The following is a 390,517-nucleotide window of genomic DNA, read 5'->3' as shown; positions in this document are numbered from 1 at the left end:
AGCGGCCCGATCACTTCCCATTCTTCGTCTGTAACGCCAATCCGCTCGCCCAAGGCAGCCTCCAAAAGCCAGCCTTGAATCAAGGTCCGAGTCCACAGTCAAGCTTTGTCCACGAAGCCTAATTTGGCTGGAATTGTCTCTGATAAATATGCGGAACTATTTGAAGTTCGCGGCGACGAGGCTTGGAAACTCGACCGAAATGCGTTGATGTCATTTTTCCGAACAACAGACAAAACTAGCGAGATTGTAGGTAAGCGGCAGGCCATCGCCTTCACCACGCTGGCTGCAATCGCCGGCAAGCGGGATGAGGAGGTGCAAACTCGTAAGACTCGCCCGCGGAAATCAAACGACGGCCCGAACCCAAAACAGGCAAAAAAGACCACTTCTCCCTCATCTCCATCTGTAACGAGTCCGTCCGTTGCGAAGTTGGAACAGCAAGTGTCGGAGCCCAATGAAGTTGGGTTAACAGTCCGTATCGAAATTAACCTGCCGGCAAACGGCTCTCAGGCGACGTATGATAATATTTTCCAAAGCATAAAGAAGAACCTGTTTCCGTGAGCTTGTCATACTTTGAACGGGTAGTCCGCAGGGCTTCCCAAGTAACACAAGAGAGCGACGTTGGTGGCGAATCTGAAGGGCACCCGTTCTTCGCTAGATCGATTTATGACGGATTCCCAAAAAAAGTTCTCAAACTGTTCGACGATGCTCACTATGCGGAGGCTACATTTGAAGCGTTCAAGTACCTAGACAAGTCTGTCGCCAAACTGGCAGGGTCAAAGGATTCTGGTCAAAAATTGATGATGCAGGCTTTGTCTGAAACAGGTTCAATTAAATTAAATACGCTTGAGACAGAGTCCGAACGGGACGAGCAAAACGGATATAAGTTTCTATTTTCCGGTGCGATGAGTGCCGTACGGAATCCTCGAGGGCATGAATACGACTTCTATGACACGCCCGAGTCTTGCCTTGATCATTTGAGTTTGGCGTCGCTTCTCATTAGGCGGCTGGAAAAAGCCGGATATTCCTTGAGCTAATTCCTAATATCCGAGCGCGCGAATCGGATTGACCGCTGGCTCAACCCCAAACCTCACGCCGCCCTCGCCGCTGGCGCACCCCGCAGCAGCCCTTCCGTGCTCAAATCCTCGTCCACGTCGGGCCAGTGGATGCCGAAACCGCCGCCGCATTTTTCCCAATGCTGGCGCTGTTCGGGGGTGGCGCCTGCTAGGCGGGGATACCAAGCGAGGGGAACGGAGATGGTGCGGCCGTCCATCAGGTCGACGATCAGGCTGTGATCGTCGAAGCGGACGTCGAGGACGCGCTCGTCTGTCACCTTAGCCGAAATATTCATGCCACTTCTCCACGAACATCGCGCGATGCTCGGCCGTTATCGCAATGATGCCAGAAATCTCGTGCGCGCGAAAGCCCCGGCTCTTGGCAACCTCAAGGCTGCCCAGCCAGATTTTGATCGTCGCTTCACCCCGGTCGATGTGGACGTGCGGCGGCTCATTCGGTTCATGGCTGTAGAAGTAAAAGCGAAAGCCGTTGAGGCGCAATATGGTTGGCATCAGAGATAGTCTCCTATGTGACGCCAAACCATATATAAGCAAACCACGGCGGCGTTAGGCGGTAAAATTTGTTACTTTACCGCCTACCTGAACCTCAATCATGCTCCCGGCCACCAGCGCCCATATACAGCTCGCGCCCCGTATCCTCATAGACCTGGCTCATTTCGGCCATGCCCTTCTCGGCCTCTTCCGCCGCGATGAACCCTGCACTGTCCTGATTTTGCAGCTTCGCGAACTCCCGCACCTCCTGGCTGATCTTCATCGAGCAGAATTTGGGGCCGCACATGCTGCAGAAATGCGCCGACTTGGCGCCCTCGGCGGGGAGCGTCTGGTCGTGGTATTGCTCGGCCGTGTCGGGGTCGAGGGACAGGTTGAACTGGTCGCGCCAGCGGAATTCGAAGCGCGCTTTCGATAGCGCGTCGTCGCGGACCTTGGCGGCGGGGTGGCCCTTGGCGAGGTCGGCGGCGTGGGCGGCGAGCTTGTAGGTGACGACGCCGACCTTCACATCGTCGCGGTCGGGGAGGCCGAGATGCTCCTTGGGCGTGACGTAACAGAGCATCGCGGTGCCGTACCAGCCGATCATCGCGGCGCCGATGCCGCTGGTGATATGGTCGTAACCCGGCGCGATGTCGGTGGTGAGCGGCCCGAGCGTGTAGAAGGGCGCCTCGCCGCAGGCTTCGAGCTGCTTGTCCATATTCTCCTTGATCTTGTGCATGGGCACGTGCCCCGGCCCCTCGATCATCACCTGTACGTCCTGTGCCCAGGCGCGCTTGGTGAGCTCGCCCAGCGTGTAGAGCTCGGCGAACTGCGCCTCGTCATTCGCGTCGGCGATGCTGCCGGGGCGGAGGCCGTCGCCCAAGGAATAGGCGATGTCATAGGCCTTCATGATCTCGGTAATCTCGTCGAAGCGTTCGTAGAGGAAGCTTTCCCTGTGATGCGCGAGGCACCATTTCGCCATGATGCTGCCGCCGCGGCTGACGATGCCGGTGACGCGCTTGGCGGCGAGGGGGACGTAAGGCAGGCGGACGCCGGCGTGGATGGTGAAATAGTCGACGCCCTGCTCGGCTTGCTCGATCAGCGTGTCGCGGAAGATTTCCCACGTCAGCTCCTCGGCGATGCCGCCGACTTTCTCGAGCGCCTGATAGATGGGGACGGTGCCGATCGGGACGGGCGAGTTGCGGATGATCCATTCGCGCGTGTCGTGGATGTTGCGGCCCGTCGACAGGTCCATGACGGTGTCGGCGCCCCAGCGGATCGACCAGACCATCTTGTCGACTTCGCTCGCGACGTCGGATGCGACCGCGCTGTTGCCGATATTGGCGTTGATCTTGACCAGGAAATTGCGGCCGATCGCCATCGGCTCGCTTTCGGGGTGGTTGATGTTGTTGGGGATGATCGCGCGGCCGCGCGCCACCTCGTCGCGGACGAATTCGGGGGTGACATAATCGGGGATGCTGGCGCCCCAGTCCTGCCCGTCCCTCACATATTCGGCGAGGCGCTCGCGGCCGAGATTCTCGCGGGTCGCGACATATTCCATCTCGGGCGTGATGATCCCCTTGCGGGCATAGTGCATCTGGCTGACGTTCTGCCCCGGCTTCGCGCGCAGCACGGTCTTGCGGACGTTCGGGAAGGGCGGGACGCCGCCCGAGCGGTCGGGGCCGAGCTGGCCGTTATCCTCTGGCCGCACCTCGCGCTGCGCGACCTCCTCGACGTCGCCGCGGGCGCGGATCCAGCTGGCGCGCAGTTCGGGGAGGCCGGCGTGGATGTCGATGGCGGCGTTCGGATCGGTATAGGGGCCGCTGGTGTCATAGACGCGCACGCCGGGCTCGCCCGACGACGGGTCGAGGTCGATCTCGCGCATGGCGACGCGGATGCCGCTGCCGGTGGGCGAGGCGACGTGGATCTTGCGGCTGCCGCGGATCGGCCCGGTGGTGACGCCGATCGGGCGGGCTTGGGTCGTGTCGAGGCGGCTGTCGATATCGGCCATGGGTTTGTCTTTCCTTGGGGGTGAATCAGGCGAGGCGGAGGAGCGCGGCGGCGATGAAGCCGACGCCGATGAGCAATGCGAGTCCGGCGATAGCGCGGGTGTTGGTGCCGAACTTGCGCGCCCAGAAGCGGACGTAAAGGTCGGAGAAAGCGGTGACGGCGAGCGCCTCGATCACCGCGAGGCCGCCGAGCAGGGTGAGCAGCGCGGCGAGCCAGTCGGCAGGCCAGCCGGTCGGGCCGCGGCTGCCGAGATAGAGCAAGGTTCCGAAGATCAGCTCGAACAGCCCGGTGAGGAGCTGGAGCGCGGACGATCCCTCCACCTCCTCGATCATCCGGTGCCACTGGCCGGGTCGGCGCAATTCATCGATCGCCGCGGCGAACAGGAAGAGGCCGAGGATCAGGGCCGACCATTCGGGGACGTTCGGCATCACGCGCGCTCCTTCCTTGCGGGCGGGGGAGCGGGTCTGCGGTCCGGTGGTGCCATCGCGCTCCCTCCCTCCGCCCGTATTACCGGGATCAGGTTCGACGGGTCGCGGGCTGTTCCGCTCTCAACCTGTTTCTGCACACAGGCTCCCCGGGGATGCGAAGGAGCATAGGCGATGTGCGCGGCGAATTAAAGGGGCCGGTGCGAGCGGATGGCGATCGGGCTTCACTTTCCAATGTGGAAAATTATCACTTGCCGAATCGGAAAGACAGGCATATCGCTTTCCACATTGGAAAATGAAGGAGCCCGCCGATGAACCCGATCGAAGCCCGCGCCGCGCTGGACGGCATCGACGATGCGCAGCGCGCGCTCGCGCTGAAGGCGACCTATTGCCCGCCGTGGCGCCACGCCGCGTTCGGGGCGATCATGGGGGCGCTCGTGCTGGGGCCCGGGCTCGGTTCGCTGTGGCAGGGTCTTTTGCTTGTCACCGCGATGCTCGGCGTCGTGCTGCTCGTCGCCGACGACCGGCGCCGCTATGGGCTGTTCGTCAACGGCTATCGCAAGGGGCGGACGCTGCCGTTGACGCTGGCGCTGCTCGGCACGATGCTGGCGACGATGTTCGGCGAAATCCATGCGCGCGAGGCGGGGCTGTCGCTCGCCACCAAATTCGGCATCGCGGGGATCGCCTTTGCCGTCGCGGTCGCGGCGAGCGTCGTGTGGAGCCGCGTCTATCGCCGCGAGCTGATGAACGGCGGCGCGTGACGATGGACGGGCTCGACCCGCTGTTCAACGCGCCGGCGCGGCTGCAGATCGCGGCGCTGCTCGCCAAGGTGACCGACATGGAATTCGCGAAGCTGCGCGAGCTGGTCGGGGTCAGCGATTCGGTGCTGTCGAAGCATCTTGCCGCGCTAGCCGACGCACAGCATGTGCGGCTGCGCAAGGCGGCGATGGGCGGGCGCCAGCGCACCTGGGCGTCGCTGACCCGCGACGGACACCGCGCCCTCGACGCGCATGTCGCCGCGCTGCGCGCGATCGTCGCGCACCTGCCGGCGGCAGCGGAATAGGCGCCGCCGCCGCTGGCGACGCTCGAGTCGTGTGGCGGGGTGGACTCGGATCGCCTCGAAACTATGCTGCGACGGCGAAACCATGCTCCGACGGAGGCCGAGATGACAGAGGACGAACGGGCGATCCGGGGGGTCGTCGCGACGTGGATGGAGGCGACCAGCGCCGGCGACGCCGGCACGGTGCTGTCGCTGATGACCGAGGATGCCATATTCATGGTCCCGGGCCAGGAGCCCTTCGGCCGCAGCGCCTTCGAGGCTGCCGGCAGCCAGCCGGCAACGGACCAGCCGCGGATCGAGGGCACGAACGAGATCGTCGAGATTCAAATTCTGGGCGATTGGGCCTTCACGCGCAATCGTATCGACCTGACCGTCACGCCGCCGGCCGGAGCGCCGGTGCGGCGCTCCGGCCATACGCTGACTCTGTTCCGCAAGGACGCCGACGGGCGTTGGCGGCTTGCGCGCGATGCCAATCTTTTGACGGCGCAAGGCTGAGGCGGATCAGGCCGAGGCAGCGACGCGTTCGCCTGCACTCGCACCGGCGCGCCAGCGCTGCGCCGCCACGGCGACGCGCCGGCCCAGCGAGCGGGCCGTGGCGCGATCGCCGGACTTCGGGGTCACTTCGGCACGGTCGTTCGCCGCCTGCGCCATCGCGCCGATGAAGCTGCCGAGGCGGTTTTCGGCATCAGTCGCGGCGCTGGTGTCGTCGTTGTTGCCCGGCGCCTGGCCGGTCCCGATCCACAGCATCCCGTGCTGCGCCGCGAAGATCGCGAGGCTGGTCAGCGTGTTCAGCTTGTCGCCCGAGGGCGAGCCCGAGACGGTGAAGGCGGCGGCGAGCTTGTCCTTCCACGCCTTGACGAAATAGGGCGCCGCGCTGGCATCCATGAACGCCTTCATCGGCGCCGAGACGGTGCCCATATAGGTCGGCGTGCCGAACACCAGCGCGTCGGCCGCGGCGGCGACGGCGAAGATGTCCTCGAAATCGCGCTGTCCCGCCTCGATCGCGAGCAGCGCCGCTTCGGCGCCCGCGGCCTCGACGCCGCGCGCAACCTCCTCCGCCAGCACCGCGGTGTGGCCGAAGCCCGAATGATAGAGGATCGCTACCTTGGTCATGTCCGTTTCCTTTCGTGGGAGAGAGCCCGTTCGGCTTGCTGAGGCAGACATGATGGGATAGGCACTGAAAGTTAAGTACGCACTTTGAGGTAACTATGAAAGAACCAGCCCTGCCGTGGATAGACGCGGTCGATCCGTGCGAGGCGAATTGCCCGTCGCGCGACATCCTGGACCTGATCGGCGACCGCTGGAGCCTGCTCATCCTGCTGGTGATCGCCCAGGGCTATCACCGCAACGGCGCATTGAAACGGCGCGTCGAGGGGATCAGCCAGAAGATGCTGACGCAGACGCTGCGCGCGCTCGAGGCGAACGGGCTGGTCGAACGCCGCGATTTCCAGACCGTGCCGCCGCATGTCGAATATCATCTGACCGCGCTTGGCGTGTCGCTCGCCGCTGCGCTGAAGCCGCTGTTCGACTGGATCGAGGGCCATTTCGCCGCGGTCGTCGCGGCGCGCGAAGCCTTTGCGCTGCGCGGAGACGCGGCATGAGCCGCCCCGACCTGTCCGACCCGGCGGTCCGCGCCGCCTATCGCACCGAGCTGCGGACCGTCGCGCGCTGGTCGCGGCTGGCCGGCTATGTGCTGATCTTTGCCGCACTCGGCCTGTTCGTCTGGCCGAACAGCGGCGGGCCGCTGCGGATCGGGCCGTTCGCGACCGAGACCTGGGGCTGGATCAGCCTTGCTCTGGGCTGGGCGGTGTGGATCGGCGCGATCGTCCAGCGCACCCGCCATCACCGGCAGCGGATGGACGAAGGCACATAGCCCTCAGACTTCCCGCAGCATCGGCCAACGCGCCTATTCGGCGGCGACGCTTTCGGCGGCGCGCGCCGCGGCGGGCTTGCCGTCGTAGACGAAGGCGGCGTCCATCAGGTCGATTTCGGGGAAGGCGTCCTTTTCGGCCCAATAATCCTGATTATGGCGCCATTCGGGCTTGTCGCCGCGGCGCGGCATCGCGTCGAGGCCGCGCATCAGATAACCCGGGTTGAAATTGTCCGATTCGATCCACGGCAGGATCGCCATTCCTTCGTCCTCGGGGCGCAGCGCGACCTCGACCTTCCGGGCGCCGATATCGTCCATATGGTTCAGCAGGTTGCAGACGAAGTCGCCCATCATGTCGACCCGCAGCGTCCAGCTTGCACGAAAATAGCCCATCACCCACGCCATGTTGGGCACCCCGGTCATCATCATGCCGCGGTAGGTGACTGTCCCGGGCCAGTCGACCGGCACGCCGTCCACTTCGAACGGGATGCCGCCCATCACCGACAGGTTGAACCCCGTCGCGGCGACGATCAGGTCGGCCTCGATCTCCTCTCCTCCGGAGGTGCGGACGCCCGTTCCGGTGAAGCGGTCGATCGTGTCGGTGACGACGGTCAGCTTGCCGGCGGTCGCCGCCCTGAAGATGTCGCCTTCGGGGCAGAAGGCGAGCCGTTGCTGCCATGGACGGTATTTCGGGGTGAAATGCGGCTCGAACTCGAAATCGGGATCGCCGGAAAAGGCGCGGATCAGCTCTTTCAGTTCCTCGAACACCGCATCGGGTTCGGTCTGGCAGCGGCGGGTGAGCTGGTCCTGGTCGTGCATGATCTGCGCGCGCACGACGCGGTGGATCGTCGGTTCGTCGATACCGACCTCGCGCAGGCGGTCGGCGAGTTCGTTCTTGTTTTCCGAACAGAAGAAATAGGTCGGCGAGCGCTGGAGCATCGTCACATGCGCGGCCTTTTCGGCAAAGGCGGGGACCACGGTCGCGGCGGTCGCGCCCGACCCGATCACCAGGATCCGCTTGCCGGCATAATCGGTTTCGGGGTCCCAGAGCTGGGCGTGGACGAACTGCCCCTTATAGTCGGACAGGCCCGGCCAGTCCGGGATATAGGGCGTTTCATGGTCGTAATAGCCCTGGCACATCCACAGGAAATTGGCGGTGAAGCGAACGGGCTCGCCGCGGACCTCGGCGTCGACCGTCCAGAGATTGTCGGCGCTCGACCAGCGGCATGCGGTGATGCGATGACCGTAGCGGATATGGTCGCCGATCCCGTTTTCCTCGATCACCTCGCCCATATATTTCAGGATTTCCCCGGCGCTCGCGATCGGTGCGCCGACCCAGGGCTTGAAGCGATAGCCGAAGGTGTAAAGGTCCGAATCGGACCGGACGCCGGGATATTTGTGCGTGTCCCAGGTTCCGCCGAACGTCTCCTTCATCTCGAGGATCGCATAGCTCTTGCCGGGGCATTGCTGTTGCAGGTGCCACGCCGATCCGATTCCCGAAATGCCCGCGCCGACGATCAACACGTCAACATGGGTGGTGTCCTGCGCCGTCGCCGGCGCCAGCGTGGTGGCCGTCATCCTGTCCGCTCCCGTCCTGCTTTTCGTGCAATGCTGGCATAAAGCACGAGTCGCGCCAAGCGGACATTGACCGCGATCAACAAGCCGGTCAGCCGGTGCGGCGCGCGAGCCAGACGCCGGCGACCATCAACGCGATCCCCGCGACGCGCCGGGCATCGATCGGGAAGCGGGCGGCGCCGAACAGACCGTAATGGTCGATCACCGCCGCGCTCGCGAGCTGGCCGGCGAGGACGAAGAAGATCGCGTTGCCGACCCCGAAACGCGGCGCGATGAAGGTCACCGCGATGACGTAGAAGGCCACGAACAGGCCGCCAAAATAGAAGTGCGCGGGAATGGCGCCCGACAGGCGGATATCGCCGAGCGACCCGGTCATCGCCGCCCCGGCAAGCGCGATGAGCATGGCAAGGCCGAAGAGGATCACCGATGCCGCCATCGGACTGCCGAGCCGCGCGCCGAGCCCGCCGTTCAACGCGGCGAGGATCGGGATACCAACCCCGGTCAGGAACATGATGGCGGCAAAGGTCGTCGCGTTGCTGGTCGTCATGGGGCGGATCTCCTGCGGATTGGGCCCGCCTTGTCGCGGTTCGGCTTTGCAGGGGGAAGCGAGAATTGCTTGGGCGGGGGATCGATTTGCCTCCCCTTCCCCCTAAGACAAAGGGCCGCCCTTGCGGACGGCCCTTCCATTGTCTTGCCTGACGCGGGAAGACTCAGCCGAGTGCGGCCCCCGCGACGGAGGCCATGCTCAGTGATTCTGCCGCGTGCGGCACGGGACAATGAGACATTCGACCACCTCCTTTCGCTTGTTGACGATGACCCGAATATGGGCCGCTTCGCCTGCGCGATCAAGGGGGCGTGCGCGCAATCAGAACTGATAGGCGACGCCGCCGCCCGCGATCCACTGATCCTTCGCGCCCGCGATGTCGACGATGGGCGAGGCGGCGAAGCGGCTGGTCATTCGTCCGTACTGAACCCCGCCGACGAGGACGAAGCCCTTGCGCAGGTCGCCCGACAGCGCATAGGCGCCCGCAACGCCGATCTGATATTTACCCATTGTCGCCTTGCGCCCCGCGCCGGAATAGACGGGCAGACCGCTCGCGGCGCTGCCCGCCGCGTCGATATCGTAATAATAATGGCCGAAGCCCTTGCCATAAATGTTCACAGACGCCGACACGCCGACATAGGCGCGTTTCGAGATCGGGGTGCCATATTCCAGCGTCGGGGAGGCGACCCAGCTGCCGTGGCGGCCCGAAATATCCCTGAGCGCGACGAGGCGCAGGCCGAGCTGGTCATATTTGCTGGTCAGCACCCCCGAAAAGGTGACGCCGGTCGTGATGCCGGCCTCGACCGCGAGCTTCTTTTCGCCGAGTGCTTCGACCTGCGCGTCCTTGATGCTGCCCGTGCGGTCGCCGCGCAAGTTGATCAGCGGGCCGAATTTCCAGTCGACGCGCTGGCCGCGGCGCTGGCGGATCAGGTCGACCTGCAAATTGGTGCCGCGGGTCGAGAAGGAAAAGCCCGACACGCGCCCGCGAAGATAGAAACCGGGAAGGACGACGCGCTCGTCCGAGCCATTGTAGCTTGGTGCGGTGATGACGCCGCCGGCAACTGCGAAATAATCGCGCGCCCATTTGCGGTCGGGATCGTCGTCCTGCGGCCGCGCGGGCGGAAGCAGGATATCCTGGTCGACCTCGCTGTCCTGCAGATAGGCGGCGGCGACCGGCAGCGGCGGCGCCGCACTGGCGGCGCGGTCGAGGGCGGCGAGATCGTAGCCGAGCGCGCCGTCCTCGGCGTGCGCGGGCGCCGCGCAAAGGGCGAGACCGGCCGCGATCGTCAGCGACAGGGCGGGCAGGCGGCGGGCGAAGCGGGAGAGCAGGCGGTCCATAGGCGAAGTGGTTTCCCCAAAGATACCCCTCTCTTCGGGGGTGTAGGTGCTTGCGCCCACGATGCAACGAGTGTCACTTGCCGGCCAGCGCTTTTCCGGCCATCGTGACTTTCATGCATCAGATCAGACGCTTCCCGTCTCTATGCCGCGGCGCGGCATATGGTTCCCCGAAAGGCATGAAATGACGCGCGCACCGCGCTTTGCCGGCTATGCGCTGATCGTCGCGGCGGCCGGCCTCGCGGTCGCGATGCGGCGCGGCGGGATCGAGGCCGTCGGGCCGTTCCCCGCGATCGCGGTCGCGCTGTTGCTCGGCATGCTGGGGGTGATGCTGGTGTTCACCGACCTGATGGTGAGGGGCCTCTATGCCCAGCTCGACGCCGCCAAGACGCGCGAGGAGGAGGATAGGGGCTAGGGCCTGTGGCGGCGGCGCCTCCTCTCGTCACCCCGGCCACGCCCGGCCGGCACATAAGAAAAGGGCGCCCCGCGAGGGACGCCCTTTCCTGTCGTTGTTTCGATTCGGTCAGTCGCTCGACGGTTCGAGGTTCACCGCGGCGAACTTGCCGCGGTCGTCGACCTCGATGTCGAATGCGACGCGGTCGCCCTCTTCGAGGCCCGCCATGCCGGCGCGCTGCACCGCGCTGATGTGGACGAAGGCATCGGCCTGTCCGTCATCGCGGGCAATGAAACCGAAGCCCTTGGTCGTATTGAAGAATTTGACCGTACCCGACGTGCGCTCGCCGGTCAGCTGGCGCCGGCCGCGCGCGCCGCCGGGGCGTTCTTCGCGCTGACGCGGGGCGAATTCCTCGACCGGCATCGGTTCGCCTTCGATCTTGAGATCGATCGCCGACACCTTGCCGTTGCGTTCGACGAGCGTGAAGCCGAGCGGCTGGCCCGAGGCCAGACCCTGAAGCCCCGCCTGCTCGACCGCGCTGATGTGGACGAACACATCCTCGCCGCCGTCGTCGCGGGCGATGAAGCCGAAACCCTTTGACGGGTTGAAGAATTTGACCTGGCCCTGGCCCTCGCCGACGACCTGCGCCGGCATGCCGCCGCCGCGTCCGCCGCCGAAGCCGCCGCGCGGGCCGCCGCCGAAGCCGCCGCCACGATCATTGCCGCCAAAACCGCCGCCGCGATCCTGGAATCCGCCGCGATCGCCGAAACCGCCGCCGCGGTTGCCGCCGCCGAAGCTGTCGCCGCCGTAGGGCGCGGGTTCGAAGCTGTCGAAATTGCCGAAATCATCGCGCTTGCCGCGTCCGCGATGGCCACGGCGATCCTTGTTGAAACTCATTGCTTAGTAATCGCTTTCGGTTCGTCCATACCCGTTCTTACGGCTCCTTGCGCCGGACGGAGGACGCAGTTCGCCATGAGCACAGACTCGCCCCGTGCCGCTATCGGCGCAATATATAACCTATATGCGACGGTTCTGCGAACGGAAAATTCACGACGGCTGTGGCGTGTACGCCACGCCTTGCCGCACCGCGACCCCCGGACAAACCAGTCATTGAGCGCCGCGAATTTCCGGCCTAAGGCGAACGCATGACAGTCTATTTCCACGAAGAGGACCTGCCCGAAGGCGCACTGGGGCCCGGAGCGGTCGCGGTCGATACCGAAACGATGGGCCTGAACCCGCTGCGCGACCGGCTGTGCCTCGTCCAGATCAGCGACGGGTCGGGCGACGAGCATCTCGTCCGGTTCACGCCCGGCAGCGCCTATGACGCGCCGGTGCTGAAGGCGGTCCTGACCGACCCCGCACGGCTGAAGCTGTTTCACTTCGCGCGCTTCGATATCGCGGCGCTGCAACAGGCGCTCGGCGTCGTGACCGCGCCGGTCTATTGCACCAAGATCGCGTCGAAACTGGTGCGGACCTATACCGATCGCCACGGGCTGAAAGAGCTGGTGCGCGAATTGCTGGGTCAGGATATTTCCAAGCAGCAGCAGTCGAGCGACTGGGGCGCCGCCGAACTGAGCGATGCGCAGCGCGACTATGCCGCGAGCGACGTCCGCTTCCTGCACGCGATGAAGGAAGTGCTCGACGCCCGGCTGGCGCGCGAAGGGCGCACGGCGCTGGCGCAGGCCTGTTTCGACTTCCTGCCGACGCGCGCCGCGCTCGACCTTGCGGGCTGGCCCGAGGTCGACATCTTCGCGCATAGCTGAGCGGCGGAATGTCCGAGCGCGCCGACCTTGAACGCACGATGCGCCGCCTGTGGGCGACGAGCGGGTCGAGCCATGACCGCGTCATCCGTATCCTGCGCGTCGGCCTGCCGCTGGTGATCGGCGTCGTCGCCGCGGTGCTGGTCTTTTCCCCCTTTACCCAGCGGTCCGAGGTCAGCTTCCTGCTCGCCAAGGACAAGGTCGAGGTCGCGAAGGAGCGGATGAAGGTGACGCGCGCCGAATATCGCGGCCAGGACACGAAGGGACGTCCCTTTGCGCTGATCGCGGGAAGCGCGGTGCAGAAATCGAGCGCCGAACCGATCGTCCAGATGACCGACCTGTCGGGCGCGATCCGGCTCGACGACGGCCCCGCGACGATCGCGGCGCAGCACGCGCAATACGACATGGACGACGAAAAGCTCGCGGTGCCCGGCACGGTGCTGGTCAAGAGCGCCGACGGCTATCGCATCGATGCCGACAATGTCGCCATCGATTTGAAGACGCGCAGCCTGACCGGCGAGGACGGGGTGCAGGGAACATTGAACATCGGCCGCTTTTCGGCCAACCAGCTTTACGCCGACCTCGACGAGCGGATCGTACGCCTGTCGGGCGATGCGCGGCTCAGGATCAACCAGGGAGTGATCAAATGACGAGCGAGCCCCAGCGCCTTTTCGGCTGGAAGAGCCTCGCGCTCGGCGGCGCGAGTTTTGCGCTGACCAGCCTCGCGATCCTCGCAACGGGTGGCGGCGCGCCCGCGCAGGCACAGGCGCTCGCCAACCATGATAGCAGCGCGCCGGTCGATTTCGCCGCAAACGTCATCGAGGTGCAGGATCGCGCCGACCGCGTCGTCATTTCGGGCAACGTCCGCGTGACGCAAGCCGGAATGACGCTGACCGCGCAGCGCATGACTGTCGCCTATACCCGCGCCGGCAGCACCGACGTCAACCGGCTCGACGCATCGGGCGGGGTCACGGTGACCAAGGGCGACGAGGTGGCGAAGGGCAATGTCGCGATCTATGACCTCAATCGGCGGCTGATCACGATGGTCGGCAATGTCGAGTTGCGCCAGGGCGGCAACCGCCTGTCGGGCGGCCGCATGCTGATCGACCTCAATTCGGGTCGCGCAACAGTCGACGGCCGCGGCGCCGCGCGGGGCCCCGACGGCAATCCGGTGCAGGGCGAAAGCGGCGGCCGCGTCACTGGCACCTTCACCGTGCCGCAGCGAACGCAGCAGTAACCCTGTTTCTTTACCCGCCGGCAGCGATCGGCGGTCAGGATCGGCGCGGGGACCAGTCATCCGCGGCAAAGAGGGGGCGTGCCGCGCGAGAAGGGTGCGTTCGATGCGCTTTTCGTCCCTCGTCCCGCCGCGCCGCCCAAGCTTCGGCCGGCGCCAGGACCATCCCCCCGCCGACCCCGCGCTGCCCCGCCCCGACCCCGAGGACCGGCGGCTGATCGAACGGCTGATCGGCTTTGCCGAGAAGCGGAAGCGGCCCTAGAGCATTGAGCGAATGGGTTCAGCGATACGAGCGCGTTGGCGACCGGCGCTGCGCGGGGACGGCCGGCATCGCCCTTCGAAGGTGCAGCCGGAGCAGGACTGGCTACCTAATCGAAGACCGCTCTAATCCTCGACCTTCCCCGCCACCGGGGTTTCGATCGGCGGATCACCGGCGTGCGCCTTCGCATAGGCCTCGACCGCCTTCAGTACGCGCAGCATGTTGCCGCTCGCGATCTTCTCGAGATCGGCCTGGCTGTAACCGCGCCGCGCCAGTTCGGCGAACAGTGCGGGATAGCCGGTGACGTCTTCCATGCCGACCGGAGTCGCGTCCATCCCGTCATAGTCGCCGCCGATACCGATATGATCGATGCCGATTGCGTCCCGGATATGGTCGATATGGTCGGCGGCGCGCGCGATCGGCACCTGCGGCGCCGGATGCGCGTCGTCCCACGCCTTGAGAGCCGCCGCGCCGCCCGCGGGGTCGCCGAGATATTGCGCATCGAGCCGCGCCTTCTCGGCCGTCCGGTCGAGCCCGTGCCTGCGCAGATCGGGGTCGAGGAAGGCGGCATAGAGCACCACCATGACCACGCCGCCGTTCGCCTTGACGAGCGGCAGCACGTCGTCGGGAACGTTACGCGGATGGTCGGCCACCCCGCGCGCACCCGAATGGCTGAACATCACCGGCGCCCTCGACACGGCAAGCGCGTCCTTCATCGTTGCCGGGCTGACATGGCTCAGGTCGACGATCATGCCGATGCGGTTCATCTCGCGCACCACCTGTTCGCCGAAGGGGGTCAGGCCGTCGTGCGCGGGCGCGTCGGTCGCGCTGTCGGCCCACGGCGTGTTGCGACCGTGGGTCAGCGTCATGTAGCGCGCGCCGAGTGCATACATCTGGCGCAGCACCGCGAGCGAAGATCCGATCGAATGGCCGCCCTCCATGCCCAGCATCCCGGCGACCTTCCCGGCCTTCATCGCCCGCTCGAGCTCGGCCGCGGTCGAGGCGAGCGTCATGTCGTTCGGATAGCGCGCGATCAGCCGCTTCGCGACGTCGATCTGTGCGATCGTCTGTTGCACCGCTTCGGCCTCGTCGTCGTTCGACGGGACATAGACCGACCAGAACTGCGCCCCGACATGCCCCTTGCGCAGCCGCTGGAGGTCGGTGTGCATCGCCGCGCGCGGCGGGTCGCTATCGGGGGTCGCGGTGTCGGTCGTGTCCACGAAATCGAAATCGTTGATGACGTTGTGGACCCGCCCGCGCAGCGCCCACGGCACGTCGTTGTGCCCGTCGAACACCGGCGCGGCCTTCAGCGCCGCCTCGGCGACCGCTTCGGGCGATTGCTGCGCGGCGGCGGGGCTGGCGACGAGGGCGAGAGCGGCAAAGCCGGCGAGCAGGTGCGATCTTTTCATGGCATGCAACCCTACCCGCTCGATCGCGGCGCGCAAGCCCAACTTGACGTTAACGTCAATCGCGCGCAGCATCGCGGCCATGACCGCATTCGACGACTGGCGCACCCGCTCGCCCTATTATGACGAAACCCACGACGCGCTCGCGCAGAGCGTCCGCCGCTTCGTCGCGCGCGAAATCGCGCCGCACATCGACCGGTGGGAGGCCGAGGGCGAGCTGCCGCGCGAACTCCACAAAAAGGCGGCCGAGGCCGGCATCCTCGGCCTTCGCTATCCCGAACGATATGGCGGGCACAGCGAGGGCTTCGACAATTTCCACAGTCTCGTCCTGACCGAGGAACTGGCCGCGGTTGGTGCGGGCGGGCTCGGCGCGAGCCTGATGACCCACGGCATCGGCCTGCCTCCGGTCCTCGCGCTCGGCTCGGACGCGCTCAAACAACGCATCGCGCCCCCGGTCCTCGCGGGCGAGAAGATCATTGCGCTCGGCATCACCGAGGCAGGCGGCGGCAGCGACGTCGCGAACCTGAAGACCACCGCCGCCAGAGAGGGCGACCATTATATCGTCAACGGCGGCAAGATGTTCATCACATCGGGCATGCGCGCCGACTGGCTGACCTGCGCGGTGCGAACCGGCGGCCCGGGCGCCGCCGGCATCTCGCTGCTGCTCATCGACATGGATGCGCCCGGCGTCGAGCGCAGCCGACTCGACAAGATGGGCTGGCGGTGCAGCGATACCGCGACGATCCACTTCAGCGACGTGCGCGTTCCGGCCGAAAACCTGATCGGGCCGGAGAATGGCGGTTTCATCGGCATCATGCGCAATTTCAATTCCGAGCGGCTCGGCATGGCGATGGGCTGCTGCGCCTACGCCCGCGTCGCGCTTGCCGAAGCCGCGGAATGGGCGCAGCAGCGCGAAACCTTTGGCAAACCGCTCGTCGGTCACCAGTCGATCCGCATCAAGCTCGCCGACATGGAACGCCAGATCGAGGCGACGCAGGCATGGGTCGATCTGTGCGCGTGGCAGGTCAAGACCGGCAAGGACCGACCCGCCGACTTCGCGATGCTGAAGGTGCAGGCGACACGGATGCTGGAGGCGGTCGCGCGCGAAGCGGCGCAGATATTGGGCGGCGCGAGCTATATCACCGGCAGCAAGGTCGAACGCATCTACCGCGAGGTCCGCGTCAACGCGATCGGCGGCGGCAGCGAGGAAATCATGCTCGACCTGGCGGGCCGGCAGCTGTTCGGAGGCAAAGCCTAGACCTCGCCCTTCTGTCCATCGGCGATCACGCGCGATTCGGCCTTGAGCGGGCGTGACACGGGGCACACTTCCTGCACATAGCCGTTAAGCACGTTGGTGAGCGTATCAGGGACAAGCCGGTAAAAGACGAACTGGCCGCGTTTATCGCTGATGATCAAACCTGCATTTTCGAGCACCGAGAGATGCTGCGACACAGCGGGCTTGCTCATTGCAAATCGCGCGGAGATATCGCCCGCGCTCAGTTCAGCATGCGCAAGATAGGCAAGAATCTTGCGCCGCGGCGTTGACGCCAAAGCCTGAAAAACCCGTTCCATAAGCTTCATAAATGGGCATCGACTCCCTTCTTGACAAGCATTTCGTAATTTAAGTAATTTCTTACTAATTTGAAGGAGCCGGAGGTGCGTGGCGAAAAGGACCCCCATGCCGTCAATTTCCTGGTCGATGAAACAGGCCCCGATCCGGTCGCCGGGCGGGTTCGCCTCGATATTCCGAGCGTCCTGTGGAACGGCGGCATGGCCGTAACCGCGCTGGCCGCCGGCCCATTCTTCTTCACAACGGAAGCGGTCGCGTTGTTTCTCGTTACCACCGGCGCAGCACTGCTGCTTGGCCATTCGGTCGGCTATCACCGTATGATGATCCACGGCAGTTTTGCCGCGCCGCGCTGGCTCGCGCGAACGCTCGTCTGGTTTGGCGCCTTCGTCGGTATGGCCGGCCCCTACGGCATCATCCGTGCGCACGACACCCGCGACTGGGCGCAGCGACAAGCGAAGTGCCACCCCTTTCTGCGCCACGGCACGGGAATGATCCGCGACGCGTGGTGGCAAATCTATTGCCGGCTCGACCTGGACCGACCGCCGCGCTTCGACTTTTCCGCGCTCGATAAAGACCCATTCTACCGCCGGCTCGAGGCAACGTGGCGATGGCAGCAATTGCCCGTCGCCTTGCTCTTCTTCGCGATCGGCGGCTGGGGCTGGATCATATGGGGCGTCGCGGCGCGGGTCGCGATCGCAAACCACGGCCACTGGCTCGTCGGACATCTTGCGCATAATCGCGGGCCACAGCATTGGACCGTCGCCGCGCACGGCGTGCAAGCCTTCAACGTCCCATGGGCGGCGATCCCGACAATGGGAGAAGCGTGGCATAATAATCATCACGCCTATCCCGGTTCGGCGCAGATAGGTCTTCTCCCCGGCCAAAGCGACTGGGGCTACACCTTCATTCGCTTATGCGAACGATTTGGATTGATGTGGGATGTGCGTACACCGAAGACGATGGGGCGACGCCCGGGGCTTTCGGAGGTGCCTCGACACGGCGAAGAGTTCGCGGCACACTCCTCCCATGACCGAAATGACGCACAGCTGGCCCACCGAGGCCGAAACCCTTCTTGGCGACCTCGTCGACCTGCGCCGCGCGATCCATCGCGAACCCGAACTCGGGCTCCAGAATCCCAGGACGCTGGCGAAGATCAAGGCGGCGCTTGACGGGCTGCCGCTCGAGTTTCGCGAGGGGCCATCGACCACCGGGCTGATCGCGATCCTGCGTGGGCCCGCGAACGGGCGAACGGTGCTGCTGCGCGGCGACATGGACGCGCTGCCGCTCGTCGAGGAGACGGGACTCGACTTTTCCTCCGAAACCGTGGGCGCGATGCACGCGTGCGGGCATGACACCCATGTCGCGATGCTGGTCGGCGCCGCAAAGCTGCTCTGTGCGGCCCGCGACCGCCTGCCCGGCACCGTGATGTTCATGTTTCAGCCGGGCGAGGAGGGGCATCATGGTGCGCGCTTCATGCTCGACGACGGGCTGATCGACCCGCTGCCCGACGCCGCCTTCGCGCTCCACATCATGCCCAACGCGCCGCACGGCATTTTTGCCGGGCGCGCTGGCCCGCTGCTGGCGTCGTCGGACGTGCTGACCATTTCGGTGAAGGGTGCGGGCGGCCACGCCTCGATGCCGCAGGACGCGATCGACCCGATCCCCGTCGCATGCGAGATCGTCTCGGCGATCCAGACGATGGTGACGCGCAAGATATCGGTCTTCGACCCCGCCGTGGTTACGATCGCGAAGATCGCGGCGGGCACGACGAACAACATCATCCCCGAAACCGCCGAGATGACGGGCACGATCCGCACGCTTTCGCCCGAGCGCCGGGCGCATGTCGCGCGCGAGCTGAAGCGCCTCGCCCCGGCGATCGCCGAAGCGCACGGCTGCACCGCCGAAGTGGCGATCGAAGAAGGATTCCCCGTCACCGTCTGCGATTCGCGCGCGGTCGCCTTTGGTCGCGGCGTCGTCGAAGATATCTTTGGCGAAGCGGCCTGGCTGACGATGGACAATCCGGTGATGGGTGCGGAGGATTTCGCCTATGTGCTCGAAAAGATACCGGGGGCGATGTTCTGGCTAGGCGCGAGCGAGGCCGGCAGCGACTGGCGCCAGTGCTGCGGCCTGCATTCGAATCACATGGTTCTCGACGAAACGGTCATGGCGCGCGGCGCGGCCTTGCATGCAGCGCTTGCCGAGCGCTTTCTCGTCGATGGCTTCGGCGGCTGATTTCTTCTTTTTTGACTTCGATCAAAGCATTGCGGTGCCAAGGCGCCCAAAGGGAATGCGTTGCCGCGCATCCCATCGGGTGGGGCCGGTCGCCGCTCGCCATCCAGACGGCGATCACGGGACGCGGCACGATGAGCCGGCGCGTCGCGGGAACACCTCCGCGGCGCGCCGCATCGCCCGAAGCCATTTTCCGCTGCTCCCGCCTGTTGTTTCGCGCGAAATTTATGCCGCCATGATCTCACACGAAGTCACGAAGAGGGCAGCGCTATCGTGCAAGGTCTCCATTTGCGATGCGGCGGACACCTGCCTTGAAAGTGGCGCCGCCGAAATTGATCAGCAGGCCGAGCGGCAGGTCGAGCAAGCGTAAGTAGGTAAGGACCTGCTTGCTGTGGAGCGGCGACAGTCGCTCCACCGATTTCAATTCGACCAGGAGCTTGCCGTCGAGCATCAGATCGGCCCGAAAGCCTTCGGCGAGTTCGAGCCCATCGTATCGAATGGGAATCGGCTTCTGCCGCTCGACAGACAGGCCGCGCCGCACGAGTTGGTCTGACAGGATTGCTTCATAGGCCGATTCCAGCAGCCCGGGTCCCAAATTTCGATGCAGGCGATATCCGCAATCGACCACAATACGGGCAATTTCCTCGACGTCCGATCGCATAGACTGCCCTCTTTGTGTCTTTGTGTGAGATCGTTACGGCACCAGCACCGTATCGACCGCGTCGGGCAGCGCGTCGGGATAGTCGAGCGTATAATGCAGCCCGCGGCTTTCCTTGCGGTGAAGCGCGCTGCGAACGATCAGGTCGGCGCATTGGAGCAGGTTGCGCAGTTCGATCAGGTCGGTGGTCACGCGGAAATGACCGTAATAATCCTCGACCTCGTGGCTCATCATGTTGATGCGGTGCTGCGCGCGCTCGAGCCGCTTCGTCGTGCGGACGATGCCGACATAGTTCCACATGAAGCGGCGGATCTCGGTCCAGTTCTGCTTGATGACGACTTCCTCGTCCGAATCGGTGACGCGGCTTTCGTCCCACGCGCGGATCGCGGGCGGCGGTTCGAGCCGGTCCCAGCGCGCGACGATATCCTTGGCTGCCGCCTCCCCGAAAACGAAGCATTCGAGCAGGCTGTTGGACGCGAGGCGGTTCGCGCCGTGAAGTCCGCTTTCGGTCACTTCGCCCGCGGCATAGAGGCCCGGCAGGTCGGTGCGTCCGTCAAGGTCGATCAGCACCCCGCCGCAGGTGTAATGCTGTGCGGGCACCACCGGGATCGGCTGTTTCGTCATGTCGATGCCGAGACCGAGCAGCTTGTCATAGATGTTCGGGAAATGCCCGGCGACGAAATCGGGGTCCTTGTGGCTGATGTCGAGGTGGACATAGTCGAGGCCGTAACGCTTGATCTGGTCGTCGTTCGCGCGCGCGACGATGTCGCGCGGCGCAAGCTCGGCGCGCGCGTCGTAATCGGGCATATAGCGATACCCCGTCACCGGATGCTTCAGCAGGCCGCCCTCCCCGCGCACCGCCTCGGTGATCAGGAAATTCTTGACCTCCAGATTATAGAGGCAGGTCGGGTGGAACTGCATCATTTCCATGTTGCTGACCCGCGCGCCGGCACGCCACGCCATCGCGATTCCGTCGCCCGTCGCACCGCGCGGCGCGGTCGAGAATTGATAGACGCGCCCCGCGCCGCCGCTGGCGAGGATCGTCGCGCGGCCGATGTGCGCGTGCACCTCGCCGCTCGCCTCGTCGAGCGCATAGACGCCCCATACCCGCCCGGATCCCGAATAGCGTGCCTCGTGCCGCCCGGTAATCAGGTCGATGCACGCCTGCCCCGGCAGCAGGGTGATGTTCGGATGCGCTTCGGCGGTCTTGAGCAGCGCCGCCTGCACCGCCCAGCCGGTCGCGTCGTCGACATGGACGATGCGGCGGTGCGAATGGCCGCCCTCGCGCGTCAGGTGCAGCGCGCCTTCTTCCATGTTGAAGGGCACCCCCATCTCGACGAGCCGCTGGATCGCGTGCGGCGCATTCTCGATCACGAACTCGACCGTCTCGCGCCGGTTCAGTCCCGCACCCGCGACCATCGTGTCGTCAATGTGATTCTCGAACGTGTCGCCCGCATCCAGCACCGCGGCGATGCCGCCCTGCGCCCACGCGGTCGACCCGCCGGTCAAGTCGCCCTTGGCGAGCACGAGGACGCGGCAATGGTCGGCCAGGCTGATCGCGGCGGTCAGTCCGGCGGCGCCGGAGCCGATGACGATGACGTCGTGCGGGGGAGTCGGGGTAGGCAAGGCAGCTTCCTCTCGGCCTTCGATGCGCGCACCTATACGCGAAAGCGGCGGCGGTTCAATTCGATGCGCCCTTGCCGCGGAGGCATTCTCTCGCCTATGCCAAAGCCGTCTTGAGAGCCCATGCTGTGTGCACACGCGAAGGCGGGCGCCCATCTCCCATCGGCAACATGTTGAACGATCGGTGATGGGTCCCCGCCTTCGCGGGGACACACCGTCAAGAAAAATCCGCGCATTTGCGCTGTCTTCCGGGAGGTTCAATGCTCCTTTCACACTTGCTCGCCCGCCTGACCCTGCTGACCATGCTCGCGGCCCTCGGCTTTGGCGCGCCCGCGATGGCCGCGCCGCGATGCGATCTTGGCGCGCCGGGCACCACGCAGCGTATCGCGGTCGGCGATACCGGGCGGTCGATGCTGATCCACATTCCCGCCGGGGTCGAAACGATCCGCGAGTTGCCGCTCGTCTTCCTGCTCCACGGCAGCACCAGCAACGGGCAGGCGATGCTCGATCATTCGGGGCTGGCCGCGACATCCGACCATCACGGCTTCCTCCTCGCGGCGCCCGATGCGGGCATCCCGGCCGGCAAGGGCTTCGTGTGGAACATCCCCGGTGTGCCGACGGTGACCGGCGCGGTGCCGACCGCCGCCGACCCCGACGACGTCGCCTATCTGACTGCCGCGATCGACTGGCTCGCGGCGCAGCGTTGCATCGATGCGAAGCGCGTCTATGCCACCGGCCTGTCGGGCGGCGGGCGCATGACGTCGTGGCTCGGCTGCGTCGCGTCTGACCGCTTTGCCGCGATCGCGCCCGTCGTCGGGCTGCGCGCCGGAAATCCGTCGGCGGGCGATCCGCAGCGCCCCGACCCCGCGACCTGCCGGCCGGCGAAATCGATGCCGGTCTATGCCTTTGCCGGCAGTGCCGACACGACCAACCCGGTCGCGGGCGGCGGGGCGGGCTATTGGCAATATTCGATGGCGGCCGCGCTCGCGCGGTGGGCCGAACTCGACGGCTGCCGCGCCGGGCCGCAGACCTTTACCGCGTCGGATGTCACCAGGGAGCAGATATATTCCGGCTGCCGCGGCGACGCGCGGGTCGCGGGCCGCATCGTCGCCGGACGCGGCCACGAATGGGTCGCCGACAACGACGCCATGTGGAACTTCTTCGCGCGCTACCGGCGATAGCCGGGCGCGGTCAGGCCGTGCTGCGCGTCAGGTTCAGGAACACGTCCTCAAGATCCGCCTCGCGTGTCGAAACGTCGACGATGCCGTGTCCCATCGCGTTGACCGCGGCGAGCACGTCGCCCGCATTCGCCCGATCCTTGTTATAGCTGATCGCAAGGCCGCGCTCGCCCTCGCGCTCGACCTTGTCGAAGGCGGGGTGCGTCGGCAGCACGGTAACGTCGGCGTCGAGCGTCACGACGACGATCTTCTCGCGCGCCATGTCGACGAGTTCGCGCGTCGGCTTGTTCGCGATCAGCTTGCCGTGGTTGATGATCGCGATACGATCGCACAATTCCTCGGCCTCTTCGAGGTAATGGGTGGTCAGCACCACCGTGACCCCCCGGTCGTTGAGGCCCTGGACATATTCCCAAAGCTGCTGGCGCAATTCGATGTCGACGCCCGCGGTCGGCTCGTCGAGCACGATGATCGGCGGCGAATGCACCATCGCCTTGGCGACGAGCAGGCGGCGCTTCATGCCGCCCGACAGCGTCCGCGCATAGGCGTCGCGCTTGTCGGACAGATGCACCGCGGCCAACAGCTCGTCGGAGATGCGCCTGTCCCCGGGCACGCCATAGAGTCCCGCCTGGTTCTCGAGCGTCTCGAACGGCGTGAAAAAGGGATCGAAAACGATTTCCTGCGGCACGATGCCGATCGAATATTTGGCGTTGCGCGGATCGGCGTCGATGTCGAAGCCCCAGATGCTCGCCTGCCCCCCGGTCTTGTTGACCAGCCCGGCCAGGATATTGATCAGCGTCGACTTGCCCGCACCATTGGGCCCGAGCAGCCCGAAAATCTGCCCGCGCGGCACGTCGAAACTGACGCTGTCGAGTGCTTGCTTGCCGCCCGCATAGATTTTGGAGACGGCGTCGATACGGATGGCGGCTTCGGTCATGGCGGTCCTCATAGCCGCGGCGGCAAGGGTGCGAAAGGGGCTCGCGCGCTTTACGGTTGTGCCGGCGTTAAACATATATTTGCGTGTCGTGGCTAGCAGGGCGGGTGTGAGGACCAGACACACCCTATACCCGCAGCCCTTGCTGCGCGGCATCGCCGCCTGTGCGCTGTTCGCGGCCCCCGCCGCCATCGCGCCAGCCCATGCCCAGGCCTCGTCGGAAAGCGAGGCCGAGGCGATCGTCTTGCGACCGCTATCCTTCTTCAAGGTGAACGACCTCGACTTCGGGGACATCATCGCGTCGAACAGCGCCGGCACGGTGCGGATCGCGCCCGACGGATCGCGCAGCGCGACCGGCGGCGCGACCCTGGCCGGCGGCGGCGGCGAGCCTGCGCGCTTCGCCGGGCTCGGCAGCTACAACCGCCAGGTGCTGATTTCGCTGTCGGCGAACAGCATATGGATCACCGGGCCGGGGCAGCGGATGCGGGTACGCGATTTCGAGATCGGCAGTACCCCGACCGCGCCCCTGTCGACGACCCCGACGCGTTTTCGCATCGTGACCCCGCTCGGCAATTATAATTTCCCGGTCGGCGCGACGCTCTATGTCAACGCCGACCAGGCGCCTGGCGACTATAGCGGGACGTTCAGCATCACGCTCAACTATCTCTGACGCTTTACCGTGGGGGGGGTGACGGCACCGGATGACCACTTGCGCTTTCGGGGGGGAGCGCTTGCCGGTGCCGTCGGACCCGCCCGCAATCGCCTGTTCGGAGCCGATTGCCGAGCGCCGAGCCGCTTGCTATGGGCGCTGTCGATGACCCACGCTGCTCCCGCCCCTGCGCCCGAAACGCTCCGCGTCTCGAAGACCCGTATCGCCTGCGACGGCACCGGCGACGGCCTTGCCAACGCCGCGCTCGGCCATCCGCGCGTGTGGCTCGAAATCGACCCGGAGGACGGCTTCGTCGATTGCGGCTATTGCGACCGGCGCTTCATCCTGATCGGCGGAGTCGCCGACAAGGACTAGGGCGGATCGCCCCCGGGCCGTCCAAAGGTAAAGCCGCGCTTTACCATAGCTGTGCATCATCGGCTCACCCGCATCTGGCATAGCCTGTGCCAGACAGGAGCAGAATCGTGGGGATTCGAGGGACCAGCAGCCGCGGCGCAGCCATGCGCCGCCTTATCGTCATCGCAGCCGTCGCCGGCGGCGCGCTCGCCGCACCGGCGCAGGCGGCCGACTATCCGGGCACCGCGACCGCCGCGGTCGTACGGCCGAACACGCTTATCAAAACGAACGACCTGGACTTCGGCACGCTGGTCAGCGGACCGGCCGGCGGCACCGCGACGATCGACCCGGTGACCGGCGCCCGCTCGACGAGCGGCGGGGTGATTCCCGTCGGCGCCGGCCAGCAGCGCGCGGTATTCCAGGGCACCGGCGGCTTCCTGTTGCTGTTCGTCAGCGGCAGCAATGCGGTGACGCTGACGCGCGCCGGCGGCGGATCGATGTCCGCGACGCTGTCGCGCGCGGTCTCGACGAGCGGCGGCGGCATAACCCTGCTCGGCCCCAGCGCGACTTTGTTCCCCAGCGGGGTGCAAACCTATTATGTCGGCGGCACGCTGACCGTTCCCGCGAACCAGACACCCGGCGACTACAGCGGGACCTTCACGCTGACGGTCAATTATCTTTAGGTCTGGGGACGGGCGAAGTCGGACATCGAAATCCTCCCCGCTTGCGGGGAGGGGGACCGCCGCCGAAGGCGGTGGTGGAGGGGGCTGCCGGCCTGAAGCGCCGCGGAAGGACGCTACCCCCCCTCCGTCAGCGCTCCGCGCTGCCACCTCCCCACAAGTGGGGAGGACTTTGACCGCCCGCTCCTCACCCCGATGCCGCCGTTCGATTGCCCGCCGGCAATCGCGCCCTGCATGATGAAGGCCGTTTGCGCACGCCACTGCGCGCGCCTATATCAACCCGATGAACAGTCCCACCGATCCCCGCAGCTTCCTCTACCGCGCCGATGCGCTCGACCCCGACCTCGCGCAGCGCCTGGCCAGAGAGGCGCTCGCCAAGGCCGACGACGGCGAACTCTATCTGCAATATCGCGCGACCGAGAGCTTCGGCTTCGACGACGGGCGGCTCAAGACGGCCGATTATTCGACCGACGCGGGCTTCGGGCTGCGCGCCGTGACCGGCGAGATGACGGGCTTTGCCCATGCAAGCGACATCAGCGCCCCGGCGATCCGCCGCGCCGCCGAGACGCTTGCGTTGCTCGACCCGGCGAAGGCGCCGCCCGCCGCCGCCCCCGCCCGCACCAACCGCCACCTTTATGACGAGGCGAACCCGCTCGACCTCGTGCCCTTCGCGAAGAAGGTCGATCTCTGTCAAAAGATCGATGCCGCCGCGCGCGCGCGCGATCCCCGCGTCGCGCAGGTATCGGTGGCACTCGCGGGAAGCTGGTCGGTGGTCGAGATCGTCCGTGCCGACGGCTTCCTCGCGACCGACATCCGTCCGCTTGTCCGCCTGAACGTCTCGATCGTGGTCGAGGAGAACGGGCGCCGCGAATCGGGCTATTTCGGCCTCGGCGGCCGCTATATGTACGATCATCTCTTCGAAGAGGACCAGTGGAACCGCGCGATCGACGAGGCGCTGGCACAGGCCCTCGTCAATCTGCGGGCGGTCGATGCGCCGGCGGGCGAGATGACCGTGCTGCTCGGCCCCGGCTGGCCCGGCGTGCTGCTACACGAGGCGGTCGGCCACGGGCTGGAGGGCGATTTCAACCGCAAGGGTACGAGCGCCTTTTCGGGCCGCATCGGCGAGCGCGTCGCCGCGCCCGGCGTCACCGTGATCGACGATGGCAGCATCGAACAGCGCCGCGGCTCGCTCAGCATCGACGATGAAGGCACCCCGACGCAGGAAAATATCCTGATCGAGGACGGCATATTGAAGGCCTATATGCAGGATCGCCTCAACGCGCGGCTGATGGGGGTCGAGCCGACCGGCAACGGGCGGCGCGAAAGCTTTGCCCACGCCCCGATGCCGCGGATGACCAACACCTTCATGCGCGGCGGCAACGACGATCCCGCCGAACTGCTCGGTCGCGTGAAGACCGGCATCTTCGCCAAAAGCTTCGGCGGCGGACAGGTCGACATCGTGTCGGGCAAGTTCGTCTTTTCCTGCACCGAGGCCTACCGGATCGAGAATGGCAAGCTGGGCGACCCCATCAAGGGCGCGACGCTCATCGGCGACGGGCCGAGCGTGCTCACCAAGGTCATGGGCATCGGCAACGACATGGCGCTCGACGAAGGCATCGGCGTATGCGGCAAGGGCGGCCAGAGCGTCCCTGCCGGCGTCGGTCAGCCGACGTTGCTGGTCAGCGGGCTGACGGTGGGCGGGACGGCGTAACCCGGCTCGAAGCGCGGCACGGCCCCCGCCGGGCCTGCGATTGCTGTGACCGCCGTCACTGGCTTGGCGCCTCGTTCGCGCCATCGTATAAACGCGTAACGACAAGAACAGACTCGGGCCGCACATCCGCCGGGCCATTCCGGCAACAGGGAGGATTGCATGCGTTCGACTCTGCGTTTGATATCCCTCGCCGCCCTTGCCGCCACGCTCGCCGCCGTTCCCGGTTCGGCGCAGAAGACGACGGGCCCGAAGGAGCGTTACGAAATGGATGCCGCGACCGCCTCGGGCTTTGCGGCGATGACCGCGGGCGGCGGCAAGCCCGGACTCGGCAGCGCGATGGGCATGATGTTCGGCGGCGGTAACAAGACCGTCCACACGCTCGATCTGCGCCTCGGGTCCAACCAGGGGCCATCGAGCCCGCCGGTGCGCGGCGACCATTGGTTCGAACCGCAGGCCCGGCTCGGCAAGTCGGTGCCGCTGCTCGGCCCGGAGCCCGGCAAATATGAACCGCGCGACGAGAGCGACCAGATGCCGCAGAATTTCGAGCGGCCGAAGGGGCGGATGCTCCTCTTCTGGGGCTGCGGCGCCAAGGCGGGGCCGGGCCAGCCGGTCGTCATCGACTTTTCGAAACTCGCGGCCGGACAGATGCCGCCGAACCTCTTCACCACGACGATCCCGCGCGTGCGCGAGGTCATGGCGTCGAACAGCAAGAGCTATGCGGCGTGGCCGAACGGCAAGTCGGCCAAGACACCGCCCGCCGACGCCTCGCTGCTCGGCGCGCACCGCATCACCAGCAATGTCGGATCCGACATCGGCTTCACCCTCACCCAGGATTATATGCCCGCTCTCGACGCGTCGACGACGATGCAGGGCGACGGGTCGGTGCTGCTGCGCTGGAACCAGCTCGCCCCCGCGACCGGCTATGTCGCCTGGGCGTTTGGCGGCATGGACCGCGGCAGCGCGGGCGGCGACATCGTCTGGTGGACGAGCAGCAATGCACGCGAATTCGGCGGCGGCCTGTGGGACTGGCTCCCCCCCGCGACGGTCGCGAAGCTGGTCGGCCAGAAGATCGTGATGCCGCCGACGCAGACAAGCTGCCAGATTCCCGCCGAGGTCAAGGCGGCCTCGGGCGAGATGATGTTCGGCAACCTCAACGCCTTTGGCCCGGAAGCCAATTTCGCCTATCCGCCCAAGCCCGCGGGCAACGCCACCTGGGATATCGACTGGACCGCAAAGATACGCTTCCGGTCGCACACCGCGCTGATGATCGGCGCCGATTTCGGCGGCATGGGCGCGATGGGCGGCAACGGCGACGCGCCGACCGAAAAGCCCAGGAAAAAGAAGTGCAAGGGCCCGCTCGGCATTCCCCTGCCGCCCGAAGCCTGCTGAACCGGCAGGCGCGCGCCCGATTTCGGTCAGCGACCATTCACCCCGATGCTGCTAGGGTCGGCATCGGGGTGAGACCTATAGTGACAGGAGTCGAACCATGCGCCCGTTGATGGCAATTCTAGTTTCCGCCGCGATGACCGCCACCGTCCCCGCTGCAGCATCGGCCAAGGACCGGCCGACCGGCGAAGCAAAGCTCGCGAAACTGCTCGAAGGTCGCGTCGCGGGTGAACCGCAGAGCTGCATCACCCTGTCTTCGGCGACGAGTTCGCAGACGATCGACAAGACCGCGATCGTCTATCGCATCGGCAGCACCTTGTGGGTCAACCGGCCAAAGAGTGGCGCCGACGCGCTCGACGACGACGATGTGCTCGTCACCAAGCTCAGTGGCAACCGCCTATGTTCGATCGACACGATCGAGCTGCACGACCGTAACACTCACATGTATTCGGGCTTCGTCGCGCTCGGCGATTTCACGCCCTATCGCGTCAAAAAAAAATAGGCGCGCTGGATGGGCGGCACCGGGCGGGCTAGGCTCTTCGTAAAGGAGCCCCCGCCCGATGTCCGACCATTTCGATTCGAGACCCGAACAGTCCATCGCACCGCCGCCCGCCGACTGGGCGCAGCAACTGCTCGCCTTCTGGTTCGATCGCCACGGCATGGACGATTGGTACGGCGGCGGCGCCGAATTCGACGCGGCGGTCCGGGATCTTGCCGGCGACTGGCACGAGGCGCTGCGCGACCGGCCGCCCGAAACCTTCCTGTCCGATCCCGACACGGCGCTTGCCGCGACGATCCTGTTCGATCAGGTGCCGCGCAACATCCATCGCGGCCACGCCGACGCCTTCGCCACCGATCCGCTCGCGCGCGCGATCGCGCGCGGTATCGTCGAACGCGAATGGGACACGGCCTGGCCCGACGAACGCCGCCAGTTCGCCTATCTGCCGTTCCAGCACAGCGAAGCGATGGACGACCAGCGCGAATCGCTGCGCCTGTTCGGACAGCTCGCCGATCCGATCTTCCAAGATTATGCGCGCAAGCATTTCGACATCGTCGCCCGCTTCGGCCGCTTCCCGCATCGCAACGCGGCGCTCGGACGTGCGTCGCGAGCCGACGAAGCCGATGCGATAGAAGAGGGCAGCAATTGGTGATAGGGCGCGATCGGAACCCCCGCGTTCCCGTCCTGCCGGAGCATCGACCATGGCCGAATTTTTCGACACACTGACCGACAAGCATATCGCCTTCATCGAAAAGCAGCCGGTCTTCTTCACCGCCACCGCAGCGGCGGACGGACGCATCAACCTGTCGCCAAAGGGCTATGCGGACAGCTTTCGCGTGCTGTCCGGGACCCAGGTCGCCTATCTCGACCTCGGCGGGTCGGGCAACGAAACCCACGCGCATCTCGCGGCGGACGGGCGGATCACGATCATGTTCTGCGCTTTCGACCGCAGCGCGCTGATCCTGCGCCTCTATGGCCGCGGGCGCGCGGTCCTGCCTCGGGATGCGGAGTGGGAAACGCTCGCGGCGCATTTCACCCTTCTTCCCGGCACCCGCCAGATCTTCGCGATCACGGTCGACAGCGTCCAGACGAGTTGCGGCTGGGGCGTCCCGCGCATGGACCTGGCGGGCGAACGCGACACGCTGCAGAAATATCATCGCCAGGCCGACCCCGCCGAATGGACCGCGAAATTCAAGGGACGCGATCGCAGCATCGACGGCCTGCCGACGCGTCCCACCGACCGCTATATCGCGGGCGACGCCTGATGCCGCTCGTCGAGCTGGTGCGGCTGCCCAACGGGGTCGAGGCCGAACTGCTGCGCGGCCGCCTCGAAAGCGCCGGCGTCCATGCGGTGTGCTTCGACGCGGGGATGAATATCGCCGAAAGCGTCGGGCTGATGATTCCGGTGCGTGTGATGGTCCTCGACGAGGACCTGGCCGAAGCGCGCGCCCTTATGGAAGAATTTGACGCGCCCTGACTGCAACCCCATCTGGGTCTGGTTCGTCCTGAATGCGGGACAAGACAGAAAGCCGTTCGCCGCCGATGATCAAGGTTGCCAGTTACAATATGCGCAAGGGCGTCGGGCTCGACCGGCGCCGCGATCCGGGGCGCGTGCTGTCGGTGCTCGGCGAACTCGATGCCGACATCGTCGCGCTGCAGGAGGCCGACCGGCGCTTCGGGACGCGCGCGAGCGCGATTCCGCCGCATATGCTGGAGGAGCACAGCGACTATGTCCCGGTCGCGCTCGACGGCCGGCCGCTCAGCCTCGGCTGGCACGGCAATGCGCTGCTCGTGCGCCGCGGGACCGAGATCGAGGAAAGCCATTCGCTGCACCTGCCGACGCTCGAACCGCGGGGGGCCGTCGCCGCGACCGTGCGCGTCGGCGACACGCGATTGCGCGTTGTCGGCATGCACCTCGATATTTCGGGGCTGCGTCGCCGGCAGCAGGCCCGGGCGATCCTGACTCATCTCGACGAGGGAGAGGATCTGCCGACGATCCTGATGGGCGATTGCAACGAATGGCGCAGCCGCGGCGGCTGCCTGACCGATTTCGGCGCCAGGCACCGGCTGGTCGACACCGGCCACAGCTTCCACAGCCGTCGCCCGGTGGCGCGGCTCGACCGCATCTTCGCCTCGCACCATTTCGAACCGCTCGAAGCCGGGGTGCACCAAAGCCCGCTCGCCGCCCGCGCCTCCGACCATCTGCCGATCTGGGCGCGCTTCGCCAAGGTCGATCTGCCTAACAAATAGGCATTTGATGCCGCGCCCTGCCCACTAAGCGAACTATTCTTCGCTTACAGACTCGTTCTGCGTCACAAAATATTAATAATCACAGGCGGCTGTCGCATTTGGCACGGCTGTTGCAGCGCAGCATGGTGCCATTAGCAAAAGGGGGCATCATGAAGCTGATCCTGGCTATCATCAAACCGTTCAAGCTCGACGAGGTGCGCGAAGCACTGACCGGGCTGGGCATCGCCGGCATGACCGTGACCGAAGTCAAGGGGTTCGGCCGGCAAAAGGGGCAGACCGAAATCTACCGCGGCGCCGAATATGCGACCAACATGGTGCCGAAGGTGAAGATCGAACTCGTCTGCGACGACGCGCTCGCACCGCGAGTGGTCGAAACGCTGCAGCAAAGCGCCGGAACCGGGTCGATTGGCGACGGCAAGATTTTCGTCCTCGACGTCGGTCAGGCGGTGCGCATCCGCACCGGCGAGACCGGCGAAGCGGCTCTCTGACATGACGAAGGGGGAAAATATGACGTTCGCAAGGAAATTTGCGGCGAGTGCCGGGGCCGCCGGCCTCGCACTGTTCGCCACGATGCCCGCCTGGGCACAAGACGCCGCCGCGGCGGCGGCCGAGCCCGTGGTCGACAAGGGCGACACCGCCTGGATGATGACCGCGACCATCCTCGTCCTGATGATGATCCTGCCAGGTCTCGCGCTCTTCTATGGCGGTCTCACCCGCACCAAGAACATGCTCTCGACGATGACCCAGATCGGCGCGGCCGCCTGCCTCGCTATGCTCGTCTGGGTGATGTGGGGCTACGGGCTTGCTTTCGGACCCGAAGGCAACAGCTTCATCAGCTGGGGCAAGTTCTTTCTTGCCGGCGTCAATGCCGACAGCCTGGCCGACACGTTCAGCGACGGCTTCAAGCTGCCCGAATATGTGTTCATCTCGTTCCAGATGACCTTCGCAGCCATCACGCTCGCCCTCGTTCTCGGTTCGGTCGTCGAGCGCATCAAATTCTCGGCCGTGATGGTGTTCGGGATCATCTGGCTGACGATCGTCTATTTCCCGATCGCGCACATGGTGTGGGCTGTCGGCGGCCTCTTCTTTGAAATGGGCGCGCTCGACTTCGCGGGCGGCACCGTCGTGCATATCAATGCCGGTGTCTCGGCGCTCGTCGCCTGCCTGATCCTCGGCAAGCGCATCGGCTACCAAAAGGAAATCATGGCGCCGCACTCGTTGACCATGACGGGCATCGGCACCGGCCTGCTGTGGGTGGGCTGGTTCGGTTTCAACGCCGGCTCGGCGCTCGAAGCCAATGGCTCGGCGGCGCTTGCGATGATCAACACCTTCGTCGCCACCGCGTCGGCAGGCCTGTTCTGGATGCTCGCCGAGCGGCTCAACGGCCACAAGGGCTCGGCTCTCGGCTTCTGCTCGGGCATCATCGCCGGCCTCGTCGCCGTCACGCCTGCGGCAGGCAATGCCGGTCCGTTCGGTGCGATCCTGCTCGGCGCGGTCGCCTCGATCATCTGCTTCTATGCGGTAACGGTGCTCAAGACCAAGCTCGGCTATGACGACTCGCTCGATGCCTTTGGCATCCACGGGATCGGCGGCATGGTTGGCGCCATCGGGACGGCCTTTACGATGCTTCCGGGCATCGGCGGACCGGGTGCCGAAGATTATGCGCTGGGCCCGCAGCTCGTGACGCAGATTACCGCGGTCGCCGCGACGATCGTCTGGGCAGCCGTCGGCACCGCGATCGCCATCTACGTCGCCAAGGCGGTCACCGGACTGCGCGTCAGCGAAGAGGTCGAGCGCGAGGGCCTCGACCTCGGCGAGCATGGCGAACGCGCCTACAACTATTGACGAGACAGGATACCCGCCGCCGCACTCTCTCCTCTTTCAAACGGGCGGCGGGGTCCTACCCAGGTTCCTCCTGCGAACCACTCAAAGGCCGGGACGGCATGTCCCGGCCTCTTTTTTTGTGCGGAATGCTGCATGAAACCGCTTGCACAAATTTTGAGCAGCGCTGCCGCCAATTTAGGCCTTTTCATCATGACATTAATGTGGCATTCATTGCGTCAACAGTTTCAGGAGGGGAGAGCCTGAAAGGCTGGGCCGGGACGCAAGTCCCGGCCCTCTTTTTTTGCCTGCCTGACCTGGCTCCGCGTGAATCCGCGGAAAATCATGGCGTTGCCGCCAAGGGGGGCATCTGAGCCGTCCCGCCGCGCCGAATCGCGAATCGCTATTTCAGGGGGCCTCGCGCGGCACCCGAACCGCGAGCCAGGTCCTGACCCTAAGCGAATGCCGTCTTGACGAAATCGGCGGCGCGTTCGCCGATCATGATACTCGGCGCATTGGTGTTTCCGCTGACGAGTCGCGGCATGATGCTCGCGTCGGCGACCCACAGGCCGTCGATTCCCTTGAGCTTCAGCGTCGGATCGACCACCGCGTCGGCGTCGCTGCCCATGCGGCAGCTGCCCACGGGGTGGTAAACCGTATCGGCGCGGCTGCGGATCAGCGCGTCGAGCGCGGCGTCGTCGTCGAGGTCGACCGGGTGGCGATCGGTTCCGCCATAGTCCGACAGCGGCGGTGCCGCGACGATCCGGTGCATCATCCGCACGCCGGCGCGCAAGGTCGCCATGTCGCGGTCGTCGGTCAGGAAGCCGGGGTCGATCAGCGGCGCCGCGGCGGCATCGGCGGAGGCAAGCGTCACGCTGCCGCGGCTTTCGGGACGCAGGACGCAGGCGTGGCACGAAAATCCGTGCCCCTTCACCTTGGTGCGCCCATGATCCTCGAGCATCGCGGGGACGAAATGATACTGGATGTCGGGCGCGGGCAGGTCGGGCCGCGATTTCCAGAAGCCCCCCGCCTCGGCGAAGCAGGTCGTCATGATCCCGGTGCGTTTCGTGCGATGTTCGAAAATCGCCTTCACCATCCGCCAGGTACCACCCAGACTGTCGCCGAAGGGCTCGGTCGAGCGGGTTTCCCGGCTCGAAACATAGTCGATATGGTCCTGAAGGTTCGCGCCGACGCCCTCGCGGTCGAGTGCGACCTCGATTCCCTTGTCGCGAAGGTGCGCCGCGGGGCCGATCCCCGACAGCATCAGCAGCTGCGGGCTGCCGAACGCGCCCGCCGACAGGATCACGCCCCCCACAGCGCGCAGCGTCTCGCGCTTGCCGCCGCGGCGGATCGCGACCCCGACCGCGCGCCCGTTTTCGACGACGATCTTCTCGACCAGCGCGCCGGTGCGAATATCGAAATTGGCGCGTCCGCGCAGCGGCTCGACATAGGCGCGCGCCGCCGACCAGCGCTCGCCGGCCTTTTGCGTCACCTGATAGAGGCCGAAGCCCTCGTTGCTCGGGCCATTGAAATCGGGGGTGCGCGGCAGTTGCAGCGCCGCCGCGCTTTCAAGGAAGCGCCGGCTCGTCGCATTGGGCCATCGCTGGTCCATCACATTCAGCGGCCCGTCGGCGCCGTGCCACTCGTCGGCACCGCGCTCATTGCCCTCGCTGCGCTTGAACCAGGGCAGCACGTCGGCGTAGCTCCATCCCGTCGCGCCGAGCGCGGCCCACTGGTCGTAATCGAACTGGTGGCCGCGGATATAGACCATCGCGTTGATCGCGCTCGATCCGCCGAGCCCGCGACCGCGCGGCTGGTATCCGGCGCGACCGTTCAGCCCCTTTTGCGGGACCGTGTCATATTGCCAGTTCGACGCCTTGGGGATGAAGGGCATCAATCCCGGAGTTTTCACGCGGACGATGTCGTTCGTCCCGCCCGCCTCGATCAGGCAGACGCGCCGCCGGCCGTCCTCGGCGAGCCGCCCCGCCGCCGCGCTTCCCGCGCTGCCGCCGCCGATGACGATGATGTCGAACTGATCCATGATGCGCTTCCCTTTCGAGACTTACATGAATGTCATTAGGGAGGGAGGCAAGGAAAACACATCGCCCCCTGAAGGCGGGGTGATGAGAAGGGGTTCACGCGGAGACGCAGAGGCGCGGAGAAAAGAAGAAACCGTTCGCCCTGAGCTTGTCGAAGGGCCGTTCTTTTCTTCAAGGGGGAAGAAAGAACGGTGCTTCGACAAGCTCAGCACAAACGGGGCTGTGATATTTCTCCGCGCCTCCGCGTCTCCGCGTGAACAAAAATTTCTGCCTTCTCTGCGCAGATCGTTTCCACCCCAGCGGAAAGGCTATTCTACCGGCTCCTCGATCGCCCGTCCCGCTGCCCAGCGTTCCTTGATCATCGCGCTCGTCAGCCGGCTACCGTCGTGGCTCCAGCCGGGCTCGCGCCACAAATAGGACAGCTTGTGTCGCCACGGCGCGGCCCACACATCCTTTGCGATCCCGACCCATTCGTGGACCGCGGCCCACAATATGTTGAAGCTGCCGAGCTGCTTGACGATGCCGTAGCGGACCGGATCGTCGTCGCGCTCGGCGACGAAGCTGCCGAACATGCGGTCCCAGATAATGAACGCCCCGGCATAGTTGGCGTCGAGGTAGCGCGGGTTGACACCGTGATGGACACGGTGGTGCGACGGCGTGTTCATCACCGCCTCGAACCATTTCGGCATCCGCCGAATCGCCTCGGTATGGATCCAGAACTGGTAGATCAGGTTGATCCCGGCGCAGAAGAATACCATCGCGGGCGGAAAACCGATCAGGAACAGCGGCAGGCGAAAAAGAAAGCCGAGGCTGAAGAAGCCGGTCCATGTCTGCCGCAGCGCGGTCGAGAGATTATAATGCTGCGAGCTGTGGTGGATGACGTGGCTCGCCCAGAACCAGCGCACGCGGTGGGCGCTGCGATGAAAGACATAATAGGCCAGATCGTCGAGCAGGAAGCAGAGGATCCACGCCCACCACCATTGGCGAAACGCGATCCCGATGTCGAAGAGGCGGAACTGATAGACCCAGACCGCCATGCCGACGACCGCCGCGCCGACGAGCGCGCCCGCGACCTGGCTGCCCGTCCCGAGCATCAGCGACGTCAGCGTATCGCGCGCTTCATAGCGGCTCTTGTCGGCGCGCAGCGAAACCAGCATCTCGACGATGAGCAACAGGATGAAGGCCGGTACGGCATAGACGACNCGCCGACGAGCGCGCCCGCGACCTGGCTGCCCGTCCCGAGCATCAGCGACGTCAGCGTATCGCGCGCTTCATAGCGGCTCTTGTCGGCGCGCAGCGAAACCAGCATCTCGACGATGAGCAACAGGATGAAGGCCGGTACGGCATAGACGACCGGATCGGGCAGTTTATCCATGCGTCCTGCCCCCTTCCGACGAAGGCACCGCGGCACCGGCCCGCTCCCCCACCCGGCCTCCCACAGAGTATCCTGAAACGGGAGGCCGGGTGGCGGAGCGGGCCGGTACCGCCTCGTTCGGTCTCGCCGAACGACCGGAAATCGCCCGCATCCGCGAGGCCCATACGCCCGCGTCTTTCCCGAGATGCAGCGTGACCGCGCCGAAGGTCCGCTCGGGCATGGTGAGCGTCAGGAAATCCTTGTCGAGCCGGCCCTCGACGCCCGCATCGACCGGCCGCGCCGCGAAGTGATTGCCGTGCGCTCGGATCAGCAGCATCCGGCCTTCGCCGTTGCGCACGATCGCGGCGAAGCCCGCCCGGTCGCGCGCGACCTCGACCCCGCCGAATCCCGTCTCGGCCTCGTCGGCAAGGCGGATCGCATGTGCGTCGTCGGCGATGCGCGGATCGGCGCCGAGACCCATGCGCCTGACCAGCCAAGCAATGACCAGCACCGCGACGAGCGATGCGCCAAGCTGGATCAGGACGGCCTCGGTCACCGCGTTCCGGCCAAGGCGTCCATCATCGGGCGCAGCGCCGACAGGTCGTAGCCGCGCGCAGAGGCGGCATTGCAGATCGCGTCGAGATCGTCGCCCGCGCGCGCCCTGGCCAGCGCCCACAGATGCGTCGACCGCGTCCCCGACCGGCAATAGGCCAGCACCGGGCCCGTCGCGTCACCGAGCAGCGTATCGAGCGCGTCGATCTGCGCGTGGCTGAAGCCCGCATGGCCGACGGGGATCGCGGCATAGGCGAGCCCCTCGGCGGCGCAGGCGTGCGCGATGTCGGCGCCCTGCGGCGCGGCGGGATCCTCGCCGTCGGGGCGGTTGTTGACGACGAGCGCAAAGCCCGCCGCCTTCGCGGACGCGACATCCTCGAGGCTGATCTGGGGCGAGACGCTGTAGTCGGCGGTCAGGGGACGAAAATCGCTCATGGCTGCGATGTATAGAACCGCCGGCTTTGCTGACAAGCGTGAAAGCCGCCAGGGCAAAGGCGAGAGGAAGAAGTCTCACACAAAGACACAAAGAGGGCGTGTGGCCTTTGGACGTTGTGGATGAATCTGCGCGAAGCACCTTTCCATGCGATCGCCTGCGGCGAAAAACCTCCGCCATGTGGTTCGCGCGGCCTCTTTGTGTCTTTGTGTGAGTCTCTTTTTCCTTTCCGCTTTGCGTCTCGTCATTGCTTCGCTCCGCTCGCAATGACGATTCAGGCCAAGGGCATTCCGCGCTAGAACCGCCGGATCACCGCCAGGAACGCATCGCCCCACGCCTCCAGCTTCTTCGTGCCAACCCCGGGAATCGTCGCCAGCTCGGCCCGCGAGGCCGGGCGGTCCGCCGCCATCGCGCGCAGCACCGCGTCGTGAAACACGACATAGGGCGGCACCCCCGCCTCGGCCGCAAGGTCGCGCCGCACACCGCGTAGCGCCTCGAACAGCGGATCGCCGACCGGGTTCGCCACCGCACCCTCGCCGCGTCCGCCGCGCCGCGTCCGCCGCGCTGGCGGTTCGGGCATCAGCACCGGCACTTCGCCCTTCATCACCTCGCGCCCGGCCGGACCGAACATCAGTCCGCCATGCTCGGTCGGGGCGAGCGCCTCGCGCGCCATCAGGCTGCGCACCAGCGGCTTGATCAGCCGCGCGTCGTCGCCCTCGACGATCCCGAAGACCGACAGCTTGTCGTGGCCGCGCTGTGCAATCCGCTCGTCGCTCCGCCCGGTGAGCACCGCCTCGACATGCCCGGCGCCATAGGTCTGCCCGGTACGATAGACCGCGCTCAGGACCTTTTGCGCCAGCACGGTCGCATCGACCTGTTTCGGAGGGTCGAGGCAATTGTCGCAATTGCCACAACGCGATGGCGGGTCTTCGCCGAAATGGCGGAGCAGCAGGGCGCGGCGGCATTCGACCGTTTCCACGAGCGCCGCCAGCGCGTTGAGGCGCGCGCGTTCGCCCGCTATTCGCGCCTCGGGCAGCTCGCCGAGCCGCATTCGCGCGCGCGCAAAATCCTCTGCGCCCCACAGCATCAGAACCTCGGCGGGATCGCCGTCGCGCCCCGCGCGCCCGGTTTCCTGATAATAGCTTTCGATCGACTTCGGCAGTCCGGCGTGCGCGACGAAGCGCACGTCGGGCTTGTCGATCCCCATGCCAAAGGCGACCGTCGCGGTGACGATCCCGTCCTCCGACGCGACGAAATCATGCTGCACCCGCGCGCGCCGTTCGGGGTCGAGCCCGGCGTGATAGGCGGCAACGCTGCGCCCCGTCGCTGCGGCAAGCCGCGCGGCCATGCGCTCGGTGCCGTCGCGCGTCGGGCAATAGACGATCCCCGGTCCCGGATTGGCCGCGATGAAGTCGGCGAGCTGCTTCGCCGCGCCGATGCGCGGGGTGACGCGATAGCGGATGTTGGGGCGGTCGAACCCCGCGAGCACCAGCCCCTCGGCGGGGATGCCAAGCTGGACGAGGATATCCTCGCGCGTATGCCTGTCGGCGGTCGCGGTCAGCGCGAGGCGCGGGACGTGCGGAAAGGCGTCGAGCAGCGGGCGCAGCAGGCGATAGTCGGGGCGGAAATCATGACCCCATTCCGAAACGCAATGCGCCTCGTCGATCGCGAACAGCGCGGGGCTGCGCGCTTCCATCAGCGCGCGAAACCCCTCGCCCGTCGCGCGCTCGGGCGCGATATAGAGAAGGTCGAGTTGGCCGTCGCGATACGCCTGCCGTGTGTCGGCGAAATCGGCGTCGACGCTCGTCAGGCTCGCGGCGCGAATCCCCGCCGCACGCGCACCGCGTAGCTGATCGTGCATCAGCGCGATCAACGGCGACACGACGACGACGCACCCATCGAGCGCGACGGCGGGAAGCTGGTAGGTCAGCGACTTGCCGGCGCCGGTGGGCATGACCGCGAGCGTGCGCTCGCCCGCCATCACCCGCGCGACGACATCGGCTTGCCGGCCCCGAAAGGCGTCGAAACCAAAGGTCGATTTGAGCAGGGGGAGGAGGGCGTCGGCACTGGACATCGTGCGGCCGCCTTAGCGGCGCAGACGCCGACGATGCAACCGCGTCGCCGACCTATTCGCAGCGCGGGGGTGCATCGCGCGGCCAGTCTTCCAGACGAAGTTCGCCAAGCGTGATGCGGTCGATCGCGAAGGGCCAATGTTCGAAAGCATGCATGCCTGGCAACACGGTGCAGACGTCGGTGAAGGCGGTCCGCCCATCGCGGCGAATCTGCGCGCGATAGACGAGCGCGCGGTCGTACCCGTTGGCGATGACAAGCAGGCGTTGGTCGCTGTCGCCGATCGCCCGGAACGCGATGTGAATCTCCCCCGATGGAACCGGGTCTTCCTCGACGCCGACCGCGCCCTTTTCGAACAGCGCGGCCTTGTCGCCGACGGCCCAGTCATACTGGCCGCCGGTCAGATGCCGGGCCACTGTCCGCACCCAGAGAGTCGGAGGATCCAGCTTCACGCCGCGCAAACCGGCAACGCTGGTGCCATCGTCGCCGATTTCGACGACCGCGCCCGAATTGACGTCGAGGGCGATCGCGACGGCGCGCCCTTCGCGCGCCGCGGCCGGAAGCGCAAGGCAGAGCATGGCAGCGAAGAAACCGATGAGCCGTCGCATTCCTTCGGCCTATGCCGGGCGGCCTCTGTTCGCAACGCTAAACCGTACCCTCTTCCTTCTCGGCCTGCTGCCGCGCCCACATATCGGCGTACAGGCCGCGCATCGCGAGCAGCTGGTCGTGCGTTCCGGTCTCTGCAACGCGCCCTTTTTCCAATACGATGATGCGGTCGGCATTGACCACGGTCGACAGGCGGTGCGCGATGACCAGCGTCGTGCGGCGCTCGGCGATGCGGTCGAGCGTCGCCTGGATCGCGGCTTCGGTACGGCTGTCGAGCGCGCTCGTCGCCTCGTCGAGGATCAGCAGCGGCGGGTTCTTGAGCAGGGTGCGGGCGATCGCGACGCGCTGCTTCTCGCCGCCCGACAGCTTGAGCCCGCGCTCGCCGACCTCGGTCTCATAGCCCTGCGGCAGCATCGCGACGAAGCCGTCGATCGCCGCGCCCTTCGCCGCCGCCGCAATCTCGTCGGCGCTCGCGTCGGCGCGGCCATAGGCGATGTTGTAGCCGATCGTGTCGTTGAACAGCACCGTGTCCTGCGGGACGATGCCGATTTCGGCGCGCAGGCTCTTTTGCGTCACCGCGCTTATGTCCTGTCCGTCGATGGTGATCCGACCGCCCTGCGGGTCGTAAAAGCGGAAGAGCAGCCGGGCGATCGTCGACTTGCCCGCGCCCGACGGGCCGACGATCGCCAGCGTCTCGCCCGCGCCGACCGCGAAGCTCACCCCGTTCAATATCGTGCGGTCGGGCTCATAGCCGAAGACGACATTCTCGAACGCCACCGCCGCGCCGTTCACGACGAGCGGCCAGGCATCCGGCGCGTTGCTAATCTCTGGCGGGGTATCGATCAGGCGGAACATCGCCTCCATGTCGATCAGCCCCTGGCGGATCACGCGATAGACCATGCCCAGCATGTCGAGCGGGCGAAAGAGCTGCGCGAGCAGCGTGTTGACCAGCACCACGTCGCCGACCGCGTAAATGCCGCGCGACCAGCCCCACACCGTATAGGCCATGGCGCCGCCCAGCGTCGCATTGGTGACCAGGCTCTGCCCGACGTTGAGCCACGCGAGGCTGTTCTCGCTCTTTACCGCGGCGCGCGCATATTGGTCGGCGACGTCGCGATAGCGGGCCGTCTCGCGCTCTTCGGCGCCGAAATATTTGACCGTTTCATAGTTGAGCAGGCTGTCGACGCTGCGCCCGACGGTCAGCGTGTCGAGATCGTTCATCCGCGTGCGCAGCGCGTTGCGCCAGTCGGTGACCCGCCTCGTGAAGCCGATATAGACGACGACCATCGCCGCGGTCGCGCCGGCAAGTCCCAGGCTGAACCTGGTCCAGAAAATGACGAGCACCGCCGTCAGCTCGATCACCGTCGGCGCGATGTTGAACAGCAGGAAATAGAGCATCGTGTCGATGCTCTTGGTCCCGCGCTCGATCACCTTGGTCACCTCGCCCGTCCGCCGCGCGAGGTGAAAGCGCAGCGACAGCGCGTGGAGATGCGTGAAGGTCGCGATCGCCAGCTCGCGCGTCGCATCCTGCCCGACGCGCTCGAACACGACGTTGCGCAGATTGTCGAACAGCACCCCGGCGAAGCGCGCGCCGGCATAGGCGAGGACGAGCCCGATCGCCAGCGCCACCCCGGCCTGCATCCCCGGCGCCATGCGGTCGATCGCGGCACCATAGAGGAAGCCCATCGACAGCTGCACGCCCTTCGACGCGAGCACGATCAGCGCGGCGAGGACGATGCGGACCTTGTGGCCGCGATGGCCCGCGGGCCACAAATAGGGCAGGAAGCGCTTCAGCGTCGCAAGGACGGGCGGTTCGCGCGCCGCGTCGGCGGAAGTGGTCGTATCGGGCGGCATGCGGGCGACATGTAGGGACGCGGCGACAAAAGGCCAAGGCGCGAAGGCAAGAGCGGCGCAAGGCTATCCTGACGCCGCTCGATACGGTATGAAGAATTTCATGATCCGTTTCGCCGTCCCTGCCATCGTCGCGCTCTCGCTTTCCGCCTGCGCCTCGGCGCCGCCGGCCGGGCAGGCGATCGCCGTCACCGGCAACATCGCCTATCGCGAACGGATCGCGCTGCCGAGCGATGCGAAGATCGAAGTGCGGCTCGACGATGTCAGCCTGGCCGATGCGCCGGCCCGCACACTCGCACGGCAGGATTTTTCGGCCGGAGGCGGCCAGGTGCCGTTTCGCTTTTCGCTCGGCGTCGATCGCGCCGATATCGATCCGCGGCACCGCTATGCCGTCGCAGCCAGGATCAGCGATGCGTCGGGCAAGCTGATGTTCATCACCGATACGCGTAACAGCGTTGCGTTCGATGCGCGGTCGACGATCGATCTGGGCACGTTGATGCTGGTTCGGACGCCCTGAATCTTGCGCAGGCGCATAGCTATGCGCGCACCCGGCCCTTGACCTTGCGCCTTCGCAAGTGCAGCAAACGCCGCCATGGGCCCACCGATCCAAATTTCGCAAAACCCCGACATCCGCTATCTCGGGCGTATCCTTGGCGACGTCATTCGCGCTTATGGCGGCGAAAAGCTGTTCCGCCAGACCGAATATATCCGTTCGTCGAGCGTCGACCGCCACCGCGGCATCGCCGGTGCCGAAGCGATCGATCCGGGCCTGGAGGCGCTCAGCCTCGACGACACGATCGCATTTGTCCGCGGTTTCATGCTGTTTTCGATGCTCGCCAACCTCGCCGAGGATCGGCAGGGCGTGGCCGCCGAGCCCGAAGCGACGGTTGCCGCCGCGCTCGAAAAGCTCGATGCCGACGGCATCGACCATGACGCGGTGGCCAAGCTGCTCGGCGCCGCGCTGATCGCGCCGGTGCTGACCGCACACCCGACCGAGGTCCGGCGCAAATCGATGCTCGACCACAAGAACCGCATCGCCGAGCTGATGCAGATGCGCGACGCCGGGATCGAGGAAACCGCGCAGGGCGATATCGTCGAGGAAGCGATCCGGCGGCAGATCGTGCTGTTGTGGCAGACGCGCCCGCTGCGCACCGAAAAACTGTTCGTCGCCGACGAAATCGACAATGCGCTGACCTATTTGCGCGACGTCTTCCTGCCGGTCGTCCCCAAGCTCTATGCCCGCTGGGAAAAGGAACTCGGGCAGCGGCCCGCGAGCTTCCTGCGCGTCGGGAGCTGGATCGGCGGCGACCGCGACGGCAACCCCTTCGTCACCGCCGAAACGATGCGCCTCGCGACCAGCCGCAACGCCGCCGCGGTGCTCGGTCATTATATCGACGCGGTGCACGCGCTCGGCGCGGAGCTTTCGGTATCGTCGGGACTCGCGACCGTGACCGAGGCGGTCGAGGCGCTCGCCGAGGCCAGCGGCGACGAAGCGCCAAGCCGCAGCGACGAACCCTATCGCCGCGCGTTGTCGGGCCTGTATGCGCGGCTCTGCGCCACCTATGCCGGCATCGTCGGCAAGCCGCCGCCGCGCCCCTCCTCGCTCGCGGGCGAACCCTATGCAACGCCCGCCGACTTCCGCCGCGACCTGGTGGTCATCGCCAACGGCCTGTCGGCAAGCGGCGAAGGCCAGCTTGGCAGCATCGGCGCGCTGGGGCGACTGATCCGCGCGGTCGAAGTTTTCGGCTTTCACCTCGCAACGCTCGACATGCGGCAGAACAGCGCGGTGCACGAGCGCGTTCTCGCCGAACTGCTCAGCGTTTCGGGCGTGTGCGCCGACTATACGGCGCTGCCCGAGAACGAGCGCGTGGCATTGCTCACCGCCGAACTGCGAAGCGATCGGCCGCTCGCCGCGGCGTGGCACGAGTGGAGCGAAGAGACCGCGGGCGAACTCGCGATCATCCACGCCGCCGCCGATGTGCGGCAACGGCTGGGGCGCGAGACGATCTGCCAGTGGATCATCTCGATGGCGCAGGACCTCTCCGACCTGCTCGAAGTTCATGTCCTGGCACGCGAGGCGGGACTGTGGCGGGGCGGCGCCGAGGCGGGGGCGACCAATCTGATGGTCGTGCCGCTGTTCGAGACGATCGACGATCTGAGCCACGCGCCCGACATCATGGCGCGCTATTTCGCGATGCCCGAGGTCGGCCCGCAGGTCGCGGCGCGCGGGCATCAGGAAGTGATGATCGGCTATTCCGATTCGAACAAGGATGGCGGCTATCTGACCTCGACCTGGGGGCTTTATCAGGCGTCGCAGGCGCTCACCCCGGTGTTCGAGGCGGCGGGCAATGCGATGCAGTTGTTTCACGGCCGCGGCGGCGCGGTCGGGCGCGGCGGCGGCAGCGCCTTTGCCGCGATCCGGGCCCAGCCCGCGGGCACGGTCCAGGGGCGCATCCGCATCACCGAACAGGGCGAAGTGATCGCCGCCAAGTTCGGGACCGTCGAAAGCGCCGCGACGAACCTGGAGGCGATGGTGTCGGCCAGCCTGCTCGCCAGCCTCGAGCCCGAGCCGATGAGCGAAAAGGACGCGGGCCGTTTCACCGCCGCGATGGACGCCTTGTCGGGCGATGCGCTGGCGGCCTATCGCGGTCTCGTCTACGACACGCCGACCTTCAAGGATTTCTTCCGCGCGATGACGCCGATCGCGGAGATTGCGACGCTGAAGATCGGGTCGCGCCCGTCGAGCCGCAAGAAGAGTGGAGCGATCGAGGATCTGCGCGCGATTCCCTGGGTATTCAGCTGGGCGCAGGCGCGCACGATGCTGCCCGGCTGGTACGGCACGGGCGAGGCGTTCGCGGCGTTCGAGGACCAGGCGATGCTCGCCGACATGGCCGAAAGCTGGCCCTTCTTCGCGGCGCTGCTCGGCAATATGGAGATGGTACTCGCCAAGTCGGACATGGGAATCGCCGCTCGCTACGCGGTGCTCGCGAACGAGGTCGAGGGCCACGATGCGATCTTCACGCGTATCCGCGACGGCTGGAACCGCGCGCACGACGGGCTGCTGCGGATCACCGGCCAGTCGCGCCTGCTCGAAAAGAGCCCGGCGCTCGAAGCGTCGATCCGGTTGCGCCTGCCCTATATCGAGCCGCTGAACCTGCTTCAGATCGAATTGATGAAGCGCCACCGCGCCGGCGAAACCGATCCGCGCATCGCAGAGGGAATCCAGCTGACGATCAACGCGATCGCGACCGCGCTCAGGAACAGCGGGTAACGCCTTCCTTCGTCATTGCGAGGAGCAAAAGGCGACGCGGCAATCCAGGACGATTTACGCCGCTCTGGATTGCTTCGCTCCACTCGCAATGACGAAGTTTATCGGCGCACCGCCTATTTAGAAACGATCTTCACCGTGCCTTTGCTGGTCGTCCCGTCGGGGGCGAAGGCGATCGTGAAATCGTCGCCGTCCTTGTCCCTGCCCGCCAGCGTGTCGCCGTTGCGCGTGACCTTGACGCCCTTTTTCGCGAACTCGCCGGCCATCCAGTCGGCGACCTTGGCGGGCGCGGCGGGCGAGGTGAAGCCGAGGTTGACCGTCGCCTTGTCGCTGCCGTTCGTGTCGCTGGCATCGACGTCGACCTTGGTCACCTTGCTGCCCGGATAGAGCTTGACCCCGTCGATGTCGAAATCGCCCTCGATGTCGAGGTCGACGAAATCGGGGATGTTGATGTTGATCGCCGCGCCGTCCTTGCCGCCGATGGTCAGCTTGCCGCCATCCTGCCCGGTCTTGATCTTCACCCCGCCATCGTCGCCCTGGGCGTTGATCGATATTTCGGTCGCGTCCTTCTTGTCGTCGCCCTGCCCGCACGCGGCGAGGAGGAGCATCGGGGGGATCAGATAGGCGAGGCGCATGGGATGTCTCCTTGGTGAGTTATGTAAATAATACACCAAGGCACGGTTGAGTCAAACATTCCTCCCCTCGTCTCCCCGGACTTGATCCGGGGTCCATAAAGCACCGGCAGAATGGATGCCGGATCAAGTCCGGCATGACGAAGACATGGAACTATGCGTCGATGCTGGTCTTCAGATCGCCGTGGACCAGCCCGCCGTCGACCGCGATCGTATCGCCGACGACATAGTCGCCCGCCTTCGACGCCAGGAAAATCGCGGTGCCGGCCATGTCCTCGGGCACGCCGATGCGTTTGGTCGGGATGCTCTTGGCGACCGCGTCGCCATGGTCGCGCGCGGCCTTGTTCATGTCCGACTGGAAGGCGCCGGGGGCGATCGCGGTGACGATGATATGATCCTGAACGAGCCGCGCCGCGAGGCGCTTCGTCAGATAGAGAATCGCCGCCTTCGATGCGTGGTAGCTATAGGTTTCCCACGGATTGAGCCGCAGGCCGTCGATCGAGCCGATGTTGATGACCTTCGCCGGCCGGTCGGCGCTCGCCGCGGCCTTGAGCAGACCGTGGAGCGCCTGCGTCAGGAAAAAGGGCGATTTGACATTGATGTCCATCACCTTGTCCCAGCCTGCCTCGGGGAAGCCCTCGAACGGCTCGCCCCACGCCGCGCCGGCATTGTTGACGAGGATGTCGAGCCTGTCTTCGCGCCCCGCAATCTCGGCAGCGAGCGCGCGGCAACCCTCGACGGTCGAGAGGTCGATCGGCAGCCCGATAACCTGTCCCGGATAGCGCGTGTCGAAGTCGGCGACCGCGGCCTCGATCTGCTCGGCCTTGCGCGCCGAGATATAGACCCGCGCGCAACCCGCGGCGAGGAAGCCCTCGACGATCATCTTGCCGATCCCGCGCGACCCGCCGGTGACGAGCGCGACCCGGCCGTCGAGGCCGAACATGTCAGTGAGGTTCATAACGCTGTCCTTTTTAAAGCCTCTCCCTTTCAGGGGAGGGGTTGGGGTGGGGGTCGCAGGCTAGCGCAGGCGTCGATGCCCACCCCGCTGCGACTAGGGACAAAGTCCCAAGTCTCGCTGCCCCTCCCCTGAAGGGGAGGGGTTTGGGTCGCTCAATATCCGTTCATCCGCGCGACCTGGTCGATATGGTAGTGCACGTCGCCCATGAACTCGGCGAGCGCGCGGTCGCGCTTCATATAGAGGCCGATGTCATATTCGTCGGTCATGCCGATGCCGCCGTGCATCTGGACGCCCTCGCGCACCGCGAGGTTCGCGGCGCGGCCGGCCTTCGCCTTGGCAACCGAGACCATCAGCTTCGCGCCCGCACTGCCCTCGTCGAGCAGTTGCTGCGCCTTCATCACCGTCGCGCGCGCGACCTCCATCTCGCCATAGAGATGCGCGGCCCGGTGCTGGAGCGCCTGGAATTCGCCGATCAGCTTTCCGAACTGTTTGCGTTCCTTGAGGTAATTGACGGTCATGTCCATCGCGCCCTGCCCGACGCCGACCATTTCGGCCGCGGCGCCGGTGCGCGTCGCGGCGAGCAGCGCGTTCAGCACCTCTTCGCCCGCGTCGACCTCACCGATCACGGCGTCGGCGTCGAGTTCGACCCCGTCGAAGCGGACGTGGCTCGCAAGGCTCGCGTCGACCAGACGGCGCGGGTCGGCGGTCACGCCCCTGGCGTCCTTCGGCACCGCGAACAGCGTGAGGCCGCCGTCGGTTTTCGCCGAAACGATGCTCATGTCGGCGACATGGCCGTGGAGGACGAAGTCCTTCTTGCCGTCGAGGCGGAAGCCGTTGCCGCTGCGCGTCGCCGTCGTCGCGACGCGGTCGGGGCGGTGTTTTGCGCCCTCGTCGATCGCCAGCGCGACGATCGCTTCGCCGCCCGCGATCGCGGGAAGCCAGCGCCCCGCCTGCGTGCCGCCGGCCTGCGCCAGCGCCGCGACTGCGCCGACGCTGGTCGCGAGGAAGGGCGAGGGGGTCAGGTTGCGGCCGATCTCCTCGAGCACGATGCCCGCTTCGGTGTGCCCCATGCCGAGCCCGCCATGCTCCTCCGGAACGAGCATCCCGGGCAGGCCCATCTCCACGAAATGGTGCCACAGCTCGCGCGAAAAGCCGGTTTCGTCGGCCTGGTCGCGCAGCTTGCGCATGTGCGACACGGGCGCCTGTTCGGCCACGAAGGGGGCGACGCTGTCCTTGAGCATCGCCTGGTCATCATTGTGATAGAGCGGCATAATCTCTCTCCAAAGCCTCTCCCCTTCAGGGGAGGGGTTGGGGTGGGGCCATCGTCCTTGCACCGGCTTGGGGGCCCACCCCGCTGCGACTAGCGGACAAGTCCGCAAGTCTCACTGCCCCTCCCCTGAAGGGGAGGGGTTTGTTTTTCTCACGCCCCCGGCAAATCGAGAATGCGCTTGGCGATGACGTTGAGCATGACCTCGCTCGTTCCGCCTTCGATCGAATTGGCCTTGGTGCGAAGCCAGCTGCGCGCCCGCGCGCCGCCCTTCGTTTCCTCGCTGTCCCATTCGAGCGCTTCGCTGCCGCCGCCCGACATGACGAGCTCGTAGCGGCGCTTGTTGAGTTCGGTGCCGACATATTTCATCATGTTCGAGCTCGCGGGATGCGCGCGGCCGGTCTTCCACATGTCCATGAAGCGCTCGCCCATCGCGCGATAGGCGAAAACCTCGGTGTCGAACGCCGCCATTTCGGCGCGCAGGATCGGATCGTCGAGTTCGCCCGCTTCATTCTTGCCGAGCGATTTCGCGAACAGCGCGCCGATGCTCAGCATGTCGCCGCCGGCACCGCCGCCCGAGATCATCTCGCGTTCGTGGCCGAGCAGATATTTGGCGACGTCCCAGCCGCGATTGACCTCGCCGACGAACTGGTCCTTCGGCACCTTCACATCGTCGAAGAAGGTTTCGCAAAAGGGGCTGTTGCCGCTGATCAGCAGGATCGGCTTGGTCGAAACCCCGGGGCTCTCCATGTCGAACAGCATGAAGGTGATGCCCTGGTACTTGTTCGTCTTGTCGGTGCGGACAAGGCAGAAGATCCAGTCGGCCTTGTCGGCGTAGCTCGTCCAGATCTTCGAGCCGTTGACGACCCAGTGGTCACCCTGATCGTCGCCATAGGTTTGCAGGGACACGAGGTCGCTGCCCGATCCGGGTTCCGAATAGCCCTGGCACCAGCGAATCTCGCCGCGCGCGATCTGGTTCAGATAATGGACCTTCTGTTCCTCGGTGCCGAATTTGAGCAGCGCGGGGCCGAGCATCCAGATGCCGAAGCTCTGGAGCGGCGGGCGGGCATTGATCCGCGCCATTTCCTGCTTGAGCACCTTGGTCTCTTCGGGGCTGAGCCCGGCGCCGCCATAGGGTTTGGGCCAGTCGGGAACGGTATAGCCCTTTTCGACGCAGCGCTCGAGCCACTGCTTCTGGGCTTCGTTCTTGAATGTGAACTTGCGTCCGCCCCAGCAGACATCGTCCTCGTCGCGGACGGGTTCGCGCATTTCGGGGGGACAATTGGTTTCCAGCCAGCTGCGCACTTCGGCGCGGAAAGCATCCAGATCGCTCATCGCAAGGGCTCCTCTTCCGGCGCGCAAATTAAGGGGAGTCGGCAAGTTTACGCAAGCGTCAACTTGGGCGGCCCGACCTGCCGTTACGGCGCCGTAGCGTCGGATTGCCGGGCGTTGACGCGCCCCGCAGCGCGCCTAAGCTGAGTGGCAAAAGAAAACGGGAGCAAGGAAGATGCGATTCGCAGGCAAGGTCGCCGTGGTCACCGGCGCGGCATCGGGTATCGGCAAGGCGGCGGTGCTCAAACTCGCGGGCGAGGGCGCGCATGTCTTCGCCGCCGACATCGACGAGGCGGGCGGCAAGGCGCTCGCCGAGGCGTCGAACGGCCGCATCGAGTTCCTGCGCTGCGACGTCACCGTCGCATCGGATATCGAGGCGCTGATGAACGAGGCCGCGAAGCGCGGCGGCGGAATCGATATCGTCTTCAACAACGCCGCCGCGGGCGGCGACCGCGCCCCGATCGACGAGATCACGCCCGAAGGCTGGGATCGGACGATGAACCTGATCCTGAAGTCGGTCGCGATGGGCATCCGCTATGCAAGCCCGCACATGAAGGGACGGAAAGGCTCGAGCATCGTCAACACCGCGAGTGTCGCCGCGCTCGGCGCCGGCTATTCACCGACAGCCTATGCGGTGGCGAAGGCGGGGGTGCTCCACCTGACAAAGGTCGCGGCGACCGACCTCGCTCAATATGGGATCCGCGTGAATGCGATCTGCCCCGGCTTCATCAACACCAACATCTTCACCTCGTCGCTCGACGTTCCCGACGACAGCAAGGACGCGGCAAAGGCGATCATCGCCGACATGAGCACGCAGGCACAGCCGGTCGCGCGCGGCGGCCAGCCGGAGGATATTGCGAACGCCGTCGCCTATCTCGCGAGCGAGGAGGCGAGCTTCATGACCGGCACGCACATGCTGGTCGACGGCGGGCTGACGATCGGCCAGCGCCATGCGTGGGACCCCGAAGCGCCCGGGCTGTTCGACGCGCTGGTAGCCATGGAGGACGCCGCCAAGGCCGGGGCACCCGCGTGACCGCTGCCGCGGCGGCGTTGCCGCCGGCCGAACGGTTGCCGCTTCGCATTAAGCTGGGGAATGGCTTCGGATCGGTCGCCTATGGCGTGAAAGACAATGGGTTCGCCACGCTTTTGCTGCTGCTGTACAATCAGGTATTGGGCCTCGATGCGCGCATCGTCGGCCTGATCCTGCTGATTGCGCTGTTTCTCGATGCGATCATCGATCCGATGGTCGGTTATTGGAGCGACAAGACCCACAGCCGCTGGGGCAAGCGACACCCGTGGATGTATGCGTCGATCCTGCCGATGGCCTTTGCGTGGATGATGCTGTGGCATCCGCCGCAGTTCCATTCCGGCTGGCTCTACGGCTATCTTCTGCTCTTCGCCTTCCTGATGCGCGCCTCGGTCTCCTGCTATGAAATTCCGGCGCTTTCGGTGGTGCCGGGGCTGACGAGCGACTATGACGAGCGGACATCGCTGACCCGCTGGCGCTTCGTGTTCGGATGGGCGGGGGGCCTGCTGATGCTGACGCTGGCTTTTGGTGTGTTCCTCGTTCCCACCGAACGCTATCCGGTCGGTCAGCTCAACGTCGAAGGCTATCAACTCTATGGCTGGACCGGGGCGGCGCTGATGATCATCGCGACCAGCGTTTCGGCCTGGACGACGCATCGCCGGATCGCACGGCTCGATGCCACGCCGCCGGTGCATTTGCCGCTCGGTCAGACGCTCCGGAAGATCGGAGCGATCCTGTCGAACAAGGCCTTTCTGATCCTGCTTGGCAGTTCGCTCTTCGCGTTCGTGAATCAGGGGCTGACCTTTTCGGCCACCACCTATCTGCTCAGCTATTATTGGGAAATGCCGCAGGCGGGGTTCATCGCCTATTCGGCGACCTTGTTCGTCGGCGTGCTCGGCGCCTTTCTGATCGTCGGCCTGCTGCAAAAGCATATCGAAAAGCGCACCGGTGCGGTTGCGGCGGGTATATTGGCGCTGGGCTTTGCCGTACTTCCCTATCTGCTGCGCTTCGGCGGTTTGTTTCCGGCCAACGGCGATGCCGGGCTGATCCCCGCGCTTTTCACGCTGGTCACCATTTCGAACGCCTTCGCCGTCGCCTCGATGATTCTCGGGCAATCGATGGCGGCCGATATCGTCGAGGCATCGCAGGAGCAGACGGGCGAGCGGTCGGAGGGCATTTTCTTTTCGGCCTATTTCTTCGTCCAGAAGTGCGCGACCGGGGTCGGCCTGTTCCTGACGGGACAAGTCATCGGCGCCGCCAATTTTCCCGCCCAGGCCCGGCCCGGCCATGTCGACCAGACGGTGCTCGATAATATGGCGACCTATTTCCTCGTGATATTGGTGATCTTCGCGATCACCAGTATCGCGTTCATCGCGCGCTTTCCCATTTCGCGATCGGACCATGAAGCGCGCGTGGCAGCGCTTGCCGCCAAGTCCGGCGCCGGTCCGCGATGACGGCCCCCGGCCCTCTCCCCGGCAAGCTGCCAACGCGGATCAAGGCCGCGCATGGGCTGGGCGCCGTTACGCTGGGGATCAAGGAGTCGGGGCTCACCACCTTCTTCATGATCTATTACAACCAGGTGCTGGGGTTCGACCCGCGCGTGGTGTCGCTGGTGCTGATCGGGGCGATGGTCGTCGACGCGATGGTCGACCCGCTGATCGGCCGGCTGTCCGATGCGACGCGCACCCGGCTTGGCCGGCGGCTGCCGTGGCTCTATGGCGCGGCGGTGCCGATGGCGATCGCCTGGTCACTGCTTTGGATCTCCCCCGATATTGCGGCGCATTCGACGCTCGGGCTGTTCCTCAACGTCGTCGCGGTCCGCGTCCTGGTATCGGCGTGCGAGATTCCATCGATCTCGCTCGTCGCCGAATTGACGCGCGACTATGACGAGCGCACCGCCCTGATGCGCTTCCGCTTCCTGTTCGGCTGGCTCGGCGGCCTGCTCGCCGTCGCGTTGGCCTATAATGTGTTCCTAAAATCGGACGATCCCGCGCAAAGCGGGCTGCTCGATGCGTCGGGCTATACCGCCTACGGCCTGTTCGGCGCCGCGATGATCCTGGTGACGACGCTGGCATCCGCCTTCGGGCAGCAGCGGCGAATCCTGTCGTTGCCGCCGCCGCCGGTGTCGCCGCACGGGCACTCGATGCTCGCCGATATCCTGCTCGCGTTTCGCAATCCGGCATTCCTCGCACTGGCATCGGGCGCGCTGTTCGTCACCGGCGCCTATGCGACGACGATCGCGTCGAACAATTACATGATGCTGTATGTCTGGCGGTTGAGCGACGCCCAGCTTGCCTGGTATCCCGCCGGGCTCGCGGTCGCGGTATTCGGGGCCTTTGCCGCGGTCGGCGCGGCGCATCGCCGCTTCGGAAAGCGCGACACGGCGATCGGCGCGGCGCTTGCGAGCGGCGCGATCGCATTCCTCCCCTATGCCGCGCGCAACCTCGGCTGGTGGCCCGATCTCGGCAGCTGGACATCGATGGGACTGCTGCTGTCGGTGCAGACCGTGTCGCTGTTCGGGCTGGTGATCGCGACCATCTCGACTTCATCGATGGTCGCCGAGATCGTCGAGGCGCACGAGGTCGATCATGGCACGCGCATCGAAGGCGTCTTCTTTGCCGGCTATCTGACGGTCCAGAAATTCGGGCAGGCGCTCGGCATCTTCCTTGTCGGCCAGCTCGTCGCCTTCGTCGGGCTCGGCGACAAGGTCCAGCCGGAGGACTGGCCCGCGAGCACGGCGGCGACGATGGCGTGGATTTTCGCGGGGCTGATGATTTTGATTTCGGTCATGGCGGCGGTCGGGCTGCGCCGATACGCGATCGACCGGGCGAGCCACGAGGCACGACTCGCCGCCCTTGCCTCGACCCTGCAACAGCGGGTCGATAGCGAAGGGCCGCCGCCGTAGCGAAAGAGGACGCGGATCGGCCGGGTCGCGCAATTTTCTGCATGCCGGGACTTGGCAAGGCGCCCGAATCGGTTCTAGAGTTTACGTGAACGTAAAGGGAAAGGATGCAGCGATGGACTTCGATATCACCGACCGGCAGGCCCATTGGCGCGACCGGGTGCGCGACTTCATCGAGCGCAAGGTGCGCCCCGCGGTCCCCACCTACAAGGAACAGGATCGGGCCGGCGATCGCTGGAAAGTGATCCAGGTCGTCGAGGATCTGAAGGCCGAGGCAAAGGCCGCCGGCATCTGGAACCTGTTCATGCCGCCGCGCAGCGCCGCGCACCACCATGTCGACGAGACGTTCGAGTTCGAAGGGCCGGGGCTCACCAACCTCGAATATGCCCTGTGTGCCGAAGAGATGGGCCGCATCGGGTTCGCGAGCGAGGTCTTCAACTGCTCGGCGCCCGACACCGGCAACATGGAAGTCTTCCATCGCTACGGCACCGCCGCGCAGAAGGAAAAATGGCTGAAGCCGATCATGAACGGCGAGATTCGCTCGGCCTTCCTGATGACCGAGCCGGCGGTCGCTTCGTCCGACGCGACGAACATCGAGACCCGGATCGAGCGCGACGGCGACGATTATGTGATCAACGGCCGCAAATGGTGGTCGTCGGGGGTCGGCGATCCGCGCTGCAAGGTCGCCATCGTGATGGGCAAGACCGACTTCGGCGCCAAACGCCACCAGCAGCAGTCGATGCTGGCGGTGCCGATGGACGCGCCGGGGATCAAGATACTCCGCCACCTGCCCGTCTTCGGCTATGACGACGCGCCGCACGGCCATATGGAAGTCGAACTGAAGGACGTGCGCGTGAGTGCCGAGGATGCGATGCTGCTCGGCGAGGGCCGCGGGTTCGAAATCGCGCAAGGGCGCCTTGGGCCGGGCCGCATCCACCATTGCATGCGAACCATCGGCGTTGCCGAAGAGGCGCTGGAAAAAATGTGCAGGCGGCTCCAGTCGCGCGTCGCCTTTGGCAAGACGATCGCCGAACACAGCATCTGGGAACAGCGGATCGCGCGCGCGCGTATCGATATCGAAATGACGCGCCTTCTGTGTCTGAAGGCCGCCGACATGATGGACAAGGTCGGCAACAAGGCCGCCGCGGCCGAGATCGCGGCGATCAAGGTGCAGGCGCCGAACATGGCGCTCAAGATCATCGACGATGCGATCCAGGCGCACGGCGGCGGCGGCGTCAGCGACGATTTCGGGCTCGCCAACGCCTATGCCCACCAGCGGACCCTGCGACTCGCCGATGGTCCCGACGAGGTCCATGCCCGTGCAATCGCGCGCATCGAGCTGGCGAAACATTCACCGGCGGCGAGCGATCCCGGTTTCTCGTCGGGCGACGTCGGGGTTTCTCGCTGAGTTTTGCCCCGTTCGTGCCGAGCCTGTCGAAGCACCGTTCTTTCTTTCGGGAAGACAAGGGGAAGAACGGCCCTTCGAGAAGCTCAGGGCGAACGGTATTGAAGGAAATGTCATGACCAAAGCCGCGATCCTGATCGAACCCGGCAAGCCGCTCGTCGTTGAAGAGGTCGTCGTCGACAAGCCCGGCCCGCACGAGGTCCGCATTCGCACCGCCGCATGCGGGCTCTGCCATTCGGACCTGCATTTCATCGACGGCGCCTATCCGCATCCGCTGCCCGCGATCCCCGGCCACGAAGCCGCGGGCATCGTCGAGGCGGTGGGCAGCGAGGTGCGGACGGTGAAGCCGGGCGACGCGGTGGTCACCTGTCTTTCGGCCTTTTGCGGCCATTGCGAATATTGCGTCACCGGGCGCATGTCGCTGTGCATGGGTGGCGACACGCGTCGGCCCGCGGGCGCCGCGCCGCGCATCACGCGCCCCGACGGCAGCATCGTCAACCAGATGCTGAACCTCAGCGCCTTTTCGGAAGTGATGCTGGTCCACGAACATGCGTGCGTCGCGATAAATCCCGACATGCCGCTCGACCGCGCCGCGGTGATCGGCTGCGCGGTGACGACGGGCGCCGGGACCATCTTCAACGCGTGCAAGCTGACCCCGGGCGAAACCGTCGCGGTCGTCGGCTGCGGCGGCGTCGGGCTCGCGACGATCAATGCCGCGAAGATCGCCGGCGCGGGGCGCATCATCGCCGCCGACCCGGTGCCCGAAAAGCGCGCGCTGGCGGAAAAGCTCGGCGCGACCGACACCGTCGACGCGCTCGCCGACGATGCCGCAAAGCAGATCGTCGAGATGACCAAGGGCGGCGTCGATCATGCGATCGAGGCGGTCGGACGCCCGGCCTCGGCCAGCCTTGCGGTCGCATCGCTGCGCCGCGGCGGCACCGCGACGATCCTCGGCATGATGCCGCTCGCCGAAAAGGTCGGGCTCGGCGCGATGGACCTGCTTTCGGGCAAGAAGCTGCAGGGCGCGATCATGGGCGGCAACCGCTTCCCGGTCGACATCCCGCGGCTCGTCGATTTCTATCTGCGCGGGCTGCTCGATCTCGACTCGATCGTCGCCGAAACGATCCCGCTCGAACGGATCAACGAAGGCTTCGACAAGATGAAGAAGGGCGATTCCGCGCGGTCGGTGATCGTATTCAACCAATGAGCATGGACGCACAAAAGCTGTTTTCGGGCACCGTCGCGCCCGAAGGCGCCGACATCCTCGACGAGGCAAGGCTGGCCGCATGGATGGAGGCGAATGTCGAGGGCTTCAGGGGGCCGCTGACGCAGAGCAAGTTCGCCGGCGGCCAGTCGAACCCGACCTACAAGATTTCGTCGCCGTCCGGAAACTATGTCCTGCGCCGCAAACCCTTCGGCAAGCTCCTACCCTCGGCGCACGCGGTCGACCGCGAGTATAAGGTGCAGGCGGGGCTGCATAGGATGGGTTTTCCGGTCGCGCGCCAATATGGGCTGTGTACCGACGAGGATGTCGTCGGCAGCTGGTTCTATGTGATGGACATGGTCGACGGGCACACGATCTGGGACGGATCGATGCCGGGATCGACCCCCGCCAACCGCCGCGCGACCTATGACGCGATGATCGACACGCTCGCGGCGCTGCACGCCGTCGACGTCGAGGCGGCGGGGCTGGCCGACTATGGCAAGCCGGGCAATTATTTCGGGCGCCAGGTCGATCGCTGGACCAGACAGTACAGGCTTTCCGAGACCGAGACGATGGACGAGATGGAGCAGCTGATCGCGTTCCTTCCCGCCACCCTGCCCGACCAGACACGCACCAGCGTCGTCCACGGCGATTACCGGATCGACAACATGATCTGGGCGAAGGATCGGCCCGAAGTGCGCGCGGTGCTCGACTGGGAGCTGTCGACGCTCGGCGATCCGCTCGCCGACTTCACCTATGTCGCGATGGCGTGGGTGACCGAAAATGGCGGACGCTCGGGGGTGATGGACCTCGACCGCGCGAGCCTCGGCATTCCCGAGCTCGAAGAGGTGGTCGAACGCTATTGCGCCGCGACGGGGCGGGACAGCGTGCCCGACATGAACTGGTATTTCGCCTATAATTTCTTTCGCCTCGCAGGCATCATGCAGGGCATCAAGAAGCGCGTCATCGACGGCACCGCCTCGTCGGCGCATGCGAAGGAAATGTCCGAGCGCGTGCGGCCGCTCGCGCAGCGCGCGTGGGATTTTGCACGAAAGGCAGGCGCATGAGTCTCTTCGACATGACGGGCGAGGTCGCGCTGATCACCGGGTCGTCGCGCGGCATCGGGAAAGCGATTGCGGAAGCGATGGCCGAGCAGGGCGCGAAGGTCGTGATATCGAGCCGCAAGCAGGATGCGTGCGACGCCACCGCCGCCGCGATCAACGCGAAACATGGCGAGGGCACCGCGATCGCGGTCGCCGCGAACATTTCGTCGAAGGACGATCTGGACCATCTGGTCGCCGAAACGCGGCGCGCCTTCGGCAGGATCACGACGCTCGTCTGCAACGCGGCGTCGAACCCCTATTATGGCCCGGGCCTCGATATCGCCGACGAACAGTTCCGCAAGATCATGGACAATAATATCCTGTCGAACCACTGGCTGATTTCGATGGTCGCGCCCGAGATGATCGAACGCGGCGGCGGCGCGATCACGATCATCAGCTCGATCGGCGGGCTGAAGGGGTCGCCGATCATCGGCGCCTATTGCATCTCGAAGGCCGCCGACATGCAGATGGCGCGCAACTATGCGGTCGAGTTCGGGACGAGCGGCGTGCGAGTCAACTGCGTCGCCCCGGGCCTGATCCGCACCGACATGGCGCGGGCGCTGTGGGAAAATCCGGAGACGCTCGAACGCTCGACCGCCGCCGCATGCCTCAAGCGCATCGGCGAACCGCACGAGATCGCGGGCGCCGCGGTCTTCCTCGCGTCGAAGGCGGGCGCATTCACAACCGGCCAGACCATCGTCTGCGATGGCGGCGCCACGATTTCGGGAGGCGCATGATGGGTGCATTGGACGGCAAGATCGCGATTATCACGGGTGCGGGTTCGGGTATCGGCCGCGCGAGCGCGCTGCGCTTCGCTGCCGAGGGCGCGCGGCTCGTTATCGGCGACAAGACGGCGGCGGTCCACGATACCGCGGCGGCGGTGAAGGATGCCGGCGGCGAGGTCGTCGCGCTCGAGATCGACGCCGGGGTCGAAGCCGACGTCGCCAAGCTCGTCGCGGCCGCGCAGGGCACCTACGGCGGGCTCGACATCGCCTTCGCCAACGCCGGGATCATCGGCGATATGGGGGGGATCTTCGACATCACGCCCGAAGGCTGGGCCGAAACGCTGCGCGTCAATCTGATCGGCCCGGCGCTGATGGTGAAACATGCCGGCAAGGCGATGGTCGACCAAGGCCGCGGCGGCGCGATCGTCCTCACCGCGAGCGTCGCGGGCCTCAATTCGGGCGCTGGCCCGGCGGCCTATTCGGCGTCGAAGGCAGGGGTCATCAACCTCGCCCGGACCGCGGCGCAGCAGATGACGAGTGCCAACGTCCGCGTCAACGCGATCTGCCCCGGCCTCACCGAAACCGGCATGACGCGCCCGACCTTCGACTATGCGAAGGAAAAGGGCGTGACGCACAAGATCGGTCAGCTCAACCCGCTGAAGCGCGCGGGCCAGCCCGAGGAGCTTGCCAATGTCGCGCTGTTCCTCGCGAGCGACCAGGCAAGCTATGTCAACGGACAGGCGATCGCGGTCGACGGCGGCCTCACCAGCTCGCACCCGGTAACGCGCCAGCTTCTCGGCCAGACGTCGCATTAATGTGGGGATGGCTTTGAAAGGACAGGATCCGATAATGGCCGTGTCCACGGCTTTTCAATCGGAAATGACGCGCTTTAAGGCAGGACACTGAATGACCCACGGATTCGACACCGCGCGGCTCGACCGCATTCCCGCCTTCCTCGGCGCCAAATATGTCGATAGCGGCCGCTTGCCGCATGCGGCGACGCTGGTGTCGCGGCGCGGCGAGATCGCGCATCTGTCGTGCATCGGCGACGCCCGGCCGGGCGAAGCGCTGAGGGATGACGCGATCTTCCGCATCGCCAGCATGACCAAGCCGATCACCAGCATCGCCTTCATGATGCTGCTCGAAGAGGGCAAGGTCGCGCTCTCCGATCCGCTGGTGAAATATTGCCCCGAGTTTCGGGAAACCGGCGTCTTCGTCGCCGGCGGCGGCAACGTTCCCTTCCTCACCCGCCCGCCCGCGCGGCCGATCCTGATGGTCGACCTGCTCCGCCATACCTCGGGGCTGACGTACAGCTTTCAGGAGCGCACCCCGGTCGACGCCGCCTATCGCAAGACGAAGATCGACGATTTCGACGCCGACTATACGATGAACAGCGTCATCGCGGGCCTGGCAAAGATCCCGCTGCAGTTCGATCCGGGCGCGCACTGGAATTATTCGATGGCGACCGACGTGCTCGGCGCGGTGATCGAGCGGATCGAGGGCAAGCCCTTTGCGCAGGTCCTGCAGGACCGCATCTTCGCCCCCCTCGGCATGATCGACACCGGCTTCAAGGTGCCCGCCGAGGCGCAGCATCGCCTGACCGACTGCTATGCTTTCGACCCCAGGGAGAAGATGAAGCAATTCGATGCCGGCGACCGCAGCCGCTGGGCAAAGGATCGCAGCTTCCATTCGGGCGGCGGCGGGCTCGTCTCGACCCTCGCCGACTATCATCGTTTCTGCCTGATGCTGCTTGGCGGCGGCAAGCTTGACGGGACGCGGATCATCAGTCGCAAGACGCTCGACCTGATGACGTCGAACCACCTTGTCGGTGGCGGCGATCTGACCGAACATAGCGTCGGCATCTTCAGCGAGGACGAAAATGCCGGGGTCGGCTTCGGCCTCGGCTTTGCTGTAACGCTCGATCCCGCGCGCGCGGGCATCCCGGGATCGGCGGGCGATTTCTATTGGGGCGGCATGTTCTCGACCGGCTTCTTCGTCGATCCGGTCGAGGAGATCTGCATGGTGTTTATGACCCAGCTCATGCCCTCGTCCACCTATCCCGTGCGGCGCGAGGTCAAGACGCTCGTCCACGCCGCGATCGACGATTGAAAAATGAAATCCTCTCTTCCCGTTCGTGTCGAGCGAAGTCGAGACACCCGGAAGGCGCGCACCGCCGATGGGCCTCTCGACTTCGCTCGATGCGAACGGGGTTTTGATCAAGGAGACCGAAATGTCCGATGAAACCCCCAACTCCGTCACGATGCACAAGGACGGCGAGATCGCCGTCGTCATCGTCAACAACCCTCCGGTCAATGCGCTCTCGTGGCACGTCCGCGAGGGGCTGAAGACCCATTTCGAGGCCGCGCTTGCCGATGATAGCGTCCAAGCGATCGTGCTGCGCTGCGACGGCGGCACCTTTATCGCCGGCGCCGATATCAGCGAATTCGGCAAGCCGCCGCGCGGCCCCGATTTCAACGCGGTGCTCAACATGATCGAGGCGGCGGCGAAGCCCGTCGTCGCGGCGATCCACGGCACGGCGCTCGGCGGCGGGCTCGAAACCGCGCTCGTCTGTCACTATCGCGTCGCGGTGCCGTCGGCGAAGCTCGGCGTGCCCGAGGTAAAACTCGGCCTGCTCCCCGGCGCGGGCGGCACACAGCGTCTGCCGCGCGTCGTCGGGGTCGAGGCTGCGGCGACGATGACCTCGCTCGGCAACCCCGTCCCCGCGCCCAAGGCGAAGGACATGGGGCTCGTCGACGAACTCGCGGGCGAGGACAGCCTGGCCGCCGACGCGATCGCCTTTGCGCGCGCGAAGATCGCCGACGGCCCGCGCCCGACGCGCGAGCGCAAGGTGTTCGGCGACGTCGCCGCGATCGAGCAGCTCAAGACCGCGAACGCCAAGCGCTGGCGCGGGTTCGAGGCGCCTTACGCCAACCTGGCCTGCGTCGAGGCGGCGACGCGCCTGCCCTTCGAGGAAGGGCTCGCCTTCGAGCGGCAGGAATTCATGAAGCTGATGATGGGCAGCCAGTCGGCGGCGCAGCGCCACATCTTTTTCGCCGAACGCCAGGCCGCGAAGATCGATGGCCTGCCCAAGGACATCAAGCTGCGCGACGTGAAAAAGGTCGGCATCATCGGCGCCGGCACGATGGGCGGCGGCATCATGATGAACTTTCTGCAAAAGGGCTTCGCCTGCACGATCGTCGAGATGCAGCAGGAGGCACTCGACCGCGGGCTCGGCGTCGTGCGCAAGAATTACGACGCCAGCGCGGCGAAAGGCCGCTTCAAGCCCGAGCAGGTCGACCAGATGATGGGCCTGATCACCCCGACGCTGAAAATGGAGGATCTGGCCGACTGCGACCTGATCATCGAGGCGGTCTATGAGAATATGGACGTCAAGAAAGAGATTTTCGGCAAGCTCGACAAAATAGCGAAGCCCGGCGCCATCCTGGCGTCGAACACGAGTTATCTCGACGTCAACGAAATCGCGGCGTCGACCGGCCGCCCCGGCGACGTGCTCGGCATGCACTTCTTCTCTCCCGCCAATGTGATGAAGCTGCTGGAGGTCGTGCGCGGCGACAAGACCGCCGACGACGTCCTCGCGACCGCGATGGCGATCGGTAAGAAGATCGGCAAGGTCGCGGTGGTCGCCGGCGTGTGCCACGGCTTCATCGGCAACCGCATGCTCGCGCCGCGCCAGATCGAGGCGCAGAAGCTGCTCCTCGAAGGCGCGACCCCGGCGCAGGTCGACAAGGTGCATGTCGATTTCGGCATGCCGATGGGGCCGTTCCAGATGAGCGACCTAGCGGGTGTCGACATCGGCTGGCACCGCGATCCGAACCGGATCGAAAGCATCCGCGACGCGCTGTGCGCCGAGGGCCGCTGGGGCCAGAAGAAACAGGCCGGTTTTTACGATTACGACGACAAGCGCAATCCGTCAGAAAGCCCGCGCGTTGCCGAGATCATCGAGGAATTCCGGCAAAAGGCCGGGGTCGAGAAGCGCGAGATCAGCGAATCGGAGATCGTCGAGCGCACCCTCTATCCGATGGTCAACGAAGGCGCCCTGATCCTCGAGGAAGGCAAGGCGCAGCGCGCGAGCGACATCGATGTCGTGTGGATCTATGGCTATGGCTGGCCGGTCTACCGCGGCGGCCCGATGTTCTGGGCCGGGCTCGAAGGCACCGACAAGATCGCTGCGGCGCTGGAAAAGCATGGTTTCGCCGTGGCGCCGCTGCTCAAGGAGAAGGCTGCGGCAAAAGCGGGCTTCTGACCGCGATATCCCCTCCCCTTCGGGGGAGGGGTCAGGGCCCTGCCCCAACCCCTCCCCCTGCACGGGCAGGGTTTGGTTTCGTCCCGATGCGGGCCAGATGGTCCCTGAGAGGTGAAAACGCCCGCCGGGCGTGTGCGAAAAGTTGCGATAGTGGGTTAAAGCGCTGGCAGGACCTGCCGTTAGGGCAGAGCATGCACGCCATGCCCTTTGTCGCCGCCCTGATGCTGCTTATCGCCGCGACGCCCGCCGTCGCGCCCGCGCCGACGCCGCAGGCGAGCGCGGTCGGGATCGCCCGCGCGCGGATTCTCGCACCAGCCGAAATACGCCGGGTCGACGGCCGACTGGAGATACGCAGCGGCAACGCGAAATCCCCGAAGCAGGTCCATCGCACCCTGCGTCGCGACGGTGGCGAGACCGCGGACTTCTATTGAGCCGCCACGGGGCGCCGACCGCGCCCGTTCCGCTTCGCCGCATTGTCCCGGCGGCGCGGCATCCTCAATCGTTCCCTAAATGTTCTAGACATGGCGGGGCGGCGTAACCATAATCGCCTCGACAGCGAAACCGAATCGCCGCCAGGGGATTGTTCCAGCATGGCCAGCCGAACCGAGATGCCACCGACAGATGCCGCTTCCGATCCGGTCTCCGGCCTGGCCCGGCGCTTTGCGGCGCTGCGCCGCCTGTCGGCCGATCTCGCGGCACCGCTGTCCGACGCCGACGCCAGCGCGCAGTCGATGGAGGATGCCTCGCCCGCCAAATGGCACCTCGCGCACACCACCTGGTTTTTCGAAACCTTCGTCCTGCGCGATCATGTCGCGCGATACCGGCTGTACGACGACCGTTTCCCTTATTTGTTCAACAGCTATTACGAGGCCGAGGGACCACGCCACGCGCGGCCGCGCCGCGGGCTCCTGACGCGTCCGTCGCTCGCCGAGGTGCTGCGCTGGCGCGAGCATGTCGACGCTGCGGTGCTGGATGCGCTGCCTCGCCTGTCGCCCGCGGCGCTCGGCCTCGTCGAACTCGGCATCCATCACGAGCAACAGCATCAGGAACTGCTGCTCACCGACATCAAGCATCTCTTCGCGCAGAACCCGCTGGGTCCGGCGATGTGGGACGGCGAAGAGGCAATCGCGAGTGAAGTTGCCCGGATTTCCGCGGATGAAATCCGATGGATCGGTGGACCGGAAGGCGTGGTTTCGGTCGGCCATGCCGCCGATGGCTTCGGCTTCGACTGCGAAGGGCCGCGTCACCCGGTGTTGCTGACCCCGCATGCGCTCGCGCATCGCCCGGTGACCAACGGCGAGTGGCGGGAATTCATCGCCGATGGCGGCTATCGGACTCCGTCGCTCTGGCTCAGCGACGGCTGGGCCTGGGTCCAGGCGAACGCCGTCGAAGCTCCGGCCTATTGGCGGGACGACCGATATTTCACCCTGTCAGGCTGGCGCGATATCGACCCCGCCGCCCCGGTCGCCCACATCGGCTTCTACGAAGCCGACGCCTTCGCCAGCTGGGCCGGCGCGCGCCTCCCCACCGAGTTCGAATGGGAAGCCGCCGCAGCGCCGCTCGATCCCGCGAGCGGCGACCAGCTCGACGTCGCCGGCCCCGTCCAGCCCGCGGCGGCGGCCGCGGCGGGCGACGCCGCGCTGCACAATATGTTCGGCAGCGTATGGGAATGGACGGGCAGCGCCTATCGACCCTATCCGGGCTTTCGCGCCGCGCCGGGGGCGGTCGGCGAATATAACGGCAAGTTCATGAGCGGTCAGTCGGTGCTGCGCGGCGGTAGCGTGGCGACCCCACGCGGCCACATGCGCGCGTCCTACCGCAATTTCTTCTACCCCCACCAGCGCTGGCAATTCACCGGCCTGCGCCTCGCGAAGGATCTGTGATATGGGCGTTGTCAGGCAACTTAAACAGGTCGACGCCGACGATGCGGGCATCGACATCGCCTTCCGCGCCGACGTCCACGCCGGCCTGTCGCAAACCCAGAAGGCGATCCCGGCACGCTGGTTCTATGACGCAACGGGGTCGGCGTTGTTCGAAGACATTACCGCGTTGCCCGAATATTATCCGACGCGCAGCGAAACCGACCTGCTCAAACGCCATGCCGCCGATCTGGCGCAGGCGATCGGGCCCGGCCGCGCGGTGGTGGAACTCGGGTCGGGCAGCTCGACCAAGACCCCGCTTCTGCTCGACGCAATTGGACCTGCCGCCTATGTCCCCGTCGACATTTCCGGCGACTTCCTGCGCGACAGCGCCGAACAGCTTGCCGGTCGTTTCGCCGGGCTGCCGATCTATCCCGTCGAGGCCGATTTCACCCAGCCGGTGCAATTGCCACGCGAGATCGGCCCGTTGCCCAAGCTCGGCTTTTTCCCGGGGTCGACCATCGGCAACATGGTCGCGCGCACCGCGATCGACCTGTTGCGCAACTGGCGAAAGGCGCTCGGCGAGGGTGCGCTGCTGCTGATCGGTATCGACCGGATCAAGGATCGCGAGACGCTGATCGCCGCCTATGATGATCCCGCCGGTGTCACCGCTGCGTTCAATCTCAACCTGCTCGACCGCATAAACCGCGAACTTGGCGGCAACATTCCGGTGGACAATTTCACCCATCGCGCGGCGTGGAACGACGTCCATGCGCGGATCGAAATGCACCTGGTCGCGGCTTGCGACATGGATTTCACGATCGACAGCCGTCCCTATCGGATGACGAAGGGTGAGACGATACACAGCGAAAACAGCCACAAATATGGTCCGCGTGACGCCAGCCTGCTGCTGCGTGCCGGTGGCTGGACCCCGGTCGCGAGCTGGGACGATGCCGATCCGGCCTTTGCGCTGATCCTCGCCGAAGCGACCGAATTCCGCTCCGCCCCTTGACGGATAGCCGACTTTTTCCGACTGGCGTCGGAAACCGAAAGGAGCAGCTATGATTGTCGGCGTTATCGGAGCAGGGCAAATGGGTGCGGGGATCGCGCAGGTCTCCGCGGGCGCGGGGCACGACGTTCTTCTTGCCGACATCGATCTTGCGCGCGCCGAAGCCGGCAAGGCGGGCATTGCCAAGGCGCTCGGGCGCCTCGTGGCCAAGGAAAAGATGGATCAGGGCGCCGCCGACGCGCTGCTCGGCCGAATTGCTCCGGTCGCCGATCATGCCGACTTCGCCTCCGCCGATCTGGTGGTCGAGGCCGCGACCGAGCGTGAAGAGATCAAGCGCGCCATCTTCGAAAGCGTCGGCAAGCATCTTTCCGATACCGCGATCCTTGCGAGCAACACCAGTTCGATCCCCATCACCCGGCTGGCCCAGGCGGCGCCCGATCCGGCCCGTTTCATCGGCGTCCATTTCTTCAATCCCGTCCCGGTGATGGGGCTGATCGAACTGATTCGCGGGCTTGCGACGAGCGACGAAACGCTGTCGGCGGTCGAGGCCTATGGACGCGGGCTCGGCAAGCAGATCGTCCACGCCAACGACGCACCGGGCTTCATCGTCAACCGCGTACTGATGCCGCTGATCAACGAAGCGATCTTCGCGCTCGGCGAAGGCGTGGCAACAATGCAGGATATCGACGCCGGCTGCCGGCTCGGCCTCAATCACCCGATGGGGCCGATCACGCTCGCCGATTTCATCGGGCTCGACACGTGCCTCGAAATCATCCGCGTGCTGCAAAGCGGCACCGGCGATCCCAAATTCCGTCCGGCGCCGCTGCTCGTCCAATATGTCGAGGCCGGCTGGGTCGGCAAGAAGGCCGGACGCGGCTTTTATGACTGGACGGGACCGGAGCCTGTGCCGACGCGGTGAACCGTTGGGGAGCTGGATCGGAAGTTGCGCGTTGACCCTCCAGGGTCAGGACCCGAAGGCAGCAACGGAGGACGTGGCGATATGCGGAACATCATGGTGGGGAGCATGGCCGCCCTCGCGCTTGGCATGGTCGCGCCGGCCGCGGCACAGCAAGGTGCGCCAGAGGATTCGACCCTGAAAAAGACTGGCGATTCGGTGACCGAGCCGTTCGATGGCAAGGAAGTCCCGGAGAAGCTTTTGGCGATCCAAGACGCGCCCTATTCGCTCGCGGGCCTGCGCAAATGCGCTGCGATCATTCGAGAGATCGAAGAACTGAACGCCGTCCTCGGTCCCGACGTCAACGAACAGGTGGACAAGAGTCTGGCGAAAAAGCGCGAGGAAACCGCAGGCCGCGTCGCGGGGACCGTGGCCGGATCGGTCATCCCCTTTGGCGGGCTGATCGGCGAACTGACCGGTGCCAATGCCGAGCGACGGCGCTATGCCGCCGCGGTCTATGCGGGTACCGTGCGACGCGGGTTTCTGAAAGGCGTCGGGCTGGAACGCGGATGCAAGGCGCCGGCACGGCCCTGACGCGGCGCAGAGGGAGGGGTGATGGAGGTCGAAAACATCCGTCCGTTCGAGGTGGCGGTTCCACAGGCCGACCTCGACGACTTGAAGCAACGGATCGCATCCGTCCGCTGGCCCGAAAAGGAAACGGTGGACGATTGGGACCAGGGGGTCCCGCTTGCCTATGCGCAGGAGCTCGCCGCGTGGTGGCGCGATCATTATGACTGGCGCCGCATCGAAGCACGGCTGAACGGATTTCCCAATTTACTGGCGACGATCGACGGGCTCGACATTCACTTTCTGCACGTCCGGTCGCCCAATCCCGACGCGCGGCCGCTGATCCTCACCCACGGCTGGCCGGGCTCGGTATTCGAATTCCTCGACGTGATCGAACCGCTGTCGGCCGACTTCCACCTCGTGATCCCCTCGCTCCCCGGTTACGGCTTCTCGGGCAAGCCGGCGCAAGCCAAATGGAGCGTCGAACATATCGCCGATGCCTGGAACGCACTGATGCTGGCACTCGGCTACGATCGCTATTTTGCGCAAGGGGGCGACTGGGGCAGCGCCGTCACCTGCGCCATCGGTGTCGCGCACGGCGATCATTGCGCGGGCATCCACGTCAACATGGTCGTCGGCGCGCCGCCGCCGGAAATGCTTGCCGATCTCAGCGATATCGAACAGGCCTATCTCGCGCGGTTCGGCTGGTATCAGTCGAAAGACAGCGGCTATTCGACGCAGCAGGCGACGCGACCGCAGACGATCGGCTATGCGCTGACCGACTCGCCGGTCGGCCAAATGGCCTGGATCGTCGAGAAATTTCACGGCTGGACCGATTGCGGACATGAACCCGGCGGCCAGTCGGTCGGTGGACACCCGGAAAAGGCCCTGTCGCGCGAAGCGATGCTCGACGCGGTCACCCTGTATTGGCTGACCGCGAGCGCCGCCTCGTCGGCCCGCCTCTATTGGCACAGCTTCCGCAGCTTCGTCGCCGGCGAGATCGACGTACCCACTGCATGCAGTCTGTTCCCGAACGAAATCATGCGCCTGTCGCGCCGCTGGGCCGACAAACGCTATCGCAATATCGTCCATTGGAACGAGGCGGACCGCGGCGGCCATTTCGCCGCATGGGAAGTGCCCGAACTGTTCGTCGCCGAACTGCGCGCCGGGTTCGCATCCATGGCGCTCTGACGTCGCGGCTTCAGGGCGCGGCGATCGTCAACGGCGTGGTGAATGACAGCATCAACCCGGCGAGCGCCGCCGACATCAGGTTGGACAGGCTGCCGGCGAGCAAGGCCTTGAGGCCGAGCCGCGCGATCATCGGACGCTGGTTCGGGGCAAGCCCCCCGGTGACCGCCATCTGGATTGCGATCGAGCTGAAATTGGCGAAGCCGCACAAGGCAAAGGTCGCAATCGCGACGGAAATCTCCGAAAAGCCGGCCTGTTCCTTGCCGAGGTCGATGAACGCCACGAATTCGTTGAGCACAATCTTGGTCCCGAACAGCCCGCCGACATCGGCGCTCTCGTTCCACGGCACGCCCATCAGCCACATGACGGGGCGAAAGATCGTGCCGATGATCGCCTGAAACGACAGATCGGGATAGCCGAACCAGCCGCCAATCCCCGAGAGCAGGCCGTTGGCGAGCGCGACCAGCGCGACGAAGGCGAGCACCATCGCGCCGACCGCGACCGCCAGCTTGACGCCGGTCTGGGCCCCCTGCGCCGCCGCCATGATGATATTCGCGGGCTTTTCTTCGTCATGCGTCGCCTCTGGCATGATCACGGGTTCGATCCCCAGCTCCTTGGGATCGTCGGGCATGATGATCTTTGCCATCAGGATGCCGCCGGGCGCCGACATGAAGCTCGCCGCGAGCAGATAAGGAAGGAGCTGCGACCCGATCATGCTCGCATAGGCGCCGAGGATCGTCCCGGCGACCCCCGCCATGCCGACGGTCATCACGGTAAAGAGCTGCGAGGGGGTAAGGCTGGCAAGATAGGGCCGGATGACGAGCGGGCTTTCGCTCTGCCCGACGAAAATATTCGCCGCCGCGCCAAGGCTTTCGACCTTGGTGATGCCGGTGACCTTCTGGATCGCGCCGCCGACCCATTTGATCACCAGCTGCATAATGCCGAGATAATAGAGGATCGAGATCAGCGAAGCGAAAAAGATGATCACGGGCAGCGCCGCGATCGCAAAGCTGTTCGCCCCCATTTCGGGCGAAGCGAGCGGGCCAAAGATGAAATCGGTGCCCGCCTTGGCATAGCCGAGCAGGTTGGTGACGCCGTTCGACATCGCCTGGATGATCGCGCGGCCCCACGGCGTCCCGATCACGAGCAGCGCGAATCCCGCCTGAAGCAGGAAAGCGGCGATGACAACGCGCGGGCGAATCCAGCGACGGTTCGAAGAAAAAAGAAGGGCGATCGCCAGCAATGCGGCGATCCCCAGCAAACCGATCAGGCGTTCCATAAAATCCGTGCGTCCCCCGCAAATCCGATAGGCCTGTCTAACGGCCTTTGACGCCGGGGCAAGGGCGCGGGTGGCACGTGATCGACCCGGTGGCTTGGCGGAACGCTTTTTCTCTGCAATTATCGTTCTCTAAAGGGGGAGAGGGGTATGGCGCGCTGGATATTGCTAATCCTGTTTTCGGCATTGGCGCCGGTCGGCGCCGCGGCCGCCGACGATATGGCGACCCCACCCGTTACGCGCGACTTTGAACCGCTCGCGACCGAAGTTTTCGCAAGGCTTCCCTTCATCGAAGATGCCGAGCTGTCGCCCGACGGAGACCGCATCGCCGGCCTGATCGCCGCCGAAGGGGCGCAACAGATCCGCATGATGGACCTGAAGGGAAAGCGCGAAGACGACGTCGCGGTTGCCATCCCGGACCAGACCGAGGTCGCCTGGATACGCTGGGTGGGCAACGACAATATCGTCGTCGGCCTGCATGCGCTGCTTCCGGTCGAAACCGACAATTGGTACATCTCGCGGCTCATCGCGATCAATCGCACCAGCCGCAAGATCACGAAGCTGCTATGGGAGCTGAATGGTCAGAATACGGCCGACGTGCTGTGGATACCGAGCGACGGGAGCACCCAGATCCTGGTCGCGGGACAGAACAGTATCTATAATTCGGACGACTTCTGGCCCGCCGTCTATCGCGTCGATGTGACCACCGGTCGCAAGCGGATTGCCGAACGCGGACGCAATTCGGTTCTCGATTGGGGCGCCGACAACCGCGGCGAGGTTCGCTATGCGGTTGGCTATCGCGATTATTCTACCAAGTCGACCCTGCTCTATCGCCCCGAACACGATCACGGATTCAAGTCGGTCGACACCGCGCGACTGCGCGACGAGGAAGAGCTCGACCTGCCGTTCCATTTTCTGCCGGGCACCGATCACGGCTATATGATCCGCATGGCACCCGACGGGCGCATGGTGGTCGCCGAGGTCGACTTGCTGACCGGGGAGGATGTGCGGACAGTGCATGCCGAGCCCGATGCCGATGTCGAAGGCGTCCTGATGTCACCCGATGGCGCGAGGCTGCTCGGCGTCTACGCTTCCGACCGCGAACGTCCGATCCGCTGGATCGATCCGACCATGATCGCACACCAGAAGGCGCTCGATGCGATGTCGCCCAATGCGACGGCGCGGATCGTGAGTTACAGTACCGACTTGCAGAAGCTGCTCGTGCGGTTCAGCACCCCCGACAATCCGGGCCTGCTCTTCCACTATGACGCCGGCACCGGAACCGCCACCCGGCTGGCGGCCTATAACGACGAACTGGGCGCCAAGCGCCTGTCGCGCGCCAAATTCGTGACGTATCGCGCGCGCGACGGGCTGGAAATCGAGGGGGTGCTGACGATGCCGCGCGGGCGCGGCAAGGCGAATCTGCCGTTCATCGTCCTGCCGCACGGCGGGCCGTGGGGACACGACGAACTGGTCTATGATTATTGGGCGCAATTCCTCGCCGAGCGCGGTTATGCCGTACTCCAGCCCAATTTTCGCGGTTCGACCGGCTATGGCGACGCGTTCCTGAAGGCGGGCCAGGGGCAACTGGGCTATGCGATGCAGGACGATATCTCCGACGGCGTACGCTGGGCCGTGGGGGAAGGCATCGCCGATCCGAAGCGCGTGTGCATCGTCGGCGCCTCCTATGGCGGCTATGCCGCGATGTGGGGCATCGCCAAGGACCCCGACCAGTATCGCTGCGCGATCTCTATCGCCGGCGTCTCGAATTTACGGCGCGAGGTCAACGATTTCGGCGGCAACGTCCGCGAACGCCTCTATCGCGGCCAGTGGGAAAAGATGACGCCCGATTTTGCCGCCGTTTCGCCGATCAACGCGATCGACCGGATCAAGGCCCCGTTGCTGCTGATCCACGGCAAGAAGGACGTGACGGTCGACGCGGTCCAGTCGGCGAAAATGTATTCGGCGATGACGAAGGCCGGCAAGGACGTCGAATATGTTCCGGTCCCGCTCGCCGACCATTATTTCACCCGCGAGGCCGACCGGCTGACCCTGCTGAAAACGATCGAGGCCTTTCTGCGAAAACATAATCCGCCCGATTGACCGCCATCTTCCCCCGCGCGGCAAAAGCGACTATCGCGCGCCGATGGAAAGCTCGACCCCGCGCGCCGTGGCGCCCTCGCTTTTGCTTTTTGCAATCCTCTATGGCGGCATGGTGCCGCTCGGCGGCTTTTTGGGCGCCAAGCAGGTCGCGCTTGGCCCGCTCGCGGTCGAGGCGGGGATCTTTCCCTTTCTGACGCTGATCGCGATTTCGAGCGGCATCGCCGAACTGCACGGGCGCACCGTCGCCGACCGGCTCGTCCGGCTGGGCTTCATCCCGCTGGTCCTGGCGATCCTGCTTGCGCTGTTCGTGCTGCAATTGCCGACCGACGCGGGGATGTACGAGCCCGCGAAAGAGGCCTTCCCGATCATCGTCGGACAGAGCTGGCGGATGATGGCCGCAGGGATCGTGGCCTATGGCGTTTCGGTCAGCCTCAACGTCTGGATCTTTGCGCGGATGACCGCGAACAACGGACGGCTGCTGCCGCTGCGCGGCTTCATAGCGGCGGCGCTCAGCCAGATCGTGGACACGCTGATCTTCATCACCATCAGCTTCTATGGCGTGCGCCCGATCGCCGACCTGATGCTGGGCCAGATGATCGCCAAGGTGGTGCTGTCGGCGGTGATGGTGCCGCTGCTCGTGATGGCTGTCGTCGCGATCGGACGCCGCCTCGACGGCACCGCGCCCCAAGGAGCTGCCGCATGACCCAGGCCCCCGATCCTTCGAAGATGCCCGACCTGCTGGCCAAGGCCGAAACGCTCGTCGAGGCGCTGCCCTATCTGCAGCGGTATGCGGGCGAAACCTTCGTCATCAAATATGGCGGCCACGCGATGGGCGACCCGGAGGCGCAGCGCGACTTCGCCGAGGATGTCGTGCTGCTCAAAGCCGTCGGCATCAACCCCGTCGTGGTCCACGGCGGCGGACCGCAGATCGGATCGATGCTGAAACAGCTCGGGATCGAATCGACCTTCGTCGGCGGGCTGCGCGTCACCGATGCCGCGACCGCGGAGGTCGCCGAAATGGTGCTCGCGGGCAAGATCAACAAGGAAATCGTCGCGTGGATCGCGGGGCTCGGCGGGCGCGCGGTCGGCATTTCGGGCAAGGATGCGAATCTCGTCCTTGCCGAAAAGGTGCACCGCAGCGAGCCCGATCCCAATTCGGGGATCGAGCGCCACGTCGACCTGGGCTTCGTCGGCGAACCGGTCGCGGTCGACCCGACGATCCTGACCAACCTGACCCACGACAATTTCATTCCGGTGGTGGCGCCGGTCGCACTCGGCGCCGACGGTGCGACCTATAATATCAACGCCGACACGATGGCGGGCGCGATCGCGGGCGCGCTCGGCGCGAAACGCTTCTTCCTGCTCACCGACGTCGCGGGGGTGCTCGACAAGTCGGGCACGCTGCTCACCGACCTCGACCGCGCGGGAATCGACGCGCTGAAGGGCGACGGCACGATTACCGGCGGCATGATCCCGAAGGTCGACACCTGCCTTGCCGCGGTCGACGCCGGGGTCGAGGCGGCGGTCATCCTCGACGGACGAATCCCGCACGCGATGCTCCTCGAAATTTTCACCGCGAGGGGTGCAGGTACGCTCATTCACCGCTAAAGCATCAGCGACCCGACGAATGCTGGCCGGAGATTATTGTGTATCTGATGTTTCTTCAAATCCTGTCGATCATCCTCAACGTGCTGTGGTGGATCATCATCGTTCAGGCGGTGATGTCGTGGCTGATCGCGTTCAACGTCATCAACACCCACAATGATTTCGTCGGCCAGCTGTGGTATGTGCTGGAGCGAATCACCGAGCCGCTCTATCGGCCTTTCCGGCGCATCATGCCCGATTTCGGCGGCATCGATCTGACGCCGATGATCGTGCTGATCCTGATCATCATCATCCAGGGGCCGGTTCTGTCCTATCTCTATCGGCTCGGCATGAACGCCGGGGCGCTCTGACCATGACGGCGGGGGCGCATGTCATCGATGGCAAGGCGTTCGCCGCCGGCCTGCGGGCGCGCATCGCCGATGCGGTGCCCGCGTTCGAAACCGCGACCGGGCGCGTGCCGGGGCTCGCGGTCGTCCTCGTCGGCGACGATCCCGCGAGCGCAGTCTATGTCGGATCGAAGGGCAAGGCGACGATCGCCGCCGGCATGGCGAGTTTCGAGCACCGACTGCCCGCCGACGCGGCGCAAGCCGAGGTCGAGGCGCTGCTCGCGCGCCTCAACGCCGACGACCGGGTCGACGGCATCCTGCTCCAACTCCCCCTGCCCGCGCATCTCGACGAACAGGCGGCGGTCGCGACGATCGACCCCGACAAGGATGTCGATGGGCTGACGCCGGTCAGCGCAGGACGCCTGGCGCTCGGCATCCCCGGCCTGGTCCCCTGCACCCCGTTCGGCTGCCTGATGTTGCTGGAAGACCGGCTCGGCGACCTGTCGGGCAAGGATGCGATTGTCGTCGGGCGGTCGATCCTTGTCGGGAAGCCGATGGCACAGCTGTTGCTCGGCGCCAATTGCACGGTGACGATGGCGCACAGCCGCACCAGGGATCTGCCGGATCTGGTGCGACGCGCCGATATCGTGGTCGCCGCGGTCGGGCGCGCCGAAATGGTCAAGGGCGACTGGATCAAGCCGGGCGCGATCGTGATCGACGTCGGCATCAACCGCCTCGCGCCCGCCGGAGGAGAAGCGAAGGGTCGGCTCGTCGGCGACGTCGCCTATGCCGAAGCGGCGGCGGTGGCGGAGGCGATTACTCCCGTCCCCGGCGGCGTCGGTCCGATGACGATCGCCTGCCTGCTTCGCAATACGCTGGTCGCGGCGCATCGCCGCGCGGGCCTGGCCGATCCGGAGGGTTTCTGATGCGCCGCCTTCTGCTTGCCGCCGCTGTCACGACGCTGATCGCCGGCTGTTCGGGGTCATCGCCCCGCGGCGACCTCTACAATCGTCCGCTGGCCGCGAACCCGAGCGCCTATGTCGCCGCCGAGATCGCCTTCGCGCGGCTCGCGCAGGACAAGGGCCAATGGACCGCCTTTCGGGAAACCGCAGCGGATGACGCCGTGATGTTCGTGCCGCAGCGTGTGCTGGCGCAGACCTGGCTGAAGGGCAAACCCGATCCCGCGCAGGCTGTGGCCTGGCAGCCGCACGCGGTCTATATCAGCTGCGACGGCAACAGCGGGGCCACCACCGGTGCGTGGCAGAAAGGGCCGGCGACCGGCTATTTCACGACCGTCTGGCGTCGCGACCCGCGCAAGGGCGACATGCGCTGGGTGCTCGATCATGGCGCCGACCTGACCACGCCCCGGGACGCGCCCGATTTCATCTCGACGAAGCAGGCGTCGTGCGGCACGCGCCCCGCCGCCGCAGTGACCGCCGCGGGCGAGGGTGAGGATATGCAGGTCGGCCTGTCGAGCGACCAGACGCTCAGCTGGACCTCCATCGTCCGGTCCGACGGCTCGCGCCGCGTCACGGTGCGAATGTGGGACGGCAGCGCGATGGTGCCCGTCATCGACGATCAGGTGGCGGCGCCGGGGCAATGATCGACCTTTTCATCTCGGCCTTCGTCACGCTGTTCGTCGTGATCGATCCGCCCGGATGCGCCCCGATCTATGCCAGCCTGACCGCCGACGCGAGCGCGGCGCAGCGCCGTTCGATGGCGGTGCGCGCGATCGTCATCGCGGGTGCGATCCTGATCTTTTTCGCGATGTTCGGCGAAGCGCTGCTGAGCTTTCTCCACATCGACCTCGACAGCTTTCGCGTCGCGGGCGGGATCATGCTGTTCATCATCGCGATCGACATGGTGTTCGAAAAGCGCACCGAGCGCCGCGAACAACGCGCCGAAAAGGTGATCGCGACGCCCGAGATCGAGGATGTCTCGGTATTCCCCATGGCGATGCCGATGCTCGCGGGGCCGGGTTCGATCGCTTCGGTGATGCTGCTCGTGGCGCAGAACAACGGTATCGAGCGCGCCCTGGTGATCTTTGCCGCGCTGCTGCTCGTGCTCATCCTGACGCTGGCCGCCCTGCTCGCCGCCGGGCCGACGATGCGGCTGATCGGCACAAAGGGCGAGGCGGTGATCACGCGGCTTCTGGGCGTCCTGCTCGCCGCGCTCGCCGCGCAATTCGTGATCGACGGGCTCAAGGCGAGCTTTCCGACGCTGGGATAAGCCCGCGGGTCCCGTCGGCGGCGGGCTATCCCGCCGCGCGCAGCTACAATCGGGTGGGCCCCTTACCCCTTTCGCCTCCCTATGCGTCGTTGCAAGCGGAACGAAGCAATCTCCAGTCACCAGTCGGTCCGGACGACAGCTGGAGATGGCTTCGTCGCTGCGCTCCGCGCAATGACGGATCAGAGGTTGCGGATGCTGCGGTCCGGCGCCGCCTGAGGGTCCTGACGCCAGAGCGCAAAAGAAAGGGGGCCAGAAGCCCCCTTTCCCTTGACCGCTGCCCTGATCGATCACTCGATCGGCGGAACCGGTTGCGGCGGCGCATCGCTGTCCTCTTCGTGCACCTCTACGAGGCCGCGTCCGACATGGCTCTTACGATATCCGTAGAGGAAATAGACGACGAGCCCGACGCCACCCCAGGCTGGGAGAACCATCTTCGATACGAACGGCAGGTTCGCATAGAGCCCGACGGTGCCGACGATCGCGAGCGGCGCGACGACCCACACGAGCGGGGTGCGGAAAGGCCGATGGCGATTCGGCTGGGTCCGGCGCAGGATCAGCACCGCGATTGCGACCATGAAGAAGGCGAAGAGCGTCCCCGAATTCGAAATGTCCGCGAGCTGGCCCACGGGCAGGAAAGCCGCAAAGAAGGCGACCGCCACGCCGGTGATCATCGTCACGACGTGCGGCGTTTTCCACTTCGGGTGGATCGTCGCCAGCTTTTCGGGCAGCAGGCCGTCGCGCGCCATCACGAAGAAGATGCGCGTCTGACCGAACAGCATGATCAGGATGACCGACGGCAGCGCAAGGAAAGCGGCGACGCCGATCAGGTCGCCGACGCGTTCCCAGCCGATGACGCGCAACACATGAGCAAGAGCTTCACGCGAACAGACGAGCGGTTCGCGGCCGGCATCGATCAGCGCCTGACATTGCGCAGCCAGCGCCGGCGTGCCGGGCTGGAGCACTTCGCCGGCGGGGCCGGCAACCGGCTGGGCACCGACGGTGCCGATCGCCCCGGCGGCGACGAGCAGGTAGAAGACGGTGCAGATCGCGAGGCTGCCGATCAGTCCGATCGGCACATTGCGCTGGGGATTCTTGGTTTCCTCCGCGGCGGTCGAAACCGCATCGAAGCCGACATAGGCGAAAAAGATCGACGCCGCGGCGCCGATCACGCCCAGCCCCGAACCATTGCCGTTACCGGTCCAGCCGTTGGGCATGAAGGGTTCGAACTCGGCACCCTTGATCACCGGCAGCGTCAGCGCGATGAACACCGTGAGCGCGGTGACCTTGATCGCCACCAGCACGGCGTTGACGCGCGCGCTTTCGGTCGTGCCGATCATCAGCAGGCCGGTAATCAGCAGCGCAATGACGAGCGCCGGCAGGTTGACGATGCCGCCGGCATAGGGGCCGACGATCAGCGCATGGGGCAATTCGATCCCCCAACTTTGCAACAGGCCGACGAAATATCCCGACCAGCCGACCGACACGGCGCTGGCCGCGACGGCATATTCGAGGATCAGCGCCCAGCCGACCATCCAGGCGAGCAATTCGCCCATCACCGCATAGGTATAGGTATAGGCGGAGCCCGACACCGGGACCATCGACGCGATTTCGGAATAGCAGAGCGCCGCGACGGCACAGACGAGCCCGGCGACCACGAAGCTCCACATCATGCCGGGGCCGGCCTTTTGCGCGGCTTCGGCAGTCAGGACGAAAATGCCCGTCCCGATGATGGCGCCGACCCCGAGCAGGGTGAGCTGGATCGGCCCGAGCGTGCGGGCGAGCGATTTCTTCTGGGCCGTGGCCAAGATGGCGTCGAGTGGTTTGACGCGACCAAATATCATGCGAATGTCCCCTTGTCGGGACGCCGGGAGGGCGCCCGTCTCCTGGCGGGACAGACTAGCCGCTCCTTCGGTCAGCGCAACTTAATTTCAGCCGTGTGACACGCGGCCTATCGCACGGTGAAACGGATGCGGTCGATCGTCCGCCCGCCGGGGTCGACGAGCGCGAGGATATGACTGCCCGGGCGCGGCACGATCTGAAGGCCCGCGCCGGCATCGCCGAGCGGCCGTTTGTCGAGGAGCAGGCGATGCCCGGCGACCGCGCCGCTGACCGCGACGCCGAGCCGTTGGCGATCGGCCGGAATGTCGGGATCGATCGCATAGACGCTGCCGCTGACCGGGCTGGTGATGCGCGGACGGCGCGCGGCTTCGGGCGCCGCGGCCATTTCGGCCTGCGCAGTTCCGGAGAGGAAATATTCGCGCCGCGGCGGTTCGCGCGTGCCCGGCAGCGCGATCCGCCGCGCCTCTATTCCGGCGGGGATCGCCGGCGGCTTGCCCGGATGCCCTTCGTGCAGCGCCATCATCACATCGCGCCAAACCGGCGCCGCGCCCGAGGTGCCCGAGACCGCGTGCATCGAATCGCCCTCGAGATTGCCGACCCACACCGCGACGGTGTAGCGGTCGGAAAAGCCGATGCACCAATTGTCGCGCATCCCCTTTGACGTGCCGGTCTTTGCCGCCGCCCAGAACGGCAGGCGCAGCGCGCTGTCGGCGCCGAAGGCGTCGGTGCGCGCGGTGGCGTCGGAGAGGATGTCGTCGACGATGAAGGCGGCGCCGGGGCTGACGACCTGGCGCGGTTGTTGCCGAAGGTGCCGCGTAGCGACAAAGCTCACAGGGGACCATTTCCCTAGGTTCGCCAATGTTCTGAATGCGTTAGCTTGTTCGACGAGCGAAACTTCGGCCGAGCCGAGCGCGAGGCTGAAGCCGTAATAGTCGCCGTCCTCGACGAGCCCGTGGTAGCCGAGCGCCCAGAGGCGGTCGCGGAATTGCTGGACATCGTCGAGAACAAGGGTGCGCACCGCGGGGACGTTGAGCGAGCTGGCGAGCGCCTTGCGCACCGTCACCGGCCCCTTGAAGCTGTGGTCGTAATTCTTGGGCACATAGAGGCCCGAGGCGGTGTCGAGTTGCACCGGGCTGTCGTCGAGGATCGAGGCGGCGGTCAGCCAGCGCTTTTCGATCACCTGCGCATAGAGATGCGGCTTGAGCGTCGAGCCCGCCTGTCGCCGCGCGCTCGCGCCGTCGACCGCGGCGGCCGTCGAGCCGAGCCCGACCCCGCCGACATAGGCGAGCACGTCGCCGGTCCGGTTGTCGAGAACGACGACTGCGCCGTCGCGTACGCGCTCCGCGCCGAGCCCCTTGAGCTGACGCCGCATCGCCGCAATCGCGATGCGCTGTGCGCGCCGGTCGATCGTCGTCGTGACGCGCTTGCCCGGCTTGTCGAGCAGGCGGATCGCGAGATGCGGGGCGAGCGCGGGGTCGAGCCGTGCCGCGCGCGCGCCCGAGACGAGGGTCGCGGCGGCGGCGTCGATCGCGCTGCAATCGGCCGTCCCGGCAATGCGGCAGGCGCGCGCGCCGAGCGCCTTTGCGCCCGCCGACGGATCGGGCAGCAGCCCGGCGAAAAGCGCGGCGTCGGTGCGGGTCAAGTCGGCAGGGCGCTTGCCGAACAGGCTGTTCGCCCCGGCGCCGATCCCCTGCGCCTCGCCGCGCAACGGCACGAGGTTCAGATAGGCCTCGAGGATCTGGGCGCGGCTCCAGCGCGACGCGAGCGCCTGGCCGGCGCGAATCTGGCGAATCTTGGCAAGCCAGTCGCGCCGCCCCGGCTGCGCGATGTCGGGCGACAGGAATCCCGCGAGCTGCATCGCGAGCGTCGAGGCGCCGCGCGAGGGGCCGCCGGTCCAGCGCGCGCGCAACGCGGCGGCGATCGCGAGCCAGTCGACCCCGCCGTGCGACCAGAAGCGCCGGTCCTCGGATCGGACGACGGCCGCGCGCACCGCGGGGCTGACATCTTTCAGCGGCACCCATGCGAGGCGACGCCGCTGGAAATCGACGCGCTCGGTATCGAGCAGCCGCCCGTCGCGATCATAGAGCCACGCCTCGCTGGGCTGCCACGCGGCGCGCGCGTCGGCATAGGCAGGCATCGCGGGCGGACGCGTGACGAGGTGCGCCGCGGTGACGAGGATCAGCGCCGCGAGTGCCGCCCAGGCGAAGGCGTCGAAGAGGCGGCGTTCGGGGGGGTGCGTTCCCACCGTTCAATCCGTGGTGTGCTCCCGCGAAGGCGGGAGTCCATCTCCTGCCGGTGCGAGATGGCACAGGCAGGAGATGGGTCCCCGCCTTCGCGGGGACACACAGAAGGAGCGCGGCGGCACACAGCAAGAATAGCCGCCCCTCACTCCGCCGATCCCGCGACGGTCATCGACCCATTCGGCCACTGACCGCGGATCGCGGGCGAGTACATGGCCTCGACGCGCGTCGGCGGCAGGGTGAAGCGGCCCGAGCCGTTCAGCCGCACGACATATTCGACCGCGTGGGTGCCCGCGGGCATCCAGCCGAAATAGCCGCGCCAGCTGTCCTTGCGGCGCTCGACATAGCTGGGCTGCCAGCCCTCGCCCCCCGCCTGGTCGGCGAGCATTTGCGACTGGCCGCCGAAGTTGCCGACGATCGTCGCGCCGGGCGGGATCGGGTCGTTGACGACGACCCAGGTGCGGCCCGCGCTCGCGGTGACCTCTATCCGCACCTTGACCACGTCGCCGCGCACCAGCCGCCCGGGATTGGCCGCCTTGACGATGCTCATCGTCCGCTTGATCCGGTAGCCGGCGTTCAGCGGTTCTTTCAGCGGCACCGCGGCCTTGACGCTGACCGTCGCCCACGGCGACCCGCCGCCGTCGTGGCGCAGGCTCAGCGGTCCCGCGACCAGCGGCACGCGCAGCGGCTGTGCGTCGGCGCGCAGGGGCCAGGATTGTGCCGCGCTGCCGCCGGCGAGCGACACGCGGGTCGTGCCGGTGATCGCGCTCGCCGGATAGAGATCGGCGAAGCGGCGCACCACCGTTGCCCCCCAGGCATTCGCCGGGGTGGTGTCCCAGTGGCCGCGGCGCTGGCGCTGCGCGACGCCGGTCATCAGCCGTCCGGCGTCATCCTGCCAGCCGTCCCGGCCGAGCAGCGCGTCGAGCGTCTTGATCGCCATCTCGTCGCCGCTCGCCATCATCCACCAGGGCGCGTGCGCTTCGTCGACGAGGTCGAGCCGTGTGCCTTCGTAGACGAGCCGCTTGCGAAGCTCCGCCTCGGCCGCGGCGCGCAGGCGCGGCGCATTCCGGACCCCCGGGGTCGCGTCGATCGCGACGAGCCAGTCGGCGAGCGTGCCCGTCGTCATGTCCTGGGGCGCCATGTCGACCGCCGCCATCAGTTGCGCGCTCGACGCCTTGTTGCGCGCGAGCGCGGCGAGTGCGGCGATGCGGACCGGGCGGATGTCGTAAGGGCCATAGCCCTTGCGGGTCAGCCGTCCCTCGACGAGCGCCTGGAGCGCGGCGATCATCTTTGCCCTGGACGCCTCGGGGATCGCAAAGCCGTTCGCCGCGGTGATCGCGAGGACATAGGCGGTGAGTTCGGGCGAGCCCTGCAAGCGCTCGCTCGGCCAGTAGCGGAGCAGCCCGTCGTCATCGAGATAGGTCGGCATCGCGCCGGCGAGCGCCTGCCACTTGCCGAGATCGCCGAGTGCGATCGCGCGCGAGGTCGCCTGCTCGAAACAATCGTAGGGATAGGCCGTCATATAGGCGCGCACCCCCGCGAGCGGCGGCGCGAGCGTGTCCGACAATGCGATATCGACATATCCGCCGGGAAGCGCGCCGGCGGGCGGCGCGATCGGCAGGCCGGTGGCGGCACCGGCGCCGGTGCCGACATGGAGCAGGCTGGCGGCCCAGGTTTCGACCGGTACCGCGGGCTCGACCGTCTGGTCGAACACGAGCCGGTCGCGCTGCTTGCCGTCCTTCGACGCGGCTTCGATCGTCCATTTGAGCGCACCGGCGGTATCGGGCGCGGTCATCGACCAGCTGATCGGCACCGCGCCGCCAGCGGGAATGGTAACGGTGAGCGGATTTCCGGTGGCGATCGCGGGGCTGAGCGACGGGGTCGCGGTGACCGTCATCGGCTTGTCGGTGCCGTTGCGGAGCGTGAACCGCGCGTCATAGCTGTCGCCGGTGCGGACGATGTCGGGGAGTCCCGCGAAGAGGGCAAGATCCTGCACGGTGCGCACGCTCGCCTCGCCGGTGCCGAAATATTGCGACCCGTCGGTCGCGATCGCGACCAGACGGAAAGCGGAAAGATTGTCGGAGAGCGGGACATCGACCGTGGCACGGCCGCGGCTGTCGAGCGCGACATGGCCTTTCCAGAGCAGGACCGGACGGAAATCCTCGCGCGTCAGACCCGAAAGGTCGCCGCCGCCACCCCCGCCGGGCTCGAGCGCCTTGCGTCCGTAATGGCGCTTGCCGACGACCTGCATCTGCGCGGTCGAGGTGAGGACGTCGAGCGTGCGGTCGCCCATCATCGCATCGAGCAGTTTCCAGCTTTCATTGGGTGCAAGCTGGAGCAGCGCCTCGTCGACCGCGACGAAGGCGACGTCGGCGCCGGCCGCGGGCTTGCCGCCCGGCGTCCTGACCTCGATGCTGGCCTTTGCGGTATCGCGCACCGCATAGCTTTCCTTGTCGGTTCCGACCTTGACCGCGAGCTGGTGCCCTTCCCATCCGACCTTGATCCGCGCGATGCCGAGCCGGTAGCTGGGCTTGGCCAGGTCGACGAGCGCGGTCGGCGGCGCCGCCTCGCTCTTTTCGATCTCGAAACCGACCGCGCGCTTCATCTTGCGGAACCAGCTTTCCTGGCCGGTCACGCGCCCGCGCACCGCCATCACCGACACATAGACGTCGGGGGCATAGGTGGCGGGCAGCTTGACCTTGACCACCGGATCGGTGCCCGAAAGCGGGGTGACGAAGCTGGAGAGCACGCCTTCGCGCTCGACGGTGACGAGCGCGGTCGCCTCGCGGAAGGGCATGCGGACCTGGAAGCGCGCGGTTTCGCCCGCGGCGTAGCGCGGCTGTTCGGGGATCACGTCCATGCGGTCGCCATTGTCGCCGCCGAACCACCAGTCGTCGTCGCCCGCGAGCCAGACCGAGCGCACCGCGCGCGCTTCGTTGCCGCCCTCGTCGGTCGTGGTCGCGACGACGGTGACTTCCCCCGAAACGCCCGGTGCCATCGCGCAGCTCGCGCGGCCGAGCTTGTCGGTCGAGGTGCTGCAATGCGTCGCGAGCCTGGTCGTGCGCATCTGGTTGTCATAGGCATAGAAGCCGCCGATCAAGCGCCGCCGCGCGGTGATGATCTCGCGATTGTAGAGCGCGACCTGGATGCGCTGGCCGCGGATCGGTTTTCCATCTAGGTCGAGCGCGACGAACTTGAGCCGCAGATCGTCGTCGCGCATCAGCCAGCCGTCGGTCTTGAGCCCGAGGCGCACCGCCGAGGGGTAGAGGGTGATCCGGCGGCTGGAGGTCAGCGTTTCGCCATTGGCATCGGCATAGTCCATCTCGACCGTCATCGCCGTCGGCTCGCCGATCGGTTCGTCGACGACGACATCGGTCTTTGCCGTCCCGTCGGCTCCCAATGTCAGCGGCACCGAACGCGCGAGCGGCATGTCGGCGCGCGGCACGTCGCCGTCGTCGTCGAGGCGCACGATGCCTTCCTTGACCGGCTGGCCGTCGAAATCCCAGTCGCCAAAATCCTGCGGCGCGGTCCAGCTCGGGCGGAAATTGGTGCGAAGCTCGACCGGCAGGCCGGGCGCCGGGCCGCCCGACAGATAGCCGACGAACAGCGACAGGGGCACGCTGGCCGGACGGACCGGCGGCGCTTTCGGTCCCGTGACCTCGGCCTTCATCGTGGGCAGGCGATATTCGTCGACGCGAATCGACTGGTCGGTCCAGCGCGTCTGTTCCTCGCCCTTCTTGTCCTTGGTGACGAAGACGAGGTCGTAATCGCCCATCGGCGCCGATTTGGGGACGTCCCAGCTCGTTTCGCCGCTGCCGCTCGCGGCAATCGAGAAGGGCATTTCAAACTCGGTGTCCGAGCCGCGATGGCGCAGGCGCAGCGTTCCCGACATCGCTTCGGGAATCCTGAATCCCGTGCCGACCGGACGACGCAGGATATGCTTCATGTGGACGGTCTCGCCCGCCTTGACGAGCGCGCGGTCGAAGACGGTGTGGATCATGTCCTCGCGCGCCGACCAGCCATAGGGCAGGTCGAAGTCATAGGGCCGGATGCCCTTGCCCCAGTCGGTGAGCGTGAAGCTGAAATCATCGCCCGCGCGCGCGGTGACCATCAGCGCATGATCCTCGCTGTCCATCGGGTCGGGATCGTCCTCGCAGCTTGACCAGGTCGAGGGCTCTGGCAATCCCTTGGGGAAGGCGAGACGGCCGGCCTTGTCGGCGGTGCCGCTGGCGAGCAGGCGCCCCGTGCAGCCGTCGGTGACGCGAATCTGTGCGCCCGCGACGGGCTTCCCGCTCGACAGCGAAGTGACCCAAGCGAGCGAATTTTCGCGGCCCCATTTGAAATGCACCGCCATGTCGGTGACGAGCGCGGCGGTGGCGACATAGCGCGTCGCCTTGCGCCCGAGCAGCGCGGCGCCGAGTTCGGGGCTCGCGATCTCGACGACGTGGAAGCCCTTTTGCTTGAGCGGGATCCCGACGACCTCGAACGCCTTGCCGCCGCCCGGCGGGGTCAGGGCGAGGTCGCGGCGGGTGCCACCCGCGGGCGCGCCCTCGCCGAACACCGATTCGGTGCCGGTATAGTTGACCGTGACTTCGGTGCCGTCGGGGCCCGGTTCGCGGCGGTAATCGCTGTCTCCGGCATCGTCGACGCGCTTCAGCCAGCGCGCGATCGCGGCGGCGTCGTCGCCGACGCGCAGCGTGCGTGCGGGCATCTGAAGGTTTTTTTGCACCAGCGAGGCTTCGACCCCGCGCACGGTGACGGGCAGCACGCCGCCCTCGCTCGCCTCCAATATACCGAAGGGCGCGGCGAACTTGACCAGCGGCGGGGCGCGGTCGATGCCGAAGGTCAGCGGGAAATTGCCGGCGTTGGCGAGCGAGCGGCCGCTCTGGTCGCGAACGCCCTCGGGCAGGGTCAGCGTCGCCTCGACATTCTGGGGCAGCGGGCCGGCGAAGCGGACTTCGGTGAGCCAGGGGTCGTTCTTGTCATCGTCGTTCGCCCGGGGGATCAGGCGCTGGCCGTCGGCGGTGGCGAGCACCGCGGCGAGCGCGGTGTCGCGCGCGACGGGCGAGGCGAAGGTCAGCCGGATGTCCTCGATCGGATTGCATCCCGCCTGTGGATTGACGCGGCTGCACGCCATCTTCGCGGTGAAGGCGGGGCGCACGTCATAGTCGAAGCGCTGGTCGCGGCCCGCGGTGCGGCCGGTCGCCCCCGCCTGCGCGATGCGCGCGTCCCAGACGAGCGCCATCTCGCGTCCCGGGGGCAGCGGGCGGCGGCATTTCAGCGGGACGATGCGGTCGAGCGCCGCGTCGCGGTCGGCGCCCGCGGCGGGTAGCGGGTCGGGGAGGCCCGCGTCATAGGCAAAGGACTGACGCTTCCAGTCGCTCTTGCCCAGGCCGGCCAGGATTTTCTCCGCGGTCTCGCGCGGGAGGACGTCGACGGGGATTTTCTCGCCGATGCCGTCGACCGCGCAATAGGCGTAGCGGCCGACCGAGGCGCGGTCGGGCGCAACATTGGCCGCGACGAGGAAGATCTGGTCCTCCTCGATCCCCTCATAGGTGCCGCCCGCGAGCACCGCGCGCGCCGACGGGCCGCCGGTGTCGATCGCGAACCGGTCGTTGCCGACCACCGACACGCCGCGCGCGGTCGTCAGATCGGGGCGCAGCTCGACATGGCAGCGCTTGCCGCCCGGAAGCGGCTTGTCGAATTCGAGAACCCAGGTCCGCGTGTCGACCCAGCGCCCGGTCGCGGGCAGCTTGCAGTCGTTCGTCGCCGGCGCCTTCGCGCGCGGGTCGCCGAGCGGGACCATGTCTTCGGAAAAGCGCAGGGTGAAGCGCGTGATCGTGCCGTCGCCGCTGCCAGCACTGCCGGGGGTCGCAAGGGTGACCTGCGGGACGCTGTCGCTGCCCGCCGCGGCGACCGCGACCATCAGGGGCAGCAGAAGCGCGAAGCGCAGCTTGCCCGCCAGCCCGCGCACCAGCGCCCGTCCATCGACTTTCATCCCTCGCGTCTCCCTGGCTTCGCGCGACCCGTGGAGCCCTATCTTGCGGTATCGTCGTGACCGTGTCCAGTTTTCATCGCTGTTTTTGCACGCTTCGTCGCTGACCGGCTAGCGAGCGAGCATCGGCCCGAGCGGTTTGCCGGCGAAAATATGGACATGAAGGTGTCCGATTTCCTGATGGCTGTCGAGCCCGACGTTGGCGAGCAGGCGGTAGCCGGGGGCGACGAGGCCCTGGTCGCGCGCGATCCGGCCCGCCGCGCGGACGAAGGCCGCGATTTCGGCCTCGCTCGCGCGCTCCGAAAAATCGTCCCAGCTGACATAGGCGCCCTTGGGGATAACCAGGATGTGCAGCGGCGCCTGGGGGTTGATGTCGTGGAAGGCGAGGACATGCTCGTCCTCGAACACCGTGTTGCACGGCAGCTCGCCCCGCAGGATGCGCGCGAAGATATTGCTGTCGTCATAGGCCTGGGTCGCGTCGATCGCCATAGATCCTCCTATTGCTGGCGGGCGGCCTTTTCGGCGTGGCCCGAGATGCCGTGACGGCGCGCGAGTTCGGCGGCGACATCGTCCCAGCCGAGACCGCGCTCGCCGAGCAGGACGGTCAGGTGGAACACGAGGTCGGCAGCCTCGCCGGTGAGTGCGGCGTCATCCTGGGTCAGCGCCGCAATCACGGTTTCGACCGCTTCCTCGCCCAGCTTCTGCGCGATCTTGCCGCGCCCCTTGGCGGCGAGGCTTGCGACGTAGGAGGCACCCGCATCCGCGGCGGCGAGGCGGTCCTTCACCACCGCCTCGAGCCCTTCGAGTGTTTCGCCGATCCCGTCTGCCATGCCGCATCCCTTCGCGCCCGTGCCTAGCGGCGGACAAGCCACTGGACAAGGCCGCGCGGCTCTGGTCGAAGGCCGCATGGCCGAGGTCAAGCTCCATCCCGACTGGCTCGCCGCGATCGGCGGCGAGTTCGAACAGCCCTATATGGCCGATCTGAAGGCGTTTCTTGCCGCCGAACGCGCGAAGGGCAAGCGCATCTATCCGCGCCCTTCGCACTGGTTCGCGGCGCTCGACGCGACCCCGCCGCAGGACGTTCGCGTCGTGATCCTGGGGCAGGACCCCTATCATGGTCCCGGCCAGGCGCACGGCCTGTGCTTTTCGGTCCAGCCCGGCGTGCGCACCCCACCGAGCCTGGTCAACATCTACAAGGAAATGCAGAGCGATCTCGGCATCCCGCCGGCGCGCCACGGCTATTTGAAGAGCTGGGCCGACCAGGGCGTGCTGCTGCTCAACAACTGCCTGACGGTCGAGGCCGGGCAGGCGGCTTCGCACCAGAAAAAGGGGTGGGAGCGTTTCACCGACGCCGCGGTCGCGGCGGTCGCCGCCGACCCCGCGCCCAAGGTCTTCATCCTGTGGGGCAGCCATGCGCAGCGCAAGGCGGCGAATGTGCCCGCGCTGGCACCCGGAAGCCCGCATCTGATCCTGCGCGCGCCGCACCCCTCGCCGCTGTCGGCGCATAACGGCTTTTTCGGGTCGCGCCCGTTCAGCCAGGCGAACGCGTTTCTGGAAGCGCATGGGCGCGGCGCGATCGACTGGCAACTGCCCGCCGACCCGCCGCCGCTCACCGCCGAATGAGCCTGCTCGCCGATCCGCTGACCCTCGGCGTGCTGGTCGTCGCGGTGATCCTGCTCGGCATGGCGAAGGGCGGGCTTGCGGGCGTGGGCGCACTCGCGACCCCTCTCGCCGCGCTGGTGTTGCCGCCCGCGACCGCGGCGGCGCTGCTGCTGCCGATCCTGATCGTGCAGGACGTGATCAGCGTCTGGGCCTTTCGCAAGACATGGGACGGCTGGATCGTCGGCTGGATGCTGCCCGGCGCCGCGGTCGGCGTCGCGGCAGGCTGGTTCTATGCCGAGCGGGTGAACGAGGCGCAGCTGATGGCGGCGCTCGGCGCGATCACGCTCGCCTTCGGCCTCTATCGCCTGTGGGTCGAGCGCGGCGCCCGGATCGTCGCGGCGTCGCGCTCGCCGGGGTGGGTCGGCACGATCTTTGGCGCGGTCATGGGGCTGACGAGCCAGATCGCGCATGCCGGCGGGCCGCCGTTCCAGATGTGGGTGACGCCGCGCAAGCTGCCGCACCTGACCTTCATCGGGACGAGCGCGATCCTCTTCGCGATCGTCAACTGGATGAAGGTGCCCGCCTATCTGGCGCTCGGCGCTTTCCCGCACGAGGTCGTGGTCGCGGCGCTGCTGCTGATGCCGCTCGCGATCGGTTCGACCTTGCTGACGGTGCGCTGGATGAAGCGCATGAACCCGGAACGCTTCTATGTCCTGATCTATGCGTTGATGGTGCTGCTCGGCGCGAAGCTGCTCTGGGACGGGCTTGGCGGATGACGACGCCGACGATCCTGGTCGATGCCGACGCCTGTCCGGTGAAGGATGAAATCTACCGCGTCGCGTGGCGTCACGAGGTGCCCGTGAAGATCGTCAGCAACAGCCGGATGCGCGTCCCCGACCATCCGCTCGTCGAACGCGTCGTCGTGTCCGACGGATTCGACGCCGCCGACGACTGGATCGCCGACGCCGCGACGCCGCACAGCATCGTCGTTACCGCCGACATATTGCTGGCCGACCGGGCGCTCAAGGCAGGGGCGATGGTGCTCGCCCCGACGGGCAAGCCGTTCACCGCGGCCTCGATCGGCCCCGCGATCGCGACGCGCGCGATCATGGCCGACCTGCGCGCGGGGATGAGCGACGCCATGGGCGGCCCGCCCTCCTTTTCGAAGGCCGACCGCTCGCGCTTCCTGCAGGAACTCGACGCCACGCTGGTACGATTGAAGCGTCAGCGTTAGCGTCCGGATCCTAGGCGCCGTGGACAAATTCCAGCCCGGGTCATTTGACTGCGTTCCAGAGTTTCACACAGGAAGCTGCCGTTCAGGACACGACCGGAGGTGGACCTTTACCTCATCGTCATCCCGGCGAAGGCCGGGATCTCGCCGGTGCCGAAATCCGCTAGCTTGAGATCCCGGCCTGCGCCGGGATGACGGATAGGGGACAGTCCGCGTCCCACCCCTTTCCGGCCGTTGAAGCCGCGTCTTGAGCGTCCCGATAGGGGGCACTCGTTCGACTGGGAATTTGTCCACGCCTCCCAGGGTCCTGACCCCAGCGCCTTTCGGGGGGCTTGCCGAATTTTTTGCGCGCCAGTGATCGCGATCACCGCGGCGTGCCGCGCCGTCCGGCAAAAGCAGGGCATCGGGGCAAACCCCGATCCGGTTTTTGACGACAGGAAAGGACGGCATGATGACCCGGAAGACGATCCTCGCCCCCGCAATCGCCCTGACGATCGCGCTGACGGCGACCCCTGCAATGGCCCAGTCGGCAGCCCAGGCGCAGCAGGGCCCGACATCGATCGCGACCAACCCGATCGCGATCCTGATCGGCATGCTGCTGCCCGCGGTCCAGAAGGTTCGCGAAGCCGCCTGATCGCAGGCGTCCGACATCCGGGCCGGTTCCCGCAGCCCGGTCGACCCTCCCGCCACTTGCGACCCTTGGCGGGAGGGTCTTTGCGCGGGCGGGATCCCGGCGTTCGCCGGGATGACGAACATGGTTGATTCATCCGGCCGAGTGATTAGGTAGCAATCCGAGACGTAAATTCACGCCGATGGGAGACGGGACATGAGCACCGAACAGCATTTCAAACAGAATTTCATCGGCGGCCAATGGGTCGACAGCAAGGGCGGCAAACCGCACGACGTCATCAACCCCGCGACCGAAGAACCCGCCTCGACGATCATCCTCGGCACCGCCGCCGATGTCGACGACGCCGTCGCCGCGGCGAAAGAGGCCTATAAGAGCTGGTCGCGGACGAGCCGCGAGGAACGGCTCGAAATCATGGGCCGCATCGTCGAGGAATATAAGAAGCGCGCCGGCGACCTGGCCAAGACGATGGCGGCCGAAATGGGCGCGCCGGTCAGCTTTGCCGCCACCGCACAGGTCGGCGCGGGCATCGGCGGCTTCCTGGGCACGATCGAGGCGCTCAAGAATTTCCAGTTCAGCGAACAGATGGGCGCGAACAAGGTCGTTTACGAACCGATCGGCGTCGTCGGCATGATCACGCCGTGGAACTGGCCGCTCAACCAGATCGCGCTGAAGGTCGCGCCCTCGCTCGCCGCGGGCAACACGATGATCCTCAAGCCCTCCGAAGAATGCCCCGGCAATGCGACGATCTTTGCCGAGATCCTCGACGCCGCGGGCGTGCCGGCGGGCGTGTTCAACCTGGTCCAGGGCGACGGTCCGACGGTCGGCAACGCGATCGCCGCGCATCCCGGCATCGACATGGTGAGCTTCACCGGCTCGACCCGCGCCGGTATCCTCGTCGCAAAGGCCGCTGCCGATACGGTCAAGCGCGTGCACCAGGAGCTCGGTGGCAAGTCGCCGAACCTTGTCCTGCCCGACGCCGATTTCGAAAAGGTGCTGCCGCCGACGGTTCAGGGTGTCATCGTCAACACCGGCCAGAGCTGCATCGCGCCGACGCGCATCCTGGTCCAGAAGGACCGCAAGGACGAAGCCGTCTCGTTCATCAGGACGATGTTCGACCAGGTGCAGGTTGGCGACCCGATGGCCGAAGGCGCACACATCGGTCCGGTCGTCAACAAGGCGCAGTTCGAAAAGATCCAGGGCCTGATCCAGTCGGCCATCGACGAAGGCGCGACGCTGGAGACGGGCGGCACCGGCCTGCCCGCGAACGTCAATCGCGGCTATTTCATCAAGCCGACCGTGTTCTCGGGCGTCACCCCCGACATGCGAATCGCCAAGGAAGAGGTGTTCGGTCCCGTCGCGACGATCATGGAATATGCCGATCTCGACGAGGCGGTCGCGATCGCCAACGACACCGAATATGGCCTGTCCGCGGTCGTTTCGGGCGACCCTGCCAAGGCCGCCAACGTCGCGCCGAAGCTGCGCGCCGGCATGGTCGCGGTCAACAATTGGGGCCCGGCGCCGGGTGCGCCCTTCGGCGGCTACAAGGCATCGGGCAATGGCCGCGAAGGCGGGCTGTTCGGCCTGAAGGACTTCATGGAAGTCAAGGCGATCAGCGGCGTTCCGGCGTAGTATCTCCCCTCCCGCTTGCGGGAGGGGTTGGGGGTGGGCCAGCGACATGGCATTGCCCACCCCGCTGCGACTAGCGAGTAAGCTCGCAAGTCTCGCTGCCCCTCCCGTAAACGGGAGGGGTTTTGCTTTTCGGCCCGAAAAGCTAGACGCGCTCCACCATGACCAGCCGCTCGCCGCTCGCGCCCGCCGCCTTCCCCGCCCTTCCCGACATCGCCGGGGTGACGCGCCGCATCGCGCGCGCGCACTACAAGGAATGGGACCGCTGCGATTTGACCTATGTCGAGCTGGCGCCGGGCACCACGGTCGCCGGCGTCTTCACGCGCAACATCTGCTGTTCGTCCGAAGTCGAGCTGGGCCGCGAGCAGATCGCGGGCGGGACGGGCCGCGCATTGATCGTCAATGCGGGCAACAGCAATGCCTTCACCGGCTATCGCGGCCGCGAGGCGGTCGAGGCGATCCGGACGCAGGTTGCGGACCATCTCGTCTGTGAGCCGCGCGAAGTGTTCGTCAGCTCGACCGGCGTGATCGGCGTCCCGCTCCCCAAGGACAAGGCGCGCGCGGGCGTCGCCGCGGCGCTGGCCGCCGAGCCCTGCTCGTGGGAAGCCGCCGCCGAGACGATCGGCACGACCGACACTTTTGCCAAGGGCGCCGCCGCCAGTGCGATCGTAGGCGACCGGATGGTGCAGGTCGCGGGGATCGTCAAGGGGTCGGGGATGATCGCCCCCGACATGGCGACGATGCTGGGCTATATCTTCACCGACGCCGCGGTCGCGCCGGCGCTGCTTCAGGACATGCTCGCGAAGGCGACGGGCGGCAGCTTCAACGCGATCACCGTCGACAGCGACACTTCGACGAGCGACACGGTACTGCTTTTCGCGACCGGTCGGGCGGGCAATCCGCCGCTCGCGTCCTGGGACGATGCCGGTGCCGATGCGCTCTATGCCGCGATCGAACGGGTCGCGCTCGAGCTTGCGCACCTTGTCGTGCGCGATGGCGAGGGCGCGTCGAAGTTCATCGAAGTTCAGGTATCGGGCGCCGCCAGCGACGACAGCGCCAGGCGGGTCGCGCTCTCCATCGCCAATTCGCCGCTGGTCAAGACCGCGATCGCGGGCGAGGATGCGAACTGGGGCCGCGTCGTGATGGCGGTGGGCAAGGCGGGCGAGCCCGCCGACCGCGACCGCCTCGCGATCCGCTTCGGCGATCATTGGGTCGCGAAGGACGGTCTGCCCGTCGACGGCTATGACGAAGCACCGGTCGCGGCGCACCTGAAGGGGCAGGATATCCGTATCGGCGCCGACCTTGGCCTGGGCGACGGTCGCGCGACCGTGTGGACGTGCGACCTGACGCACGGATATATCAGCATCAACGCCGATTACCGGAGCTGAGCTGCCTCAAAGCCGTCGCCCCCGCCTTCGCAGGGACGAAGGCGGGTATCAGAGCGCGCCTTCGAGCCAGCCCTTGAGCGCGCTCTTGGGCGCCGCGCCGACCTTGGTCTCGGCTATTTCGCCATTTTTGAACAGGATCATTGTCGGGATGCCGCGCACGCCATATTTCGCCGGCGCGTCGGGGTGGTCGTCGATATTGAGCTTTGCGATGACGACCTTGCCGTCCAGTTCGTCGGAAATCTCTTCGAGCGCGGGGCCGATCATCTTGCACGGCCCGCACCATTCGGCCCAGAAATCGACGAGGACGGGGGTGTCGCTGTCGAGAACATCGGCCTGGAAGCTGGCGTCGCTGATCGCTTTGGTACCCATAATCTGACTCCTGAAATCCCTCTTGGGTTCAAGCTAGGCAGTCGGCGCCCCCGGCTCAAGAGGCTCGCGCGGCAAATTCGCCTTCGCGGCCGTCAAGGCGGGCTTGTGCGCGTCGAGAATCGCATCGTCGAGCCATAGCAGCTTCGGCGCCGCGGTATAGAGAAGCGCCGATGCGATGTGCCGCCCCGGGAAGATCACGCCAAGCGCCCCCGTGTAGGCCGCCATCTGGCGCAGATAGGCGGGCGCGACGTCGGCAAAGGTTTCCGGAATATGGCGACCGGTCTTGTAGTCGATCACCGTCACGACATCTTCGGTGACCAACAATCGATCGACGATACCGGCGACGACCATGCCGTCGACGACCGCCGACAGCGGCACTTCGGCCAGGCTGCCGGGACCGAACAGCGTCGCGTGCGCGGGATCGCCCAGAACCGCCAGGACTTCATCCGCCATCGCGTCGCGCGCGCGCGCATCCAGCGCCGGCGCCTGCACCGCCAGCCAGCGCAGCGCCGCCTCGCGCCGCTTGTCGGACGCGACCGGCGGCAGCCGTTCGAACAGGGCGTGGAGCAGCAATCCGCGCGTCACCGCATCGGCGCGCGCGCCGCCCTGAGGCGGCACCGCGACGTCGTCTTCGCCGAGCGCCGACGGTGCGAGCGGGCGCGGCGGGCGGGCCTCCTCGGGCGCGGGGGCGTGCGCCCATGCGGGAAATGCCACGGGCGGCGGCGTCAGCTTCGCCGCCTTGTCGATCCTTGCCCACTTGCCCGGATTGGCCCGGTGAACGCGGCGGCGGCCCCAATGCGACCCCGCCTCTTCCCAATCGGCGCCAAGGTCCGCCAGCACGCGGTCGGCCGCGGCGTGCCAGCTCGCGTCGGGCACGGTCCGGTCGGCGGTCTTCGTCACGCCCGCGACGACAAGGATCTCCTCGGCGCGCGTCATCGCGACATAGAAAAGCCGCCAATGCTCTTCGGCGGCGGCGGCGGCCGCCTTTTGATAGGCCTCGGCGAGCTTGCCGTGCCGCTCGTCCGCGGCGACCGCAAAGACCGGCAGCTTCTCCCACCCCGCGACGTCGATGCTGAACGGGCGATGGCCCATGCCGGCATCGTCGGTCGCGTCGGCAAGGATGACGATCGGCGCCTGCAAGCCCTTCGATCCGTGGACGGTCATCACGCGCACGACATCGCTGCGCGCCTCGGTCTGGCGCTTGATGTCGGCGGCGCTGCCCGACACCGCGGTCAGGAAACCGAGCAGCGATACCGCTTCGCGCGTTTCGAAGGCGAGCGCCTGGTTCAGCAATTCGTCGATCGGGTCGCGCGCCTCGCGCCCCAGCCGCGCATAGAGTTTGCGCCGCCCGTCGATCGGTCCCGACAACAGGGTTTCGAGGAAGCGGAACGGCGTGGTGAAATCAGCCATGCCGAGCAACTGGCGCAGCGCCGCCATCGTCGCGGGCGGCATGTCGCCCTCTGTCGCGCGCAGATGCTCCCAGATCGCCGCGCGGCCGCGGGCATGCGTCCGGTCGTACAGCTCATCCTGCGTCCATCCGATCAGGGGCGAAACAAGCAGAGCAGCGAGGTTGAGGTCGTCGAGCGGCTGGACCGCGAAGCGCATCGCCGCCATCAGGTCCTGCACGGCGAGCGGCTGGGTCAGCGCGAAGCGGTCGACGCCGGCGACGGGGATATGGAGCGCCTGCAACCGCGCGACGATCCGCGCCGCCAGGTCGCGGCGGCGGCGCACGAGGATCATGATGTCGCCCGGCGCGACCGGCCGGCCGTCCTTGCCGTGCAGCGTCCAATCCTTGACCTCGTCGGCGATCGCGCGGGCAAGGCGCATCGAGGCGGGGTCGGAGGCGGGGGCGCTGCCGTCGCCACCCTCGTCGCCGTCCCCCTCCTCGGCCTCGGCATCGAGCGCCTTGCCGACGGGGAGCGGCGCCCACAGTTCGACCTGTCCGGCATGCGCGGTGCGGAAGGGGCGGTGCGGCGGTTCGTCGCCATCGAGCCCCATCGCAGCGGTGCCGCCCGCCGCGAGCCACGCATCGGCGACCGCGAGCACCGCGGGGGTCGAGCGATAGTTGGAGACGAGATCGACCTGACGAAATGCCTGTTCCGCACGCGCACCCAGGGCCTGAAACATGTCGCGCGCGGTGGCGAACGCCTTGGGCTCGGTGCCCTGGAAGCCGAAGATCGCCTGTTTGCGGTCGCCGACAGTGAACAGGGTGCGGACGCGCTCTGCATCCTCCGGCGCGCCCGCGAAAAATTCTTCGGCGAGCGACAGGACGATGCCCCACTGGCGCATATTGGTGTCCTGCGCCTCGTCGACGAGGATATGGTCGGTGCGCTGGTCGAGCTTGAAGCGGACCCATTCGCCGAAATGGCTGACGCGCAGCAGCGATCCCGCGAGGGTGATCAGATCGTCGAAATCGGCGAGCCCCGCCTCGCGCTTGGCGAGCGCATAGGCTTCGGCGAACCGGCTGCCGAGATGCCATGCCGCCGCCAGATCGTCGGCGACGCGCATCGCGGTCGCGGTGCCGAGCAGGCGCTGCCCCGCCTCTACGATCCGCACCGCATGGTCGAGGCAGTCCTTCATCTTGCCCTTCTCGCCGGCATAATCGGCGCGCAGATCGCCCTTGCCGGTCAGGAAACAGCCGAGCAGTTCGCCCAGCATCGCCGCGCGCGCCGGCGCATCGGCGATCAGCCAGCCGATCATCACATCGTTGCAGGCCAGCCCGGTCTTGGTGCCCCAGTTGGCGCCGCTCTCCGCGACCGACCTGATATCGGCGTCGGCGATCGCGCCGTCCGCGATCGCCTCGACCAGCCAGGCTTCGGGATCGCCGGTCGGCAGCGCGAATGCCTCGCGCAGGTCGTGCGCGCGTGGCCGAAGGGCCGCGGCCGGCCCGCCGAAGACCGCGGCGCAGCTCGACAGGAAGGAAAGCGCCGCATCGGGACCAAGCCGGCGCGATAGCATGGCGGCGGCCTCGCGCAGCACCGCCCGCTCGGCATCGCCTTCCAGAAGCTCGCCCAGCACCTGCCGCTGCAGCGCCCCCGCCTCATCCTCTTCGATGGCGCGAAAGCCGGGGAGCAACTTTGCTTCCAGGGGAAAACTCGCGAGCAATGTCTGGCAAAAGGCATGGATCGTCTGGACGCGGATCGCCCCGCCGGGGCTGTCGATCACCGTCGCGAACAGCGACCGGGCGCGGCGCATCAGTCCGGGCCGATCCCATTCGAGCCCCAGCGCGCGCAGGTCGAGCCGCAAGTCGCCGTCGTCGATCCGCACCCACGCCGCGAGCCGTTCGTGGATGCGGTGCGCCATTTCGGCGGCCCCCGCCTTCGTAAAGGTGATACAGAGGATCGCTTGCGGATCGACGCCTTCGAGCATCAACCGCAGCACACGCGCCGAGAGCACCTGCGTCTTGCCCGTTCCCGCCGACGCACCGAGCCAGACATGGCTTTCGGGGTCGGCGGCGGCGCCCTGCCGCGGGTCGAGGTCGTCGAGGCGCTTGTGCGGCGCGGCCATTATCCGCCCTCCCCGCGCCCGAACCATTCGTCGCGGCGCATCAGTTGGTCGTAATCGCCATAGCCCGCGGCCTCGCCTGGGCCGAAGGGCGCGTCGCCGAGCAGATAGCGCGCGGCGAGGTCGGCGAGCGCGTCGGCGGCATGGTCGATCGCCGCCTCGGCGCTCTTGAGCCCGCTGCGCGGACCATAGCTGTTCGAGATTTTGCCGGCGCCGCCTGCGCGGCGATCGGGACGCAGGCTCCAATATTCGAGCGCGGCGACATCGGCGGCGTCGATGCCCTCCATCCCGCCGCGCTGTGCGATCAGGCCCAGGAGGCCTAGCTGGTTGTCGAGCTTCTCATACGCCGCCTTCGGGCTCGGCGCGCCGCCCGATTTATAGTCGACGATCGCGAGTCGGCCGTCTGCGTCGCGGTCCACGCGGTCGGCCTTGCCATAGAGGGTGACACCGCTCGCGACCGTTTCCCCGCGCACCTCGACCCCGAGCGGCTTGCGCCCTTCGGCATCGTGGACCTGCGCCGCAGCCCAGCGCAGCGCCGGCTCGATCCGCGGAAGCCAGAAGGCGCGCGCGATCGCGTCGAGCGCCGGATCGCCGCGCAGCGCGTCGAGTTCGGCCTCGAACCCGGCGGGCGTCGCGCCGCCACGCACCCAATCCTCGAACAGCTTGTGAAGGCGCGTGCCGCGCCAGCGCGGGTCGGGGGCCGCGCTCAACGGGTCGAGCGCCGACAGGCCGAGCAATTGGCTCGCATAATAGCCATAGGGATCGCGGGCGAGACGGTCGACGGCAGTGACGCTGATCCGGCGCGGACGATCGGCCGCCGGGGGACGGGGCGATGGCCGCGCGGCCGGTTGCGGATCGCCGGGCGGCGCGTCGAGCATCGCCGCGAGGCGGGTGATCGGCACGCCGCCCGGCGCCGGTTCGGCAAGGTCGCCCGCGAGCGCGGTCAGCCGCAGCCAGAAGCGCGAGGCGACCGCCGGATCGCCGCCGCTGCGCTGCGCCCGCGTGATGACGATCTCGCTCGCGCTGAGCGCGCCGGCAAAGTCGTGCGCCGCCATCCCCTGTTGCCGCTCGGGCGCGGGCAGGCCGAGCAGCCGGCGAATGCCCGGCGCAAGCCAGGGGTCGGGCTGCGTGGCGGCGGGCCAGCGCCCTTCGTCGAGCCCGCCGAGAATCATCAGGTCGGCGCGCTGGAGCCGCGCCTCGAGCAGGCCCCAGATGAACAAGCGCGGATGGCCGCCATAGGGCGGACGGACGCTCGCCTGAGCGAGCAATTGCCCCAGCATCGCGGGGAAGTCGCCGGGGTCGACGAGCGCCGGCCCGTCACCTCGCGCGAGCGCCCACTGGTCGAACAGTCCTGCGAGCATCCGGCCGTCGGGACCGGCCCACACGGCCTCCGCCGCCAAGGCTTCCAACGCCGCCTGCAGGGCGTCCAGCAGCGTTGCGGGAGGCGCCTGCTCCGCCGCGAAGGGTGCAAGCGCCGTTTCGAGTGCATCCGACACCTCGGTCCACCAGGGCTGAACCAAGGCCGCAAGACCGTGCCCCCGCGCCCTGGGGTCGGCCGCGCGCTCCGCGATCCGAGCCCGGACGCCCCGCCATCCGGGTTCGAGGCCGGGTTCGCGCAGGAGCAGGTCGAGCCGTCGCACCTGATCGAGCCAGGGCGTCCGGCCTGCTCCCCTGCGAACGAGCGGATGCGCCAGCAGCGACAGAAGGGCGACGGGATCGAAATCGGCCGCCAGCTTGGCAAGCAGGAGCAACAGCGCGCCCGGCGGCGTGCGCGAAAGCGGTTGTCCCGCGCTGTCGTCGACCCGGATGCCCCAGCGGGTGAGCGCCGCCGCTACACGTTCGGCAAGCGCGCGGTCGGGTGTGACCAGCGCCGCGGTGCGCCCAGGGGTCTCGATCGCCTCGCGCATCAACAGGGCAATGCCCTGCGCCTCCTGCCCATCGTCGGCGAACACGGCGCCCGCCATGCCGGCGGTCGCTGCCGCCAGTTCGCCCGCCGCCTGCCATTGCGCCGTATAGTCGGCGGGGGCGAAGAGCAGCGACGCAAAGGGCGTACGGGCCTGTGGGCCATCGAAGGGCGATTCCCCGTCCCACACCCGCACCTCGTCGCGGTGCACGCCCATCCGGTCGAGCAAGAGTTTGAGATGATATTGCGGGTGCGTTTCCAGCGGCCTGACAGAGGTCTCCGGATCGGGTCCGGTCGGTCCCAGGACCTCCCATTCCTCCGCCGTCATCACTTGGTCGAGACCCGGCAGCACCACCATCCCCCGATCGATATCGGCGACGACACGCAGCAGGCGGGCGATCGCCGGAGCCGCGGTGGTGATGCCCGCCGCGACGGTAAAGCGCGCTGGCGGCGCTGCACGCCATCCCGCATTCACCCGATCGAGCAGCCGGTTGCGGCGGTCGGCGCGATCGATGCTGCCCGTCTGCGCGAGCAGCGCCGGCCAATGGTCGACGAGCAGGCGCAGCCGCCCGAGCGATGCCTGCCAATGGGCGGCGAACGCCCCGAGGTCGAGGTCGGTGAGCGCGCGGACGCGCACCTCTTCGTAATAGAGCTGGTCGATGACGCGGGCGAGCCCGTCGGCCAGCTGGAACGCCGCGGCTCCGCGGATCGGCGCTTCGCCGTCGGGCGTGTGGCGTTCGATCAGATCGGCCAGCAACAGCCGCCGGTGCAACGGCTCGATCGCGGGCGGAACCGGATCGGCGTCTCCGATCGCATCGAGCGCGAGCGCGACCGATTCGTCGAGATCGGCGTCGCCGATCACCGCAAGCCGCGGCATCAGCAGCCCGGCGCCGCCCGCGCGCACGAACGCCGCCTGTACCGCACTGCGCGCCCGATTGCTGGGCAGCAGGATCAGCCCATGCGCGAGCCCCAACGCGCCATCGTCGAAGCGTTCGACAAGCCCTGCGACGAGCGCGTCGGCGAAGGCCCGGTGGACCGGAATCGAAAAGATCGAGGGTTTTGCATCACCCATCGATGAGCGCGGCTTCGGTCGGCGCGATGCTGGCAGGCGTCCCGACGTCGAACCACTGCCCCATATGCGCGACGCCGTAGAGTCGCCCGGCGTCGATCGCGCGGTCCCACAGGATGTTGGTCGAAAAGGGTCCGTCGGGCGCCCCGTCCAGAAAGCGGCGCGATACGAGCTGGACGCCGGTATAGACGAAGGGCGCGACGCGCCCGGGCCGCCGCCGCGACAGCCGTCCCGCCGCATCCATGTGAAAATCGCCCTTGCCGCGATGCCCGGTTGCGCTCGCCTGCCGGATGACGAGCAGCAGCGCGTCCATGCGCTCGCCGTCCCAGTGGCGCGCGAGGTTCGCGATGCTGTCCTGTGGCCCGTCAGTCCAGATATTGTCGCTGTTGACGATCAGGATCGGGTCGCCGGTGAGCAGCGGCAGCGCCTTGACCATCCCGCCGCCGGTTTCGAGAAGCCGCGTCCGCTCATCCGAAATCGCGATCGTGAACGGCCGCCGCTGCGCCGCCAGATGCGCTTCCAATGCGTCGGCGAGATAATGGACGTTGACGACGACATGGCCGATCCCCGCCGCCTCGATCCGGTCGAGGCTGTGGTCGATGAGCGCTTTGCCCGCGACGCGCACCAGCGGCTTGGGCCGTGTCGCGGTCAGCGGACGCATCCGCTTGCCGAGTCCGGCCGCCATCACCATCGCGCTGTCGATCCTCGCGCTCATATGCCCCGCTCCAACCACGCCTCCGCCCGCTTTTCAGCGGGCACATTGGCGTCGAACCATTGCCGAACGGGGACAAGCGCGGGATGCGCGAGATCGCGTTGGAGCAGCCCCCACATGCGCGGCTGAAAACGGCGATAGCCATGCTTGCCGTCGCGCTTCCACAACCGCACGAAGACGCCCAGGATGCGCGTGTTGCGCTGCGCGGCGAGCGCCCAATAGGCGGTCCGAAACGCCTCGCCCTGCCCGGTCGCGGCGACATAGCGATCGAGCATCGCCGCCTCGACCGCCGGCGAGACGTCGCGGCGCGCGTCCTCGAGAACCGAGGCGAGGTCATAGGCGGGGTGGCCGACGAGCGCGTCCTGGAAATCGAGCAGGCCAAAATGCCCCACGCCCTCGCGTCCCGCGACGAGCATGATATTCTCGGCGTGATAGTCGCGCAGCACCGTCACGCGCGGCAGCCCGTCGGCTTCGATCGGGGCGAGCGCCTCCGCCCACGCCGCGCGAAAGGCGTCGCGGTCGACCTCCAGCCCCACCGCGGGGCCATACCAGTCGGGGAAGAGCATCACCTCGTCGAGCCACTGGTCCAGCCCGTGCACGGGTAGCCCCGCCATCGGCGGCCGCGCGTGCAGGTGAACGAGCAGATCGGTGACGCCGGCGTAGAAATCGGCCTCTGCCTCCGGACGCGCGTCGAGCGTCTCGCGTAGCCGCACGTCGCCGAAATCTTCGATCAACAGCAATCCGCGATCGAGATCGCGCGCCAGGATCCGCGGCGCGCTGAGCCCGCAGCCGCCGAGCCACTCGGCGACCGCGATGAACGGGCGCGGATCCTCGTGCGGCGGCGGCGCGTCCATCAGCACCGCCTGCCGCCCCGGCGCCGTCACGCGGAAATAGCGGCGGAACGACGCATCGCCGGCAAGCGGCAGGATTTGCGCGTCGCCCCAGCCGTGCGCGGCCAGAAAGGCGGGCGCATGGTCGGGCGGAATCATCGGAGCGGCCATCGCGCTTCCCAAGCGGGCGGCACCGTCGCTGTCAAGACGCGCGCGTCGCCGCCTCCCGAAATGGCGAGCGTCAGCGCATCGGGCCAGCCCTCGCCCCCCAGCCGCTCGGGCCATTCGATCAATAGAGCGCCGTCGTAACGATAGTCGTCTAGCCCCAGCTCGATCAGTTCGTCGGCGCTCTCGATCCGAAAGAGATCGACATGCGCGATGGGCAAATCGACCTCGGGCGGCGCATAGGGCTGGACGATCGCGAACGTCGGGCTCGGCGCTTCGCCGGGCAACCCGCGCGCCTTCAGCATCGCGCGCGCCAGCGTCGTCTTGCCGGCGCCGAGATCGCCCGACAACAGGACGACGTCGCCGGGCACGAGCGCCCCGCCGATCGCGGCGCCAAGGCCTTCGGCGGCGGCGAGGTCGTAGGGAAGGCGAACCTCGCTCATCCGCTGCGCGGCAGGCCGACACGAACCAGCGTCCCCTGCCCCTTCTCGCTGATCACCTCCATCGTCCCGCCATGCGCGGCGACCAGTTGCCGCGCGAGCGCAAGGCCGATGCCGCCGCTTGTCGTGCCCGCCTGCCGCCCCCGCGTCACCGCGGCCACCGTGTCGGGCAGGCCGGGGCCATTGTCGGACACGATGATCTCCACCCCGCCGGCGTCGCCTACCGCATGAAGCAACACGCGTCCGCCGCTGCGACGCAGCGGCGCCGTATAACGGATCGCATTGTCGAGCAGCCCCGCGACGAGGCGGCCGAGGCGGGCCGCGTCGCCGCCGATCGTCCCCAGCGTGCCTGCCAGTTCGCCGACCAGCTCGATCCCTTCGCTATCGGCAAAGGGCCGCGCTTCGTCGAGCGCGGCGACCAGCAGCGCGGCGATGTCCACCGGAGCGCGCTCGATCGCGAGCGTCCCTGCCTCGCCCTGCGCAAGATCGAGGACATTGTCGATCTGGCGGGAGAGCACGCCGACCGAATCCATGATCGCATCGACATATTGTTGCTGAGCGTCGGTCAGCTTGCCCGCATAGCCACCGCGCAACATCTCGCCGAAACCGCCGATCGACGTCAGCGGCGTGCGCAATTCGTAGCTCATCCGCGACAGAAAGGCGGTCTTGACCTTGTCGGCGGCTTCGAGCGCCTCGTTGCGTTCGCGCAGCGCGCCTTCGATCTTGCGGCTATCGGTGACGTCGAGCATGATCAGCAGCGCGTTGCCGTCGGGAAGCGGAATGGCGGCAAAGTCGAAATGGCGCCCGTCGGCGAACCGGATCTGGCCGGCGCGCTGGGTGCGTTCGAGCGTCGCGGCGCGGATCACTTCCTGCACGATGCTCGCCTGATTGGGCTTTGCGAGCCGGTCGGCGAGCCCGCCCATCAGCTCGTCGACGCGCGGATGGGCCGCAAGAGCCGACTCATCGACCGCCCACAGCCGACGAAAACGCTGGTTCCACAGGTGCAGGCGGCCATCGGGGGCGAAGACCGCTATCGCTTCGAACAGATTGTCGAAGGTCGCGGTCCGCACACGCAGCAGCGTATCGCGTGCCCCCGCAAGCTGGACCTGTTCGGTGCGATCCTCCGCAATCAGCAACAGGCCCCCGTCAGGGGTCGGCTGCGCGACGACGCGCAGGTGGGTGCCGTCGCGCAACAGCCAGTCTTCCTCGCTCGCCTGCGCCAGCGCGAACCAGCCGACATGCGCTTCGCGCCATTGGGGATAGTCACGCACTTCCGGCGTCCGCCCGCGGTCGCGCCACGCATCGAGCAACCGCGCCAAGGGCTTGCCGTCGGTAACATCGTCGGCTTCGACCTCGAACAGGCGGCGAAAGGGCTGGTTGGCGAAGACCAGGCCGTGATCGGGGCCGAATTGTGCCACCGCGGCCGACAGGCGATCGAGCAGTTCGCGCTGCGTATCGGCAAAACGGCGATGCGCGCCGCGCTCGCTCTCGAGTTCCTGCACATCGAGGGCATAGCCGGCGACCCCGATGGCCCGTCCGCCGACGGGCGCGAGCGGTACGTCGACGACGCGCATCATCCGCCGCTCGCCCTCGATCGTCACCGGGATCGTCCGCATCTGTGCGGTACCGGCGCTGCGCGCGGCATCGGCGGCATCGGACGCCCCGATACCCGCGACCGGCTCGCACAATTCGAGCCCGCCGTCGATCACGGCATTCGCGCTCGCAGCTTCGACCGCGCGGACATAGGCCTGGTTGACGAGGGCGAGCCGCAGGTCGGTGTCGCGAAACCACATGGGAAAGGGCGCCGCCTCGATCAATCCCGAAAGCGCGTCGAACGCACCCATCGCCTCGTCGCGCTCGTGGCGCATGTCGGCAAGCGCCTGTTGTCCTTCGGTCGCGTCGCTGAGCCACAGCAGCACGCAGCCAGGGCCGCCGACCGCCTGGGGTGCCGGGGCGCCATGGATCACGATCGTGCGGCTGCTCGCCTGGGGCCGCAAGCTGAGCGTGAACGGGCGCGCGCCGCGCTGCGCGCCGAGGATCGCCTGGCGCAACGCGTCGAGCCCGGCCCGGTCGAGGCCCTGTTCGGCGCCCGACAGCTCGTCGAAATTACGCACCCCGCCGCCGAGTCCGAGCCAGCGCCCGAGGCGTTCGCCCGCCTCGACCCGCCAATCGCCCCGCACGACGACCGGCAGATAGGGCGATGCGTCGACCAGGCTGGCAAGACGCTCGGTCTGCGCCGCGACGAACGCCGAACGGCGCTGCATCGCAATCCCGCGCCCCACCGCCCACAAGCCGGCGAAGAGCCAGAGGGCGGCAAACAGCCCCAATGCGAACAACGCCCCCGACGACGACATCATCGGCGTCGTATCCGGCGAGGAATTGCAGATTGCCACTCAGCGTACATTTATTCGCCCTATCGAGAGTGTAGGAACGTTTCAATCGTCCGGAGCGACGTCACCGCGGCGGCGGGGCACCTTGCCGCACCCCCGTCAGTGCAGTGACGCAGATTGGCCACACCCAAAGGCGAAAGGACGGCCCGAGGTTTATCCCGCTTGACTTGTTCGCAATGCTTTGAAACGTTGCGATACATGGCGGGTCTAACGGCACTCAGATGCTGACATGATCCGGCGCTTCACAGGGCCAATTGGGCAAAGCGGCCTTGCTTTGTAAACCGGGGAAATATTGTTATGAAATCGATGAACGACGCTCCGTCGCCTTTGCGGCGGAATCTGGGCTTGGCAAGTCTGTCCGCGATTGCGGTAATGATCGCTACGCCGGCCGTGGCACAGACCGAGGACAGCACGCAAGACGACAGCGATGTCACCACACCGGCACCCGCCCCCGACGAATCGATCGTCGTCACGGGGTCGCGCATCCGTACCGTGACGCCGTTCAACAGCCCGGACCCGATCTCGGTGATCGACCCGGAGATCGCAGCCAAGGAAGGCAAGTTCGACCTCGCCTCAACGCTGCAGAGCTCGCCGATCGCATCGGGTTCCACCCAAATCACGGCGGCAATCTCTTCGAACTTCGTCACCAACGGCGGCCCCGGTGCGCAGACGATCGATCTTCGCGGTCTCGGCGCCAACCGCACGCTGGTGCTGCTCAATGGCCGCCGCGCTGGTCCGGCGGGGACGCGCGGCGCGGTTTCGTCGTTCGACCTCAACGTCCTTCCGGCTTCGATCGCCGACAATGTTCAGATACTGAAGACCGGCGCTTCGTCGGTCTATGGTTCGGACGCGGTTGCCGGCGTGGTGAACATCATCACCAAGACCGACACCAATGGGCTTGAAGTCAACCTCAATGCGGCAATTCCGTTCGACAGCGGCGGCGAGGAATATCGTGCCAACGCGATCTGGGGCAAAACATTCAGCCGCGGTCATTTCCTGATTGCGGCCGACTATACCAAGGTCAAGGAATTGAAGCGCGGCGATCGCAGCTATCTCGCCTGCCCTGAAGCCTATACATTCCGCGAGGACGGCAGTCGCGCTGATCTGATCGATCCGCGCACCGGGAAATACAAGTGCGAGGATCTGACTTGGGGTCACGTCTGGACCTATGACCGGATAGGCAACATGCAGCTTGATGGTCCCGGCGGACCCAACACGGGCATCGACACGGCGCCAAGCGGCGTCAACCAGATCCAGTTCCAGTATCCGGGCGAGGTGTTGGGGATTCCAACCTATGGCACACCTACGTCGCCGAGCGATATCGGCGTTCCGGCAGGCTGGTTCCCGACCGGATACACCACTGAATCGCTCGCGGTGCAGAATAGCTATCACCCGTTCGTCGAGGAACAGTCGATCATCCCGAAGACGAGCCTGATCACCGCCTATGCGGAAGGGTCGTACGAGGTGACGGACGCCGTCGAGGTGTTCGGCGAATTCCTGTTCAACCGCCGCAAGACTTATCAGAACGGCTGGCGCCAGTTCTGGAACTTCGGCGGCACCTCGAACTATGCGTCGACCATCTGGGCCGAGGGCTGGACGGGCCGCAATCTGCTCAGCCCCACCGGCATCACCAACCAGGCCGACAACAGCCAGAAGGTCGATTATTATCGTGGTGTCGGTGGTCTGCGGGGCAATTTCGGTACCAACGACAACTGGCATTGGGAAGTCTATGGCCAGTACAGCAAGAGCATCGGCCGGTATCGCTCGCAGCAGATCTTGCAAGACGCCTACGACAGCGGCTCGTTTCAGTCGGCCTCGTGCGTCGGCACGACGCTTCCGGTGTCGGGCAAGCAGTGCATCGATCTGCCATGGACCGATCCCTATTTCCTCCGCGGCGAGATGACCCCCGAACAGATTGCTTTCCTGTTCGACTGGGAAGAGGGCAAGACCGTCTATACCCAGTTGACCGGCGAAGCGACCTTGTCGGGAACGCTGTTCGAATTGCCCGCAGGCCCGGTCGGGATTGCGCTCGGTATCAACGGCCGCCGCGACCGGATCAACGACGTGCCGGGTGAGATCACCCGTGCCGGCAACGCTTGGGGCGCCTCCACCTCGGGAATTACCGCCGGCAAGAGCATGACCAAGGAAGTATTCGGCGAAATCAACGTCCCGCTGCTCGCCAATAAACCCTTCTTTGAAGAGCTGACGCTTTCGGCCGCGGGTCGCCTCACCAGCGTGAAATCGACGCGCGCTTCGGACGGCGTTTCCGACAGCGACAACGGCAACTTCACTTACAAGCTGGGCGTGAACTGGGCGCTCAACGATCTGCTTCGTTTCCGCGCCAGCTATGGCACGTCGTTCCGCGCTCCGGCGCTGTTCGAACAGTTCCTGGCCAATGAAACCAGCTTCCCGAACGCCCGGACGATCGATCCCTGCGTCTTGTGGCAGCAGGGCCTGGACGACGGCACGACGACGCAGCGTGTCGCCGACAATTGCGCCGCGGATGGCATTCCTGGCGATTATTCGGGTGGCAGTATCACGGCTACCGCCTTCTCCCAGGGTGGCCTCGGCCAGTTGCGCTCGGAAACGTCGCGCGCCTTTGTCATCGGGGGTGTATTGACGCCAAAGTTCGGCTTCCTGCCCAATACCACGCTGAACGTGGCCGTCGATTATTTCGACATCAAGGTGAAGGGCGAAATCACCCAGCTGGGTGCCGCCAACATCTTGTTCGGCTGCTATGATTCGGAGGATTTCGGCAGCGAACCGCTGTGCGACCTGTTTACGCGTGGCCAGACCGCCGATCCGCTGGCCGTTGACGAGGTCTATGACCAGTTCGTCAATATCGCGAGCCAGCGGAACAGTGGCATCGACGTCCAAGTCAACGTCGGCCAGGATCTCGGCAATCTGGGACGCGTCACGCTGACCGCCGATATGACCTGGCAGACCAAGGACGACTTCCTGCTCCTGCCGACCTCGCCGGTCTCATCGACCAACGGCGAAGCGGGTTCTCCGAAGTGGGTAGGGGATTTCCGCCTCAACTGGCGCACCAACGGTGGCTTCACTTTCTATTACGGGATGAATGTCATCGGCGGTACGTCGGACGTGGGGGACTTCCTGCGGCGTAACGGCGGCGACCCGTGCATCGATTCGTCGCTGCGCGGCCGTTATTGCCCGAAACTGACGACGCCGACGACCTTCTACCACAATGTGTCGCTGACTCAGGAGATTGCCGATCGGTTCGAAATCACCTTCGGAATCAGCAACCTGTTCAACACGCGCCCGCCACGGGTGTCGGTGCTGAATGGTGGCCAGATTTCGACGCTGGGACCGGTGGTCGCCGCGTCGCAATATCCGTTCACGGGACGTCGGGCGTTCATCAACGTTTCCAGCAAATTCTGATCAATTTGACAGACCAGGGGACGGGGCGGCATGGCGACATGCCGCCCCGTTTCTTTTGACCGGATAGCAAGGGTTCCCGACTGACTATGCCGACCGTCCTCGTAAAATCAGATACGCTCGACGAAGAGAACCGCCGCTTCGTCCAAGCGCCGCTCCGCCAACCAGTCTTCCTCAACAGTGTGCCCAAGAGCGGCAGTCATCTGCTGCGCAACATTCTGCGTATGTTCGTGCCCGTCGAACAGCAATATGACCGCGATTTCATCCAGTGGGCCAATCTGCAGCAGCACCGCGTCGCTTTCGACCCGGCGCGCCCCATGCTCAGCTGGGGTCATCTCTTCCTCGCCGATGCCTCCGCAATCGAGACCGCGCCGGCGCGCCGGATTCTTCTTTATCGCGATCCCTATGATTGGGTGATCGCGCGCGCGCGCTTTTTCGTGTCCGAGCAATTTTCCGGAAACATGGATCATCTGAAATCGGGCGCGCTCGGCGCGGATGAGCTATTGACGATGATGATCTTTGGCCTGCCGGGAAAAGCGCCCTCGCTGCGCGACATTTATGAAATGAACGCCGCAGCATGGCTTGGCGCGCGCGCGCATATCGTCAAATATGAAGAACTGATCCACCATCTGGCGATCCTCGACACGGCTGATGCGGAGGTTTTTTTCGTCGGACTGCTCAATGCGTGCGGAATCGAAAGGCCGGAAGACTGGCGCGATCGGATACGGATCGGGTCGGACCGCGAACAAAGCGGAACGTCACGAGAGAATCTGACTGGGGTGAAGGCTGATTTCCCCAATGTGCTGGGGCCGCGGCACCGGGCGCTCGTTGACTATCACGCCCCCGGCCTACGGGCCGTGCTGGGCTATGAATGAAGGAATGAAATGCGTGACTTCGACCGGAACCCACGGCAACGTCGTCGCCTTTTCCCTACTTGCCAAAGCCAACGAGCTCGTCGAGGCGGGGCACCTCGAACAGGCCGCTCAGCGCGTCATGGAGCATTTGCGCCGCAATCCCAATGAGCCCCAAGGCCTCGCCAAGATCGGCGAAATCGCGATGCTGCTCGGCGCGCTCGGCCAATCGGAACATTTCCTGCGCCAAGCACTGGCTCGTGATCCTGGAAATTTCGAAACAAAGCGGCATCTGGCGACCGTCCTAAACCAACAGGAGCGTCTGAGTGAGGCCGAGGCCCTTCTCGCCATGCTCGACCGCGAACGGAGCGATGCTGCGTTGGTCGCTGCGCATGCCAATGTCCTCGAACGGCTCGGCCGCAACACGGAAGCACGTGCCGCCTTTGATCGCCTGACCGAAATCCAGCCGGGAAGCCCGGCCAACTGGGTCGCGCTGGGGCACAATCTACGCGCCGCCGGCGATGTCGACGCAGCGGTCTCCGCCTATCGCCGGGCGGCCGAGATCGACTATGAATATGGTGAAGCTTGGTGGGGAATGGCGAGCATCAAGAGCCGCGTGCTGACCGACGCCGATATCGACGCGATGAAAGGGGCGACCGCCATCGCCATTGATATCCGTAACAGCGCACCCCTCCATTTCGCGCTCGCCCGCGCTTTTCACGACCGCAAACGCTATGCCGAGGCGTTCGACCATTATCGCGAGGCCAATCGCCAGCGCGCCGAAAGCATTGGCTATGACGCCAAAGAACTGACCGAGGAGATCGCCGAGCTCGAACGTGTCGTGACGCGCGATTTCATCGCTGCGCTGCCCGACGCGACGTCGGCCGACGGCGCGCCGGTGTTCATTGTTAGCCTGCCTCGCTCGGGCTCGACGCTGCTCGAACAGATGCTCGGTAGCCATCCGGACATCGAGCCTGTCGGCGAACTCGCCTATGCTCCCGCGATCCTGCGGAGCGTCATGGAAATGGCGACGCGCCGCGGCCCCGTTACCGTACCGCAGCTGATCGCGGGGCTACATCCCGATCAGGCGACCGCGATGGGACAGGATTATCTCCGTCGCGCCGCGTCTCATCGCAAGACCGGCAAGTGCTATTTCATCGACAAGCTCCCGCACAATTGGAGCAACATACTCTTCCTGCGAAAAATCCTTCCGCAAGCCAAGTTTATCGACATCCGCCGTCCGGCAATGGACTGCTGCTTTTCGAACTTCACGCAGAGCTTCTCGCGCGCGCACGCTTCCTCTTTCGCGCTCGAAGACATCGGGCAATGCTATGTCGATTATGTGCGGTTGATGACGCACCTCGACCGCGTCGCCCCGGGCCTGGTCCATCACATCGATTATGCCGCGATGGTCAGCGATCCCGAGCCGCATCTCCGAGCCGCGCTGACGCATCTTGGGCTCGAATGGGACGCGGCGGTCCTTGAATTCCACAAGCTCGACCGCGTCGTCCGCACTCCCTCAAGCGAACAGGTGCGCCGCCCGCTCAACCGCGACGGAATGGAAGTGTGGCGACCCTATGCCGAATGGCTCGGCCCCTTGCGCGAAACGCTGGGCAAACTTGCCGAATGAAAACGGCGCCGGATTCGTCCGGCGCCGCCTTTCGGTTTCATGTGATGCGACGCCGCAATCAATAGCGATAATGGTCGGGCTTGAACGGCCCTTCGACCGGAACGCCGATATAGTCGGCCTGCTTCTGCGTCAGCTTCGACAGCTTCACGCCGAGCTTTTCGAGGTGCAGCGCGGCGACCTTTTCGTCGAGGTGCTTGGGCAGCACATAGACTTGGTTCTGATAGTCGCCGGCCTTGGTGAACAGTTCGATCTGCGCCAGCGTCTGGTTGGTGAAGCTCGACGACATCACGAACGACGGGTGCCCCGTCGCGCAACCGAGGTTCACGAGACGCCCCTTGGCGAGGATGATGATCTCTTTCCCGTCGGGGAATTTGACGAGGTCGGTCCCCGGCTTGACCTCGGTCCAGTCGTAGTTGGCGAGCGCCGCGATCTGGATTTCGCTGTCGAAGTGGCCGATGTTGCACACGATCGCCATCGGCTTCATCGCCGCCATATGCTCGGCGGTGATCACGTCGGCGTTGCCCGTCGCGGTGCAGAAGATGTCGGCGCGGCCGACCGCTTCGTCCATCGTCACGACCTCGAACCCTTCCATCGCCGCCTGCAGAGCGCAGATCGGGTCGACTTCGGTGACGAGCACGCGCGCACCGCCGTTGCGCAGGCTCTGCGCCGAGCCCTTGCCGACGTCGCCGAAGCCCGCGACGCACGCAACCTTGCCCGCGAGCATCACGTCGGTGGCGCGGCGGATCGCGTCGACGAGGCTTTCCTTGCAGCCATAGAGATTGTCGAACTTCGACTTGGTGACGCTGTCGTTGACGTTGATCGCGGGGAAGGGCAGCTTGCCCTCCTTGGCGATCTGATAGAGGCGGTGGACGCCCGTCGTCGTTTCTTCGGACACGCCCTTGATGGTACGGACGCTCTTGGTGAGGTAGCCGGGCTTCGCCGCGAGGAACGCCTTGAGCGCGCGGACGAATTCGACTTCCTCGGCATTGGTCGGCTCGAACAGGTCCTCGCCCGCCTCGACGCGCGCGCCCCACAGCGCGAACATCGTCGCGTCGCCGCCGTCGTCGAGGATCATGTTGGCGGTCTCGTCGCCCCAGTCGAAGATGCGGCCGACATAGTCCCAATAATCGGCGAGGCTTTCGCCCTTCACCGCGAACACCGGGGTGCCGCCCGCGGCGATCGCGGCGGCGGCATGGTCCTGCGTCGAATAGATGTTGCACGTCGCCCAGCGCACCTCGGCGCCGAGCGCGATCAGCGTCTCGATCAGCACCGCGGTCTGGATCGTCATGTGCAACGAGCCGGTGATGCGCGCGCCCTTGAGCGGCTGCGATGCGCCATATTCCTCGCGCAGGGCCATAAGGCCCGGCATTTCGGTTTCGGCGATGGCGATTTCCTTGCGCCCGAAATCGGCGAGGCCGATGTCGGCAATCACATAGTCACGGGCGTCGGCGGCGAGGGTGGCCACGATCTGGATCTCCTGTCCGGTGGATCGGGCCGCTGCGCGCAGCCCGGAAGAATGGCGAGTAATTATGTTGCGCGCTCTACCCGAAACCGCTTCGGCGATCAAATATAAACTTTTCTTTATATCGGAGGATCGGCCCGCCTCGCCGATCTCGAGCGATGGCGCGCAGCTGCCCGAATCACGGGGGTCCGGACGCGCGCCGGACGAAAAAAATTTTGCGCGCCCCGATTGTGACAATCGGATCATCGCTTTTGTGACAGCCGCCGGCATCAGCCAAGATTATGAAAATCAGGACTTATAATGCGCCATGCGATAAGCATAATCGTCATTTGTGACACCAGTGTTACAAACGTCCGGAAATATTGACTTTTCCGGCAAGCGGCCGGAAAATCGGGCCAAGTTTTCGGGGAGATACCAAAGATGAAAAAAATTCTGCTTCCGCTTGTCGCCCTTACCTTCGCGACCCCGGCCGCGGCGCAATCGATCGTCGTCGTCACGGCGCAACAGCCCGATTCGATGGCGCTGCCCGTGGCCTATTCGGAGCTGAAGGCCGGCGATAACGACGGCGCGGTCGCAAAGCTCTCCGGCAATCCAGCCCTCGATGCGCGCGATCCGTCGCGGCTGATCAACCTTGGCACCGCTTATGCCCGTCTTGGCCGCACGGCCGACGCAAAGGCCGCCTATGAGGCCGCCGAGGCCAGCCCCATTCGCTATGACCTGGAACTCGCGAACGGCGATTACATGGATTCGCGCTGGGCCGCGCGCGCCGCGCTGACCAACCTGGAATCCGGCCGCGCGCAGATCGCCCTCGCGCGCTGATCGGTCAGGCCCCTCCCCTCTGCGGGGAGGGCGCCTGCCCAACGAATGACATCAGGCTTCGCCGCCTTCGGTGGTCAGCAGTCGCGCGTCGATGCCGGCTTCGGCGAAGGCGGCCTGCCACCGCTTGCCCGGCGGCGTGTCGAACAGCAGCGCATCGCTGCCCGGCGTCACGTGCCAGCCATGGCGCACCAGTTCTTCCTCTAGCTGTCCGGGCGACCAGCCGGCGTAGCCGAGTGCGACAAGCCAGCGCGAAGGTCCGCGTCCTTCGCCGATTGCGCGCAATATGTCGTGCGAACTCGAGATCATCCAGCGGTCGGCGACCTGCACGGCTCCAGCGCCGCCCCAATCGTCCGAATGGAGCACGAAGCCGCGCGAGGGCTCGACCGGACCGCCCAGAAAAACGGGGGTGTCGAGCGGATCGTCATGGTCGATCTCGAGCTGATCGAGCACGGCGCCAACGCTCATCCCGTCTATCGGGTCGGCAATGCCGATCCCCATCGCTCCCTCTTCGTCGTGGCTGATCATCGCAATCACGGCTTGTTCAAAGCGGGGATCGCCAATACCGGGCAGCGCGAGCAGCAACTGGCCGGTAAACCAGGTCGGTACCGTCTCCATCGCCGCATCATGAACCGGCGGGCGCGGCGGGTCTAGGGCCAAATCCCCCTCCCGGCGCGACCGCGCCTGATCGGCACCGCTTTCCGTTTACGTAAAGTGATTGCGCCCGGCCCGACGACGGGTTACGCCGGTCGCCATGTTTTTCGGCTTCCTCGACGAGCTTCGCGCCGCGGGCATTCCCGCCAGCCTGAAAGAGCATCTGATGCTGCTGGAGGCGCTCGACCGCGAGGTGATCGATCGCAGTCCCGAGCAATTCTATTATCTCTCGCGTGCCATCTATGTGAAGGACGAGGGGCTGCTCGACCGCTTCGACCAAGTGTTCAACAAAGTCTTCAAGGGTCTGCTCACCGACTATGGCCAGAACCCCGTCGACGTTCCCGAGGAATGGCTGAAGGCCGTCGCCGAGAAATATCTGACGGCGGAAGAGATGGAGGCGATCAAGTCGCTGGGCGACTGGGACGAGATCATGGAGACGCTGAAGAAGCGGCTCGAGGAACAGCAAAAGCGCCATCAGGGCGGCAACAAGTGGATCGGCACCGGCGGCACCTCGCCGTTCGGCAATTCGGGTTACAATCCCGAAGGGGTGCGGATCGGCGGCGAGAGCAAGCACAAGCGCGCGCTGAAAGTCTGGGAAAAGCGCGAGTTCCAGAATCTCGACAACACCAAGGAGCTCGGCACCCGCAACATCAAGATCGCGCTTCGCCGCCTGCGCAAGTTCGCGCGCGAGGGCGCGGCGGACGAACTCGACATCGCGGGCACGATCGACGGCACCGCGCGGCAGGGCTGGCTCGACATCAAGATGCGCCCCGAGCGGCGCAATGCGGTGAAGCTGCTGCTTTTCCTCGACGTCGGCGGGTCGATGGACCCGTTCATCAAGCTGTGCGAGGAATTGTTCAGCGCCGCGACGAGCGAGTTCAAGAATCTGGAATTCTTCTATTTCCACAATTGCCCCTATGAAGGGGTGTGGAAGGACAACAAGCGCCGCTGGTCCGAACGCACGCCGATGTGGGATATCCTCCACAAATATGGCCATGATTACAAGCTGGTGTTCGTCGGCGACGCGTCAATGAGCGCGTATGAAATCACCCACCCGGGCGGCAGCGTCGAACATTTCAACGAGGAAGCCGGCGCGGTGTGGCTGCAACGGATGGCCAATGTCTATCCCGCCGCGGTCTGGCTCAATCCGGTGCCCGAAGCGCATTGGGGCTACACCCAGTCGGTGAAGCTGATCAAGCAGCTGATGAACGAGCGCATGTACCCGCTGACCCTCGCCGGCCTCGACGATGCGATGCGCGAGCTGACCCGCAAGCATTAGGCCCAACCGCTGGACGCGCCGCCAAAGGGGATCGGCTCCAGCCGCTTTCATGATGTCCGCGCGCGGCTCGAAGCGATGGCCGTCGCGCCAGGACTGCGCGGCTGGTTTCTCGAATTCCTTGTCTTCGGCTTCAAGCAGGGCTGGGCTTGCCTGTTCGGCGCCCTGATGCTCGCGCTGCTGCTCGGCACGCATCTCTTCTGGCCCGAAGGCGCGCCGCTCCACCGCTATGACGCGATCACCGTCGGGGCCGTGCTGATCCAGCTCGCCATGCTCGCCTTCCGGCTCGAAACGCCGAAGGAAGCAGCGGTCATCCTGATCTTTCACATCGTCGGCACGGTGATGGAATTGTTCAAGACCGCCGCTGGATCATGGCAATATCCCGAAGCGAGCCTGCTCCACATCGGTGCCGTCCCCCTCTTCTCGGGCTTCATGTATGCGGCGGTCGGCAGCTATATCGCGCGTGTCTGGCGCATCTTCGATTTCCGCTACACGGGGTATCCGCCGCCGTGGACGAGTTACCTGCTCGCAGCCGCAATCTATGTCAATTTCTTCGCGCACCATTGGCTGCCCGATGTCCGCTGGCTGCTTTTCGCCGTCACCGCCTTGCTGTTCTGGCGTTGTCAGGTGTGGTTCCGCCCGCTGCACGTCCACCGCCGCATGCCGCTGCTCGTCGGCTGGGGCCTTGTCGCGACCTTCATCTGGTTCGCGGAGAATATCGGCACCTTCGCGCGCGCCTGGACCTATCCGAGCCAGAACCACGGCTGGCACATGGTCGGCGTCGAAAAGCTCGGCAGCTGGTATCTGCTGATGATCATTTCCTTCGTGCTGGTCAGCCTGGTCCAGCGGGCGAAGGGGCTCGACGCCTGACCGTCAGCCGATCGGATCATCGAGCGACTTCGGCGGTTCGCTGAACCATTTCGGCCCCGCTTCGGTCATGTGAAAGCAGTCCTCGATACGGATGCCGAACTCACCGGGAATATAGATACCGGGCTCGTTGGAGAAGCACATGCCCGGCGCAAGCCTGGTGGCCTCTCCGAGCACCAGGTTGACCGGCTCGTGCCCGTCCAGTCCGATGCCGTGGCCGGTGCGGTGCGAGGTGCCGGGAAGGCGATAGCCCGGCCCCCAGCCAAGCTTTTGGTAATAGGCGCGCACTGCATCGTCGACCTTGCCGGCCGGCGTCCCAAGCTGCGCCGCCGCAAAGGCAACCTGCTGCCCCTGGTGCATCTGGTCCCAGACCTGCCGCTGGCGCGCGCTGGGCGTGCCGTGAACCCAGGTGCGCGAAATGTCCGACTGATAGCCGTGAACCGTGCACCCGCAGTCCATCAGCACGACTTCGCCGTCGCGGACCCTCTGCGGCTGGCCGCTGCCGTGGGGATAGGCGCTCGCCTCGCCGAGCAATACCAGCGCGAATTCGGGCGATCCGCCGAGCGCGCTGGTCGCGCCGTTCATGATCGCCCCGATGTCGGCGGGGGTCATCCCCGCCTCGACGCGCGGGGCGGTGTAGCGATAGGCCGCCATCGTGATGTCGGTCGCGACCTGCATCAGCGCGATCTCGGCCGCCGACTTGATCATCCGGCAGCCGCGCACGACGGGGGCGCCATTAACGACCGTCGCGCCCGGCATCGCCTTTTCGAGCCCGTCGACCGCGAAATAGCGCACCGTTTCCTCCACGCCGATGCGACCATTCGTCATCCCGCGCTTGCCGAGCCATGCCCCGACGGCGACCAGCGGATTCTCGTCCTCGTTCCAGGTCAGCACGTCGGCCGGCACGTCCAGGCTTTCGCGCACCGACGGCTCCTCGAAAAAGGGCGTGACGATCGCCAGCTCCCCGTCCCGCGTCAGCACCGCGGCGGTCAGCCGCTCGCTGCGCCACCAATGAACCCCGGTGAAATAGATGAGGCTGGCGCCCGGCTCGATCAGCAGCGCGTCGATATCGTTCGCGCGCAAGAGCTGCGTCGCCTTGGCGAGCCGCGCCTTATGTTCGTCGGCGCCGATCGGCTGCGCATTCTTGGCGAGGTCGGGAAGCCCCGAATAATCGGCGTCGGCCCATGCGGCGCCTGGCAGGCCCGCCGCCATGCCGCCGATCGCGGCCGCGCCCAGAAAATGCCGTCGTTGCATCATGCCGTTTATCCCTTTGCCGTTTGCCCTGAGCACGAACGGTTTCGATGTCCGTCGCATACACTAGCGATAGATCAGCAAATCGGCGACCTCTTCGCGCCATTCCACTTCATCGGGCCGCGCGAGCGCGTCGAGGTCGCCGGCCTTCGCATCCGCATCGTCGACCCATTCGCGCAGAAGTGGCGAGCCGTTGATCACGTCGATCGCCAGCACATCGTCGGTATATTCATATTTGAAATCCTTGCCCCGCCAGATCGGATAATCCGGATAGAGGCTGCGGACCGCCTTGAAGCCGAGCGCCTGTACGCGCCACGGGCGAAAGGTGGCATGATCGTATCCCGGACCCTCGGCATGGATATGCACCCCGCCGCACAGGGCGCCGACATGCTTGTGAAAGGTCGGCTGGAACCAGATGTCGCGGAGCGAACATCCGGTCAGCCAGTCGGGCGCGAGTCGCTCCATCTCCCTTATCAGCGCGCGCGCGTCGATATCGGGCGCGCCGAAAAGCTCGAGGGGGCGCGTGGTCCCCCTCCCCTCGCTCAGGGTCGCCCCCTCGACCATTACCGTGCCGGCATAGGCGCGGGCCATGTTGACGTTCGCGGCGTTGGGGCTGGGGTTAATCCACACGCGATCCTCCGGCCAGCCGAACCCCGGCGCGTCATCGGGACTCCATCCGGTCATCTCGATCACCCGATAGTCGACAGCGAGCCCGAAGTGCCGGATGAACCAATGCCCCATTTCACCGAGCGTCAATCCGTGGCGCATCACCATCGGCCCGGCGCCGACAAAGCTTTCCCACCCCGCGCGGAGCCGCGTGCCTTCGACGGGGCGGCCGGCCGGGTTCGGGCGGTCGAGCACCCACACCTCCTTGCTATGCTCTGCCGCCGCCTGGAGGATGTAGAGCAGCGTCGTCACATAGGTGTAGATGCGGCAGCCCAGATCCTGAAGGTCGACGAGCAGCACGTCGAACGTGTGCATCGACTGACCCGTCGGGCGGCGCACGTCTCCATACAGGCTAAAACATGGAACACCATAAACCGGATCGGTGAAATCGGGCGACTCCATCATATTGTCCTGCAGGTCACCGCGCACGCCATGCTGCGGCCCGAAAACCGCGGTGACGTTCACCCCCGCCGCGACGAGCGCGTCGAGGCTGTGCGTCAGGTCGGCGGTGACCGAGGCGGGATGGGCGAGCAGCGCGACGCGCCTGCCTGCCAGCGGCGCGCGCAGCGCAGGTTCGGCGAGCAGGCGATCGATACCGAATGGGACTGTCATGCCGCGGGGGGTGCCCCAAGCACCAGTCCAAAGCAATCGCGATGATGAAAGTCGGGCTTGCCAGGCGGGTGCGCGAGTGCCCAATAGCTTTTGGTGCCGCCCGCCTCCTCGATCACGGCGGAGAGGGCGAGCAGGCTGCCGCGATCGGGAAGAATGCCCGGCACGACTTGCAGCACATAGAGCGCGTCGCCGCGCGCGCTCGTCATCTCCCACGGCGCCAGATCGTCCGTCTTCGCCAGCGAGCGATAGTCGTCGAACTGATAACAGGCCCAGCGCCCGTCGGGGGCATAGTTGAACTCGGTATAGTCGGCCTCGCCCTCCTCGGTCAGAAACGCCTCGAAACAGGTGGTCTGCCACAGCCCGTCGGTCGGCGCGTCGGCGATGACGAGTTCGCCATCCCCGGGCGGCACGATCAGTCGTGCGATATCGCCCTCGACCCCGAAGCGCAGCGCAAAGCCATCTTCCGCCGACAACATCACCTCGACCCACACCGACCGCACCACCTCCGGCGGCGTATCGGGATGGCAGATCAGCTCTTTCCGCATGCTATCCAAATCGCAAACCCCATGCTAAGCGCCGCGCCACCATGACGACCTATAAATCCGACCTGCTGCGCCTTCTCGACGAGCGAGGCTATATCCACCAGATGACCGACGCGGAAGGGCTCGATGCACTCGCCGCCGGACAGGTCGTTCCTGGCTATATCGGCTTCGATGCGACCGCGCCGAGCCTGCACGTCGGCAGCCTGGTGCAGATCATGATGCTGCGCCGCCTGCAACAGACCGGGCACAAGCCCATCGTGCTGATGGGCGGCGGAACGACCCGGATCGGCGATCCCACCGGCCGCGACGAAAGCCGCAAGATGCTGGACGATGCGACGATCGAGGCGAATATCGCATCGATCCGCACGATCTTCGAACCTTTTCTGACCTTCGGCGACGGTCCGACCGATGCGGTGATGGTCAACAATCACGACTGGCTCGGGCAGCTCGGCTATATCGAGTTGCTGCAGGAGGTCGGCACCCACTTCACGATCAACCGGATGCTGACCTTCGACTCGGTCAAATTGCGGCTCGAGCGCGAGCAGCCGATGACCTTCCTCGAATTCAATTACATGATCCTGCAAGGCTATGATTTCCGCCACCTGTCGAAAGCGATGGGGGTAAGGCTGCAAATGGGCGGATCGGACCAGTGGGGCAATATCGTCAACGGGCTCGAACTCGGCCGCCGCATGGACGGCAGCGAGCTGTACGGACTGACGACTCCGCTGCTGACCACCGCGGCGGGGGCGAAAATGGGCAAGACCGCCGCCGGCGCGGTCTGGCTCAATGCCGATCAACTGTCCCATTTTGACTATTGGCAATATTGGCGGAACACCGACGATCGCGACGTCGGCAAGTTCCTGAAGCTCTTTACCGACCTGCCGCTGGCCGACATCGCCCGCCTCGAAGCCCTCGAGGGAGCCGAGATCAATGAGGCGAAGAAGATCCTCGCCAATGAAGCGACCGCGATGTGCCGCGGCGCGGACGCCGCCCGCGCCGCCGCCGAGACCGCCGCGCAAACCTTTGAAAAGGGGCATATCGGCGGCGACCTTCCGCAAGCCGCCGCCCCCGCCGAAGGCCTGCGCATCGTCGATGCGCTGCGCGAGCTGGGGTTTGCCGCGTCGAACAAGGAGGCGCGGCGCAAGCTCGACGAAGGCGCGGTCAAGGTCGACGGCGCGGTGATCCGCGACCCGCATCACCTGATCCAGCCGGCGGCGGAGCCGGTCCCGGTGAGCCTGGGCGCCAAAAAGCACGGTCTTGTCACGCGCTGAAAGGGGCGCGACCGTTTACCGATTCTTGAGGAATCGGGTTGATCTTCACCCGCCAGACCAGCAGGGTTGGGATTATGCGCAAGATCGATACGAACAAGGCTCATTATGTCGGGCTCGACCAGCGGCTGTCGCCGCGTAGCGACGTGTACTGCCGCTTGCCCGTCGTGCTGCCCGACGGACGGCAGGACATGTGTACTTGCGTCAACATCAGTGCCGACGGGTTGCTGATGCGGTTCGAGCAGACGCTGGAGCCCGGCGAGGTCGTCGTGTTCCGGATGCCGATCGTCGGCCGCGTCGCGGCCAAGGTCGTCTGGTCGCTGGGCGGCAAGACCGGGGTGCAGTTCGAAACGATGATCTCGGTCGAGGATTATCTGCCGACGATCCGCGCGATGGGTGCGCGGGGCGACGTGAATTAAAACACCGTCGCTATAATCGGACCTGCCTTTCCGTTCGTGTCGAGCGAAGAGGGGCGGTGTAGATTGGCCCTTATCCCCTTCCCCTCCCTGTCCGTCATTGCGAGCGGAAGAAACGCCGTGGAGATTTATCGTCTAGCCGCTCCGTAGCAACGGCACCGCCGCATCGCGTTCGAAGAGATAAAGGCAGAGGCGCACCGCCTCGCCCCGCACCCCGTCCATGCCGCCATCGCGTTCGACGAACAGCCGCGCATCGTCGTGCGCCACGGGAAGCAGCCGCACGAGCCGTTCGGGGGTGGCGAGCCGGTAATCGGCATCGCCCGACTGCTTCAGGCCCAAAAGCTCGCCGCCGCCGCGCAGCTCGAGGTCCTTTTCGGCAATCACGAACCCGTCGTTCGTCTCGCGCATCAGTGCCAGCCGCTCGCGTGCGGTTTCGGAGAGAGTCGGCGACCGCAGCAGCAGGCACACCGACCTCGCGGTGCCGCGCCCGACGCGGCCGCGCAGCTGGTGGAGCTGCGCCAGGCCGAAGCGATCGGCATGTTCGACGATCATCAGGCTGGCGGCTGGAACATTGACCCCGACCTCGATCACCGTGGTGGCGACCAGGACGCCGATCTCCCCCGCCTCGAAGCGCGCCATTACCGCATCCTTGTCGGGGCCCTTCATGCGGCCGTGGACAAGGCCGACGCGCGCATCGCCAAGCCGCGCGCGCAGCAGCACCGCGCGCTCCTCCGCCGCCGCGAGTTCGCTCGCCTCGCTTTCGGCGACGAGCGGGCACACCCAATAGGCCTGCGCGCCGCTGGCAAGATGGCGTTCGAGCGCTCCGACGACCTCGTCGAGCCGCTCGACCGACATGACGCGGGTGTCGACCGGGGTGCGTCCCGGGGGCATTTCGTCGATTTGCGACACGTCCATCTCGCCGTGATTCGCCAGTTGCAACGTGCGCGGGATCGGGGTCGCCGTCATCACCAGCAGATGCGGCGGACGCGCCGCCTTGCTCGTCAGCATCAACCGCTGCGCGACGCCGAAACGGTGCTGTTCGTCGACCACGACGAGCGCCAGGTCGCGATAATTCACCGCCTCCTGAAAGATTGCATGGGTGCCGACGAGGATGTCGATGCTGCCGTCGGCGAGCCCCATCAACGTCGATTCGCGGATGCGCCCCTTGTCGCGCCCGGTGAGGATCGCGAGATTCACCGGCAGCCCCGCGAGCATCGATTGCAGGGTCGCGTAATGCTGGCGGGCGAGGATTTCGGTCGGCGCGAGCAGCGCAGCCTGCATCCCCGCCTCGACCGCACTCAACATTGCGCGCAGCGCCACCAGCGTCTTGCCCGACCCGACATCGCCCTGCAGCATGCGCAGCATCGGCGTGTCCTGCGCCATGTCGCCCGCGATCTCGCGCCCGACGCGCTCCTGTGCGCCCGTGAGCCCGAACGGCAGGTCGAGCGTCCCGGTCAGTCGCCCGTCGCCGCGCACCGCGCGACCCTTGCGCGTCCTCAATCCCTGCCGGATCAGCATCAGCGCGACCTGGCTTGCAAAAATCTCGTCATAGGCGAGCCGGTCATGCGCCGCCTCGTCGCGCGGGGTCGCGTGCGCGCGCGCCATCGCCTCGCGCCATGCGGGCCAGCCGCGGCTCGCGCGCAGCGGCGCGTCGATCCATTCGGCAAGCTCGGGCCGCCGCTCGAGCGCGATCTCGGCGAGCTGCGACAGCCGCGCATTGGTCAGTCCCTCGGTAAGCGGATAGACGGGCTCGTGGACCGCGATCGCGTCGTCGTCGCCCGGTTCGGTCACATGGTCGGGATGGACGATCTGGCGCATGTCGCCGTAAAGGTCGAGCCGCCCCGACACCCGGCGCTTTTCGCCAAGCGGAAAAAGCTTGCGCGCGAGGCCGGAGGTGCGGCCGAAATAAACGAGCCGCACATGGTCGCCCGCGCTGTCGAACGCCTCGACTCCGAAGGGCGCGCGCGGAGAGCGGCCCGGGCGATAGTCCTGCGCGGTCACGTCGACGATGATCGTCTGCCCCGGCTGCGCGTCGTCGAGGCGTTCGACGGGCACGCGCGATATCAGCCCGGTCGGCAGGTGGAACAGCACGTCGACCACCCGCTCGAGCCCCAGCCGCGCGAGCGGCTTGGCGAGCTGCGGCCCGACGCCCTTGAGGTCGGTGAGCGCGGCAAAGAGCGGGTTGAGGATTTCGGGTCGCATGGCTAGGGCATGTCTAGCCTCGCCTTTCCGTTCGTGTCGAGCGAAGGAAACCCGGCCCTCTTCCGTTTGTGCTGAGCCTGTCGAAGCACCGTCCCTGTTTTCCGGCGGCGCAAAAGACAGAACAGCCCTTCGACAAGCTCAGGGCGAACGGTGAGTGGATGCGACATCCGTTTCCGCTTCATCGCTCGCGCGATTAAAAGGTCCGCCATGCAAGATCGCCTGAAACGTCTGAAATTCCGCGCCTGGCACCGCGGCACGCGCGAGGCCGACTATATGATTGGTGGCTTTTTCGACCGCTATTCGCCCTCCTGGAGCGATGACGAGATCGCGTGGTTCGAGGCGGTGTGCGACGAAGACGACGTCGACATCATGGCATGGGCGCTCGGCACCGGGCATCCGCCTGCGCATCTCGACCGGCCCGCGATGATCGCCGCAATGCGCCGGCTGGACTATATCCCGCTGCCATGACCCACTCTGCCGCCGATATTTTCGCCGCCATCGGGCAGGCGTCGTCGCCGCTGACGCTGGCGCGTGCGGCGGACGGTTTCCTGCCGTTGCTACTCGCGGACCTTGCCCGGGCGAGCGACAAGCGGCTGCTCTATGTCGCGACCGACGATGCCGCGATGCAGGCTGTCGCCGACGCCGCGCCCTTCTTTGCCCCCGATCTCGTCGTCCATCGCTTTCCCGCGTGGGATTGCCTGCCCTACGACCGGGCCGGGCCCTCGATGCGCGTCAGCGCCGACCGCCTCGCCACGCTCTCCGCATTGCAGGCCCCGGCAAAGCGCGGCGAGCTGGTCCTGACCACCGTCGCGGCAATCACCCAGCGCACGCTCACCCCCTTCCGCATCCGCCAGCTCGCGACGACGCTGGCGCCCGGCCAGCGCATCGACCGCGACGCGCTCGCCAAACTGCTCGTCGCGAACGGCTTCAACCGCGTCGATACCGTCGCCGACCAGGGCGAGTTCGCGGTGCGCGGCAGCCTCGTCGACCTGTTCCCCGCCGGCGAGGATTCCGGACTGCGCGTCGACTTCTTCGGCGACGAGATCGAGAGCATCCGCCGCTTCGACCCTGCCGACCAGCGGAGCCTTGGTCCCGCCAAGGCACTGCAATTGCTTCCCGCCGCCGAGACCCTGCTCGACGAAGCGACGATCAAGCGCTTCCGCACGCGCTATCGCGAGCTGTTCGGCGCCCAGGCGACCGGCGACCCGCTCTATCAGGCGGTGAGCGAAGGGCGGCGACAGGCCGGAATGGACCATTGGCTGCCGCTGTTCGAAGAGCGGCTCGCGACGCTGCTCGACCATATCGACGCCGAAACGCCAATGCTGCGCGGCCACCGCACCGACGCGACCGCCGACACGCGGTTCGAGGCGATCCGCGACTATCATGCCAACCGCGTCGCCGCCGAACAGGAACAGGCGGGCAGCTATCGTCCCCTTGCGCCCGACGCGCTCTATCTGAACGCGGACGAATGGCGCGCCCTCGAAGCGGCGCGTCCGGTGCATGTCGTCACCCCGTTCGACGTCCCCGAAGCCGCAAACATACTCGACCTCGAAACCTTCGCGGCGCGCGATTTCACCCCCGAACGCACCGCCGACCTCAACGTCTACGACAAGGTCGCCGACCATCTGTCCGACGAGCGCCGCAAGGGGCGCCGCACGATCATCGCGAGCTATTCGACCGGCGCGCGCGACCGGTTGGCCGGGCTGCTGAAGGAGCATGGGGTCACGGGGCTGGTGCAGGCCGATACCTGGCAGGAAGCGCTGGGCCTGTCCTCTCCCCTCCCGCTTGCGGGAGGGGGCGGGGGTGGGCCGACTTCCGAACCGGCATCCGAGACTTCACCCACCCCTAACCCCTCCCGCAAGCGGGAGGGGAACAACGTCGCCCTCGTCGTCCTGCCGCTCGACCACGGCTTCGCCTCCGATGCCATCAGCCTGCTCACCGAACAGGATATCCTCGGCGAGCGTCTCGTTCGCCGCCAGAAGCGCCGCAAGAGCGCCGACGCCTTCCTCGCCGAACTCGCGACGCTCAGCGTCGGCGACCTCGTCGTCCACCTCGACCACGGCATCGGCCGCTACGAAGGGCTGACCTCGATCCCGGTCGGCAACAGCCCGCACGATTGCGTCGCGCTGACCTACGCCGGCGGCGACAAGCTCTATGTGCCCGTGGAGAATCTCGACGTCCTCTCGCGCTATGGCGGCGAGAGCGAGGGCGTCGCGCTCGACAAGCTGGGCGGCGAGGCGTGGCAGCGGCGCAAGGCGCGGATGAAGGAGCGCATCCGCGAGATTGCGGGAGAACTGCTCGCCACCGCGGCGCAGCGTGCGCTCCGCTCGGGCGAGGTGATGGCCGCCGACGCCGCCTATCCCGCTTTCGCCGATCGCTTCCCCTATCAGGAAACCGACGACCAGGACCGCGCGATCGGCGACGTGCTCGCCGACATGGCCTCGGGGCGCCCGATGGACCGCCTCGTTTGCGGCGATGTCGGCTTCGGCAAGACGGAAGTTGCGCTGCGCGCCGCCTTCGTCGCGGCGATGGCGGGGGTCCAGGTCGCCGTCGTCTGTCCGACCACGCTGCTTGCGCGCCAGCATTTCACCAATTTCGTCGAGCGCTTCAAGGGCTTCCCGATCAACATCGGCCGCTTGTCACGGCTCGTCCCCGCCGCCGAAGCGACGAAGACGCGCGACGGTCTCGCGAACGGTCAGATCGACATCGTCGTCGGTACGCACGCGGTGTTCGCGAAGGCGGTCGAATTCCAGCGCCTCGGCCTCGTCATCGTCGACGAGGAGCAGCGCTTCGGCGTCGTCCACAAGGAACGGCTCAAGCAGCTGAAGACCGACGTCCATGTGTTGACGCTCACCGCGACGCCGATCCCGCGCACGCTCCAGATGGCGATGTCGGGGCTGCGCGAGCTCAGCGTCATCCAGACCCCGCCGGTCGATCGCCTCGCGGTCCGCACCTATGTGGCGCCGTGGGACCCGGTGGTGATCCGCGAAGCGCTGCTGCGCGAACACGACCGCGGCGGCCAGAGTTTCTTCGTCACCCCGCGGATCAAGGACCTGCCCGATATCGAGGAGTTCCTGCGCACCCGCGTGCCAGAGGTCAAATATGTCGTCGCGCACGGCCAGATGGCGCCGGGCGAGGTCGAGGAGCGAATGAGCGCCTTTTACGACCGCAAATATGACGTCCTCGTCTCCACGACGATCGTCGAGTCGGGGCTCGACATTCCGAGCGCCAACACGCTGGTCATCCATCGCGCCGACCGTTTCGGCCTCGCGCAACTCTACCAGCTGCGCGGTCGCGTCGGGCGGTCGAAGACGCGCGCCTATGCCTATCTGACAACACCCGAGGCCGGCGCGATCACCGACACCGCCGAAAAAAGGCTCAAGCTGCTGGGCGACCTCGATACGCTCGGCGCCGGCTTCCAGCTCGCGAGCCACGATCTCGACATTCGCGGCGCCGGCAATCTCGTCGGCGACGAGCAATCGGGGCACATCCGCGAGGTCGGCTTCGAGCTCTATCAGGCGATGCTCGAGGAGGCGATCCTCGTCGCCAAGGCCGAGGGTGCCGGCGTCGCGCCGCCGCGCGAGGCGTTGTCGCCCGTCATCACCGTCGATGCGCCAATCCTGATCCCGGAGGATTATGTGCCCGACCTGCCGCTGCGCATGGCGCTTTACCGCCGACTCAACGAGGCCGAGGATCGCGCCGGCCTCGACGGCTTCGCGGCCGAGATGATCGACCGTTTCGGCCCGCTGCCGCCCGAAACCGCGAACCTGATCCAGCTGATGGAGATCAAGGCGAATGCCAAGGCGGCGGGGATCGCCAAGCTCGACGTCGGCACCAAGGGTGCGCTCGTCAGCTTCCACGGCGACGAATTCGCCAATGTCCCCGGCTTGATCGCCTATGTCGAGCGGTTGAAGGGCCGCGCGCGCATCCGCCCCGACAACAGGCTGTCGGTGAGCGGCGACTGGGGCAGCGCCGGCGCACGCCTCAACGGCGCGCTGCAATTGTCGAAGGGGCTCGGCAAGCTGGCGAAGCAGGCCGCCTGACGTCGCTCCCGCGAAGGCGGGGGCCGCTCGCAACCTTGCGCAACACCGATAGCGGCCCCCGCCTTCGCGGGGGCGCCGATCATTCCATCAGCCCCAATAATTCCTCGCCCGGAACCGGTCCCGATTTCAGAAACCCCTGCCAGGTCGCGACGCCGATCTCGCCGAGCCGCGCAAGCTGGCTTTGTTGCTCGATACCCTCGGCCACGACAAGCAGGCCCAGCGCACGCGCGAGGTCGACGATCGCCCGCACGACGATCCGGTCGCGGTCGCTGCCGTCGATCGTGCGCGTAAAGCCGCTGTCGATCTTGAGGTAATCGATCGGCAATCGCGCGAGCAGCGACAGGCTGGAATAGCCCGTTCCGAAATCGTCGATCGCGATCGCGCAGCCGAGCGCGCGGATCTGGGCGAGCTGATCCGCCGCGCTGCCCGGATCGCTGAGCATCGCCTGCTCGGTAAGTTCGAGCGTCAACCGGTCGGGATCGATCTTCGCAGCCTTGACCATCGCCGAAAGGCGGTCGGCGAAGCCGGGATCGCCCAGATCGGCGGCGGTGATGTTGAGCGAGACGCGCAGCTTCGCAAGCGCCTTCGGCCACCCCGCGACTTCGGCAAGCGCGACGCGATGGGCATGTTCGGTGAGTTCGCGTTCCATTCGCGCCGCGCGCGCCGCGGTGACCAGCGGGCCTGCCCCCAGCAGTCCGAGTTCGGGGTGACGCCAGCGCAGAAGCGCCTCGACTCCGACCATCGCACCGGTCGCTACATCATATTGCGGCTGATAGAAGATTGCGACCTCGCCGCGCGACAGCGCCGCCTTGACCATCGCGCCATCACGCGCCGAGGCAGGGCGAGCAAGCTGGTCGGATGCAGCGCGAAGCTGGTCGTCGACCGGCTCGTCGCGTCCGATCAGCGCGGTCGCGATGCGAATCGCCAACCGTCCGTTGGGATCGCCGACCATCGGCTCGGCGAGCGCGACATGCAGCGCACGTTCCTGGGCCTGCAACGCGGCGAGCGACAGCGGCACCGCCGGAACGATCAGGAAGCGCGGGCCTTCGAGGCGATCGACACAGGAGCCGGGGCCGAATTCGTCGCCAGCAAAGGCGTCGAGCCGCCGGGCCACTTCCTCGAGCAGCGCGTTGCCGGTTTCGGTCCCGGCGCTGTGGTTGATTCGGGCAAGCTGGTCGACCTGGACCAGGATCACGCCGATATCGGCGCCGTGGCGCGCATGCAGCGCGGTCAGGTGGCGGATACTCGCGGCGTTGGGGTCGGCACTATGATTCATTGCGGCGCCCATATCAGGCTTTGCTTGCCATTCCCTTGTCTTTTGCATCACAATCGGCGTCATGGTCGCAATTTCGCCCCGCACCGACGCACTCACCGATGGCTTTGGCCGCCGGATCAGCTATTTGCGCCTGTCGGTGACCGATCGGTGCGACCTGCGTTGTCGCTATTGCATGGCCGAGGATATGACCTTCCTGCCGCGCTCGGCGGTGCTCAGCATCGAGGAAATGGGCGATCTGGCAGAGCGATTCGTTGCGCGCGGCGTCCGCCGCATCCGCCTGACCGGCGGCGAACCGCTGGTGCGGCGGGGGGTCGACATTCTTGCCCGCCGCCTTGGCGCCTTGATCGGCGCCGGGCTCGACGAACTCACGCTCACCACCAATGCGATGCGGCTCGCCGAGCACGCGCCGATGCTCGCCGCGGCGGGCGTGCGCCGCATCAACGTCAGCCTCGACACGCTCGACCCAGAGGCCTTTCGCCATATCACCCGCGTCGGCGATCTGTCGGTCGCGCTGCGCGGCGTCGAAGCGGCGCGCGCGGCAGGGCTCGCGGTCAAGATCAACATGGTGGCGCTGGCCGGCCTCAACGAAGACCAGTTGCTGCCGATGCTCGACTGGTGTGCGGCGACCGGGTGCGATCTGACGCTCATCGAAACAATGCCGCTCGGCGAGGTCGAAGCCGACCGAACCGACCATTACATACCGCTGCATCGCTTCATCGCGCCGCTGCGCGCCGAACGCGCCATCTGGCCCGTCGACAAGCGCACCGGCGGCCCGGCACGCTATTTCGCGATCGAGGACAGCCCGGTCACGATCGGGCTGATCACACCGCTGTCGGACAATTTCTGCGCAAGCTGCAACCGCATCCGCCTGACGGTCGAGGGGCGCATCTATATGTGCCTGGGCCAGGATGATCATGTCGATTTGCGCGCCGCGTTGCGTGGCGACGCGCCGGACGCGGTCGACGACTTGATCGATCGCGCGCTCGCTGGCAAACCCCGCGCGCATGACTTTGAGATCGAAGCCAGATCCGCACCGGCGGTCGCGCGTCATATGAGTGCAACGGGCGGCTGACGCGCCGCTCTGCTTGGGGGATCGATATGCAACGCAAGATCGCGCTCGTCGCATCGAACGCGCCCGCCGCGCAGGAAGCCGAAGCAGAACTCCGGCCGCTTTACGATTTCGTCGATCTTGCCGAAGCCGATCTGCTGATCGCGCTCGGCGGCGACGGCTTCCTGCTCGCGATGCTGCACCAGCTGCTCGACCAGCGGCGCACCTTGCCGGTCTTCGGGATGAACCGCGGGACGGTCGGCTTCCTGATGAACGAATTTCGCGTCGAGGGCCTCCTCGAGCGGCTGACCGCGGCGCGCACCTTCCTGATCCATCCGTTGCAGGGCGACATCACCACGATCAGTGGCGAACGGCACATATTGCCCGCGATCAACGAAATTTCACTGCTGCGCGAAACGCGCCAGGCCGCAAAGCTCGAAGTGATGATCAACGAGCGCACGATGCTCGAGGAACTCGCCTGCGACGGCGTGCTCGTGGCGACCCCCGCCGGATCGACCGCCTATAATCTCTCGGCCAACGGCCCGATCCTGCCGCTAGGCTCCGACCTGCTCGCGCTCACCCCGATCAGCCCGTTCCGACCCCGCCGCTGGCGCGGTGCGCTGGTCCCCGAATCGACGAACATCCGCTTCAACGTCCGCGAGGCGGCGAAGCGGCCGGTAAGCGCCGTCGCCGACCAGCGCGAAATACGCGAGGTCAAGACGGTGACGGTGACGACCGATCGCAGCCGGCCGCTGACCTTGCTCTTCGATCCCGACCAGGGGCTCGACGAACGCATCGCGATGGAACAATTCATCGTCTGACAAAGGGGCGCGCGGTCGACGCGCGCGCGCTGTGGCCGACGCCGAGAGGGGCGGCGGGTCCACGCCACCGATCAGCCGAAATATTCCAATACCCCCTTGCAAAATCACGCGCGCGGCGGCAAAGGGGCGCCTCGCCCGCCAAGGCGGGCTGCTCCTCGGTAGCTCAGCGGTAGAGCAATCGACTGTTAATCGATTGGTCGCAGGTTCGAATCCTGCCCGGGGAGCCATTTCCTGTTCGTGCAGGTTCTGGCGCTGGAAGCGCCCTCTCCGGTTCCGCCCGCCCTGCGGCAAGCTTCCACATATAGGTTCGTGAGGAAGATTCCCGTCGTGCAGATTCGTGGCCTGCCGGGAGCGTTCCGGCAAGGCGCGCCTCCTTGGCTCCCGCACCTTCAATTTGGGGCCGGATGCCTACCAACTCCCGGCACGCCTAATTACCCCAGTACCTCGTTAAGCTGCTGGGCCAGCCGCAGGCCCGCCTGCTTCAGGCGCTGTGCCGCGAGCGGATACTTCACCGCCGAGTAGTTCGATGGAAGCGTCGCGACGGCGGGGCAGATCGGGGATTGGAGCGTGTAGCAGGCGGGAAGCGTGTCGAAGATATGATCGCGCGCCATCGCGCTGCTTTCGACGGCCCAGTCTCGCGGGGTGCCACCCAGCGTGAACGTCAACCCGTTGCTCATCAGTTCGGACGCGAGCGCGACAGGGTCCTCGCTGTGGTCCTCGACCACATCCTTGTCCCAGACGGCGTGAATCCCCTTAAGGCTCAGGCCGTAGAGCACCATATTGTACCCGATGGGGTCGGATCCGTGCAGAGGTTGGTGCAGGTCGCCGACGAGGTGGACGACATATTTGAGCGCCTCGAGCCGCGCCGCCGGCGCTTGCTGCCGATCGCCAAGGATGGCGCTGTAGTGCAGGACCGCCTCGTCGGCGCACATACCCGTATCGGGACAGGGATGCTCCGGGGTCGGGGACCCGTCCACCGGGACACGCGTGCTGTGGATCGGCGTGCCGGGCAAGCGCTGGGTGTCGGCCCAGGAGGCGACATCGGCAAGGGTCGTGGCGCCTTCAATCGCGAGCAGACCCTGAATTTCGGTCAGAACGGCCGCTTCAAGATTGGCCTGCGCGATATTGGCAACCGTCGCATGACCCACATTGCCCCACGCCAATGCGGGCAACGGGCTGATGCAGAGTGCGAATGAAGCCAGAACGGCGAACGTCTTCGAATACATGCTCATGATCGTCTCTCCTCGGGTGCTCGTTTTTCGCATCGGAACAGGACCCGCGCGCCGATTTGCGCGCTGCCGCGACTGGACAGGGTCAAAGCTTCGGTGATCCGACGGTCGAATTGGGATCGGTCCTCGCCCGCATCGATATCGTAGAGAATACGGTCGAACCGCGTGATCGAACCGCGCGCAACCTCGTAGCGACCGGATTCGCCGTTGGTGAAATATTGACCATCGGCAAGGAAGGTGATCGCGCTCTGCAGATCGCATGACGCGCCGGGATCATCGCCATTATCGGACGTGCTCCAGGTACCGGCGAGGCCGACCTCTACCACCGAAGGCGTTGGCGCGGGCGCGGCGGGCGGTCGGTTGATCGCGACGGCGGCCACTCTCACCGGCCTACCCTGCACCTCCGGCGGAGGGCTGGGAGCCAGCAGGAACGATCCCAGGGCCGCCACCGACGCGAGGATGGCAAGCACCAGCGTCGTTCGGACCTGTCGGCCATTTGCACGCCGGTTCGGCGCCGCCGGGTTCACGGGGTCAGCGTCGCGTTCAGCAGATCGCCGAGGCGATAGCCGGCCTGTTTGAGCCGCTGTGCAGCCAGCGGATATTTGTCCGCCGCATAGCTGTTCGGCAGAACAGTCGGCGTCGTCGGACAGGCGGACCAGCAGACGGGAAGCACGTCATATATATGGTCGCGAGCCATATCGCTGCTCTCGACCGCCCAGTCGCGCGGCGTGCCGCCCACGGTGACGGCAACCCCGTTCGCGCTCAGCTCGGCAGCGAGGTTATAGCCGTTGGTCGTGTGTTCCGTAACGACCTGGTTGTCCCAGATCGAATGGATGATCGTCACGCTGCCCTTGTAGGACACTTGATTATAGCCGATCGGATCGGACCCATGCAGCGGCTGGTGCAGGTCACCGACCATGTGGATCACATATTTCAGCGCCTCGAGACGCACCGATGCCGCGAGGCTGCGGTCCGCGAGCACGGCGGTATAATGGTCGACCGCCTCGTCCGCGCACAGTGCCGTCGTTCCGGGGCAGGCGTGAGCGGGCGCGTCACCGCTGAAGGGGATGCGCGCCGAATGGATCGGCTCGTCCGGATCGACGGGCATACCGGGCGCCCGGTTGTGGTCCGCCCACGACGCCACACGCCACATCTCCGTATAGCCTTCGAGCGCGAGCAACCCCTGGATCTCTTCCAGAACCGCAGGAGTGAGCCGGTTTTGCGCGATGATCGCCACCGTCGCATGTCCGGTCACCCCCCAGGCATTGGCCGGCGACGGCCCTATCGCCAGTGCAGCGAATGCTGTCAAAAGACAGGCTGCGACACGTTGTTTCATGGCTTCCTCTCCTGATGATGACGGGTTCCCCGTCTTGATGTTTTCCGGCACGGCGGGCGCGAGACGGGTTACACCCGCACAGGTCTCCGTTCGGGATAGGGCTTATTCGCGGACCGGGCTGCCGCGTCCTGCGCCAGCGCGAGCGAGCCGAGCGGCCCGGCCTGGGGCCCCAGCCCGGCGGGTGCGATCAGCGCGCGATCCCCGGGCAGATCCAGATAGCCGTTGAGGCTGGCGCGCATGGCCGCTTCGATGGCAGGAACGATCGTCGGATTTCCCATGATAACGCCGCCGCCGAACAGAATCCGATCGACCCCGCCGGCACACATGATGACATGGCAAAGCTGCCCCAGATAGCCGATGGTCTTTACCCATTCCGGATGGTCGAGCGGCGCCGACCCGGGCGACGCCGACCCGAACGCTGCGGCGATTGCAGGCCCCGATGCGAGCCCTTCGGCGCAATCGTCATGATAGGGGCAAACGCTGGCCCGGGTGTCGCCGGCTTGTCGCGCGATCCGGACATGGCCCAATTCGGCGTGGCGACCGCTTGGCGGCCTCGTCAGTCCGACACCGATCCCGGTGCCCACGGTAACATAGGCCAGCGCGGCGGCGTTGCGACCCGCACCCCAGCGCAGTTCGGCCAGCGCCGCCACATTCACGTCGGTGTCGAAACCGATCGGGACATCCAGCGAGCCCGCAATCCGGTCGCGGACCGCAACCCCGCTCCATCCGCTCTTCGAGGTGGTCTGGATCGCACCGTAGCGCGGCGAGTTGCAGTCGAGATCGATCGGACCGAAACTGCCGATCCCCAGCGCGGCAAAGCCGGTATCGGCCTGCCAGCGATCGAGTTGATCCGAGATCGCCGCCAGCGTCGTATCCGGGTCGGATGTCGGCAGCGTAAGCTGCTTGTCTATCGCTCCGGGCCCGCGCCCGAGCGTACAGATGCACTTGGTGCCGCCAAGTTCGACGCCCGCAACGAGCGGCGGCTGGACGAATCCGGTCACGGGTGCCGCGTCCCGCAGGCGATCCGGGACAAATGCGGTGCCAGCACCGCTTCCATAACGGCATAGCCGGCGGGGAGAGGATGGACGCCATCCCCCGCCATATTCTCCCGCATTCCACCTTCGGCGTCGGTCAGGGCGGAGTGATAATCGATCCAGTCGGCGCGGTGCCGTTCGGCGAGCCGCCGGAGCATGTCGTTGAGCGCCATAATATCCCGCGCCGGGCGCTTTTCGGGGCGCCAGCGAAATGCCGCGGCAGGCGGGACCGATCCAATCAGCACCTGGATGCCATGCGCCCGCGCAAGCGTCGCCATGGCATCGATATTGTCCCGCGACTGCTCCAGCGTCATCGGTCCGGTGTTCGCCGCGATATCGTTGGTGCCCGCCAGGATATGGACGGCGTGCGGGCGGAGCCCGATGACGTCGGGCACCATCCTGACCAGCATCTGGGGGGTCGTTTGCCCGCCGATCCCGCGGCACAGGCGCCCATGACCGAAAAATCCGGGGCGCAGTCGCATCCACCGCTCCGTGATACTGTCGCCCAGGAATATCATGCAGGGGCGATCGCCGCTGGCGCGGACGCGCGCATTGTCCTCCGCATATTTCGCAAGATTTGCGAAATCCTCCCGTAGCGCCCGGTCGCGGGCCGCTTGTGCGGGGTCGCCGCAGGCGGTGTCTGCGCGGGCGCTTCCGGCTGCAAAAAGGCCTGTCGCGAGCGCCGCGAGCAGCGCCCTGCGATCCGTTGCGACGGCCCCGATTCTGGTGGGCTCCATCTAAGTCTCCTCTCCGGCTAAGAACATGCCGAATAGGACACATAAATCAATTTATTTTTTTTAATGTGACAGAGTGGATTGGAGCGGCTTGCTCTATATTATTGATAAACCGTGCGTATTTAGAAAACCACCCTCGCCCGTGCAATCATATTGACATATTAAGTTCATCATGTTGTTTTAATTATCAGCGAGTCGGTCGAACTCGTTCTTCAAAGGAGGGGTTCCATGAGTCACTTTCGCGCGTCCCTGTACGCAAGCACGTTTCTGATGCTGGCGATCGCATCGCCAGCCGTCGCGCAAACCGACGAGTCCAAGACAACCGACACGTCCGAAGAGGCGAAGCCTGCCACCGAGCAGGAAATCGTCATCACAGGCTATCGTGAAAGCCTGCGTAGCGCACGCGCCGCCAAGCAGCGCAGCGACGCGATCATCGATACGGTCGTTGCCGAAGATCTGGGGCAACTACCCGATAACAGCGCGACCGAAGCGCTGGCCCGCCTTCCAGGCGTCCAGATCTTCCGCAATCGCGGCGAGGGCCAGGCGATCACGATCCGCGGCCTGTCCCAGACACTGACCACGCTGAACGGCCAGGAATCCTATAATGGCTCTTCGCGGCGCAGCCTGCTGAACAGCTACCCGGCCGGACTGCTGCGCTCAATCACGGTTTACAAGGCGTTGACCCCCGACCTGATCGAAGGCGGCATCGGCGGGGCGGTGAACGTGGAATTGCGCCAGCCCTTCGATTTTCGCGACGATCTGGTCGTCGCCGGCACCCTGCGCGGTAGCTATGACGATCAGTCGCGCAAACTATTCTATAACGGCGATATCCTGATCAGCGACCGCTGGGACACCGGCATTGGCGAAATGGGCCTTTTGCTCAATGCGTCCTATCTGCGGCGCGACTATTTCGAATCCTATCGCGAGACATTGTCGCCCACCAACAGCGCGGCGTCGGCGAACATCACGCCCACCGGCCTCGGCACGGTACGATATCCGGGCGTGATCCTGGTGAAGCAGCCGAACGGGCGCTACAAACGCCCGGTGCTGACCGGCTCCTTTCAATGGAAGCCCGCGTCGAACCTGCGCATCGATCTGCGCGTCACCAATATCGACGACAAGAATGTAAACTATGACGCGGATGTGCAGACGGCGGTGCCGTCGACGCTGACCGACGTGACGTTGGTTCCGGGCACCAATGTCGTTCAAAGCGCGAGCTTTGCGACGGTCTCTGCCTCGGGTCCGCGCTCGTCGCGTACCGACAATAACATCAACACGACCCAGGCGGAATTCGCCGCGCAATATATCGCGGGGCGCGCAACGCTCTCGACCCAGGCCATTTATACGCGGTCGACGCAGGACAGCCGGTCGCAATTGTTCCTCCTTGCATTCCGCGACCGGCCCACGGTCGACGCGATCTTCCAGAGCGATTCCAAATATGGCGGGCTTTCCTATGGCTATGCCGGAAATGTCGACATTGCCGATCCGGCAAACTTCTATGTCCGCGCCTATTCGGACGCGATCAGCAAGGCAAAGGCGGACGGCCTGCAATGGCGAACCGATCTGGAGCTCGATACCGGCGGCGGCCTGATCAAACTGCTCAAGACGGGGTTCCGCTATGCGTCGCGCAGCACGGATTTTCAGACCGGTTCCCGCCTTGCCAACCTCGATGCGCTTCGGCTTCCCATGTCGAATTTCCCGGGGGGCAACAGTCCGCAAATTCAGGACCGCGGCTTTTATGGCGACGATGTCCCGGTTCCCACCGGCTGGGTCCAATATGATACGCGACTCCTCGACGATCCGGCGAACCTGAACGCGCTGAACGCCTATGTCGCGACGCTGCCCGGACAGGCCGCCCTGTTCGGCAGCGAAACGCCGGCGTTCAACCCGCTTCAGGCGTTCAGCGGGACCGAACGCAGCTATGCCTTCTATGCCCAGACCAAATATGGTTTCGACCTTGGCGGCGACGTGTCGGTCGACGGCGTCATCGGCGCGCGGATCGTCAACACCAAGCTGGCGATCTCCGGCACCCAGGTCACCACCACGCGCACTTCGGCCGGAACCGTCGTGACCTATACGCCGATCGACGGGCGACAGAACTATCTCGACGTCGACCCCAGCGTCAGCGCGGTCGTCCATTTCGGGCGCAATGTTCAACTGCGCGCGGCGTGGACAAAAACCTTCAGCCGTCCCGATTTCTCGCAGCTCAACCCCAGCCTCAACCTGGCAGAGATCATCGCGGCTTCGGGCGCCATCACCTCGGCGGCGACCGCCGGCAATCCGAACCTGCAACCGATTCGCTCGACCAACTGGGATGCGTCGCTCGAATGGTATTTCGGACGCGCCGGATCGGCGAGCATCGCGGGTTTCATCCGGGACGTGAACGGCTTCATCGTCAACACGCGCGAAGACGAACTCCTGCCCGGATCCGCCGCCGGCACCGTGTCGGTCCAGCGCCCGATCAACGCCGGCGACGGCGTGATCAAGGGGGTGGAACTATCGGCCAGCACATTCTTCGACTTCGCGCCCGGCGTGCTCTCCAATTTCGGCGCATCGGCGAACTTCACGCTTATCGACACAAAACAGACGCTTCCCGCCACCCCGGTAAACACGGAGTTCGAAGGCCCGATCACCGGCATTTCGAAGCGCAGTTTCAATGCCGCCCTTTTCTATGACGACGGGCGGTTCCGTGCGCGCGTGGCCTATGCGATCCGCAGCCGCTTCGTCTTGGCCTATGTGCTGAGCGATCCGATCGGGAACTTGAACTGGTATCCGATCAGTCGTCTCGACGCGTCGACGTCCTATAAAGTGACCGACAATGTGACGCTGACACTCGACGGCCAGAATCTGCTCGGCAAGCCCCAGCGCGCCTATTGGGGCGATCGCGAGCTAAACGACAGCAGCTTCAATGACCGCGTCTATTTCGAGGGACGGGTCCTGTCGCTCGCGGCGCGGTTCAAATTCTGAGATGCGGGCACGGGCGCGCCTCTGCCTTGCGGCCGCATCATTCGTCTTGCTGGCGAGCGGTGCGGCTGCGTCGCCCCCGTCCGCCGATCGCGAGATCGTGGTCGAACGGACAGTGATGTTGATGCGTCATGGCGTGCGCGCGCCGCTCTCCGACCCGGCGATGCCGCCTGGCGTGGCGGCGTCGCCCTGGCCGGAGTGGCCCGTACCGCGGGCGCATCTGACGTCGCATGGGTTCGAGGCGGTCGTCCGCGTCGGAAGCTTCGACCGTACCGCCTTCCCGATCGAACGAGGCAAGGGGTGCCCGTCGCCCGGTTCGATCGCGCTGCTTGCGGACAATGACCAGCGCACGACCGAAACGGCGCGTGCTTGGGCAAAGGGATATGCGCCCGGCTGCTCGATCGAACCGGCAACCGTGCAAAGTGGACAGCCCGATCCGATATTCGCGCCGATCGAAGCGGCGCCTGCGGCCTTCGATGTAGAGGCGGCCCGCGCCGCGGTCGAACGGCGCCTGCCGCCGGGCGGGTTCGCGTCGCTTGATGCCAGATATGCACCCCTGCTGGATCGGCTGGATGCGATCCTCTGCGGCGACAAGCCGCGGGCGGAATGCGGCGTACGCCGTCACCCGACTAGGCTGCGTCCGGACCATAGGGGTCGAGAGCCGCGGTTGGGCGGTGCCATAGAAGAAGGCGCAAAGGCGATCCAGATCCTGACCCTTGAATATGCCCAAGGCATGCCCCGGACCGGCTGGGGACGGGCGGACAAGGAAGACCTCCGCAAAATCGGCGCCCTGCGCGCACAGCTTTACGATACGATCCACCGCACCCCCGCGATCGGCCGGGCGTTTGGCGGCCCGACCCTGCGCCGCATGGTCGCCGGCCTTTCGGAGAAGAAGGGAACGCCCCGGCTGACCATGCTGATCGGGCATGACAGCAACATCGCGGCGGTGGCCGGATTGCTCGACCTTCACTGGCAGGTGCCGGGGCTCGCGCCCGACGATCCACCGCCGAGCGGTGCGATCGGACTGCAACTGGTTCGGAACGCGGCCGGCGAGCGCTTCGTACGCGCGATCCTGCGTTCGCCGACGCTCGACGCGGTCCGCTCCGAAACCCCATCTTCCGGCAGGCGCGATGTTTTCACGCCGCTGCCGATTCCCGCCTGCGCGCCGACGCGGCTCGCCTGCCCCATCGATCGCTTTCATCGGATCGTAAATCGCGCGATTACACCATGATGCAGATTCGGGGTCACATCCTTACGCTGGCGCTGGTGGCGCTCTCCGCGTCGGTCGCATCGGGACGCGAACGGGCGCCGGTGGATCTGGTGGACCCGTTTATGGGCACCCAGGGCGATCGCGGACAGCTGTCCCCAGCCGCGGCGGCCCCGTTCGGAATGGTCCAGCTGGCGCCCGATACGACTCCCGCAAATCATATCGGGTACGACCGCGCGGCCACCTTGCTGCGCGGCTTTTCGCATACCCGCGCGCAGGGCGTCGGGTGCAAGGGTGGCGGCGGCGACCTGCTGGTCAGCGTGGGCTATGCCGACGAGGCGGCGCCGTGGACGATCGACACGCACAGCGAGCGCGCGGGTGCCGGCTGGTACCGCGTCCGCTATGGCAAGTCGCCGATCACCGCCGAACTCGCCGCGGGCCAATCGGTCGCGATCAGCCAGTTCACGCTGCCGCGCTCGGGACTGGTCCATGTGGTGCTGGACCCGACGCACAGCTATGCCCGGCATGTCGAGCATCGCTGGATCAGCACCTCCCCGGACGATCTGCAACTCACCCTCGCCAACGCCACCGTCTGCGATCGCGGAACCTATCGTCTGGGGGTTGCGGGGACACTGCTGCTGAACGGCAGCCCCGTCCCTGCGCGGGCGGTCGTCGACCAAAAGGGTGCGGCGCGCTTCGCGATCGCGGTGAAGGCGGGAGATCGTATCGAGTTCCGCTCCGCGCTTTCGAGCGTCGATGCGGCGTCCGCCAAGACGGTGCTAGAGGCCGGGCTGGGCAAGCGATCGATCCGGCAACAGCGCCGGCTGACGCGCGATGCCTGGGACAGGGTACTGGCGCGTTTCGGCTTCGATGCCCCGGCCGATCGTCGCGCGCTTTTCTACACGGCGCTGTTCCGGTCGCTGCAGATGCCGGCACGGGTGGACGACAGTGAGGGGGCCTATCGCCGGTCGGGCGGCGCGCTGGCCCGTGTCGGCGCGGGACGTCATCGCTACGCGGGATGGTCGCTCTGGGACAATTACCGGACGCAGGTGCCGCTGGTCGCGCTCGCCGCGCCCGATGTCGCGCGCGATATCGCGGATTCGCTCGTCGAACTCTTCCGCTCGGACAAGGCGCAATGGGCCGGCCCGGCAGAGCCGTTCCTGAGCGTGCGTACCGAACATGCGGGGATCGCCCTGCTCGACCTGCACCGAAAGGGCCTCGGTACGCTCGACCCGGCGTCTGCGCTCGATGCGATGGCCGTCGAGACCGGCGAACTGCCGAACAAGACACCCGACCAGCGGCTCGAACTGGCCTATGATCAGTGGGCGGTGGCACAGCTTGCCGCCGATCGCGGCAGGGAATCGCTCGCCGCCGATTTCACTCGACGCTGGCAAGGCTATCGTCCGATGTGGCTCGACACCTTTCGCGACCTCGGCGCCGATGGCGATGTGGTGAAGGCGCGCGGCCTGTATCAGGGAACCTTGTGGCAATATCGCTGGGCGCCGGTGTTCGACCTCGGCTGGCTCCGCGAACAGGCACTGGGGTCGGGACGGTTCGATCGCGAACTCGGCGCATTTTTCGATCGCCAGATGTTCAACATGACGAACGAGCCCGATATTCACGCGCCGTTTCTGTTCGGGCTCGGCGACGGCGCGGCGCGGATGGACCGACTGGTCCGTCAGTTGCGCGATGCGCCCACAGCGCACTGGTACGAGAATCAGCGCAAGCTCGAAGCTCCTCTCGTTCAGAAGAGCTTCTCGCTTTCGCCCGGATTTGCCGAGGGGATGGACGACGACGGCGGGGCGATGTCCGCCTGGTATGTCTGGGCATCGATCGGCCTGTATCCCTTGGTTCCGGGAGAGCCCTGGTACATGATTTCGCTGCCCGCCGCAGACCGCGTCTCGATCGCAGCCGACGGCGGAAAGCAATTCCGGATCGAGACGCGCGGGCCCGCGCGGGCGAGCCGGATCGTGTCGATCTACCTCGATGGCCACAAGCTTGAGGGACGGCGAATCTCGCATGCCCAGATCATGCGCGGCGGCACGTTGACGATAGTGAAGGAGTGACAGGCGGCATGATTTCGCGAACGATATTCCATAGGGCGATCCTGGCGCTGCCTGCGCTCGCCTTGATCGCAGCGGCCAGCCCGGCTGCGGCGAAGGAAAAGGCGGCCAACCCCTGGGTCGGTGCGTGGGGATATGCCGCTTCCCCGCCGACGGCCAAGTCGGACCAGACGCGTCCTGCCGGCACGTTCCGCTATCGCATCCGGCTGACCCAGTCGGGTCGGGGAGTGGCGCTTCGCTTCACCACGCCCGAAAACGCTGTGCCGCTTGAAATCGCATCGGTCACGGTGGCGCCCGCCGCGCCCTCCGGCTTCGAGGCCGCCGCCGATGCGCATCCCGCGACGTTCCGTACAAAGCCGGGTGCCACGGTGGAAGCCGGCGCATCGCTGTCGACCGACCCGGTCGCCCTTCCGGTTCGCGCCGGGCAGGATATTCTCGTCACCGTCCAGACGAGCGCGCCAAGCACCGACGTACCGGGGAACGCCGGCTTCCGTGCCGAGTATGCGCCCGCCTCGGGAGGAGCGCCCGAGACCATCGCCAGCCGGCCGTTCGTCAGCCTGGTCAGCGTCCACAATGCGCAAGCGCCGTGCACGATCGTCGCCCTTGGCGATTCGATTACCGAAGGCGCGCGGGGCAAGCAGGCGCAATGGCGCGGCTGGCCCGGCCGCCTGGCGCAGCGGCTGATCGCGGCGTCGCCGGATCGGCACTGCGGCGTGGTCAATATGGGAATCAGCGGCAACCGTCTGCTGGCCTATGGTCGCGGTCCGTCCGCGATCGACCGGTTCGGACGCGACGTGCTCGCCGTGCCGGGGGTGACCCACGTGGTCGTGCTCGAAGGCATCAACGATATCGCGCTGAGCGGCGCGTTCAGGGCGCGCAAGATCACCGCGGCGGACCTGGCCGCAGGGTATAGGAAGCTGATCGAGGACGGGCATCAGCGAGGGTTGGTGATGATCGGCGCGACGCTCACCCCCGCTTGGGGCTCCCGCTTCATCGACGTCGACCGAGAGCGCGTTCGGCGCGAGGCCAACGACTGGATCCGAAAGCCCGGGAACTTCGATGCGGTGATCGATTTCGAGGCAGCGCTCAGCGATGGCACGTCGCCGCCCGCCCTACAGGAGGCGCTGGATTCCGGTGACAAGCTGCACCCCGGCGATGCAGGCTTCGAAGCAATGGCAAATGCCGCTACGCTCCCGCTGTTCGCATCATCGGCATCGTCCACGAAAGACTGAGCAGAATGACCTATTTCCCGACCCCCGACACGCGCTGGTCAGGGACCAATCTCGAGCATGCTGCGAACCATAATCAGCGCACGACGCTGCACGCCATCCGCGTTCATGGCGAGCTGACCCGGGTCGAGCTGGCGACGATCACCGGCCTGACCGCCCCGACGATCTCGAACATTACTCGCCGCCTGCTTGACGAGGGCCTGATCCTCGAGAGCGAGGCGCGACGCGGCGGGCGGGGGCAGCCAGCGACGCCGCTCAGGATCCGTGCCGATGCCCGCCACTCGGTTGGCCTCAATATCGACCGCGACCACATCACCCTGGCCGTCCTGAACTTCAACGGCCAGGTCGTCGCGCGGGCGACGCGGGACGTGGAGTTCGCGCTGCCCGACCAAGTCCGCAGCTTCTATGACGATACGATCGTTCGCCTGCTCGCCGACGCGGGGGTCGATCCGACATCGCTGATCGGGATCGGCGTCGCGGTGCCCGACGATCTCGGCGTCGTCGATCTCGAGGGACGGCCCGCTGCCTATGCGCAATGGAGCGAAACGGACATGACCGCGCTGCTTGCGCATCCGTTCACGTTGCCGGTCTTTGTAGAGAATGACGCCGCCGCAGCAGCACTGGGCGAGATGCAATTCGGCCTCGGCCAGCGGTATCGCAGTTTCTTCTACATCCTGATCTCCTCGGGCCTGGGCGGAAGCCTGGTGATCGACGGCGCGCTGTTTCGCGGTTCGAACGGGCGCAGCGGCGAACTCGGATTCATGCGCGACGCGGTTGTCGGTGGTCGGGATACGATCCAATCCTATGTGTCGCTGTCGGGGCTTGGCCGGATGCTCTCGGCCGGACACCTCGAGATTGACGATGTCGTCGGCCGAGCGGTGCCGACCGCAGCGGCGGCGCCGATCGTCAACGCGTGGATCGACGGAGCCGCGCCGCGCCTTGAACAGCCGATCGAAGCGGTCAACTGCCTGATCAATCCCGATGCCATCCTGCTCGGCGGACGGTTGCCGCCAGCGGTGATGGACCAGCTTGCCGATGTCACCTATCGCCGCATGATCGCCCAGCGACTGGACGCGCCGGTCATCTGCCCGATCCTGCGCGCCGCCTTTTCGACCGATGCTCCGGCGGTCGGCGCCGCGATCCTGCCGCTCAATCACTTCTTCATGCCGAACTCGGGCGGGTCTTGGAAAAAGGTCGCCGCCGCCCCGAGCCAACCGCAGCCGGCGACCTGAGCATGGCCGCCAGCGAAACCTTGCCCGATCGATCGGACCGCTCTGCGCTCGCAGCCCCGGAGGATTTTCATGACTGAAGACCGTATGGAAGAGATCGCGCGGGATCCCCGCTATATCGCGCTGGTGCGGACGCGGACGCGCCTGGCATGGTGTCTGTCGATTGCCGTGGTCGCGGCGTTCACAGCCTTCATTCTGGTGATCGCGCTCGACAAGGCGCTGCTCGCGACGCCGATCGCCGGGCATGTCACGAGCTGGGGCATCCCGGTCGGGTTCGCATTGATTCTGTTCTCGATCGCGACAATTGCGATGTTCACGCGGCGCGCCAACCGGCGCTTCGACCCGATCATGGCCCGGATTCTTGCGGACCACGCCGAATGATCCGGCTGGCCCTTGTCGTCCTGGCGCTCGGCATTGCGACGCCCGCGCTCGCGGATGTCATTCGCGGGCAGGCGGAGCGCCAGCCGCTCAACATGATCGCGATCGCGATGTTCGGCGCGTTCGCAATGCTGACGATCGGGATTACGCGCTGGGCTGCGCGCCGAACCCGCACGGCATCCGACTTCTACACGGCAGGCGGCGGAATCTCCGGCTTCCAGAACGGGCTCGCGATCGCCGGCGACTTCATGTCGGCCGCGTCGTTCCTAGGCATTTCGGCCCAGATTTACTCCGATGGCTATGACGGTCTGATCTATTCGATCGGCTTCCTGATGGGTTGGCCGATCATCTCGTTCCTGATCGCGGAAAAGCTCCGCAATCTCGGCCGCTATACCTTCGCCGACGTCGCGTCGTACCGCTTTGCGCAGGGGCCCGTGCGAAGCTTCGCCGCGATCAGCACCCTGCTCATCGTCGCCTTCTACCTGATCGCGCAGATGGTCGGGGCGGGACAATTGATCAAGCTGCTGTTCGGGCTTTCCTACCCGATCGCAGTGGTGCTCGTCGGCGTGCTGATGATCGTCTACGTCCTGGTCGGCGGGATGACCGCGACGACCTGGATCCAGATCAGCAAGGCCGTCCTTCTGCTCGCCGGTGCAACCTTCATTGCCTTGTCGGTCCTTTGGCAGTTCGGATTCTCGCTGGATGCGCTGTTCGCGCGCGCGGTGCAGGTAAAGACCGACCTCGCCCTCGCGCACGGCGTGCCCCCGGCGGACGCGGCGGCTCGCGGCCAATCGATCATGGGGCCGGGCAATTTCATCAAGGATCCGATCTCCGCACTGTCTTTCGGCCTTGCCTTGCTGTTGGGCACCGCCGGGCTCCCGCATATCCTGATGCGCTTCTTCACCGTCCCCGATGCACAACAGGCGCGCCAATCGGTGCTCTGGGCGACGACCTGGATCGGCTACTTCTACCTTCTCACCTTCGTCATCGGTTTCGGTGCGATTGTCATGGTGGCGACCGATCCGGTCTATCAGGCGGCGGACGGCGGTTTGCGCGGGGGCCTCAACATGGCGGCGATCCACCTGGCGCACGCGGTCGGCGGGGACCTGTTTCTGGGCTTCATCTCGGCCGTCGCATTCGCGACCATCCTTGCGGTCGTGGCCGGACTGACGCTGTCGGGCGCATCGGCGGTCAGCCATGATCTCTACGCATCGGTCTGGCGGCGCGGGCGCACCTCCTCGGCAGACGAGCTCAAGGTTTCGCGGATCACCACCCTGACGCTGGGCATCGTGGCGATCGCCCTGGGCATCCTGTTCGAAAAGCAGAATGTCGCCTTCATGGTCAGTCTTGCCTTTGCGCTCGCGGCATCGGGCAATGTGCCCGCGCTGATCCTGTCGCTCTACTGGCGCGGATGCACCGGGCGCGGCGTGACCGTCGGAGGGTTGGCCGGGCTGCTCACGGCGTTCGTCCTGACCCTGTTGTCCCCGGCGGTCTGGGAACAGACATTCGGTCTTTCCGATGCACCCTTCCCCTATTCGTCGCCCGCGATCATCTCGGTGCCGCTCGGCTTCTTCATGATCTGGCTGATTTCGGTGCTCGACCGGTCGGCGACCGGGGACCGCGAGCGCCAGGCATTTCGTGACCAGCAGATCCGCTCGGAAACCGGGTTGGGTGCGTCCGCCGCTTCGGACCACTGACCCACTCCAGCACAACCGTCAGGAGACTTTGAATGACCAGTCGAGTTCACCCGGTAAAGCCGGGCTGGGCGGAGCATGCCCTGATCGATGCCGGGGATTATGCAGCCCGCTATGCCCGGTCGCTGAAGGATCCCGACGGGTTCTGGCGCGACGAAGCGCGCAGGATCGACTGGATCGCTCCCTTCACCCAGGTCAGCGACTGGTCGTTCGAGGAAGCCGACTTCCGCATCAACTGGTTCGCCGACGGCACGCTGAATGTCGCCGCGAACTGCCTCGACCGGCACCTCGCGGAGCGCGGCGACAGCGTTGCGATCCTGTGGGAGGGCGACGAACCGGGCAACACCCGCCGCATCACCTATCGCGAGTTGCACGCGGCGGTGTGCCGCTTTGCCAATGTGCTGAAGGCGCATGGTGCGGGGCGCGGGGCGCGGGTGACGATCTATATGCCGATGGTTCCCGAAGCCGCGATCGCGATGCTGGCGTGCGCGCGGATCGGCGCCATCCATTCGGTGGTCTTCGCCGGCTTCTCTCCCGAAGCGCTGGCAGGCCGTATCCGTGATTGCAGCAGCAGCATTGTTGTCACAGCGGACGAGGGCGTGCGCGGCGGGCGCACCGTGCCGCTCAAGCGCAATGTCGATGCCGCCATCGCGCAATGTCCGTCGGTCGAGCATGTCTTCGTTTATGCCCGCACCGGCACGGCCGTGCCGATGGAGCAAGGTCGCGATCACGACTGGGCGGCCGCCATCGCGGCGGCCGACGCCGATTGCGCCGCGGAACCGATGGGGGCCGAGGATCCCCTGTTCATCCTCTACACATCGGGTTCCACCGGCGAGCCGAAGGGTGTGGTGCACAGCAGCGGCGGATATCTGGTCTGGGCATCGATGACCCATGAATATGTCTTCGATTATCGCCCGGGGCAGGTGTTCTGGTGCGCGGCCGACATCGGCTGGATCACCGGGCACAGCTACATCGTCTATGGGCCGCTCGCGAATGGCGCGACCACGGTGATGTTCGAGGGCATCCCGACCTATCCGGACGCAGGGCGCTTCTGGCAGATCTGTGACCGGCTTGGTGTCGAGACCTTCTATGCGGCGCCGACCGCGCTGCGGACCCTGATGGGGGCGGGCGACCACCATGTCCGGGATACGCGCAGGGACCGGCTGCGGCTGCTCGGCTCGGTCGGGGAACCGATCAACCCCGAAACATGGAACTGGTATCACGACGTGGTCGGGCAGCAACGCTGCCCTGTCGTCGATACTTGGTGGCAGACCGAGACGGGGGGCATCATGATTGCGCCTCTTCCCGGCGCGACCGACCTCAAGCCTGGAAGCGCGACGCGACCGGTCTTCGGCGTCGAACCGCAACTGCTGGACGGAGAGGGGGGCGAGCTGGTCGGCGCTGCCGAGGGCTGCCTTGTGCTGGCAAGGAGCTGGCCGGGCCAGATGCGCGGCGTATGGAACAATCCGGACCGCTTTTTCCAGACCTATTTCACGACCTTTCCGGGAAAATATTTCACCGGCGACGGGTGTCGCCGCGACGCCGATGGCGACTATTGGATCACCGGGCGGATCGACGACGTCATCAACGTGTCGGGCCACCGCATGGGAACCGCCGAGATCGAAAGCGCGCTCGCCGCGCATCCGATGGTCGTCGAGGCGGCCGTGGTGGGCATTCCGCATGCGGTAAAGGGACAAGCGATCTACGCCTATGTCGCGATCGGGGCGGACAACTCCGACGGTTCGGATCTGCACGCCGAGCTCGTCCGGACCGTTCGTGCGCAAATCGGCCCGATTGCGACGCCCGAAACGATTCAGGTCGTGCGGTCCCTGCCCAAGACCCGCTCGGGCAAGGTGATGCGGCGCATCCTGCGAAAGGTGGCCGAGGGTGAGACATCGGATCTCGGCGATCTTTCGACCTTGGCCGATCCATCGGTGGTTGCCGACATCGTCCGAGCGGCGGGAGCGCACGCATGAGCGTCGTGCGGCTCGGGACGCACCGCGTCGAAAAACCGTGGGGACGGCGCGTCCTCGGGAGCGGCTTTCCGGACGCGACCGGGACCGAGGGCCCGGTCGGTGAAATCTGGTTCGGGACGCCAGGCGACACAAACGACGAATTGCTGGTCAAGTATCTCTTTACCAGCGAGCGCCTTTCGGTCCAGGTCCATCCGAACGATCGCCAGGCGCGCGCCGCCGGCCTGCCGCGCGGGAAGGACGAATGCTGGCTGATCCTCGATGCCGATCCGGACGCATGTATCGCGCTCGGACCGCGCCATGCGATTGTGCCGGACCGCCTTGTCGAGGCCATCGCGGACAGGTCCATTGAAAACCTTCTGCACTGGGAACCCGTGCGACGGGGCAACTTCCTGTTCGTACCGGCGGGAACGGTTCACGCGATCGGCGCCGGAATATCGCTGATCGAAGTCCAGCAGAACAGCGACGCGACTTACAGGCTCTACGATTATGGCCGACCCCGCGGATTGCACGTCGAGGCGGGGATTGCGGTCGCCTCGCGGCGTCCGTTCGAGCGTATCGATGGCCCCGGAGAGGTCGCGCCGGGCAGGATGATCCTGGTCGAAGGGCCGACCTTCGTGCTGGAGCGCTGGGCCGGAAACATCGCCGAGATCGCAGTCGAGCCCGACCAACCCGGCTTTCTTGTTCCGCTGAGCGGAGCAGGTGAAATCAACGCGCAGCCTTGGGCGTCCGGGGAGTGTTTTCGTGTCGAAGGAGCGGCGCGGATCCAGGCGTCGGAGCCTGCGGACCTGCTGTTCGCCTATCCGGGACGAGAACGTCTCGATGCGGTTGCGATGATCGGTTCCTAAATGTCTGGTCCGCCCGCGACGCGGGTTTAGGCCGGCGGCGGCAATCGATCCGTCCTAAACCTCGACGCGGGCCAGCTTCGGCGACAGGAGATGGACCGCGAGCAGCGCGATGAAATAGGCGCTGGCACAGATTGCGAACAATATCTGGTAATTATTGTCGGTCGTCTCGAGGATGTAACCGGTGAAGAGCGCCATGCTCATCCCGCCGATCGCGCCGACCGTGCCCCCTATGCCGACCACCGATCCGACCGCGCCGCGCGGAAAGATATCGGACGGCAGGGTGTAGAGGTTCGCCGAAAATGCCTGATGCGCCGCGGTCGCGAGCCCGATGATCAGGACCGCGGTCCACACATTGTCGATGTCCTGCGCGAAATAGACCGGTACGACGCAGCACGCACAGACGAGCATCGTGAACTTGCGCGCGAAATTGGGCGTTCGCCCCGCCTTGATCAGCTTCGATGACATCCATCCGCCGGCAATGCTGCCCAGGTCGGAGATGAGATAGATCACCGCGAGCGGCAGCCCGAAGCTCTTCAGGTCCAGATCATATCGTTCGAACAGATAGCCCGGCAGCCAGAAGAGGAAGAACCACCAGATCGGATCGATGAAGAACTTGCCGAGCGCATAGGACCAGGTTTCCTGGACCCCGAGAAGGCGGCTCCAGCCGATCGGCTTTACCGGGTCGGCGGGGTCCTGCTGGATCCAGGCCCGCTCGCCCTCTGACAGCTTGGGATGCTCGTCAGGATGGCGATAGATGGCCCACCACGCGATTAACCAGATTACCCCGAACAGGCCCGTGACGTAGAAAGCGACCCGCCAGTCGAACATCAGGACGAGGAAGGGTACGAGCAATGGGGTAATGATCGCGCCGACATTGGCGCCGGCGTTGAACAGGCCGATCGCGAAGGCGCGTTCCTTTTGCGGAAACCAGTCGGTCACGGCGCGGATGCCGGCCGGGAAGTTGCCCGATTCCCCGATCCCGAGGCCGAAGCGCGCCATCGCGAACTGGGTCACGCTGGTCGCGAGGCCGTGCGCCATGTGGCTGATCGTCCAGATGACGATCGCAACGGTGTAGCCGATGCGGGCTCCGACCATGTCGACGATGCGGCCGAAGCCGATATAGCCGATCGCATAGGCGACCTGGAACCAGAAGACGATGTTCGCGAAGTCGGTTTCGGTCCAGCCCATTTCGTGCTGGAGCGTCGGCTTGAGCACCCCGATCATCTGGCGGTCGACATAGTTGATCGCGGTTGCAAGGAAGAGCAGCGCGACGATGAGCCAGCGATAGCGCCCGGCATTGGGCACCGGCGGCGCCCCTCCCGCTTCGATTGCCTGCGCCATATGTCTCTCCCGCTTGTTTTTTTCGTTAAAGGTGGGCCACCGTGCAGGCGACCGCGATTTGGCCGCCGAACAGCGCGTCGGCGCGCTGTCCCGCCGCAATTTCATGCACGCCGGTGATCGCACCGGCCGAAACCCATGTGCCGTCGGGGATCGCGATGCCGCGTTCGCGAAGCGTGCGAATCAGGAACAGCGCCGACCCGAACGGGCCGTCGAGCATCGTTTCCATCGTCGCGGAGCCGACAAGGGCGCCGTCGATCCGGAACTCGACCGGCATCGCGGCCAAATCCATGTCGCGCCAGTCGTCGATCGCCGGCCCGAGCACGAGCCCCTTGTTGTTGCCATAATCCGATGCGGTCACCGCGGGTCCGTGCAGGTTGATCCCGGCAAAAGGCGAACTGGCGATCTCGATCCCCGTTCGCACCTCCGCGATACAGCCGCGAACCGAATCGATATCATAGTCGCGTGTGCCGACGCCCTCGAAGCGCAGCAGCACTTCCGCCTCGGCCGCCGCGAAGCCGCCGGGATAAACGCGCATTTCGGGGACCGTGCCGGCATCCCCCGCGACGATCTCGTCGGCAAAGATCGGACCGGTCAGGCGATTGCCGCCGAACCGATCGACCAGTTCAGGGGGAATCCGGCCGACTTTCCAGCCCCCGATCCGGCGCCCGTCGCGAGCGATTGCGGCATCCTGGATGGCATAGGCTTCCGCCATCGTCTGCGGCATCGCGCCGGGATATCGGGAAAGCGGTGTCAATTGCGCGCGCGCTGCCAGGAACGCGCGTGCCACTTTATCCTGTTCTTCGGTCGCCGCCATTTCGATGAATTCCCTCTCTGCCCGGACGGATGTAAAAGACACCGGTGTCAAAAGCAAGTCATTAGCGTCGGATGCGGTTGATTTTGCGTAATTGAACGCCCATCAAACAATCGAAGGGGCGGGACAATGCGGCGCGCGGGCACCGTATCCCTCCCCGCCCACGGAAAGCGGACCGAATGGCGGCAAGAACAAGCGGCAAGACTGGAAAGCAGCCGACGATCAACGACGTTGCGGCGCTGGCCGGCGTGTCGAAAAAGACGGTCAGCCGGGTCATCAACCGGTCCGAATTCATCACCGAAAAGACGCGCAAGGCGGTACAGGACGCCATCGAGACGCTGGGCTTCGTACCCAATCCGCAGGCGCGCGCGCTGGCCTTTCGCCGCAACTTCCTGATCGCGCTGCTCCACGACAATCCCAACCCGCAGATGGTGCTGAATTTCCAGCAGGGCGTGCTCGATGCGATCAAGGACAGCGACCTTGCGATGATCGTAAGGCCGGTCGACCGCGGTTCCGACCGCCTGCTCGACGACATGCGTACCTTTCTGGAAAAGCAGCGGCCGATCGGCGCGATGCTGTTGCCCCCGATTTCGGAAAACGACGATCTTGCCGCGCTGTGCGACGAGCTTGGGGTGCGCTACGTCCGCATCGGCTCGGCCCTGCTCGACGACGCGACGCATTGCGTTTCGTCCAACGACCGCGAAGTCGTGGCAGAGGCGGTGGGCAAGCTGGTCCGCCTGGGCCATCGTCGCATCGGGTTCGTGCGCGGTCCCGCGGGGTTTCGGTCGGCGGCCGAGCGCGAAAAGGGGTTTCACCAGGCACTCGACAAGGCCGGGCTGACGCTCGCCGACGCGCATTATGCGCCCGGCAACTATCGCTTCGCGGCGGGGGTGGAGGCGGCGGAGGCGATCCTGTCGCAGCCCGAGCCGCCGACCGCCATCTTCTGTTCCAACGACGAAATGGCCGCAGGGGTGATCAGCGTCGCCCACGACCGGGGGATCGCGGTCCCGGGCGACCTATCGATCATCGGATTCGACGATTCGCCGACCGCAACGCATATCTGGCCCGCGCTCAGCACGGTACGCTGGCCGATCCGCGAGATGGGGATGCGGGCGGCGCGCACCCTTGTCGCCGAATTCCTGGGCCCCGAAGCGAAAGCGGCCGAAGGCGAAAGCCCGGTCCTGCCGTCGGAGTTCATCGAACGCCAGTCGGTCGCCGCGCCGCCGGAATCGACCTGACCGCGCGCGTCGGGCGTCAGTCGAGCGCGCGAAACACGAAGTCGCGGAAGCGCGCCTCGCCCGCCCCGGCCGAATAGAGACCGGGGCGCAGCATCAGGAAGCCGCCGCGGACATTGTGGTGATAGCCCGACACCTCCATCCCGCGGTCGAAGCGCGACCACGTCCTGCCGCCGTCGCCGCTCGTATCGAAGGTCACGATATGGCGGTCGTTGGTCACTCGCATCCGCATCCGGCGGCCGTGGGGATTGACCGGGCGCGCCCGTTCGATGCCATATTGGTGCGTCACGAAGCGCGTTTCGTCGAAACCAAGCCCGCAATACAGCCTGTCGTCATAGAAGAGGATCAGGCCCGCGGTTCCGCCGGGCGCGATCTCGATATCGCATTCGAAGCGATAGGCCTGATCGCCGGCGATCAGCAGCAACGGCGAGGAATCGACCGGCGCCGCGCCCCGCGCCGCCAGCACCAGCGCCCCGTCCTCGACCCGCGCACGGTCGCGTTCGTCGGATGCGGGGCGGAAGAAGTTCCACTTGGCGCCGAGCGCGAGCGTGTCGAACCCGTCGGAGAGCGCCATGCCATGCGGGACCGCCTGTCCGCCTGCGGGCTTGGCGATCGGCTGCGACAGATCGCCGCCGGTCATGCGAAACCAGCCGTCACCGGTCCATTCGACCGGGTCGAGCAGCGTCTGCCGGCCGAGCGTCCAATAGCCGTTTTCATAGCCGTGATAGACGCTCCACCAATCGCCCGCGGGCCCCTCGACCAGCGTCGCATGGCCGCGCGACCACCATGTCTCCTGCCGGGACAGGGTACGAACGATCGGATTGTGGGGGCAATTTTCCCACGGCCCGTGAATCGAGCGCGATCGCGCCGCGATGACCATATGGCCCGTCGGCGGCCCCGCCGTGCCGCCGACCGCGGTGACGAGATAATAATAATCCCCGTGGCGGGTGATCTTCGGCCCCTCGGGCGAAAATCCTTCCACCACCCAATCGGCGGGATAATGCCACGGGTCATAGACATGCTCGGGCTCGCCGATACGCGACAGTCCGTCGTCCGACAGCCGCACGCGATCGCCGCCCGACAGGAACAGCCACCGCGTCCCGTCCTCGCCAACGGCGTGGCCGGGATCGATATGATGCGGCAGGTTCAGATCGACGGGGTCGCTCCACGGTCCCTCGATCCGGTCCGCCCAGATCACCCAGCTCGTATCCGGCCCCTTGGTCGGGATATACAGGTAGAAGCGGCCGCCGTGCTTGCACAGCTCCGGCGCCCATACCGACCCGATGTTCCTCGTCAGCGCCGGCCCGACAGGCCGCCAGTTCACAAGGTCGCGCGAATGCCAGATGATCAGCCCGGGATAGGAATCGAAGGTCGAGAAGGTCATGTAATAATCGCGCCCGTCCTTCAGGATCGACGGATCGGGATGGTCGCCGGCCATGACGGGGTTCAGGAAACGGCCGTCGCCGAGGTCGGCCTTGCGCTGGCCGTCGAGCCCGCGCGCCCAGCCGGACGCCCCCGGCGCCGTATCGGGAACCCGGTCGGCGGCATTCGCACCCGCCGAAACGGGCGAAAAACCCGATGCCAGCATTCCCGCGCCGGCCAGTTTGAGCATGTCGCGGCGACCCGTCACATCTTCCTCCTCGGTCAAAAAATCGGCCCGGTCTTCGGGTGCGAAGACCGGGCCATATAGGGTGGGACTGTCCCAGGGAAATCAGATCTTGACCCGCGCTCCGAACAGGAAGGTGCGGCCATAATGGTTGTTCTCGTAATTGCGGTTCGCCTCGAGGTCGGTGAAGCGATAGCGATAATCGTCGGTCAGGTTCGTGCCCTCGATCGACAATTCGATATTGTCGGTCAGCGCGTAGCGGATCGACGCGTCGACGTTGAACGAGCTGCCATAGCCTTCGAACACATTGTTGTTGCCGCTGGTGCTGTCGTTATACCCCGCACGCCACGCGGCCGATGCGCGGACAGAGAATTTGCCGTCGTCATAATAGGCGGTGGCATTCCACGCGCGCTTGGCGAGACCGAGCAGCGGCTGGACATAGTCGCCGTTCGGCTGGGCCACCAGCTTGTTCTGGCCGGGATCATAGGCGAGCGGACCGGCGATGCTGTAGTCGACATCGCTCTTCACGAAGGTCGCGTTCGCGAGTACCCCGAAATAGCGCAGCGAGTCCGAAAAGACCGAAAAGGGCAGTTGCAGCGACAGTTCGACGCCCTTCAAATTCGCGCCGGGGCCGTTGCCGGTGGTACGGAATTCGAACTGGCGGCCCGGATCCTCTCCGCCCACGACTGCGTCATAGGCCGGCGTTCCGGGGGTCAGCAGCGACAGCGGCAGGCCGCTGTCGGCATAGGTTCCCTGGAGGGAGGTCGAAATGGGGAAGCTCACGATATCCTTGGCGAACAACGCAACCGATGCAATCGCTCCGGGCGCGAAATACCATTCCGCGGCCAGGTCGTATGTCGTCGCGCGGTAGGGGTCGAGGAACGGGTTGCCCGAGGTGATGCGGAAGTTGAACTGATCGACCGATCCGCCCGGCGTCAGGCTGCCGAGCGTCGGACGCGTGATGACCTTCGCGATTGCGCCGCGCAGGATGACATTGTCGGTCGGGTGCAGGTTCAGGTTGAACGAGGGCAGCCAGTCGTCATAGCTCCGATCGACGGTGACGAACGTACCGCTGGTGAACCCTGACGAGCTCTGCTTCGTCTTCGCGTAGCGAACCCCGGCATTGCCGGTCAGGCGCATCCCCAGAACTTCGGTTTCGAAGTCGGTCATCAACCAGCCGCCGAAGGTCTTTTCGGTGACCGCGCGCTGTTCGCCCTGCTGGAGCACCGCGGGGCGCCCATAGAGGTCGATCAACGCGGTCCCGGCGTCGAGGTCGGGGACGACCCACGCGTTGGTATTTCCCGAAGGCTGGCCAGCGTCGCCGAGTTCGAAGATGTCGGCGATGTCGGAGGTCACGGGCAGGCCGCCGACACCGTCTTCGCAGGTGAAGGCCGCGCAATAGGTGCTGTCGCGGCGGTAGCCGACGGTATCGAAATCGAACTGGCGGAAAAAGCCGCCGCCGAGCAGGTTGAAGCCGTCGGCGACATCCCAGTCGAAGTCGGCCGCGAAGGTCTTGAACTTGTTGGTCAGGTACGACGGGCGGTCGCGGAATTCGGCGAGCACGAACGACGAGGGGTCATCGATTCCCGCGCCGAAGCTCAGGAGCGGGAATTTCATGTTCGAATAGTCGTAGTGATAGCCGGTCGCGTCGGTGTCGTCGAAGGCCAGCGTCGTTTCGACGGGTATATCCGCTTTCGATTTCGAAAAGCCGCCGATCAGGTTGAGCTTGAACGTGTCGGTCAGCCGCTGCTCGAGCCGCCCCGAAATCTGGTAGAATTTCGTTTTGCTCTGGCGGGAATAGCGTTCGGTGCGAACATAGACATTGTCGAGATCGGCAGAGATCAGGTTGTTGTCGCCGTCGATGACATAGTTCGACACGTCGATCCCGCGTTCGTTGCTGCGTAGCAGCACCTCGCCCCAATATTCGTCGCGGGTCTCCTTGAAGGTCGAATAGAGCCCGTCGATCGACAGCTTGGTATTTTCGGTCGGCTCGAACTGGATCGACGCGGTGGCGCCCAGGCGTTCGCGATCGTGACTGACGAGGCCGTAACGCGGGATGCGGGGATGGAAGGCTTCGGCGACCGCGACACATTCATCCGACGGATCGGCGACGAAGGCCGATCCGCTCATGCAGGTCACGCCATCGACGCTGCGGAACGGCGCCTGCGCCCAACGCACGCTGTTGTTGCCGAGTTCGAGGGTCGTATAGTCGGCCCAGGCGACCGACGCCGAAACGCCGAAGGTCTTGTCGGCGTTGGTCCAGGCGACCAGCCCGGCCAGGCGCGGATCGACGTCTTTCGACAGGTCGTTATATCGCCCCTGCACCGACGCGACGGCCGTGAAACCTTCCTTGCCGCCGAGCGGGTTGCCCGTGTTCAGGTCGACGACCGCACCGAGCGAACCTTCGTCGAGCGAAGCCGAAGCGGTCTTGTGAACGACGAGCGAGGTGAACAGCTCCGACGCGAAAACGTTGAAGTCGAAGGCGCGGTCGCGGTTCGCCGATGCACCGTCGGTCGACGTCGCGATCGTTTCCATGCCGTTCAGGCGAACGCGCGTAAACTGTGCACCCAGGCCGCGAACGGTGATCGCACGGCCCTCGCCGGCGTCGCGCTGGATCGAAATGCCCGGAATGCGTTGCAGCGATTCGGCAAGATTCTGATCGGGGAATTTGGCAATGTCCTCGGCAACGATCACATCGACCGCGCCGGTCGAATTGCGCTTCTGGTCGAGTGCCTTGTCGAGCGACGCACGGAAACCCGTCACGACGATTTCGTCGGCACTGACCGCCCCCTCGTCCGCGTCCTGTGCAAAGGCGGGAACGGCCGTCATCGCGGCAAGCGATGCGCCGCACGCCAGCCTGGCCCAGACCCGAATACCCCGTGCATTGTGAATAGCCATCATCATCCTCCCTTTTCGCAGCGTCTCCCCGCCTTTGGCAAGAATGACACCGGTTACTTTCGTGGACGAAACCGCGCGAGCCACGGGCTCGTCCAATATGTCCAGAGAGTACGCAGGAAGGCCGCCGGCTTTGCGACGGTCCGGGGCGCCCTCTCCCCAAATTCTGTTGTTGACCGATTTAGGTAACCGGTGTCAAAATGATTGAAGGATTGCGGCTGCTATGTCAAGACCCCAATCGCAAGGAGAGAGACGATGCCCAAGACACTATGGATTTCCGCCCTTTTTCTGGTCACTTCGCTGACGGCGACTCCCGCGGCGGCGTTCGATTCCGCCCCCCTCGCTTTTCCCGGCGCGGTCGGATCGGCGGCGACGACTCCGGGGGGACGAGGCGGCAAGATCATCCGCGTGACGACCCTCGCCCCCGATGGTCCGGGGTCGTTCAAGGCTGCGGTCGAGGCAAAGGGCCCCCGCATCGTCGTGTTCGAGGTCGGCGGCGTCATCGACATGGGCCGCACGACGCTGACGATCACCGAACCCTTTCTGACGATCGCCGGGCAGACCGCGCCGGGTCCGGGCATCACGTTGATCCGCACCGGGATCGACGTGAAGACGCACGATGTCGTGATGCGTCACCTGCGCGTCTATACCGGCGTCGATGGCCAGCCAAAGCGCAGCGGATGGGAAGCCGACGCCTTTTCGACCGTCGCGGCGCACGATGTGATCGTCGATCATTGCACGTTCCTGTGGGCGATCGACGAGAACATGTCGGCCTCCGGCCCGCGCTTTGCGGGCAAGGACGTCGCCGAGTGGCGCAAGAACACGAGCCACGACATCACCTTCTCGAACAATCTCGCCGCCGAGGGCCTGGCCGATGCGAGCCATCCAAAGGGCGAGCACAGCAAGGGCTCGCTCGTTCACGACAATACGACCGGCATCCTCTTCTATCGCAACATCTGGGCTCACAACGTCGAACGCAGCCCGCTCGTCAAGGGCGGCGCGCAGGCGGCGCTGGTGAACAACCTGATTTACGATCCGCAGCATCGCGCAGTGCACTATAATCTGATGAACCTCGAATGGGTCGGCCACCCCTATGTCACCGGGCAGATCACCGCGGTCGGCAATGTGATGCGCGGAGGCAATTATACCGACGAGGGCCTGCCCTTCCTGATGCTCGGCGGCGACGGCGATCTCGAATATTATGCCAAGGACAATATCGCGGTCGACCGGCACGGCAATGCCCTGCCCGAATTCGGGCGCTACGGCGAAACCCGCGCCGAACTGATCCGGGCAAAGGCGCCGCTCGCCTCGCTCGAGGGTCTGAATATCCTGCCATCGCGCGATGTCGAGACATCGGTGCTCGCCACTGCCGGCGCCCGCCCCTGGGCGCGCGATGCCGAAGAGATCCGTATCCTCTTTTTCGTCGCCGAAGGCCGCGGCGACATCATCGACGACGAAAAGCAGGTCAGCGCCTATCCCAAGGTCGAGGCACCGGTGCGCGCGCCCTTCGTCGAGGCCGAGTGGAACCTTGCGACGATGGAGCCGAAATCGGGCCGCTATCCCGCGCAGACCGCACCGATGCCGCAGGAACATCTGTCAGCGCGCGACCTCGATTCGCGCGGTGGCGTCAAATGAGTGCGCTCGCCGCGGCGCTGCTGCTCGCGGGCACCGACACCGCGCCGCCGATGGTGGTGATCGACGAAGCCGATACGGTGCGCGAAGAGCCGCCGCCGCATGGCGAAATCGGGATGTCGACCGCGTGGCGGATCAGCGACAGCGTCCCTGCACCGCGCAGCTTCGAATTTCGCAAGCGCGCGCTGCATGTGGGGGCGCAGATCGGCATCCACCCCATCGCCCATGACGAAATCTATTATGTCGTGTCGGGAACCGGCGTCGTCCATTCGGATGGCGAGGAGAGGGCGGTGAAGGCCGGCATGGCGGCATGGCTTTACACCGGCGCGGAGGTCGGCATCCGCCAGACGGGCGGCGAGCCGCTGGTGCTGATCATCGCCTATCCCAACCCGCCACTGGACGGAACGCGATGACGCTCGATCGCCGCCACCTGCTCGCCGCCGGGCTGGCGCTTCCTCTCGCCGCGGGCACCGCGCGCGCCGCGGCTCCGACCCGCCCGGCCGACGTGGCGCCCGACGCCAGCCTCGCCCTGTGGCCAAAGGGTCATCAGGTCGTTCCTCCGGGGCTCGCGGAGCGCGTCGTTCAGCGCAGCGACGATCCGCAAGCCAGCGACCGGATGCTCGAATATATCGTCCGGCCGCGGCTCGACATCTTTCGCCCGGCAAACCCCAATGGCGCGGCGGTCGTCCTCGCGCCCGGGGGCGGCTATCGCTATGTCGTGATCGACAAGGAAGGGTACGAACTCGCGCGATGGCTGACCGCGCGCGGCGTCACCGTCTATGTCCTTTTCTATCGCCTGCCCGGCGACGGCTGGGCCAACCGGTCAGAGGTTCCGCTCGCCGACGCGCAGCGGGCAATGCGGATCGTGCGGAGCCGCGCGGAGATCGACCGCATCGATCCGGCGCGCGTCGCTTTCGGCGGCTTTTCGGCCGGCGGTCATGTCGCGACCAGCCTGCTTACGCGGTTCGACGCGCGCGTCCATGCGCCCCTCGACGCCGCCGACAGGCTTTCGGCCCGACCCGATGCCGTCGCCGGCATGTATCCCGTCGTGTCGATGGACGCCGCGATCGCGCACCCCGGAAGCCGCAGCAACCTGCTCGGCGCCGCACCGAGTCCCGAAGCCGAGGCGCTGCACTCGCCCGAGCGCCAGGTGCGCAAGGACATGCCGCCGCTCTGGCTGCTCCACGCCGAAGACGACAGCGTCGTGGCGATCGCGAACAGCATCCGGCTGCGCGAGGCCGCACGGGCGATCGGCAGCCCGTGCGAAAGCCACTTCTTCGAGCGCGGCGAGCACGGGTTCGGCTTGATGAAGGCGGCGGGCCTGCCGGTATCGATCTGGCCAGACCTGCTCTGGAACTGGCTAGGCAGTCACGGGATGATCTAGGTCCCCGGCTGGATATAGGGCACGCGCGCGAACAGCTCGCGCTCCCAGCGGCGCGGGTCGCTCGTCACGCGGCTTTGCGTGTCGAACGCCATCGTCTCGCGCCGTTCCAGCGAATAGGCGGGCCATCCCGCGTCGCCGGTGCGCGCAAAGCGAAGATAGGCGTCCATCACCGTGTCGCTCATCGCGCGCTGCGCCGGCGTGGGATCGGCCACCGTGCCGAAGCTCAGTGCAATGTCGTCGGTGTGCTTCGCCGCCTCGAAATCGAGCTGATAGACGAAGGCCGGCGCCCCGGCGCGCGCGCGCGCCTCGGCTTCCTCCACCTGCCCGCGCCAGCTGCGCGCGGCGGTGACGATGCGGTGGAACAGCTCGACCGGCGGCGCATCGGGATAGCGCGCGCGGAACTGCGCCACGACCCATTCGGGATGGATGTCGATCCGCATCTCGGGCGCGATCCGCTGCGCCAGATTCGCATAGGAAAGGCCGCTCAGCTGCTTGCCATCGGCTGCATAGAAGGCGCGCGTCTCCATCACCGTATTGCCGAGCATCATCGGGATGCCGAGCGACTGCGGCGCCGCGTCGGGCCAGAAGGGATGGCGCGTCAGATGCGCCATATCGAGCACCGGTCCCATATAGACGCCGCCGCCGAGAACCGGGTCGGTCGCCGACAGCGCGTCGATCAGCCGCTCGACCGGCGCGGTCGCGGGATCGACGCCCTCGCCCAGCGCGGCGAGGAACGCCTCCGCACGGGCGGTGGCATGAAGCGGCCCGGAGGCGGTGACCTGCTGCCCGCTCATGGTGATCGCCTTGTGAAACAGGCCCCGCGCCTCCGGCATCGCCATCAGCGTCGCGATTTTCGCGCCACCGCCCGACTGGCCAAAGACGGTGACGTTGCCCGGATCGCCCCCGAACGCCGCGATGTTCCTTTGCACCCAATGCAGGGCGACGATCAGGTCGAGCTGGCCCGCATTGCCGCTGTCGGGAAAGCGCGGGTCGAGCCGTGCGAGATAGAGGTAACCGAGCGCGTTGAGCCGGTGGTTGACCGTGACGACGACGACATCGCCGCGCGCCGACAGCGCGGCTCCGTCGTTGACCGGATCGGTCACGCTGCCCGCCGAATAGGCGCCGCCGTGGATATAGAGCAGGACGGGCCGCTTCGCCGCGGTCGTGGCGGCGGGGGTCCAGACGTTGAGGAACAGGCAATCCTCGGACTGCGGCCGATAGCGATCGCCGCGCTGCGGGCAGGCCGGTCCGAAGGCGTCGCCAGGCATCTGGTCCGCACGCGTCACCGGCTTCGGGGCGCAAAAGCGGGCGGCGTGCGCATAGCGGATGCCGCGAAAGCGAACCGCACGGCCCTCGGCGCCGCACGGCACTCCCGCATAGACGCCATCGGCGGCTGCGACCCGCCGCGATCCGCCCTGCGCATTGGCCCAGGCGGTGCGCGTCAGCGCGCTCGCGCCGAGCAGCAGCGCCCCGCCGACGACCCCGCGCCGGGTCGGTTCACCGCCGGACATCGAGCCCGCCGCCGTGAAAGGCGTCGATATCGCGCTGTCCAAAGCGGCTCGCATCGCCCGGTAGCGAATGTTTGAGACAGGTGAGCGCCAGGCCGCTTTCGGCCATCGTCCGGGCATCGCCGCCCGCGAGATGCGCGTGGAGCACTCCGGCGGCGAAGGCGTCGCCCGCCCCGATCCGATCGACGATGCCCGTGACGTCGACCTCTCCGGTCTGATGGCCGCCGTCGCGCAGGTCGACGCGGGCCGCGATGCGATGATGATCGGCGGTTATCGTATGCCGCGCAGTCGATGCGATCAGTTTGAGGTCCGGGAAAGCCGCAAAGCCGGCGTCGGCCGCCTCGCGGCGCCGGTCTTCGCCGTCGCCGCTGAACGCCTGCCCAAGCACCAGCGACAGGTCGCGATGGTTGCCGAACACTATGTCGGCGGCGCCGATCAGCTCGGCCAGGACGGCGCGCGGATCGCTGTCCCACGCCTCCCACAGCATCGCGCGATAGTTGCCGTCGAAGCTGACGGGGACGCCAAGGCGCCTCGCCGCACGCGCCGCGGCGAGTGCGGCGTCGGCCGAACGGGGTCCGAGCGCCGGGGTGATCCCCGAAAGATGCAGCAAGCGCGCACCGGCGAGCAGCGAGTCGAAGTCATAATCGTCGGGCCCGGTCGCCGCGAAGCTCGATCCTGCGCGGTCGTAAACGATCTCGGACGCGCGCAGTCCGGCCCCCACGCTGAGAAAATAAAGGCCCATGCGCCCCGGTCCGGTGGTGACGGCGGCGCAATCGACGCCTGCGCCGCGCACCGCCGCCACAGCGCTGCGACCCAGCGCATTGTCCGGTACCGTGCCGATCATCGCGCATTCGTGACCGAGATGGGCAAGCCCGATCGCGACATTCGCCTCGGCCCCGCCGACGTGCAGCGCGAGCGATGGCGATTGCATCAGCAGCTCGTTGCCCGGCGCGGTCAAGCGGATCAGCAGTTCGCCGAAGAAAACGAGCCTGTCCTGTGTCATGCCAACTCCGCCTGGCCCCGCAACGGACGGGGCATGTCTGTTACACCGACGACAGGGCGGCGGCTCGACAAGCCTCGGCGCGCCCGGCCGCGGCGGGTCTTATCGCGCCAGCCAGCCGCCGTCGACGGCAAGAATATGGCCCTGGACATAATCGGACGCCCGCGATGCCAGAAAGACGGCCGCGCCGCCGATGTCGGCCGGGTCGCCCCAGCGCCCGGCGGGGATCCGCTCCACGATCTGCCGGTTGCGCGTTTCGTCGGACTGCAGCGCCGCGGTGTTGTTGGTGGCGATATAGCCCGGCGCGATCGCATTGACCTGGATGCCCTTTGCCGCCCACTCGTTCGCGAGCAGCTTGGTAAGTCCGCCCACGCCCGACTTCGACGCGGTATAGCTCGGGACGCGGATGCCGCCCTGAAAGGTCAGCATCGAGGCGATGTTGATGATCTTCCCCGATCCGCGCGCGATCATATGCCGTCCGACCGCCTGGCAGAGGAAGAAAAGCGTCTTCAGATTGGTGTCGATCACCGCGTCCCAATCCTCTTCGGTGAAATCGACCGCGTCGGCGCGCCGGATGATGCCCGCATTGTTGACGAGGATGTCGATCCGGCCGAAGCGATCGAGCACGGCATCGACGAGAGGCTGCACCGAAGCGATCGTCGACAGATCGGCAGCGAAATTCTCGGCCTCGCGCCCCAGCGCCCGCACCTTGTCGACCGTCTCGGTCGCCGGCGAACGGCCCGCTGCTGCGATGTCGGCCCCCGCTGCGGCCAGCGCAAGCGCAATTCCCTGCCCGATACCGGTGTTGGCGCCGGTCACCAGCGCGACTTTTCCGCTAAGCTCGAACAATTGCATCCTCTCCACTCCCTCGTCATGCCGAACGTGATCCGGCATCCATGTCCTCGGTGCCGCGTGGGCCCCGGATCATCTCCGGGGCGATGAAGGAAGGCTATTTCAACTGGCAGATGTCGAGGACGTTCATGTCGGTATAATCGAGATTTTCCCCGCCCATTGCCCAGATGAACGCATATTTCTTGGTCCCCGACCCCATGTGGATCGACCACGGCGGGCTGATGACCGCTTCCTCGTTCGCGATCACGATATGCCGCATGCTGTCGGGCTCGCCCATATAGTGGAACACGCGGTCGCTTTCCTCGGGGAGATCGAAATAGAGATAGATTTCGCTGCGCCGGTCGTGAAGGTGCGGCGGCATCGTGTTCCAGACGCTGCCCTCTTCGAGCACGGTGAGCCCGAGCAGTAGCTGCGCGCTTTCGCACACGCCGGGAATGACGAGCTGATAGATGGTGCGCTGGTTCGAATTGGCGAGGTCGCCGCGCGCGAGCGGGTTCGCCTGGTCAAGCGTGACATGCTTGATCGGGCAGGTCTTGTGCGCGGGCAGCGACGCCAGATAGAAGCGCGCGCCCTCGCCCTCGAACACGACCTCGGCCGACCCCATCGGGATATAGAGACACTCCTTGGTCTTCATCTCGAACCGCTGGCCGTCGACGGTGATCGCACCGGCGCCGCCGATGTTGACCGCGGCCATCTCGCGCCGTTCGAGGAAGGGGTGCCCCGCCGCCGATGCGGGCTCGGACTGTTCGGGCAGCGTCAGGGCGCCGCCGCGCGGAACGGCTCCGCCGATCACAAACCGTTCGTTGTGCGAATAGTTGAGATTGATCTTGCCGTCCTCGAACATCCCCGAAACGAGATAGCGATCGCGCAGGTCGTCGTTGTCGACGCAGTCCATCATGTCGGGATGGGTGGCGTGATAGGTCTTTGCGAACATGGCGGCATCCTCCGGGGGTTCATGGATTTCCGCTCGAATAGGTGATTAGGTAACCGGTGTCAATATTTCGCGCCCCAAAGGCCCGGCGATCCGGGCCGATGCGCCCTCCAGCCCGCGGCAGGCAAAACGGAAATGCGATGGACGGTAAATCGCGCGGTGCTCGATGTCGTGGATGAAAACCCCGAGCTGACGTCCTGGACCGACGCGCGACCCTATGCGTGCGGCTGTTATCGCGTGCCGACAGCACGCAGCCCCCCGCATCGCGCCGCGCTTATATTCCTCCGCCCCGCGTCCCGCAAGCGGAGTCGAAGGGGCGGCTTTCAGTCGCCCGGCGGCGTTTCGAGCCGTCGCTCGACGATGCGCAACAGGGTGAGCATCACCAGGCTGATGGCTCCGCCGATCAGCACCAGCGGCCACTGCCCCGCACCGCAGGCGATGCCGAGCACCGCCGCCAGCCACAGGTGCGCCGCGGTCGTCAGATTGTGGACCTTGCCGCGACTGAAAACGATAAGCCCCGCGCCCAGGATGCCGATGAACGCACCCGCCGCCTCGAAAACGCGCAGCGGGTCCATGCGGCTGCCCTCGAGCTGGGTGTAGAGCGCGATGATCGATACGGTCATCGTGGCTGCGGCAAAGCAAATCAGTCCATGCGTCCGCAGGCCGGCGGCATGTCCCCTGATTTCGCGGTCGATACCGAGCAGGAGGCCCAGCACCGCGGCGCCGCCGAGCCGCGACAGCAGGTCGAGGTCGATCGAGTGGACCACCAGGGGCGCGTTGAGCTCCATCGAGACCAGAGCGCAGCAGGCGCCCCGCGGTTCCACGACGACAAAAGGTTCGCGTCCTGTTCTCTTTTCTTGCCGCGACGCGCGGCGCGCGCTAACCCTCGTCGCATGATTGCGAAACTGACGGGGCGGCTGGACTCAAGCGGCGCGGGCCATGCGGTAATCGACGTCGGCGGCGTCGGCTATCTGGTCGAAGCGTCGGCGCGCACGCTCGATGCACTCGGCGCGGTCGGCGGCGAGGTGACGATCCATACCGAGATGCTGGTCGGCGAGGATTTCCTGCGCCTGCTCGGCTTCGCACGCGCCGAAGAGCGCGACTGGTTCCGCCTGCTCACCAGCGTCCAGGGCGTCGGCGCCAAGGTCGCGCTCGCAATCCTCTCGGCACTCGAAGTCGCAGAGCTGCAACGCGCGCTCGCCAGCGGCGACAGCGCGATGATCGCGCGCGCCAATGGCGTCGGCCCGAAACTCGCGCAGCGCATCGCGCATGAACTCAAGGACAAGGCGGGGGCGCTCGGCGGCCTTGCGGGCAGCGCCGGGGCATCGGCCGCTCCCGCATCGGGGCCCCTGGGCGACGCCGTCGCCGCGCTCACCGGCCTCGGTTTCAAGCCCGGCGAAGCGAGCGCCGCGGTCGCGGCGGCGAGCGAGGAACTGGGGGTGGGTGCCAGCCTCGATGCGCTGGTGCGTACGGCGCTCAAGAAGGCAGCGAAATGAGCGACTCCGTTCGCCATGCCTCGTGCCGCTGCGGCGAAATCCGCATCGCCTGCACCGGCGAGCCGATCCGCGTGTCGGTGTGCCATTGCCGCGAATGTAAGACGCGCAGCGGCAGCGCCTTTGCCGCGCAGGTGCGCTTTCCCGCCGAACAGGTTCGCACCGAGGGCGAGGAAAACGCGAAGACGTGGCAATATACGGGCGACAGCGGCCACACCGCCGACTTCTTCTTCTGCGGCATCTGCGGCACGGGCGTCTGGTATCGCGCACGGCCCTATCTCGACGCCTTTGCGATCCCGCTCGGCATTTTCGAGCCCGGCCACGGCTTCGTGCCCAGCTATTCGGTTTACGAAGAGCGCAAGGAGCCGTGGGTTTCGATCACCGGCGAGGCAATTGAGCATTATGACTGAGCCGGCCCTTACCACCCCGATCCGCACCCCCGAGGACGCCGACGCCGCGCTGCGTCCCAAATCGCTCGCCGAGTTCGTCGGGCAGGCGGCAGCGCGCGAGAATCTACGCGTCTTCATCGAAGCGGCGAAGGCGCGCGGCGACGCGCTCGACCATGTGCTGTTCTTCGGCCCACCGGGGCTCGGCAAGACGACGCTCGCGCAGATCGTTGCCAGGGAGCTCGGGGTCGGTTTCCGCTCGACGAGCGGGCCGGTGATCGCAAAGGCGGGCGACCTCGCCGCGCTGCTCACCAATCTCGAGGACGGCGACGTGCTGTTCATCGACGAAATTCATCGCCTGTCCCCCGCGGTCGAGGAGATTCTCTACCCGGCGATGGAGGATCGCGCGCTCGACATCATGATCGGCGAGGGCCCGTCGGCGCGCAGCGTGCGGATCGACCTGCCCAAATTCACCCTGGTCGGGGCGACGACGCGCCAGGGATTGCTGACCACGCCGCTGCGCGATCGTTTCGGCATCCCGGTGCGGCTGAATTTCTATACCCATGCCGAGCTGGAGCAGGTCATCGGCCGCGCCGCACGGCTGCTGGGACTCGGCATCGCGGCCGATGGCGCGCTCGAAATCGCCCGGCGCTCGCGCGGGACGCCGCGCATCGCCGGACGGCTGCTGCGCCGGGTCCGCGACTTCGCGACCGTCGCGGGGCACGCGCGTGTCGATGCCAAGGTCGCCGACGCCGCGCTCAACCGGCTCGAGGTTGATGCGCTCGGGCTCGACGCGATGGACCGCCGTTACCTCACGATGATCGCCGATATCTATCGCGGCGGGCCGGTCGGGGTCGAAACGATGGCGGCAGGGCTTTCGGAGCCGCGCGACACGATCGAGGATGTGATCGAACCCTATCTTCTCCAGATCGGCCTGATCGCCCGCACCGCGCGCGGCCGCTGCCTTAATGCGAGCGCGTGGAAGCATCTCGGGCTGAATCCGCCCGCCGGGGTGCAGGACGGGCTATTCGACCAGGGCAAATAGCGCCTCGACCCAGGCGCCCGGCGTCATACGGGCGGGCTTCAGCATCAGCACGATTGATGGCACGAAAACGCCATTTTCGACCGTATCGATCGTTTTGCGGTCGACCCCGAAACGTTCCCCCGTTCCGCTCAGCGGCGCCCTTGCTACGACGAACCGTTGAAGAGGGCTTTGCGACGAGTCGTGCAGACGCTATCGCTCGTCGACGATGAACGATGGTCCTCCCCCTTTCCATCCCGGCGCCTTCGTCGGCGCGGCGCACCATTTTCGTGCGCGCGTCTATTTCGAAGACACCGACCTGTCGGGCATCGTCTATCACGCCAACTACCTGCGCTATATGGAGCGGGCGCGGTCGGACATGCTGCGGCTGGCCGGCATCGACCAGCGCGCCGCGATGGAAGCCGGCGAAGGCGCGTGGGCAGTCACCGACCTGGCCATCAGATATCGCAGCCCGGCAAAGCTCGACGACGACCTGCTGGTCGTCAGCACGGTCGAAGCGGTGCGCGGCGCGAGCGTCGTCATCGCGCAACGCATCTTTCGCGGGACCAGCGCGTTATCCGGCGAACCGTTGACCGAGGGACGCGTCACCGCGGCCTTCCTGTCCCCCGAGGGCCGGCCGCGCCGCCAGCCCGAGGGGTGGGCCGCCCGTTTCACCGCCGTCATGAATGGAGACACCATCCCTTGCTAGACAATATTTCGCTGGCCGCCGACGCGGCGACCCTGTCCCCGATCGCGCTGTTCCTGCACGCCGACTGGATCGTCCGGCTGGTGATGATCGGCCTGCTCGCCGCATCGGTCTACGTCTGGGCGGTGATCTTTACCCAGGGGCGCGGAACCGCGAAGCTGATGCGCGCATCGGAGCAGTTCGAGCGCGATTTCTGGCGCGCGGGGAATATCGACAAATTCCACGACGAAAACGGTCGCGAACCATTGCCGAGCGCGAAAGTGCTCGCCGCGGGCGTGTCCGAATGGCGCCGGTCGACCGCCGGCAAGGCGGTCGACCGCGACGGCACCCGCGAACGCCTGAGCGTCGCGATGAACAGCGCGATCGAGGGCGAGGTCGACCGGCTCGCCGAAAAGATCGGGACGCTCGCGACAATCGGTTCGGTCGCCCCCTTCGTCGGGCTGTTCGGAACCGTGTGGGGCATCATGCGCGCCTTTTCGGAGATTGCGGCGCAAAACAACAGCAGTCTTGCCGTCGTCGCACCGGGGATTTCGGAGGCGTTGTTCGCCACGGCGATCGGCCTGTTCGCCGCCATTCCCGCGGTCATCGCCTATAACACCTTCTCGCAGCGGCTGAACCGCCTCGAATCGCGGCTCGGCCGCTTCGCCGACGGACTGCATGCCACCTTCAGCCGCGAGCTGGAGGTCGAGGCCTGATGGCGATGACCGGCCCTTCGGGCGGCGCCGGGCGGCGGCGCGGACGCGGCGGGCGGCGCTCGCCGATGTCCGAGATCAACGTTACGCCGCTTGTCGACGTGATGCTGGTGCTGCTGATCATCTTCATGGTCACGGCCCCGCTACTCACCGCCGCGGTGCCCGTAAATTTGCCGGAGACACGCGCCAAGCCGATGGACACGCAGGAGCGCGAGCCGGTGCAGCTGAGCGTCACCGCCGACGAGACCATCTATATCGGCGAAGAGCCCGTCAGCGAGGCCGAATTGCCCGCGCGTCTGGAAGCGATCAAGCGCGCCGACGACGGTGCCGGGGAGCCGCGCCAGATCATGCTGCGCGCCGACAAGAGCCTGGTCTTCGGGCGCGTCGCCTGGGTGATGGGCGAACTCAATCGCGCCGGGCTGACGCGCATTTCGATGGTCACCACCGGTTCAGACAGCGCGCCCTAGGATGGGATGATGGCGGCAACGCGGGCACAATCAGGCTTGGAACGGCGCAATGTCGCGATCGCGATCGCACTGCACGTGGTGGTGATCGCGCTGCTGTCGGTTCAGTGGACCGCGGGCGACCGCCGTTTCGACAGCGCGCCGATGGAAGTCGACCTGATCGCCGAAAGCGCCGCCGAATCGACGGCCCCCATACTCAGCCCCCTGCCCCCCGCTGCGCGGCTTGGCGACGAATATGCCGACGATATCGAGGTGTCGCAGCCCGTGCCAACGCCGCCCGAGCCCGAACCGGTGACGCGCGCCGAACCCGCGCCGGCGCCGAAGCAGGTCGCAGAGCCCAAGCCATCGCCGCCCAAGAAGCGAACCCCGCCGGCGCAAAAGGAACAGCCCAAACCGACCCCGAAGGCCACGCCCAAGGACCGCCCCTCGCGCCCGACCGGACGGCTCGACGGCATCGCCGAGGGACTGTCGCGATCGCAACCCAAAAAGGCGTCGAGCGAAGGCGCGCCGGCGCAGGCAACGGCGGCCGAGGTCAAGCAGGCGATCGACGTCAGCATCAAGGCGGCGGTCCGTCCGCGCTGGAACAGTTGCCGCGTGAGCGGCGTCGACGTCGATCAGCTCAAAACCGTGGTCAAATTCCGCCTGTCGCGCTCGGGGGCCCTCGCGGGCTTTACCAGCGTCACCACCACCGGCGAAAACGACAGCAACACATTTCAGGTTCAGCGCCATCAAGAGTGCGCCAAACGCGCGGTCGAACTAGCCGCGCCCTTCGACCTGCCAGCCGACGAATATGATTTCTGGCAGAATTACACCCTCGATTTCATCAAGAGGTAAGAGAGATGCCCTTTCGCTCCACCCTGTCGCTCGCCCTGCTACTGACCGCCACGCCGGTCTTCGCTCAGCAGACCGCTCCCACTCCGCCCGCGGTCGCGCAGACCGAACCGCGCGAAACGATCGAAGGTCAATTGTCGCAGGACCGCACCGTCATTGCGGTGCCCGCCTTTGCGACCCCTGCGGTCACGACCGTCGCGGGGCTGCGCACCGACAGCCTCGGCCGACAGATCGGCGAGGTCATCGCCGCCGACCTCGAACGCAGCGGGCTTTACGCACCGCTCGGCCCCGGCAGCGTCCGTGCGATCACGATGGACGAGGTGACGGCCCCGCGTTTTGCGGACTGGAAGGCGCGCAGCGCGGAAAATGTCGTCCACGGCTTCGTGCGCGCGACGCCGACCGGCGGCTTCATCGTCGGCTGTTACCTGTATGATACCGAACTGGGCAGCGAGCTGGTGCGGCAAGGCTATGAAATCCAGCCAAGCGACTGGCGCCGCGCCGCGCACAAATGCGCCGACGCCATCTATTCGCGCCTGTCGGGCGAGGCCCCGTTCTTCGACAGCCGCATCGCCTATATTGCGGAAAGCGGGCCCAAGGGGAACCGCGTCAAGCAGCTCGCGATCATGGATTCGGACGGCGGCAACCACAAGTTCATCACCAATGGCCAAGCGCTCGCGATCAGCCCGCGCTTCTCGCCCGATTATAAAAAGATCGTCTATGTCAGCTATCTGAACAACCGCGTCCGCGTCTTCATCTATGACGTGGCGAAAGGATCGCAGAAGCTCGTCACCGAAAGCGGCAATGCGACCTTTGCCCCGCGCTGGTCGCCCGATGGGAAGCAGATCCTCTATTCGATGGCGGTCGGCGGCAACACCGACATCTATCGTATCTCCGCCGACGGCGGCACGCCGGTGCGGCTGACGAACGCGCCCGGCATCGACGTCGGCGGCAGTTTCTCGCCCGACGGCAAGAAGATCGTCTTCGAAAGCGACCGGTCGGGCAGCCAGCAAATCTATACGATGAACATCGACGGGTCGAACCAGCGCCGTATCAGCTTTGGCGGCGGGCGCTATGCGACCCCCGAATGGTCCCCACGCGGCGACCTGATCGCCTTCACTCGCATGGGCGGCGGCGAATTCCGGATTGGCGTGATGACCCCTTCGGGCGGCGGGACGCGCATGCTGACCAACAGCTGGCAGGACGAGGCGCCGACCTGGTCGCCGAACGGGCGCGTCATCCAGTTCTTCCGCACGACACCGGGCCGCGACGGCAAGTCGACGATCTGGCAGGTCGACCTGACCGGCGTGAACCTGCGCCGCCTGCCCACCCCGCGCGACGGGTCGGACCCGAGCTGGGGGCCGATCCTGCCCTGACGCCGGCCGCGGAACCAAAAACCGCAGCCGGGGTTGCTATATCTTGTTCAACATGGGTTAATCCCGTTCCCCACCGGATTAAAGGCCAACAAAAGAAGAGGACCATGCCATGACGATACGCAAAACGACCGCAACGATCGCCGCCATCGCCATGCTGGCGGTCGGCGCCTGCGCGAAAAAGGCGCCCGAAGAGCTGCCGCCGCCGCCCGCGGGCACCGACACCGGAAACACCGACAGCGGCATCGGCAATGCCGTGGTCCCCGGATCGCAACAGGATTTCATCGCCAACGTCAGCGCGGACCGCATTTTCTTCGACTTCGATCAATATAACGTCGACGCCGAGGATCAGGCGACGCTCCAGAGCCAGGCGCAGTGGCTCCAGCGCAACCCCGCCGTGCGCGTGACGCTGGAGGGTCATGCCGACGAACGCGGCACGCGCGACTATAATATCGCGCTCGGCGAACGCCGCGCCAATGCGGCGAAAAATTACCTCGCGTCGCTCGGCATCGATCCGTCGCGGATCAATGTCATCAGCTATGGCAAGGAACGCCCCGCCGCCGTCGGCTCGAACGAGGAAGCCTGGGCCCAGAACCGCCGCGCGGTGACCGTGGTCATCGAGCGCTGATAACGAGCCACAGCGGCACCGCGGCGAACGCGGCGCCACAGGCGAACACACCGAAGGGGACCCGCCGCGACGCCAGCGGCCGGTCCCCTTCCCGTTTGGCGACAAGCGCCCACAGGATACCGCCCAGGCTCGCCAGCAACAGCAACAGCGGCAGCGGCTGCCAGCCGAGCCAGCAGCCGATTGCCGCGACAAGCTTTGGGTCGCCGCCGCCCATCCCCTCGCTTTCGCGCACCCGGCGATAGGCCCAGGCGACCGCCGCCAGCGTCAACCCGCCCGCAAGGGCGCCAACCCAGCGATCGAACAGGCTGGTTCCCAGCAGCCCACCGCCCATAACGAGCCCGACGATCGCCAGCGCGGCGTTGAGCCGGTCGGGCAGCCACATGTGACGGGCGTCGAGCAGCGCGAGCGGGAGCAGCAGCCAGCCGAAGAGCGCCCAGAGCCATCCGCCCGGCCCCGGCATTATCGCGACCGCCGCAGCGCCGATCAAGGCCGCGGCAAGTTCCACACGCCCGTGAAAGGGGTCGATCCGCGTACCGCAGTGGCGGCACCGGCCCCGCAAGGCGAAGGCCGACGCCAGTGGAACGAGATCGCGCGCGCCGAGCACGCATCCGCATTTGTCGCACCGCGATCGCCCCCCGACCGACCGACCGGCCGGCCAGCGCAACACCAGCGTCGCGATGAAGCTGCCCAGAATCGATCCGACAAAGGCCGCCAGCAAGGCGCCCACGCCAAGGGGCAGGGCGCCAGGAACCACTAGAAACGGCCGGTCGTCGTCAGCAGGAAGCCGCCGGGCCCCGATCGGAAGCCGAGGGTGGCAAGAGCCGCGGCCATCGCCGGATCGTCATCGACGCGAATGGCGAATTTCGCCCGATAGGCACCGCGTCCATCGAACAGGAACGTCAGGCGTTCCATACCCGACTGGCTTGCAAGCGCGGCCTGCGCCCGACCGCCAACGCAGCTCAGCGATCCCGACAGGCCGCGAGACAGGTCGAGCCCCGCAATGGGCGCGGTAACCATCACCTGCATCCGCCCGTTCGCCTCGGCACACCGGCCGTCTCGGTCGAAGCGGAGGGCCGCGTCCTCGAAGCGGAGCGTGTCGACCGGGATCACGCCCAGCCCGCCGGCGAGCGTCGCCACGCCATCGACGTGCGAGATGCCGCGAGGATTGCTGGCGTGGAGCCGCCCGGCAAGCGCGCCTGTACGTTCGGCGCTCCGCGAAAAGGCAAGTTCGATTTGACCGGTGAGCAGGGCGAGTGGCGACAGATGCGCCTCCACGGTCCCCAAGGGGATCGCGCCGAGCCGGGCGTCGGCGAGTTCACCGGACCATATCGACCCACGCACCTCACGCGCCGCGACGCCTGCGTCAGCAGCACCCGCGAGGCCGAGCGCAAGGCGCATCGGGAATGTCAGAAGGATCAGCGGCAAGGCCAGCGAGATCGCCATGATGGGCCAGAAGCGGCGCGGGCGCATCATGGCCCGGCCCGCCTGAGTTCGGCGGTCATCCCGACGGTGCCGTCCGCGGCAGGGGTGATTGTGAGCTGATCGACGACGAAGCCCTGCGCCTCTACCCCCGCGAGCCAGTCGGTGAGCACCGGGGCCTTCGCCGTCGCAATCGCAATCGTGGCCTGATCCGATCCGCGCGCGTCGTTGCGGTCGAGCGTCAGTCCTATCTCGCCCGCCGACTGCGCCAGAAACTGGTCGACCGCCACCGTATCGGAGACGGCGTCCGCCTGCTTCGGGGCGCGACGCGACAGCAACGTCACCTTGGCCGCTACGCGCCCTTCGCGATCGACTGCGGCCCGGTGTTCCGTGTCGAGATCGTCAAAAGCGGCATAGACCGGACGCCCGATCGCCCACGCCACGACCCCGAGAGCGAGCAGCCCCGCGATACTCACGAGCACGCGCTCGCGTATCGACAGTCCTTCCCACCAGCTTTGCACGCGTTCGATCATGGCACCGCCCGGACTGTGATATTCGCCATCTGCTGGCCGTCGGCCCCCGCCATAGGCTGCGCGGTAACCCGGTAGCCGCGCGCCTGCAACGCGAGCAGGACCTTGTTCAGATCCTCTACCCGCGGCGCGGCAAGCGTGGTCGTCAGCGTCCCGTCGGTGCGGTGCGAGAGCGTCTTAAGCGTGACCCCCGCGGCGTCGCGCATCGCCTCATAAAGCGCCGAGGCGGGCACCGAAAAGGCGAGCGGCCCGCCGCCCGCCGCTGCCAGCCGGCGATCGACTTCAGCCTCGGCAGCTTCGGCGTCGGGGGCGGCGATCCCTACGCTTTTGGCCATCGTCAACACGGCCTGGTGGGCCCGCGCGGTATCCGCCGACAGGCGAAAGAGATGAACGAGCGGGATCGCCACACTGACCACGACAAGCGCGACGAGCAGCTTTTTACCGAGCGCGATCAAGGCGGGATCGACGGCCCAGCGCCGCTTTGGCTTCCACGCGCCGGACAGCAGGTCGAGCGGTGGTGCGGCCAGCGACAGGACCAGTGCCTCGCGCATCCGTTCGCGGTCGAGCGGGGCGATGTCCCGCGCGCCGGCAATCAGCGGGTCGAGGTCGGGATCGGACAGGAAGGCGCGCTCGTCGCTCCGCACGATCGCCTCACGCCCCACATCGGCGAGCCAAAGCATATCGGTCTCGGGCGGCGGTACCGTCGCCGCCGCCGGCATGATCGCTGCGGGATCGAGCGTGCGTGCCGCGAGCCACTCGGTCCATGCCGCCATCGCCGCGTGGGTCGTCACCGCGACCGGCACCGCCTGTCCTGCCGTTGCAGGCTGGCCGGCGACGATGTGCAGGCCGGCGGGATCGCCAAGACTGTCCTTGAGCGCGGCGATGCGCGCGGCTGCGGCGGCCTGGGCCGGGGCGGCATCGGGAAAATGGCGCCAGCGTATCGGGACATCGGCCGCCGGCGCGAGCGCGATCAGCCGTTCGTCGTGCGTCTCGCCCCCCTCGGGCCGCTCCCACATGTCGATCCAATCATCGTCCTGGCCCGAATCGACGACGACGCCGTCATCGACCCGCAGCCAGGCGACGTCGGCGCTATCAGTATGTTCGAGGTCCGCCAACGAAGGCAGCCAGAGCAACAGGGTTCGCGTCACGTCAGTCGCTCTCACCCCAATCGCGGCGTACCACGATGGGCGGCGCGCTTCCGGCGGCCGGCGCCCCACCCCAGGCATCGATGAGCGAATTGGCGGTCAAATCTCCATCCCCCAGCGTCACTTGCGTCCTCAAGGCGAGCCAGCGGCTCGTCACCCCGACCTGCCGGTCGACCCCGCCCGGCGGGTCGATTCGCGCGAGCGGACCGGACTGCCAGAATCTTACGCTGCTGCCATAGCCGTCGGCAGGCCGTCCCGCCAGCACCGCGCGAGCGTCGGCCAGACCAAGCTTGCCGGGGAGCAGCATCGCGATCAGCGGGGCCTGCGCAGGGAGCAGCGTGTTGGCATTGAGCGTCACCGGCTCGGCAACCGGCAAGACGCAAAGCCAGGGTTTTAGACGCGCATAGATTTTGGGGGTCATGCCGCGAACGGCCTTCAACTCGCTGATGTCCGCCATCTTGCGGTTGGCGGGAAGATAATTGCCGTCGTTCGTTCGATAGGCGCCGTCCTCGGCACCCGAAGGGCCGTCGCGGCTGTCGCTGTCGATCCAGTCGGCGGCCGCACCGGCGATTCCCTGGGCTTCGCCACGGTTCAGGCCAAGCAGCACCATCAGCTCGGTAAACTGGCTGACGGCCGCAGGCCGCTGGCTAAGCTTTCCCGGTGCTGCCTCGACGACGAGGCTGTTGAGATTGAAGCAGTTATTTGCGTCGGTTAGCCGCGCCCGACCCTGGCCTCCCGGCAGCGGCAGGACGAAATCACGTCCAAGCCAATTGCCTGCGAGCGTCAGTTTTGCCGGATCGCGAGAAACCAGATCTCCGACCCGGCGCAGCGCGATCTGCTCGGCGGCGAAGCTGTAGGCGCGCCCCTGATCGACCATCGCGGCGCTGCCCGCAATGCGCGTTGCGAGCGTGAGCCGGTCGAGCGCGGTCGCGGCGATCACCGCCATCACCGACACGAGCAACAGCACGCTGAGCAAAGCGGCGCCGCGCTCCTGTATATCGCCACGCGTCATGGCACCGTCCCTTCGCTGTCAGGCGGTGGTGGCGGAGTCGGCGCGGTCAGGAACAGCATCGTCAGCGGTGCACGACCACGGCGCGTCAGACGCACCTCGACGGCACGCGGCAGCCGGTCGTCGGCACCCGACGCCCATGTGTCGCTCCAACTTCCATCGATGCTGCGGTAACGCACCGCCACCGCGGCGATATCATCGACAAGCCGATCGCCCGCGCCCAGCGCCATTCCGTCGAGCATCGGCTGCGACGCACGGCGCCACTCGTCACCCATCATCGCATAGCCGACGCGTTCTATGTCCGGGCGCCCGGCGTCGATCCCGCCCGCGCCGGCGTGGACGAAGGCAAAGCTGGTCGACGTGCCGATGAAGGCCGGCACCGCCTCACCCGAAGGCCCGCGCGTCGCGCGCGGGAGAGCCTGCGCAAGATCGTTCGCCATCACGGCGCGCAGCCGGTTGATGCCGCCCATCGCCTGCAACCGCCCCTGAACGGCGTCCTGGGTGTCGATGCTGCTGCGGAGCAGGCCGACGCCCATCGCAGCGATCGCGGCGAAGATCGAAAGCGCGACAAGCATTTCGACGAGGGTGAAGCCGTTCGCGCTCGCCTTGTCCGTTGGGGGAAGAATGTGGAGGCCTCTCATCGCGATGGCCTGATGATCGTAAGCACCGCCTGTCCCCGCCCGCTTTCGGGACGTACGGTCAGGTCGACGCGCAGCAGGCTGTCATCGGCGGTCTTCGCGACGCGCTGTTCGATACGCCAGGTCCGTCCACCATTGGCCACCGCGATCGCATTGTTGCCGATTGTCGGCGGCACGGGATCGCTCCACAGCTCGACGGCGCGATTTTGCGCGACAATTCCCGCCATCGTGCTTTCGTCGAGGTCGCCCGCGGTCCGCACGGCATAGGCGTCCAGTCGCACGAGCGTCAGCGCGGCGATACTGATGATGCTCAATGCCACCAGCATTTCGAGCAGGGTGAAGCCGCCGTCGCGGCGGGAATCAACGGTCACGGCTGACCTCCCCGGTCGCCGACACCCGCACGACCTCGCGCGCCTCGCCGCCCGACAGCACGACGGCTTGCGGCGTCGGGCTGGTGCCGACGCGATCGAAGAGGATGCGCGCAACCCCCTCGCCACCCGCAGCGAGGCGGACATCGCGCGGCCAGTTGCGCCGCTCGAACGCACGTCCGGGCAGCGGCTCCCATTCGCCGTTCACGCGCCGTTCGAAGCCATAGCCCGAGGGTGCGAAGTTCACCGCGACGCTGCGCCCCTCGATCACCGCGACATCGCGCGCCGCCGCGAGACGCGCGGCGAGGCGGTCGGCTTCGCTGCGCACGCTGCGCTCCTCGCCGGGAAGTGTCAGCACGACCGCCGCCGCGGCAAGTCCGAGGATCGCGAGCACGACCATCAGCTCGACCAGCGTAAAGCCGTTCGCCCTTGTCCGGCAGGACCCTGACGCTGGCGCCCTAGCGGTCTCCACCATGAATATCCGCATTCTCGTCGCTGCCGCCGGGCGCGCCGTCGGCGCCGAGCGACCAGATGTCGAACGCCTGCCCGTTCGGTCCCGGCGCCTGATAATTATAGGGGCGGCCCCACGGATCGGCGGGCAGCTTCTTGATATAGCCGCCGCGGCGATAGCGTTCGGGCTGCGCCAGCGACGGCGGCGCGGTGATGAGCGCATTCAGCCCGTCGGTCGACGCGGGATAGGTCAGATTGTCGAGCCGATATTGTTCAAGCGCGTTTTCGAGCGTCGCGATGTCGGCCTTTGCCTTGGTAACCATCGCGCGATCCTGGCTGGGCAGCACGTTGATCATCACGACGGTTGCGAGCAGCCCGATGATGAAGATGACGACCATCAATTCGGTCAGGGTGAAGCCGCGTTCGTCGCGTTTGCGCCGCAAGGCGGCGGGGCGGGACGGATCGAGTATCAGGCGGAAGAAAAGCTGCATAAGCGACATTTATTATAGTCCTGCAAGACTCTGCAACTGGAGGATCGGCAAGAGGATGGAAAGAATGATAAGGGCCACGCATGACCCCATGACGACAATGATGACCGGTTCGAGCAGCGCCATCGAGGCGGCGGTAAAGCGGTCGAATTCGCGTTCGAGATAATCGGCGGCGCGTTCGAGCATCTGCTCGAGCCGCCCCGCGCTCTCGCCGCTCGCGGTCATATAGACGAGCAGCGGAGGAAAGATGCCGACGTCGCGCAGCCCCGACGACAGGCTGCCGCCGGCGCGCACCTGATCGATCAGGTTGGCGGTGGCGGAGGCGAGCGCGGCGTTGCGGATCGTCGGCACGGTGAGCCGCAATCCTTCGACGAGTGGCAGACGGCTCGACACCATCGTCGACAGCGTACGCGCGAAGCGCGCGGCGTAAAGATCGCGGAGCAGGCGTCCGAGCAGCGGCAGCCGCAGCAACCGCGCGTCGACGCGCGCCTTGAAGGCCGGGCGACGAATCGCGCTGGCCCAGCCAAAGGCGGCGGCGGCGATCAGGATCGCGATCAGCCACCACCAGTTCGCAGCGAAGCTCGAGATCGCAATCACCGCGCGGGTCAGGAAGGGCAGTTGCTGGCCGACGTCGGTGAATTGCTCGACGACGCGCGGCACGACGAAGATCATCAGCGCCGCGACCACGCCGATCGCGACGAAGGTCAGCACGATCGGATAGGCGAGCGCCGCGATCAGCTTGCCGCGCACTTCGGCCTGGCGTTCGAGCAGGTCGGCGAGCCGCGCGAGTATAACGGTCAGGCTGCCCGTCGTCTCGCCCGCCGACACCATCGCGCGATAGAGCGGCGGGAAGCTGGGCGATTGCCGCGCCATCGCGTCGGATAGCCGGCGCCCTTCGAGCAGTCCCGCGTGGACGTCGCCGATCACCAGACGCGCGGTTTCGGCTTCGCTCTGGCGCGTCAGCGTGCGCAACGCCTCTTCGAGCGGCGCGACTTCGGCAAGCGTCGCGAGCTGGCGCGTGAAGAGCGCAAGATCCTTGCTGCTGAGCCGCGTGCGGCGCCAGCCGAACAGCGCCCGCCCGCGCGGTTCGCGTGCGCCGGCAGGTTCGACCGCGACGATGTGGAATTTGCGCCGGACTAGGTCGGCGCGCGCGGCGTCGTCGTTCGCGGCGGTCAGCCGCCCGGTCCGCTCGCGCCCCTTGGGATCGATCGCGACATAGCGATAATCAGGCATCGACATCCTCGCGCCGCGCGACGCGGATCGCTTCCTCGGCGGTGGTCAGCCCCTTGGCGACCATCGCGCGCGCCGAGCTCGCAAGCGTCGGGGCTTTCAGGAACGCATGTTTGGCGATCATCGCCTCGTCGCCTCCGGCGTAGATGTAGCGGCGCACCGTTTCATCGATCCTGATCGCTTCGAACACGCCGATGCGGCCCTTGTAACCGCTGTGGTTGCACTGGTCGCAGCCCTTCGGTTTCCAGATCACCGTACCGATGTCGAGGCCGAGCATCGCGGCGATACTGTTGTCGGCCTGGATGGGTTCGCGGCAATTTTCGCAAAGTTTGCGCACAAGCCGCTGCGCGATGACCGCGCGGAGGGTCGAGGCGAGAAGAAAAGGCTCTACTTTCAAATCCTTGAGGCGCGTGATCGCGCCGACCGCGTCATTGGTGTGGACGGTCGAAAGCACGAGGTGGCCGGTGAGCGAGGCCTGCACCGCGATGTCGGCGGTCTCGCGGTCGCGGATTTCGCCGACCATGACGACATCGGGATCCTGGCGCAGGATCGCGCGCAGCCCGGCGGCGAAGTCGAGCCCAACCTTGGCATTGACCTGCGTCTGCCCGACCCCGTCGACCGCATATTCGACCGGGTCCTCGACGGTCAGGATATTGCGCTGCCCATCGTTGAGCTGCTTCAGCGCGGCGTACAGCGTCGTCGTCTTGCCCGAGCCCGTGGGGCCGGTGACGAGGATGATGCCGTTGGGCTCCGCAAGCGCTTCGCGCAGGATGCGGTCGGTCTCGCCGGTGAGGCCGAGGACGTCGAAGTCGATCCCCGCCGTGTCCTTGTCGAGAATACGCATCACGACCCGCTCGCCGGCGCGGCTCGGCAGGGTCGAAACGCGGACGTCGACCGCTTTGCCCGCGAGCGTCAGCGCGATGCGCCCGTCCTGCGGCACGCGGCGCTCGGCAATGTCGAGCCGCGCCATCACCTTGATGCGACTCACGACGACGGGCGCGACGTGGGGAGGCATGCGCAGATGTTCGCGCAGCACGCCGTCGGTCCGCATTCGCACGACCAGCCCGCTTTCATAGGGCTCGATATGGATGTCGCTGACCCCCTGGCGGACCGCTTCGGCGATGATCGCGTTGATCAGGCGGATCGCGGGCGCATCGTCGGCGCTGTCGAGCAGATCCTCGGCGCTGGGCATCCCGTTGGCGATCATGTCGATATCGCCGCCCTCGAGCGATCCCGCCATCGCGCTGGTCGCGTCGACGGCATAGTGATCGGACAGCAGGCGGTCGAAATCGGCGGGATTCGCGGTCACGACGCGCAAAGGCGCGGACAGATATCGCTTCACCTCGATCAGCACCGCCGGATCGGCATCCTCGCGCAGCGTCGCGAGCCAGGCGCCGTCGCCGGCGGGCGCGATTACGACGCCGTGCGTGCGGGCAAAGCCATAGGGAATGTCCACCGGCGCCGCGGACGGCGTGTCGGCCGGTCCGCCGTCGGTCACGGCCGATCTCCTTGCGGCGTCGAGGGCGGAATATCGACGGGTTCGGGCGTCGCCGGCGTCACGGTGACGTCGGCCGCGGTCGCTGCACTGGGGGCTGGCGGAACGGTCCCCAGATAATCGCGGACGAGCGTGTCGATCGCGGGTTCCTGATCGGGATTCCGCTGGAGCTGGAAATTGCGGATATAGCCGTAGCGGCGCGCGGTCAGCGCGGCATTGTCCTCGCGGCTGCGCAGGATCGTCGGACGAATGAACACCATCAAATTGGTCTTCGAATGGCTGCGGCTGCGCGATTTGAACAATTCGCCGATCAGCGGGATGTCGCTGAGCAGGGGGATGCGCTCGATCGTCTTGCGCTCGTCGTCGTTGAGCAACCCGCCGATCGCGAACATCTCGCCATCGTCGACCGTCAGCACGGTTTCGAACGAGCGCTTGTTGAGGATGAGATCGCTGTTGCGCGACGAGACCGGCCCGGCAACGCTCGACACTTCCTGGCGGATGAACATCTTCACCTCGCCCGCGGCGTTGACCTGCGGCGTCACCTCCAGCTTGATGCCGACCTCTTCGCGCTGGACGGTGCGGAAGGCGTTGTCGAAATTGTCCGACAGCGCCTCGCCGGTGGTGATCGGCACTTCCTGACCGACGAGGAATTTCGCTTCCTGATTGTCGAGCGTGACGATGTGCGGCGTGGCGAGCAGGTTCGACGTGGTGTCGGACTTTACCGCGTTGACGATCGCGCCGAACACCGTGTCCTTGCCGATATCGCCCGCGAACCCGGCGAATCCTCCGGTCGCGGAGAGCAGCGATGCCGCGGCCGCTTCCTGAAGGCTGGTGCCGAGCGCGCTCGACGTCTGGGTGACGACGGTCGTGCCGTCGACGGTCGTCTTATCCTCGGTCAGCTTGGTCGCACCATAGGCGCCGCCGAGCGTCAGGATGTTGGGCGAGGCGTTGCTGTAGCTCGTCGCGGCGAAAGGAATATTCTTGCCGCCGAGCAGGAACTGGACGCCGAGTTTCTTTGCCGCGTCGTCCCCGATCTCGACGACGATGGCCTCGACCAGCACCTGTTGCCGCCGCGTGTCGAGCTGGCGAATCAATTCGCCAAGCTTGCGCTGCACGTCGCTGTTCGCAGCAACGATGATCGCATTGGCGCCTTCGTAGCGAGTGATGATCGCGGGGCCGCGGGTCGCGATGCTGCCGGTCGAGCTGGTCGTCGTCGCGCTGGCTGTCGGAGCGGGGGTCGGGGTCGGGGTCGACTGCGCCCCGCCGCTCGACAGCGAGGACGACGAGGTGGACGGCGACAGTCCGGCCTTTGGCGCCGGATCACTGCCCCCGCCGACGAGTTGCTGCAACGTCGGCAGCAGCGTTTCGGCATTGGCGTGCTCGAGCCAGTAGACACGCAGTTCGGTGCCGCCCGCCGCGCGCTGGTCGAGGTCGTTCGCCATCGCGACGAAGCGTGCGACCATCGCCTGGTCGCCGCGCAGCGCGATCGCATTGCTGCTGTCGATCGGAACGATCGCGACGGGCGTCGTCGCCCCCTCTCCCGCCGACGGCACGAGGGCCTGCAAGGCCGACGCGATTTCGCGGGCGCCGGCGTTCTTCAGCGTCACGATCTGGCTCGTCGAGGTATCGCGGTCGATGCTCGAGGCGAGCGCCCGGATGCGGCGGATATTGTCGGCGAAGTCGGCGACGACGAGGCTGTTCGCATTGCGGTTCGCGGTGAGCGAGCCTTGCGGGCTGACAAGCGGGCGCAGCGTTTCGACCGCGGCGACGGCATCGATATGCTTCAGGCGGACAATCTCGGTCACGAACTGGTTCTGGGCGGCGCGGTCGCTGCCGATACGGCCGGGCTGCGAGGCGGCACCGTCGATCGGCTGGACACGGTAGCTGCCGTTGGGGCCCGGCACCGCGACGAGGCCGTTCGAGCGCAGCGTGGCAAGGAATATCTCGAAATATTCGCTGCGCGACAGCGGCCGGTCGGTGACGACCGACACCTTGCCGTTGACCCGGCCATCGATGACGAAGGTCCGCCCGGTGATCCGCGCCGCGTCCTGGATGAAGGCACGGATGTCGGCATCGCGAACGTTGAGCGTATATTGCGCCTGCGCGGGGCTGGCGGAAACCAGCGCGGCGGCGAGCATCAGGGACAGTCTGAGACGCATGAAAACCTATTGCTTCGAGAGGAAGATGGCGACCGGGACGACATTGGCACCGCGCTCGACCTCCAGCGAGATGCGGGCGCCGGGGGTGAGCTGTCCCGCGAGCGCGGCCGCGTCGCCCGCCGAGCCGATCGGCCGGCCGTTCACCGAGCGCACGACATCGCCGGGACGCAGCCCCGCGGCGCGAAAGACGGCGCCGTCGCCCTTTGGCTGGACGAGGAGGCCCGTCACGCGACCCTCCTCGGTACGCGGTGCGAAACCGATGCCCGCCTGAAGCGCCTCCGGCGACATTTCGCCATTGGCGCTGCGTCCGCCTGGCGATGCGGCGCCGGGCTCCGGTGTCGGTGCGGGAAGCGCGGGATTGGCGACCGGCGCGGCGCCGCTCTGGTCGAGGAACAGGCTCTCCTGTGCGCCGCCGCGGTCGAGCGTCACATGGTCGAAGGCCACCCCGGACAGGCGGACGCCGGGGACGATTTCATCGCCGATCGCGTAGCTGTTCTGGACATCGTCCTCGCCGGCGATGATCGCCGACCCGCCGCCGGTCGCCTCGTTGATGTTCACGCCGAAGAGGGTGAGCCCAAGCGCGGTGACCGTCGCGCTGGCCGGGCCCTGGCTGCCCGTGCGAAAGAAGGGATCGAAGCTCGCGAAGAGCGCCCGGCGCTCGGCGGGCGAGGCGATCACCGCGGTTTGCGGCTGCCACGCGCCGAGCGGCGACAGCGGGACGATCGCCGTCCAGAGGAGCCGGACCGCCTGCCAGACGAGCAGCACCGCAAGCAGGCCGACCAGGAGCCGCGGCGCCAGGTCGCGCGCCGGTCGGGGACGCGGGCGCAACCAGGTCGGAATCGCGCGCGGCAGCCTGAAGGCCGATCCGGGCATCAGCGTCGCCATTGGATTATCCACTACCCCCAACCGAAAATGCGTCCTCGCGAATCGCCTAGGGACGATTGGTGACAATCAGTTGACGGGGAGATTACAGTTTTTTGTCAGTGGGGCGAGTCCGGGGAAGTATGGCAGTTCGAAGAAACCCCTCCTCTTCGGAGGAGGGGAACCCGATCAGAATTTGATCGATGCGCTGAGCGAGAAGGTCCGCCCGAGCTTGTAGCGGTTGAAATAAATCTTGTTGTCGCCCGCTTCCTGCAATTCCTTGTACGTGCGGCCGGTCAGGTTTCGCGCCTCGAACTTCAGTTCGATTTCCTTGCCCTTCAGCATCACGCCCTGACGCGCGACGAAGTCGAGCGAAATGCCCGGCTTTTCACGAAGGTCGGGCTGCCCCGACGGACCGCGGCTGGTCACGCGCGGGCTGGCATAGGTGAAGAGCAGGGTCTGCTGCGACAGCTTTTCCGTGTCTTCGAGCCCGATCTGGACATTGACCAGATGGTCCGACTGGCCGGTGAGCGGCGCGCCGTCGATAAAGAAGTTCCGCGCGTTTTGCTCGACGCCGTTGATGACCGTCGTATCGCCCTCGCCCACCCTGATCTTCGACTGGGTGTAGGTGTAGTTTCCGATCAGGACGAGGCGACGGGTCTGCCAGAACGCCGCGTCGGACATCGTATCGAGGGGGATATATTTCTGTACCTCGACCTCCGCGCCATAGAGCGTCGCCTTTGGCGCATTGGCATAGCTGCTGTTGACCGCCGAATCCGAAATCGTCGTGTAGGATTCGATCGGATTGTCGATCGACTTGTAGAAGGCGGCGGCGGTAAAACGCTGGTCGCGATCGAAATACCATTCGTAACGCAGTTCCGCGTTCCACAACTCGCTGTCGACCAGCGACGGATTGCCGCGATAGAGGCGGTTCGATTCGGGATCCTGATAGACCTGTGCCACCAGTTCGCGGAACTGGGGCCGCGCGATCGTTTTCGATCCGTTGGCGCGAAGCTGCATGTCGGGCGCGACTTCCCACGTCAGCGTGACCGCGGGCAGCCAATAGTCGTTGTTCAGGTTGGTCGCGACGATCGCCGACGATCCGGTGTTGAACAGGTCGATGGGAATGACCGTCTGCTTCGCATCTTCGTAGCGCACGCCGGCATTGATGTTCACGCCGGGGATGATTTCGGCCTGGATCTGGCCGTAACCCGCGTGGGTGCGCAGCTTCGCGTCGAAGGCGGCGGTGCCGTCCTGCGCCGACGTTTCGAGCAGGGTGATGTCATACGCCTGGATCGTCGCATCGGAGAGAAGATAGTCGGGGCGCAACTGCTGCACCGCAACGGGCAGGTTCGATGCGCGAAACTGGAAGCTGCGGCTTTCCGACACGCGATGCGTATCGCTGTACGCATAGCCGACGGTCGCTGTGATCCGAGGCGCAAGTTCATAGGAAAGGTCGACGCCGCCCGACCACAGATCCTCGTTGAGGTCCGAAAAGCCGATCGTCGCGTCGCCCTTGTTGCCGCCGAGATCGTTGACGAACTTGTCGCCGGTCGGATCGACGTCGGTCGGCAGGTTGGTGCGGACGTAGGTGAAGCTGCGCTCGTACGGCGCTTCGCGCTGCGAGTTGGCATAGCCGCCGCGAATGTCGACCTTGACCGGGTCGAAATTGAATTCGCCGACGAACTGGCTGTTGATGAGCTGGCGCTCGTACCAGGCCGTGTCCTGCTTCATGATGTCGCGGTCGGTCTGGTTGCGGTCGCTGCCCAGCGCGAGGCGTGCCTGCTTCAGCGTGTCGCGGATATAGAGGTTGGTCCAGCGTACCTTGTGGTCGCCGAGTTCGAGGCCGAAGCCGAGCAGCCCGTTCACGACGATATGGTTGTCGGTGATGACGCGGTTGTAGCTCGTCTGCGGTTCGCCCGACAGGTCCTCGTTGACCGAGGTCTGTTGTAGGGTGTCGCGGGTGCGCCACTTGTTGCTGATCCCCGCGGTCGCGATGATGCCGAGTTGGCCGTCGGCGAGCGGGATCGTCGTACCGCCGGTAATTCCGGCCGACCAGTTGATCGGGATGTGATTATTCTGCTGGAGCAGCGTGGTCGGCGCGTTGACCAGCTGCATCTCCATCGCTTCGAGATCGTCCTGCGTGAAGTCGGCTCCCTCGAGGATTGGCTTGCCGCTCTTCAGCGCCGCGGCGAGCAGCGGCGGGATGTCGCGGGTGCCGTCGTCGAAGCCGGTCCAGTCGGCGTCGCCGCCATAATAGGTATAGCCGAGCTCGTTTGTCGTCTCGCTGTCCCAACCGATCCCGCCGCTGAAGGTCAGAAAGGGTTCGCGCGGGGTCGACTTGGTCGTCAGGTTGATCACGCCACCGCCGAATTCGCCGGGGAAGTTCACCGAATAGCTTTTCTGGACCAGCGTCGAATCGATGACATTGGTGGGGAAGATGTCGAGCGGGACGACGCGCTTGAGCGGCTCGGGACTCGGCAGCGGCGAGCCGTTGAGGAGCGCCAGCGAATAGCGATCGCCGAGGCCGCGGACATAGACGAAGCCGCCGCCGACGACCGACAGACCGGTCACGCGCTGGAGCGAACCCGAAATATCGCCCTCGCCGGTGCGCGCGATGTCGGCCGACGAAAGCACCGACACGACTTCGGGGGTCGCGCGGACCACGTTGGGGACGTAGCGGCCGGTGACGACGATCTCCTGATCGCTGCCACCGGGGATCGAAACGTCGACATCCTCCTCGGGCTGCTCGTCCTGCGCCGCGGCGGCGGGCTGGTCGCCGGGGGTATCGGCAGCAGGCGCGCTGCCCGCGTCCTGCGCTAGCGCCGAAGGCGCGACAAGGGCGGTGCTGAGGAGGAGCAGGCTGGCGAGAATCGGCCGCTTGGTCATGGTAAATCGTCCCCGAGGAATATGTGGGAAGGGAGCGGGCCAGCCGTCAGGCCCGCCCGCTCCCCGAAGTGGCTTGCGAGCGATCAGGTGACCGGCAAGCTCGAGCAGCTCCCGCTGTCGCTGCCGAAATCTGCCGTCGACGAATTACAGGTCCAGCCCGCGTACCAGGTGTCGTTCGCGTCGGCGACGGCGCCGACATAGGCGGTCGTGTCGAAGAAGCTGTTCAGCGTCTTGGCATCGAAAGGCTCGTAGCCCGTTTCGGTGGCGCCGTTGAGGAACAGGTTGGTCAGGCTGGGCGCATAGTCGAAGCGGTTGTTGGTCCCGGCCTCGAAGATCGCCTGGACCTCGGCATCGGTCACCGCCGGGTCGCCGCCGCCGCGGAACGGACGGCTGCCGCACTTCAGCGAGACCGAGAAGAAGCGCGGCGGTCCCTGCTCGTCCTCTCCCGTTTCCTGCGTCGTCGACGTGCTGTCGATCCGGATGCACGACGTGTCGGTCGTGATCAGTCCATTCGCGAACGTATAGTCCGCGCCGCCACGGATGCGGATCGCGGCGCCGTTGCCCGCCGCCGCGTTGCGGTGGATGAAGGTGAAGTTCGAAATGTTCACATTCTGGCGCGGAACCGCCTGCTCATTGCCGTCCGAATCGATTTCCATGATCGAGTCGCCGACCGTTCCGCCCGCGCGCTGGACCGCAATCGCATATTGAATATTCGCCTTGGTCCCGACGTCGGTGTCGAAGCTGTCATCCTCGGCGCCGGTCATGATCATATATTTGAAGTTCGGCCGGCCGCCAAAGACTTCCATCCCGTCGTCCGAGCTGTTGTGGACCTGGATATGGTCGATCTGGGTACCCGATCCGACGCCCGAAGGGGTCAGCCCCTGCAATTCCTTGTCGGCGCTGAGAACGAAGCCCGAGTAGCGGATCTGCACATAGGACAGGCGACCCGAATTATCGGCCGGCTGCGCGCCGCCATAGAGCGCGTTCGACGTGCCTTCGGTGTCGCGTTCGCACTCGACCGTCCCCTCTTCGGCAGACGGCGCAAGGCAGTCGGTGATCGGTGCCCGGCCAAGCAGCACGATGCCGCCCCACAGCTGCGATGTGTTGTCACCAGCCGAACCCGTGACGTTGCCGCGACCGGTGAAAATAATCGGCTGGGTCGGGGTGCCGACCGCGTCGATGCGATTGCCGCGGTTGACGGCGAGATAGGAAACGCCGGTCGAACCAAAGACGATCACGCCCGGATCGATCGTCAGCGTGACGACGTTATTGGTGCTCGCGGCCCCCTGGTCGGTGCCGACGTCGACACGGCCGGGGAGCGAGTAGACGACGCCATCGACCTTCGGGATTGCCGTGGTCGAGTTGAAGCGCGCCGGGAAACCGCAGTTGCGCCACGAGTTGTTGCCGTCGCCGATCGTGCCGAGGTCGGTGAGCTGGTCGCTGCCGCCGATCGTCGGGCAGTCGGCCGCCGGCGTCACGCCCGTCGGGGTGGGGGTCGGCGTCGGGGTCGGGGTGGGGGTCGGCGTCGGCGTGGGGGTCGGCGTCGGAATGACGATCACGCCCTCGCCCGGCGACGCGACGCCGTCGGCGCCGCAGGCCGCAAGGATGGAACAGGCCACGCCGCTGAGCATGACCAAACGAACGCGTGCGAAAGCCGCCATGAAATTCTCCGTTCCCGGTGTGCGCGCAACGGCGCCCCTGATGAAAAATAGGCCGCGAGCGAGAACGGGATTCGCCCCTCACCCCCGGTGACGCCGCCACTAGGGTGATTCGATGACGCTCTGACGGTAGAGCGATGACAGTTCGAAGACTCCTTTGCGTCACATCGGTGACAAGCGGCAGGAACGCTCGCTCGCGCCGGAATGGCCGCAAAAAATAAATGTGGCGAAGCTCGCTTGCATCGCCCGAAACGCTTTGCTAAGCGCCCGCTCCTACCCGGTGCCGGACCCGTTTCGGCTCTTCATGATGTGCGGTCGTGGCGGAACTGGTAGACGCGCAACGTTGAGGTCGTTGTGGCCGAAAGGCCGTGGAAGTTCGAGTCTTCTCGACCGCACCAATCTCCTTTGAAAACAAAGGATAATTTCGGGGGTTTGGCACAATTTGGTGCACTGACGGCTTATCCAGAAGCTGTGAAGCGTGCCAAATCCACGACAAACTGAACGCCTCCCGACGCCATTTTTCAGCGAATGTTGCGGGGTCTGCCGGTCCGATTGCGCAACGGCTCGCTGTTCGTCTTGGCCCATTCTCTGACAAGCTCGGGAAGCCAGCGCGGTCTCGCTAGAGCGACAACCCTGGGTGGCAGCTTTTCCGGAGACTGCGACACCATTCGGCAGATGGTGCTCTCCGAATAGCCCAAAAACTTCGCCAGCTCCCTCGGCGTCCAGAGGGCCTCGTCATCCAAGGCTTCCCCCTTAGGACTGCGAGCTCTTCCGGGACTTGGCGAAAGCGCGATCGCTCGCGAGGAATGCGGCGAGCATGTGCGGAACCAGCTCGGCGATCGGTTCCTCGGCCCCATAGGTCTCGCGATAGAATGCCGCGTAGGCGACCAAGTCGGCATGGAGAACCAGCGGCAGGTTGACCGAGAGCTTGACGGGCGTTCTGTCCGGCAGCTTCTGCAATTTGATCTCGACCATCGCTATCTCCGTCCGCTCTGCCAAGGCTGCAGGACAATATCCTTGTGAACCACGATCCGGAGCGGCCAGCCCGGGCGCACGCGGACCGTCGGCTGGACGTTGAGGTTCTTCATGACGATCTGGTCGCCCGCGCGGGCACCGCTCTGCTGCGCGGACTCGCGGATCGCGCGTACCAGATCGCTCTCGCTGGTCCCGAAGCTCAGTTCCGTGCCGACGCCAAGCAGGGTCGAGAGAGCAACGCCCTTCAGCAACTGCCACGTATGGACGTCGACCTTGTCCGAGAGCCCAGCATAGCCCGCCGTATCGCTGGCGGGGACATTGTCGATCCGGATCGACGAGCCATCGGGCAGGATGATGCGCTGCCATACGACGAGCGCGCGCTTCTGGCCGAACGCCACCACGCTGTCGTAGCTGCCAATAAGCCGGGCGCCCTGCGGGATCAGCAAGATCCGGCCCGTGACGCTGTCATAGGCGTTCTCGGTGACTTGCGCCGTGACGATGCCAGGCAAGTCGGAATTCAGCCCGGTAATCAGGCTGGCGGCAAGGACGGTGCCGGCGTGCAGGGTAAAGGGCGAGATCTGCGGGGTCAGCGCGTGCGGATTGATGTCGCCGCCCGTGTCCTTACCCGCGATGAAGTCCGCCTTGCGCTGCTGGCTTCCCGGGTCTCGCTCGGCATCGAGGGCGATCTTCGGCACAGATGCGCTGCCGTCGCTCGGCTGGCTAACTGCGATAGCGGGGGTGACAGCATTCGCAGTTTCCCGCCTGTCACCCGCCAGTTGCATCATCACGCCGGACTCGCGCGCGGCTCGTCGTTCGGCGGCGTTCCGCTGCCTTTCCGCCTCCGCAGCCTGCGCGGCCGGATCGGGACCAGCTGGAGGGACGGCCGCGTCGATCGAGCGCTGATGTTCGAGGATCGGACGTCCGAGATCGCCAGGGAGCGGCGGGCCAAGCTGCGGCACATCGCCGTAGCCCTTCGGCGCATCGGCAAGGGCATCCGCCGGCGCCTTGGCGCTCAGATCGACTCGATCTTCCTCGCTCGCGACCATCCGAAAGGTGGCGGGTTTGAGCGCGATCCAGGCCGTGCCGACGATCGCTGCCGACCCGAGCGCGGCGATGGCGATCACCGCGCCGCGGCGGAAGCGCACGACACGGCCGGGAGAGCCGCGCAGCACCAGCGTCTCGGGATCGGCCTTCGGCGGGGCCGCCGTGTCCAGCGCCTCTTCGGTCACGACCCCCTCCGCCGACGCTCGGCGCCGCCGCGAGTGATCCGGACGATTGCCTGTTTCTTTTCGCCGAGCCTCAATTCGGCCACGTCGAACAGGCGATCGACCACGTAGAACCGACCCGACATGCGATAGTTTACGAGTTGGGCGTCGCCGCCGGGTCCAAGCACGAACATTGGAGGCGCTTGGCCCTGCGCGATGCTCGGCGGGAACTCGATATAGGTCTGGCGGCCGTCATCGAACGCGCGCAGCGGTCGCCATGGCGGCTTGTCGCCGGTGATTGCGTAGCCGAAGTAGAGCTGGTCGAGGGCGATTCCGGCCGCCACCGGTGCCGCCGCCCTCGCTTCGTCGGCAGCGCGGCGGATCGCGATCAGCTCATCCTGCGGATAGGTCCAGGAGAGCGCAGCCATCGCGGTACTCGCCGTGCTTTCGAGCTGGAGGTGATAGGCCCTGCGGTCCGTGGTGATGACGAGGTTCGTGGTAAGATCGGGCGCGAAGGGCTTCACCAGAATGTGCACGCGCTTGGCATCACCGCTGCCGCTGCTGGTGTCGCCGACGGTCCAGCGCACGGTATCGCCTGCGGCAACCGATATAACCGCTTCGCCGGGTTGCAGCGCGATGTCCGTTACCCGCTCCGGCGCGGCATAGAGCCGGTAGAGCACGCCGTCGCTGAACGGATAGACTTGGACGGCATTGATGTAGGCCTGTGTGCTGGGCTCCAACGTCGCCGCGCGATTGGCGTCGCTGACGCGAACCATCGCCGGCGTCAGCGGCTTTGGCTTGGCGTGCCGGATGGGCTGGGCCACTGGCGATGCTGGCGGAGACGCCGGCCGTGCCATGTCGATCGCGGGCGGCGTCGCGCTAGGCGGCACGCTCGGCGGGGCGGTCTGGGCATGCACCGAGGCCGTGCAGATGAGCAGCGCCGACGGGAGGGCGAGGAAACGGGTCATTGGCTGTTCTCCGGTAGGGATGGCGGCATGGCGCCGAGATTGGGGTCGAGCGGCGAGCCAAGCGGCAGGTCAGTCGCAGGCGCAGGTCGCGGTGCGGGCGTGGCCGTCGGCGTTTCGAGCTCGCGGCTCCAGTCGATCGCATCGACGTAGAGACCGAGCGGGTTCTTCCGCAGCGTCTCGGCATTGCGCGGCGGCTTGACCACGACCGTCAGGATCGCGGTCCAGCGTGAACTTCCCGCGAGACTCCCGCGCTCGAAGGCGGTCTCGAGCCATTTGACCTGAAAGCTTGTCGCCGACGCGCGCACGACGCTGGTGATCTGAACCGAAACTGTCCTGTCGCCGATGTCGGCGAACGGATTGGCCGAGCGGGCATATTCGCCAAGGAAGATGCTTCCGCGCGGCGTCGCGAAGTCATAGGCCGCCAGCCAGTTATCGCGCATCAGCACCGGATCGAGCGACTTCGAACGGATGTTCGCGATGAACCGGCCGAGATGCCACGCGATCTGCGGATCCGTCGGTCGATAATCGGTCTCGGCAAGTGTCACCGCCCGGGCTTCGCCGAGCGCATCGACCTCGACCACATAGGGCACGACGCGGCTCTGCAGCGATTGCCAGACGAGGCCGGCGGATAGGCCCGTCGTCAGGAACAGCCCGCCGAACGCCATCAGCCGCCAGTTCTTCGCCTGGGCGCGCGCCGAGCCGATGCGCTCGTCCCACAGCTGGCCAGCGCGTTGATAGGGTGTTTCGGGTTCTGGTGTTCGCCCATAGCGCTGCACCGCGCGTCTAAATCGCATCGATCAGTCCCTTTCCTTGATGTCGGGAGTTGCGGAGGCGCCGCCACGGTCGCCCGATTGGAGCGCGTGGATGGCCATCTGCCGGTGGTGGCGAGCATTCTGCGTCGCTTGCAGCGAGCGCGCCCATGCGGGCGTGGATTCCGAGGCCGCCGAGGCCGACCCCGCAGCGGCGGGCTGCGCGCTACCTGCGCTCCACGCCGCCTGACGGCCTCGCTCGACCGCGTCACGCAGGCCGAAGGCGCCGCTCATCTTTTGCGCGGCGGCGCCCCGCGCCGCCGTGGCGATGCCGCCAACGCCTGAAGCGATTGATTTGGACCCGGCGGTTTCCTGGCCGAGCTTGTAGGCGGTCGATGCGGCCGATCCCATCGCCGTGCCGGCGCGGATCGCGCCGAGCCCGGCGCCGGCCACGCCGCGTGCCGCCGCCATGCCTGCGCCCCCGGCGACGGCGAAGCCTCCGGCCGCGAGCGCGGTCGTCGCGACCGCGGAGCCGGCGCCGAGCTGCGGCGCCCCCGCGACCAGCCCGGATGCTATGCCGGGACCGAAGATGCCGAGCCCGAACAGCGCGAGGCTGGCGAGAACGAGGCTCATCGCCGCGCCGATGTCGGGTTCCTGGCCTTGCAGGGCCGAGACGAATTCCGCGAAGAAGTTCGAGCCGATGCCGACGATGACCGCGAGCACCATCACCTTGATGCCCGAGCTGACGACATTGCCGAGCACGCGCTCGGCGAGGAAGCTCGTGCGGTTCCACAAGGCGAACGGCACCAGCACGAAGCCGGCAAGCGTGGTGAGCTTGAATTCGAGGATCGTGATGAAGAGCTGCACCGCCAGGATGAAGAAGGCGACGATCACCACGACCCAGGCGATCAGCAGCACCATGATCGTGAGGAAATTGTCGAAGAAGGTCGTGAAGCCGAGCATTTCGCTGGCCTGGTCGAGCAGCGGCCAAGCGGCCTCGAAGCCAGTGCCGGCGAGCCGGCCGGGCTTGAGCAGGTCGTCCGCGCTGATCGATCCGCCGCCCGCGACCAGGCCGAGCCCGGCGAAGGAGCGGAAGATGATGTCGGCGAGCGTCGAGAAGCTGTTGAGGATGAGCGCGAAGGCGCCGACATAGAGGATCTTCTTGAGGAAGCGGCCGATGATGTCGTCCTCGCCGCCCATCGCCCAGAACAGGCCGGCAAGCGTGATGTCGATGCCGATCAGGACCGTGGTGAGGAACCCGACATCGCCTCCCAAGAGCCCGAATCCGCTGTCGATGTAGCGAATGAAGGCTTCCATGAAGCGGTCGATGACATTGAGGTCATTCAAGGCGCGTTCCTTTGTCCAACTTGGTGCCGCGGGGCCCCGGCGGGGGGAGCGGGAGCCGGGACCCCGCGGGCTGCGGCCGCGGCGGTCAGGGGGCGATGCCGCCGCGACCGGTCTCGTCAGCGCGGCGTGTAGGCCTGGACCTTACCCAGGAATTTCTTGGTCGCCGTGCGCGCCTCCTGCTCGGCCTGAACACGGCGGGCCGCTTCGGTCGCCTCGGCGCGATATTGCGCGGCCATCAGGTTCTGGATCTGGAACTGCTGTTTGGCGGTGAGCGCGAGCAGCTGGTTGGTCGCCTGCTGGGCCTGCAGCGCACCTTCGGCGCCTTGGCTGCGACCGACGAGCTCGGAGAGCAGCTGCGTGTCGGCCGCGACATTTTCGACGACCTGCGCCTGCACGGCCATCGTGTGGCGAAAGCCTTCCATGCTCGCGTCGAGGCGCGAGCGGGCGCCGATGACGCGCTGGTTGGTGCGCAGCGCCTGGCCGAAATCGGACGGGAAGAGCTGGCCGAATTGCCGATCGATCCCGGACACCTGGAACCTGATCGCCTGCGCCTGACCCATCAGCCGGTCGATCTGCTGCAGCGTCTGGGTGATCGCCTGCAATTGCGGGAAGTCGATGCGGCTCAGGTTCTTGGACTGGTTGATCAGCATCGTCGCCTCGTTCTGGAGCGACTGGATCTGGTTGTTGATCTGCTGGAGCGTTCGCGCCGCGGTCAGGATGTTCTGGCTGTAATTGTTGGGATCGAACACGGTGAGCTGGGCGTGGGCGGGCGTGCTCGGCACGCTCACGCCGATCGCGAGCATGCCGACGGCGCCGAGGCCGAGAGCGGACGCGGTCAGATATTTCTTGAGGGCAATGCGGGTCATCACGAGGACTCCTTGGGGCTGGTGGGGGCGGAGAAGCCGGCCACGAGCGGCGCTGCCCAGTCGAGGCCGGCGGATGCGAGGAAGCGGGCAGCGAATTGATCAGCGCCGTTCTGGCCAAGCAGCGCATCGATGCGCTGTTGGGATGCCGGGTCCGACGCGCCGCACAAAGCCAGTGCGACGGGACCGAGCCCCAGCTCGAACAGCCGGTTGCCGCGCGCCGATTGCAGATAATATTGGCGCTTCGGCGTCGCGCGGCTGACCAGTTCGATCTGGCGGTCGTTCAACCCGAACCGCTCGTAGGCGGCGCGCGATTGCGGTTCGATCGCCCGATCGTTCGGCAGCAGAATGCGTTGCGGACAGCTCTCGATGATCGCGGGCGCGATCGCGCTGTCGGCGATGTCGGCAAGGCTTTGGGTGGCGAAGATGACCGCGACGTTCTTCTTGCGCAGCGTCTTCAACCATTCGCGGATGCGGGCGGCGAACAGCGGGTGGTCGAGGAAGATCCAGGCCTCGTCGAGCACCAACAGGGTGGGCCGACCGTCGAACCGCTCCTCGAGCCGATGAAAGAGATAGGTGAGCACGGGCGCGACCACGCCGGCCTGGCCCATCAGCGCCTCGGTTTCGAAGCACTGGACATCCGCGATGGCGAGATCGTCCTCGGCGGCGTCGAGCAGCCGGCCGAACGGTCCTTCGAGGGTGTAGGGCGCGAGCGCCGATCGCAGCGCGGTCGACTGGAGCAGCAGGGACAGCCCGGTCAGCGTTCGCTCCTCGACCGGCGCGCTGGCGAGGCTGTTCAAGGCCGACCAGAGCGCCTCCTTGATCTCGGGCGTGACGATGACATGCTCATGGGAGAGGAGCGCTGCGATCCACTCCGCCGCCCAGGACCGCTCGTCGCCGCGATCGATGTGGCGGAGCGGCTGGAACGCAATCGCGCGTCCCTCGTCCTGATCATCGCCGCCGAGCCCAAGCGCATGATGGGCTCCGCCCATCGCCAGCACGGCGGCCCGCGCCGAGAATCCCTTGTCGAAGATGTAGAGCTGGGCTTGCGGGTAGCGGCGGAACTGGAGCGCGAGCAGTGCCAGCAGCACCGACTTGCCCGCGCCGGTCGGGCCGACCACCAGCATGTGGCCGACATCGCCGACATGGGTGGAGAGCCGGAACGGCGTCGAGCCGCTCGTTTCGGCGTAGAGCAACGGCGGAGCTTCCTGTCGGGTGATTTTGGCGAGATGCTCATTGCGGACCGGCCCCGCCCACACGCTCGACAGCGGCATGAGGTGCGCGAGGTTCAGCGTGTGGACGAGCGGCTGCCGGACATTGGCGTAGACATGGCCGGGCAGCGATCCGAGCCAGGCTTCGACCGCGTTCACGCTTTCGCGGATCGTGGTGAAACCAAGGCCGTTGACGATCCGCTCGACCGCCCGGACCTTGGCCTCGACGCGCGCGCGATCGGTGTCGGATACGGTGATCGTGGCGGTAAGATAGCCGAAGGCGACATGATCGCCGCCCAGCGCCTGGAGCGCGAGATCGGCGTCGACCATCTTGTTGTCGGCATCGCTGTCCATCAGCTGGACGGGCTGGTTGTAGATGACCTCGCGCAGTAGCGCGGTCACCGACTTGCGCTTGTTGAACCATTGGCGGCGAAGCTTGGTCAGCGCCTTGGTGGCGTCGGTCTTATCGAGCGCGATGAAGCGCGTGACCCAGCGATAGGCGAAATCCTGATGGTTGAGCGCATCGAGAATCCCGGGCCGGCTGAGGTTCGGAAATCCCATTACCGTGAGCGTGCGCAGATGCGCATCGCCGAGGCGCGGCTCGAGGCCGCCCGTGAGCGGCGTGTCCGCGAGCAGGCCGTCGAGATACATCGGCGTCTCGGGCACGGCGACCCTGTGCCGGCGCGGCGAGATCGTACCGTGGAGATAGGTCAGCGTGTCGGCGTCATCGAGAGGCCGGATGTCGGCCATGAAGCCCGCGAGGAGATCCATCGCGCGATCGGTTTCGGCGACGAAGGCGGCCAGCGCCTGGCGCCAATTGCGTCCCTGTCGGTCGTCGCCGCGCTCGACCAGCGCGCGGCCCGCGGTGTCCGCTTGGTCGGGTGGCGGCATATAGGTGAGCGTCAGATGATAGCGGCTCTCGAAATGAGCGTCCGCGCCTTCGAACGCCGCCCGCCGCTCCTCGTCGACGAGCCACGAGGCGGCATCGGGAAAGGTGCTCTCCGGGTAGCCGAGCGCCTCGCGCCGTTCGGCCTCGACATGCAGCGCCCAGCCCGTACCGAACCGCCGCAGCACATTGTTCGCGCGCGCGCAGGCGGAAACCAGTTCGGCCTCGGTCGCGGATTCGAGGTCGGGTCCGCGAAACCGGGCGACGCGCATGAAGCTGCCGTCCTTGCCCAGAACCACGCCGGGGGCGACCAGCGCCGCCCAGGGCAGATGGTCGGCCAGTCGGTCGGCGCGGCTGCGATATTCCCGCAGGCTCAGCATGCCAGATGCCCCTTCTGACGAAGATGACGGGCGAGCACGGCTGCGAAGTCGGGATCGCGCTTGGCGGCAAACACCGCGAGCGTGTGCCCGAATGCCCAGACCACGAGGCCCGCGATCCATTGCTGGAGCCCGAGGCCGAGCGCCGCCGCGACCGTGCCGTTGATGATGGCTATGGCGCGCGGCGCGCCGCCCAACAGGATCGGCTCGGCAAGCGAGCGATGGAGCGGGGCCTCGAAGCCCTCGACATGGGCGCTGGCGCCGATCATGCGATCAGGGCTCCGCCGCCGAACGAGAAAAAGGACAGGAAGAAGCTCGATGCCGCGAAGGCGATCGAGAGGCCGAAGATGATCTGGATGAGGCGACGGAAGCCGCCGGCGGTCTCGCCGAACGCCAGGGTCAGCCCGGTGACGATGATGATGATCACCGCGACGATCTTGGCCACGGGTCCCTGGACCGATTCCAGCACCTGCTGGAGCGGCTCCTCCCACGGCATGCCCGAGCCCGCGGCCTGGGCGGTGGCGGCGAGGGTCAGTGCGAGGCCGAGCGCGGCGGCGCTCATGACGAAGTCGCGGGACGTGGGAAGGCGAAGTGAGGACATGGCTATTCTCCTTGGTGTTGGCACGCAGGGTCGGGGGTGAGGTCGAGGACGGCGTAATTGCCGTCGGGATCGAGTCCGGCGACGCGGGCGATCGTGTCGATCCGGCGAGCGAGCCCGCGCCCCGAGATGAAGACGATCCGGTCGATCGCGTCGGCGATCAGCCGACGCGGGACGGTGACCACCGCCTCCTGCACGAGCTGCTCGAGCCGAAAGAGTGCCGATAGCGCGCTGTTGGCGTGCACCGTGGCGATGCCGCCGGGGTGGCCGGTGTTCCAGGCCTTGAGCATGTCGAGCGCTTCGGGTCCGCGCACCTCGCCGACGATGATCCGGTCGGGTCTCAGGCGCAGCGTCGAACGGACAAGATCGCCCATGGCGACCGATCCCGTTCGCGTGCGGAGAGCCACGACATCGCTCGCGGCGCATTGGAGTTCGCGGGTGTCCTCGATGATGATGACGCGCTCGTCGAGATCCGCCATCTCGGCAAGCAGCGCGTTGGCGAGCGTGGTCTTGCCCGAACTGGTCCCGCCGACGACGAGGATGTTCTTGCGCTCGACGACAGCGCGGCTGAGCAGCCGGGCGGTGTCGGCGGACATGATGCCGTCCTCTACGTAATCGAGCAGCGTGTAGATCCGGGCTGCGGGCTTGCGGATCGAGAAGCACGGGCCGAGGCTGACGGGCGGCAGCACGCCCTCGAACCGTTCGCCCGCGCCCGCGCCGTGTGGCGGCAATTCGGCCGAGACGATCGGTCTTTCGCCATGCACCTCGGTGCGCGCGTGGCTGGCGACGAGGCGGATGATCCGCTCGACCTCGGGAGCCTGCATCCGCGTGCCGGTATCGGCGCGCCCCTCGCCCAGCCGGTCGAGCCGCAGCACCCCGTCGGGATTGACCATGATCTCGACGACCGCCTCATCGCGAAGCGCTGCCGCGATCGCGGGGCCGAAGGCGGTGATCAGCATGCGGCGTCGCCGCTCGGCGGACAGGCTCTCGGTCACTGCCTGGCCCCCGCTTCTTCCATGGCGCCGATCGAGCGCTGGCCGCCGGCGATCTGGCGGCCGACCTGCGCGACGAAAGCCTCGAACCGCTCGCGCCCGACCGCACGCGCCGCGCTGTCCGCCTCGGGCAAGGGCGCGGTCACCGTCAGCTGATAGCGGACGAACAGCGACAGGCTTTCGAGTAGGACCTCGACATCGCGGGCGAGGCGGGCGATGTCGCGCGACATGCGGTCCAGCCGGACCTTGAGGAGATCGTCGACCTCCCTGGCGCCGCGCCGCGCGAGATGAGCCTTGAGCGCATCGTTGACGATGCCGCTCTTGGTCGCGCCCGGCTTGGCCGCGAGCGCGTCGAGCGCATCGCTGAGTTCGCGGTCGATATAGAGGTTCTGCCGGAACTTCATCGGATCAGAGCCCCGGCAGCAGGTCGCGCCTGCTGCTCTCGTTGATGCCGTAGCCGCGCGCGACCGCGCTCAGGCCGCGGGCGCGATCCATCGTCCGCTGGTCGGCCGCGGGATCGGCTTCGTCCTGTTCGGTGCCGAGCAGGTCGAGCTGCTTGGGTTCCTCGCGCTTGGGAGCCGTGTCCTCCGCCAGGCCCGGATGGCGCTGCTGCTGGAGGCCGCCGTCCTCAGCCTCGCCGTCGGCCGCCTCCTCGGCCCGCACGAGGCGGGGATCGGGCTTGCGAACGAAGCTCCCCCAATCGTTGGTGCGCGGCGCCGGCCGATCGGCATAGCGTCCAGTCGAGAGCGTCGGCGCCGCCATCAGACGATCGCTGAAGTTGGGGTCTTCATAGTAGCGCAGCTTGCTCGCGCGGATCGGCGCGAGGCCCGAGACCAGCACGAGCTCGTCGCTCGGCGGAAGCTGCATTACCTCGCCCGGCGTCAGCAGCGGGCGGGCGGTCTCCTGCCGGCTGACCATGACGTGCGCGAGCCAGGGCGCGAGCCGATGTCCCGCGTAATTGCGCATCGCGCGCTGCTCGGTCGCAGTGCCGAGCGCATCGGAAATACGCCGTGCCGTGCGCTCGTCGTTGGTCGCGAAGGCGACGCGAACATGGCAATTGTCGAGGATCGCGTTGTGCTCGCCATAGGCGCGGTCGATCTGGTTGAGGCTCTGCGCGATCAGGAAGGCGCGGATGCCGTAGCCGGCCATGAAGGCGAGCGCGGTCTCGAAGAAGTCGAGCCGCCCCAGCGCCGGGAATTCGTCGAGCATCATGAGCAGTTGGTGGCGCCGGCCCTTGCCGGTCTCGCCGTCGAGCTTCTCGGTCAGCCGCCGGCCGATCTGATTGAGCACCAGGCGGATCAGCGGCTTGGTGCGGCTGATGTCCGAGGGCGGGACGACGAGATAGAGCGAGACCGGCTGCTCGGCGTCGACCAGGTCGGCGATCCGCCAATCGCAGCGCGATGTGACCTCGGCGACGGTCGGGTCGCGATAGAGGCCGAGGAACGACATGGCGGTCGAGAGCACGCCCGAGCGTTCGTTCTCGCTCTTGTTGAGCACTTCGCGCGCGGCCGATGCGACGACCGGGTGGACCTGCGGCGCATCCTTGGTGCCGAGATGATTGGTGGTCATCATCCGCCGCAGCGTCGCGGCGAACGGGCGCTGCGGATCGGACAGGAAGGTCGCGACGCGCGCGAGCGTCTTCTCCTCCTCAGCGTAGAGGATGTGGAGGATCGCTCCGACCAGCAACGAATGGCTGGTCTTTTCCCAGTGGTTACGACGCTCGAGCGCTCCTTCGGGATCGACCAGGATATCGGCGACGTTCTGCGCGTCGCGGACCTCGTGCTCGCCGCGGCGGATTTCGGTGAGCGGATTGTAGTGTGCGGACGCCGTGTCGGTCGGATTGAACAGCAAGGCGTGGCTGAAGCGCGAGCGCCAGCCGGCGGTCAGCTGCCAGTTCTCGCCCTTGATGTCGTGGATGACGGCGGAGCCGGTCCAGCTGAGCAGCGTGGGAACGACAAGGCCGACGCCCTTGCCCGAGCGGGTCGGCGCGAAGGCCATGACATGCTCCGGCCCGTCATGCCGGAGATAGCGGGCATGATGCCGTCCGAGAAAGGCGCCCCGATCGCCATAGAGGCCGGCGCGCGCGATCTCGCGGGACTCGGCCCAACGCGCCGACCCGTAGGTGGTGACGTGGCGGCGCTGGCGCGCGCGCCAGAGCGAACCGAAGATTGCCGCCCCACAGCCGATGAATCCGCTGGCGCTGGCGAGCGTGCCTGCCTTGTCGAAGACGCGCGGGGCATAGGCCTCGTAATGATACCACCACGTGAAGAGCTGCCAGGGACGATAGACCGGAATGTCGAACAGGATGAGCCACGGGTGGCCGAGCTCGGGCTGGTAGCCGAGCATCGCCGCGGCCCATTGGGTTGCCGCCCACAGGCCCGCGAGGACGATCGCGTACACCACGAGGATCTGGCCGATGAGCAATTTGGTCGGGGTCATGAGGCTGCTCCGCCCGGGCGGAGTGTGCCGACCGGTGACGGGCCAAAGGATCGCTCGGGACGGAGGTTTGGGAAATTACGGTCTTGCGGCAGCCCGACGCGCCATGACGCAAGTGCGCTTTATGGTTTTGTTCAAGAAAGCACTGCAATGCCCGTAAGGAACGTATGTGCGTTTCAGATTTGCTTTTTTTCTGTTTCTCCACGCTGGCGCTGGCTGGAAAGATTGATTCTGTCTCTACCGAGGGTGGTTGATCAGAAATTCTGTATCCTTCCAATCCAATTTTACATATGTTCAATATTGCTTAATCATTTTCATGATGATAAGGCGTGTCGTCTCATTAGCTTGATCGGGTTTCGCCATCGCCGACCGCCACGCCATCGTCACCTTCAAGCGCCGTCCTGTCGGTCGGCTCAGCGAGCAAGGTCCGGACACCCGCTTCGTCTATGACGAGGGCTGGCGCGAGACGATCGCCTGCGCGCTTCCAGCGGAGACACGGGACCATTACTGGCGCGGCGGCCTGATACCCTTTTTCGAACATCTCGCCCCGGAAGGCTGGCTGCGCGGGCGCCAGGCGCGCGCCGGCGGCACGGCGAACCAGGACGATTTCGGACTGCTGCTACACTATGGGGCGGACTGTATCGGGGCAGTGGGTCTTATCCCGGCAGACGGAGAAGCGCCGGTCCATCCGATCGAGGACGACCTCGTCGACGAGGCGGCGACCACCGCCGGGCGCACTTTGTCGGGGGTGCAGAAGAAGCTGCTCGCCTTTCGCGCCGACGATGGCTTCCGGCCAGCCGTGGAGGCTGCCGACCCGGCCACGCACATCGCCAAATTCAACCGCGAGGATCTTCCCACGATCGTCCAGAACGAGCATCTTTCGCTCAGCCTGGCCCGCGAGCTCCTCGGCGACGCCGATGTTACGCGCGCGCAGCTTGCAAAGCTGCACGATATCGATGGGATCGCGCTTCTGGTCGAACGCTTCGACCGCCATGGCGAGGAGCGGCTGCGCCTCGAGGATTTCGCGCAAATCCTCAGCCGGCCACGGGGGCGGACCTTCGAAGGCAAATATGACGGGAGCTACGAGGAAGCGGCCGAAATTGTGACCCGCTATTCCGCGCGCGGACGGGTCGACCTCGACCGGTTCTTCCGTCTTGTCGTCTTCAATCTGGTCCTGGGTAACGCCGACGCGCACCTCAAGAACTTCTCGCTGCTCGAACGGCCCGAAGGCCTGCGGCTCTCACCCGCCTACGATCTCATCAACACGCTCGCCTACCCCGTCTACGACCGCATTACCGCGCTTTCGATCGGCGGACGCAAGCGCGAATTCGATACGATCGACCGCAAGATCGTCGAGCAATTCGGTCTCGATATCGGCTTGCCCCGCGCGGCCGTCGAGCGCGCGCTCGCAACACTGGGCAAGGGGTTGGCGACCGCGCGCACGCTCGCGTTCGGGGACAAGGTTCAGCCCGATGATTTCCGCGAAACCTATCGCAACGTCATCCAGAGCCATGCGCAAAGGATCTTCCCATGACCGACTGGCCGATCGATTGGCGCGCGACGGTCGACGAAGCCATTCGCCGCCGCAAGGAAGAAGGTCTCAGCCAGCGCAGCCTGGCCGCCTTGGCTGGCGTCAGCCTGCCGACGGTCAATGCGTTCGAGCAGGGTCAGATCAACCTGCGCTTCGAACGGGTAATCGCGATTCTAGAAGCGCTGGACCTCTTCGTGCGACCCGCCGACGAGGACAGCTTCGAGAGCTTCCTGCACGACTCGCGTCGCCGATGGGAGGAGCTTGTAGCGCCGCTGCCGCCCGACCACCCCTCGCGCCAACCGCTCGGGCACAGCGAGCAGACCTACGCCATCCTCGGCCTCAAGGACGTTCCTCCGCCCAGCCAGCTTCGCGAGCTGCTGACCGAAATCCCCAAGAGTTCCGGATGGACGCCGTTCTGGGTCCCCACCCGGACAGACCTGCGTCCCGTCATCGAGGACGGAGCGCTCGAATGCTGGTTGGGTCGGCCCGACACCGACCGGCATTTTCGCGATGCGGCGCATAGCGATTTCTGGCGCGTTACGCGCGATCCCTTCGCCTATCTCCAGCGCGGCTATCAGGAGGACGGCCCGGACAATCTCGAACCCGGTACGATCTTCGACCTCACCTTGCCCATCTGGCGCACCGCCGAGTTCTTCCTGCACGCGGTGAATTTCGCCCGTGCGCTCGGCGCGATCGATACGACCGAAATCCGCTTCGTGGCGCGCTATACGGGCCTTGAAGGACGCACGCTGATCACCTGGGCAAAGCCGCTGCTGCGCGAGGATCTCGACCATCGGCTGCGCGCCCGCTCGCACAAGGCCGAACTCGCCACGGTAGCGCAAGTATCCGACCTCGAGCGCAATCTCGAGGATGTCGTCCATGATTTCGTCGAGCCGCTCTACGAACGCTTCGACGGCTACCGGCCGTCGATCGAGCTGGTGGCGAACCAGCTGTCCGAACTGAAGCGGCAGCCTGGTTTCGGCGCTCGCGGAGGGTGAAATGGGACCGTTCGAGGTCACCAAGGAGCTTGTCGCAGGTCTGGACGATGTTCAGCTGCGCGCCCTTCTCGAACGCCTGCTTGTCGCCGAGGCCAATTCGCGGGGCATTTCGCATTTCGCCATCGCGGTCGGTGGAAATCAGACAGCAGCCGATGGCGGCGTGGATGCTTCGATCCGATGGAACGACTTGCCGGAGCCCGCCGACTGGTTGCCGCGGCGGCTGATCTATTTTCAGTGCAAGGCCGAAGCGATGGGCCCGGCAAAGATACGTGACGAGATGAGACCTGCGGGAAAGCCGCGCCCGATCTTTTCCGAGCTCGCCGCCGAAGCCGGGGCCTATGTTATCTTTTCGACCGACGATCCCACCAAGTCGGCGATGGACAATCGCTTGACGGCGATGCGAGACAGCCTGGGCGACGTCGAACAGGCTGATCGGATCCAACTCGATTTCTATGGGGCCGATCGCATCGCGCGCTGGGCCAATCGCCACCCCGGCGTGGCGATCTGGCTGCTCGGCCAGGGCGGCCGTTCGCTAGGCGGATGGCGGCCCTATGGCGATTGGTCGGCGGAAGGCGCGACCAGCAAGCCCTTTATCGTCGACGACCAGGCCCGTGCGACGTTCGGCGATGAATTGGTCGACATGCATTCGGCGATCGCGAATATCCGTGCCACCTTGCGCGAGCCAGGAGGCGTGGTGCGGCTGGTCGGCTTGTCCGGAATGGGCAAGACACGGCTTGCCGAGGCCCTGTTCGACGAGAATCTTGGCGAAGGGGCATTGCCCAAGGCCAAAGCCATCTACGGCGACGCCGGACGCGATCTTGAGGTGGGTGCCGCGCGAGTCGCCGAAGAACTCATGCTCGCGGGCGCCGACGCCATCCTCGTCGTCGACAACGCCAACGCGGCGATCCACGGCCAATTGGCCGAGATAGCGCGCCGGTCCGGCAGCCATATCAGCGTGCTGACGATCGATTATGACATGGGCGGGGAGAAGCCGGCGGGCCTACTCGTCGCGCTCGGCGAGAACAGCGAACTCGTACTGATGTCGCTCCTAGAGCAGCGCGTTCCCACGTTGAGCGAGGCCGAATGCCGCCACCTTGCCGAATTCTCCGGCGGCAATGCCCGGATTGCGCTCAAGATCGCGGAGGGAACGGACAAGGGCATCGACCTGTCGGCGCTCAACGATGGCGAATTGCTCGAACGGCTTTTCCAGAGCGGCCGCCAGGAACGCGATCCCAGCGCGCGTGCCTGTGCCGACGCCGCATCGCTCGTCTATGCCTTCTATGTCGAAGCGGGCGATCATCAGATGGCCGAGCATCCCGTGCTGGCCGCCATCGCGGGCGTGAACGTCGACACCTTCTTTCGCAACGTGGCGACATTTCTGGAATGGGGCGTGATCCAGCAGCGCGGGCCGCAACGGGCGGTGATGCCGCCACCCTTCGCGAACATGCTCGCGGCGCCCTTCATCAGGCGAAGCGATCCGGAGACGCTGCTCGGTCATTTTCTGACGGCCTCGCCCCGGCTGCTCGCTTCATTCGCGCGCCGGCTGGGGCAGCTCCACAACGAGCCGGCGGCAGTCCGACTGGCGGAGCGCCTGCTGGGTCCGGATGGCGCGTTCGGGGAACCGGCGGTGCTCGACGATGTCTTGCGGCGCGGTTTCAACCACATGGCGCCGGCAGCGCCGGGGGCCGCGCTGGCTGCGTTCGAGCGGTCGCTTGCTGGTCCGCAGCGCGACCAGCTGCTCGACCCGCATTCGGAAGGGCGGCGATATTATCCGGAACTGCTCGTGCATCTGGCGCACGCGCCGACGCTCTTTGCGCGAGCGATGGAGGTGCTGCTTGCGTTCGCGCTGGCCGATGGTGACGCGCGGGACGATCACAAGGCGAGCAAGCACTTCCTCGAGCGCTTCTGGACTCACCTGTCGTTTACCTTGGCAGACCAGGCAACTCGGCTAGACCTCATCGACCGGCTTCTCGACGATCCCAACCAGGACGTCAGGACGCTCGGCCTCGAAGCACTCGATCACATGCTCGACGCCGGCCACTTCAGTTCATCGCTCAACCTCGAGTTCGGCGCCAAGGCGCACCTGACCGAATGGCGGCCGGGCGGTCGCGCGGGCTACCGTGGCTGGTTTGGCGCCGCCTATGATCGTGCCACGCGTATTGCCTGTAGCGAAGGACCGGGTGCCGAGCGAGCACGCGATATCATCGCCAACCACTTCCGCGAGCATCTCGACGCGGGGCTGCCCGAGTTGCCGTTAGCGGCCATGCGCGCGGTCCGCGGCGAGGGGTATTGGGATGGTGGATGGCGCGCGGTCGTCGATGGTCTGAGCTTCAGCGGCAAAGGCCTTGGCGACAACGTGCTGGCGGAAGTGCGAGCGCTCGAACGCGATCTGCGGCCGCACACGATCGATGAGTGCTTCGATGCGTTTGTGCTTGGCGAGCCGTGGCGTCATTGGCATCCCGTAAGAACCGAGAAACGCTCGACGCGCGATGTCGGCAAATTGGCGGAGGCGACGGGAATCTGCATCGCCAGGCACGCCGATCCCGTTGCGTACCTCACCCGCGCCGTTGACGGCGAAGGGCAAAACAGCGTGTTGCAATTCGCGCGCGGCGTCGCTCGAAGCAGCGGCGATCCGACATTGCTCTGGCAAGAGACCCTGGCTGTCTTTCGAACGATGGCGGACGACAAGCGGAATCCGGTCGTCTTGACCGGACTGCTGGAAGGCGCTGCCAAGCGGAACCGCGAACGGGTCGAGCTTTGGCTGGATGATGCGGTGACGGATCCGGTGCTTGCCGAGCATTTCGTCATTCTCCAGCTCGCTCTGCCGCTCGACGAGGTCGCAATGGCGCGCTTCGAACGCGCAATCGCGCACGGGGCCGTCCCGCTATGGCGCTTCGGCCATTTGCAGATGGGGGGAGTCAGCAAGCCGGTTCCCGGCCCCGCTCTGAGCCGGTTTCTTGAGATACTCTACGAGCTGGACGGCGGCGCACTTCCGGCCCTCCAGGTGCTCCATATGCGAATTTTTGGCGATCGCAGCGACAAGCGCGCGGTCGATCCCGCACTGATCGGGCTCGGGCGCAAGTTCCTCGCCGACCCACGCTCCTTCGCTAAGGAAGGCGCGCGCGAGGATCACGGCATCGCCACCATCGCCAAGGTCGCATTGGCCGGTGAGGGAGCGGAAGACTCGGCCCGGGCGACCTGCTGTGCGCTATGCGCATCGCGGGACAGCGGGACCTATCACGACGGCGGGTTCGACAAAATCTGCAGGCTGCTGATGACGTCCTTTCCTCGCGTCGTCCTCGATGAGATTTTCACGCGCGACGTCGACCAGGATCTTGCCGCCCGCTTTTTCGGAGGCCACGTCAGGAACGACAGCGATTCGAACAAGAAGACCGTGAGCTTCGACGAGGATATTGCGATCGAGTGGGTCCGCGAGGCGCCTGAGGAGCGGGCAAACCGACTTGCCGAATTGATCCCTTATACCGCCCGCGAAGCAGAAGACGGGCCGCTTGTTTGGTCGCCCTTTGCCCTTGCGCTGATCGATGCCGCCCCCGATCCCGTTCCGGTCCTGCGCAGGTTCGAGCGCAGATTCTTCACCGGCACGAGCTCGGGCCCCTTCTCGGGACGGTTTGTCAGGCGCCGGCCGCTGGTGGCCGCGATGCGTGAACACAGCGATGTGCGCGTTCGCAATTGGGCGCGCGAGGCCGGAAAGGCGCTGGAGGAGAACATTCTGCGGTGGGACGAGCACGATCGCGAGCGCGAAAGCCGCTTCGAATAGGTCAGTTCGCCAGCGGCAGGATGTTTCGCGCGGCGACGGAACGGTTCCAATAGTCCCGAAACCATTGCCATTTCGCGGTGATCGAAGATCCGAGCTCGGGGTTCGACGCGCACTGCGAAATCTGCCGGGCGATCTGCGCGGCTAGGCCGTCGAGGACCACTTTCCCGGCAACCGGCGTCGGGTCGTAGTCCTCGAACTCAAGCAGCGTATGAAGCATCGCCGTCTGGTCGGAAGGATCGTTTCGCACCTGCTCTTCAAATCCCAGGTCAGCACCGTAGGACGCAACCTCGGCGATAAGTTCTTGATCGAGTGCGATCCGAGGCATGCCTCCCGACCGGTCGAACCCATGGGCCGCGACCAGCCCCATGCCGAAGAGTTCGCTGTCGGTGTGGATCATTTTGCCCATCGCGATGCCGCCGCGCAGCAGAATGCCGTGGGAGAGGAGATTTGTCGCCAACATCCGGCACCCGGAAAATACGGCATAGAGTCCGAGCAAATTGCAGTTCGCCGAGATCACGATGCAGTCCGAAAACTGGGTGAACTGAAACCCCGTGCGCGGGTTGCGCGCCAGCGTCTCGCGAAGGATCGCGACGATGCCGTGGATTAGCTGCCTGATGGCGGGATCGGTATCGCCCGCGCGGACGAGCGCGCTGAAGCCCAGCACATCGAGAAAGGCGACATATTTGCGCCGGTATTCCTGATCGCCGATCGCTAGCTCCATGCCTTTCCCCTCGTCGTGCCGGACTCTGCTATCGCATCGCGGCTTCTCCATCCTAAGTCCGGGTACGCGTTCCCGGATTGCTTGGCTCGATTTATCTCTGTTCAGGAGATACTGGGTCCTGTGCGGCCTCGTCCGATGCTCCAGCTAATGCCGTCGCCGCGCAGAGCGCCGGTGACCGATTTGCCGAGATGGCGATCGAGCACCGGCCGCCAAGGAACGAGTGTGAATTCGCGTGACTTCTCGATCACCGCAAACCGCCCACTCGCCGCGTCGACCGACCGGCGGTAGACACCGCTCACCCGCGTCTCTGGCTCATTCTCGACGAACGGCATACCCAGCTCGCGCGCAAGCTGAGCGCCGATGCGCAGCATTTCGCGGCGCTGAAGTTCGGCGATCATGCCCGGCCGGTAGATCGTGCCGCTCGCGGTCTCCTCGGCAAACCCCTGCGCGATCAGCCATTGCCTGCGCCGCCCCTGCGCCTCGCGCGCGTCAAGGCCGAACCCGGCGTCGCGCAACGGCGCCGGATCGGCGGCGACCAACTCGCGATCGAGCCAGGTCGCGGCCTCCACGCCGACGAGTTTCTCGATCGGTTGCGGCGACAGAGTCTCGATGGTCACGGGGCGATCCTTCGCGCGCGCTGCCTCATAGGCGGCGGCGCGGTCCAGATGGTCGGGTGCGATCGTCCATGTGCCGTCCGCCTCTCGGGTCACGCCGCCGGTCAGCCGGCGTATCGCTTCCAATCGCCGGACATGCGTCTCGGCGAACGCTTCGGTGGCGGAGGGGTCGTGGCGCAGATGCGCATCGACATCGTAGCGTCCGCCATTGGCGGCCGCGACCTCCGCGACGGTCCGGTCGGCCGGGCGGACGCCGATCTCAGCCGGATCGACCCGAACGATCGCGCCTTCGATGGACGGCTCGACATGCTCGCCCTTGCCGATCGCGACATAATGGGCTCGCCCGTCGGTCGCCTCGACGATGAGATAGTGCCGATCGTTGAGCTCGTCTGACAGGCCGCGCTCGACGATGCGTCCGACCAGTGGCCGCGCGCCCTCCGACGCCGGATCGTAGATGGCCTGGTCGGCCAGCGCCGGTGCCTGCCCTCGCGCCGCGAAGGAGCGCTGCATTGTGCGAATGATGTCGCCGCGCTCACCCATGCGCCTGAGCGTGTCGGCAAGATCGGGCGCGAGCCGCCAATGCGCCGCGCCCACTGGCTCGGCCAGGCCCATCCGCTGGAGTTTTCGCAAACGCCCCATGCGCATGGCCTGGTCGAACGCGCCTTCCGACGCCGAACCGACCAGCACGTCGGCCTCGGCTTCGCGCAGCAGCGTGCGATCGATGCTGGTCAGCCGTTCCTGCTCGACTTCGCCAGCGAGCTTCTGGCGGATGGCGTCGGTGGACCGGGGGCCGAGATCGATATCGACCAGCTCGGCCGCACGCTCGCGCATGCCGCCGGTGATATATTCTCGGGCGATGATCAGATCGCGGCCGGACTCATCCTTGCCGCGCACGATGACGTGTGTGTGCGGATGGCCGGTGTTGAAATGGTCGACCGCGACCCAGTCGAGCCTGGTCCCGAGATCCTCTTCCATCCGCGCCATCAGCCGCCGCGTGAGCGGCTTGAGGTCGTCATATTCGGCGCCGTCCTCCGCCGAGACGATGAAGCGGAACTGATGGCGGTCGCCCTTGGCGCGATCGAGGAACTCCCTGCCGTCGGCCTTGTCGTCATCGGCGCGATAGAGCGCGCCCCGCCCGCCGTCGCGCGTCGTGCCGTCGCGTTCGACATAGCGGACATGCGCGCGCGCCGCGGCCATGCCTTTCCCGCCGAGCCGGACGATGCGCGACTTGATGATCACGCGGCGCTGGCGGAAGGCGGCGTAGCGGTCGCGGCTGGAGAGCACGCGGCCGACCCCGGCGCCGCGCCCGATCCGGCTGCCGTCGAAGCGGGATCGCCGGCCCGATGTCGCCGCCCCGCCGCGCGCCAGATTGGCGGCGGCGAGTACGCGGTGGAGGTACTTCTTTCCTCGTCCCTTGCCGCGGGTGCGCATGCGCCCCAGGCGCGGCTCGAAATCATCGTCGCTGCTCATCGAAAACCTGCTGAATACGCGGTGTCGGCGGCCACGATGCGCGAAGGGCTGCGCCTTGAAAACCGGTGCCAAATTTTGCGAGGATTCGTGCGACTTCGGCAGTCTGTTGGCACCAAGGATGAAAGAGTGGTGCCATCATCTCGCCGGAGGCAGTCGAAAAAACGATGTGTAGACAAGGGCTTAAGGTGGCGGCGCTTCGAGCCGGCACCACTGCTTCATCTTGCCTTACGCCTTCCCCCTTCCGAACCTGCCCCTTTCTACCGAGCCGAGGCAGAAAGAGAGGAGCGCCGCCGGTCGAGCGACGCTCCTCGCAATGGTCACGCGCCATCATGCGATAGCGAACGCCGTCTCCGCGTCTTCGCGCCGCTGGAATGTCCGCTTTCCCGTCATCCCGTGCGCGTTCCCATCGCCATCGACGATCATGACGCCCACGAACCAGCGCCCATCGAGCTGCCCGAATATCGCGATCCGATCGAGCTCCAGGTCATCGTCATCGGCGCTTTCATAAGTGCCGATCCAGCGTTCCCCGACGCGTGCATCCCAGTGAAAATCGACCTCCTCCGCTTCGAGAAAACGATGCGCCAAGGCCTCTCCCGCACCGCGTCCGAATTCGATTTCCAGGCCCGCCACCAGCGCCGCCATCACGCGGTCCGACACCGAACCGATGCTCTGAATCATGCTCATGATCTCGCTCCTTCACCTCCTCGACCATTCGAGGACGACGCCTCGACGACGGGCGGCGGAGCGGCTGTCAGGGCTGCCGAAGCGTCAGCGCAGGCACCGCGAAGCGGCGGCGGAGGAACCGATTTTGTTGCCCGAAACGAACAAATGCGCGCGCGCAGCGCGCTCGATCGTCAACAAAATTGGAGGGGCCGCCGGCCTTGATAGCCGTTCCGGCGGCCGTCATGCTGGGACTTGCTCGAGACGAGCCCCTACCTTACCCCGACACCCGGCACTACCTCTGGCAAGACAGACCGAATCAGGAAAAAGCAAAGCTATGGGATTGCCAACCAGAACGGAGCAGCAAGCGGCTGAGGCGCGATCATACAATATTCTGCAATACAAGATTGAGCAGAAGGTGGGCATCTTCCGCAGGCAAACGGAAAATGACTTCGGTATCGATTTCGAGATCGAACTCGAGAGCAGAAAGCAGGTTACCGGCCGTTCCATCAAGGCGCAGGTGAAGTCCAGCAAGGGGTTGAAACCGCGACGAGACGGGGTCGTGACCGTTGGCGGGGTCAAACAATCAACGCTGCTCTATTGGTGCTCGGTGTCGCAGCAGACGAACGTCATCGCCTATGCCGTCGATCTCGAATCGGAGACGATCTCCGTCACCGGCAACCTGTTCTGGCAGGCGACACAGCTGATCGATGGTGGGGAGAAAACCAAGTCGATCGAATTCCTGCCCGCCGGCGACCAACCCGATGAACGGGCCGTGCTGATAACGCTCCTGCACTTTGCCAAGCCGACCGTTCCGGTCCTCGTCGCTGCGCATCGCACGGCACTGCGCAACCTGGCGCAGGCGCTGGAATTGCTCGCCGATGCCCATCATTACGACGCCGGCTCCACTCTCCACGAGCCGCAGCATTTCAACGACCTGCTCGAAGTCTGCAAGATCATACTGTGGGGTCAGGAAGACGAACTTTGGCCGGATAAGCGCGACCGGGCAGGCTGGGATGATCCCGCCTATTGGGACGCGAAGGCGATGGACGAGGGTTGGGGCGAGCTTTGCTACTTCTCAATTCAGCCGGTTCTGGGCACGCTGATCCCGGCGCTCATCAAACGACTCCGCGATCTGCGCAAGGCCGTGCTCGCGGGAAAGTTCTATTGGGCGCATAACGATCCACGATATCTGAAATCGGTATACGCCACGGCCCTGCCCGACGATCTCAGTATCGAGGGGCTTCGGGAAGCCGCGCGATGCTATGAGCGCCATCAACTGGATAGTTGGGATGCCGATCGCTTCGTCGACGAAGCCAGGCGGCCTCCGAACAACGCTTGACGTGACGGTTGGGAAGCCTTCGCCCTACGCTCGCGAGGGCCGCTGGAGGGCGCGACGCTCGTAAAGCGCCTGCATCTCGAGCATGCGAAGACCAGAATTGGAGTTCAAAAGCCACAAGGCCCGTCTGCTGTGGCTGAGAAAGGTCCGATAAGGCGAAGGGGGGAGCTCATCGAGCCGGGCCATGTCCTCCATCGCGCCCTGGCAAGCGCGTACCTCGGGACGGTCCCAATACTCGATCAACGCGGCGTAAAGCGCGAGGTGGATCATGTCATATTCGGTCATCGACTGGGTGTCGGGCGCGAGATCCGAGAGGCGATGTGGAGCGTCTGTGCTCACGTCCCGATCCCCGCGTCGAGCGCTGTCCAATTCGTTCATCATGGAACTGACGACAAACGGCTCGGCGGATTGGGTAACGCAGAATTGGATTTTTCGCCCGCCGCAGGTGCGCGGTGATAGGGTGGACCGATGACGAGCACGCCTGCCGCCCCATACGAAGTCGACGACCTGCCGCCCGATCCCGATCCGACGGCGCTTTTCAGCGCCGAGCATTTCGCGCGCTACATGCGCGCACAATGGATGCAGAAGGGCGAGACGCTCGCACCCGATGGGCGGCTCGGCATCGAGATCGGCGAACTCATCCGCGCCTCGGCCGAACGAAGCGACAAGCTCGAGGCCCCCTATGTCGATCTGTGGGTCGCGATCCTCGACGAGTTCAACAGCTGGCTCGTCAGCCTCCTCGGCACGGTATACCGGCCGGACAGGCAGCGCGACGCCGCCATGAACGACTTCGAGCGCTCGGTCGTCGTCCTGCTCGGAAAGCTGGTCGCCGACACCACCGCGCTCAGGCATCTGGTGACGCTCGGTTACGATGGCGCAGCGCGCACGCTGCTGCGTTCGATCACCGAATATGTGCATGTGCTGGTGGCGCTGATCGACGATCCCGCGCTGGCGGGCGAATTCGTCGCGGCGGATACGCCCGAGGCGGCCAACGCCTTCTATTTCCGGCAGCTCGCGCGCGGCAAGCTGCACAAGCGGCTGGAAGCGGCCTGGGCCGGGTTTTTCCGGTCGAGCGACGACGCGGCGCGCTGGTTCACCGACCAGCAGCGGCGGCAGGGCACGCTTTTGTCGGGCACCGCGCATCCGAGCTTCGCGGGCTGCACGCAGGCGGTGATGGGCTTCATCGAAGCCGCGCCAGACGAGAACTGGCTCGGCCATTGGGGCGCCCGGTCGAACATGTCGGTGCTGACGATCGCGCTTTATTCCGACTGTTTTCTGCCGCTCGTGCTGCTCTCCGACTATCCGTTCGAAGGCTTCGATGCCGCGCTCGGCGCGCCAATCGTCTTCGATCCCGCCGACGAGATGCACCGCCATGTGAAGCTCGGCCGATCGGTGCTGGCGAGCCTGATCCTTTCCTTATCCAAGGAGTCCAACATCGGGCACATCTATCCGCCGGGTTTCGAACCTTTCGAGACGATCGCGGACGCCGAGGGCGAGGCCGGCGCGCTCCCGCTAGTCGCCGGAGCGGCGGATGAAGAACAGCGGGTCTGACGGCGGTTTGGCGGGCGGTCGAGATTCGGTGGCAATAAACGCCGGGGCGGCTGCGGTCGGCTGGCTCAACGTGACGCTGGCGAGATAGGCGACCGTTTCGGATGGCAGGCGGGACCGGCCCGCGCGATAGGCGGCATAGCGCGCCGGTCCGGCATTGTAGGCGGCGAAGCAGCCCGGATAGCCGAAGCGGTCGTACATCAGCCGCAGATAATAGGTGCCGGCGAGGATGTTGTCGCGCGGATCGTCAGGATTGCTCCCGAGTGCGAGCGCGGCGCGCATCTCGGTCCAGGTTCCCGGCATCAGCTGCATGAGGCCGATCGCGCCCGCGCGGCTGCGGATCGGGCGGCCGTTCCACCAGGCATTGCCGCCGCTTTCGGCCTGCATGACGCGTTCGATCCAGGATTGCGGAACGCCGAACCGGGCGGATGCCTCGGCGATATGGGGCCGCCAGGCGGGCACGCCCTGCGCGTCCGCCGGACGCGCCAGGGCGAGCAGCGCGAGGCCGATCGCCCATCTCAGCGGCGCCATAGGAGCCGCGCCTTGCCGATGATATCGGCGCCTGCCGTCGGCCCGAAATAGCGCCCGTCGAACGACGCCGGATTGTCGGCGATGAGCAGGAAATAGCGGGTCCCGCGAAGCCGCACGCAGCCGGTCCACCACGGCATCGGGCGCCCCATCCCGTCGGTCCGGCGACGAAGCGCGGCGCGGCGACCGTTGATCCAGATCGCGTCGCCGAGCGCGCAGACCGCGTCACCGGGCACCGCCGCCACCCGCTTCACCAGCGGCACATTGGCGGGCAGGTAGCGCCGGCGCGCGGCCAGCTCGCGCAGGGCGGCGGGCAGGCGCGCGACCACGTAATCGCCGCTGTCGAGCGGCGCGCCCGCCGTCACCGCATAGAGGCCGACCGGCGTGCTGGCGCTCGCGTTCCAGACGAGCAGCGGTGTTGGACGCAGCGCGATGGTTGCACCGAGCGCGGCGGCCAGCACAGCCACGGCGATGGCGCGGCGACGCAGCGCGCGGCGCTGTGCGCGCTGCCGCCTGAAGGCGTCGCCGGCCGCGAGAAGCGCGCGGTTCATTGCGTGCCACCGTTCGAGACGCTCGCCGACCAGGCATCGAGGTCGGCGATATGATAGCGGACATGGCGGCTGTGGCGGCGATAGCGCGGGCCGGTTCCGGCGCTGCGGTGCTCCTGCAGCGTGCGGGTCGAGAGGCCGAGATAATGCGCGGCCTGTTCGGGGCTGAGGAAGGGCGAGCCGCGCTGCGCCAGGCGCGCGCGGGCAATCGCGTCTTCGTCGTCGGTCATCGGTTCTGCTCCTGTCGGCGGGATGCCGCTCGCAGAAGCGTGACGCGGGCGGAGACGCGCCGGCAGGGTCGAAAACCGCGTCGCGATCTTCGACCCCGCCGGGCTTGCCGGTTCAGCGCGACCAGATGAGCTTGTGCTCGTCCTTGTCGCCCTGCACCAGCGTTGCGTAGATCGGGGCGGGAAGCGAGGGGTCGTCGAGCTTGACGCTCAGATATTCGGTCCCGCTGTCGCGCGCCGCCTTGGTCCAGCAGGCGCCTATCTCGACCGCCTGGGCCATCACCCGGTGGTCCGGGGCCTTGTCGCTGTCGCGCTCGACCGGGCGGATCGTCGCCTTGACGTTGAGCGTCAGGGTCCGGATCGAGCCCGTGAACACGCCCGTCTCCGGGTCGCGGGTGAAGCTTCCAATCTGTGCCATGTTCGTTCTCCTTGGCTGTGCCGAGGCCGCACCGTGCCGCCTCTTGCAGGCGGTCGATGAGGCGACGGCGCGGCGCCTTGCACCCGTAGGGACGCAGCGGAGCGGAGCACGGCAACGCCGTTGCAAGGAAAAGCCGCGCACGGTGCCAGACAGCCGTGCAAGAGAGGTGGTGCGGTGTGGTCGTGCCAGGCGGAGGGCGCGGAAAACATGCGGGGAAGTCGCAGCCGGACGCGGCGGGACGGATCGCGGCGGCACATCCGGTAACGCTGGATTACATCGTCGGGGCGCTCGATTGTCTTATACGCGATAGCGGCACCCGGATACGCACCGGTCGATGTCTGCCGCTCGCAAAAAGGGGGCAGCATGACCAGGCAGGATATCGCGAGGACCATCGCCGAGACGAGCGGCGTCGGTCTCGCCGAAGCGCTCGCGCAAGTCGACGCGGTGCTCGAGGCGATCATGGCGGGAACGCTTCGCGGCGAGGTGGCGCTGGCCGGGTTCGGCAAGTTCAGGACGACGCATCGACCTCAGCGAACCGGACGAAACCCGCGCACCGGCGACCCGCTCGTGATCGCGCCGTCGGTGCGTATCGGCTTTTCGGCGGCGAAGGCGTTCAAGGATCGCGCTCAGCGCTGAACGGACCATGCCGCCGCCACCCACCATCGCGGACGTGCGGGCCGCTGCCGCGCGCATTGCGGGAGCCGTCATGCAGACGCCCTGCATGCCAAGCGAGACGCTCTCGGCGATCACCGGCGCGCAGCTGTTCTTGAAGTTCGAGAACCTGCAATTCACCGCCTCGTTCAAGGAACGCGGCGCGCTCAACAAGCTGCTCCTGACCGATTCGGCGACGCGGACACGCGGTGTCTGCGCGATGTCGGCGGGCAACCACGCGCAAGGGGTCGCCTATCATGCGCGGCGCCTAGGCGTGCCCGCGACCATCGTGATGCCGGTCGGGACCCCGCTGACCAAGATCGCGCGGACGCGCGATCACGGCGCGAAAGTGGTGATCGAAGGCGCCAACCTGTCCGAGGCGCTCACGCTCGCGCAGGGCCTCGCCGAAGCCGAAGGGCTGGTGTTTGTCCACCCCTATGACGATCCGGCGGTGATCGCCGGACAGGGCACAATCGGCCTTGAAGTGCTCGACGCGGTGCCCGAACTCGACGCGATCCTCGTGCCGATCGGCGGCGGCGGACTGATCGCGGGGGTCGCGATCGCTGCGCGGGCGATCAATCCCGAGGTGAAGATCATCGGAGTGCAGAGCCGCACCTATCCGTCGATGGCGCGCGCGCTGGCCGGCGAGAATTCCCCGTGTCCCGATGGCATGACCATCGCCGAGGGGATCGCGGTCAAGACCGCCGGGATGCTCACCCGCGAGATCGTGCGCCGATGCGTCAACGACATCCTCCTAGTCGAGGAAAGCGCGATCGAGGCGGCGGTCGCGCTGCTGCTGTCGGTCGAGAAGACGGTGGTCGAGGGCGCAGGCGCGGCCGGCCTCGCCGCGCTGCTCGCGCATCGCGAGCTGTTCAAGGGCAGACGCGTGGCGACGATCCTCACCGGCGGCAATATCGACCTGCGCGTGCTCGCCTCGGTGGCGATGCGCGAGCTGGTGCGCAGCGGGCGGCTGATGCGGATCGCGGTCGCGGTGCCCGACGCGCCGGGCGGCCTCGCGCGGCTGGCGACGGCGATCGGCGAGGAAGGCGCGAACATCGTCGATGTCGCGCACGAGCGCATGTCGCTCGCGCTGAATGCCAGGGGCACGCGGCTCGAACTGGTGGTCGAGGTCGAGAGCGAGGAGCACGGCGAGGCGCTGCTCGGCGCGCTCAAGCAGCGCGGGCTGAAGGCGACGAGCAGCCCGCTATGATAAGACCGCGCGGGGGCGTAGCCCCGCGCGGCACGAATGATCCGTTCCGGGCGACAAGGCCCGGAGTGGCGCGGGCGGACCCAGTCCTCCCGCCCGCGCCATTTCCGTCAGGCGGCGAGCCGGTTGGTAGCCGGGTCCGGCTCGCCGCCTGGCTCGCAGCGCGCGGCGCGGCGCGCGGCGGCGACGGTCGCGACCCCGCCGCGCGCCGTATAGGCGGCGGGCGGGAAGCGCATCCAGCGCGGCACCCAGCGCTCGACCTTGGCGCGTCCGTTCTCGCCATCGAGATGGTCGCGGGCGATGCGCTTGACGGTCTTGGCGATCTCGCCCGCATTGGCCTTGGCGACCACCTCGCCGCCGATCTCGGCGAGCAGCGCGCCCGCCAGTTCGCGGTCGCGGACCAGTTCGAAGAACACCTCGTCGGCCTCCCACCAGTCGGCCATGTCCACCTCCAACTGCACCCCGAGCGTCTCGACGGCGGCGCTGCCGACGGCGAGCGTCTCGCCCATCGCCACCGCGATCACGTCGAGCACGACCGGGTCGGGAAGGTCGAGCAGCCGGTGGAACAGCTGGCAGAGCGCGTGATCGTCGCCATTGCCGCCGGTGACGGTCGGTTCGTCGTCGGCGAAGCCGAGCACCGCGAGCACCGCACGGCGATGCTCGTCGAACCGCGTCTCGGCGGCACAGGTTTCGACGCTTTCGCGCACCTCCTCCTTGCGGCTCGATTGCGGGTCGGGGCGCACGGTCCACAGCGGCGAGCCGACGATCATGTGCGCGACCATCAGCCGCAAGGCGATGCCCGTGTTCCCGAGCAGCGCGGCGCGCACCGCCGCGTGGCGATGCAGATCGACATAGCCGGTCAGCGGCCCTGACAGTTCGGGGCGGGCCGGTTGCGCGTTCTCGACGCTCTGGCCGCATTCGCGGGCGCGGGCTTCCTTGCGGGTCATATAGCCCTCGTGGACGATCACCTCGCCGGTGCCGCGCACGTCGATATAGACGCGCCCGCCCTTGCGCTTGCCCGCCTTCTCGTACTCCCATGTGTGGAAGTGCTCGGACGGGGGCACGATCACCACATCGCTCCATCCGGCTTCGATCAGGCCCGCGCGGCGCGTCTCGATGGCGGCGTTCTGCGCGGCCCAGAACGCATCGCCGTCGGCGAAATAGCGGTCCTCGCCGAACAGGTCGGCGATGGTCGCCAGCCCGCTCGCTTCGACGTCGAACAGCGCGTGCTCGGCCTTGACCGACTGTCCGCCGAACAGCCACGCCTTCAACTGGTGGCCGGTCGGGACATAGGCGTCGGCGTCGTCCATCAGCGCGAGCCACGCCTTCTGCTGCGCCTTGCTGGCGAGCGTCAGGTGGCGCACGGTCACCGCGTCGATCGCTTCCTTGCGATAGAGGTCGCGGATGCGTGGCAACAGGTTGCCGAGCGCCAGCACGCGGCGGACGGTCAGTTCGGGCAAGCCGAAGGTGACCGCGATGTCGCCCGCGTCGCGCCCTTCCTTGACCAGCCGGACGAAGGCATCCCACTGGCTCACCTCGTCGGCGTCGAGCCGTGCCATGTTCTCGATCATCGAGGCTTCGATGGCGTCGGCGTCGTCGCCCTTGTCGAGGATGGCGCATGGGAGCGATGCGGCCTCGCCGAGCGGCTCGTCCGCCGCGCGCCGTTCCTCGGCGACGATGCGCGCGGCGTGGAAGCGCCGTGCGCCCGCGACGATCTCGAACATGCCGTCCTGGCAGTTGGGCCGGACGATCAGGCTCTGGATGACGCCGCGCTTGCGCACGGTCGGAAGCAAGTCCGAGACATCGGGCGGGCGCTTGGCATAGCGCATGTTCGCCTTGCTAACGGCGAGCCTGTCGAGGGGGAGAAAATCGAGTTTCATGGGTTGCACTCCTTGGCTTGGATGGCGGCGAACGGCCGCCGCGTCAGTCGCCGGGTCCGTTGCCGGGCGGCGAAAGGTCGGGGGACGGGTCACTCGCGGCGGCACGGCGGAGCAGCGTTTCGGCATGGAGGATCGAACCGGCGCGGCGCGCCCATGCGCTCCAGACCGAGAGGCGGAACGGGGTGCGGAAGGCGATGTCGCGCTCGATGGATAGACCGAGCGGCAGGCGGACGCTGGCAATTTCGGTCAGGCTGAACACCCCGAGTTCGGGGCACCCGAAACCGAGGTCGGCGAGTCCGAACAGGGTGTCGCCGTCCTCGTCGAGTTCGGTTGCCAGCCACGTCGCCGCGCCGACAGGCGAGAACAGCTTGACGATGGGGACGGGATCGAAGTCGCTGTCCCGCGCCCGCGCTGCGGCGCTTTCGACGCCGTTGGCGCGCAGCGCCACGCGGAGCGTTTCGGGGAGCAAGGCAGAGAGGTTCGCGCTGCGCTGGCCCGTGTTCGGCATGGCTCGTCTCCACGCCGCCCTTCAAAAAAAACCTGCATGGCCCTCCCGCGAAGGCGGGGGGTGGACGGCGAGAAGCGACCGAGAGGCCCGCATCGAAGCGGTCGCCTGCACCGCATGGGCGTAACGTAAGTGGAGCACCCGGCGGCGCAGCCGACGGGTTGCAGGCGACCGCGGCGGGCCTAGCCGGGAGCGCCGGCCACCCCCGCCGTACGCCGGGAGAGGCCACCCAAAAGCGCCGCCGCGCCGTGACGCCCGTCGCCAGCGATGGCACGGAATGCGCGATCCGCGCGGCGTCCGCAGTCGCTGCGCCAAGCGATCGTCACCGCCAGGACGAGACCCGATACGGGGCTCGGCGGCCCGCGTTCACCGGGCCGTAGAGCGCGGTCGCGCGGCAACGCCGCGCGAGGCGCCGGAAATCAACTTCCGAAAGGAGTCAGTCGGCTTTGTCGGCCGCGGAATTAGGCAACTCGATCAACTGCGGAAAGCCGACCTGCTCGATCCAGTGCGCGCGGGCGAGATGGTCCTGCCAGCAGCGATGCGCCGCGTCGCAATCGCCGAGATCGAGTTCGAGGATACCTTCGGCCGCGAGCATCCAGTCGATTCCCTGCGCCTCTGCGTCGAGCAACAAGGCGTAGGTCATCGCGTGGCGCCGGTCATAGTCGGTGATCGTGGGCGCCGGGTCGAGGCGAAGCAGTACAGCCTCGCGCCGACCCGTCCCTTCCTCATCTATCGCCACCGCCTAGCAACCCCAAGATCCGTCAATCCTAAAATGGGATAATCCGATTCTGGGATCATGGAAAGTGCCAAACCATGGCACGCTCGTTACGATCTCCCCACCATCAAAAGTTGCAGGCGCTGCTCGCCGACGCCCGTGCTCAAGCCGGATTCACCCAGGCCGAGCTCGCCGCCAAGCTCGACCGCCCGCAGAGCTTCATCGCCAAGTGCGAAACCGGCGAACGCCGGGTCGACGTCGTCGAATTCTGCGAGATTGCCGAGGCGCTCGGGATCGATCCCGAGACGCTGTTCGCCCGAATGCTCGCGCGCTGACAGGGCGATCGACAGTCGGTCGCTCGAAGACTATTTGATCGTGTCGGAAATCCACAATCCGATCTGCCACAGCCCGACGCCGATGGTGATCGTCGTCGCGAGAAGGCCTACCGCCTTGGCAGCGCGGCTTTCGAAGATCCGGTCGAGCGCGACCCCGATGCCCCTAGACGCGGTGCGCAACTTTCCGCTGAGCAGCTTGCGGATGACAGCGTAGAGGAAGCCGACCTTGGCCAAGGTCGAGTTGTGCATGCGGATGAACTCGTTGTTCTGAAAGGCCTGCACCTCCTCTTCGCCGCTGAGGAAATGGCGGTGTATCCCGCCGTTCAATTCCATCAGCGATTTGAGCTTGGGATGCGGGGCGTAGCGACCGCCGTAGCGATCGGAGAGCAGGTCGTTGAGATTGAGGCGCCGCTCGACGGGAATGACGGGCGCGTCAGCGCCCCCCAGCACGCGATAGCGGTGCTCGAGATGCTCGAAGCCGTAGGTCAGATTGCGCATGTTCCAGTGAATCCAGAACTTGTCGCGCCGGTCCCGAACAAAGGCATAGAAATCGCGCAGCAGCTTGAGCTCGACCTCGTCGAACCTGTCGCGCCCATCGTCGCGGGGAATATGGAGTTCCTCGGCGATCGAATGGGTTGAGAAACTGACCGTCTGCTCGGTTGCGTAATGCGTGATCGCGATCGAGGTGATGCGCGGCGACAGCGCCTCATTGTCGTCGTAGAGGCTCTGGCACGAATAATGGATGATGTAGAAGTTTTCGGGGTTTTCCCGAATTTCCTTGATGAATTCCCGGCTGTTGTTGATGCCCACACCTATCCTCCCCGGTTTGGAGCACGGCAACGTCCATCATTACGGCAGCCGGTCAAGCGTCATCTCATCAAACATTGCGATGAAGAATGCCGAGCGGTCCCGCCTCGGCCAGCCGCCGTGCGCGTAACACGAGGCGCCGGACGCGTGATCGCAGATGGTCGCTCGCGCCATGCCAGCCTCCGTCGGGCGATGCCGAAACGATCAGGGCAATCTCACGCTGGGTCGCGCCCGTGCGCAAAGCGTCGAAGGCCCGCAGGGCTTCGACGAGACGGGGGAGTCGCGGATCGGTGCGCGGCGTCCGCCGACCGGGATCGCGGACACGCAGAGCCGAGAGCAGACACTGCAGCGCGGCGAGCTGGATGGGAGCAGTGCGGTCGGCGGCGAGCTGGATCTTTAGGCGCACGGGGGCGTCGGCGATGGAGGTTCCGCGCAGATCGAGGCGTAGGATCATGCCAGGCTGACGCCAGGCGAGATGTTCGATACCGTCGCGGTTACGAAGCAGCAAGGCGCCCCCACCCAACTCGGCCAGTTCAAGCGCCGGCTCCCCATCGACCGCCGGCGACGCGACGGCGGCCAGCACCGCCGGGTCGTGGGCAGCCGACCAGAACGGCCACGCGATGCGGAAATCGCGCGCCGGATCTTCGGCGAAAGTGCAGCCCCCACCGCGCCGCAAAGACGCTGTCGGCGGCAAGCGGCCCCGCGCCGCTCTGCCTCTGGGCCGCAACGGCTACGCCGTAGGCGGGTTCGCGGCGCAGCAGCTCCCAGGCGAGCGCGGCCCGTCCGGCAGCAGCGAGGCCGTCATAGTCGGCCGCGCACCACCAGCGTGCGTGCACCGCATCAGTCCTGCCGCGCACCGTCGGCGACCCAGCCGGCGAGCGCCTCGGTCTGATCGGGACGCAGCGCATCGATCGCCGCCAAGGGCTCGTCGCAATCGCCACCGAGCAGTACCGATGGGCATTGGCCTTCGACATTGCCGAGATTGGGACGGTGCTGTGCATAGCCGACCAGCGCCGCGAGATCGGTATCAAAGGCGCGCGCGACTGGCGGCGGATAGACGAGCCACTGCAGCTCGAACGGCTTGAGCCAGCCGAGGCAATAGCTGACGATCACGCCGCGCCGGGCGAAAGCCGTGCGGTTCGCTCCGCCGCCGTGAAGCGTCGATCCCAGGAACAGCAGCGCGTCACCCGGCTGCAACTCGGGAACCACCGCTTCCGCCTCGTCGCGAAGATCATGGGGATTGCCGACATGGCTTCCCGGCCAGAGTCGTGTCGCGCCGTTGGCGCGCTCGAAGGGCAGGAGCGGCCACATGACGTTGATCAGATATTCCATGCCTCCCTTGGGTCCGCCCCACATATCCTGATCGCGGTGCGGGAACTGCGCGGGTGCGCCGGGGTGGATTTCGACGCCTTGCGTGAGATTGAGGGCGACGCGGTCGCACCAGGGCATGAGGAAGCGCTCGGCGAGCGACAGGATGCCGGGATGCGCGACCAGCTCGGCCGCAAGCGACGAGCGCCGCAGCAGCGCGCCGAAGCGCTTGGTGCGCGCGCCGTAGAAAACGCCCCGGCAATAGGGTGTCGCCGCGAAGACCGGGTCGAGATCGCGGGCGAGCGCCGCGATGCGCTCGGGCGCGAGCGCACTTGGGAACACGCAATAGCCCGTCGTCTCGAGGGTATCGCCCAGCGTATCGAGCGAGGCGGGTGGCCGAGGCGCGGTCATGCCGCGACCTCGACACGATCGTGCAGGGGCGCCGCAATCCCGGTCCAGCCGAGCCTGCGGCACGTATCGCTTGCGATATGGAGCGCAAACGCCCCCAACGAAGCGCCGTCGCGGCAAACGGCCGGACCCAGCGGCTCGGCTAGCCATCCCATCGCGAGGACCTCCTTGCGGAAACCCGCTTCGACGACGCCGGTCAGACGGTCGATGCCATGCGCCTGGGCATAGTCGACCATCGCGACGATGAGCGCGTTGCGGACCGCGAGGCGCTTCGCCGCACCGAGCCGCGAGGGCAGGCAGAGCCGGGTGATCTCATATGTGTCGGCGCCGATCGGCACGCCGAGCGGACAAAGGTCGGCGAAAAGCGTGTCGAGCAGGTGAGGACGCGTGGTCGGAAGCAGGCGCATCGATCCGATATGCACGCCGCCTTCCGCGGCGATCAGGTAGACGGCGTCCACGCCGTCGAAGGCATCGATCTCGAAACGGCCGTCGACGACCGGGACCTGCCAGCGGAGGAGATCGACGAAGAGTCGCTTCCTGTCCGCGAACATGCTCTCGACAAGCGGACGCTGCGATGGCTGCGGGCCAGCGATGATGTGGATCATGGGTGCTCCCCTTGGCTATTGCGGTCGCACCAAGGGGAGCAGAGGGCGGCGCGGCGATCGATACGGCTGGTTAGCCCTATTGCCGCGGCATCAGCTCGATCAGGTTGATCTCGCCGGCGAGGAGCGCGCAGATGAGGAGCTGGGCGCGAGTGGCGACATCGAAGCGCAGGCGGGCATCGTCGAGATAATGTTTGACGGTCTTACCGCTGAGGCCAAGCAGCTGGCCGATTGCCCAGTCGGATTTGCCCTGTCCGACGAGAAGCAGGCATTCGCGCTGGCGCGGAGTCAACCGGGGTCCGCCGGGCAGCACGAACTGTCCTCCGCGCGCTATGCGCCGCGCGGCTTCGAACGCGAAACTGCCGACCCATTGCGCGAGCATCATCGCTCGGACGGGGTCGGTGCCTGGCCGCGGACAGCCGAACGAGCACGAGCCGGTCGGTTCGCCGGGAATGCAGCAGGGAACGGTGATGCCCGCATGAAGGCCCGCACGGGCGGCGCGTTCGAGCGTCGCCGAATGGGCCGCGTCGAGCGCGATCCATTGGGCGATGTCGCGCCACCAGAAGGGCGTGGACGTCCGCAGGCAGGCGTGGACGGCCGGATCGACGCGATAGAGGCGTTCGTGAATGAAGGCTTCGGCCCAGCCATCGGGATAGTTGTTGAGATTGATGAGGCCTGGACGCGAGACGCGCAGATCCTCGTGATGGATCGCGGCGAAGCGCCGAAATCCAATCTCGCGCGTCACATCTTCCATCAGCGCGGTCAGCTCCGCTTCGCTCGCGGCCTTGCGCGCGAGCGGGAGAAACTGGCTGCCGATGGCAAGTACATGGTCCGCATGACCAGCGGACGATGAACCCAACATCGCGACAGACCTCCGGCCGGCGTCGGCCGGCGACCAGGCCCCCTCCAATTAACGCGGCTCCGGCCGCTGATCGTCAGGACAAGTGAAGCGGCAAACGATGTAATCCAGCGAACACAAGCACTTCGGCTTCGGAGATAAACAACGCCGCGATTCCGGCTCTAATCGGGCGCGAAGATTTTTTCCCGCCCGTAATCGTCACTTTGGGATTACATTGGATCGGTGTTCGCTTGTCTTGGACCCGTGACACGCATGGATGCAAAGGAGAACCCGGCCGGATAGATGGTCGACGATGAAGCTCTCGATGAGTGGTTCTGCCGAGAGGTGCTCCCTCTCGAAGGGCCCCTTACGCGCTTCATCCGCCGGAACTGGAGGGTTGCAGACGACGTGATGGATCTCAGGCACGATGTCTATGAACTGGCGTTCGCCGGAGCCCGCAAGGAGCTGCCGATGAACACGCAGCAATATCTGTTCACGATCGCGCGCAACCATCTGATCAACTCGGCCAAGCGCGCGCGCATCGTCAGCTTCGAGCATGTCGCCGACCTCGAGACGGTCGACCGCGAGGTCGATCTGTTCGAGGCCGAGCGTCACCTGACGGCGCGCGACACCCTGCGCCGTGCCCTCGCCGGCCTCGAGAAGCTGTCGCCTCGGGTGCGCGAGATCGTCGAGCTCCGGAAGATCGAGGGCCTAACACCGCAAGAGACCGCCGACCGGCTCGGGATCGGCAAGGACGCGGTGAACGGCCAGCTGGTGATGGGAATGAAAGCGCTCGCGAGCCACATGCTCGGCGGACCGGGACGGATCGTGCGGCCCCGCTACGGCGCGCGCGGGCGCGGAGAGAAGTCATGAGCCGGGCCGAACTGGCTGCCGACCGCGCGGCGCGCTGGGTGCTGGCGCAGGAAGACGAAAGCTGGAGCGAGACCGACCAAGCCGAGTTCGAAAACTGGCTCGCCGAATCCGACGGGAACCGCACCGCCTATCTGCGGCTGCGCCACAGCTGGCGCGAAGCCGATCGCATTTCGGCGCTGAGCCGCAGCCATCCCGAACCGGTCGAGCGCGGCGAATATCGTCCGCCCTCGCGCTGGTACGTGCCTGCCGGCCTGGCCGCCTCGATCGCGCTCGCGCTCGGCGGCACCTATCTGTACCGGCCCGAGATGCTGCAGCCGGCGGCCGAACAGGTCGTGGGTGACAGCTTTGCAACGCGGGTCGGCAGCCGCAAGATCATTTCGTTCTCCGACGGGAGCAAGGTCGAGCTCAACACGGCGTCCAAGGTTCGCACCGCGGTGCTGCCCAAGAGCCGGGAAGTCTGGCTCGACCAGGGCGAGGCGTTCTTCGAGGTCGCGCACAAGGACGGGCAGCCGTTCATCGTCCATGCCGGCAACCGTCAGATCACCGTCCTCGGCACCAAGTTCTCGGTGCGCCGCGACGGCGACAAGGTGACGGTATCGGTGCTCGAGGGCCGCGTGCGGGTCGACGAGATCGCACAAGGCCAGGCGGTTCGGTCGTCGGTCATCGTCGGCGGCGACATCGCCATCGCGCGCGGTCCCGCGACGCTGGTCGCGTCGCGTTCGGAGCAGAAAGTCGAGGACGCTCTTGCGTGGCGGCAAGGTATGCTCAGCTTCGACCAATCGAACCTCGGCGAGATCGCCGCCGAGTTCAACCGCTACAATGCGAAGAAGCTCGTCATCGCCGATCCATCGGCCGCCAGCTTGCGGATCGGCGGCATGTTCCCCTCGAACGATCCCGACGCGTTCGTGCGACTCTTGCGTGACGCTTACGGTCTCAAGATCGAAGAGACGCCGACCGAGGTCAGGATCAGCAACTGATGGCGCGCCACTTCAACCATCATCGGCGACTTAGCATCGGCGGCGCTGCGCCGGTGCTCGCCTGCTGCCGTCCAACGCGAATTAGCACCGCCCGGATCAACTGATCCGGTTCGCATGACCTTGCGCGCCTCAAACAGGGCTGCGCGCTCCGATCTCGTGGTGCTTCTCATGACATATTCGCATTCGCAGCGGCCCAGCCGCGCTATCTCCGATTCACCCTCGCCGTGCGCTAAGGTGGCGCGCGAGGACATCCTGTATCTGGAAGGCGAAGCGGAGCTTTGTCCGCAGGTCTTCTGTCGCGTGCTCGACCGGCTGGCCCTGCTCGGCTTGATCCCCCTGTCGATCGACTATCGACGCGGCAAGGACGGGTTGTGGTTTTCGATTCAGATCGATGGGCTGACCGCCGAACGGATGGAGACCACGGCGTACAAGCTCGAAGCCCTCCCCATGGTTCGATCAATCACGTTCGGCCAAGGGTGTCCTGACGCCTCCGAATCCGCCACAAACCGCAAAGTGACTTTTTGATTACATCGATTGGCGGTTCGACTGTCTCAACCCTGAAAGGTCGCATTGTGCGGCCAAAACACAGGGGGTTTGAATGCGGACATATGGAATGGGGGCGCTCGCGGCGAGCGTGTGCATGGTAGCGCTGGCTGTACCGGCGCAGGCGCAAGCACAGGAGCAGGCGTACAACATTCCAGCAGGCAGTCTGCGGTCGGCACTCGATGCGTTCGGCCACCAGTCGGGCAAGCCGATCATCTATAAGGTGGATGAGATTCGCGGACTACGCTCGCGCGGCTTTCAGGGAACGGCAACACCGCCGGCGGCGCTTGATGCAATTCTGGCGGGAACGATGTTTACGGCGCGTATCGACGGATCTGGCGCGATCGCGATCGTAAAGGTGGGAAACGGCGCCACCAAAGATGAGTCTTTGCTGTCGGTAGGAGACGGTGAAACAAGTCGAAGTGAAAATTCCGAAATCGTGGTGACGGGCTCACGGATACGCGGAAGTGAACCAACTTCACCGGTGAGGACCACTACCCGCGACGATATCGAAAAGCTAGGTATCAATGACCTTGGTACATTCGCCCGTAGTATCGTCCAAAACTATTCAGGCGGCCAAAACCCCAGTATTCCTGGGGGCGGACAGGGCATTTCTGAAAACGTTAGCTCATCGTCAACTCTCAACCTTCGGGGGCTCGGCCCAGACGCTACATTGACACTTTTTAATGGCCATCGTGTCGCATACGACGCGATGAGCCAAGGCGTCGACATATCCGCAATTCCACTTGCCGCCATTGACCGTGTGGAAGTTATTACAGACGGGTCATCTGCCCTTTATGGATCAGACGCAGTCGGCGGCGTTGCGAACGTTTTATTTCGTAAAGATTACGAAGGCGCGACGATCTCGGCAAGGATCGGAGGATCAACTGACGGCGGAGACTTCGAACAACAATACGACATTGTCACAGGTAAGCGTTGGGCCGATGGCGGCTTCATGATCGCTTATGATTTTCGCGACGTCACGCCGATCACTGCCCGTCAGCGATCATATGCCCAAAGCAACGACCCAACTGATACATTGCAGACTGGAGAGAAGCAACACAGCGGTGTTGTCGCAGGACACCAAAACATAACAGATCAGCTCTCATTTGAATTCGACGGTCAACTTAACAATAGGACCAGTCGACTATGTGTAAATTATACTGTAACAGACGGATGCCTCGGAACAGGCGCGGATATACAAATCGAAACACGGTCCTGGACGGCCTCACCAAGCATAAAGCTCGCTGTTGCGCAGGCGTGGGACCTAAGGCTCGCATCAATTTTTGGCGAGAGCAGAGCTGAGCAACTCGCAGCAGTCGCTCTAGGCGGATTTCCCTACCTTACGCGACGAGGGACTTTCACAAATCGTGTGCAATCCTTGGAAGTCAACGCCGAGGGACCATTGTTTAGATTACCTGGAGGTAGCGCGCACCTAGCCATCGGCGCCGGCCAGCGAAAATCTAAATTCATTCTTGATATTGCGGACATTGAGGGCGACCGCGCCATCCCTGTGCAGAATTTAAGTATCGATAGATCTACGAATTATGTTTACGGTGAGATATTTCTTCCTTTAGTATCACAACTTAATAATGTTCCTTTAATAAATCGCCTAAATTTTACGGCAGCTGTCCGTTACGAAGATATCAGCCATGTTGGCAGCATAGCCACACCCAAACTGGGATTCGTATACGCTCCTACGAGAGAAATTGCTCTTAAATTCAGTTGGGGAAAGTCCTTTAAGGCGCCAACTCAATATCAATCGGTCCGACCTCGGAGCGGCTACTCTCAGGTCGGCGCCACAGCTTTCTTTCCTCCGAGTCCAGTCGAAGGGACTGTGCTTTATGTGTCAGGCGGAAATGCTGACCTTAAACCGGAGCGTGCGACAAACTGGACGGTCACTACCACCCTGACCCCCTCAATGATCGAGGGGATGAAAATTAATGCAAGTTATTTTCGCATTGATTATCGAGATCGAGTAGTGTCCCCAATACCACAAAATTTACTGGCATTTTCCCCAATTTACAGTGCGTACGTCAATTTAAATCCGAGCAGCGAAGATGTTCTGGCAACACTCGAGGGTATAACCACACTTTATGATCAAGGTGGTGGCGATCCGTCGCCGGCGAACGTGATCGCAATTGTCACTAACTATCTGCAAAATGCTGCAATTCAAAAGGTAGAAGGCGTCGATTTTAGCATTGATTATAAGTTTAAAATCGGATCTAGCAATCACATCGATTTACATGGATCGGCAAGCTATCTGGATAGTGAGCAGCAACTAAGTTCCAGTCAGCCAATAGTCCAAATTGCCGGCATTCTTTATAGGCCACCTCATTGGCGTGCCTCTTCATCCGTGCAGTGGAATAATGAGAACCTCTCGTTAACTAGTGTTTTCTCCTACATTGGCGGTACGCTTGATAATCGACTGACACCGTATGAAAAAGTTGGTGGATTTAAATCAGTCGACTTAGTTGCTCGGTACGAGATTGCCAATGATCATGGACTTTTTTCGAACATGACGTTCTTAGTGTCCGCTTTAAATATTTTTAATGAGAAGCCAGCTTATATTCGCACCACCAGTAGCGGAGGTTACCATTATGACGCGGGTAACTATCCCATCACTGGGCGCTTTTTAAGCATAGCGATTAGCAAGAGCTTCTGATGCAACGACCCTCGTCAAAGCTATCAGCATTTTTTTCGCTCACTACAATCGCTTGGAGCGTTGCTGCCGCTGGCTCAACTATTGCCTCGCCCAACACGAAAATTCCACTTTCTGCCAGCGATCTGGTCCGTCTCTCCGAGATAGGGCCATCCTATCCAGGTCCCGGAGAACATATTTTTGCGCTGTCCCCCGATCAAAAGATGGCTGTTGTGCAGGTCAGGACTCCAGACCCTTCCTCAAACCGATATCTAATTCGTTTAGATGTAATCGATCTCTCGGGGAGCGGCCACTCAAGGACAATTGACGAGGGTGGAGACATAAGGCTCCAGTATGTTAGTGGCATCGGCGGTGTGACAGTAAGCACCGGATACGTAGCGGCCACACCTCTCGCATGGTCAAGTGATGGGAGATTTGTCTATTTTTTAAAACGATCGGTGAATACGACGCAGGTGTGGCGTGCGGCTACGAACGGAGCGGGTAGCGAACCCATAACGCATGAGAAGGGAGAAGTGCAAGATTTCCTCCTTCTGGATGACGATCGCCGTCTGGTTTATTCTTCGCGTCAACGAGACCCCGGTTTGGAAGCCGCCGTCAGTGCAGAGGCCCTACGAGGATTTCGCTTTGACTCGCGCTTTGTCCCGCTATTCGACAACAGGCCGCAGGGTTCGGTTAGCACGCTCGTTACGAAGACAATAAATCTTTCGACCGGCCAATTCCGCACCGCAACTGTCGACGAAGAAAGCGATCTGCTTCGGCATGACAAGCTAAGAACCACCGGTCCTGTAGCGACATCCAACTCGGGCGAAACGGCATTTATCTCTACGTCGGAAGACCAGAAGGATCCAAACAGTGGCAGGATTTCCGTAAGGCAGGTTAACGACAAGGTGCAAATTTGCGCTTCGGCAGATTGCGTCGGAGCCTTAGCCGTTTGGTGGACGGCCGATGGCGATCGTGTGCGATACATTCGTCGGGATGGGTGGGCTGACAGCGAGATGGCAATTTTCGAATGGCAGCCAGGCAGATCGGCGCCAAAACGCCTTTATATCACGCAAGACTTGCTGATCGATTGCCAGGCACTGGGCCAAGGGATAGCATGCGCCCGGGAGCGATCCGCAGATCCCCGCCAAATTGTTCTATTGAATCCAGATAGCGGCCGCGTCAAGGTAGTATTTGATCCAAACCAGGGATTTAATCGCTTTTCGACTGGAAAGATTGAGCGGCTTAATTGGCGTAATGAATTTGGGATCGAGACTTTCGGTGACCTTATATACCCTATCGGATATATAAAAGGCCGGGCCTATCCACTAATTGTTGTTCAATATTTGTCTCGCGGTTTTTTGAAGGGGGGGGTCGGAGATGAATTCCCGATTCAATTATTTGCGACTAATGGCTACGCGGTCCTGAGCATTCAACGTCCAAATGTGGGATCATTGAAAATAAAAAGGGACGATGCCCAAACAATTGTCGACCATTCCTATGAAAAGCTAAAAGATCGTCAGAGTGTTCTTTCATCAATTGAGATTGGCGTAAATTCACTGATAGCCCGTGGGATCATAGATGCACGTCATATAGGGATTACTGGATTAAGCGACGGATCATCGACTGTTCAATTTGCCCTCGTGAACAGTTCGATGTTTAGCGCCGCGTCAGCAAGCGGATGCTGTTGGGACCTTTTTCAGGATGCGATTGTCGGTCCATCAGCAGCAGATGCATATCACGATAGTGGCTGGCCAACGCTGCTCAACTATGATTCTACTTTCTGGCGCCATATCTCACTCGTTAAAAACGCAAGGCGGGTTTCTACACCATTATTAATTCAGCAAGCTGACGACGAATTCCGTGCCGCTATGGCGAGTTACACTGCGCTACAACAAGCTGGTAAAGCTGTGGATTTGTTTGTATTTCCAGGTGAGCATCATGTAAAATGGCAACCTGCACACCGTTTGGCAGTGTATGAACGCAACTTGAGATGGTTTAATTTTTGGCTCAAGGGGAAGTTTCCAAGTGACCCTGATGGGCAGAAGGAAGCCGCACATTGGCTTGAAATGATGAAAAAGCAGTAAATCAAGCGCTCGCCGTTGTGGCGACCGGGGATCACCGTGATCGTGCTCTGCTCGCGCAAGGCCGGCGTGATGCGATTAAGTTCGATGCGACGTCTCAGCTCCAGCCACAACTATTCGGTCGATACGTAATTTTTGCGATAGGTGCATCAGGCATCAAGACGAGCAGCAAGGTCGGCTGCTTTCGGCTTATAGTAGATCTGGAGCATCGAGAGGGATTTGTGCCCGGTGATCGCAGCCAGTTCCAGGACATTCGAGAGCTTGGGCGCCATCGTCGTGGCCGCTTCGCGCCGACTATCATGAAAGCGAATATGCAGCAGGCCTGCATCACGCCGTGCTTCGCGAAACAGCTTGTCGAAATGGCCCTGCTTGACAGGCACGACCGAGCGACCAGGGTTCCGGTCCTCGACCAGTTTCAGCAATGCGGTGGCGGCGCTGGACAAGGGGACGTCGCGCTCTTCTCCATTCTTGGTCATGTCGAGGTGAGCCGAGCGTCCCGCGAAGTCGATATCGCGCCATTGGAGAGAAAGTATCTCGCCCTTCCGCATGGCGGTTTCGAGCGCGAAGTAGAATGCGAAGGCGACCCACTGGGGTGACGTCTGCGGTGCGCTCTTCCGATCCCAACCGAGCTCGGTGACAATCTTTTCTCTTTCGTCGACCGATACGCGCTGCGTTCGCGACCGCGGCTTGCGCGGCTTCTTGACGAGCAGACACGGATTGTAGGTGAGGCCGACACGGCATTCCTGCATTGCGAAGGTGAAGATGCTCGAAATCAGGCACAGTTCGCGATTGACGGTGGAAGCCGAAACCTTGCGTCTGCGCTTGTCCCGAAATTCTGCGATGTCGGGACCGGAGATCGCCGTGATGGGCTTCTGGAACAGGCGTTCGTCGCGGATCAGAGCCTTGATCCTCACCTGTTCCCAGCGCGCTCCCCGCTTGGTCGGCGAAACCTCGTCGCTGTAACGCTGGAGGATGGTGACTGCGGGCGTCCCGCCCGGCGGCATGAGGGGCTCGCTCCGGGCCGCTTCGGCGGAGTAGCCTTCCAGTATCTTCGCCTCGGTCTGGACGCCCCAGGCCTCCGCGTCGGCCCTGCTGTCGAAAGTAGCCGAAGCGTATTGCCCTTTGCGCCTAACTGTGACGCGCCAGGCATTCTTGCGCCTTTGAATAGTTGCCATTGCACCATTTCCTCCGTCTCATTTGCCGAGAGCGCACCAGTCTTTTCGGCGCTCGTGAGCCAACTGCGCCACAGATTTTTGCGGCGGTGCAGTTGAGCAGAATCGGCTAATCAGATTGGCGCAAATGGCGCAATGGGGGGTCAGAAATGATCATTCTGCGTAAAATTGCGTCGGAAAAAATATATTGAATTGAGATGTTTAGCGGAAATACGTGGGCCGAGAACGAATCTCGACCGCACCATGAATGCTGATTTCATCGGATTTTCCGGATATTCGATACGATCTGGCCCGATGCTTCGGCGACCGCATAGGAGTGTCGGTTTCTGCCCCGCTGGATGCAGTTTGGCCCAGTTCCGACGAGCGGGCCGACGGACGACACGCAGATCGTCTGCATTTTGCGGTTGGTTGTCATTCGTGTCGATCTGGATTGCTTCGCCCCGCTCACAATGACAATTCAGGTCGATGTCATCCCGTTCTAGCGAGCAGGGTCGCAAGCCTCGCCGCCCCTCCCGAAAGCGGGTGGACCGCTTATCCGGCCGCGTTGCCCCGGACCCTTCGACAAGCTCGGGACAGGCTTGATCCGGGGTCCATGACTGCGGCGCTGCCATAGATCCCGGACCAGGTCCGGGATGACGAATGAGCGCGAAAGAATGTCCACTCACCACCCCCAAACTCGGTCCGGTCGGCGCGGGCCGAGGACCGACGTAGCCTATTGCCGGCGGCCATGTCGCGCCGCAGGGCCCATGGAGAATGGCGCGCCCGGCAGGATTCGAACCTGCGACCACCCGCTTAGAAGGCGGGTGCTCTATCCAGCTGAGCTACGGGCGCGCGGCACCGCCGGTGCGCCTCGCGCGATAGCGTGGTTTGCGTGGGGTGCAAAGCGCGTTAAGCAGCAAGCCGATGACCGAGTCCGACGAATTCGCGCCGCGCGCCATTCCCACGCATGTCAGTGCGGATACCATCCAGCATTTTCGCTATTACGACCTCGTCATGGCGGCGTTCGTCGCGATCCTGCTGCTCAGCAACATCATCGGCGCATCGAAGCCCTCCTATATTCCGATGCCCGACGGCAGCCAGTGGGCCTTCGGCGCCGGCGTGCTCTTCTTTCCGATCAGCTATATCATCGGCGACGTCCTGACCGAGGTCTATGGCTATGCTCGCGCGCGGCGGGTGATCTGGACCGGTTTCGCGGCGCTGGCCTTCATGGCCTTCATGGCGGCGGTGGTCGTCGCCCTGCCCCCGGCAGACGGCTGGCCGGGCCAGGACAGCTACGAATTCGTGTTCGGCAACAGCTGGCGCATCGTCCTGGCCTCCATGACCGCCTTCTGGGTCGGCGAATTCGCCAATTCCTATGTGCTCGCGCGCATGAAGATCGCGACCGGCGGACGCCATCTGTGGATGCGCACGATCGGTTCGACGATCATCGGCCAGGGACTCGACAGCCTGATTTTCTACCCGCTCGCCTTTTACGGGCTTGCCGGCTGGCCCCCCGACCAGTTGATGCAGGTCGTCCTCTCGCAATGGGTGATCAAGACGGCATGGGAAGCGGCGTTGACGCCCGTCACCTATGCCGTCGTGGGCCTGCTCAAGCGGCGCGAGGGCGTCGACGTCTTCGACGACGGCACCGATTTCACTCCCTTCCGCACCAAGGTTTGACTCTCCATGACCCTGATCCAACTCGCCTGGCATTTCGAAGAACGCAAAATGTGGCTCGTGACCACAAGCGGCCTCGAAAAAGATGCGCTCCACATCTATTTCGGCCTGACCCTGTTCTTCGCGGTCCGCCTGCTCTGGCGCTGGCGTGGCAGCTGGCTCGCCGCATGGGTTTCGGTGGTGGCGATGGCTTGCGGAGGTGAATGGCTCGACCTGACCGCCGAAGCGTCTCACGCCACGATCCAGCCCGACGCCGCGCATTGGCACGACATCTGGAACACGGCCTTCTGGCCGACGGTGATCCTGTTGCTCAATCGCTGGTTGTTCGCGGCGCGGCCGTCGGCCGTCGTGTCAGGCGAGGACGCCGAGCGCCGCCTCGAACAGGCGTAGTCCGTCGGTGCCGCCGTGTGCCGGGTCGATCGCGCGTTCGGGATGCGGCATCATGCCGAGCACATTGCCCGCATCATTCAACACCCCGGCGATGCCGCGCGCCGATCCGTTGACGGGATCGGCGTAGCGGAACGCGACGCGCCCCTCCCCCTCGATGCGATCGAGGGTTGCGCGGTCGGCAAAATAATTGCCGTCGTGATGGGCGACCGGGATATGGATCGTCTCCCCCGCACCATAGGCAGCGGTGAACAGCGACTGGCTGTTTTCGACCGTGAGCGGCACGGTGCGGCACACGAAATTGAGCCCGGCGTTGCGCATCAGCGCGCCGGGCAGGAGCTGCGCCTCGGCCAGGACCTGAAACCCGTTGCACACGCCGAGCACGGGAACGCCGCGCCCCGCCGCGTCGATCACCGCGCGCAGGATCGGCGAGCGAGCCGCCATCGCGCCCGAGCGCAGATAGTCGCCATAGGAGAAGCCGCCGGGCAGCGCGATGAAGTCGGTGCCCTCCGGCAGCGCGCTCTCGCGGTGCCACACCATCGCTGGAGCGCGGCCGGAGACCGTTTCGAGCGCGACGGCCATGTCGCGGTCGCAGTTGGAGCCGGGAAAGACGATGACGGCGGTCTTCATGGGAATGGCTCCTTGACGTCCAGTATCAGGCGCGTTCGATGCGGTAGTTTTCGATCACCGTGTTGGCGAGCAGCTTGCCGCACATCGCATCGAGATCGGCATCGCTGACGTCGTCGGCGACTTCGAGTTCGATGAAGCGGCCCGCGCGGACGTCGTCGACGCCGGCGAAGCCGAGCCCCTCGAGCGCATGGTGGATCGCCTTGCCCTGCGGGTCGAGAACCCCCGGCTTGAGCGTCACATAGACATTCACTTTCATGGCTGCGAACCTTTGCGGATGGGCATTCGAGGATGCGCGCGCCTATGCCCGCGAATCGCCCGGCGGGCAAGGCCCGCCCCACCCTTTTTGCCCTTCCCGGAGTGCGAACCAGTCGCAACTTTCCTATTGCGAATCTGTCGCACTATCCCTAGATCATCCTTGTTGAGAGGGATTCGCACATGGTCGTCTGTGTCTGCAACGCAATAAGGGAAAGTCAGCTGCGCGATGTCGCGCGGAGTGGCCAGTTGCGCTGTGCCAAGGCGGCCTATGCGCAATTGGGTCGCAAACCCAAATGCGGCCAGTGCCTGTCATTCGCTCGCAATATCATCAGCGATGTCGCCGAGACCGCCTGATTTTTCCCGGAAATCCGTCATTTTCACCCTTGGCCTGATCGGGCCCGGGGCGGTATAAGACCGCCCGACATCCCACCCGATAACGACAGGACAAGATATATGAAGGGCGACGAAAAGGTCATCGACTTCCTCAACGAGGCGCTGAAGAACGAGCTGACCGCGATCAACCAATATTGGCTGCATTATCGCATGCTCGACAATTGGGGAGTCGCACGGCTCGCGCATTTCGAGCGCGAGGAATCGATCGACGAGATGAAGCACGCCGACCGGCTGGCGGATCGCATCCTCTTCCTTGACGGCCTCCCCAACTTCCAGCTGCTCGGCCGGCTGCGCGTGGGCGAAACGGTGGAGGAGATACTGAAGGCCGACCTGGCTCTCGAGGAAGAAGCGATTCCGCTTCTGCGCGACGCGATCGAGCATTGCGAGACGGTTCGCGACTATGTGAGCCGCGACCTGTTCGCCGACATCCTCGAAAGCGAAGAGCATCACGTCGACGAACTGGAAAAACAGTTCGACCTGATCGAGCGCATGGGCCTGCAAAATTACGTCCAGCTCCAGTCGAAGCCGGTCGGCGACGACTGAGCCGAGCCGCCACCCCGGAGTCCGGCCGCCTTGCGCTGGCAGGTAATCCGTTGATTCATAAAGTCATTGAGAGGCGTTTTTCAGCGCCTCTCTTTTTTGCTTGTATTTGCGAGTAATTCTCAATAGCACAGTCGAGCAGTCCCCTCCTGCCGGCCGCCGCGTCGTGCGCGGCAGCCGGCAGCTTTTCCTGGAAGCCCCGGTGGGACCGCCGACAGGCAGGCCGGGCGCGGGAGGATCGATGTTGGAAAGCCATGCCCTGATCCGCGAAATGACCCGCCAGCCGCTCGTTCGCGACCTGCCGGTCGAGGCGGCGCAGGCCGTTCTCGCGCTACGCTATTGCATCCTTTGCCGCCGCGCCGAACGCGACCCGATGCCCGAACTCGAACGGCGCTGGGGCAATATCCTTGCCGCGCGGCGCTATCGCGTCGTGGTCGAGGCGATCGCCCATGTCTGGCCCGAAGCCTTCGCCGTCGCTCCGCCATGCTGTCCGCGCGTCAGCCACGACGAGGCGCTGCTGGCGGCGATGGTCAACGCCGCCGATCACGGCGACCGGGTTCGTTTCGACTGGCTGACCGCGGAGATGCTGGGCGGCGATGCGCGCGCAATGCTCTTCGTCGCCCTCGGCAACTTCCTCCGCGCACAGCGACCCTGATAACCGCGCCACCGCGCGGGAGTGCTACGAACGTCGTTAGCGCCCGGCTCGTCGCACGGACGCACGTCGTCCACGCGAGTCTCGGCGCTTTCGTCGGGGAGCACCGGGAGGACTGGCTGGGGCGGCAGGATTCGAACCTGCGCATGCCGGTACCAAAAACCGGTGCCTTACCGCTTGGCTACGCCCCAATCGCCGGTGCGAGCGCGCTCCTATACGCGCCGCCCGAACTTGGCAAGGTGCCGCTTCAGAGTCGCGTGACCCAGCCGTGCGGATCGGCGGCGCGGCCGCGCTGGATGTCGACCAGCTTGTCCTTGAGCATGGCGGTCACCTGTCCCGGTCCGCCCGCACCGATCGCGAAACTCGTATCGCCGCGCGTCACCTTGCCCACCGGCGTCACGACAGCCGCGGTGCCGCAAGCAAAGCTTTCGGTCAGCCGGCCGCTTTCCGCATCGGCCTGCCACTGGTCGATCGCATAGGGCTCTTCACGCACGGTCAGGCCCGCATCGCGCGCCAGGGTGATGATCGCGTCGCGGGTGATGCCGGGCAGGATGGTCCCGGTCAGCGGCGGCGTGACGATGCTGCCGTCGTCGAACACGAAGAACATGTTCATCCCGCCCAGTTCCTCGATCCAGCGATGCTCGGCGGCGTCGAGGAAGACGACCTGATCGTGCCCCTTCGCGATAGCCTCCTGTTGCGCGATCAGGCTCGCCGCATAATTGCCTCCGCATTTGGCGGCGCCGGTGCCACCCGGTGCGGCGCGGGTGTAATCCTCCGACACCCAGAGCGAGACCGCGGGCGCGCCGGATTTGAAATAATTTCCGACCGGCGAGGCGATGACGAGGAAATGATATTCGGCGGCGGGTTTCACGCCGAGGAACACTTCGCTCGCATACATGAACGGGCGCAGATAGAGCGCCCCGCCCTGGACCTGGGGGAACCAGTCGGCGTCGACCGCGACGATTTCCTTCACCGCGGCGACGAACAGATCTTCGGGAAGTTCGGCCATTGCCATGCGGCGCGCGCTGGCGTTGAAGCGCGCGGCATTGGCCTCGACGCGAAACAGCGCCATCGAGCCGTCGTCGAGGCGATAGGCCTTCAGCCCTTCGAAAATCTCCTGCGCATAGTGGAGCACCGCCGTCGCCGGGTCGAGCGACAGCGGGCCGCGCGGCATCACCTGCGCATCGTGCCAGCCCTTGCCCTCGCTATAGCGAATCGAGACCATGTGGTCGGTGAACACGCGCCCGAACGCCGGATCGGCGATCGCCGCCGCGCGGACCTCTTCGGCCGTCGGATTGGGGTGCGGCAGACGGGCGAAAGCGGGAGCGGACATCGACAAACCCTTGTAGCTTGGGGGCGCCGGCCGGAATTGGCCGGTGCGCGCCTCTTGCCAAAGCGTGACGCGGCGCGCAACGGTAGTCGCCATGTCCGATGAAAATTTTCTTTCACAAGTCCCCGCTGCTTCTGCACTTTTCTTACGCGAGGAAGAAGTGCGTCGCGGCATCGACTATCTGTTTTTCGGCCATGCCGCGCTGTGGCGGACGATCGATGCGCGACTTGCCGAAAACGGGCTGGGACGCGCGCATTACCGCGCGCTCTATCTCGTCGCGCGCGCGCCGGGGCTGACCATTTCCGACCTCCTCGCGTTGCTCGGCATCACCAAGCAGTCGCTCGGGCGGGTCATCAAGGACCTGGAAGCCCGCGATCTGGTGACGACGCGCCCCGGCAATCGCGACCGGCGGCAGAAGGAATTGCGGCCGACGAGCGCCGGCAAGCAGATCGAGGGCGCGGTCTTTTCGCTCCTGCGCGATGCGATGAGCCGGGCCTATACCCATGCGGGCCAGGCGGCGGTCACCGGTTTCTGGCAGGTCAACGAAGCCCTGCTGCCGCCGCGCGATCGCGAACGCGTGGCGCGGCTGACGCGCGAAAGCCAGGGTCAGGCCTCTTAGGGTCAGGACCCATTAATTCCGCGATCGAGGTTTGAAGCGATTTTGCTCAGGGCGAGGAGAAAGGGCGAAGGAATATGTCAATATTTCAAGGCCTTTCGACGATGCCATGGGCAAAATCGGTCAAATCCCGGAGGGACGTCGAAATGGCTTCGATCTCAGGCTCGCGCGGCCTTGCGGGTAGCGATGCTACCCGCTGCACCCGCCCAAGCCCGATATCTTCGCCATTTCGACGCCTCGAACGTGGAATTAATGGGTCCTGACCCTAGCCCTCGCCGCGCGCCAGCTCTGCCAGTTCGCGCCCGCGATCGCGCGCGGCGCGCAGTACGTTGGTCATCAGCGCGACGAGTTCGCCACCCTCGTCGAGCACGTCGAGCCCGGCTTGCGTGGTGCCCCCCTTGCTCGCGACCTGTGCGATCAGCACACCCGGCTTTTCTCCGCTGTCGGCGAGCAGCGCCGACGCGCCGCCAAAGGTCGCGTTGGCGAGCTTGAGCGCCTCGTCCGCCGAAAGCCCGAGCCGCTCACCCGCGGCGGCATAGGATTCGATCAGGTGAAAGACGAAGGCGGGACCGCTGCCGGTGAAGGCGGTGACCAGGTCCATCGTCGAATCGTCGTCCAGTGCGACGACCTGCCCCAGCGGTTTCAGCAAACGGTCGATCGCCTTTGCATCGGCATCGCCAAGCGCGGCCACCGCCGAGACGCCGGCACCGATCCGCGCCGCGAGGTTGGGCAGGATGCGGACCTGCGCCCTTGCGTCGGGAAAGCGCGCCGCGAGGTCGGCGAGCGAGACACCCGCGAGAATCGAGAGCAGGTGGACGTCCCCAGCCGCCACCGGCGCCAAGTCCACGGCGACCTCCGCCAGCTGTTGCGGCTTCATGCCGAGCATGATCCAGTCGGCGCTGCCGCCCGCGTCGCGCCAGTCGGCGAGCGAGCTATGCTGCGTCACCCCTGCGCGCGGCGCGGCGGCAGGGTCGACGATCGCGACCTGCGCGGGATCGAGCCCCGCCGCCAGCCAGCGATCGAGCATCGCGCCAGCCATGTTTCCGCAACCCACCAGGAGCAAGCGGCCAGCAAAGGTCCCCAAAGTTTTCGTCATCGTCCCGTTCTTTTCTTTCCATATCCTATCGGCAACTGTCGCCGGGTCCCGACAACAGGTCGAGACAGCGGCCGTCGATCTTCGTCTTGTCGACCGGCAGGCCGATCTGGGCGGCCAGGGTCGGCAGGATATCGACCGTCATCACCGCATTGGGTTGTTCAAAACCCGAGATTCCCTTGCGCCAGAACAGCATCGGCACGCGCCGGTCGTAATCCCAGACCGAACCATGGGTCGCGACGCGCCCGACCGACGATTCGGGGATCGGCGTGACGCGCGGCTTCAGCACGACGACGAAGTCGCCCGACCGCGCGGCATTATAAGATGCACGCAACTTGTCCATCAACGACCAGACGTCCGGTGCGCGTTTCGAGATAGGCCATTGCGCCAGTTCCTCTCCGGTAACCACGGCTTCGACCTGCGGATGCGCGCGGTACCGGGCGACGAGCGCGGCCAGCGCCGCCTTGCGCTGGTCCGCGGTCAGCGTCTTCGCGAGATACATGTCGCCGAAGGGGCCATCGCCATAGAGAAGCGGCTGCGGCAGACCGAGCTCGTCGGCGACCGCCTTGCCCATCGCAACGGCATCGAGCGCGGGATCGACGCGCTGCGCGCCAGGCCAGGCGTTCTGGCGGTTGCGTTCGGGCATGTCGTGACCGCCGTGGTCGGCAGTCAGCGCGACTTCATAGTCGATGCCGGTCGCATCGAGCCTGGCGAAGAAATCGCCGAGCTCGCGATCGAGCCCCATCATCTGCAAGCACATTTCGCTGCCTTCGGTGCCGAAGCCGTGCCCGACATAATCGGTCGCCGACAGGCCGACGATCAGCAGGTCGGTCCCGGAACCTTCGCCCATCTTGCGCGCCTGGCGCAGCGCCGCCGCGGTCGCGAGGACGGCGCCGTCGGCTTCGGGCGATGCCATGAAGCGGCGGAAATCGCCGGCGTCGCGCGCAAGCCGGCCGGTTCCGACCGTGCCGCCCTTGTCGACGGGGATCGCAATGTCGTGCGACGCGCAATCGGCAGGGAGAGTCAGGCCGGGGCGCGGTTCGGCGATCGCGGCGGCAATCGCCATGCTTGCCTGCTGTGCGGTCGGCGACAGGGTCACGCCGCGAAAGCCGGTCAGTCCCTTCGGCGTCAGCCACATGAGTTCGTCGGCCTTGTGACCGCCCATCATGATCGCGGCGCGATCCTTGCCGGCGACCGAGACCACCTGCGCCTTGGGATCGCGGTCCTTCATCAAGTCGCCGAGCGTCGGAACGAGGAGGTGCTTGACCGACGCGGCGTAATCCCTCGAGCTGCTGCCCGGCACCGTTTCGTCCTCGGCACAATAGAGCAGCTTGTCGGCCCGCGCCGCCGACAGGTCGTAATAGTTATTGGCGATGATACCCGTATGCGCGGGATGATTACCGGTCAGGATCGTCGAATGACCGGGACAGGTTTCGGTCGCTCCGTGCGACTGATAGCCCGCCGGAAAGACCACGCCCGACGCGAGCCGCGCGAGCCCGCCGGTGAAATGACTGCGATATTCGGCGAACAGATCGGCGGAGAATTGATCGACCGCGATCATCACGAGAAGTTTGGGCGGCGGACTGTCAGCCGTAACCTTTTGTACCGGCGGCGCCGTATCCTGGGCGAGGCTCGCAGCGGGGCCGGCCAGGCATAGTGCGGCAGCAAAGGCGGCGGTCCAGTGTTTCAGCGTCACGAGGTCATTCTCCATCACGAGGTTCGGCGCGGGCTGTCCTCTCGGCGAAACCCGCCTATATGGCAAGCCTCGAACGAAGGACGGGTGTGGAAGCGGCCATGATGGGAAAGCGGGACGGCATTATGACAGCGGCGTTGCGCGCGATCCTGCTGCTGCTCGCGATCCTTGGTGCGGCAGCCTTTCCCGCTGCGGCACAGCCGACACATATCGCCCCCCGACTCGTCGTCGAATCGGCGGTCCCGGCCCCCGGCGGCTCGACGACGCTCGCGCTGACGATGGCGCCGGACAAAGGCTGGCACGGCTATTGGCGCAACGGCGGCGACGCCGGATTCGGGCTCCAGGTCGAATGGAACGCGCCGCAAGGGGTCACGATCGGTCCATTCCGCTATCCGGTGCCCGAGCCGCTGATCCTCTTCGGGCTGATGAACCATGTCTATGAGCATCCCTATGCCCTGCTCGCCGATGTCCGCGTCGACCCGTCGGTCGCACCGGGGACCGACCTGACGCTCTCGGGCGTCGCCGACTGGCTCGCCTGCACCGACAAGGTCTGTGTGCCCGAGCGAGCGGTCATCTCGGTCGCGCTGAAGGCGGGGGACGGGGCGATAACCGACGCCGCGCGGGCACGCTTCGATGCCTGGCGCGCGAAACTGCCTCAGCCGCTCGACCGCCCCGGGCACTGGGAACGCCAGGGCGATGCGCTGCGCTTTGCGGTCCCGCTGCCCGCGGCGACCACGCTGGACGCGCCGCACCTGTTCGTCGCGACGCAGGGGGTCGCCGACTATGCCGCCCCGCAAGCGTTCAGCCGCAACGGCAGCGACCTGATCATCGAAACGCGCGCCAATGGCGCATCGGCCGGCGATGTCGATGCGTTGCTCAAGCTCGCCGACGGGCGCGGGCTGGCGATCCGCTTTCTCCCCGGCGCGGTACCGAAAGCGGGAGATCCGATCGGTATCGCCAAAGGCGGACTCGATCTTTCGCTGTTCTGGACCGCACTCGGCGGCGCGATTCTGGGCGGTTTGATCCTCAACCTGATGCCATGCGTGTTTCCGATCCTGAGCCTGAAGGCGTTGAGCCTCGCGCGGTCGGGCGGTACGCCGCGCGCCGCAAAGGTCGAAGCGCTGGCCTATACCGCCGGCGCGGTGGCGACGGCGCTGCTGCTGGGGGCCGTGCTGCTGGGCCTGCGCGCGGCGGGCGAGCAGGTGGGGTGGGCCTTCCAGCTCCAGCATCCGTTGAGCGTTCTGGTACTGCTGTTGCTGGCGATCGCGATCGCGCTCAACCTCGCAGGCGTTTATGACCTCCCTTCCTTCGGCAGCGGGCAGAGGCTGGCGAATCAGGACGGCGCGGCGGGCGGGTTCTGGACGGGCGCGCTCGCCGCGTTCGTCGCGACCCCATGCAGCGGCCCCCTGCTCGGCGCGGCGCTCGGCGCGACGCTGGTCTTGCCGGCCTGGGCGGCCTTGCCGATCTTCGGCGGACTGGGCCTGGGGCTCGCACTTCCCTTCCTCGCGATCGGATTCGTGCCCGCATTGCGGGGGCGCCTGCCCAAACCGGGACCCTGGATGGCGACATTCCGCAAGTGGATGGCGATACCGATGGGCCTGACCGCGCTCGCGCTGGCGTGGCTGTTGGTGCGACAGAGCGAGGCCGTCGACTGGAGCGACCTGATCTCGGTCTTGATGGGGTCGGCCTTTTTCATCGCGCTGTACCGCCATTGGATGAAGGGCCCGGATCGCGGTCGTGTCGGGCTCCTTCTTCTTGTCTTCCCCGCCCTGCTGATCGGGGGCTTGGGTTACATCGTGTCCGAAGGCGGAGCGAGCGCATCGACAACGGCCAACGCCAGTACCTATTCGTCCGAAGCCCTCACCAAGGCGCGCGCAAGTGGGAAGCCTGTCTTTGTCTATTTCACGGCCGACTGGTGCCTGTCGTGCAAGGCGAACGAAGCGGGCGCAATCGAGCGCGATGCTGTGCAAGCGGCCTTCGACAAGGCCGGAGTGATCACGCTGGTCGGCGACTGGACCAACGGCGACCCCGCGATCACCCGCACGCTCGCCGAGCATGGGCGCAACAGCGTGCCGCTGTATCTGTGGTACGCGCCGGGAGCGGAGAAACCCGAAATCCTGCCCCAGATCCTGACCCCGGCGCTGTTGGCTGGCAAGGCAGGCGCTCGCTGATGGCAAAGCAGCGCGCCGACCAGCTTCTCGTCGACCGCGGGCTGGCGGAAAGCCGGACGCGGGCGCAAGCGCTTATTCTCGCGGGACTTGCCTTCGTCGGCGATCGCAAGATCGACAAGGCGGGACAGCAACTCGCCCCCGATGCCGAGATCAGCGTCAAGGGCCGCGACCATCCCTGGGTGTCGCGCGGCGGCATCAAGCTGGACCATGCGCTGACGCATCTGGGCTGGGACGTCGCGGGGGCGGTCGCAATCGACGTCGGATCGTCGACCGGCGGCTTTACCGACGTGCTGCTGAGCCGCGGCGCGGCGCGCGTCTATGCGGTCGATTCGGGAACCAACCAGCTTGCGTGGACGCTGCGGCAGGACGACCGCGTCGTCGTCCATGAACGGACGAGCGCGCGCATCCTGACCGCCGAGCATATTCCCGAACCGGTCGACCTGATCGTCTGCGACGCCAGCTTCATCGCCCTGTCGAAGGTGCTGCCGGTGCCGATGTCCTTTGCCAGGCCCGGTGCGCGGCTCGTGGCCCTGGTCAAGCCGCAGTTCGAGGCGGCCCGGCACGAAGTCGGGAAAAAGGGGGTCGTACGCGATGCCGCCGTGCATGCCCGCGTGTGCAGCGAGGTCGGGAGCTGGATCGAGGGCGAAGGCTGGCGGGTCGTCGATCTGGTCGAAAGCCCGATCACCGGCCCCGAAGGCAATGTCGAATTCCTGATCGCGGCCGAAGCGCCCGCCGCTTGACGCGAGAGATTTCAATCGCGACACCGGCTCACAACCGAATCTTGCGCAAAGGACCAGGTGCATGACCGAATTAGCGACGCCGGGGCAGCTCCGCATGTCCTATTGGCGATGGGCCCTGGTAACGGTTCCCGCGATCGTCCTGATCGGCAGCCTGATGGGCATCCTGTCGAACAGCGGCTACGACAATCGCTGGTTCGCGGCGCTCGATCGTCCGGCGGTCGTGCCGCCCGGATGGGTTTTCGGGGCGGTCTGGACAGCCCTCTATATATGCCTCGGCCTTGCCCTCGCGATGATCCTGCACGCGCGCGGCGCCAAGGGGCGTGGCTTCGCGCTGCTGCTTTTCTTTGTGCAGTTGATCGCCAATTTCGCTTGGTCGCCGCTTTTCTTCGGCCTGCACCAGGTTTCGAGCGCGCTCTATCTGATCATCTTCATCCTGATGGTGACGATCGCGACCGCCTTTGCCTTTGCGCCGATCCGCAAGGCGGCGGCGTGGCTGCTCGTCCCCTATATGCTGTGGTTGAGTTTCGCGACGATCCTCAATTTCCAGATCGACCAGCGAAACCCCGACGCCGAGACCCTTGTTCCCGCAGCGGCGAGCACCCAGATAGGATAAGGGACAAGGGGATCATCCCCACGAAGGATTATTCACGATGCAGAGCGAGAACCGGATCTTCGACGATTTCGCCAAGATGGTGAACGGCATCGCCGGAACCGTCGCCGGCGCGAGCCGCGAGGCCGAGGCGGCCATGCGCGAGCGGGCCAAGGAATTTATCGGACGCATGGACTTCGTCAGCCGCGAGGAGTTCGAGGCAGTGAAGGAAATGGCCGCAAAGGCACGCGCCGAAGCGGACGCGTTGAAGGCGCGCCTCGACAAGCTCGAAGCTACCGCGAAACCCAAGCCAGCGGCCGCGAAAACCCCGACAAAACCTGTTGCGAAACCGGCGCCGCGTAAGCCCAAGGTCTGAGGCGACGATCGACGATATCCACAGGACGCTCCCCCGCGATGCGGGGGCGCGGACTCGCATGACCGGCCGTTTCGGGCTAAGGCGCGCGCCATGAGCGACGATATCTACGACGACGACAATCAGGAAGCCGCGCCGATGGACATGCTGGCGTCCTATTTCGGGGCGCACGACTGGCCGCACGAGATGGTTGGCGAGGACGAGATTGTCGCGACCGCCCAGGGTAGCTGGACGACCTATGAATTGCGCGCCGTCTGGCGCCCCGACGACGGGGTGATCCAGATGCTCGCGTTCCCCGACATCCGCGTCGTCGAAGACAAGCGCAGCGTCGCCCACGAAGCACTGGCATTGATCAACGAACAGCTCTGGCTCGGCCATTTCGAGCTATGGTCGAACAGCGGGACAATATTGTTCCGCCACGGCATGCTGCTCGGCAGCGACGCGGCGCTGTCGCTCGACCTCGCCGAAACGCTGATCGAAAGCGCGATCGACGAGTGCGAACGCTTTTATCCGGTGTTCCAGTTCGTCCTGTGGGGCGGCAAGTCCCCGTCCGAAGCCCTCGCCGCTTCGCTGATCGAAACGCGCGGCGAAGCCTAGCCGACTAGCGCCGCTCGAAGCGGGTCAGCCCCTCGCCGAGGTCGTTCTGGCCGATCGCCAGACGGTCGCCGCTCCAGTCGGCGACGAACACCGACTTGCGCCCGATGCCTTCGGGAAGGCGCGCGCGGTTGCCCGCGATCGACAAGCCGGCCGAGCTATTCTGTTGCCCTTCGGCCGCGACCGCGATCAACGCCGAATGATTTTCCTTGTCGCGGCCCTGTACGAACAGGTTGTTCGCGATGCGGCCGGTGGCACCCGCAGGGAGGTCGATCATGTAGTTGGTCGCCTTGCCCTGGCTATCGTCGAAGCTGTTGTCCTCGACATCGACGCGCGCGGCGCGCGTTTTCAGATAGTGGCCGCCGCTCCCCTTTTCGAAGCGCGTGTTGGTGACCGTCACCTGTCCATAGGCGCCGGTATAGACGCTATGCGCGCAGCTGAGCCCGCGGTCGCAGCGTCCGAGGCGCGAAAAGGTCGAGCGGTCGATCGTCAGCGACGCCTGTGGATCGTCGCCGGTCAATATCCCTTCCTCGCTGCTGCGGAACAGACTGTTCGCGACGTCGAGGTCGCTGCGTTCGAGGCGAATCCCGGCGCCATTGCCGTCGGGAACGCGCATGTTCTGGAAGACAATCCCGTCGACGCGCGCACCATTCCCTCGCAGCACCAGCGCCGCCTTGCCTTCGCAGGTCACGCCGTCGAAGATCGCGCGGCCGGGTTCGGCAGCGACGAAGGCGATGCGGCCGCCGCTCTGGACCGCGCAGTCGCGATGATAGCCGGGCGCGATACGAATCGTCCCCTGTCCATCGCCGATCGCGTCGACCGCATCCTGCAACCGTCCATAGCCACGCCCGTTTTCGGCGACGACATAGGGCGCATTGCCCGCCTGCGCGGGCGCGGGAACCGGTGCGAGGAGCAACGGCAGGGCGAGCAGCGGCAACAGCGGCCGGCGAAGAATGGGCGTGATCATGCCGCGCCCTATAGCGGATCGTGCGGTCCCAGTCGCTGACGAAGCTGGTTAACCGCAGCGCCGTCTCTTTATCGGACAGCGCCGGCACCGGGCGTTAATGCCAGTTCAGCAGAATGAGATAGAGGCTGGACCCGACGATCCAGAGGCCATCGAGCGTCTTCAATCGCAAGCTGCCGAGCCAGAGCGCGATCGGGCGCGCGAGATAGCCGCCGGCGAGGGCGCCCGGCCCGGCGAGCAACACCACCTCCCACGGCACGGTGCCGGCATCGATGTGCCAGACCGAGCCCGCGAGGACGCTGACCGCCGAGATGACGCAGGCGGTGCCGGTACTCAGCAACACCGGATAGTGGCGCGTGAAGAGATATAGCGCGACGAGTTCGCCGACCCCGACCGAAAAGAAGGCCGTGACGAACCCGCCGGGAACGGCCAGAAACGCCAGCACGGCAAGATCGGCCCGGGCCAGTCGCGTGCGTTCGGGCGCAGCACGGTTGATCGTCCACGTGGCGATCAGCAGCGCGCTGCCGAACAGGATCGAAAATCCCTTGAACCCCAGCAACACCCGGTGCGGGTCGAAGGCCGCCATGCGCTGGGTCGCGAGCATGACGGGCACCGCGATCGCAAGCACCACGACGCAGATGCGCGCATAGTCGCGCCCGTCGACGCGGGGATGCGCGGGATCGGCGGGCTGGCAAAGCAGCCGGTCGGTCCAGCGCGCTGCGCCCATCGTCATGCCGAAGCACTGGATCAGGAAGCTCGCTGCGGCGACCTGAACCGGCGCCAGGTCGAGGATGCCCCATTCGCGAAAGATGCTGAACACCGGGATGAAAACCACCCCGCCGCCGGTGCCCGACGTGTTCGCGATCACCGCCCCCATCACCCCGACCAGCGGAAGGAAGAACAGCGCACGAACCAGCGCCCAGTCGACCGGGGCAAACAGCAGGATCGCGGCCCAGATCAGGGCTGCGTTGGCGAGCCCGATCCACGGCAGACTGCGGCGCATCAATCGAGGTTGGGCCGCAGCCAGCGCGTTGCCGTTTCCACATCCACCCCCCGCCTGGCCGCATAGTCGGTGAGCTGATCCTCGCCGATGCGCGCGACGCCGAAATAGCTAGCGTCGGGATGGCCGAAGTAGAAGCCCGAAACCGCCGCGGTCGGCAGCATCGCGAAACTTTCGGTCAGGGTCGCACCCGACGTCCGACCGGCATCGAGCAGGTCGAACAGGATCGGTTTCAGGCTGTGGTCGGGGCATGCGGGATAGCCGGGCGCCGGACGAATCCCGCGATACTCCTCCTTGATGATCGCCTCGGGCGTCAGTTGCTCGCCGGGCGCATAGCCCCACAGATCGGTCCGGACGAGCGCGTGAAGCCTCTCGGCAAAGGCCTCGGCAAAACGGTCGGCGAGCGCCTTTAGCAGGATGTCGCTGTAATCGTCGTGCGCGGCCTTGAAGCGCGCGAGATGCGGTTCGATGCCGTGAATCGCCACCGAAAAGCCGCCGATCCAGTCGCCGTCGTGGCTGACGAAATCGGCAAGGCACATATTCGGCCGGCCTTCGCGCTTGGCGATCTGCTGCCGCAGGAAGGGAAGGCGGACATGCCGCTCGTCCTCCTCGATATGGACGATCACGTCGTCGCCCTCGCGCCGGCATGGCCACAATGCCGCGACACCCCGCGCCTTCAACCAGCCTTCGCCGACGATCTTCGCCAGCATCGCCTGGGCGTCGGCAAAAAGATTGCGTGCGCTTTCGCCGACGACCGTGTCGTCGAGGATCGCGGGATAGACGCCGGCGAGTTCCCACGCGCGAAAGAAGGGCGTCCAGTCGAACCAGTCGACGAGATCGGCGAGGTCCCAGTCGTCGAACACATGAATGCCGGGCTTTTCGGGCGGGAAGGGCCGGATATGTTCGTCGATGGCAAAGCCGTTGTCGCGCGCGTCGGCGATCGGCACCAACGCACTCTGCCCCTTGTTCGCGCGCACATCGCGGATATGCGCGTAGTCCTTCTTGTAGCCGCCGACGAAGGCGTCGCGCCCGGTGGTGCTGACGAGCGAGGTGGCGACGCCGACCGCGCGGCTCGCGTCGAGGACGTGGAGCACCGGCCCCGAATAGGCGGGGTCGATGCGCAGCGCGGTATGAACCTTCGAGGTCGTCGCGCCGCCGATCAGCAGCGGCATGGTCATGCCCGCACGCTGCATCTCTTCGGCCACCGTCACCATCTCGTCGAGCGAGGGGGTGATCAGGCCCGACAGGCCGATCATGTCGGCGTCATTCTCGTTCGCCGCCTCGAGGATCTTCGACCAGGGCACCATGACGCCCAGATCGACGATCTCGAAGCCGTTGCACTGAAGAACGACCCCGACGATATTCTTTCCGATATCGTGGACGTCGCCCTTCACGGTCGCCATCACGACCTTGCCCTTGCCTTTCGCGCCGGGCTCCTTCGCCGCCTCGATAAAGGGGAGAAGGTGCGCGACCGCCTTTTTCATCACCCGTGCCGATTTGACGACCTGTGGCAGGAACATCTTGCCCGACCCGAACAGGTCGCCGACGACGTTCATCCCGTCCATCAGCGGCCCTTCGATCACCTCGATCGGACGGTCCATCAACAGCCGCATTTCTTCGGTATCGTCGACGACATGCGCGTCGATCCCCTTGACCAGCGCATGTTCGAGCCGCTTTTCGACCGGCCAGCCGCGCCATTCCTCGGCGGCCTTTTCCTGGACCGCGTCCTTGCCCTTGTAGCGTTCGGCGAGCGCGATCAGCCGCTCGGTCGGCGATTCGGCTTCGCCCGCGACCTTGCGGTTGAGGATGACATCCTCGCAGGCGGTGCGCAGTTCGGGGTCGATCGTGTCATAGACGTCGAGCTGGCCCGCGTTGACGATCGCCATGTCGAGCCCGGCGGGGATCGCATGATAGAGGAAGACGCTGTGCATCGCGCGGCGCACCGTCTCGTTGCCGCGAAAGCCGAACGACAGGTTCGACAATCCGCCCGAAAAATGGGCGTGCGGGCAGCGAAGGCGGATTTCCTTCACCGCCTCTATGAAATCGACGGCATAATTGTCATGTTCCTCGAGCCCGGTCGCGACCGCGAAGATATTGGGGTCGAAGATGATGTCCTCGGGCGGGAAACCGATACCGGTGAGCAGCTTGTAGGCGCGCTCGCAGATTTCGATCTTGCGCTCCCTGGTGTCGGCCTGTCCCACCTCGTCGAACGCCATCACGACCACCGCGGCGCCATAGGACAGGCATTTGCGCGCGTGATCGAGGAAGGCCTCCTCCCCCTCCTTCATGCTGATCGAGTTGACGATCGGCTTGCCGGGAACGCATTTCAGACCGGCCTCGATCACGTCCCATTTCGACGAATCGATCATCACCGGCACGCGCGCGATGTCGGGTTCGGCGGCGATCAGCTTCAGGAAAGTGGTCATCGCACGCTCGGCATCGAGCAGCCCTTCATCCATGTTCACGTCGATGACCTGCGCGCCATTTTCGACCTGCTGGCGCGCGACCTCGACCGCGGCGGTGAAATCGTCGGCGAGGATCAGCCGCTTGAAGGCGGCCGAGCCGGTGACATTGGTGCGCTCGCCGATGTTGACGAAGCTCGAGGAAGAGAGGGTTGTTTCGGTCATTGTCTTCTTTTCAAGCCCCTCCCCTTCAGGGGAGGGGTTGGGGTGGGGTCGCGAGGTTGCGGAGGCTTCGATGCCCACCCCCGCTGCGACTAGCCGGCAAGCCGGCAAGTCTCGCTGCCCCTCCCCTGAAGGGGAGGGGTGTATTGGTCACGCCGCCATCGTGAAGGGCTCCAGCCCCGCCAGCCGCGTGCGCACCGCCACGTCGGGAATATGGCGCGCGGGCAGGCCCTCGATCGCCTTTGCCATCGCGGCGATATGCGCGGGTGTCGATCCGCAACAGCCGCCGAGGATGTTGACCTGCCCATGTTCGGCCCACTCGCGCACCAGCCCCGCGGTCGTGTCGGGCAGTTCGTCATATTCGCCGAGTTCGTTGGGCAGCCCCGCGTTCGGATAGACCATCACCAGCGTATCGGCGAGATCGGAGAGCACGCGCACATGCGGGCGAAGCTGCGCCGCGCCGAACGAGCAGTTGAGCCCGACCGTCAGCGGCTTCGCGTGGCGCACCGCATACCAGAACGCTTCGACCGTGTGGCCCGACAGGTTGCGTCCCGACAGGTCGGTGAGTGTCATCGAGATCATCAGCGGCAGCTCACGCCCGACCTTCGCCTCGGCCTCGAGCGTCGCGGCGATCCCCGCCTTGGCATTGAGCGTGTCGAAGATCGTTTCGATCAGGATGAAGTCGGCGCCGCCTTCGGCCAGCGCCACCACCTGTTCGCGATAGACGTCCTTCAGTTCGTCGAAATCGATCTCTCGATAGCCGGGATTGTTGACGTCGGGCGATAGCGAGAGCGTCTTGTTCGTCGGCCCGACCGCGCCGGCGACGAAACGCCGCCGGCCGTCCCGCGCGGCGAATGCGTCGGCGGCCTTGCGGCCCAGCCTCGCGCTTTCATGGTTGATGTCGGCGACAAGCGCCTCGGCCCCATAATCGGCCTGGCTGATCCGGTTGGCGCTGAACGTATTGGTCGAGACGATGTCCGACCCCGCCGCCAGATAGGCCTCGCCGATTTCGCTCACGATATCCTGCCGCGTCAGCGCAAGAATGTCGTTGTTGCCCTTCTGGTCGTGCGACAGGCCAAGCGAGCCCGCATAGTCGGCTTCGCCGAGCTTGCGGAGCTGGATTTGCGTCCCCCAGCCGCCGTCGGTGAGCAGGATGCGCTCCCTTGCTGCCGCCATCAAAGCGTTGCGCGCGCTGGTCATGCTGCCTGGTCCTTTGCCGATGCAACCGGCCGCATCCCTAGCAAATGGCATATCGCATAGCTGAGTTCGGCCCGGTTGAGCGTGTAGAAATGGAAGTCGCGCACCCCGCCCGCGTAAAGGCGCCGGCTGAGTTCGGCCGCGATCGTCGCCGCGACAAGCTGGCGCGCCGCGGGGTGGTCGTCGAGCCCGTCGAAGAGCGAAACCATCCACGCCGGGATCGCGGTGCCGCACATGTCGGCCATGCGCTTCGTCTGCGACACGTTCGTCACCGGCAGGATACCGGGAATGATCGGCGCGGCGATGCCCGCCGCCGCCGCCGCATCGCGAAAGCGCAGGAAGGCGTCGGGCGAAAAGAAGAATTGCGTAATCGCCCGCGTCGCGCCGGCGTCCAGCTTGCGCTTGAGATTGTCGAGGTCGGCCTGGGGACAGTCCGAATCGGGATGCACCTCGGGATAGGCGGCCACCGAAAGCTCGAACGGGGCGATTCGGGCGAGGCCCGCCACAAGCTCGGCGGCATTGGCATAGCCATCGGGGTGGGCGTGATAGGGCGCACCGCCGGGCACGTCGCCGCGCAGCGCGACGATATGGCGCACCCCGGCGTCCCAATAGGCGCGCGCGACGTCTTCGATCTCCGCGCGCGAGGCTTCGACGCATGTCAGGTGCGCCGCCGCGGGCACGCGGCTTTCCCGGGCGATGCGCGCGACGGTCGCATGCGTCCGCTCGCGCGTCGACCCGCCGGCGCCATAGGTCACCGACACGAAACGCGGGCTCAAAGGCTCGAGCGTGTGGAAGGTGTCCCACAGCTGCGCTTCCATCTTCTCGGTCTTCGGCGGGAAGAATTCGAAGCTGACGCCGATATCGCCTTCGAGATTCGCAAAGAGCGGGGATGCCGCGGCCCGGCGGGCCTCTGCAATGGAGTCCAGATTTGCCGTCATGCCGCAAGCCTCTTACGTGAACCGTCGCCTTCGCGGGCGGCCGGCGATTGATCTTCGTCGCTACGCCGGCGGCCGAGCCACAGCTTCACGGCCAGCGTGCCGCCTTCCAGCGTCTGGGCGGTTTCGAGCAACAGGCCCGCCGAAGCGAACCAGCCGCGGATCTGCGCGTCGGAAAAGCCAAGCCGCGCATGCGCCGCGAGCGCGCGCAACTCCTCATCCTCGTGCGGTGCGAAATCGACCACGAGCAAATGCCCGCCGCCGCGCAGCACGCGCGCGGCTTCGCCGATCGCCCGGTCCGGTTCGTGCGCGAAATGAAGCGCCTGGTGGATGACGATCGTATCGACGCTGGCATCCGCCACCGGCAGGTCCAGGAAATCCCCTTGGACGAGGTCGATCGGCACCGGCTGGTCGGCGAGCTTGGCCCGCGCGATGCGCAGCATGTCAGGGCTGCGATCGAGCGCGGTGATACGGCGCGCCGTGGGTGCGAATATCTCGGCCATGCGGCCCGTTCCCGTGCCGATGTCGAGCAAATGGCCGAGCCGCCGGTTGTGCATCATGGCGAGCATGGCCGCCTCGACTTCGCTTTCGGCGACGTGGCGCGACCGGATCGCGTCCCATTCGGCCGCATGGTCGGCGAAATAGCGTTCGGCGGCCGCGACCCGTTCGGTGCGGACGGCCGCAAGCCGCCGCGCGTCGTGGGCGATCACGCGCGCCTCCCGCACGGAGAAGGGCCAATCTTCGGCGCGCGCCAGGACGTCGCCGACGGGCCCCTCGCGCACGACGCGGAGGAAAACCCAGCTCCCCTCGCGCCGCCGTTCGACCACGCCGGCGTCGACCAGAATACGGACATGGCGCGAAACCCGCGGCTGGCTTTGGTCGAGCACCGCCGCGAGTTCGCCGATCGCGAGCTCCATTTCCCGCAGAAGCGCGACGATTCGCAGCCGCGTCGGATCGGCAAGCGCGCGAAAAATGTCGAGAAGCTCGGTCATGGAAGATGGATATAAAGAATTCTTTATATCGGGTCAACCGGACACACGCCCCCCTTTCCTGCCGTTTGCGCCCCGTCCGTGCAGAGGGTGCGACAAAATGAACCGGCGATTGCCAAAAAGGGCGTTGCACCCGTTTTTGGCAGATTGTAGCTCTAGGGGCGATTGGCACCTTGCCGGGTCGAATGGGTTCGCATCCGCATGCCGGTCGATCAGTTCAATCGAGAGGGGTATTCCCACATGAAGAAGTCGATCACTCTGTCGCTCGTCGTCGCCGCTTCGCTCGGCCTCGCCGCCTGCGGCGAAAAGGCTGCCGACGACACGGCCGCGACCACCGAAGACACCGCGACCGTCGAAGGCGCTGCCGATGGTGCGATGGATGCCGCGGCCGGTGCTGCCGACGCCGCTGGCGATGCGGCTGCCGCTGCCGGCGACGCCGCCGACGCCGCTTCGGCTGGCGACGCCGCGACCGCGCAGGACAAGGCTGCCGAAGCCGCCGGCGCTGCCCAGGAAGCGACCGACGCTGCGAAGGGCGCGATGGAAGAAGCCAAGCAGTAAGCTGCTGCTTCCTGGCGTTCAAGCCACAGGAAAAAGGGGTCGTCGGCACGGTGCCGGCGGCCCTTTTCCATTCTGGAACAAAGGATTGACTCGAAGGCGGGGTCAGCGCGGTTGCCAAGCCCTTCATCCGCAGTTAATCCTTGGTACCCAGTGGCCGGTATAGGGCCACCAAAGGCATTCGAAAGGAATTCATATGCGCAAGTTCATCATCGTCTCGATGGCCGCAGCGGCCTTCAGCCTCGCCGCCTGCTCGGAAAAGGCCCAGCAGGAAACGTCGGAAGCCGCTGACGCCATGGGCAATGACGTCGCCGCCACCGGCGATGCGATGGCCGAAGGCGCTGCCGATGCCGCCGATGCGACGGCTGCGGCCGCCGACGACGCCGGCAATGCCGTCGAAGGCACCGTGAACGCTGCGGGCGACGCCGCTGCTGCGGCCGGCGACAAGATCGAGGAAGAAACGGCCAAGGCCGAAGCCAACGATCAGTAATCGGGTCTTGCGCGCCGCGGCGCGCAACCGGAAACAGGGGGCTTCATTCCGCGTGGGATGGAGCCCCTTTTCATGCGAGTACCAGCGATGACGAGCAACGGGTGGATCATTGCAGCAGGCTCGGCGGCGGCCCTCCTCCTCGCCGCATGCAGCCGGACCGATAACGAGCCCGGCCCCGGCGGCGTGACGGTTAGCGAAGCCAAGGCGCTCGACGAGGCGGCCGAAATGCTCGAAAGTCGGCAGAGCGCGAGAGCGGACGACCCGGCCGAACCCGACGCCGATGGCGCCGGCGCGCCCGAATAGAGTCCTGACTCTGGACCTGGGGCACGCGGCGCGGTAAACACCGCCCTGTCCCGCGACTGGCGCTGCAAGATGGAGCCCCATCGGGGAGCGGGGCCGGCGATCCGCCGCAAAAGCCGTGCGCCTGGGTGATCCACCGCTCCGGAAAGGACCATCCCTATGCCCGACGCCCAGCCGACCCAGATCGTCTTCCTGCTGTTTCCCGGCATCACCCAGCTCGACTTCACCGCGCCCGCCCAAGCGTTGAGCCGCATGCCGGGCGCCAGCCTGGCCGCCGCGGCGGCGCGTGTCGAACCGATCGCGACCGACAGCGGCTTCGCGATTCTGCCGACCCATGATTTCGCAAGCTGCCCCAAGGCCGACATACTGTGCATCCCCGGGGGCCATGGCGTGGCCGAGGCGTTGGGCGATGCCGCGACCATCGACTTCATCGTGGCGCAAGCCGCCGGCGCCAAGTGGGTGACGAGCGTCTGCACAGGCGCTTTCCTGCTCGGCCGCGCGGGGCTGCTCAAGGGCAAGCGCGCGACGACGCATTGGGCCTATACCCATCTGTTGCCCCTCGTCGGTGCGCATCCCGCGTCCGGGCGTGTCGTCGAGGACGGCCACCTCGTCACGAGCGGCGGCGTGACCAGCGGGCTTGATTTCGCGCTGACGCTGATAGCGCGGCTGAAGGGCGATGCGGTGGCGCAGGCCATCCAGCTCGCGATCGAATATGATCCGGCGCCCCCATTTCCCGGCGGCCACCCCGATCGCAGCCCGGCCGAGGTGACCGAAGGCCTGAAATCACGGGTCTATGACGCGGCGGCGGCGCGCATGTCCGATGCGCTGCGTCGCTAGGATCCTTAGCAGCCGGTCAGTGCAATCTCGTAGAGTTTGGGCCAATATTTGCCCGTAACGAACAGCCGCCTGGCCTTGGCGTCCCACGCGATACCGTTCAGCACGCTGTCGGAGCCGGAAACGCCGGCGTCCTGCCTGAGCCCCGTCAGGTCGATGACGGCGCGCACCGCACCGCCGTCGGGATCGATGCGCACGATGGCGTCGGTCATCCAGACATTGGCCCAGATTTCGCCGTCGATCGTTTCAAGCTCGTTGAGCATGGCGAGCGGGCGGTCGGCAAAGGTCACCCCGACTCTCCTGGTCTCGGTCATCGTCGCGGGATCGAAGAAGCGCAGGTCGGGCGTTCCGTCGCTGAGCACCAGCCGGTCGCCGAGCATCGTCACCCCCCACCCTTCGCCCGCATAGCGAAAGCTGCCGAGCGGTTTCAGGTCCCGGAGCCGCCAGCGGTGGCCGATACCGCTGCGCCAGGTGACGCCGATGATCTGCTTGCCCCAGCGCACGATACCCTCGCCGAACTGATCGGCGGGGAGCGGTGTCTGGGCAAGCGCCTTGCCGGTGTCGAGGTCGAGGCGGGCGACGCGCGAGCGTCCATATTGCCCCGTGCCTTCATAAAGATGGCCGTCGTGCCAGAAGAGTCCCTGGGTAAAGCTCGACGCGTCATGTGGATAGCTGTGGACGATCCGGTATCCACAGCGGGCAACGGCGGGCCGGGCCACCGCCGGCGGCGGGTCGACGGGCGCCGTCGTCGCGGCGGGCGCGGCCATGCCGGCGAGGAGGGCCAGGATCAGAGTCATGCCGCCCGCGCTATGCCAGCACAGATGAACAGGCAATGGCCGGTGCGAAAGAAAAGAGGCCGGGGATCGCTCCCCGGCCTCCTGTCGATCGTCGGCCGGAGCCAGACGGACCGGACTTTAGAAGTCCATGCCGCCCATGCCACCCATGCCGCCGCCGCCGCCCATCGGCATCGCGGGCTTGTCTTCGGGCAGCTCGCTCACCGCCGCTTCGGTGGTGATGAGCAGGCCCGCAACCGAAGCCGCATCCTGCAGCGCGGTGCGAACGACCTTGGTCGGGTCGATCACGCCGGCTTTGACCAGATCCTCATACGTATCGGTCGCGGCGTTGAAACCGTGGCTGGTGTCGTCTTGGTCGAACAGCTTGCCAGCGATCACCGCACCGTCGAAGCCAGCGTTTTCGGCGATCTGGCGAACCGGGGCCTGAAGCGCGCGACGGATGATGTCGACGCCGCGGGTCTGGTCTTCATTCTCGCCGGTCAGGCCGTCGAGCGCCTTGGTCGCATAGAGGAGTGCGGTACCGCCACCGGGGACGATGCCTTCCTCGACCGCGGCGCGGGTCGCGTGCAGCGCGTCGTCGACGCGGTCCTTGCGCTCCTTCACCTCGACTTCCGAGGCGCCACCGACCTTGATGACCGCCACGCCGCCCGCGAGCTTCGCGAGACGTTCCTGCAGCTTTTCACGGTCGTAGTCCGACGTCGTGGTTTCGATCTGCGCGCGGATCTGCTCGACGCGACCCTTGATCGCATCGGCTTCGCCGGCACCGTCGACGATGGTCGTGTTGTCCTTGTCGATGGTGACGCGCTTCGCCTGGCCGAGCATGCCGAGCGTGACGCTTTCGAGCTTGATGCCCAGATCTTCGCTGATCATCTCGCCCTTGGTCAGGATCGCGATGTCCTGCAGCATCGCCTTGCGGCGATCGCCGAAGCCCGGCGCCTTCACGGCCGCGACCTTCAGGCCGCCGCGCAGACGGTTCACGACGAGGGTCGCGAGGGCTTCGCCTTCGATATCCTCGGCGATGATCAGGAGCGGGCGACCCGACTGCACCACGGCTTCGAGAATCGGCAGCATCGACTGGAGGTTCGACAGCTTCTTTTCGAAGATCAGGATGTACGGATCGGCCAGCTCGACGAGCATCTTTTCCGGGTTGGTGATGAAATAGGGCGACAGATAGCCGCGGTCGAACTGCATGCCTTCGACGACGTCGAGCTCGAAATCGAGGCCCTTCGCCTCTTCGACGGTGATCACGCCTTCCTTGCCGACCTTTTCCATCGCTTCGGCGATCTTTTCGCCGACTTCACGGTCGCCGTTCGCCGAGATGATGCCGACCTGGGCGATTTCCGACGATCCCGAGACCACCTTCGACTGCGACTTGATCGTCTCGACGACCTTGGTCACCGCGAGGTCGATGCCGCGCTTCAGATCCATCGGGTTCATGCCGGCGGCAACCGACTTCATGCCTTCGCGCACGATCGCCTGGGCGAGAACGGTCGCGGTGGTCGTGCCGTCGCCGGCCTTGTCGTTCGCCTTCGATGCGACTTCGCGCAGCATCTGGGCGCCCATATTCTCGAACTTGTCCTTGAGTTCGATTTCCTTGGCGACGGTGACGCCGTCCTTGGTGATGCGCGGCGCGCCGAAGCTCTTGTCGATCACGACGTTGCGGCCCTTGGGGCCGAGGGTGACTTTTACCGCATCGGCGAGCGTGTCGACGCCCTTCAGGATGCGCTCGCGCGCGTCGCGCGAAAATTTAACGTCCTTGGCAGCCATGTGGATGCTCCTTCAATAAGCGCAGAAAACTGCGCAACTTCACTTTGAATCGACGATCGGGGCTCAGGCGAGGACGCCGAGGATGTCCGATTCCTTCATGATGATCAGCTCTTCGCCGTCGACCTTGACCTCGGTGCCCGACCATTTGCCGAACAGGATGCGGTCGCCGGACTTGACGTCGAGCGGGGTCAGCTTGCCGTCTTCCGCCTTGGTGCCGTTGCCAACGGCGACGACTTCGCCTTCCTGCGGCTTTTCCTTGGCGGTGTCGGGGATGATGATGCCGCCAGCCGTCTTTTCCTCGGCTTCGATACGGCGGACGAGCACACGATCGTGCAGCGGACGAAATTGCATGGATGTCCCTCCAGAAATGCAATGGATGTCACTTTAGCACTCACATGAAGAGAGTGCTAACACGCGGGCATATGGGTCGGGGTCCCCGGAGCGTCAAGCGGCTTGCGAAGATTCTTTTTCGCTATCGGGCGAACCGAAACCGGGCCGCGTCGGTCCGCTCGCCTGGCGGCGGACGATCACCCCGGCAGCAGGCCCAGGCGCTCGCGCATCCGCCAGCGGATCAGCAGCAATCCCGCGACGACGACGAGGCCGACCGCGAGCCCGATCCAGATGCCCACCCCGGCCAGCGGTGTCCAGAAACCGAGGTAGATCGCCGTGCCATAGCCCGCGAGCCAATAGCCACCCACCGCGATGAGCATCGGAACGCGCGTGTCCTGAAGGCCGCGAAGCACGCCCGCCGCGACGGTCTGGGCGCCGTCGAAAAGCTGGAAGGCGGCGGCGACCGCCAGGAACTGCAGCGCATAGCCGACGAGCGCGGCGTTGCGTGCGGCGTCGACGTCGACATAGATGGAAAGGACAAGTCGCGGCGCAAGCCAGATGATCGCCGCCGTCGCGACCATGAACCCGATGCCGAGGATCAGCGACGCCTCGCCGGCGAGCGCGATGCCGCGACGGTCGCGCGCGCCATAGGACAGGCCGACGCGGATCGTCGCCGCCTGCGCGACGCCGAACGGGATCTGGAAGGCGAGCGCCGCGATCTGGAGCGCAAGCGTATGCCCCGCAAGCTGCGCCTCGCCGATCCGCCCCATCAGGAAGGCGGCGCCGGTGAACAGCCCGGCTTCGGCCAGGATGATCAGCCCGATCGGCGTACCGATCCGCAGCATCTCCCAGAAACGCGGCCATTCGGAGCGCCACCAGTTGCCGAACAAATGGTAGCGCCGCAGCCGCCGGTCGGCCTGGATCACGACGACATAGGCGACCAGCATGACGCTGCTCGTGACGACGCTCGACAGCGCCGAGCCGTGCAATCCGAGCGCGGGCATCCCGAGATGACCGAACACCAGCGTCCAGTTCCCGAGCGCATTGACGAACAAGGCCATGAACGTGATCGCGGTCGCGATCGTCGGGCGCCCGAGCGCCGAAACGAAGATGCGCAGCACGCTGGCCGCGATCATCGGAGCCATCCCCCACATCAGGATCAGCAGGAAGCTCGCAGCGTGGCGGGTGATTTCGGGATCCTGGCCGGTCGCCCGCATGATCGGCCCGCCTGCGGCGCAGACGCCCATGAACAGCAAGGAGACGACCAAGCTGAGCCACAGCGCCATGCGGACGGTGCGCCGCACTTCGCGCACCGCATGCTTGCGCCGCCCGAGTTCGGCCGCGACGAGCGGCGCGGCGGCGCCGACGAGTCCGGTCCCCGTCCACAGCAACAGGCCGAAGATCGAGACCCCCAGTGACGAAGCGGCGAGCGGCGCATCGCCGAGCCGGGCGACGAAGATCACGTCGATCGCATGGACCATCATCTGCAACAGGTTCGCCGCCGCCAATGGCCAGGCGAGCGCCAGCGTCGCGCGAAATTCACGGCGCAGTGTAGACGCGGGTTCGCCGGTCAGGGGGGCGGGTTCGGCCAGCATAGCCGGCCCGAATAGGCAAAGCCGCAGGGCTGCGCCACAGCAATTGGCGGCGCGGCGAGGATTTCAGGACGAGGGTAGCAAAATGGCAACAACCCGCGCGCCCGGCCCTATCGCCGGTCCGCCCGATTCCAGTTGCGCGACGCGGCACGGCGCCGCAGACTGGCGCTCCTGTCCAAGCGCCGGAGATCGCCCGTGATTTCGATGCTGTTCCTTGCCGCCGCACCCCTTTCGCCGGAATTCGACGCGGTCGCCGCCGCGCCTGCGAGCCACCGCGTCCTGCTGGAAAACGAGACGGTTCGCGTGCTGCGCGTCGTGGTCGGACCGGGCGAAACCGAACCGGTCCACGACCACCGGTGCCCGAGCGTCATGTATTTCGAGCAGCCACAGCCGATCACGTATACCGAATATGCGCTGAAAGACGGCGCCCTCGTGGCATCGCGAAGCATAGAGGCGCCCGCTCTGACGGCCACGCAGACCATCTGGGCGGAACCAGAAGGCCTGCATTCGGTCGAGAACCGGGGGACAGCGCCCTTCATCGCGGTTCGCGTCGAGTTCAAGCGGGACGGCTGCCTGCCGCCCGCTGCTGCCGAAACGCCGCAAAGCCCGGTGCAGCCCTAGACCAGGCGATCCCATCCGACCGCGAGTTCGACGAGAAAAGCGAGAAAGGTCAGCGTCAGCCCGACCACGAACAGGCGGTAGGCGTAGCCGAGATAGCGATATTTGCGCCGCGCCAGCACGACGCCATTCTGATAGGTGTCGCGCAGCATGGTTTCATATATGTCTTCCTCGGTGCGCGAGCGGGCCTTGACCGCGGCGATGAACGCCTCCTCCGACATCGCGGCGAAATGACCGAAGAAGAGCAGGTTGCTATGCGCGTCGAGGTTTGTCGATCCCGTAGGGAGCGGCCCGAAGCGCGGCATTACCGCGGAGATGGCAAGCACGGCCGACAGGAAGGCGAAGGTCGCGAGGACCGCGAGCGGCACGACCATCGCACCGCTGCGCATCTGTCCCACCGAAATCGTGAAGACGACGAAGGTCGCGCCCATCAGGATCGACGCCTTTTGGTCGGCCATCTGCGACAATTGCATCGTCAGCTGCTGGTTGGTGCGGACCAGATGCACCGCATTGGACGGAAAGCCCGTCGGCGCTGCCCGCATCCCGCTGCCCTGCTGGTCGCCGTCCATAGGTTCCTTCCCGGTTTCGACCCGGCAAGCGATGACATGTTCGGCCGATTGCGGCAAGATGCTGCCCGATTGCCGCCGCATTCGCTTGCCAATCGGGCGACGGCGCGGCATGCCCGCGCGCAGTTTTCATTATAGGGACGCACCCCCATGAGCACCGCCCTCAAAAACCAGATCCACGACCTGATCGCCCCCTTCAACAAGAAGGGCGTCGAGTTGACCGACGCGACGACCTTCGCCGGCGACCTCGAGTGGGACAGCCTGACGGTCATGGATTTCGTTGCCGAGGTCGAAGACACGTTCGACATCATCATCAGCATGAACCAGCAGGCCGAAATCGAAAATGTCGGCCAGTTGATCGCCGCGGTGGAAAAGTTGCAAGGGTAATCACCCTCATCCGTTCGTGCCGAGGAGGGTCTGAGCGAAGTCGAAGACCCCTCTCGAAGCACCCCCCGCGGCCCTTCGAGACGCCATTTCGCCAGGCTCAATGGCTCCTCGGGGCGAACGATGTTTTAGGATTCGAACATGACCGATCTCTTCTCGAAATTCGACCCGCTGATCCAACAGCGCGAAGACTTGCTCGCGACCGGCGTCACCGATCCGTTCAGCCTGGTGATGGAGAAAGTTCTCTCCCCCACCGTCGCGATCTGCAACGGGCGCGAGACGATCCTGCTCGGTACCTATAATTACATGGGCATGACCTTCGACGAGGATGTCATCGCCGCGGGCAAGGACGCGCTCGACCGTTTCGGCAGCGGCACCACCGGCAGCCGCGTGCTCAACGGCACCTATCAGGGACACAAGGAGTGCGAGGAGGCGCTGAAGGCCTTTTACGCCATGGATCATGCCATGGTGTTCTCGACCGGATATCAGGCGAACCTCGGCATCATTTCGACGATCGCGGGCAAGGGCGACTATGTCATCCTCGACATCGACAGCCACGCCTCGATCTATGACGGGTGCAAGATGGGCGACGCCGAGATCGTCGCCTTTCGCCACAACGACATCGAAGCACTCGAAAAGCGGCTGAGGCGCCTGCCAGCCGACGCCGGCAAGCTCGTCGTGCTCGAAGGCGTCTATTCGATGCTCGGCGACGTCGCACCGCTGAAGGAGATGGTCCGCGTCGCCAAGGAGAATGGCGCGATGGTGCTCGTCGACGAAGCGCATTCGATGGGCTTCATCGGCGAGCACGGCCGCGGCGTCGCCGAGGCGCAGGGCGTGATCGACGATGTCGACTTCATCATCGGTACCTTTTCGAAGAGCGTCGGCACCGTCGGTGGATTCTGTGTTTCGAACCATCCGAAGTTCGAGATCATGCGGCTCGTCTGCCGTCCCTATGTCTTCACCGCCTCGCTGCCGCCCAGCGTGGTCGCGACCGCCGCGACGAGCATCCGCAAGCTGATGCACGGGAGCAACAAGCGCGCGCATCTGTGGGAAAATTCCAGGATGCTCCACAAGGGCCTGAAGGACCTGGGCTTCACGCTCGGCACCGACGAGCCGCAGTCGGCGATCATCGCCGTGATCATGCCCGATCTCGAGAAGGGCGCGATGATGTGGGAGGCGCTGCTGGAGGAAGGGCTTTACGTCAACCTCGCACGGCCGCCGGCGACCCCCGCGAACATGACGCTGCTGCGCTGTTCGCTGTGCGCCGAACATTCGTCCGATCAGGTCGGCGAGATCCTGGCGCGCTTCGAACGCGCGGGCGCGCGGGTCGGCATCATCGGCTGAGCCGCTCCGGCTGCCCGACCAGCCGATTCCTTTTCGCGGCGAATCGACCGCGGCGGCGGCCGCCAGGCCCTTCGCGCCTTTCCGCCGCGCGCGAATGCCGGTAAGACGAACCGGTGTTTGAACGGGACAGCGACACCGAGAACGAGGGCCGGCGACAACGGCTGCGCTTCTGGCTGACCGCCGGGGTCGGGGCGATCCTGGTCGGCGTCGTGACCGCGCTCGTACTGCTGCTGATGCGCGCGAACGACAATTACGACCGCTCGCTCGGCTGGCAGGCGCACAGCCTGGAAGTCATCTCGCAGACCCGATCGCTCGACGCGGCGCTGGCGCGCGCCGAGGCCGCGCTCGGACGCTTTGCGGTCGGGTTGCAGAAAGAAGATGGCCGCATCTATCAGCAGCAATGGGGCGTCGCGATGCAATATCTCGCCCTGTTGCAGCGCAATGTGCGCGACAATCCGCCGCAAGCGGAACTGGTCGAAAAACTGACCGGCGAACTCGAACGGCGCGGCGAACAGCTCGGCGATGCGGCGCTCAGCGCCAATTACAACCAGACCGTCGCCGCCATCTCCAAATATAATGCCGCGGGCCACGACCCGGCGCTGGGGCGGATCGACAAATTGCTGACCCAGCTGATCCGCGACGAGCGTGCCTTGCTCGCGCAACGCAACCGCGTCGCGGCGTCGGACCGGGCCAGCCTGAACCAGGCAATCCTGATGTTCTCGCTGCTCGGCGCCGCGGCCGCGGTGATCGCGATCGCCGCGACCTTTTCGCTGCTGCGCGCCGAAAGCGAACGCCGCCTGGCGCGGCGCGAGCAATTCGCCGAGAGCGAGCGAGCGAGCGAACTCGAGGCCGCCGTCGAGGCACGCACCGCCGAGTTGGAGGAAGCCAATGCGGCGCTGCGCAGCGAGATGGGCGAGCGCGAGACCGCCGAGGCGCAGCTGCGGCAGGCGCAGAAGATGGAAGCGGTCGGACAGCTCACCGGCGGCATCGCGCACGATTTCAACAATATGCTCGCGGTCGTCGTCGGCGGCCTGGAACTGGCGCAGCGGTGGCTGACCGAAGCGCCCGACAAGGCGCAGCGGCACATCCACAACGCACTCGACGGCGCCAATCGCGCCGCCGACCTGACCCGCCGCCTGCTGACCTTTGCGCGCGCCGAGCCCGCACGCCCCGAAATGACCGATATCGATGCGTGCATCCGCGGCTTTTCGGAACTGATGGGGCGCACGATCGGCGACCGCATTGCGCTGACCCTCGACCTTCATGCCGAAGGGCTGCATTGCCGAATCGACCGGCAGCAATTTGAAAATGCGCTGCTCAACCTCGCGGTCAACGCGCGCGACGCGATGGAGGGCCACGGGTCGCTGACGATCCGCACCCTCGCCGACGACGAGGACGAAACCGCCGCCCTCGCGGTGCAGGTGATCGATACGGGATGCGGCATGTCGCCCGATGTGCTCGAGCGCGTCTTCGATCCCTTTTACACCACCAAGCCCGCCGGACAGGGCACCGGGCTCGGCATGAGCCAGGTCTTTGCCTTCTGCCGGCAGTCGGGGGGCGAGGTCCAGATCAGTTCGGCCGAGGGCGAGGGGACGCGCGTCGCGATGCTGCTGCCCGTGGCCCGGCCGCCGGCGGCCGCAGCCGCGAGCGGCGCCGAAGCCGAAGACCGGCCGGCCGTTCCGGTCGACGCGCTCGACATATTGGTGGTCGAGGACGACCGCCGCGTGCTTGCCGCAACCGTCGATGCGGTAATCGAGCTGGGCCATGCCGCCGTCGCCTGTGCCGACCCGCTGGAGGCGGAGGCGATCGTCGCCGACCACGGCGGCTTCGACCTGATCCTGTCCGACGTGCTGATGCCCGAGCTCACCGGGCCCGAGATGGTAGCGCGATTGAAGGCGCGCTGGCCCGACCTGTCGGTGCTGTTCGTCACCGGATACGCCGGAGACGCGAGCGAAATCGCGAGTTTCGGCGACCATGACGTGCTGCGCAAGCCCTTCACCCTGGCCGCGCTCGACCAAGCTATCCGCCGCTGCGGCGACGCGCGCGCCGACATGCGGGTCGCGGGCTAGCGCAGGATCAGCGGATCGCGCCGCTCTTGACGAGGCGCGGCACCAGCGTCAGCGCGGCGACCAGCGGCCAGCGGCGTTGCCAGGGCTTGATCTCGATCTTCGTCCCCGCGTGGCGGTTGATCTTCCACGCCAGATAATCGATGCCGCCGGCATAGGTCAGGCTGGCCTTGGCAAGACGCACGATGCTGAGCAGCTTGCCCTCGATCCGGCGACGCGCCCAGCCGCCGCTCGCCGCGTCGGCCGAAATCGCCGCGATCGCCGGAACGCCAAATCGTTCGTAGCGGTCCGGGTCGGCGTCGACGACCGATTGCGCGCGATTGCCCCGTTCGGCGCGCAGCTCGACCGAATAGGTAAGCGCGAAGGCCCGGCGCCACCAGTCGAGCAGCGCCTCGCCGTCGCGGCGCCCCGCCGCCGCGAGCAGGGCCGGGGCCGCCCGCGACACCGCGGCGATCGCGCGATCGCGTGCCGTGTCGTCGACCGCCCAGACAAGCCGCGACGGTTGCGCGAAGCGCGCCCAGACCGAAACGTTGCGCGTTTCGGGCCCGTTCAGCCGATCGAAATCGCCTTCGCTCAACACCGCATATTTGGCGATCAGCCCCTCATGTTCGAAGGGAAAGACATTGGGGGGGATCAGCCGGTTGGCGACGGCGAGCCAGCCCTTGTCATAGGCATCGCCGTAATCGGACACGATCAGGTAGAAATCGAGCATCAAACCGTCGAGCGACCCCGCGCGCAGGCAGCTGCCGTAAAAGAGTACCGCGCGCGCACTGCCCGGATACAGGTCTGCAATCGCGCGCGCCATCGCGGCGACGCGCGGGTCGACGGGCGTCGACATCTCGCCGCGAACGAGGTCTGTCAGGGGCGTCATGGCGTCCACGGCTGCGGCCCCCGTCAGGCCGCGAGGCGAAGGAAGGGCACCGGCTGGGTCGATGTCAGGATGATCGGCTTGCCACCCTGGGCCTCGAAAATCTCGCCGTCGAGGATGACGTTCGAACGGTTGCCCTCGATGCGGATCTCGTCACCCTGCTGAAAATGCACGCCCGCCAGCTCGCGCTGTCCCAGCGTCCCGCGCCAAGTCGCGCCGAGCATGCGAAAGAGCGCCCCGACGCTGCTTTCGGTCGCGAGCAGCTTCATATGCCCCGCGGTTCCCGGCCTGTCGGCGGTGCGGATCGAGAGCAGCAGCTTTTCGAGCGTCGTCACGATGAGCAACGAGAATTTGCCCTTGAGCTCGCCCTGCCGGATCAGCGAGACGGTCATCGGTTCGGGCTTGGGCGGCAGGCGCCCGCCGCCGAGCCCGAACAGGATCGAGACGAGCGCAAGCATCGCGGCCAGGAAATGCGACACCCCGTTCGGAAGGCCGAGCGGATAGATGCGGTGCCGGCAATAGAGCATGATGTCGGCAAGATAGGCTCCACCAAGGAACATGCCGAGCACCGGACGCTCGCCGCCGCTGTCGAGCGCGATGAGCTGGCGCTCGATCACATGGTCGTCGAGCCCGCCGCTTTCGACCAGCTCGACGACGCGCTCGAGCGCCTTGATCGGGTCACCCTCGGCGCCGAGATCAAGCGCGATCAAATTGGTCTTGCCGTTCGGCAGCACCGCCACCGGCGGCGGCGAGCCGCCGAAATGACCGCCCGAATAAAGCTCGGTCAAAGCCGCCTGGACGGTGCCGTCGCCGCCGTTGATCGCAACGACGCGGGGGCTGACCATCGCGATCGTGCGAATCGCTTCGCCGATCTGGTCGACATGCTCGACCTCGTAATGGAAGATATCGGGATGCGCGGCGCAATATTCCCGGACCCTCGGCAGGAGGGCCCGGTTCCCCGTCGAACGGGGGTTGGAAAGAAGCGCGACGCTGGCCATTGCCCTCCCTAGTCCGGCTTAGTCGACCGGCTCGAACGAAAGCCCGCTGATATAGTTCAGCGTAACCGGCACCCGCTTCGTCGTGCTGCCGACCGCGAAGCTCACTTCGCCAAGCTTCGGTTTCCGCTTGAAGATGAAATCCGTGACCTTCATGTCCGGATTGCCCGACAGGCCGCCGCCATCGCTGCGGTCCGACTTGCCATTGCCGTTCAGGTCATGGCGCACCGAAATGACGTAGTTGCCCGGCTGCTTGACCGGCACGCAAACCTGCATCGCACCCGAACCCGAAACCGGTACGTCGATACGATCGAGCCATTTGCGCTTTTCGAGATAGCTCTTGTCGGCGTTATAGACCTGGACGCGCAGCGTCCCCGTGTGCGCCTTGAAACCGCGCACATCGACCAGCACCGCCGTCGCATTCTTGTTGCACAGATGAGCCGCCGGACCCAGCGTTGCGCCCTGCGCCGCGACGGGCGCGATCAGCGCTCCGGCAGCACCGGCGGCGAGTATCCCGGCGAAAAACATTTTCGACATGACCTCAATACCTCCAGAGGTTATAGCCACGCCAACCGCGCGAAAGCGCAAGCCGACATGGGTCCCTGTCGCCCTTGAATCGGCATATCGGAAACCTTTGCGGCCAAATCATGGTGATGGGGCGACGAAAGCTTGAACAGACTACCCGCCATCGACCGCTACATCACGCGTCTCATCTTCTTTCCCATGCTCGGCACGCTCGTCCTTTCGGCGATGCTGCTGGTGCTGGAAAAGATGCTGCGCCTGTTCGATTTCGTCGCGACCGAGGGTGGCCCGGTCAGCGTGGTGTGGCGGATGCTTGCCAACCTGATTCCCGAATATCTCTCGCTCGGCATCCCGATCGGGCTGATGCTCGGTATCCTGCTGGCCTTTCGCCGGCTCGCGACGTCGAGCGAGCTCGACGTCCTGCGGGGCGTCGGAATGAGCTTCGGGCGCCTGATGCGCATGCCGTATCTGTTCGCCTTCGCCCTTGCCCTGCTCAATCTTGCGATCGTCGGCTTCATCCAGCCCTATGCGCGCTATGCCTATGAAGGATTGCAGTTCGAATTGCGGTCGGGCGCGCTCGGCGCGTCGATAAAGGTCGGAGAATTCACGAAGCTTGGCAGCCGGATGACGTTGCGCATCGAACAAAGTTTCGACGACGGGCGATCCTTGCGCGGAATTTTCGTGCGCGGCGAGAATGACGATGGGCAGGCGGTGTCGGCGACCGCGGCACAAGGACAGTTCCTGGCGACCGACGATCCGAACACGATCATCCTGCGGCTGACCAAGGGCGTGCTGATCCATGAATCGCCGAAATTCCCGGTGCCGCGCGTCCTGACCTTCGACAACCACGACCTGCCGATCCCGCTGCCCAAGATCGAGGCCTTCCGCACCCGCGGCGGCGGCGACCGCGAGTTGACGATTCCCGAGCTGTTCGTGGTCGGGCGTGACAAGACCGAACCGCTGGCGACCCGGCTCGAAACGCGTGCCAACTTTCACTTCCGCATCGTCGAGGTCGCGTCGATGTTCCTGATCCCGCTGCTCGCGGTCGCGCTGGCGATCCCGCCCAAGCGTTCGACGTCGGCGCTCGGCGTCTTCCTGTCGATCGTCATCCTGGTGACCCAGCACAAGATCAACCAATATGCCGAGGATATGGGCGCGCGCGGCACGGTCGATCCGGTCATCGCGCTGTGGGTGCCCTTCCTGCTCTTCGCGGCGCTGGCGGTCTGGATGTATTATACGCTCGCCCACGTCCCCGGCGGCCAGCCGATCGGTGCGCTGGAGCGCGTCGCCGCCAAGGCGGGGCAGCGGGTCAAGGCGCTGTTCCGCGTCTTCCAGCGCAAACAGAAAATCGCCTGATGCACCAGCTCCATTTCTTTCCGTCGCGCACGATGGCGCTCTATATGGGCCGGCTGTTCTTCGTCCGCACCTTTGCGATCCTGTTCGCGCTGGTCGTGATCCTCCAGACGCTCGACCTGCTTGGCGAAAGCGGCAAGATTCTGGTGGTCGCGGGCAACGGCGACGCCGACGTGTGGCGCTATGTCGGGCTGCGCGTCCCGCAGATCATCGAAACCTTCCTGCCCTTTTCGGTCCTGCTCGGCACGATCCTGACGCTGATCACGCTCAACCAGAACAGCGAGGTGATCGCGATGAAGGCCGCGGGCATGTCGGCGCACCAGGTCCTCGCGCCGCTGTTCCTCGCCGCGCTGCTGGTCGCCGCGGTCAGCTTCGGCTTCAACGAGCGCATCGTCGCGCGCGCGACCGCAGCGCTGACCGCGTGGCAGAAAGTCGAATATGCCCAGGTCCCCAAGGATAGCGGGGTGCGGTCGAACATCTGGGTGCGCGAAGGCGACGACCTGATCAACGCGCAGACCGTCGAAACCGGGGGCCCGGCCATCGTCCTGCGCGGCGTCAAGATCTATGAACGCACCGGCGGCATATTATCCTCGATCCTGTCCGCCGACACCGGCCGCGCGGTCGAGGGCGGGTGGCAATTGACCAATGCGAAACGCTTCCTCCGCCGCTCGGGCACCGTCGAGGCGTTGGGGACGATCATTGCCGCAAAGGGCGTGCGCCCCGACCAGTTCACCCTGGCACAGGTCGACGGCGACGAACTGCCTTTCCTGCAGCTGCGGAGCGCGATCGCCGAGCTCGAGGCCGCAGGCCGCCCGGTCAATTCGCTGAAGGGCGTGCTGTGGCACAAGATTTCGGGACCGCTGTCGGCGATCTTGATGCCGCTGCTCGGCGCCGTGGCGGCATTCGGCCTCGCACGGTCAGGCAAGCTGTTCGTGCGCGCGATCCTGGGCATGGCGCTGGGTTTCGCCTATTTCGTCGCCGACAATTTCGCGCTCGCGATGGGCGACCTTGGCGCTTACTCGCCCTTTCTGGCGGCGTGGGGGCCGTTCATCCTGTTCGCGCTGATCGGCGAGATGATCCTGATCCGGACCGAGGAATAATCAGGCCGCCGCGCCCCGCGCCGAGCCCGCGACGAGGTTCGCGACGAGCCCTGGCAGGCTGCGATAATTGGCCTTGTGATATTGCGAATCGGTGGGCAGCGCGTCCTGCAGGCGGCGGTGCGCTTCGGGCAGCGCATGATAGGGTACGCCCGGAAGCAGGTGGTGCAGCGCATGATAGCGCAGGCCCACCGGCGCCCAGATTTCGGGGAGCAGGCCCGGCGGCGGGACATTGACGCTGTCGAGGAATTGCGCGGTCACGGTCAGCACCTCCCCGTCATTTTCCCACAGATGCGCGACGAGCGTGCGGATCTGATTGAGCACGATGCTCGCCGAGGCGATGCCACCGAAGACGAGCAGCGCGCGCAGCGGCACCCAGCCGAAGAGACCGGCGGCGATCAACAGCGTCGACCACGCCCACGCGCCGCCTTCCTGCCACGCCCATTGGCGGCGAAATTCGCCCTCGGGCGGCTTGCGCCGGAACAACGGATTGATGATCAAGCCCGAATAGCGTTCGCGCACCAGCCGGCGCAGCGGCGGGAACAGGAAAGACAGCGGCGTGAGCACCGCATAGCGAAAGACCAGCGCGAGCGGCGCAAAGGCGGCCGCGACGACGAACAACGGCACCGTCCACGGCTTCATCAGCGCGAGCGGCAGATATTCGGGATCCTCGACCGTGCCATATTTGGTCCGGTTGTGGTGCAGGCTGTGAATGCCTTCGTACATGAACGAAGGGATCAACAGCGGCACCCCGACGAGCATGTTCCACACCAGGCGAAAGCCCGGCAGCGCATTCTTGCGGATATGCGTAATCTCGTGGATGAAGCTGCCCGCGCGATAGAGGGCGAGCACCGCGACCAGCGCGGCACCGAGCATCCAGCCGGTCGACGGGGCGAGGATCGCGGCCGCGACGCCGGCATAGCCGACGAACGCCGAAGCCAGGAAATCGGTCCAATAAATGCGCGCGCTGGGCGCGACGAGGTCGCGGGTCAGTTCGGACGCGGCGCGGATCATCGCCATATCGTCGGCGATCGCCGACTTCGGCGTCTTGACCGTCGGCGACGCGGGGGGAGTCGCGGCGCGATCGGCGGAGGGAGTCATCGTCGTCATATCGGGCTTTTCACCATGATTTCGTGGCAGCAAAATGGCCGAATGCGGGTCGCCAGCGCCGCATCAATGCCGTAATGCGCGTCCACCAAATATAGGTGATTTCAACTAGGAAACCAGAGATGGCCGCACACGCCCAGGGTCCCGTCAGCATCATTCCGGTCAAGACAAAGGCCGACAAACGCGAATTCGTCGAGCTCGCCTTTCGTCTGAACCGAGGCGATCCGGCCTGGGTGCCGCCGCTGAAAGGAGAGGCGTTCGACCTGTTGACCCCCGGCAAGAATCCGTGGTTCGAACATGGCAGGGCGCAATTGTTCCTCGCGCGGCGCGACGGGCGCACCGTCGGGCGTATTTCGGCGCATATCGACGAGCTCGCGCTGGCCCAGCCCGCCGAACAGGGCATGGGGCCGGGAACGGGAAACTGGGGATTGCTCGAGGCGGAGGACGAAAACATTGCCCAGGCGCTGCTCGCGCGCGCCGAGGCCTGGCTGCGCGACCAGGGCATGACGCGCTCGCTGGGGCCGCTGTCGATCTCGATCTGGGACGAACCCGGCCTGCTCGTAGAGGGATTCGATACACCGCCGACGATCATGCTCGGGCACAACAGCGCGCTCTATTGCCCGTGGGTCGAGAGTGCCGGCTATCGTCCGGTCAAGACGTTGCTCAACTATTCGGTGCCGATCGCCGACGGCTTCCCGCCGATCGTCAACCGCATCGTCGCGGCGGGCGAGAAGAATGCGCGCATCCGCATCCGCAAGGTCGACAAGCGCAGGTTCGATGCCGAGGCGCGGCTGATCATGGGCATATTGAACGACGCTTGGTCGGACAATTGGGGTTTCGTCCCGCTCACCGACAGCGAGATCGCCTTCGTCGGCAAAAAGCTGAAAGCCCTGGTGTTCGAGGATTTGATCCGCGTCGCCGAACTCGATGGCGAGCCCGTCGCCTTCATGATCGTGCTGCCGAACATCAACGAGTTGCTGATCGACATGGACGGTTCGCTCCTGCCGTTTGGCTGGGCGCGGCTGCTGTGGTGGCTCAGGAAACCGAAGAGCCGCACCCTGCGCGTGCCGTTGATGGGCGTGGTCAAGAATTTGCAGAACAGCCGCATGGCGAGCACCCTCGCCTTTATGATGATCGAATTCATCCGCCGCGATGCGGTGGTGGAATATGGCTCGGAATATGGCGACATCGGCTGGGTTCTCGACGACAATCAGGGGATGATCGCGGTCGCGAAGGCGATCGAGGCGACCGAGAATCGCGTCTATCGCATCTATGACAAGCCTTTGACCTGAGGCCTTTTCGCGGCGAATCGCAAGCACGCGGCGCCGCTGGGACAGCTTTGCGACAAATCGCCGCCAGCCTGTTATCCCGAACAGGAAAGGCGGCGTTCATGGCGATCCAGTATCTGGCGGCGAACCGCTTCGGCCTGGGCCGCCGTTTCGACGAGGCGCCCTCCGCCGGCCATCCGCGCGACGCGCTGCTTCGCCAGCTCGACCAATTCGATCCCGCCCCGCCACCGATCGCCGCGCTCGCCAGCCGGGCGGAAATCGCGGAGGCTTACGTCGATTACCGCGAGGACCGCGCCGCGGCACGGCGCCCTGCCAAGACCGGCATGACCGCGGATGACGGGGCGATGGACGCGGCGATCGATCGGCAACGGCTGTCGCGATCGGCGATCCGCGATCATTATATCGCGGCGACCAATGCCCGCCTCGCTTCGGCGGTCGACACCAGCACCCCCTTCCCCGAACGCCTGTCGCATTTCTGGGCCAATCATTTCGCCGTTTCGACCGACAAGCTGCCGGTGATCGGCTTTGCCGGAAATTACGAGTTCGAGTCGATCCGCCCGAACATCATGGGCAATTTTTCGGACTTGCTGATCGCGGCGGTGCGCCATCCGGCCATGCTTCTCTATCTCGATCAGGCGCAAAGCTTCGGCCCCGAAAGCCCGGTCGCCGCGCGCATCCGCAGGCGGCGCGGCAAGCAGGGTCCGGGTCTCAACGAGAATCTGGCGCGCGAGATCATGGAACTGCACACGCTCGGTGTCCGCACCGGCTATACGCAGGCCGATGTGATCGCCTTTGCCAAGGCGCTGACCGGGCTGACCGTCGCCGGGCTCGGCCGCGGCGCGGGGCAGCGGCTGATGCCCGCCGATGCACGCCCCGGCGACACCGTGTTCATCGACCGGCTGCACGAGCCGGGCGGGCAGACCATCCTTGGTCGCCGGTACGACCAGCCCGGCGCCGCACAGGCCGAGGCCATGCTGCGCGATCTGGCGGTTCACCCCGCGACCGCGCACCATATCGCGACCAAGCTGGCGCGCCATTTCGCCGGCGATACGCCGCCCGCGCCGCTGGTCGACCGGCTCGCGCAGAATTTTCGGGAAACCGGCGGCGACCTGCCCGCTCTCTATCGCACGCTTCTGGCGTCACCCGAACCGTGGAGCGATGAGCCGGCGATGTTCAAGTCGCCGTGGGATTGGACGGTTTCCATGCTGCGCGGCCTGGGCATCGATGCGCTGGGGCGACGACAGAATGTGGCGGCGCTGTTTTCACAGCTCGGCCAGCCGGTGTGGCGGCCGGGATCGCCCGCGGGTTACGACGACCTGGTTGCCACCTGGGCCGGATCGGCGGCGCTGATGCAGCGCGTCGAGCTGGCCAGCCGCGTCGCGGGACGGGTCGGCGACCGGGCCGACGCGCGCGCGCTCGCCACGCTTTTGCTGGCCGATGCGCTGACCCCGGCAACGGGACAGGCGATCACGCGCGCCGACAGCCCCGGCCAGGGACTCGCGATGCTGTTCGCCACCCCGACCTTCTTGCGGAGATAGCCGATGATCCTCCCGCGCCGCTCGATCCTCTTCACCGGGCTGACCGCCGCCGCCGCGAGCGCCTTGCCGCGCGTCGCCTTCGCGGCCGCCGGAACGCCGAAGCGCCTCGTCTTCGTCATCCAGCGCGGCGCGGCCGACGGGCTCGCGATCGTCGCGCCGACCGGCGATCCCGACTATGCAGCCGCACGGGGCGCGCTGGCCGGGGGGGAGAGCGGGGGCGAACTGAACCCGTTCTTCACCTTGCATCCCGCGCTGTCCGGGAGCGCGGCGCTGTATGCGTCCAGGCAGGCGCATTTCGCGCACGCGGTTGCCACCGCCTATCGCGACCGGTCGCATTTCGACGGACAGAACATGCTCGAAGGGGGCGGGTCGCGTCCCTATGAGCGCACGGACGGCTGGGTCGGGCGCCTGCTCACCCTGTTGCCGCCCGCCGAGCGCGAGGCGCTGGCCATCGCCCCTGCCGTGCCGCTGGCGCTGCGCGGTGACCTTCCCGTCGGGACCTATGCGCCGAGCCGATTGCCGCAGCCCGATGCCGACCTACTCGCCCGCCTTTCGGCGCTTTATGCCGACGATCCGCTACTGCACCCCCTGTGGGACAGCGCGGTCAGGACACAGGAACTGGCGAGCGATATCGGAGGCAACAACGGCCGCAACGGGGCCGATCTGGGCCAGCTTGCCGCCTCGCTGATGACGCCGGCGGGCGGCGCCCGCGTGATGATGCTCGAAACCGGCGGCTGGGACACCCACAGCGGTCAGCGCGGGCGGCTGTCGGCGCAGCTTCGCGGGCTCGACCAGCTCGTCGGGGGCCTGCGCGAAGGCCTGGGGCCGACGTGGAACGATACGCTGGTGATCGTCGCGACCGAATTCGGACGCACGGTCGCGGTCAACGGCACCGGCGGCACCGATCACGGGACCGGATCGGTCGCGCTCTTCTTTGGCGGCAAGCTGAACGACGGCGGCCAGGTTTCCGCCGACTGGCCCGGCCTGGCGCCCGCGGCGCGGCTCGATGGGCGCGACCTCAAGCCGACGCGTAGTCTGGAAAGCGTGATCGCGGGCGCCGTCGCGCACCATTATGCCCTCGACCCCGCGCGGGTGACCGCGACGCTCTATCCCGACGCCTGACCGCTGCCGTTCAGCGGAACCGCGCCCAGGTCGGCGCATGGTCGCTCGCCTTTTCGCGTCCGCGATGATCCTTGTCGACCTGTGCGTCGATCAGCCGGTCCGCCATCGCCGGGCTCAACAGCAAATGATCGATCCGAAAACCGTGGTCGCGTTGCCACGCCCCCGCCTGATAGTCCCAAAAGGTCCAGACATGCCCCGCGGGGTGCCGGCTGCGCAGCGCGTCGGTCCAGCCGTCGCCGAGGATGCGAAACCAGGCATCGCGCGATTCGGGCTGCATCAGCGCGTCGTCGGCCATCGCGCGTGGGTCCCACACGTCGTCGTCGTGGGGGATGACATTATAGTCGCCGGCCAGAACCGCGGGAATTTCGGCGGCAAGCAGCGCCTGCGCACGCGCGCGTAGCCGCGCCATCCAGCGCAGCTTGTAATCGAACTTGGGACCGGGCTGTGGATTGCCGTTGGGCAGATAGATCGACGCGACGCGCACCCCGAGCGCATCGGCCTCCAGATAGCGCGACTGTTCGTCCTCGTCCTCGCCTGCGAGCCCGCGCTGGATTTCGACCGGCTCGGCGCCGCGCGCCAGGATCGCGACGCCGTTGAATCCCTTTTGTCCGTGATAGAGCGCGCCATAGCCTGCGGCTTCGATCTCCTTGGTGGGGATCGTCTCGTCGCTCGATTTCAGTTCCTGAAGGCAGGCGATGTCGGGCTGCGTTTCCTCAAGCCATTCGACAAGCCGCGGCAGGCGCGCCTTGACGCCGTTGATATTGAAGGTCGCGATTTTCATCCGCCCCCTATGACAGGAAGCGAAAGCCTAAGAAAGGCGTCAGATCGCGAAGCTGGATCCGCAGCCGCATCCCGCGGCGGCATTAGGATTTTCAACCTTGAACGACGATCCGCCGAGCGAATCGACAAAGTCGACCGTCGAGCCGCGAACGAGGTCGATGCTCACCGGATCGACGACCAGTTTCACCCCGTCGGTTTCGGCAACGATATCGTCCGCATCGATGCCCTCGGCCAGCTCGAACCGATAGGTGAAGCCCGAACAGCCGCCGCCGTCGACGGCAAGGCGCAAAGCCGGCTCGGCATCGTCGCCCTTGCGCGTCGCGATCCAGCGAACGCGGGCGGCCGCGGCGGGCGACAGGGCGATTTCGGACAGCTGCTGTTCCATATCCGCAAGATAGGGGGTCGCGCCCCAAATGAAAAGGGCGCCTCGGCCGCCGGCCGGAGGACGCCCCCTCCTCTCCGATCTCGTGTGAGGCTTTAGTCTTCGGGGCCGCCCATCGCCATCTTGGCCTCCTCGCCGGACAAGGCGGCGATCGCCATCTGGTCCGAGCGGACGAACGGCAGCGGGTTGACCGGCGAGCCTTCGATACGGACTTCGTAATGCAGGTGGTTGCCGGTCGAGCGGCCGGTCGACCCGACGTAACCGATGATATCGCCCTTCTTCACCTGTTCGCCCGAATGGACGACGAAGCGCGACATATGGCCGTACCGGGTCTGAATCTCGTTGCCGTGATTGATTTCGACATAATTGCCATAGCCACCCAGGCGCTGGGCGCGGCCGACGATCCCGTCGGCGGTGGCATAGATCGGCGTGCCATAGGGTGCGGGAATGTCGATGCCGTTGTGACGCGCGACCCGGCCGGTGATCGGATGGACGCGCATGCCATAGGAGGAGGACAGCGACATTTTTTCGATGGGACGGCGCGACGGAACCGCGACGCCGAGCGATGCCGTCAAACCCGTGTCGAGGCGCTTCCACGCCTGGAAGACCGCCCGCGCTTCATTGTCTTCGCCGACCGACGGCGCGATGCCGGGATCGAAACTGTCGTCATCGGGTTCATCGGGGACGACCACGCCGGCGTCGGCATTGTCTTCGACGGCATGCGCAACCTGGGCGGTCAGCCCCGTCGTCGCCATTGCACAAAAAAGGAATCCGAGTCGGAACTTCTGCGTCCAGCTTGCGTTTCGCACGTATCGACCCCGCTATTCGCCATGTCGCCGGTGGGTGGTTCGCACACCGCCGGTGCCGGTTGTTCATCGTGGATGGGATAATTCCCTGCCCGCGACCGTTGGTGCATGGGCAAAGGTTACGAAGCAATAACCGCGTAGTATTCTTGCGTTAAACCGGCATTGCGGCGCGCCGAGTCGTTGAATGGCGCCTTCAAACTCCCCCGAAATCGCGATTTTACGAGGGTTTGCCATGTCGCCTGCGGTTCGACCCGCCGTTCGTCGCACAGCCACTCGAACCAGCGCGTCCCCGCGCTCACATGGCGGATTTCGTCGGCGTAGATGCGATCGAGGATCCTGGCCGACGATTCGTCGCCGACGCTGCGAAAGCGCGCGACCGTCGCCGGGGTGACATCGAGCCCGCGCGCTTCCAGCACCATCGGGACGATTGCGAGCCGTGCCAGCGCGTCGTCGGCGGTCGCCTCCGCCGCCTCCCACAATCCGGCATGAGCGGGCAGGGCGCCGTAATGGCTGCCGAGCGCGCGCAGCCGGCGGTCGAGCAGGGCGAAATGCATCGCCTCATCGGCCGCCACGCCCAACCAGTCGTCGACGAAAGCGCGCGGGAAGCCGCCGCCGAAACGCCCGACGAGGTCGACGGCAAGGTCGATCGCGACGAATTCGATATGCGCGAGCGCATGGATCATCGCGATCCGTCCGCGCTCCGACCCGCCCTTGCGCCGCCGCGGCATCTGTGCCGGGGCGAGCAACTCGGGCGTTGCCGGCCACGCCGGCCGGTCGGGCATGGCGGCGTCGCAGCTATGCGCGATCTCGCCGCGCCGCCACGCCCGCGCAAGCGAGCGCGCGGCGCGGCGCTTGTCGTGCGGATCGCGGGTCAGCAGGACCGCGCGCGCGGCGTCTCCCAGCCTCGTCATCGCCTAAAGCGCCTTCGCAGCCTCCAGGACGGCGTCGGCATGGCCTTTCACGCGCACCTTGCGCCATTCCTTCGCCAACGTGCCGTCGGCGCCGAACAGGAAGGTCGAGCGTTCTATGCCCATATAGGTGCGCCCGTAATTCTTCTTTTCGACCCAGGTGCCGAACGCCTCGCAGACCGCGCCGTCCTCGTCGGACGCGAGCCGCACGGTCAGCCCATATTTGTCGCGAAACTTGCACAGCTTCGCCGGCGCATCGCGCGACACGGCGATCACATGCGCGCCCAGATGTGCGAAATCGGGCGCAAGGCGCGTGAAGTCCTGCGCCTCGACGGTGCATCCGGGCGTGTCGGCCTTGGGATAGAAATAGACCACCAGCGGTGCGCCCGTCAGGCTGGCGAGATCGATCGTCGCCCCGTCGGCGTCGGCGACCTGCACCGGGGGAATCGCATCCCCGGGGGCGATTGCGCTCATGCTTCACTCTCCTGCTGTTCGTTGCGGGGCCGAATCGCGGCCCACCAGTCCGCGACCTCCTGCCGCGCCGCGTCGTGCGCTGCAAGCAGCGCGGGCCAATCGTCGCATCCGCACGCCGCGGCGACAAGCTGCCGCGCCGGCGCGGTCGACGGATCGCCTTCGGGGGCGGTCAAGCGGAGCATGACGAGGATGCGCGTCAGCAGGTCCTGCGCCGCGACCACCGGCGGCGGTGCGAGCCCCGCCGCGACGAGACAGGCGAGCGCGGTGGGGATGTGCGGGTCGTGACAGCGGCCCGATTCGAGCTGGACCACCTGCATCGCGAACTCCAGATCGACGAGGCCGCCGGCCCCGCCCTTTACGTCGAGCGCGCCTGCGGCGGGCTTGTGGGCGGCGATTTTCGCCCGCATCCCCGCGGCGTCACGCGCCACCCCGTCGCCGCGCGACCCGGCCAGAACATCGCCGATAACCCGCCCGACCGCACTCCGTGCCGCGTCGCTGCCATAGACCGGCCGCGCGCGCAGCAGCGCCATATGCTCCCACGTCCAGGCTTCTTCGCGCTGATAGCGTTCGAAACTGTCGACCGTGACGACCAGCGGCCCCTGCGCACCCTGCGGCCGCAGCCGCACATCGATGTCATAGAGTTTTCCGGCTGCGGTCGGCACCGACAGAGCACCGGTCACCCGCTGGGCGAGGCGGTTGTAATAGGTCGTCGCGCCAAGCGGACGCGAGCCGTCCGATTCGGCAAGGTGGTCGCCGGTGAACAGGTAGATAAGGTCGAGGTCCGAGGCGTGGGTAAGTGCCTGCCCGCCGAATCGCCCGAGGGCCAGAATCACGAGTTCGCTGTACGGTACGCGGCCGTGCGACTCGACGAATTCGGCAACGGTCGCGTCGGCGAGCACTTGCAGTGCTGCTTCGGCGAGGTCCGAATAGCCGCGCGCAATCACCAGCGGGTCGGCGCTGCCCGCGACGAGCTGCGCGCCATAGGCGAAGCGCCGCTCGCCGACGCGATCGCGCACGCGGTCCAGCACCCGTTCGTAATCGAGCCCCGCCAGCCCGGGCGCCCATTCGGCGATCAGCTCGGGCTGGCTTGCCGGCGCGTCGAAAGCCCGCGCATCGATCAGGCCGTCGATCAGCTCGACCCGCGCGCCGAGGGCGGTGGCCAGGGTCGGCGCCAGCGACAGGATGCGCGTCGCGACCCTGGCAAGCGCGGGTTGCGCGGCGAGCAAATGAAAGAAATTGACCGCGCTGGGCAGCCCCGCCACCAGCTTGTCGAAGCGCAGCAGCGCGCCAGCGGGGTCGGGTGCGGCGCCAAGCGCCTTCATCAGTTCGGGAAGCACCGTCTCCAGCGCCTCGAGCGCGGCCGGGCTGCGCAGCGCGCGCAGCGTCCCACCGCGCCATTCGGCGATGGTGCGCAGGGCGGCGTCGGGCGGATCGAATCCCAGGCCCGCGAGCCTCGCGGCAAGCTCCTTCTCCTCGCGCGGCAGCCCCGAGGGCGCCGCGCGATCGGCAACGAGCGCATCGTAACAGGTGCCGACATCGTCCACCACCGGACGCAGGCTGTCGAGCAGCGCGGCACCGTCGGCTTCGCCATCGAGCCGGGCAACCGCATCGAGCGCCGCCGCCTGCACGGGAAGGCTGTGCGTCTGCTGGTCCTCGATCATCTGCAGCCGATGCTCGATCCGGCGCAGCGTCGCATAATGGCTCGACAGGCGGGTCGAGATGCCGGTGTCGATCCGCCCGGCGGCGGCAAGCGCCGCAAGCGCGTCGACCGTCGCGGGCACCCGCAACGCCGGATCGCGACCGCCATAGATCAGCTGGTGGACCTGCGCGAAAAACTCGATCTCGCGAATGCCGCCGCGCCCGCGCTTGAGATCGTAGCCGAGTCCGAAGGCCTGCCCCTGCGCGAAATGGTCGCGGATGCGGTCGCTCATTGCGCCGATTTCGCCAAGCTGGCGGAAGTCGAGGCTGCGACGCCAGATGAAGGGCTGGATTGCAGTCAGAAAGCGGGTTCCGAGCGCGCGGTCCCCCGCCGACGCGCGGCTGCGGATGAACGCCGCCTGTTCCCAGGCGAGCGCTTCGGATTCATAATAGGAGATGGCGGCGTTCACCGGCAGCACGATCGGTGTCACTTCGGGATGCGGGCGCAGTCGCAGGTCGACGCGCAGCACATGACCGTCGGCGGTGCGCGCCGAGAGGATTTCGACGAAGCGTCGCGCGATCCGTACCGCCGCCTCGTCGGGGTCGTCGCGCTCGCGGCGCGGCAGCGTTTCGGGATCGAAGATCAGGATCGGATCGATGTCCGACGAATAGTTGAGCTCGAAACTGCCGAGCTTGCCGAGCGCGATCACGGCGAGTCCGCGCGGTTCGGCGTCGGGGACGCGCTCCGCGAACGCCGCCGCGAGCGCCAGATCGCATGCGGCATCCGCGAAATCGGACAACAGGCGCGTGGTCGTGGCCACGTCATGCTCGCCCGACAGGTCCCCGAGCGCCAGCAGCAGCGCGATCCGGCCGCGCCATCGGCGCAGCGCCGGCATGATGTCGTCGTCGACGGCCGGCGGCGCCACCTCGGCCATCGCGGCATCGGCGCCATCGGCAAGGAAGCGCGCCACGTCGGCCGGATGAAGCTCGGCAAGGCGCGCCAGGAAGGGGGCATGAACGGTCAGCCGGTCAAAGGCCGACTGACGGGTGGCGGGTGGCGGGCTCATCGCAGCCCGCTATCGCCCGCACCGCGAGCCTTTACAAGATCCGCGCCGCCCGCTTGCGGGTGATGGGTGCGGGGACATGGTCGGCAAATCCGCTTGACGGCTGCTCGAATTGATATAATTATGATATCGGATTTATATCGGAGGGTGTCATGAGTGATTCGAACCTGAGTGCTGCGCTCAATCCGACGCGCGAAGTGCGCGCCGCGACCGCGAGCGGATATCTGATGCTGTTCGCGTGGCTGGCCCTGCTCGGTCTCGCGCTGTGGGCGGGGATCAGTAACGGCACCGCTGCCTATCAGGTGGCGTGGAAATGGGTGGTCGTCGTCGTCTCGGCGGTGATCGGCACGCTTGTTCTGGCAGGCTTCTACCTGATCAATCCTAACGAGGCTGCCGCGATCCAGCTCTTCGGCAGCTACAAGGGCACCGACCGCGCGACCGGGCTGCGCTGGGTGCTGCCGTGGCTGACGCGCAAGAAGATCGCGGTGCGCGCGAACAACATTATTTCGGAGAAGATCAAGGTCAACGACCTTCGCGGCAACCCGATCGAAATGGCGGCGCAGGTCGTGTGGCGCGTCACCGACACCGCGCAGGCGCTGTTCGACGTCGACGACTACAAGGAATTCGTGATCGCGCAGATCGAGGCGGCGGTGCGCGCGATCGGGTCGCGATATCCCTATGACGATATCGAGGACCAGGAAATCACGCTGCGCGGCAACCATGACGAGATTGGCGTCGAGTTGAAAAAGGCGCTGATCGAACGGCTCGCGGTCGCGGGGATCACCGTCGACGAATGCGGCCTGACCCACCTCGCCTATGCACAGGAAATTGCCGGGGCGATGCTTCGCCGCCAACAGGCCGAAGCGGTGATCGGCGCGCGCAAGAAACTGGTCGAGGGCGCGGTGACGATGGTCGAGATGGCACTCAACCATTTGTCGGAAAAGGATGTCGTCCACCTCGACGACGAACGCCGCGCGACGATGGTGTCGAACCTGATGGTCGTGCTGTGCAGCGAGCGCGACACCCAGCCGGTCGTCAACGCCGGAACGCTCTATTGAACTGAGATATCCGTTCGTGTCGAGCGAAGTCCGGAGACCCGTCGTGGCCATTGGCTCTCTCGGCATCTCGATATCGCTCGATGCGAACGGGAAGTGAGGTTGGTTTACTCATGCCCGCGCCCGCCAAGAAGGCCTTTGCCCTCCGCCTCGATCCCGCGCTCTACGCGGCGATCGAGCGCGCGGCGGCGGCCGACCTACGCAGCGCCAATGCCGAGATCGAAGTGCTGCTGCGCGAGGCGCTCGCCCGCCGCGGCGTGAAGCTCGAGCCGCCGTCCCCGCCCAGGCGCGGACGGCCACCCGGAGGAGGAAAAAGATGATCCGCAAGGCTGTCCTTGGCGCGGTGTTGGCGTTTACCCCGATCCCCGGCTCCGTTGCCGCCGCGCCGGTCTCTGTCGACATGACGGTGCCGGGTCCGCAGGGTCCGCTGGCCGGCACGCTGCTTGCCGCCGATCCGGCCGATGCGCCCGTGGTGCTCATCCTTCCCGGGTCGGGCCCGACCGATCGCGACGGCAATAGTCCGATGGGTCTGCACCCGAACAGCTATCGCCTGCTCGCCGAAGCCTTGGCGGCCAAGGGCGTTTCTGCGGCGAGGATCGACAAACGCGGCATGTTCGCAAGCAAGGATGCCATTGCCGACGCGAACAAGGTGACGCTCGCCGCCTATGCCGAGGATGCGCGGAAATGGGTTCGCGCCCTCGCCGACAGGAGCGGGACCCGATGCGTCTGGATCGCCGGGCATAGCGAAGGCGGTCTCGTCGCGCTGGCCGCCGCGCAGGATCCGCTCGTCTGCGGCCTCGTCCTGATCGCGACCCCCGGCCGGTCGCTCGATGCCGTGATCCGCGAACAGCTTGCGGCCAATCCGGCGAACGCTCCGCTGCTGGCCGATGCCGACACCGCGCTGGATGCCCTCGCTCGCGGCGATCATGCAGACGTGTCGGGGATGCACCCGGCCTTGGCCAACGGTCTTTTCAACCCGGCGGTCCAGGATTTCCTGATCGACCTGATCGCCCATCTGCCCGCTCCGATGATCGCGGCGGTCGACAAACCGATCCTGATCGCAAGCGGCGGCAGCGACCTGCAAGTCTCGGTCGCCGATGCCGACGCCCTGGCCGCCGCCCAGCCGAAAGCCGCGCGCATCCGGATCGACGGCATGTCGCACACGCTGAAACATGTCGAGGGCGAAGGGCGCGCCGCCAACATGGCAACCTACACCGACCCCGACAAACCGATTGAGCCTCGCCTGGTCACGGCGATCGCCGATTTCATCGAAACCCATCGCGGGAAGGAATAGACCGATGCTGCATCTGTTTCTCGACGACCGTCCCTGGTTTCGCGCCAAGGCCCGTGGCTATGGCACCGGCTTGCCAATCGCGTGGCAGGGGTGGGTCATGCTCGCCGCCCACGTTGCGTTGATCATGGGGCTGGTGACGCTGCTTAGCGGCCACCCGCTGGTCGTGACGATCCTGGTGGTGCTTGCCGCATTGGCGCCGATGCCGCTCTATCGCAAGCGCACCGAGGGCGGGTGGCACTGGCGATGGGGTGGCGGCTCCGGCGAGCCGCGCGGCGGCCGGGGACGGCGCAAATAATCCGTCCGGTTCGCAGGATCGGCGCATTATCCACCGACTTTGCCGCAGACAGCTTCGCAGCCTGCTTGCCCGCCCACCGCTTGATGGTTAAGGGCGGTCCATGACCGCCGAAACCCCTGCCCCCGTCCGCATCGCCCCTTCGATCCTGAGCGCCGATTTCGCCGCGCTGGGGCAGGAGGTGCGCGCGATCGAGGCGGCGGGTGCCGACTGGGTGCATATCGACGTGATGGACGGCCATTTCGTGCCCAATCTGACGATCGGTCCCGCGGTGGTGAAAGCGCTGCGCCCGCATTCGACCCTGCCCTTCGACGTCCATCTGATGATCAGCCCGGTCGACGGCTTCCTAGACGCCTTTGCCGCCGCGGGCGCCGACATCATCACCGTTCATCCCGAAGCGGGGCCGCATATCCACCGCAGCGTTCAGCACATCAAGTCGCTCGGCAAGCAGGCGGGTGTGTCGCTCAATCCCGCGACGCCGGCCAAGATGCTCGACTATCTGATCGACGAGATCGACCTTGTCCTGGTGATGAGCGTAAATCCCGGCTTCGGCGGGCAGAGCTTCATCGCGAGCCAGCTTCGCAAGATCGAGGCGGTGCGCAAGATGATCGACAAGTCGGGCCGCGACATCCGGCTGGAGGTCGATGGCGGGATCGATGCGGCGACCGCGCCGCAAGCGATCGCAGCGGGCGCCGACGTGCTCGTTGCCGGAACCGCGACCTTCAAGGGCGGGCCCGACGCCTATGCCGGCAACATCCGGCGCCTGCGCGGCGCCTGACATGGGCGAAGGGCGCCCCTTGACCGCGGCCCCGGCCGACCCGCTGCCCGATACGGCGGGCGACGGCGCGCCGCTCGACGACACGATCGAGCCCGGCAAGAGGCTGATCCGCCTGCCCGCCGAAAAGGGGCTGTCGCTTGGCGACCGTATCGCCAACCACATCACCCGGCTGACCTGGCGCACCCCGCTCCACGCCTTTCGCCTGAAGGGGCGCTTCCCGCTCAAGCTGCTGGGCGTTCCCGAAGACCCGGTGCCCGGCGACGTGCGCGCGGGCACCGCGATCCGCGCCGGGCATTTCCTCCACCGCGGGCTGAAACTGCCGATCGGCGACCTCGATTTCGCCACGCTGGCGGTCGCGCCGACCTTTGCCGATTATCTGCACAGCTTCGCCTGGCTGCGCGACCTCGCCGCCGCGGGCACGCGTGCCGAGACCGCGCCGATCGCCGAGGCGATGGTCCGCCAGTGGCTCGCCGTGCATGGCGAAACGGTGAGCGAGCCCGCGTGGAGCGCCGAAAACAGCGGCTGGCGTATCCTGTTCTGGGCCGCCCACGCGCCGCTGATCCTCTCGTCGAGCGATCTCATCTACCGCTCGGCGGTGCTCAACCACCTCGCGCGCGCCGCACGCCACCTCGACCGCGTCGCCGACAAGACGCGCCCCGGGGTCGGCCAGCTCGTCGCGTGGGTCGGCATCGTCGCCGCGTCGCTGCTGATGCCCGGCGGCGAACCGCGGCAGGTTTTCGGCGAGGCGGGGCTGCGCAAGGTGCTCGAAACCAGCTTCTATGCCGACGGCGGCAATATCTCCCGCTCGCCGCAGGCGCAGCTCGACGCGATCATGGCGCTGTCGATGCTCGCGCGCGCCTATGACATGCGCCGCATCGACCTGCCTCCCTTCGTGCAGGAGGTTCTCGACCGCACCGTTCCCGCGCTGCTCGGCCTGACGCACAGCGATGGCGGCATGGGAAGCTGGCAGGGCAGCGGCGCCACCGACGCCGCGGTCATCGACGCGATCGTCGAGGCGAGCCGCGTGCGGACCCGCCCGCTCAAGCAGGCGCGCGACTGGGGCTATCAGCGGCTGGTCGCGAACAAGGTCGTCGTGCTGGCCGACGCCGCGCCGCCGCCGATCGCGCGCGTGACCGAAGCCGGTTGCGCCTCGACCCTCGCCTTCGAACTGTCCGATGGCGGCGAACGCATCGTTGTCAATTGCGGCGGCGCCGCGCTGACCGGCGCGACGATCCCCGCCGACCTTGCGCGTGGCCTGCGCACCACCGCGGCGCATTCGACGCTGACGATCGCCGACAGCAATTCGACCGCGATCCTGCCAAGCGGCGCGCTCGGCAAGGGGGTGACCGAGGTCGAACTCGACCGACGCGAGACGCCGCAGGGCAGCCGGCTCGAGATGAGCCACGACGGCTATGCGCGGCGCCACGGGCTGATTCATCGCCGACTGCTCATCCTGTCCCCCAATGGCCGCGAGCTTCGCGGCGAGGACATGCTGCTCCCCGCCCCGCGCAGCCGGCGCAAGGCGGAAAAGGCGTTCACACTGCGCTTTCACCTCGGGCGGACAATCTCGGCGAGCCTGACCGCCGACAAACTGGGCGCGCTGCTGCGGATCGCCGGCGGCCCGCTGTGGCAGTTCCGCACCTCCGAAGGGACCCTCGAGGTCGAAGAAAGCCTGTGGGTCGACGGCGAGGGCCGGCCGCACCCGAGCGAGCAGTTGGTCGTCACCGGCGTGGCGCCGGCGGGCGGCGCGAGCATCGGCTGGCTGTTCAAACATATCGGCTGACGATGCGGCAGAGCTGCGGCGGCTGTTTCATATGGTTTCGCACGAAGCCACGAAGATGTCTTCACGTCCGTTCGTGCTGAGCTTGTCGAAGCACCGTCTTTCTCGCAACCCGGAAGAAAAGAACGGCCCTTCGACAAGCTCAGGGCGAACGGAGTTGAGAGATTTCTTCTTGGCTTCGTGCGAAACAAAATTCCGACGCGCGCGTGACAGGCCGGCGCTTTGCCATGACAGTTTGATGACGAACAAGTGACGGAAATGTTAGGGGATTGACCCCGATCCGCTTTGCTGGGACTGGCGCGCCACAGGGTCGGCGTTGCCGGGAACAGGGGATTCAGCATGAACCGTATCGCGTCGATAGGTTGGAGCGCAACCATCGCAAGCGCCGCCTTGCTCGGCGGCTGCGCGCCCGCGGAGCCCGTGATCATGGGCCTGCCCCCGGCGCCCGTGACGGCGAGCGGGGAGACGCAACCGGTCGGGACCAGCAAGGCCGATGCCGCCGACGACCCGGCGATCTGGGTCGACCCCGCGAACCCGGACCGCGCGCTGATCATCGCGACCGACAAGAAGGCGGGCCTCCATGTCTATGACCTTTCCGGCAGGGACCTTGCGTTCAGCGAGGGCGGACTGGTGAACAATGTCGATGTCGCGGGCGACATCATCGTCGCGAGCGACCGCAACGACGGGGTGAACGCGCATCTTGCGGTCTTTCGCCTCGATCCCGCGACGCCCGCGATCGCGGCGCTCGGCCGGGCCAGCGCGGGATCGGGCGAAGCCTATGGCCTGTGCCTCAAGCGCAGCGCGCCCGGCGCGCCGATTACCGCGGCGCTGATCGTCAAGGACGGCACCGTCCGCGTCGGCACCCTGACGCTGGCCGAGGGCGCCGAGCCGGCGTTCGCGGTGCAGTGGGAGTATAAGATCCCGACCCAGTCCGAAGGCTGTGTATTCGATGGCGACACGCTCTATGTCGGCGAGGAGGATGCGGGCATCTGGCGGTTGACGCCGGGCAGCGGCGGCGTCGATGCAAGCCTGGTCGCACCGGTCGACAACCAGCGCCTCGTCGCCGATGTCGAGGGGCTTGCGACAATCGACCACAAGGGCCGGCGCTATCTGATCGCGTCGAGCCAGGGCGACAATGCCTATGCGGTGTTTCGCCTGCCGGCGATGGATTATGTCGGCCGTTTTGCGGTCGCCGCCGGCGAATTCGGCGCGATGAGCGAGACCGATGGCATCGAAGCGGTCGCGGGCAATTTCGGCGCCGCCTATCCCGACGGCATCTTCATTGCGCAGGATGGCGACAACGCCCCGAATGCGCAGAATTTCAAGATCGTCCGCTGGGATCGCATCGCGGCCGCGCTGGGGCTGTAAGAGATTCGCGCAGAGGGCGTAGATAACGCAGAGAAAATGTTCACGCGGAGACCTCCGCGCGCATATTTTCCTTCTCCGCGCCTCCGCGTCTCCGCGTGAACCTTCAAACGGTTGCCCAAACGCCGCCACGCGCTTAGGGGAGCCGCGACTTTCCCGTCTCGCAAAAGGCCGTTTTCCCATGACCGATCTCGTCCCCGTCCGCCGCGCGCTTCTGTCCGTCAGCGACAAGGCGGGGCTTCCCGACCTGGCCGCCGCGCTCACCCGCCACGGCGTCGAGCTGGTTTCGACCGGCGGCACGGCCAAGGCGTTGCGCGAGGCGGGGCATGACGTGCTCGACGTCGCCGACCTGACCGGTTTCCCCGAGATGATGGACGGGCGCGTCAAGACGCTGCACCCGACCGTCCACGGCGGCATCCTGGCGGTGCGCGACGACGCGGCGCATGTCGCCGCGATGGAGGCGCACGGCATCGGCGGCATCGACCTGGTCGTCGTCAATCTCTATCCTTTTGCCGCGACGGTGGCGAAGGGCGCGGCACGCGACGAGATTATCGAGAATATCGACATCGGCGGGCCCGCGATGGTGCGTTCGGCGGCGAAGAACCACGCCTTCGTCGGCATCGTCACCGAGCCCGAAGACTATGCCGCGGTGATCGAGGAGTTGGACGCGAACGGCGGCGCGACCAGCCTCGCGCTGCGCAAGCGGCTCGCCGCGACCGCCTTTGCCCATACCGCGACCTATGACGGGATGATCGCGAGCTGGTTCGCCTTCGCTGACCAGGGCAAGCTCTTCCCCGACACGTTGCCGCTCACCGCGAAACTCGCGAGCGAACTGCGCTATGGCGAAAATCCGCATCAGAAGGCGGCGCTTTACCTGCCCACCGGTCCCGCGGCACTCGGCATCGCGCAGGCCGAGCAGGTGCAGGGCAAGGAACTGAGCTACAACAATATCAACGACGCCGATGCGGCGCTCGATCTCGTCGCCGAATTCCGCGAGGCCGCGCCGACCTGCGTGATCGTCAAGCACGCCAATCCGTGCGGCGTTGCGACCGCTGGCAGCCTCGCCGAAGCATGGACCGAAGCGCTGGCGTGCGACAGCGTATCGGCCTTTGGGGGCATCGTCGCGCTCAACCGGCCGCTCGACGGCGCGACGGCCGAGGCGATCGCGAGCATCTTTACCGAGGTCGTGGTCGCCCCCGACGCCGATGCCGACGCGCGCGCGATCTTTGCGAAGAAAAAGAACCTGCGCCTGCTGCTCACTGGCGAGCTGCCCGATCCGGTGCGCGGCGGCCTGGTGATGAAGACGATCACCGGAGGCTGGCTCGCGCAGACCCGCGACAATGGCCGCATCACCCGCGACGAGTTGAAGGTCGTGACGGCGCGCGCACCGACCGACGAGGAACTCGCCGATGCGCTGTTCGCGTGGACCGTCGCCAAGCATGTGAAATCGAACGCGATCGTCTATGCCAAGGGCGGCGCGACCGCAGGGATCGGCGCGGGTCAGATGAACCGCCGCGATTCGTCGCGCATCGCTGCGGTGCGCGCGCGCGAAGCCGCCGAAGCCGCGGGCTGGGCGCAGCCCCGCACCGTCGGCAGCGCGGTCGCGAGCGATGCCTTCTTCCCCTTCGCCGACGGCTTGCTCGCCGCCGCCGAAGCCGGCGCAACCTGCGTAATCCAGCCGGGCGGATCGATTCGCGACGACGAGGTGATCGCCGCGGCGAACGAAGCCGGTCTCGCGATGGTGTTTACGGGCATGCGCCATTTCCGCCACTAAGCAAAACGCCCTCCCCTGAAGGGGAGGGGCTTTATTTCGCTCGACACGAACGGCATAGGTGGCAGCGCGTGATCTCTCGCATCCAAGGACCCGCATGACCGCCACCACCCGCAACAAGTCGATGATCCAGACACTCTATGACTGGACCATGGAAAAGTCGGCGCATCCGCATGCCGAATATTGGCTGGCGCTGGTCTCTTTCGTCGAAGCGAGCTTCTTTCCGATCCCGCCGCACCCGATGCTGGGCCTGATGTGCCTTGCCGAGCCGAAGAAGGCGGTGCGCTATGCGATCATCTGTACGCTGGCGTCGGTTGCCGGTGGCTGCCTTGGCTATGCGATCGGCTATTTTCTGTACGAAAGCGTCGGGCTGTGGCTGCTCGGCGCGCTCGGGCTGACCGACAGCTTTCCGGCTGCGGCCTGTTACCTGCGCGACTATGGCGCCGAGATCATATTGGTGAAGGGGGCAACACCCATCCCGTTCAAGCTGCTGACGATCACCGCTGGCTTCATTCACATGAACTTCGGGACCTTCCTGTGGGCGAGCCTGGCGAGCCGGGCCTTTTCCTTCCTGCTCGTCGGCATCCTGTTCCGGCTGTTCGGGGCGCCGATCAAGGCGTTCATCGACAAATATCTCGCGTGGGTCGCGGGCGGATTCATCGTGTTGGTCGTCGGAGGGTTCCTTGCCGCGAGCGCATTGTCCGGCGGCGGCGAAAAGACCGCCGACAAATGCAGCCATGCGACGCTGGAGAGCATCGGGCTGGGGCGGAAATAGCGCCCAGCCACAATAGCGCGTGTGTCCCCGCGAAGGCGGGGACCCATCTCCTGCTGGTTCGGAACAGAGCAGTCCGGTGGTGACCCCCGTCTTCGCGGGGGCACAGGATATTATATCGCGCCGTCTATTCGTTCGCCGCGGCGTGCAACCAGTCGGCATGGCGCGGCGCCTTTTTCGTCCGGCTCCATTCCTCGAGCATCAACGGCGCGACACGCGCGAGTTCGGCATATTGTTCGTCGGTGCCGATGTCGCACGCGAGTTCAACGCGGTGGCCGTTGGGGTCGAAGAAATAGATCGACTTGAAGATGCCGTGGTGCGTCGGGCCGAGCACGTCGACGCCGTTCGCCTCCAGATGCGCCTTCGCCGCGACAAGCTCATCGTAGCTGCCGACCTTGAAGGCGAGATGCTGCACCCACGCGGGGGTGTTTTCGTCGCGGCCCATGTCGGGCTGGTTCGGCAGCTCGAAGAAGGCGAGAATATTGCCGTTCCCCGCGTCGAGGAAAACGTGCATGTACGGATCATATTCGCCGGTCGAGGGCACATGATCCTCGGCGAAGGCGGTCGTGTAGGTCATGCCGAGCATGGCCTCGTACCATTCGACCGTCGCCTTCGCGTCCTTGCAGCGATAGGCGGCGTGATGGACGCCGCCGAGTTTGATCGGACTGGTCATTCGGCGGGTTCCTTTTCGACCTCCAGCGCGCCGCGGCGGATCTGGTCGAGTTCCATCGACTTGAAGAGCGCGGTGAAATTGCCTTCGCCGAAGCCTTCGTCCTTCTTGCGCTGGATGAATTCGAAGAAAACGGGGCCGATTACGGTCTGGCCGAAAATCTGAAGCAACAGGCGCGGATCACCCTCGGTCGTCGAACCATCGAGCAATATGCCCCGCGACTTCAGCGCGTCGACGGGTTCGCCGTGACCGGGCAGGCGTTCGGCGAGCAGCTCGTAATAGGTTTCGGGCGGCGACGGCGCGAACGGGTTGCCCAGCGCATCGAGCTTGTCCCACGATGCGTAAAGGTCGTCGCAGGCGAAGGCGATGTGCTGGATGCCCTCGCCATTATAGGCGCGCAGATATTCCTCGATCTGGCCTTTGCCGCCCGCGCCCTCTTCGTTGAGCGGGATGCGGATCTTGCCGTCGGGCGCGGTCATCGCCTTCGAAGTCAGGCCGGTATATTCGCCCTTGATGTCGAAATAGCGGATCTCGCGGAAACCGGCGATGCGCTCGTAGAACGCCGCCCAATGCGCCATGCGTCCGCCATAGACATTGTGGGTCAGGTGATCGATGACCTTGAGCCCCGCGCCAACCGGGTGGCGATCGACGCCCTCTTCATAAACGAAGTCGATGTCGTAGATCGACAGGTCGTCGCCGTACCGGTCGATCAGGTAGATGATCGACCCCCCGATGCCGCGGATCGCCGGCAGGCGCAATTCCATCGGGCCGGTCTTGACCTCGACCGGCTCGGCGCCGCGCGCGATCGCTTCGGCATAGGCCTTGGCCGCATCGCGGCAGCGCCAGCCCATGCCGCACGCCGACGGGCCATGCTCGGCGGCGAAATAGGCTGCCGGCGATCTGGGTTCGTAATTGGCGATCAGGTTGATGTCGCCCTGGCGCCACAGTTCGACCTCCTTCGACCGATGGCGCGCGACGCGGGTGAAGCCCATGCGTTCGAACACCGGCTCGAGCATCCCCTTTTCGGGGGCGGAGAATTCGACGAACTCGAATCCATCGAGCCCGAGGGGGTTTTCGAACAGGTCGGCCATGATCAGTCCTTATATGGTTTCAATTGAAACTATTATGATGGGTCGAGGCGGGCGAGTCAATGCGCGGGTGGTCGGCCCTGCCCCGCGTCTTGGCGGCGACCCGCCATTTTGCGGCTTGCGGAAAAAAATAGGATGCGGTCCATTTGTCCCGAGCAATGGAGGGCGAAGCATATGAAGTTCGATCTGAGCCGGGTGATCCTCTTCACCGAAAACATGGCCGAGATGGAAGAATTCTATCGCGTCGGACTTGGATTGACCGTGGTAGGCAGGGAAAACGGATGGGTCGAGTATAACGCCGGCGGGTGTAATATCGCCCTGCATTCGGGACGGTCCAAACCCGGCAATCGGCCCCCGAAACTCACCTTTTTCGCCGATGATGTTGCGGCAGCTCGATCCTGTCTGACAAAGCGGGTATCGGCCGCGTTCGGACCCGTCAAATCGACGGACAGCTTCGATATGTGCGACGGCAAAGACCCCGACGGGAATCCGATCCAGATATCGAGCCGCAAAGGATGACGCCGCGATGCGCCGGGCGCCGGCCGGACTGCCGCCCCAAGCGGCCGTAGCGTCTCAGGCGGCCGCCTCGATCGCTTCGAGCGCGTCCATCCACGCCGCCTCGACGCTTTCGAGCTCGGAGGCAAGCTTGCCGCGGCGCTGGGCAAGATCCCCCATCGTCAGCTTCGCGAGTGCCGGCTCGGCGCTGTCGGGGTCGAACATCGCGCGGTCGATCGCGCTGATCCTGGCTGCGAGCTTCGCCGCGCGCGCTTCCTGCTCCTTCGCCGCCTTGCGCAGCGCGGCCTGTGCCTCGCGGGCCTTCGCCGCCTCCTGCCGCGCCGATTTCGCGTCCTTGGGCTTTGCCGCCGCTTTCGCATCGTCGTTGGCGGCGGCGCCCTTTGCTGCGCCCTGGCCGAGGATGAACGCGACATAATCGTCCATGCTGCCGTCGAATTCGCGCGCGGTGCCGTCGTCGACCAGTACCAGCCGATCGGCCGACATTTCGAGCATGTGGCGGTCATGGCTGACGATCAGCACCGCGCCGTCATAACCGTTCAGCGCCTGAACGAGTGCCTCGCGCGCATCGACGTCGAGGTGGTTCGTCGGCTCGTCGAGGATGAGGAGGTGCGGCGCATCGCGCGTGATCAACGCGAGCGCGAGCCGCGCGCGCTCGCCGCCGGACAGCTTGCGCACCTCGGTCGTCGCCCTGTCGCCCGAAAAGCCGAAGCGCCCCAGTTGCGCGCGCACCGCCCCCGGGGTCTTTCCCGCCATCACCCGCGTCATGTGCGCGAGCGGGGTATCGGCGCCATCGAGTTCCTCGACCTGATATTGGGTGAAATAGCCGACGCGCATCTTGCCCGCGACCGCCATCCCGCCCTCTTCGGGCGCAAGCTGTGCCGCGAGCAGGCGCGCGAGCGTGGTCTTGCCATTGCCGTTGCGGCCGAGCAGCGCGATGCGGTCGTCGGGGTCGATGCGCAGGTTCAGGCGGCGCAGCACCGGATTGCCGGGCGCATAGCCGACGCTGGCCAGGTCGAGCGTGATCAGCGGGGGCTTGAGTTCGTCGCCGGGGCTCGGGAAATCGAACACCAGGCTCGGGTCTTCGGTCAGCGCCGCGATCGGCTGCATCCGCGCAAGCTGTTTCGCGCGCGACTGCGCCTGCTTCGCGGTCGAGGCGCGGGCGCTGTTGCGCGCGATATAGTCCTGCAGCTTCGCGCGCTGGGCGTCCTGTGCGGCCTTGGCCGCGGCAAGCTGCGCGACACGCTCGGCGCGCTGGCGCTCGAAGGCGTCATAGCCGCCCGGATAGAGCGTCACCTTGCCGCCTTCGAGGTGAAGGATATGGTCGACGACCTTGTTCAGAAGGTCGCGTTCATGGCTGATCACGACGAGCTGGCCGGGATAGGCGCGCAGAAAGCTTTCGAGCCACATCGTCGCTTCGAGGTCGAGGTGGTTCGACGGCTCGTCGAGCAGCAGCAGGTCGGGGTTCGAAAAGAGCAGCGCGGCCAGTGCGACGCGCATCTTCCACCCGCCCGAGAAACTGTCGAGCGATTGCGCCTGCATCGTCTCGTCGAATCCCAGCCCGCTCAGTATGCGAGCGGCGCGCGCCGGAGCGGTATAGGCGTCGATCGCGATCAACCGTTCGTGGATGTCGCCCAGCTTGTGCGCGTCGGTCTCCGTCTCCGACGCGGCCATCAGGTCGGCGCGCTCGGTATCGGCGGCCAGCACCGTTTCGAAGGGCGTCGCCGTTCCGCTCGGCGCTTCCTGGGCGATATAGCCGACGCGGGTACGGCGCGGCATTTCGATGCCGCCCTCGTCGCCTTCCAGGCTGCCGATCATCGCCTTCATCAGCGTCGATTTTCCCGCCCCGTTGCGGCCGATCAGCCCCGTCCGGCTTTTCGCCGGCAGGCTCGCGCTCGCGCGGTCGAGGATGGTGCGCCCGCCCAGGCGCACGGTAAGGCCGTTGATCGTCAGCATGGGCGCGCCGCCTAGCACGACGCGCGCGCCAGCCCAAGCCTCATACCGGGGTATCAGTCGCCGAGCGGCTTGCAGTCGCCACCCGCGACCGGCCGCGCATCGCCGAACAGGATGCGGATCGCGACCGGCGCCATCCCCGCATTGTCATGCCCGACCCCGCGCACCAGCACGCAGCTCCACGCAAAGCGGGCATGGTCGGCAGCAGCCAGCGCGCGGGCGCGTGTATAAAAGGCCTTGCCGCGCGCGAGCCGGTACGGGCCCTGCGCCATCGCTTCGGGCTGGCGCGGCAGGCTGTGATGGTCGGGATCGATATCCTCGGTGCCGAGCAGCACCGTCACCGGCAGCGCGAACGCCTTTTCCGGTTGCCACAGCCCGCGCGGAAGCCCCGCGAGGCCGAAGGGCCACCGGACCGCGGGGTCGGTCATCGCATAGGAACCGGCGTTGGCCGACACCGCACGCGCCATGTGCGGCCCTCCGCCCGCGAGGAGGAAGCGGTGGACGAATTGCGCGCCGCCCGAATGACCGTAGAGCGAATAGGTCGCGGCACTCAGCCCCTCGCGCGCCTTCACCGCGGCGAAGATCGGTTCGACCACCGCGAAGGACCATGCGTCGGCGGGCCGCGCGGTGCCGTCCTTTTCGGTGAACCATCCGTGGCTGTAGCTGCGCGCGCCGGGAAAGGACGCCTTCGAAAATTCGGGAACGATCAGCACGATCTTGTATTTGCGGGCAAGACCGAGCCACTGATCGACATAGTTGTCGGCATCGCGCAGCGCGCCGTGAAAGACGAACAGCACCGGCGCATCGGCGGGAGTGCCGGGAGCGCGATAGGTCCACACCGGCAGTGCGGGGCCGGCCCAGTCGCTGAAGGTGAAACGCTGGACGCCGGCCGCGAACAGCCGCTTTTGCAGCGCAGTGTCGCCATGCGGGGCGGCGCCGATGGCCGCGTGGCCGGGCGCGCACCCTGCCAGCGTCAACAGCGCCGCCGCCGCAATGGCTTTTGCGGACCCAGTGGTCGCCCGCAAAATCCGCTTCGATGCGCCGCCGCGCATCAGAATTTCACCGTCGCACCGATATAGAAGCGGCGCCCGGCGATGTCGTAGACGCCGTTCTGGTTGGTCAGGCGTCCCGCCTCGGTGCCCGTCGGCAGGAAGGGGCTGGTCGAATCGAACAGATTGTTCACCCCGCCATAAAGACGGAACGCCTTGCCGCCGCTGTCGACGTCGAACGAAACGAACAGGTCGTGCTCCCACACGTCGCCGATATAGAGATAGGTCGGCACCTCGGCATCGGGATTGGTGGCGAGCAGGGCGAGATACTGATCGCGCAGCACATTGCTGTCGTTGATCTTGCCATAATAGGTCGTTGACCAGCGGATACGGAAATTATCCAGTTTCCAGCTCAGCGAGCCGCGCGCGCGATATTTGAAGCTGCCGTCGCGCAGATCGCCCTTCAGGTCATTGGTGACAATGCCGTCGACCCCCTGAAAGCTTACCTTCTGCTTCAGGATATGCGTCCCGTCATAGCGCAGGTCGAAGCGGCCGGGGATCCCGAGCGCATCGTCGAGGCGGAAGCGATAGTTGAACGCGACGTCGATGCCCGAGGTGTCGAACCGCGCGAGGTTGGCCTGCCGCTGCACCAGCTCGACGATCTGGCCGTTGATCGGATTCCGCGTGATATCGGCGCAGAAGGGATTGTCGGCCTTCGGGATGTCGGTGTCATAGCATTGCAGCTGGATGTCGCGGTTCGAATAGGCGTCGATCGCGTCGCGGATCTTGATGCTGTAATAATCGACCGCAAGGCTGAGCCCGCGCGCAAAACGCGGCGCGAAGACCGCCCCGAGCGTCAGCGTGTCGGCGGTTTCCTCTTTCAGGTCCAGGTTGCCGCCATTGGGACTAAAGATGTTCGAGCCGGCCTGTTCATATTCCTGGTCGATGCTCTCGGCCGCCTGGCGCGCATAGAGCGCCTGAATGCCGGGGTCGAGGCGACAATTCGCCGCGATGCGGCCAGCGGTGGTTGGCGTCACCCCGTCGCACAGATCGTCGGCGCTCTCGAAATTGCCGCGCGGGGGCGAGAACAGCTCGGCGATATCGGGCGCGCGCTGGGCGCGGGCGAATTGGGCGCGGAAACGGAGGTCGGGGATCGGCGCATATTGGATGCCGCCGCGCCAGCTGAACACCGTCCCGACATTGTCGATGTCGTAATGCGCAACCCGCGCCGACGCATCGAGGCTGAGCAGATAGGCGCCGGGCGCATCCTTCAGAATCGGCACATTGACTTCGCCATAGCCTTCATAGGCGCTGATCGACCCGCCGAAATTGGGGACCGCGTTGCCGGTCGTCCCGCCGAGTTGCGACAGCAGATCGCCGGTCAACGTCTGGCTGTCCTTGCGATAGTCGAGACCGAAGGCGGCACCGACCGGGCCGGCGGGAAGCTGGAACAGCTCGCCGGTGACGAACGCCTGTCCGGTATATTGGCGGATCGTCAGGTCCTGATGCAGGTCGGCGCGAATCCAGGCCGCCGCTTCGGGCGTGATCGAGCCCTCGCCGAACAGGTTGATCGGCACGCAGCCGGCGGCGCGCGCATCGGCATCGACGCAGCGCGGCGCGCCGTCGGGGCCGGTCTCGGCATCGAGGGCCTGGATCAGGTGATCGCCCCAGATTTCGTTGCGGCGCCACTGGTCCTGCTTGTACTGGCCGTAGCCGAAGCTCGCTTCCCAGTTCCAGCTGTCGGAAATCTTGCCGCGCAGCCCGACCCAGCTGCGGATCGTTTCGCGCTTGTTCTCGGTAATCTGGCCGCCGACCTCGTCGAAACGGCGATCCCACGCGATACCCGCGCCGGTCGAAGGCACTTCGCCGGGGTTCAGTTCGGGCGGAACGAAGGGATTGCACGGCCCGTTCTGGAGGCAGGGGATCTTGCCATATTCCTGCTCGGTCGTGATCCCGGTCACGGGGTCGGTGATCGGGAAGGTCGAATCCCAGCCGATGCCCACCGACTCGCGCGTTTCGCCCGAAATGATCCGCGAATATTGGACTTGCGCGAAGCCTTCGAGCGCGTCCGAAAATTCATAATCGAGCTTCGCGGCGCCAAGGTAGCGCTTGCGCGCGAGGATCAGCGAACGGCCGGTGCGCTGGTTGTATCCATCGCGGTTGGGCAGGAAATAGCCGCTGTTGCCATTGTCGGTCGTCCCGATTTCGATCGGCTCGCCGGTCTGGACGTCGGGGCCCAGCGGCACGAGCTTGCCGTTGCGGTAGAAGCGGTCGCGCGACGAGCTCTTGCCGGAGAAAACGCCGCCCGGGATGAAGCTGCTCAGATCGCTATAAATGTTCGGGGGAAAGGTGTCGGTCGGCTGGCGCCCGCTGGTCAACCCGCCGCTGTTGTTGACATAATAGGTGTCGAACAGATTCTGCCCGGTCTCGAAATCATAGTCATAGCCGATCGGGCGCGTCGCCCATTCGCGGTCGGTCGCACGGATGCCCCAGTCGCGATCATAGGTTCCGCTGACGAGCAGATAGCCGCGCCCGTCGGCGAAGCGCGCGCCATATGTCGCGCCGAGCGTCAGTTCCTGGCCATCGCCGCGCGAGGTCAGGCCGGTCCGCGCGCGCAAGGTCAGGCCGCGTTCGTTGCGCTTGGTGATGATGTTCACCACCCCCGCGACCGCGTCGGACCCATAGATCGACGAGGTGCCGCCGGTGATGACCTCGACTCGGTCGATGAAGTCGCTGGGGATCGTCGACAGGCTGACCAGGTTGCGGATGCCCGAATTCGACACGGTCCGGCGCCCGTCGATCAGCACCAGCGTACGATTGTCGCCGAGATTGCGGAGCTGGATCGACGACAGCCCCGAATTCTGCGTGTTCCCCGTCACCGTCGAATCATTGGTGGTCGAGGTGAGCTGCGGCAGGTCGGCGAGCGTTTCGCTGAGTTCGCTGTCGCCCGATTCGAGCAGGTCCTCGCCGGTCACGCTGACCGTCGGCGCGGCGGTGTCATAGGTGTCTCGCGCGATGCGGCTGCCGGTAACGATGATCGCGCCGTCACCCGCGGGATCGGCCGAGGGGTCGGCGGGTGCATCCTGCGCCTGCGCCGGCGCCGCGAGCGCGGCGGACAGGATCAGCGCGGCATGGCTGGTACGGCGCGTCCAGCGGGCTTTGGTCGAAATCATTGTCTCACTCCCCATGTCGTTTTCGTTGTTCGATGCGGCGATGTCAGTCGGCATCGGCTTCGACCGGCGGTGCCGCGATCGGCGCCGGTTTGCCGCCAAGCGCATGGTCGAGCGCATTCTGGTCGAGCGCCTTTTCCCATTTCGCGACGACGATCGCCGCAAGCGCATTGCCGATGAAATTGGTGAGCGCGCGGCATTCGCTCATGAACCGGTCGATACCGAGGATCAGCGCGAGCCCCGCAACAGGTACCGAAGGCACGACGGTCAGCGTTGCCGCGAGCGTGATGAAGCCGGCGCCGGTCACGCCGGCAGCCCCCTTCGAACTGACCATCGCGACGAGCAGCAGGGCGATCTGTTCACCAAGGCTGAGGTGGACGCCGGTTGCCTGCGCCACGAACAGTGCCGCGAGCGTCATATAGATGTTGGTGCCGTCGAGGTTGAAGCTGTAGCCCGTCGGCACGACCATGCCGACGACGGGCTTGGCGCAGCCTGCGCGCTCGAGCTTTTCCATCAGGCTGGGCAGCGCCGCCTCTGACGAGGATGTCCCGAGCACGAGCAGCAGCTCGGCCTTCAGATAGGCGATCAGCCGCAGGATCGAAAAGCCCGCGATCCGCGCCATCGCGCCGAGCACGACGAGCACGAAGAACAGCGAGGTCAGGTAGAAGGTGGCGATCAGCTTGCCGAGGCTGGCAAGCGATCCGACGCCATATTCGCCGATCGTGAACGCCATCGCGCCAAAAGCGCCGATCGGTGCGAAGCGCATCAGCATCGCGACGATACGGAAAAAGACCACCGATATTTTTTCGAGCATCGCAAGCACCGCCGCCCCCGCAGCGCCGGTATGCGACAGCGCGATGCCGAACAGCACCGCGACGAACAGCGCCTGGAGAATCGAACCCGAGGTCAGCGCCGAAACGAAGGTCGTGGGGATGATTTCCATCAGGAAGCCGGTCAGCGTCGCTTCGTGCGCCTTGGCCTGATAGTCGGCGACCGCGCCGGCATTGAGTGTCGCGGGGTCGATATTCATCCCTGCGCCGGGCTGAAAAACATTGGCGATGATCAACCCGACGATCAGCGCAAGGGTCGAGAAGAAGAGGAAATAGGCAAAGGTCTTGAGCGTCAGCCGCCCGAGCGCCTTGCTCTCTCCGACAGATGCGATGCCCGTCGAGACGGTGAGGAAGATTACCGGCGCGATGATCATCTTGACCAGCTTGATGAACCCATCGCCGACGGGTTTGAGCTGGACCCCGGTTTCGGGCCAGAAATGACCGAGCAACACGCCGGCGGCGATCGCGGTCAACACCTGCACATACAGATGTGTCCACCACGGACGCGGGGCTTCCGGTTGCTGCGATACGGTCGAATCGATCGGGACTGCCACCCGTCTCTCCCTGTTTGTCGTTCGCGCTCGTGGGCGCCGCCCGGGCCGTTGCCCGGCCTTTCGGGGAAATTAGGGCGCATGCGGGAGGTCGGTCAAAGTCGTCGACATTCCGCACTAATACATTGATAATAGACGATATATATTAGCATCGCGCTTGAAGGTCGGTCGATTTGTGCGAAATTCCACATGGCAATCCCATAATTTGTGCGATAATCCGCACAGATGTCCGATCGCGATTCGCCGTCTCGTTCCTCGCTCGACCGGCGGCGCCTGCTGCTCGCGGGACTGGCCGGACTGCTGCTGCTGATCGTCGCGGCGGTTGCGCTCGATCGCTGGGCGGCGGGCAACGCCCGTGCCGAAACCGATGCCGACGCGCGGCAGAACGCGCGTGCGCATGCGAGCCTGCTTGAAAGCGAATTGCAGAAATTCCGGCTGCTGCCACGCGTGCTCACCGAATTTCCCGACGTCCGCCTGGCGCTCGCGGACCGTAGCGCCGACGCGTCGCGCCGCCTCGACGCCGAACTCGAACAATTGGCGCAACGCACCGATGCCGCGGTTATCTATGTCCTTGACAAGGACGGCACGACGATCGCGGCGAGCAACTGGCGCGAGCCGACGAGCTTCGTCGGAGAGAATTATCGCTTTCGTCCCTATTTCCGGGGCGCGATGGCGACCGGCGAAGCCGAACTCTTTGCCCTCGGCACGGTCAGTGGCCGTCCGGGGCTCTATCTTGCGCGCAAGGTGGCGCCGAACGGCGCTGCGTTGGGAGTGATCGTCGTGAAGGTCGAATTCGACCGACTTGAAACGAAATGGGCCGATTCCAGCGGCACCACGCTGGTCACCGACAGCAGCGGCATCATCATCATGGCCAGCGATCCGGCGTGGCAGTTTCGATCGCTCGCGCCGATTTCCGCAGCGACGCGCGAAAGGCTGCGTGCATCGCGGCGCTATGGGGACCGTTCGCTTGCGCCGCTTGACCTCGGCCGCGACGACGGAAATCTCCGGCTCTCGGCCGCCGATGGCGACCGCCTCTTTCGGGACGCGACCGAGCGCATATCGCTACCCGGAACGACACTGCACCAGCTTCAGCCGATGCAGTCGCACCGGGCGGCCGCCAATGCGACGGCGCGCGTGATCTTTCTGGTTCTGCTGATCCTCGTCGGGGCGGCGATCGTGACCCTGCTGCGCCTGGTCGAGCGGCAGGCGATGCGCCACGCGGCGCACCAGGCGCTCGAACGCGAGGTCACGGCGCGCACGCAGGATCTGCGCACAGCCAACGCCGAGTTGAAGCAGGCAGCGGAGTTGCAGGCCGAAACCGACCGCCGCTACCGCGCCGCGCGAGAGGAGCTGGCGCAGGCGAGCCGGCTCGGGTCGATCGGACAGATCACCGCCGGTGTCGCGCACGAAATCAACCAGCCGGTCGCCGCGATCCGCGGCTTTGCCGAGAATGGCCTCGCCTATCTCGACCGCGGCGATACCGCGAAGGCGCAGGGCAATCTGCGCACGATCGTCGATCTGACCGCGCGGGTCGGGGCGATTACCGGCGAACTGCGCAATTTCGCGCGGCGCAAGCCGACCCCGCTCGGTCCGGTCGCACTCGAGGCGGCGATCGACGGGACGATGCTGCTGATCGGCGACCGGCTGCGCAGCCAGGGCGTCGCGGTGGACATCACGATCGAGCAGCCCGGCGCGCGAGTCCACGCCGACCGGGTGCGGCTCGAACAGGTGCTGATCAACCTGCTGCAAAATGCCGGCGAGGCGCTACAGGGCGTCGACGATCCGCGAATCATCCTCCGCGCTCACGGCACCGATCCGCTGCGCATCGACATTTGCGACAATGGCCCCGGGGTCCCCGAAGCCTTGAAACCCGAACTTTTCACGCCCTTCGTCACCGGGAGGGCCGAAGGTTTGGGCCTGGGGCTGGCGATCGCAAGCCAGATCGTCGGCGATTTCGGCGGCACGCTGGCACTCATCGAGTCGCCGCTCGGCGGTGCCGGATTCCGGGTGGAGCTTCGGTCCGCATGAGCTTTTTCACCGACCAGCAGACGGTCCTGTTCGTCGACGACGACGCGGCGCTTCGCGAGGCCAATCTCCAGACGCTCGACCTTGCCGGCTTGTCGGTCGAGGCGTTTGCGGATGCGGGCGCGGTGCTCCGGCGGATCGATCGCGATTTTCCGGGGATTGTCGTCACCGACATCCGGATGCCGGGGATGGACGGGCTCCAGTTGCGCGCGGCTATCCACGCGATAGATCCTGAAATCCCGGTTATCCTCATCACCGGCCATGCCGATGTCGACATGGCGGTGCGGGCCTTGAAGGATGGCGCCTTCGACTTTTTGTCGAAGCCTTTCGCTGCCGATCACCTCGTGGGCAGCGCGCGGCGGGCGCTGGCGCACCGCGCACTGATCCTCGACAACCGGCGTCTGACCGCTGCGGTCCAGGACATCGACAGTCCGCTGGTCGGGGAAAGCCCGGCAATGGTGCGGCTGCGCGAGACGATTGCGCAACTCGCCCAGGCCGATATCGACGTCCTGGTCGAGGGGGAGACTGGCACCGGCAAGGAACTGGTCGCGCATATGCTCCACCGCCAGAGCCGCCGCCGCGGTGGCGCGCTCGTTGCGGTCAATTGCGCCGCCCTGCCGCACGACCTCGCCGAGGCCGAACTGTTCGGCGGCGACGGCGTCGACCGCGCGAGCGGCAAGCTGGCGAATCCGGGACGGATCCGTACCGCGCATCGCGGCACGCTGTTCCTCGACGAAATCGACACGATGCACCCCGCGGTGCAGGCCAAGCTGCTGCGCGTCATCGAAGAGCGCGAAGTTCAGCCGATCGGCGCCGCCGCGCCCGAGCCCGTCGACCTGCGGATCGTCGCGGCAACGAAGGTCGACCTGCTCGACGCGGTCCGCGCGGGCAAGTTCCGCGAAGATCTCTATTACCGGCTCCATGTCGTCAAACTGCGTATCCCGCCGCTGCGCGAGCGGCGCGCCGACATTCCGCAGACCTTCGCCTATTTCCTCGAGGAAGCCGGGACGAGGATGGGCGCCGCCGAGATCCATATCGACGACCGTGTGCGCCGCCACCTGGTCGAACATGATTGGCCGGGCAATGTCCGCGAGCTCAAAAATTTCGCCTATGGCGTCGCGCTCGACCTGCCGCTCGACCCGACGGGCGGCGTGATGCAGCCGGCGCAGACGCTCGCCGAACGGGTCGCACGGTTCGAAGCCGCCATCCTTCGCGAGACGCTGGCAGGGTGCAACGGCGACATCGGCAAGGCGATGGGCGCACTCGGACTGCCGCGCAAAACGCTGTACGACAAGCTCGCGCGCCACGGGATCAATGCAAAGGCCTATCGCGCGCGGTCGGAGGACCGCTGATCTTTCCCGTCTATGGTTCCGGCCGATTCGCCAGGCAGACAAGAGCCCGCCGCCTCATGGGGAAAGCGGGCCTGTAAGTCCGTTGCGGGAGTAGGGTGGGCGGAGCCGTCGATCTCAGCTAAGCAATCTGATGACAGCTTTCAGACATAGGGCGGCGAATAAGGCTGGGACGGCCGAAATCGGGCGATGCTGACCGCCCGCTTTCACTTGGGGGCATTTGACACCATCCGCTCGGCGCTAAAAAGCAGAGGATGCCACTCAATTTGGAAAGAATGAGCGGTCTCTGGTGAAATATGACAAGGTCTTGGATGCCCCGCGAGGATTCGAACCTCGATAGACGGAATCAGAATCCGTAGTCTTACCATTAGACGACGGGGCAGGAGCGGGGGCCAATAAGCGGCGGAAACGCGGGGGTCAAGGGGTTTGAAAGGGAGCGCCTTACCGGCACACGGCCCCACGGAGCATCGGGCTTGCCGACAAAATGGACCGTGCGTATGAATTGGCGCCTCGCCGCCGCGCACCCCACCCCGGTCCGGCACCGGCCGGAGGCCCGCTCCACCCAACTCGTTCGATGCCGAATTGAGCGTCAGGCATATTGCGGTAGTCGACGGAGCGCACGCAAGGCTGGAGCAAGACGCGCTGGCACTCAATATCGACAGGCTGGTTGATGACCACATCATGACATATCGAAGCGGAAAAATCAGTCGCCGCAGCATGCTGGCGACAGCCGGCGCGTGGGCCGTCTGGGATTCGCAAGCGCACCTCGGCGCCGCGCAGCGAAGCCGGTCGGCCGATGGCCCCGGGCACGTCCCGGATGCAGCGTATGCGGCTGCGACACCAGCCGCGCTGATCGCCAGTTCCAAAGCCCTGCGTGTCGGATCGACCGTCCGAACCGGTGACGGGTTCGTCTACAAGGTGGCCCATGAGACGGCCGCCGATTTCCATGTGGCAACCGCTGGCGGAGCGAAACTGTACGTCGTGCCGTCGCCCAATTTCGATGTCAGGGCTTTCGGTGCCGACCCGAGCGGTATCAAAGCCTCCCAAACGGAAATCCAGAAGGCAATCGACGCGATCGCCGCAGACGCGATCGCGTCCGGCGTTAACACGGGCACGTATACGATAGTGATGCCCAAGGGCCGGTATCGACTCGATAGCGGCCTCAGGCTGCCGCCGTGGATCAAACTGGGTGCGACCGACCCCGTCGTGTTCGATTTTTCGAACGCTCCCGACGATGTGGTCGCCTTTCGCATCGATAATGAGCGCGGCCCTGCAAGCTCGCCGGGTCGCGGCGCCGCCAACACCGGCGCTGTGCTTAACGGTCCGTTTCATATCGACGGTCCTGGAATGGCCGCGACGGAGAGCGTCGGCCTCGATATCGGCAATATTACGCCGGGCTTGTCGTCCGACCGCGCAAGCCGCGACATTCAGCTGAACAACGTGGTGGTCACGAACTTCGGCACGCTGTTGAAGCTGCGCGACCGCGACACCTATCTCTTTTCGGCGACCAATTGCCGGTTCGAGTTGGCGGGCGTCCGCGTGTTCGATTGCCCCTATGCCGCCAAGTCCAACAGCGGCGAGCGAATGACCTTCGTCAATTGCACCTTCGCCGGCGCGCCGCAGGGCATCCGGGTTTCGACCTTGCAGGAGCTGGTCTTCATCGCCTGTTCGTTCGACTTCCTGAAGAGCAGCACCCTCTATCTCAACTCGAACGCCAGCTATTTCCACATCAAGTTCATCGGCTGCCACTTCGAGGGGTCGAGCAACGACGCGCTGGTCAAATATGATTTCGCTAGCAGCCACGGCTTCACCCTTCAGATGTCGGATTGCCAGATCAACGCAAAGACCGACGCGACGGCACCGGCGGATGCGCGGCCCGATGGCATCGCCTGCCCGCGCCGCCCGCTGTTCACGGGGCCGTTCGATGCCGTGATTTCCGGGCTGCACGTCCTGTATGGGCGCAGCACACACACCGCAGCCGGCCTGTTCCTGTTCGACGATGACGTCTCGCTGGCGTCCGGGCTCTCGGGTCTGACCTTCGCCACCAATGCCAGCGCCAACCCCACCGAACTGCGGCAGGCGGTCCACGCGTCGCTGATCCCCAATTACAACTGGAATTTCAACGAAGCGACCGATGGACAGGCCCTGACCTTCGGCGCGACGCAGATTGCCGGGTGGACGCTGCGGTCATTGTCGAGCGCGCTGACCGCGACCATCACCGACGATATCGCGTTCGGAGCGAGCGGCAAATCGCTCGAACTGGTCGCGTCGGGCGCCAGCCAGTTCATCGAGATGTTCAGCGATCCTTTCCCGGTGGCGCAGGGCGACGACGTGTTCAACCAGGCCGTCATCCACGGCGGCACGTCGACCGGCGATCTCAACACGACATGGACGCTGGCGCAGTATCGACCGGTCCCGGTGAAAAGCCACAGCGTCTCTGCCCAGAGCGCGAGCGGCGGCAACTGCACGCTGACCATCGGGTCGCACGGCATCAAGGTCGGCGACGTGGTGACGGTGACGGGCAGCGATGCGGCCTACACCGGGCCGCGTGTCGTGACGGCGGTTGCCGCGACGACGATCACCTATTCGGTCGCGTCGGGTTCGACCTCGCCACCGGCGAGCATGACGGTAACGACCGACGGGCTGTCGTTGGTGAGTCGCACCACGAGTTACGGTCATTATTTCGCCTCGTCCTACAACGACACCGACGATCCGGCCTATACCGGCGACCGCGACCATTGGGCGAAAATGAACGCCTATAACCTGATCCCGCGCAGCGCCGCGAAGATCCTGCCGGGGGTGAGCCACGCTCGGCTGACGATATCCATCGCGCGGATCAACAGCGGCGACACCTTCCACCTTGGTGCCGCGCTCGGGCAGCGGTTGCGGTGCCGGGTCGGCGACGCGATGCCGAATCCCATCCACTTGTCCGCTTGCCCTCCCGCATTTCGCCGCTAGCATCGGCGGTCACAGAACAAAGGGGCCGCGCTCCTTCGCGCAGGTGCCCGATATGGAGGTGGGCTATGCGTCACGTCGCGATCGTCGGATCGGGCCCGGCGGGCTATTATACCGCGGAGACCTTGCAGAAGGCCGACGACATCGCGGTCGACGTGATCGACCGCCTGCCCGTCCCCTATGGCCTTATCCGCACCGGAGTCGCTCCGGATCACCAGTCGATCAAGGCGGTCTCGCGGCGGTACGAAGGCGTCGCGCTGACCGATAATGTCCGCTTCGTCGGGCATGTCGCGGTGGGCCGCGACGTGTCGGTCGACGAACTGCTCACGCTCTACGACGCCGTCGTGCTCGCGACCGGGGCACCGAACGACCGGGCGCTCGATATTCCCGGCGCCGACCTGCCGGGCGTGATCGGCAGCGCCGCGTTCGTCGGCTGGTACAACGGACATCCCGATTTCGCCGAGCTGAATCCTCCGTTGGACGCGCGCGGGGTCGCGGTGATCGGCAACGGGAATGTCGCGCTCGACGTCGCGCGCATCCTTGCCAAATCGCCTGCCGAATTCGCGGGCAGCGACATCGTCGCGCACGCGCGCGACGCGCTTGCGGCAAGTGGCGTCCGCGAAATCCATATCCTGGGGCGTCGCGGACCGCACCAGATCGCGATGACGCCCAAGGAGCTTGGCGAACTGGCGCATCTCGAGCGGGCGAGCCCGCGCGTCGACCCGGCCGACCTGCCGCCCGAAGGCGACGACGCCCTGCTCGAACCGGGAATGCGCAAGTCGGTTACCCATCTGCGCGGCTTTGCCGCCAACCCCGTGGCCAAGCCGGTCACGATCGATTTCGATTTCTTCGCGATGCCCGTCGGGATCGAGGGCGATGGGCACGTCCAGCGGGTGATCGTCGAGCGGACCGAGCTCGACGCCGACCTCAGGAGCCGCGGTACCGGCGAAACCTATGCCATAGAGGCGGGGCTGGTGATCAGCTGCATCGGCTATCAGACGCCGCCGATTCCCGGTGTCCCCTACGAACATGGCCGCGGCCGCTTTGCCAACGACGAGGGGCGCATCCTGCCGCGCCTCTATTGCGTCGGCTGGGCACGGCGCGGGCCGAGCGGGACAATCGGCACAAACAAACCCGACGGCGCGCGCGTCGCCGACATGGTGCTGGGGGATATCGGGCGCGGGACCGGCAAGCCGGGGCGGCCGGGGCTCGACGCGCTGCTCGCGGGTCGCGGGGTCGCCCCCGTCACCTTTCGCGACTGGCGCCGGATCGAGGAAGCGGAGGTCAAGGCGGCGATCGAAGGCGCCCCGCGAGAGAAGTTCGTCTCGATCGATGCCATGCTGGCTGCGACCGGGCGCTAGGTTTCTAAGGCGATTCGGCGAGTAGCGGGTCGATGGTGCGGCGGAACGCGTCTTCGGTAAAGGCGCCCGATTGGGCGACGCGCAACACGCCCTTTCGGTCGATCACATAGGTTGTCGGTACCCCGCCGAGGATGGGGTAGTGCGACAACGTCTGGTTCGCAAGCGGATAGGAGAGCAGGCCTGCGACCTTCTTGAGCCACGAGCGCACTTCCAGGCCCTCGCTCGTGACTCCGAAGATTTCGAGCCCGCGCGCATGCCGCTTCTTGTAATAGAGATGCATCATCGGCATTTCGGCCTTGCACGGCCCGCACCAAGTCGCCCACAGGTTGATCACGACGACCTTGCCCTTGAGTTCGGCGAGCTGCACCTTGCGCTTGTCGAGCGTCCGCAGCGAGAAGTCGGGCGCGGGTTCGCCGATGCGCGGCGCCCGCCCGCCCGCCGTCGCAGGGAGCGGCGAAACGGCAGAAAAGACAAGGATCGACAATGCCGCCATGCAGCGAAAGGCCCCGGTTTTCATGATCCACCTGTGGGGTATGCGATGACCGCTGGCAAGGCGAAAGCCACAGGGACGGCGCGCAGGGCGCTGCGCTGGCTGCTCGCCTTCGCTTATGCCTATGCGGGATATCGCCACCTCGCGACGCCGGCGCCCTTTCTCGCCATCACCCCGCCTTGGGTCCCCTGCCCCGCCCTTGTCGTCGCGGCGACCGGCGTCGCCGAACTCGCGGGGGCGGCGGGGCTGATGATTCCCCGGCTGCGCAAGGCTGCGGGCTGGGGCCTCGCGCTTTATGCGCTGTGCGTATGGCCAGCGAATTTCCACCACGCTTTCGCGCATGTCGCGATCGGCGGCACGACGCTCGGCTGGGACTATCACGCGCCGCGCCTCGCCGCGCAGCCGCTAATCATCTGGTGGGCGCTGTGGGCGAGCGACGCGATCGACTGGCCGTTCGCCCGGCGGAGGGACCCCCCGGGCTAGGGTCAGGACCCATTAATTCCACGTTCGAGGCGTCGAAATGGCGAAGATATCGGGCTTGGGCGGGTGCAGCGGGTAGCATCGCTACCCGCAAGGCCGCGCGAGCCTGAGATCGCAGCCATTTCGACGTCCCTCCGGGATTTGACCGATTTTGCCCATGGCATCGTCGAAAGGTCTTGAAATATTGACATATTCCTTCGCCCCTTCTCCTCGCCCTGAGCAAAATCGCTTCAAACCTCGATCGCGGAATTAATGGGTCCTGACCCTAGGGATCGAGCAGGCAACCGCTCGCGCCGGCGTAATGGGCGCTGCGCGATGCAAGCAGCGGAACGCTGCCCGTGATGGTCTTGCTGTCGGGGTCCTCGCTGACCGACACCATTTCCATCCCCGGCTCGAAATCGCTCTGGCAGCTGTCGAGGCTGCGTCCCTGCACATAACGGCACGAACAGCCGACGCGCGCGGCATAGGCGGAACCGAGTTCGGCCTGGGCCTTGAACGATGGGAATTTCCAGACCAGCAAGGCGGCGAATAGCCCGAGCAGGATCAGCATCCACGGCAGGCACCCGCCCCAGCGGCTCGATCGGCGAACCGGACGCGGCGAAGCATCATCGTGCGGCGATATGGCCGGCGTCGGTTCTGCCGTTGCCGGCTCGGTCGGGTTGGTGGTAGTCACGGTGCGCCATGATCACGAAAAAGACCCTGCTGGCAAGTGCCGCGCTCGCGCTTCTCGCGGGCTGGTCGCTGTCGTACGCGGCGGGGCAGGGGACGATGGCGCCCGCTACGCCGGGACCGCGCTTCGGCGCGTCGCTGCCCGACGCGCCGGTCGACACCCCGCGCCCGCTTCCGGCGATCGATCCGGAGGTCAAGGCACGGGCCGACGCGCTGTTCACCGACGCCGACGGCGTCGGCGAGACCCGTGCGCTGCTGGTGCTGCGCGACGGCGAGCTGGTCTATGAACGCTATGGCGCGGGATTCGGGCCCGATACCAAGCTGATAAGCTGGTCGATGGCCAAGACGATCACCGCGGTGCTGGCGGGCTTCCTCGTCGCCGACGGGCAATTGTCGCTGGATGCTCCCGCCCCCGTCGCGGCATGGCAGCGCAGCGGCGACCCGCGGGGGGCGATCACGCTGGCCGATCTGCTGCATATGTCGTCGGGCCTCGAGCATGTCGAGGAAGGCGATCCGATCTGGGACGGCGATACGGTGACGATGCTGTTCGGCGCGGGCGCGCAGGACATGGCGGGCTTTGCCGAAGCGAAGCCCGCGGTCGCGCGCCCCGGCGAGGTGTTCAACTACAGTTCGTCGACCAGCGTCATCCTGGCGGACATACTGACCGATACGCTCACCCCGTCGCAAAGCCCGGAGGCGCGGCGACAGGCGATGCGCGAATTCATCGAAGGGCGGCTTGTCGAACCGCTCGGCATGGCCAGCCTGACCCCCGAATTCGATGCTCGAGGCACGATGATCGGCGGGTCGATCATGCACGCGACGGCGCGCGACTATGCCCGCTTCGGCGAGTTCCTGCGCAATCATGGGGTTGCGGGCGGCCAGCGTCTGCTGCCCGAAAGCTGGATGCGCTTCATGCTGACGCCGTCGGCCGCGGACCCCGGCTATGGCGGGCATATCTGGCTCAACCGCCCGCGCCCGGCGGGGGCAAGCCCGGCGCTCTGGCCCGATCGCGGCCCGAACGACCTGTTCGCCTGTATCGGGCATCAGGGCCAGTACATCATCGTGTCGCCGTCGCAGCGGGTCACGATCGTCCGGCTGGGCATTACACGCGACGACCAATTTCCGTCGTTGCGCAGCCACCTGGCCGACTTGCAGGCGTCGCTATAACAGGAACTCGCCCGTCAGCGTGGTGACGCAGTGTCCGGAAAGTTCGACAGCGTCGCCGTCGACCCGGCAGCCGACATGGCCGCCGCGCGCGCTCGCCTGATAGGCGGCAAAGCTGTCGCGTCCGAGGCGCTGCGCCCAATAGGGAGCGAGTACGCAATGGGCCGATCCGGTTACCGGATCCTCGTCGATCCCGGCACCGGGCGCGAAGGCGCGGCTGATGACATCGGCGTTCGACGGGTCGCCGTCGCCCGGCGCGGTGGCGATGTACAGCGTGTCGCCCCCCGCTTTCAGCGCGCGCAGATCCGGATCGAGAGCCCGGACGCTCGCCGCATCGGGATAGACGATCAGCGCGTAGCCGCCGTCGTGCCACAGGGTTTCGGCAACCGGCCCGCCCATCGCGCGGGCGATATCGGGCAGGGCTTTCGCAGAGGGCCGATAGGCCGGCAGGGTCATGCGATAGCCGTCGCCCTCGCCGTCGCGCGAAACGGTCAGGATCCCCGCCTTGCGGGTTCGGAAGCGCATGTCGCCCCGCCACGGCGCGGCGCTCAGCAGGACGTGCCCGCTCGCGAGCGTCGCATGACCGCACAGTGCCACTTCGACCCCGGGTGTGAACCAGCGCAGTTCATAATCGGCCTCGCCGCTTTCGTCGGGCACCAGGAAGGCGGTCTCGGCAAGATTGTTCTCGGCCGCCATCTTTTGCAGCAGGTCGTCGCTCAGCCACTCGTCGAGCGGCATGACGGCGGCGGGGTTGCCGGTGAAGGGGCGATCGGCGAACGCATCGACGCGCGTGACCGGAAGCTGGCGCCAGCTCATGGGTAGAGCAATCCTTTGGTCCAATCGTTTCCGTCGCGCACGAACAGGGTGCGTTCGTGCAATCGGTGCGCGCGATCCTGCCAGAACTCGATCCGGTCCGGGGAAACGCGCCAGCCCGACCAGCGCGGGGGGCGCGGCACATCCTGCCCTTCGAACCGCGCCTGCATGTCGGCATAGCGTGCTTCGAATGTCGCGCGGCTTGCCAGCGGGCGCGACTGGTCGCTCGCCCAGGCGCCAAGCTGGCTGTCGCGGCTGCGCGTCGCGAAATAGGCATCGGCGACGCTGTCCGCGACCGGTGCCACCGGACCCTCGATGCGAATCTGGCGGCGCAGCGACTTCCAGTGGAACAGCAGGGCGACATGGCTGTTCGCCGCGAGTTCGCCGCCCTTGCGGCTGTCGAGGTTGGTGTAGAAGACGAAGCCGTCCGGCCCGTGGCCTTTCAGCAGCACCATCCGCACCGAAGGATGTCCATCGGGTGTCGCGGTGGCGAGTGCCATCGCATTCGAATCATTGGGTTCGCTGGCGCGCGCTTCGGCATACCAGGCATCGAACAGCGTAAAGGGATCGGTCGTCATGCGATGCTTCTAAACACGCGCCGTGACAGCGTCGAGCAAAAGCGGTTTGGCGGCGAAGGGAACTTGACCGCCTTTTGCAACATTCCCACATGGCCCCGAGCAACGGGCCTTCCCGGCCGGGACCTTATCGGGCTACAGGAGAGACATGGCAGATCCCTATTCCACCCTCGGCGTGTCGAAAAGCGCGAGCGAGACGGACATCAAGTCCGCCTATCGCAAGCTCGCCAAGGAACTCCACCCCGACAGGAACAAGGACAATCCAAAGGCGGCGGAGAAATTCTCCGACGTGACCAAGGCCTATGACCTTCTGTCGGACAAGGAAAAGCGCGCGCAATTCGATCGCGGCGAAATCGATGCCGAGGGCAATCCGGCGATGCCGTTCGGCTATGGCGGCGGCGGCTTTCGCGGCGATCCGCGCGGTGGCGGCGCGGGGGGCTTCGGCGGTTTCGGCGGCGAGGGCGCGGATTTCGGCGATATTTTCGAGGGCCTGTTCGGCGGGCGCGGTGGTGGTGGCGGCAGCCCGTTCGGCGGTCGCACCGCGCCGCCGCAGAAGGGCGCCAACGTCGCCTATCGGCTGGCGGTGTCCTTCATCGACGCGGCGACGCAGGCGACGCAGCGGATCACGCTGGCCGACGGCGGCACGATCGACCTCAAATTGCCCGCCGGGGTCGAGACGGGCACGCAGATGCGGCTCGCGGGCAAGGGCCAGCCCGGACCGGGCGGACATGGCGACGGGATCGTGACGATCAGCGTCGGCAGCCATCCCTTTTTCGAGCGCGACGGCGCGAACATCCGTCTCGACCTGCCGATCACGTTGAACGAGGCGGTCAAGGGAGCGAAGATCAAGGTTCCGACGGTGGACGGGCCGGTGATGGTGTCGATCCCCGCCGGCTCGACATCGGGCAAGGTCATGCGCCTGAAAGGAAAGGGGTTTTCCCAGAAGGCCGGCGGACGTGGCGACCAGCTTGTGCGATTGATGGTCGACGTGCCGGCCGACGACGCCCGACTGGCGCAGCTGATGGACGAATGGACCGACCCGCGGGCGGTCCGGGCAGATCTCGGCGTGTGATGCGTGGCTGACGGCAAACCGACGAAGTCCGCCGAAGCGCTAGAACGCGAAGTCGCCGACGAGGTCGGCCGCGAATTCCTGGCCGAGGGCCATTCGCCGCACTCGCTCGAGGCGCGTGCCGAGCGCGCGAAGCGACTGCATCTGAAAGCCGCAGCCCAGGGTGTCATCGAACGCGGGCGCGACCGGCTGGGCCCGGGCACGCGCGCGTTCCAGGTCATGCGGCGCGTAATCGTCGGCACCTACAGCGACGGCTTCATTCACGCCGGCAATCTGGCCTATCTGGCCTTGATCGCGCTTTTTCCCTTCTTCATCCTGCTCGCCGCCGCGTTGAGCCTGATCGGGGGAAGCGCCGGCGGCGAAGCCGCGATCGACGCGGTATTCTCTATCATGCCGCCGACCGTTTCGCGCACGCTTGCCGGGCCGATCCGCGAAGTCATGGGGGCGCGGACCGGCTTGTTCCTGTGGCTCGGCGCGCTTGTCGCGCTGTGGACGGTGGGAAGCCTGGTCGAGACCATCCGCGACATCCTGCGCCGTGCCTATGGCACCCATTTCAGCCGCGGATTCTTTCATTACCGGATCGTATCGATCGGGATCATCACGGGTGCGGTGGTGCTGATGCTGCTGTCCTTCAGCATGCAGGTGCTGATCGTCGGGGTCGAACAGTTCGTGACGCGCGTGCTGCCCGAACAATATCAGTCGTGGGGCGTCGTCCTTCTGTCACGGGCGATTTCGGGCGCCGGCCTGTTCCTCGCCATCTACATGCTCTTCTATTCGCTCACCCCGTCGAAATACCGTCGCCTCAAGCAATGTCCGAAATGGCCGGGGGCGCTGTTCACCACCTGCTGGTGGATCGCGGTAACGCTCGCCCTGCCGCCCTTGCTGGCGACGCTGCTCAGCTACGACGCCACCTATGGCAGCCTGGCGGGGGTGATGGTCGCGCTGTTCTTTTTCTACCTCGTCGGATTGGGTATGGTGATCGGGGCCGAACTCAACGCCGCGCTCGTCGAGGTTGAGGATTTGGGCCACGACGCTATTGGCCGCGTGGACGACATTGTGGTCGACAATACCAAGACCGGAGAAGAAGAATGACGGGTCTGATGCAAGGAAAACGCGGTCTGATCATGGGCCTGGCGAACGACAAATCGCTCGCGTGGGGAATCGCCAAGTCGCTGCATGGCGCGGGCGCCGAACTCGCGATCAGCTATCAGGGCGAGGTGATGGCCAAGCGCGTCAAGCCGCTGGCCGACGAGCTTGGCTGCGATTTCCTGATCGACTGCGACGTGTCCGACATGGCGAATCTCGATCAGGCCTTCGAAACGCTTGCGGCGCGTTGGCCGACGATCGATTTCGTCGTTCATGCGATCGGTTATACGAACAAGGACGCGCTGCGCGGCCACTATGCCGACATCGGCCTCGAAGATTTCCTGATGACGATGAATATCAGTGTTTACAGCTTCACCGCGGTCGCAAGGCGCGCCGCGGCGATGATGAAACCGCTCGATCCCGAAACGGGCGAGGGCGGCGGCGCAATGCTGACGCTGAGCTATTACGGCGCCGAAAAGGTCGTGCCGCACTATAATGTCATGGGCGTCGCGAAATCGGCGCTGGAGACGAGCGTCCAATATCTCGCGAACGACTATGGGCCGCAGGGTGTGCGCGTGAATGCGATTTCCGCCGGGCCGATCAAGACGCTGGCCGCGTCGGGTATTGGCGATTTCCGCCTGATCCTGAAGTGGAACGAATTCAACGCCCCGCTGCGCCGCAATGTCACGATCGACGATGTCGGCGGCTCGGCGCTCTACCTGCTGAGCGACCTGGCTTCGGGCGTCACGGGCGAGACGCATCATGTCGATGCGGGCTATCACACGGTCGGCATGAAGCAGGAGGATGCGCCCGACATCGCGCTGGCGTGATGCGGTGCGGCGACGCGGGCCCCGCCCGCTTCGACCGCGCACCGCCGGTTGCGCTTGAATTGCGGCGCGAATCCCGCCATCGCCGAGTCATGGACCTCGCTTTGGCCATCGATCATGTGCAAGTCGCGATGCCCGTCGGCGGCGAAGGCAAGGCGCGTGCCTTTTTCGGCGACTTGCTCGGGCTCGCCGAACTGCCCAAGCCCGCCGATATGGCGGCGCGCGGCGGGTGCTGGTTCGCGCTGGGAGACCGCCAGCTCCATTTGGGTGCGGAGCGCGATTTCCGGCCCGCGAAGAAGGCGCATGTGGCGTTGGCCACCGATGCGCTCGATGCGCTACGCGCCCACGTCGAACGCGCCGGCTTCACGACGCACGACGACAGCGTGATCGACGGCCGGCACCGTTTCTTTACCGAAGACCCCTTCGGCAATCGTATCGAGTTCATGGACAGGACGCCGCGCGCATGAGTTTCAACAGCTTCGGACGCGTCCTGCGCTTCACGACCTGGGGGGAGAGCCACGGGCCGGCGCTCGGCGCGGTCGTCGATGGCTGTCCGCCGCGCCTCGCCCTGTCCGAAGGCGATATCCAGCCTTTCCTCGACAAGCGGCGTCCGGGCCAGTCGCGCCACACGACCCAGCGCCGCGAGCCCGACCAGGTGCGTATCCTGTCGGGTATTTTCGAGGGCAGGACGACCGGCACGCCGGTCAGCCTGATGATCGAGAATGTCGACCAGCGGTCGAAGGATTATGGCGAGATCGCCCAGGCTTATCGTCCCGGCCATGCCGACTATGCCTATGATGCGAAATACGGCATTCGCGACTATCGCGGCGGCGGGCGGTCGAGCGCACGCGAGACCGCGGCGCGCGTCGCCGCCGGCGCCGTCGCGCGGCTGGTGATACCGGAGGTGCAGATCCACGCGTGGGTCGCGGAAATCGGCGGCGATGCGATCGACCCCGCCAATTTCGACCTTGAGGAAATCGGCCGCAATCCCTTCTTTTGTCCCGACCCTGCGGCCGCACAGCGCTGGGAAGCACTGATGGACGACGCGCGCAAGGCGGGCAGTTCGCTGGGCGCGGTGATCGAATGCGCCGCGAGCGGCGTCCCCGCCGGCTGGGGCGCGCCGGTCTATGCCAAGCTCGACAGCGACCTGGCTGCCGCGATGATGGGGATCAACGCGGTCAAGGGCGTCGAGATCGGGGCCGGCTTTGCCGCGGCGCGGCTGCGCGGCGAGGAAAATGCCGACCCGATGCGCCCGGCAAGCGACGGGAGCAATCGTCCCGATTTCCTGTCGAACAACGCCGGCGGCATCGCCGGCGGCATTTCGACCGGCCAGCCGGTGGTGGTGCGCGTCGCGTTCAAGCCCACAAGCTCGATCCTGACCCCGGTGCCGACGATAAACCGCGCGGGCGAGGCCGCCGACATCGTGACCAAGGGGCGCCACGATCCTTGCGTGGGCATTCGCGGCGCGCCGGTGGTCGAAGCGATGATGGCGCTGGTGCTCGCCGATCACAAGCTGCTCCATCGGGCCCAGTGCGGATAAGCAGGCGATGATCGCCGCGGCCGAAACCTTCATCACCCAGCATCAGGCGATCATCGGCCTTGTCGTGCTCGCGCTGATGTTCGTCGGGTTCGTGATGGAGCGCTTCCCCGCGACCGTCGTTGCGATCCTTGGCACCTGCACCTTCCTGTTCCTCGGCATATTGACGGGGAAGGACCTGTTCTCGGTCTTTTCCAACTCGGCGCCGGTGACGATCGGTGCGATGTTCATCCTGTCGGGCGCCCTGCTGCGGACCGGTACGCTCGACGCGATCGCGAGCCGGATCATCGCGCGCGCGAAGCGCCATCCGCGGCTTGCGCTCGCCGAAATGTTCCTTGGCGTCTATTTCGCGTCGGCGTTCCTGAACAACACGCCGGTCGTCGTCGTGATGATCCCGATCATGCTCAGACTGGCGAGCGCGCTGGGAATCAGCGCCAAGCGCCTTCTGATTCCATTGTCCTATGTCTCGATCCTCGGCGGCACCACGACCCTGATCGGCACCTCGACCAACCTGCTGGTCGCGGCCGTCGCGGAGGACAATGGCCTTGATCGCTTCGGGATCTTCACCATCACGCCGGTCGGCATCGTCGCCGGGGTTGCGGGGATTTTGTCGCTGGTCCTGATCGCGCGGCGGTTCCTGCCCGACGACAGCGCGAGCCAGATCGAACTCAGCCAGGAGCATCGCAGCTTCCTGTCCGAAGTGCGCGTGCTGAAGGACGGCAATCTGGTCGGCCGCCGGATCGGCGACGTGCCGTTCGCCAAGCGCGCGAACGTCAAGCTCGTCGGACTGAAGCGCGGCTCCGCGCTGCGCCGGACCGGGCTGGCCGACGAGGTGCTTCAGGCCGACGACCGCCTGGTTCTGCGGCTCGATCTGTCGGAACTTCTATCGCTGCGTTCGAACAGGAATGTCTCGATCGGCCTGACCGCAGGCAGCGAGGAAATCGACCAGGACGACGAGGCGATCGTCGAGGCGATGATCGCGCCGAGCCACCCCGCGATCGGCCGGCGGCTGCTCGAAATCCCCTTCCTCTCGACCCTGGGCGTCCGCATCCTGGGCATCGCGCGTTTTCGCAAGACGCCCGGCCCGGACCTCCCCAACGCGCGCGTTCAGGCGATCGATCGCATCCTGGTGACCGGTCCCGAGGACCAGATCGAACAGCTTTACGGCAATCCGAACCTCTATGGGGTCGGGACCACGACGGAACGCGAATTTCGCCGCGCAAAGGCCCCGATCGCTATCGGGGCGCTGCTCGGCGTCATCCTGCTGGCGAGCTTCGACATCATGGACATCGGGGTCGCGGCGATCATCGGCGTCGGCCTGATCCTCGTTACGCGATGTATCGACGCCGACGAGGCGTGGGATTCGATCGACGGCAACGTGCTCGTGTTGATCTTCGCCATGCTCGCGGTCGGGCTGGCGCTCGAAAATTCGGGCAGCGTCGCGCTGATCGTCGGCGAACTTACCCCGGTGCTGCGCGAAGTGCCGCCGTGGGCGCTCGTCGTCGCGACCTATGTCGTGTCGGTGCTGCTGACCGAAGTGGTGACGAACAATGCGGTCGCGATCCTCGTCACGCCGCTTGCGATCGCGCTGGCGCGCGACCTGGGGGTCAATCCCTATCCGATGGTGATCGCGGTGATGTTCGCCGCGTCGGCCAGTTTCGCGACCCCGATCGGCTACCAGACCAACACGCTCGTCTATGCCGCCGGCAATTACCGCTTCGTCGACTTCTTCCGCGCCGGCATTCCGATGACGCTGGCCGTCGGCTCCGCGACCTGCGCGGCCATAACCTTCCTTATGTAGAGTCCAAACCAACTCGCGATTGCCCGCCGCGGACGCCCCTGTTACCCCAGTGGTTTCATGGTCGCCGGAGCGGCCGCACAATCGCAGGACGCCGGGGCGGCGGTGAAAGGGTGACTTTATGGCTTGGTGGTTCCGGATTCCCCTGTGGCAGCGGGTGATTGCGGCCCTCGTACTGGGCATCGGCACCGGATTGTTATGGGGCCCCGAAGCCGCGAGCATCAAGTGGATCGGCGACTTCTTCATCAAGGCGGTGAAGATGCTCGTCGTCCCGCTGATCTTCTTTTCGCTGGTGTCGGGCGTCGCGGCGATCGGCGACGTGCGCAAGCTGGGCCGCGTCGGGGGCCGCGCGATGCTGCTCTTCGTCGTCACCGGCCAGATCGCCGTATGGCTGGGCCTCGCGATGGGCACCCTCCTCCAGCCGGGGCTCGGCGTCGATACCAGCGTCATCGAGCGCGGCCCGGTGCCCGAACCGACGGCGACCGGCTGGACCGACATGATCCTGTCGATCGTGCCCGAAAGTCCGGTCCAGGTGATGGCCGACGTCCAGGTGCTGCCGCTGATCGTCTTCGCGTTGCTGATCGGCATCGGCATCTTGATGGCGAAGGAGGAAGGATCGCCCGTTGCGAAGATTTTCGACAGCGGCGCGGTGATCATGCAGAAGGTGACGATGCTCGTCATGGAGCTGACGCCCTTTGGCGTCTTCGCGCTGATGGCGTGGGTCGCCGGGGTGCTCGGCATCGACGCGCTCGAATCGCTCGCGAAGCTCGTCGGGCTCAATTATCTCGGCTGTCTGCTGATCATTTTCGGGCTGTACCCGCTGATGATCCATTTTTTCGCGAAGGTGCCAGTGAAGGGATTCTTTCACGGCATGATCGACGCAATGGCGGTCAGCTATTCCACCGCGTCGTCGAATGCGACGCTTCCCGTGACGCTGCGTTGCGCGCAGCGTAACCTCGGCGTCTCGCCCAGCGTGTCGAGCTTCGTGATTTCGCTCGGCGCGACGATCAACATGAACGGCACCGCCATGTATCTGGGGCTTGCGACCTTGTTCGGGGCGCAGATCTTCGGCGTCGACCTGAACTGGGCGGACTATGTGATGATCTCGATCACCGCGACGCTCGGCGCGATCGGCGCAGCGGGCATTCCGGGCGCCGGGCTGATCATGATGGCGCTGGTCTTCGGCAGCGTCGGCGTTCCACTGGAAACGATTGCCTTCGTCGCCGGGGTCGACCGGATCATGGACATGATGCGCACCACGACCAACGTCACCGGCGACGCCGCGGTCGCGGTGACCGTTGCCTCGATGACCGGAGAGATCGACGTAGCCGAACTGGCATCCACCGACGACGTCTGACCGCGCAATCGATCGGCCGACCGACCGCAAGGCCCTGCAAATGGGTGGAATCCTCTCCTCCGTCAAACGTTTGTGTCGGAAAGCAATCGACCGACTTTCGGATTCACGTGACCAGGGTTGTCCGGTTTTGATTGAGGCATTTGCAAGCCCCTCCCCTTCCGGAGAGGGGTGATTCAACGCGGACGGCGTTATCCCTCCAGCTCGACATCCCAGTACAGCCAGTCGATCCAGCTTTCGTGCAGATAGTTCGGCGGGAAAGCGCGGCCATTGTCCTGCAATTGCCAGCTCGTCGGACGCCAGGGCTGGCGATAGATCGGCATATGCGCCTGGGCCGGGGTGCGCCCGCCCTTCTTCAGATTGCAGGGCGCGCACGCGGTGGTGACATTTTCCCAGCTCGTCCGCCCGCCTAGCCGGCGCGGGACGACATGGTCGAAGGTCAGGTCCTTGCCCGACCCGCAATATTGGCACGCGAAACGATCGCGCAGGAACAGGTTGAATCGGGTGAAGGCCGGGTGCTGCGACGGTTTCACATATTGGCGCAGCGCGATCACGCTGGGGATCGGCATCGAACGCGTCGGCGAATGGATCTCGCGCTCGTAATTCTCGACGATCGTCACACGATCGAGGAAAACCGCCTTGACCGCGGTCTGCCACGGCCACAGGCTGAGCGGATAATAGCTGAGCGGCGTATAATCGGCGTTGAGGACAAGCGCGGGACAATTGTCGGGATGCCGGGCAAGATCGGGATGGAACATGGCTTTTGGACGCTGCCCCCTATGCTGCGCGGGATGGCGCGCCACTGCCGTTCCCGAGTGACAGCATCATTACATGCCGCAATGGATTCTGGCGTCAAGGGGGCATGTGCCACAATATATGGAATGATTCGCGATCCTTGTCCGCTGCATCTGGATTCGCGAGGCCGCCCGTGCTGACCCGCTTCGCCCCCAGTCCGACCGGCGAAATGCACCTCGGCCACGCCTATAGCGCGGTGCTCGCCCACGACGCCGCGCGCCGCACCGGCGGCCGGTTCCTGCTGCGGATCGACGACATCGACGGCGCCCGATCGCGCGAGGCGCATGTCGCGGCGGCCCTCGCCGACCTCGCCTGGCTCGGGCTCGACCCGGACGGCGCACCGGTGCGCCAGTCGCATCACCTGGGCGAGTATGCCGCGGCGCTCGACGATCTGCGCGCTCGCGCACTCGTTTATCCCTGCTTCTGCACCCGCGCCGATATCGCCCAGAGCCTGGCCGCGCCGCACGGTCCTTCGGGGGCCGTCTATCCCGGCACCTGCCGCCACCTCGGCGCTGACGAGCGTGCACGGCGGATCGCGGAGGAGCCGCATTGCTGGCGGATCGACATGACGCGCGCCTCGGCGCTGGCAGGACCGCTGCGCTGGGGGGAAGCCGGCCAGGGGATGCGCGCCGCCGTGCCCGACGCGCATGGCGACGTGGTGCTGGCACGCAAGGATGCGCCGGCAAGCTATCATCTCGCCAGCACGATCGACGATGCCGCGATGGGAATCACCCAGGTGGTCCGCGGCGCCGACCTGATCGCGTCGACCGATGTCCACCGGCTGCTCCAGGCGCTGCTGGGCCTGCCGACGCCCGCCTATCGTCATCATGCGCTCGTGTGCGGCCCCGACGGCAAACGGCTGGCGAAGCGCGACGCCGTCGCGTCGCTCGCCAGTCTGCGCGCCGGCGGGGTCGACGGCCGCACGCTGGCCGCCGATTTGCGCGAGGGACGCCTTCCGGCTGGATATTCGCTGCAAAATCCCTAAATAGGGGGCATGCAAGTCCTGCTCATCCTAGCGGTGGTCGTATCCGCCGGCCTCGTTCTCTTCGCGCTCGCGCGCGGCCTGTTCTATTTCTCGCAGGGGCATCGCGCGGCGATGGAGGGCAATGTCCACGAAAACCAGGTGTTGCAGAACAAGATGATGATGGCCCGCATCAAATGGCAGGCGATCACCATCATCCTGCTGGTCCTGATCGGGCTGCTCGCCGCGGGCAGCTAGGGCGTATCGCATGCGGTACCGGCCCAGCGCAAACTGATGGTCAAGCTCAACAAGATCTATACGCGCACCGGGGACGCGGGCACGACCGGCCTGGTCGACGGGTCGCGCATTGCCAAGTCGGCGCCGCTGATGGGCGCGGTCGGCGATGTCGACGAGGCGAACAGCGCGATCGGCCTGGCCGTCGCGGCGCTGCGCGAAGGCGCGCCGGAAGCGGCCATGCTCGCACGGATCCAGAACGAGATGTTCGACCTCGGCGCCGATCTGGCCACCCCCGCTGACGCCGAACATGGCTTTGGCCCGCACGACATGGCGCTGCGCATCGTGCCGGACCAGATCGAGCGGCTGGAGGCCGAAATCGATGCGATGAACGAAACCCTTGCGCCGCTCGCCAGCTTCATCCTGCCCGGCGGGACCGAAGCGGCGGCGCGGCTCCACCTCGCACGGGCGGTCGCGCGCCGCGCCGAACGCGCCGCGGTCGCCGCGGGCGAGACCCGCGACCTCAACCCGCTCGCGCTCGCCTATCTGAATCGCCTGTCCGACCATCTCTTCGTGATGACACGCGCGATCAATGCCGCAGCGGGCGGCGATATATTGTGGCAGCCCGGCGCGACGCGCGTCAGCCCTGGAGCGTCCGGATAATCGCCGAGAAATCGTGGCCGCCGTCGTCTGCCGCGACAAAGGCTTCATAAAGCTCGCGCGCCTTCGACCCCATCGGGACCTCGGCATCGACGCTCGCCGCCGCCTCCATCGCGAGGCGCAGATCCTTGAGCATCAGCGCCGCGGCGAACCCGCCCTTATACTCATTGTCGGCGGGGGTCGTCGGGCCGACGCCGGGGAGCGGCGCATAGCTGGTCAGCGACCAGCATTGCCCCGACGACACGCTGGCGATGTCGAAGAATGTCTGCGGGTCGAGCCCCAATTTCTGCGCAAGCGCGAGCGTTTCGCAGGTCGCGATCATCGACGCGCCGAGCAGCATGTTGTTGCAGATCTTCGCCCCCTGCCCCGCGCCTGCGCCGCCGGCGTGGATCACCGCCTTGCCCATCTTGGCCAGGATCGGTTCGGCGCGCGCGAAGCCCTCGTCGGTGCCGCCGACCATGAAGGTCAGCGTGCCCGCGTTGGCGGCAGCGATGCCGCCCGAAACGGGGGCGTCGACCGCGACGAGGCTCTTGGCCGTCGCCGCCTCGATATTCGCCCGCGCGGTCGCGACGTCGATCGTCGAGCAATCGAGCAGCAACGTGCCTGGCACGGCGTTCGGGAAGACGTCGCTTTCATATACCGAGGCGACATGCTTGCCCGCGGGGAGCATGGTGACGACAGCCTCGGCGCCGGTCACCGCTTCCGCTGCCGATGCGGCGCGGGTGCAGCCGGCTTCCACCGCGCGCGTCAGCGCCTCTTCGCTGAGGTCGAAGGCGCAGACGTCATGGCCCGCTTTCGCAAGGTTCGCGGCCATCCCGCCGCCCATATTGCCGAGTCCGATGAATGCGATTTTCATATTACTCTCCAGGTGCAAAAATTCGTGTATCCCCGCGAAGGCGGGGATCCATCATCCGACCGTGCAAGGTGGCACCGACCGGCGATGGGCCCCCGCCTTCGCGGGGGCACCCGGTCGTTCATCGAAGGTCCGGCAATCACCGCCCCTTCCACACGCCTTCGCGCTTTTCGATAAAGGCGGCCATGCCTTCGGCCTTGTCCTCGGTCGCGGCGAGGATCTGGAACAGGCGGCGTTCGTAGATCAGCCCCTGGTCGAGCGTCGTTTCGAACGCCGCGTTGACCATGTCCTTGTTCACCATCGCGGCCATCGGCGGCATGCCTGCGATCGTCGTCGCGGTCTTCACCGCTTCGTCAACCAGCGTTTCATGCGCGACGACGCGCGCAACGAGGCCCGAACGCTCGGCTTCGGCGGCGTCCATCATCCGGCCGGTCAGGCACATTTCCATCGCCTTCGCCTTTCCGACCGCGCGGGTCAGCCGCTGCGACCCGCCCATGCCGGGGGCGACGCCAAGCTTGATTTCGGGCTGGCCGAACTTCGCCTTTTCGCTGGCGATGATGAAATCGGCCATCATCGCCAGTTCGCAGCCGCCGCCGAGCGCGAAGCCGTTCACCGCGGCGATCCACGGCTTGCGCACCTTCTTCACGAAGTCGCTCGTCCATTTCGAGAAGAAATCCTCGAGGTAGAAATCGGCGGCGGGCTTATCGGCCATTTCCTTGATGTCGGCGCCCGCAGCGAACGCCTTGTCGCCCGAACCGGTGAGCACCGCGCAGCGCTGGGTGTCATCGGCCTCGAAAGCGGCGAAGGCGGCGATCAGCTCGTCGAGCACGCCCGAATTGAGTGCGTTCAGCGCCTGCGGGCGGTTGAGCGTGACGAGCGTGACGGCGCCGCGCTGTTCGACGAGGAGGGTTTCGTAGGTCATTCGGTATCTCCTGATGGTCGTCCTGTCGGACTTGATCCGGCATCCATTCCGGCGAGGCTGACTGGACCCCGGATCAAGTCCGGGGTGACGAAATTAGGGTAGCGGGGTCCATTTCTCATTCTCGGGCAGCGGCGCGAAAATTGCGTCGATCCACGCGTCGCTGACCGCCTCGGGGGTCGGCGGGTCCCATTGGGGGCTGTTGTCCTTGTCGACGATCAGCGCGCGCACGCCTTCGAGGAAGTCGTGCATCGTCACGACACGCGCGCCGATTGCATATTCCTGCGCCATCTCGGCGGCAAAGTCGGGCATCGCCGCGCCTTCCTTCAATTGCCGCAGCGCGACCTTGCACGTCTGCGGCGATTTGGTGCCGAGCGTGTCGCGCTCCTTTTGCGCCCAGTCCGACCCATCGGCCTCAAGCGCGGCGAGAATATCTTCGTACCGGTCGCTCGCGAACAGGCGGCCTATCTTGTCGAGATGATCCATCACCGCCGCGTGCGGCGCGGTAACCGACAGCTCGCCCAATATGCCGCCGATGCGGTCGGGATGCGCGGCAATGCGCGCCTTCGCCTCGGCGAGCTTTTCGGACGGCAGATAATGGGTGGCGAGGCCGAGCGCGAGGCATTCGGCGCCATCGAGCCGCGCGCCGGTGAGCGCGAGATACTGGCCGACGCGCCCTTCGAGCCGCGGCAGGTACCAGCCGCCGCCGACGTCGGGGAACAGGCCGATCCCCGTCTCGGGCATCGCAAAGCGCGTATGCTCGGTCGCGACGCGATATTTCGCCGGCTGTGAAATGCCGACCCCGCCGCCCATGGTGATGCCGTCCATGAAGGCGACGACGGGCTTCGCATAGGTGAAGAGCAGGTGGTTGAGCCGATATTCGGTGTGAAAGAAGGCGCGCGCGTCGGCGCCGTCCTGCGCGCCGCTTGTCGCGAGCATGCGGATGTCGCCGCCGGCGCAAAAGCCGCGGCCTTCGCTATGGTCGATGACGACGGCTTCGACGGCCTCGTCATCGCGCCATTCGAGCAGCGCGTCGATCATCGCCCGGCACATCGGCAGGTTGAGCGCGTGGATCGCCTTCGGACGATTGAGCGACAGGCGGCCGGCATGGCCGTCGGTCGAGATGAGAACGTCTTCGGTCATAAACCCTCTCGAACCTTCTCCTGTGGGGAGAAGGATATGGAGCCTTACCGCTGAAAGCGGTTAGGCGGAGTTGGATGAGGGGGTCTGCCGCTCCGATGGCACAGCGCCCCTCACCCAGCTTCGACTAGCCAGCGAGCCGGCAAGTCTTCGCAACCCTCTCCCGCCGGGAGAGGGGAAATCCTATTGCCTCAGCAAATCCCTTCCCACGATCATCCGCATGACCTGATTGGTGCCTTCGAGGATCGAATGGACGCGCAGGTCGCGCCAGAAACGCTCGATCGGATAATCCTTCAGATAGCCATAGCCGCCGAACAGCTGGAGCGCGTCGTTGACGATCTTGCTGCCGCTATCCGTCGCGAGCCGCTTCGCCATCGCCGAGAAGCGTGACTTGTCGGGCGCGTTCGCGGTGACTTTCGCCGCCGCCATATAGAGGAGCGCGCGCGCCGCCTCGAGGTCGGTCGCCATGTCGGCGAGCATGAACTGGGTGTTCTGGAAATCCGAAATCGGCTGGCCGAATTGCTGGCGGTCCTTGGTATAGGCGACCGCTTCGTCGAGGCAGCGCTGCGCCCCGCCCAGCGAACAGGCGCCGATGTTGAGCCGCCCGCCGTCGAGCCCCGCCATCGCGAAGCGGAAGCCGTCGCCCTCGGCGCCGACGCGGTTTTCGACCGGCACCTTCACATTGTCGAAAATCACCTGCGCGGTCGGCGAAGCATTCCAGCCGAGCTTGCGTTCCTTGGCGCCGAAGCTGACGCCTGCCATATCCTTTTCGATCACGAGGCACGAAATGCCCTTCGGTCCCGGCTCGCCGGTGCGGACCATCGTCACATAAAGGTCGTTGACCCCCGCGCCCGAAATGAACTGCTTGGTGCCGTTGACGACATAATGGTCGCCCTCGAGCTTTGCGGTCGTTTTCAAGGCCGCGGCGTCGGAGCCCGAGCCGGGTTCGGTGAGGCAATAGCTCGCCATCTGGTCCATCGTGACGAGCGAAGGCAGAAATTTCGCCTTCACCGCGTCGCCGCCGAAGCGGTCGATCATCCAGCTCGCCATATTGTGGATCGAAACGAAAGCGCTGGTCGCGGGGCAGCCATAGGCCATCGCCTCCATGATCAGCGCGGCCTCGAGCCGGCCGAGCCCGATACCGCCCGATTCCTCGCTGACATAGATCGCCGCAAAGCCGAGTTCGGCGGCCTGCTTGATGACATCGCGCGGGAAATGCGCCTTTTCGTCCCATTCGGCCGCAAAGGGCGTGATCGCATCGGCGGTGAATTTGCGCGCCATGTCCTGAATGGCGCGCTGGTCGTCGGTAAGCTGGAACTGGTCGGTCATCGTCATCTTTTCTCTGTCGTCATGCTGACGAAAGTCAGCATCCATTCAAAACTGGGGTAGCGGCGAAAAACCGAGCCGGACGGCCCAATCCTCCCAGAAGGGATTTTCTTGTTCGATCAAGGCGATCTTCCAATCGCGCTTCCAGGCCTTGAGCTGCTTCTCGCGCGTGATCGCGGCATCCATCGTTTCGTGCATTTCGTAGAAGACGAGCCGGTTCACGCCATAACGTCTTGTGAAGCCGCGCGTCAGGCCTTCGCGATGCTGATGGATGCGCGCCATCAGATCGGACGTCACGCCGATGTAGATCGTGCCGTGACGACTGCTCGCCATGATATACACGCAGGGCTGCCGCTCGCGCATTTTGCACCTCCCGACGAAGCGCCGAATGGATGCTGACTTTCGTCAGCATGACGAGTCCGCAACGACGGCCTCGGCCTCGATTTCGACTTTCCATTCGGGGCGCAGCAGGCCCGCGACGACGGCCATTGTCGCTGCGGGCCGGACGTCGCCGAACATCGCGCCGTGCGCGCGGCCGACGCGGTCGGCGTCGGCGGGGTCGGTGATGAACATGCGCGTCCGAACGACATCGGCGGGCCCACCGCCGAGTGCCGCGAGTGCTTCCGAAATGATCGTCAGGCAGCGCGCCGCCTGCACCCCCGCGTCGCCGACGGTCGACGAACCGTCGAGCTCGATCGGCGCGGTGCCCGCGACGATGATCCGGTCGCCGACGCGCACCGCCCGGCTGTAGCCGTAGAGCGGCTCATAGGGCGATGCGGACGAGAGGATCGTGCGGCCAGGCGCGGCCGCGTCGCCGTCAGCCACAGGTGATTTTCTCAATCTTATACGCATCGTCGTACATGATGTTCAGCCGGTCCTGGCGATAGTCCATCGTCATCGCCGAGCGCGGCGGCCCCCAGCGCAGGGTGCGCGCGCCCGATTCCTTGAGGATCGTCGCGCCGAGATCGGGGGTTGCGGTCTGGCCGACATGGCTTTGCACCGCGTCGGCGTTGCAGGTCATCGCGGCGGGCGGCGGCGGTCCCATGTCGTCGGGCGATTCGCCCGGCGCCGCGCAAGCGGCCAGCGGCAGGGCGGCGGCGATCGTCAGCAAGCGGATATCCATCGTCTATCTCCCTTTCATCCTGCCGCCCTTCAGGCGACGCACCGCCTATAGCGCAGCGGCTCGGCCGCCGCACCCTTCGCATAGTCGCGGCGCACGAGCGTCTTGCCGTCGTCGGCGAGGCCGAGCAGCATCAGCCGGTCCCATTCCTCGCCTTCGCCGCTGAACTTGTAATCGGCGACGATGCGGTTCGCGCTGCGATCGCGGACATGCGCGAGGTCGCCCGCCGATTCGAAGAAGCGCAGCGTCTTTGCATCGATCACCAGCGCGGTGAGGTCGGTGCCGGGCCGCGCGGCGCAATCCTCCGCCTTGAGCGCCCAGCGTCCCTGGATCGCAGCCGGAATCGCCATGTCGCCGGTGCCGATGCCGGCATCGGGCTTCGCGGGCGGCATCGCCGACGCGTCGGGCGTGTAGGCAAGGTCGGCGTCGGCGGGTGCCCCCTCGGCGGGAACCGCGCTCGCGGGTTCGCCGGGCGCCGCGACATTTTCGTCGACGGTCTCGGCGGGCTGCGTCTCGTCCTTGCCGCCGCTGCACGCGGCGAGCATCAGCATGGCGGCGGGGAGGGTCCAGCGGAACATCGTCATTCTCCTTCGCGGCGCCGGCGGCGTGCCGGCGTCTGAAAGAAAGAAATGCCCGATGGCCGGACGCGGTTTCATCGGCGGGGGTCCGCTCAGCCCATCGTCGGGATGACGAAGGCGTTGCCGCCGTCCGGCGATCCGTCGGGCCAGCGCGCGGTGACGGTCTTGACCTTGGTCCAGAATTTAACGCCCTCCATGCCGTGCTGATTGGTGTCGCCGAACGCCGAGCGTTTCCAGCCGCCGAAGGTGTGATAGGCGACGGGCACCGGGATCGGCACGTTGATGCCGACCATGCCGACGTTGACCCGCGCGGCGAATTCGCGCGCGGCGTGGCCGTTGCGCGTGAAGATCGCGACGCCGTTGCCGTACTGATGCTTCGAGGGCAGTTCGAGCGCGGTTTCGAAATCGGGCGCGCGGACGATCTGGAGCACGGGGCCGAAAATCTCTTGCCTGTAGCTTTCCATGTCGGGGGTGACATGGTCGAACAGCGTCGGGCCGACGAAGAAGCCCTGCTCATGCCCCTGCAAGCTGAAACCGCGGCCGTCGACGACGAGCTCGGCGCCTTCCTCGGCGCATCTGGCGATCCAGCCTTCGACCTTTTCCTTGTGCGCGGCACTCACCACCGGGCCGTAATGCGCCTCGGCATCGGTCGAGACCCCGACGCGCAGCGCCTCGATCGCGGGGATCAGCTTGGCGCGCAGCCGTTCGGCGGTGTCCTCGCCGACCGGCACGACGACCGGCAGCGCCATGCAGCGTTCGCCCGCCGAGCCGAAGGCGGCGCCGGTCAGGTCGCTGACCACCTGGTCGAGGTCGGCGTCGGGCATGACGATCCCGTGATTCTTGGCGCCGCCCATCGCCTGCACGCGCTTGCCCGCGCGCACGCCGCGTTCATAGACATAATGCGCAATGTCCGACGAGCCGACGAAGCTGACCGCGCCGATGTCGGGATGATCGAGGATCGCGTCGACCATTTCCTTGTCGCCGTGGACGACCTGGAAAATCCCTTCGGGCATTCCGGCTTCGCGCATCAGTTCGGCGAGGCGGACGGGAACCGACGGGTCGCGCTCGCTGGGCTTCAGGATGAAGGCGTTGCCGACCGAGGTGGCGACCGCGCCCATCCACAGCGGGATCATCGCGGGGAAGTTGAACGGGGTGATGCCGACGCCGATGCCGATCGGCTGTCGCATCGAATAGACGTCGATGCCCGGCCCGGCGCCCTGCGTATATTCGCCCTTCAGCACATGCGGGATGCCGCAGCAGAATTCGACGACCTCCAGCCCGCGCTGGATGTCGCCCTTCGCATCGGCGATCACCTTGCCATGCTCGCTCGACAGCAGCGCGGCAAGCTCGTCCATATTGGCTTCGACGAGGCGCTTGAACTCGAACATCACGCGCGCGCGGCGCTGCGGATTGACCGCGGCCCACGCGGGCTGCGCCGCCTTCGCGGCGGCGACCGCCTTGTCGAGCAGCGCCGCGTCGCCCAGAGCGACCTCGGCCTGCACGCCGCCGTTGTTGGGGTCGAAAATCGCGCCCTTGCGCGTCGCGGCGCCGGCACCGCCGGCGATGAAATGTTCGATCTGTCGCATCGGTCGAATCTCCCGTTTGTCGTTATCGTCCGCCACAGACCAAGGCGCGCGCGATTGCAAGGGATAGACTTGCAGGGCTTAGCTGCATATTTGCAGGTCATGGACTGGGACAAGCTGCAATATTTCCTGTCGGTCGCGCGCCACGGCACGCTTGCGCGCGCCGGACAGGCGCTGCATGTCGATCCGACGACGGTCAGCCGGCGGGTGAGCGGGCTCGAGGCGGAGTTGCAGCAGACCTTGTTCGAACGCGCGCCGGCGGGGTTCGTTCTGACCGCGGCGGGCCGCGCGCTCGTGCCGCACGCCGAAGCGATGGCGACCGCGGCGGCGCGCATCCAGGCCGGGGGAGACGGCGGTCCCGCGCTGTCGGGGCAATTGCGGATCAGCGTTTCGGAAGGGTTCGGCGGCAGCTTCGTCGCGCCGCGGCTCGCGGGCTTTATCGCCGCGCACCCCGAAATCGAGATCGACCTCGTCGCCTCGTCGGGTTTCCTCAACCCCTCGCGGCGCGAGGCCGACATGGCGGTGTTGCTCGCGCGGCCGCGCAAAGGCCCGCTGATCACGCGCAAGCTCGCCGATTACAGCCTGGGCCTCTATGCCCCCGCGAGCAGCACCGACTGGCAGCGCGCCGTCGAGGCGGCGCCGCTGTCGCGCGCCGCGATCCCGATCGTCGGCTATGTCCCCGATATTCTCTATGCCCCCGAACTCGATTATCTGGGCGAGATCGAGCCGGGACTGCGCGCGGGGGTGCGATCCTCGTCGATTCTTGCGCAGCGGCGGATGATCGCGGGCGGGGCCGGGGTCGGGGTGCTCCCCTGCTTCCTCGCCGCGGGCGATCCCGCGCTGGCGCGGGTACGCGCCGGCCAGACGATCCGCCGCAGCTTCTGGCTCGCGCTCCACCGCGATGTCGCGCCGCAACCGCGCGTCCGCGCCTTCATCGACTGGCTCGACGCCGAGGTGCAGGCAAGCCGCGGCCTGCTCGTTCCGGGCTGATGCATTGGCGAAAGGCGGCGAACAAATTTGTCGCACTTTGTCGCAAACGGGCTATTCCCCTTGCCAGCGACGCAGCAATCCGTTGAATAGGGCCAAATCTTCCGCCCCCTCCCCGCGGATCGACACGAGACATATCGACCATGCCCAATTCCAGGCCGCCGCTGCTGACCGGAGCCTTGTGCGCGCTGATAGCGTTGCTGACCGCCTGTGCCGACAGCGATGACGGCAAGCGCGGGGCGCAGACGCCCGAAGTCGGCATCGTCGCCGTCGCCACGGCCGCGGTGCCGATCACGACCGAACTCGGCGGGCGCACCGTCGCCTATGAAACGAGCGAGGTCCGGCCGCAGGTGACCGGGCTGATCCGCAAGCGGCTGTTCACCGAAGGCAGCCTGGTGCGCGCGGGTCAGCCGCTGTTCCAGATCGACGCCAGCCTCTATCGCGCCGCGGTGGCGCAGGCCGAAGCGAATCTGGCGAGCGCCAGGGCCAATGCCGCGGCCGCGGAAGAGAAGGCGAAGCGGTACGAGCCGCTGGCGAAGATGCAGGCGATCGCCGAACAGGATTATACCGACGCGCTCGCCGCCGCCCGCATCGCGCGGGCCGCGGTCGCGCAAAACGCCGCCGCACTCGATACCGCGCGGATCAACCTGCGCTTCGCGACGGTCACCGCGCCGATCGGCGGCCGCATCGGCCGTTCGCTGGCAACGCCCGGCGCGCTTGTCAGCGCGACCCAGGCCGATCCGCTCGCGGTCGTGCAGCGGCTCGACCCCATCTATGTCGACATGCAGCAGTCGGCGAGCGAGCTGACCGCGCTACGCCGCTCGCTCGCGACCGGCGGCACCCGACCGGGCAGCACCGAGGTGCGCCTGCGGCTCGACGACGGCAGCGACTATGCCGCGGTCGGCACGGTCGAATTTTCCGAAGTCACGGTGAACGAGGCGACCGGGACGGTGACGTTGCGCGCCCGCTTTCCCAATCCCAAGGGACTGCTGCTGCCCGGCATGTTCGTGACCGCGCTGTTCGACCAGGCGATCCAGCCCGACGCGATCCTGGTGCCGCAACAGGCGGTGCAGCGCGATTTCGACGGCAGCGCCTTCGTGTATGTCGTCGACAAGGACGGCAAGGCCCAGCGGCGCAAGATTGCGACGACGCGCACCTCGGGCGCGAACTGGGTGGTTTCTTCGGGACTGAAGCCGGGCGAACGCGTCATCACGCAGGGGGTCGGCAATGTGCGAAGCGGCATGACGGTGAAACCGGTCGCGGCGGACAGTCCGCAACGGGTCGGGGCGGCGGACGGCAAAGCGGCGAAAGGCGAGTAAAGCCCGATGTCGCGGATTTTCATCAACCGGCCGATCTTCGCCTGGGTGCTGGCGATCATCGTCATGCTGGGCGGGCTGGGGGCGTTGTTTTCGCTGCCGATCGCGCAATATCCCGACATCGCGCCGGTCGAAGTCAATATCCGCGCCAACTATCCCGGCGCGTCGGCCGAAACGATCGAGAACAGCGTTACGCAGGTGCTCGAACAACAGCTCACCGGGATCGACGGCCTGCTCTATTTCAGCTCGCAGTCGAGTTCGCGCGGACAGGCCCGCATCAGCGTCATCTTTGCCAAGGGGACCGACCCCGACATCGCGCAGGTCCAGGTCCAGAACCAGATCCAGTCGGCAATCTCGCGCCTGCCGCAGCAAGTGCAGAGCCAGGGCGTGCGTGTCACCAAATCCAATTCGGATTCGCTGCTGCTCGTCGCGGTGTTCGATACCACCGACACGCGGTCGAACCAGGACGTGTCCGACTATCTGACGTCGAACATCCAGGATCCGCTGTCGCGCGTCGACGGGGTCGGTGACGTCAATGTCTTCGGGTCGCCGCACGCGATGCGCATCTGGCTCGACCCGCAGCGGCTGGCCGCGGTATCGCTGATGCCGGGCGACGTGATCAGCGCGATCAGCGCCCAGAATACCGAGATCGCGGCGGGCGACGTCGGCGGCCTGCCCGCGCCCCAGGGCCAGATGCTCAACGCGACGGTGACCGCGCAGTCGCGGCTGCAAACCCCCGAAGAGTTCGAGAATATCGTCCTGAAGACGCTGTCCGACGGGTCGACGGTGCGGATAAAGGATGTCGCGCGGGTCGAGATCGGCGCCGAAAGCTATGCCGTCATCACCCGGGTCAACGGACATCCGGGCGCGGGCATGTCGATCTCGCTGTCGCCGGGATCCGACGCGCTCAAGACCGCCGAGCTGGTCAAGGCGCGCATGGACGGGCTGGCGCAGACGATGCCCGAAGGGCTCGACTATGCCTATGCCAATGATTCGACCAATTTCATCAAATTGTCGGTCAGCGAAGTGCAGAAGGCGCTGTTCGAGGCGATCCTGCTCGTCGTCCTGGTTATGTTCGTGTTCCTCCAGAGCTGGCGCGCGACGCTGATCCCCGCGATCGCGGTGCCCGTGGTGCTGCTCGGCACCTTTGGCGTCTTCTATATCGCCGGGTTCAGCATCAACACGCTGACGCTGTTCGGGCTCGTGCTCGCGATCGGGCTGCTCGTCGACGATGCGATCGTCGTCGTCGAGAATGTCGAGCGACTGATGGAAGAAAATCCCGGCATGACCGCACGCGAGGCGACGATCCGCTCGATGCAGGAATTGCAGGTCGCGCTCGTCGCGATCGGGCTCGTGCTGTCGGCGGTGTTCCTGCCGATGGCCTTTTTCGGCGGTTCGACCGGGGTCATATACCGGCAGTTCTCGGTCACCATCGTTTCGGCAATGTCGCTGTCGGTGCTCGTGGCGCTGATCCTGAGCCCGGCGCTGACCTCGACCCTGCTCAAGCCGAAGGCACGGAACGAACGGGGCGGGGATGCGGGGCGCCGCCGCTTTGCGGGCATCCACGAGGTTTACGAACGCGCCAAGCACGGGTTCAACACGCGCTTCGACCGGATGAGCGCCAGCTATGCCGGCAGCGTCGCAAGGGTGGTCGAGCGCAAATGGCTGTTTCTCGGCATCTATGCGCTGGCGCTCGCGCTGCTCGTCCTGCTGTTCTGGCGCCTGCCCAGCGGTTTCCTGCCCAACGAGGACCAGGGGCGCGTCGCGGTCCAGTTCCGCCTGCCTGCGGGCGCGACGCAGGAACGCACGCTCGAGGTGCGCGACGCGGTCGAGAAATATCTGCTGACGCAGGAAAAGGCGAACACGCAGGCCCTGTTCCTGATCGCCGGCGGCGGCGGGGGCGGCGCGTCGGGGCAGAACACCGGCCAGGGCTATGTCAACCTGGTCCACTGGGACGACCGGCCGGGCCAGGAGAACACCGCCGATGCGATCGCGCAGCGGGCGCGAAAGGCGCTTTCGGGCCTCCGCGATGCCCAGATTTTCGCGCTCGTTCCCGGTGCGGTGCGCGGGCTGGGCGATACGTCGGGCTTCACGATGGAGCTCCAGAACCGCAGCGGCATGTCAGCCGATGAATTCGCCGCGGCGCGCGACAGGCTGCTCGAAATGGCGAACGCCAATCCGAAGCTGACCTCGGTCCGGCTGAGCGACCTGCCCGATGTCGCGACGCTGAAGATCGATATCGATACGCAGCGGCTGACCGCCTATGGCCTGTCGAACAGCGACGTCAATACGACGCTGTCGACCGCGTGGGGCGGCCGCTACGTCAATGATTTCATCGACAAGGGGCGCGTCAAGCGCGTCTATGTCCAGGGCGACGCACAATATCGATCGAGCCCCGACGACCTCAGCCAGTGGTTCGTGCGCTCATCGGACGGCGGCATGTCCCCTTTTTCCGCCTTTTCGCATATCGGCTGGTCGACGACACCCAGCACGACATCGCGCTTTCAGGGCGTACCCGCCTATGAAATTTCGGGGCAGGCCGCGTCGGGGGTGAGTTCGGGCGAGGCCATGGACGAGATGGAGCGAATGGCGGCCGATATCCCCGGCACGAGCGTCGCCTGGGCGGGCGCCTCTTTCCAGGAACGCTTGTCGTCGGGGCAGGCGCCCCTGCTCTATGCGCTGTCGCTGCTCGTGGTCTTCCTGTGCCTTGCGGCGCTCTATGAAAGCTGGTCGATTCCGGTCGCGGTGCTGCTCGTCATCCCGCTCGGCCTCGTCGGCGCGGTGCTCGCGGTGACGCTGAGAGGGCTGGAAAACGACGTCTATATGCAGATCGGGCTGCTGACGACGATGGGCCTCGCGTCGAAGAATGCGATTCTGATGATCGAATTCGCCGAACAGGAGGAGCGCAAGGGCAAGCGCGTGATCGAGGCGGCGATCGCCGCCGCGCGCATCCGCCTGCGCCCGATCCTGATGACCAGCTTTGCCTTCATCTTCGGGGTGCTGCCGCTCGCGGTCGCCACGGGTGCGGGCGCGAACAGCCGCGTCGCGATCGGCACCTCGGTGATCGGCGGGATGCTGACCGCGACGCTGCTCGCCATCTTCTTCATCCCGCTGTTCTTCGTGCTCGTGCGGCGCGGGGTGCGTGACGGGCTTGAGGCGCTGCGCCGGCGTTTCGGCAAGAGCGGCGACGCGCAGGAGGTGCCGGCATGAGGCGCGCCTTGCTGTTGTTGACGCCGCTCGTCCTCGCCGGATGCTCGCTCGCGCCGAAAACGGTGCTTCCCGCGCCGCCGGTGCCCGAAAGCTGGCCGGTCGGCGACGCCTATCTGGCGGCGAGCGAGGCGGCGTTGCCGCTGCTGTCGTACAAACAGATCCTCACCGACGCGCGGTTGCAGGCCCTGGTCGAACAGGCGCTGGCGAACAATCGCGACCTGCGTACGGCCTATGCCAATGTCGCGGCGGCGCGCGCGCAGGTGCGCGTGACGCGCGCGGCGCAATTTCCCGCGATCGGCGCGAGCGCCGGCGCGGGCTATTCGGACAGCGACGGACGCACCGGCACCGCGGATTTTTCGCTGCAAGGGGGTGTCACCGGCTTCGAGCTCGACCTGTTCGGGCGACTCGCCAACGCGACCGAGGCCGAACGCAATCGCGCGCTGGCGACCGAGGCGGCGGCGCGCACGGTACGGCTCGCGCTGATCGGCGACCTCGCCGATGCGTGGGCGAGCTATGGCGCCGACCGAGACCTGCTGGCGATTGCGCGCGACACCGCCGCCAATGCGCGCGAGAGCGTGCGGCTGACCAGGGCGCGGCTCGACGGCGGCATCGCGCCGCGCACCGATCTGCGCCAGGCCGAACAGATCCTCGCGACCGCCGAGGACGCGATCGCCGCGCAAACCACCGCGCTGGCACAGGACGAAAACCTGATCCGGCTGCTCGTCGGCGGCGCCGTCGATCGGGCGCTGCTCCCCGCGACCCTTGCCGATGCGGTCGACAGCATCGCCGCACCCCCCGCGGGCGTCAGCTCGGCGATCTTGCTGCGCCGTCCCGATGTGATCGAGGCCGAATATGAACTGCGCGCGGCCAATGCCGATATCGGCGCGGCGCGCGCGCGGCTGTTTCCGACCATATCGCTGACCGGCCTGCTCGGCTTTGCAAGCGACGCGCTATCGAGCTTGTTCGACGGCGGCGCTTTCGCCTGGTCGGCGGGGGGAGATGCGAGCGCGTCGATTTTCGATTTCGGCGGGCGCCGCGCCGGAGTGGCGGTAACCGAGGCACAGCGCGACGCCGCGCTCGCTAGCTATGAAGGGGCGATCCAGACCGCCTTTCGCGAAGTTGCCGATGCGCTTGCGGTGCAAGGCACGATCGCCGAGCGGGTGCGCGCCGCGGCGGCGAATCGCGAAGCCGCCGCCGACACGGCGACGCTGGCCGAGGCGCGCTACAGGGGCGGGATCGACAGTTTCCTTGCCAGCCTGGACGCGCAGCGCAGCCTGTATTCGGCGCGGCAAAGCGAAATCGCGACCCGTCTGTTGCTCGCGCAGACGCGAATCACGCTGTTCCGCGCATTGGGGGGCGACAGCGAAGCGGGGACGGGTTCAACGGCAGGGTAGAGTTTTTCACGCGAAGGCGCGAAGAGGCGAAGAGGCTGCGCTCCGCCGCGAGGCGGCTTTTTGCGTCCGGCGGTGCGCCCAAAAGATGCCGAACACAGGAGCCTGTCGGCTCGAGCCGCTCTTCTTCGCGGCTTCGCGTGAACCAACATCACGCCCCGTGCCTGCCGCCTTGACAAGCGACGAGACTCGCGCGCTAATAGAACATATAGAGAACATGTCATGCGCGAGTCGTCCTCCTCTCTCGCCGGGCTGCGCCGGCGCGTCGCCCGGATCGCCGCTTCGGGCGCATCCTCCGGTCCTGCGGCCGCGGGGGCGCTGGCGAGCGGGCACGCCGGGTTCGACGCGGCGCTTGGGGGCGGGCTGGCGGTGGGGCGGGTGCATGAACTGTTCGCCGCCGACATGCTCGACGCCGCGAGCGCCGCCGCCTTTGCCGCGATGCTCGCGCTGCGTGGCGGGGGGGAGGCGCCGCTGTTGTGGCTGCGCCCCGCCGACGCGGCGCGCAAGGCGGGTCGGCTTTACACCCCGGGCCTCGCCGAACTCGGCGGCGATCCGGGCCGGTTGCTGCTCGTCGAGACGGGCGATGCCAGGGCGCTGCTCGCCGCCGCGAACGACGCGGTGCGCTGCGCCGGGTCGGCGGCGGTGGTGGTCGAAAGCCACGGCCGGCTTCCCGCGTTCGACCTGACCGCGGGGCGGCGCCTAGCACTCGGCGCGCGCGAGGCCGGAACGACCCTGATCTTGCTGCGCATCGCCGCCGAGCCCGTGCCGAGCGTCGCCGAGACGCGCTGGCGGGTGGCCGCCGCGCCTTCGCGCGACTTGGAGGCCGGGGCACCCGGCGCGCCCGCCTTCGACCTCGAATTGCTGCGCTGGCGCGCCGGCCCCGCGGGCGCGTGCTGGCGGCTGGAGTGGAACCGTGACGAACAAGCCTTCCGCGACGCGGCGCTATCTGGCGCTGGTCTTTCCCTGGCTCCCCGCCGAGCGCTGGAACCGCGCGGCGCCAAGGCCGCCTGAGGCGCCGCTGGTCTTTGCCGAGACGGTGCGCGGCGCACGGCGGCTGGTGAGCGTCGCCCCCGAGGCAGCGGCGCTGGGGCTCGCCCCCGGCATGGCGCTCGCCGATGCGCGCGCGCGCGTCCCCGCGCTGACCGTGGTGCCCCACGACCCCGCCGCCGACGCCGCGTGGCTCGACCGGATCGCCCAGGGCTGCGCGCGCTATACGCCGCTCGTCGCACTCGATGCCCCCGACGGGCTGATCCTCGATATCGCGGGCGCCGCGCACCTGTTCGACGGCGAGACCGGACTGGCGAGCGACGCGGCGATGCGCTGCGACCGGCTCGGCCTGACGCTGCGCCATGCCTTTGGCCCGACCGCCGACGCGGCGCGCGCGCTCGCCCGCTATCCGGCACCCCCCGCCCCCGATGAAGCGGCAGCGATCCGGCGCCTGCCCGTCGCCGCGCTGGAACTCGGGGACGAGGCGACCCGCGCGCTGATCCGCGCCGGATTGAAAACGATCGGCGACCTTTCGAGCCGGCCGATGGCTGGCCTCGCCGCGCGCTTCGGCGCCGACGCGGCGACCGCGCTGCGCCGTATCCTGGGCGACGCGCCAAGCCCGCTCTCCCCGCGCGTGACGCCGCCGCCGGTCGCCGCCGAACGCCGCTTTGCCGAACCGCTCGCGAGCAGCGCCCATGCGATGACGGTGCTCGCCGAGCTGATGGACGAGGTGGCCGCCGACATGGCCGAACGCGGCAAGGGCGGGCGCGGCTTTCGCGCGACCTTCTTTCGCAGCGACGGGCTGGCGCGCTCGATCGCGGTCGAGACCGGCCAGCCGGTGCGCGACGTCGCGCTGGTCATGCGCCTGTTCGCCGAACGGGTCGATACGCTGCGCGACCCGATCGATCCCGGCTTCGGTTTCGACATGATCCGGCTCGTCGTGCCGCGGCTCGATGCGCTCGGATCGAGCCAGTTGAAGCTCGAGGGCGGGGCGGTCCGCACGGCCGCGATCGACGAGCTCGCCGACCGGCTCGCGACGCGGCTCGGGCGCGACCGGGTTCGCAGGCTGCGTCCCGCCGACACGCATATCCCCGAACAGGCGCAGCTCGAACTGCCCGCGGCCGATGCGCCGCCGCCCGCGCGCTGGCCCGAGGCGGAGACCGGCGAACCACCGCTGCGCCCCTTCTACCTCTTCGACCCGCCGCAGCCGATCGAAGTGATCGCCGAGGTGCCCGACGGCCCGCCGCAGCGTTTCCGCTGGCGCCGCGCGCTCCACGCGGTGCGCCTCTACGAAGGGCCCGAGCGCATCGCCGCCGAATGGTGGCGCCGCCGCGACAACAAGGGGCTGACGCGCGATTATTACCGGGTCGAGGATGTGCAGGGGCGGCGTTACTGGCTGTTCCGCCACGGGCTCTACGACGAAAAGGCCGCTCCGCGCTGGTATATCCACGGGCTGTTCGCATGAGCGAAACCCCCCGTCCCGAGCCCGACCCCGACCCTGGCTTCGCCGAGTTGGTCGCCGCGACCAACTACAGCTTCCTCACCGGCGCCTCGCACCCCGCCGAGATGGTCGCCGAGGCGATCGCGCTCGGGATGCGCGGCATCGGCATCGCCGACCGCAACAGCGTCGCGGGGGTGGTGCGCGCCTGGGCGTTCCTGAAAGACCTGCAGGTCAAAGAGGATGCGCGGGCAGCGGGTTTCCGGCTGGTGACGGGGGCACGGCTCGTCTTCGCCGACGGCACCCCCGACATCGTCGCCTATCCGGTCGATCGCCGCGGCTGGGGGCGACTGACCCGCTTGCTCTCGACCGGGAACCGGCGCGCGCAGAAGGGCGATTGCATCCTCCACCTCGACGATCTGCTCGCGTCTTGCGACGGGTTGCTGCTGATCGCGATGGACGGGGACGCGGACCTGCTCCGCACGCTCAAGCGCGCGCGGCCGAAGTCGGTGTGGCTGGCGGCGACGATGCCGCGCGCGGGGCGCGACGCGCGTCGCCTGGCCGAACGCCGGCGGCTGGCGGCGGCGACCGGCGTCCCGTTGCTTGCAACGGGCGACGTGCTCTATGCCACCGCCGCGCAGCGCCCGCTCCACGACATCGTCACCTGCATCCGCGAAGGCACGACGGTCCAGAAAGCGGGCCGGCGGCTGCACGCCAATGGCGAACGCCATCTGAAATCGCCGGCCGAAATGGCGCGATTGTTCGGCGCCTGTCCCGAAGCGGTCGCGGAAAGCGCGAAACTGCTCGCGCGGATCGCCTTCCGGCTGGACGACCTGCGCTACGAATATCCGCACGAGCCGGTGCCGGCGGGCTGGAAGCCCTTTGCCTGGCTCCACCATCTGGTGAAGACCGCGGCGCAGAAACGCTATGGCACGCCGCTTCCCCCCAGGGTGCGCGCGCTGATCGGCAACGAGCTGCGGCTGATCCGCAAGCGCGGTTATGTCTTTTATTTCCTGACCGTTTACGATCTCGTCCGCTTCGCGCGGGCACAGGACCCGCCGATCCTGTGCCAGGGTCGCGGTTCGGCAGCCAATTCGATCATCTGTTTCCTGCTCGGCGTGACCTCGGTCGACCCGATGCGGCACGAACTGCTGTTTTCACGCTTCATTTCGGCCGAGCGCGACGAACCGCCCGACATCGACGTCGATTTCGAGCATGAGCGGCGCGAGGAGGTGATCCAGCATATCTATGGCCGCTATGGGCGCGAACGCGCGGGGATCGCCGCGACGGTCATCCACTATCGCCCGCGCAGCACGATTCGCGAGGTCGGCAAGGCACTGGGCTTCAGCGAGGATGTGACCGCGCGGCTCGCCGACACGAGCTGGGGAAGCTGGGGCGACGAGGTGCCGGTGGAGCGGCTGGTCGAGGCCGGGCTCGATCCGCGCAATGGCGAGATCGGGCGGCTGCACCGGTTTGTCGGCGAATTGCTGAAGGCGCCGCGCCACCTGTCACAGCATGTCGGCGGTTTCGTGCTGACCGAAGGGCGGCTCGACGAGCTGGTGCCGATCCATAATGCCGCGATGGAGGACCGCACCTTCATCGAATGGGACAAGGACGATATCGACGCGCTGGGCCTGATGAAGGTCGACGTGCTCGCGCTCGGCATGCTGACCTGCATCCGCAAATGTTTCGACCTGATGCGCGCGCACGGGCTCGGCGACCGGACGCTGGAGGTCGACATCGATTGCGACGACCCGGCCGTCTATGACATGCTCCGGCGCGGCGACAGCATCGGCGTGTTCCAGGTCGAAAGCCGGGCGCAGATCAACATGCTGCCGCGGCTGAAACCAAAGGAATTCTATGACCTCGTGGTGCAGGTCGCAATCGTTCGTCCGGGGCCGATCGAGGGGGACATGGTGCATCCCTATCTTCGGCGGCGCAGCGGCGAGGAGCCGGTCGACTATCCTTCCCCCGCGCCGCCGCACCCCCCCGACGAGCTGCATGGCGTGCTGGGCAAGACCTATGGCGTCCCGCTGTTCCAGGAACAGGCGATGAAGCTGGCGATGGTCGCCGCGGACTTCACTCCCGACGAAGCCAATGGCCTGCGCCGCGCGATGGCGACCTTCCGCAATGTGGGGACGATGGAGAATTTTCGCGATAAAATGATCGGCGGCATGACCGCGCGCGGCTACGAACGCGATTTCGCCGAACGCTGCTTCAAGCAGATCGAGGGGTTCGGCAGCTATGGCTTTCCCGAAAGCCACGCCCAATCCTTTGCGCGGCTGGTCTATGTCTCCTCGTGGATCAAGCACCATCACCCCGCGGTCTTCGCCTGCGGGCTGCTCAATTCGCAGCCGATGGGTTTCTATGCCCCCGCGCAGCTCGTCCGCGACGCGCGCGACCATGGCGTCGAGGTGCGCGGGGTCGACGTCAATGCGAGCGGTTGGGACAACAGCCTCGAGCGCCGCGAAGACGGCAGCCTCGCACTCCGGCTCGGTTTCCGCCAGGTCGACGGATTCCGCGAGGCCTGGGCCGATGCGATCGCCCTGGCGCGCAGCGCGCCCTTTGCCAGCGTCGAGGAGCTGGCACGGCGCGCGTCCCTTCCTTCCCGCGCCTTGCGCCTGCTCGCCGAGGCCGACGCGTGCGGATCGATGGGGCTCGACCGGCGTCCCGCATTGTGGAACGCGCGGCGGGTGCGGCAGGGGGTGCTGCCGCTGTTCGATGCCGCCGGTGCGGGCGAACTGGGTGCCGAAGCCGATGCAAAGCTGCCGCCGATGCCGCGCGTCGAACAGGTGCTCACCGATTACCAGACGACGCGCCTGTCGCTGAAAGGGCATCCGATGGCTTTCCTGCGCGAGGCGTTCGCGAAGGAGGGGGTGCTGAGCTGCCCGGAGACTGCGGCGGCGAAGAACGGCCGCATCGTCCGCACCGCGGGGGTGGTGCTGATCCGCCAGCGCCCGGGCAAGGGCAATGCGATCTTCATCACGCTCGAGGACGAGGGCGGGATCGTCAATGTGCTGTTATGGGCGCGCCACTTCGAACGCTATCGCCGCGCCGTCATGGCGTCGCGGCTGATGCTGGTCGAGGGCGAGGTGCAACGCAGCAAGGAGGGCGTCGTCCACCTGATGGCGTCGCGCATCGTCGATCGCACCGCGATGCTCGACGCGCTGGGAACCGGCCCGCGCGTCGAGCCCGCCCTGGCGCGTGCCGACGAGGGGAAGCATCCGCAATATCCCCGCAATGCGTCGCCGCGACACGGCCATCCGCGCGATGTGCGTATCCTGCCGAAATCACGCGATTTTCATTGAGGCGGCGCGCCGCGCCCCGGCCGAGACCGATCAGCTGTTGAGGCTGCGACGGATCGCGGCGATTTCGGCGTCGAGTTCGCTGTCGGTGACACGCAGCGACTCGACGGTGCGGACCGCGTGGATCACCGTCGAATGGTCGCGCCCACCGAACCGGCGGCCGATTTCGGGATAGGAACGCGGCGTCAGTTCCTTGGCCAGATACATCGCGACCTGGCGTGGCCGCGCGATCGCCCGAACGCGGCGCTTCGATGCCATCTCGGCCTTGTCGAGCTTGTAATGGGCGCAGACCGCGCGCTGGATCTCGTCGATCGTGATCCGCGGACGCGCGCTGCGGACATTTTCGGCAAGCCGGTCCTCGGCGAGCGCGAGATCGACCCGCACCCCCGTGAGCGCGGCATAGGCGAGCAGCTTGTTGAGCGCGCCCTCCAGCTCGCGGATGTTGCGCGTGAAATGCTTGACCAGATAGGCGACGACATCATCGGGCACATCGACCATCGGCATCGCGGCGAGCCGCTGGCGGATGATGCGGTCGCGCAGATCGTCCTCGGGCGCCTCGATATCGGCGACGAGCCCGCCCGACAGCCGCGACAACAGCCGCGCCTCGACCCCGTCGAGCATCGCGGGCGGCCGGTCGGCGGTGACGACGAGCCGCTTGCCCGAGCACATCAGGTCGTCGATCGTGTGGAGCAGCTCTTCCTGGGTCGAATTCTTGCCGATCACGAATTGCAGGTCGTCGAGCAGCAGCAGGTCGGCGGCGCGCAGCCGCGCCTTGAACGCCATCATGTCGCCGCCGCGCATCGCGCCGACGAATTCGAGCATGAATTTTTCGGCCGACATCAGGATGATCGTCGCCGTGGGATGTTCGGCCTCATACGCCTGCGCGATCGCGTGGAGCAGGTGCGTCTTGCCCTGCCCGGTGCCCGAACAAAGATAGAGCGGATTGAACTGCGGCGCTTCGACCATCGCCATGCGGCGTGCGGCGTTGGCGGCAAGGATGTTGCTGCGCGCGACAACGAAGCGATCGAAGCCAAGTTTCGTATCGAAGGCCGATGGCGCGGCCGGCGCCGCGACGGTGGCGGGCGCGAGCGGCGGCAGCGGCGGCGCGGTCATCGCCGCCTGTCGCTCGGCCGCACCGGTACCCGCCCGCACGAGCACCGAACGCACCGCCGGCAGATGATGCCGCCACGCAAGCTCGAGCCGGTCGCCGAAGCGTTCGTTGATCCAGTTGGCCGAAAAGCGACTCGCCGTCTCCAGCGTCACGACGCCCGACAGCGTGCAGAAATCGGCAAAGCGCACCGGCTTCAGCCAGTGGTCGAACGTCCGCGCGCCGAGATCGCGGCGCAATCCCTCGGCAACACGCGGCCAGAGCGCGGCGGCATCGCCGCTCATCGCTCCATGTCCCGTGCTGCTGCCATGGCTGTCCCCTTTGCCGTCACGTGATTCCGTCCCCCTCGCTGGCCCCCGTGTCGCCGCCTCGACGCGCGGCGACCGCCCACACGCCGACCCCATCGCCTGCGACCGAGGGCGCAAGCGTCCCGTCCCGGACACAAGGGCCCGAAAGCGAACGAATCATGTCAATGTGGCGGCCGCCGGCGAAGGCTGGCGACGTCCCTTGTTAGGCAGGAGAAACGGCAACGATCAAGGCTGCGGCGCGTAAAAAATCTGAAATAAAGCGCTTGACTCATCGCACCTCCCGGAAATGCGAAGGAGGGGTAATTTATCGTTATATTTCAATATCATGTAGGAGCTTCGCATTCGCCCCTGCAACGAATCGCGGCGAATCCGTCACTTACCGCGTTGCAACAGCAATGACTTTTTGCAGTCACAAAAAAGACCCGCCGGAAAACCGGCGGGTCCTTGATCCGAAGCGAGCCGTGAAGGCGAATCAGCCGATCGCGTTCACGCTCTTCGTCAGGCGCGAATATTTGCGCGCGACGGTGTTCTTGTGCAGCACGCCCTTCGCGACGCCGCGCGCCATTTCGGGCTGCGCCGCGGCGAGCGCGGCGGCGGCCGCGTCCTTGTCGCCGGCGGCGACGGCGACTTCGACCTTCTTCACCAGCGTGCGGATGCGCGACACGCGGTTCTTGTTGACGATCGTGCGCGCGGTGTTGCGGCGGATGCGCTTCTTTGCCTGCGGCGTATTGGCCATAAGTTCCTCAAAATTTCCAATCGGTTCAACGGTCGGAGCACAGCCGAAAGCGGAGCAGCCGAATCGCGCATGGGCAGCGAATCAATGTCCGGATACGGCCGGTTCCGGAAGACCGGACCCTGCTCGAAGGGTGCGCCCATAGCCATCAAGGACGGTCGGGTCAATGCTTTTCCGCCCGATTTGCGTCGCGACCGGGGGCCACCGCGCCTCCGGACGCCGGGGGGCAACCGTGCGATCACCGCTGGCATGCCGGGCAATAGAAGGTCGATCGTCCCGACTGGACGATGCGCGCGATCGTGCCGCCGCATTCGCAGGCCTCGCCCTCGCGGCCATAGACGCGCCAGTCCTTCGCGAAATAGCCGAGGTCGCCTTCCGGACTCAGAAAGTCGCGCAGCGTCGATCCGCCGGCGGCGATCGCCGCGGCCAGCACCGCCTTGATGGCAGGGACGAGGAGCGCCAGCTTGGCACGGGGCACGTCGGCGGCGGCGCGTGTCGGTGCGATCCGCGCCATGTTGAGCGCTTCGCAGACATAGATGTTGCCGAGCCCCGCTACGACCGTCTGGTCGAGCAGCATCGCCTTGATCGGAGCCCGGCGCCCCGCCAGCGCCCGCGCCAGATAGGCCGCGTCGAAATCGTCGGCCAGCGGCTCCGGCCCCAGCGTCACGAAGGCTGGGAAGCGCGCGAGCGGGTCGCCCGTCACCAGATCGACCGACCCGAAGCGTCGCGGATCGTGGAGGAAGAGGCGGTGTCCCACGCCGGTTTCGAGCAGCAGATGATCGTGCTTGCCCGGGTCGCCCCCTTCGGTGCGCCAGCGTCCCGACATGCCGAGGTGGAAGATCATATGATCGTCGCGGTCGGTCGAAACGATGCCATATTTGGCCCGCCGCGACAGCCGCGTGACGGTCGCTCCGGTCAGCCGCTGCGCAAGATCGACCGGAAACGGACGGCGCAAATCGGGGCGAAAGGTGCTGACGGTCACGAGCCGTTGCCCCTCGAGGAAGGGCGCGAGACCGCGCACGGTGGTTTCGACTTCGGGTAGCTCGGGCATAGGTTCCGACCCCCGCGCTACGCGCCATTTGCGCGCACGGCAAGGCCCGGCTAAAGGCGCGGGACAGCAGTTCCGCTCTCTCCTTTCGCAAAGGCGCGCACATGGCGACCCCCGATACCGTGAGCTTCGGCTATGAGCAGGTGCCCGTGGGCGAGAAAACCGCGAAGGTCGGCGAGGTGTTCAGCCGCGTCGCCCGGAAATACGACATCATGAACGACGCGATGTCGGGCGGCCTGCACCGGTTGTGGAAGGATCGTTTCGTGCGCCGGGTCAAGCCGCGCGCGGGCGAGGCAATCCTCGACATGGCCGGCGGGACGGGCGACATCGCCTTTCGCATGGAACCGTCGGGCGCGAGCATCACGGTTGCCGACATCAACCCCGACATGCTGGGCGTCGGCATGGAGCGTGCCGCCGAACGCGGCATCGACACGCTCGTCTGGTCCGAGCAGAATGCCGAGGCGTTGAGCTTTCCGGACCAGTTCTTCGACGCCTATACGATCGCCTTCGGCATCCGCAACGTCACCGACATTCCCGCCGCGCTGAAAGAGGCGCATCGCGTGCTGCGCTATGGCGGGCGGTTCTTCTGCCTGGAATTCTCGACCAACGAATGGCCCGGTTTCGCCCAGGTTTACGACGCCTATTCGCATCACCTGGTGCCCAGGCTGGGCAAGCTGATCGCCGACGACGAGGACAGCTATCGCTATCTGATCGAATCGATCCGCCGCTTTCCGCCGATGCCCGCATTCGCCCAGATGATCCGCGAGGCGGGCTTCACGGCGGTCAAGGCCGAGCCGATCCTGGGCGGACTGGTCGCGATCCACAGCGGGTGGAAGGCGTGAGGGGGGCAAAGTTCCTTAAACCCCTCCCCTTCAGGGGAGGGGCAGCGAGACTTGCCAGCTTGCTGGCTAGTCGCAGCGGGGTGGGGGCTGGCAGCCTACGCCGCGCCGGTCCGCGAGCCCCCACTCCAACCCCTCCCCTGAAGGGGAGGGGCTTTGACTTATGACCCGTCCCGTCACGCATATTGTCCGGCTGCTGAAATGGGGCCGCATCCTTGCGCGCCACGGGGCGCTGCGCGGGATCGAAGGCGCACCGGCGACACCGACCGGAGTCAAGCGGCTGTGCCGCATCGCCCGCCTGGGCACGATCCAGCCGAAGGTGCCCGATTATGCCGCCGCCTTCCAGGCGATCGGTCCCGCCGCGGTCAAGCTGGGGCAGACGCTCGCGACGCGCCCCGATCTGGTCGGCGAGGAAGCGGCGCGTAACCTGCTGACCTTGCAGGATGCACTTGCCCCGGTCGCCTTCGAGCGCATCAGGGCCGAGATCGAGCAGACGTTCGAAGCCCCCCTCGAGTCGCTTTATGCCGACTTCGATCCCCGGCCCGTCGGGTCGGCGTCGATCGCGCAGGTCCATCGGGCCGTGACGGCGGACGGACGGCAGGTCGCGGTGAAGGTCCGTCGCCCCGGAATCGACAAGCAATTCGCGCGCGACATCGACACCTATGAATGGGCCGCGGCGCACCTCGAAGCGTTCGGCGGCGAGGCGGCGCGGCTGCGGCCACGGCAGGTGATCGCCAATTTCCGGCGCTGGACCCTGCGCGAGCTCGACCTGCGGCGCGAGGCGGCATCGGCGTCCGAACTGCGCGACGCGATGGCCGCCGATCCCACCTATGAAGTTCCGGCGATCGACTGGGACCGGACCGCGAGCCGGGTGATGACGCTCGGGTGGATCGACGGGATCAAGATCTCGCACCGCGAACAGCTGATCGCCGCGGGGCACGACATGGAGGCGCTGGCGACGAACCTTGTCCATGCGTTTTTGCGCCAGGCGATCGCCGAAGGCTTTTTCCACGCCGACATGCACCAGGGCAATTTGTTCGTGAAGGCCGACGGGACGATCGCGGCGGTCGATTTCGGCATCATGGGGCGCATCAACCGGCAGGCACGCTACTGGCTCGCGGAGATTCTCTATGGCCTGACCACGGGCAATTACCGCCGCGTCGCCGAAATCCATTTCGAGGCGCAATATGTCCCCGACTATCACAGCGTCGAAGAGTTCGCGACGGCCCTCCGCGCGGTCGGCGAGCCGATGCGCGGCAAGCCGGTGAGCGAACTTTCGGTCGGCCAGATGCTCGACGGACTGTTCGCGATCACGCGCGATTTCGACATGCAGACCCAGCCCCACCTGCTGCTTCTGCAAAAAACGATGGTGATGGTCGAAGGCGTCGCGACGATGCTCAACCCCGGCATCAATATGTGGGACGTGTCGGGTCCGTTCGTGCGCGAATGGATCCGCGACGAGCTCGGCCCCGAAGCGGCGCTCGCCGACGGATTGCGCGAACAGGGCAGGACGCTGGCACTGATCCCCGACATCGTCCGCCGGCTCGACCAGCAATTGCCGAAAAAGGGCGCGGCGCCGCCGGCGCCGCCGCTGCCCGACATTCCGTTGATGTGGGACAGGGGCGAAAAGCGCGTCTGGTGGCGCTATGTGTTGACGGCGCTGGGCGGAGCGGCAATGGCCGTCGCCGCGATGACCTGGCTGCCCCTCACCCCGCCCTAGCGCGGCCTGATCCGCGCCCGTTTCTTTCGCGCCCGCGGTCGCCGATGGCCGCAGGCCGCACGCATTCCTGACAAAAAAGGAGGGCATCATGGCTCTTCACAATGATTTTCGCCGCGACTGGCTCGCGAACCCTCGCACCGAATTCCTCTCCGGCCTCGTCGTCGCGCTGGCGCTGATTCCCGAGGCGATCGGCTTTTCGATCATCGCCGGGGTCGATCCGCGCGTCGGCCTCTATGCGAGTTTCTCGATCGCCGTGATCATCGCGATGGTCGGCGGCCGCCCCGGAATGATCAGCGCGGCGACCGCCGCGGTCGCAGTTCTGGTCGGCCCGCTGGTGCGCGAGCATGGCGTCGAATATCTCTTCGCCGCGACGATATTGATGGGGGTGTTCCAGGGGATCGCGGCGCTGTTGCGGCTCGACCTCCTCATGCGCTTCGTCTCGCGCTCGGTCATCACCGGCTTCGTCAACGCGCTCGCAATCCTGATCTTCATGGCACAATTGCCGCAGCTCACGGGCGAGGCGATGAGCGTCGCGACCTATGCGATGGTCGCGGCGGGGCTCGCGATCATCTATGGCCTGCCGCGCCTGACCACCGCCGTCCCCTCGCCGCTCGTCGCGATCGTGCTGCTCGCCGCCGCCTCGATCTGTTTCGGCGCCGACGTCTTCACCGTCGGCGACATGGGCAAATTGCCCGACAGCCTGCCCTTCTTTCACCTGCCGGACGTGCCGCTGACGTGGGACACGCTGCGCATCGTCGCGCCCTTTTCGCTGGCGATGGCGGCGGTCGGACTGCTCGAAAGCCTGCTCACGGCATCGATCGTCGACGACATGACCGAGACGCGCAGCGACAAGCGCCGCGAGACCTGGGGCCAGGGGGTCGCCAATTTCGTCACCGGCTTCATCGGCGGCATGGGCGGCTGCGCGATGATCGGCCAGTCGGTGATCAACATCAAATCGGGCGGGCGGCGCCGGCTGTCGACCTTCGTCGCCGGCGTGATGCTGCTCGTGCTGATCGTCGCGCTGGGGCGCTGGGTCGCGCAGATTCCGATGCCCGCGCTGGTCGCGGTGATGATCTTCGTGTCGATCTCGACCTTCCGCTGGAAAAGCTTTGCCGAAACGCTGCACCATCCCTGGCCGTCGAACGTCGTGATGATCGCGACCGTCGCGATGGTCGTCGCGACCCACGACCTGTCGATCGGCGTGCTGACGGGCGTCCTGCTCTCGGGCATTTTTTTCGCGTGGAAGGTTCGCGAGCTGCTGACGATCGACAGCGACGTCGAGGGCGCCACCCGCCGCTATCACATCGAAGGACAGATATTCTTCGCCTCGGTGGACAGGCTCTACGAGGCGATGGAGTTCAACGAAGTCGGCGTCGAGACGGTGGTGATCGACGTCCACGACGCGCATTTCTGGGATATTTCGGCGACCGGAATGCTCGACAAGATCGTCCTGCGGCTGCGCGGCGAGGGCAAGACGGTCGAGCTGATCGGGCTCAACGAGGCGAGCGCCACGCTGGTCGACAAATATGGCGAGCATCAAAAGCCCTTCGCGAGCCTTGGCATGGTCGGGCATTGATCGGCGGCGGGTATGCGCATATGTAATGCGCAAGGAGAATGGCGATGAACCGTCCGGCGCGTTTCGAAGGGCCCAAGAAGGCGACCAATGTTTCGTTGAATGCGGAGCTGGTCGAGGAAGCCAGAAAGCTCGGCATCAATGTCAGCGAGGCATGTCAGTCAGGCCTTGCGGCGCAGGTCAAAGCGGCTCGCGATGCCGCGTGGAAACAAGAAAATCGCGCAGCGATTGAAAGCTGGAACGACTATATCCGAAAGAATGGCATGCCCTATGACACATATCGGCAGTTCTGATGGCGCGATACGACGTCTATCCCGGCTCGCGCGGGCTGGGCTATCTTCTCGATTGCCAAAGTGATCTGCTCGATGATCTGGTCACGCGGGTGGTCGTCCCCCTCATGCCGATTGCCGGCTTCGAGCCGGTGCCGCGGCTCAATCCGGTCTTTGCGGTAAATGACGAGGCAATGGTGATGGCGACCCAATTGATCTTTGCGATACCGCGCGAGCGGCTCCGGCGGCCTGTGGCCAATCTGGATGCCGAACATTTCACCATTGTCGGCGCGCTCGACGTTCTTCTGACGGGATATTGAGGCGATGACGGCGAAACGCATCCTGCTGATCATCGGCGGCGGCATCGCGGCCTACAAGAGCATCGAGCTCGTCCGCCTCCTGCGCAAATCGGGGCATGTCGTGCGCTGCGTGCTGACGCGCGCGGGCGAGCAGTTCGTGACGCCGCTGACCCTCGCGGCCTTGAGCGAGAACAAGGTGTATACCAGCCTCTTCGACCTGAAGGACGAGGTCGAGATGGGGCATATCCAGCTGAGCCGCGAGGCCGATCTGGTCGTCGTCGCCCCGGCGACCGCCGACCTGATGGCAAAGATGGCGGCGGGCATCGCCGACGATCTGGCGACCACCCTGCTGCTGGCGACCGACAAGCCGGTGCTCGCCGCACCCGCGATGAATGTCCGCATGTGGCTGCACCCCGCGACGCAGCGCAATGTCGCGACGCTGCGCGGCGACGGGGCGACGGTGATCGACCCCGACGAGGGCGAGATGGCGTGCGGCGAATATGGCCCCGGCCGCCTGCCCGAACCGGCGGCGATCCATGCCGCGATCGTCGAGGCGCTGCGCACCGCGGCGCCGCTGCCGCTTGCCGGCCAGCCCGATTTCGCGCCGTCGCGCCACCGGCCGCTTTATGGCCGCCGCATCCTGATCACCGCGGGACCGACGCACGAGCCGATCGACCCGGTGCGCTACATCGCCAACCGGTCGAGCGGCAAGCAGGGCTTTGCGATCGCCGCCGCGGCCGCAGAGGCCGGCGCGGAGGTGCTGTTGATCGCAGGCCCGGTGCCGCTGCCCACGCCGCCGGGCGTGATGCGCGTCGACGTCGAGACCGCGCGCGACATGGCAAAGGAGGTCGCGGACGGCCTGCCGGTCGATGCCGCGATCATGGTCGCCGCCGTCGCCGACTGGCGCGCCGCCGATACCAGCAAGCAAAAGATCAAGAAGGACGGCAGCGGTGCCGTCCCGCCGCTCGCGCTTGCGGAAAACCCCGACATATTGGCGAGCGTCGCCAACAGCGCCGACCGCCCCGCGCTGCTGGTCGGCTTTGCCGCCGAAACCAACGACGTGATCGCCCATGCCAAAGCGAAGCTGGCGCGAAAGAAGTGCGACTGGATCGTCGCCAACGATGTGTCCGCCGACCCGATGGGCGGCGAAACGAACCGCGTCCATATCGTCAGCAAGGACGGTGTGGACAGTTGGGACCGGCTGCCCAAGGACGCCGTCGCCCGCAAGTTGATGGAAAAGATTGCCGATGAACTCGACCTCCGTTCACCCCCTGCCCCCGATTGAAATCCGGCTGCTGCGGCTTCCCAACGGGGGCGGCCTGCCGCTGCCCGCCTATGCCAGCGAAGGCGCGGCGGGGATGGATATCGTCGCGGCGGAAACGCTGACGCTGCGCCCCGGCGCGCGCCAGGCGGTCGCGACCGGCTTCGCGATGGCGATCCCGCCGGGATATGAGGTGCAGGTGCGCCCGCGTTCGGGCCTCGCCCTGAAACATGGCATCACCTGCCTGAACACGCCGGGAACGATCGACAGCGACTATCGCGGCGAAGTGAAAGTGATCCTGGCAAATCTGTCCGAGGACAATTTCGAGATCAGGCGCGGCGACCGCATCGCCCAGATCGTCCCCGCCCCGGTGCAGCGCGCCGCCTTCGCAGAGGTCGAGGCGCTCGACGACACGGCGCGCGGCGCCGGGGGCTTCGGGTCGACCGGCGTGGCGAGCCCCGAGGACGAGCCGGCCGGAAAGCCGGCGGACGTCGGCTCGCTGGCCGCCATGAAGATGCGGCGCCCGGGCGAATAATGTGCTCAGCGACGCCGAACTCGACCGCTATGCGCGCCAGATCATCGTGCCGCAGTTCGGCGGCGCGGGTCAGGCGAAGCTGAAGGCCGCGCATGTGGCGGTGATCGGCGCGGGCGGCATCGGCTGCCCGGCGATCGCCTATCTGGCGGCGGCGGGGGTCGGGACGCTGACGATCGTCGACGACGATGCCGTCGAACTATCGAACCTGCATCGCCAGCCGCTGTTCACCGACGCCGACATCGGGCGGCCCAAAGCGGAAATCGCCGCCGAGGCCATCGACCGTATAAATCCACACGTCGATTTCGCAGCCCGGATTGCCCGGCTTACAGAGGCCAACGCCAAAACATTGCTGTCCGGCGCAACGCTTATCCTCGATGGCAGCGATAATTTCGACACGCGGCTCGCCGTCAACCGCGCCGCGGTCGCGCTCGAAATTCCTCTGCTCAGCGCCGCGATCGGTGCGTTCGAAGGACAGGTCGCGCTGTACGAAGGCTGGCGCGACGACAGCCCCTGCTATGCCTGCCTCGTCGGCGCCGACCCCGACCGCGAGGCGGTCAATTGCGCCGAGACGGGGGTGATGGGGGCGCTCGCGGGGATGATCGGCACGATGGCGGCGCTGGAAGCGGTGCGCGCGCTGGCCGGCTGGGGACGGCCGCTCACCGGACGACTGGCGATCCTCGACATGCTCGAGCGACGCTGGCGCGAGGTCGGCGTCGCCAAGGACCCGGACTGTCCGACATGCCGGCGCTGAGCCTGATCGTCGCAAGCCCCGACGGCGGGCGCCTCTATGCCGCGCTCGAGACCGCGATGGCGGCGGCGGCGCTCGGGTGGCGGGCGCGACTGTTCGTGCAGGGCGAAGCGGTCGCGCTGCTCCGCCGCCCGATGACGTTCGCGGGCGATGCCGCGCGCCGCGCCGCAGGGCAGCCCGACCTTATGCAGATGATCGAGGAAGCCGCGGCGATGGAGGTCGAACTCGTCGCCTGCCAGTCGGGCCTCGCGCTGGCGGGGCTGACGGCCGCGCACATCGTGCCCGAGGCGCGCATGGGCGGACTGGTCGGTTTTCTGGCGGCGATGGACGATGAGGAACGACTAGTCGCCTATTGATAATGACGCTGCGCTCAAGACCGACGGGTGTCGGCTCCCCATCCGGGTTCAGGGATTCTCGCATACCTTGATGGCGCCCGGATCGGGCCGCTTGCCGGCCGGGATGAAACGCGCGAGATAGCCGCCCGCGGTCTGCTTGTCGTCATAGGACAACAGCTTGTAGCCGACCGCATCGAACTCGCAGACCAGCAGGCGGAACGGGGTGCCATGCTTGGCAATCGGGCGATCGCCGTCAACGACGATCACTTGTCCGCCACGGCGAAGCGCCGGCCGCAGCCGCCAGAGGAAAGCGTAAGGTTCGCCGATTTCATGGTACATATGCACCATGAAAACGCGGTCGAAGCTGTTTTCGGGAAGCCGCGGGTCGTCGACCGCGCCAAGCTTGAGCGACACATTGTCGAGCCGTTCGCGCGCGACGCGATCGGCAAGCCGCTCGATCACTTCGGGCTGGATATCCTGTGCCAGAACGCGCCCGCCCGCGCCCACGCGCGCGGCAAGGCGGACGGTGTAATAGCCGTCGCCGGCGCCGATGTCGGCGACGGTCATCCCCGGGCGGACGTCGGCCGAGTCCATGATGTCCTCGGCCTCGTTGACGCGGTCGCGCGCCTCTTCGGTCGACCATTTCGTCGCGCCGACCGCCGCGACCGGGCGATCGGCCGGTGGGAACTTGCGCGCCGTTTCGATCCGGTCGTCGTCGGAGTCCCACGGCGAATTGCAGCCGCCGAGCAGGAAAAGCAGCATCGATGCCGCCAGCCCGACCCGAACGCCCGCACGCACCATCAGTCGATATCCTCCACCTCGACCTTTTCGCCGCTCACCTTCTGCGACAGCGCGGCGGCCATGAAGGGGTCGAGAGCGCCGTCGAGCACGTCCTGCGGTGCGGTCGAGGTGACGCCGGTGCGCAGGTCCTTCACGAGCTGATAGGGCTGAAGGACATAAGAGCGGATCTGGTGGCCCCAGCCGATCTCGGTCTTGGCCTGATATTCGCCCGACGCCTCGGCCTCGCGCTTCTGCAGTTCGGCCTCGTACATCCGCGCCTTCAGCATCCCCATCGCGGTCGCACGGTTCTTGTGCTGCGAACGGTCGTTCTGGCTCGCGACGACGATACCCGTCGGGATATGGGTGATCCGCACCGCCGAGTCGGTCGTGTTGACGTGCTGGCCGCCCGCGCCCGAGGCGCGATAGGTGTCGATCTTGAGGTCGCCTTCGTTGATGTCGATCTGGATGTCGTCGTCGATGACGGGATAGACCCAGACGCTCGAAAAGCTGGTGTGGCGCCGCGCCGAACTGTCGTAGGGCGAGATGCGGACGAGGCGATGGACCCCGCTTTCGGTCTTGGCATAGCCATAGGCGTTTTCGCCCTTCACCAGCATCGTCGCGGACTTGATCCCGGCCTGTTCGCCCGCCTGATATTCGACGAGTTCGACCTTCATCCCGCGCTTTTCGGCCCAGCGCATGTACATCCGCTGCAGCATCTCGGCCCAGTCCTGGCTCTCGGTGCCGCCAGCGCCGGCATGGACCTCTATATAGCAGTCGTTGCCGTCGGCCTCGCCCGCCAGCAGCGCCTTGATCTTGTCGTCTTCGGCGCGCGCGGCCAGTGCGGCGAGGCTTTCGACCGCATCGTCGATCAGCGCGTCGTCGCCTTCCATTTCGGCGAGTTCGATCAGCTCGGCGGTGTCGCCCATCTCTTTCTCGATCGCGCGCGTCGCGGTGACCGCCTCGTCGAGGCGGCGGCGCTCGCGCATCACCTCCTGCGCGGCCTTGGGATCGTCCCACAGCGTCGGGTCCTCGACCTTTGCATTCAGTTCGTCGAGCCGCCGCAGCGCGCGATCCCAGTCGAGGAAGCGGCGAAGCAGCGCGAGCGCGGCGTTGATCGTATCGATATGGTCCTGCGCTTCGGCGCGCATGTCTATGCTCCTGAATCAGTCGGTTCTACGCCCTAGTGGCTGGCGCGCCGGAGGAAAAGCCCTGCGCGCCCCGCCGCCGGAGCCGTCAGATAATCCCGCCGCGATCGTCGAGGAAGTCGGCATCGCTGCGCCGCCCGCCCTGCTGAACCGGCGCATCGGGTTGCTTCGCGGGCTTGGCGGGCTTGATTTCCTCTTCGCGGATCGTCCGCTTAGGCTCGCTTTCGGGCTTGAAGGCCTCCCAGATGATCGACGCCTTCGGATCGCTGCCCGGCCACGAGCCGTAAACCCGGCGGCCGGTGCGGCGATCGATGCGGACCATGCGGATATTCCTTGGCGCGGTAAAGGGCACCGGCTGGCGATCGGAGAGCGCAGCCTGATAGAATTGCTTGAACACCGGCGCGGCCAGACTGCCGCCCTGCGCATAGCCGCCCATGTTGCGCGGCTGATCGAAGCCGAGATAGAGGCCCGCGACGACGTCGGGCGTGCCGCCGATGAACCAGACGTCCTTCGGTCCGGTGGTCGTCCCGGTCTTGCCGAACATCGGGACGCCCAGGTCGCGCAGCCGCTGGGCTGTGCCGCGCTGGACGACGCCTTCGAGCATATGGACGACCTGATAGGCGGTCATCGGGTCCATCAGCTGTTTTCCCGAGGGCGAGAAGCGCGGCATCGGCTTGCCGTCCCAGTCGGACGTGTTGCAGCCTTCGCACGGGCGCCAGTTCTTCGGCAGGATCACCTTGCCGCGCCGGTCCTGCACATAATCGATCAGGTGCGGGGTCAGCGAGCGGCCGTGATTGGCGAGCATCGAAAAGGCGTTGACCATCCGCTCGACCGTCGTGGTGCCGGCGCCGAGCGCGGTGGACAGATAGGGCTCGTGGTTGCCGATACCCATCGTCTTGATCGTCTCGACGATCGGTTCCATGCCGATCTGGCTCGCGGTGCGGACCGTCATCAGGTTGCGCGACTGTTCGAGGCCCCAGCGCATCGTATGTTCGCCGCTGCCCCCCGCGCCGCCGAAATTGCGGAAACATTTGTTGCCCAGGCTCGCGCCCTGATAAACGCAGAAGGGCCCGTCGACGATCAGCGTCGCCGGCGTCATGCCGTTGTCGAGCGCGGTCGCATAGACGAAGGGCTTGATCGTCGAGCCGGGTTGGCGCTCGGCCTGCGTCGCGCGGTTGAACGACGACAGGCGGACGTCGAAGCCGCCCTGCATCGCATAGATACGCCCCGAGTGGGGGCTTTCGACGACCATGCCGCCCGACACTTCGGGAATGTTGCGGAGCGAATAGACGCCGTTCCCGCTCGCCTTCACCGCGATCAGGTCGCCGGGCTTCATCGCGACGAAGGCGCTCGTCCCGCGTTTGCGATAGCCCATTTGCGCGGCGCTTGCCGGCAGGCGAGCGGTGCTGCCGTCGGCGAAACCGATGCGCGCCTCGCTGCCCGTCTTCGACAGGACGGCGGCGACGCGCCAATCGTCGTAATCGACCGTCTTGAAACTGGAGGCGAGGCGGCTTGCCCATTTGTCGTCGGCCTCGATCGTCGCGATCGGTCCCGACCAGCCCTTGCCGCGGTCGTAGCGGATCATCCCGTCGCGCAGCGCCCCTGCCGCCGCCTGCTGCATCGCGTCGTCATAGGCAGTGCGGACCCACAGGCCGCCGGCATAGACGCTGTGCGGGCCGTCGTCGGCGGTTTCGCCGTACAGATCGATCAGCTGGCGCCGCACCTCTTCCATATAATAGCCGCCGACCTGTTCGACCGCGCGGTTGCCGCGTTCGGTAAGGCCGAGCGGCTGCGCCTGCGCCGCGTCGCGCTGCGCGGCGGTGATCCAGCCGTTGCGATACATTTCGTTCAGCACGAAATTGCGCCGCGCGAGCGCCTTTTCGGCATTGTGCGCGCGCCCATAGGTTTCCGGCGCCTTGGGCAGGATCGCGAGGAACGCCATTTCGTGCAGCTTGAGCTGGTCGACGTCCTTGTCGAAATAGGCGCGGCTCGCCGCCTGGACGCCGAAACTCCGCCGCCCCAACGGGATTTCGTTCAGATAGAGTTCGAGGATCTGTTCCTTCGTCAGCGCCGCCTCGATGCGCTTGGCGAGGATCGCCTCGCGGATCTTGCGCGTATAGCTGACCTCGTTCGTCAGCAGCAGGTTCTTGGCGACCTGCTGCGTGATCGTCGACGCGCCGACCGGACGGCCGTCATTGCGCAAATTGGTCAGGATCGCGCTCGCGATGCCCGGATAGTCGATCCCGCCATGTTCGAAGAAGGTGCGGTCCTCCGCCGCGAGGAACGCGCGGACGAGCAGTTGCGGATATTCGCTGTAGTCGAGCTGTACCCGGCGTTCGCGCGCATAGCTGTGCACCGGCTTGCCCTCGCCGTCGCGCACCATCGTCGGCAGCGGCGGTTCATAGTCGCGCAGCTGATCGACCGAGGGAAGGTCGCGCGCGAATGCCACCCAGAGCAGCGCGAGGCCGAGCACCCCGGCAATGGCCAGATAGCCGAGCCAGCGAAACCAGCGGCGCCCCCACATTTCGCGCAGCCACCCGAGGACGGCATTGCTGTCGCGGCGCAGGCGGTAGCGGAAGTGGGACGAGGTATCGGCGACCATGATGGCCCGCCTCTATCGCCTGTCTCCCGGAAAGGAAAGCATGGTTGCGGCGGGCCGCCCCCCGCCCCCCTCCCGCTTGCGGGAGGGGCAGCGAGACTTGCGAACCTGTTCGCTAGTCGCAGCGGGGTGGGAGATCGGACCGTTTCTGCCCACCCGGCATTGGGTGAACCAGCCGGGGACTGGTTCACCCAATGCCCCCTCCCGCAAGCGGGAGGGGAGCCAAGTCGCGCAGCGCGCCGCCGAGGATCGCGGCGACGTCGGCGAGGACCGCATCGGCGGACAGGCGATCCTCCTCGCCCAGCATTTCGTCGGCGGCAAAGCCGAGTTCGACCGCGATGCGCAACCGCCGCCACAACCTGTCCGGCTCGACGGCTGGAAGGTGCGGTGCGCAGGCCGCGACAAGGCGGTCGGTCACGCGGCGATGCGATTCGAGCCGGACGTGGACGAGTGCGGGGGCGGCGTGGAGCGCGCGCAGGATCCACACCGCGCCCGGCTCGGCGCGAGTCACCGCGGCGGTTTCGGCGAGCAGGTCGGCGACATGGTCGGCCATCGCGGCGATCCCGGCGGGCGCATGACGCGCCACCCACGCGTCGAGCACCGCATTCTGCCGCGCCATCAGGCGGTGCCCGAGCGCCTCGATCACCGCATATTTGTCGGAAAAATAGCGGTAGAGCGCCGGCGGGCTGAGCCCCGCGCGCGCCGCGATCATGTTCGTCGAAATGCGGTCGACCCCGACCTCGGCGAGCAGGGTGCCCGCGACGTCGAGCAGCCGCTCGCGCGTCGCCGCGGCCCGCGCCTGCTTCGGTGGCGGCTTCATCGCGCCCGGCCGCGCGCACCGACCGGCCAGATCGCGACGAGCGTGTCGCCGTCGACGACATGGTAGTGGTCATAGAGATTGACCGTCGGATCACAATGCGGAACGGTGAGCGTCACCGGATCGCCGGGCGCGAGCGCCTTGCCGATCCCCGGCGCGACCAGCGCGGCATGTTCGTCGCCCATGAAAGCGAAGACGGCGTCCCCGGGCGCTCCGCGCCGCACCACAGCCACTCCGCCGTCGGTCGACAGCGACTTGAACCCCGCGTCGATGGTAACGAGCCCCGAATGGTTGGCGCTCACCACCCGCGCATCGACGCCGAGCGCGGTTTCAAACGGCGTGCTGCCGTCGCCGGTGAGGTCGCAATCGAGATATTGCTTGTCCATGAAGACATAGCTGCCCGCCTGAAGCTCGGTAAAGACGCCGAGGTCGAGGTCGATGCGGTGCGTGCCGGTGCCCGATCCGGTAACGATTCCGGGCGCGAAGCCCGCGTCGGTCAGCGCGGCGATGACGCTTTCCAGATATTGCGTGCGCTCGACGATAGCGGCGCGGCGTTCGGCATAATCCTCGATATGCTGCTGCGACCCGCAATAATATTGCACGCCGCGCCAGGTGATATTCGGCAGGTCGGCGATCGCCTGCGCGAGCGCGACCGCCTTTTCGGCCGATACGACGCCGGTGCGCGCGATGCCGGGGTCGATGTCGATGATGACGTCGAGCCGCGCGCGCACCTGCCCGAGCGCCGCGTCGAGCCGCGCTGCGACCGCGGGATGGTCGACCACCGCCATCAGCCCGTCGGCACGGGCCGCGAGCGCGGCGAGCCGCTCGATCGCGCGCGGGGCGGCGACCGGCGAGGTGATCAATATCCCGGCGATGCCGCCATCGGCCAGCACCTCGGCCTCGCCGATCTTGGCGCAGCAGACGCCGATCGCGCCAGCGGCGACCTGGCGCCGCGCGATGTCGACGCTCTTGTGCGTCTTGGCATGCGGGCGCAGGTCGACGCCGCGCGCCTTCGCCAGCGCCGCCATCGCCGCGATATTGCGATCGAGCGCGCCTTCGTCGACGACCAGCACCGGCGTGTTAAGGTCGGCGCGCGAGCCTTGCCGACCGATCAGATGGGCGTGCAGCGTCAGATCGTCGGTCATGAAAACAGCGCCTCCAGATGGGGATTAAGGAATGTGCCCGACGGGTCGGCGGCGCGGCGCACCGCGCGATAGCGTTCGGCCATCGGATAGAGCGCATCGACGTCGGCGCGGGTCAGCGTGTGGCGCTTCGCCCAGTGCGGCCGCCCGCCATGCGCGCGGAAGATCGCCTCGGCGCCGGCAAAATGCCCGGCCCACGGCATCTTCGCATATTGGTGCATAGAGATGGCGGCGACCGGCCCCGCGTTCATCGGGCTCATCCAGATGTCGTCGGCGGCGACGGTGCGATATTCGAACGGAAAGGCGACGGGCAGGCGCTTCGCGCGAATCCAGCCGATCACCTCATCGAGCGCGGCGAGCCCCGCCCCGCGCGGCAGCTCATATTCCATCTCCTCGAAACGGACCGTGCGGTCGGACGGGAAGATCGCGTGCGCGGGGCCGCGGCGCTCCCCGTCGAAGCGCGTGCGCATCATCAACCGCTGGAGAAAGGGGGTCAGAAACGGCAGCTTCGCTGCGATGTCGAGGACGCGGCGAAACGTCGCCTCGTCGACGTCGCTGGTCGAGGCGGGCGCGTCGCACGGGTCGCACGGCGTCAGCGTCTTCAGGATGACGGCGTCGGCGTGCGGGAAGATCCAGAATTCGATGTGGCGATGCTGATCGGCGAGTTCGTCATAGCTTTCGCGCACGTCGGACCAGCGCCTTTTCTCGATCCGCTCGGCGAGGTGGAAGGCGGGGACGACATCGACGTCGATCTCGGTCGCGATGCCGAACAGGCCGAGCGACAGCCGCTGCGCCTCGAACAAATCGGGATTCGTCTGCCGGTCGCACCACCGCGCTTCGCCGTCGGCGCCGATCAGCCGGAAGCCGCGTGCGAAGGTCGACAGCGAGCCGAGGGTCACCCCCGTGCCGTGCGTACCCGTCGCCATCGCGCCCGCAAGCGACTGCGGATTGACGTCGCCCTGGTTGGCGAGCGCGAGCCCTTCGTCCCACAGCGCCGCGGTCAGCCGCTTGATGCTCCAGCCTGCCGGAATGCGCGCCGAGCGGCGGTCGGGCGCGATGGCGAGCCTGCCCGCCATGTCGGTCAGATCGACGATGAGGGCCTGCGATTCGCAAAGCGGCATGAAGCTGTGCCCGGCCCCGACCGCGCGCACCTTGCCGGCATCGCGGACGACCGCGGCGAGTTCGCCTTCATCGCGCGGCCGCACCACCGCCGCCGATGCGCGCACGCTACCCGACCAGTTGCTCCAGGCCATGCGCCCCTCCCGCCGTCAGAGGCAGGAAGCTGGCGGCGTGAGAAAAGTTAGTCAAGACTAACTTTTGCGGAGTGGCCGCTTGCGACCGGAGGTGGACCTTTACCTCATCGTCATCCCGGCGAAGGCCGGGATCTCGCCGGTGCCGAAATCCGCTAGCTTGAGATCCCGGCCTGCGCCGGGATGACGGATAGGGGACAGTCCGCGTCCCACCCCAAATCGGACCTCCGCCGCAAAAACCGCTGTCCTACATTGTTCGGCTGTGCCAGCCTTCGTCCCGGCTCTTCCGGCAAGTCGGCAAAGCGGTCACGGTTCACCGAACGCGACCCATCGACGGCCGCATAAGGCTGACCTTTACTGAACTTTGAAACGACGACGCGGACCCGCCCACCATGCCTGAAGACGGCAAGGGCAACAGGCCACCCCGAAACCGCCGCAAACCTTTAGCGCGCCACCGCCGCGATCTGGCGGGCGAAGTGGAGTTGCACCGCCTTGCGCACCCCCTGGGCGATCCTTTGCTGCCCGGCTTTCGAGGCCAGGAAGTCGGCGTCGTCCTGGTTCGAGATGAACCCCGTTTCGAAAAGCACCGACGGCGTATCGGGCGCCTTGAGGACGACGAAGGAAGCGAAGCGGTGCGCATCGGTCCGGAAATGCACCTGGTCCGACGCCTCGCGCTGGAGCAGGCGGGCAAAGTCGGATGCGACATTCATCGTTTCGCGCTGGGTCAGGTCGAGCAGGATCGACGACACGTCGCCGTCGTGCGCGCCCAGATCGACGCCGTTGATGATATTCGCCTTGTTCTCGCGCGCGGCCAGCTTCGCGGCCTCGCGGTCCGAGGCGACTTCGGAGAGCGTGTAGATCGACGCACCGTGCGCGTCTTCATTCTCCGCCGAATCGGCATGGATCGAGATGAAGAGGTCGGCCTTCAGCCGCCGCGCGATGCCATAGCGTTCCTCGAGCATCAGATAGCGGTCGTCCGAGCGGGTGAGCGCCACGCGCACCCGGCCGCTCGCGACGAGCTGATCGCGCACCGCGCGCGCGAGCGCGAGCGTGATGTCCTTTTCGCGCCGCCCGCTATGCGGCGAAATCGCGCCCGGATCGTGGCCGCCATGCCCGGCGTCGACCACGACCAGCGGCAGGCGATCATTGTCGGGACCCTCGACCTTCGGCAGCGGCAGCGCGGGTTTCGGCTGCCCGATCGGCACGGTGACGCTGTACCGCTTCTGCGGCGGCTTGGCGCGGAAAGCCGCGGGGGGTTGAAGTTCGATCCGCGGCGTGCGGGCGGCGCGCGCGAATTCGTCGGCGGACACCGGGCGCAGGTTGAACGACAGGCTGCGGCCGTCGTCGGCAAAGCGCGGATCCGACACCAGGGCGGGCTGCGCCAGATCGAGCACGATCCGCGCGGTGGCCGGATCGCGCTGCCCCTGGCGTACCGCCTGCACGACGCCGCGGCCGCCTGCCGACGCCCCCGCCTGCGCGCCGGCGATATCAAGGGCAATGCGGTCGGGACCGGCAAGCAGGAAGGTCGAGGCACTCGCCACCAGGCCGTCGAAGCGGACCACGACACGCCCCTCGCCCACCTCGACAGCGCCGACCTGGCCCGCGTGAGCCAGGGGCGCGTAAAGCCACGCCGCCAACAGGACAAAGAGCAGACCCATGACGCGACTATGCCGCCCGGCGGGCGCGATGGTCCAGTGCTTATTCGAAATCATGAAGCCCCCGGCCGCGAAAGACGATGAACCGCCTGTTAGCCATCGGGTGTCAAATGCCGGTCAACCGGCAAGGTTAACCGAGCCTTCAGCATGTTTCGGCACCGCGCGGGAACGCGGCGGGATTGCAACACATCCCCTCCATCCTATCTTATTGCGGTGGTTGAGGTTGCCGTGGGTCCATACCGATGCTAGCACCGCGACCACTGACGGCGTCCAATCCGCCGTCCGGCCTTACGAGGGGAAGGCCCGGTCCCGCCGAATCGCGGATCGCGCACCCCGGCGCCGGACAGGATGGGCGGACAAGCCGCCAGTCCACCCGGATGACCGGGCGGCGGACGCTCCGATGGACCGCCCCGCCCTCCGGTCGCCCCGAAACAGGTTGATGCCGCATGAGGCTTGCCATGCCCTCTTCTTTCCGCGACGCGGGCGCCTTTGCCCCCGCGCTTGTCGCGGCGGAGGACCGCATGCGCGTCCAGCACCGGACGCGGGCCCCGCGCGGCAATAACGTCTTTTTCCGTTCGAACCCTATCGACCGCATCCGCCCGTCCCGGGCGTCTGCGGCCTTTTTGTTTGGCGCGCCGCGGCGCGCCTGGAGTGATAATAATGACCACGCGTATGTTGATCGACGCGCGTCACCGGGAAGAAACCCGGGTCGCCGTCACCAAGGGAAACCGCATCGAGGAGTTTGATTTCGAGTCCGCCGAGCACAAACAGCTCAAGGGCAATATCTATCTGGCCAAGGTCACCCGCGTCGAACCGTCGCTGCAGGCGGCGTTCGTCGAATATGGCGGCAACCGCCACGGCTTCCTGGCCTTCAGCGAAATCCACCCCGACTATTACCAGATTCCGAAGGAAGACCGCGACGCACTGCTGCGCGAAGAGGCCGAACACGCCGCCGAGGCCGCGATGCGCGCCGAGGAGGATCTCGACGAACTCGAAGGCGATGTCGCCGAGGTCGAGGGCCATGAGGACGAAAATGGCGACGCTCCCGCCCCGGTCACGGTCGGCGAGGACGGCGAGGAAGACGCCGGCGAAGGCGACGGCGAGTCCCAGGGCGACGAAGGCGACGATGCCGAAGAGGCCAAGGACGATCGCCGCGGACGCGGGCGCGGGCGCGGGCGGGGCCGCAAGGGCCGCGGACGCGGGCGCCGCGACGACGACAATGGCGAAAGCCGCATGTCGCTGCGCCGCCGATACAAGATCCAGGACGTCATTCGCCGCCGCCAGGTGATGCTGGTGCAGGTCGTCAAGGAAGAGCGCGGCAACAAGGGCGCCGCGCTGACCACCTATCTGTCGCTTGCCGGCCGCTATTGCGTCCTGATGCCGAACACGATGCACGGCGGCGGGATCAGCCGCAAGATTTCGAACGGCGCCGACCGCCGCAAGCTGAAGGCGATCATCGACGAGATGAACTTGCCGCCGTCGATGGGGTGCATCGTCCGCACCGCCGGGATGAGCCGCACCAAGACCGAGATCAAGCGCGACTTCGACTATCTCGCGCGGCTGTGGGACGAGATCCGCGAAAACACGCTGGGGTCCAGCGCGCCGGCGCTGATCCATTCGGACAGCGACCTCGTCAAGCGCGCGATCCGCGACATCTATCACCGCGACATCGAGGAAGTGCTCGTCGAGGGCGAGGAGGGCTACAAGGCGGCGAAGCAGTTCATGAAACTGCTGATGCCCAGCCACGCGCGGCGCGTGAAGCAATATGCCGACCCGGTCTCGCTCTATCAGCGCTATGGCGTCGAGGACCAGCTTGCGGGGATGCTCAACCCCGTGGTGCAGCTCAAATCGGGCGGCTATCTGGTCATCAACCCGACCGAAGCCCTGGTGTCGATCGACATCAACTCGGGCCGGTCGACGCGCGAACATAATATCGAGCAGACCGCGCTCAGCACCAATTTGGAAGCCGCGCACGAGATTGCGCGCCAGCTGCGCCTGCGCGACATGGCCGGGCTGGTCGTGATCGACTTCATCGACATGGATCACGGCTCGAACGTCCGCAAGGTCGAGCGCGCGATGAAGGAAGCGCTGAAGAACGACCGCGCCCGCATCCAGATCGGCCGCATCTCGGGCTTTGGCCTGATGGAGATGAGCCGCCAGCGGCTGCGCACCGGCGTGCTCGAAGCCTCGACGCGGCCGTGCCCGCATTGCGAGGGCACGGGCCTCGTCCGCACCGCCTCGTCGGCGGGGCTCAGCGCGCTCCGCCTGATCGAAGAGGAAGCCGCGCGCGGCAAGGGCAGCAAGATCATCCTGCGCGCGAGCCAGGAGGCGACCTTCTACCTCCTCAACGAAAAGCGCCGCGAACTGCGCGAGATCGAGGAGCTGTACGGCGTCTCGGTCGAAATCCTGCCCGACGGCGAAACCGAAGGCGCGCGCATGGCGATCGAAGTCGGCGGCCCGCCCCCGACCCAGCGCCGCAGTTTCGCCCCGATCGAGCTGACCGAGGACGAGGATGACGATATCGTCGAAGAAGAAGACGAAGAGGAAGAAGAGGCCGCCGAACGTCCGGCGCGTAGCGAAAGCGAAGATAGCGACGGTGACGGCGAAGGGGGAGGCCGCAAACGCCGCCGCCGCCGCCGCCGTGGGCGCCGTGGCCGCCGTGACGAAGAGGGCAGCGAAGCCGGCGAAGCGGCCGATGCCGAAGACTCCGACCAGGGTGACGATACGGCCGACGCCGAAGAGGCTCCCGCGATCGTAGAGGCAGAAGCCGAAGCCCCGGCGGACGAGAAGCCGAAGCGCCGTCGCGGCGGACGCCGCAAGAAGAGCGAAGAGGCCGAGGCCGAAGCGGCGACGGAAGCGCCCGCCGAAGCCGTCGCCGAGGCCGAAACTGCCGAAGCACCCGAGGCTGAACCCGCCGCCGAGGAAAAGCCGAAGCGCAAGCGCGCCCCGCGCAAGACCAAGGCTGCCGCCGAAGCGGCCGAGGCCGAAGCGACGGACACTCCTGCCGACGCCGCGAACGACGCCGAGCCCGAGGCGAAGCCCGCACCGAAGAAGCGCGCGAGCCGCAAGAAGGCCGCCGCCGCCGAAGCGCCTGCCGTCGAGGCGGTCGAAGCGGACGCCGAGCCCGAAGCCAAACCCGCCAAGGCGCCCGCACGCAGTCGCCGCCGCAAGGCCGAGCCCGCTGCCGCCGAAGCGACCCCGGTCGACGCCGCGCCGGCCGAAACCGAGCCGGCCGAAGGGGACACCGACGACGCAACGGGCGAACCGCGCCGCGGCTGGTGGCAGCGCACGTTCGGCAATTGATGCCGCGATGACCGGGACGCTTGCCCTCCCGCGCCCGACCGCGACCGACGCCGCCCGGCTTCAGTCGCGGTTCAGGCGCGGGGTGCAAGACCGGTGTCGATGACCCGGACCTTCCAGCCGCGCTTCCTGCACGGGGGTGATGCCCTGCGCCCGCTCGCGCGGCTTTTCCTCACCCTCGTCGTGTTGCTCGCGGTCGCGGTGCGTCCGGTGCTTGCGCAATCGATCCTGCGCGATGCCGAAACCGAAGCGCTGCTCCAGGACATGATGGACCCGCTCACCGTCGCCGCGGGACTTCGGCCCGGGCAGGTGCGCGTCCACCTGCTTAGCGACCGCAGCATCAACGCCTTCGTCGCGGGCAGCCAGGATATCTATGTCCACAGCGGGCTGATCGAGGCCGCCGACACCGCGAACGAGGTTCAGGGCGTGCTCGCGCACGAGTTGGGGCACATCATGGGTGGCCACGCGATCCGCGTGAACGAGGGAGCAAAGGCGGCGACGGGCATTTCGCTGCTCAGCCTGCTGCTCGGCGCCGCGGCGATGGCTGCCGGCGGCGGCGAAGCGGGTATGGGCGTGATGATGGCGGGGCAGCAGGCCGCGCTCGGCAAGTTCCTGGCCTTTACCCGGGTGCAGGAAGCGACCGCCGACGCAGCGGGCGCGCAATATCTGTCGAAAGCCGGGATCAGCGGACGCGGCAGCCTGGCCTTTTTCAAGAAATTGCAGAATCTGGAATTCCGCTATGCGGTAAGCCAGGACGACGACGCGACCTACAGCCGCACCCACCCCTTGTCGGGCGACCGGATCCAGGCGCTGCGCGACGGCTATGTCGCCGACCCGGCGTGGGACAAGCCCAACGACCCCGATCTGGAACGCCGGTTCCAGCGGGTGAAGGCGAAGCTCGTCGGCTATATTGCCGAGCCGGCAAAGACGCTGCGCGACTATCCCGAAAGCGACAACAGCATCCCGGCGCACTATGCGCGCGCCTATGCCTGGCACAAGGGCGCCTATCCGCAAAAGGCTCTCGACGAGGTCGACGCGCTGCTGAAGGTCGATCCCCATGATCCCTATTTCCTGGAACTCGAAGGCCAGGTGCTGCTCGAGTCCGGACGGCCCAAGGATGCCATCCCGCCCCTGCGCGAGGCGGTCGCCAAATCGCATTCGGCGCCGCTGATCGCCGCGACGCTGGGCCACGCCCTGATCGCCACCGAAAATCCCGAGAATTTCGCCGAAGCCGAAAAAGTGCTGAAGACCGCGGTCGCGCTCGACAACGAGAATCCCTTCGCCTGGTACCAGCTCGGCATCGTCTATGCCGCCAAGGGCGATCAGGCGCGGGCGGCACTCGCTTCGGCCGAACGCTATAGCCTGGAGGGTGGACAGCCGGGGCTCGCGCTGCGTAATGCCGAATTGGCGATGCAGGGCCTCCCGCAAGGCAGCCCCGACTGGATTCGTGCACAGGATATTTCGATGGTTGCGCGCGCGGAGGTGGAACGCACGCGCAAACGACGCTAGATTCGTGCGGGAAACGCGGGGACGCATCGCAGACCATGCGATGCACAAGGGCGACAAGTGACCGACAGGAAAGACGATTATTACCAGCCGTGGCTGCGCGATCCGGCGCCAACGCCGGGGGCTGCGCCGCGCCCCGACGAGGGACTGGCCAAGCCCAAAGAAGAGCCGCCCGTCGGAATCGATCTGTCGCGCTATCCGGCCGACGCCCCACCGCCCGCGCGGCAGCCCCGGTCGGGACAGGTGAAGGATGGCGCCGCGCGCGCATGGTCCGCGCTGCGGCGCAGTGCCGGGGCTTTTGCCGACTGGACGATCCGCGCCGGCGAACGCGCCGATATCCCCGCGCGTGTCGAGGCGATGGAAATCCCGCGCCGGACGCGCAAGATGGCCGCTGCATCGGCCGCTGCCCTGTCCCGCGGCGCGCGCGCGGTGGGTCGCGGGTCGGCGAAAGCCGGACGCGCGGCGGCGGGCGCCAGCGGCCAGGCGTGGGAAAAGATGGCGCTCGGCGACAAGGTCGCCCGACTGTCGAGCGAAGCCGGGCGCGGTATCGGCGAGGTCGCCGACAAGGCAAAAGCCGGAATCGGCCAAGCCGCAAAGGCGGGCAAGGACGGACTTGGCGAGGCCGCGACGAAGCTGCGGCCGACGCCGGGCGCCCCCCCGCCCCCGCCGCCGTCGGGCCTGGAGCAGCTACTTGCGCGCGAGGAAGCCGAAGCCCGCGCCAGCAAGCCGGCGGCGCCGGATTTGCCGCTGTTCGCCGACACCCCGCCGCCCGCCGAAAGCGCGCCGGCATTCGCTGCGGTCGAAGACGACCGCACGCCGCACGTTCCGCCCGCACCGAAGGCCGCGACGCCGCCTCGCGCGAAAGCCATGGCCGCACCGCCGCCGCAACGAATCGAGAGGGGGATGATGGACGATCGCAAAGCCCGGCTGTGGCTGGCAGGGATCGGCGCGCTCGCGATGATCGGCGTGGCCTTCTGGCTCGGCGGCCGTTTCGGCGGCGGGATGAGCAGGAGCGAGGTCGAGACCGTCGTCGCCGATTATATCAAGGCAAACCCGCAGATCATTCCCGAAGCGCTGGAAGCCCAGCGCGACCGCGAAATGGCCAAAGCGATCGACGCGATCCGTCCCGCGCTTGAAAAGCCCTATGCCGGGGCGTGGGCTGGGAATGCCGACGGCGACGTCACGCTCGTCGTCTTTACCGACTATGCCTGCGGCTTCTGCCGCGCGAGCGTGTCCGACGTCGACCGGCTGATCCGCGAGGACAAGCGCCTGAAAGTCGTGTTCCGCGAGCTGCCGATCATCGCGCCGCAGAGCCGCGATGCCGCGCTGATGGCGCTCGCCGCCGCGCGCCAGGGCCGATATGACGCCTTTCACCACGCGATGTTCGCGGCATCTTCGCTGTCGCCCGCGGCGATTTCGGCGGCGGCGGCCAAGGCCGGCGTGGTTACGGACGGTAGCGCCGATGCAACCGCGAACGAGGCGCTGTTCCAGCGCGAACTCGACAATAATCTGGCGATCGCAAGCCAGCTCCAGCTCAATGCGACCCCGACCTGGGTTGTCGGCGACCAGTTGCTGCAAGGTCAGGTCGGCTACGACACGCTGAAGCGGGCGGTCGCACGGGCGCGATCGAAGGCGTGAGCGGCGCGGGCATGGCGACGGTTTCGATCGAAGACGCACTCGCCAACGCCCGCCAGCTGTTGCGCGAGGAGCCGGGGCTCGCGCTGGCCCGGGCGCGCGCGATCGTCGAGACCGCGCCGATGGCAGCCGAAGCGCATCGCCTTGCCGCGCATGCCCTGCGGGCCCTTGGGCAGGAGACCGAGGCGCAGGCCGCCTCGCTCGCCGCGGTCGGCGCGGCAATCCACGACCCCGCGATGATCGACGCGGCGCTGGCACTGGCCGAAAATCGCCTGCCCGATGCCGAAGCCGCGCTGCGGGCCCGGCTGAAGCAGGATGCGACCGACGTCGCGGCGATCCGCATGCTCGCCGAACTCGCCGGCCGTATCGGCCGCTATGGCGATGCCGAAAAATTGCTGACGCGCGCACTGGATCTGGCACCGGGCTTCGGCGCGGCGCGCGCGAACCTCGCCACCGTATATTACAAGCAGAATCGCTATGCCGAAGCGGCCGAGACACTGGACGCGGTGCTGGAGGGCGATCCGGACAATCCCGCGTACGCAAACCTGAAAGCCGCGGCGCTCGGGCGGATCGGCGGATATGACGAGGCGATCGCACTCTATGAAAGCTTGACAGCCCGCTTCCCGGCGCACGCCAAGCTCTGGATGAGCTATGGCCATATGCTCAAGACGGTGGGCCGGCAGAGCGACAGCATCGCGGCCTATCGCCACGCGCTCGCCGTCGATCCGGGGTTGGGCGAGCTTTGGTGGAGCCTCGCCAACCTGAAGACACTTCGCTTCGATTCGGGTGACCGTGCCGCAATGGAGACGGCACTTGCCGCCGCAGAACCTGACGGTGACGCGCGCGCCGACGATCGGCTGCACCTGCATTTCGCGCTTGGAAAGGCCTATGACGATGCCGGCGAAGCCGAACCCGCCTTTCGCCATTTTGCCGCGGGCAATGCGATCCGCGCGGAGCAGCTCGGCTATGACGCCGCCGAAACGCGAGCCATCGTCGACGCGGCGATCGCGACCTGCACCCCCGAATTCTTCGCGGCGCGCGACGGTGCGGGCGATCCCGCGCCGGACCCCGTCTTCATTCTCGGCATGCCGCGCGCCGGCTCGACCCTGATCGAGCAGATACTGGCGAGCCATTCGTCGATCGAAGGAACGATGGAGCTTCCCGACATCCCGGCATTGGCACTCGGCCTGGGACGCGAAGCCAAAGGCGAGGGGCGGCACTGGGTCCAGGCGCTTGCGGAGGCGCCGGCCGACAAGCTTGCCGAAATGGGGCGGGCCTTCTTGCGGCGCACGCAGGTGCAGCGCAGGACCGGCGAACCCTTCTATCTCGACAAGCTGCCGAACAACTGGCTGTACGTTCCGCTGATCCGCCTGATCCTGCCGAATGCGAGGATCATCGATGCCCGGCGGCACCCGCTCGATTGCTGTTGGTCCAATTTCCGACAGCATTATGCGAAAGGGCAGGCGTTCAGCTATGGCCTGGAGAGCATGGGCGCCTATTACCGCGATTATGTGCGATTGATGGCGCATGTCGACGCGGTACAGCCGGGCCGCGTACACCGTGTGATCCACGAAGCCCTGCTCGACGATCCCGAAGGCGAGGTTCGCGCGATGCTCGCCTTTCTGGACCTGCCGTTCGAGGACGCGTGCCTCGCCTTCCATGCCAATGCCCGGGCGGTGCGAACCGCGTCGAGCGAGCAGGTGCGCCGGCCCATCAACCGCGACGGGGTCGACCAGTGGCGGCGCTACGACGCATGGCTCGGCCCGCTTCGCGAGGCGCTAGGACCGGTGCTCGATGCCTATCCCGCCGTGCCGGACGGCTTTGGCTGACCACCGCGTCCATTCGTTGCCTTTCGGCAACAGCAGCCGACATTTTCGACCAACGGAGGCTGGCAACAGGCAAAGATGCTTGCGCTTATGCTGCATCGCGTCATTCTGGCGTCACATAGCTGTCATGTGAGGGGGGTCTCATGCGTACGTTAGGGGCAGTGGTAGTAAAAAGCGGTGCGGTCCTGCTGGCGAGCACGATGCTCTGCACGACGGGCGCGGCCTTTGCGCAGCAGGCGAATGGCGACAAGGACGACGACATCGTCGTCACCGCGTCGAAGCGCGAACAGAATCTGCAAGATGTGCCGATGGCGATCACCGCGCTGGGCACCGAGAAGCTCAACGAGCTGCAGGTCAAGGAATTCCAGGACGTCGTAAAATTCCTGCCGTCGGTGACGATCCAGACGCTCGGCCCCGGCTTCAGCCAGGTCTATTTCCGCGGCGTCGCGAGCGGCGAGAACGCCAACCATTCGGCGTCGCTGCCGACCGTCGGCACCTATCTCGACGAAATGCCGATCACGACGATCCAGGGCGCGCTCGACATCCACGCCTATGACCTGGCGCGCGTCGAGGCGCTCGCGGGGCCGCAGGGCACGCTTTATGGCGCCAGCTCGATGGCGGGCACGATCAAGCTCGTCACGAACAAGCCCGACACCAGCGGCACCTATGGCTCGATGGGACTCGAGCTCAATAGCGTCGCGCACGGCGACATCGGCGGCGTCGCCGAGGGGTTCGTCAACGCGAAGATCAGCGACAGCGCCGCGCTCCGACTCGTCGGCTGGTATCGCCACGATGGCGGCTATATCGACAATATCCCGGGCAGCCGCGTCTACCCGTCGCTCGCCGACGAACAGGGCACCGCTGCGGCAACGCAGGACAATGCCGCCTATGTGAAAGACGATTACAACGACGTCGACACCTATGGCGCTCGCCTCGCGCTCGGGATCGAACTCGATGACGACTGGACGCTGCGTCCCACTGTCATGGGCCAGATCCAGAAAGCCAATGGCAGTTTCGCGCAAGAGCGTAGCTCCGCGGTGTCCAAGGACCTGCAGACGGTCCAGTACAATCCCGAGGACAGCGAGGATAAGTGGCTGCAGGCCGCGCTCACCATCGAGGGAAAGGTCGGCAACTGGGACCTGACCGTCACGGGCGGGCACCTGCGCCGCAAGACCGTGGTCGACAGCGACTATTCCGACTATGCCTATTTCTATGATGCGCTCTATGGCTATGGCGCTTATTTCTATGACAACAACGGCGATCTTGTCAGCCCGAACCAATATATCCACGGTATCGACCGCTACAAGAAGAGCTTCTTCGAAGCGCGCATCGCGTCGCCCGCCGATGCGCGGGTGCGCTTCATCGGCGGCGTCTTCTGGCAACGCCAGTCGCACAATATCGAACAGAATTATATCATCGACGATATCGCCGATTCGATCACCGTCACGGGCACGGACAGCGACATCTGGCTGACCCAACAGCTGCGCGTCGACCGCGACTATGCCGCCTTCGGCGAGTTGAGCTTCGACATCACCGACAAGCTGACGCTGACCGGCGGCGGACGTCTCTACAAGTTCGACAACAGCCTCGTCGGCTTCTTTGGCTACTCGGCGGGCTATTCGAGCCGTACTGGCGAAGCGGCCTGCTTTGCAGGGCCCGTCGTCGCCGGATCGCCCTGCACCAATCTCGACAAGCGAACCAAGGACACCGACTTCATCCACAAGCTGAACCTGACCTACAAGGTCAGTGACGACGCGCTTGTCTATGCGACCTGGTCGCGCGGTTTCCGCCCCGGCGGGATCAACCGGCGCGGGACACTGCCGCCCTATGGTCCCGACACGCTCGACAACTATGAAATCGGTTGGAAGACGAGCTGGGGACCGCTGCGGTTCAATGGAGCTGTCTATCAGGAGGATTGGAAGAATATCCAGCTCTCCTTCCTTGGCGCCAACGGCCTGACCGAAATTCGCAATGCCGGCATCGCGCGCATTCGCGGGATCGAGGCCGACCTGAACTACCGGCAGGGCGGTTTCTCGCTGAATCTGGGCGCAAGCTATAACGACGCGACGATCCGCCGCGATTTCTGCCTGATCGCCAATGACGATTTCGACTGCACGACCGCCGGCAATGCGCTGTTGGCGCCGCGCGGCACGCACTTGCCCGTTACGGCCAAGTTCAAGGGCAATGCGGTTGCGCGCTACGACTTCCCCGTCGGCGGGTTCGACGGCCATGTCCAGTTTGCGGTCAACCACATCGGAAAACGCCGGTCGGACTTGCGCTCGTTCGAGAATGCGATCGTCGGCGATTTCAAGGCCTATACGACTGCCGATATCAGCCTGGGCGTGAAGAGCGACGACTGGAGCGCCGAACTGTTCGCAACGAACCTGTTCGACAGCCGAGGCGTGGTGAACAGCGCGGTCCAGTGCGGCGAATCGATCTGCGGCGACCCCGACGGCGTAAGTTCGACCGGCGGCGTCTTTTATGACAATGTCATCCGCCCGCGCCTGATAGGATTAAAGGTCAGCAAGGATTTCTAACCCGCAGAATGACCCGATGACACATGAGGCGGGGCCGCGCGGGAAGCTCGGCCTCGCGATGTGCGTCGCGCTGGTCATGGGCAATATGATCGGGTCGGGGGTGTTCCTGCTCCCCGCGAGCCTCGCGCCCTTCGGCTGGAATGCGGTCGCGGGCTGGGCGCTGACGATCGCCGGCGCGCTCGCGCTCGCGGCGGTGCTCGCGCGGCTCACCGTCGCCTTTCCCGAAGCGGGCGGCCCCACGGGCTTCGTCGAGCGCGCCTTCGGCCGCGTGCCGAGCTTCATGATCGGCTGGGCCTATTGGATTTCGGTGTGGACCGCGAACGTCACGCTGGCGGTCGCATCGGTCAGCTTCCTCTCGATTTTCGTGCCCGCCCTCGCCGACCATATGGCTGCCGCGACGATCGCGCTGATCTGGATCGTCACCGCGATCAACTGGCGCGGCGCGCGCGCGGCGGGGCGCTTTCAGATTGCCACCCTGGCTGTGAAGCTCGTGCCGCTCGCGGTCGTGATCGTGCTGATCCCGTTGGCGTTCGCCAGCGACCGGCCGGTCGCGCTTACCCCTTTCCCCGCCGAAGGCCTGTCGTGGACCACGGTCAGCGCCTCGGCGATCTTCACCTTATGGGCGCTGCTCGGTTTCGAATCGGCGAGCGTCGCCGCCGACAAGGTCGACCGCCCTGCGATCACTATCCCGCGCGCGACGATGATCGGGACCTTGGCGACGGGCCTGCTCTATCTGATCGTCTGTTCGGCGATCATCCTGATGCTGCCCGCGGACGCGGTCGCAAAATCGAACGCCCCCTTCTCGCTGTTCGTCGAAACCTGGTGGTCGCACGAGCCCGCCTTGTTCGTCGCCGCCTTCGCCGCGGTGAGCGCGCTCGGAACGTTGAACGGCTGGACGCTGGTACAGGCCGAGCTTCCTGCGGCGCTCGCACGGCAGGGGCTGCTCCCGGCGTGGTTCGCGCGCGAGAACAGCCACGGCACCCCCGCCAACGCGCTGATCCTGTCGAGCGCGATCGCGACCGTCTGCGTGATCCTCAACGACAGCAAGTCGACGAGCGAGATGTTCAACATGATGCTCGTCCTGTCGACCTCTGTAACGCTGTGGCTCTATCTCGCCTGCGCGGGCGCGGCGCTGCGCCTCGGCACCGCGACGCCGGTCGCGGCGCTCGGGCTGATCTACGCGGTGTGGACCTTGTGGGGGGCAGGACTCGACGTCAGCGCGATGAGCCTGGTCCTTATGGCCGCGGGCCTGCCGCTCTATTGGTGGACGCGGACGCGCTCAGCGCCACCGCGGCGCGAAGAGCCCCCGATCGCGTAGGATCACGTTCGCGGCATTGTGTCCCGGCGCGCCGGTGACGCCGCCGCCCGGGTGCGTGCCCGCTCCGCACATGTAGAGCCCCTTCACCGGCCCACGATAGCCGCCGTTGCCGAGCACGGGCCGCGCCGCCCAGAGCTGGTCGAGCGTCATATTGCCGTGCATGATGTCGCCGCCGACAAGGCCGAACTTGCGCTCGAGTCCCTTGGGCGACAGGCGCGTGCTGCCGACGATGCTCGCGCGGAAGCCCGGGGCATATGTCTCGACCGTGTCGATGATCGTATCGGCGGCGGCTTCTTCCTCGTCGTCCCAGTCGCGTCCGCCCGGAAGCTCGGGCGCGAACTGCTGGCAAAAGAGGCTCGCGACGTGGCACCCTTCGGGGGCGAGGCTGTCGTCGACGGTCGAGGGGATCAGCATCTCGACGATCGGCGCCTTCGACCAGCCATATTGCTTCGCGTCGAGGAAGGCGCGGTCCATATAGTCGAGCGTCGGCGCCAGGATGATCCCCGACTGGTGATGCTCGCCGGGTTCGGGCAAGCAGGTGAATCTGGGCAGTTCCGACAGCGCGACATTCATCCGGAAGGTCCCGCTGCCCGCCTTGAAGCCCTTGATCCGGCGCTGGAAATCGACGGGCAGGTCGGCGGCGTCCATCATCCGCTCGTACAGCAGCTTGGGCCCGACATTGGCGACGACGCGAGCGGCGGCGATCTCTTCACCGCTGGCGAGCTTGACCCCGACCGCCTTGTCTCCGTCGACGAGCACTTTCGCGACCGGGCTTTCGAGGCTGATCTCGACCCCCGCGGCTTCGCAGACCTTCGCCATGATCTGCGTGATGGTCCCCATGCCGCCGACGCTGTGCCCCCATGCGCCTTTCTTGCCGTTCACCTCGCCGAAGACGTGGTGAAGGAGGACATAGGCGCTGCCCGGCGTGTCGGGCGAGGCATAGTTGCCGACGACCGCGTCGAAACCGAAGGCGGCCTTGACCGCCTCGCTTTCGAACCAGCTGTCGAGCATCGTGCGCGCCGACTTGGTGAACAGGTCGAGCACGTCGCGCTGTTGTTCGAGGCTCAGCCCCGCGAAGCGCCGCCCCTGCCGCGCTCCATCGATCAATGTGCGCAGCCCCTCGCCGATATTCGGCGGCACCTTGAGCGCGAGATCGCGGAGCAGCTCGGCGACATTTTCAAGCGCGTCATAATAGGCCGGAAGCGCGTCGGCGTCGTGCAGGCTGAACTTGCGGAACTCGGACCTCGTGCGTTCGAGCCCGCCGCCGAGCTTCAGATAGCCGCCATCCTCCTGAGGCAGGAAATTGCTGATCGGCCGCTCGATCACGCGATAGCCGTGATCGGCGAGCTTCATGTCGGCGATCACCCTGGGCTGGAGCAGGCTGACCGTGTAGCTCGCGACCGAATTCCTGAAGCCCGGCGCGAATTCCTCGGTCACAGCGGCGCCGCCGACGACATCGCGCGCCTCGACGATGCGTACCTTGAGCCCCGCGCGCGCGAGATAGAAGGCGCAGACGAGACCGTTGTGGCCGGCGCCGATGATCACGGCGTCATAGGGCTTGCTCATTGAAACTCCTTGGCGAGCGGGGATTCGACATGTTGGCGGCCGAAGCCGAGGCCGATCACGCGGCCCGGCATGCGGCGAAGCACGGGCACGCGGTCGAGCAGCTTGATCGCTAAAGGCACACGGGTCACGTCGCCGCGCAGCACCGGCTCGATGACGCGCAGATGCGCGGCGCGCTGAAGCGCCTGCATCCGCACCGTCGGGGTCCAGCGGCGATCCTGCACGCGCTGGAGCAAAGGATCGGGGTCGGCGCCGCGCGCGAGCGGTGCGGCGAGGACGTTCGCCGCAGCAACCGCATCCTGTACCGCCAGGTTGATCCCGACCCCGCCGACGGGCGACATTGCATGCGCGGCGTCGCCGATCGCGAGCAGGCCGGGGCGCGACCAGCGCGTCAGCCGGTCGAGCGAGACCGAGAGCAATTTTACGTCGTCGAAGCTCGCGATCGCATCGATCCCGGCGCCGAAGCCCGGAACGAGCGCGACGACATCGCCGCGGAAGGCGTCAATGCCCTTCGCCTCGATCGCGGGGAAGCCGCCCTTCTCGATAATCCGCGCGCATTGCCAATAGCCCGAACGCGGGATGGCGACGAGCATGCCGCGCGTATCGATCGTGCCGAGCGGCACGTCGGTCGGCGTGTCGCCCGGCATCGGGATGCGAAACCACAGCACGTCCATCGGCGCGCCAAGGTCCTCGAGCGGCAGCTTCGCTGCCTCGCGCAGCACCGAGCGGCGCCCGTCGGCGGCAATGACGAGCCGCGCGGCGAGCGTCTCGCCGCTCGCCAGCGTCACGCCGCCGACGCGACCTGCGCTGTCGAAGCTCGGCGCCGCCGCCTCGGTCGACATGCGCAGGTCGAAGGTCGGATATTTCCGCCCCTCGCGCGCGATGAAGTCGAGCAGGTCCCACTGCGGCATCATCGCTATATAGGGCGCGGCGACGGGCAGATGCGCGAGCGTCGCGACGGTGTAGCGCCGCCCGAGCAAATCGAGCGTCGCGGTGTCGAAGCGCGCGTGGGGCAGCTTCAGAAGTTCGCCCAGCAGTCCGATCTCGTGGAACAGCTCGAGCGTCGAGGGGTGCACCGTGTCGCCGCGGAAATCGCGCAGGAAATCGTTGTGCTTTTCGAGCACGGTGACGCGCACCCCGGCGCGTGCGAGGAGCAGCCCCGCGACCATTCCGGCGGGACCGCCGCCGACGATGACGACTGGAAGATCGTCCATTCTGCCCTCCCGCTTGCGGGAGGGGCCGGGGAAGGGCCTGTCCCGTCTTCAACCATGATGGAGAGCCACAGGCCCTCCCCCTAACCCCTCCCGCAAGCGGGAGGGGGATCTATCGGCTCCACCCCGCCGGCGGCGCCTGTTCGAGCCGCGCCTCGGGAATGATGTCGCGCATCCGCGTGCAGAAATGCCTGAGGCACACCTCCTTGTCGCTCAAGGGGCCCATCGAGAAGCTCCGCGACGCCATCCCCTGCTGGACGCGGGTGATCAGCGCGGTGTCCTCGGCATTGACCTGGCGGTTGATACGCCAGTTGAGGTAGCGCGCCGCGCGCATCTCGCGGCGCCACTCTCCAGAACAGGCGTCGGGGAGCACATAGGAAATTTCGCGGATCAGGCAGCTCGTCGGGCCGGTCGGCAGCCACTGCATGAAATCGACCTGGTCGGGATAGATGTCGAAGGCGACGTTCGGCCACAGCTTGAAGTAGAGCCAGTGGCGCTGACGATCGGCGGGCAGATGCGGCACCGGCGGCAACAAGTGCTGGTACAGGCGCTCGGACCAATTCGCCGACGGCCGGTCGATCAGGTCGCCCCACATGCGGTCGACGCGCTCCTGAGCTTCGACTCCATAGCTTTTGCCGAACAGCCGGGTGAGGCCGGGGTGCGCGACGGGGATGTGGAGGCCGTCCGAATAATTGTCGCCGACATTCTTCCAGTTCACATCGCGCGGGCGCAGCGTGACGCGGCCCAGCGCGCCGAGTTCCTCGAAGCGGTAGGGGGCGACCATCGCCTCATAGGGCGCCATCATCGCCGCGACCGACGGGCCGCCGTCGTCGGCGAGCCGGACGAACCAGAAGCCGCGCCATTGTTCGGCCTCGACCGGGGCGAGCCCCGCCTTGCCCTTGTCGAGCGTCGGATAGCTTGCCGAATCGGGAACGCCGGTCAGCCGGCCGTCGAGGTCATAGGTCCAGGCGTGATAGGGGCAGACGAGCTTCCTGGCGCAGCCCGCCGCGCCGTCGACGAGGCGCGAGCCGCGGTGGCGGCAGACGTTGGTGAAGGCCCGCACGACCGCGTCGGTCCCGCGCACCAGGATCACGCTTTCGCCGACATAGTCGATGCTGTGCCAGTCGCCGGGGTTCGCAATGTCGCTGTCGTGGCAGACGACCTGCCAGCTCGGGCGGAAGATGCGCTCGACTTCGGCAGCGTAGAAATCGGGGTCGCTGTAGGTCCACGCCGGGAGCGACCAGCCGTCGAGGGGGTCGATGGTGTCGAAGGTGTCGCGCAGCGTTGCCATGAGTCCGTCCTTGTTATACATGCGTATAACAACATGACTGCCCCCCGCCAAGCCTTTACGCGCGAGAGCGCCGATGCGCGTCGCACCGCCCTGATCGAGGCGACCGCGGCTGTGCTTGCCGAGCAGGGGCTGGCCCGCACCAATGTGCGCGCGATCTGTGCAAGGGCCGGGGTATCGCCCGGCCTGCTGCGCCATTATTTCGGCGGCATCGACGATCTGGTCGCCGCGACCTATCAGGCGACGAGCGATCGGATGGACGCGGTCTTCGCGTCCGCGGTCGCCGACGCCGGACCCGACCCGCGCGCGCAATTGAGGGCTTATCTCACCGCAAGTTTCCGCCCGCCGGTAACCGACCCCAATCTGCTCGGCGCGTGGACCGCCTTCTGGGCGCTCGCCCGCAGCGATGCGCGGATGGCGGCGATCCATGCGGCAAGCTATGCCGGATACCGTGCGCGCCTCGGCGATCTGCTGGCCGCGTGCGGGGCAGCCGACGCATCGCGGCTGGCGATCATGCTGACCGCGATGGTCGACGGGCTGTGGCTCGAGCTGTCGCTCGACGCGACGAGCTTCGGCGCCGAGGCGGCAGCGGCGATGATCGAGCGCGCGGTGGCGGCTTTGGTCTGACCGCTACCCCTCCCCCAATCCGTTTGTGCTGAGCCTGTCGAAGCACCGTTGTTCTTTGGCGGCGTCGAAGAAAAAGAACGGCGCTTCGACAAGCTCAGGGCGAACGGGATCCGGAGCATTATCCTATTTCGACAAATCCCTGAGCAGGCTGTCCCAATGCGCGAGCGCACCGGGGATGGCATCGACGGGCACGCGTTCGTTAAGCCCGTGCGCGAAGCTGTCGCTCGCCTTTGAAAACAGGCCCGCGACGCCATAGCTCGGCACGCCGACGGCGCGGAAATGCAGGCTGTCGGTCGCGCCGGCGCTCATCGACGGGATGATCGGAATGCCGGGGAAGCGCGCGTGCACCGCCTTGGTCACCGCGGCGACCACGTCGCCGCGCAGCGGCGACGCATCGCTCGCGGTCGCGTCGGGATCGTCCTTCACGGTCACGGCGGGATCGGCGATGACCTTTTCGAGTTCGGCGCGCACCGCCGCGACCGGCACGCCGGGGAAGATGCGGCAGTTGATGTTCGCGGTCGCGCGTTGCGGGAGCGCATTTTCGGCATGACCGCCGTTCACCAGCGTCGGCACGCAGGTCGTCCCGATCTGCCCGACATATTCGGGATCGGCGGTGATCGTCGCGATCGCCGCCGCGTCGGCCGGGTCGGCGGCAAAAGCCTTGAGCGCCGCGCCGATGTCGCCGCCGACCTGGTCGGCGACGATCGGCATCCCCGCCCTGGTCAGCTCGTTCTGCTGCGGCTTGAAATGATAGGCGCCGACCTTTGCGAGCGCGTTCGACAATTGCACGATCGCGTTGATCGGGCCGGGGCGCGAGCTGTGGCCGCCGGGATTGGTCACTTCGAGCGTGAAATCGGCATAGGTCTTCTCGCCCGCCTGCAGCCCGTAGTATTGCGCCGTGCCGTCCTCGCCGATCAGCCCGCCGCCGCCATCGCCGTTCAAGGCCATTTCGGCGCCCGTGTATTTCGCGGCGAGCGCGCGCGTCGTCACCATCGCGGTTTCCTCGTCGCCCGAGAGCAGCAGGATGATCGTGCGCTTCGGCTTGAAGCCGTCTTTCTTGAGCTGGGCCATCGTCGCGACCATCATCGCGACGTCGAACTTGTTATCCTCTGACCCGCGGCCGAAGATATAGCCGTCCTCTTCCACGGGCACGAAGGGATCGCGCGTCCAGTCCTTCGCATCGGCCTCGACGACGTCCATATGGCCGAGCATCAGGATCGGCTTTGCGTCGGTCGAACCCTTGAGCGTCGCGGCGAAGGTCGCGGTTTCGCCGATCGGGGTGATCACGATATCGCCATCGGCGAAGCCCGCCGCGGTCAGCACCTTTTTATAATAGGCCGCCAGTTCGGGCACCTTGCCGCGCCCGGCGACGGTCGGGATCGCGACGCTGTCCATCAGAATCCGCTTCGCCGCGGCCGGATCGGCGGGCTTGGCGTGTACGGGCGCGGCGGCCAGGAGGGCGGCGGCGAAAGCGAGCGGGGCGTAGGATGTGCGCATGGCGCGACTATGCCGCGCCACGCGCAATCGGCAAGCGACAATCGCTGCCGGACCGGCGGTCCCGCCCGGCGATCGAGATCGGAAGGGGGGTGGGCGCACCCACCCCCAGGCCGGATCAGATCCCGTCGACGCTCTTGCTGACGAGGATGTTCACCGCGACGCGGCGGTTCTGCGCTTTGCCCTCGGGCGTGCTGTTGTCGGCCAGCGGATCGGCTTCGGCCATGCCGGTCGGCGTCAGCATGCGATAGGGCTTCCACTTGCACGCCTGTTGCAGGTAGTTGACCACGCGGCTCGCACGCTTTTCGCTGAGCTGCTGGTTGAAGTCCTGGCTGCCGGTCGAATCGGTGTAGCCGACGACGAGCAGCAGGGCGTTTTCGGTACCTTCGGCCTGCGACGCCGCCGCGCACAGATCGGCCTTCGCCTGTTCGGACAGCACCGCCTTGCCGACGTCGAAGTTCACATTGGTCGTGCCCTTGATATTATATTTGTCGATATCGCCCATCCGGCCGCGCAGCGCCTCGGTCGCGGCTTCCTGCACCTCGAACCGCTGGTTGGTGCCGTTCTGGATCATCGACGCGGTTTTCAGATCCTTGTTCTTGAGATCGATCTGGCTGGCGAGCAGCCCGCCGTCCCACTGGAGTGTCTCGACCGAGACCGGCAGGCCGTTCATCAGCGCATCGGCGGCGAGCTTGTCGCGATTGAGGCCAAGGAAACCCCCGCTGGACCGGATCCTGGTCGTATCGCCGACGGCCACGACGGTTCGAGTGCCGTCGGCGGTGGTGATCTGGATCTGGTTGCCGCTGCGCGCGGAGATAATTCCTTCTACCTCGGGCCCCTTGGCCATGTCGGCCGGGTCGGGCATCCCCTGACCATAGACGGTGGCCATGACGTCGTCCTGCGATTGGTCCTGCTGCTCCTGCGCCCAACTGCCCGTCGCCGGGACGGCGAGCAGGGCCAGCAGCATCAGCGCCTTTGGACTTTTGGAAACGAAACGCATTCTGTAACTCCTTTGATGGCATCAGCCGGCCGTGCGTTGCCGCGGCCTTGCAGGCCGCGCCCCCTGGCGCCGTGCCGGGCTGCTACCCCCCACGTTTCGCTGCATAGGATGTACGCCGAAAAAGCCCGCATTTATGCGACGAATCGCCCGATGTTCAGGCCGGATTTCACGGTTTGCGGCGCGCCGAATCGCGGCGCCGGAGCGACCGGATTCAGGCGGGTGCCTTTTTCGCCTTCGGCGCCAGTGTCTTAGGCTTGTAGGCGCACAGGTCCGCCACCGGGCAGCGCCAGCATTCGGGGGTGCGCGCCTTGCAGATGTAGCGGCCGTGGAGGATCAGCCAGTGGTGGGCGCCGACGCGAAACGGCCCCGGCACCTTTTTTTCGAGCTGTTTCTCGACCGCGAGGGGCGTCTTGCCCGGCGCGAGGCCGGTGCGATTGCCGACGCGAAAGATGTGCGTATCGACCGCGAAAGTCTCTGCCCCGAATGCCGAGTTCATCACGACATTGGCGGTCTTGCGCCCGACGCCCGGCAGCTCGACCAGCGCATCGCGGTCGGCGGGCACCTCTCCGCCATAATCGCGCACGAGGATTGCGCTGAGCGCGATGACATTCTTCGCCTTGGCGTTGAACAGGCCAATCGTCTTGATGTGGTCCTTGAGGCCCGCTTCGCCGAGGTCGAGCATCGCCTGGGGCGTCTTCACCGCCTCGAACAGCCGCCGCGTCGCCTTGTTCACCCCGACGTCGGTCGCCTGTGCCGAGAGCACGACCGCGACGAGCAGTTGATAAGTATTGCCATATTCGAGCTCGGTTTCGGGATCGGGGTTCAGCTCGGCAAGGCGGCGGAAGAATTCGAAGATGTCAGCGCGGGTCATTCCCCGGCCGCTCGCCTGCTGTTTCGCCACGGTGCGCCGCCTTCCATTCCATCGCCGCGCGAATGCGATTCTCAACCGAGGGATGGTTGTAGAAGATCGCCTCCTGCAGCGGGTGTGGACGCGGATAGCGGTATTCGGCGGTCTTGAGCAAGGCGCTCGCAAGCGCATCGGGCAGGCGGGTCGTTTCGAGCGCATAGGCATCGGCCTGCGCCTCGCCGATGCGGGTCAGGCTGTTGACCAAAGGCACCGTGAGGAGGCTGAGGCACGAAACGAGCGCCATGAACACCGGCAGCCCGACCGGATCGCCCAGCGCCGCAGACGAACCCAGCAACCGCGCGGCCGGCGCGAACAGCCGGTCGATGAGTGCGAGCACCAGAAAGGCGAGCAGCGGGAGCACTACTATATGCCGCCAGACATGGCCCAGCGTATAATGGCCTGCTTCGTGCGCGGTGACCACCTTCACCTCGTCGAGCGACGCCTTGTCGAGCGCGACGTCGGAAATGGCAATGCGCGCCGACGGCCCGATCCCGGCGACATTGGCCGTGAAGATGTCCGACTGGCGCGATCCGTCGTACATATAGATATGGTCGTGGGGAATGCCCGTCCGGTCGGCGATCTCCTCGAGCGCGGTGCGAACCTGCCCCGGCGGCACCGGCTCATATTCGTTGAAAAGCGGCGCGATCAGCGTCGGCGCCAGCAACAGCATCGCGGTCGTCACGAGCGCTGTGAACCCGCCCGCCCACAGCCACCAGCGCCGCCCCGCACGTCCGATCAACCAATAGATGCCGACAATGAACAACGCGCCGAAGAGACCGGAAATCAGGCTGCTTAGCGCGGCCTGCCCCAGAAAATCGCCCAGCGGCTGGCTCGACAGACCATAGTCACGCTCGCGCTGCCAATTGACGAACACCGTCCACGGCAGGCGGATCGCATCGGAGACGACAAAGAAGGCCAAGCCGATCGCGAAGGTCGCCACCAGCCAGGATCGCGCGGTCATCCGTGCCGCGATCCGGTCGAGCAGGCGCAACCGGATCATCAGCCAGGCAATGAAGATCGACACCGCGACGCCCGCGATCATCAACGCTTCCTCGCCAGCCGTATAAGCTGCCGCCCGGGCCAGCGCGGCCGCCCCGAGGCTGTCGACATAGCGAGCGGTTTCGGCGGCTGGCGACACGATGGACATGCGATGACTCCTGTATTATGTGTATAATACAGTTAGGGCCACCCAAGGCAAGGCGGATTTTCGTCCCGACGCTCTTCGAGCGTTACAGTCCCAGCACCTGCGCCATCGTGTAGCGTCCCGGCTTCTGATGGACGAGCCACAGCGCCGCCTTTACCGCGCCGCGCGCGAAGATCATGCGGTTTTCGGCGCGGTGCGACAGCGTCAGCATTTCCTCCGGCCCTGCGAAGATCACGTCATGGTCGCCGGCGACGGTGCCACCGCGCAGGCTCGCGAAGCCGATCTTGCCATGACCGCGCGCGCCGGTGACGCCGTCGCGGCTGCGTTCGGAGCAGCGGTCGAGATTGATTCCTCGCCCCTCGGCCGCCGCCTGGCCGAGCAGCAGCGCGGTGCCGCTGGGCGCATCGACCTTGCGCGCGTGGTGCATTTCGAGGATCTCGATATCCCAGTCGGCATCGAGCCGCGCCGCGGCCTCGCGCACCAGATGCGCGAGCAGGGTGACGCCGAGCGAGGTATTGCCGGTTTGCAGCACCGCAATCTCCCTGGCGGCATCGTCGATCAGATAATGGTGGCGCTCCTCGAGCCCGGTCGTGCCGATCACGATCGGCTTTTTCGCGGCGGTGCAGGCGTCGAGCGTCGCCTCGAGCGCCGCGGGCGAGGAGAAGTCGACGAGCACGTCGCTGCGCTCCGCGAGCTTTGCGACGTTGCCGCCCTTGTCGATGCCGTGATGATGCTGCCCGGCTTCCGAGATCGCCGCGGCGAGCGCGACGCCCATCCGGCCGTGGCTGCCGACGATGCCGATATTGGTCATGACGCGTCCCCTCACTTTCGCGCCCCCCTTAGACCCGCCGGGCGAACCGAGTCGAGGCTTGGCGCGATGCCGGCGTCTCGACTTTGCCGCTCGGCCATGGATAAGAGGGCGCATGTCCCCGATTCGGAACATCGTCGTCCTGACCGGCGCGGGCGTTTCTGCCGAGAGCGGCATAGACACGTTTCGCGACGCCGGCGGGTTGTGGGAACAACATCGCGTCGAGGATGTTGCGACCCCGGAGGCCTTTGCCCGCGACCCCGACCTGGTCCACCGCTTTTACGATGCGCGGCGCGAGGCGATCCAGGCGAAGCAGCCGAACGCCGCGCACGCGGCGCTCGCGCGTCTCGACGCCGCATGGCCCGGCGAGCTGCTGATCGTCACGCAGAATGTCGACGACCTGCACGAGCGTGCGGGCGCGAAGCGGCTGATCCACATGCACGGCGAGCATCTGAACGCCTGGTGCACCGCGTGCGACACGCGCAGCCGCTGGACCGGAACGCTGTTCGACCGTCCAGCCTGCCCCGCCTGCGGCATGCCGGGTCATCTGCGCCCCGACGTCGTCTGGTTCGGCGAGATGCCGTACCGGATGGAGGACATCTATGCGGCGTTGAACCACGCCGACCTGTTCGTGTCGATCGGCACCTCGGGCGCGGTCTATCCCGCCGCGGGCTTCGTGCGCGAGGCGCGGCAGGCCGGGGCAAGGACGCTGGAGCTCAAAATGGAGCCGAGCCAGGGCAGCCGTTGGTTCGACGAGGCGCGCCACGGGCCGGCGACCGTGCTGGTTCCGCAATGGGTCGACCAGATATTGGGATTATGACTCGGCTCAGCGCCGCGCCGCGAAAAAATCCCGGAGCAGCGCCGCGGACTCGCCGGCCCCGATGCCGTCATAGATCTCTGGCCGGTGGTGCACCGTCGGCTGTGCGAACAGGCGCGGACCGTGCGCGACCGCGCCGCCCTTCGGATCGTCGGCGCCGTAATAGAGCCGCGCGATGCGCGCGTGGGCGATGGCGCCCGCGCACATCGCGCAGGGTTCGAGCGTGACGTGGAGGTCGCAGCCGTCGAGCCGCTCGCTGCCGAGCCTTGCCGCCGCGGCGCGAATCGCGACGATCTCCGCATGCGCGGTCGGGTCGTGCGATTCGCGCGGGGCGTTGTGCCCCTCGGCGATGATTTCGCCATCCTTGACGATGACCGCACCGACGGGCACCTCGCCCCGACCGGCGGCGATTCGCGCGAGATCGAGCGCGCGGCGCATCGGGTCGGGGAGCGGGAAAAGAGCCATGATCTTCCCGCTAATGCCTTGACGAATCCCCGGCAAGCCGATAAGCGCGCGCCTTTCCCGGCCCACCCGGTCTTTTCGGCGCCTTTCGCGCCAGCCGGCACGCCGCCCAGATTTTGTAAGGACGAGAACCATGTCGCGCATTTGCGAACTGACCGGCAAGGGTCGCCAGGTTGGCCACAATGTCAGCCACGCCAACAACAAGACCAAGCGCACCTTCCTGCCCAATCTGCAGAATGTGACCTTGCTGTCGGAAGCGCTCGGCAAGGGCGTGAAGCTGCGCGTGTCGACCCACGGCCTGCGCTCGGTCGAGCATAATGGCGGCCTCGACAACTGGCTGATGAAGACCGGCGACGAGCAGCTTTCGGCGAATGCCCGCAAGCTGAAGAAGGAAGTCGCGAAGAAGCTCGCCGAAAAGGCAGCGTAATTCGCCATTCCTTGTGCGGCTCCGGCCCGCTCCCCCACTCGGCCTTCCATAGCATAGCGCATCGGGAGCCCGGGTGGGGGAGCGGGCCGGAGCCGTTTTGGGACCGCGAGACTCAGCGCGCCGCCTTATTGCCGTCCGCCGTTCGCCGCGGCGGCAGGCCGACGAGTTCGAACTGGAGCAGCAGGCTGCGCTGCCAGACGTTGAAATTATTGTCGGATACCAGCCACAGCCAGGTCCTGCCGCCTTCGGCCGCGACCGCGGCGCCCTCGAAATTGTCGGCGAGCGCCCTCGGGACGCGCCCGATCGTCACCGACCGGACCACCGCGCCAGGCGCGATGTCGGCCGGGTCGACGACGGCGAGGATCGTCGTAAACACCGGATCGAAGCCGAGCCGGCGATGGACAAGCAGGATCCGGCCGTCGGGAAGCGGGGCCGCGTCGCTGACCCGCCCCCGACCCCCGGTGTCGTAGAAAAAGCGCACGGCTTTGCGGTTCGGGGCCGCCGGGTCGCCGCGATAGACGACCGCCTCGCTGCCACGCGGATCGTCGCCGCCATGTTCGGAGAAGACGATGATCCGGCCGTCGGCGAAGCGCACCAGCGCCTCTGGCCCGCTGTTCGAGGGCCAGTCGGGCAAGGCGGCCTTCGCTTCGACACGCGTCAGCCGCGGATCGAGACGCCATATCTGGTTGACATTTTCCAGCCCCGCCCAGCTTCGGCCGCTGACCGGATCGAAGGCGAAGGATTCATAGTCGACCGCCAGCTTGCGGTGACGCTTGCCGGGCGGCGACGGCAGCGGATCGATGCGAAACGCCGTCAGCGCCCCGGCGGGCGACAGGGCCAGCCGCGACACATAGCCATTGTCCGACACCAGCAGATAGCGCCCCGGCGCAGGCCGCGCGAGCGCCGAAAAACCGCCGAAGTGGCTGTTGGGACTTTGCAGGTGCCACCCGCGAACGAAGCGCAGCGACCCCGACCGGACGGGCGCAAGGTCCACCGGAGTCGCCAGAGCCCGCTGGCTTTCGTCGACGCCCGGAAAGCGCATCGCCGTTCCCGGGAGCGGGCCGAGGAGCAGGAAGATCAGGGTGGCGGGAAGCAGGCGACGCATCGGCGCGGGGGTAGAAGGGTCGCCGCCGAAAGGGAAGGCCCGCGCGCCGGCAAGATGAACGGCAGGCAACCGAAGCTGAACGAACGCCGACAGCGATGTTCAGCCTTGGCTCAAAGCGAATCGGGCAAAAGGGCATCATCGAACCAACGCCCCAGCCAAGGGCCGAACGGAAAGAAGGAGAAAAGAGATGAAAAAGATGACGACGCTCTCCATCGCCGCGCTGATGTCCGCCGCGACGCTGGGCATGGCCGCGCCCGCCGCCGCGCAGGGCGGCTATTACGACCGCGCCGGCTATTCGACCTACCAGGCGGGCTATGACCGGCACGATCGCCGCTACGACCGGCGCAGCGACCGTTACGATAGCCGTTATGACCGCCGCAACGACCGTCGCTATTACAACAACCGCTATGACAACCGCCGCTATCGCCAGTGCGACAACGGCACCGGCGGCACCGTGATCGGCGCGATCGCCGGCGGGCTGGCCGGCAACGAAATCGCGGGCCGCGGCGACAAGACCGTCGGCACGATCATCGGCGGCGCGATCGGCGCGATCGCGGGCCGTGCGATCGACAAGGGGAATGACGGCTGCCGCTAAGGGCAGGCCCGACCCCCAATAAGTCCCCTCCCACCTTTCACCCCGTCCGGCGATTCGCACGCCGGGCGGGGTTTTCCTTGCGCGGCAGGCGCATAGAGGTGGGCGCCGGGGCGATCCGGCTTGCCTTCATTGCCGCGCGCGCCTAGGCTTGTCCCCAAGTGCACGTCCGCATCCAGGCGGACGCGTGAGAAGACAGGTCAACATAGCCATGCGGCAAATGGCATCGCCATCCGGGCGGCCGCCGCGGCCTCGGCCAGCGGTGGCGAAAGACAGACAACAGGGCGGCGTCCCGTCCCGCCCCTTTCCCTTTACGCGACCGAAAAGCTATGGGGCGATCGACCTCGGCACCAACAATTGCCGGTTGCTGATCGCGCGCCCGCAGGACGGCGAGCTGGTCGTGATCGACGCCTTTTCCCGCATCGTCCGGCTCGGCGAAGGGCTGCATCGCAGCGGCCGGATCAGCGACCAGGCGATGGATCGCGCGGTGGGAGCGCTCGCGATCTGCGCCGACAAGCTGCGCCGCCGCCACGTGTCTCTGTCGCGCGCGGTTGCCACCGAGGCGTGTCGCCGGGCGAGCAATTGCGACGAGCTGGTCGCGCGCGTGCGGGCCGAAACGGGGATCGCGCTCGACGTCATTACGGCGGCCGAAGAGGCGCGGCTGGCGGTGCTCGGCTGTCACAACCTGATGGAGCCCGGCGAGGGTCCGGGGCTGATCTTCGACATCGGCGGCGGCTCGACCGAACTGATGCACGTCGAGGCGACCGGACAGGACGTCAGGATCCACGATTGGATCAGCGTGCCGTGGGGGGTCGTCTCGCTGACCGAACATGCGTCCCCCGCCGCCGACGACCTGTCCGCACGCCAGGCCAGCTATGCCCATATGCGCCAGGTCACCCGCGACGCCTTTGCCGCGTTCGCCAGCCGCGCGACGCGCTTCGCGGGCCAGCCGCTGCGCCTGCTCGGCACCAGCGGCACGGTGACGACGCTCGCGAGCGTCTTTCTGGACCTGCCGCGCTACGACCGGCGCGTGGTCGACGGCATCATCGTCCCGTCGGACGAGATGCGCGCGATCAGCCGCCGCCTGGCCGAGGCCAGCATCGCCGACCGCGCCGAGATCGCCTGCATCGGGCGCGAGCGCGCCGACCTGGTCGTCGCGGGCTGTGCGATCCTGGAAAGCATCATCGACCTGTGGCCGGCCGCCCGCATCGGCGTCGCCGACCGCGGCATCCGCGAAGGCATCTTGCGCACGCTGGCCATGCAGGGCCGCGACATTCCCGTGACTCGCCGCGAGTATCGCCGATGAGCCGCAAGGGCACAGGGAGCGGGCGGGGCGGATTGCACGAGCGGGTCAAGACCGCGCGGCGGCGCAGCGCGTCGTCGACGCGCTGGTTGCAGCGCCAGCTCAACGATCCCTATGTCCGCCGCGCGCAAGCCGAAGGCTATCGCTCGCGCGCCGCGTACAAGCTGCTCGAGCTCGACGAAAAATTCGGCTTTCTGAAAAAGGCGCGGGCGGTCGTCGACCTGGGCATCACGCCCGGCGGATGGTCGCAGGTGGTGCGCAAGGCGAACCCGCGCGCGAAGGTCGCGGGGATCGACCTGCTCGCGTGCGAGCCGATCGAGGGGGTGGCGATCCTGGAAATGGATTTCATGGACGACGCCGCGCCCGACGCGCTGATCGACGCGCTGGGCAGCGCGCCCGACCTGGTGATTTCGGACATGGCGGCGAACACCGTCGGACACCCCCAGACCGATCATCTGCGCACTATCGCACTCGCCGAAACCGCCGCCGATTTCGCGGTGCAGACCCTGCTGCCGGGCGGGGCCTTCGTCGCCAAGGTCTTCGCCGGCGGCGCCGACCGCGAATTGCTGACCCTGCTGAAGACGCATTTCGCCAGCGTGAAGCATGCCAAGCCGCCGGCGAGCCGCAAGGGGTCGCCCGAACTCTATGTCGTCGCCCAGGGATTCAAGGGCGCCGCCGCCGCCGGTGCAAAGGCGGACGATCAACGATAAGGCGCCGCGCGCGCGAGGCGCGGGAGCGCAAAACGGGGAGCAAACCATGACGAAGTCCAGACAGTCGATCGCCGCAGTGAGCCTTGCCGCGCTGATGCTCGCATCGTGCGGCGGCGGCGGCGGGAGCAGCAGCAGCGCGCCGCCGGTGACGGTCACCCCCACCCCGTCGCCGACGCCGACGCCGACCCCCACCGCGAGTTGCAGCCTGTCGTCGCGGCAGGATTTTGCCAAGGCGGTGATCGACGAATGGTACCTGTTCCCGAATGACGTCGCGACCAACGTCAATCCGTCGGCCTATGGCGACGTGCAGACCTATATCGACGCGCTGCTGGCCCCGGCGCGGGCGCAGAACAAGGACCGCTATTTCACCTACATCACCTCGATCGCCGAGGAAGAGGCCTATTATGCGAGCGGGTCGAGCGCGGGCTATGGCGTGCGGCTGGCCTATGATCCCTATAACCAGGTCATCCTGATCGCCGAAGCCTATGAAGGGGCGCCCGCGCTTACCGCGGGGATCGACCGCGGCGCGTCGATTTCGGCAATCGGCACGAGCGGCGGATCGATGCGGACCATCGCGAGCATCGTGGCGGCCGAGGGCACCGCGGGCATCATCGACGCGCTCGGGCCCGACGAGGCCGGGGTGACGCGCGTGCTGCGCGTCACCGACGCGACGGGCACGCGCAACGTGACGGTGACCAAGGCTGAATACGACCTCGACCCCGTATCCGATCGCTATGGCGCCAAGGTCATCACCGAAGGCGGCCATAAATATGGCTATCTGAACCTGCGCACCTTCATCACCTCTGCCGGTCCGCAGCTTCGCGACGCCTTCCAGAGCTTCGGCGCCCAGGGCGTGACCGACGTGATCGTCGACCTGCGCTACAATGGCGGCGGGCTGGTGTCGGTCGCCGAGCTGTTCGGCGACCTGCTGGGCGGCGGGCATGCGGGCGAGCTTTTCTCGCAGGTCAAATTCCGCCCGGAGAAATCGAGCGAAAACGACGAGCATCGCTTCACCGCGCAGGCGCAGACGATCACGCCGACGCGGCTGGCCTTCATCGGCACCGATTCGACCGCGTCGGCGAGCGAACTCGTCATCAATGGCATGCTCCCCTATCTGGGCACCAACATGACGCTGGTCGGCGGCAACACCTATGGCAAGCCGGTGGGCCAGATCGCACTCGACAATGCCGAATGCGACGACCGGATGCGCGTGATCGCCTTTGCGCTCGCCAATGCCGACGGCGCGGGCGATTATTATGACGGCCTCGCCGCGCGCATCCCGAACAGCTGCGCCGCCGACGACGACCTCGCCTATCCGCTCGGCGACCCGCGCGAAGCATCGGTGCGCGCGGCGATCGATTTCCTGTCGGGCCAGTCGTGCACGACCCGCATCGCCGACACGCGATCCGCCTCGGCAAGCCGCATCACCGGCGCCCCGGCGCGTGGCCCGGCCATGCTGACGCCCGCAAACCCGACGACCGAGCAGCGCGAGCAGCCGGGGCTGTTCTGATCGGGAGTGGAGCGGGTGAAGGGAATCGAATAATTGCAGGAACCGAAGGAAAGCCTATTCATTCAGCTCGATGCTAATTTGGAGGCCCCCAGAAAGGCCCCCGTCAGTGCTGTACTTAAAAGTCCGGAGGTTCGATTCCTACCACGGCGCTTGCCGAGCATCTTCCGCCCGCAACTTCTCCTCTAATCGAAAAGATAACCGAGCGCTCTGAGGAGGCCAACGACAAAGGCACCGGCGACCACACAGGTAGCGACCCAAAATTCGATCGCGAGCGCCTTGTCCCGGCATTTCGTCGTACGCCTAACCATATGCCGACCATGACACGGCCGAATATTGTAGGAAACCCGCGTTTTCGTTCTGACCTACGAAATAGGAATTGGTGCCCGGCCCAGTCCCGAAAGGGATAGGGAGCCCAGAACCGGGCACCCATCGCGCTAGCCTGAAGGGCTAGCTACGAATTCCATAATCTCGCTTCTGATTCAAATCGCGCGGACGCACGCATTGGTTGCCAATGCTGAGATGGAGACGGCCGCATCGCATCGTGGCGCTAAAATGGCGCTCCCAATTTAATCCGGGCTGCGCTAATTTCTAACGAGAGAACATCTGCAAAAGGGGAGTCGCAGGATGCTTATCGCTTCAATTCTTTTGGCGGCCATGGCGCCAGCACCGGCCGGCAACGTCGACGCGACGCGCGCCGCGTTCACGAAATGCCTTCGCGATCATCTCAAGAAGCAACTTGAGGCAAAGGTCAGCGAAGCGGAGTTCGAGCTTTCCGTAAAGTCGGCATGCGACGCCGAGCAATCGGCGTTCAAAGCCGCCGTCACCGCCTCCGACCGCGCTGGCGGTGATTCGCAGGCGGATGCGGAAGAAAATGCGCAGATGCAGATCGACGACTATCACGCGAACTTCACGGACAAGTTCAAGGATTACGCATCGACCAATACGATGCCGGGTGAGTGACTGCTTCGAAGGGAATGGCGCGTCAGTGACGAACCGGCGGGACGCCACCCTCGTCCATCAACAGTAAGAGCTCACGAAGCTTAAAACGTAAGCTGGCGAGCTCGAGCCCGACAGTAGCTTCGCGCCGCCCAGCTGCGATGAGCAGATGGCGCAAAAGTTCGTCCGAATGTCGCATCAGCGCGAGTAGGTGTGACCCGCTGGGAGCATGAGTCCCTGCGAGCCAATGTTTCACGCATCGCTCGCTGGCGCCCGTCCACCGCATCAGCGTCTTAACGCCCCGATGAGTCTCTCCGACTTCCTCCGTGAGTGCGGCTGAAACCAGTTCCGCGAAGGTGATGTCGTAACCGTGGTGTGAAGGCCGCCTTGCGGGACGGCGTTCCGGGGTGCTGATAGCCGCTCTTTGCGAGGAGCGGTGATGAGCGAGGATATCGGAGCGGCGGGAGCGAGTGCTCTTGTGACTGGTCA

At 66.2% G+C, this 390,517-nt stretch carries 355 protein-coding genes, 5 tRNA genes, 3 pseudogenes and 2 riboswitches; of the genes and pseudogenes, 190 read left to right on the top strand and 173 right to left on the bottom strand.

Translation table 11 applies throughout. The features are described from left to right. The first annotated feature begins 123 nt into the window (after positions 1 to 123). Positions 124 to 558, top strand: a complete 435-nt coding sequence (locus tag AC58D2_RS06770; protein ID WP_497388566.1) for a hypothetical protein — start codon at positions 124 to 126, stop codon at positions 556 to 558. A 2-nt stretch (positions 559 to 560) separates the two neighbouring features. After that, entirely contained in the window at positions 561 to 1,034 is a 474-nt protein-coding gene (locus AC58D2_RS06765; RefSeq protein ID WP_497388564.1) for a TIGR02391 family protein, read from the top strand. 53 nt (positions 1,035 to 1,087) lie between these two features. On the opposite strand, the gene AC58D2_RS06760 is transcribed toward AC58D2_RS06765, so the two are convergent. The 4 genes from AC58D2_RS06760 to AC58D2_RS06745 form a co-directional block, all read right to left on the bottom strand. Continuing rightward, positions 1,088 to 1,348, bottom strand: a complete 261-nt coding sequence (locus AC58D2_RS06760) for a DUF2442 domain-containing protein (protein WP_497388562.1) — start codon at positions 1,346 to 1,348, stop codon at positions 1,088 to 1,090. Continuing rightward, positions 1,332 to 1,565 carry a DUF4160 domain-containing protein gene (locus AC58D2_RS06755; RefSeq protein WP_497388560.1) on the bottom strand — a complete coding sequence of 78 codons (234 nt, stop codon included), beginning with the start codon at positions 1,563 to 1,565 and terminating at the stop codon, positions 1,332 to 1,334. The genes AC58D2_RS06760 and AC58D2_RS06755 overlap by 17 nt, the downstream gene beginning before the upstream one ends. Before the next feature lie 94 nt (positions 1,566 to 1,659). Beyond that, positions 1,660 to 3,552: a phosphomethylpyrimidine synthase ThiC gene (gene thiC / locus AC58D2_RS06750; protein ID WP_497388558.1), complete on the bottom strand. Its 1,893-nt coding sequence runs from the start codon at positions 3,550 to 3,552 to the stop codon at positions 1,660 to 1,662. A gap of 25 nt (positions 3,553 to 3,577) precedes the next feature. Beyond that, positions 3,578 to 3,979 (bottom strand): hypothetical protein, encoded by a 402-nt coding sequence (locus AC58D2_RS06745; RefSeq protein WP_497388556.1) that lies wholly within the window; start codon positions 3,977 to 3,979, stop codon positions 3,578 to 3,580. A 48-nt stretch (positions 3,980 to 4,027) separates the two neighbouring features. After that, positions 4,028 to 4,138: riboswitch (TPP riboswitch) on the bottom strand. A 149-nt stretch (positions 4,139 to 4,287) separates the two neighbouring features. Between AC58D2_RS06745 and AC58D2_RS06740 the strand changes: the two genes are divergently transcribed. The 3 genes from AC58D2_RS06740 to AC58D2_RS06730 all read left to right on the top strand — a co-directional run bounded on the left by AC58D2_RS06740 (position 4,288) and on the right by AC58D2_RS06730 (position 5,531). Then, positions 4,288 to 4,737 carry a hypothetical protein gene (locus AC58D2_RS06740; RefSeq protein WP_497388554.1) on the top strand — a complete coding sequence of 150 codons (450 nt, stop codon included), beginning with the start codon at positions 4,288 to 4,290 and terminating at the stop codon, positions 4,735 to 4,737. Positions 4,738 to 4,739: 2 nt separating this feature from the next. Continuing rightward, entirely contained in the window at positions 4,740 to 5,039 is a 300-nt protein-coding gene (locus tag AC58D2_RS06735; protein ID WP_497388598.1) for a transcriptional regulator, read from the top strand. A gap of 102 nt (positions 5,040 to 5,141) precedes the next feature. Next, positions 5,142 to 5,531 carry a YybH family protein gene (locus AC58D2_RS06730; RefSeq protein WP_497388552.1) on the top strand — a complete coding sequence of 130 codons (390 nt, stop codon included), beginning with the start codon at positions 5,142 to 5,144 and terminating at the stop codon, positions 5,529 to 5,531. A 6-nt stretch (positions 5,532 to 5,537) separates the two neighbouring features. On the opposite strand, the gene AC58D2_RS06725 is transcribed toward AC58D2_RS06730, so the two are convergent. Beyond that, the gene (locus tag AC58D2_RS06725; RefSeq protein WP_497388550.1) at positions 5,538 to 6,149 is read right to left on the bottom strand and encodes a flavodoxin family protein; all 612 of its coding nucleotides are present in this window, start codon (positions 6,147 to 6,149) and stop codon (positions 5,538 to 5,540) included. A gap of 95 nt (positions 6,150 to 6,244) precedes the next feature. Between AC58D2_RS06725 and AC58D2_RS06720 the strand changes: the two genes are divergently transcribed. Together AC58D2_RS06720 and AC58D2_RS06715 are read left to right on the top strand one after the other, a co-directional pair. Beyond that, positions 6,245 to 6,637 carry a winged helix-turn-helix transcriptional regulator gene (locus AC58D2_RS06720; protein WP_497388548.1) on the top strand — a complete coding sequence of 131 codons (393 nt, stop codon included), beginning with the start codon at positions 6,245 to 6,247 and terminating at the stop codon, positions 6,635 to 6,637. Next, positions 6,634 to 6,909: a hypothetical protein gene (locus tag AC58D2_RS06715; RefSeq protein ID WP_497388546.1), complete on the top strand. Its 276-nt coding sequence runs from the start codon at positions 6,634 to 6,636 to the stop codon at positions 6,907 to 6,909. The genes AC58D2_RS06720 and AC58D2_RS06715 overlap by 4 nt, the downstream gene beginning before the upstream one ends. Before the next feature lie 33 nt (positions 6,910 to 6,942). Here AC58D2_RS06715 and AC58D2_RS06710 read toward each other — a convergent pair whose 3' ends face one another. From AC58D2_RS06710 to AC58D2_RS06700, 3 genes are all read right to left on the bottom strand, one after another. Continuing rightward, positions 6,943 to 8,484, bottom strand: a complete 1,542-nt coding sequence (locus AC58D2_RS06710; RefSeq protein WP_497388544.1) for a flavin-containing monooxygenase — start codon at positions 8,482 to 8,484, stop codon at positions 6,943 to 6,945. Positions 8,485 to 8,572: 88 nt separating this feature from the next. Further along, entirely contained in the window at positions 8,573 to 9,028 is a 456-nt protein-coding gene (locus AC58D2_RS06705; protein ID WP_497388542.1) for a DMT family transporter, read from the bottom strand. Between the two features lie 318 nt (positions 9,029 to 9,346). Beyond that, on the bottom strand, positions 9,347 to 10,363 hold the full coding sequence (locus AC58D2_RS06700; protein WP_497388540.1) for a MipA/OmpV family protein: 1,017 nt from the start codon (positions 10,361 to 10,363) through the stop codon (positions 9,347 to 9,349). A gap of 181 nt (positions 10,364 to 10,544) precedes the next feature. Here AC58D2_RS06700 and AC58D2_RS06695 point away from each other — a divergent pair, with 181 nt between their 5' ends. Further along, entirely contained in the window at positions 10,545 to 10,775 is a 231-nt protein-coding gene (locus AC58D2_RS06695; RefSeq protein ID WP_497388538.1) for a hypothetical protein, read from the top strand. Positions 10,776 to 10,883: 108 nt separating this feature from the next. On the opposite strand, the gene AC58D2_RS06690 is transcribed toward AC58D2_RS06695, so the two are convergent. Continuing rightward, entirely contained in the window at positions 10,884 to 11,651 is a 768-nt protein-coding gene (locus tag AC58D2_RS06690; RefSeq protein ID WP_497388536.1) for a cold-shock protein, read from the bottom strand. Positions 11,652 to 11,899: 248 nt separating this feature from the next. Here AC58D2_RS06690 and AC58D2_RS06685 point away from each other — a divergent pair, with 248 nt between their 5' ends. The 4 genes from AC58D2_RS06685 (at position 11,900) to AC58D2_RS06670 (ending at position 14,010) form a co-directional block, all read left to right on the top strand. Continuing rightward, positions 11,900 to 12,517 carry a ribonuclease D gene (locus AC58D2_RS06685; protein ID WP_497388534.1) on the top strand — a complete coding sequence of 206 codons (618 nt, stop codon included), beginning with the start codon at positions 11,900 to 11,902 and terminating at the stop codon, positions 12,515 to 12,517. Positions 12,518 to 12,525: 8 nt separating this feature from the next. Further along, a complete protein-coding gene (lptC, locus tag AC58D2_RS06680; RefSeq protein WP_497388532.1) occupies positions 12,526 to 13,164 on the top strand; it encodes an LPS export ABC transporter periplasmic protein LptC in 639 nt (212 codons plus the stop codon). Continuing rightward, entirely contained in the window at positions 13,161 to 13,751 is a 591-nt protein-coding gene (locus AC58D2_RS06675; RefSeq protein ID WP_497388530.1) for an LptA/OstA family protein, read from the top strand. The genes lptC and AC58D2_RS06675 overlap by 4 nt, the downstream gene beginning before the upstream one ends. A 103-nt stretch (positions 13,752 to 13,854) precedes the next feature. Beyond that, on the top strand, positions 13,855 to 14,010 hold the full coding sequence (locus tag AC58D2_RS06670) for a hypothetical protein (protein ID WP_497388528.1): 156 nt from the start codon (positions 13,855 to 13,857) through the stop codon (positions 14,008 to 14,010). Positions 14,011 to 14,132: 122 nt separating this feature from the next. On the opposite strand, the gene AC58D2_RS06665 is transcribed toward AC58D2_RS06670, so the two are convergent. Further along, the gene (locus AC58D2_RS06665; RefSeq protein ID WP_497388526.1) at positions 14,133 to 15,416 is read right to left on the bottom strand and encodes a dipeptidase; all 1,284 of its coding nucleotides are present in this window, start codon (positions 15,414 to 15,416) and stop codon (positions 14,133 to 14,135) included. 79 nt (positions 15,417 to 15,495) lie between these two features. Here AC58D2_RS06665 and AC58D2_RS06660 point away from each other — a divergent pair, with 79 nt between their 5' ends. Then, entirely contained in the window at positions 15,496 to 16,671 is a 1,176-nt protein-coding gene (locus AC58D2_RS06660; protein WP_497388524.1) for an acyl-CoA dehydrogenase family protein, read from the top strand. On the opposite strand, the gene AC58D2_RS06655 is transcribed toward AC58D2_RS06660, so the two are convergent. Beyond that, on the bottom strand, positions 16,668 to 16,985 hold the full coding sequence (locus tag AC58D2_RS06655) for a metalloregulator ArsR/SmtB family transcription factor (RefSeq protein ID WP_497388522.1): 318 nt from the start codon (positions 16,983 to 16,985) through the stop codon (positions 16,668 to 16,670). The two genes, AC58D2_RS06660 and AC58D2_RS06655, sit on opposite strands and share 4 nt — an antisense overlap. An 84-nt stretch (positions 16,986 to 17,069) precedes the next feature. Here AC58D2_RS06655 and AC58D2_RS06650 point away from each other — a divergent pair, with 84 nt between their 5' ends. Together AC58D2_RS06650 and AC58D2_RS06645 are read left to right on the top strand one after the other, a co-directional pair. Continuing rightward, entirely contained in the window at positions 17,070 to 18,152 is a 1,083-nt protein-coding gene (locus tag AC58D2_RS06650) for an acyl-CoA desaturase (RefSeq protein ID WP_497388520.1), read from the top strand. Next, complete coding sequence (locus AC58D2_RS06645) at positions 18,073 to 19,215, top strand: M20 metallopeptidase family protein (RefSeq protein ID WP_497388596.1); 1,143 nt, start codon at positions 18,073 to 18,075, stop codon at positions 19,213 to 19,215. Before AC58D2_RS06650 ends, AC58D2_RS06645 begins: the two co-directional genes overlap by 80 nt. Positions 19,216 to 19,480: 265 nt before the next feature. Here the strand turns inward: AC58D2_RS06645 and AC58D2_RS06640 are convergent, their stop codons facing one another. Then, positions 19,481 to 19,873, bottom strand: a complete 393-nt coding sequence (locus AC58D2_RS06640; protein ID WP_497388518.1) for a GxxExxY protein — start codon at positions 19,871 to 19,873, stop codon at positions 19,481 to 19,483. A 33-nt stretch (positions 19,874 to 19,906) separates the two neighbouring features. Next, entirely contained in the window at positions 19,907 to 21,496 is a 1,590-nt protein-coding gene (nadB, locus tag AC58D2_RS06635; RefSeq protein ID WP_497388516.1) for an L-aspartate oxidase, read from the bottom strand. Positions 21,497 to 21,753: 257 nt separating this feature from the next. Between nadB and AC58D2_RS06630 the strand changes: the two genes are divergently transcribed. Beyond that, positions 21,754 to 22,674, top strand: coding sequence for a CE1 family esterase (locus AC58D2_RS06630; RefSeq protein WP_497388514.1), 921 nt, complete (start codon positions 21,754 to 21,756; stop codon positions 22,672 to 22,674). Between the two features lie 10 nt (positions 22,675 to 22,684). Here AC58D2_RS06630 and AC58D2_RS06625 read toward each other — a convergent pair whose 3' ends face one another. Then, positions 22,685 to 23,605, bottom strand: a complete 921-nt coding sequence (locus tag AC58D2_RS06625; protein WP_497388512.1) for an ABC transporter ATP-binding protein — start codon at positions 23,603 to 23,605, stop codon at positions 22,685 to 22,687. 106 nt (positions 23,606 to 23,711) lie between these two features. On the opposite strand from AC58D2_RS06625, the gene AC58D2_RS06620 reads away from it, so the two are divergent. From AC58D2_RS06620 to AC58D2_RS06565, 12 genes are all read left to right on the top strand, one after another. Beyond that, on the top strand, positions 23,712 to 24,272 hold the full coding sequence (locus AC58D2_RS06620; protein WP_497388510.1) for a DUF4402 domain-containing protein: 561 nt from the start codon (positions 23,712 to 23,714) through the stop codon (positions 24,270 to 24,272). 144 nt (positions 24,273 to 24,416) lie between these two features. Then, positions 24,417 to 24,626, top strand: coding sequence for a zinc-finger domain-containing protein (locus AC58D2_RS06615; RefSeq protein ID WP_497388508.1), 210 nt, complete (start codon positions 24,417 to 24,419; stop codon positions 24,624 to 24,626). Positions 24,627 to 24,769: 143 nt separating this feature from the next. After that, the gene (locus AC58D2_RS06610; RefSeq protein ID WP_497388506.1) at positions 24,770 to 25,288 is read left to right on the top strand and encodes a DUF4402 domain-containing protein; all 519 of its coding nucleotides are present in this window, start codon (positions 24,770 to 24,772) and stop codon (positions 25,286 to 25,288) included. 280 nt (positions 25,289 to 25,568) lie between these two features. Continuing rightward, complete coding sequence (tldD, locus tag AC58D2_RS06605; RefSeq protein WP_497388504.1) at positions 25,569 to 26,996, top strand: metalloprotease TldD; 1,428 nt, start codon at positions 25,569 to 25,571, stop codon at positions 26,994 to 26,996. 159 nt (positions 26,997 to 27,155) lie between these two features. Then, positions 27,156 to 28,385 (top strand): hypothetical protein, encoded by a 1,230-nt coding sequence (locus AC58D2_RS06600; RefSeq protein WP_497388502.1) that lies wholly within the window; start codon positions 27,156 to 27,158, stop codon positions 28,383 to 28,385. 133 nt (positions 28,386 to 28,518) lie between these two features. After that, entirely contained in the window at positions 28,519 to 28,884 is a 366-nt protein-coding gene (locus AC58D2_RS06595) for a hypothetical protein (protein ID WP_497388500.1), read from the top strand. 58 nt (positions 28,885 to 28,942) lie between these two features. Beyond that, the gene (locus AC58D2_RS06590; RefSeq protein ID WP_497388498.1) at positions 28,943 to 29,533 is read left to right on the top strand and encodes a DUF924 family protein; all 591 of its coding nucleotides are present in this window, start codon (positions 28,943 to 28,945) and stop codon (positions 29,531 to 29,533) included. A 49-nt stretch (positions 29,534 to 29,582) separates the two neighbouring features. Next, positions 29,583 to 30,146 (top strand): pyridoxamine 5'-phosphate oxidase family protein, encoded by a 564-nt coding sequence (locus tag AC58D2_RS06585; RefSeq protein ID WP_497388496.1) that lies wholly within the window; start codon positions 29,583 to 29,585, stop codon positions 30,144 to 30,146. Next, complete coding sequence (locus AC58D2_RS06580) at positions 30,146 to 30,358, top strand: putative signal transducing protein (RefSeq protein ID WP_497388494.1); 213 nt, start codon at positions 30,146 to 30,148, stop codon at positions 30,356 to 30,358. Before AC58D2_RS06585 ends, AC58D2_RS06580 begins: the two co-directional genes overlap by 1 nt. Positions 30,359 to 30,390: 32 nt before the next feature. Then, complete coding sequence (locus AC58D2_RS06575) at positions 30,391 to 31,131, top strand: endonuclease/exonuclease/phosphatase family protein (protein WP_497388492.1); 741 nt, start codon at positions 30,391 to 30,393, stop codon at positions 31,129 to 31,131. A 149-nt stretch (positions 31,132 to 31,280) separates the two neighbouring features. Then, entirely contained in the window at positions 31,281 to 31,619 is a 339-nt protein-coding gene (locus tag AC58D2_RS06570) for a P-II family nitrogen regulator (protein ID WP_003043080.1), read from the top strand. Positions 31,620 to 31,638: 19 nt separating this feature from the next. After that, positions 31,639 to 32,976 carry an ammonium transporter gene (locus AC58D2_RS06565; RefSeq protein WP_497388489.1) on the top strand — a complete coding sequence of 446 codons (1,338 nt, stop codon included), beginning with the start codon at positions 31,639 to 31,641 and terminating at the stop codon, positions 32,974 to 32,976. Positions 32,977 to 33,406: 430 nt separating this feature from the next. Here AC58D2_RS06565 and AC58D2_RS06560 read toward each other — a convergent pair whose 3' ends face one another. The 7 genes from AC58D2_RS06560 to AC58D2_RS06530 form a co-directional block, all read right to left on the bottom strand. Continuing rightward, positions 33,407 to 34,993, bottom strand: a complete 1,587-nt coding sequence (locus AC58D2_RS06560) for a GMC family oxidoreductase (RefSeq protein ID WP_497388487.1) — start codon at positions 34,991 to 34,993, stop codon at positions 33,407 to 33,409. 306 nt (positions 34,994 to 35,299) lie between these two features. Then, the gene (locus tag AC58D2_RS06555) at positions 35,300 to 36,148 is read right to left on the bottom strand and encodes a sterol desaturase family protein (protein ID WP_497388485.1); all 849 of its coding nucleotides are present in this window, start codon (positions 36,146 to 36,148) and stop codon (positions 35,300 to 35,302) included. A gap of 210 nt (positions 36,149 to 36,358) precedes the next feature. After that, positions 36,359 to 36,901: a hypothetical protein gene (locus AC58D2_RS06550; protein WP_497388483.1), complete on the bottom strand. Its 543-nt coding sequence runs from the start codon at positions 36,899 to 36,901 to the stop codon at positions 36,359 to 36,361. After that, a complete protein-coding gene (locus AC58D2_RS06545; protein WP_497388481.1) occupies positions 36,898 to 37,332 on the bottom strand; it encodes a protein tyrosine phosphatase family protein in 435 nt (144 codons plus the stop codon). Before AC58D2_RS06545 ends, AC58D2_RS06550 begins: the two co-directional genes overlap by 4 nt. A gap of 293 nt (positions 37,333 to 37,625) precedes the next feature. After that, positions 37,626 to 39,404 (bottom strand): DNA helicase RecQ, encoded by a 1,779-nt coding sequence (recQ, locus tag AC58D2_RS06540; RefSeq protein WP_497388479.1) that lies wholly within the window; start codon positions 39,402 to 39,404, stop codon positions 37,626 to 37,628. A gap of 52 nt (positions 39,405 to 39,456) precedes the next feature. After that, a complete protein-coding gene (locus tag AC58D2_RS06535; protein WP_497388477.1) occupies positions 39,457 to 40,008 on the bottom strand; it encodes a hypothetical protein in 552 nt (183 codons plus the stop codon). A 37-nt stretch (positions 40,009 to 40,045) separates the two neighbouring features. Next, positions 40,046 to 41,860: an ABCB family ABC transporter ATP-binding protein/permease gene (locus tag AC58D2_RS06530; protein ID WP_497388475.1), complete on the bottom strand. Its 1,815-nt coding sequence runs from the start codon at positions 41,858 to 41,860 to the stop codon at positions 40,046 to 40,048. Between the two features lie 100 nt (positions 41,861 to 41,960). On the opposite strand from AC58D2_RS06530, the gene AC58D2_RS06525 reads away from it, so the two are divergent. Together AC58D2_RS06525 and ppc are read left to right on the top strand one after the other, a co-directional pair. Beyond that, a complete protein-coding gene (locus tag AC58D2_RS06525) occupies positions 41,961 to 42,374 on the top strand; it encodes a YbaY family lipoprotein (RefSeq protein WP_497388473.1) in 414 nt (137 codons plus the stop codon). A 75-nt stretch (positions 42,375 to 42,449) separates the two neighbouring features. Beyond that, positions 42,450 to 45,128, top strand: coding sequence for a phosphoenolpyruvate carboxylase (gene ppc / locus AC58D2_RS06520; protein ID WP_497388471.1), 2,679 nt, complete (start codon positions 42,450 to 42,452; stop codon positions 45,126 to 45,128). 113 nt (positions 45,129 to 45,241) lie between these two features. Here ppc and AC58D2_RS06515 read toward each other — a convergent pair whose 3' ends face one another. From AC58D2_RS06515 to AC58D2_RS06500, 4 genes are all read right to left on the bottom strand, one after another. Continuing rightward, positions 45,242 to 45,760 (bottom strand): hypothetical protein, encoded by a 519-nt coding sequence (locus AC58D2_RS06515; protein ID WP_497388469.1) that lies wholly within the window; start codon positions 45,758 to 45,760, stop codon positions 45,242 to 45,244. 151 nt (positions 45,761 to 45,911) lie between these two features. Next, the gene (locus tag AC58D2_RS06510; RefSeq protein WP_497388467.1) at positions 45,912 to 46,715 is read right to left on the bottom strand and encodes an SDR family oxidoreductase; all 804 of its coding nucleotides are present in this window, start codon (positions 46,713 to 46,715) and stop codon (positions 45,912 to 45,914) included. 152 nt (positions 46,716 to 46,867) lie between these two features. Then, the gene (locus AC58D2_RS06505) at positions 46,868 to 47,986 is read right to left on the bottom strand and encodes an acyl-CoA dehydrogenase family protein (protein WP_497388465.1); all 1,119 of its coding nucleotides are present in this window, start codon (positions 47,984 to 47,986) and stop codon (positions 46,868 to 46,870) included. A gap of 149 nt (positions 47,987 to 48,135) precedes the next feature. Beyond that, complete coding sequence (locus tag AC58D2_RS06500) at positions 48,136 to 49,317, bottom strand: acyl-CoA dehydrogenase family protein (RefSeq protein WP_497388463.1); 1,182 nt, start codon at positions 49,315 to 49,317, stop codon at positions 48,136 to 48,138. 172 nt (positions 49,318 to 49,489) lie between these two features. On the opposite strand from AC58D2_RS06500, the gene AC58D2_RS06495 reads away from it, so the two are divergent. The 16 genes from AC58D2_RS06495 (at position 49,490) to AC58D2_RS06420 (ending at position 67,465) form a co-directional block, all read left to right on the top strand. After that, a complete protein-coding gene (locus tag AC58D2_RS06495; RefSeq protein WP_497388461.1) occupies positions 49,490 to 50,347 on the top strand; it encodes an SDR family NAD(P)-dependent oxidoreductase in 858 nt (285 codons plus the stop codon). Beyond that, positions 50,344 to 51,795, top strand: coding sequence for an MFS transporter (locus AC58D2_RS06490; protein WP_497388459.1), 1,452 nt, complete (start codon positions 50,344 to 50,346; stop codon positions 51,793 to 51,795). The genes AC58D2_RS06495 and AC58D2_RS06490 overlap by 4 nt, the downstream gene beginning before the upstream one ends. Continuing rightward, the gene (locus AC58D2_RS06485; RefSeq protein ID WP_497388457.1) at positions 51,792 to 53,246 is read left to right on the top strand and encodes an MFS transporter; all 1,455 of its coding nucleotides are present in this window, start codon (positions 51,792 to 51,794) and stop codon (positions 53,244 to 53,246) included. The genes AC58D2_RS06490 and AC58D2_RS06485 overlap by 4 nt, the downstream gene beginning before the upstream one ends. A 112-nt stretch (positions 53,247 to 53,358) precedes the next feature. After that, positions 53,359 to 54,651 carry an acyl-CoA dehydrogenase family protein gene (locus AC58D2_RS06480; RefSeq protein ID WP_497388455.1) on the top strand — a complete coding sequence of 431 codons (1,293 nt, stop codon included), beginning with the start codon at positions 53,359 to 53,361 and terminating at the stop codon, positions 54,649 to 54,651. A 112-nt stretch (positions 54,652 to 54,763) separates the two neighbouring features. Then, the gene (locus AC58D2_RS06475; RefSeq protein ID WP_497388453.1) at positions 54,764 to 55,855 is read left to right on the top strand and encodes a Zn-dependent alcohol dehydrogenase; all 1,092 of its coding nucleotides are present in this window, start codon (positions 54,764 to 54,766) and stop codon (positions 55,853 to 55,855) included. Continuing rightward, positions 55,852 to 56,919 (top strand): phosphotransferase family protein, encoded by a 1,068-nt coding sequence (locus AC58D2_RS06470; protein ID WP_497388451.1) that lies wholly within the window; start codon positions 55,852 to 55,854, stop codon positions 56,917 to 56,919. Before AC58D2_RS06475 ends, AC58D2_RS06470 begins: the two co-directional genes overlap by 4 nt. Further along, on the top strand, positions 56,916 to 57,692 hold the full coding sequence (locus AC58D2_RS06465) for an SDR family NAD(P)-dependent oxidoreductase (protein WP_497388449.1): 777 nt from the start codon (positions 56,916 to 56,918) through the stop codon (positions 57,690 to 57,692). The genes AC58D2_RS06470 and AC58D2_RS06465 overlap by 4 nt, the downstream gene beginning before the upstream one ends. Continuing rightward, on the top strand, positions 57,692 to 58,495 hold the full coding sequence (locus tag AC58D2_RS06460) for an SDR family NAD(P)-dependent oxidoreductase (RefSeq protein ID WP_497388594.1): 804 nt from the start codon (positions 57,692 to 57,694) through the stop codon (positions 58,493 to 58,495). The genes AC58D2_RS06465 and AC58D2_RS06460 overlap by 1 nt, the downstream gene beginning before the upstream one ends. A 91-nt stretch (positions 58,496 to 58,586) precedes the next feature. Beyond that, the gene (locus AC58D2_RS06455; RefSeq protein WP_497388447.1) at positions 58,587 to 59,789 is read left to right on the top strand and encodes a serine hydrolase domain-containing protein; all 1,203 of its coding nucleotides are present in this window, start codon (positions 58,587 to 58,589) and stop codon (positions 59,787 to 59,789) included. Between the two features lie 121 nt (positions 59,790 to 59,910). Further along, positions 59,911 to 61,944, top strand: coding sequence for a 3-hydroxyacyl-CoA dehydrogenase NAD-binding domain-containing protein (locus AC58D2_RS06450; RefSeq protein WP_497388445.1), 2,034 nt, complete (start codon positions 59,911 to 59,913; stop codon positions 61,942 to 61,944). Between the two features lie 191 nt (positions 61,945 to 62,135). Next, complete coding sequence (locus tag AC58D2_RS06445) at positions 62,136 to 62,375, top strand: hypothetical protein (RefSeq protein ID WP_497388443.1); 240 nt, start codon at positions 62,136 to 62,138, stop codon at positions 62,373 to 62,375. 159 nt (positions 62,376 to 62,534) lie between these two features. Next, positions 62,535 to 63,827: an ergothioneine biosynthesis protein EgtB gene (egtB, locus tag AC58D2_RS06440; RefSeq protein ID WP_497388441.1), complete on the top strand. Its 1,293-nt coding sequence runs from the start codon at positions 62,535 to 62,537 to the stop codon at positions 63,825 to 63,827. Between the two features lies 1 nt (position 63,828). After that, positions 63,829 to 64,815, top strand: a complete 987-nt coding sequence (egtD, locus tag AC58D2_RS06435) for an L-histidine N(alpha)-methyltransferase (protein ID WP_497388439.1) — start codon at positions 63,829 to 63,831, stop codon at positions 64,813 to 64,815. A gap of 49 nt (positions 64,816 to 64,864) precedes the next feature. Continuing rightward, positions 64,865 to 65,731 carry a 3-hydroxyacyl-CoA dehydrogenase NAD-binding domain-containing protein gene (locus AC58D2_RS06430; protein ID WP_497388437.1) on the top strand — a complete coding sequence of 289 codons (867 nt, stop codon included), beginning with the start codon at positions 64,865 to 64,867 and terminating at the stop codon, positions 65,729 to 65,731. A 105-nt stretch (positions 65,732 to 65,836) separates the two neighbouring features. Next, entirely contained in the window at positions 65,837 to 66,301 is a 465-nt protein-coding gene (locus AC58D2_RS06425; RefSeq protein ID WP_497388435.1) for a hypothetical protein, read from the top strand. Positions 66,302 to 66,322: 21 nt separating this feature from the next. Then, a complete protein-coding gene (locus tag AC58D2_RS06420; RefSeq protein WP_497388433.1) occupies positions 66,323 to 67,465 on the top strand; it encodes an epoxide hydrolase family protein in 1,143 nt (380 codons plus the stop codon). Between the two features lie 10 nt (positions 67,466 to 67,475). Here AC58D2_RS06420 and AC58D2_RS06415 read toward each other — a convergent pair whose 3' ends face one another. Next, on the bottom strand, positions 67,476 to 68,741 hold the full coding sequence (locus AC58D2_RS06415; protein WP_497388431.1) for a NupC/NupG family nucleoside CNT transporter: 1,266 nt from the start codon (positions 68,739 to 68,741) through the stop codon (positions 67,476 to 67,478). Between the two features lie 147 nt (positions 68,742 to 68,888). Here AC58D2_RS06415 and AC58D2_RS06410 point away from each other — a divergent pair, with 147 nt between their 5' ends. Genes AC58D2_RS06410 through AC58D2_RS06380 form a run of 7 tightly spaced genes read left to right on the top strand, consistent with a single transcriptional unit; the run spans position 68,889 to position 75,001 of the window. After that, positions 68,889 to 70,841 carry an alpha/beta hydrolase family protein gene (locus AC58D2_RS06410; RefSeq protein WP_497388429.1) on the top strand — a complete coding sequence of 651 codons (1,953 nt, stop codon included), beginning with the start codon at positions 68,889 to 68,891 and terminating at the stop codon, positions 70,839 to 70,841. 43 nt (positions 70,842 to 70,884) lie between these two features. Continuing rightward, complete coding sequence (locus tag AC58D2_RS06405; RefSeq protein WP_497388427.1) at positions 70,885 to 71,544, top strand: queuosine precursor transporter; 660 nt, start codon at positions 70,885 to 70,887, stop codon at positions 71,542 to 71,544. Continuing rightward, positions 71,541 to 72,449: an acetylglutamate kinase gene (gene argB / locus AC58D2_RS06400; RefSeq protein WP_497388425.1), complete on the top strand. Its 909-nt coding sequence runs from the start codon at positions 71,541 to 71,543 to the stop codon at positions 72,447 to 72,449. Before AC58D2_RS06405 ends, argB begins: the two co-directional genes overlap by 4 nt. Positions 72,450 to 72,496: 47 nt before the next feature. Continuing rightward, positions 72,497 to 72,796, top strand: coding sequence for a YggT family protein (locus AC58D2_RS06395; RefSeq protein WP_497388423.1), 300 nt, complete (start codon positions 72,497 to 72,499; stop codon positions 72,794 to 72,796). Positions 72,797 to 72,798: 2 nt separating this feature from the next. Continuing rightward, a complete protein-coding gene (gene folD / locus AC58D2_RS06390) occupies positions 72,799 to 73,698 on the top strand; it encodes a bifunctional methylenetetrahydrofolate dehydrogenase/methenyltetrahydrofolate cyclohydrolase FolD (protein WP_497388421.1) in 900 nt (299 codons plus the stop codon). Beyond that, complete coding sequence (locus AC58D2_RS06385) at positions 73,698 to 74,375, top strand: hypothetical protein (RefSeq protein ID WP_497388419.1); 678 nt, start codon at positions 73,698 to 73,700, stop codon at positions 74,373 to 74,375. The genes folD and AC58D2_RS06385 overlap by 1 nt, the downstream gene beginning before the upstream one ends. Further along, complete coding sequence (locus tag AC58D2_RS06380; RefSeq protein WP_497388417.1) at positions 74,372 to 75,001, top strand: MarC family protein; 630 nt, start codon at positions 74,372 to 74,374, stop codon at positions 74,999 to 75,001. Before AC58D2_RS06385 ends, AC58D2_RS06380 begins: the two co-directional genes overlap by 4 nt. Positions 75,002 to 75,288: 287 nt before the next feature. Here AC58D2_RS06380 and AC58D2_RS06375 read toward each other — a convergent pair whose 3' ends face one another. The 5 genes from AC58D2_RS06375 to AC58D2_RS06355 all read right to left on the bottom strand — a co-directional run bounded on the left by AC58D2_RS06375 (position 75,289) and on the right by AC58D2_RS06355 (position 85,893). After that, complete coding sequence (locus tag AC58D2_RS06375; protein ID WP_497388415.1) at positions 75,289 to 76,842, bottom strand: amino acid permease; 1,554 nt, start codon at positions 76,840 to 76,842, stop codon at positions 75,289 to 75,291. Between the two features lie 107 nt (positions 76,843 to 76,949). Further along, positions 76,950 to 79,085, bottom strand: coding sequence for a penicillin-binding protein 1C (pbpC, locus tag AC58D2_RS06370; protein ID WP_497388413.1), 2,136 nt, complete (start codon positions 79,083 to 79,085; stop codon positions 76,950 to 76,952). Positions 79,086 to 79,225: 140 nt separating this feature from the next. Next, the gene (locus AC58D2_RS06365; RefSeq protein WP_497388411.1) at positions 79,226 to 85,078 is read right to left on the bottom strand and encodes an alpha-2-macroglobulin family protein; all 5,853 of its coding nucleotides are present in this window, start codon (positions 85,076 to 85,078) and stop codon (positions 79,226 to 79,228) included. Between the two features lie 108 nt (positions 85,079 to 85,186). Next, positions 85,187 to 85,564, bottom strand: coding sequence for a histidine triad nucleotide-binding protein (locus AC58D2_RS06360; protein WP_497388409.1), 378 nt, complete (start codon positions 85,562 to 85,564; stop codon positions 85,187 to 85,189). An 8-nt stretch (positions 85,565 to 85,572) separates the two neighbouring features. Continuing rightward, entirely contained in the window at positions 85,573 to 85,893 is a 321-nt protein-coding gene (locus AC58D2_RS06355) for a phosphoribosyl-ATP diphosphatase (RefSeq protein WP_497388592.1), read from the bottom strand. Positions 85,894 to 85,981: 88 nt separating this feature from the next. On the opposite strand from AC58D2_RS06355, the gene ung reads away from it, so the two are divergent. From ung to argJ, 6 genes are all read left to right on the top strand, one after another. Next, positions 85,982 to 86,698, top strand: a complete 717-nt coding sequence (ung, locus tag AC58D2_RS06350; RefSeq protein ID WP_497388590.1) for a uracil-DNA glycosylase — start codon at positions 85,982 to 85,984, stop codon at positions 86,696 to 86,698. After that, positions 86,695 to 87,453 carry a sulfite exporter TauE/SafE family protein gene (locus AC58D2_RS06345; protein ID WP_497388407.1) on the top strand — a complete coding sequence of 253 codons (759 nt, stop codon included), beginning with the start codon at positions 86,695 to 86,697 and terminating at the stop codon, positions 87,451 to 87,453. The genes ung and AC58D2_RS06345 overlap by 4 nt, the downstream gene beginning before the upstream one ends. Next, a complete protein-coding gene (locus AC58D2_RS06340) occupies positions 87,450 to 87,911 on the top strand; it encodes a YaiI/YqxD family protein (RefSeq protein ID WP_497388405.1) in 462 nt (153 codons plus the stop codon). The genes AC58D2_RS06345 and AC58D2_RS06340 overlap by 4 nt, the downstream gene beginning before the upstream one ends. Positions 87,912 to 88,356: 445 nt before the next feature. Next, positions 88,357 to 88,542 carry a hypothetical protein gene (locus tag AC58D2_RS06335; protein WP_497388403.1) on the top strand — a complete coding sequence of 62 codons (186 nt, stop codon included), beginning with the start codon at positions 88,357 to 88,359 and terminating at the stop codon, positions 88,540 to 88,542. Positions 88,543 to 88,734: 192 nt separating this feature from the next. Then, the gene (locus AC58D2_RS06330; protein WP_497388401.1) at positions 88,735 to 90,168 is read left to right on the top strand and encodes an aldehyde dehydrogenase family protein; all 1,434 of its coding nucleotides are present in this window, start codon (positions 88,735 to 88,737) and stop codon (positions 90,166 to 90,168) included. A 158-nt stretch (positions 90,169 to 90,326) separates the two neighbouring features. Further along, complete coding sequence (gene argJ / locus AC58D2_RS06325; protein ID WP_497388399.1) at positions 90,327 to 91,553, top strand: bifunctional glutamate N-acetyltransferase/amino-acid acetyltransferase ArgJ; 1,227 nt, start codon at positions 90,327 to 90,329, stop codon at positions 91,551 to 91,553. A 48-nt stretch (positions 91,554 to 91,601) separates the two neighbouring features. Here the strand turns inward: argJ and trxA are convergent, their stop codons facing one another. Genes trxA through AC58D2_RS06290 form a run of 7 tightly spaced genes read right to left on the bottom strand, consistent with a single transcriptional unit; the run spans position 91,602 to position 102,902 of the window. After that, entirely contained in the window at positions 91,602 to 91,922 is a 321-nt protein-coding gene (trxA, locus tag AC58D2_RS06320) for a thioredoxin TrxA (protein ID WP_497388397.1), read from the bottom strand. A gap of 33 nt (positions 91,923 to 91,955) precedes the next feature. Next, positions 91,956 to 95,429 carry a double-strand break repair helicase AddA gene (gene addA / locus AC58D2_RS06315; RefSeq protein WP_497388395.1) on the bottom strand — a complete coding sequence of 1,158 codons (3,474 nt, stop codon included), beginning with the start codon at positions 95,427 to 95,429 and terminating at the stop codon, positions 91,956 to 91,958. After that, positions 95,429 to 98,401: a double-strand break repair protein AddB gene (addB, locus tag AC58D2_RS06310; RefSeq protein WP_497388393.1), complete on the bottom strand. Its 2,973-nt coding sequence runs from the start codon at positions 98,399 to 98,401 to the stop codon at positions 95,429 to 95,431. Before addB ends, addA begins: the two co-directional genes overlap by 1 nt. Beyond that, the gene (locus AC58D2_RS06305) at positions 98,394 to 99,113 is read right to left on the bottom strand and encodes a nucleotidyltransferase family protein (protein ID WP_497388391.1); all 720 of its coding nucleotides are present in this window, start codon (positions 99,111 to 99,113) and stop codon (positions 98,394 to 98,396) included. Before AC58D2_RS06305 ends, addB begins: the two co-directional genes overlap by 8 nt. After that, entirely contained in the window at positions 99,110 to 100,111 is a 1,002-nt protein-coding gene (locus AC58D2_RS06300; RefSeq protein WP_497388389.1) for an aminoglycoside phosphotransferase family protein, read from the bottom strand. The genes AC58D2_RS06305 and AC58D2_RS06300 overlap by 4 nt, the downstream gene beginning before the upstream one ends. Continuing rightward, a complete protein-coding gene (tsaE, locus tag AC58D2_RS06295) occupies positions 100,096 to 100,548 on the bottom strand; it encodes a tRNA (adenosine(37)-N6)-threonylcarbamoyltransferase complex ATPase subunit type 1 TsaE (RefSeq protein WP_497388387.1) in 453 nt (150 codons plus the stop codon). The genes AC58D2_RS06300 and tsaE overlap by 16 nt, the downstream gene beginning before the upstream one ends. Further along, positions 100,545 to 102,902, bottom strand: coding sequence for a sensor histidine kinase (locus AC58D2_RS06290; RefSeq protein WP_497388588.1), 2,358 nt, complete (start codon positions 102,900 to 102,902; stop codon positions 100,545 to 100,547). Before AC58D2_RS06290 ends, tsaE begins: the two co-directional genes overlap by 4 nt. Positions 102,903 to 103,280: 378 nt before the next feature. Between AC58D2_RS06290 and AC58D2_RS06285 the strand changes: the two genes are divergently transcribed. From AC58D2_RS06285 to AC58D2_RS06275, 3 genes are all read left to right on the top strand, one after another. Next, positions 103,281 to 106,334, top strand: a complete 3,054-nt coding sequence (locus AC58D2_RS06285; protein WP_497388385.1) for a TonB-dependent receptor domain-containing protein — start codon at positions 103,281 to 103,283, stop codon at positions 106,332 to 106,334. Positions 106,335 to 106,420: 86 nt separating this feature from the next. Further along, entirely contained in the window at positions 106,421 to 107,206 is a 786-nt protein-coding gene (locus tag AC58D2_RS06280; RefSeq protein ID WP_497388383.1) for a hypothetical protein, read from the top strand. 13 nt (positions 107,207 to 107,219) lie between these two features. Further along, the gene (locus AC58D2_RS06275) at positions 107,220 to 108,812 is read left to right on the top strand and encodes a tetratricopeptide repeat-containing sulfotransferase family protein (RefSeq protein ID WP_497388381.1); all 1,593 of its coding nucleotides are present in this window, start codon (positions 107,220 to 107,222) and stop codon (positions 108,810 to 108,812) included. A gap of 58 nt (positions 108,813 to 108,870) precedes the next feature. On the opposite strand, the gene ahcY is transcribed toward AC58D2_RS06275, so the two are convergent. Further along, a complete protein-coding gene (ahcY, locus tag AC58D2_RS06270) occupies positions 108,871 to 110,277 on the bottom strand; it encodes an adenosylhomocysteinase (RefSeq protein WP_497388379.1) in 1,407 nt (468 codons plus the stop codon). Here ahcY and AC58D2_RS06265 point away from each other — a divergent pair. Together AC58D2_RS06265 and AC58D2_RS06260 are read left to right on the top strand one after the other, a co-directional pair. Beyond that, complete coding sequence (locus AC58D2_RS06265; RefSeq protein WP_497388378.1) at positions 110,270 to 110,575, top strand: hypothetical protein; 306 nt, start codon at positions 110,270 to 110,272, stop codon at positions 110,573 to 110,575. The two genes, ahcY and AC58D2_RS06265, sit on opposite strands and share 8 nt — an antisense overlap. 119 nt (positions 110,576 to 110,694) lie before the next feature. After that, on the top strand, positions 110,695 to 111,093 hold the full coding sequence (locus tag AC58D2_RS06260) for a hypothetical protein (RefSeq protein WP_497388376.1): 399 nt from the start codon (positions 110,695 to 110,697) through the stop codon (positions 111,091 to 111,093). A 51-nt stretch (positions 111,094 to 111,144) separates the two neighbouring features. Here the strand turns inward: AC58D2_RS06260 and AC58D2_RS06255 are convergent, their stop codons facing one another. Further along, on the bottom strand, positions 111,145 to 111,708 hold the full coding sequence (locus tag AC58D2_RS06255; RefSeq protein ID WP_497388586.1) for a YqgE/AlgH family protein: 564 nt from the start codon (positions 111,706 to 111,708) through the stop codon (positions 111,145 to 111,147). A gap of 136 nt (positions 111,709 to 111,844) precedes the next feature. On the opposite strand from AC58D2_RS06255, the gene AC58D2_RS06250 reads away from it, so the two are divergent. Beyond that, positions 111,845 to 113,023: a vWA domain-containing protein gene (locus AC58D2_RS06250; RefSeq protein ID WP_497388374.1), complete on the top strand. Its 1,179-nt coding sequence runs from the start codon at positions 111,845 to 111,847 to the stop codon at positions 113,021 to 113,023. 75 nt (positions 113,024 to 113,098) lie between these two features. Then, the gene (locus tag AC58D2_RS06245) at positions 113,099 to 113,890 is read left to right on the top strand and encodes a DUF817 domain-containing protein (RefSeq protein WP_497388372.1); all 792 of its coding nucleotides are present in this window, start codon (positions 113,099 to 113,101) and stop codon (positions 113,888 to 113,890) included. Positions 113,891 to 113,893: 3 nt separating this feature from the next. Here the strand turns inward: AC58D2_RS06245 and AC58D2_RS06240 are convergent, their stop codons facing one another. From AC58D2_RS06240 to AC58D2_RS06230, 3 genes are all read right to left on the bottom strand, one after another. Beyond that, complete coding sequence (locus AC58D2_RS06240; protein ID WP_497388584.1) at positions 113,894 to 115,141, bottom strand: M24 family metallopeptidase; 1,248 nt, start codon at positions 115,139 to 115,141, stop codon at positions 113,894 to 113,896. Between the two features lie 63 nt (positions 115,142 to 115,204). Further along, positions 115,205 to 116,416, bottom strand: coding sequence for an exo-beta-N-acetylmuramidase NamZ family protein (locus AC58D2_RS06235; protein WP_497388370.1), 1,212 nt, complete (start codon positions 116,414 to 116,416; stop codon positions 115,205 to 115,207). Next, on the bottom strand, positions 116,413 to 116,961 hold the full coding sequence (locus AC58D2_RS06230; RefSeq protein WP_497388368.1) for a DOMON-like domain-containing protein: 549 nt from the start codon (positions 116,959 to 116,961) through the stop codon (positions 116,413 to 116,415). The genes AC58D2_RS06235 and AC58D2_RS06230 overlap by 4 nt, the downstream gene beginning before the upstream one ends. 41 nt (positions 116,962 to 117,002) lie before the next feature. Here AC58D2_RS06230 and tyrS point away from each other — a divergent pair, with 41 nt between their 5' ends. Both tyrS and AC58D2_RS06220 read left to right on the top strand, forming a co-directional pair. Then, the gene (gene tyrS, locus AC58D2_RS06225) at positions 117,003 to 118,229 is read left to right on the top strand and encodes a tyrosine--tRNA ligase (RefSeq protein WP_497388366.1); all 1,227 of its coding nucleotides are present in this window, start codon (positions 117,003 to 117,005) and stop codon (positions 118,227 to 118,229) included. A gap of 74 nt (positions 118,230 to 118,303) precedes the next feature. After that, on the top strand, positions 118,304 to 118,645 hold the full coding sequence (locus tag AC58D2_RS06220; RefSeq protein ID WP_497388364.1) for a PilZ domain-containing protein: 342 nt from the start codon (positions 118,304 to 118,306) through the stop codon (positions 118,643 to 118,645). 132 nt (positions 118,646 to 118,777) lie between these two features. Here AC58D2_RS06220 and recG read toward each other — a convergent pair whose 3' ends face one another. Beyond that, positions 118,778 to 120,844 (bottom strand): ATP-dependent DNA helicase RecG, encoded by a 2,067-nt coding sequence (recG, locus tag AC58D2_RS06215; RefSeq protein WP_497388362.1) that lies wholly within the window; start codon positions 120,842 to 120,844, stop codon positions 118,778 to 118,780. A 207-nt stretch (positions 120,845 to 121,051) separates the two neighbouring features. Here recG and AC58D2_RS06210 point away from each other — a divergent pair, with 207 nt between their 5' ends. Further along, positions 121,052 to 121,312, top strand: a complete 261-nt coding sequence (locus AC58D2_RS06210) for a succinate dehydrogenase assembly factor 2 (protein ID WP_497388360.1) — start codon at positions 121,052 to 121,054, stop codon at positions 121,310 to 121,312. Next, complete coding sequence (mfd, locus tag AC58D2_RS06205) at positions 121,309 to 124,887, top strand: transcription-repair coupling factor (RefSeq protein WP_497388358.1); 3,579 nt, start codon at positions 121,309 to 121,311, stop codon at positions 124,885 to 124,887. Before AC58D2_RS06210 ends, mfd begins: the two co-directional genes overlap by 4 nt. Before the next feature lie 79 nt (positions 124,888 to 124,966). On the opposite strand, the gene AC58D2_RS06200 is transcribed toward mfd, so the two are convergent. Next, on the bottom strand, positions 124,967 to 126,163 hold the full coding sequence (locus AC58D2_RS06200) for a GGDEF domain-containing phosphodiesterase (protein ID WP_497388356.1): 1,197 nt from the start codon (positions 126,161 to 126,163) through the stop codon (positions 124,967 to 124,969). Positions 126,164 to 126,224: 61 nt separating this feature from the next. On the opposite strand from AC58D2_RS06200, the gene moaA reads away from it, so the two are divergent. From moaA to AC58D2_RS06185, 3 genes are all read left to right on the top strand, one after another. Further along, positions 126,225 to 127,235 carry a GTP 3',8-cyclase MoaA gene (gene moaA / locus AC58D2_RS06195; protein WP_497388354.1) on the top strand — a complete coding sequence of 337 codons (1,011 nt, stop codon included), beginning with the start codon at positions 126,225 to 126,227 and terminating at the stop codon, positions 127,233 to 127,235. A gap of 26 nt (positions 127,236 to 127,261) precedes the next feature. Beyond that, on the top strand, positions 127,262 to 128,032 hold the full coding sequence (locus AC58D2_RS06190; RefSeq protein ID WP_497388352.1) for an NAD kinase: 771 nt from the start codon (positions 127,262 to 127,264) through the stop codon (positions 128,030 to 128,032). Between the two features lie 152 nt (positions 128,033 to 128,184). Then, positions 128,185 to 128,259: transfer RNA gene (locus AC58D2_RS06185), tRNA-Asn, on the top strand. Between the two features lie 204 nt (positions 128,260 to 128,463). Here the strand turns inward: AC58D2_RS06185 and AC58D2_RS06180 are convergent. From AC58D2_RS06180 to AC58D2_RS06160, 5 genes are all read right to left on the bottom strand, one after another. Then, positions 128,464 to 129,264, bottom strand: coding sequence for a S1/P1 nuclease (locus AC58D2_RS06180; RefSeq protein WP_497388350.1), 801 nt, complete (start codon positions 129,262 to 129,264; stop codon positions 128,464 to 128,466). Then, positions 129,261 to 129,788, bottom strand: coding sequence for a hypothetical protein (locus tag AC58D2_RS06175; protein ID WP_497388348.1), 528 nt, complete (start codon positions 129,786 to 129,788; stop codon positions 129,261 to 129,263). Before AC58D2_RS06175 ends, AC58D2_RS06180 begins: the two co-directional genes overlap by 4 nt. Continuing rightward, positions 129,785 to 130,597 (bottom strand): S1/P1 nuclease, encoded by an 813-nt coding sequence (locus AC58D2_RS06170; protein WP_497388346.1) that lies wholly within the window; start codon positions 130,595 to 130,597, stop codon positions 129,785 to 129,787. Before AC58D2_RS06170 ends, AC58D2_RS06175 begins: the two co-directional genes overlap by 4 nt. A gap of 68 nt (positions 130,598 to 130,665) precedes the next feature. Continuing rightward, positions 130,666 to 131,598, bottom strand: coding sequence for an ROK family protein (locus AC58D2_RS06165; RefSeq protein WP_497388344.1), 933 nt, complete (start codon positions 131,596 to 131,598; stop codon positions 130,666 to 130,668). After that, positions 131,595 to 132,368 (bottom strand): GDSL-type esterase/lipase family protein, encoded by a 774-nt coding sequence (locus AC58D2_RS06160; RefSeq protein WP_497388342.1) that lies wholly within the window; start codon positions 132,366 to 132,368, stop codon positions 131,595 to 131,597. The genes AC58D2_RS06165 and AC58D2_RS06160 overlap by 4 nt, the downstream gene beginning before the upstream one ends. Positions 132,369 to 132,593: 225 nt before the next feature. Here AC58D2_RS06160 and AC58D2_RS06155 point away from each other — a divergent pair, with 225 nt between their 5' ends. The 9 genes from AC58D2_RS06155 to AC58D2_RS06115 all read left to right on the top strand — a co-directional run bounded on the left by AC58D2_RS06155 (position 132,594) and on the right by AC58D2_RS06115 (position 145,950). Next, a complete protein-coding gene (locus tag AC58D2_RS06155; protein WP_497388340.1) occupies positions 132,594 to 135,332 on the top strand; it encodes a TonB-dependent receptor in 2,739 nt (912 codons plus the stop codon). 115 nt (positions 135,333 to 135,447) lie between these two features. Beyond that, positions 135,448 to 136,560, top strand: coding sequence for a histidine-type phosphatase (locus AC58D2_RS06150; protein ID WP_497388338.1), 1,113 nt, complete (start codon positions 135,448 to 135,450; stop codon positions 136,558 to 136,560). Continuing rightward, on the top strand, positions 136,557 to 138,602 hold the full coding sequence (locus tag AC58D2_RS06145; RefSeq protein WP_497388336.1) for a glycoside hydrolase domain-containing protein: 2,046 nt from the start codon (positions 136,557 to 136,559) through the stop codon (positions 138,600 to 138,602). Before AC58D2_RS06150 ends, AC58D2_RS06145 begins: the two co-directional genes overlap by 4 nt. A gap of 8 nt (positions 138,603 to 138,610) precedes the next feature. Next, entirely contained in the window at positions 138,611 to 139,831 is a 1,221-nt protein-coding gene (locus tag AC58D2_RS06140) for an SGNH/GDSL hydrolase family protein (protein ID WP_497388334.1), read from the top strand. 5 nt (positions 139,832 to 139,836) lie between these two features. Continuing rightward, complete coding sequence (locus AC58D2_RS06135; RefSeq protein WP_497388332.1) at positions 139,837 to 141,060, top strand: ROK family transcriptional regulator; 1,224 nt, start codon at positions 139,837 to 139,839, stop codon at positions 141,058 to 141,060. 69 nt (positions 141,061 to 141,129) lie between these two features. Beyond that, positions 141,130 to 141,438: a DUF485 domain-containing protein gene (locus tag AC58D2_RS06130; RefSeq protein ID WP_497388330.1), complete on the top strand. Its 309-nt coding sequence runs from the start codon at positions 141,130 to 141,132 to the stop codon at positions 141,436 to 141,438. Continuing rightward, on the top strand, positions 141,435 to 143,132 hold the full coding sequence (locus AC58D2_RS06125) for a cation acetate symporter (protein ID WP_497388328.1): 1,698 nt from the start codon (positions 141,435 to 141,437) through the stop codon (positions 143,130 to 143,132). Before AC58D2_RS06130 ends, AC58D2_RS06125 begins: the two co-directional genes overlap by 4 nt. A 32-nt stretch (positions 143,133 to 143,164) precedes the next feature. Continuing rightward, on the top strand, positions 143,165 to 145,105 hold the full coding sequence (gene acs, locus AC58D2_RS06120; RefSeq protein WP_497388326.1) for an acetate--CoA ligase: 1,941 nt from the start codon (positions 143,165 to 143,167) through the stop codon (positions 145,103 to 145,105). Continuing rightward, on the top strand, positions 145,102 to 145,950 hold the full coding sequence (locus tag AC58D2_RS06115) for a class I mannose-6-phosphate isomerase (RefSeq protein WP_497388324.1): 849 nt from the start codon (positions 145,102 to 145,104) through the stop codon (positions 145,948 to 145,950). Before acs ends, AC58D2_RS06115 begins: the two co-directional genes overlap by 4 nt. Positions 145,951 to 146,004: 54 nt before the next feature. On the opposite strand, the gene AC58D2_RS06110 is transcribed toward AC58D2_RS06115, so the two are convergent. Then, positions 146,005 to 147,291: an MFS transporter gene (locus tag AC58D2_RS06110; RefSeq protein ID WP_497388322.1), complete on the bottom strand. Its 1,287-nt coding sequence runs from the start codon at positions 147,289 to 147,291 to the stop codon at positions 146,005 to 146,007. 25 nt (positions 147,292 to 147,316) lie between these two features. After that, positions 147,317 to 148,105 carry a 2-keto-4-pentenoate hydratase gene (locus tag AC58D2_RS06105; RefSeq protein WP_497388320.1) on the bottom strand — a complete coding sequence of 263 codons (789 nt, stop codon included), beginning with the start codon at positions 148,103 to 148,105 and terminating at the stop codon, positions 147,317 to 147,319. Between the two features lie 176 nt (positions 148,106 to 148,281). On the opposite strand from AC58D2_RS06105, the gene AC58D2_RS06100 reads away from it, so the two are divergent. Continuing rightward, a complete protein-coding gene (locus AC58D2_RS06100; protein ID WP_497388318.1) occupies positions 148,282 to 149,340 on the top strand; it encodes a LacI family DNA-binding transcriptional regulator in 1,059 nt (352 codons plus the stop codon). A gap of 16 nt (positions 149,341 to 149,356) precedes the next feature. On the opposite strand, the gene AC58D2_RS06095 is transcribed toward AC58D2_RS06100, so the two are convergent. Continuing rightward, positions 149,357 to 150,949 carry a family 43 glycosylhydrolase gene (locus tag AC58D2_RS06095; RefSeq protein WP_497388582.1) on the bottom strand — a complete coding sequence of 531 codons (1,593 nt, stop codon included), beginning with the start codon at positions 150,947 to 150,949 and terminating at the stop codon, positions 149,357 to 149,359. A 99-nt stretch (positions 150,950 to 151,048) separates the two neighbouring features. After that, positions 151,049 to 153,844: a TonB-dependent receptor gene (locus AC58D2_RS06090; protein WP_497388580.1), complete on the bottom strand. Its 2,796-nt coding sequence runs from the start codon at positions 153,842 to 153,844 to the stop codon at positions 151,049 to 151,051. A gap of 249 nt (positions 153,845 to 154,093) precedes the next feature. On the opposite strand from AC58D2_RS06090, the gene AC58D2_RS06085 reads away from it, so the two are divergent. Genes AC58D2_RS06085 through AC58D2_RS06075 form a run of 3 tightly spaced genes read left to right on the top strand, consistent with a single transcriptional unit; the run spans position 154,094 to position 156,854 of the window. Then, positions 154,094 to 155,473, top strand: a complete 1,380-nt coding sequence (locus AC58D2_RS06085) for a pectate lyase family protein (RefSeq protein WP_497388316.1) — start codon at positions 154,094 to 154,096, stop codon at positions 155,471 to 155,473. Then, positions 155,470 to 155,883 carry a cupin domain-containing protein gene (locus AC58D2_RS06080; RefSeq protein ID WP_497388314.1) on the top strand — a complete coding sequence of 138 codons (414 nt, stop codon included), beginning with the start codon at positions 155,470 to 155,472 and terminating at the stop codon, positions 155,881 to 155,883. Before AC58D2_RS06085 ends, AC58D2_RS06080 begins: the two co-directional genes overlap by 4 nt. Next, a complete protein-coding gene (locus AC58D2_RS06075) occupies positions 155,880 to 156,854 on the top strand; it encodes an alpha/beta hydrolase (RefSeq protein ID WP_497388312.1) in 975 nt (324 codons plus the stop codon). Before AC58D2_RS06080 ends, AC58D2_RS06075 begins: the two co-directional genes overlap by 4 nt. Here the strand turns inward: AC58D2_RS06075 and AC58D2_RS06070 are convergent. From AC58D2_RS06070 to AC58D2_RS06050, 5 genes are all read right to left on the bottom strand, one after another. Then, positions 156,851 to 158,365, bottom strand: coding sequence for a carboxylesterase/lipase family protein (locus AC58D2_RS06070; protein ID WP_497388310.1), 1,515 nt, complete (start codon positions 158,363 to 158,365; stop codon positions 156,851 to 156,853). The genes AC58D2_RS06075 and AC58D2_RS06070 overlap by 4 nt on opposite strands. Further along, on the bottom strand, positions 158,352 to 159,365 hold the full coding sequence (locus AC58D2_RS06065; protein ID WP_497388308.1) for a sugar kinase: 1,014 nt from the start codon (positions 159,363 to 159,365) through the stop codon (positions 158,352 to 158,354). Before AC58D2_RS06065 ends, AC58D2_RS06070 begins: the two co-directional genes overlap by 14 nt. 99 nt (positions 159,366 to 159,464) lie before the next feature. Further along, positions 159,465 to 160,217, bottom strand: a complete 753-nt coding sequence (kduD, locus tag AC58D2_RS06060; RefSeq protein ID WP_497388306.1) for a 2-dehydro-3-deoxy-D-gluconate 5-dehydrogenase KduD — start codon at positions 160,215 to 160,217, stop codon at positions 159,465 to 159,467. 94 nt (positions 160,218 to 160,311) lie between these two features. Then, positions 160,312 to 161,148 carry a 5-dehydro-4-deoxy-D-glucuronate isomerase gene (gene kduI, locus AC58D2_RS06055; protein WP_497388304.1) on the bottom strand — a complete coding sequence of 279 codons (837 nt, stop codon included), beginning with the start codon at positions 161,146 to 161,148 and terminating at the stop codon, positions 160,312 to 160,314. A gap of 320 nt (positions 161,149 to 161,468) precedes the next feature. Further along, a complete protein-coding gene (locus AC58D2_RS06050) occupies positions 161,469 to 161,933 on the bottom strand; it encodes an MgtC/SapB family protein (protein ID WP_497388578.1) in 465 nt (154 codons plus the stop codon). Positions 161,934 to 162,038: 105 nt separating this feature from the next. Here AC58D2_RS06050 and ruvA point away from each other — a divergent pair, with 105 nt between their 5' ends. From ruvA to pal, 9 genes are all read left to right on the top strand, one after another. Then, positions 162,039 to 162,641, top strand: a complete 603-nt coding sequence (ruvA, locus tag AC58D2_RS06045; RefSeq protein WP_497388302.1) for a Holliday junction branch migration protein RuvA — start codon at positions 162,039 to 162,041, stop codon at positions 162,639 to 162,641. Then, positions 162,638 to 163,048, top strand: coding sequence for a GFA family protein (locus AC58D2_RS06040; RefSeq protein WP_497388300.1), 411 nt, complete (start codon positions 162,638 to 162,640; stop codon positions 163,046 to 163,048). The genes ruvA and AC58D2_RS06040 overlap by 4 nt, the downstream gene beginning before the upstream one ends. Beyond that, the gene (gene ruvB, locus AC58D2_RS06035) at positions 163,041 to 164,069 is read left to right on the top strand and encodes a Holliday junction branch migration DNA helicase RuvB (RefSeq protein ID WP_497388298.1); all 1,029 of its coding nucleotides are present in this window, start codon (positions 163,041 to 163,043) and stop codon (positions 164,067 to 164,069) included. Before AC58D2_RS06040 ends, ruvB begins: the two co-directional genes overlap by 8 nt. Positions 164,070 to 164,274: 205 nt before the next feature. Continuing rightward, the gene (locus AC58D2_RS06030) at positions 164,275 to 164,754 is read left to right on the top strand and encodes a YbgC/FadM family acyl-CoA thioesterase (RefSeq protein WP_497388296.1); all 480 of its coding nucleotides are present in this window, start codon (positions 164,275 to 164,277) and stop codon (positions 164,752 to 164,754) included. Beyond that, a complete protein-coding gene (gene tolQ, locus AC58D2_RS06025; RefSeq protein ID WP_497388294.1) occupies positions 164,748 to 165,446 on the top strand; it encodes a protein TolQ in 699 nt (232 codons plus the stop codon). The genes AC58D2_RS06030 and tolQ overlap by 7 nt, the downstream gene beginning before the upstream one ends. After that, positions 165,446 to 165,910 carry an ExbD/TolR family protein gene (locus tag AC58D2_RS06020; RefSeq protein WP_497388292.1) on the top strand — a complete coding sequence of 155 codons (465 nt, stop codon included), beginning with the start codon at positions 165,446 to 165,448 and terminating at the stop codon, positions 165,908 to 165,910. Before tolQ ends, AC58D2_RS06020 begins: the two co-directional genes overlap by 1 nt. A 36-nt stretch (positions 165,911 to 165,946) precedes the next feature. Continuing rightward, entirely contained in the window at positions 165,947 to 166,741 is a 795-nt protein-coding gene (tolA, locus tag AC58D2_RS06015) for a cell envelope integrity protein TolA (protein WP_497388290.1), read from the top strand. 5 nt (positions 166,742 to 166,746) lie between these two features. Beyond that, complete coding sequence (gene tolB, locus AC58D2_RS06010) at positions 166,747 to 168,111, top strand: Tol-Pal system beta propeller repeat protein TolB (protein ID WP_497388288.1); 1,365 nt, start codon at positions 166,747 to 166,749, stop codon at positions 168,109 to 168,111. A 109-nt stretch (positions 168,112 to 168,220) separates the two neighbouring features. Further along, positions 168,221 to 168,736 (top strand): peptidoglycan-associated lipoprotein Pal, encoded by a 516-nt coding sequence (pal, locus tag AC58D2_RS06005; RefSeq protein ID WP_497388286.1) that lies wholly within the window; start codon positions 168,221 to 168,223, stop codon positions 168,734 to 168,736. Here pal and AC58D2_RS06000 read toward each other — a convergent pair. The 15 genes from AC58D2_RS06000 to AC58D2_RS05930 all read right to left on the bottom strand — a co-directional run bounded on the left by AC58D2_RS06000 (position 168,723) and on the right by AC58D2_RS05930 (position 185,078). Further along, entirely contained in the window at positions 168,723 to 169,463 is a 741-nt protein-coding gene (locus AC58D2_RS06000) for a prepilin peptidase (protein WP_497388284.1), read from the bottom strand. The genes pal and AC58D2_RS06000 overlap by 14 nt on opposite strands. A 26-nt stretch (positions 169,464 to 169,489) precedes the next feature. Then, positions 169,490 to 170,209 (bottom strand): type II secretion system protein N, encoded by a 720-nt coding sequence (locus tag AC58D2_RS05995; RefSeq protein ID WP_497388282.1) that lies wholly within the window; start codon positions 170,207 to 170,209, stop codon positions 169,490 to 169,492. Then, on the bottom strand, positions 170,206 to 170,688 hold the full coding sequence (locus AC58D2_RS05990) for a type II secretion system protein M (RefSeq protein ID WP_497388280.1): 483 nt from the start codon (positions 170,686 to 170,688) through the stop codon (positions 170,206 to 170,208). Before AC58D2_RS05990 ends, AC58D2_RS05995 begins: the two co-directional genes overlap by 4 nt. Continuing rightward, positions 170,685 to 171,833: a type II secretion system protein GspL gene (gspL, locus tag AC58D2_RS05985; protein WP_497388278.1), complete on the bottom strand. Its 1,149-nt coding sequence runs from the start codon at positions 171,831 to 171,833 to the stop codon at positions 170,685 to 170,687. Before gspL ends, AC58D2_RS05990 begins: the two co-directional genes overlap by 4 nt. 1 nt (position 171,834) lies before the next feature. Further along, positions 171,835 to 172,842: a type II secretion system minor pseudopilin GspK gene (gene gspK / locus AC58D2_RS05980; RefSeq protein WP_497388276.1), complete on the bottom strand. Its 1,008-nt coding sequence runs from the start codon at positions 172,840 to 172,842 to the stop codon at positions 171,835 to 171,837. Beyond that, positions 172,839 to 173,480: a GspJ family type II secretion system protein gene (locus AC58D2_RS05975; RefSeq protein WP_497388274.1), complete on the bottom strand. Its 642-nt coding sequence runs from the start codon at positions 173,478 to 173,480 to the stop codon at positions 172,839 to 172,841. The genes gspK and AC58D2_RS05975 overlap by 4 nt, the downstream gene beginning before the upstream one ends. After that, entirely contained in the window at positions 173,477 to 173,848 is a 372-nt protein-coding gene (gspI, locus tag AC58D2_RS05970) for a type II secretion system minor pseudopilin GspI (protein ID WP_497388272.1), read from the bottom strand. Before gspI ends, AC58D2_RS05975 begins: the two co-directional genes overlap by 4 nt. Continuing rightward, a complete protein-coding gene (locus AC58D2_RS05965; protein WP_497388270.1) occupies positions 173,838 to 174,320 on the bottom strand; it encodes a GspH/FimT family pseudopilin in 483 nt (160 codons plus the stop codon). The genes gspI and AC58D2_RS05965 overlap by 11 nt, the downstream gene beginning before the upstream one ends. Then, positions 174,304 to 174,786, bottom strand: coding sequence for a type II secretion system major pseudopilin GspG (gene gspG / locus AC58D2_RS05960; RefSeq protein WP_497388268.1), 483 nt, complete (start codon positions 174,784 to 174,786; stop codon positions 174,304 to 174,306). The genes AC58D2_RS05965 and gspG overlap by 17 nt, the downstream gene beginning before the upstream one ends. Before the next feature lie 12 nt (positions 174,787 to 174,798). Then, positions 174,799 to 176,016: a type II secretion system inner membrane protein GspF gene (gspF, locus tag AC58D2_RS05955; RefSeq protein ID WP_497388266.1), complete on the bottom strand. Its 1,218-nt coding sequence runs from the start codon at positions 176,014 to 176,016 to the stop codon at positions 174,799 to 174,801. Beyond that, complete coding sequence (gene gspE, locus AC58D2_RS05950; RefSeq protein WP_497388264.1) at positions 176,009 to 177,511, bottom strand: type II secretion system ATPase GspE; 1,503 nt, start codon at positions 177,509 to 177,511, stop codon at positions 176,009 to 176,011. The genes gspF and gspE overlap by 8 nt, the downstream gene beginning before the upstream one ends. Continuing rightward, positions 177,508 to 179,667 (bottom strand): type II secretion system secretin GspD, encoded by a 2,160-nt coding sequence (gene gspD / locus AC58D2_RS05945; RefSeq protein WP_497388262.1) that lies wholly within the window; start codon positions 179,665 to 179,667, stop codon positions 177,508 to 177,510. Before gspD ends, gspE begins: the two co-directional genes overlap by 4 nt. A gap of 6 nt (positions 179,668 to 179,673) precedes the next feature. Then, positions 179,674 to 180,552: a type II secretion system protein N gene (locus AC58D2_RS05940; protein ID WP_497388260.1), complete on the bottom strand. Its 879-nt coding sequence runs from the start codon at positions 180,550 to 180,552 to the stop codon at positions 179,674 to 179,676. Between the two features lie 165 nt (positions 180,553 to 180,717). Continuing rightward, the gene (locus tag AC58D2_RS05935; RefSeq protein ID WP_497388258.1) at positions 180,718 to 183,417 is read right to left on the bottom strand and encodes a TonB-dependent receptor domain-containing protein; all 2,700 of its coding nucleotides are present in this window, start codon (positions 183,415 to 183,417) and stop codon (positions 180,718 to 180,720) included. 83 nt (positions 183,418 to 183,500) lie between these two features. Then, positions 183,501 to 185,078 (bottom strand): beta-helix domain-containing protein, encoded by a 1,578-nt coding sequence (locus AC58D2_RS05930; RefSeq protein ID WP_497388256.1) that lies wholly within the window; start codon positions 185,076 to 185,078, stop codon positions 183,501 to 183,503. A 308-nt stretch (positions 185,079 to 185,386) separates the two neighbouring features. On the opposite strand from AC58D2_RS05930, the gene AC58D2_RS05925 reads away from it, so the two are divergent. Continuing rightward, a tRNA-Leu gene (locus AC58D2_RS05925) sits at positions 185,387 to 185,473 on the top strand. Between the two features lie 355 nt (positions 185,474 to 185,828). Here AC58D2_RS05925 and AC58D2_RS05920 read toward each other — a convergent pair. The 12 genes from AC58D2_RS05920 to AC58D2_RS05865 form a co-directional block, all read right to left on the bottom strand. Beyond that, positions 185,829 to 186,050, bottom strand: a complete 222-nt coding sequence (locus AC58D2_RS05920) for a DUF2274 domain-containing protein (protein ID WP_497388254.1) — start codon at positions 186,048 to 186,050, stop codon at positions 185,829 to 185,831. Positions 186,051 to 186,052: 2 nt separating this feature from the next. Then, entirely contained in the window at positions 186,053 to 187,279 is a 1,227-nt protein-coding gene (locus AC58D2_RS05915) for a TraB/TrbI/VirB10 family type IV secretion system protein (protein ID WP_497388252.1), read from the bottom strand. After that, positions 187,276 to 188,223, bottom strand: coding sequence for a P-type conjugative transfer protein TrbG (trbG, locus tag AC58D2_RS05910; protein ID WP_497388251.1), 948 nt, complete (start codon positions 188,221 to 188,223; stop codon positions 187,276 to 187,278). Before trbG ends, AC58D2_RS05915 begins: the two co-directional genes overlap by 4 nt. Then, positions 188,220 to 189,017: a conjugal transfer protein TrbF gene (gene trbF, locus AC58D2_RS05905; RefSeq protein WP_497388249.1), complete on the bottom strand. Its 798-nt coding sequence runs from the start codon at positions 189,015 to 189,017 to the stop codon at positions 188,220 to 188,222. Before trbF ends, trbG begins: the two co-directional genes overlap by 4 nt. A gap of 3 nt (positions 189,018 to 189,020) precedes the next feature. Then, on the bottom strand, positions 189,021 to 190,319 hold the full coding sequence (gene trbL / locus AC58D2_RS05900) for a P-type conjugative transfer protein TrbL (RefSeq protein ID WP_497388247.1): 1,299 nt from the start codon (positions 190,317 to 190,319) through the stop codon (positions 189,021 to 189,023). A 116-nt stretch (positions 190,320 to 190,435) separates the two neighbouring features. Beyond that, positions 190,436 to 191,185 carry a P-type conjugative transfer protein TrbJ gene (trbJ, locus tag AC58D2_RS05895; RefSeq protein ID WP_497388245.1) on the bottom strand — a complete coding sequence of 250 codons (750 nt, stop codon included), beginning with the start codon at positions 191,183 to 191,185 and terminating at the stop codon, positions 190,436 to 190,438. Then, positions 191,185 to 193,659: a conjugal transfer protein TrbE gene (gene trbE, locus AC58D2_RS05890; RefSeq protein ID WP_497388243.1), complete on the bottom strand. Its 2,475-nt coding sequence runs from the start codon at positions 193,657 to 193,659 to the stop codon at positions 191,185 to 191,187. Before trbE ends, trbJ begins: the two co-directional genes overlap by 1 nt. Then, positions 193,653 to 193,925, bottom strand: coding sequence for a VirB3 family type IV secretion system protein (locus tag AC58D2_RS05885; RefSeq protein ID WP_497388241.1), 273 nt, complete (start codon positions 193,923 to 193,925; stop codon positions 193,653 to 193,655). Before AC58D2_RS05885 ends, trbE begins: the two co-directional genes overlap by 7 nt. After that, on the bottom strand, positions 193,922 to 194,257 hold the full coding sequence (locus AC58D2_RS05880) for a TrbC/VirB2 family type IV secretion system protein (protein ID WP_497388239.1): 336 nt from the start codon (positions 194,255 to 194,257) through the stop codon (positions 193,922 to 193,924). Before AC58D2_RS05880 ends, AC58D2_RS05885 begins: the two co-directional genes overlap by 4 nt. A gap of 2 nt (positions 194,258 to 194,259) precedes the next feature. Then, on the bottom strand, positions 194,260 to 195,249 hold the full coding sequence (gene trbB / locus AC58D2_RS05875) for a P-type conjugative transfer ATPase TrbB (RefSeq protein WP_497388237.1): 990 nt from the start codon (positions 195,247 to 195,249) through the stop codon (positions 194,260 to 194,262). Continuing rightward, positions 195,246 to 195,650 (bottom strand): CopG family transcriptional regulator, encoded by a 405-nt coding sequence (locus AC58D2_RS05870; protein WP_497388235.1) that lies wholly within the window; start codon positions 195,648 to 195,650, stop codon positions 195,246 to 195,248. Before AC58D2_RS05870 ends, trbB begins: the two co-directional genes overlap by 4 nt. Positions 195,651 to 195,654: 4 nt before the next feature. Beyond that, entirely contained in the window at positions 195,655 to 197,685 is a 2,031-nt protein-coding gene (locus AC58D2_RS05865) for a conjugal transfer protein TraG (protein WP_497388232.1), read from the bottom strand. 358 nt (positions 197,686 to 198,043) lie between these two features. On the opposite strand from AC58D2_RS05865, the pseudogene AC58D2_RS05860 reads away from it, so the two are divergent. The 4 genes and pseudogenes from AC58D2_RS05860 to AC58D2_RS05845 all read left to right on the top strand — a co-directional run. After that, a pseudogene (locus AC58D2_RS05860) lies at positions 198,044 to 198,328 on the top strand (HipA N-terminal domain-containing protein); the annotation flags it as partial. Between the two features lie 3 nt (positions 198,329 to 198,331). Then, the gene (locus AC58D2_RS05855; RefSeq protein ID WP_497388230.1) at positions 198,332 to 199,216 is read left to right on the top strand and encodes a HipA domain-containing protein; all 885 of its coding nucleotides are present in this window, start codon (positions 198,332 to 198,334) and stop codon (positions 199,214 to 199,216) included. Beyond that, positions 199,213 to 200,211 (top strand): helix-turn-helix domain-containing protein, encoded by a 999-nt coding sequence (locus AC58D2_RS05850; protein ID WP_497388228.1) that lies wholly within the window; start codon positions 199,213 to 199,215, stop codon positions 200,209 to 200,211. Before AC58D2_RS05855 ends, AC58D2_RS05850 begins: the two co-directional genes overlap by 4 nt. Before the next feature lies 1 nt (position 200,212). Further along, positions 200,213 to 203,989, top strand: a complete 3,777-nt coding sequence (locus AC58D2_RS05845; protein ID WP_497388226.1) for an ATP-binding protein — start codon at positions 200,213 to 200,215, stop codon at positions 203,987 to 203,989. A gap of 1 nt (position 203,990) precedes the next feature. Here AC58D2_RS05845 and AC58D2_RS05840 read toward each other — a convergent pair whose 3' ends face one another. From AC58D2_RS05840 to AC58D2_RS05830, 3 genes are all read right to left on the bottom strand, one after another. After that, positions 203,991 to 204,761 carry a hypothetical protein gene (locus AC58D2_RS05840; protein WP_497388224.1) on the bottom strand — a complete coding sequence of 257 codons (771 nt, stop codon included), beginning with the start codon at positions 204,759 to 204,761 and terminating at the stop codon, positions 203,991 to 203,993. Positions 204,762 to 204,811: 50 nt separating this feature from the next. Continuing rightward, positions 204,812 to 206,794 (bottom strand): relaxase/mobilization nuclease RlxS, encoded by a 1,983-nt coding sequence (gene rlxS, locus AC58D2_RS05835; RefSeq protein ID WP_497388222.1) that lies wholly within the window; start codon positions 206,792 to 206,794, stop codon positions 204,812 to 204,814. 327 nt (positions 206,795 to 207,121) lie between these two features. Next, positions 207,122 to 207,478, bottom strand: coding sequence for a hypothetical protein (locus AC58D2_RS05830; protein WP_497388220.1), 357 nt, complete (start codon positions 207,476 to 207,478; stop codon positions 207,122 to 207,124). Positions 207,479 to 207,791: 313 nt separating this feature from the next. Here AC58D2_RS05830 and AC58D2_RS05825 point away from each other — a divergent pair, with 313 nt between their 5' ends. Further along, positions 207,792 to 208,796, top strand: coding sequence for a DUF4365 domain-containing protein (locus AC58D2_RS05825; protein ID WP_497388218.1), 1,005 nt, complete (start codon positions 207,792 to 207,794; stop codon positions 208,794 to 208,796). 24 nt (positions 208,797 to 208,820) lie between these two features. Here AC58D2_RS05825 and AC58D2_RS05820 read toward each other — a convergent pair whose 3' ends face one another. Beyond that, positions 208,821 to 209,078 carry a hypothetical protein gene (locus AC58D2_RS05820; protein ID WP_497388216.1) on the bottom strand — a complete coding sequence of 86 codons (258 nt, stop codon included), beginning with the start codon at positions 209,076 to 209,078 and terminating at the stop codon, positions 208,821 to 208,823. A 183-nt stretch (positions 209,079 to 209,261) separates the two neighbouring features. Between AC58D2_RS05820 and AC58D2_RS05815 the strand changes: the two genes are divergently transcribed. Next, entirely contained in the window at positions 209,262 to 210,344 is a 1,083-nt protein-coding gene (locus AC58D2_RS05815; protein WP_497388214.1) for a hypothetical protein, read from the top strand. Here the strand turns inward: AC58D2_RS05815 and AC58D2_RS05810 are convergent. From AC58D2_RS05810 to AC58D2_RS05795, 4 genes are all read right to left on the bottom strand, one after another. Beyond that, on the bottom strand, positions 210,306 to 210,872 hold the full coding sequence (locus AC58D2_RS05810) for a lytic transglycosylase domain-containing protein (RefSeq protein WP_497388212.1): 567 nt from the start codon (positions 210,870 to 210,872) through the stop codon (positions 210,306 to 210,308). The two genes, AC58D2_RS05815 and AC58D2_RS05810, sit on opposite strands and share 39 nt — an antisense overlap. Then, positions 210,860 to 211,420, bottom strand: coding sequence for a S26 family signal peptidase (locus AC58D2_RS05805; RefSeq protein WP_497388210.1), 561 nt, complete (start codon positions 211,418 to 211,420; stop codon positions 210,860 to 210,862). The genes AC58D2_RS05810 and AC58D2_RS05805 overlap by 13 nt, the downstream gene beginning before the upstream one ends. Beyond that, the gene (locus tag AC58D2_RS05800; RefSeq protein WP_497388208.1) at positions 211,417 to 211,647 is read right to left on the bottom strand and encodes a helix-turn-helix transcriptional regulator; all 231 of its coding nucleotides are present in this window, start codon (positions 211,645 to 211,647) and stop codon (positions 211,417 to 211,419) included. The genes AC58D2_RS05805 and AC58D2_RS05800 overlap by 4 nt, the downstream gene beginning before the upstream one ends. A 112-nt stretch (positions 211,648 to 211,759) precedes the next feature. Then, on the bottom strand, positions 211,760 to 212,062 hold the full coding sequence (locus tag AC58D2_RS05795; RefSeq protein WP_497388206.1) for a DUF736 domain-containing protein: 303 nt from the start codon (positions 212,060 to 212,062) through the stop codon (positions 211,760 to 211,762). Between the two features lie 363 nt (positions 212,063 to 212,425). On the opposite strand from AC58D2_RS05795, the gene AC58D2_RS05790 reads away from it, so the two are divergent. Together AC58D2_RS05790 and AC58D2_RS05785 are read left to right on the top strand one after the other, a co-directional pair. Beyond that, positions 212,426 to 212,698, top strand: coding sequence for an HU family DNA-binding protein (locus tag AC58D2_RS05790; protein WP_497388204.1), 273 nt, complete (start codon positions 212,426 to 212,428; stop codon positions 212,696 to 212,698). Between the two features lie 7 nt (positions 212,699 to 212,705). After that, positions 212,706 to 213,923, top strand: a complete 1,218-nt coding sequence (locus AC58D2_RS05785; RefSeq protein ID WP_497388202.1) for a threonine ammonia-lyase — start codon at positions 212,706 to 212,708, stop codon at positions 213,921 to 213,923. 107 nt (positions 213,924 to 214,030) lie between these two features. Here the strand turns inward: AC58D2_RS05785 and AC58D2_RS05780 are convergent, their stop codons facing one another. The 3 genes from AC58D2_RS05780 to AC58D2_RS05770 form a co-directional block, all read right to left on the bottom strand. Then, positions 214,031 to 215,800 carry a ParB/RepB/Spo0J family partition protein gene (locus AC58D2_RS05780; protein ID WP_497388200.1) on the bottom strand — a complete coding sequence of 590 codons (1,770 nt, stop codon included), beginning with the start codon at positions 215,798 to 215,800 and terminating at the stop codon, positions 214,031 to 214,033. Between the two features lie 43 nt (positions 215,801 to 215,843). Then, positions 215,844 to 216,308: a DUF2958 domain-containing protein gene (locus tag AC58D2_RS05775; RefSeq protein WP_497388198.1), complete on the bottom strand. Its 465-nt coding sequence runs from the start codon at positions 216,306 to 216,308 to the stop codon at positions 215,844 to 215,846. 433 nt (positions 216,309 to 216,741) lie between these two features. Further along, positions 216,742 to 217,044: a DUF2285 domain-containing protein gene (locus AC58D2_RS05770; protein WP_497388196.1), complete on the bottom strand. Its 303-nt coding sequence runs from the start codon at positions 217,042 to 217,044 to the stop codon at positions 216,742 to 216,744. Positions 217,045 to 217,154: 110 nt separating this feature from the next. Between AC58D2_RS05770 and AC58D2_RS05765 the strand changes: the two genes are divergently transcribed. After that, positions 217,155 to 217,355, top strand: coding sequence for a helix-turn-helix domain-containing protein (locus tag AC58D2_RS05765; RefSeq protein ID WP_497388194.1), 201 nt, complete (start codon positions 217,155 to 217,157; stop codon positions 217,353 to 217,355). 30 nt (positions 217,356 to 217,385) lie between these two features. On the opposite strand, the gene AC58D2_RS05760 is transcribed toward AC58D2_RS05765, so the two are convergent. The 6 genes and pseudogenes from AC58D2_RS05760 to AC58D2_RS05735 all read right to left on the bottom strand — a co-directional run bounded on the left by AC58D2_RS05760 (position 217,386) and on the right by AC58D2_RS05735 (position 221,342). Next, positions 217,386 to 218,165: a hypothetical protein gene (locus tag AC58D2_RS05760; RefSeq protein ID WP_497388192.1), complete on the bottom strand. Its 780-nt coding sequence runs from the start codon at positions 218,163 to 218,165 to the stop codon at positions 217,386 to 217,388. 67 nt (positions 218,166 to 218,232) lie between these two features. Further along, positions 218,233 to 218,838, bottom strand: a complete 606-nt coding sequence (locus AC58D2_RS05755) for a DNA -binding domain-containing protein (RefSeq protein WP_497388190.1) — start codon at positions 218,836 to 218,838, stop codon at positions 218,233 to 218,235. A 31-nt stretch (positions 218,839 to 218,869) separates the two neighbouring features. Then, positions 218,870 to 219,070, bottom strand: a pseudogene (locus AC58D2_RS05750) (transcriptional regulator domain-containing protein); the annotation flags it as partial. Beyond that, positions 219,003 to 219,881, bottom strand: a complete 879-nt coding sequence (locus AC58D2_RS05745; protein WP_497388188.1) for a phytanoyl-CoA dioxygenase family protein — start codon at positions 219,879 to 219,881, stop codon at positions 219,003 to 219,005. The pseudogene AC58D2_RS05750 and the gene AC58D2_RS05745, both read right to left, overlap by 68 nt. After that, on the bottom strand, positions 219,878 to 220,483 hold the full coding sequence (locus tag AC58D2_RS05740) for an acyl-homoserine-lactone synthase (RefSeq protein WP_497388186.1): 606 nt from the start codon (positions 220,481 to 220,483) through the stop codon (positions 219,878 to 219,880). Before AC58D2_RS05740 ends, AC58D2_RS05745 begins: the two co-directional genes overlap by 4 nt. A gap of 76 nt (positions 220,484 to 220,559) precedes the next feature. Continuing rightward, the gene (locus AC58D2_RS05735) at positions 220,560 to 221,342 is read right to left on the bottom strand and encodes a LuxR family transcriptional regulator (protein WP_497388184.1); all 783 of its coding nucleotides are present in this window, start codon (positions 221,340 to 221,342) and stop codon (positions 220,560 to 220,562) included. A gap of 387 nt (positions 221,343 to 221,729) precedes the next feature. Between AC58D2_RS05735 and AC58D2_RS05730 the strand changes: the two genes are divergently transcribed. From AC58D2_RS05730 to AC58D2_RS05710, 5 genes are all read left to right on the top strand, one after another. Then, a complete protein-coding gene (locus tag AC58D2_RS05730; protein ID WP_497388182.1) occupies positions 221,730 to 222,191 on the top strand; it encodes an RNA polymerase sigma factor in 462 nt (153 codons plus the stop codon). After that, positions 222,188 to 223,168, top strand: a complete 981-nt coding sequence (locus AC58D2_RS05725; RefSeq protein WP_497388180.1) for a FecR family protein — start codon at positions 222,188 to 222,190, stop codon at positions 223,166 to 223,168. Before AC58D2_RS05730 ends, AC58D2_RS05725 begins: the two co-directional genes overlap by 4 nt. 114 nt (positions 223,169 to 223,282) lie before the next feature. Further along, a complete protein-coding gene (locus AC58D2_RS05720) occupies positions 223,283 to 223,693 on the top strand; it encodes an ACT-like domain-containing protein (RefSeq protein WP_497388178.1) in 411 nt (136 codons plus the stop codon). Between the two features lie 115 nt (positions 223,694 to 223,808). After that, complete coding sequence (locus tag AC58D2_RS05715) at positions 223,809 to 226,376, top strand: TonB-dependent receptor domain-containing protein (protein WP_497388176.1); 2,568 nt, start codon at positions 223,809 to 223,811, stop codon at positions 226,374 to 226,376. Further along, on the top strand, positions 226,376 to 228,439 hold the full coding sequence (locus AC58D2_RS05710) for an Atxe2 family lasso peptide isopeptidase (RefSeq protein ID WP_497388174.1): 2,064 nt from the start codon (positions 226,376 to 226,378) through the stop codon (positions 228,437 to 228,439). Before AC58D2_RS05715 ends, AC58D2_RS05710 begins: the two co-directional genes overlap by 1 nt. Positions 228,440 to 228,585: 146 nt before the next feature. On the opposite strand, the gene AC58D2_RS05705 is transcribed toward AC58D2_RS05710, so the two are convergent. Both AC58D2_RS05705 and AC58D2_RS05700 read right to left on the bottom strand, forming a co-directional pair. After that, positions 228,586 to 229,440, bottom strand: coding sequence for a tyrosine-type recombinase/integrase (locus AC58D2_RS05705; protein WP_497388172.1), 855 nt, complete (start codon positions 229,438 to 229,440; stop codon positions 228,586 to 228,588). 922 nt (positions 229,441 to 230,362) lie between these two features. Further along, positions 230,363 to 230,439, bottom strand: a tRNA-Arg gene (locus tag AC58D2_RS05700). Positions 230,440 to 230,511: 72 nt separating this feature from the next. Between AC58D2_RS05700 and AC58D2_RS05695 the strand changes: the two genes are divergently transcribed. Both AC58D2_RS05695 and AC58D2_RS05690 read left to right on the top strand, forming a co-directional pair. Next, on the top strand, positions 230,512 to 231,267 hold the full coding sequence (locus AC58D2_RS05695) for a queuosine precursor transporter (RefSeq protein ID WP_497388170.1): 756 nt from the start codon (positions 230,512 to 230,514) through the stop codon (positions 231,265 to 231,267). Positions 231,268 to 231,273: 6 nt separating this feature from the next. Then, entirely contained in the window at positions 231,274 to 231,654 is a 381-nt protein-coding gene (locus tag AC58D2_RS05690) for a hypothetical protein (RefSeq protein ID WP_497388168.1), read from the top strand. Here the strand turns inward: AC58D2_RS05690 and purQ are convergent. After that, positions 231,616 to 232,281: a phosphoribosylformylglycinamidine synthase subunit PurQ gene (purQ, locus tag AC58D2_RS05685; RefSeq protein ID WP_497388166.1), complete on the bottom strand. Its 666-nt coding sequence runs from the start codon at positions 232,279 to 232,281 to the stop codon at positions 231,616 to 231,618. The genes AC58D2_RS05690 and purQ overlap by 39 nt on opposite strands. Before the next feature lie 25 nt (positions 232,282 to 232,306). Next, complete coding sequence (purS, locus tag AC58D2_RS05680) at positions 232,307 to 232,537, bottom strand: phosphoribosylformylglycinamidine synthase subunit PurS (protein WP_497388164.1); 231 nt, start codon at positions 232,535 to 232,537, stop codon at positions 232,307 to 232,309. Between the two features lie 179 nt (positions 232,538 to 232,716). Here purS and AC58D2_RS05675 point away from each other — a divergent pair, with 179 nt between their 5' ends. The 3 genes from AC58D2_RS05675 to AC58D2_RS05665 all read left to right on the top strand — a co-directional run bounded on the left by AC58D2_RS05675 (position 232,717) and on the right by AC58D2_RS05665 (position 234,124). Next, positions 232,717 to 232,890 carry a (2Fe-2S)-binding protein gene (locus tag AC58D2_RS05675; protein WP_497388162.1) on the top strand — a complete coding sequence of 58 codons (174 nt, stop codon included), beginning with the start codon at positions 232,717 to 232,719 and terminating at the stop codon, positions 232,888 to 232,890. A 99-nt stretch (positions 232,891 to 232,989) separates the two neighbouring features. Further along, positions 232,990 to 233,472 (top strand): bacterioferritin, encoded by a 483-nt coding sequence (gene bfr / locus AC58D2_RS05670; protein ID WP_497388159.1) that lies wholly within the window; start codon positions 232,990 to 232,992, stop codon positions 233,470 to 233,472. Positions 233,473 to 233,710: 238 nt separating this feature from the next. Continuing rightward, positions 233,711 to 234,124 (top strand): addiction module antidote protein, encoded by a 414-nt coding sequence (locus AC58D2_RS05665; RefSeq protein WP_497388157.1) that lies wholly within the window; start codon positions 233,711 to 233,713, stop codon positions 234,122 to 234,124. Positions 234,125 to 234,237: 113 nt separating this feature from the next. Here the strand turns inward: AC58D2_RS05665 and AC58D2_RS05660 are convergent. Continuing rightward, positions 234,238 to 234,312 (bottom strand) — tRNA-Gln (locus AC58D2_RS05660). Positions 234,313 to 234,368: 56 nt separating this feature from the next. Beyond that, positions 234,369 to 235,454 carry a branched-chain amino acid aminotransferase gene (locus AC58D2_RS05655; protein WP_497388155.1) on the bottom strand — a complete coding sequence of 362 codons (1,086 nt, stop codon included), beginning with the start codon at positions 235,452 to 235,454 and terminating at the stop codon, positions 234,369 to 234,371. A 91-nt stretch (positions 235,455 to 235,545) separates the two neighbouring features. Between AC58D2_RS05655 and AC58D2_RS05650 the strand changes: the two genes are divergently transcribed. Continuing rightward, positions 235,546 to 236,070 carry a MarR family winged helix-turn-helix transcriptional regulator gene (locus AC58D2_RS05650; protein WP_497388153.1) on the top strand — a complete coding sequence of 175 codons (525 nt, stop codon included), beginning with the start codon at positions 235,546 to 235,548 and terminating at the stop codon, positions 236,068 to 236,070. A gap of 262 nt (positions 236,071 to 236,332) precedes the next feature. Here the strand turns inward: AC58D2_RS05650 and proC are convergent, their stop codons facing one another. Together proC and AC58D2_RS05640 are read right to left on the bottom strand one after the other, a co-directional pair. Next, on the bottom strand, positions 236,333 to 237,163 hold the full coding sequence (gene proC, locus AC58D2_RS05645) for a pyrroline-5-carboxylate reductase (protein ID WP_497388151.1): 831 nt from the start codon (positions 237,161 to 237,163) through the stop codon (positions 236,333 to 236,335). A 25-nt stretch (positions 237,164 to 237,188) separates the two neighbouring features. After that, complete coding sequence (locus AC58D2_RS05640; RefSeq protein WP_497388149.1) at positions 237,189 to 238,871, bottom strand: alkaline phosphatase family protein; 1,683 nt, start codon at positions 238,869 to 238,871, stop codon at positions 237,189 to 237,191. Between the two features lie 83 nt (positions 238,872 to 238,954). On the opposite strand from AC58D2_RS05640, the gene AC58D2_RS05635 reads away from it, so the two are divergent. From AC58D2_RS05635 to AC58D2_RS05615, 5 genes are all read left to right on the top strand, one after another. Beyond that, positions 238,955 to 241,024: a protein-disulfide reductase DsbD family protein gene (locus AC58D2_RS05635; protein ID WP_497388147.1), complete on the top strand. Its 2,070-nt coding sequence runs from the start codon at positions 238,955 to 238,957 to the stop codon at positions 241,022 to 241,024. Next, positions 241,024 to 241,764, top strand: coding sequence for a TlyA family RNA methyltransferase (locus AC58D2_RS05630; protein WP_497388145.1), 741 nt, complete (start codon positions 241,024 to 241,026; stop codon positions 241,762 to 241,764). The genes AC58D2_RS05635 and AC58D2_RS05630 overlap by 1 nt, the downstream gene beginning before the upstream one ends. Before the next feature lie 61 nt (positions 241,765 to 241,825). Further along, on the top strand, positions 241,826 to 242,377 hold the full coding sequence (locus tag AC58D2_RS05625; protein WP_497388143.1) for a TspO/MBR family protein: 552 nt from the start codon (positions 241,826 to 241,828) through the stop codon (positions 242,375 to 242,377). Positions 242,378 to 242,414: 37 nt separating this feature from the next. Next, positions 242,415 to 242,729, top strand: coding sequence for an accessory factor UbiK family protein (locus AC58D2_RS05620; RefSeq protein ID WP_497388141.1), 315 nt, complete (start codon positions 242,415 to 242,417; stop codon positions 242,727 to 242,729). A 90-nt stretch (positions 242,730 to 242,819) separates the two neighbouring features. Further along, complete coding sequence (locus AC58D2_RS05615) at positions 242,820 to 243,323, top strand: type III secretion system chaperone family protein (RefSeq protein WP_497388139.1); 504 nt, start codon at positions 242,820 to 242,822, stop codon at positions 243,321 to 243,323. A 4-nt stretch (positions 243,324 to 243,327) separates the two neighbouring features. On the opposite strand, the gene AC58D2_RS05610 is transcribed toward AC58D2_RS05615, so the two are convergent. The 6 genes from AC58D2_RS05610 to AC58D2_RS05585 form a co-directional block, all read right to left on the bottom strand. Continuing rightward, positions 243,328 to 244,287: a right-handed parallel beta-helix repeat-containing protein gene (locus AC58D2_RS05610; protein ID WP_497388137.1), complete on the bottom strand. Its 960-nt coding sequence runs from the start codon at positions 244,285 to 244,287 to the stop codon at positions 243,328 to 243,330. 94 nt (positions 244,288 to 244,381) lie between these two features. Next, the gene (locus AC58D2_RS05605; RefSeq protein WP_497388135.1) at positions 244,382 to 245,287 is read right to left on the bottom strand and encodes a sulfite exporter TauE/SafE family protein; all 906 of its coding nucleotides are present in this window, start codon (positions 245,285 to 245,287) and stop codon (positions 244,382 to 244,384) included. Further along, positions 245,287 to 247,911: a methionine synthase gene (gene metH, locus AC58D2_RS05600; RefSeq protein ID WP_497388133.1), complete on the bottom strand. Its 2,625-nt coding sequence runs from the start codon at positions 247,909 to 247,911 to the stop codon at positions 245,287 to 245,289. Before metH ends, AC58D2_RS05605 begins: the two co-directional genes overlap by 1 nt. A gap of 147 nt (positions 247,912 to 248,058) precedes the next feature. Continuing rightward, positions 248,059 to 249,108, bottom strand: a complete 1,050-nt coding sequence (locus tag AC58D2_RS05595; RefSeq protein ID WP_497388131.1) for a homocysteine S-methyltransferase family protein — start codon at positions 249,106 to 249,108, stop codon at positions 248,059 to 248,061. Beyond that, positions 249,105 to 250,043, bottom strand: a complete 939-nt coding sequence (gene metF, locus AC58D2_RS05590; RefSeq protein WP_497388129.1) for a methylenetetrahydrofolate reductase [NAD(P)H] — start codon at positions 250,041 to 250,043, stop codon at positions 249,105 to 249,107. The genes AC58D2_RS05595 and metF overlap by 4 nt, the downstream gene beginning before the upstream one ends. Then, entirely contained in the window at positions 250,040 to 251,032 is a 993-nt protein-coding gene (locus AC58D2_RS05585) for an ArsR/SmtB family transcription factor (RefSeq protein WP_497388127.1), read from the bottom strand. The genes metF and AC58D2_RS05585 overlap by 4 nt, the downstream gene beginning before the upstream one ends. A 237-nt stretch (positions 251,033 to 251,269) precedes the next feature. On the opposite strand from AC58D2_RS05585, the gene AC58D2_RS05580 reads away from it, so the two are divergent. The 4 genes from AC58D2_RS05580 (at position 251,270) to AC58D2_RS05565 (ending at position 253,211) form a co-directional block, all read left to right on the top strand. Further along, the gene (locus AC58D2_RS05580) at positions 251,270 to 251,587 is read left to right on the top strand and encodes a hypothetical protein (protein ID WP_497388125.1); all 318 of its coding nucleotides are present in this window, start codon (positions 251,270 to 251,272) and stop codon (positions 251,585 to 251,587) included. A gap of 193 nt (positions 251,588 to 251,780) precedes the next feature. Further along, on the top strand, positions 251,781 to 252,074 hold the full coding sequence (locus AC58D2_RS05575) for an entericidin EcnAB (RefSeq protein ID WP_497388123.1): 294 nt from the start codon (positions 251,781 to 251,783) through the stop codon (positions 252,072 to 252,074). A 72-nt stretch (positions 252,075 to 252,146) separates the two neighbouring features. Next, on the top strand, positions 252,147 to 252,377 hold the full coding sequence (locus AC58D2_RS05570; RefSeq protein ID WP_497388121.1) for a hypothetical protein: 231 nt from the start codon (positions 252,147 to 252,149) through the stop codon (positions 252,375 to 252,377). Between the two features lie 42 nt (positions 252,378 to 252,419). After that, positions 252,420 to 252,511: riboswitch (ZMP/ZTP riboswitch) on the top strand. Positions 252,512 to 252,533: 22 nt separating this feature from the next. Further along, complete coding sequence (locus AC58D2_RS05565) at positions 252,534 to 253,211, top strand: DJ-1/PfpI family protein (protein ID WP_497388119.1); 678 nt, start codon at positions 252,534 to 252,536, stop codon at positions 253,209 to 253,211. Between the two features lie 5 nt (positions 253,212 to 253,216). On the opposite strand, the gene AC58D2_RS05560 is transcribed toward AC58D2_RS05565, so the two are convergent. The 4 genes from AC58D2_RS05560 to AC58D2_RS05545 form a co-directional block, all read right to left on the bottom strand. Then, positions 253,217 to 254,005 (bottom strand): glutaminyl-peptide cyclotransferase, encoded by a 789-nt coding sequence (locus AC58D2_RS05560; protein ID WP_497388117.1) that lies wholly within the window; start codon positions 254,003 to 254,005, stop codon positions 253,217 to 253,219. 117 nt (positions 254,006 to 254,122) lie between these two features. Further along, entirely contained in the window at positions 254,123 to 255,769 is a 1,647-nt protein-coding gene (groL, locus tag AC58D2_RS05555; RefSeq protein WP_497388115.1) for a chaperonin GroEL, read from the bottom strand. 63 nt (positions 255,770 to 255,832) lie between these two features. After that, the gene (gene groES / locus AC58D2_RS05550) at positions 255,833 to 256,120 is read right to left on the bottom strand and encodes a co-chaperone GroES (protein WP_497388113.1); all 288 of its coding nucleotides are present in this window, start codon (positions 256,118 to 256,120) and stop codon (positions 255,833 to 255,835) included. A gap of 176 nt (positions 256,121 to 256,296) precedes the next feature. Then, complete coding sequence (locus AC58D2_RS05545) at positions 256,297 to 257,694, bottom strand: MATE family efflux transporter (protein WP_497388110.1); 1,398 nt, start codon at positions 257,692 to 257,694, stop codon at positions 256,297 to 256,299. A 201-nt stretch (positions 257,695 to 257,895) separates the two neighbouring features. Between AC58D2_RS05545 and AC58D2_RS05540 the strand changes: the two genes are divergently transcribed. Beyond that, on the top strand, positions 257,896 to 258,312 hold the full coding sequence (locus AC58D2_RS05540; RefSeq protein ID WP_497388576.1) for a cupin domain-containing protein: 417 nt from the start codon (positions 257,896 to 257,898) through the stop codon (positions 258,310 to 258,312). On the opposite strand, the gene AC58D2_RS05535 is transcribed toward AC58D2_RS05540, so the two are convergent. Continuing rightward, on the bottom strand, positions 258,309 to 258,989 hold the full coding sequence (locus tag AC58D2_RS05535) for a Pycsar system effector family protein (protein ID WP_497388108.1): 681 nt from the start codon (positions 258,987 to 258,989) through the stop codon (positions 258,309 to 258,311). The two genes, AC58D2_RS05540 and AC58D2_RS05535, sit on opposite strands and share 4 nt — an antisense overlap. 36 nt (positions 258,990 to 259,025) lie before the next feature. Here AC58D2_RS05535 and AC58D2_RS05530 point away from each other — a divergent pair, with 36 nt between their 5' ends. From AC58D2_RS05530 to AC58D2_RS05520, 3 genes are all read left to right on the top strand, one after another. Beyond that, on the top strand, positions 259,026 to 259,262 hold the full coding sequence (locus AC58D2_RS05530; RefSeq protein WP_497388106.1) for an acyl carrier protein: 237 nt from the start codon (positions 259,026 to 259,028) through the stop codon (positions 259,260 to 259,262). Positions 259,263 to 259,400: 138 nt separating this feature from the next. Beyond that, positions 259,401 to 260,603, top strand: coding sequence for a serine palmitoyltransferase (gene spt, locus AC58D2_RS05525; protein ID WP_497388104.1), 1,203 nt, complete (start codon positions 259,401 to 259,403; stop codon positions 260,601 to 260,603). Between the two features lie 113 nt (positions 260,604 to 260,716). Further along, positions 260,717 to 262,672, top strand: coding sequence for an ATP-binding protein (locus AC58D2_RS05520; protein WP_497388102.1), 1,956 nt, complete (start codon positions 260,717 to 260,719; stop codon positions 262,670 to 262,672). Between the two features lie 7 nt (positions 262,673 to 262,679). On the opposite strand, the gene AC58D2_RS05515 is transcribed toward AC58D2_RS05520, so the two are convergent. The 3 genes from AC58D2_RS05515 to AC58D2_RS05505 are packed head-to-tail and all read right to left on the bottom strand — an operon-like array spanning position 262,680 to position 265,069. Continuing rightward, positions 262,680 to 263,540, bottom strand: coding sequence for a hypothetical protein (locus AC58D2_RS05515; RefSeq protein WP_497388100.1), 861 nt, complete (start codon positions 263,538 to 263,540; stop codon positions 262,680 to 262,682). Positions 263,541 to 263,563: 23 nt separating this feature from the next. After that, on the bottom strand, positions 263,564 to 264,535 hold the full coding sequence (locus AC58D2_RS05510) for a diacylglycerol/lipid kinase family protein (RefSeq protein ID WP_497388099.1): 972 nt from the start codon (positions 264,533 to 264,535) through the stop codon (positions 263,564 to 263,566). 18 nt (positions 264,536 to 264,553) lie between these two features. Beyond that, on the bottom strand, positions 264,554 to 265,069 hold the full coding sequence (locus AC58D2_RS05505; RefSeq protein ID WP_497388097.1) for a DUF2141 domain-containing protein: 516 nt from the start codon (positions 265,067 to 265,069) through the stop codon (positions 264,554 to 264,556). A 132-nt stretch (positions 265,070 to 265,201) separates the two neighbouring features. On the opposite strand from AC58D2_RS05505, the gene lptF reads away from it, so the two are divergent. Beyond that, positions 265,202 to 266,410, top strand: coding sequence for an LPS export ABC transporter permease LptF (lptF, locus tag AC58D2_RS05500; RefSeq protein WP_497388095.1), 1,209 nt, complete (start codon positions 265,202 to 265,204; stop codon positions 266,408 to 266,410). Then, entirely contained in the window at positions 266,410 to 267,507 is a 1,098-nt protein-coding gene (lptG, locus tag AC58D2_RS05495) for an LPS export ABC transporter permease LptG (protein ID WP_497388093.1), read from the top strand. The genes lptF and lptG overlap by 1 nt, the downstream gene beginning before the upstream one ends. On the opposite strand, the gene AC58D2_RS05490 is transcribed toward lptG, so the two are convergent. Continuing rightward, a complete protein-coding gene (locus tag AC58D2_RS05490; RefSeq protein ID WP_497388091.1) occupies positions 267,508 to 268,614 on the bottom strand; it encodes a fatty acid desaturase family protein in 1,107 nt (368 codons plus the stop codon). A gap of 119 nt (positions 268,615 to 268,733) precedes the next feature. Here AC58D2_RS05490 and AC58D2_RS05485 point away from each other — a divergent pair, with 119 nt between their 5' ends. From AC58D2_RS05485 to AC58D2_RS05475, 3 genes are all read left to right on the top strand, one after another. Further along, complete coding sequence (locus AC58D2_RS05485; protein WP_497388089.1) at positions 268,734 to 269,903, top strand: GNAT family protein; 1,170 nt, start codon at positions 268,734 to 268,736, stop codon at positions 269,901 to 269,903. Between the two features lie 98 nt (positions 269,904 to 270,001). Further along, positions 270,002 to 271,438 (top strand): DUF1800 domain-containing protein, encoded by a 1,437-nt coding sequence (locus tag AC58D2_RS05480; RefSeq protein ID WP_497388087.1) that lies wholly within the window; start codon positions 270,002 to 270,004, stop codon positions 271,436 to 271,438. Positions 271,439 to 271,441: 3 nt separating this feature from the next. Further along, entirely contained in the window at positions 271,442 to 272,560 is a 1,119-nt protein-coding gene (locus AC58D2_RS05475) for a DUF1501 domain-containing protein (RefSeq protein WP_497388085.1), read from the top strand. A gap of 10 nt (positions 272,561 to 272,570) precedes the next feature. Here the strand turns inward: AC58D2_RS05475 and xth are convergent, their stop codons facing one another. From xth to glnE, 6 genes are all read right to left on the bottom strand, one after another. Next, on the bottom strand, positions 272,571 to 273,341 hold the full coding sequence (gene xth / locus AC58D2_RS05470) for an exodeoxyribonuclease III (RefSeq protein WP_497388083.1): 771 nt from the start codon (positions 273,339 to 273,341) through the stop codon (positions 272,571 to 272,573). A 39-nt stretch (positions 273,342 to 273,380) separates the two neighbouring features. Continuing rightward, positions 273,381 to 273,725, bottom strand: a complete 345-nt coding sequence (gene erpA / locus AC58D2_RS05465) for an iron-sulfur cluster insertion protein ErpA (RefSeq protein WP_497388081.1) — start codon at positions 273,723 to 273,725, stop codon at positions 273,381 to 273,383. Positions 273,726 to 273,817: 92 nt separating this feature from the next. Continuing rightward, positions 273,818 to 274,477, bottom strand: a complete 660-nt coding sequence (locus AC58D2_RS05460; protein ID WP_497388079.1) for a M23 family metallopeptidase — start codon at positions 274,475 to 274,477, stop codon at positions 273,818 to 273,820. A gap of 170 nt (positions 274,478 to 274,647) precedes the next feature. After that, entirely contained in the window at positions 274,648 to 275,439 is a 792-nt protein-coding gene (locus AC58D2_RS05455; RefSeq protein ID WP_497388077.1) for a ferritin-like domain-containing protein, read from the bottom strand. 3 nt (positions 275,440 to 275,442) lie between these two features. Next, entirely contained in the window at positions 275,443 to 275,910 is a 468-nt protein-coding gene (locus AC58D2_RS05450; RefSeq protein WP_497388075.1) for a peroxiredoxin, read from the bottom strand. After that, on the bottom strand, positions 275,907 to 278,615 hold the full coding sequence (glnE, locus tag AC58D2_RS05445; protein WP_497388073.1) for a bifunctional [glutamate--ammonia ligase]-adenylyl-L-tyrosine phosphorylase/[glutamate--ammonia-ligase] adenylyltransferase: 2,709 nt from the start codon (positions 278,613 to 278,615) through the stop codon (positions 275,907 to 275,909). Before glnE ends, AC58D2_RS05450 begins: the two co-directional genes overlap by 4 nt. Before the next feature lie 149 nt (positions 278,616 to 278,764). Between glnE and AC58D2_RS05440 the strand changes: the two genes are divergently transcribed. From AC58D2_RS05440 to AC58D2_RS05400, 9 genes are all read left to right on the top strand, one after another. Beyond that, positions 278,765 to 279,670, top strand: coding sequence for an SPFH domain-containing protein (locus AC58D2_RS05440; RefSeq protein WP_497388071.1), 906 nt, complete (start codon positions 278,765 to 278,767; stop codon positions 279,668 to 279,670). A 110-nt stretch (positions 279,671 to 279,780) separates the two neighbouring features. Further along, a complete protein-coding gene (locus AC58D2_RS05435; RefSeq protein ID WP_497388069.1) occupies positions 279,781 to 279,987 on the top strand; it encodes a type II toxin-antitoxin system antitoxin in 207 nt (68 codons plus the stop codon). Further along, positions 279,984 to 280,961, top strand: a complete 978-nt coding sequence (locus AC58D2_RS05430) for an alpha/beta fold hydrolase (RefSeq protein ID WP_497388067.1) — start codon at positions 279,984 to 279,986, stop codon at positions 280,959 to 280,961. The genes AC58D2_RS05435 and AC58D2_RS05430 overlap by 4 nt, the downstream gene beginning before the upstream one ends. A gap of 4 nt (positions 280,962 to 280,965) precedes the next feature. After that, entirely contained in the window at positions 280,966 to 281,256 is a 291-nt protein-coding gene (locus AC58D2_RS05425; protein WP_497388065.1) for a hypothetical protein, read from the top strand. Between the two features lie 100 nt (positions 281,257 to 281,356). Beyond that, complete coding sequence (rpe, locus tag AC58D2_RS05420; protein ID WP_497388063.1) at positions 281,357 to 282,031, top strand: ribulose-phosphate 3-epimerase; 675 nt, start codon at positions 281,357 to 281,359, stop codon at positions 282,029 to 282,031. A 1-nt stretch (position 282,032) separates the two neighbouring features. Next, a complete protein-coding gene (locus AC58D2_RS05415) occupies positions 282,033 to 283,814 on the top strand; it encodes a heparinase II/III family protein (RefSeq protein ID WP_497388061.1) in 1,782 nt (593 codons plus the stop codon). A 336-nt stretch (positions 283,815 to 284,150) separates the two neighbouring features. Continuing rightward, positions 284,151 to 285,179: a phytase gene (locus tag AC58D2_RS05410; RefSeq protein ID WP_497388059.1), complete on the top strand. Its 1,029-nt coding sequence runs from the start codon at positions 284,151 to 284,153 to the stop codon at positions 285,177 to 285,179. Between the two features lie 178 nt (positions 285,180 to 285,357). Next, a complete protein-coding gene (gene purH, locus AC58D2_RS05405) occupies positions 285,358 to 286,950 on the top strand; it encodes a bifunctional phosphoribosylaminoimidazolecarboxamide formyltransferase/IMP cyclohydrolase (RefSeq protein ID WP_497388057.1) in 1,593 nt (530 codons plus the stop codon). Between the two features lie 121 nt (positions 286,951 to 287,071). Beyond that, entirely contained in the window at positions 287,072 to 287,722 is a 651-nt protein-coding gene (locus AC58D2_RS05400; RefSeq protein ID WP_497388574.1) for a YqaA family protein, read from the top strand. 124 nt (positions 287,723 to 287,846) lie between these two features. Here AC58D2_RS05400 and AC58D2_RS05395 read toward each other — a convergent pair whose 3' ends face one another. Together AC58D2_RS05395 and hppD are read right to left on the bottom strand one after the other, a co-directional pair. After that, complete coding sequence (locus AC58D2_RS05395) at positions 287,847 to 288,392, bottom strand: VOC family protein (protein WP_497388055.1); 546 nt, start codon at positions 288,390 to 288,392, stop codon at positions 287,847 to 287,849. Further along, a complete protein-coding gene (gene hppD / locus AC58D2_RS05390; RefSeq protein WP_497388053.1) occupies positions 288,389 to 289,480 on the bottom strand; it encodes a 4-hydroxyphenylpyruvate dioxygenase in 1,092 nt (363 codons plus the stop codon). The genes AC58D2_RS05395 and hppD overlap by 4 nt, the downstream gene beginning before the upstream one ends. 171 nt (positions 289,481 to 289,651) lie before the next feature. On the opposite strand from hppD, the gene AC58D2_RS05385 reads away from it, so the two are divergent. Then, entirely contained in the window at positions 289,652 to 289,996 is a 345-nt protein-coding gene (locus AC58D2_RS05385) for a VOC family protein (RefSeq protein WP_497388051.1), read from the top strand. Between the two features lie 54 nt (positions 289,997 to 290,050). On the opposite strand, the gene AC58D2_RS05380 is transcribed toward AC58D2_RS05385, so the two are convergent. Genes AC58D2_RS05380 through AC58D2_RS05365 form a run of 4 tightly spaced genes read right to left on the bottom strand, consistent with a single transcriptional unit; the run spans position 290,051 to position 297,486 of the window. Further along, the gene (locus tag AC58D2_RS05380; protein ID WP_497388049.1) at positions 290,051 to 291,946 is read right to left on the bottom strand and encodes an ABC-F family ATP-binding cassette domain-containing protein; all 1,896 of its coding nucleotides are present in this window, start codon (positions 291,944 to 291,946) and stop codon (positions 290,051 to 290,053) included. A gap of 53 nt (positions 291,947 to 291,999) precedes the next feature. Next, entirely contained in the window at positions 292,000 to 292,995 is a 996-nt protein-coding gene (locus tag AC58D2_RS05375) for a hypothetical protein (RefSeq protein WP_497388047.1), read from the bottom strand. After that, entirely contained in the window at positions 292,995 to 296,105 is a 3,111-nt protein-coding gene (locus tag AC58D2_RS05370) for a TonB-dependent receptor domain-containing protein (RefSeq protein ID WP_497388045.1), read from the bottom strand. Before AC58D2_RS05370 ends, AC58D2_RS05375 begins: the two co-directional genes overlap by 1 nt. 43 nt (positions 296,106 to 296,148) lie before the next feature. Next, complete coding sequence (locus tag AC58D2_RS05365) at positions 296,149 to 297,486, bottom strand: dicarboxylate/amino acid:cation symporter (protein ID WP_497388043.1); 1,338 nt, start codon at positions 297,484 to 297,486, stop codon at positions 296,149 to 296,151. A gap of 222 nt (positions 297,487 to 297,708) precedes the next feature. Between AC58D2_RS05365 and AC58D2_RS05360 the strand changes: the two genes are divergently transcribed. Together AC58D2_RS05360 and AC58D2_RS05355 are read left to right on the top strand one after the other, a co-directional pair. Further along, a complete protein-coding gene (locus AC58D2_RS05360) occupies positions 297,709 to 299,511 on the top strand; it encodes a sensor histidine kinase (RefSeq protein ID WP_497388041.1) in 1,803 nt (600 codons plus the stop codon). Continuing rightward, positions 299,508 to 300,860, top strand: a complete 1,353-nt coding sequence (locus AC58D2_RS05355) for a sigma-54-dependent transcriptional regulator (RefSeq protein WP_497388039.1) — start codon at positions 299,508 to 299,510, stop codon at positions 300,858 to 300,860. Before AC58D2_RS05360 ends, AC58D2_RS05355 begins: the two co-directional genes overlap by 4 nt. Positions 300,861 to 301,165: 305 nt before the next feature. On the opposite strand, the gene AC58D2_RS05350 is transcribed toward AC58D2_RS05355, so the two are convergent. Continuing rightward, a tRNA-Gln gene (locus AC58D2_RS05350) sits at positions 301,166 to 301,239 on the bottom strand. A gap of 335 nt (positions 301,240 to 301,574) precedes the next feature. Here AC58D2_RS05350 and AC58D2_RS05345 point away from each other — a divergent pair. Both AC58D2_RS05345 and AC58D2_RS05340 read left to right on the top strand, forming a co-directional pair. After that, positions 301,575 to 303,815, top strand: a complete 2,241-nt coding sequence (locus tag AC58D2_RS05345; protein WP_497388037.1) for a hypothetical protein — start codon at positions 301,575 to 301,577, stop codon at positions 303,813 to 303,815. A gap of 65 nt (positions 303,816 to 303,880) precedes the next feature. After that, complete coding sequence (locus tag AC58D2_RS05340; protein ID WP_497388034.1) at positions 303,881 to 305,173, top strand: FAD-dependent oxidoreductase; 1,293 nt, start codon at positions 303,881 to 303,883, stop codon at positions 305,171 to 305,173. A gap of 4 nt (positions 305,174 to 305,177) precedes the next feature. Here AC58D2_RS05340 and AC58D2_RS05335 read toward each other — a convergent pair whose 3' ends face one another. After that, a complete protein-coding gene (locus AC58D2_RS05335; protein ID WP_497388032.1) occupies positions 305,178 to 305,690 on the bottom strand; it encodes a TlpA family protein disulfide reductase in 513 nt (170 codons plus the stop codon). 21 nt (positions 305,691 to 305,711) lie between these two features. Between AC58D2_RS05335 and AC58D2_RS05330 the strand changes: the two genes are divergently transcribed. Continuing rightward, positions 305,712 to 306,146: a DoxX family protein gene (locus AC58D2_RS05330; RefSeq protein ID WP_497388030.1), complete on the top strand. Its 435-nt coding sequence runs from the start codon at positions 305,712 to 305,714 to the stop codon at positions 306,144 to 306,146. 262 nt (positions 306,147 to 306,408) lie between these two features. Here AC58D2_RS05330 and AC58D2_RS05325 read toward each other — a convergent pair whose 3' ends face one another. Further along, positions 306,409 to 306,816 carry a hypothetical protein gene (locus tag AC58D2_RS05325; RefSeq protein ID WP_497388028.1) on the bottom strand — a complete coding sequence of 136 codons (408 nt, stop codon included), beginning with the start codon at positions 306,814 to 306,816 and terminating at the stop codon, positions 306,409 to 306,411. An 8-nt stretch (positions 306,817 to 306,824) separates the two neighbouring features. Here AC58D2_RS05325 and AC58D2_RS05320 point away from each other — a divergent pair, with 8 nt between their 5' ends. Next, complete coding sequence (locus AC58D2_RS05320) at positions 306,825 to 307,979, top strand: serine hydrolase domain-containing protein (protein ID WP_497388026.1); 1,155 nt, start codon at positions 306,825 to 306,827, stop codon at positions 307,977 to 307,979. Here the strand turns inward: AC58D2_RS05320 and AC58D2_RS05315 are convergent. Both AC58D2_RS05315 and pdxH read right to left on the bottom strand, forming a co-directional pair. Further along, complete coding sequence (locus tag AC58D2_RS05315; RefSeq protein WP_497388024.1) at positions 307,974 to 308,792, bottom strand: PhzF family phenazine biosynthesis protein; 819 nt, start codon at positions 308,790 to 308,792, stop codon at positions 307,974 to 307,976. The two genes, AC58D2_RS05320 and AC58D2_RS05315, sit on opposite strands and share 6 nt — an antisense overlap. Continuing rightward, positions 308,789 to 309,367, bottom strand: a complete 579-nt coding sequence (pdxH, locus tag AC58D2_RS05310) for a pyridoxamine 5'-phosphate oxidase (protein ID WP_497388022.1) — start codon at positions 309,365 to 309,367, stop codon at positions 308,789 to 308,791. Before pdxH ends, AC58D2_RS05315 begins: the two co-directional genes overlap by 4 nt. 145 nt (positions 309,368 to 309,512) lie before the next feature. Between pdxH and AC58D2_RS05305 the strand changes: the two genes are divergently transcribed. The 7 genes from AC58D2_RS05305 to AC58D2_RS05275 all read left to right on the top strand — a co-directional run bounded on the left by AC58D2_RS05305 (position 309,513) and on the right by AC58D2_RS05275 (position 317,038). Beyond that, a complete protein-coding gene (locus AC58D2_RS05305; RefSeq protein ID WP_497388020.1) occupies positions 309,513 to 310,436 on the top strand; it encodes a DnaJ C-terminal domain-containing protein in 924 nt (307 codons plus the stop codon). 3 nt (positions 310,437 to 310,439) lie between these two features. Then, complete coding sequence (locus AC58D2_RS05300) at positions 310,440 to 311,525, top strand: YihY/virulence factor BrkB family protein (protein WP_497388018.1); 1,086 nt, start codon at positions 310,440 to 310,442, stop codon at positions 311,523 to 311,525. After that, on the top strand, positions 311,522 to 312,349 hold the full coding sequence (locus tag AC58D2_RS05295; RefSeq protein WP_497388016.1) for an SDR family oxidoreductase: 828 nt from the start codon (positions 311,522 to 311,524) through the stop codon (positions 312,347 to 312,349). The genes AC58D2_RS05300 and AC58D2_RS05295 overlap by 4 nt, the downstream gene beginning before the upstream one ends. 89 nt (positions 312,350 to 312,438) lie before the next feature. After that, a complete protein-coding gene (locus tag AC58D2_RS05290) occupies positions 312,439 to 312,813 on the top strand; it encodes a VOC family protein (RefSeq protein WP_497388014.1) in 375 nt (124 codons plus the stop codon). Further along, complete coding sequence (gene aroC, locus AC58D2_RS05285) at positions 312,810 to 313,886, top strand: chorismate synthase (RefSeq protein WP_497388012.1); 1,077 nt, start codon at positions 312,810 to 312,812, stop codon at positions 313,884 to 313,886. Before AC58D2_RS05290 ends, aroC begins: the two co-directional genes overlap by 4 nt. A 7-nt stretch (positions 313,887 to 313,893) precedes the next feature. Beyond that, positions 313,894 to 315,684 carry a sodium:proton antiporter gene (locus AC58D2_RS05280; protein WP_497388010.1) on the top strand — a complete coding sequence of 597 codons (1,791 nt, stop codon included), beginning with the start codon at positions 313,894 to 313,896 and terminating at the stop codon, positions 315,682 to 315,684. A 118-nt stretch (positions 315,685 to 315,802) separates the two neighbouring features. Continuing rightward, entirely contained in the window at positions 315,803 to 317,038 is a 1,236-nt protein-coding gene (locus tag AC58D2_RS05275) for a dicarboxylate/amino acid:cation symporter (RefSeq protein WP_497388008.1), read from the top strand. Between the two features lie 188 nt (positions 317,039 to 317,226). Here the strand turns inward: AC58D2_RS05275 and AC58D2_RS05270 are convergent, their stop codons facing one another. Further along, complete coding sequence (locus tag AC58D2_RS05270; RefSeq protein WP_497388572.1) at positions 317,227 to 317,793, bottom strand: HNH endonuclease; 567 nt, start codon at positions 317,791 to 317,793, stop codon at positions 317,227 to 317,229. Between the two features lie 170 nt (positions 317,794 to 317,963). Between AC58D2_RS05270 and gluQRS the strand changes: the two genes are divergently transcribed. The 3 genes from gluQRS to AC58D2_RS05255 are packed head-to-tail and all read left to right on the top strand — an operon-like array spanning position 317,964 to position 319,688. Then, positions 317,964 to 318,815 (top strand): tRNA glutamyl-Q(34) synthetase GluQRS, encoded by an 852-nt coding sequence (gene gluQRS, locus AC58D2_RS05265; RefSeq protein ID WP_497388006.1) that lies wholly within the window; start codon positions 317,964 to 317,966, stop codon positions 318,813 to 318,815. Between the two features lie 9 nt (positions 318,816 to 318,824). Further along, entirely contained in the window at positions 318,825 to 319,049 is a 225-nt protein-coding gene (locus tag AC58D2_RS05260; protein WP_497388005.1) for an HIG1 domain-containing protein, read from the top strand. 36 nt (positions 319,050 to 319,085) lie between these two features. Further along, entirely contained in the window at positions 319,086 to 319,688 is a 603-nt protein-coding gene (locus tag AC58D2_RS05255) for a cob(I)yrinic acid a,c-diamide adenosyltransferase (RefSeq protein ID WP_497388003.1), read from the top strand. Here AC58D2_RS05255 and mmsB read toward each other — a convergent pair. From mmsB to AC58D2_RS05210, 9 genes are all read right to left on the bottom strand, one after another. Further along, positions 319,666 to 320,541, bottom strand: a complete 876-nt coding sequence (gene mmsB / locus AC58D2_RS05250) for a 3-hydroxyisobutyrate dehydrogenase (RefSeq protein ID WP_497388001.1) — start codon at positions 320,539 to 320,541, stop codon at positions 319,666 to 319,668. The genes AC58D2_RS05255 and mmsB overlap by 23 nt on opposite strands. Before the next feature lie 136 nt (positions 320,542 to 320,677). Beyond that, positions 320,678 to 321,460, bottom strand: a complete 783-nt coding sequence (locus AC58D2_RS05245; RefSeq protein WP_497387999.1) for an enoyl-CoA hydratase-related protein — start codon at positions 321,458 to 321,460, stop codon at positions 320,678 to 320,680. A gap of 93 nt (positions 321,461 to 321,553) precedes the next feature. After that, positions 321,554 to 322,600 (bottom strand): enoyl-CoA hydratase/isomerase family protein, encoded by a 1,047-nt coding sequence (locus AC58D2_RS05240; protein ID WP_497387997.1) that lies wholly within the window; start codon positions 322,598 to 322,600, stop codon positions 321,554 to 321,556. 180 nt (positions 322,601 to 322,780) lie between these two features. Beyond that, positions 322,781 to 323,926, bottom strand: a complete 1,146-nt coding sequence (locus AC58D2_RS05235; RefSeq protein ID WP_497388570.1) for an acyl-CoA dehydrogenase family protein — start codon at positions 323,924 to 323,926, stop codon at positions 322,781 to 322,783. A 45-nt stretch (positions 323,927 to 323,971) separates the two neighbouring features. After that, entirely contained in the window at positions 323,972 to 324,286 is a 315-nt protein-coding gene (locus tag AC58D2_RS05230; protein WP_497387995.1) for a GIY-YIG nuclease family protein, read from the bottom strand. Between the two features lie 42 nt (positions 324,287 to 324,328). After that, positions 324,329 to 324,748: a RidA family protein gene (locus AC58D2_RS05225; RefSeq protein WP_497387993.1), complete on the bottom strand. Its 420-nt coding sequence runs from the start codon at positions 324,746 to 324,748 to the stop codon at positions 324,329 to 324,331. Continuing rightward, the gene (locus AC58D2_RS05220; RefSeq protein WP_497387992.1) at positions 324,741 to 325,046 is read right to left on the bottom strand and encodes an I78 family peptidase inhibitor; all 306 of its coding nucleotides are present in this window, start codon (positions 325,044 to 325,046) and stop codon (positions 324,741 to 324,743) included. Before AC58D2_RS05220 ends, AC58D2_RS05225 begins: the two co-directional genes overlap by 8 nt. 29 nt (positions 325,047 to 325,075) lie before the next feature. Beyond that, positions 325,076 to 325,621, bottom strand: coding sequence for a hypothetical protein (locus AC58D2_RS05215; RefSeq protein WP_497387990.1), 546 nt, complete (start codon positions 325,619 to 325,621; stop codon positions 325,076 to 325,078). A gap of 92 nt (positions 325,622 to 325,713) precedes the next feature. Further along, positions 325,714 to 327,207, bottom strand: coding sequence for a CoA-acylating methylmalonate-semialdehyde dehydrogenase (locus AC58D2_RS05210; protein WP_497387988.1), 1,494 nt, complete (start codon positions 327,205 to 327,207; stop codon positions 325,714 to 325,716). 99 nt (positions 327,208 to 327,306) lie between these two features. Here AC58D2_RS05210 and AC58D2_RS05205 point away from each other — a divergent pair, with 99 nt between their 5' ends. From AC58D2_RS05205 to AC58D2_RS05175, 7 genes are all read left to right on the top strand, one after another. Then, entirely contained in the window at positions 327,307 to 328,194 is an 888-nt protein-coding gene (locus tag AC58D2_RS05205; protein WP_497387986.1) for a LysR family transcriptional regulator, read from the top strand. A 140-nt stretch (positions 328,195 to 328,334) separates the two neighbouring features. After that, on the top strand, positions 328,335 to 329,510 hold the full coding sequence (locus AC58D2_RS05200; RefSeq protein ID WP_497387984.1) for an efflux RND transporter periplasmic adaptor subunit: 1,176 nt from the start codon (positions 328,335 to 328,337) through the stop codon (positions 329,508 to 329,510). Positions 329,511 to 329,516: 6 nt separating this feature from the next. After that, positions 329,517 to 332,717 carry an efflux RND transporter permease subunit gene (locus AC58D2_RS05195; RefSeq protein WP_497387982.1) on the top strand — a complete coding sequence of 1,067 codons (3,201 nt, stop codon included), beginning with the start codon at positions 329,517 to 329,519 and terminating at the stop codon, positions 332,715 to 332,717. Further along, a complete protein-coding gene (locus tag AC58D2_RS05190; RefSeq protein WP_497387980.1) occupies positions 332,714 to 334,111 on the top strand; it encodes an efflux transporter outer membrane subunit in 1,398 nt (465 codons plus the stop codon). The genes AC58D2_RS05195 and AC58D2_RS05190 overlap by 4 nt, the downstream gene beginning before the upstream one ends. 219 nt (positions 334,112 to 334,330) lie before the next feature. Continuing rightward, positions 334,331 to 335,119: an ImuA family protein gene (locus AC58D2_RS05185; protein ID WP_497387978.1), complete on the top strand. Its 789-nt coding sequence runs from the start codon at positions 334,331 to 334,333 to the stop codon at positions 335,117 to 335,119. Next, a complete protein-coding gene (locus AC58D2_RS05180) occupies positions 335,022 to 336,560 on the top strand; it encodes a Y-family DNA polymerase (RefSeq protein ID WP_497387976.1) in 1,539 nt (512 codons plus the stop codon). Before AC58D2_RS05185 ends, AC58D2_RS05180 begins: the two co-directional genes overlap by 98 nt. Next, a complete protein-coding gene (locus AC58D2_RS05175; RefSeq protein WP_497387974.1) occupies positions 336,557 to 339,841 on the top strand; it encodes an error-prone DNA polymerase in 3,285 nt (1,094 codons plus the stop codon). The genes AC58D2_RS05180 and AC58D2_RS05175 overlap by 4 nt, the downstream gene beginning before the upstream one ends. A 30-nt stretch (positions 339,842 to 339,871) precedes the next feature. Here AC58D2_RS05175 and dnaA read toward each other — a convergent pair whose 3' ends face one another. The 3 genes from dnaA to mutM form a co-directional block, all read right to left on the bottom strand. Next, positions 339,872 to 341,230, bottom strand: coding sequence for a chromosomal replication initiator protein DnaA (dnaA, locus tag AC58D2_RS05170; protein ID WP_497387972.1), 1,359 nt, complete (start codon positions 341,228 to 341,230; stop codon positions 339,872 to 339,874). Positions 341,231 to 341,726: 496 nt separating this feature from the next. Then, the gene (gene rpsT / locus AC58D2_RS05165; RefSeq protein ID WP_497387970.1) at positions 341,727 to 341,990 is read right to left on the bottom strand and encodes a 30S ribosomal protein S20; all 264 of its coding nucleotides are present in this window, start codon (positions 341,988 to 341,990) and stop codon (positions 341,727 to 341,729) included. A 235-nt stretch (positions 341,991 to 342,225) separates the two neighbouring features. Beyond that, positions 342,226 to 343,038: a bifunctional DNA-formamidopyrimidine glycosylase/DNA-(apurinic or apyrimidinic site) lyase gene (gene mutM, locus AC58D2_RS05160; RefSeq protein WP_497387969.1), complete on the bottom strand. Its 813-nt coding sequence runs from the start codon at positions 343,036 to 343,038 to the stop codon at positions 342,226 to 342,228. A gap of 101 nt (positions 343,039 to 343,139) precedes the next feature. Between mutM and AC58D2_RS05155 the strand changes: the two genes are divergently transcribed. From AC58D2_RS05155 to AC58D2_RS05115, 9 genes and pseudogenes are all read left to right on the top strand, one after another. Further along, positions 343,140 to 343,877 (top strand): class I SAM-dependent methyltransferase, encoded by a 738-nt coding sequence (locus tag AC58D2_RS05155; RefSeq protein ID WP_497387967.1) that lies wholly within the window; start codon positions 343,140 to 343,142, stop codon positions 343,875 to 343,877. Positions 343,878 to 344,037: 160 nt separating this feature from the next. Beyond that, on the top strand, positions 344,038 to 345,594 hold the full coding sequence (ubiB, locus tag AC58D2_RS05150) for a 2-polyprenylphenol 6-hydroxylase (RefSeq protein WP_497387965.1): 1,557 nt from the start codon (positions 344,038 to 344,040) through the stop codon (positions 345,592 to 345,594). Positions 345,595 to 345,682: 88 nt separating this feature from the next. Beyond that, complete coding sequence (locus tag AC58D2_RS05145) at positions 345,683 to 347,170, top strand: SulP family inorganic anion transporter (RefSeq protein WP_497387963.1); 1,488 nt, start codon at positions 345,683 to 345,685, stop codon at positions 347,168 to 347,170. A gap of 44 nt (positions 347,171 to 347,214) precedes the next feature. After that, positions 347,215 to 347,460 carry a type II toxin-antitoxin system CcdA family antitoxin gene (locus AC58D2_RS05140; protein WP_497387961.1) on the top strand — a complete coding sequence of 82 codons (246 nt, stop codon included), beginning with the start codon at positions 347,215 to 347,217 and terminating at the stop codon, positions 347,458 to 347,460. Continuing rightward, positions 347,460 to 347,756, top strand: a complete 297-nt coding sequence (locus tag AC58D2_RS05135) for a CcdB family protein (protein WP_497387959.1) — start codon at positions 347,460 to 347,462, stop codon at positions 347,754 to 347,756. Before AC58D2_RS05140 ends, AC58D2_RS05135 begins: the two co-directional genes overlap by 1 nt. A 4-nt stretch (positions 347,757 to 347,760) precedes the next feature. After that, a complete protein-coding gene (coaBC, locus tag AC58D2_RS05130; RefSeq protein WP_497387957.1) occupies positions 347,761 to 349,020 on the top strand; it encodes a bifunctional phosphopantothenoylcysteine decarboxylase/phosphopantothenate--cysteine ligase CoaBC in 1,260 nt (419 codons plus the stop codon). Continuing rightward, positions 348,983 to 349,444: pseudogene (gene dut / locus AC58D2_RS05125) on the top strand (dUTP diphosphatase); the annotation flags it as partial. The gene coaBC and the pseudogene dut, both read left to right, overlap by 38 nt. An 88-nt stretch (positions 349,445 to 349,532) precedes the next feature. Beyond that, positions 349,533 to 350,282 carry a HesA/MoeB/ThiF family protein gene (locus AC58D2_RS05120; RefSeq protein WP_497387955.1) on the top strand — a complete coding sequence of 250 codons (750 nt, stop codon included), beginning with the start codon at positions 349,533 to 349,535 and terminating at the stop codon, positions 350,280 to 350,282. Further along, the gene (locus AC58D2_RS05115; RefSeq protein WP_497387953.1) at positions 350,270 to 350,635 is read left to right on the top strand and encodes a DsrE family protein; all 366 of its coding nucleotides are present in this window, start codon (positions 350,270 to 350,272) and stop codon (positions 350,633 to 350,635) included. Before AC58D2_RS05120 ends, AC58D2_RS05115 begins: the two co-directional genes overlap by 13 nt. A 48-nt stretch (positions 350,636 to 350,683) precedes the next feature. Here the strand turns inward: AC58D2_RS05115 and AC58D2_RS05110 are convergent, their stop codons facing one another. The 7 genes from AC58D2_RS05110 to AC58D2_RS05080 form a co-directional block, all read right to left on the bottom strand. Continuing rightward, positions 350,684 to 351,415: a class I SAM-dependent methyltransferase gene (locus tag AC58D2_RS05110; protein ID WP_497387951.1), complete on the bottom strand. Its 732-nt coding sequence runs from the start codon at positions 351,413 to 351,415 to the stop codon at positions 350,684 to 350,686. Further along, positions 351,415 to 352,542, bottom strand: a complete 1,128-nt coding sequence (gene prfB / locus AC58D2_RS05105; protein WP_497387949.1) for a peptide chain release factor 2 — start codon at positions 352,540 to 352,542, stop codon at positions 351,415 to 351,417. Before prfB ends, AC58D2_RS05110 begins: the two co-directional genes overlap by 1 nt. 85 nt (positions 352,543 to 352,627) lie before the next feature. Next, positions 352,628 to 355,141 carry a penicillin-binding protein 1A gene (locus AC58D2_RS05100; protein ID WP_497387947.1) on the bottom strand — a complete coding sequence of 838 codons (2,514 nt, stop codon included), beginning with the start codon at positions 355,139 to 355,141 and terminating at the stop codon, positions 352,628 to 352,630. Positions 355,142 to 355,325: 184 nt separating this feature from the next. Then, on the bottom strand, positions 355,326 to 355,958 hold the full coding sequence (locus tag AC58D2_RS05095; RefSeq protein ID WP_497387945.1) for a TetR/AcrR family transcriptional regulator: 633 nt from the start codon (positions 355,956 to 355,958) through the stop codon (positions 355,326 to 355,328). Continuing rightward, entirely contained in the window at positions 355,955 to 357,100 is a 1,146-nt protein-coding gene (locus tag AC58D2_RS05090; RefSeq protein ID WP_497387943.1) for a DSD1 family PLP-dependent enzyme, read from the bottom strand. Before AC58D2_RS05090 ends, AC58D2_RS05095 begins: the two co-directional genes overlap by 4 nt. Beyond that, a complete protein-coding gene (locus AC58D2_RS05085) occupies positions 357,097 to 358,350 on the bottom strand; it encodes a D-arabinono-1,4-lactone oxidase (protein WP_497387941.1) in 1,254 nt (417 codons plus the stop codon). Before AC58D2_RS05085 ends, AC58D2_RS05090 begins: the two co-directional genes overlap by 4 nt. Positions 358,351 to 358,790: 440 nt before the next feature. Next, positions 358,791 to 360,059, bottom strand: a complete 1,269-nt coding sequence (locus tag AC58D2_RS05080; RefSeq protein WP_497387939.1) for an N-acetylmuramoyl-L-alanine amidase — start codon at positions 360,057 to 360,059, stop codon at positions 358,791 to 358,793. A 603-nt stretch (positions 360,060 to 360,662) separates the two neighbouring features. Between AC58D2_RS05080 and AC58D2_RS05075 the strand changes: the two genes are divergently transcribed. From AC58D2_RS05075 to AC58D2_RS05050, 6 genes are all read left to right on the top strand, one after another. Then, positions 360,663 to 363,305 (top strand): Rne/Rng family ribonuclease, encoded by a 2,643-nt coding sequence (locus AC58D2_RS05075; protein WP_497387936.1) that lies wholly within the window; start codon positions 360,663 to 360,665, stop codon positions 363,303 to 363,305. Positions 363,306 to 363,404: 99 nt separating this feature from the next. Further along, the gene (locus AC58D2_RS05070; protein WP_497387934.1) at positions 363,405 to 364,811 is read left to right on the top strand and encodes a M48 family metalloprotease; all 1,407 of its coding nucleotides are present in this window, start codon (positions 363,405 to 363,407) and stop codon (positions 364,809 to 364,811) included. A gap of 57 nt (positions 364,812 to 364,868) precedes the next feature. Next, complete coding sequence (locus AC58D2_RS05065) at positions 364,869 to 366,446, top strand: DsbA family protein (RefSeq protein WP_497387932.1); 1,578 nt, start codon at positions 364,869 to 364,871, stop codon at positions 366,444 to 366,446. 11 nt (positions 366,447 to 366,457) lie between these two features. Further along, positions 366,458 to 368,272: a tetratricopeptide repeat-containing sulfotransferase family protein gene (locus AC58D2_RS05060; RefSeq protein ID WP_497387930.1), complete on the top strand. Its 1,815-nt coding sequence runs from the start codon at positions 366,458 to 366,460 to the stop codon at positions 368,270 to 368,272. 140 nt (positions 368,273 to 368,412) lie between these two features. Then, entirely contained in the window at positions 368,413 to 370,806 is a 2,394-nt protein-coding gene (locus tag AC58D2_RS05055) for a TonB-dependent receptor (RefSeq protein WP_497387928.1), read from the top strand. Positions 370,807 to 370,822: 16 nt separating this feature from the next. After that, complete coding sequence (locus AC58D2_RS05050; protein ID WP_497387926.1) at positions 370,823 to 372,124, top strand: amino acid permease; 1,302 nt, start codon at positions 370,823 to 370,825, stop codon at positions 372,122 to 372,124. Here AC58D2_RS05050 and AC58D2_RS05045 read toward each other — a convergent pair. The 3 genes from AC58D2_RS05045 to AC58D2_RS05035 all read right to left on the bottom strand — a co-directional run bounded on the left by AC58D2_RS05045 (position 372,086) and on the right by AC58D2_RS05035 (position 376,189). After that, positions 372,086 to 373,690: a phytoene desaturase family protein gene (locus AC58D2_RS05045; protein WP_497387924.1), complete on the bottom strand. Its 1,605-nt coding sequence runs from the start codon at positions 373,688 to 373,690 to the stop codon at positions 372,086 to 372,088. The genes AC58D2_RS05050 and AC58D2_RS05045 overlap by 39 nt on opposite strands. Beyond that, positions 373,687 to 374,901: an FAD-dependent oxidoreductase gene (locus AC58D2_RS05040; protein ID WP_497387922.1), complete on the bottom strand. Its 1,215-nt coding sequence runs from the start codon at positions 374,899 to 374,901 to the stop codon at positions 373,687 to 373,689. Before AC58D2_RS05040 ends, AC58D2_RS05045 begins: the two co-directional genes overlap by 4 nt. 109 nt (positions 374,902 to 375,010) lie before the next feature. Beyond that, positions 375,011 to 376,189 (bottom strand): aromatic ring-hydroxylating oxygenase subunit alpha, encoded by a 1,179-nt coding sequence (locus AC58D2_RS05035; protein WP_497387920.1) that lies wholly within the window; start codon positions 376,187 to 376,189, stop codon positions 375,011 to 375,013. Positions 376,190 to 376,222: 33 nt separating this feature from the next. Between AC58D2_RS05035 and AC58D2_RS05030 the strand changes: the two genes are divergently transcribed. After that, positions 376,223 to 376,813: a TetR/AcrR family transcriptional regulator gene (locus AC58D2_RS05030; protein WP_497387918.1), complete on the top strand. Its 591-nt coding sequence runs from the start codon at positions 376,223 to 376,225 to the stop codon at positions 376,811 to 376,813. Between the two features lie 123 nt (positions 376,814 to 376,936). Here AC58D2_RS05030 and AC58D2_RS05025 read toward each other — a convergent pair whose 3' ends face one another. The 5 genes from AC58D2_RS05025 to dapB form a co-directional block, all read right to left on the bottom strand. Continuing rightward, on the bottom strand, positions 376,937 to 378,310 hold the full coding sequence (locus AC58D2_RS05025; protein ID WP_497387916.1) for a M20/M25/M40 family metallo-hydrolase: 1,374 nt from the start codon (positions 378,308 to 378,310) through the stop codon (positions 376,937 to 376,939). A 115-nt stretch (positions 378,311 to 378,425) separates the two neighbouring features. Beyond that, positions 378,426 to 379,307: an OmpA family protein gene (locus AC58D2_RS05020; RefSeq protein ID WP_497387914.1), complete on the bottom strand. Its 882-nt coding sequence runs from the start codon at positions 379,305 to 379,307 to the stop codon at positions 378,426 to 378,428. Between the two features lie 211 nt (positions 379,308 to 379,518). Next, entirely contained in the window at positions 379,519 to 380,178 is a 660-nt protein-coding gene (gene nth / locus AC58D2_RS05015; protein ID WP_497387912.1) for an endonuclease III, read from the bottom strand. Then, the gene (locus AC58D2_RS05010) at positions 380,165 to 381,361 is read right to left on the bottom strand and encodes a M48 family metallopeptidase (protein WP_497387910.1); all 1,197 of its coding nucleotides are present in this window, start codon (positions 381,359 to 381,361) and stop codon (positions 380,165 to 380,167) included. Before AC58D2_RS05010 ends, nth begins: the two co-directional genes overlap by 14 nt. A gap of 82 nt (positions 381,362 to 381,443) precedes the next feature. Then, positions 381,444 to 382,169, bottom strand: a complete 726-nt coding sequence (gene dapB / locus AC58D2_RS05005; RefSeq protein ID WP_497387908.1) for a 4-hydroxy-tetrahydrodipicolinate reductase — start codon at positions 382,167 to 382,169, stop codon at positions 381,444 to 381,446. 112 nt (positions 382,170 to 382,281) lie between these two features. Here dapB and AC58D2_RS05000 point away from each other — a divergent pair, with 112 nt between their 5' ends. Continuing rightward, positions 382,282 to 382,986, top strand: coding sequence for an NAD-dependent deacylase (locus AC58D2_RS05000; RefSeq protein ID WP_497387906.1), 705 nt, complete (start codon positions 382,282 to 382,284; stop codon positions 382,984 to 382,986). Between the two features lie 6 nt (positions 382,987 to 382,992). Here the strand turns inward: AC58D2_RS05000 and tadA are convergent, their stop codons facing one another. Next, positions 382,993 to 383,448, bottom strand: coding sequence for a tRNA adenosine(34) deaminase TadA (tadA, locus tag AC58D2_RS04995; protein WP_497387904.1), 456 nt, complete (start codon positions 383,446 to 383,448; stop codon positions 382,993 to 382,995). 130 nt (positions 383,449 to 383,578) lie between these two features. Here tadA and rpmB point away from each other — a divergent pair, with 130 nt between their 5' ends. Continuing rightward, complete coding sequence (rpmB, locus tag AC58D2_RS04990) at positions 383,579 to 383,872, top strand: 50S ribosomal protein L28 (protein ID WP_317152207.1); 294 nt, start codon at positions 383,579 to 383,581, stop codon at positions 383,870 to 383,872. Between the two features lie 112 nt (positions 383,873 to 383,984). On the opposite strand, the gene AC58D2_RS04985 is transcribed toward rpmB, so the two are convergent. Then, positions 383,985 to 384,977, bottom strand: coding sequence for an esterase-like activity of phytase family protein (locus AC58D2_RS04985; protein WP_497387902.1), 993 nt, complete (start codon positions 384,975 to 384,977; stop codon positions 383,985 to 383,987). Positions 384,978 to 385,164: 187 nt separating this feature from the next. Here AC58D2_RS04985 and AC58D2_RS04980 point away from each other — a divergent pair, with 187 nt between their 5' ends. The 5 genes from AC58D2_RS04980 to AC58D2_RS04960 all read left to right on the top strand — a co-directional run bounded on the left by AC58D2_RS04980 (position 385,165) and on the right by AC58D2_RS04960 (position 390,052). Then, positions 385,165 to 385,572, top strand: coding sequence for a glycine zipper 2TM domain-containing protein (locus AC58D2_RS04980; RefSeq protein WP_497387900.1), 408 nt, complete (start codon positions 385,165 to 385,167; stop codon positions 385,570 to 385,572). A gap of 259 nt (positions 385,573 to 385,831) precedes the next feature. Further along, a complete protein-coding gene (locus tag AC58D2_RS04975; protein ID WP_497387898.1) occupies positions 385,832 to 386,875 on the top strand; it encodes a Ppx/GppA phosphatase family protein in 1,044 nt (347 codons plus the stop codon). Continuing rightward, on the top strand, positions 386,872 to 387,582 hold the full coding sequence (locus tag AC58D2_RS04970; RefSeq protein ID WP_497387896.1) for an RlmE family RNA methyltransferase: 711 nt from the start codon (positions 386,872 to 386,874) through the stop codon (positions 387,580 to 387,582). The genes AC58D2_RS04975 and AC58D2_RS04970 overlap by 4 nt, the downstream gene beginning before the upstream one ends. A gap of 46 nt (positions 387,583 to 387,628) precedes the next feature. Continuing rightward, positions 387,629 to 389,092, top strand: coding sequence for a S41 family peptidase (locus AC58D2_RS04965; RefSeq protein WP_497387894.1), 1,464 nt, complete (start codon positions 387,629 to 387,631; stop codon positions 389,090 to 389,092). 654 nt (positions 389,093 to 389,746) lie between these two features. Next, a complete protein-coding gene (locus AC58D2_RS04960; RefSeq protein WP_497388568.1) occupies positions 389,747 to 390,052 on the top strand; it encodes a hypothetical protein in 306 nt (101 codons plus the stop codon). The last annotated feature ends 465 nt before the right edge of the window (positions 390,053 to 390,517 follow it).

The organism is Sphingopyxis sp. CR5, assembly GCF_059693785.1.
This window is presented reverse-complemented; position numbering and strand designations above follow the sequence as displayed.

Bases quoted from the DNA above. Each gene is read 5' to 3' on its own strand.
- AC58D2_RS06760 (WP_497388562.1), bottom strand. From the start codon at position 1,348: ATGAATATTTCGGCTAAGGTGACAGACGAGCGCGTCCTCGACGTCCGC.
- AC58D2_RS06755 (WP_497388560.1), bottom strand. From the start codon at position 1,565: ATGCCAACCATATTGCGCCTCAACGGCTTTCGCTTTTACTTCTACAGC.
- thiC (WP_497388558.1), bottom strand. From the start codon at position 3,552: ATGGCCGATATCGACAGCCGCCTCGACACGACCCAAGCCCGCCCGATC.
- AC58D2_RS06745 (WP_497388556.1), bottom strand. From the start codon at position 3,979: ATGCCGAACGTCCCCGAATGGTCGGCCCTGATCCTCGGCCTCTTCCTG.
- AC58D2_RS06740 (WP_497388554.1), top strand. From the start codon at position 4,288: ATGAACCCGATCGAAGCCCGCGCCGCGCTGGACGGCATCGACGATGCG.
- AC58D2_RS06735 (WP_497388598.1), top strand. From the start codon at position 4,740: ATGGACGGGCTCGACCCGCTGTTCAACGCGCCGGCGCGGCTGCAGATC.
- AC58D2_RS06730 (WP_497388552.1), top strand. From the start codon at position 5,142: ATGACAGAGGACGAACGGGCGATCCGGGGGGTCGTCGCGACGTGGATG.
- AC58D2_RS06725 (WP_497388550.1), bottom strand. From the start codon at position 6,149: ATGACCAAGGTAGCGATCCTCTATCATTCGGGCTTCGGCCACACCGCG.
- AC58D2_RS06720 (WP_497388548.1), top strand. From the start codon at position 6,245: ATGAAAGAACCAGCCCTGCCGTGGATAGACGCGGTCGATCCGTGCGAG.
- AC58D2_RS06715 (WP_497388546.1), top strand. From the start codon at position 6,634: ATGAGCCGCCCCGACCTGTCCGACCCGGCGGTCCGCGCCGCCTATCGC.
- AC58D2_RS06710 (WP_497388544.1), bottom strand. From the start codon at position 8,484: ATGACGGCCACCACGCTGGCGCCGGCGACGGCGCAGGACACCACCCAT.
- AC58D2_RS06705 (WP_497388542.1), bottom strand. From the start codon at position 9,028: ATGACGACCAGCAACGCGACGACCTTTGCCGCCATCATGTTCCTGACC.
- AC58D2_RS06700 (WP_497388540.1), bottom strand. From the start codon at position 10,363: ATGGACCGCCTGCTCTCCCGCTTCGCCCGCCGCCTGCCCGCCCTGTCG.
- AC58D2_RS06695 (WP_497388538.1), top strand. From the start codon at position 10,545: ATGACGCGCGCACCGCGCTTTGCCGGCTATGCGCTGATCGTCGCGGCG.
- AC58D2_RS06690 (WP_497388536.1), bottom strand. From the start codon at position 11,651: ATGAGTTTCAACAAGGATCGCCGTGGCCATCGCGGACGCGGCAAGCGC.
- AC58D2_RS06685 (WP_497388534.1), top strand. From the start codon at position 11,900: ATGACAGTCTATTTCCACGAAGAGGACCTGCCCGAAGGCGCACTGGGG.
- lptC (WP_497388532.1), top strand. From the start codon at position 12,526: ATGTCCGAGCGCGCCGACCTTGAACGCACGATGCGCCGCCTGTGGGCG.
- AC58D2_RS06675 (WP_497388530.1), top strand. From the start codon at position 13,161: ATGACGAGCGAGCCCCAGCGCCTTTTCGGCTGGAAGAGCCTCGCGCTC.
- AC58D2_RS06670 (WP_497388528.1), top strand. From the start codon at position 13,855: ATGCGCTTTTCGTCCCTCGTCCCGCCGCGCCGCCCAAGCTTCGGCCGG.
- AC58D2_RS06665 (WP_497388526.1), bottom strand. From the start codon at position 15,416: ATGAAAAGATCGCACCTGCTCGCCGGCTTTGCCGCTCTCGCCCTCGTC.
- AC58D2_RS06660 (WP_497388524.1), top strand. From the start codon at position 15,496: ATGACCGCATTCGACGACTGGCGCACCCGCTCGCCCTATTATGACGAA.
- AC58D2_RS06655 (WP_497388522.1), bottom strand. From the start codon at position 16,985: ATGGAACGGGTTTTTCAGGCTTTGGCGTCAACGCCGCGGCGCAAGATT.
- AC58D2_RS06640 (WP_497388518.1), bottom strand. From the start codon at position 19,873: ATGCGATCGGACGTCGAGGAAATTGCCCGTATTGTGGTCGATTGCGGA.
- AC58D2_RS06630 (WP_497388514.1), top strand. From the start codon at position 21,754: ATGCTCCTTTCACACTTGCTCGCCCGCCTGACCCTGCTGACCATGCTC.
- AC58D2_RS06625 (WP_497388512.1), bottom strand. From the start codon at position 23,605: ATGACCGAAGCCGCCATCCGTATCGACGCCGTCTCCAAAATCTATGCG.
- AC58D2_RS06615 (WP_497388508.1), top strand. From the start codon at position 24,417: ATGACCCACGCTGCTCCCGCCCCTGCGCCCGAAACGCTCCGCGTCTCG.
- AC58D2_RS06610 (WP_497388506.1), top strand. From the start codon at position 24,770: ATGCGCCGCCTTATCGTCATCGCAGCCGTCGCCGGCGGCGCGCTCGCC.
- tldD (WP_497388504.1), top strand. From the start codon at position 25,569: ATGAACAGTCCCACCGATCCCCGCAGCTTCCTCTACCGCGCCGATGCG.
- AC58D2_RS06600 (WP_497388502.1), top strand. From the start codon at position 27,156: ATGCGTTCGACTCTGCGTTTGATATCCCTCGCCGCCCTTGCCGCCACG.
- AC58D2_RS06595 (WP_497388500.1), top strand. From the start codon at position 28,519: ATGACCGCCACCGTCCCCGCTGCAGCATCGGCCAAGGACCGGCCGACC.
- AC58D2_RS06590 (WP_497388498.1), top strand. From the start codon at position 28,943: ATGTCCGACCATTTCGATTCGAGACCCGAACAGTCCATCGCACCGCCG.
- AC58D2_RS06585 (WP_497388496.1), top strand. From the start codon at position 29,583: ATGGCCGAATTTTTCGACACACTGACCGACAAGCATATCGCCTTCATC.
- AC58D2_RS06580 (WP_497388494.1), top strand. From the start codon at position 30,146: ATGCCGCTCGTCGAGCTGGTGCGGCTGCCCAACGGGGTCGAGGCCGAA.
- AC58D2_RS06575 (WP_497388492.1), top strand. From the start codon at position 30,391: ATGCGGGACAAGACAGAAAGCCGTTCGCCGCCGATGATCAAGGTTGCC.
- AC58D2_RS06570 (WP_003043080.1), top strand. From the start codon at position 31,281: ATGAAGCTGATCCTGGCTATCATCAAACCGTTCAAGCTCGACGAGGTG.
- AC58D2_RS06565 (WP_497388489.1), top strand. From the start codon at position 31,639: ATGACGTTCGCAAGGAAATTTGCGGCGAGTGCCGGGGCCGCCGGCCTC.
- AC58D2_RS06560 (WP_497388487.1), bottom strand. From the start codon at position 34,993: ATGGATCAGTTCGACATCATCGTCATCGGCGGCGGCAGCGCGGGAAGC.
- AC58D2_RS06555 (WP_497388485.1), bottom strand. From the start codon at position 36,148: ATGCTGGTTTCGCTGCGCGCCGACAAGAGCCGCTATGAAGCGCGCGAT.
- AC58D2_RS06545 (WP_497388481.1), bottom strand. From the start codon at position 37,332: ATGAGCGATTTTCGTCCCCTGACCGCCGACTACAGCGTCTCGCCCCAG.
- recQ (WP_497388479.1), bottom strand. From the start codon at position 39,404: ATGTCCAGTGCCGACGCCCTCCTCCCCCTGCTCAAATCGACCTTTGGT.
- AC58D2_RS06535 (WP_497388477.1), bottom strand. From the start codon at position 40,008: ATGCGACGGCTCATCGGTTTCTTCGCTGCCATGCTCTGCCTTGCGCTT.
- AC58D2_RS06530 (WP_497388475.1), bottom strand. From the start codon at position 41,860: ATGCCGCCCGATACGACCACTTCCGCCGACGCGGCGCGCGAACCGCCC.
- AC58D2_RS06525 (WP_497388473.1), top strand. From the start codon at position 41,961: ATGATCCGTTTCGCCGTCCCTGCCATCGTCGCGCTCTCGCTTTCCGCC.
- ppc (WP_497388471.1), top strand. From the start codon at position 42,450: ATGGGCCCACCGATCCAAATTTCGCAAAACCCCGACATCCGCTATCTC.
- AC58D2_RS06515 (WP_497388469.1), bottom strand. From the start codon at position 45,760: ATGCGCCTCGCCTATCTGATCCCCCCGATGCTCCTCCTCGCCGCGTGC.
- AC58D2_RS06510 (WP_497388467.1), bottom strand. From the start codon at position 46,715: ATGAACCTCACTGACATGTTCGGCCTCGACGGCCGGGTCGCGCTCGTC.
- AC58D2_RS06505 (WP_497388465.1), bottom strand. From the start codon at position 47,986: ATGCCGCTCTATCACAATGATGACCAGGCGATGCTCAAGGACAGCGTC.
- AC58D2_RS06500 (WP_497388463.1), bottom strand. From the start codon at position 49,317: ATGAGCGATCTGGATGCTTTCCGCGCCGAAGTGCGCAGCTGGCTGGAA.
- AC58D2_RS06495 (WP_497388461.1), top strand. From the start codon at position 49,490: ATGCGATTCGCAGGCAAGGTCGCCGTGGTCACCGGCGCGGCATCGGGT.
- AC58D2_RS06485 (WP_497388457.1), top strand. From the start codon at position 51,792: ATGACGGCCCCCGGCCCTCTCCCCGGCAAGCTGCCAACGCGGATCAAG.
- AC58D2_RS06480 (WP_497388455.1), top strand. From the start codon at position 53,359: ATGGACTTCGATATCACCGACCGGCAGGCCCATTGGCGCGACCGGGTG.
- AC58D2_RS06475 (WP_497388453.1), top strand. From the start codon at position 54,764: ATGACCAAAGCCGCGATCCTGATCGAACCCGGCAAGCCGCTCGTCGTT.
- AC58D2_RS06470 (WP_497388451.1), top strand. From the start codon at position 55,852: ATGAGCATGGACGCACAAAAGCTGTTTTCGGGCACCGTCGCGCCCGAA.
- AC58D2_RS06465 (WP_497388449.1), top strand. From the start codon at position 56,916: ATGAGTCTCTTCGACATGACGGGCGAGGTCGCGCTGATCACCGGGTCG.
- AC58D2_RS06460 (WP_497388594.1), top strand. From the start codon at position 57,692: ATGGGTGCATTGGACGGCAAGATCGCGATTATCACGGGTGCGGGTTCG.
- AC58D2_RS06455 (WP_497388447.1), top strand. From the start codon at position 58,587: ATGACCCACGGATTCGACACCGCGCGGCTCGACCGCATTCCCGCCTTC.
- AC58D2_RS06450 (WP_497388445.1), top strand. From the start codon at position 59,911: ATGTCCGATGAAACCCCCAACTCCGTCACGATGCACAAGGACGGCGAG.
- AC58D2_RS06445 (WP_497388443.1), top strand. From the start codon at position 62,136: ATGCACGCCATGCCCTTTGTCGCCGCCCTGATGCTGCTTATCGCCGCG.
- egtB (WP_497388441.1), top strand. From the start codon at position 62,535: ATGGCCAGCCGAACCGAGATGCCACCGACAGATGCCGCTTCCGATCCG.
- egtD (WP_497388439.1), top strand. From the start codon at position 63,829: ATGGGCGTTGTCAGGCAACTTAAACAGGTCGACGCCGACGATGCGGGC.
- AC58D2_RS06430 (WP_497388437.1), top strand. From the start codon at position 64,865: ATGATTGTCGGCGTTATCGGAGCAGGGCAAATGGGTGCGGGGATCGCG.
- AC58D2_RS06425 (WP_497388435.1), top strand. From the start codon at position 65,837: ATGGCCGCCCTCGCGCTTGGCATGGTCGCGCCGGCCGCGGCACAGCAA.
- AC58D2_RS06420 (WP_497388433.1), top strand. From the start codon at position 66,323: ATGGAGGTCGAAAACATCCGTCCGTTCGAGGTGGCGGTTCCACAGGCC.
- AC58D2_RS06415 (WP_497388431.1), bottom strand. From the start codon at position 68,741: ATGGAACGCCTGATCGGTTTGCTGGGGATCGCCGCATTGCTGGCGATC.
- AC58D2_RS06410 (WP_497388429.1), top strand. From the start codon at position 68,889: ATGGCGCGCTGGATATTGCTAATCCTGTTTTCGGCATTGGCGCCGGTC.
- AC58D2_RS06405 (WP_497388427.1), top strand. From the start codon at position 70,885: ATGGAAAGCTCGACCCCGCGCGCCGTGGCGCCCTCGCTTTTGCTTTTT.
- argB (WP_497388425.1), top strand. From the start codon at position 71,541: ATGACCCAGGCCCCCGATCCTTCGAAGATGCCCGACCTGCTGGCCAAG.
- AC58D2_RS06395 (WP_497388423.1), top strand. From the start codon at position 72,497: ATGTTTCTTCAAATCCTGTCGATCATCCTCAACGTGCTGTGGTGGATC.
- folD (WP_497388421.1), top strand. From the start codon at position 72,799: ATGACGGCGGGGGCGCATGTCATCGATGGCAAGGCGTTCGCCGCCGGC.
- AC58D2_RS06385 (WP_497388419.1), top strand. From the start codon at position 73,698: ATGCGCCGCCTTCTGCTTGCCGCCGCTGTCACGACGCTGATCGCCGGC.
- AC58D2_RS06380 (WP_497388417.1), top strand. From the start codon at position 74,372: ATGATCGACCTTTTCATCTCGGCCTTCGTCACGCTGTTCGTCGTGATC.
- AC58D2_RS06375 (WP_497388415.1), bottom strand. From the start codon at position 76,842: ATGATATTTGGTCGCGTCAAACCACTCGACGCCATCTTGGCCACGGCC.
- AC58D2_RS06365 (WP_497388411.1), bottom strand. From the start codon at position 85,078: ATGAAAGTCGATGGACGGGCGCTGGTGCGCGGGCTGGCGGGCAAGCTG.
- AC58D2_RS06360 (WP_497388409.1), bottom strand. From the start codon at position 85,564: ATGGCGATCGACGCGACCCAGGCCTATGACGACAGCAATATCTTCGCG.
- ung (WP_497388590.1), top strand. From the start codon at position 85,982: ATGGCCGAGGTCAAGCTCCATCCCGACTGGCTCGCCGCGATCGGCGGC.
- AC58D2_RS06345 (WP_497388407.1), top strand. From the start codon at position 86,695: ATGAGCCTGCTCGCCGATCCGCTGACCCTCGGCGTGCTGGTCGTCGCG.
- AC58D2_RS06340 (WP_497388405.1), top strand. From the start codon at position 87,450: ATGACGACGCCGACGATCCTGGTCGATGCCGACGCCTGTCCGGTGAAG.
- AC58D2_RS06335 (WP_497388403.1), top strand. From the start codon at position 88,357: ATGATGACCCGGAAGACGATCCTCGCCCCCGCAATCGCCCTGACGATC.
- AC58D2_RS06330 (WP_497388401.1), top strand. From the start codon at position 88,735: ATGAGCACCGAACAGCATTTCAAACAGAATTTCATCGGCGGCCAATGG.
- argJ (WP_497388399.1), top strand. From the start codon at position 90,327: ATGACCAGCCGCTCGCCGCTCGCGCCCGCCGCCTTCCCCGCCCTTCCC.
- trxA (WP_497388397.1), bottom strand. From the start codon at position 91,922: ATGGGTACCAAAGCGATCAGCGACGCCAGCTTCCAGGCCGATGTTCTC.
- addA (WP_497388395.1), bottom strand. From the start codon at position 95,429: ATGGCCGCGCCGCACAAGCGCCTCGACGACCTCGACCCGCGGCAGGGC.
- addB (WP_497388393.1), bottom strand. From the start codon at position 98,401: ATGGGTGATGCAAAACCCTCGATCTTTTCGATTCCGGTCCACCGGGCC.
- AC58D2_RS06305 (WP_497388391.1), bottom strand. From the start codon at position 99,113: ATGAGCGCGAGGATCGACAGCGCGATGGTGATGGCGGCCGGACTCGGC.
- AC58D2_RS06300 (WP_497388389.1), bottom strand. From the start codon at position 100,111: ATGGCCGCTCCGATGATTCCGCCCGACCATGCGCCCGCCTTTCTGGCC.
- tsaE (WP_497388387.1), bottom strand. From the start codon at position 100,548: ATGAGCGAGGTTCGCCTTCCCTACGACCTCGCCGCCGCCGAAGGCCTT.
- AC58D2_RS06290 (WP_497388588.1), bottom strand. From the start codon at position 102,902: ATGATGTCGTCGTCGGGGGCGTTGTTCGCATTGGGGCTGTTTGCCGCC.
- AC58D2_RS06280 (WP_497388383.1), top strand. From the start codon at position 106,421: ATGCCGACCGTCCTCGTAAAATCAGATACGCTCGACGAAGAGAACCGC.
- AC58D2_RS06260 (WP_497388376.1), top strand. From the start codon at position 110,695: ATGAAAAAAATTCTGCTTCCGCTTGTCGCCCTTACCTTCGCGACCCCG.
- AC58D2_RS06255 (WP_497388586.1), bottom strand. From the start codon at position 111,708: ATGGAGACGGTACCGACCTGGTTTACCGGCCAGTTGCTGCTCGCGCTG.
- AC58D2_RS06250 (WP_497388374.1), top strand. From the start codon at position 111,845: ATGTTTTTCGGCTTCCTCGACGAGCTTCGCGCCGCGGGCATTCCCGCC.
- AC58D2_RS06245 (WP_497388372.1), top strand. From the start codon at position 113,099: ATGGCCGTCGCGCCAGGACTGCGCGGCTGGTTTCTCGAATTCCTTGTC.
- AC58D2_RS06240 (WP_497388584.1), bottom strand. From the start codon at position 115,141: ATGCAACGACGGCATTTTCTGGGCGCGGCCGCGATCGGCGGCATGGCG.
- AC58D2_RS06235 (WP_497388370.1), bottom strand. From the start codon at position 116,416: ATGACAGTCCCATTCGGTATCGATCGCCTGCTCGCCGAACCTGCGCTG.
- AC58D2_RS06230 (WP_497388368.1), bottom strand. From the start codon at position 116,961: ATGCGGAAAGAGCTGATCTGCCATCCCGATACGCCGCCGGAGGTGGTG.
- tyrS (WP_497388366.1), top strand. From the start codon at position 117,003: ATGACGACCTATAAATCCGACCTGCTGCGCCTTCTCGACGAGCGAGGC.
- AC58D2_RS06220 (WP_497388364.1), top strand. From the start codon at position 118,304: ATGCGCAAGATCGATACGAACAAGGCTCATTATGTCGGGCTCGACCAG.
- recG (WP_497388362.1), bottom strand. From the start codon at position 120,844: ATGCGACCCGAAATCCTCAACCCGCTCTTTGCCGCGCTCACCGACCTC.
- AC58D2_RS06210 (WP_497388360.1), top strand. From the start codon at position 121,052: ATGCAAGATCGCCTGAAACGTCTGAAATTCCGCGCCTGGCACCGCGGC.
- mfd (WP_497388358.1), top strand. From the start codon at position 121,309: ATGACCCACTCTGCCGCCGATATTTTCGCCGCCATCGGGCAGGCGTCG.
- AC58D2_RS06200 (WP_497388356.1), bottom strand. From the start codon at position 126,163: ATGAATCATAGTGCCGACCCCAACGCCGCGAGTATCCGCCACCTGACC.
- moaA (WP_497388354.1), top strand. From the start codon at position 126,225: ATGGTCGCAATTTCGCCCCGCACCGACGCACTCACCGATGGCTTTGGC.
- AC58D2_RS06190 (WP_497388352.1), top strand. From the start codon at position 127,262: ATGCAACGCAAGATCGCGCTCGTCGCATCGAACGCGCCCGCCGCGCAG.
- AC58D2_RS06180 (WP_497388350.1), bottom strand. From the start codon at position 129,264: ATGAGCATGTATTCGAAGACGTTCGCCGTTCTGGCTTCATTCGCACTC.
- AC58D2_RS06170 (WP_497388346.1), bottom strand. From the start codon at position 130,597: ATGAAACAACGTGTCGCAGCCTGTCTTTTGACAGCATTCGCTGCACTG.
- AC58D2_RS06160 (WP_497388342.1), bottom strand. From the start codon at position 132,368: ATGGAGCCCACCAGAATCGGGGCCGTCGCAACGGATCGCAGGGCGCTG.
- AC58D2_RS06155 (WP_497388340.1), top strand. From the start codon at position 132,594: ATGAGTCACTTTCGCGCGTCCCTGTACGCAAGCACGTTTCTGATGCTG.
- AC58D2_RS06150 (WP_497388338.1), top strand. From the start codon at position 135,448: ATGTTGATGCGTCATGGCGTGCGCGCGCCGCTCTCCGACCCGGCGATG.
- AC58D2_RS06145 (WP_497388336.1), top strand. From the start codon at position 136,557: ATGATGCAGATTCGGGGTCACATCCTTACGCTGGCGCTGGTGGCGCTC.
- AC58D2_RS06140 (WP_497388334.1), top strand. From the start codon at position 138,611: ATGATTTCGCGAACGATATTCCATAGGGCGATCCTGGCGCTGCCTGCG.
- AC58D2_RS06135 (WP_497388332.1), top strand. From the start codon at position 139,837: ATGACCTATTTCCCGACCCCCGACACGCGCTGGTCAGGGACCAATCTC.
- AC58D2_RS06130 (WP_497388330.1), top strand. From the start codon at position 141,130: ATGACTGAAGACCGTATGGAAGAGATCGCGCGGGATCCCCGCTATATC.
- AC58D2_RS06125 (WP_497388328.1), top strand. From the start codon at position 141,435: ATGATCCGGCTGGCCCTTGTCGTCCTGGCGCTCGGCATTGCGACGCCC.
- acs (WP_497388326.1), top strand. From the start codon at position 143,165: ATGACCAGTCGAGTTCACCCGGTAAAGCCGGGCTGGGCGGAGCATGCC.
- AC58D2_RS06115 (WP_497388324.1), top strand. From the start codon at position 145,102: ATGAGCGTCGTGCGGCTCGGGACGCACCGCGTCGAAAAACCGTGGGGA.
- AC58D2_RS06110 (WP_497388322.1), bottom strand. From the start codon at position 147,291: ATGGCGCAGGCAATCGAAGCGGGAGGGGCGCCGCCGGTGCCCAATGCC.
- AC58D2_RS06105 (WP_497388320.1), bottom strand. From the start codon at position 148,105: ATGGCGGCGACCGAAGAACAGGATAAAGTGGCACGCGCGTTCCTGGCA.
- AC58D2_RS06100 (WP_497388318.1), top strand. From the start codon at position 148,282: ATGGCGGCAAGAACAAGCGGCAAGACTGGAAAGCAGCCGACGATCAAC.
- AC58D2_RS06095 (WP_497388582.1), bottom strand. From the start codon at position 150,949: ATGCTCAAACTGGCCGGCGCGGGAATGCTGGCATCGGGTTTTTCGCCC.
- AC58D2_RS06090 (WP_497388580.1), bottom strand. From the start codon at position 153,844: ATGATGGCTATTCACAATGCACGGGGTATTCGGGTCTGGGCCAGGCTG.
- AC58D2_RS06085 (WP_497388316.1), top strand. From the start codon at position 154,094: ATGCCCAAGACACTATGGATTTCCGCCCTTTTTCTGGTCACTTCGCTG.
- AC58D2_RS06080 (WP_497388314.1), top strand. From the start codon at position 155,470: ATGAGTGCGCTCGCCGCGGCGCTGCTGCTCGCGGGCACCGACACCGCG.
- AC58D2_RS06075 (WP_497388312.1), top strand. From the start codon at position 155,880: ATGACGCTCGATCGCCGCCACCTGCTCGCCGCCGGGCTGGCGCTTCCT.
- AC58D2_RS06070 (WP_497388310.1), bottom strand. From the start codon at position 158,365: ATGTCCGGCGGTGAACCGACCCGGCGCGGGGTCGTCGGCGGGGCGCTG.
- AC58D2_RS06065 (WP_497388308.1), bottom strand. From the start codon at position 159,365: ATGACACAGGACAGGCTCGTTTTCTTCGGCGAACTGCTGATCCGCTTG.
- kduD (WP_497388306.1), bottom strand. From the start codon at position 160,217: ATGCAATTGTTCGAGCTTAGCGGAAAAGTCGCGCTGGTGACCGGCGCC.
- kduI (WP_497388304.1), bottom strand. From the start codon at position 161,148: ATGTTCGCAAAGACCTATCACGCCACCCATCCCGACATGATGGACTGC.
- AC58D2_RS06050 (WP_497388578.1), bottom strand. From the start codon at position 161,933: ATGGAGCTCAACGCGCCCCTGGTGGTCCACTCGATCGACCTCGACCTG.
- ruvA (WP_497388302.1), top strand. From the start codon at position 162,039: ATGATTGCGAAACTGACGGGGCGGCTGGACTCAAGCGGCGCGGGCCAT.
- AC58D2_RS06040 (WP_497388300.1), top strand. From the start codon at position 162,638: ATGAGCGACTCCGTTCGCCATGCCTCGTGCCGCTGCGGCGAAATCCGC.
- ruvB (WP_497388298.1), top strand. From the start codon at position 163,041: ATGACTGAGCCGGCCCTTACCACCCCGATCCGCACCCCCGAGGACGCC.
- AC58D2_RS06030 (WP_497388296.1), top strand. From the start codon at position 164,275: ATGAACGATGGTCCTCCCCCTTTCCATCCCGGCGCCTTCGTCGGCGCG.
- AC58D2_RS06020 (WP_497388292.1), top strand. From the start codon at position 165,446: ATGGCGATGACCGGCCCTTCGGGCGGCGCCGGGCGGCGGCGCGGACGC.
- tolB (WP_497388288.1), top strand. From the start codon at position 166,747: ATGCCCTTTCGCTCCACCCTGTCGCTCGCCCTGCTACTGACCGCCACG.
- pal (WP_497388286.1), top strand. From the start codon at position 168,221: ATGACGATACGCAAAACGACCGCAACGATCGCCGCCATCGCCATGCTG.
- AC58D2_RS05995 (WP_497388282.1), bottom strand. From the start codon at position 170,209: ATGATGCGCCCGCGCCGCTTCTGGCCCATCATGGCGATCTCGCTGGCC.
- AC58D2_RS05990 (WP_497388280.1), bottom strand. From the start codon at position 170,688: ATGATCGAACGCGTGCAAAGCTGGTGGGAAGGACTGTCGATACGCGAG.
- gspK (WP_497388276.1), bottom strand. From the start codon at position 172,842: ATGACGCGTGGCGATATACAGGAGCGCGGCGCCGCTTTGCTCAGCGTG.
- AC58D2_RS05975 (WP_497388274.1), bottom strand. From the start codon at position 173,480: ATGAGAGGCCTCCACATTCTTCCCCCAACGGACAAGGCGAGCGCGAAC.
- AC58D2_RS05965 (WP_497388270.1), bottom strand. From the start codon at position 174,320: ATGGTGGAGACCGCTAGGGCGCCAGCGTCAGGGTCCTGCCGGACAAGG.
- gspG (WP_497388268.1), bottom strand. From the start codon at position 174,786: ATGCAGCTTTTCTTCCGCCTGATACTCGATCCGTCCCGCCCCGCCGCC.
- gspF (WP_497388266.1), bottom strand. From the start codon at position 176,016: ATGCCTGATTATCGCTATGTCGCGATCGATCCCAAGGGGCGCGAGCGG.
- gspD (WP_497388262.1), bottom strand. From the start codon at position 179,667: ATGCGTCTCAGACTGTCCCTGATGCTCGCCGCCGCGCTGGTTTCCGCC.
- AC58D2_RS05940 (WP_497388260.1), bottom strand. From the start codon at position 180,552: ATGGCGACGCTGATGCCCGGATCGGCCTTCAGGCTGCCGCGCGCGATT.
- AC58D2_RS05935 (WP_497388258.1), bottom strand. From the start codon at position 183,417: ATGACCAAGCGGCCGATTCTCGCCAGCCTGCTCCTCCTCAGCACCGCC.
- AC58D2_RS05930 (WP_497388256.1), bottom strand. From the start codon at position 185,078: ATGGCGGCTTTCGCACGCGTTCGTTTGGTCATGCTCAGCGGCGTGGCC.
- AC58D2_RS05920 (WP_497388254.1), bottom strand. From the start codon at position 186,050: ATGGTCGAGATCAAATTGCAGAAGCTGCCGGACAGAACGCCCGTCAAG.
- trbG (WP_497388251.1), bottom strand. From the start codon at position 188,223: ATGACCCGTTTCCTCGCCCTCCCGTCGGCGCTGCTCATCTGCACGGCC.
- trbF (WP_497388249.1), bottom strand. From the start codon at position 189,017: ATGCGATTTAGACGCGCGGTGCAGCGCTATGGGCGAACACCAGAACCC.
- trbJ (WP_497388245.1), bottom strand. From the start codon at position 191,185: ATGACCCGCATTGCCCTCAAGAAATATCTGACCGCGTCCGCTCTCGGC.
- trbE (WP_497388243.1), bottom strand. From the start codon at position 193,659: ATGCTGAGCCTGCGGGAATATCGCAGCCGCGCCGACCGACTGGCCGAC.
- AC58D2_RS05885 (WP_497388241.1), bottom strand. From the start codon at position 193,925: ATGATCGGCGCCAGCGCCCATGTCGAGGGCTTCGAGGCCCCGCTCCAT.
- AC58D2_RS05880 (WP_497388239.1), bottom strand. From the start codon at position 194,257: ATGTCCTCACTTCGCCTTCCCACGTCCCGCGACTTCGTCATGAGCGCC.
- AC58D2_RS05870 (WP_497388235.1), bottom strand. From the start codon at position 195,650: ATGAAGTTCCGGCAGAACCTCTATATCGACCGCGAACTCAGCGATGCG.
- AC58D2_RS05865 (WP_497388232.1), bottom strand. From the start codon at position 197,685: ATGACCCCGACCAAATTGCTCATCGGCCAGATCCTCGTGGTGTACGCG.
- AC58D2_RS05850 (WP_497388228.1), top strand. From the start codon at position 199,213: ATGACCGACTGGCCGATCGATTGGCGCGCGACGGTCGACGAAGCCATT.
- AC58D2_RS05845 (WP_497388226.1), top strand. From the start codon at position 200,213: ATGGGACCGTTCGAGGTCACCAAGGAGCTTGTCGCAGGTCTGGACGAT.
- AC58D2_RS05840 (WP_497388224.1), bottom strand. From the start codon at position 204,761: ATGGAGAAGCCGCGATGCGATAGCAGAGTCCGGCACGACGAGGGGAAA.
- rlxS (WP_497388222.1), bottom strand. From the start codon at position 206,794: ATGAGCAGCGACGATGATTTCGAGCCGCGCCTGGGGCGCATGCGCACC.
- AC58D2_RS05830 (WP_497388220.1), bottom strand. From the start codon at position 207,478: ATGAGCATGATTCAGAGCATCGGTTCGGTGTCGGACCGCGTGATGGCG.
- AC58D2_RS05825 (WP_497388218.1), top strand. From the start codon at position 207,792: ATGGGATTGCCAACCAGAACGGAGCAGCAAGCGGCTGAGGCGCGATCA.
- AC58D2_RS05820 (WP_497388216.1), bottom strand. From the start codon at position 209,078: ATGACCGAATATGACATGATCCACCTCGCGCTTTACGCCGCGTTGATC.
- AC58D2_RS05815 (WP_497388214.1), top strand. From the start codon at position 209,262: ATGACGAGCACGCCTGCCGCCCCATACGAAGTCGACGACCTGCCGCCC.
- AC58D2_RS05810 (WP_497388212.1), bottom strand. From the start codon at position 210,872: ATGGCGCCGCTGAGATGGGCGATCGGCCTCGCGCTGCTCGCCCTGGCG.
- AC58D2_RS05805 (WP_497388210.1), bottom strand. From the start codon at position 211,420: ATGAACCGCGCGCTTCTCGCGGCCGGCGACGCCTTCAGGCGGCAGCGC.
- AC58D2_RS05800 (WP_497388208.1), bottom strand. From the start codon at position 211,647: ATGACCGACGACGAAGACGCGATTGCCCGCGCGCGCCTGGCGCAGCGC.
- AC58D2_RS05795 (WP_497388206.1), bottom strand. From the start codon at position 212,062: ATGGCACAGATTGGAAGCTTCACCCGCGACCCGGAGACGGGCGTGTTC.
- AC58D2_RS05790 (WP_497388204.1), top strand. From the start codon at position 212,426: ATGACCAGGCAGGATATCGCGAGGACCATCGCCGAGACGAGCGGCGTC.
- AC58D2_RS05785 (WP_497388202.1), top strand. From the start codon at position 212,706: ATGCCGCCGCCACCCACCATCGCGGACGTGCGGGCCGCTGCCGCGCGC.
- AC58D2_RS05780 (WP_497388200.1), bottom strand. From the start codon at position 215,800: ATGAAACTCGATTTTCTCCCCCTCGACAGGCTCGCCGTTAGCAAGGCG.
- AC58D2_RS05775 (WP_497388198.1), bottom strand. From the start codon at position 216,308: ATGCCGAACACGGGCCAGCGCAGCGCGAACCTCTCTGCCTTGCTCCCC.
- AC58D2_RS05745 (WP_497388188.1), bottom strand. From the start codon at position 219,881: ATGACCGCGCCTCGGCCACCCGCCTCGCTCGATACGCTGGGCGATACC.
- AC58D2_RS05740 (WP_497388186.1), bottom strand. From the start codon at position 220,483: ATGATCCACATCATCGCTGGCCCGCAGCCATCGCAGCGTCCGCTTGTC.
- AC58D2_RS05735 (WP_497388184.1), bottom strand. From the start codon at position 221,342: ATGTTGGGTTCATCGTCCGCTGGTCATGCGGACCATGTACTTGCCATC.
- AC58D2_RS05730 (WP_497388182.1), top strand. From the start codon at position 221,730: ATGGATCTCAGGCACGATGTCTATGAACTGGCGTTCGCCGGAGCCCGC.
- AC58D2_RS05725 (WP_497388180.1), top strand. From the start codon at position 222,188: ATGAGCCGGGCCGAACTGGCTGCCGACCGCGCGGCGCGCTGGGTGCTG.
- AC58D2_RS05720 (WP_497388178.1), top strand. From the start codon at position 223,283: ATGACCTTGCGCGCCTCAAACAGGGCTGCGCGCTCCGATCTCGTGGTG.
- AC58D2_RS05715 (WP_497388176.1), top strand. From the start codon at position 223,809: ATGGTAGCGCTGGCTGTACCGGCGCAGGCGCAAGCACAGGAGCAGGCG.
- AC58D2_RS05710 (WP_497388174.1), top strand. From the start codon at position 226,376: ATGCAACGACCCTCGTCAAAGCTATCAGCATTTTTTTCGCTCACTACA.
- AC58D2_RS05705 (WP_497388172.1), bottom strand. From the start codon at position 229,440: ATGCCGCCGGGCGGGACGCCCGCAGTCACCATCCTCCAGCGTTACAGC.
- AC58D2_RS05695 (WP_497388170.1), top strand. From the start codon at position 230,512: ATGACCGAGTCCGACGAATTCGCGCCGCGCGCCATTCCCACGCATGTC.
- AC58D2_RS05690 (WP_497388168.1), top strand. From the start codon at position 231,274: ATGACCCTGATCCAACTCGCCTGGCATTTCGAAGAACGCAAAATGTGG.
- purQ (WP_497388166.1), bottom strand. From the start codon at position 232,281: ATGAAGACCGCCGTCATCGTCTTTCCCGGCTCCAACTGCGACCGCGAC.
- purS (WP_497388164.1), bottom strand. From the start codon at position 232,537: ATGAAAGTGAATGTCTATGTGACGCTCAAGCCGGGGGTTCTCGACCCG.
- AC58D2_RS05675 (WP_497388162.1), top strand. From the start codon at position 232,717: ATGGTCGTCTGTGTCTGCAACGCAATAAGGGAAAGTCAGCTGCGCGAT.
- bfr (WP_497388159.1), top strand. From the start codon at position 232,990: ATGAAGGGCGACGAAAAGGTCATCGACTTCCTCAACGAGGCGCTGAAG.
- AC58D2_RS05665 (WP_497388157.1), top strand. From the start codon at position 233,711: ATGTTGGAAAGCCATGCCCTGATCCGCGAAATGACCCGCCAGCCGCTC.
- AC58D2_RS05655 (WP_497388155.1), bottom strand. From the start codon at position 235,454: ATGTCCGCTCCCGCTTTCGCCCGTCTGCCGCACCCCAATCCGACGGCC.
- AC58D2_RS05650 (WP_497388153.1), top strand. From the start codon at position 235,546: ATGTCCGATGAAAATTTTCTTTCACAAGTCCCCGCTGCTTCTGCACTT.
- proC (WP_497388151.1), bottom strand. From the start codon at position 237,163: ATGACGAAAACTTTGGGGACCTTTGCTGGCCGCTTGCTCCTGGTGGGT.
- AC58D2_RS05640 (WP_497388149.1), bottom strand. From the start codon at position 238,871: ATGGAGAATGACCTCGTGACGCTGAAACACTGGACCGCCGCCTTTGCT.
- AC58D2_RS05635 (WP_497388147.1), top strand. From the start codon at position 238,955: ATGATGGGAAAGCGGGACGGCATTATGACAGCGGCGTTGCGCGCGATC.
- AC58D2_RS05630 (WP_497388145.1), top strand. From the start codon at position 241,024: ATGGCAAAGCAGCGCGCCGACCAGCTTCTCGTCGACCGCGGGCTGGCG.
- AC58D2_RS05625 (WP_497388143.1), top strand. From the start codon at position 241,826: ATGACCGAATTAGCGACGCCGGGGCAGCTCCGCATGTCCTATTGGCGA.
- AC58D2_RS05620 (WP_497388141.1), top strand. From the start codon at position 242,415: ATGCAGAGCGAGAACCGGATCTTCGACGATTTCGCCAAGATGGTGAAC.
- AC58D2_RS05615 (WP_497388139.1), top strand. From the start codon at position 242,820: ATGAGCGACGATATCTACGACGACGACAATCAGGAAGCCGCGCCGATG.
- AC58D2_RS05610 (WP_497388137.1), bottom strand. From the start codon at position 244,287: ATGATCACGCCCATTCTTCGCCGGCCGCTGTTGCCGCTGCTCGCCCTG.
- AC58D2_RS05605 (WP_497388135.1), bottom strand. From the start codon at position 245,287: ATGCGCCGCAGTCTGCCGTGGATCGGGCTCGCCAACGCAGCCCTGATC.
- metH (WP_497388133.1), bottom strand. From the start codon at position 247,911: ATGACCGAAACAACCCTCTCTTCCTCGAGCTTCGTCAACATCGGCGAG.
- AC58D2_RS05595 (WP_497388131.1), bottom strand. From the start codon at position 249,108: ATGACCAGCGCGCGCAACGCTTTGATGGCGGCAGCAAGGGAGCGCATC.
- metF (WP_497388129.1), bottom strand. From the start codon at position 250,043: ATGACGGCAAATCTGGACTCCATTGCAGAGGCCCGCCGGGCCGCGGCA.
- AC58D2_RS05585 (WP_497388127.1), bottom strand. From the start codon at position 251,032: ATGACCGAGCTTCTCGACATTTTTCGCGCGCTTGCCGATCCGACGCGG.
- AC58D2_RS05580 (WP_497388125.1), top strand. From the start codon at position 251,270: ATGAAGAAGTCGATCACTCTGTCGCTCGTCGTCGCCGCTTCGCTCGGC.
- AC58D2_RS05575 (WP_497388123.1), top strand. From the start codon at position 251,781: ATGCGCAAGTTCATCATCGTCTCGATGGCCGCAGCGGCCTTCAGCCTC.
- AC58D2_RS05570 (WP_497388121.1), top strand. From the start codon at position 252,147: ATGCGAGTACCAGCGATGACGAGCAACGGGTGGATCATTGCAGCAGGC.
- AC58D2_RS05565 (WP_497388119.1), top strand. From the start codon at position 252,534: ATGCCCGACGCCCAGCCGACCCAGATCGTCTTCCTGCTGTTTCCCGGC.
- AC58D2_RS05560 (WP_497388117.1), bottom strand. From the start codon at position 254,005: ATGACTCTGATCCTGGCCCTCCTCGCCGGCATGGCCGCGCCCGCCGCG.
- groL (WP_497388115.1), bottom strand. From the start codon at position 255,769: ATGGCTGCCAAGGACGTTAAATTTTCGCGCGACGCGCGCGAGCGCATC.
- groES (WP_497388113.1), bottom strand. From the start codon at position 256,120: ATGCAATTTCGTCCGCTGCACGATCGTGTGCTCGTCCGCCGTATCGAA.
- AC58D2_RS05545 (WP_497388110.1), bottom strand. From the start codon at position 257,694: ATGCTGGCCGAACCCGCCCCCCTGACCGGCGAACCCGCGTCTACACTG.
- AC58D2_RS05540 (WP_497388576.1), top strand. From the start codon at position 257,896: ATGCTGTTCCTTGCCGCCGCACCCCTTTCGCCGGAATTCGACGCGGTC.
- AC58D2_RS05535 (WP_497388108.1), bottom strand. From the start codon at position 258,989: ATGCCGCGCCGTCGCCCGATTGGCAAGCGAATGCGGCGGCAATCGGGC.
- AC58D2_RS05530 (WP_497388106.1), top strand. From the start codon at position 259,026: ATGAGCACCGCCCTCAAAAACCAGATCCACGACCTGATCGCCCCCTTC.
- spt (WP_497388104.1), top strand. From the start codon at position 259,401: ATGACCGATCTCTTCTCGAAATTCGACCCGCTGATCCAACAGCGCGAA.
- AC58D2_RS05515 (WP_497388100.1), bottom strand. From the start codon at position 263,540: ATGACGCCCCTGACAGACCTCGTTCGCGGCGAGATGTCGACGCCCGTC.
- AC58D2_RS05510 (WP_497388099.1), bottom strand. From the start codon at position 264,535: ATGGCCAGCGTCGCGCTTCTTTCCAACCCCCGTTCGACGGGGAACCGG.
- AC58D2_RS05505 (WP_497388097.1), bottom strand. From the start codon at position 265,069: ATGTCGAAAATGTTTTTCGCCGGGATACTCGCCGCCGGTGCTGCCGGA.
- lptG (WP_497388093.1), top strand. From the start codon at position 266,410: ATGCACCAGCTCCATTTCTTTCCGTCGCGCACGATGGCGCTCTATATG.
- AC58D2_RS05490 (WP_497388091.1), bottom strand. From the start codon at position 268,614: ATGACGACGATGACTCCCTCCGCCGATCGCGCCGCGACTCCCCCCGCG.
- AC58D2_RS05485 (WP_497388089.1), top strand. From the start codon at position 268,734: ATGGCCGCACACGCCCAGGGTCCCGTCAGCATCATTCCGGTCAAGACA.
- AC58D2_RS05480 (WP_497388087.1), top strand. From the start codon at position 270,002: ATGGCGATCCAGTATCTGGCGGCGAACCGCTTCGGCCTGGGCCGCCGT.
- AC58D2_RS05475 (WP_497388085.1), top strand. From the start codon at position 271,442: ATGATCCTCCCGCGCCGCTCGATCCTCTTCACCGGGCTGACCGCCGCC.
- xth (WP_497388083.1), bottom strand. From the start codon at position 273,341: ATGAAAATCGCGACCTTCAATATCAACGGCGTCAAGGCGCGCCTGCCG.
- erpA (WP_497388081.1), bottom strand. From the start codon at position 273,725: ATGGAACAGCAGCTGTCCGAAATCGCCCTGTCGCCCGCCGCGGCCGCC.
- AC58D2_RS05460 (WP_497388079.1), bottom strand. From the start codon at position 274,477: ATGGCGACGACGGGGCTGACCGCCCAGGTTGCGCATGCCGTCGAAGAC.
- AC58D2_RS05455 (WP_497388077.1), bottom strand. From the start codon at position 275,439: ATGACGAGGCTGGGAGACGCCGCGCGCGCGGTCCTGCTGACCCGCGAT.
- AC58D2_RS05450 (WP_497388075.1), bottom strand. From the start codon at position 275,910: ATGAGCGCAATCGCCCCCGGGGATGCGATTCCCCCGGTGCAGGTCGCC.
- glnE (WP_497388073.1), bottom strand. From the start codon at position 278,615: ATGAGCCCGCCACCCGCCACCCGTCAGTCGGCCTTTGACCGGCTGACC.
- AC58D2_RS05440 (WP_497388071.1), top strand. From the start codon at position 278,765: ATGAGTGATTCGAACCTGAGTGCTGCGCTCAATCCGACGCGCGAAGTG.
- AC58D2_RS05435 (WP_497388069.1), top strand. From the start codon at position 279,781: ATGCCCGCGCCCGCCAAGAAGGCCTTTGCCCTCCGCCTCGATCCCGCG.
- AC58D2_RS05430 (WP_497388067.1), top strand. From the start codon at position 279,984: ATGATCCGCAAGGCTGTCCTTGGCGCGGTGTTGGCGTTTACCCCGATC.
- AC58D2_RS05425 (WP_497388065.1), top strand. From the start codon at position 280,966: ATGCTGCATCTGTTTCTCGACGACCGTCCCTGGTTTCGCGCCAAGGCC.
- rpe (WP_497388063.1), top strand. From the start codon at position 281,357: ATGACCGCCGAAACCCCTGCCCCCGTCCGCATCGCCCCTTCGATCCTG.
- AC58D2_RS05415 (WP_497388061.1), top strand. From the start codon at position 282,033: ATGGGCGAAGGGCGCCCCTTGACCGCGGCCCCGGCCGACCCGCTGCCC.
- AC58D2_RS05410 (WP_497388059.1), top strand. From the start codon at position 284,151: ATGAACCGTATCGCGTCGATAGGTTGGAGCGCAACCATCGCAAGCGCC.
- purH (WP_497388057.1), top strand. From the start codon at position 285,358: ATGACCGATCTCGTCCCCGTCCGCCGCGCGCTTCTGTCCGTCAGCGAC.
- AC58D2_RS05400 (WP_497388574.1), top strand. From the start codon at position 287,072: ATGATCCAGACACTCTATGACTGGACCATGGAAAAGTCGGCGCATCCG.
- AC58D2_RS05395 (WP_497388055.1), bottom strand. From the start codon at position 288,392: ATGACCAGTCCGATCAAACTCGGCGGCGTCCATCACGCCGCCTATCGC.
- hppD (WP_497388053.1), bottom strand. From the start codon at position 289,480: ATGGCCGACCTGTTCGAAAACCCCCTCGGGCTCGATGGATTCGAGTTC.
- AC58D2_RS05385 (WP_497388051.1), top strand. From the start codon at position 289,652: ATGAAGTTCGATCTGAGCCGGGTGATCCTCTTCACCGAAAACATGGCC.
- AC58D2_RS05380 (WP_497388049.1), bottom strand. From the start codon at position 291,946: ATGCTGACGATCAACGGCCTTACCGTGCGCCTGGGCGGGCGCACCATC.
- AC58D2_RS05375 (WP_497388047.1), bottom strand. From the start codon at position 292,995: ATGCGCGGCGGCGCATCGAAGCGGATTTTGCGGGCGACCACTGGGTCC.
- AC58D2_RS05370 (WP_497388045.1), bottom strand. From the start codon at position 296,105: ATGATTTCGACCAAAGCCCGCTGGACGCGCCGTACCAGCCATGCCGCG.
- AC58D2_RS05360 (WP_497388041.1), top strand. From the start codon at position 297,709: ATGTCCGATCGCGATTCGCCGTCTCGTTCCTCGCTCGACCGGCGGCGC.
- AC58D2_RS05355 (WP_497388039.1), top strand. From the start codon at position 299,508: ATGAGCTTTTTCACCGACCAGCAGACGGTCCTGTTCGTCGACGACGAC.
- AC58D2_RS05345 (WP_497388037.1), top strand. From the start codon at position 301,575: ATGCTGGCGACAGCCGGCGCGTGGGCCGTCTGGGATTCGCAAGCGCAC.
- AC58D2_RS05340 (WP_497388034.1), top strand. From the start codon at position 303,881: ATGCGTCACGTCGCGATCGTCGGATCGGGCCCGGCGGGCTATTATACC.
- AC58D2_RS05335 (WP_497388032.1), bottom strand. From the start codon at position 305,690: ATGAAAACCGGGGCCTTTCGCTGCATGGCGGCATTGTCGATCCTTGTC.
- AC58D2_RS05330 (WP_497388030.1), top strand. From the start codon at position 305,712: ATGACCGCTGGCAAGGCGAAAGCCACAGGGACGGCGCGCAGGGCGCTG.
- AC58D2_RS05320 (WP_497388026.1), top strand. From the start codon at position 306,825: ATGATCACGAAAAAGACCCTGCTGGCAAGTGCCGCGCTCGCGCTTCTC.
- AC58D2_RS05315 (WP_497388024.1), bottom strand. From the start codon at position 308,792: ATGAGCTGGCGCCAGCTTCCGGTCACGCGCGTCGATGCGTTCGCCGAT.
- pdxH (WP_497388022.1), bottom strand. From the start codon at position 309,367: ATGACGACCGATCCCTTTACGCTGTTCGATGCCTGGTATGCCGAAGCG.
- AC58D2_RS05305 (WP_497388020.1), top strand. From the start codon at position 309,513: ATGGCAGATCCCTATTCCACCCTCGGCGTGTCGAAAAGCGCGAGCGAG.
- AC58D2_RS05295 (WP_497388016.1), top strand. From the start codon at position 311,522: ATGACGGGTCTGATGCAAGGAAAACGCGGTCTGATCATGGGCCTGGCG.
- AC58D2_RS05290 (WP_497388014.1), top strand. From the start codon at position 312,439: ATGGACCTCGCTTTGGCCATCGATCATGTGCAAGTCGCGATGCCCGTC.
- aroC (WP_497388012.1), top strand. From the start codon at position 312,810: ATGAGTTTCAACAGCTTCGGACGCGTCCTGCGCTTCACGACCTGGGGG.
- AC58D2_RS05280 (WP_497388010.1), top strand. From the start codon at position 313,894: ATGATCGCCGCGGCCGAAACCTTCATCACCCAGCATCAGGCGATCATC.
- AC58D2_RS05275 (WP_497388008.1), top strand. From the start codon at position 315,803: ATGGCTTGGTGGTTCCGGATTCCCCTGTGGCAGCGGGTGATTGCGGCC.
- AC58D2_RS05270 (WP_497388572.1), bottom strand. From the start codon at position 317,793: ATGTTCCATCCCGATCTTGCCCGGCATCCCGACAATTGTCCCGCGCTT.
- AC58D2_RS05260 (WP_497388005.1), top strand. From the start codon at position 318,825: ATGCAAGTCCTGCTCATCCTAGCGGTGGTCGTATCCGCCGGCCTCGTT.
- AC58D2_RS05255 (WP_497388003.1), top strand. From the start codon at position 319,086: ATGGTCAAGCTCAACAAGATCTATACGCGCACCGGGGACGCGGGCACG.
- mmsB (WP_497388001.1), bottom strand. From the start codon at position 320,541: ATGAAAATCGCATTCATCGGACTCGGCAATATGGGCGGCGGGATGGCC.
- AC58D2_RS05245 (WP_497387999.1), bottom strand. From the start codon at position 321,460: ATGACCTACGAAACCCTCCTCGTCGAACAGCGCGGCGCCGTCACGCTC.
- AC58D2_RS05240 (WP_497387997.1), bottom strand. From the start codon at position 322,600: ATGACCGAAGACGTTCTCATCTCGACCGACGGCCATGCCGGCCGCCTG.
- AC58D2_RS05235 (WP_497388570.1), bottom strand. From the start codon at position 323,926: ATGACCGACCAGTTCCAGCTTACCGACGACCAGCGCGCCATTCAGGAC.
- AC58D2_RS05230 (WP_497387995.1), bottom strand. From the start codon at position 324,286: ATGCGCGAGCGGCAGCCCTGCGTGTATATCATGGCGAGCAGTCGTCAC.
- AC58D2_RS05220 (WP_497387992.1), bottom strand. From the start codon at position 325,046: ATGGATATCCGCTTGCTGACGATCGCCGCCGCCCTGCCGCTGGCCGCT.
- AC58D2_RS05215 (WP_497387990.1), bottom strand. From the start codon at position 325,621: ATGTTCCGCTGGACCCTCCCCGCCGCCATGCTGATGCTCGCCGCGTGC.
- AC58D2_RS05210 (WP_497387988.1), bottom strand. From the start codon at position 327,207: ATGCGACAGATCGAACATTTCATCGCCGGCGGTGCCGGCGCCGCGACG.
- AC58D2_RS05205 (WP_497387986.1), top strand. From the start codon at position 327,307: ATGGACTGGGACAAGCTGCAATATTTCCTGTCGGTCGCGCGCCACGGC.
- AC58D2_RS05200 (WP_497387984.1), top strand. From the start codon at position 328,335: ATGCCCAATTCCAGGCCGCCGCTGCTGACCGGAGCCTTGTGCGCGCTG.
- AC58D2_RS05195 (WP_497387982.1), top strand. From the start codon at position 329,517: ATGTCGCGGATTTTCATCAACCGGCCGATCTTCGCCTGGGTGCTGGCG.
- AC58D2_RS05190 (WP_497387980.1), top strand. From the start codon at position 332,714: ATGAGGCGCGCCTTGCTGTTGTTGACGCCGCTCGTCCTCGCCGGATGC.
- AC58D2_RS05185 (WP_497387978.1), top strand. From the start codon at position 334,331: ATGCGCGAGTCGTCCTCCTCTCTCGCCGGGCTGCGCCGGCGCGTCGCC.
- AC58D2_RS05175 (WP_497387974.1), top strand. From the start codon at position 336,557: ATGAGCGAAACCCCCCGTCCCGAGCCCGACCCCGACCCTGGCTTCGCC.
- dnaA (WP_497387972.1), bottom strand. From the start codon at position 341,230: ATGAGCGGCGATGCCGCCGCGCTCTGGCCGCGTGTTGCCGAGGGATTG.
- rpsT (WP_497387970.1), bottom strand. From the start codon at position 341,990: ATGGCCAATACGCCGCAGGCAAAGAAGCGCATCCGCCGCAACACCGCG.
- mutM (WP_497387969.1), bottom strand. From the start codon at position 343,038: ATGCCCGAGCTACCCGAAGTCGAAACCACCGTGCGCGGTCTCGCGCCC.
- AC58D2_RS05155 (WP_497387967.1), top strand. From the start codon at position 343,140: ATGGCGACCCCCGATACCGTGAGCTTCGGCTATGAGCAGGTGCCCGTG.
- ubiB (WP_497387965.1), top strand. From the start codon at position 344,038: ATGACCCGTCCCGTCACGCATATTGTCCGGCTGCTGAAATGGGGCCGC.
- AC58D2_RS05145 (WP_497387963.1), top strand. From the start codon at position 345,683: ATGGCTCTTCACAATGATTTTCGCCGCGACTGGCTCGCGAACCCTCGC.
- AC58D2_RS05140 (WP_497387961.1), top strand. From the start codon at position 347,215: ATGAACCGTCCGGCGCGTTTCGAAGGGCCCAAGAAGGCGACCAATGTT.
- AC58D2_RS05135 (WP_497387959.1), top strand. From the start codon at position 347,460: ATGGCGCGATACGACGTCTATCCCGGCTCGCGCGGGCTGGGCTATCTT.
- coaBC (WP_497387957.1), top strand. From the start codon at position 347,761: ATGACGGCGAAACGCATCCTGCTGATCATCGGCGGCGGCATCGCGGCC.
- AC58D2_RS05115 (WP_497387953.1), top strand. From the start codon at position 350,270: ATGCCGGCGCTGAGCCTGATCGTCGCAAGCCCCGACGGCGGGCGCCTC.
- AC58D2_RS05110 (WP_497387951.1), bottom strand. From the start codon at position 351,415: ATGGTGCGTGCGGGCGTTCGGGTCGGGCTGGCGGCATCGATGCTGCTT.
- prfB (WP_497387949.1), bottom strand. From the start codon at position 352,542: ATGCGCGCCGAAGCGCAGGACCATATCGATACGATCAACGCCGCGCTC.
- AC58D2_RS05100 (WP_497387947.1), bottom strand. From the start codon at position 355,141: ATGGTCGCCGATACCTCGTCCCACTTCCGCTACCGCCTGCGCCGCGAC.
- AC58D2_RS05095 (WP_497387945.1), bottom strand. From the start codon at position 355,958: ATGAAGCCGCCACCGAAGCAGGCGCGGGCCGCGGCGACGCGCGAGCGG.
- AC58D2_RS05090 (WP_497387943.1), bottom strand. From the start codon at position 357,100: ATGACCGACGATCTGACGCTGCACGCCCATCTGATCGGTCGGCAAGGC.
- AC58D2_RS05085 (WP_497387941.1), bottom strand. From the start codon at position 358,350: ATGGCCTGGAGCAACTGGTCGGGTAGCGTGCGCGCATCGGCGGCGGTG.
- AC58D2_RS05080 (WP_497387939.1), bottom strand. From the start codon at position 360,059: ATGATTTCGAATAAGCACTGGACCATCGCGCCCGCCGGGCGGCATAGT.
- AC58D2_RS05075 (WP_497387936.1), top strand. From the start codon at position 360,663: ATGACCACGCGTATGTTGATCGACGCGCGTCACCGGGAAGAAACCCGG.
- AC58D2_RS05070 (WP_497387934.1), top strand. From the start codon at position 363,405: ATGACCCGGACCTTCCAGCCGCGCTTCCTGCACGGGGGTGATGCCCTG.
- AC58D2_RS05060 (WP_497387930.1), top strand. From the start codon at position 366,458: ATGGCGACGGTTTCGATCGAAGACGCACTCGCCAACGCCCGCCAGCTG.
- AC58D2_RS05055 (WP_497387928.1), top strand. From the start codon at position 368,413: ATGCGTACGTTAGGGGCAGTGGTAGTAAAAAGCGGTGCGGTCCTGCTG.
- AC58D2_RS05050 (WP_497387926.1), top strand. From the start codon at position 370,823: ATGACACATGAGGCGGGGCCGCGCGGGAAGCTCGGCCTCGCGATGTGC.
- AC58D2_RS05045 (WP_497387924.1), bottom strand. From the start codon at position 373,690: ATGAGCAAGCCCTATGACGCCGTGATCATCGGCGCCGGCCACAACGGT.
- AC58D2_RS05040 (WP_497387922.1), bottom strand. From the start codon at position 374,901: ATGGACGATCTTCCAGTCGTCATCGTCGGCGGCGGTCCCGCCGGAATG.
- AC58D2_RS05035 (WP_497387920.1), bottom strand. From the start codon at position 376,189: ATGGCAACGCTGCGCGACACCTTCGACACCATCGACCCCCTCGACGGC.
- AC58D2_RS05030 (WP_497387918.1), top strand. From the start codon at position 376,223: ATGACTGCCCCCCGCCAAGCCTTTACGCGCGAGAGCGCCGATGCGCGT.
- AC58D2_RS05025 (WP_497387916.1), bottom strand. From the start codon at position 378,310: ATGCGCACATCCTACGCCCCGCTCGCTTTCGCCGCCGCCCTCCTGGCC.
- AC58D2_RS05020 (WP_497387914.1), bottom strand. From the start codon at position 379,307: ATGCGTTTCGTTTCCAAAAGTCCAAAGGCGCTGATGCTGCTGGCCCTG.
- nth (WP_497387912.1), bottom strand. From the start codon at position 380,178: ATGACCCGCGCTGACATCTTCGAATTCTTCCGCCGCCTTGCCGAGCTG.
- AC58D2_RS05010 (WP_497387910.1), bottom strand. From the start codon at position 381,361: ATGTCCATCGTGTCGCCAGCCGCCGAAACCGCTCGCTATGTCGACAGC.
- dapB (WP_497387908.1), bottom strand. From the start codon at position 382,169: ATGACCAATATCGGCATCGTCGGCAGCCACGGCCGGATGGGCGTCGCG.
- AC58D2_RS05000 (WP_497387906.1), top strand. From the start codon at position 382,282: ATGTCCCCGATTCGGAACATCGTCGTCCTGACCGGCGCGGGCGTTTCT.
- tadA (WP_497387904.1), bottom strand. From the start codon at position 383,448: ATGGCTCTTTTCCCGCTCCCCGACCCGATGCGCCGCGCGCTCGATCTC.
- rpmB (WP_317152207.1), top strand. From the start codon at position 383,579: ATGTCGCGCATTTGCGAACTGACCGGCAAGGGTCGCCAGGTTGGCCAC.
- AC58D2_RS04985 (WP_497387902.1), bottom strand. From the start codon at position 384,977: ATGCGTCGCCTGCTTCCCGCCACCCTGATCTTCCTGCTCCTCGGCCCG.
- AC58D2_RS04980 (WP_497387900.1), top strand. From the start codon at position 385,165: ATGAAAAAGATGACGACGCTCTCCATCGCCGCGCTGATGTCCGCCGCG.
- AC58D2_RS04970 (WP_497387896.1), top strand. From the start codon at position 386,872: ATGAGCCGCAAGGGCACAGGGAGCGGGCGGGGCGGATTGCACGAGCGG.
- AC58D2_RS04965 (WP_497387894.1), top strand. From the start codon at position 387,629: ATGACGAAGTCCAGACAGTCGATCGCCGCAGTGAGCCTTGCCGCGCTG.
- AC58D2_RS04960 (WP_497388568.1), top strand. From the start codon at position 389,747: ATGGCGCCAGCACCGGCCGGCAACGTCGACGCGACGCGCGCCGCGTTC.